Genomic DNA, 461,373 nt, shown 5'->3' with positions numbered 1-461,373 from the left:
GCGCGAGCTCGCTCAGGGTCGTGGACCGGCGGAACACAGCCATCGGCAACCTCGTGCGCGACCTTCCGACGTCGTGACCGGCGGGCTGCCGCCGGAAACCCGGGCGCACGCCGAACGCGACCTGGTGGCCACCTACCATCGCCGGCTCGGTGAACTCGGAGTCACCGACTACCCGGCCGAAACCTGCTGGGACGACTACCGGTTGGGAGTCATGCAGCTCAAACCGATCGCGACGATAGGGTACGTGTACATCGCCACCCCCTCACACAGGTCACAAGAAATGATGCGAACCCTGCTGACTCGCTCATCACGCGCCATCCGCGAGCTCGGCACCTTCGACCTGATCCGCGAACCGTCCATCTGAAGGAGACCGCACCGATGACCACAGAATCCGACGACCGCGTCCTCGATGAGCTCGGCTACTATCTGCTCCCCGGCGCGGGCGGGGCCGGACCCGCCGGCGTGATGGACGAGGCCCGCAGGGGAGAGGAACTGGGCCTGGGCACCGCATTCGTGTCCGAACGCTGGAACCTCAAGGAGGCCACCACCATCAGCGCCGCCGCGTGTGCGGTCACCTCACGGATGCAGATCGCCACCGGCGCGACCAACCACAACACCCGCCATCCCCTGATCACCGCGTCCTGGGGCACCACCCTGCACAGGCTGTCCGGTGGCCGCTTCACCCTCGGGATCGGCCGGGGTGTCGCCGCGCTCTACTCGGCGTTCGGTATCCCGCCGATCACCACCGCGCAGATGGAGGAGTTCGCCACCGTGATGCGCAGCCTGTGGCACGGTGGCTCCTACGTCGACTACGACGGACCGCTCGGCAAATACCAGACGCTCTACCTGGACGGCGACTTCGACGAGGACATCCCGCTGGCGATCATGGCGTTCGGGCCCAACACCCTCGAACTCGGCGGCCGCGCCTTCGATGATGTCGTCCTGCACACCTACTTCGCCCCCGAAACCCTGCAACGGTGCGTGGCCACGGTGAAGGAGTCGGCCGAACGTGCCGGCCGCGACCCCGACGACGTGCGGGTGTGGTCCTGTCTGGCGACCGTGGGCGATCACCTGCCCGAAGAGGATCGGCGCAGCAAGCTGATCGGTCGGCTGGCCACCTACCTACAGGGCTACGGCGACCTGATGGTGTCCACGAACGACTGGGATCCGGCCGTGCTGCAACGGTTCCGGGAGGACGAGGTGGTGCAGTCGATCCCCGGCGCCATCGACCGCGTCGCGACCGACGAGCAGTTGCGCTACATCCAGGACAAGCTGCTGCCTGCCGAATGGACACAGCACGCCGCCACCGGAAGCGCCGAACGGTGTGCCCGACGCATACGCGAGGAACTCGGCCACGGCGCCGACCGGGTGATCCTGCACGGCGCCACCCCCGACGAACTCGCCCCGATCATCGCCGCCTACCGGCGCCAGGACAGCACCGGCGACTGAGCCCGGCACCGGCGAGGGCCCGGTGCGTCGACTCAGTGCGTCGCGCTGGCCTCCGGGTCCGGTCGCACGTGCCGGCGGGCGAGCCGGTCGAGGGACCGGAACACCCGCTTGGAGGCCTCCGCCCACGGCATCAGGATCGGGAAGACATGGAACATTCCGTACTCTTCCATAGCCCACACCTCGATCCCGTTGTCCCGCAGTCGTTGCACGAACTCGCGGATGCCGTCGCGCAGCATCTCGTCGGCGCCCCAGCACACGAAGGTGTACGGAAACCACGCCGGGTCCGGGTCGGCATGCGCGATCGAGACCCTCCGGTCGTTGGGCTGCACGCCGTGCAGATAGGGGGCGACCGGAATACTCCACGGCAGAATGTCCTTCGACGCGTTGTCGACCATCGACGGATGGTCGAGGTCGAGGTCGATCTCGGGGGAGAACAGCACCAGGGCGGCCGGCGCGGGCATCAACTTCTCGTGCAGATAGATCAGCAACGACGCCGCGAGCCCACCACCGCCCGAATCCCCGGCGACGACGAGGTGCTCGGGATCGACGCCACGGTCCATCAGGTCGCGGTACACCGCGGCGGCATCGAGAACACCGGCCGGGAACGGAAATTCCGGCGCCATCCGGTAGTCGGCGATGAAGATCTCGGCGCCGGTCGCCTGTACCAGCGACGATGCGAACGCCGAATACATCATGGGCGAGGTGCCGATGTATCCGCCGCCGTGCAGATACAGGATGGTGGCACCGATCGGATCCTTCTGCTCGCCCTCACCGACGTAGGCGTCGGTGCTGGCCCTGGCGCGACACCACAGCCCGGGAACACCGCCGACCACGTCGGCGGTGATCTCGACGTCGTCGGACAATTCGACGAACGGCGGCATCACCAACCGGCAGATGCCGTCGAGCACCTTCTCCATCGACCTCAACTCCTCGATGGGCAACCCCATCGAATAGCCCATCAACGACCGCACCACCTGCCGGGTGACCGCCTGCCCCACATTGTCGAGCAGCCCCGACGGTCCGTGCCAGGGCCGCCGCAGCGGAACCTGCGCGAGACCGGTGAGCAGGTTGCCGGCGAGCCCGGCCACCGCCAGCGCGGTGATCGGTGCCGACGCCGTGCGCACCTCGGCGCGATCTGCCATAACCATGCCGTCACCCTAGCCCGGCACACGGGTTGCGGCCGGGACAACCTGCCGCCGGGGTCGGGGTGGCCGCACCCGATCATCGGCGAGGGGCGACCACCCCGTGATCGAAGGCGAACACCACCGCCGCCGCGCGATCACGTACGCCGAGCGCCCGGAAGACGGCACCCACATGACTCTTGACCGTCACCACCGAAATCACCAGTTCGGCGGCGATCTCATCGTTGGTCATACCACGTGCGATCAGTTCCAGCACGGTCCGTTCCCGGGCGGTCAACCGGTCCAGCGCGGCCGCATCCGACTTCGGCGGACCACCCGCATTGCGATAGGTGTGCAGCACCGACGCGGTGATCGCCGGGTCGAGCACCGACTCACCGGCCGCCACCAACCGGACCGCACGGATCAGTTCCTCGGCCGAGGACTCCTTGAGCACGAACCCCGCCGCCCCCGCCCGCAATGCCTCCGAGAGCAACTCCTCGTCGCTGAAGGTGGTGAGCACCAGCACCGGCGGCGCCCGGTGCTGATCGTTCGCCGACGCCACCAGCCGCCGGGTGGCCTCCATCCCACTGACCCGTTTCATCCGCAGATCCATCACGACGACGTCGGGGGAGCAGGCCGCGACCGCGGCGGGCACCTCATCGCCGTCGGCGCATTCGGCCACCACGTCGAACCCGTCCTTGCGGCGCAGAATTCGGCGCAGCCCCGATCGCACCAGTTCCTGATCGTCGACGAGCAGTACCCGGATATCCTCGACCGTCACCTGTTCACCCCCACGCCGTCCTCGGCCGCCCCGACGGCACCGAAGACCGCCTCCACACACCATTGACCCTGCTCGACCCCGGCCCGCAGCGATCCGTCGAGGTTCTCCACCCGCGACACCATGCCGGGAAGTCCGTAACCGCGGGTCCCGGCCGGGTGGCCGTCGGGGACCGGATTGGACACGCGCACCACGAACTCCGCCCGCTCAGCGGGGCCCAGCGAGATATTCACCGGTGCGCCGGCCGCGTGTTTGGACGCATTCGACAACGATTCCTGCACCACCCGATACACCGCGAGTTCGGTCGCACTGCTCAGCGCAACGGCGGGCGGCTCCATCCGCGCCGTCACCGGCGATCCCGCCCGCCGGAAACCGTCGATCAGTGCCTCGATGTCGGACAGGCCAGGCTGCGGCTGCTCGGGTGCGGACTCGTCGCGCAGCAGTTCGATCGTGCGCCGCACGTCGTTCATCGCCGCCCGCCCCTGGCCTTCGGCATCGCGCAAGGCATCGAGCGCCTCGGCGATATCGCTGTCGTTCTCCGGACACTGACCCGACTCGATGGCCCGCCTGGCGGCGGTGACGTTGAGCAGCACGATGCTCAACGAATGTGCGACCACATCGTGTACCTCGGCGGCGATCCCGGCACGGTCGAGTGCGTACTGCCTGGCGCGTTCACGTCGTTCGGCCTGCATCAGCAACAGTTGCTTCTGCAGCAGGAATCCGGTGGCCCAGCCCAGAACGACCATGCTCGAGATCATCCAGCCCAGGTCGGTCGCACCCACCGCCACCCCCACGACGACGGCCGCCAGGTACATCGAGAGGTGTAGTACCCCTCGCTTGTTCGGTGCGACAGCCGCGCACATCGCCGCGCCGAGCGCCAGCAGCAGTGGTGCCACGTCGCCATGCGCGGCACCGGGGTCCAGTGGCACACACCAGAACACCGACACCAGCGCGATCATCATGAACGGAATGAGGGTGTCGATCGGCCCGCCGACCGCGTCGAACGTGCAGATCAGCAGCTCGCCGACGGTCAGCCACGCCGCCAGTGCCCACACCACACCCAGATACACCCAGTCGCTGCCCGAGACACCCGAGGCGTACCGCTGGATCGTGGCGATCGCGCAGAACAGGATCAGGCCGGCGTCGGCGATCAGCAAATAGACCGGCGGATAGTCGTACCCCAGCCGGCAGAACAAGATCTCACTTCGCCTGAGCAGCCAGCGCATCGGTCGAGTGTATCGCCTCCACCGGCCCGGTTACCTCCACCCAGGGGTGGATTCGTCCTCCGCCCACGGTCGAGTACCCAGTTCCACCCAAGGGCGGCTGAACTGCGGAAACGATCCTCATACCGTGGTGTGCAGAGGGAAACGCAACCCGTGTCTCCCTACCGACGAGAAGGAGAATCCGATGTGGTGGGTACTGATCAGTATTGCCGCGATCCTCGTCATTGCCGGGCTCGCGCACAACTCGGGGAGCCTCGACTACGGTCAACGTGAGATCGACGCCACGATCGACCAACGGCACCGGCAGGACGAACAGCGCGCCCGACGTGCCCGACGCGAGGCCGCCGCCGAGAAGCGGCCGCAGCCATCGGCCACCCGGGTGCGGCCGCGCCACCTGCCACTGATGGGCCCGGCAACGATCTATCGTTGAACACACCGCGACGATCTAGGAGCTCCGAGACATGAATCTCCTCACCGCCCCCTCGATCTCCATGCCCGGCGCCACCCGGCTCTGGCATCATCGCGGAGCCGACGTCAGGTCCGGGATCACCGGCGGCGACGAACGCGCGGCTCCGCTGGAGACATCGGCACCCGACGACGTGCGATCGGTACTCACCCGCCCATCCACCTCACCGGGTGTGCTGGCCCGGTCCATCCGCCTCGTCCGGCGGCCGGCGGACATGTTCTTCGCCGATGCCGCCGAGAATTCGGGCGTACTGCGCTACGAGGTCGCGGGCGGGCCGGGCCGGATCGCGATCCTGTCCCATCCGGCACACATCAAATCGTTGATGACCGCCGACCCCCGGCTGGCGCCGTCGGCCACCCGGATGTCACCGCTGGCCCCGATCGTCGGGAGTGAGTCGGTGCTGACCTCGGTCGGCGCCCGGCACCGTCGGCAGCGTTCGATGTTGCTACCGCGCTTTCACGGGAAGGCGGTGGCCGCCTACCGCGACGGTATCGACACCGCCACCGCCAAACACATCGACGCCTGGCCGGTCGGCGAACTCGTGCCGGTCGCCGACATCGCCCAGCAGATCACGCTCGACGTGATTTTGTCGGCGGTGTTCGGCCTTCCCGACGGCATCCCCACAACATCGGCCGAACGCGACCTGCGGGCCACGACGCTGCGCCTGCTGAGGTGGTCGGCCAGGCCTGTGGCCACACTCGCCCAGCTGCTCAACTCGCGTTCGGCGAGTCCGGTCGGTCTCACCAAGGTGGTGCTGCGGCCGATGGACCGAGCGCTCTACCGGGTGCTCGATGAACGCCGCGCCCAGCCGGACCCCGATCGCAGTGATATCGCTCAGCTACTGCTCGACACCCGGGACGAGGACGGAAACCCCCTGCCGGACAGCGAAATCCGCGACGAGCTCGTCACCCTGCTACTGGCCGGGCACGAGACGACGACCAACGCCGTGGCGTGGACCTTCGAGCGGCTGACCCGGCATCCGGAGGTGTATGCCCACGCCCGCGAAGCCGCGCTCGCCGGCAATGACAACTACATCGACGCCCTGCTCAACGAGTCGATGCGCGCGCGCCCGGTGGTGCCGCTGGTGGCGCGGACGCTGATGGTGCCGTGGCAGTTCGGGTCACAGCGGGTGGAGGCCGGGGTGTTCGCGGGGGTCAGCATTCTGCTGCTGCATCACCGCGATGATCTGTACCCGCGGCCGTTCGCGTTCGATCCCACCCGGTTCTTCGACATCCGGCCCACCGCGCACACCTTCATGCCGTTCGGCGGCGGTATCCGCCGATGCCTCGGCGCGCCGCTGGCGATGGCCGAGCTCAACACCGTGGTGACCGAAATCCTGCGCCGCGTCGACCTGGAGACCACCGATCGGCCCGCCGAACGTCCGCAGCACCGCAATGTCACCATGATTCCCGCCGACGGGGGCCTGGTGCGGGCCCGTTCGATCGGCTGACCCTCAGATCCCTGGTGCGGGCCCCCGGGGGTGGGGCGTATCGCTGTCCGGGACGATCGGAAACAGGGCACGACAGGCAACTGTTAGCCTTACCGTAAATGCCGATCGTGTGCCCGAGAGGATCCCGATGAGTGACGCCCCGCCCCCCGTTCTGCCGCTGGTGACCCCGGAGACCGAGTTCTTCTGGACCTCGGGCAAGGACGGGGTGCTGCGGGTCCTCCAGTGTGATTCGTGTACGGCACTGATCCATCCGCCGAAGCCGATCTGCCCGCGCTGCCGGTCCTGGGAGCAGCACGCGCAGGAGCTCTCCGGCAACGGAATCGTGTTCGGCTACACCGTCAACGAACGGTTCGGCCTGCCCGGCATCCCCCCGCCGTACGTGATCGCGGAGGTGGCCCTCGACGAGGACCCACGGGTGCGGCTGACCACCCGCATCACCGGCTGCGAGCCCGATCAGGTGCACCTCGGGCAGCCGGTCGAGGTGGTGTTCGACCAGCAGGGCGACGCCTCGGGCGACGTGTGGTTCCCGCTGTTCCGACCACGCACCGACGACACCGTGATCCGGGAGATCCCCGACGACGAGATCGCACCGCAGGACTACCCGGCACGGGTGCGGCCCCGCGCGTCGAGCACCAAGTTCGAGGACAAGGCCATCATCAGCGGCGTGGGTGCCTCCGGCATCGGCCGGCGCCTGGGCAGGCCGCCGCTGGCGCTGACCATAGAGGCGTGTGAGCGCGCCGTCGCCGATGCCGGACTGACCTTCGACGACATCGACGGCCTGTCCACCTATCCGGCGGGCACCGCCGACGGCGGCTACAGCGAAGGCGGGGTCACCGCGCTCGAATCGGCCTTGCGGATCAACCCGACCTGGTACAACGGCGGCGGCGAGACCTTCGGGCCGGGCGGCTCGGTGATCGCGGCGATGATGGCGGTGGCCACCGGCCTGGCCCGGCATGTGTTGTGTTTTCGCACCGTGTGGCAGGCCACCAACGACGACTGGGTCAAACAGGGCCGGCTGCCGCGGCCGGCGATGGGCCGCGCGTCGGGGCTGATGGGCTGGTCGATGCCGTTCGGTGCCATCTCCGCGGCCCACACGCTCGCCCAGACCGCGCACCGTCATTTCCACAAGTACGGCACCACCAAGGAGACCCTGGGCTGGATCGCGCTGAACCAGCGCGCCAACGCCGCGCTCAACCCCGAGGCGATCTACCGGGACCCGCTGACCATGGACGAGTACCTCGCGGCGCGGTCCATCACCACCCCGTTCGGTCTGCTCGACTGTGATGTGCCGTGCGACGCGTCGGTCGCGGTTATCGTCTCGGCCGCCGACACCGCCGGCGATCTGGCGGTCACGCCGATCCGGGTGGAGGCCGTGGGCACCCAGATCATGGAACCGCTGCCGTGGGATCAGTCCACGTCCACCCACGAGCCGCAGGTCCTCGGGCCGGCCTCGCATCTGTGGACACGAACCGACCTCACACCCGCCGACGTCGACATCGCCCAGCTCTACGACGGTTTCAGTTTCAACTGCCTGTCGTGGATCGAGGCGCTCGGCTTCTGCGGAATCGGTGAGGCCAAGGACTTCCTCGACGGCGGCCACAACATCGCCCGCGACGGCATCCTGCCGCTGAACACGCACGGCGGTCAGCTTTCTCACGGCCGCACCCACGGGATGGGTCTGTTGCGTGAGGCGATCGTCCAGCTGCGCGGTGACGCGGGGGAGCGGCAGGTGTCCGGCGCCAAGGTCGGTGTGGTCTCCAGCGGGGGTCTGACCCCCAGCGGGGTGATACTCCTGCGCGCCGACTGACCGCCGCGGTGCGTGCCGGTCCGGACGTGGGCCGGTCGGGGGGCCGGCCGGGGACGGCGCGAAGCTACACCGACAGGATCTACACCACGAACGCCTCGGTGGCGGCCTTGGTGGCGCCGGCCGCGTGCAGGGGACCCGCGCCGTTCTCGGCCTCCAGGAGCGCCAGCAGAATGTGTTCGGTGCCGACGTAGTTGTGGCCGAGCCGCAACGCCTCCCGGAAGCTCTGTTCCAGAACCTTCTTGGCGTCGGCGCTGAACGGTACCAGTGCGGGCGGCCGTCAACCATAGGTTGACAACCAACGACCGTCAACCCTTGGTTGACGTCAGCTTGTTCCGAGAACGTGACCGAGGACAGATCCGGTCGCGCCGGTCAATGCTGCACCGAGTGAGGTTCAAAGTGTGGGCCGCCCGCGGCGAGACCGCTAGTGGGTATCGCCGTTAGTTCGTCGGGGGTCTGGGAGCCAGGTGGTGGGGTCGTTGAGGTAGAGGCCGCAGGCGGTGTCGAGGGCTTGCTCGGGGGTGCCTGAGGGCCAGCCGGTGGGGAGGACGGCTTGTTCGTAGTCGTTGTGGCTGGCGCGGTAGATCGCGAAGCCCCATTGGTTGGCCGATCCGGCGTAGCGCAGCCGGCATAGCTTCACCTCCTCGCCGTCGGTGAGGGTGGCGTCGATGTAGGCGAACCCCGCACGGTAGCGGGTGTGCAGGGTCTGGATCTGGGGCCAGCGTTCGGCGGCGCGGGCCAGGAGCTTTTGCCGTAGCGAGGTCTGGGTCGAGTCGGGGATCTTCGCCATGATTCTCATCATCGTGGCATCGTCATGTGCTGCCTTGATCTGTTCGGTGTCGGCGTGGCGTCTTGGCCTCCGGCGGCTCGGAGCGTCAGAAATGGATGTGACTCTCACCAGTGCTGACGTCGTGGTCCTCACCGATGAAGAACGACATGTCCTGACACGCCGCGCGAACGCCGCGAAATGCCCCCATCGCGATCTGCTGCGTGCCCGGATCGTGCTCGCTGCTGCTGACGGTGTCGCGAACGCCCAGATTGCCCGCGACGTGGGGGTCTGCGAGGACACCGCCCGCCGCTGGCGACATCGCTTCTGCGTGCAGCGTCTTGACGGGCTTAAGGACCGGCCCCGATCAGGGCGGCCACCGGTGTTCACCCCGGTCGAGGTTGCCGAGGTCAAAGCACTCGCGTGCACGCGACCGGCCGACCACGATCTGCCGTTAACGAGGTGGTCGACCGCCGAACTCAGCACACACGCGGTTGCGGCCGGGCTGGTGCGGCCAGTCTCGCCGTCCACGATCGGCCGGTGGTTGGCCGCCGATGCGATCAAGCCGTGGCAGCATCGGTCCTGGATCTTTCCCCGCGACCCCGACTTCGCGGTCAAAGCAAGTCCGGTGCTGGACCTGTACCAACGGCAGTACAACGGTGTCGAGCTCGGCGCTGATGAATACGTGATCAGCGCCGATGAGAAGTCCCAGCTGCAAGCCCTCAGGCGGCGTCACCCCGAAACACCCGCGGCACCAGGGCAACCACGCAGAGTCGAGTTCGAGTACCGCCGCGGTGGCACGCTGGCCTACTTCGCTGCCTACGACGTCCACCACGCCCAGGTGCATGGAATGACAGCACCGAAGACCGGGATCGTGCCGTTCACCCACCTCGTGAAACAAGTGATGACCCAGGAACCGTATGCCTCAGCGAAGCGGGTGTTCTGGATCGTCGACAACGGTTCCTCCCACGCCGGGCAGGCATCGATCGACCGGATGCGTGAGGCGTTCCCCAGCGCGGTCCTGGTGCACCTGCCCGTACACGCTTCGTGGCTCAACCAAGTCGAGATCTACTTCTCGATCCTGCAACGCAAAGCCATCACCACCGGCGACTTCACCGACCTCGATGACCTCGCGCAACGAATCCTCGCCTTCGAGGACCGCTACAACCAGAACGCTGAACCCTTCGGCTGGAAATACACCCGCGACCACCTCAACCGCCACCTCAACCGACTCAACAACGACGGCACCCTCCGCCAAGCGGCGTGACCCCCGACGAACTAACGGAGATGACCACTAGCGTCGGCGGCGATCCGCGCCGGGCACCGCCCTGGCCGCCCCGATGAGGTCCCACTCGATTCCAGCCAACTCGATTCCAATCAAAACCAAGGAGCACGCCATGACCCAGTCAGCCACGACCGCACTCAACGGTGTCGATCGCGAAGCCGTCGGCGGCCTGGTGGAGGCCGTCACCGCGAAGGTCACCATCGACTCCCCGGCCTCACGGGAACAACTGGAGGGACTGCACACCAAGGTGCTCGCCAGTTCACCTGTCGGACACACCATCGGAAACGCGGTCCCGGTGGACATCCGGCTGGCCTAGACCGAACCCACCCGGTGCCTCACTGCGGCGGGCGGCCGTCGACCCCGGTCGCGGTGCTGGCACGGTCCTCGTAGTCGCGGCGGGCATCGGTGTCGAAATCGAGGAAGACACGATCGGTGCCAAGACGCTTGTTGAACCAGCGACGCCCGCGCGGGGACAGCATCGTGAGGAACGGGGCGAAGAAGCGGGTGAAGCCGGGCACGGTGACGTGCGTCTTGGGCTTGTGGAGCAGTTTCACGATCGCCGCGGCGATATCGGACGGGGGGACGGGCTTGCCTGCGGCGCCGGGATCGGTACCGGCGATGAGCCGGGTGGCGGTGAACGGCGGCATGACGACGCTGACGTCCACGCCATGCGGCGCGACCTCGTCGGCAAGGGCGGTGGTCAGGCCGACGACGGCGTGTTTGGTGGCCGCGTACACCACCTGCCCGGGGACGGCCACCAGTCCGGCGCTCGACGAGATATTGACGATGTGGCCGCTGCGCTGCTCGATCATCGCCGGCAGCGCCAACCGGCATCCGTGGAGCACGCCGCACAGATTGACCTCGACCGCGGCGCGGATGGTCTGGTCGGGCTGACCGAGGAAGGCGCCGATCGGCATGATCCCGGCATTGTTGATCAGGACGTCGAGCCTGCCGTCGCCGAAGGTACGAGCATGGTCGAGGAACGCGGCGAACGATTCGGCGTCGGTGACATCCAGAGGGTGGCCGCTGACCTGGCCCCGAGCCGACAGTTCGCTGACGGCGACGCCGAGCTGGGCGAGGTCACGATCGCCGATCACCACCCGCGCACCGGCATCGAGCAGTGCCTGCGCGGTGGCCAGCCCGATGCCCCGCGCGGCACCCGTGATGGCAATGGTCCTGCCGGCGATGGGCCTCATATCGTCCTCCCGGAATTGTGATCGATCCCCGCAAGGGATCGCCTTGCTCGACAGTACAACAGTAACGCTTACCGCTTAGGCATCGGTTGGGGGCGGCGACAGAGCCACCAACCGACTAGTGCCCGATCCGACACGCGTGGTTCAACGCCACCGAACGCGGTGTCGGTAAGGCGTGGGAGACTACCCGGGGCCGAATTCCCGTCGGCCCGGTGACCCTACGGCAGCGAGAGGCGGTGAGGATGAGCGAGCAACAACCGGCGGTGCTCGCGGCGTGGCAGGAGAACCTGTCGATCCAGAAGTCGGCGGCGGTGCGACTGTTCGCGGCCACCAACTCGGCCCTGTACGTCACGCTGATGGAACGGCACCTGGATTTCGGCTCGCGGCTCACCGAACCCGAACTCACCGCCCGCCTCGACAGTGACATGACCGAACTCGACGTCGAGGACACGGCGACGGGCCTGGACCTGATCAAACTGTGGGCGCGCAACGGGTGGCTGCACCGGGTCAGCGACACCTCCGACGCGGTGGCACCCAACATCTGCTATCTGACCGCGGACGCACGTTCGGTGCTCGACTTCATGCGGCGCCGGCGCCGCGAGGACAGTGTGGCCACCGGCGGCTCCATCAGCGGCATCGCCGCCGGGCTGCACCGGGTGGCCGGGCAGGTGACCGGTGACCCCGACCAGATCCGTGAGGACCTGCACAGCCAACTAGCCGACCTCGACGCCGAACTGGCGGATCTGGACGCCGGTGTGCGCCCCGAACCGGATCTGCAGATCGCCACCGACGAGGCTCGCGCCATCGCCTACCAGATGGAGCAGGTGATCTCCGACATCGCCCAGTACGGCACCATGCTCGACCGCATCACCACCGCCCTGCTCGACGATCCCAGCGACTCCGACCTCGTCTACCGCGACCGGCAACGGCAACTGTTCGACGACTACGAGATCCTGCTCGGATCGGCGCAGAGCGCGTCGTACCACGCGTTCACCCGGATGATCCAGGACCCGGAGCAACGGGCCCGGCTGACCGGCGACATCGAGACCGTCACCCGCAGCCTGCCCGACATGGAGCCGGGGCTGCGCGCGGTGATGACCGACTTCTTTCCGCTGATCAGCGAACAGATGGCCGAGGTGGGCCGCACCCGCCGACGCTGTGCCCGCCGGATCCGCCGGTTCGTCGCCGCCGGAACCCTCGAGCAGAGCCGCGGCATCGCCCGCCAGCTCGGCGACGCACTCGCCACCGCCAACGATCTGCTCAAGACCTCACTGGCCGATCGGCGCCTGGGCTACGAGATGCCACTGGCCACCCCCGACCTCACCTCCATCGGCCGGGTGGTCTTCGAGATCCGCGACCCCGCACCGCCGCCACCGGCACTGCCGGGCGACTGCGGCGGTGATCTGAGTTCGTTCGCCTCCCTCGCCGGGCAGGTCGACACCGTCGAACTCACCGACCTGGTCAACCGGGCCGTCTCCGCCGGTCCCATCGCGCTGCCCGATGTGCTCGAGCGCCTCGACGAGGCCTATCTCGCGCACGTCATCGTGCTGTGGTCACTGGCCCTCACACAGCCCGGCTCCGCGCCGACCACGACCGAACTGGTGCGTTTCCGCTCACTCGAAGGCGACGACCGCGTCATCGAGATCCCCGCCCTGGTGTTCTCCGAACCCATCCCGACCGCCGACATCCCGACCGCCGACATCGAAGATCGACGAGGTCTGAGGTACCCATGACCGACACCACCACCACAGACGTTCCCGACGAGTTCGCCGGCTACGACGACCTGCCCGCGGTACCGCTGACCTCGGCCGACCACGGACCCACGGTGCCCAGGTTCGACGGCGACGTGAGCGAGCTGCCCGACCGTGCGTGCTGGGCGCTGCAGAACCTGCTGACCCGCCGCCACATCAGCGGTGAACGCCAGCCGCAGTTGTGGTCGTGGGTGGCCGAGTTCGCCGACGTCCTGCGCGTGCGCCTGTCCGAACTGGATCTGCGGCTGCGAATCGTCGACGAGTTGCAGATCGCGTTCGTCGAACAGGTCGGCTACGACTCCCGGTGGGGCAAAAGACTGCTCAAACGCGAAACGATCAACACCTACGACGCGATTCTGGCGCTGCACCTGGCCAAGTACATGCGCGCCTCGCATGAGGAGAACGTACTGGTCACCCGCGAGGACATCCACGAGATGTTCGCCGGCGTCACCAACACCATCGACCGCGACCTGGCCGCCTTCGACAAACGCATCGACCGCGCCGTCGACAAGATGGAGGAGATGGAGTTCCTGCGGGCCCAGCGCGACGACCCCGATACCTTTGTCCTGAGCCCGGTGATCACCGCGGTGATGACCGCCTCGGTGATCACCGACTTGCAACGGCAATTCGAGCAATTCATCTCCTCCGGCGCCGACGCCGACACCGCAGAGGGCGACGCCGCAGAGGGCGACACCACCGACATCGACACCACCGGGGCCCGGACGACCGACACCGACGGTGCTGGCGACCTGCCGCAGGACCGCCTGAACACGACGCAAGGAGCGCACTGGTGAGCGATGTCGACCACTACCACCTGTCGCGACTGCAACTGATCAACTGGGGCGTGTTCGACGGCTATCATTCGATCCCGTTCAGCACCAACGGATCTCTCATCACCGGCTCGTCCGGCAGCGGCAAATCGTCTCTGCTGGATGCGATTTCGCTGGCTTTCCTGCCCGACCACCGCCGCAACTTCAACGCCTCCGGCGACGCGACCGCCGCCGGCTCCTCCAGCGGCAAACGCACCGTCGGCAAGTATGTGCGCGGCGCGTGGGGAGAGCGGCGCAGCGGCTCGGGCGCCACCCGCGAAATCATGTACCTGCGCGGTACCGGACCGGCGTGGGCGGCGATCGCCGTCACCTACACCTCCACCTCGGGTTCGTCCATCACCGGCCTGGTCCTCAAATGGCTGACCGCGGGCAAACTGACCGACGCGCACAGCTCCTACTTCATCCACGACGGCGACACGGACATCGCGGCCGTGTGCAACGAATGGGCCTCCGGCGGCTACAACACCGCACGGTTCCGTGAACACGGCTGGCGCGGCGGGCCGGGGGAGGGCAAATACCTGGCCACCCTGTACTCGCTGATCGGGATCCGCGGGTCCGACGCCGCCCAGCAACTGCTCGGCAAGGCGAAATCACTCAAGAGCGTCGGCGGCCTCGCCCAGTTCGTGCGCGAGTTCATGCTCGACGAACCCCGCAGCCTCGTCGGCGTCAAAGATGCGCTCGACCAGATCGACCCGCTGGTACACGCCCGCGAACTGCTCGACGTGGCCCGCCGCAAACGCAACATCCTCGGCAACATCGAGGAAGTCCAAGAACGGTACGCGGCCGAATCGGCCACATTCAACGTGCTCGACACCATCGACACCGCCACGGTGCGCACCTACCTCAACAATCTGCGACTGCGCACCGCCGGGCCCGAGATCGCCGACCTCGACGATCAGATCGCCCGCCTCGACGGCGATCTCACGTCACTGACCGCCCAGCACGACCAGCTGCGCGCCGATCACAGCAACCTTCTCTCCAGAATCTCCACCTCCACCGGCGACCTCGCGCCGCTGCAAGAACAGCTGGCGGCGGCGCAGAAATTCGCCGGCGAGGTCGCGATCAGACGCACCAACTACGAACATCGAATCGCCGCAATGGGTTTCGAGCTGCCCGATAACGGCGAACAGTTCTGGGAACTGCGCGATCAGCTGATGGACGATGCCACCCGCATCGACAGCCAACTCGAAGCGGGCAAGGCGCAGTTCGCCGAAACCCTCGCCCACGAGGTGGCGGTACGCGGGCAGCGCGACGCGGTGGCCACCGAACTCGACCGGGTGGTGCAGGCCGGGTCGACGCTGCCGCGCGCCGAGCACGAGATGCGCCGCATGCTCGCCAACCATCTGCAGGTCGACGAGTCCGAACTACGCTATGTCGCCGAACTGGTGGAGCTACGTCCCGACGCCGGCCGCTGGCGGCTGGCGGTGGAAAAGGTGCTGCGCGGGGCCGGCCTGCGACTACTGGTGCCCGACGACCATTTCCGTGCCGCGCTGCGCTATGTGAACAGCCACGACATGCGCGGACGGATCCAACTCCACCATGCCGAACGGCACACGATGCCCACCCCCGAACCGGGCACCCTCGGCGCCACCCTGCGAGCGGTCGACCCCGACCATCCGTGCGCCGCAGAAGCACTCACCATCCTGATGCGAATGGGAAGCCATGTGTGCGTGGATGATCCGGCCGAGTTCCGAAACCACTCCACAGCGGTCACCGACCAGGGGTTGCGCAAGGACTCGGCGAAACTGGCGGTCAAGGACGACAGGCAGGCACTGCGGCCCTCGCAGTACATCTTCGTCGGCAACGTCGACGCCAAGATCGCCGCGCTGCGTGAGGAACTCGAACACGAGCAGGGCCTCTACGACGCGGCGCACCAGGCCAGCGCCGCCATCGACCGCGACCGCACCGAACTGCAGCAGCGGCGCGACGCCTACCGCCGGGTGTGCGAACAGTTCACCGCATGGAGCGAGATCGACACCGACACCGCCGACGAACGCGTCGACGCCCTCACCGACCAGTACGAACTGCTGATGGATGCCAACCCGGACGTGGAGGCACTGCAACGCAAGGCCGAGGACATCTGGGAACAGGTACGCGGCGCCATCTCGCAGGCCGCGCTGGTACGTGACAAGATCGCCACCCACGACCGACGGCGCACCCAGCTGCTCGATCTCACCGACCGGCTGACCCGGGAAGACATCACCGATCAGGCCGCGGCCACCCTCGACGGGTTCCGCGAGGAATCACCGGCGGTGCTCGATGTGCTCGCCCCCGAGCCGTATCGGCGCGAACTGATGAAAGCGGTCAACCGCGACCGGGACCGGATGCGCGCCGACGCCCGCCGCTCCCGCGACGAGTTGGCCCGCATCGTGGCCTCCTACGACGAGGAGTTCCCCGACGCCATCCCCAACGACAGCGACGACTTCGACGAACGCGTCCACGACTACGTGTCGGTGTGCCGGCGCATCGATGACCGGGAACTGCCGACCGCCTACGAGCGGATGCGCCGACTCATCACAGAACAGGCCCCCGGCGCGATCCTCAACCTGCACATGGCCGCCGACGCCGAGGAACGGCGCATCGTCGACCAGATCGAGCGCGTCAACTCCGGTCTGGGTTCGGTGGCGTTCAACCGTGGCACCCGGCTGCGGTTGCAACCGGGCAGCAAAACCCTGCCCGCGGTGGCCGAACTCAACGAGAAGGCGCGGCAGATCTCCGCCCGCACCACCGCCGTCAGCTTCGGCGACGAACAGGCGATCCTGGAGCAGTACTCCGACATCCTGCTGCTGCGTCAACGGCTGGCCGGGGACACCCCGGAGGATCGGGCGTGGACCCGGGACGCACTCGATGTGCGTAACCGGTTCGACTTCTACTGCGAGGAACGCGACTCGGCCAGCGGCGACATCATCCGCACCTACTCCAACGCCGGCGACAACTCCGGCGGCGAGCAGGAAAAACTGATGGCGTTCTGCCTCGCCGGTGCGCTCAGCTTCAACCTCGCCGCCCCCGACAGCGACGACAACCGGCCACTGTTCGCACAGCTGATGCTCGACGAGGCATTCTCCAAATCCGATCCGCAGTTCGCCCAGCAGGCGCTGTCGGCGTTCCGCAAGTTCGGTTTCCAGCTCGTCATCGTGGCGACCGTACAGAACACCAGCACCATCCAGCCCTACATCGACAATGTGGTGATGGTGTCGAAAACCGAGGACGTCGACGGTCGGCCCACCGCATCGGCGCTGTCGACATCGATCCAGGGATTCACCGAGGTCCGCCGCACCACCGCGAACCGGCTTCCGGTCTGAACACCTTCAACCCGGTAGTTGAGGTGTGAGCGTGTGAGCCTCGAAACCCGGTGAGCGAACAATGTCATCTCACGGGGTTTCGAGGCTCGTCGCTAACGCTCGTCGCACCTCAACCGGCGGATGGGCGGCACCTGCTCGGAGCCATCGGAGGTGAACTACGTGGCGGCCTCGGCGAGGGCACTGTTGAACGTGGCGCTCGGGCGCATCACGGCGTCGGTCTTGGCGTTGTCCGGGGCGTAGTAGCCACCCAGATCCACCTCGGCACCCTGCACCGCGGCCAGTTCGGCGACGATCGTGTCCTCCTCTGCGGTCAGCTTCTCGGCCAGCGGCGCGAACCGGGCGGCCAGCTCGGCGTCCTCGGTCTGCGCGGCCAGTTCCTGCGCCCAGTACAGGGCGAGGTAGAACTGGCTGCCCCGGTTGTCGAGCTCACCGGTGTTGCGGGAGGGGCTCTTGTCGTTCTCGAGCAGTTTGCCGGTCGCGGCGTCGAGGGTCTTGGCGAGCAGTCCGGCCCGGGCGTTGTCGGTCTTACGGCCCAGATCCTCCAGGCTGACCGCCAACGCGAGGAACTCGCCGAGCGAATCCCAGCGCAGGTGATTCTCCTCGACCAGCTGCTTGACGTGCTTGGGCGCCGAACCGCCGGCGCCGGTCTCGTACAGACCGCCACCGGCCATCAGCGGCACGATCGAGAGCATCTTGGCGCTGGTGCCCAGTTCCAGGATCGGGAACAGGTCGGTCAGGTAGTCGCGCAGGATGTTGCCGGTCGCGGCGATGGTGTCCATACCGCGCACCACTCGTTCGAGCGAGTAGCGCATCGCGCGCACCTGCGACATGTGCGAGATGTCCAGACCTTCGGTGTCGTGATCCTGAAGGTAGGTTTCCACCTTCTTGATCAGCTCGTTCTCGTGCGGGCGGTACGGGTCGAGCCAGAACACGACCGGGGTACCCGAGTTGCGGGCGCGGTTGACCGCGAGCTTGACCCAGTCCCGGATGGGGGCGTCCTTGACGACGCACATCCGGAAGATGTCGCCCTCTTCAACGTTCTGGGACAGCAGTACCTCACCGGTAGCGATGTCGACGATGTTGGCCACACCGTCGGCCTGGATCTCGAAGGTCTTGTCGTGCGAGCCGTACTCCTCGGCCTTCTGCGCCATCAGACCCACGTTGGGCACGGTGCCCATGGTGGTCGGATCGAACGCGCCGTTGGTCTTACAGAAGTTGACCACCTCCTGGTAGATGCGCGCGAACGTCGATTCGGGGTTGACCGCCTTGGTGTCCTTGGTGCGGCCGTCCGCGCCGTACATCTTGCCGCCGGCCCGGATCATCGCCGGCATCGAGGCGTCGACGATGACGTCGGAGGGGGAGTGGAAGTTGGAGATACCGCGCGCCGAGTCGACCATCGCCAGTTCGGGCCGGTGCTCGTGGCACTCGTGCAGGTCGTCGATGATCTCTTCGCGTTTGGACGCCGGCAGCGTCTCGATCTTCGAGTACAGATCGGACAGGCCGTTGTTGACGTTGACGCCGAGTTCGTCGAACAGTTCCCCGTGCTTGGCAAACGCGTCCTTGTAGAAGGTGCGTACGGCGTGACCGAACACGATGGGGTGTGAGACCCGCATCATGGTGGCCTTGACGTGCAGGGAGAACATGACGCCAGTCTTGTAGGCGTCCTCCATCTGCTCCTCGTAGAACTCGATGAGCGCCTTCTTGCTCATGAACATGCTGTCGAAGACGTCGCCCTTGCCCAGGGACACCTTCGGCTTGAGGACGACGGTCTCGCCGGTGGCGGTGACCAGTTCCATCCGCACGTCCCGATCGCGGTCGGTGGTCATCGACTTCTCGCCGTGATAGAAGTCGCCGTGGCGCATGTGCGCGACGTGCGTGCGGGAGGCCATCGACCATTTGCCCATGCTGTGCGGATGCTTGCGGGCGTACTCCTTGACCGCCCGGGGCGCACGACGATCGGAGTTTCCTTCGCGCAGAACAGGGTTGACGGCGCTACCGAGACACTTGGTGTACCGTTCGCGGATCTCGCGTTCGGCATCGGTGGTGGGGTTCTCCGGGAAGTCGGGGATGTCGTAGCCCTTGGCCTTGAGCTCTTTGATGGCGGCGATCAGCTGCGGCACCGAGGCGCTGATGTTGGGCAGCTTGATGATGTTGGTGTCCGGCGACTGGGTCAATTTGCCGAGTTCGCCGAGGTTGTCGGGCACTCGCTGTTCCTCGGTCAGGTTCTCCGGAAACTCCGCCAGCACGCGGGCCGCAACCGAAATATCACTGGTTTCGATATTGATCCCAGCCGCACCGGTGAAGGTCCGGATGACCGGCAACAACGCGTGTGTGGCCAGCATCGGTGCTTCGTCGGTCAGGGTGTAAATGATGGTCGGCTGCTCCACGTGCATGTCCCGCTTTCGTCTCCTGTTGTCCGGTTCGGTCACGATCAGTGGCCCGAACCGTTGAGCGTTACCAGTATCACTTGTCGAGGGTGGTCGTGCCCAAGCGCACCCTTGTGTCAGTGGCCCGGCACACCCTCCCCTTGACCTTATCGAGCCCGGCGGTCGAGGTACGGCCGAACCGGGGCGCGGCGGTGTCGTGTGGATCACCCGCGTGCCCCACGGACCGGACGGCGTGCCGATACGCTGACTGCATGCAGGACTACGGGCTGGATCTGCGCACGTGGATTCACCAGAACTCACCGGTGCCCGTCGCGGCGGCGTCGGCGGTGCTCGCCGGCATCGCGGCCGAACTCGACGCCGCACACGCCCGGGGCATCGCGCACGGGCAGTTGGACGCGGGCTCGGTGCAGATCGTCGACGGCCGTGCAGCGATGCCGTCGGTACGTATCACCGGGCCCGGCGGTTCGGGCGCGTTCGCCGCGCAGGGGATCGACGACCAGCAGGCCTTCGGCGCGCTGGCCCGGGAGATCTTCACCGGTTCGGTACACGGCCGCATCGTGCAGAGCCGACCCGATCTGTCACCGGAGGTCGATCGGCTCATCGACCGGGCCCAGGCACCCGATCCGGTGACCCGGTTCGGCACTTGCGGCGAGTTCTCGCACGCGGTCATCACGGCGCTGCATCCGGCGACGCAGACCCATCAGATGCCGCCGGCGGGTACGGGCGGCGTCCCGGTGGTGGGCGCGTCGTGGGGACCACCGGATCCGTCGGTCGGTCCTCCCACCCAATCTGGTCCTCCCGCCCAATCCGGTCCGCCCGCCCAGTTCGGGGAGTCCGGTCCGCAGTTCGGGGCATCGCCGTACCAGTCGGCCCCTCAACACCAGCAGGGTTCCGACCCCCGGTGCGCGCCGGGAACCGCGCCGATGTCGGGCCCTCAGTATCTCGGCGGCAATCAGCAGAATCCGTACGGGCCCGGCGGTTACGCCGGTGGGCCCACCGGCGGCCGGCAGCAACCCGGCACATCCAGGACCGCGCTGTGGGTGTCGCTGGCGGCGATCGTGCTGGCGGTGGTTGTGGTCGCGGCGGTGCTGGCCGTGGTCACACCGTGGGACGGCGACGACAGCACCTCACCGACCCCGACAACGCCGAGCATCACCCTGGCCGAGGAACCGGCCGACTGCACCTACGACGACCAGGCGGCGGCCAACCGCACAGGTGACCTGCGGCAGGGACAGATCAGCATTCCCGCGGCGAACCTGCCCTCGTCGACGGGCTGGCAGGGGATGTCGACGTTCCAGCCGCCGTACTCGTCGCGGTCCATCGCCGTCGGGGTGTCGGGCAGGCCCACCGACAACTGGATGGCCGGGATCACCATCGGGGAACTGAACCGCCTGGCCACGGGCAGCCCGGTGACCGTGGCCCGGTCGGTGATCGGCTGCCTGCCCAAGAGCAACGGATATTCCAATACCGGTCCGGCGACCCCGGAGATCACCGAGGTCACCGAACGCGACTTCGACGGGATTCCCGGTGCGATCGTCAAGGCGACCATCCGCACCGCGAGTTCACCGGAAGGCGTCACCGGCGACGACGTGATCGTGCTGATCGCGGCCACCACCCCGAAGGTGTTCGCCGTCGCGACGGCGGGGATCGGGGACACCCGGACCTACGCCGAGATCGAGTCGGCGATCAACGCGGTACAGATCACGCCCACCACATCCACCTCCTGAGTCGCCTCGGTGTCGTCGGTCGCGATGATCGGTGCCGTCGGCCACTACCTACTACCGTCATGACCGGGCGGTCGGGCCCAGATCAGGACGGGCCCAGATCTGGACGGGCACAGATCAGTTCTGCGATCGCCAGACTCGATGTGAGACCGGGTGATTCGATACCGAACAAGTTGATCACGCCGGCGACGCCGTGATCGGCCGGACCCGAGATCAGGAAGTCGGCGGCGGGCGCACCGGGGCCGCTGATCTTGGGCCGGATGCCCGCGTAGTCGGCGACGAGCTCACGGCCGGCCACCGCGGGCCAGTACCGCCCGACGGCCGCGGCGAAGTCCCGCGCGCGCTCGGGGTCCACGGTGTAATCGAGGCTTCCGGACCCGCCGGCGTCGAGCCACTGCACGTCGGGCCCGAACCGGGCCTGGCCGGCCAGATCGAGGGTCAGGTGCACACCCAGACCGCCGTCGACGGGAAGCGGGTAGACCAGGCGCGAACACGGCGCCGGACCGGCGGCGAGCCGAAAGTAGTTGCCTTTGGCCAGGTGCCGGTGGGGGACCGCGTGCGGGGCGAGGCCGACGACGGCCCGGGCCACGTCCCAGGCGCCCAGGCCCGCGGCATTGATCATCAGCCCACAGGCCAGTGTCCCGGCGCCGTCGACGTCCACGATGAGACCGCCGGTGCCGGGGCGGGCGCCGGTCACGGTGCTGCGGTAGGCGATGTCGGCGCCGGCATCGAGCGCGTCGGCGAGCAGCGAACGCATCAGGGCGGCGGTATCGACGATGCCGGTCGACGGTGAGAGCAGCCCGGCAACGGCGGTGATCTCCGGTTCGAGTGCGTGGGCCTGGGCCGCGTCGACCTCGCGGATATCGGTCACGCCGTTGGCGGTTGCGGCCACGGCGAGGGCACCCAGGCGCTCGCGCTGGTTCTCTGCGGTGGCCACGATCAGTTTGCCGATCCTGCCGTGTGGCACGGCCCGCTCGGCACAGTATCGGTAGAGCAGTTCCCGCCCGCGTACACACAGGCGCGCCTTCAGGCTGCCGGTGGGGTAGTAGATGCCGGCGTGGATGACCTCGGAGTTGCGTGAACTGATCCCGGTACCGATGGTGTCGGCGCTCTCCAGGATCATCACGTCGCGGCCGGCCGCGGCGAGGTGCCGGGCGATGGCCAGCCCGATCACCCCGGCGCCGACGACGACCACGTCGGCCCGGTCGGTCATGGCGTCACCTCCTCATCGGTGGACGGCCGGTCCGACCTGGCACTACGCCCGATCGTGAGGCCACTTTCGCAAAAAGGTACAACGCCCGGGCGCCGCGAACGGAGCGCTTGCCGATGTGGGCCCTACGCCACCATGGCGCAGGGAATACGGAAAGTGCTACCGTTGGATATACGGTATAGGAACGCAGGTGTACCGCACGGTGGCGGGCGGACCCGGCGGACTCAACCGCCGACGTGAGAGTTATTCACAGGCAACACGATAGGGAGAACGCAAGCGATGACGAAGCTGGATTACATGGCGGTCGACGTCGACAATCACTACTACGAGCCGCTGGACGCGTTCACTCGGCACCTGCCCAAGGAGTTCCGGTCGCGCGGGGTGCAGATGGTGCGCAACGGCAAGCGCACGATGACCGTGATCGGGGATCGGGTCAACCACTTCATCCCCAACCCGACCTTCGACCCCATCGTCGAACCCGGCTGCCTGGACCTGCTCTTCCGCGGTGAGGTTCCCGAGGGCGTCGACCCGGCCAGCCTGATGAAGCTCGACAGCCTCACCGACCACCCCGAGTACCAGAGCCGCGAGGCGCGGGTGAAGATCCTCGACAGGCAGAACCTGGAAACGGTGTTCATGCTGCCGACGTTCGCGTGCGGCGTGGAGGAGGCGCTCAAACACGACATCCCGGCCACCATGGCGTCGCTGCACGCGTTCAACCTGTGGCTCGACGAGGACTGGGGATTCAACCGTCCCGACGGCCGGTTCCTGACCGCACCGATGATCTCGCTGGCCGATCCCGATGAGGCGGCCAAGGAGGTCGACTTCGTGCTGTCCCGCGGCGCCAAGCTGGTGCTGGTGCGCCCGGCGCCGGTGCCCGGCGTGGTCAAGCCGCGTTCGCTGGGCGACCCGCTGCACGACCCGGTGTGGGCGCGGCTGGCCGAGGCGGGCGTTCCGGTGGGCTTCCACCTCAGCGACAGCGGCTACCTGGCGATCAACGCGATGTGGGGCGGCAAGGACCGGTTCGAGGGCTTCGGCCGACGCGACCCGCTCGACAACGTGCTCTCCGACGACCGCGCCATCCACGACACGATGGCGTCGATGATCGTGCACCAGGTGTTTACCCGCCATCCCAAGCTCAAGGTGTGCAGCATCGAGAACGGCTCGTACTTCGTGTACCGACTCATCAAGCGGCTCAAGAAGTCGGCCAACAACGCGCCGTACCACTACAAGGAAGACCCGGTCGAGCAGCTCAAGAACAACGTGTGGATCGCCCCGTACTACGAGGACGACGTGAAGCTGCTGGCGGCCACGATCGGTGTCGACCGCATCCTGTTCGGCTCGGACTGGCCGCACGGTGAGGGCCTGGCCGATCCGACGAGCTTCACCGCCGACATCCCGCAGTTCCCCGAGTTCAGCTACGAGGACACCCGCAAGGTCATGCGCGAGAACGCCCTTGACCTGGTCGGCCTGAACGTGGCGGCAGCCGCGACGTAGTCCGCCCCGGCAGTCGCCGACGATGCCCCACCCGCACCTGCGCGGGTGGGGCATCGTCGTGTCCGCCGACACCCACCGGGGGTGTCGGCGGGCCCGGTGGTCAGGCACTGAGGCGTCAGACGGTGAGACCAGCGGTGAGCAACACGGCCAGTTCACGGTAGGCGTGGGCGTCGTCGAGTCCGGTGGCCTCGCGGATCCGCCCCTGCTGGATACGGGCCATCGTCACCGCCGCGACGTCGGCGGCGAAGGCGGCGTGTACGTCCCGGAATTCGCCGCCGCGCACACCGTCGGCGATGAGTTCGGCAACCCGCGCGGCCGCGATCCTGGTGTTCTGCTCGTAGACCTCGCGTGCCGGCGCGAAGCCGTCGAGGTCGGCCATGAACTGAGCGGATGCGGTGCCGAGTGCTCTTCCTACGGCCGACACGTAGGCGATGATCCGATCACGGGCCCCCTCGGTGCGGGCCACCTGGGCCTCCACATCGTCGGTGGCGCGGCGGAAGAAGTGGATAGTGGCGGCCCGCACGAGCTGTTCCTTGCTTCCGGCGAGGGTGTACAGCGTCGATTTGGAGCATTTGAGGGATGCCGCGATGTCATCGAGCGTCAGGTGCGCAAACCCCTCGGCGAGAAGCAGCCGAACGAGCGCGTCGAAGAGTTCGGTACGTCTGCGCGTCGCGAATCGTGGCTCGGTCATGCCCGAAATAGTACTGAGGAACATCTTGCAGTACTAGTGGGTATCGCCGTTAGTTCGTCGGGGGTCTGGGAGCCAGGTGGTGGGGTCGTTGAGGTAGAGGCCGCAGGCGGTGTCGAGGGCTTGCTCGGGGGTGCCTGAGGGCCAGCCGGTGGGGAGGACGGCTTGTTCGTAGTCGTTGTGGCTGGCGCGGTAGATCGCGAAGCCCCATTGGTTGGCCGATCCGGCGTAGCGCAGCCGGCATAGCTTCACCTCCTCGCCGTCGGTGAGGGTGGCGTCGATGTAGGCGAACCCCGCACGGTAGCGGGTGTGCAGGGTCTGGATCTGGGGCCAGCGTTCGGCGGCGCGGGCCAGGAGCTTTTGCCGTAGCGAGGTCTGGGTCGAGTCGGGGATCTTCGCCATGATTCTCATCATCGTGGCATCGTCATGTGCTGCCTTGATCTGTTCGGTGTCGGCGTGGCGTCTTGGCCTCCGGCGGCTCGGAGCGTCAGAAATGGATGTGACTCTCACCAGTGCTGACGTCGTGGTCCTCACCGATGAAGAACGACATGTCCTGACACGCCGCGCGAACGCCGCGAAATGCCCCCATCGCGATCTGCTGCGTGCCCGGATCGTGCTCGCTGCTGCTGACGGTGTCGCGAACGCCCAGATTGCCCGCGACGTGGGGGTCTGCGAGGACACCGCCCGCCGCTGGCGACATCGCTTCTGCGTGCAGCGTCTTGACGGGCTTAAGGACCGGCCCCGATCAGGGCGGCCACCGGTGTTCACCCCGGTCGAGGTTGCCGAGGTCAAAGCACTCGCGTGCACGCGACCGGCCGACCACGATCTGCCGTTAACGAGGTGGTCGACCGCCGAACTCAGCACACACGCGGTTGCGGCCGGGCTGGTGCGGCCAGTCTCGCCGTCCACGATCGGCCGGTGGTTGGCCGCCGATGCGATCAAGCCGTGGCAGCATCGGTCCTGGATCTTTCCCCGCGACCCCGACTTCGCGGTCAAAGCAAGTCCGGTGCTGGACCTGTACCAACGGCAGTACAACGGTGTCGAGCTCGGCGCTGATGAATACGTGATCAGCGCCGATGAGAAGTCCCAGCTGCAAGCCCTCAGGCGGCGTCACCCCGAAACACCCGCGGCACCAGGGCAACCACGCAGAGTCGAGTTCGAGTACCGCCGCGGTGGCACGCTGGCCTACTTCGCTGCCTACGACGTCCACCACGCCCAGGTGCATGGAATGACAGCACCGAAGACCGGGATCGTGCCGTTCACCCACCTCGTGAAACAAGTGATGACCCAGGAACCGTATGCCTCAGCGAAGCGGGTGTTCTGGATCGTCGACAACGGTTCCTCCCACGCCGGGCAGGCATCGATCGACCGGATGCGTGAGGCGTTCCCCAGCGCGGTCCTGGTGCACCTGCCCGTACACGCTTCGTGGCTCAACCAAGTCGAGATCTACTTCTCGATCCTGCAACGCAAAGCCATCACCACCGGCGACTTCACCGACCTCGATGACCTCGCGCAACGAATCCTCGCCTTCGAGGACCGCTACAACCAGAACGCTGAACCCTTCGGCTGGAAATACACCCGCGACCACCTCAACCGCCACCTCAACCGACTCAACAACGACGGCACCCTCCGCCAAGCGGCGTGACCCCCGACGAACTAACGGAGATGACCACTAGTTCGCGATCAGTACTGTGCACAGTAATTCAGTACTCCACAACGTTCGAGAGGTGTGCCATGGCCGTCGACCGGCTCCTACCCAACGACGAGGCGCGCGACCTGATCGCGCTGACCCGCGACATCGCCGACAAGGTGCTGGCACCGATCGCGGACGGCCACGAGAAGTCCGAAACCTACCCCGACGGGGTGTTCGCCACCCTGGGCCAGGCGGGGTTGTTGAGCCTGCCGTATCCGGAGGAGTGGGGCGGAGGAGCACAACCCTACGAGGTGTACCTGCAGGCCCTGGAGGAATTGGCCGCCCGCTGGGCGGCGGTCGCCGTCGCGGTCAGCGTGCACAGCCTCGCCTGCCATCCGCTCATGGTGTTCGGCACCGACGAACAGAAGCAGCGGTGGCTGCCGGAGATGCTCGGCGGTTCCACCATCGGCGCCTACAGCCTGTCCGAACCGCAGGCCGGTTCCGATGCGGCGGCCCTGACCTGCACCGCGACCGCCGCCGACGATGGCAACAGCTATGTGGTCAACGGCAGCAAGGCGTGGATCACCCACGGCGGAATCGCCGACTTCTACAACCTGTTCGCGCGCACCGGTGAAGGTTCCAAGGGAATCTCGTGCTTCCTGGTCCCCAAGGACACCGACGGGCTCAGCTTCGGCAAGCCCGAGGAGAAGATGGGCCTGCACGCGGTCCCGACCACCGCCGCCCACTACGACAACGCGGTCGTCCCCACCGAACGACGCATCGGCGCCCAGGGCCAGGGCCTGCAGATCGCATTCAGCGCACTCGACTCGGGCCGACTGGGCATCGCCGCGGTCGCCGTGGGCATCGCACAGGCCGCGCTCGACGACGCCGTCGCCTACGCGCAGGAACGAACCACGTTCGGCCGCAAGATCATTGACCATCAGGGCCTGGGCTTCCTGCTGGCCGACATGGCCGCCGCCGTCGACTCGGCCCGAGCCACCTACGTCGACGCCGCCCGCCGCCGCGACGTGGGCCTGCCGTACTCGCGCAACGCATCGGTCGCCAAACTCGTCGCCACCGACGCCGCGATGAAGGTCACCACCGATGCCGTGCAGGTATTCGGCGGCTACGGCTACACCCGCGACTTCCGTGTCGAACGCCTCATGCGCGAGGCGAAGATCACCCAGATCTTCGAGGGCACCAACCAGATCCAGCGCCTGGTGATCAGCCGAAACCTGAGTTCGGGCGCCTAGCCCACATCTATTCGACTACAGAAAGAATTGCCATGAAGATCGACAGTTCATCCGTCGCCGTCATCTCCGGCGGAGCCTCCGGCCTGGGCAACGCCACCGCCCGCGCGTTGCACGAGCGGGGAGCACAGGTCGTGCTCCTGGACCTGCCGTCCTCGGACGGACACGCCGCGGCCGCCGCGATCGGCCCCACCGCACACTTCGCCGCCGCCGACGTCACCTCGGCCGACGATGTGGCCGCCGCGATGGACTTCGCGGCCACCCTGGGCCCGGTGCGCGTCGTGGTCAACTGCGCCGGCGTGGCCACCCCCGGCAAGGTCCTCGGCCGCAAGGGCGTTCTCGCACTCGATGCCTTCGAGCGGGTCGTGCGCATCAATCTGATCGGAACGTTCAACGTGATCCGGCTCGGCGCGGAGAAGATGTCACAGACCGAACCCGTACCCGGCGATCTGACCGGTGAGCGGGGCGTGATCATCAACACCGCCTCGGTTGCCGCGTTCGACGGGCAGATCGGCCAGGCCGCCTACGGCGCGTCCAAGGGTGGGGTGGCGGCGCTGACCTTGCCGGTGGCCCGGGAACTCGCCGACCACCTGATCCGGGTGGTGACCATCGCACCGGGCATCTTCGAGACGCCGATGATGGCGGGGCTGCCCGAGGAGGCGCAACGATCCCTCGGGGAGCAGGTTCCGCACCCGTCGCGACTGGGCAAACCCGCCGAATACGCGGCCCTGGCCCTGCACATCGTCGACAACCCGATGCTCAACGGCGAAACGATTCGCCTCGACGGCGCGATCCGGATGGCACCCCGCTAGTCGTGCCCTGCCGCGGTCAGCGGCGCTCGCCGCCCTGGTCCGTGATCCGGGCGGCGACCTCGCCGGCGATCATGTTGATCGACGGTGCGCGCACCACGGACGGATGGTCGCAGTCCAGGGACCGGAATTCGACCCGGCCGGTCAGCACCGACCGCCACTGTTCGTCGGTGTCGTCGTTGAACCGGGACCGATAGACCAGGGCATCACCCGACCACAACTTGGGCCGGTGCAACATGCCGACCCGGCGACCGACCTCCTCGAGTGCACCGATCTGTTCCTCCGGTGGCCGCCGGATGATCCCGGCCAGCGGCAACGCCAGTCTGCGCCGCCAGAGCTCGGCGGTGCTCAGTGCCTCCTCGCCGGCGTTGACCTCGGTGGGCGCGGCCATCGTGACACCGTGCCCGCCGGTCACCGACGGCGGCAGAAACGTGTCGAGGATGACCACGAGCCGAACCCGCTGACCGAGCGCGTCGAGTCGGCGCGCGGTGTCGATCGCGATCAAACCGCCGAGCGAGTGACCGACCAGCACGTGCGGCCCCCGCGGGCTGATCGCCTGCAGATCTCGCAGGTGGCGGCGCGCGGCCCGGCCCACCGTCCAGTCCGGGATTCCGCGTTCCTCCAGCCCGAACGGCTGGAACGCGAACACCGGCTGGTCATCGGGCAGCAGGGTGGCCAGTGGCAGGAACGACACCGCCGATGCACCCGCCCCCGCATAGCACCACAGCGGCGTCTTCGCCGTATCCGACGGTGCCCGCAGGGCGACGGTGGTGCTCGCGGTCCGGCGGCCGGCCGGGCCCGTACGTCCGCGGCTCCGGCGCGCGTCGCCGATTCGCGTGCTGAACTCGGCCACCGTCGGTGCGGCGGCCAGATCTGCGGTGGTCAGGCTCAACCCGTACCGGCGGGTGATCTCGCTGAGGATGCTGTGCAGGGTCAGCGAGTCCCCGCCGAGCTCGTGATAGTTCTCGGTCCGGCCGATCTCGTCCAGGTGCAGCGCCTGCCGCCAGATTCCGGCGACCTCGGACTCGATACCGCCGAGCGGTGGGACACCGATGACGCGGGTGGGCACCGACAGCGCCGACGGGTCGACCTTTCCTCGTTCGGTGCGCGGCAACTCGGCGAGGACGACGATGTGGGTGGGCAGCATCCACGACGGCAGCGCCGCCGAGAGCCGTTGTCTCAGTTCGGCGGCCACCGGACTGCGCTGGGCACCGTCGGGCACCGCGAACGCCGTCAGCACCGGAGAGGAGGTATCCCTACCGGAGACCAGGACGTACGCCTCGATGATGTCGGGGGCAGCGGTCAGTGCGGTGACGATTTCCGACGGGTCGACAAGGTATCCCCGGATTTTCACCGCCTGGTCGCGGCGGCCGAGCAGCACCAGCCCGTCGACGGAATCCCATCGGCCACGGTCGCCGGTGGTGAAACTGCGGGTGCCGTCACCATGGGTGGTGAATACCGCCGCAGTCGCCTCCTGGTCCAGGTAACCGCCGCTGAGGTACGCCGAACGTACGGTGATCGTGCCGTCAGGTCCGACCCCGATCGCCTTGCCCGGTGCCGGCCGCCCCGCCGGCAGCAGGGTCTGCGGAATCGCCTCGCCGGGGTGGTAGTCGCGGTGGGCGAGTCCGCCCGTTTCGCTCGACCCCACCCAGTTGGTGAACACCGCCTGCGGTGCAATCGCACGAGCCTTCTGAAAGTCTTTGCCATGCACAGGTTCTCCGGTGGTAACCACTCGAATCAATGAGTCCACCCGGGCACCTGCGTCAGCCACGACCAGCGCCCGCAACAGCGACGGAGTCGCCACCAGAACCTGCACTGAGTGGACCTCGATCCAGTTGAGCAGCACCTCGGGCGCGGTGGTGCGGGCGTCGGCGTGCAGCAGGGTCGACCCGGTCATCAACGATGCCAGCAGCACGTTGAGTCCGGCCCCGAAACCGGCCGGCAGTACAGAACCGACCCGGTGTCCGGGACCGAAACCGAACCGCTCCTGCAGCATCAGCGCGTCCCCGAGCCACATCCGGTCGGTGTGCAACACCGCTTTGGGGGTACCGGTCGATCCCGACGTGAACTGGTAGCTGACCAGACCGGGCGGCGTGGACGCCTGCGGCGGGGTGATCGCGGCACGTTCGGGCGGAGCGTCGGTGATCACCGGGGTTTCGATGATCACCGGGGTTTCGGTGAGGGCACCCGCCGTGCCCGCATGGGTGCGGTCGCACACCACCGCGGTGACCTCGGCCGTCGAACAGATCACCCGCGCCCGGTCCGCGGTGAGGTTCGGGTCGATGAGCACCACCGGTATCCGTTCGGTGATCGCGCCCAGCAGCGCGGCGAGCGAGCCCGCCGTCACGTCGATCACGAAGGCGAGCGGACCCTCGCCGATGTCACCGGCCCGCAGGTGCTCGCGCCATCCGGCCACCGCGCGCCCCAGCTCGCCGTAGGTGATCGTCTCGGCGGGTGTGCACAACGCCGGCAGCGCACCCAGAGTGTCGAGCGCATCGAGCACCCGCCGGGCGACGGTGTAGTCCGCGACGTGTGTGCCCGAGGTGTCGAGCGTCAGCGGTGTCAGGGCGGTCAGTGAAGGCGTCATAGCGGTGCGGTCTTCGTGTCGGTTGTGGAATCGTCGGTCATGCCCAGTTCGACGAACAGCGTGCGCCAGTGCCCGATGACCGCACCGGGTTCCCGGCCACCGATCAGTTGTCTGCCGTGCGCACCCAACTCGGCGCGCAGCGAGGGGTCGGTGAGTGCCCGGGCGATGGTTGCGGCCAGGTCCGCGGGGGCGTGTGTGCGGGCCAGCAGACCCGCGCGGGCACCGTCGGCCAGTTCGGCCACGCCGGCCGAGCACGGTGTGGACACGAACGGAACCCCGAGGGCCATCGCCTCGGTAAGCACCATCGGCAGCCCTTCGTGCCGCGAGGACATCGCGTACAGCGACGCGGACCGCAGCACGTCGGGCAGATCGGTTCGGGGCGGTTCGACAGTGACCGAATCGGCCACGCCGACCCGGGTGACGGCCTCGCGAATCTCCCGTTCCTGTGGCCCGGCCCCGATGATCCGCAGCCGCCACCCGGTACGGGCGCCACCGAGCAGGCCCCACGCCCGCACCAGTGACACAAAATTCTTCTGCGGCACGAAACGGCCCGCCGCGACCACGGTGTCGGTGCGCACGGCAGCGTCCGGCGCGGCCGGGGGCCGGGGCACCGGGTTGGTGACCGCGTACACGCGGGGCACCCCGTGTTCGCGGAGTCTCGCCGCATCGGCCTCGGTCAGGGCGCAGGTGGCGGCCAGATGTGGTCCGGTGCGGATGATTCTGGCCAGGTCGCCGTTGGCGGCGGCGGTGGTCACACAGTCGTGGTATTGACCGATCACCCGGCGCCCGAGTCCGGCGTCCACCGCCATCTCCACCAGCCGCCACTGCATCAGCAGCCACACCGCCTCGGGGTGGGCGGTGGCCAGTCCGGTGAGCGCACGTACGCCCGCCTTCCGGATCCGCAGGCCGTCGCGGTACCCGCGCACAACCAATTTGGCGGTGCGCACCGCGGTCGTCGGCTCGTACGGCAACGCCGTGGGCACCGGCGACAGCGTGTACCGGGGCAACGGCGGGACGGTGAGCAGGTCAAACCGCGGGTTCGCCGGTTCGATCTCCACCAGTTCGACCCGATCACCGTCGTCGTCGAAGGCCCCCGCCAGGATCCGGATCACGGACTGGACGCCGCCGAGGCTGTCGAGTGCGTCCATGCCGATCATCAGATGGGTCATGGTTGGGCACCGACACCGTCGGAGAGTTGTCCGACACCGGCGCGGGGTTCTCCGACAGCGCGGCCGGGTACCGATGCGCGATGGTAGATGCTGCGCAGGAACCGGTAGAGCGGAACCGAGATGATCGTCACGGCCAACAGATCGACGGTGAGATAGACGAACCCGACCGACGTCAGGCCCCAGCGCGGGGCCGTCAGCGCTATGCCTGCGATGATGAGCGCGGCGGTGATGAACTGGACCGAACCGGCCAGCCGCAACCTCCGGAAATGCTGGGCCAGGGCGCCATAGAGGGTGATCACCGCCAGCAGCGGCATCGTGAGCGCCATCAACCACACCAGCCGGGTCGCGGCGTCGGCGTAGTCACGGCCCATGATCAGCAGGGCCACCGGCCCTGCGGTGGCCAGGATCAGTCCGCCGGCCACCCCCGCACCCAGGCACAACCGGATGTAGCGGGTGGTGGTGTCCCGCAGGTCCGTACCTGCGGTGGCCGCCTCCGCGATATAGGGCTCGCGGGAGGTGGCGATGAGGATGCCCAGCGTCGAGGCCATCAGCCAGCAGACGTTGAAGTAGGCGTTGGCGGCCGTACCGAGGGAGGCCACGATGAGCAGCGGCACGGTCAGCGGGACGGCGACACCGGCCAGGGTCATCGCGTAGGTTCCACCGAAGAATCCCATGAGTTGACGCCGCGACGGCAGATTCGACGGCTCGGTCTTGGCCGCGACCGCCGGGCGCACCCCGAACCAGGCCACCACCGCGGTGACGACGGCGGCGGGCACCATCCACGCCGCGACGATCGTCGTGGACGAGGCCACCAGCAGTGCGGCACCGCCGAGCAACACAAGTTTGAGCACCGATTGGACGGTGTTCTTGAGCGCCACCAGCCGGGCCCGGCGCAGGCCGACCAGGATCGGGTCCTGTAGCGCGAAAGCGGCCAGCACCATCGTGCACACCGGGAATAGGACCACGCCCAGGTCGGAGTCGAACAGCCGGTCGCGGGGCCCGACGACGAGCAGGCCGAGGCCGAGCACACCGGCCAGCGACACAGTCACGATCATCCCCGCGGCGACCAACCTACGGGCATCGCGGCCGGCCACCGGAAGAAATCGCACATAGAGGTTGCCCACACTGAGGTTGGCCACCGTGGCGAGCATCGTGGCGGTGGAGATGACCGCGGCCGCCCGGCCCACGTCGTCGGCAGACGCTGTGCGCGCCGACAGCGCCCAGAACCCAAACCCCAAGGCCCCGGTCATGATCGACGACGACATCAGAGCACCGGCATCAAGTTCGAAGCGGCCCACCCTGACACCGACCGAAGCCTTCGTTCCCCCAAGCATTAGATAAGGCTAACCTAGGGTTCTTTCGGGGCCGACGGGGGTCGCCGATCAGGTCAGACCCCCGGCCCACAGGCCCAGTCCGGCCGCGCCGGTCGCCACGACGAGTACCCCGAAGGCGTTGAGCAGACCCACGGCCCACCGGCGATCTCCCGCCGCCCCGGGTGTGGCGCGTTGTTGCAGCAGCCGTACCGTCTCGAACGATGCGGTGGAGAAGGTGGTGTAGCCGCCGAGAAATCCGGTGCCGATGACCATCCGGGCCGCGTCCGAGACCACGTGATCCACGGCCAAACCGGTGATCAGGCCGAGCGCGAACGACCCGGTGAGATTGAGGGTGACCGTACCCCACGGCAGGTCGTCGCCGGTTCGGGAGCGGATCAGTCCGTCGAGAACGAACCGGCACACCGATCCGAATCCACCCGCCACCGCCACCGCGAGGAACAGTCCCGCGCTCACCGCTGGTCTCCCCGGCCACGGCGGGGGACCATCGCTCCGACGACGATCCCGGCCCATGTGAACGCGGCACCGACGATCACCGTGCCGAGCGCGTAGCCGACGCCGCCACCCACCGCCCCGGACGACAGCAGATCAGCGGTGTCGGTGGCCAACGCGCTGTAGGTGGTGAAACCGCCCATGAACCCGGTTCCCAGCAGCATGCGAAGCAACCGCCTGCCGCCGATGTCGGGGCCGCGCCGCACCAGCGCCTCGAGCAGGACCCCGAGTGCGAACGCGCCGACGATGTTGATCACGAACACCGCCCACGGGATCGCGTCGCCGGCCGAGAACGCCTCGACCAGTGCCGCGCGGGCCGCGACGCCGCAACAACCGCCGACGAACACCGCACCGATGCAGTCGGGTCGCAGGTGCGCCGGACGCGCGGCTCCTGCGGTGATGCCGGCGACGTCGGGATCGAGTGGAAGCTCCCGATGTGCGTGATCTCCGGGGCCGCCGGGGGTCGCTTCGGGGTCACCGTTCATATATGTCTCCTACCGTGTGGGCGCACGGGTGCGCCGTTCGGGTAGGGACTGTTGTCGGAGGTCGGCCGAAGTCGGTGTGATCCGAGGTCGGGCGCGTTCCGAGGTTGGGTGCGGCGAGCCCCACCGCCGCGGCACCGTCGAGAGCACCGCCTGCTACCTTCTCACACCGCGATGTCGGCCGCCGGGCCCGCGTGGGTGCCGGCGAGCGCGGACAGCACCGCCGAACAATAGTGATCGATCTTGAGGTCGGCGATCGGGTCTGCCCGGGTAGCACCGCGATTGACGATGACCACCGGCTTTCCGGTGCGGTGAGCGTGGCGGGCGAACCGGAGCCCGCTCATCACCGTCAGTGACGACCCGGCCACCACCAGCACATCGCCGTCATCTACGAGCGAGAATGACTGATCGACAACATCTTTGGACGCGTTTTCGCCGAAGTACACGATGTCGGGTTTGAGGATTCCACCGCACCGCGCACAGTCGACCACCACGAAATCGCCGGTGTCGGACAACGTGGTGTCGGCGTCGGGGGCCACCTCGATCGCACCTCGCCCGGCCACCCGGTCGGCGAAACCGGGATTGAGCGCCTCCAACCGACCGGCCAGCGCCTGCCTGGAGAGCACCGCCCCACAGCCCAGGCAACGAACCCGCCCATAACAGCCGTGGAGTTCGACGACGCGCCGCGTACCGGCCTTCAGGTGCAACATGTCGACGTTCTGGGTGATCACCCCGGTCAGCCGTCCCTGCCGCTGCAACCGGGTCAGCGCGAGGTGGCCGTCGTTGGGTCTGGCCGCGTCCATATGTCGCCAGCCCAGATGGTTTCGCGCCCAGTAGTGCCGCCGGAACTCGTGCGACGACAGAAACATCTGCACCGTCATCGGTGTCCGGACCGGCGCGTTCGGACTGCGGTAGTCGGGAATACCCGAATCGGTGGACAGCCCGGCACCGGTCAGTGCGGTGATCCGCGCCCCGCGCACCATGTTCCGCAGGCGTTCGATCCGCGCATCGATGTCGTGATCGAGCGGTGTCGGGTCGGCCGGTGTCCGGCCGAGCTGCAGGCGGGTGTGCACCCTGCCAGGATAGGGCGGCACCAGTGACAGGAGAGACCGCAGACCGCGACGCGCCCCCGCCCCGGCCGGATCTCAGCCGGTGGCACCGCGAATGGGCCGGGCCACATATTTGACGTTGAGGAACTCCTCGATGCCCACCCGTCCACCTTCGCGGCCCAGCCCGGATTCCTTCACCCCGCCGAACGGGGCGGCCGGATTGGAGACCAGCCCGGTGTTGATGCCGACCATGCCCACCTGCAGGCCGTCCGAGAACCGATCGGCGCGATCGATGTCCTGGGTGTAGACGTAGCCCACCAATCCCCACGGGGTGTCGTTCGCCGCCGCCAGTACCTCGTCGATCCCGTCGCCGTCGGGGTCGCCGGGATCGTCGCTTCCGAACGGGATCAGCGCGGCGACCGGCCCGAAGATCTCCGTCTGCATCAGCGCCGACTCCGGATGCACATCGGTGAGCACCGTCGGGGGATAGAAGTTGCCCGGGCCGGGAGGTCGCGTACCTCCGGTCACCACACGCGCACCCCGGTCGAGTGCGTCCTCGACCAGCGCGCTCACCTTGTCCACGGCCTTGGCCTCCACGAGCGGCCCCACCTGTGTTCCGGTGGCGCTGCCCGGGCCCATCACCAGGGCATCCATCCGTGCGGTGAGCCGGGCGGTGAACTCCTCGATCACCGCCCGGTGCACGAAGATGCGGTTCGCGGCGGTACACGCCTGCCCCATGTTGCGCATCTTGGCCACTATGAGACCATCGACGGCGCGATCGATGTCGGCGTCGGCGCACACGATGAACGGGGCATTCCCGCCCAGTTCCATCGACGTGCGCATCACCGTTCCCGCAGCCTGACCGAGCAGCGTCTTGCCGACCTCGGTGGAGCCGGTGAAACTCACCTTGCGGGCGATCGGCGAACTCATCCATTCACCCACCACCGCACCGGGATCGGAGGTGGTCACCACGTTCAGGACACCGTCGGGCAGACCCGCCTCGGCCAGAATCCCGGCCAGCATCAGCGCCGTGAGCGGGGTCAACTCGGCAGGCTTGAACACCATGGTGCAACCCGCGGCGATCGCCGGACCGATCTTGCGGGTACCCATGGCGAGCGGAAAGTTCCACGGCGTCACCAGAATGCACGGACCCACCGGCTGTTTGGAGACAACGATCCGGCCGGCGCCGTCACCGGTGATGATGTGGTCGCCGCCGATCCGCACCGCCTCCTCGGCGAACCAGCGGAAGAATTCGGCGCCGTAGGCCACCTCACCACGCGCCTCGGCCAGCGGCTTGCCCATCTCCGCGGTCATCACCGCGGCGACATCATCCGCCCGCTCCACGAGCAATTCGTAGGCGCGATAAAGGATCTCACTGCGCATACGCGGCGATGTCGCCGCCCACGCAGCCTGATGGGCACCCGCACACTCGAGCGCACGGCGCGCGTCATCGACGCCGCCGTCGGCGACGTCGGTCAGCAGATCTCCGGTGGCCGGGTCGCTCACCCCGAACGTGGCGCCCGATGTCGCGGGCCCCCACCGGCCGTCGATGAACAGGCCGGTGTGTACGGCGGCGATCACTGCCGGAACACGATCGGGGGATACGGTGGCGGTCATGATTGTGGTCCTTTCTCCGTCGGGTCCCGCAGAAGGCGAACACGGGATCGATCGCGTGGCTCGGCCGATCCACGCCGGTGGCGCCGGGTACCCGCGCGGCCGATCCGCCCACATGCGGGCGACAAGCGCGGGTGAACGAGTCTCCACACGATCGTAGTGCTCTCCGGGCCACCGTCGCCGTCTCCGTGTCCGGGTCAACCCACAGGCCCATCAGCTCCTGAAGGCACAGGACCACCGGCAGACCCTGGTGCGCTGAGCTCACACCGAAGCCATCGCCCGGCGTGGTTCGCGCACGCGATCACCGGCCGCGCGCGATGATGAACCGATGGCCCACACGACGCAGGATCTGAGCCGCTGGGCGCTGCTGAGCATCGCAGCCGCCGCGGTCACCATCGCATTGAAGATGACCGCCTGGCTGGTCACCGGCTCGGTTGGGCTGCTCTCGGACGCGGCCGAATCGGTGGTCAACCTCGTCGCCGCGGTGGTGGCGTTCATCGCGCTGAAGGTAGCCGCCCGGCCGGCCGACGCCAACCACAATTTCGGCCATCAGAAGAGCGAGTACTTCTCGGCGATCATCGAGGGCACCTGCATCGCGATCGCCGCCGTCGTCATCATCGTCAGCGCCGCCGAACGCCTGATGAACCCGAAGGACATCGAATCGGCCGGCATCGGTCTGCTGATCTCGGTGGTCGCCGCACTGATCAACGGCGCCGCCGCCTGGGCGCTGATCCGGGCCGGCCGCAGACATCGATCGGTCACTCTGGAGGCCGACGGCAAACACCTGGCAACCGACGTGTGGACCACCGCCGGAATCCTGGTGGCGATCGCGCTGGTAGCGATCACCGGCTGGAACATCCTCGACCCGATCGTGGCGATCGCCGTGGCCGTCAACATCCTGTTCGTCGGCGGAGGACTGGTCGGCCGGGCCGCCGCCGGATTGATGGATTCGGCGCTCCCCGACGAACAACGCGCCGCGATCGACGCCGTCCTGGACGAGTTCGGCACACCCGAGGTGACCTTTCACGACGTCCGCACCCGCGAATCGGGACATGTCCGGTTTGTGCAGATGCACATGCTCGTACCCGGCGACTGGACCGTGCAGCGGGCGCACGATCTGGCCGAACAGGTCGAGGCACGGCTCGAGGCGGTCGTCGACGATCTGATCCCGACGATCCACGTCGAACCGATCGGCGATCCACGCGCCTACGAGCAGTGGCGCCTGGAGGAGAACATCTGAGGGCCGTCATCGGCGCCGGCCGTGTCGGCGGGTCACTGCGATCGGCCCAGCTGGGCATACAGCGGATTGCGGGCGGCCGCTCCCCGGTTCTCCTGCCCGGCGGCCGCGATGTAGCGCTGCGAGGTCTCGGCGGATTCGTGCCCGAGGAGGGTGCGCAGCTGATACGGGTTGATGCCGGTGTCGGCGAGCACGGTGGCGTAGGTGTGCCGCAGCGAATGCAGCAGCGCGCCCGGCTTGGTCGGCACGCCGGCGCGAGTGAACAGTCGACCGACCCGCGATTGGAGGGTGCCCACGGTGATGCGTTCGCCGTCGGCACCCACGAACAGCGGGTCGTCGGGGGCGAACCTGTCAAAGGTGTCGCGTCGCGCCGACGAGCGCGGCCGGAACACCTGGGTCCGCGAATGCAGATACGTCTCGATGATCCCGAGTAGTTCCGGCTCGAACGGGATCGACCGGTCCTTGCTGCCCTTGCCCCGCACATGCAGCACCGGCCCCTGCTCGGTGTGCCGGATGCTGTTGATGTTCAAACTGATCAGTTCGGCCTCCCGGACACCGGTGAGCACCCCGACGGCGACAACGGCGTGTTCGAGCTCGGGCCAGCTGCGCGGCGGATTGTTCTGCTGCCACGCCGCATCGATCAGCTTGCCGACCTCCTCTGCGGTGAGCGATTTGGGGTGGTGTCGTTCGGGTCTGCGCCGTTCGACGGTGCGCATCGGGTTGATCCGGTGCAGGTGGTCATTGTCGATCAACCAGTCGCACAACTGATTCCACGTCGACCAACAACGCAGGTAGCTGTTGGACCGATGACTGTCGGCGTAATCGCTGAACGCCCGCTGGATCGAACGCTTTGTCACTTGGCGTATTTCGAGTACCGACAGATCCCCGGAGCCGCCCAGGATCAACGTCGCGATCGCGTCGAAGTCCTGGCGCAGCGCGCGCAGCGTATGCGGGGAACGCCCCATCCGCGTACGCGATTGCATGAAATCCTCGAACCATCCCGGACGGTCGGTGTCCCGGCGCTCGGTCGAGGCCATACGCCCTGGAGTGGTCATGGCCAGAGGGTAGTCGGCGCCTACGACATGCCGACCGGTCAGCCGGCCTCGCCGATCGCCCGCAGGAGAACCGGGACGAGCGCCGCGTCGATATCGTCGAGTGCCGTGGTGGACCGCTGGGCGCGGCAGATGGCGACAGTGCCCTCGATAGTCGCGACGACCAGCGTCGCGGTCTGCCGCGCGGTGAGCTCATCGGCGCCGTGCTCGCGCAGCGAGGAGGCCAGGATGCCCGTCCAGTCATCGAACGCACGAGCAGCCGCCCGCAGCGGAGCGTCGTCGTCCTCGTCGGGCTCTTCGACGGCCACCGCCAGCACCGGACATCCGGCACGAAAGTCGCTGTCGACGACAATCTGTCGCCACAGGGCCAGGAACTCGCGCAGCCCGTCGACCGGGCCGGTCGCGGCCAATTCCCGGCGAAGGGCACGCGAGATGACGGCGTTGACGTGCTCGACGGCCGCGACCGCGAGTTCGGATTTGCCGCCGGGGAAGTAGTGGTAGGTCGAACCCAACGGCGCCCCGGAGTACTTGGCCAGCTCACGCACACTGGAGGCGCGCAGCCCACGCCGGGCCAGCAGGCCTGCGGCACCGGCGATCAGCCGATCACGGGGTGTGGGTGTGGCCATGTTCGCCCTTTCCTCTTGCCTATGACGACCGTCTTAGCGTAGCGTGTGCGGCACTATAACGACTGTTATATGCCACAGCTGTCATATACCACGGACCCGACCACGAAAGGAACGCCGACACATGGGCGCACTGAACGACACCATCGGCGGCTTCACCGTCGGTGAGGACTTCGCCATCCCCGACACCTGGACCCAGGGCCGGACCGCCTACGGGGGACTGACCGCGGCGCTCGCGGTGGCCGCCGCCCAGGCATCCGCCGACGACGAACTGCCACCCCTGCGTTCGGCACAGTTCGCCTTCACCGCCCCGGCTGCCGAAGCGATCTCGATGCACCCGCACAGCCTGCGCCGGGGACGCTCGGCCACCAGTTTCGCCGTCGAAGGCATCAGCGGTGGCCAGGTCGCCGCCACCGCATCACTGATCTTCTCCGGGACACGCGAATCCGCGGTCGCCCATTCGGTGCTCGCCGCACCGGAGGTCGCCGCTCCGCACGAGTGCCCGGCCTCCCGGCGGGACAACGCCCTCACCCCGGCCTTCTTCACCAACTTCGAAGTCCGGGTGGCCGGCGGGGCGGCGCCGATCAGCCGCGCCGAGTATCCCGAGTTGCTGTGCTGGGTCCGCCATCTCGATGCGACCGGCGTCGATCCGGATGTCGCCGTGATCGCGCTCGGCGATGCGCTGCCGCCCGCGGCGATGGCGGCCTTCGCCGACTGGGCGCCGGTCAGCACCATGTCGTGGACGGTCAACATCTGCGCCGACAAACCCGTCGACCCCAACGGCTGGTTCCTGCTGCGCTCGGTCAGCGTCGTCGCCCACAGCGGCTACTCGGCCCAGCAGATGACGATGTGGGATGCCGGGGGAGCACCCGTCCTGATCGGCACGCAAACCGTCGCGGTGTTCGGCTGAGAGGCGATCGACCCCACGGAGATAGACCCACGGGGATCGGCCCGAACCGGCCGGTCGCCCATATCACATACCGATAGGTGCGTTATCCGGCTAACCGAATTGCGGCGATTCATCGACGGCGTATTTTCTTCAGTGTGAGCACGTCAACAGCCCAGACCGGATCCACCGACCGCATCCGGTCCGCCGCCTTCCGTCAGCGGGTGGTCTCCGCTGAAGACGCAGTCAAGTTCATCCACCCCGGCGACACGGTCGCGATCAGCGGGTTCGCCAGCGCGGGCACACCCAAGGACACGATCCCGGCCCTCGCCACGCGCATCGGCCAGGCCCGCACCGCCGGTACCGACTTCGCGATCAACCTGCTCACAGGTGCCTCGGTGTCGACCTCGACCGAACGGTTACTGGCCGAGGTCGACGGAATCGCGCTGCGCATGCCTTACCAGTCCGAACCCACCGCCCGGAGCCGCATCAACTCCGGCAGCATGGACTACGTCGACATCCACCTGTCCCATGTGGCGCAGCAAGTGTGGCTCGGCTACTACGGCAACGTCGACATCGCGATCGTCGAGGTCTCCGGGATCACCGAGACCGGGGAGCTGATCCCGTCCGCGTCGGTCGGCAACAACAAGACATGGCTCGACGTCGCCGAGAAGGTCATCCTTGAGGTCAACTCCGGGATTCCCTCACACATCGAGGGTATGCACGACATCTACTACGGCACGGCGCTGCCGCCGAATCGCAAACCTATCCAGATCACACAGGTCGACGACCGCATCGGGCAGCCCACCTTCCGGGTCGATCCCGACAAGGTCGTTGCCGTCGTGCGCACCCACGCACCCGACTCCGGCAGCCCGGTCACCGCACCGGACGCGGTGAGCCAGGCCATCGCCGATCATGTCCTGGACTTCTTCGCCCACGAGGTGAGGGCCGGACGGCTGCCCGCCGACAGTCTGCTGCCGCTGCAAGCCGGCATCGGCAACGTGGCCAACGCGGTGCTCGGCGGCCTCGATAAGGGCGGCTACCGGGGACTGACCTGCTACACCGAGGTGATCCAGGACGGCATGCTGCACCTCATCAAAGAGGGCATCGTCACCCATGCCTCGACGACGGCACTCGCCTTGAGCGACGCCGGCTTCGAGGACCTGCAGGCCAACATCGACTTCTACCACGACCGCATCATCCTGCGGCCGCAGGAGATCAGCAATCATCCCGAGGTGGTCCGCCGGCTCGGCATCATCGCGATGAACGGCATGCTCGAGGCCGACATATACGGAAACGTGAACTCCACCCATGTGATGGGCACCAAGATCATGAACGGGATCGGCGGTTCCGGCGATTTCGCCCGCAACGGCTACGTGTCGATGTTCCTGAGCCCGTCGACCACCCGCAAGGGGACCATCTCGGCGATCGTCCCGATGGTGCCGCACGTCGACCACACCGAACACGACGTCCAGGTCGTCGTCACCGAACACGGGCTCGCGGACCTGCGCAGTCTGTCGCCGCGCAAACGCGCCCGGATCATCATCGACAAGTGTGCGCACCCGGACTACCGGCCGATACTCGACGACTACTTCCTGCGTGCACAGGCGGCGACCGGCGCCGGACAAACACCGCACCTGCTCGACGAGGCGTTCTCATTCCACCAGCGTTACCTGCGGACCGGCACGATGATGTAGCGGGCAGGACCGGTTGGTCACCGGCCGTCGAGTGTCACCTTCACGCCGACCTTGCCCGACTCGTTGCGTGTGCTGACGGCGTGGCCGGTCCGGGTGGCCCGCGTTGCCGATAGCGGGTACACCGAACGGGCGGGTGGGTGAGACCGCACGGGGACCATGACGGGATCGTCCGGTGGTAGCGTCCGCGAGATGACGTCAACTCCGGTCGCGGTCGTCGGCACCCTCAACATGGACACGGTCGTCACCGTCGCGGTCCGGCCGGGGGTGGGGGAGACGGTCCTGGGTACCTCGGTACGCGAACGATGCGGCGGCAAGGGCGCCAACCAGGCGATCGCCGCCGCGGCCGGCGCGTCCGGGGTGGCTCTCATCGGAACGGTCGGCGATGACGACGCCGGTGCGGCGATGCTCGCCAACGCCCGCGCCGCGGGGGTCGATGTCACGCACGTCGGCGTCAAGGGCGACACCAGCGGACGCGCGTTCATCGAGGTCGATACCTCCGGCGACAATCGGATCGTGGTCGTGCCGGGAGCGAACTCGTTGCTCTCGCCCGATGCGGTGCGCTCGGCACTCGACGCACTCGACCCCAGGGTGGTACTCACCCAACTCGAATGCCCCCCGGCCGTCACCGAATCGGTAGCCACCTGGTGCACGGACCGGTGCACACGGTTCATCCTCAACCCCAGCCCGGTCGCACCCCTGCCCGAACGCATACTGACCGCGGCCGACCCGCTGGTGGTCAACGAACACGAGGCCCGCGCATACGCCGACTCCGACACCGACCTCGCCGAGGCACTGCTCCGGCGCACGACATCGGCGGTGATCACCCTCGGCGCCCGCGGCTGCATCGTCGCCACTCCCGGACGACGCTCAGCGATCGCTGTGACCCCGGCCGCCGAAGGCGTCGAAACCACCGGTGCCGGAGACCATTTCGCCGGAATCCTGGCGGCACGGATCGCATCGGGCGCCGATCTGCACGACGCCGCCGCACAAGCGGCCGATTCGGCGACCGCGTACATCGCGAACCGCCACCGCCTCGCCGACTGAGTCTCATTGACTCATTCGGCGAGTTCGTGCGCGGACGGCACCCGGCCGATGCGCCACACGTCACGGTGGTCGGCCAGGTACGGACCGTCCGCTACTCGGGGATCGCGGCGACGTCAGCGACGACGAGGCCGAACAGGTCACCGATAGCGGCCAGGCTCGCCGCCTGCAACGCGGCCGCCGCCACACCACCGGCACCGGGCAGGCTGCGGGTCGCGGTCGCCGAGGCGACCACCGTGGGGGAGTAGCCGAGGTTGAAGGCACCACGCGTCGTGGAGTTGACGCACATGTGCGTCATGAAGCCGGCGACAACCAGGTTGGTCTTTCCGAGCGCCTTCAACTGCTCGTCGAGATCGGTGCCGACGAAGGAGTTGGGGTAGTTCTTGACGATCACCGACTCGCCGTCGCGTGGCGCCACTTTGCCCGCGATCTGCCCGATCTCGGCGTTCACGTCGTACGGGCTGCCCTCGCCCGCGTCGTGCATGATGTGCAGCACGGGTACGCCGAGGCCGCGGGCCCGGTCCAGGAGTTCGGCGCCCACCTCGAGCGCATCCTGAACGCCTTCGAGTTCCATCACACCCCGCGTGTAGGTGTTCTGGCAGTCGATCATGATCAGTGCCGAATCACTCAGCGGTGCCGGTGATGTCGGCAACGCCATCAAGTCACGCAACGTCGTCTGTCCCATGGTGGATCCTCCTTGAAGCCATTCGCCGTGAAGACATTGTGATGTGACGCACACCCTACGGGTTCACAGTTGCACGTGGGTTGCCCCGACGGCGCGTCGGGTCGCTACCGGGGCGCAAGCCCGGTCAGATACCGCTGAATGGTGGGCGCCACCAGTTCGACGATGTGTTCCCTGTCCATCCCGGCGACCGGTTCGATTCCGACGATATTGCGGGCGATGGCGATCCCGAGCAGGTGCGTCCCGCACAACAACACCCGCAAGGACACCTCGTCGCCTACGCGCACATCGTCGGGAAGGTTGGCGAGAATTCGTCCGGCCAACACCTCACGCAGCAACGACGCCGAGCGTTCGGACGTCATCGCGGTCCGGACCATCGACTGCAATATCCGGCCGGTCTCGGGGTCGTCCCACAGCTCCAGGTAGGTGGTCGCGATGCGTTCGCCGAGCCGATCGCGGTCGCCGTCGAACGCGGCCACCAGCCTGCGCGGAATCATGCTGCGGTCGGCGATGGTGGCGGCGAATTTATTCCTCGATCGTGGAATAGTGGCCGGGTGACCACCTCGCAGGAACAAGCCGGCCGCGGCGACCTCGCCATCGACATCGTCGGTCTCAACAAGTCATTCGGCACTTTCCGGGCACTCACCGACCTGAACCTCACCGCCGAACGCGGGCAGGTGCACGGATTCCTCGGACCGAACGGCGCGGGAAAGTCCACCACGATCCGGGTGCTGCTCGGACTCCTGCGGCCGGACTCGGGAACCGTCCGACTCCTCGGCGGCGACCCGTGGCGCGACGTGGTCGACCTGCATCGCCGGCTGGCGTACGTACCCGGCGACGTGTCGCTGTGGCCGTCGATGTCGGGCGGGGAGGCCATCGACCTGCTCGGATCACTGCGCGGTGGACTCAACGAACAGCGCCGGGCCGATCTGATCGACCGGTTCGAGCTCGATCCCACCAAACGCGGGCGACAGTACTCCAAGGGAAACCGGCAGAAGGTCGCCATCGTCGCCGCTCTCGCCTCCGATGTCGAACTCCTGATCCTCGACGAACCCACCTCGGGTCTTGATCCTTTGATGGAGAACGTCTTCCAGCAGGTCGTCGCCGAAGCCGCCGAACGTGGCACCAGCGTCCTGCTGAGCAGCCACATCATGTCGGAGGTGGAAGCGCTGACCGACCGGCTGAGCATCATCCGCAACGGCACGATCGTTCGGACCGGCAGCCTGGCCGAACTGCGCAGTCACACCAGAACCACCGTGCGCGCCGAGCTCACCACCGTCCCGCGCGACACCGACCTGCGTTCCTTGCACGATGTCACCCTCGACGGCGCCCGGCTGACCGCCACCGTCGACCCAGAGCAGCTCACCGAGGCCATGCGGTCACTGTCCGCGGTCGGATTGCGGTCGTTGACCATGGAGCCTCCATCGCTGGAAAGCCTGTTCCTCGAACTGTATTCGGACGACGAGACGGCCGGTCGATCCTGATGCCGACGCTCATCGCACTCACCGGGACCCCGACCCTGCTGCGCGCCTCGCTCAAACACGAGGCAAGATCGTTGGCACCGTGGATCGCGATAGTGACCGTGCTGACGGTGTCGTCGGTGATCGTGTATCCGTGGCTGTTTCCCGACGCCGTCGATCGCAAGACCTTCGCGACGACGGTCGGCGGCAACCCCGCCCTCGGCCTGATCTTCGGTCCCGCCCACGACCTGTCGTCGGTCGACGGGTTCAATGCCTGGCGAAGCCTCGCACTCGGCGGTTTCGTCACCGCGCTCGGGATGATCTTCACCGTTACCAAGGCGAGCAGGGGACAGGAGGATTCCGGTCAGGCCGAACTCCTGGCCTCCGGCGTTCTCGGCAGGCAGGCCCGGCTGCTCAGCGCCGTCGCCCTCGCGGCGGTCGGGTCGGTGGCCGTCGGAGTGATGTCGGCAGCGCTCACCCTGGCCTGCGGAGGGGGCTGGGCGGACACGCTCGTGCTGTCGGCGGGCTTCACCGTCACCGGCCTGATGTTCGCCTCGGTGGCCGCGCTGTCGGCGCAGATCAGCTCCGAGGCCCGGACCGCGAACACCGTCGCCGTGTCGGTGCTCGGCGCGTTCTTCGTGCTGAGAGGCTTTCTGTACTCCGTCGACGCACCGGGCTGGACCACCTGGATCAATCCGCTGGGCTGGATCTCCGAAACCCGACCGGCCAGCGGAAATCATTGGTGGCCTTTGCTGTTGGGCGTGCTGTTCGCCTGCCTCGTCACCGTCGCCGCCTTCCGCCTGCAGGCCGCCCGCGACTTCGGTCAGGGATTCATCGCCCCGGGGGCGGGCCCGGCACGGGGCACCATCGGCACGCCATTCGGTTTGGCGTTGCGCCTGAACCGGGCGGCGATCATCTCGTGGGCGTGCGCGTTCATCGGTCTCGGTGTCATCCTCGGATACTTCACCCGCTCCGCCGACGACATGCTCACCGACAATCCGGCGATGGCCGACATCTTCGCCGCGGGAGCCGCATCCCCGGCGGACCTGATCGGCGCGTTCGTCACCACCCTGATGTCGCTCGCGGGCATCATCGCGTCGGTGTCGGGGGTACAGATCATCAACCGTATACGCACCGAAGAACTCACCGACCGTGCCGAACCCGTGCTCGCCACCGCAGTCACGCGCCACCGGTACCTGGCCGCGGGCGTTCTTCTCGCCGTCGTGTCACCGGCGGTGTCATTGATGATCGCCGGGACGGTGGTCGGAATCTTCGCCGATTCGGCCCAGATACCCATCGACTTCACTGATGCACTCCTGCAGGCCGCCGCCACCGTTCCCGCGATGTGGGCGGTGATCGCCGTCGCGGTGGCGGTGATCGGTGCCCGGCCACAGGTTCAGATCGCCTCGTGGGCGGGCGTGATCGCCTCGTTCGGGCTGACCCTCCTCGGTCCGAGCTTCACATTGCCCGATTGGGCACTGGGGATCAGCCCGTTCCATCACGTTCCCGACATGTCGGCGGCAGAACGGCAATGGTCGGGACTGATGTGGGTCGGCGTCGTCGCGGCGGTGCTACTGGTGGTCGGATTCACCGCATTCCGCCGGCGCGACACGCCATAGCCGCGTGGCCCTTGTAGCCGTTAGAGTCGGTCCGGTCGGGGCGGTTCGGTGACCGCCGACCAACGATAACGTCACGACGCCCACAGCCGAGAGGACCCTTATGACCAAGCTCGCTCATCGCCGCATGGCGGCCGTTGCCTGCCTGGCCGCAGTCATCCTGATCGCGGCCGCCTGCGGCGACGACGGCGACGACACGTCTGCCTCCGCCACATCGGTGGCGGTCTCTGAAACCACGGGGGGTGGTTCCGCCGATCAGACCTCGTCGGCGCGGACATCGAGCGAACAATTGTCCGATGCGACCTCCGACACGGTGACGATCACGGGGGAGCAGGGCAGTGACGTGACATTGACCGGTCCGATCGCGGTCCGGTACCTGGCCGCGACGGCCGCAGAGAAGCGCGCTCTCGGCAGGCCGCTCGACGGTTCCCGCAACGCGGGCACCCGTGACAGCGGCGTCGTGTATCAACAGTTCAGCGGCGGCGCGATCACCGCCAAGAACGGGAATCCCGGGACACCCGCGTTCATCACGTGGGGCAAGATCCGTGACGCCTGGAATGTTCCGCGAGCCGCCGACGGCACACCCGAGGTCACCGGAACCAATGGATCGGCCGGACCGTTGGGTACCGCGACCAGCGACGAAAAGACCGAGGGAAATCTGAAGATGTCGACCTTCGAGCACGGCAAGGTCACGTTCAATACCAAGACCGGCGAGGTCGAGGTGACCGTCAACGACAAGGTCGTGCCGTCCGGGCTGTAGCGGCCGGCAGCAGACTCAGGGAACGGCGCCGCGTCCAGACGGTAACTTCGGCGCCGTTCCCCTTTTCATGGATATTTCAGATTATCCATACTTTAGGGTGTGGTATGAGTTCCCATCCACCCTGCCGTCCGCGGCCACCCCACCGATAAACGTCACAGTGACAGTTCTCCGCCGCCGCCGAGCCTCGGCGGATTTCGGTGCCGACCACCAGTGGCCGGGGATCGACGCCTTGTGTCCGGCTGCCGCAGGCGCCTCAAGGTGCCATCCATCGGGTTGTGCCCGAACCCCACACCGGCGTCCCGACCGCCGCAGCATCCCGACATCGCAGTCCGTCCGGTCAGCGCACACAACAGAGACACCGATCCGGCCTCGCGACCAATCGGCCAAGCCGCCGACCCCGACGACCGCCACCGGACAAGCGCTGTCAGACAACCATGCCTCGGACCGCGTGGCCGTGCGTACAGCTCGCCGCGTGCAGCCGGCCCATTCCGGTGACACGCTTCGCGCCCGCGCGCTGTGACCATGCGCTATCGAGCCGATAATATACATTATGTAAACTAAAGCTCTGCGTATTGCACCAGATGAATCATCGGTGCGACTCACCCACCGGCACCTCAGTGTCAACGCTACACCCGCTGGACCAGCGAGAATACGACGAGAACGCGGGCGGGATGCCACGGATCACCGCCGTGGACGGGAGCGGCCCGAACGTCGTGCCACTCGACCGCACGACGCGCCCGCGGCGCGCCAACATCCTCGATGAATAGCGTCAGCATGAGGTGAATGCGATGCGACCGGACGGATTGAAACCGCACACACCGACCCGCGGCCGACCGCGCCTGGCTGATGGATGGTGGGTCTGTGACCGATGTGGACGGTCCACCACCCGCATCCAAGCACTGGCCTGAAGGGCGCGTGTGTTTCACCTGCTGGTTCACCGCAATCCACATCCACGGAGTGTGCCCCTCTTGCGGCGTCGAACGGCTGCTCCCCGGCCCCACGACATCATCAGGAGTCCCGTTGTGCGCGCCGTGCGCGGGAATCACTGACGACTTTCACTGCCAGCGGTGCGGAGAAGAGAACGGCCACCACCGCCGCAATATCTGTGCCCGTTGCGCGGTCCGCGATGACCTCTACGAACTCCTCGGCGGCAAACCCACAGATCCGACACTGATCGGCCTCGTCAATGCCCTCTGCTCAGCGAAACGCCCGGAATCGACGCTCGTCTGGAAACGCTCACCACGAGTACAGGCTCTCCTTGTGGGCCTTGGCGACGGGTCGATCCCTGCAACGCACGAAGGTCTCGACGAGCGTCCAGGCAAGGCCACCGAGCACCTGCGGGCGCTCATGCAACACCACGGGCTCCTCCCGCCGCGGGACCCGTGGCTCCCCCGGTTCGAGCAATGGATCGAGGACAAGATCGACGGGCTACCGGTCGACGTCGCCCAAGCATCACGGCATTTCGCGACGTGGCACCACCTACGACGTATCCGTGAGATAGCCGATGCAGGACACGAGACTCAGCCAGCGGTGCGATCAGCGAAACAGGAGATCACCGAAACGGTGAAGTTCCTGTGCTGGCTCCATGAGACCCACGGCCGCACCATCCAGACCTGCACGCAAAACGACGTCGACCAATGGATCGCTGCCGGACCAACGACTCGGCACGCCATCCGGACGTTCCTGGTAGTCAGCAAGCGCGACAGGCTCACCACGGTCACCCTTGACCACCGATACGCACAGACGTGTCCCGCGCTCACCCAGGAACAGCGCATCGCGTGGATCGGGGAATTGGTCACCGGCGGCAGTGAGACACTTCCCTATCGAGTCGCCGGCGTCCTGATCCTGCTCTACGCTCAGCCACTCAAAAGCATCGTGCGAACCCGAATGACCGACATAGTCGACGAAGATCCGATGGCCATCACCTTCGGCAAACACCCCGTCGACGTTCCCGAGCCATTCGCCACGCTGATACGCGAACTCGTCCACAGCAGAACGAACCTCCGCACCAGCAACAATGACAACCCCTGGCTGTTCCCAGGAACTCACACGGGCGACCATCTGCACCCCGACACGATCATGCATCGCCTACGCCGGATCGGACTCAGCAATCTCGGCGCACGCAACAGAGCTCTTGACGACCTCGTCGTCGAATGCCCGCCACCAGTGGTCGCCGACGCCCTGGGTTACAGCCACCAGGTCGCGTTCCACCATGCCGAACGCTCGGCCAAAACCTGGGCACGGTACACCGGTCGCCGGATCCGATGACAATGGCCCGTGAGGCGACTATCTAGCAGCAGGTGTCGAGAACCCCGCGGAGCGCTTCGAGGTTGGCAGGTTCGGCGCGGTAAAGATTGTTTACACCACGCCGTTGTGACGCGACCAGTCCGGCGCTGCGAAGTTGGTTGAGGTGATGCGTCGCGGTGCCGCCGGAAACGCTGACAGCAGAGGCGAGATCGGTGGCGGTCATCTCATGGGTCGGATCGGCCATGAGTAACGACATCATCTGGATGCGGATCGGGTCGGCGAGAGCCTTGAGCCGCAGCGCGAGTTCCACGGCAGTGTCAGTCGACATCGGCCCAGCCGCCAACGGGGCGCAGCAGATCGGAGCGCTGACATCGATTACTGGCAGTGCCTTGGGCATAGGGCCCAACCTACCACCCCTTTGACATATATCAAAGGGGTGGGATACAACGGGATGGTCGGAAACTTCGACATTCATCAAAGCCTTGGAGGTTCTCATGTCTCGCGTCCAACTCGCTCTCAATGTTGACGATCTGCAAGCGTCGATCGCGTTCTACAGCAAGCTGTTCAACACCGTCCCCGCGAAGGTCAAGCCCGGGTACGCGAACTTCGCGATCGCCGAACCCGCACTGAAGCTGGTCCTGCTGGAGAATCGCGGCGAGGGCGGCACCATCAACCACCTCGGCGTTGAAGTCGACTCCAGCGAGACCGTGCACGGCGAGATCGCCCGCCTCGCCAGCGAAGGACTGTTCACCGAGGAGCAGATCAACACCACCTGCTGCTTCGCCACCCAGGATAAGGTGTGGGTCGGCGCCCCCGACGGCGAACGCTGGGAGGTCTACACCGTCCTGGCCGACTCGAACACCTTCGGCGAAGCCCCCGCCTTCACCGCGGAAAGCTCCGACCTGGGCCTGACGCAAGCTTCGCAAGGCTCGTCGGCGTGCTGCACACCGGCCTCCTCATGCTGTTGACACCGGGTTGATCCCGATCGGGGGGCGCCGCCCAGCTGGGTGGCGCCCTTCGTGTTGCGGACGATATCGATATACGTCAATATTGATACATGTCTAAGTCACTGGAGATTGAGGCCTCACCAGTACGGTGCTCGCCGCTAGTGCGTGAGCCGTTGACACCTGATCAGTCGGTACACGCGGCCGCGGTGTTCAAGGCACTCGCCGATCCGGTGCGGTTGCAGCTATTCAGTCTGATCGCCAGTCACGACGGCGGCCAGGCGTGCGTGTGCGACATCTCGCCAGCGGTCGATGTCTCTCAGCCGACGGTCTCGCATCACTTGAAAGTCCTGCGAACCGCCGGGCTCCTCGAGTCCGAGCGCCGAGGATCGTGGGTGCACTACCGGGTGGTTCCGGCCGCCCTCGACGCAGTCGCCGCCATCGTGGCGCCTCTGACTGCGCAGGCCACGGCGTGAGCGTCCAGACGTCCAGCCGCAGCGTTGCCGGAAAGTTGTCGACGCTCGATCGGTTCCTTCCGGTGTGGATCGGGTTGTCGATGGTTGCCGGGCTGCTTCTCGGCCGCCTTGTTCCGGGCCTGAACACCGCTATCGACAAGATCCAGGTCGACGGGATCTCGCTACCGATCGCACTCGGGTTGCTGATCATGATGTACCCGGTGCTGGCGAAGGTACGCTACGACCGCCTCGACACCGTCACCAGCGATCGACGCCTGCTGATCGGATCACTCGTCCTGAACTGGGTCGTCGGCCCGGCGCTCATGTTCGCCCTGGCGTGGCTGATGTTGCCGGACCTGCCCGAATACCGCACCGGTCTGATCATCGTCGGCCTGGCGCGCTGCATCGCGATGGTAATCATCTGGAACGACCTCGCCTGCGGCGACCGGGAGGCCGCCGCAGTGCTGGTGGCGATCAACTCTGTGTTCCAGGTCGTGATGTTCGCTGTGCTGGGCTGGTTCTACCTGTCGGTACTGCCCGGCTGGCTGGGTTTGGAGCAGACCACTATCGACGCCTCGCCGTGGCAGATCGCGAAATCGGTGTTGATATTTCTCGGCATCCCTCTGCTCCTCGGATACCTGAGCCGCCGAATCGGGGAACGCCGACGCGGCCGCGGCTGGTACGAGGAGACTTTCCTTCCTCGGGTCGGACCGTGGGCCCTCTACGGGCTGCTGTTCACGATCGTGCTGCTGTTCAGCCTGCAGGGCGACCAGATCACCTCCCGCCCCGGTGGCGTCGCCCGCATCGCGCTGCCACTGCTGGCGTACTTCGCGATCATGTGGGGCGGCGGATACCTCCTCGGCATGATCCTGCACCTGGGCTACGAGCGCACCACCACCCTCGCGTTCACCGCAGCAGGCAACAACTTCGAGCTGGCGATCGCCGTCGCGATCGGCACCTACGGCGCCACCTCCGGCCAAGCCTTGGCCGGCGTCGTCGGGCCACTCATCGAAGTCCCCGTCCTAGTCGCATTGGTCTACGTCTCCCTCGCCCTCCGAGACCGCTTGACCCCCAACGCTTCTCGACCCACCGAAAGGAACCTGCCATGACACCGTCCGTGTTGTTCGTCTGCGTCAAAAACGGCGGCAAATCCGTAATGGCCGAAGGACTCCTGCGCCAGGCCGCAGGCGACGCGATCGAGGTTCACTCCGCTGGCACGCGCCCCGGCACCTCCGTCAACCCCCTCTCCGCACAGGCACTCGCGGAAGTCGGCGTCGACATCACCGGCCATAGCCCGGTCGGAATCGACCCTATCTTGCTCGCCCGCGTCGACAAGGTCATCACCTTGGGTCGGGAAGCCGTCGTCAATGTCCCCGGCGTCACCGTCATCAACTGGGACACTGACGAGCCCTCCGAACGCGACATCGACGGTATCGACCGAATGCGCCTCGTCCGCGACGACATCACCACCCGCGCACACAAGCTCGCCGCTGAACTACTTCATAAACGATCATCCAAATAGACGCCCGAAGAGTCCCTGGCGCGCTCCGATCTGGCAGCTATACGCACGAAGTCAATACGCAGGGTGTTCAGTAAGCCGCTGCATATTTCCTGCCACGCAACATCATTCACGTGTGACGACACGCTCATGGAACCTTCACCTCACACCGTAGACCCGGTGCCCTACCTATGCGACGGTCAAGCGTGATGAGCGGTGCATCTGCCAATTCGGCGACCGCGACGTAACTGGCGTCGTATCCAGATAGATTGCTGCGGAGTTCCCACACCCGCGCACCGAGAAGCTCGTACGGCCACTGCTCGATCGACAAGTCGAGTAGATCACTATGGGCCTGCACCGCCTGGTCGGCACTGACGACTCCGGCCAGTTCTTGTCTGCGAATGATATTGCTTACTTCAAACATCACCAGTTGCGGTGCGAGTAAGCGAGTGCCGGACAGTTGCCCGACCGCCCAGCGACCGTCCGGACCGTCGTCGAGCAACAGGGCCACGAGGGCCGAGGCGTCACAGACGGCGTCCACCGTCACCGTCGGTCGGCATCTCGTGCATCAAGGATCGCAGCGGCATCGACCCGAACTCCGGTTGCGCCGACTCGCGCCCGCGCCCGTGCAATCACGTCATCGACCTGAGGACGTGACGCAGACTCCGTCAGCAGGCCGCGCAAGTACTCCTGCAACGATTTGCCCGCTCGCGCGGCCCGCCCTGCGAGCTCATCGCGCACCGCGTCCGGTACATCGCGAACTGTAATTACCACACCCATGCAGTCATACTAACTGCGTTGCCAGCACGATGCAGCCTCGTCGTCCCAAGGCGCGGCGACAGCCTCGACGAAATCCTGCTCATCCCCGTCGGCCTCCGCCACGACAACTGACTGATTGTGGGCTTGCGCGGCAAACTCTGGCGTTCGTACGTCAGGAACCCAGACCTGCAACGGTCGCAAACCGCGCTCACGCATCCGGCGCCGGCACTCTCCGACCCTGTCCTTCACCACCATGCCCACACGTTACGTGTAACGTTGTGGACCAGCCGGCGGTGCACAGCCCCCGCGAGGATTATGCAGGAATCGACTATTCGGGGTTACCGGTAACAGTGCTGTATGCTGCCATACCCTCCAACACCTTTCAGCATTGCCCTACTACTGATGCGGGTGTGTGACTGAGCGTAGTTCCAGTCGCGGGATTCCGGCGAAGTTGGCAAGGTTGTACGTATAGAGCGTCAGCGGACACTTTCGTGACCGTATATGGGCAGTTTCTCATATCCGCCGACACCCGAGGATTGTGCGGGAATCGAATACGCTGGGTACCAGTGGCATTTGCATCACACCCAATGCACCGCGCCTCCTACATCAGGATCGTCGGCCCGGCCGACCTCCACTCATACCTTTGCCCGAGGCGCAACATTCTGGAGCCGGAGCTTTCCCTGCGAGAGCGCCTTGCCATCGCTTGCCCGGGTGATTGTCACTTCCCACAATTGCTGGGTGTTGCCCTGGTATAGCGGGACGGCGACGACATCGGCGCGGCCGTCGTAGGCGCCACGGAGAAAGTCGGTTCCGTTGTGCACACCGACGGCGATCAGCCCCCTGTCCGCGACGGCCAGGCTGGCGCCGATACTGGCAGCCGACTCGACCGCGGTGAGATACACGCCTCCGTGGACGACTCCCCAAGGCGTGTGGTGCTGGGGTCCGAGGTCGATGTGGCCGGTCACCCGGTCGGGTGTGGCTTCGTCGATGTGAAGTCCGGCCGCCTTGAGGAAATCGCTGGCGGCGTCAATTGAGAGATCAGGGGCAGACATTGTGCCTTACCTTTCTTGGTGGGTGACCGGGTTCAGTAGTTGCGGGTAGAGCGCCTCCACCGGCTGGCTCAGGCCCGCTTTGACCTGAACGGTCAGTTCGTCACCGAGAACCTCGAACTGTCCTGCCTCGGTGGCGTCGAAGATGTGCCGGACCAGATCAGCCGGATCGACCTTCGATGCCGTGGCGTGGACTGCCATGGCCGTATCGACATAGCCAACGTGGACCCCGACGACGTGCACACCCGACGGAGCGAGTTCGAGCCGCAGCGCATTCGTCGCCGACTACAGCGCGGCCTTCGATACGCTGTACACGCCCATGCTCGCGTACCAGGACAGTAGCGAATGAATGTTGATGAGAGCGGCCTCGGCCCGGGCGGATAGTGCCGGCACGAACGCGCGGGCCACCCCCAGCGGACCGAAGAAGTTCGTCTCCATGACCGCACGAAGCTCATCATCGTCGATGTCGACGAGGCTGGTGGTCGACGGCGCAATGCCTGCGTTGTTGACCAGCACCGATACGTCCGTGGCCACCTCCGCCGCAGTGCGGATTGACGCGGCGGAGGTGACATCGAGCGGCAGCGGGACGATACGGCTGTCGTCCCACTCCTGTGGTCTACGTGCGGAGGCGTACACTTTCGCGGCACCACGGGCCAGTGCCTCGTGGACGACATGCGTTCCGATTCCCCCGTTCGCACCGGTGACGAGGACGACGGCGCCGTTGAGTGAGGTCATTGTTCAGTTCTCCGGTCCGGCGCCGGGCGCCACGATAGTCGGGGTCGGACAGTCGGTGAAGACGGCGGCAAGGAGCAGAATCGCCGTATCGATGTCGGCACGGTAGTGTCCCGGAGCAGTCCGGGACACGGCGGAAACCTCGGCCAGAGAAGCGGCCCCGGTCGTGCTCATCGGGGTTCCTCCGGATAGGTGGAGCGCAACCGCAGTTCGAGGTCTTCGGACGACAGCGGGTGCCCGGCACGGCAACGCACCTGCACCCCGGCCGGCTCCCCGCATCCCGCGTGGACGGTTTCGATTCGGGTACGAATCCGACCATGCTTGATCCCCCACTCGAACAGACCGATGATCACAGGCATGAGGTCGTTGCCCGCGTCGGTGAGGATGTACTCCTGGCGGGACCTCTCCCCTTCTTCTCGATAGGGGCGCCGCTCGAGCAGTCCCGCACCGGTCAGCGCTTTCAGATTCGAGGCCGCGGTCGCCGACGACATGACGACCCGATCCATGAAGTCCTCGAAACGTCTCGTCCCGTAGAACGCCTCCCGCATGATCAGCATCGCGTTACGTGAGCCGACCACCTTCATCGTCTGCTCGATCGGGCAGCGCCCGGCCGTACTCCATGACGACCGGTCGGCCAGTCGCTCCTCGAATCGCATCGGTCCACCTCCGCCTAACTTTATTTATCTAAAGTTAGCCATCGGCCTCACTTCATGCAACTGAAGTCAGATGAAGCCCTGATCGGGTATGTCACTTGACGTCATCGTCTACGCGTCCAGCAATCAACGTGTCCGGGCCTGTCCAAGAAGGCTGTCACCGGGCCCGGACAGGTCGTGCTCGCCCTGGTGGTACCGGGCACGATCCCGGCGACCGTCCCCGGCTACGGCGTTCTGACCGCACCGTAACCGCCACCTGAAAGCCACTCCATCGAGCACTGGCGTGACAGATCCATCTCGACCGGCCGATCACCGGACGGTGCTACTCGTCGTGCTGGACGAGTTCGAAACCCGACACCTCGACGCTCATACCGCGCTTGGAATCCTCGGCGTGGGCGTCGGGATTGCGTGTGGCATCCCACTTTTCATAGTTTTCCCGTGAATCCCACCGGGTCACGACAAGGTATCGGTCCGCCCCCTCAACCGGGCGTAGCAGTTCGAAACTTTCGAAGCCCGGGGCCGCGTCGACCGCCTTCTTGCGCTCGGCGAAGCGCTTTTCGATCTCAGCTTCGATTCCTTTGGGGAAAGCCAGTGCCGTGATGCTGACATATGTCATGACCGCTCCTTGATCGTCGTTGACCAGTGGTAATCCCACGCTACGACTGCGGTCCTCACCCAACACGGGTCGAATGTCCCACCTAGGGTGTGTCACACATCACTGAATCAGACACACCTCGGCGGTAGTCTCCCGCCCGCGCTGCACTATTCCGACCGCGCACCCTGGCACGGCGATCGGCCCGCGGCCGTGCCGACCCCGGACGGATCAGGCAGACTGGTCAACCGCGAGGCGTCAGCGTGAAGGTGCCGACCCGTACACCGCCGAGCAGCGCCGGGCCTCGATAGCCGCCGTGGCCATCGCTGTTCATGATCACCCGGTGCCCTGGGAAGAAGTCCACGTAGTAGCCGCCGCTGCGGGGGTGGATCCGATAGCGACCGATGAGGACCAGGTCGCGTCCCTGCACGTAGCCGTCGCGTTGCAACAGGATCGTTCCACCGGACCAGGTGGTGGAGGTATAGGCGCCGGGCGGGACGTCCGCGGACGCCGGTCCGGCCGTCCCCAGAAGAGCGGCGACACTGACGCAGACCGCGATCAGGGCGGTCCGGACTACTGCGGAACGCGATTGTGCGGGCATGGCCGACTCCTATCCGATGAGGCTTCTCATGGTACGCCCTGATGTGATGTACAACACAGAATCGGCGGACAATGCGAGACCTGCGACGCGCGGCGATCCAGGCACATCTGCGGCACACTGTGCTGATGACAGACCCGCTCGCGGACTTCGCCACCGACACGTTCTGCCACGACGACATGATCCATCGCTACTACCGGCTGGGGTCGGGTCCTGCGGTGGTGGTGATCGCGGAGATTCCGGGCATCACTCCCGCAGTGGTCGACTTCGCACGCCGGGTCGTAGGCGCCGGGTACACCGTCTATCTGCCGTCACTGTTCGGCATCGACGGCGCCGGCAGCACCACTCACGGGCCGTCAGTGTTGCTGCGGTCCCTCGCAGAGGTCTGCGTGTCACGCGAGTTCACCATCTTCGCGACCGGTAAGTCGTCGCCGGTGGTGCGCTGGCTGCGGGCCCTGTCCGCCAAGGCCCACGACGACTGCGGAGGTCCCGGCGTGGGTGCGGTCGGGATGTGCGTGACCGGCGGGTTCGCGCTCGCGATGGCCGTCGACGACCGGATGCTCGCGCCCGTCCTGTCCCAGCCGTCGCTACCGCTGGCCATCACACCGGGCCGTCGGAACAACATCGATATCAGCGCCGCCGACCTCACTGTGGTCAAGGCACGATGCGCCGCCGGACTTCAGATACTCGGGGCGCGTTTCGACGGGGACAAGTTGTCGCCGCCCGACAGATTCCGTTTCCTTCGCGAGCAACTCGGCGACGGCTTCATCGGTGTGGAACTCCCCGATTCGTCGGCCAACCCCGACGGTCAGGGAATGCCGCACTCAGTGCTCACCGACCACCTGATCGACGAACCCGGCCAACCCACCCGCGACACCCTGGACCAGGTTCTCGCCTTCTTCCACGACAAACTCGGCGGCGCGGGCCGGACAACGCCATAGTCACCGCGTCCACCATGTTCCACCTATGGCGAATGACTACCAGCGCCGTAGGCCCTGACCTGGGATTCGGAGGCGATCCGCGTGGGGGCGATCCACCTTGCCGCACGCGGGCCGAACGCTACCGGACCCGATGAAACGCGAGGACCGGAATGACGCGGATTCCGGCGGTCTTTTCGGCGTACTCGGCGAATCCCGGATAGCGGCGGGCCTGTTCGGCATAGATGCGGTCACGGTCGGTGCCGGTGATCTCGGTGACGGTGACGTCGAACTCCTCGGTGCCGATCTCGACGTGGCCGCGGCCCGCGGTGGTCAGGTTGAAGTACCAGGCGGGATTGGTCGGGGCGCCCGCCTTGGACGCGAACACGTACACGGTGTCGGGATCAGTGTCGTCGGGCAGATACATCATCGGTGTGACGGACTGCTTGCCCGATTTGCGGCCGACATGGTGCACGAGCACCATCGGCGCCCCCGCGAACCCACCGCCGACCCGGCCCTCGTTGGCCCTGAACTCATCGATGATTTGCGAATTCCAGTCGTTCTTCTCAGCCATGACCACTCCTGACGATCGGTTGCGGGTGAAACGCGTAAGCTCAGTATGGCTGCCGATCACGGCACCTCAGCGCAAAATCAACGCAGGGGCATATCGTCCGCAGGGGCAGCTCGGACCGACCAGGACCAAGTGTCGGCGGCAGCCCGATCGCCGCACACCAGCAGCAACTCCCACACGAAGTCGGTTCCGGTGTGTTTGTCGGCATCATCGTCGAAGGAATACCGCTTGAGCCGCTCGGCCGCCTTCGGGTCGGTGACCTTGCTCGCGGTCGAGGGTCAGCTGATGGTTCCCGGTTCGACGACCCAGCAGCCTCAGCATCAAAGTTGGGCCGTGGTGGATACTCTCGCCTGAGGTACGACGACGACCCCGTCGCGGGCCGCTCCCGACCAGCCCCGAGGAGAACACGTGGTTACACAAGTCCCCCATGAGCAGACCGTCGACGCGCTGGGTGCGCAGTGGGCGACACTCATCGACCTCGCCGACAGTCTCAACGACGACCAGTGGGGTGCGCCGTCGATCCTGGCCGGGTGGTCGGTGGCCGATCTGTTCGCGCATATCGCGGGCACGGAATGGTCATTGACGGGACGGACCGTCGAACCCATCCGGGCGGTCGCGGACCTGGACCACGTGCGTAACCCGATCGGCGAGCTCAACGAGAACTGGCTCGACCACTACCGGACCCACAGCCGCGCCGAAGTGATCGCGGATCTTCGCGAAGTGACCGACCTACGCGGCCAGGCGTTGCGGACGATCAGCGAATCAGACTGGAATGCGGAAGGATTCACCCCTGCCGGGAAGGACTCACACGGCCGGTTCATGCGGATCCGGGTGTTCGACTGCTGGATCCACGAGGTCGATGTCCGAGATTCGCTGGGGCTGGGTGTCCCCGGTGATCCGGCACCCGCCGCGGTGACCCGTGCGGAGATGGCCGCGTCGCTACCCTTCCTGATCGGTAAACGCGCCCGGGCGCCCATCGGCAGCACGGTGACCGTCGACTTCACCGGCATCGCACCCGCGGCGGTGCATGTGTCGGTGGGCGAACGTGCCACCGTGGTGCCAACCATCGACGGCGCCGCCGATGTCGTGCTGCACGTGGACGTCGTCGACTACGCGCGGCTGATCGGTGCCCGCACGACCGCCGATACGGCGTCGGTCACCATCGACGGCGATGTGGAGCTGGGTCAGAGCGTGGTCTCGAACCTGCACTATCTGATCTGACCGGGAAACGGAGCGCGCAAGCCCGGTCCTTCAGGGCCGGAGCGCATCGACCACGGGAACGTGACGCAACCCATGATCCGATTGCCCGCGCGTAGGAGTTACTGGGAGTCAACAGATTCGGCGATCGGAGGCAATTCCGCGAATCGCCCGCGGACACCTGTCCACCGCGTCATAGGGTGGATACACCTGACAGCACCCGAGGGAGGGGCCATCGATGGCCAATCAGCGAGCCCAGATCGTCATGACCGACGACGAAGTCACCCAGTTCCTGAACGACGGAAGGACCGCGACCCTGGCGACGAACGGCCCCGGCGGGTATCCGCACCAGGTCGCCATGTGGTACGGATTCGTCGACGGCAAGGTCTGCTTCGAAACCAAGATCAAATCACAGAAGGCGGTGAACCTGCTGCGTGATCCGCGGCTGAGCGTCAGCGTCGAGGACGGCGAGAGCTACGACCAGTTGCGTGGGGTGGCGATCGACGGGACGGCGCGCATCGTGCACCCCGACGAGTCCGAGTATTGGCCGGCCGCGATCAGCGTGTTCGAGCGCTATCAGGCCCCCTACACCGACGAGATGAAACCCGCCGTCGAGTTCATGATGAACAAGCGGGTGGTCATCGTCGTCGAACCACGGCGCATCCGTTCGTGGGATCACCGCAAGCTCACCTGAACCACTTCTCTCGGCCGGGCATCCGGCCCCAGCTCGGCCGGTCCTACTCCAGGGACCGGCCGATTCTCGTTTACCACCACCCCTTGACGTGACCCCGTTCACACCCTACGGTCATACATCATTCAGTAAACGTATGATCGTATGATCGGGAGGCGGGCAGATGAGCTTGGGCAAGACGGCGGTAATCCTCGGCGGGAGCATCGCCGGCATGTGCGCGGCCGGAGCCGTCGCGCCCCACTTCGACGAGGTGATCATCCTCGAACGCGATGTCATCGCCGACAACATGGAGCACCGACGCGGAGTACCGCAGAGCAAACATCCGCACTTTCTGCTCAACTCGGGCCGCCGCGCCATGGACACGCTCTTCCCCGGCTACGAGGACGACCTCATCGCCGCGGGCGGAATGCATCTGATGCCGTCGGTGTCGGCGGCACACTGCGAAGGCGCCGGCTGGATTCCCCGGGCCGAATCGACGATGAGCATGGTCTACGCCTCACGGCTGCTCATCGAACGGGTCCTGCGCAACAAACTCGCCGAGGTCACCGGCATCACCGTCCTCGAAGGCGTCAACGTCACCGGTCTGGAAACCGTCGACGGCGGCCTGCCGGGCGGCGCGGTCACCGGTGTGTGGCTCACCGGTGGCGACAAGGGACCGGCCAAACGGCTCATCGAGGCCGATCTGGTCATCGATACCCTCGGTCGTGGATCGGCCGTGTCGGCGTGGCTGGAGAAAGCCGGCTGGCCCGCCCCACCGGTCCAGTCACTCGACGCCGGCTGCACCTACACCACCCAGTGGTTCCAGAAACCCACCGAGCGACCCGACGACTGGTGGTGGCATCACATGTCGATCATGCCCACCCAGGAATGGGCGCCGCATCCGGTCGAACACGATTTCATCAGCCAGATCTTCCCCATCGAAGGCGACCGTGTGCTGGTGACGATGGGCTCGTGGGGGCACCCCATGCCGCGCACCGAAGACGACTTCATCCAGACCACCCGGCGCCTGCGGGCACCGGCGTTCGCCAAGGCCGTCGAACGCTGCACCCCACTGTCAAAGGTGTTCGTCACCAAGTCGACCGGCAACATGCGCAAACGCTACGACAAGCTCGACAACCCGCCCATCGGGCTGCTCGTCATCGGCGACGCCATCTGCGGCTTCAACCCGTTCTACGCCCAGGGCATGAGCTCGGCGGGCAAGTGCTCGGTACTGCTCGGCCAGATGCTGCGCGAGCGGGACTCCGCCATCGAACCCGGCTTCTACAAGGCATATTTCGCCGAACAGTCCAAGCTCCTCGACGACATCTGGACCCTTGCCCTCGCCCGCGATCGCGGCTACGCCAATGCCACCGGCACCGACACGGCCCCGCGCTGGCAGCAACGCCTCACCCAGCGGCTGAGCTGGCCGCTGTTCAACCTGCTGTCGGCGGCCACCCGCGAAGACCCGCACCTGGAAGCGCACTTCACCGCCGTGTTCAACCTCGACGAGTCGGTCACCGACATGGTGCGCGACCGCAGATTCCTGACGGGCATGGCCAGATTCGCCGTCAAGAAGGCACTCAAACGCAACAGGCTGCCGATCGGGTTCGACCAGGAACTCGATCCGCCGTCGCAGATCTACCGCGATTTCACGGCCCACCCCGGTGGTCCGGCGACGGTGATCGAACGCCCCGCGACGGCCCCGCCGGCATCCGAGACCAGCCCGGTCGCCTGAGCGGCCGACCCCCGTCGCCAGCATCGAGGAGCACCCTTCATGGCCGTATGCGATCCGGACACCCCGGCATACGTCATCACTCGCTACCTGGGCTTCATCTGCGAGGACGCCAATCCCGTCGCCGCGCTGCGCAATCCGTTCGGCCTGGAGAACTGGACCCTGCCGATCCTGGAGCTGACCATCATCGTCGGCGCGATCCTCGCGCTCGTGCACGCGATCGGCCGACTGCGCCGCGACGGCGATCCCACCAACCTCGCACTGTGGCTCGGTTCGCTGGTGTACCTGTTCGTCATCGAACCGCCCCTGTACTTCCCGGAGTGGTTCGGAATGCAGGACGCGATGGGATTCATGTTCGCGCACAACGTGTTCACCGTCGACTTCATGTACGACAGATTGCCGCTGTACATCGTGTGCTTCTATCCGGCGCTCAGTCAGGTCGCCTACGAGATCGTGCGGTCGTTCGGATTCTTCGACGGCAGCAGATATTCGGAACTCAGGGGAGCGGTGTGTGTGGCACTGGTGTACCAGGTGTTCTACGAAATCTTCGATCAGCTGGGGCCGCAGCTGAAATGGTGGGCGTGGAACGTCGACGAGCCATTCTACGGCAACGGCAGCGGTGCCGCCGATCTCGGCAACCCGGCCGCGGCGCCGTTGCTGGCGTCGGTGCCGCTCAACAGTGTGTGGCTGTTCGCCTCCGTGTCGTTCGGTGTACTCACCTACATGTGCGCCCGGCTCGTCGCCAGGCCCACCCTGGCCGGGGCGGCGCCCCGAGGGCTGTCGCTGGCGTGGCGGATCGTGGCCTCGGGTGTGGTGGCCGTGATCTCGATGCCGCTCATGGGCATCCCGGCGTCGGTGTTCGGTCGCGGCGACGACGCGAACCTCACCGGGCAGGCGATCGTGCTGGGCATCGAGATCCTCGCGCTGTGGCTGATCGGTCTGTACCTGCTCGCCACCCAGTGGCGCAGGGTGCGGGCCTCGGGGTCGGCGGCGCGGCCCGCACGTTCGGCCCGGCCGTTCCTGCTCGTGTTCCCGTTGATGTTCCTCGGGGTACACATCGGGCTGTGGATCGCCGCACTCCCGGCCTACTTCGGTGCCGCCGACGGCATCACCGACGACGGCACACCCGTCGGCAGCCTCCCCTACGTGATCGCATGTCTGGTGGTGGCGGTCGGTTCGCTGGCGGCCGCGCTGTCCCTCGGACGCGCCCCGGACGCCGGCCACACCGTCGATACCGGTGACTCGGGCACCCGCCGGCCACTGCGCCCGGTGTGAAAGTATGGGCGAATGAGAACGCGCGGCTGGCAGGGCAACCTTCCGGCAGATTCCGAGGAGGCCCGCAGCCGCATTCTCAACGCCGCCATCGCCTCGGTCGAACGGCACGGGGTCAGCAAGACCACCCTGGCCGACGTTGCCAACGAGCTCGGCGTCACCCGCCAAACCGTGTATCGCTACTTCAAATCGGTCAACGACATGCTGGCGGCCGTCGCGCAGGCCGGCGCCGACGACTTCCTCGACCGTATGCGCCGCGACCTGGCCCATGTCAGCACCGTCGACGACGCCATCATCGAAACGATCCTGTACTGCCTCAACCGGTTACCGGACGAACCGTCGATGGGTCTGCTGTTGCGGGCCGGGCAGACCGAACTGTTCACCCGCGAGGCCACATCCGAAAGCGGTATCTCCCTCGGCGCGCAGATGCTGGGCCGGCTGCCCGTGGCGTGGGCCGACAACGGCTACGACGACGAGGCGATGGCCGGTTTGGCCGAGCTGGTGATGCGGGTGTTCCTGAGCCTGCTGCAGTACCCGACCACACCGCCGCGTTCGGATGCCGAACTACGAGAGTTCATCGGCCGCTGGGTCTGCCCCCCGGCGCGAGTCCCCAGGTAGGCACCGCGCACCGGACGCGGTGCGCTCAGTCGAGACAGAACTCGTTGCCCTCCGGATCGGTCATCACGATGAACCCGGCCTCCATCGGCGGTGCCGGCTCGAATCGCCGCACCCTCCGGGCACCCAGGTCGATCAACCGCAATGCCTCGGCCTCCAGCGCGGCCATCCTGTCGCCGCCGGTCAGGCCCGGTGCCGCCCGCACGTCCAGATGCACCCGGTTCTTCGCGGCCTTCCCCTCGGGGACCCGCTGGAAGAAGACACGCGGCCCCGTCCCGGCCGGGTCGATGATCGCCGACCGGCTGTTACGTTCGCCGGCCGGTACCCCGAACGCGTCCAGGGCCTCGTCCCAGGTGGTGAACCCCGGCGGCGGCCCCTGCACCTCGTAGTGCAGGACCCGCGCCCAGAACCCCGCGAGGCCCGCCGGGTCGGCGCAATCGAAGGTCACCTGAAACTCCACGCTCATCCCGCCACTCCTCGAACAACTCGGTGATCATCAACCGCGACGATCATCAAACTCGGTGATTACCGCTGACCGGACGAGTGTTTCACTCAACCAGGTCAGCTTCTGTCCTCTGCCCTGCGGCCCGCTCGCTACGCTCGGGTCATGCACATCGGTGTCTACATCATTCCCGACCATCCCTGGCAGCAGGCGCGCGACGAGTGGCGGCGGGCCGAGGAGATGGGTTTCGACCACGCGTGGACGTTCGACCATCTGGTGTGGGGTTCGCTGCCGGACAACCGATGGTTCTCGTGTATCCCGACACTCACCGCCGCGGCCCTGGTCACCACCCGGATACCACTGGGCGCGTTCGTCATCTCCCCCAACTTCCGGCATCCGGTGCCGCTGGCGCGTGAGTTGCAGACCCTCCTGGACATCGCCGGTGACCGGCTACTGATGGGATTGGGCGCCGGTGGCACCCCCGACGATGTGCTGCTCGGTCAGCACCCGGTGACCCCGCGTGAACGGGTCGACCGCTTCCAGGAATTCGTGCGGCTGCTCGACCTCATCCTCACCGATGATCATGTGAACTTCGCCGGTGAGCACTACCGCGCCGTCGACATGCGCCTGGTCGGCGGAGCCGTCCGCGACCGTATCCCGTTGCTGCTCGCCGGGAACGGGCCCCGGTCGGTGCGGTTCGCCGCACGCCACGGTGACGGCTGGATCACCACCGGCACCCGCGCCGACAGCGTCGACGACTGGCTGGCCGGGATCGTCCGCAGTGCGAGGATCCTCGACGAGGCCCTCACCGAGCGTCCGGGCGGCGACCGGTTTCCCCGCTACCTGAGCCTGACCTGGTCGCCGCTCGACCCGCTCGCCGGTGCGGGCGCCCTCGACGACCTGATCGGGCGGGCGGCTGAACTCGGGTTCACCGACGTGGTGATTCCATGGCCACGCACCGGGCCACCGCACGTGGCAACCATGCAGACGTTCGAGACGGCGATCGCGGACGTTCTGCCGAGATGGCAGGCGCGCCGATCCGGGGGCGCGGGCTAATGGACGACGAGCACCGGACACGGCGCGACATGCAGCACCGCATGGCTGGTCGAACCGAGCAGCAGACCGCGGAAGCCACCGCGGCCACGGCTGCCGACCACGATCAATCGGGCGTCCCCGGCTGCCTCCACGATGGCCGACGCCGCAGGGGAAGCCGAGATGAACGGGGTCACCGTCACGTCGGGATGATCCTCACGGTAGCCGGCGAGCTGTGATCCCAGGGACTGCACGGCCTCGTCGTTGAGCCTGCGCAACACCTCCGCGCCCTGGCCGTAGAAGGCGTCCCCGGCGAATCCGCCGTAGCTGTGCACGGCGACCAGCGACGTGCCCAGCATGTCGGCATGCACGAACGCCTGTGTGATGGCGCCCGTCGATGCCGGTGACCCGTCCACCCCGACCACCACCGGGCCGGATTCGGGCAGGCGCTCACCGACCACCACCACGGGGCAGTTGCTGTGCGCGGCGATGTCGCTGCTCACCGAACCCAGGAGTTGCCCGACGACCCCGCCCTTGCCACGTCGACCGACGACGATCATCCGGGCACGGCTGGACAGCTCGCGCAACACCAGGGCCGGACGTCCGTCGATCACCTCACCGTCGGCCGAGACAGCGGGCGCGATTTCGGCGACCAGGTCGAGTGCGACGTCGACGGTGCCCTGGGCCAGGCCACGGGCGGCCTCGACGTACTGTTCGGCCTCCACCCAGCCGGCGACATTCTGTCCGAACGGTGCGATGAACGGCTCCACCACCGACACCACCGACAGCGGGGCCGCTTCGCGGACCGCCTCGGCCGCCGCCCAGCGCACAGCTCTGAGCGCCTCGTCCGAACCGTCGACCGCCACCACTATCGGCGCGTTGCTCGCTACCACCATCAGCCCCTTTGCTCTTGCGATGTTGATGCAGATACCTGCCCGGGAGTGGACCCACCAGACTGTACGCCCCGCACACCGGGACCGGGCTGGGTCAGTCGGCGTGCACCACCATCACCGGGCAGGGGGCCACCTGGAGCACCGCGCGGCTGTTGGAGCCGAGCAGCAGACCACGGAAACCACCCCGGCCACGGCTGCCGATGACGATCAGCTGGGCGTCGTCGGCGCGGTCCACGATGCGCTCGGCGGGCCGGACCGTGGCGATGTCACTGTCGACGGCGACACCCGGATAGTCCTCACGCAGACCCGCCAACTGTACGGACTGGGTTTCGGCGGCCTCTTCGCGGAACCGCCGCAGCGTTGCCTCACTGTCGCCGTGCCGGTCCTCGGTGCCGAAGAAATGCTTGCCCGAGAACGAGCCGTAGGTGGTCACCGCCACCACCGAGGTGCCCAACTCCTGCGCCGCGGCGAACGCGTGCGTCGCCGCCTCGCGGGCGGCCGGCGAACCGTCCACACCGACGACGACGGGCCCGGTGGTGGGGAACGCCCCCGGCACGACCACGACAGGGCAGTCGGCGTGGGCGGAGACGTCCGCGCTCACCGAACCGAGCAGCAGCCCCTTGACACCGCCGCGGCCACGGCTGCCGACCACCAGCAGGTGCGCGCGGCTCGACGCCTCACGCAGCCGCAGGGCGGGCTTGCCCGTGAGGACCTCACCGGTCACGTCGATGCCGGGCGCCAGTTCGGTCGCCGTGGTCAGGCCTTCGTTGATGAGGTCCTTGGCGTAGCCGTAGATGTCGTCGATCAGATCTTGGGTGAGGACCATGCCGCTGTAGTCCGACACCGCCTCCACGACGGTCACGACCTTGAGTTGCCGCCCTTCCCGGACTGCGGCCGCGACCGCCCAGGCCAGCGCATGTCGCGCCTGATCGGAACCGTCGACCGCCACCACGATCGGTGCATCGAGTGTCATCGTCACCACACCTCTTCCCTCGCCGGCCGCCCAGATCAGCGACCAGCATAGCGCTCACCAGGACATTTCCGTCCACATCCAGTCTGCCACCGCCGCCGGTGCCGGCGGAGGGCCAAACGTCCGTGTCGGCTATTTCATAGCTGAGAAACAACGTGGGTGAGGCCACGCCGTCCACCGGCCCCGGCGCTCAGCCGAGGGTGGCGATCACCTCGTCGACCACGGTGCCCAGGGCCGCCGTGCGCTGCTCGCCGTTCGACAGGTCCTTGACCTCGATCACGCCCTCCTCGATCTCCCGTTCACCCAGGACGAGCGCCAGCCGCGCACCCGAACGGTCGGCGGCCTTCATCGCGCCCTTGAGCCCGCGGTCACCGTAGGCCAGGTCCACACTGATCCCGGCCGCACGCAACCGACCGGCCAGCGCAACGAGTTCGGCCTTCGCCGCCGCACCCATCGGCACCCCGAACACCTGGCAGCGGGCCGCCTCGGCATCCGCGACACCCTCGGCCCGCATCGCCAGGATCGTACGGTCCACACCGATTCCGAAACCGATACCCGACAGATCCTGTTTGCCGCCGATCTGCCGCATCAGCCCGTCGTAGCGGCCGCCCCCGCCGATCCCGGACTGCGCGCCCAAACCGTCGTGGACGAATTCGAAGGTCGTCTTGGTGTAGTAGTCGAGCCCGCGGACCAGCCGCGGATTGATCTCGTACGGAACGCCCAGCCGGGCCAGATGGCCCAGGACGATATCGAAATGCTCGCGCGCGGCATCGCTCAGATAGTCCAGCAGCAGCGGTGCGCCTGCAGTGGCCTCCTTGATCTCCGGCCGCTTGTCGTCGAGAACGCGCAGCGGGTTGATCTCTGCCCGCTTGCGCGTGGGCTCATCCAGGTCGAGGCCGAACAGGAACTGCTGCAGCGCCTCCCGATAGCGGGGCCGGGACTCGTCGTCGCCGAGCGAGGTGATCTCCAGCCGGAATCCCGACAGACCCAGCCGCCGATACCCCTCGTCGGCGATCGCGATCACCTCGGCATCGAGCGCCGGATCGTCCACGCCGATGGCCTCCACCCCGACCTGCTGCAACTGGCGATAGCGACCCTCCTGCGGCTTCTCGTAGCGGAAGAACGGCCCGGCGTAGCAGAGCTTGACCGGGAGCTGTCCCCGGTCCAGACCGTGCTGGATCACCGCCCGCATCACCCCGGCCGTACCCTCGGGCCGCAACGTCACCGACCGCCCCCCACGGTCGGCGAAGGTGTACATCTCCTTGCTGACCACGTCAGTGGATTCACCGACCCCCCGCGCGAACAAGCCGGTGTCCTCGAAGATCGGCAACTCGATGTGGCCGTAGCCGGCGCGGCGCGCGGCGTCGGTCAGCGTGTCGCGGACACGGCGGAAATCCGCCGACGCGGGTGGAAAATAATCCGGGATGCCCCGTGGTGCCTGGAATTCGGCGCTCACAGTCCGAATCGTCCCTTCTTCTCGGTCCCGATCCCGAGCAGGAACGGGTTGGTGGCGCGTTCAGCGCCGATCGAGGTCTGCGGCCCGTGACCGGGCAGCACCTGAGTCTCGTCGGGCAGCGGCAGCAGCTTCTTCTCGATCGATTCGAGCAACTGGTCGTGGTCACCACCGGGCAGATCGGTCCGGCCGATCGACCCCGCAAACAGTACGTCACCGGAAAAACAGACCGGAACCGTGGTGACCGCCGGATCGGCGGCATCCCCGGCACCGTCCACGGGTACCTCCACGTCGATGCCCAGCAACACCGAACCCCGCGTGTGGCCGGGTGCCAGATCGACCGTGAAGCGCAGACCGGCGATCTCCACCGTCTCACCGTCGACGAATTCGATGACCCGGCGCGGCTCGGTGAACACGGTGTCGCCGATCAGCTGACCCAACGCCCGACCCAACCCCATCCCGGGATCGGTGAGCATCGGACGGTCGGCGGTATGGATGTAGGCCGGGATCGCGAACTCGTCACACAACTCGGTGGCATTCCAGGTGTGATCGAGATGCCCATGGGTCAGCAGCACCGCCGCCGGGGTGAGGTCATGTTCGGCGAGCAACGCCCTGACCTGGGGCGCGGCGTCCTGACCGGGGTCGATGATGACCGCCTGCCCACCCGGCTGCGGGGCGAGCAGATAGCAGTTGGTCTGGAACATTCCGGCGGGAAACCCGGTGATCAGCATCGGCCCATTGTCGCAGGGCTCCGCGCGCGCGGGCCCGCCGGGTCGTCGGCGCCAGTACCCGCCGTGCCCGACTCTCAGGTAGTGCTGGCACACTGGCGAGTCGAGTAGCGCCGACGTCCACAGGGAGGGTTCACCAGCGTGTCGACCAATGAGGAGCGCCGACAAGCGGCCAAACGCAAACTGGAAGAGCGTTTGGAAAGCGAGCAGCGTGCCGCGCGCAAACGCCGGATGACCATCATCGGGGTCTCGGTGGCGGTGGTCGTCGTGGTGGCCGGAACCATCACCGGCCTGGTGGTCAAGAAGGTGTCCGACGACCGCGAGAAGGAACGCTGGACCGCGTGTGTGTGGGGTCCGCAGGAAGATCCGCAAACGCAGCCGGTGGACCCGCCCGCGCAGGTCCCGGCAGCCCAGCGCGCCGAATACCGCGAACAGGTCGTCGAGTACAACAAGCAGGTCGAGGATTACCTGGCAAAGAAGAGGTCCTCCCCCAAACCCGGCGACAAGCAGCTCAAAAAGGGCACCCTCGACGCGGTGTTCGACACCAACCAGGGCGCGATCCCGGTGACGCTCAAGCGTGAATCGGCCCCGTGCAACACCGGTGCCATCGAAACGCTGATCAGGGCGAAGTTCTTCGACAACACCAGCTGCCACCGGATGACCTCGAGTGCGACGCTGAAGGTCCTTCAGTGCGGTGACCCCAGCGGCACCGGCATGGGTGGGCCCGGCTGGACCAGCCCCGACGAACCGCCCACCGGCCTCAAGGCCTCCGGCACCCCCAACGCGATGGGACAACAGGCCGTCACCTATCCGCGCGGCACCATCGCCATCGCCAACAACGGACAGGCCAACTCCGGGTCGAGCCAGTTCTTCCTGGTCATCGGTGACACCACCCTGCCCGCCGACTACGCGGTCGTCGGCACCGTCGGCGACGCCGGTCTCGCCGTGCTCGACAAGGTCGCCAAGGGCGGTATCGTGCCCGGCGCGTCCGGCAGCAAAGAGGACGGCGCACCGAAACTGCCGGTCAACATCGCCACCGCAACCATCAAGGACTGACCGCCCCATCCGGCCGTCGTCGACGCGAGCCTCGAAACCACACGAGACGACATGCTCATCTCACCGGGTTTCGAGGCTCGTCGCTGACGCTCCTCACACCTCAACCAGCGACAACCCGCCGGTTGAGGTATGAGCCTACGAGCCCCGAAACCACGCACGACGACGATGTCGGTTCGCGCCTATGCGGCCGAGGTGACGCGGTAGACGTCGTAGACGCCTTCGACGTTGCGCACCACGTTCAACACGTGACCGAGGTGTTTGGGATCGCCCATCTCGAAGGTGAACTTGCTGACCGCCACCCGGTCGCGGCTGGTGGTGACCGATGCGGACAGGATGTTGACCCGTTCGTCGGCGAGCACCTTGGTCACATCCGACAGCAGCCGATGCCGGTCGAGCGCCTCCACCTGGATGGCGACGAGGAACACCGACTCCGGTGACGGCGCCCAGGTGACCTCGACGATCCGCTCGGGCTGATCGCGCAGGGCACTGACGTTGGTGCAGTCGGTGCGGTGCACACTGACCGCGCCGCCGCGCGTCACGAAACCCATGATCTCGTCACCGGGAACCGGGGTGCAGCATTTGGCGAGCTTGGCCACCACGCCCTCGATACCGGCGACGATGACACCGGCGTCGCCACCTCGGCGCCCGCGCGTCGGCAGCGTCGACGGTGTGGACCGTTCGGCGATCGCGTCGACCGCGTCGTCGATGCCGCCGAGAACGGCGACGAGCCGGTTGACAACATGGCGCGCCGATACATGGTTCTCCCCGACCGCCGTGTACAGGGCGCTGACGTCGGCATACCGCAGTTCCTTGGCGATCGCCGCCATCGATTCGGCGTTCATCAGCCGCTGGATCGGCAACCCGCCGCGGCGGACCTCCTTGACGATGGCGTCCTTGCCGGATTCGAGCGCCTCCTCGCGGCGTTCCTTGGCGAACCACTGCCGGATCTTGGCCTTGGCGCGCGGGGACACCACAAAGCTCTGCCAGTCCTTGCTGGGGCCGGCGTTGGGCGCTTTGGAGGTGAAGACCTCCACGACCTCGCCGTTCTCCAGAGTGCGTTCGAGGGCGACGAGCCGGCCGTTGACGCGGGCACCGATACACCGGTGGCCGACCTCGGTGTGCACCGCGTAGGCGAAATCGACGGGCGTCGACCCGGCCGGCAGGGTGATGACATCCCCCTTGGGGGTGAACACGAAGATCTCGCGGGCCGCCAGATCGAACCGCAACGACTCCAGGAACTCACCCGGGTCGGCGGCCTCCCGCTGCCAGTCGAGCAGCTGGCGCATCCACGCCATGTCGTCGACCTCGGCGATGTCGGACTTCTTACTGCCCCTGGCGCGGTAGCCGCTCTCCTTGTACCGCCAGTGCGCGGCGATGCCGAATTCGGCGGTGCGATGCATCTCCTGCGTCCGGATCTGCACCTCCAGGGGTTTGCCCTCGGGACCGATGACGGTGGTGTGCAGCGACTGGTACACCCCGTAGCGCGGCTGGGCGATGTAGTCCTTGAACCGTCCGGCCATCGGTTGCCACAGCGAATGCACCACACCGACCGCTGCATAGCAGTCGCGCACCTCGTCACACAGGATGCGCACACCCACCAGGTCGTGGATGTCGTCGAAGTCGCGGCCCTTGACGATCATCTTCTGATAGATCGACCAGTAGTGCTTGGGCCTGCCCTCGACCACCGCGGTGATGCGGGTGGCGGCCAGGGCGTTGGTGATGTCGGCGCGCACCCGCGCCAGATATGTGTCACGCGAAGGTGCCCGGTCGGCCACCAGGCGCACGATCTCCTCATACTTCTTCGGGTGCAGGATCGCGAACGAGAGGTCTTCGAGCTCCCACTTCACCGTGGCCATACCGAGCCTATGCGCCAGTGGGGCAATGACTTCCAGGGTTTCGCGGGCTTTTCGGGCCTGCTTCTCCGGCGGCAGGAACCGCATGGTGCGCATGTTGTGCAGCCGGTCGGCCACCTTGATCACAAGCACCCGCGGATCGCGGGCCATCGCGATGATCATCTTGCGGATGGTCTCGGCCTCGGCCGCGCTGCCGAGTGCCACCTTGTCGAGTTTGGTGACCCCGTCGACCAGATGGGCCACCTCGGCACCGAACTCCGCTTCTAGCTGCTCCAGCGAATACCCGGTGTCCTCGACCGTGTCGTGCAGGAGGGCGGCGATCAGGGTGGTGGTGTCCATCCCGAGGTCGGCGAGGATGGTGGCCACCGCGAGTGGATGGGTGATGTACGGGTCGCCCGATTTACGGTTCTGGCCCGCATGCCGTTCGTCGGCGACATCGTAGGCGCGTTGCAGCTTGGCGATATCGGCCTTGGGGTAGATGTCGCGGTGCAGGGTGACCAGCGGTTCCAGGACCGGACGCACCTGACTGCGGGTCGCGGTCATCCGCCGGGCCAGTCGGGCCCGCACCCGGCGTGATGCCGACGACGGCACCGGCTCGTCCCGCACCTGTTCGTCCCGGGTCTCGCCCGGCTGCTCGTCGGCGTCCGGCGGCTCCACGGCGCCGGCGGACATCGCCACGGTGTCTGTGTCCTCTGCCATGCCGTCTCCTTCAGCCGGTGTGCCGTTGCGCGGCGTATATCTGTCCGGTCCCGCACGCCCCGCCCACCGGATCGGCGCGGTGAACCGGTCGGCCCGAACACATCGTCACAGTCTAGTCGGCGACCAGTGCGTGCACCTCGATGTCGGGGCCGATGCCCTCGGCGATGGTGGCCCGGCCGCCCAGGGCCGCCAGTTCCATGATCACCGACACGCGCACCACATGCGCACCCGCCTCACGCAGCAGTGTCGCCGCCGCGACCGCGGTACCGCCGGTGGCCAGGACGTCGTCGACGAGCAGCACCCGCCGACCCGCCAGGTCGAGGCCGTCGGCCGGAATCTCCAGTGCCGCTGTGCCGTATTCGAGGCTGTAGCTGACGGTGCGCACGGGCGGTGGCAGCTTGCCCTGTTTGCGTACCGCCAGCACCCCGACGCCCAGATCCCGCGCCACCGCCCCGCCGAGCAGGAAGCCCCGGGCGTCGATACCGCCCACCAGATCGACCTCGGGGCACCCGTGCGCCAGGGCGCCGATGATCGAGGAGAATCCGGCCGGTTCGGCGAACACCGGGGTCAGATCCTTGAACTGCACCCCGGGACTCGGGAAGTCGGCGACGAGTCTGGTGTGGCGGGCGATGGCCGCCCGCGCCTCATCGAGTGGATGCTGTGCGCTGCCGGTGCGACGGTCGTCGGAGGGGGTCACCGGCGAACTGTAGCAAGAGCGCGCCATCGGTGTACGAGCCCGGACCGGCTCATTCGGTGAGCACCCAGCGGTCCATATTCCATCCGGTGCCGTTGCGTCCATGACCGGGCACCACGTGCCGCACGCGCTCGCCCGAGCGGTACACGCGCGCGGTGACGACCAGTGGGATCGACAGTATCGACGACCAGGCGCCGGTCTCGATGGTGCGGAATGCCTCGAGTTGACCGGTCGCCGAGGTGACGACGCCGAGCCGGTCGACCGCCTGCGACACCTGCGGATCGTCCGCGCCGCCGAGGTTGAGTGGGTCCCCGGTGCGCAGACGGTAGGCGTCGCGGATCGGGCTGGCCGCACCCGACGCGGCGAATCCGGCTCCGCTGCTGATGAGCAGCGCGTCGGCCCGCCTGCCCAGCGCGCTCGGCGACAGCGTATCGGTGCCGACGTCTGCCACCGTGATTCCGGCCTTGCGGCATTCGTTGGCGATCAACGCCACCAACGCCTTGTCGCGGGCGTGCGGGGTGCGGTAGCCGATCCGTACGGTCAGTCGGTTCCCGCCGCTGCCGATCCCGGGCACACCCGATGCGGACGCATCGTCGAGCAGGGCCCGCGACCGGATGATGTCGGGACGGGAGTAGCGCAGCCCGACCTGGTCGTTCAGCTGTGCGGCGAAACTGTGCGAAGGCAGCAGGGTGCGCAGATTCCACATCGGTGATCCGCCGCCGAATTGTTTGGCGATGGCGGGGCGGGGCACGCACAACGCGAAGGCCTGACGCACTCGCGGGTCGGCGAACACACCGCGCTGGGCGAGCACCAGTTCGTCGACCGACAGCGAACTGCCCGAGGTGGGGTTGTCTGCGGCCGGGGCCGCGGTCGAGGTGAGGTCGGCGATCTCGCCGATGACGATGCCGGCGGCCACGTCGGCGACATCGAAATCGCCCGAGACCAGGGCGGCCAGATCGTGCCGTGCGCCGCGGATCGCGATCCGCGTGGCCGTGGGCGCATCGGCCCACCAGGTATCGTTGGGGACCAGCACGAGACCTTCGTCGGTGTCGGCGGTGGCCACGCGGTACGGTCCGGACGCCGGGAAGTCGGCCGGGTCCAGATCACCGTCGGGAATGGTGAAACCGGTGTTCCACGCCGTGGCGAGTTTGCGGACGGCCGCGGTGTTGTTGCCGCGGATCGCCCCGACGATGTCGGCCACGCCCGCCTTGCGGGCCACCACGTGCGCCGGCAGCAGCGTTCCGGCGCCGAACAACGACAACCAGTCCCGGTAGACGCGACCGGCCGCGAACACGACGGTCGCGGCCTTGGCGCCGGCGGCGCAGTCGACGCGGCGGATGTCGCGGTACCCGGCGGTGGTGGCCGGGGTGAACCCGGGGAATCGGCCGCTCATCGCCGCCCACGCCAACAGCAGGTCGTCGCAGTCCAGCGGTGTGCCGTCGGAGAACGCCGCCTCCGGGGCGAAGGCGTACCGGAGGGTCAGCGGGGCCTGCTCGGTGACGGTGACCGTGCCCACGTCTCGGTCGGGCATCACCTGGCCGCGATCGCCGAGCAGACTGAATCCGGGCAGCACCCTGGTCAGCGCCATCAACGAACCGTCGGCGTTGCCGGCGACGGTGTTCGCGTTGTAGGTGGTCAGGCCCGCATCGACGATGTAGTCGATGGTCGGTGGACGGTCCTCGCCCGAGCAGCCGGTCACCAGTCCGGCACCGGTGACGAGACCGACCATCAGGGCCAGCAGCCGTACCGCGGTCCGCCCAGGTCTTTCTGTCATAACCGCGACGTTATCGGCTCTGGCCCCGGCTCCTGCGTTTCCCGGACGGTACCGCCGTGTCGCCGCCACCGGTCCGGGCCCCGCGACCGGCACCGACGGTGCGGACCCGGCGGTTGGTGGAGACCGGTTCACCGGCCTCGATACGGGCACGACGCTCAAGCACCTTGCGGGTGTGCGCCTTGACGTCCGAACGCATCTCCTTGAGCGTCACCAGCAGCGGCGCGGCCAGGAAGATCGACGAGTAGGCGCCGACAATCACGCCGACGAACTGGATCAGTGCCAGGTCCTTGAGCGTGCCGACGCCCAGCATCCACACCGCGATCACCATCAGTGCGATGATCGGCAGCACCGAGATGACGGTGGTGTTGATCGATCGCATGAGGGTCTGGTTGACCGCCAGGTTGGCCTGTTCGGCGTAGGTGCGGCGGGTGGTGCGCAGGAAGCCGCGGGTGTTCTCCGAGACCTTGTCGAAGACCACCACCGTGTCGTAGATGGAGAAGCCCAGGATGGTCAGCAGGCCGATCACCGTCGCCGGCGTCACCTCCCAGCCGACGATCGAATAGATGCCGGCGGTGAACACCGTGTCCAGAAACAGTGAGGCCATCGCCGCGATCGACATCTCCCGGTCGAAACGGACCGCGATGTAGACGAAGACGATCACCAGGAACACCACGAGCGCGATGATCATCTTCTCGGTGATCTCGCTGCCCCAGGTGGAGCTCACATCCGAGGAGGAGACGTCGTCGGCCGTGATCGACCCGCTGAACGCCTCGGCGAGCGCGGTGGTGATCGCGATGGTCTCGTCCTGGGTCAGATGTTCGGACCGCAGCTGGATGGTGGCGCTCGAGCCGCTGCCGGCCGACTGCACCGTCTCCGGTTCCTTGCCGAAGGTGTCTGAGTAGACGGTTTCGACGGCGTCGCGGGTGACCTCGGACGAGGCGGGCAGCGCGATCTGGGTGCCGCCCTCGAAGTCGATGCCGAAGGTGAACCCGCGCAGCCCGATCGACAATCCGCAGATGGCGATCATGATCAGTGTCACGATGTACCAGGTGCGGCGTTTGCTGATGATGTCGAAGGCGCCGGTGCCGGTGTACAGGCGCGAGAAGAACGACCGGTTGGTGTCGGCGACGAAATCGGCCTCCGACGCGCCGGTGTGCTCGCCCGCCGCGTCCCCGGTCGAACCCCCGTCGGAAAGCCGGGGATCGGCGCTGTCACTGATGTTGTCGGGGGTGGTCACCGGACCGCTCCTTCTGCTGCTTCGGCGGCCTTGGCCGTTGCCTGTGCACGTGCGGCCGCCCTGCGCTCGGCGGCGACCTCACTGACCGCGCCGAGACCGTTGACGTTCGGCCGGGACAGCAACGGTGACCGGGTGGCGAGCACCACCAGCGGATGGGTGACCAGGAACACCACCACGACGTCGAGCACGGTGGTCAGGCCCAGGGTGAACGCGAAACCACGGACCTCACCGATCGCCAGGATGTAGATGACGACCGCGGCGATGAGACTGACCATGTTTCCGGTCCAAATGGTGCGCCGCGCACTGACCCAACCGCGCGGCACGGCCGATCTGAACGTTCGGCCCTCGCGTATCTCGTCCTTGATGCGTTCGAAGTAGACGACGAACGAGTCGGCGGTCATACCGATACCGATGATCAGACCGGCGATACCGGCCAGGTCCAGGGTGAATCCGATCCAGCGGCCCAGCAGCACGATGATGCCGTACACCTGCAGGCCCGCCAGCACCAGCGACAGGAAGGTGAGCACACCGAGCATCCGGTAGTAGGCCAGCGCGTACAGCAGGCAGGCGATCAGGCCGACCGCGCCGGCGATCAGGCCCGCCCGCAACGACTCCTTGCCCAGGGTCGCCGACACCGTCTCGGCGTCGGAGGCCTCGAACGACAGCGGTAGCGAGCCGTACTTGAGGACGTTGGCCAGATCCTTGGCCGAACTCTGGTTGAAGGAGCCGGTGATCTCGGTCTGCTTGGTGGTGATGGCACCGTTGATGCTCGGCGCCGACACGACCTCGGTGTCGAGGGTGAACGCCGTCTGCTTGCCGACGTTCTTGCCGGTGTAGTCGGGCCAGAAGTCGCGGGCCTTGCCCTTGAACTCGACCATGACGACCCATTCACCGCGGTCGTTGGTGCCGGCCGAGGCGCTGGCGATGTCACGGCCGTCGATGATCTGCGGTTCCATCAGGTACACCTGGGTGCCGTCCTGAGAGCAAGCAACCAAGTACTGGTCGGGCAGGTCGTTGCCGCGCAGCGGATCGTTGAACTCGGGTGAGCAGTCCATCTTGGCCATGTGCGCGGTGAGCGCGGCGATGGTCTTCTCGTCGGCGTCGGCCGGCGCCTGGCGCAGTCTGCGCTGCTCCTCGATCGCGGCCTGCGCCTTCTTGCGTTCGGCTTCGGTGCCCTGCGCGGGTGAGGTACCCGCGTCGGTGCCGGGCTGCTCGGTGGGCTTCTGCACGACCGCCGGCTGCACGGTGGTGACCGGCCGGACATACAGCCGAGCCGTCTGGCCCAGGGTGCGGGCCTGTTTGCCGTCGTTACCGGGGACGGTGATCACCAGGTTGTTGCCGTTGACCACCACCTCCGAACCGGCGACGCCGAGTCCGTTGACGCGCTTCTCGATGATCTGTTTGGCCTGGTCGAGCTGATCCTTGGACGGGGTCTTGCCGTCCGGGGTCCGGGCCGTGAGCGTGACCCGGGTGCCGCCCTGCAGATCGATGCCGAGCTTGGGTTCGGGTGAACCGCCGCCGGTGAAGAACACCAGCCCGTACACGATGGCGAGAAGGGCGAGGAAAACGGTCAACGGTTTCCACGGCGCGACCTCGTTACGAGGTCCCGGCCGCTTGGCCGTACGGCGAGGTGTACTCACTGCTGTTCAGGTCTCCTTCGACCGCAGGCGGCGTCAAACGCACCGCGCGAGACCGGCCGTGGCGATGACGGCCGGTGGGCGGGTTCATCCTAGTGCTGGTAGCTGAGCAGAAGCTCGGAACGTCCGGACGACGAGGTCACTTCTCCAGATCGGGCTTGCTGCCGCGCTCGCTGTCGGACGGGGCGTCGTCCTCGTCCAGGTAGTCGTCGGTGACGAAATCGTCGTCATCATCATCGTCGTCGAGGTCGTCGTAGTGCGAGACCGACGGCGCGCCCGGATAGGTTTCGGCGGCGTCCTCGGTCTGCACGACACGCATGATCGCCAGCCGGTTCCAGCGGGTGACCACACCCGTGGCGATCTCCACATCGACGTAGTCGCTGTTGTCGGCGTCGACGACGGTGCCGAACAGGCCGGACGTCAGCTGCAGGCGGGTACCCACCGACACATCGCCCTGCATTTCCTGCATCTCCTGCATCCGCTTCTTCTGCTTGCGGATGCTGATGAACATGAAGCCTGCCATGAGGGCAAGCAACAGGGGGAAGAGTAGCTCCATGATGTGTGCTTCGATCCTTGATCAGTCGTGTCGTCGGGGGGGTTGCGGGCCGCAGTGATCCACGCGGGAATGGCCCGACCGCTCCCCCTAGTGTGCCATGGCCGGCGCCCGGGCCCGCCCTATGGCCGTTATGGCTCGTCGAACAGGGTACCGGCGGCCTCGTCGCGGGCCCGGACGGCGAACGTCGCGTTCATCGCGCCGGCCGGCGGCGTCAGACCCAGGTGATGCCAGGCGGCGGCGGTGGCGACCCGGCCGCGCGGGGTGCGCGCGATCATGCCGGCCCGCACCAGGTACGGCTCGCACACCTCCTCGACGGTGGCCGGTTCCTCCCCGACCGCGACCGCGAGCGTGGACACCCCCACCGGACCGCCCCCGAAACCCCGGATCAGCGCGCCCAGCACCGCCCGGTCGAGACGGTCGAAACCGAGATCGTCGACGTCGTACACGGCCAGCGCCGCACGCGCGACGGCGACGGTGACCTTGCCGTCACCGCGCACCTCGGCATAGTCACGGACCCGCCGCAGCAAGCGGTTCGCGATGCGCGGGGTCCCCCGGGACCTGCGGGCGATCTCGGTGGCCGCATCGGGGCTCATCACGATGCCCAGGATCCCGGCAGAGCGCCGCAGCACCCTTACCAGCTCGTCGGTTTCGTAGAACTCCATGTGCGCGGTGAACCCGAACCGGTCGCGCAGCGGCCCGGTCAGTGCCCCGGACCTGGTGGTGGCACCGACCAGCGTGAACGGTGCGACGTCGAGCGGGATGGACGTGGCGCCGGGGCCCTTGCCGACCACCACGTCGACCCGGAAATCCTCCATCGCCAGATACAGCATCTCCTCGGCGGGCCGGGCGATTCGGTGGATCTCGTCGATGAACAGCACATCTCCCTCGACCAGGTTCGACAGCATCGCCGCCAGGTCCCCGGCCCGTTCGAGGGCGGGTCCGGAGGTGACACGGATGGCCGCACCCATCTCCGAGGCGATGATCATCGCCAGCGATGTCTTGCCCAGGCCGGGCGGACCCGACAGCAGGATGTGATCGGGGGTGCTGCCCCGGCCCTTGGCGCCCTGCAACACCAGGTCGAGTTGTTCGCGCACCTTGGGCTGGCCGATGAAATCAGCCAGCGACCGGGGCCGCAGGCCGGCGTCGAAATCGCCGTCACCGGGCATCGGCACGGCACTCACCTCCGAGAACTGTCCCGGGTCGTCGGTGTCCATCACTGCCTCCCCTCGCCGGTCATGACGTCTTGCCGAGGGCACCCAGAGCGATGCGCAGCACCGTGGACGCGTCGGCGGACGGATTGTCGGCGAGCACCGCCTGCACGGCCTTCTCCGCCGCCGCGGCGGTGAAGCCGAGACCGACGAGCGCGTCGTTGACCTGTCCCCGTACCGAACCCGCGGCACCGGTCGCACCACCGGCACCGGCACTGGTCGGCATCTCCACCTTGTCCCGCAACTCGACGACGAGTCGTTCGGCGACCCGCTTGCCGATACCCGGCACCGATATGAGCGCCTTGGTATCCGAATCGGCCAGTGCGCGCCGCAGCGCGTCGGGTTCGAGTACCGCCAGAGTGGCCATCGCCAGGCGCGGGCCCACCCCGGTGACCGTCTGCAACAGCCCGAACAGCGACCGCGCGTCCGGATCGACGAAACCGTAGAGGGTCATCGAGTCCTCACGCACGATCATCGTGGTGAGCAGGGTGGCCTCGGCCCCCCGCCGAACCGTGGCCACCGTGGGCGGGGTGACCAGCACCCGGTACCCGACACCACCACAGTCGATGACCACATGATCGAGCGCGATATCGATCACCGGCCCGCGGACCGACGCGATCACCGGGCCCCTCCTGTCCGGTCGGCGCGCGCACAGTTGCGCGCAGACGCGATCACCGGACACCGCCCGCGGCCTCGGCGACGCGGGCCCGGTGCCGCGCGGCGAGGGCGTCGGCCCTGCGTTTGGCCTCCTCCATCCGTTCGGCCATCGGACCGCGCCAGCAGTGGCAGATCGCCAGCGCGAGCGCGTCGGCGGCGTCGGCCGGTTTCGGTGCGGTCTGCATCCCGAGGATCCTCGTCACCATGGTGGTGACCTGTGCCTTGTCGGCGCGGCCGCTGCCGGTGACCGCGGCCTTGACCTCGGAGGGGGTGTGGAAGCGCACCGGCACATCGCGCTGACCGGCGGCCAGCGCGATCACTCCCCCGGCCTGCGCGGTACCCATCGCCGTGGACACCTGGTTCTGAGCGAATACCCGCTCGATGGCGACGACGTCGGGCCGGTGGACGTCGAGCCAGTGGCAGGCCGCGGTATAGACCGCCAGCAGCCGTTGCGAGAGTTCCATGTCGGTGGGAGTGCGCACCACGTCGACATCGAGGGCGGTGACCGAGCGGCCCTTACCGGACTCGACCAGCGCGATACCGCATCTGGTCAATCCCGGATCCACACCCATCACCCGCACCCGCGCACCTCCCGGCATAGAGAACAACTGTTCGACATGGTAGCCGGTCGGCGCCGCGACGCTCACAACAACACTCCGCACTCCACGTCCCCAACACCGGGCCATGGCCGGGCAACCACGAAGGCGCCGCCCGTGGGCGGCGCCTTCGTGGAGTGAACGGCTCAGTCGTTCTCGAGTTCGGCGAGCACCTCGTCGCTGATGTCGACGTTGCTGTACACGTTCTGCACGTCGTCGGAGTCCTCGAGCGCGTCGATGAGTTTGAACACCTTGCGCGCGCCGTCGGCGTCGACCGCGACCTCGACCGACGCGCGGAAGCTGGCCTCGGCCGAGTCGTAGTCGATCCCGGCCTCCTGCAGCGCCGAGCGCACGGCGATCAGGTCGGTGGGTTCACTGACGATCTCGAAGGTGTCGCCCAGGTCGGAGACCTCCTCGGCGCCGGCCTCGAGGACGGCCATGAGTACGTCGTCCTCGCTCTGGTCGTTCTTCTCCAGGGTGACCACGCCCTTGCGGGTGAACAGGTAAGACACCGAACCCGGGTCTGCCATGTTGCCGCCGTTGCGGGTCATCGCCGTCCGCACCTCACCGGCGGCGCGGTTGCGGTTGTCGGTGAGGCATTCGATGAGAATCGCCACCCCGTTGGGTCCGTAGCCCTCGTACATGATGGTCTGCCAGTCGGCACCGCCGGCCTCTTCGCCACCACCGCGTTTGCGGGCGCGCTCGATATTGTCGTTGGGAACCGACGACTTCTTGGCCTTCTGAATGGCGTCGAACAGGGTCGGATTACCTGCCGGATCACCGCCACCGGTGCGCGCCGCCACCTCGATGTTCTTGATCAGCTTGGCGAACATCTTGCCGCGCTTGGCGTCGATGACCGCCTTCTTGTGCTTGGTGGTGGCCCATTTGGAATGGCCGCTCATAGTTCTCCCGGTGTCGTCGTTCCCGTTGCGTTCGCGTGGTGCCCGGCCGGTGATCGTGCGGCACCGGCCGTGCGCGCACGATTGTCGGCGTGCGATCAGGTGTCGATAGTACCGACGCCGCGATCGGAGCCGGAAACCTCCCGAACCATGTCGACGAAATAGGCGTGCACCCGGTGATCGCCGGTGACCTCCGGATGGAACGAGGTCGCCAGTACATTGTCCTGTCGCACCGCGACGATCCGCCCCTGTGCGGGGCCGTCGGGGACCCGGGCCAGGACCTGTACCTCCGGTGCCACCGACTCCACCCACGGCGCGCGGATGAACACCGCCCGCATCGGCCCCGCATCGGCCCCGTCGGTGATGCCGGCGATCTCCAGATCCGTCTCGAAGGACTCCACCTGTCGGCCGAAAGCGTTGCGGCGCACAGTGATATCGAGTGCATCCAGATGCCGGGCGTCGGGTCTGGTATCGAGGATCGTGCTGGCGAGCATGATCATCCCCGCACACGAGCCGTATGCCGGCAGCCCGTCGGCCAGCCGCCGCGACAGCGGTTCGAACAGCTCGAGCACCGTCAGCAGATGACTCATCGTGGTGGACTCACCCCCGGGGATGACCAGACCGTCGACGGCGTCGAGTTCACCGGCCCGGCGCACCGTGGTGACCCGGGCCCCGGATGCCTCCAGGGCCGCCAGATGTTCACGGACATCACCCTGTAGTGCCAGCACCCCGATCCGCGGACCCGCGGGGGCGCTCACCGGTCCTGCCGAGCGTATTGGTCCTTGGGCAGCGTGCGTCCGGTACGGGCCAGCCCTTCCTGGGTGACGGCGGCGACCATCCGGCCGTCCAGGTCGAAGATGCGTCCCTGGGTCAGTGCCCGGCCACCGGCCGCCGACGGCGAGGTCTGATCGTAGAGCAGCCACTCGTCGGTGCGGAACGGCCGCATGAACCACATGGCGTGATCGAGCGAGGCGCCCTGCGGGTTGACGTCGGGATGGGGTACGCGCGAGGACCCCAGCAGGGTCATGTCACTCATGTACGCCAGCGTGGCGATGTGGAACACCTGGTCGTCGGGCAGGGGGTGCCGGTAACGGAACCACACGCGCTGCTGGGCGGCGAAGTAGTCGGAGGTGACCATCTTCTCGCGCGGCACGATCCGGATGTCGAAGTTGTCCCACTCCTTATAGACGGCCTTGTCCTCCTCGGACTCGTCCTCGCGGCGGTCGGCCAGCTCGGTGGGTGCCGGGGCGGGCGGCATCTGGTCCTGGTGTTCGATGCCCTCGTCGGTACTGACGTGGAAGGACGCCGACATGCTGAAGATGGCCACACCGTCCTGGATACCGGTGACCCGGCGGGTGATGAACGATCGTCCGTCGCGGATGCGGTCGACCAGGAACACGGTGTGCATGTCGGGATTGCCCGATCGCAGGAAGTACCCGTGCAGGGAGTGCACATGGAACGCCTCATCAACCGTGTTGGTCGCCGATATCAGCGCCTGCGCCGCGACCTGGCCGCCGAAGGTACGAACAAGGCGGCTGGGGAACGCGGGCCCGCGGTAGATATCCTTCTCGATCCGCTCGACACGCAGGATCTCCTCGATTGTTGCCACGCGATGAGTGTATTCGCCGTGGCCGGTCCCGCTGACCGGGAACCGCCGACCGCGATGCGGACCGGCGGTCACCGGCTCACAGATCGTCGAGGGAGACCAGCCCGTCCTGGACGGCGCGGGCCACGAGCGCGGCCTTGGTGGGGGCCGCCCGGCCGATGTCGGCGTATTTGGCCCGGATCCGGGTCAGGTGCGTGTTGACGGTGCCGAGTGAGATGAACAGTTCTTGCGCCACAGCCGGTTTGGAGTCAAGCATCAGCCAGGTGCGCAACACCTCGATCTCGCGGTCGGTCAGCGACGGACGTTCGTGGTCCGAGGTCGCCGCACACGTGCAGGTGCGCTCGGCCGGCTGCTCGGCCTCCTCGCGGTCGACCTCGATGGAACGGATCAGTGACCGCGAGGTGGGGCCGGCGATCTGCGCCCCGGGCATAGGGCGCCCGGGCAACGGCATCCTGCGCGCGGCGAGGCGCGCCAGCGCCTCTTCGCGGCGGCGGCTGGCTTCAAGCTCACGGCGGGCGGCGGCGGCCCTGCTGCCGGCGGGGGCGCCGACGTAGCCGGGGCGGTGCACGACCTGGGTCGCGCGGGCAGAGCCGACGGTGGAGGTCTGCGGGTGCGAGGTGGTTGTCGTCGTCATGGCAAGAACGCTATGGCGTCGCGGCCCGTCGGTCGATGGGTAGATCTCCCCATCACATGGGTAGTACTACCCATGTCAAAAACGCAGGTCAGAGCACTTTCATTGGGTCAGTGCACCTGATTGCGCGCCGCCTCGGCATCGATCATGGGTAGATCGGCACGCGAGACGATCCGGGAGGCCACCGCGTACTCGACGAGTTTGGCCCGGCGGTTGGTGGCGAGCCGACCGCCGCCGGCGCGCATACCGGAGACGCCCAGCTGGTCGAGTTTGTCGCATACGTTGTCGAGTTTGCGGTTGAACTTGGTGATCGACCAGCCCAACCGGGCCGCGGCCTGCGCCGATGTCGGGATCGAACTGGCACCGGTGCCGTCGCGGCGCAGGATCTCCTCGGCGAGCACCACGATCAGCAGTTTCTGGCTCTCGGTGAGCATCGGTACGCCCTGGGTGGTGGTACCGCTGATGACCGCGGGCCCGGTGACCGCACCGACACTGGGCTGCGGGGTGTGCACACTGAGTTCGTAGGTGGTGGGACCGGCGGTGAACACGATCGTCGACACCCCGTACACCAGCGGCATCTGCGCCCCCGGCCCCAGCGTCGCGGTGAAACCGTCACCGGCGGACACACTCACCGACAGGTGCGTGCCGAGGTTGCTCAGCCACCACAACTCGTTCAGGTGGTACACGAGCAGGAACCGGCGATGCAGATACGGGTTGTCGTCGATGGTCAGGTCGGCCTCGCGGCCGATCGAGAACCGTGCCCCCATCCCCAGCGGGAACTGCTCCCCGCAGTATTCGACGACCGCGGTGCTCACACCGACGGGCCCTCGGCCGCTTCGGGTTGTGTTCCACCGTTCGGGCTCACCGCGGCCGCCGGATCGGCCGGGGCGTCGGTGTCCGTGGCGGCGGCGATGTTCGTATCGATGACGACGGCATCGGCACCGTCGGACGCCTGGGCGACGGCCACGACGACGACGGTGACGTTGTCGTGCGCGCCGAGCGCGTGCGCACCGGCGATCAACGTGGTGACCGCCTCCTGCGGTGAGGGCATATCGGCCAGAATCGCCTCGATCTCACCATCGGGCAGTTCACCGGTCAGACCGTCGGTGCACATCAACAGCACATCGCCCGCCACGGCGGGGAACGAGTAGAAGTCGGCCTCCGGTGCGATCATCCCGGCGCCCAGGGCCCGGGTTATCACGTTGCGGCGGGGGTCGGTGCGGGCCTGCTCGGCGGTGATGAACCCGGCGTCGACGAACTCCTGGACCTGCGAATGGTCGACCGTGACCTGTTCGAGCACCCCCTGGGCGTACCGGTAGGTGCGCGAATCGCCGATGTTGAGTACCAGCCAGTGCGGGCGGTCCTCGTGGGTGACCAGAACGACACCGGTGGCGGTGGTGCCCGCGCGCCGGTGCGCCCCCGGATCGATCTCGTCTATCTGCTGTTGCGCGGTGGACAGCAGATCGATCAGTGCGGTCTGCGTCTGAGTACGGTCACCACCGCACTCGACGTCGTCGAACGCGCGCAACGCCGTCTCGCTGGCGACCTCACCGCTCTCGTGCCCGCCCATTCCGTCGGCGACGAAATACTTACCCGGACGGACCGAGGCCGCATCCTCGTTGGACTCACGGACCCGGCCGACATCACTGTTGGCCGCCCAGCTCAGACTCAGCGGCCCGACGATGTCGGTTCCGCAGCGAGAGTCATCGCGAATGATCAGGTCCACTGAGTCTCCCTCGGATGCGCCCATCGTTGCGTTACCCGGCCCTACCAGCCGCGCTCGGCCAGTCGGTGCGGCTGCGGAATGTCGTCGACGTTGATACCGACCATCGCCTCACCCAGTCCGCGTGACACCTTGGCCAGCACATCGGGGTCGTCGTGGAAGGTGGTGGCCTGAACGATCGCCGCGGCCCGTTGCGCCGGGTTGCCGGATTTGAAGATACCCGATCCGACGAACACGCCCTCGGCACCGAGTTGCATCATCATGGCCGCGTCGGCCGGGGTGGCGATACCGCCCGCGGTGAACAGTGTCACCGGCAGCTTGCCGATCTCGGCGACCTCGGCGACCAACTCGTACGGGGCCTGCAACTCCTTGGCGGCCACGTACAGCTCGTCCTTGGGCAGCGTGGTGAGCCGACGGATCTCGTCGCGGATCTTGCGCATGTGAGTGGTGGCGTTGGAGACGTCACCGGTGCCGGCCTCGCCCTTGGAGCGGATCATCGCCGCACCTTCGGTGATCCGCCGCAACGCCTCACCAAGGTTGGTGGCACCACACACGAAGGGCACGGTGAACTGCCATTTGTCGATGTGGTTGGCATAGTCGGCGGGGGTGAGCACCTCCGACTCGTCGATGTAGTCGACGCCGAGGCTCTGCAGGATCTGGGCCTCCACGAAATGTCCGATGCGGGCCTTGGCCATCACCGGGATGCTGACCGCCTCGATGATGCCGTCGATCATGTCGGGGTCGCTCATGCGCGACACACCGCCCTGGGCCCGGATGTCGGCGGGTACACGCTCAAGCGCCATCACCGCGACGGCGCCCGCGTCCTCGGCGATCTTCGCCTGCTCGGCGGTGACCACGTCCATGATCACACCGCCCTTGAGCATTTCGGCCATTCCGCGTTTCACCCGGGCTGTGCCCTGGAACTGACTCACTGACTCTCCTGCTTCGATGTCGTCCACTGGCCCACGACCGACGATCCGGCCCGGTACGGGCCGGATCCGGTGGCCGCGCGTGCGTGCTGCTCGTCAAGTCTAGGCGAGGGATCGCCGGGAGCCACAGCGACCTACTCCCGTTGAACGAAACAGCGACCGGACGCACGGCCAAACCCTGTGGTACGTCAGCGTTCGATGATCTCGAAAAACTGCGGCAACGGCGCGGTCCCACCGAGATGCAGCAACCGCACCAGGCGACGCTCACCGAGGCTGCGCGTGTCGCGCACGGCGTCGTTGTAAAACCGGCGGGCCATCATCACCCGCGTCTCGGCGTCGGCGAGTTCGGCGACCAGCGCGGCCGGTCGGCCCCTGGCGTCGGTGCGCGCGAGCGCCGCCGACAGCGCGTTCTCGGCCGCCTCCCGGACACCGGCGTCGGCGCGTTCGGCATGGTCGGCCGCGGCGACGAGTTCGCCCGCCCGTTCGCGTTCGGACGCCGTCGCCCCCGGATCGTCGGCAATCCCGGCGGCCACCACCCGGGCCACCACCGCACGCCGCGAGAGCGCCGCCTCCAGCGCGCCACGGGCCAGGTCGACGCGGACGTTGAGCCGGTCGAGCCGGACCGCCGCCTTGTACGCCCACCATCCCGCCAGCGCCACGATCACCGTCACCACCGTGAGCGCGGCCGCGAGTGGTCCGGGAACGGTCACTCCCGAAATGTGCATGGGGTACGGACCCTTCAGTCGGAGATGATGACGGGTCCGGCGCCGACCGTCACCGTCTCGTACACCCGCAGGATCTGGTCGGCGACCCGCGACCAGTCGTAGCGCGCCGCCCGCACCCGGGCCCGCGCGACCAGTTCGGCGCGGGCGGTGTCGTCGCCGAGCAGTTCGATCACCGCGGTGGCCAGGCCCTCGGCCGACCCGGTGGGCACCAGGCGTCCGGCGCGGCCGTCGTCGAGCACCCGCCGGAACGCGTTGAGATCGCTGGCCACCACCGCCGCCCCCGCCGCCATCGCCTCCACCAGGACGATGCCGAAGCTTTCGCCGCCGAGGTTGGGCGCACAGTAAACATCCACCGAACGCAGCGCACGCGCCTTGGTGGCGTCGTCGACCTGACCGAGGAACACCAGATGATCGGCCAGCGATCCGGCCCGGCGGCGCAGTGCGCGCTCGTTGCCGCCGCCGACGACCAGCACCCGGACCTTCGGGAACCGCTCCACGATGGCCGGCAACGCCCGCATCAGGATGTCGACGCCCTTGCGCGGCTCGTCGTAGCGGCCCAGGAACAGGATCGAACCGCCCTCCCACGGGTAGCCGTCGAGGGGTTGGGCGTCGGCGAAACTCGACACGCTGATGCCGTTGGGGATCTCCACCGCGTCCGAGCCCAGCGATTCCATCTGCCAGCGCCGCGCCAGTTCCGAGACGGCGATCTTGCCGGCGATCCGCTCGTGGTAGGGCCGCAGGATGCCCTGAAAGACGGTCAGCCACAACGACCGCGTGGTGGCGGTGTGGAAGGTGGTCACGATCGGCCCGGAGGCCACCATCAGCGCCAGCATCGACGTCGACGGCGAATTGGGTTCGTGTACGTGCAGCACATCGAACTCGTTGTCGGCGATCCAGCGCCGCAACCGCATATAGCCCTGCGGGCTGAAGTTGACCCGCGACACCGACCCGTTGTAGGGAATGGCCAGAGCCGGGCCGACCGACACGACGTAGTCGGGCAGGCCGGTGGTGTCCGCCGACGGGGCCAGGACGCTGACCTGATGGCCGCGCCGACCGAACACCTCGGCCAGTTCCACCACATGTGCCTGTACTCCTCCGGGGACGTCGAAGGAGTACGGGCAGATCATCCCGATCTTCACCGCGATGTCCGCAACGGGTGAGCCGATGGTGCGGATACCTTATGGACAGTCAATGCGGGGTGGACGATCAAAGCAGGGTCGTTCATCGGCTCAGGTTCCTTCGATCCGGGCCCGGCGCTCGTCCGACCAGTCGGATTCCCACAGCGGCTGCAGCATATGCCAGTCGGTGGGATGCGCGGCGATGTTGCGCTGGTAGGCGTCGGCGAGCAGTTGTGTGGTGGCCTCCACTCCGCCCGAGGTGTCGATGGCGGGTCCACAACTCACGTGTGAGGTGACACCGTCACCGAACCAATGGTGACCCACCTTGAGGGCTGCGCCGGTGTCGATGGCGAGCCGGACCGGGCCGGCCGGCATCCGCGTCTTCTCACCGAAGAACTCGACCTCGACACCATGTTCGGCGAGATCTCGCTCACCGAGCAGACAGATGATGCCCCCGGCCCGCAGGCGCTCGGCGAGCATGGTGAACGGTGGTTGTTCGCCGCCGGAGAGTGGGAAGATCTCGAAGCCCAGGGATTCGCGGTAGTCGACGAACCTGCGGAAGAGCGACTCGGGTCTGAGTCGCTCGGCGACGGTTGCGAACTGTCCGTAATGCCGCACCAGCCACACCCCGGCCATGTCCCAGTTCCCCGAATGCGGCAGCGCGATCACCACGCCCTTGCCGCGGCCGACGTCCTCGGCGAGCCAGGCCTGATCGTCCTCGGGCATGGTGACCGAGGCGGCCGCGGCTGCCGGATCCATCGAGGGCAACCGGAACGCCTCGTACCAGTATCGCGCGTAGGAGCGGACCGCCGCCTCGACCGTCTCGGCGGGAACCTGCGCAGCAGGCACACCCAGCACGCGGGCCAGGTTGCGCCGCAGCTGATCGGGTCCGCCGCCGTGCCGCCCGGCCCATCCGCCGCCTATGTCGAACAGGGAGCGGGCCAGTGAATCGGGGGCGTACCGCACCGCCGACCAGCCCAGTCGGTAACCGAGATCGGTCAGCCGTTCGGCCGGGGACACCTTGGGGGCCGAGGTCATGGCGTGCTCCCCGGAACGCCGCCGTCGTCCGCGTCGTCCACGGCGTCCTTTGTGACGATGGGAATCAGATCTCGTGCGCCGGGCGAGGACGCGATGGAATGCATCCGCTGCACCACAGTGATGATGCTGCCCGCGGCCAGCAGCCACATGGCGACGTGAATGGCCCACCAGATTCCCAGACCGGTTAACCCGGAACCGACGAGCACGATGATGAGCCGGTCCGGGCGTTCGATCAGACCGCCGTCGCCGTACAGACCCGATGCTTCGGCGCGTGCCTTGGCGTAGGAGATGACCTGCGAGGTGACCAGACAGATCAACGTCGCCACGAACAGCAGCCGGTGCGGCTCCTCCACGATGCACCACCAGGCCAGACCAGCGAAGATCGCGCCGTCGGCGATCCGATCGCAGGTGGCGTCGAGCACCGCCCCGAACCGGGTACCGCCCCCGTTGGCGCGGGCCATCGCGCCGTCGAGCATGTCGAACATGACGAACAGCCAGATGACCAGCGTGCCGACGAACAGATGGCCCATCGGAAACAGGGTCACCGCGGCGGCGATCGTGGCGACAGTGCCCAGGACGGTCATGATGTCGGGGGTGAGCCCGGTGGTCAGCAATGCCTTGCCGATAGGGGCGGTGACCTTCGACACCGATGCTCTGCCCAGGATGCTCAGCATCAGACGGTCTCCGCCTCGGAGCCCGGCCACAGTTCGCGCCACTTGTCGGCGAGCAGAGCGCGGGTGTCGCGCAACAGCTGCGGGATCACCTTGGCGTCGCCGACGACGGTGATGAAATTCGCATCGCCCACCCAGCGCGGCACGATGTGCTGATGCAGGTGTTCGGCCAGCGAACCGCCCGCCGCGTAGCCGAGGTTGAGTCCGACGTTGAACGCATTGGGGTTGGACACGGCCTTGATGGTGCGGATGGTGTGCTGGGTGAACGCCATCAGCTCCGCCGACTCCTGGGCGGTCAGGGCTTCGAGGTCGGCGACCTGCCGGTACGGCACCACCATCGTGTGCCCGGCGTTGTAGGGGTACAGGTTGAGCACCGCGTACACCGATTTTCCGCGCGCCAGGATCAGGCCCTCCTCATCGGACATCGTGGGGATGTCGAGGAACGGGTGGCCCGTCTTGGACGTCGAGCGGGGCTCTGCGGTGATGTAGGTCATCCGGTGCGGGGTCCACAGACGCTGCAACCGGTCGATGTCGCCGGTGCCCACATCCCGGATCTCCCCTGGCGACTCGGTCATGGCGTCGCCGCCTGCTCCACCGCGGCGGAGTCGTCGAACAACGAGGCCGTCGGGGATTCGTTGCGCCGGGCGGACACCCAGTCGGCGATCAGCGTGACCGCCTTGTCCACGGGCACACCGTTGACCTGGCTACCGTCACGGAACCGGAAGCTGACCGCCCCCGCCTCTACGTCGCGTTCTCCGGCGAGCAGCATGAACGGCACCTTACCGGTGGTGTGCGTGCGGATCTTCTTTTGCATCCGGTCATCGGAATAGTCGACCTCGGCTCGGATGTCGCGCGCCTTGAGTTGTCCGATCACACCGTCGAGGTGGTCGGCGAAGGCCTCTGCGACCGGGATGCCGACCACTTGCACCGGCGACAGCCATGCCGGGAAGGCGCCCGCGTAGTGCTCGGTGAGCACACCGAAGAACCGCTCGATGGACCCGAACAGCGCCCGGTGGATCATCACCGGACGATGCTTGGCGCCGTCGTTGCCGGTGTAGTCGAGTTCGAACCGGTCCGGCAGCATCAGGTCGACCTGGATGGTCGACATCTGCCAGGTGCGCCCGATCGCGTCACGGGCCTGCACCGAGATCTTGGGTGCGTAGAACGCCGCGCCCCCGGGATCGTCGACGAGGTCGAGGCCGAAGCTCGAGGCCGCCTCCCGTAGCACCTCGGTGGCCTCCTCCCATGCCTCGTCGGAACCGATCGATTTGTCGGGGTTGCGGGTGGACAGCTCGAGGTAGAAGTCGTCGAGGCCGTAGTCGCGCAGCAGGTCGAGCACGAATTGCAGCAGCGAACGCACCTCCTCACCCATCTGCTCGCGGGTGCAGTAGATGTGGGCGTCGTCCTGGGTGAAGCCGCGGGCACGGGTCAGCCCGTGCACCACGCCCGACTTCTCGTAGCGGTAGACGGTGCCGAACTCGAACAGCCGCAGCGGCAGTTCGCGATAGGACCGGCCGCGGGAGCGGAAGATCAGGTTGTGCATCGGGCAGTTCATCGGCTTGAGGTAGTAGTCGATGGCCGGTCGGCGCAGGGTGCCGTCGCCGTCGCGTTCCTCGTCGAGTTGCATCGGCGGGTACATGCCGTCGGCGTACCAGTCCAGGTGCCCGGACAGCTTGAACAGGTCGCCCTTGGTGGCGTGCGGGGTGTAAACGAATTCGTAGCCCGCCTGCGCATGCCGCAGCCGCGAGTAGTCCTCCAGTTCCTTGCGGATGATGCCACCCTTGGGGTGGAACACCGGCAGGCCCGAACCGATTTCGTCGGGGAAACTGAACAGGTCCAGTTCGGTGCCGAGCCTGCGGTGATCACGCTTTTCGGCCTCGGCCAGCCGTTCGAGGTGGAGGTCCTGGGCCTCCTTGGACTCCCAGGCGGTGCCGTAGACGCGCTGCAGGCCGGCGTTGGCCTGATCGCCACGCCAGTAGGCGGCCGAGCTGCGGGTCAACTTGAACGCGGCGATGTATTTGGTGGTGGGCACGTGCGGGCCCCGGCACAGGTCGCACCACTCTCGGTCTCCGGTGCGCGGGTTGAGGTTGTCGTAGACGGTGAGTTCGGCGCCGCCGACCTCCATGACCTCCGAGTCGTCGGCGGCACCCTTGTCGTCGATCAGTTCGAGCTTGTACGGTTCGGCGGCCAGTTCGGCGCGCGCCTCGTCCTTGGACGCGTAGACACGACGGGAGAAGCGCTGCCCCGATTTGATGATCTGCTTCATCTTCTTCTCCAAGGTCACCAGATCCTCGGGGGTGAAGGGTTCGGCGACGTCGAAGTCGTAGTAGAAGCCGTCGGTGATGGGCGGCCCGATTCCGAGCCGGGCGTCGGGGAACACGTCCTGCACGGCCTGCGCCAGGATGTGCGCGCAGGAGTGCCGGATGACCTTGCGCCCGTCATCGGTGTTGGCGGCCACCGGTTCGACGTCGGTGTCCTCCTCTGGTGCCCACGACAGATCCTTGAGCTCGCCGTGGGAATCACGGACGACGACGACGGCCTCGGGCCCCTTGTTGGGCAGGTCGTGCTCGCGGAGCGCGGTACCCGCGGTGGTCCCAGCTGGCACACGGATCGTGGCGGGGCTGGTCACCAGAACATCATCGGGCACGGCGGATTCTCCTTGATCAGGGAAACGGCGGGTTTACCCCGTGATCGTATCGTGGTGGCCGCACGCGCTTGTCAGTCCGCACCCGGCGGGACGATGACGTGTCGGCGAATCCTCACCCGGAGGCCGGACTGGCCAGCCATCGGTAGTCCACATCGAACCAATCCGCCGCGGTGTAGAGCACCCCCAATCACCCACAGCGCACCCAGCACGACGGCGCGGGTCGCCGGTGCGAACGCACCTTGTACCGACCCGGGCGAACTGTTCGGGTCGGGGCGTCGCCGGTGTCCGCGGCACATCCCGTCTCATATTCCCGCAATCAGTCTCGTATTCCCACAATCGACCGTCTCGGTATCTAAACAGAGTCGCAATATGCATCTCTACTGTATCGAAATGCCGTATCGAAATAATTGCCTGGTCGCACTCGGTGCACTAAGGATTACCCAGGCCCTACGAGGGCCTCCCCCGGTTTAAATACGCGACTTTCTCACTCTTATGAGATAGTCTCAGTACTATGGCAATCGATGATTCCGGCTCGCCGCCCGGCGAATTGCTCGGGTACGCGCGGGCGAGCACCGGACGGCTCGACGACGACGAGCAGTTCGAGACGCTGACCGCCGCCGGGGTCAGTGGCTTCCGCGTGTACAGCGACGTCCACACCCCGGGCTCCCCGGCGCCGCACCGATCCGGCCTGGCCGCCCTGCTCGACTACGCGCGCACCGGCGACACCGTCGTCGTCGCCAGTATCGACAGGCTCGGCGCCACCCCCGACGACGTGATGCGCACAGTACGCACACTGCTCGAGCGGGGCCTGCGTCTGCGGTCGGTCCGGGAAGGTCTCGACACCGCGGACCCCACCGGACGGACGATCGTCGCGATCCTCGCATCGCTGGCAAACCTCGGTGACGAGGCCGAGACGCGTGCTTGCGCCCCTCCCCCGCAGGACCGGCGCGAATTCGTCACCCCGCATCGGCCTGTCGCCACCCGCGACGGATCCGTCGGGCGACCGCGGGTACTCGACGCCGAACAGATCGAGATCGCCCGGCGCCGCCGCGCACTCGGTGAGCGGGTGCCGACGATCGCCGAGTCCCTCGGCGTCAGCCGCGCCACCCTGTACCGGACCCTGGCCCAGGACGACCAGGCCGGAGTCGGCCAGACCGGAGGGACCGGAGCCGATCACACACACAACGATCAGCCGCACGCCGATCGGACTGGGGAGGGCGACCGGTGAACTCCTCCGATCCGACCCACCACCACTTCCCCGGTCATACCCCTTCCCCTGGCGATGTGATGGACAACACCCTCGATCTCGATGAATTCCGTCGGGGTTTCACCGACGCCGTCGACTACCTCTCATCACTGCCCGGGACGTGGGCGTGCCATCACGCGTCGTCGATTCTGGAACAGCCTGCGTCGGAAGTGTGTGGCCCCAGCCATGCCCGCGGATATCGGGCCGCGCTGTTCGGGTATCTGCGCGGGGGCCCGCTCTACGATGTCGCGGCGACGGTCACCGGCCCCGTGGGGGATGCGGTGCCCGCACTCGGCCCCGTCTGACGGCACCGCGTTCGGGGCCGCGTTCGGGGCCGATTGTCACACCCCTGGTGCATACTGTCCGGCCATGAACCTGCGTTCGGCCACCCCCGACAATCCGCTCCCCGACGCCGCCGCGCTGGCGCCGCTCACCCGGGCGGGCATCGACCGGCCGACGATGCCCGAAGGCTACGGAGTCGAGAACGCCACCATCGTCCTGGACTGGGCGACGGTGCTGGGCAAACTCGCCGCCGCCACGCACTACTGGCTGGGTTCGGTTCGGCCGGACGGCACCCCGCACACCGTCCCCCGATGGGGTGTATGGCTCGACGATCGCTTTTTCTACGACGGCGCCCCCACCACCGTGCACACCCGCAACGTGGAGGCCAATCCGGCGTGCACCCTCACGCTGGAGAGCGGCACCGACGTGGTGATCGTCGAGGGCACCTCGATCGCGGTGCGCGCACTCGCAGACGGATTCGGGCAGCGCCTGGCGACGGCCTTCGGCAAATATCACGACCTCGACTATCGGCCCGGCCCGGACTCCTGGGAGTCCCCCACCGACGGTGGTGGTCTGCGCGCGATCACCCCGCACCGCGTGATGGCGTGGTCGAGGTTCCCCGACGACTGCACCCGCTTCCGGTTCACCTGACCACAGCGGTCACCGCCGCGACCGGCACAGCGGCGCACCACGTCCTCGCTGTCGGGTTCGACGATGGTGAGGTCGCCGCTCCCGGTGTGTGCGCCTAGCGGCGTGGCACCAGTGGCCGGTGACCGCCCGCGCAACGGAATCAGAGCACGCGAGCACAAGCCGATCGGGATCACGTGCGCCGAACGGCAGCCGGAGTTTGCCGAACGACGCGTCGAGGATGCCGCCGCCGGAGTCTTCGCTGGTGCTCATGCCGGCAAGCATGGCCGCCCACGGTCATCGTCGCAATACGGCGCACCGCCGCGTCGGCGAAATCGTCGGGGCCGGGTTCGGCGCGGGCCGGGTTCGGCGCGGGCCGAGCTCATCGGGAGGTGAACGTTCCGTCGATCTGAGCTGCGACGGCCTTGCTCAGCTCGAAGCCCGCCGCCAGGTCACCCCAGCGAGGCAGCATCGCCGCCACCCGCGGCATAGTCGCCACATCCGCCGGGTCGACGTCCTGGTACCAGGACCGTTCGCCGCCGCGACGGGCTGCGACCACCCCGTCCCAGTTGATCTGTGCGATCACCAGGTACCAGACGGCCCGCCACAGGTCCAGGCACGTCTGGTCGTCGGCGCCGAGTTCAGCGGCCGCGGTGAAGAACCGATCGACAATGGCGAGTGCCGGAATACCGGTGACCGTGCCCTGGCGCAGGATGTCGACGATCCACGGGACCTCGGAGAGCCGTTCGTACATGTCCATCGCGACGGCGATCATCCGTTCCCGCGGGGGGCCCTGCGGGTCGAGGAAATCCATCCGCGCCGCGACCTCCGACATCGCCAGGGCAAGCAGTGTCGACTTGTTGGGGACGTAGTGGTAGAGCGTCATCGGTTTGGAATCGAGCACCTCGGCGAGTCGGCGCATGCTCAGCCCCGCGGCACCCTCGTGTTCGAGCAGACTCACCGCGGCGTCGACGATGCGAGTCCGGTTCAGCGAAGCGGAGTTGGTCACCTGTCCATCTTGACCGATGAATCGACGGCGTGCCCGGTTTCGCCCCTTCACAAGTCACGCGCGTCGGCGTACGTTCGTACGCGTACGAACTTCTGGCGCGTACGAACTTCTGGCGCACGTAATCGTTGACCGTGAGGACACCTGGCCAATGCCGCAACCCACCCACCCCGCCGATACCGCCCCACCATCGGGCCCCTCCCAACGGTCGACCGGGATGCTGATCGCGACGGTATTCATCCTGCAGTTCCTGGTAGCGCTCGATATGTCGCTGGTCAATATCGCCCTCCCCGACATCCGCACCGATCTCGGCTTCAGCGAGAGCGGCCTGCAATGGGTGGTGAGCGCCTACCTTCTCAGCTTCGCCGGGTTCCTGCTGGTCGGCGGACGTCTCGGTGACCTGTGGGGCCGACGCCGGATCATCCTGACCGGTCTGACCGGCTTCGCCGTCGCCAGCATCGCCGGTGGCCTCGCCACGGGTCCGGCACTGTTGATCGCCGCCCGGGTGGCACAGGGCCTGGCCGGTGCGCTGCTCGCACCCGCCGCCCTCGCCCTCGTCGCCACCATTGCCGACGACCGTTCGCGTGCCAGGGCGATGGGTGTGTGGGGCGGTGCCGGCGCCGCGGGCGGTGCGGTCGGGGTGGTGGCCAGCGGCCTGCTCACCGACTGGTTCGACTGGCGGGCGGTGATGCTCGTGAACGTTCCCATAGTGCTGATCGCGCTGGTCACCGCAGTGGTGAGCGTGCATGACGGCGAACGCGGACACGGGCGGATCGACCTCCTCGGTGGCATTCTGGTGACCGGTGGTCTGGCAGTGCTCGTCTACGCCGTGACCGCGGCCGGCGACCACGGTTGGGGCTCGGCCCATACCCTGGTCGGCTTCGGCGCGGCCCTGATCCTGTTGACCGGATTCGGGTTCACCGAGTGGCGCGGCGACCACCCGATGATGCCGATCCGGGTACTGGCCACCCGAAGTATCCTGGGTGCCAACGTGTTCGGCTTCATGTTGGCCGCCGGGCAACTGGCGGCGTTCTACTTCTGTTCGCTCTATGTGCAGACCGTGTGGGGCACCGACCCCGACCTCGCGGGCGTGTTGTTCCTGCCGTTCTGCTTCTTCGTGGTCCTCGGCATCGCCATCGCGACCAAGGTGGTGAAGGTGTTCGGACCACGCAACACGATCACCGTGCTCGGACTGGTCGGCGCGCTCGGACTGGCGTTGTTCGCGCGTCTCCCGGATGACTTCGACTTCTGGCTGGGGATCTTCCTGCCGTCGATGGTCGCCGCCACGGGTATCGGCGGGTCGATGATGCTGGTCGGTGTGGCCGGGACCAGCGGTGTCGACCCCTCCGACGCCGGTGTCGCCTCCGGTGTGCTGAACAGTTCACGCCAGCTCGGCGGCACCATCGGCCTTGCTGTGCTCGTCACGATTGCCGCCCAATACACCGACGTCGCAACCGGATTACGGGCCGGTCTGGGAATCGGCGCGCTGTTCCTGGTTGCCGGCTCTGTGGCCGCCTGGTTGATCCTGCCGCGCACCGGCGCATCCGGCCGGACGGACGATCCGGCGGCAACACCGTCCTGAGCCGGAGTGCTCTCACCGGCAACACCCAACACCCGCGACACCGGTCACCGCGGCACCGATCGTCGTTCCCGTCGGGCAGATGTTCAGATGCGGCCGACGAGGACGTCAGCGTGGATTGGCGGCAAAGAACTGCCAGATCATGGCCGTGGCGTCGTAGCTCGACGTCGGCCAGACATGTCGGCCACCGTCGATACTCACCAGCCGCACCTCACGGCCACCGGGGCATTGTGCGCCCAACGTGGTGACCACCCCGGCCACCGTGCGACGTGGCGGTGCGCAGGTGTTGGCCGCCCGGAACCTCGCGTTGATCACGGGGACCGCCGGTCCGTCGACACGCGCATCCCCATCGATGCGGCGCCCCTGCCCGGGACCACCCCCGTACGGCACCCGCGGATCGGCGGTCCCATGGATCTGCAGGAGCGAGAGCCGTCGCGGGGCCGGGCACGCCGTTACCAGAGTTCCGGCCACCGGTGCGACCGCGGCAAATGTGCTTGCTTCACACGCTATCCGCAGTGCCAGCATGGCCCCGTTGGACATTCCGGTCACGTATACCCGGCGGGGGTCGATCGGGGCGCGACGGGCGACCTGACGCACCACCGCCTCAACAAACCCCACATCGTCCAGCCTCGCCGACGCGGCCGGGCCACAACACGTTCCCGCATTCCACGACCTGCGCACCGCATCGGGATAGGCGACGATGAACCGACCGGCTTGAGCCTGGCGGTTCCAGCCGTAGTCGCGTTCGGCCTGACGTGCGGATCCGGCTCCGCCGTGCAGTACGACCACCAGCGGCGCACGGGCTGCGATCGTCGCCGGACGATACACCCGGTAGTGACGGTCCTGGCCGCCGAAACTCATCGAATAGGCGGACGATCCGACTGCTAGGGTCGGCGCTGCTTCACCATCGGGTACGACCCGAGCCATCGCGAGCAAGGCACCAGCGATCATCACGACGATAACGAGAAACCGAGAGTATCCGCGCATCACGATTCCAGTGTGACCCATCAGTACCTCTGCGTCCGACCGATCCCTACGGACTATCCGGCGACGTCTGATCGATGGTGCTTGTAGGCAACCTGCCGGTGGCGGCCCTAGGGCCATCTACTAGGTTCAGCTGCAAGACATCGGTCGCATATCGAGCGACATCTCGTCGGCAGCAAAGGACAACTCACCGCCATGGTCACGTTCGCGACGCCAACCGGCACCAGCAACATCGGCATCCTCGGCATCGGCGCGTACCGGCCCCAACGGCTGGTCACCAACGACGAGATCTGCGCGAACATCGATGTGGACAGCGAGTGGATCTACACCCGCACCGGGATCAAGACCCGCAGGTTCTGCGGCCGCGACGAGAACATCACCACCATGTCCGTGGCGGCGGGCCGGGCCGCGCTGGCCAACTCGGGCCTGACCGGTGCCGACGTCGACGCACTCATCCTGGCCACCAGCACCCACGGCCGCTGCATCCCGTCGGCCGCGCCGCCGGTGGCCACCGCGGTGGGCGCCAACGGTGTTCCCGCCATGGACCTGAGTGTCGGTTGTGCCGGTTTCGGCTATGCGATGTCGGTCGCCCAGGACATGATCCGGGCGGGCAGCGCCACCCGTGTTCTCATCATCGGTGCCGAGGAGATCTCGATGTCACTGGACATGACGGACCAGGGCAACGCGTTCATCTTCGGCGACGGTGCCGGTGCGGTCGTCGTCGGCCCCACCCCCACCCGGCAGATGGGCCCGGTGGTGTGGGGAAGCGAAGGTTCGCAGAGCGAGCTGATCCAGCAGTCGATGGACTGGAAGGACTACCTGCTCGGCGCCAGCCACACCGACCGCCCGTACATGCGGATGAACGGTACCGCAGTGTTCCGCTGGGCTGCCTTCGAGATGGGCAAGGTGGCCCGGCGCACCCTGGAGGTCACCGGCCTCACCGCCGAGGACATCGACGTCTTCGTCCCTCACCAGGCCAACGCCCGCATCAACGAACTGCTGGCCCGCAACCTCAAACTGCGCGAGGGTGTGCCCGTCGCCGACGACATCGAATACACCGGCAACACCGCCGCCGCATCGATCCCACTCGCCATGTACGAGCTGCTCAAGTCCGGCCGCGCCAAGCCCGGCGACACCGCGCTGCTGCTCGGTTACGGTGCCGGGCTGAGCTATTCGGGGCAGATCGTCGCGATGCCCCCGGCACCGGTCGTCTGACCTACCTGCATCGACCTCTGCGGCCGGGTGAGGGTCACCGCCGAGGCGGTATCCGCCCGACACGGTTGCTCACGGCACAATGATTGCGGTGAGCATCGCATCGACGCCGGACCCGCCGTACACGGCGGTGATCTTCACTTCGATCCGCACCGACGGCGACAACGGTTACGCGGCCGCCTCCGAGGCGATGGACCGGCTTGCCGCGCAGCAGCCCGGATACCTCGGAGTCGAGTCCGCACGCGAGGACGTCGGAATCACCGTCTCGTACTGGGCATCTCCCGAGGCCGCGCATGCCTGGAAACGTGTCGTCGACCATCGGGTCGTCCAGAAGCGTGGCCGTGAGGAGTGGTACGCGCAGTATCAGGTGCGGATCGCGACGGTCGAACGCGAGTACGGTTACTCAGCCGACCGGTCCGACTCGGCTCGACGTACGACATTGACGTTGGCCGAGCAGGTCCTCCCCTAAGCCGCTGCAGCAGCACAGGTTCAGCCGTCACGGTTGGTCAAATTGATGATTGATTTCCAATTCCGGAATGACTGCGACTTCTTCACCATCGACCCGGTCGCCTATCTGCCCGCGCTCGGTGACCGTGGCCTTACCGGGTACCGCACCGAGCTCGACGCGATTCGCGGGTCGCTGGGCCGCGTACCGGCCGGAGCCGAGTCGTGGCAGGTGCCCGACCAACACACCAGATTCCTCCTCCGCTACAACGACCAGCGCCTGGCGGTCGCCGACCGTGATATCGATGCCATCATCGACACCCATGTGCGTGACGAGTCGGTTGCCGCGCACCTGACTGACACAGCCAAGGCGTTCGAGGAGATCGGCCCTGCGGGAGACCGCCCGGGGATCGGGTTCTGTCGTGCGTGGGCGTGGCTACATCAGTGATCAAACAAATCCACCCCGCCGGGAGGCGGGGTGGATTCGTCTATGGGTAGCGCTCAGGCGCGGACGGCGCGGACGCCCATCTTCTTGGTTTCGTAGATGCACAGGTCGTCGACCCAGAAGGTGCCGTTGAACACGACGAGGGTGCCGCGTTCGTCGGTGTCCACCGACAGGATTTCCACGGCCGAGCGGGCCAGCTTGGCCAGCGGGGTGACCTGGCCGCGGAAACTCCAGTCGAAGGACTGGTCGTGGGCGACCTGCTCGAAGTGCGTGGCACCGTCGGCGACACCGGCGAGCCGGGCCGCGGCACGGGCACACTGCTGCATCGCCTCCAGGCCCAGCGAGCCGGGCTGCACCGGATCCTGGAAGAAGTGCGCCTTGAAGAACCACGCCTCCGGATGCACGTCGTAGATGGCGACGGCGCGGCCCAGACCGGCCTCACCGGCACCCGGCCAGAACTTGACGCGATCGAGAACCTGCAACCGGCCCTGATGCAGGTACGGCGCACCGGACAGCTCCGGGCCGAGATACTCGACGTTCACCGGGGCCTCCGCGTTCAGCCCGTCGAGGGTGAACTGCGGCGACTTCAGACCCACCTGGTTCTCCATCGCCTCCGGCTTGAAGAATCCGAACGCGGTGTTCATCGTCATGACCACTTCGTCGTTCTGGGTGCAGACGACGTCGAAGAAGCAGATCGTCGACCCGCCGCCCTCGGCGAAGCGTTCCATCGTCGTCGACACCCGCAAGGTGCCGACCTTCGCCGGACGCAGCTGAGTGATGTTCTTGCCGTCGAGGTTGCGGAACAACACATCGTCGGGACGATTGGCGGCGAACCCGTTGTACGAGGAGAGCCAGCCACACGGCTGCAGCAGGATCTCGATCAGCACCGACAGCGGCACCGCGTCCGAATGGGTGTCGGCCAGGTACCAGGCATCGGCGGGCACATCGTATTCGGCGATGCAGGTACCGCCCTTGGTGGGCACCCCGGGCGGGCTGTCGACGCTGATGATGCGCGAGACGAAGTGGTACGGCTCATCCGGCAGGCGCGGCGCCCGACGGGTGCCGTCGAACGGCTTGTACAGTTCGCCGAACGCATCCGAGGGCATACCGCGACCGCAGGCGAGCAGCGCACCGTAGTCACCGCGCACGTCGGTGGTGCCTTCCAGGATGTGCACCGGGCCGGGTGCGCCGGGCGGCATCGGCCAGTCCGGGACCAGCCGGATACCGAAGCGCCGGGCATGGAACACCTTGAAACCGTCGCTGCGGCACAGCAGCGCCGCGTACACCGTCGGGATGGGTCCGTCGACGATCTCCTCGATGAACACCTCGTAGTCGAGGGTGTGATCGGCGTCGGGGATCACCTGACCGCGGCACACGAACCGGCTCATCTCGTCGGGCACCGGCTCGAACCGCCAACCGTCGTGCTCGATGGTGAAACCGTAGGCGGCCATCGCGAACGAGAGCGCCTGGGTGGCGGCGTCGGCCATCAGCGTGCCCGGCATGCACGGGTCGTTCTTGAAATGACCGTTGTAGAACCACGAGTCGGCCGGCACGTGCGCACGGGCACGCAGGTAGCCACGGCCCCACGGGCCGCCCTCGGGATCGAACTCTGCGATCTCATCGAACAACCGCAGCGGGCCCTTGGGCAGCGACGGGGTACGCGAATGCGCGGCGGCCCGCTCGAAACCCTCACCGAAACAGGTGTAGGCGTGGCCCTCGACGTAGGCCGTCAGCTCGTCCGCGGAGAACGACCGCTTGGTGGTGACCTGCGGCGGCGTGTCGCGGCGGGCCCCTTCGCGGGGGGCGTCGTCGGCGGCATCCCACAGCACACCGTCGGAGTCGGCGAGCTCGGCGTCGGAGAAGAACCCGGCCTGACCGTTACGGACCGAGATCATCAGCCGGTCACCGATGTAGCAGTCGTAATGGAAGAAGAACAGCCGGGTGTCGCCGGTCTTGGCGTGACCGTCGATGTGGATCACGTAGTGCAGGGTCTCCCCGCCCTTGGGCAGTTCACCCATGAACGTCAGATCGCAACCCAGCAGCCGGTAGACGCGTTCGCTGCGGTTGGTGAAGTCGGCACCGAGCCACGAGGCGAGCAGCAGGTCGGCCTGCCCCGACTCGATGACCACACCCGGTGACATGCGTCCGTTGTGCATGTACCAGGCGTCGGGGTCGACGTCGGTTTCGGTGACGATGGTGCCGGTCTTCATGGTGCCCGGTTCGCCGTCGATGCTGATCACGCGGTCGGCGAACAGCAGCGGCGGTTCGGGCATCCGCACGAGCCGCTCGTACTGGTCGTATTCGGCGAACTCGGGGCCGAAGACCTCCGAAATGTTGCCGCCGGCAAGCACTTCGAGCTGGGCGCGGGTGAACAGTACCTTCTCGGGTGCGGCGGGAGCCGGCGCCGCCGGGGCGGGTGCGGCCGGAGCCTGCGGTGCAGGTGCCTTGACAGCTGGCGCGGGAGAAGCCGGCGCCGGAGCTGCCTGGGATGCCGGAACCGACTGGGGGGCCGGAACCGCCTGGGGGGCGGGTGCACTGACGGCGGTGTTCAGCGCGGGCGCGGTGACGGCAGGTGCGGTGACCACAGGTGATGGGGCGACCGCACCGGCGACGATCCGGCCGGGCAGTTCGCCCCGGCGGCGGGCCACCATCGCCAGCATCGCCGCACGGGTCTCCAGGAACGCCGCATGCGCCTGCGCCTGCCGCTCGACGAATGCGCTCTGCGCACCGCTCACCGCTTCGACGACGCCCAGGGCTGCCGCGGTCTGATCGCCGACGGCCGCCGCGGGGGCGGCCGGAGCACCGGCGGCACCGGGCACACTCACGTACTCGGTCTGGGTGACCACGGTCTGCGGCAACGTGACCGCCGGCGGATACGACGGCGCCGGCGCCATATGTTGTGCGGGCGTGGTATCGGCGGCGACGGCGGAAACGCCGACGGCGTCGGGTGCTGACATCGGGGCACTCTCATTCTGCGCTGACAAAACTGTTGCTGGGGAAACAGTCACTGGTTCAAGCACTTTCGTCTTGATGGCGGTGTGCTGCGGCGGTGCCACCGAAGATCGGGCGGGCACTGTGGCCGGACGCTGGGCGGGTGCCGCGCTCGGTGCCGCGCCGTCGACGATGTCGGGCCAGTGACCGGCGAAGCTCAAGGTGCGGGCGCCTGCCGCGGCATCGGTGTCCTGCTGGTCGCGCAACACCGCGATGCGGTTGTCGAAACCCTCCAGCGCCACCGGGACCCCGTGCACCCACAGTTTGGACACCGCTTCGGCCAGGGCACGCAATCCGCGTCGTTCCTGCGCGTCCAGCGCGACCGCCAGATGTGGCCGGTCGCCCAGGATCTTGGTGATCGCGGCGGTCAGGGTGCCGCGCGGGCCGTGTTCGATGAACACCCGGACACCGTCGTCGTAGGCCTGCCGGACGGTCGCGGGGAAATCGATCGGTTCGAGGGCCTGACGGGTGATGGCGTCGGCGGCGGCCTCCCGTGTCGGGGTGTACGCGCCGGCGTGGCCGTTGCTGTAGAACCGGATACCCGGCGCCTCGAACGTCTCCCGCGAGTGGATGCGGTGCCACACGTCGGTGAACGGTGTCATCGCCTCGCAGTGGATCACCATGTCCAGACCGAGGTACATGTTGGGCGGGTTGCCGAGCGCCTCGATCACCCGCTTGCAGGCCTGCGGGTCACCGCCGATCACGCAGTCATCGGGCGCCTGCACGATGGTCATGTAGGCGCGCGGTTCGGCCGCGAGCGCGGCGTCGATCTGCTCGCGCGGAGCACTGATCCGCCAGCACTCCCAGTCGGTGGGGGTGCTGCCGTTGCCCCATGCCTCTCCCGCGATCCGGCACTCACCGGTGATCTGCTGGCCGTACATGCCCGACTCGACGATCTCGGCCAGCATCGGCTGCAGATCACGCCACACCCCGAACGCCATCAGCGAGTTGGTCTCACCGGAGGACAGACCGATGGCGGCGGACGGTTGCAGCCCCAGCACGGTCCGGGAGAACTCGGCCTGGGTCTGGCACACGACGGCGCAGCCGGTCAGCTGGAAGTACGCGTCCAGACCGGTGATGTCGTCGCCGTGCAGCTGCGGAACCAGGTCGGCACCGCCCGGGAACCGATGGGCAAGCGCCTCGGCCACCTCCGGCCAGGCCAGCAACATCTCGCGGCCCGCACCGGGATAGGCCGCGGCCGCACCGGTGAAGGCGAAACCGATCTCGCCGCTGATGGGTGCTTCGGCGAACAGGATGCCGGGACCTGCCGGGGCGTCGCCCCGGGCCAGCTGGTCGGCGGCCCCACGGCGCAGCACCGCGAGGGTGTCCGGGTTGTCGGCGACGACGGCGCAGCGCACCGGCCCATCGCCACCGGGCTCTGCCCGCCGCAACGCCTCGAGCAGTTCTGCCCGACTCGCGGCGGCGTACCGCTCGGAGATCGGCAGCGGTCCACGCGCGAGCGGTGCCGGTGCGTCGACGTCGACGCGCACACCGATGCTGTCGGTGCGGCCGCCGAGCGCGGCGACCCGCACCTGCGCCGAGTCCCGCCCCGGCGCGGGCTGTGCGCCGCTGGCCTCCACCCGCACCCGCGAGCCGAGCGCCATCACCTGTGCGGCGATCTCGACGGCCGCGGACGCGGCGTGGGTGCGTCCGAACCGGGCTTGGGTGAATCCGTCGTGGGCGAACGCCGCCGATTCGGCATCCCGGGTTTCGGCATCCCGGGTTTCGGCATCCCGGGTTTCGGCGCCGGGGGTATCGGTGTCGGGGGTATCGGTCTCGAGGACTGCCAGGATCGGCTCCCCCGCGGCCACTGCGTCTGCCCGTCGTTTGAGCACGAACACGACCGCGGCATCGCCGTGCTGTCCCGCCGCGCCGGTGACCGCATCGGCGGCCCGCTCATGGGCGGGTTCGCGGCACAGGTCGACGGCACCGGCGACGACGGTGTCGAGTTCACCACTGCGCAGCGCGCGGGCGGCGACCTTCAGCGCGGTGATCCCGGACAGTTCCTCGCTGGACACGGTGAAACCGAAACCGCGGAAGTCACGTTGGGCGTGAATCCGGTTGGCCGGGATGTTGGGCATGGTGCCGACCACACCATCGGCGGTGAGCTGCGGCGCCGACGCGGCGTTGGCGGTCAGCCACGCGTCGTCGTCGGCGTGCAGCACCCGCAGACGCTGCCGGCCGATCATCGCGTCGCATCCCATGCCGATGACCACGCCGGTGCGGTCGCCTTCGGTGCTGATCTCGCGCAAGGCCTGCGCGGAGGCGGCGAGCACGGTGGTCTGCTGGGCCAGGCTGCCCTTGAGTTCGCTGGGCGGAAAGCCGAGACCGACCAACTCCAGCTGCACCTGGTCGAGTGCCGACGGCTCCGCCTCGGCGCCGAGGGCCCGGCGCCGGAAGTCGTCGGCATCGGCGGTGTCACCGGTGACCGCACCCAATCCGCAGATAACGATGTCACCGGCGGGAGGCGCCGGCGGCACCGCCGGTGCCCGGTGTTCGGCCGGAACATAGTTCTGGACGATCAGGTGGGCGTTGTTGCCGCCGAACCCGAAGTTGCTGACCGCAGCCGTCTTGACCGCGCCGTCCCACCGGGTGGGTTCGGTGACCAAGGTGAACGGGGTGTCGGCCAGCGCCGGGGTCTGGGTGTCGCACAGCGAGGGCGGCAGGGTGCCCGCCTCCATCGCCGAGAGCACGTTGACCAGGCTCGCGGCACCCGAGACGGTGATCGTGTGCCCCAGATTGCCTTTGAGCGCACCAAGTTTGAGCGGCGCGTCACCGTAGGCTTCGCGCAGGCTCTCCAGTTCGGTGGCGTCACCGAGGACGGTGCCGGTGGCGTGGCAGTCCACATAGTCCACGTCCGCCGGGGTGAGCCCGGCCTGGGCGAGCGCGTCCCGCATGGCGGCGGTCTGCCCGGACGCGGCCGGCGCCAGGATTCCGCTCTGCCTGCCGTCGTTGGACAATCCGACGCCCCGGATCACTCCGAGGATGTGGTCGCCGTCGCGTTCGGCATCGGCGAGGCGTTTGAGCGCCACCAGCGCCGCACCGGCCGACGGCACCAGGCCGTCGGCTTCGGCGTGGAACGGCCGCGACCGGCCCGACGGGCTCAGCGCGCGCAGCGAGGTGAAACCCAGATGCAGGAACAGATCGTCGGCGCCGTTGACGCCGCCGGTCAGCATGAGGTCGGCCTCGCCGTCGCGAAGGGCGTCACAGGCCAGCTTGATGGCGTATAGCGACGACGCGCATGCCGCGTCGAGGGCGTACGCGGGGCCGTCGATCCCGAGAGCCCCGGCAACCAGGTGCACCGGCAGCCCGGACGAGAACCGGTTGCGCGGGTCCACATCGTCGGCACCGGACCACACGCTTTCGACGAAGGCGGTGTTCAGCGTCGACGGGTATGACAGATTTCCGACGATCAGGCCGGTGCGCGGCACGGTCTCCTGCCCGGGCAGGGCCTGGCGCGCACAGTGCCCCAGCCACCCCACCAGCGGGTCGAGCCGATCAAAATCGGGAATCAGCGCGGCGAAGTCGCTCAGATCCAGCAACGTGTCGGCGACATTGCCGCCGGTTGCCGATGCGACCCGCAAACCCGACTTGTCCGAGGCGGCCAGCGCCGCCGGGTCCACCCCGCGCCAGTGATCGCGTGGGGTGGGCGTGAGCAGGCTGCGGCCTGCCAGGGTCGCCTCGAACAGGTCCTGCGGTGTCGGGGCGCCGGGCAGCAGGCAACTACGGCCGACTATCGCGATCGGGGTGGCGGCGATAGGCGCATTGCTCACGCGAGATTCCCCGTCGCCGCGCTCGCACCCTCTGCGTTACCGGCGACATAGAACTCCACACCTTCGAGCGCGGCGAGCTGCGTGCCGTCGGTGCTTTCGAGGACGATGTCGAAGTCGACGCGCTTGTCCCCGTTCGGGGTTGCGGCGAACCGGCACTGCACCTGACCCGACGCCGGGAAGTCTGCGGTGAACACCGCACGCCCGATGCCGACGGGGAGCACCAGCGGCAGTCCCTGGGCCGTCGCCCACAGGATGCCCAGCTGCAACGCACCGTCGAGGGCGGCCGGGTCGCTCGCCCATTCGCCGCCGGTCCAGCCGGCCTCGGCCTTTACCTTGAGCAGGGCCGAACCACCGGTGGCGCCGTAGGCGGTGAGCTGATCGATCACCTGGAACGACGGACCGTGGAACAGCGGACCGGCGTAGGCGTCGGCAACACCGAACGGCCAGGCCCCGTCACCGGCTGCGGCCACCGCCACCGCCTGACCCGAACCCGATTCGACGCGCGCGGTGTAGCGGGCACGACCACTGGCATCACGGACGCTGACGATGTAGTCGGCGGCGTCGGGGGTGAGTCCGATGCTCAGCGTGTGCTGCTCCCCCGCCGGGAACGTGACACCCGACAGGACGCGGAAGTCGCGCACGACGGGAGTATCGGAGGCCGACAGTCCACGCACGGCACGCAGCACCGCATCGAGAACGATCACCACCGGCACGACAACGTTGCCGCGCACCTGATGGTCGGCGAGCGCCGGCAGGTTCTCGACCGAGATATCCCAGGACAGGCTGGTCGAGCGGAGCTGCGGTGCGGACGGGGCGGCGACCACGACGGCGGTGGCAGATGCCTTGCCGAGTGCGTGCCGGGCGAAGAACTCCGAACCCTCGCCGAGCGGGATGACCCCGACACCGGCCTCGGTGAAGCGGCTCTTGAGAGTGGCATCGACCATGCCACCATCCCACGGTCCCCAGCCGAAGGCGCGCACGACACAGCCGTCGCCACGGCGGCGCGACTCACGCGCGGCGATCGAATCGAGGGCGGCGTTCGCCGAAGCGTACGCGGCCTGTCCGGGGTTGCCCGCACGCGCCGCGATCGACGAGAACAGGGCGATGAACCGCAGGTCGTCGCCGGAGGTGGCGGCCAGCAGCGTTTCGGCGCCGATCAGCTTGGTGCGGAACACCCGCAGGAAGCTGTCGTCGTCGAGGTCTTCCAGACGCTTGTCGGCGAGCACACCGGCGCCGTGCACGAGCCCGACGATCGGGCCGAGCGCCTGCCGCACCTCGGTGAGCGAGGCGTGCAGCGTGTCCCGGTCGGTGGTGTCGGCGGCGAAGTACTGCGCGACCGTGCCCTGTTGCTGCGCGGTGGTCAGGGTTTCCCGGACCTCCCGCGTGGCCAGCAGCTTCTCGGCCTGCGCGCGGGCCTGCGGCAGGCTCAGCGACTCGCCGCGCGCACGTGCCGACGATGCCAGCGCCGTCGCGATCTCGGCGGCGGTGGTGCCTGCCGGTTCATCGGCCGACTGCGGTTGCAGCGGGGTGCGGCCCAGCAGGGCCAGACGCAGACCGTGCTGCTTGGCCAGTGCCAGTGCCGAGCGTGCGGTCACGCCACGCGCGCCGCCGGTCACCACGACCACGCCGTCGGCCGGGACCGCTACGGTCTCGCCGACCTCGGTGGCGTCGACTTCCTCGACCGCGACCAGTCGGGTTCCGTCGGCGCGCAGGGCAACCTCCACTCCGCTGCCACCGGCGAGCAGTTCGGCCGCGATCCGCTGCGGATCGAGGGTTTCGATGTCGATGGCCCGGATCGAGGCGTTGGGCCATTCCCACCCGGCGGTCTTGACCAGGCTCGCGACGCCCGTGGGGACGTCACCGCCGGCGAAGGTGGCGCCGGTGGACTGGATGGTCACCAGCACCCGGTACGTTGCGCTGCTCTTGGCGACGGCGCGGGCGGCGTGGAAGGCGCGCACATGCATGTCGACGCATTCGTCGGGGGTGCGGACGGCACCGAGTGCGGCGAGGCTGATGACCGCGCCCGCTTCCTCGGGAACCTCGTCGACGGTGCGGGCCTTGACACCCTGGGAGATGAGTACCTGTTCGAGGGCGTCGGCGAAGGCCGGGTCCTCACGGGTGATCAGGACGTCACCGTCCTGCAGGCCGGCCATGGCGAACCCGGCCGGGGGGACGACGCGCAGACGGGCTTCTGTGCAGCTCAGACCTACAGGCACCTCGTCGGCCGGGGTCTGCGATGCAGCGACGGACTGCGACGCCGAGGCGGCCGCGCCGCCACCACCGGCAAACCCGGCGACCGAGTTCACCACGTCCTGCAAGGTCCGCATCGAAGCCAGCTCAGAACCCGGAATCTCCGGGGCGCCAGGGTATTTCGCCTGCAGGGCAGACAAGATTTCGACTTGCTTGATGGAGTCGATACCGAGCTCGGCCTCCATCTCCATCTCCAGACCCAACATGTCGGCGGGGTAACCGGTCTTCTCCGACACGATCTCCAGAACCACGTCGCTGGCCGACTTGCCCGGAGCAGGAGCCGGTGCGGCAGCGACCGGAGCAGGAGTCGCGGCGGGCGCGGGTGCGGCAACCGGGGCCGGCGCGGCGGTAGCGACCGGCTTCACCACGGGTGCGGGTGCGGCGACAGGTGCCGCCGCCAGAGTCGGCGCGGCTGCGACAACCGGGGCCACCGCGGGAGCCGGCTGCGGCGCCGGTGCGGGCAGCGTGGCCGGGGCCTGCACCGATGCCTCACGGCGCGGGGTCACCACGGCGGGCGATACACCGGGGTCACCGACGATCTCGGCGAGCATCCGGGTCGACATGTCGAGGAACTGTTGGTGGCTGTCGGCCACCACATCGAGATAGCGCTCGTGCTGAGCAGCCGTTTCCCGCTGGATCCGGTCGATCAGACTCCACGCGTCGGTCGACAGCGGTGCGTCACCGGCCGGTGCGGACGAGGCCGCGGCGCGGGCGGCGGGTGCGCTGGACGGTTGGGACGAAGAGGTCACAGTCGATCTTTCTGCTGTCGCGGGCGCGGCGGTCTGGGGACGCGGAGCCGGGGATGCCGGATCTGCGACAACGGGAGCGGGGGTGGCCGGGGTGGGGGCAACCCGGGCGGTGGCAGGCGCGGGAGCCGCCGTAGCTGGTTTTAGTGCCACCGGAACAGATTGCGCGGCAACGGCTTTCACCGGTTCGGCAGCGGCCGATGCCGCTGCGAGCGGCTGACGCTTGCGCTTGGGGGTGATGACGACCTTGCCGTCGGCGGGCGGGTACGGCTTGCCGACGTTGGCACCGCCGACCATCACCGCGTACTTGGGCGCCGGCACGAACTTCGCGGGCTCCTCGTAGTGGTCGTAGAGCCGGACCAGATCCAGGCCCACACCGTCGGCGGCGAGCACGGCCAGGCCGCGGTGCCAGCCACGCAGGTCCGCGACCTTCGGATCGTCCAGTGCCACGGCCAGATGTTCGATGTCACCGAGGATCTGGTTGACCAGCCCGGTGAGCACCCGGCCGGGCCCGACCTCGATGAAGCGGGTGACGCCGTCCGCGGCCATCGCCTGGATCATCTCGCGGAAGCGCACCGACTGCCGGACCTGATCGGCGAGCTGCGCGGTCGGCTGGTCGCCGTAGGGCGCGGCGGTGGCGTTGGCGTACACCGTCAGATGGGACTCGCCGAGCGGCAGCGTGTTCAGGTACTCGGCGAACGGCGCCGAGCTCTCGGCCACGATCGGCGAATGGAAGGCGGACGCCACCGTGAGCCGCTTGGTCCGCAGACCGGCTCCGGCCGCGGCCTTCTCGACGTTCTCGATCTCGGCGATGTGGCCGGCGACGACTACCTGGCGAGGACCGTTGTCGTTGGCGATGACCAGGGTGCCGTCGGTCTTCGGCTGAGCCTCCAGGAGCGTGCGCACCTCGTCGGCGCTCGCGACGATAGCCAGCATCGTGGCGTCCTTACCGCGACCGGCCTCGGCCATCAGCAGGCCGCGGGTGCGTGCGGTCTCCATCAGTCGGTCGGCGGGCAGCACACCGGCCGCGGCGAGCGCGGTGACCTCACCGAAGCTGTGGCCCGCGGCGGCGTCGGCCTTGACGCCGAGTTCGTCGAGCAGCGCGAGCTGGGCGAGGCTGATGGCCGCGATCGCCGGCTGGGCCGTCTCCATCGCGGTCAGTGCGTTGTTCTGCACCGCGCGGGTCTCGTCGTCGAAGGCCGGTTCGGGGAAGACCGCGTTGTGCAGGTCGGCCAGGTCGCCGCTGAGTCCGTCCCACACGGCCAAGGCCTCGGGAAAGTCCAGTGCCAGGTCGGCGCCCATGCCGATGTAGTGGCTGCCCTGTCCGGGGAACAGGAAGGCGGTCTTGCCCGAGCGCGGGGCACCGAAGCCCACGGCGATGTTGGGGTCCTTGATGGCGGCGGCCTTGCCGTCGGCCAGTGCTGCGCGCAGTTTGTCCACCAGGCCGCTCAGTGCGTCGGTGTCGGCGGCCACCAGTGCGGCACGCGCACCCTGGGAGGCATCGAAGGACTGGGCCGATTCGAAAGCGATCCGGGCCAGGCCCTCACCGGAGCGAACCTGCTCGGCGATCTCGCCGACGCGGGTGGCCAGTTCGGCCTCGTTCGCGGCGCTGAGCACGACGAGTTCGGTGGGCAGTGTGCGCAGGCGGCGGGCCTGGTTGGCACCCTCGTACTGCTCCAGGGTCACGTGGAAATTGGTGCCACCGAAGCCGAACGAACTGACCGACGCCCGGCGCGGGGTCTCGTCGGTGCGCACCCACGGGCGGGTCGTGCTGTTGATGTAGAACGGCGTCTCCTCGATACCCATCTCCGGGTTGGGCCGCTCCACTTTGAGGGTTCCCGGAAGGGTGGAATGCTGGAGCGCCAGAACGGCTTTGATGAGTCCAGCGGCACCGGCCGCGGCCTTGGTGTGACCGATCTGGGACTTCACCGAGCCGATTGCGATGCGATTGTCGGTATCGGTGAACACCGACTTGAGCCCAGCGAACTCGGCGGCGTCGCCCGCCTTGGTGGCGGTGCCGTGTGCTTCGAGCAGGCCGATGGTCGTGGGGTCGTAGCCGGCGTGCCGGTAGGCCGCGCGGACCGCCTTGGCCTGCCCTTCCGAACGCGGGGCGTACACGCTGGAAGCACGGCCGTCCGAGGAGGAGCCGATGCCACGGATGACGGCGGTAGATGTCGTCGCCGTCGCGTTCGGCGTCGTCGAGGCGTTTGAGGGCGACCATGCCCACGCCCTCACCGATGAGGGTTCCGTCGGCGCCGTCCGACAGCGGCCGGATATCGCCCGTCTTGGAGAAGGCCGGCGTCTTGGAGAAGCACATGTACATCATCACGTCGTTGAGGGCGTCGACGCCGCCGGTGATGACGGTGTCTGCCTCGTGCAGGTACAGCCGGTGCAGCGCCGACTGCAGCGACGCCAGGGAGCTCGCACACGCGGCATCGATCACAAAGTTGCAGCCGCCGAGGTTGAGCCGGTTGGCCACACGTCCGGCGACCACGTTGCCGAGCAGGCCGGGGAAGGTGCTCTCCACCCACGGCGGGTAGTGCGCGGCGATATCGCCGGAGATCTCCTCGGCCTCGGCCTCGGACAGGCCGTTTTCCAGCATGGCCTTGCGCCACACCGGGCCCTGCAGCCGGGCGCCGGCCTGGACGACGAGTTCGGTGGTGGAGGCCACGCCGAGGATGATGTCGGTTCGGTCGAGGTCGAAGTCCTCGCGACCACCGGTCACCTTGTCCAGGACCTGCTTGGCGGCGATCAGAGCCAGGATCTGCGCCGAATCCGTCGTCTGCAGCGATGCGGGCGGCAGACCGAACTTGACCGGGTCGAACGGCACCGGGTCGATGAAGCCGCCGCGCTTGCAGTAGGTCTTGTCCGGCACCGACGGGTCGGCGTCGTAGTAGTCGTCGATCAGCCAGTGCGTGGGTGGCACCTCGGTGATGGCGTCACGGCCACCGGAAACAGTCCGCCAGTAGCCGTCGAGGCCGGTCTCCCCCGGGTAGATCGCGCTCATGGCGATGACAGCAACTGGTGGGGAAACGTAGTTCTTCGCGGTGTCGCTCAAAATTCCTCTTCGATGTGCGGTGCCTGGCGGGGCAACAGTCGGGCGGTGGGCCCGGTGGTCGGTGGGTGGTACTCGTCAGCCCAGGGGTCTGGGCCGGAAATCGAACGCTCCGGGCGGCAACTGGACACCTGCGGTGCGCAGCTGGCCGGCGCGGGTGATGGTGGCCGCCCCTTCGAGAAGGTTGAGCGCGATCTGGCCGGTGGTGCGGGACCCGACGGGTTCGAGAAAACTGCCCCTGACCCAGGTATTGAACCCGCCCATCGCCGGGCCGCACCAGATCTGATAGTCCCCACGGCGATCGGTGTCGCCCTCGCGGGCCCACTGGGCACCCGAGAACAGGTACCAGCGGAACACCAGCGCCATCAGGTGATGCGGGTCGGCCTCCGCCCGCGCGATCTCACGGGGGTCGCGGCTGGAGAAGAAGTCCTTGGTCTCGGCCCAGATCTCGTCGATGCTGCGCCGCAGGACCTGCTTCTCCAGGGCGGCGACCTCCTGCGCGGGGGCGTCGGCGAACGAGGCGTATTTGCGGTAGAACTCGGTGAGCCGCTGTCCGCGCTGGGCGAACATGGTGCCGCGCTTGAGAACCTGCACGGTCACGCCCATCTCGAACATGTCGGCGGCCGGGGCGGTGGCCACGTCGGTGGCCTGCGCCAGCGCCAGCAGGTCGCGGCCGTCCTCGGACAGTCCGCTCTCCACGGCCGACTGGTTGACCGAGCCGGTGAGCACATAGGCCGCGCCGGCGGCGAACGCGGCCGCCACCGCGGCCGGGGTTCCGATACCGCCGGCCGCGCCGACACGCGGAAGCACGGTGTAGCCGTACTGTTCGGCGATCTCGTCGCGCAGTGCGATCAGGCTGGGCAGCAGGACGGTGAGCGCGCGGTTGTCGGTGTGGCCGCCCGAGTCGGCCTCGGCGGTGATGTCCTCGGCGATGGGGATCTGGGCGGCGAGTTCGGCCTCTTCGGCGGTCAGCCGGCCCTCGGCGACCAGCGCCCGGAGCATCGCCTCCGGCGCGGGTGAGAGGAAGTGCCGGGCGATCTCATCCCGGGAGACCTTGGCGAAGACGCTGCCGTACCGGATGATCTGTCCGTCACCGCCGCGGCGCAGCCCCTTGGCCGCGTACAGCACGACGGCCGGGGTCAGCTGCATAAAGGCCGACGCCGACACACAGCGCACACCCATCCGCAGGAACAGTTCCACGGTGGCCATCTCGCGGCGGTCGTCCTGGACGTTGTGGATGAGGTTGGCGCCCCATCCTGGCGAGTCCGGGCCGAGGGCCGCCTGGATCTCCCTGATCCCGGCCTCGACGGTGTCCAGATCCAGTCCCGCACTGCCGTAGAAACCCATCGCGCCCGCGCGGACGGCGGCGATCGCCATCTGCGGGGTGGCGATACCGCGGGCCATCTCACCGGCGACGTAGGGAAAACGCACACCGTGCGCGGCGGTGAATGAGCGCTCGCCGAGCCATTCGGGGTATACGGGCGGCAGAAGCGCGAGCAGTTCGTTCCCGGCGATCTCGGCCAGTCCCCCATCCCCGACGACCACCGGAACCGGGCCGAGCGGCGACGCGACGACGGCGACGGGTTGACGGATTTCGGCGAGTGCCTCGGCGACATCTGCTCGCGTGTCTGCCGGGGCAACTTGTGCATGGGGCAGCCCCAGCAACGTCTGATGCATGAGAGGGGACACTAACAAACAACGTGAGTGGCGTCTATCACGGCATGGTGCCCTTCCGATCCGGCACCACCTGCCGCGGGTCGACGGTACGCGCATAAAATTCCTGCTCACCATCGGTATGCCGCCGCCGGCATCGGATCCGCGCGGCTCCGGCATCGGAGATAATGGCGACCAGACTCACATCGTCGTGACGCAACCGCCTCAGGTCCGCTCGCAGATCAGCAGCGGGATCGTACGGTCGGTGTTGCGCTGGTAGCCGACGTAGCCCTGATACGCCTTGACCGCCTGTGGCCACAGTTCGGCATGCTCGGCGGCGGTGGCTGCCCGTGCCCGCATCGGCACCGTCTCACCATCGACGATCACCGTCACGTCCGGGGTGGCGACGGCGTTCCGGAACCAGTCGGGATCCCTACCCGACCCGCCTTTGGACGCGACGAGGACAACGCGCGTGTCGTCATGGACCGGGGTGGTGAGCAGAGTCGTGTACGGCTTGCCGGACTTGCGGCCCACGGTATGCAACTCGATCGTCTTCATACCGAGTATCGACGTGGGAAACCGGCCGCCGGTGATCGTCAGCAACGCACGATGACCGTTTTCCAGGAACCAGGAACCAGGCACCAACGCCGGCGACGCGGTCGGGGTATCGCATGGCATCACCCTAGTCGCCACACATGACCGCGTGGATCGCAATTCATGCTCGGCAGGTGATAGCGTCCACACACCTAACCGATGCAGATGCGCTCGGTCCCGTCGTCAATCGGCAGTCCGTCACGAACCGTTGCGGTGACCTCATAGGAATCGAGGTTGATAGAGCCACGGTGGTTGTCCAGGAATGCGGTGTCCGCGGCATCACGTCCGGTCGCGATACGCACGAGGCTCTGCCGAGGCGCCAGTCGAGTGGCGTCGACGACGACCCACTGCCCGTCGATGATCGCCTCGGCGACGGCATGGAAGTCCATCGGATCGCAGCCCGGGGCGTAGACGGCCACGAGCCGCGCCGGGATATTGAGCGCACGCAGCAGTGAGACGACGAGATGCGCATAGTCACGGCAGACTCCGGCGCCGGCCAGTAGTGTGTCCGCCGCACCGTCGATGGGATCGCTGGCACCCGGGATATAACTCAGCCGGTCCTCGACGTACGCGGTGACCTGGTTGAGCAACTCGCCGTCCGGGAGCGACGAATCGAACTGCCCGGCGGCGAAGCCGAAGAACTTGTCACACTCGGCGTAGCGGCTCGGTCGCAGGTAGGTGGAGCGATCGGTGATGGCGACCGGAATCGGATCGGCGGGTGTGGTGACCGACGCCGAGTAGTCGACCTTGATGAGCCCGCTGTCGACCTGCAGCCGGTGAATACGGGAACCGTGATCGTCGATGATCTCTTCGACCTCCACCGGAGAATCGTCCAGGGTCACCGTCAGATTCTCGGTCAGTTCCAGACCGGGCAGCCTGGCCACCGCGATCTGCATCTCGATCTCGGTGGCGGCTTGGACGGACACCTCAAGCTTGGCGGTGACGTCGCGGGGAGAAGTCATGGCTCCACCGTAGGTGATCATTGACGAATTGGCAGAGATACCGACCGTTCGGTCACCACGTCGGCGACAGGGTCCGCCCAGGTCACGTCCAGTGCACCAACCACATTCACGAGATCCGTCGGCGCCCAACTGTCACGCCACGGTCCTCGGATCAGTTAACTGAGCGAGCGGTGACGGTGTCGAGGTCTGGGGTGCCGCCGAGATCATCAATGACCTCGACACCAAGCGCCGACTGTGGACCGGTCTGCTCGGCTACGACCTTGACGCCTTCTTTCCCGGCGGACCGGAGTCGGCGGAGGCGTGCTTCGTCGCGGTTACACCCGATCGCCCGGTGTTCCTCAAGCAGCACGGAGTGGGCGGTCGCGAAACGTGGAAGGCCGACCGATAGGGCGCCGTCCCCCGTCTTCAGTACTGAGCGACGAGCAACCCGCTAGTCTGCTGCCATGCCAGGTTCTCGCCCCAGCGCGCTGTCCCGTCGTACCTTCCTCGCCGCGGGCGCGGCCACCGTCGGCGCTTTCGCCACCGGCGGAGCTATCGCCGCCGCAGCCCCTGACGTCCTGGCCGAGGCCAACACCGCCGGTACCACCCTGGCGCGGGCCGCACGGCCCGGCGGGGCCCGTGCGGGCGGCTACCGGAAACTGGTCGCGGGCCCGGGGTGGCCGCTATACGTGCGCCAAGAATTGGCCACTGCGAAAGCGGGCCGTAGCAGGACCCGGAACGGTCTCGCCGCCTTCGTTCAGCTCACCGATATGCACATCACCGACGTGCAGAGCCCGGCTCGTTTCGAGTACACCCATGATCTGATCACCGGCTCGGCGTTCCGACCCCAGGAAGCACTCAACACCCAGGGCGCGGTATCGCTGGTCAACCGGATCAACTCGCTGTCAGGCGGACCGTTCTCGGGGCGTCGTTTCGATGCGGTCGTCACCACCGGCGACAATACCGACAACCGCGAATCGGTGGAACTCGATTGGTTCTGCAAAGTTCTGTCCGGCGGCTCGATCACCCCGAACACCGGTGCGGCCAACCGATTCGAAGGGGTGCAGAATTTCGGTTCGACACTGTACTGGCAGCCCGAGTCCGCGATCCGAGACATCTACAAGGAACGTGGATACGTCCAGATCCCCGGCTACCTGCGTGCGGCCATCGCGAAACACCGCAGCCCCGGCCTGAATGTCCCGTGGTACGCGGTGCTGGGTAACCACGATGACCAGTATCTGGGCACCATCCCGAACAACATTCTCGACGACATGTACCTGTGGTCGGTGAAGCTCGATGTGCCCGCGACCAATCCGGCGGCCGGGCAGATCGCCCAAGCGATGCAGTCCAATCCGGCGGCTTTGGGCCCTCTGATGGCGGCGCTGCGGGTGAGCGGTCCGGCGTACCCGGTGACCCCTGATTCGCGTCGTCGGCCGTTCTCCAACCAGGAGTTCGTGCGGCGGCATTTCGACCCGGCGCTCACCGGACCCGGCCCCGTCGGTCACGGATTTGCCGCCCCCGACGGACCCACCTGGTACACCTTCCAGATCGCGCCGGGCGTGCTGGGTATCGCGATGAACACCTGCAACAGCCTGGGCCTATCCGACGGCTCCATCGGCGATCGGCAGCTGCGGTGGATTCAGCGCCAGATCACCGCGCACCGCGACCAGCTCGTCATCGTGTTCAGCCACCACACCTCCGACACCATGTCCGCCGCCCTGCCCAACCCCGACACCCCCGGCGAACGCCAGTACGACGGCACAGCCCTGGTGGCGATGCTCGCCCGGCACAACAATGTCATCGCCTGGGTGAACGGACACACCCACAACAACCGGCTGATCCCGCACCGCGGCAGCACCGCCGAACACAGTTTCTGGGAAATCAACACCGCCAGCCACATCGATTTCCCGCAACTGGCCCGCATCGTCGAGGTGGTCGACAACGCCGACGGCACCCTGTCGATCTTCACACCGCTCATCGAAGCCGATGCACCGTACACCGCCGACGAATCCGACCTCACACCCGACGGCCTGGCCAGCCTGTATCGCGAACTCGCCTACAACGACCTACACACCGACCCCGAACGCATCGGGAAGCTGACCGACCGCAACTGCGAGCTCCTCCTCGCCCATCCCCTGCGTTGACCGAGGAGTCCATCAGCGACGGGTGAAGAGACGTTTCATAGCTCGCCACTCCCGGGTGAACCGGGTCGCCCAAGAGGATGCCTGCGTGGAAGGTTGGGAGCCGCTCGAAGCGGCGATCACAGGGACGCCCGACCCTGATGACCGCCACGTTGTCGCAGCCGCGGTTGGAAGGTGGCTCAGTGCACGAGTCGGTCCTGATCACGCCAGAAGGGAGCCTTGAGGGCCTTCTTGTCGACCTTGCCCGTGGTCGTGAGGGGAAGGTCGTCGACGAAGTCGATGCTCTTGGGCGCCCAGACCCCACCCTTGCGCTCCTTCACCAGCGTTTTCAGGTCGTCGGCACCGACCGCCGAATCCGGGGTGCTGACCACGATCGCTTTGACGGCTTCGCCCCACTTCTCGTCGGGAACACCGATCACAGCACATTGGGCGACATCGGGGTGGGTCAGCAGTACGTCCTCGATCTGCCGGGGAAAGACATTGAATCCGCCGGTGACAACCATGTCCTTCTTGCGGTCGACAACGTACACATAGCCCAATTCGTCCACGTAGCCGATGTCGCCGGTGTGCACCCAGCTATCGCGGATCGTACCCGCGTCCTGCGCGGCATCGACGTAGCCGACCATTCGACCTGGCTGCCGACAGCAGATCTCACCGACCTCACCGACCGGTAGGACGCGGTCCTGATCGTCTTGTATGGACAGTTCCACATGAGACATGGCGCGGCCGGCCGATCCCAGACGCCCGACTGCTGCCGGGTCGTTGAGGTCATGGTCGTCCTTTGTCAGGCAGGTCATGAAGCCGGGCTCGGTTCCCGCGTACGTCTGAGTGAAGACCTGGCCGAACAGCTCGATGGCCGACCGAAGCCGATCCGGAGCGATCGGCGACCCCGCGTAGACGACGGTCCGCAGCGACGACAGGTCGACCTCGTCCCGGCGCGGGTGGTTGAGCATCTGATAGATCACCGTGGGAACCAGTGCTGTGGCGGTGACCGCGTGTTGCTCGACTACATCGAAAAGGAGATCGACGTCGAGTCCGGGTAGTAGCACGAGGGTTCCGCCGTGGAGCAGTGTCGGCAACACGAATATCTGCGCGAAATGGGTGAGAGGTGCGCCCAGCGCGAAGACCTCACCGGCGCGCACGTCGCCGATCTCGGTACCGGACGGAATATGCATGTGCAGGGTGCGCTCATGCGAGTTCTTCACTGCCTTGGGCTGGCCGGTGCTACCCGAGGTGAACGAGATGCTCACCAGATCCTCAGGCTCCACGTGGATAGAGGGAGGCGTTGCCGGCTGATTGTCGAATACCTCCTTGAAACTCAGCTCGTCCGACGGCTCCGATACTTCAGTCGCGGAGGCGGGAACTGCCGGAATCCGGATGAAACGACGCACTGTCGGGCACTGTGCACGCAGCTGATCAACGATGTCTGCGAAGAGCTCGTGGTACACGAGAGTGGTCGCCGAAGCAGCGTTGAGGAAGTACGCGTGGTCGTGGGCAGATGCCCGTGCGGGCATCTGCACCATGACTCCGCCGGACTTCCACAATCCGTGCTGGGTCGGAATGAACTCCAGGCAGTTCGGCATCAGCATGCCGACCGCTTCACCGGGCTTCAGTCCGAGCTCGATGAATCCATTGGCCACACGGTTGGTGAAGGCACCCAGTTCGGCGTAGGTCAGCCGCCGCTCCCCGTCGATCACCGCCGTCCGTGCGGGGTAGTACCGGCAGGCCCGATCAAGCGGTTCGTACATCAGTCGCCACAGTCGCATATCCGCCATGGTCATTCCTTTCCTGAAGTGGTGTGAGGGGTCGGGGTGGGCCGCCACCTGGCCAGAGTGTCGTCGACGGCTGATCTGTACTCGGCGTCCAGGGCGGCCACGACGTCGGCGACGCTGTCGGTCTGTCTGATCGCGGAGACCGCATGCCCGGCGCTCCATGCGAACGGCCCGGCATCTGTCAGCGAGCCGAAGTCGAAGCCCGCGGTGGTGATCGCGGGATCGGGTTCGTGCTGGTCCAGCCAACTCTGCAGAATGCTGCTCGGAATCCCGCTGATCCGGCTGGTGAGACGGACGTCATCAAGGCCGGCCTCCAGGACCGCTTGGCGGTACCGCTCGTCGGCGCGGCTTTTGTCGGTAGCCAGGAACCGGGTGCCGAGATAGGCCAGGTCGGCGCCGGCCACCTGTGCCGCCAGAATCGAGCGGCCGTCGCCTATCCCGCCGGCGAGCGCGATCACCCCATCGAAACGTAGGCGGACTTCGCGGACGAACGCGAACGGGTTCGCGGCTCCGGTCTGACCACCGGCACCGGCGGTCAGAAGGACCAAACCGTCGACGCCCGCGCGAACAGCACGCTCAGCGTGCGCGACCGAGGCGACGTCGGCCAGGACTGCGATGCCGGCGCGGTGCAGCGACCGGACGACCGAGTCGGGAGCGCCGACACTGGTGATCACCGCACTGACCTGGTGATCGGCAAAGCACTCGAGATCGGCGTCGATCCGGGAGTTGGCGCGATGGACGACCAGGTTGGGCATCAACAGCCGTCCCGCATCACCGAGTCCCGACAACAGGCCGGTGAGCATGGAGTCAAGTTCCGCCGTGGTCGATGCGTTGTGTGCGGGCATCGATCCGATGATCCCGGCCGCGCATGCGGCGGCGACCAGTTCGGGTCCCGAGATCCGGGTCATCGGTGCTGCGACGACCGGGAGCCGAAGTTCGGCGATAAGGGTATGCAGACGGGCGACGCCACTGCCAGCCGTCGGAGGGGACGCCATGACGGTCAGATCTCAACGAGGATCTTGACCGCTTCGCCGGCCCGCAGAAGCTCGAACGCATCGGTCAACTGGTCGAGCCCGATCACGTCGGTCCATCCGTCGGCGCCGTATACGCCTCGCTCCATGTTGGCGATCACCTCGGCGAACTCGGTGTCGGAGTAGGTCAACGAGGTGGTGATCGTGTGCTCGCCGGTGAGCAGGGCCGTGGGGTTGAAGTCGAGTCCCCGTTCGTAGACGCTGACGACCATCAGGATTCCGTGGGGAGCGAGAACGGACAGGCCGTCGGCGAAGGCCTGCGGCACGCCTGCTGCATCGAAAACCACAGCGGCTCCAACGCCGCCGCTCACCTCGTCGACGATCGTCTGCAGATCCTGGGACGTCGGGTCGACAACCCGCTCGGCGCCGAGTCGGGAGATCGCCTGCCGTCGCTGACCGGACGGCTCGGAGACGATCACCTTTTCGATGCCGCGGGCGCGCAGCGCGAGCCAGACGCCGATGCCGATGGCGCCGCTGCCGATGACGACCACGGTGTCGTCGGCACCGGGTGCCGCGCGATTCACCGCGTGCTGGGCCACAGCGAGCGGTTCGACAAGCGCACCGGACAGCAGTGACACGGAGTCCGGCAACTTGTGTGCCATGGTCTCGTCGACGACGGTGAACTCGGACAGACCTCCGCCGGCCGCGCTGCCGCCGTGGAAGGCGAGCTGCTTGCAGATGTTCGGGGCGCCGATACGGCAGGCGGGGCATTCACCGCACGAATAGGTCGGCCTGACTGCCACCCGATCGCCGGGACCGAAGACGCCGGCACCGTCTCCGACAGCGACGACGGTCCCGGAGAACTCGTGACCGAGAACGCACGGCGCATGGGCCCCGGTCAGCGGGTGCGGTTCCATGGGGATGAAGGTCGGCGCGTTGAAGTACTCGTGCAAGTCGGATCCGCAGAGGCCGTTGTACGCAACTGCGATCTTGATCTGGCCGGGACCGGGCTCGGGTTCGGGGATCTGCTCGAGTCGGACATCGCGGACTCCGTGGTAGCGTGCGGCACGCATGGCGGACCTGCTTTCAGTGTGGCGGGGAGAGGGTCTTGTCGATAATCGAAAGGGACCGGGCCCGCCGCGCGGTCGGCGGGCCCCGGCGGATCACACGGTCAGGTAACCGCCGTCGACGGGCAACGTCGATCCGCTGATGAACGAGGCGTCATCGCTGCAGAGAAAGGCGATCGCCTTCGCGACCTCGAACGGGTCGCCGATCCGGGCGAGCGGGGTTCTGGCGACGATCCCGGCGAACACATCCGGCGCCACGGTGGCGATCGAGCGGAACAGCGGGGTGTCCACCCAGCCGGGCGCGACCGCGTTCACACGAGTGCCGTCGGCGGCGAACATCTGCGCCATCGATTTGACGAGCTGCACGATCGCGCCCTTGCTCGCCGAATAGGCAGGGCCGTCCTTGGACCCGAAGTAGCTCATCATCGAGGCGATGCAGACGATCGAGCCGGCATCACTACGGGCAAGCAGAGGCGCAGCGCGATAGCAGAAGTCCTGCACCGCAAGCAGATTGATGTCGATAACCTTTCGGAATCCGGCCGTCGTCGACTCCGCCTCGCCCATGGTCAGTCCGGCAGCGGGCACAAGGATGTCGAGGCGGTCGATGCGATCGAAGAATGCCTCGACCGATGCGTCGGCGGTGACATCGAGTTCGTGTGTGACGATCGGCAGGCCTTCTGGGGCGTCGAACCGGTCCGCCTGGAGGCCCACCGCGTGGACCGTGGCACCGAGTCGGGCCAGGTGCGTGACGGTGGCGGCGCCGATTCCGGAGGTGCCACCGGTGACGACCGCCACCCGGCCGGCAAAGGACTGCGGAGCGAGCGTGGCTTCGTTGCTCATGATCTGTCTCGTTCTCTGCTCAGCGGATGTCGGCGGTGCCGCCGCGGATCAGGTTCGGTCGCCGATCACCCTGCTGCTCGAGGGTGTTGTAGTACATCGCGAGAGTCGTGGTGGGATCGACAATGCCGGTGCAGGCGCCGTCGCCGTCGATCAGGATCAGCGCGCCGTAGAGAACGAAGGTCGCCTTGGTGATCTCGGTGTTGTCGGCAGGGGTCTCCAGCGTGTGCACCGAGCCCGCGGGTTCGAAGATGTAGGACCCGGCGACGTTCATCGATGCGTCACCGTACTCCTGGTAGAACCAGCGGCCGGCGCTGGTGAAGCCGTGCACGGCACCGGTGTGCTGGTGTGTGGGCAGGACGGTGCCGGGCTGGAAACGGCCGTTGAACACGACGAAGCCGTTCTCGACGTCCGCCGCGAGCAACTGGAGGGAGAATCCGGGAGCCAGGATGCCGTGGGCCCACGGCATGTCTGTGGCGTCGAGGGTCAGAGCCGGTGGAATGTTCATGGTAGTCATCGCTGGGCCTTTCCGGGCTGCGGCACAAGTGCGGGATATGGGCTGCGTCACTGTGTGACAGATCCCAGTATGGATGCCATGTGATTCCCATTGCTTGACAGAACGCGACGGATTTTTGACAATTTACGACATGTCGGATCTGATTCGGGCGACGTCGCTCACACACATCTCTGAGCTCATCATCGATGCCGGTGGGGATCCGGCCGAGATGTTCGCGTTGGTCGGGTTCGACAGATCGATCGAGCCTGCGTTCGGCGCGTTCGTGCCGTACTCGAAGCTGGCGCAGTTGATGAACACCGCGGCAACGACTCTCGGCATCGCGGACTTCGGGTTGCAGTTGTCCCGCTACCAGGACTTCGCGATGTTCGGCCCCGTGTCGGTGCTGATTCGCAACGCGCGGACTCTCGACGAGGCACTCACCGGTCTCATCCGGTACCTGTACACCTACACTCCGGCAGTAGTGGCCTCGGCACGGGGAAAATCAGCGGAGCTGTCGGCCTTCACGTGGAAGTATCGGGTCCGGCGAATGCCTCAAACGGCCCAGCTGACCGAACTCACGGCCGCTGTCGTACTCGACATGCTCGAACGGATCACCGGCGGTGAGTTCACCCCTGTACGAATCCGAATGACACATCAGCAGCTGTCCTCAGATGCGACCTATGGCCGGCACTTCACATGCCCGATCGAATTCGAAGCCGACGCCAACGAGATCATCTTCCTTGCCGCCGACCTGGATCGGCCGATCAGTGGCGACCAGCAGGCGTATCTGCTCGCAGAGCAATACCTGACGAGCCAGGTCCACCATGACAAACCAAGCGGGCAGGTTCGCGAGATCTTGATCAAACTGCTGCCTCTCGGCGAAGCGGACCTCGCGTCGGTGGCCGCGGCGATGCTGGTCCACCCTCGGACGCTGCAGCGTCGACTCCACAACGAAGGCCTCGGATTCGAGGAGGTTCTTGCGGAGGTACGGCGCACCCGGGCGATCGAGCTGCTACAGACGACCGAACTGCCGATGGCGGTGATTGCCCGTGAGCTCGGCTATGCCGAGCAGAGTTCATTCGCACGGAGCTGCGTCCGCTGGTGCGGAGCATCACCGTCCGCAGTCCGGCGGCGCGCACTCATGAGGTAGCCCAGCCCTCGCATCGGCGGCGTTACGCGCCGGCAGAACACGTCGACAAGCAGCTGATCACAGTAGGATCGGCCGCCGAGCACCTGGCCCGCGCGGCGCGCGCCCCGGCCTGATAGGTTCACCGCCCACTCACCCGAAACCAGCACCGCCGCCCCACGTCGAGGCCATCGAACGGGGCGGCGGTGTTGTCTGTTCCGAAGGTGCCGAAAATGGCAGTAGCGGCCCGAATCGGGCCGCTACTGCACGTATTTTGCACGCTGGCCAGCAATAACGCTCTGACCTGGTGGTCCCGGCTGGGATTGAACCAGCCGAACGGGTAAATACCGCACCCGCCGACACCTCGGCAAATACCTCCAGAAATCTGACTCTACTAGGTGTACTTCCCCGTGAGGTTGTGAACGCGTAGGCGTTCGATGGGGGTGAGTCCGCCGATGCCGGTGTGGGCTCGGTGGTGATTGTAGTTGTGGAGCCAGTCGTGGTAGGTGGCTGCGCGGGCGTTCTCGGAGGTGTAGGCACGCGCATAGCCACTCGCCGGCCAGAGTGCGGTTGAAGCGTTCGACTTTCCCGTTGGTTTGCGGCCGGTACGGTCGGGTCCTTGTGTGTTTGATGTGGTCACCGAGCGATTGCGCGAAAACCTTTGATCGATAACAGGACCCGTTGTCGGTGAGGACTCGTTTCACGTGATTCCATACGCGGTGAAGAAAGTGTTGGCCCGGGTCCAGAACCCGGCCGCGGTCTCCTCGCGTTCGTCGGTGAGGATCTCCGAATACGCCAGTCGGGTGTGATCGTCGACGGCGTGATGCAGGTACGCATACCCTGGCCGCTGCTGCTTCTTACCCCTGGCGCCCTCGGCGCGGCCCAGCACGCGGTGGCCGCCGCCGTCGGGGATACGGCCGAGCTTCTTGATATCGACGTGGATCAAGTCACCGGGGGCATCGTGCTCGTACCGGCGCGGTTTCGGTGCACGTACGGGCAATCCGGTGGCCTGATCGAGATGACGCAGCAGCGGCATCCGGTACCGGCGCAGCACCGCCTCGACGGTGGATTGGGCGAGCTTCAGGTGCGCGGCGATGCGTGCTGCGCCCCAGTGACGCAGGAAGCGTAGCTTGATGATCCGTCGTTCCCGGCGCTGTGGTAGCCGGTGAGGTGAGCGGTGTGGGCGGCTGGACACATCGGACATACCGGCTGCGCCGTGCTCACGGTAGCGGTCAGCCCACTTCTTCGCTGTGGCCTGTGAACAGTTGAACCGTTCAGCTGCTCAACTCACCCTGACACGTAGGGGTGGTCCTCGACGACGCGCCGAGCCAGACTCAGGCGTCCACGTTCGGTCAGGAAAGCATTACGGTGGGTCATGAGGGCCTCTCGGTGCTCGGCGTGTGTGTGGTAACCACACCGATACCGGAGGCCCTCACCCGTTCACAGCCGCCACGCCGTTCACAACCTCCCTGGGAGCTACAACTAGGAACGCACCGAGAACCGGACCACCCACCGCAACGGGCACCGCAGCAAGACGATCTCGACCACGTCCGGGAATGTCGAACTCAAGATCCCCACGCTGCGGTCCGGATCGTTCTTCCCATCGCTGCTCGAGCACCGCCGGCGGATCGACAAGGCATTGCACGCCGTGATCATGAAGTCCTACGTGCACGGGGTGTCCACTCGTAGTATCGACGACCTCGTCGCCGCACTGGGCGTGACGTCGGGAATCTCGAAGTCGGAGGTCTCCCGGATCTGCGCCGGCCTCGATGACGAGGTCGCCCGATTCCGGGAACGGTGCCTGACGCACACCACCTTCCCGTACGTCTACTTCGATGCCACCTACTGCAAAGTCCGGTTGGGAGCACATGTCCTCTCCCGGGCCCTTGTCGTGGCGACCGGAGTGTCGATCGAGGGCACCGGCGAGGTGTTGGGTACGGCGGTGGGCGACTCGGAGTCGTTCGAGTTCTGGCGCGAGTTCCTCGCCAGCCTCAAGGTTCGGGGCCTGTCGGGAGTGCACCTGACCATCTCCGATGCCCATTCAGATTTGAAAGCTGCTGTGACACAACAATTCACCGGTGCTTCGTGGCAGCGGCGCAGGGTGTATTTCATGCGAAACTTGCAGGGTGCGGTCGCCTCGAAGCATGTGCCGCCGGTGAAGACGATCTTTGCACACACCGATCCGGTCGAGGTGACCGCACAGTGGGATCAGGTCGTGGATACCCTTGTCTGCCTCGGGCCCGAAGGTGGCGTCGATGATGGAATCGGCCAAGCACGACGTGCTCGCGTTCACCGCGTTCCCGCGGGCGCACTGGCAGAAGATCTGGTCGAACAATCCGATCGAGCGGTTGAACAAGGAGATCAAGCGCCGAGCCGACGTCGTGGAGATTTTCCCGAATCCGGTGGCGTTCCTCCGTGTGGCGACGGCGGTGGCGATCGAGCAGCACGACGAGTGGCAGGTCACCCGCCGCTACGTCTCCGATGTCAGCATGACCGAACTCCGGGCGGTGATCGCCGCAAAGGAACACGCCACCACACCCACCCACAAGAAGGTGCAGATGCTCGAAATCAGCTAGCATTCATCATGACTCGTTGATTACTACAGTTGATCCGAAGTCCACCACTCCACGGGGCTCTATCGTGAGATGTCATGTTCCGACCTACAAGTCCGTCACTATCGGATCGTCGGGGAGATCTTTTCGGCGAACCTTGAATGCGATTCGGCCTGCCGGCGCCGACGCCAACGGCAGTGCGCACGAGAACAGCGTCGCAATGTGCTTCGGGTCGGTTACGTCGGGCAACAGTTTCGGGTCGGTCACGCCCTTCGCGTCGTGGAATCGTGCCGATGTGCTGTCACCGGCAAAGGTCAACAGGAATGCGCCGCGTGTCGCGGCCCTGAGGCCCTTGATGTGTGCGTACTCGGGCAGTTCGAGGGCTGCAGCGATCGCGCCGTCGACGTCGATCGTCTCGGCGTCGATTCCATTGGAAAGTGCATACAACGCATCACGCTGACGAGTCGATGAACCCGAGAACTGCCAGGGCCGATCGTCGCGGCGAAATCGACGCATGACCTTCAGCTCACGTCCGCAGACCGTTCTCGTCGGGAGCGAGGCAATCTGAGGCACGATGACCACCCAATCCTTGAGCGTTCCCTCCTTGATCGCCTTACGCATGAACGCAACGTAGGGATCGAACCTGAAGTTGTTCGCCCACCTGAACTTACCGACAACGTCGATCAGCGATTCGGCATCAACTATCCCGTATCGCGCGTACCACGGCCTCGGCGCACCAGCAGGATTGATATAGAAGAACTCTCCGTCGGCATTTGCGGCATCAAGCAGATCCTGCACAGCTTCGAAGTGATGCGAATTGACCTGGTCGTCGTGTTCACCCTGCTGGTTGAAGTCGACGACCTTGCCACCCTCCCCCTGCTCGGTGAGTTCCGCATTGTACATTTTGGTGCCGCTCGTCGGCTTGAGGTACGGCAGGCTTTGATACACCAACGGCGGAACATCCATTGGCCGCACGCGGGGTCTGCCGTCATCGTTGAACCGGAACTTGTCAAGGTGATTGAGTCCAGTGGGTGTTACGCGGCGGCGTGATCGGTCGTGGTGTCGGGCTTGTTGATCCAGGCGCTGGCCGGCAGGTTCAGGATCTTCGGTGTCGGGTCTGCGGGCGTGAATCGTTCGGGGTGGGCCAAACGGGCCGCGGTCAGCACACCAGTTCGCTGCGTTGCTTTGTCGGTGGCGAGGCCGAAGTGGACGTCGGCCGGGGTGTGCAGGCCGATGCCGGTGTGCCGGTGTTCGTGGTTGTACCAGGTCACGAACGTGTCGAGGAAGTCCCGGGCGTGGTGGATGGATCCGAACCTTTGCGGGAACGTGGGCCCGTACTTGAGGGTCTTGAACAGTGATTCGGAGTACGGGTTGTCGTTGGACACCTTCGGTCGCGAATGTGACCGGGTCACCTCGAGGTCCGCGAGCAGCGCTGCGACCGGTTTGCTGGTCATCGATGTTCCCCGGTCGGCGTGCACCACCGTTGGTGTGCCATGAACCCTGAAGACGTCGGTCATGAATTCCACTGCGAGTACTGCTGATTCGCGGGTTTGTACGTGGGCGCCGACAATGTAGCGGGAGTAGATGTCGACCATCACGTAGGCGTCGTAGTAGACGCCCTTGACCGGCCCGGGCAGCTTCGTGATGTCCCAGGTATAGACCTGCCGGGGCCCGGTCGCGACCAGCTCCGGGCAGGTGCGGGTGGGGTGTCGGGCCTGCCGGCGCCGCTCGGTGACCTGTTTGTTCTCCCGCAGGATCCGGTACATCGTCGATACCGAACACAGGTAGATGCCCTCGTCGAGCAGCTGCGCATACACCTCGAGCGGGGCCTGGTCGACGAACCGGTCACAGTTCAACATCGTCAACACGCGGGCGCGTTCGGCGTCGGTGAGCTTGTTCACGGGCACCTTCCTCGCGGCCGGTGCCGGCCACTGCCTGCGCGCCCTGCTGCGGGCGGCGGTAGATCGCGTCACCGCCGTCAGCGAGGTGGCTGCCCGGGTGCTCACGCCGGCCTCGGTCAGGTCGTGATGGGTGGCCATCAGTGCTTCTTGCGCGGCTCGTCGGTGTCCGCGCTCTCGGAGATCTGTTCCAAGAGCGCGTGCGCTTTTCCCATGATCTCCAGAGCCGCCTCGGTGGTGGCCAACCGCTTGCCGGTCCTGTCGAGTTCGCGTTTGAGTCGGGCGATCTCGACCTGCTCGGCGGTGAGCTTGCCGATCTTCACCCCAGCGGGTTTGCCGTCGAGGACACCGGCGTCGCGTTGTTTGCGCCATTCGCTGATCAGCGACGAGTACAGGCCCTCGGTACGCAGGTAGGCGCCGCCCTCGCCGCGCTCACAGGCCTGTTCATATGCGGCCAGGTGGGCGAGTTTGTCCGCCGGGGTGAACGTGCGGCGTCGGCGCGGACCGTCAGAACGCGGATGCGAGGAATCCATGCAGGCATTGTCCCCGGCCACGGCCAGGCTGGAAATTGTCATCGTGGGGTTGATCCGTATCTCGCCCTGCAGGCGGGTTTGCTCTGAACCGCTGGACTCAACTCACCCTGACACGCAGGGAACCCCTGAAAGCGGCGGAGTTCCTCACGAAAATCCTCTTCGTCGCGCACTACCGCCTGGAACGACCGATACAGGTCGACAACGGTATTTCTCGGGCCGGGTACGTTGCGGCCGATATACAGTCGTACCAGGTCACGATAACCTGCCCGATATCCGAACCAGCGTCCCATCTGCATGAGTGTGTCGGCTGCCATCGTCCTGCGTGTGTAGTAGGACACCGTCAGGCCTTCGACCGTGAAGCCCCGAGAAAGCTTGGCACCGCCGACCAGGATCTTCCACACATCCCCGGCCTGAAAGTTGATGTCGTCCTGCAGGTAGTCCTTCTCCGCCACCCCGTTGACGATGACGACGGGGTTCACTCCCTCCTGGATCTTGTCCACCGCGTGCCCGATGTGGGTGATCAGGTCGGCGAAGGCGGCGATCGCGGGGGCCTCCGGAGCACGAGCCTCGGTCACCTGTCGGAAGTCTGCGTTCCACAAGTCCTGGAGTCGCTTGAGACCCATCGGCAGGTCGTAGCCTGCCGACGCCCACACTTTGCGGATGTCGTTGGCCAGCGCCGCGTGCTCGGCCGTGTTGACCGACTCGTGGACGAGCATCGTGTGGTGGCGGAAGAGTTTCGGCTGTCCGAGGACCGAGGATCGGTGTAGCTTGACTGCCCCGGCTAGGACGTACGCGTCGAGAGCCTGGAGCATTTCCTTGTCCCGCGCGTCCATATCATCCGGGTCGGCCACCAGGGAGCGCACGAATGCCTTCTCGTTGGAGTTTGCGACGGTCCGTTCCTCGTCGGCTGTGTCGTCGACGTCCGGGACTTCGTCGTCGAGATCGTGAAACGATTTTCCGCCCATATAGCCCGGCGGTGGATCGAGGCTGACGATGAAGTCCTTCGGAAACAGGTCTTCCGAGTCCTCAGGGTCAACAAAGACGTTCGCAAAAGGAGTTGCTGTGTAGCCGATATATTGTGCGCGCTTCAGTCGGATCAGTAGCTCTGAAATCCAACCATTGATTGCGGTGCGCTCTCTTGCCTCCTTGGACTCTTTGTCTTTCGGTTTCTTCGGTCTGGTGGTATTGATCGATGCCTGATCGGCTTCATCATCGATAATGAGCGTAGGGATCTCACCGAGATCCGTTTTTGTGGACTTCAAGTCACTGACGAGCTTCTTCAGAACTGTCGAATTCTTCTTGACGACGGCGATACGAATGTCCGGCCGGTAGAGGTTGAGCGGATCGTACAGCGGACGGGCCGGATCAACGAGGTGGTCGGTCTGACGGAAATCAAGGAAGCCCAGACCGGCCTTGAGAAGTTTGTAGTCGTCGCTGGCTCCCGTCAACCGGCGGATTCCGGGGAACCCGAGTTCCCTGGGGTCCTTTCCGTAGGAGACGAACTTTCCGTCCAACCAATCGATGTCACCGCTACCTATGTAGTCGACGGTCGCGGTCAGCTCATCGTCATCTCGGGGCACGCCGCCGAGAATGTTCTCCTCCCCCACGAGTTCCATGTCAAGGCGCCGCTGGGTCTGACTGCGCAGCAACTCGATCGTCCCGGTGAGAACGATGATGAGCTTATAGCCGGCGTCTATCGCCTTCGCGATGACACCGGTGAAGTTCGCGGTCTTTCCGGACTGAACGTGCCCGACCACGAGACCTTTCGACTGGTAGGGCTCGTCCCGTTCGGGATTCGCGAGCCGTTTGACCACCTCGTCGGTGGCGCGGCTCAATTCGCCGATCGCCGTGGCATCCCACCCCTTCGATTCCAGGACGCCCCGGTATCCGTCCCAATAGAAGGAACGGACTCCCTCCGTGTGGTACCAGGGGTCCCAGTCCGCCGGTTTGTCGGAGATTACTGTGGCCCCCGACAGGCTCACTTGGAAAGCGTGGTTTATCCGCTCCTGAGCGCGGTCTGAAAACCCAAGTGCAGTAAGGGCATTGCTCCGCCGCTCCACCGAGTGCTCTGGCGCGCCGGGCGCCCAAGCGGCGTCAGACACCGCATCCCACTTGGACAGCTGGATGTGGAACTCGAAACGGGCCGGGCTGTTGGAATCCGCGGAGGTGATCGCATCGACGAGATCAGTCTCCGAGAAATCGTCGCCCACGCCCGCGTCGTCCAGTTCGAACCGTACTCGCTTGAGCATCGGCTTGGGTTCGCTCTTGCTCATACCGCGGACGACACTCACGATTGCATCGGTGTACGGATCGGTCACGTCACGCCTCCTGCGTAGGTGTTGCACTGATGAATCCGGTGAGCGGTTCCCCCGGGTCTCCGGGCATACGCGAGGAGACGTCAACACGGTACGTCACGGCACTGACAAGGTCGCTGTGCGGAACGACCGAATGCAGGCGGCCGGGCGTCACCGCAGGGAAATCGTCGTCGACGAGGTATGCTGCCGGGGTGGTACGGAGGACGTACGCGGTCGGATAGATTGCGGCGTCGTCGTCTTCCCAGCCCACTGAGGCCAGGTATGTCGCGTACCGTTCGCGTGTTGCGGTCAGGCGGTCGCGGATGTCCTGTATCAGGCCGGGGAGGGTGAACCCGTTCGGATCGCCTCCGGCACGAATGACCTGGATCGATACCAGCCACAACGGCCGACCGGGGCTCGGTTCGAGTTGACTTGCGCCGTTGATGACGTGGACTCGGGTCTCACCCAAAGTGGTTTTCACTTCGGCGTCGAAGGCGGGAAACGCATAGTCACGATCTTCGGCCAGCGGGCCCAACCACCAGTCAATGATGGTGTCCTCGTCGAAAGTGTCCAGCATGGCGCTGAACACCAGAAGTTCACCGACCAGCCCTATCTGCTTCTCCGTCGACAGTCGAGGCTTGGCGGCGAGGATCGCTTTCATGTTGGTCATCGCAGCCGACGTTGCGGCGGCGAAGGTCGCGCCACCGTGCATCGCCTGGACGATGGACAGCATCAGTCCGTATGCCTCGGCGTGCATATTGCGCGCGTCAACGGTGAACCGACCCCAGTCACACCCGTTTCGAGTCTCGACACCGGTGCTTACTCGCTTTAGTGCGGCAGTGTCCTGAACCATGCCGGTGTGCGGAGTCAGCAGTGAGATCTTTTGCCCGGGACCGTCGATCCTGATGATGATCTCGGGGGTCTCGCTCACAGTGTGGGTCGTAACGGTCCCGCTCCGAAAGTATTTCTCCAATGTGTCCGGATTCAGTTTCCATGACGGTTCACTCATCGTGCGTTGTCACCTTCCCTTGCGCATGTTGCTCGTGAACTGCGGCGAGGAGAATTGCCTGCCAAGCGACGTTCTCACGCTTCTTTTTCGCTCCGCCGCCGGTGCCGACGAAGTGGTCTTCGAGCAGCAGCAGCAGCAGGCTCTTGACCAGCGGCGCGTCGTCGATGTCGAGGCTGGGGTGCCCCACGATGGCAGACCGGTACCTGGCGTTCAGGACAAGCCGATGATCATCGAGGTCGATGGCGTAAATCTGGTCGGCAGGTAGGAGACTCCACCGGATGTCGATCAGGTAGCCGTCGTTGGGTTCGGTGTGGGTGGCGAACGCAACCTTAACCGAAACCGGTAGCCCGTCGCCCGGCATGGGCGCCTCGATCGGCGAGGCCACGCGTTGCTTGGAAACCTTCTCGGCTCGCCTCGCATCCTCCCGGAAGGATTCGAGCGTCGTATTGTCCGCTGTCCGTGCGTGTACGAATGCGCTACGCAGTTCGTCGTCGAACGTCGTCCCGACCTTTTCGGGGTTGATCGTCACATGACGTTCCAGCTCGACTGAAAGGTCGAATGCCACGCGCGCATAACCCAGGTCAGTACTCGGCGTAGCCAGCCCGTTCCAACCACCGGTCTGTAGGAGTCGGTCGTTGCGGTAGATGTAGAGTCCCTGGGACTCGCTCTCCGAGCGCCCGCCCTGCACCAATCCCATGCTCTTGTCGTGATGGGGCCAAATGTGCAATCGGGCCACGCCGGTCACGCCCCCGACTACGACGGGCAAGTCCTTGGGGTACCCGGGCCGTCCCGCACCTCGATGGGCGAACGGATCGATGGGACGGACCGGCCGAGGCGGGCCGGGAAAGTTGAGTTCCACATCGAAGGTGTCGATGACCAGTGTCAGGTCGCCGCGTTCCAGTATCCGATGCAGCACAAGGCCGAGATGATTGACCAATGTCTGGACGGTTTCGTTGGTCCACATCCGCTGTTCGACGTCACTTGACGAGGTAAGGAACGTTTGGACGTCCTGCCACTCCACGATGGTGCCGGATTTCATCGGAAATCCGACTTGTGCGTCGGCCAGGTGGTCGGTGGCGTCGGCAACGGAGAATTCCTCAACCACCGGACCTGTGTCGATGGTCTCTCTGCGCAGGCGCCGGCCGACCGGCGGTGAACCGTAGCGCCGCGACCACACGATCAACGTATTTGCCTGACTGAGGGATGCGGCTTTGAGGCCGATACCGAAGTGTCCGAGGTCACCACCTCGGTAGTCCCGTTTCCGCGCGTAGGTCATCGCATTGTCGATGCCCGCCGAGTCCATCCCCGACGCGTCGTCGATTACCCGCAGCCCGACCGGGCGTGCTCCCCGCATCAGGAATCGGACGAGCACGTGCGCGGCGCCGCAGTCGACGCTGTTGTCGACGAGGTCGGCCACTGCGGACGCCAGTGTGTGGTGCCTACCGATCGCCGAAGTGATCGACGGGTCGGGCGGGGCGACCCGGGATCCGATCGGTTGGGGCGCGGACATCGACGCCACTACAGGTCCTTGAAACCGCTGTTCGACACGCCGAGATCGCCGGCGTTCTGCTTCACCGCTCTGACGGTATTGGCGTCGAAGCCGTCGGCTTTCTGCGCATCGACGGTCAACGTGATGTCCAGGACGTCCGGACCGGCGTTTCGTAGTACCTCCAGGATTTCTTGGGCGATCGTGTGCAGGTCGCCGGGCATGTCCGCGGCGGGGTCGACGACATGTCGGAGAGAGAATGTCGCGTTGGCGACCTTGGCGGAAGGCTGCGGCGAGACCGGTTGCACAGGTGGAACTTTGAGTCCCGGTCCCGGACCCGGCGTCGGGGAAGGCGACGGATCGGGAGCCGGTTCGTTCTTCTGTTCGTGTTCACGCTCACGCTGTGCGACTGCAAGATCCGGCCGCACGACCAACGTCTTCTCGTCGAACGGACCGAACTCCGTGTCCTCCACCGGAACTGTCAGTCCGAGGAAGTCGCCGGTGGTCGAGTCGAACCCGGTGGCGAGCGCGAATCCGGTATCGACGAAGGCCGAGTCGAACAGCGTTTCCTCCAGCGCCCTGACCAGCACCGACTTATCGCGCAGCCGGTGTAGGTAGGGGTAGCGGCAGTAGTAGGCCCACAGTTCGGTGAAGCTGATGAATCCTCGTGTCCATCGCGCGCGCAGGAACTCCTCGATGTCCAGGCGGACGACCCGATTGGCGACGTAGGAGTGAGCGGCGTCGACGGAGCCGAGCTTGGTGCCGATGCGTTTGGTGAGGTTCTTCTCCTGTCCGGTGGCCCGTACCTGTCCGACGACGAACGGTGCCTTCGGATCGTCCTGTACCGCGTGCAATCCCCAGATCCAGGTGTGGGCCAGTCGGTCGTCGACCGTCCGATTCTGGGTTTCCAGCATCGACTGCGCTTGTGCGGCTGCCGATTGGGTCAGGTCCAGGCGTGCGGTGTCGCTGAAGATGGAGTTCCATGCAAGGTAGGAGCGCACCGCGGATTCGAGTGTTCCCCATTGTTTGTCGTCCGCCGCAACGGCAACGATGGTATTCACGTTCGAGCGCGGGGCATTGCCGCGTTGCCGTAGCAGGTCGTGCACCCATTTGGAGGCAGCGGAGTCCTTGCCCTTGCCGTTGTGGGTGTATTGCGGCGGCACTACGACCAGGCGCAGATAGTCGGCTTCCTCGACATCCGATGACGTTTCGGGGTGTATGACGTCGGCAATGATGTCGGTGGAGCCTTTGAATGCCCGCTTGAGTCGGGTCGTGACCTCTGCGTGCACTGCATCTGTCGATAGCTGTGCGGCACGTTCTGCGGCGAGCCGGTTGAGCGACGGTTGGGTGTCATACCAGTACCTTCCGTCCTCGGAGTAGTAGTGCGACGACTTCTCCTGCAGGCCGTCCAGCGCAGACCCGATGTTGCCCAGCACATCACCGGGCATCGCGACACCGAGCGTGATGCGTTTGCGGTCTTTGCCCTTGAGTGCGGCATTGAGGGTCGGGGTGGATTCCACGAAGATCGCGCGCGCCGTGCGTAGGGCAAGCGAGCGGTCACCCAGGGCCGGGCGTTCGGCGTCGACGATGCGGGCGACCGCATTCTCACCGTCGATCTCGGACTGGAGGATCGCATCCCAGGCGGTGCCTGCGTATTGCACGATCTCCGAGCGCACCGGTTGTGCGTCCAGGGGAACCGATCCGGCCATGATCAGCGGTGACGGATCTTCGAGTTGGTAGAGCTGATGGACGACGTGGCTCATGAAACGCAGGACGCCCCGAGTGCGTTGAAACTTTTCCAGAGTGGACCAGTCCGAGTAGAGCCTGTCCAACAGTTCAGGGTGAATCGGATACGCAGCCTTGATACGCGCCTCGTAGTCGGACGCCCCGACGCCGGTCGGAAACTCCTTGGGATGGTGGCGGTAGTAGTCGGTGAACCGGCGGGCCGCTGCGGCGATGGTGGCGATCGCCCGCGCATCCGGTTCAACGAAGAGTCGCCGCCGCACGATCTCGTAGGATTCGTCTCGGGTCGCCGGGCTCCACTGGTAGGCGACGCGGCGAATCACGTTGTCCAAGCGTTGTAGGGCGTCATGGCCGCGTTGGCCACCGACTTCCAGATCGCTCGCCGTGGTGGCCTCGGCGTCGGCCGCTCCGCCGGGTACCTCCTTGCGCTCGCTGGCGGGCACCGATACCACCAACAGTGTGCCGGGCACGCTTTCTGCGGCCAACGTCAACGACTGGGCGAACGTGAATTGGGTCTCGAACAGGCCGGCCGCCACGCGGCGTGCCTGGGAGTCCTTCTCGTCGTAGCTGTCGGGGAGTTGTCGGGCGTAGGCAACCCATTCGTCGATCAGTACGACGGCCGGCCCGAACGTGGTGAACAGGTCACGCAGTAGGCTGCCGGGGTTGGTTCCGGTCCGGTCGGCGTCGGCGACGATCGCGTATCCTTCCGCACCACCGAGTTGCCAGGCCAGCTCGCCCCATAGGGTGTGCACCACGGTGCCGTCGGGCTTCTTGGTCGGGGTTCCGGGTGGGATCTCGTTGCCGACCAGCGCGGCCTTGTGCACCGGCTTGCCAAGGACTTCGGTGTTCTCGCCGGCGAGCAACTCCTGTACACCTTGCGGGAACTCGTGCAGCGCACGTCCGGAGAACAGGTGCCACACGGCCAGCATGGAGTGGGTTTTACCGCCACCGAAGGTGGTTTGCAGGTTGATCACCGGGTTGGCGGTCGTCGAACCCGAGATACGGTCCACGGCTCTGCGCAGGAGATCGGTGAGGCCGTCGGTGAGGTAGGTGCGGCGGAAGAACTCGACCGGGTCCTGGTATTCGGCGGCCGCGTTCTGCTGCACGGCGACCGAGTACAGGTCGGCGGCGAACTCGGCGTTGTTGTATCGGCCGGAGGCGACGTCGGGGTGCGGTTCGAGCACGCCCCGCCACGACGGCAGTTCAGCATCGGGTGTGCCGGGGAGCGCCGCCGCAGTGCGCACTGCCTTACGGGTTTGTTGTTCGAAGCTGCCACGCAAAATGTCCAACCGCGACGTGTGGACCGCGTCGGCCTCACGCACCGCACCAATGGCACGCATGACCCGCTCGATCGTGTCCAACGCACGGACCGCGTCGTCGGGCGAGAACGGTTTGAAGTGTGCGACGTCGTTGCGCACTCTGCGCAACTCCCCCACGAAACCCTGCTCACCCCGGGAAAGATGTTTATTGAAGAGGTAACCGAGTGACGAGATGGGTTCGGTAATGATCCGGAACTGATCCTGCGGGTCGGTGCGCGAGTACGACTTTCCCTGAATTCTCTTCTCGGCGTCCTTCGCCGCGAGAAGCACCGTCCAATCCTTGCCTGCCGGCACATATTTGGCTGTGACCTGCTCAATGTACGGGTCGAGGACCTCCGACAGAGCTTGGAGTGCGGTGCGTACAGTCTCGATGTTGCTCTTCGCCATCAGCTCTCATCCTCGTAGTCGATCTCAGTCTGTACTCCGTCCGACTCCTGCACGCGACCCGCAACCTCGGTGAGGTCCGTCCACGATCCGCCGATCAAGTTGAACATGCGCGCGTCGTCGGTCCGGGTCGTCTTGGTCATCTCGTAGAGCCGATACGCCAGGCGCTGCACGGCTTCCATGTCGATCTCGGGGCGGGTGGCCGCAGCCGCCATGAGCTGGGCCGCCGGCTCCAATCCGCCGTCCTCGACCGTCAGCACCCGGCCGAGGTGGCACATCACCTCCCACACCGAAATCCGATCGTCGGTGACCGGGTTCCATGTCTCCGGAAGCTTCACCGGTTCAATGAGCTGCACGTTGCCTTCGCCCTGCGTCAGCACACCCGAGTCGGCGACACCGCGAACAGACGTGTCGTACGAGCGAGCGAGTACGTCGGCGTCGCCGAACAGTCCCTTGTCCCAGCCGTGCTGCTCGTACCACTTAATGCAGAAGCGCGTGTCGGCGTCGAGATCGCCCTCCTGCTCGCCAAGCACCTCATCAAGGGCCTGGTTGATCAATCTGAGCGCAGCCTTGACGGTCATGTCGCTACCGTCGTTCTCAACAACACGTGTGTAGCTCGAGAACACAGCCATACCCGGGCCAATGGTGGCCTGCGTGAGGTCAACCGGGGCGATTGCTCCCTGGCGCAGTTCTTCCAGTGCCTTGGGAAGTTCCTGGCGGAGCGCAGTAAGGAATCCACGCCGTGTGGCCTGCCTCGCGGTTTCGTACCGCGGACGAAGAACTAGGACTATCGATGACGCGAGCGCGTTCGTGCCGACCGAAATCATCCGGCCGCTACGTTCTGACCGCACTGGCCAAGTAGCTGTTATGGACCAGCCCTCGCGGATCATACCTTCCAGAATGGTCGCCCACCCGGTGCTCGTTACTCCCTCTGCAGCAAGTTCCGACTGCTTGAACGCATAGAAGACTGTAATTGGAAAGTCACTAGAAGCGCCATCTCGAGCGCGGGCAAAGACCCGTTCGAAACCTGTCTCAAAGAACTCCTCTGCCCCACCACGTCCACCGTGCCTGTACGGGTTTGCAACCAACTCGTCGGCCTTCGGAACAAGCATAGATGCGAACAACTCAGGTTGAATGGTCCGCAGGGTGATTCGGAGCCACACATAGAAGTAGTCCGACAAATCCGAGTAGCCGATGTTGTCATAATACGGCGGATCAGTTGCAACAACCACGCCCCGGTAGTGACGACTACTTGCATCAGCCTGGGAAACCGTTCCGAGGGGCATTGCAGGCAAAAAGTCCAGCGCGCGCGACACCCAGGTCGCGCTCGACTCCATGTCGCACGGTCCTTTACAGAACGGATTCCCCTCTGCGTAGTCCCAGACCATCGGGAGCGCTTGGCGCGCGAAGGTATCGGAGACGCTCTCCTTTGAGGGCGCCGAATTCCATCGGCAGAGCGCCGAGTTAGTTGAAGCGAGACGAGAAACCGCCATTCCGAGATATGTCGCAACAGCGTCAGCGTACGACTCCGCACCGCTCTCATCGTCTGAACGGCGCCCCCCAGGCGAGAACCCCGACGCAAGTGCATCTTTCAGAACTTGCTCTCGCGCCTCAGACACGAGGTCACTGAACACTGTAAGTGCCACCAGTTGCCGGTTCGTGAACAGGTCAGAGAACTTAGTAAGTCCGTACTGGGGTGGCGAGAACCAACGTGGGTTCTCTGCGAGCTTGCCACCGGGAAGGCGAAGCGGTGCTGCAACGTCGGCAGCTCTGACATGCGCGGGTGTTGCTGGGACGTAGACGCGGCGTCGATTTCCAACAGCTGCGACAGCAAGTAACTGCGTCCCATAACCATTGGCAATTGCGCTTTTCCGGATCTCCGCCAGCGGGCTGAAAGTGCCACACGCGACGCACATTGCGCCACGCGCTGCCAACATCGTTCCGTCAGATTCTTTGGTTGGCGCTTTTCCCATGTCGTGACCGACACTGAATTCAATTCGCCGTCCACTTCGCGCACGCTCATCGTCGACCACTACGGGCACGATATATGCCTCTTTGCCCTTCTTCTTCCCGAGCCACCACGAGCGTACGAGCGGCATCTCGATACCGCAGGCCGGGTTGGGGCAGGTGACGGTGCGAGCCCAGATCCAGGCGATCGTTGTCGCATTCGCCTTCTTGCCTGTCGTCTCGTCCACGATCGTCGCGTCGGGGTACAGGTGGCCGATGCGTTCCTTGGCTTGGTCCCGCATCCAGGCGCCGTACCGGCGCACATCCTCCGCCAGACCCGTCGCTCGCGGCCAGTCGCCCAGCTTCTCCTCGGCCGCTCCCGGAAACACGGGGGGCCGTCCGGCGAATTTCGGCGGTATCTCGATGAGTGCCTTGTTGATGAGTACTGCCACCGGGTTAAGATCGGAGGCGTGAGCCTCCAGGCCGAGCCGCTGCGCCTCCAGCGGGATGGTTCCGCCGCCGGCGAACGGGTCGAGGATCGCCGGCGGGTTGCCGCCCGTGGATTTCAAGATCTCCGCTCGCGCCTCACCGAGTACGGTTTCGTTGTTGACGTTCTCCCACTTGACCAGGCGCCGGATGATCCCATGCAGTCGTTCCCGCTCTACCTTCTGCTCGTCCTCGGTCAGGTCCGGATTGCAGGACGGGTCGTCGACGAGCTGTGCGAACAGTACGGCACGAGCTGCGGCGAGTGGGCGGCGTGCCCACCAGAGGTGCAGTGTCGACGGGTGGCCGTGTCGGATGGACTTCTCCCGAGCGGATTCGGTATTGATGTCCTCCAGCGGAATCGACACCTCGATCAGCTTCTTGCGGATCGGGGCGTCGGGCGTGCTAGTCATTCTTGAAAACTCCAGGTGGCTCGGTTGCTCTGATGCTAGCGGTAGGTGCCGACAGCGACTCGACACTCAGGCAACAGTCACTGGCCTACCTCGACGCCGAGACGACGCCGTTCCCACCTCACTGACTGCACACCGCCAGCCTCAAGTTCGCGATACAGATCGGCTACCTTGCTGCGCCCACCTCTCCGATCGCAACTGGTGAAGAACAGCCGTTCGGCCGCGCGGGACATCCCGACGAAGAACGTCATCGTCGATTCGGCCGTGTCTTTGGTGTGCGCCCACCACTGATCGCCATCCAGACCGATGACGAAGACCGTGTGGTACTCCAGCCCTTTGCTGCGATGGATCGTCATCAAGGGCACCGCGTCGTCCTCCAGGAACGCGTCGGCAACCTCGGGCCATGTATCGACCTTCCCCAGAGCCCACGCCAGACGGACCGTGAAGGCTTCGAATCGCACATCGATGTCCTCCGCACGATCGGAGAACACGCGCCTGTTCGCGGCCTCGTCCAAACGCAGGAATCGCGACAACTCGTCAGCGAGTTCCTGCGCGGTAGCCTCGTTGCCGGCCGCGACGTCCTGACTGACGGTTCGACCCAACGGTGTGGCGGCGAACCACCGACGTAGGGAGGTCAGGAAGTCGGAAAGCTCGTCGTCCAGCCGGCTACCCACCTGTCGTGCGGAGTCCTCGGGCCTGATACGAGCCAGTGTCGTCGTGACCCTTCGCCACGCCTCGGGTTGACCTCCGCGTGACGCTCCGAGCCGTACGAGGCCGAGCAGCAACTCGACGAGGTCGTCCTTGAGGATGTCGCCGAGCTTCAACTTGCCGACGGAGGCGTCATCATTGCGAATCGATCGACCTACCGCGGCGAACGCTGCGACAAGTGCGGGCTGCAACTTTGCCACCTTCTGCCGGGCGATGAGCGCATACTGCGACGGTCGCCGACCGCTGTTTTCGATGTCGGCTACGATCCACGCCGCTACGGTCTGCGCCTCCAGTGTGGCGGTGGAAAAGTCCCAGGCCTGCACGGGTTCGATCCCGATGTCACCGCTGACGACATGTGAGACCTGCGGACGGACAGCAGCGTCGAGGCGCTGGGCGAAACGCAGTTGGAGGTCGACCAGTTCTTGTCGAGAGCGATAGTTCCGTTCCAACTCGAATCGGGTGTCGGTGTAATCTGCGGCGAACTCGGCAAATGCGTTCGGTAACGCACCGGCCCACCCCATAATGCGCTGCTTACCGTCCCCGACGACTGTGACAGTGGTCGAAGCCTTCGGGAAAACTGACTTGAGGAACGTGTACTGGGCGTACGTGGTGTCCTGGAACTCGTCAATAAAGAGATATGGGTACGTCGCCCGAAGCGCCCGCTGTAGTTGTGGGTTCGAACGAACGATCAGCTCGGCCAGACGGTTCAACATGATGAAGTCGACAACCGGCGCACCGTCGCGCAAATAGTACTTGCCCCACCATTCACTGATCGCGTACTTGCAACCATTCGTCGGTGACTGTGGCACAGCACGAAGCGCGACTGGGCCGAGAATATCGCTAAGGAACTTGCCAGCGTTCAATTGACGGATGTCGTGCCGAAAATCACCGGGCGCGGTGCGACCAATTTCATCGAGGAATTCCTTGACATCACCCCGCTTCGGAAAGCTCATTTCATACTCGGCCGTCAATTTCCATGCGGGGGGCAACAGATTACGGAACCGGTCCACGAGTGACTTCGTAAATGCGTCGAATGTCATCGATGCGAACCTGTCGATCTGCTCGGGTACGCGCTCCTTGAGTCTCTCCGAAAGGTTGCGGGCAGCATCCTTCTTGAAAGAGATGGCGAGGATGCGCTGCGGGGCAGCACACTTCCCGGTCTCGAGCAGGAAGGCCGCACGCTGCGCAAGAAACTCGGTCTTCCCCGCACCGGGTCCGGCGATTACTGCGGCGGAAGCAGCGGCCAGTGTGCGACGGGCAGCATCCTCAAGGTTTTCAATGCCGTGCGGTTTCCATTCCTCGGGCGGTATCACGAGTGGCCAAGATTCTCGGTGATACAGCCGATCAGACGATTCAGCGGCTCGGGCGGGTTGGCCAACTGCTCGTCGGTCAGTTGAATCATCGCTCGCAGGTGGGTGCTTGGCTTGGATCGCGTGAGAAAGAGATATCGGTACCAGCGGAGGCGCTCCTCTTCTGCCGGGTCTTTCCACAGGTTCACGTTCGGTCGCACCGACTCACTGCCGAGGACCGCGTCCCGAGCATCAGTGTCCCTCGGTCCCTGTGCACCATCGCCCAGGTTTGTTGTGTACGCCTCCTCAAACGCTGTCAGGAGCATCATGTCGAGGTCGAGTGGATAGGAGAAGAAGACGTTGCACTTCTCAAGGTGGCCGAGCCACGCCCTGACCTGGGACTCGTCAAGGTCCTTCAGGTCCGAAGCGCCCGCATATCCCTCGATACCGTCGTACGGATCAGTCCCAATGTCCTCGAGGCGGTCGCACACATCTTTGATTCGGCCCTCCCCACCGCCGTCTCGGCCATAGTCCAGATCAAGCAGTGTCGCATGGGGGATGTCGAGCTGATTGAGAAGCTTCCAGAAGTGGTTCGTGTGGCGCCCTCCGAGGGAAACCATCGCAACGAATGACTGATCGATGTGCAGTCCCCTCGCGGCCGCGAGCTTGGGGATGACCAACTCCTCCGAGTCACCTTCGCCGAGCACGACGAACTTGGCGAAGTACAGCTCGGGATGTGCACGAACTGCTTCACGCACATACTTGCCTGCATCGGTCTCGTTCGACGGCAGGTGGATTTCACGAACCGTCGTTGTACGCGCTACCGGGTCCAGGCGAAAATAGCGCACGCGCTCGGGATCGATCCGCGACATCACGCTCGCCGAATGGCTTGAGACGAGTGCTTGAGCGCGCCCCGAGCCCGCGACATCGAGAAGTTGCTGAACGACGCGGGAGAGGTAGAACGGCGACAGGTTGTTCTCGGGTTCCTCGATAACGAGCAGCGTCAGCGTGGGTAGCGTCGCAACCGATACGTCGAACTTGTCGGTGTGCTTGCCTGCGACAATCCCGGCCTCGATATCGAGCGCGGTAGCCGTCAGCGCGATGTGCAGCAACGACTGCTGACCGTCACTCAACTCTCGTGCGGGTCGCGGTCGACAGGTGGCCGACGGCTCGAAGAACAGCTCGGCGCCTTTCACGAGATCGCCGGCTTCTCCGCTCATGAGCTGGAGTCTCGGGTCCTGATCAATTCCGAGAGGGTGAAGACCCTGCCATCGACTCGAGATCGCGGCCGTCACAGTCTGGGCAACGTCTTCTCGGTGAAAGGCATTCACGAGCTTCTCTGCGGCCGAGTCGACGTCACTGCGGAAATCTTCGGACCACAAGGCGGCGTTCCACACTCGCCCACGGAGAAACGCGTTCACCTGGCGAACACCGTCTCGCGTGGCGGGTACGTAGACCATCTGAATCCGATTGCGGTCCTGGCCGCGAAGCTCAAGCCACCTGTCTCCGTAGTCCTTGTCTGCGGTGTACACCACACGTCGGCTGGTCTCGACCGTTCCGTTGACGGAACCGTCGTCGGTCCACGATGCTTCCAGAACGATACGGAGCTTCAGAACTCCGTCGTGGTCCGCCGTCATCTGCGCGAAGAACTCGGGCACACTCAGTGCCGGGTCCGCACCTTCCTCGCTTTCGCCGGCGAGTTCGGGAAACGCGAAGACTGCGTCGACAGTCAGCGTGCGAGAGTCCGGTGCGGTCGTCTCGTCGTACGGCACATGAAAATCTTCGGGGCGAACCTGCCGCTGCTCGGGCACGACGCTGAAGATCCGCAGGAGCGCCTGGCAGGCGGCCGTCTTGCCAGCTGCGTTCGTTCCCAGGAAGGTAGTCAGCCGCCGACGAAAGGTCATCGTTTCGGGTTTCGGCCCGAACGACTGAAAATTGCGAATCGTCAACGATTCCAGGTACACCTACGCCTCCCCGACCGACACCGCGCGCTGCTTCTCAGCGCACCAACGCCTGTGAGAAACGCTACAACACCACGGCACGCCGGGCCACGGCCACCGAGCCTCGGCGACTCTGCGCCGCCAGTGGTCCTCTCCGGCTTCACCGGGACCACCAGCGACAGGTCGAGTCATTCCGGACGGACGGCCTGTTCGACTACCCCGGCTACCCGGGTCATGTCATCGTGCTCCCAGACCCGCACCACGGTCCAACCGATGTCACGCAGGTGGGCGTCGGTCTCGCGATCCCGCTCCGCGTTGCGGCTGAGCTTGGCCGCCCACCATGCGGCATTGGTGGCGGGTGCGGTCTTGTGTTCGGGACAGCCGTGCCAGAAGCATCCGTCGACGAACACCGCGACCTTCGCCCGTGGAACAGGGCATCCGCGCGTCGACGTGGCATGCCTGGCAGCGGGGCATGGACTCGATAACGCAGACCTCGCCGATGCAGTTCACGCCGAAGCGCCATCTCAGGTCGAGTGTCACGGGTGCGTTGCCGAGACATCCGACGAGCAGTCGCGGCGCGGTCAACACTCGAACTGGTTGGCGACTTGTCCATATTCCCTGTGCCGGCTAGTCTCGTACGGTGACCCCACCCACGCCATTGTCCGACGACGGAGCTGCGTCGACAAGTCCGGAAGTTCACGGTGGGACGATCACGACGTTGGATCTGTTCGCCGGAGCCGGCGGACTGTCCGCAGGGTTGAATGCTGCTCAAAGCAGCACGTTCCGGACTGCGCGGGCAGTGGAATGGGAACTCCCCGCTGCCGCGACGTACACACTTAACCACGGCGGATGCCTCCGTGAGGGACGGGTCGAAGGCGGATCCGTTTACGCGGGTGACATTGAGAACTGGCTCAAGGAAGACGACGTCCCGAAGGTTGACGTGGTCGTCGGAGGGCCGCCGTGCCAGGGGTTCTCCACACTCAATCGGGCCGGTGTCGGTGCACACCGCAACGAGTTGTGGCGCCTGTACGCGCAAACCGTCCAGAAGGCCCAGCCCAGGTACTTCGTACTGGAGAATGTTCCGGCGTTCCTCAAATCCGATCAGTGGAACGTGTTTCAGCGCGCACTCCACGATGGGATACTCCGCGACTACGCGATCGAGGGCGGCGTCGCCGTCCTCAACGCTGCGGACTACGGAGCGTTCCAGGCACGCAAGCGCGTGATCGTCATCGGTCACCACAAGGACCTCCCACCACTCGGGCTCCCTGCGGCTACCCACACAGGCGCACACCGCAGCCTTGCGAAGGCGCTTGACGGCGTACCGCTCACCGTCGACGGGATCGGCATCCCGGCTGGCAGCATCGAGTATCAGGGACACGAGTTGCGAGGCGCCTTCAATACTGCCGAACTGCATTTCGGGCGTTCCTACACCCAACTGTCGCTCGATCGCTTCAAGGCGATCTCGCATAACGGCGGCAGTCGTTCGGAACTCCCCGATCATCTGAAGGCGCCCTGCTGGCTCAAACACAGCAAAGGAACCGGTGATGTAATGGGCAGGCTGACCTGGGAAAAGCCATCAGTCACCATTCGCACCGAATTCTTCAAACCGGAAAAGGGCCGCTACATCCATCCCGACCAGGACCGCGTCATCACCCACTACGAGGCGGCGCGAATCCAAGGATTCCCCGAGGACTACCGGTGGGTCGGGACGCGCGAGCAAATCGCACGGCAGATCGGCAATGCCGTCCCCATCCCACTGGGCGCGGCAATCGGACGCTTGCTTGTCGATGCGTTCGCCCAATCTCGGACGAGGAGCTGACTCACCATCGGGGTAACTGCTAGTCTCAGGAGCGCAGGGAACCGAAAGTCGTTACCAATGGATCATGAAACATCGGTAGTGACGTGATCAGTCCATTACGGCAGGGCCGCCGGCTGTGGGTCGCCAGCGTGACACCGGGACCTTCTGGCTCGGCGCCGATACCGCAGCTGCTTCAAACCTATCCGTCATGATTTCGTGTTCTTGAGGTGGCGGCCGATGTAGCCGACATAGATCTTTCCGGTCCCGTCAGTATCGTCGAAGTAATACATCCGTGGGGCGGTGGTATCGGCCCACGTTGGCTTGAAGTGTGCCGCCATTAGAATCTCCCCATTGAGGTTTACTGATTCCGGCACGGGGAATGTCCGCTCATACGCCCAGCGACTCAATGTTGTGTCGCTCTCTGTCGCCGCATGCCGTTCGGGCGAGCATTTGTGCCCATCCAGGCTATCGGACTTCAGATACTGATGCACTCCGCACGTTATGTCTCCGCGTTCTTTCCCTTTGGCATAGTCGTATAAAACGTGGACGTAGTTCCAGAACGCGTGCGCATACCGCATCCCCTGACCGCGCCTCTCGATCTCGAAAGCTTTGTCCTCATCACCGGTGAATACGACCTTCTCGAACGCCGGATGGGTCTTTGTTCCCGGCGAAATCCGTGCCAGCAACTCGTTCATGTCGTCGGGGGCCGACCACTCGTCGGTAAGCGGTTCGATGAAGGTTTTCTCGGGCGCACCCGCCGACACCAACCTGTTCCGAAGGAAGGACAACTCCCGCTCATTGTCACGCACCGCATCCTCAGCGATGGTGACCGCGATATGGAGATCATCGAACTGCCCCCTGATGTTGTCCAACTCGTCACGGACGCGGCCGTTCTCCTCCGAGAGAGAATCGAATTGCTCGTTGAGCAGTTTTATCTCGACCGCCTGCGCCTCAAGTTTCGCACCGAGATCGAGGATCGTTTCCTCGTCGACCACACCATCGATCTCCAACCATCGTTTGACCAGTGTACCGACATGTTCGATCAGACGTCCGGGACCGGAACTCTGCGCAGGAGTTGCGCGAAACTCGGTCTCGTACGCCGAAACCGAGCTAGCAACCGTTCGTGACCGCAGTTGGACGGCCTCAGCACGGCGAAGTACGTCGATGCCGCGGCGCAGGTCCGACGGCAACTCACGAGTCACCATCCGTAGGCGCGTCGATTCCGCGTGCCGCTTGGCGAGCGGATCTGCGACCTTTTTGGCCGGTGAAAGCGACCGCGCAAGAGTGTCCGGGAACAGCATCAGATGTCGTAGTCGGTCGTCCGGCACATCGACGTCGACGTGTGGACTGAATGTTCGGACGACACCATTCGAAACAGTATGGGAGGCAGGCAACTCATCTGCCACGATTGTTGTGGCAGCCTCATCAAGGACGTACGTCGCAGCGACTCCGACGCTCTCACGCGTGAGCGACGCTACGACCTTCTGCCATTCGGCCTCGTGTTCGCGGCCCCACGGAGCGGGCGCGACCACCACCGCCGCTGTCCGCTCAGGGTCTCTGATCGCCGCCAAGACTTCGCGGGCTTCATCCCCACGAACCATCAGCGGCCGCCCCGAAAGTCGGGCTGCACCGTCGCGCGCCGAATACGAATCGAGGATCATACGAGCAAGCTTCGGGGGTGCCACTTTGGTCACAGCGGCACGGGGTTCATCAGCAATATCCGTCGAGACGTCGATAGTCAGACTCTGTGCGTGGGAACGCGAACGAGGTATATCGAAGGCACGCACCGCCACATCCCACGTACTCCCGGAATTCTGCTCCCGAAGACGGTACAGTCGCCGATGCGAATCATCACGGTCATCGTCCGCATGTACGACCGTCAGAGTGGCACCCGACCCCACGGGGTGAACTCCCGGACCGTCCCAGTCGAAAGTGTCGATCCCACTCCTAGCCTTACTGCGCAGCCAGTCGCGCAGCTGCGATTCCGCTACCTCGATGGCGTTCTCATCGTCATCCAAACGTATTATCGCCCGATAGCCCAGCTCCACGGAGTCTCCTCATTCTTCGACTTTGAGGTACAATGGTGCACCCCGACTGACATCATCGTAGTGGACATGTCCGACAAATCGACCAGAATCCCCCGGCCGGCCAGATCGGACGGCCCGTACACTGAGACGATGCCGCAATTATCAGGAGCCAGTCCCGAGTGGTTCGTCCATCGCTGGTATCGGACGTACGATATCGCCAATCAACTTGAACATATGGCAGCACGCGACCTCGAGATGACAGCACGCATCACCGACGAGGGGCGCAGGTTCGAGCTCATCGAGAACTGGCCCAAGGTCACGTTGGTCCACAAGTTCGCACGCATTGCTGCCGACGACATGTTCTACAACGAGACCGACGGACCGTATATCCGGAGAGTTTTCCTCTGCCCGCCACCGGGTATCGTACGATACAAGGACTACCTTTCCGTAACGCACGCGTTACAGCACTACGGGATTGGCGTACAAACATTCGACGTACCCCATTCAGACGCAACGTCCGGGCCGGACGGGGCCGATCTTGAATTCCTGAGTATTTCCGACAGCGTCGCCGATACGTGTCATCGGTACTTCACCGAAGAACTCATGTGGAGCGAGCCGTACCAGCGCCTTCTGGACATTCTGGCCGACGAGGTATTTCATACCGTCTTCACAAACAGGACACTTTTGTACGCACTGAATTGGATCGCAGCGTTGATCGTCTCGGAAATGGAACCAGAGGACCGCGCTGCGGAATTAGACATCGATATGTTGTTTCAGAAAGGTTCTCCTGGCAAGCTCAAGCGCAAGAATCCTCCCATTTGGGCCCGGAGAGCGATATTTCACCGAGACAGCGGCCGGTGCACCTACTGCAAGAAGGATATTAGCGGGCTCTATGATTCGATGACCCCGGCAAATTTTGACCACATGGTCCCCTTGGATGCCGGAGGCCTGAACGATGTTACGAACCTCCAACTATTATGTCAGGGTTGTAACAACGAAAAGTCCAACCGGCAGGTCGATCCCGGAGAGCAGTACCGCCGGTGGTTCCCTCGACACCCTGGCCGAGGTTAGCGGGCGACACCTCAAACACCTGTGATCGTTGGCCTGGCTCACGTGCACAATCACCACTCTCACCAGGGCCGACGACGGCGCGGTTCGAGCAGCTCGCGTAGGTGATGCGACTGGTGCGCAGGCTCGGCTGGTCCGGGCACCCGCAGCCGGATGCCGTATTCATCCCGCTCGTCGTGGTCCCGATCTCGGGTGCACCCAGTTCCTCGCTGTCCGGACTCGATTACGGGGCACGAGCACTTTCGGTGTTCGCGGAGTTCCAGGGGCCGGTGGCGCGTCCCACTGTCATTCAAGTCCACGATCTCCAGCTACTCGAAGGTATCGGCGAGCATCCCGATGGAGACCGTAACGCTGCTCTACAAGTGGCAACTGTATGCGGGTCGGTGCCCGACACACGGGTGAAGGCGAGTTCGGCCACGTGGATCGTGTCGACTATCGAGCGAGGTTGCCGTCGAGCAGGTTGAAGTTCCACCGCCGCGCGTCGGTGACACCGATCCCAGGGTCTGCTGGGCAATCTCAGTGTCCTCGGCGGTGATCCGGTCGTCATCGGGCAGACGATCGAGAACTCACCTGATCGAACGTCCCGTCGTACGTCGCCGTGCCGTGCTCGTTACGGCCGTGTGAGTCGAACAGGTCGCTGGATTCGAACTGTTCCGCGTGATCGTCCAGGCCTGCGACGCTAGCGCCGCTCTGAATCCAAATAGTCGCGCATGGGTTGCCACTCTGCGGGAAACTCCATCTCGGTGAGGCTACGGTGCCCGAGTAGTGCCCCATAGAGTGGTGTAACTCGGTGACCAGGACCGTGGCCGGCAGCGTGTGGCTGTCGGTATGGAAGCGGTCACCGTGTGATCCTTCGAGTCAACCTCTCACAGAATCCTCGAATGGAGTCATCACGATGACCGCACCCCACATTGTCGACCCGGCCGGCCTGTTGAGCCAAGCTCTGACCGACGCGTCACCGGATCTGATGCGCGAGCTGCTGCAGACAGTGATTAACGCCCTGCTGTCTGCGGATGCCGACGCCGTGTGCGGCGCCGAATGGGGCCGCCGGTCCGAAGAGCGCACCAACTACCGCAACGGCTACCGCCACCGACCCCTCGATACCCGCGTAGGCACCATCGACGTCGCCGTGCCCAAGCTCCGGTCGGGCACCTACTTCCCCGAGTGGTTGCTCGAACGCCGCAAACGCGCCGAGTCCGCGCTGATCACCGTGGTCGCTGACTGCTATCTCGCCGGGGTCTCGACCCGCCGGATGGACAAGTTGGTCAAGACCCTGGGCATCGATTCGTTGTCGAAGTCGCAGGTCTCCCGCATGGCCGAAGACCTCGACGAACAGGTTGCCGCGTTTCGTCACCGCCGACTGGACGAGGCGGGACCGTTCACGTTCGTCACCGCGGATGCGTTGACGATCAAGGTCCGCGAGAACAAGCAGGTCGTCAAAGCCGTCGTGCTGCTGGCTACCGGCGTCAACGGTGACGGTCATCGTGAGGTGCTCGGCATGCAGGTCGCCACCAGTGAGACCACAGCCTCGTGGAACACCTTCTTCGCCGACCTCGTGGCCCGCGGCCTGGGCGGAGTTCGCCTGGTGACTTCCGATGCCCATGCCGGGCTCATCGAGGCGATCGCAGCGAACCTACCGGGAGCGGCCTGGCAGCGCTGCCGCACCCATTACGCGGCGAATCTGATGGCGGTGTGTCCGAAGTCGATGTGGCCAGCAGTCAAGGCCATGCTGCACAGCGTCTATGACCAACCCACTGCTGGTGCGGTCAATGCCCAGTTCGACCGACTCATCGAATACACCGAAGACCGCCTACCCGACGTCGCCGAACACCTCGGCGACGCCCGTGAAGACCTGCTGGCATTCGCCGCGTTTCCTGATGACGTGTGGCGCCAGATCTGGTCCAACAACCCCACAGAACGACTCAACCGCGAGATCCGGCGCCGCCCTGCGTGTCAGGGTGAGTTGAGTCCAGCGGTTCAGAGCAAACCCGCCTGCAGGGCGAGATACGGATCAACCCCACGATGACAATTTCCAGCCTGGCCGTGGCCGGGGACAATGCCTGCATGGATTCCTCGCATCCGCGTTCTGACGGTCCGCGCCGACGCCGCACGTTCACCCCGGCGGACAAACTCGCCCACCTGGCCGCATATGAACAGGCCTGTGAGCGCGGCGAGGGCGGCGCCTACCTGCGTACCGAGGGCCTGTACTCGTCGCTGATCAGCGAATGGCGCAAACAACGCGACGCCGGTGTCCTCGACGGCAAACCCGCTGGGGTGAAGATCGGCAAGCTCACCGCCGAGCAGGTCGAGATCGCCCGACTCAAACGCGAACTCGACAGGACCGGCAAGCGGTTGGCCACCACCGAGGCGGCTCTGGAGATCATGGGAAAAGCGCACGCGCTCTTGGAACAGATCTCCGAGAGCGCGGACACCGACGAGCCGCGCAAGAAGCACTGATGGCCACCCATCACGACCTGACCGAGGCCGGCGTGAGCACCCGGGCAGCCACCTCGCTGACGGCGGTGACGCGATCTACCGCCGCCCGCAGCAGGGCGCGCAGGCAGTGGCCGGCACCGGCCGCGAGGAAGGTGCCCGTGAACAAGCTCACCGACGCCGAACGCGCCCGCGTGTTGACGATGTTGAACTGTGACCGGTTCGTCGACCAGGCCCCGCTCGAGGTGTATGCGCAGCTGCTCGACGAGGGCATCTACCTGTGTTCGGTATCGACGATGTACCGGATCCTGCGGGAGAACAAACAGGTCACCGAGCGGCGCCGGCAGGCCCGACACCCCACCCGCACCTGCCCGGAGCTGGTCGCGACCGGGCCCCGGCAGGTCTATACCTGGGACATCACGAAGCTGCCCGGGCCGGTCAAGGGCGTCTACTACGACGCCTACGTGATGGTCGACATCTACTCCCGCTACATTGTCGGCGCCCACGTACAAACCCGCGAATCAGCAGTACTCGCAGTGGAATTCATGACCGACGTCTTCAGGGTTCATGGCACACCAACGGTGGTGCACGCCGACCGGGGAACATCGATGACCAGCAAACCGGTCGCAGCGCTGCTCGCGGACCTCGAGGTGACCCGGTCACATTCGCGACCGAAGGTGTCCAACGACAACCCGTACTCCGAATCACTGTTCAAGACCCTCAAGTACGGGCCCACGTTCCCGCAAAGGTTCGGATCCATCCACCACGCCCGGGACTTCCTCGACACGTTCGTGACCTGGTACAACCACGAACACCGGCACACCGGCATCGGCCTGCACACCCCGGCCGACGTCCACTTCGGCCTCGCCACCGACAAAGCAACGCAGCGAACTGGTGTGCTGACCGCGGCCCGTTTGGCCCACCCCGAACGATTCACGCCCGCAGACCCGACACCGAAGATCCTGAACCTGCCGGCCAGCGCCTGGATCAACAAGCCCGACACCACGACCGATCACGCCGCCGCGTAACACCCACTGGACTCAATCACCTTGACAAGTTCCGCGCCACCGACAAAGCAACGCAGCGAACTGGTGTGCTGACCGCGGCCCGTTTGGCCCACCCCGAACGATTCACGCCCGCAGACCCGACACCGAAGATCCTGAACCTGCCGGCCAGCGCCTGGATCAACAAGCCCGACACCACGACCGATCACGCCGCCGCGTAACACCCACTGGACTCAATCACCTTGACAAGTTCCGGTCGACCATGAAGCGATAGCGCCCGCTTTGCACCTCCACCCATCCGTCGACGAGATCTGCTGATGCGACGGCGCGGGTCAGCGCGCGGGTTCCAGCCTCGGGCAACAACGGTCCACGCGCGGAGTCTCCGGCAGGGCCTTGCTCAAAGGCCGCCCGTTCATCGCTGGTCATGATCGACAGCGCGTCGAAGGTCACAGAGTTGGGGGCGCGGTGGATCGGAACGCCAGTCTCATACATGACGTGACCCCGAGCGTTCTTGACAGTGACGGTCTCGAGTCTGTGGCGCTCTGGCCTCCACCACACCGTCTCCTCGTCGTCCTGGACACTCAAGACCCGCTGTGCGGCTATACGGCTCGCGAGTCCCGGGCTCCGACGCAGCCGTTCGGCGACACGCACGTCCGACTGCTCGGATGGGTCCGCGCTTCCACTGAGAATGCACCCTAGAAGGAGGATGACGTACTGCTCGTCGTCACTGAAACGGTGGTTACACTCGCCGCAGATGTCCACCGTATGTAGGCGACTAGGGTACGGGGAAGCGAGCATTCCCCGGGACGGCACGTGGTCTCGGGTGCGAGTCGCATCCAGCTCACTAGCGCAGTGCAGACACAGGTGGTAGTCGTCAGCGCCCGTGTAATCAGCTATATGTTCCATGCGGTGACAGTACGACGGTGATACGACAGTGAGACTCAGTCCCACCGGTCGGTCTCAACGAAGCACCAGCCGATCTGGCCCAGGTCGTAGTTGCCGTCGGCGTCGGGCCGCAGTTTGTCACCGGAGATGACTGCGGTGGTGTCGATGAAGTGCAGGGTCTCCCCCTCTGCAGCGCTGATCACTGACTCCAGCACGTCACGGGTGACGACCGGGGTGGCCCATCCATTCCAGGGCCGGCCGTAGCGAACGGCCGACCAGACGTGCTCGCGCTCGAAGCCGTCGATGGTGAAAGTGCTTGGCATGGTGAGAGATTACCTCCGACATTACGATGGGATCAGAGAAGCTCCCCCGCCGGAGGCGTCGCTCCAGCCGGGATTCCCTCACAAGTTGCCGGGAATAGTGATCAGCAAGGACGGATCGGACTCCACCGCGTCGACTCGCCCGTTGTAGGTCTCCAGCAGCTTCCTTAGTTCCGCGCGAACCCCCGTTGCGCGGAGACCACCGATCTCCTCGACGTTGTTGCCGACGTAGTCCTCAATGGCCTGCACCGACACACGACTGTCCAGGCCGGTTGTCTCCGCGATCTGTCGACCCGCGACGAGTCGGTTCTCGGGGACGAGGACCATCGGCCGATACCCGTCTGCCAGATTCTGCTTGCATTTGTTGAACAGCGCCTCGGCGGGCGACATAGTCACATGGATCGCCGTGTCGCCAATCAAGAAATCTCCGGGCCTGTTGGTCTGAACATCCGCGGTCGTGTAGCCGTGATTCGAGACAGCTTCGCTCGGAAACCTGAGTGACAGCTTCGCCCCGACCAGGTGTTGAGCGACAGCGCCGGCATTGTTCCCGCCCTGCGTGCGTGCGGCCTCGAGCAGCTCGGCTATATTCGCCCGAACCGGCAGGGCGGGGTCGATCGCAGCGCTCAGGCGCTGCGCGGCGAAATAATCGGTCCGCACCTTGTCAACGAACCACGCCTGCAACGCGTTTCGAACACGAGCCTGGTCGTCGTCCGAGAGCTTGCCGTAGCCAGCGGCATCAGCTGTGTCCGAAATGATCGGGGCCAGTGCGTTTGCGAGCGGCAGGCTGCCGCGTGAGGTGCGCCCAGCCTCGCTACGAAACCGTCGGGTTTCACCGTGGCGCGCCAGGATCTGCCGGATTCGGGACGCTCCGATGTTCTTGACCTGTGATTCGGCGCGGTACGTGGTCTCCAGGATCGGCACGCCCTCGGCCATGTGGTCAGCAAGGATCAGGCCGACGCACATGACGTTCGTGTTTACCTTCCCCCTCTTGCTCCGCTTCGACTCGTACCACTGGTCGACGACATCCTCAATCGCGACCGATACCTGCTGCCAGGATGGCCTAGCCATTGTCGGTGTCCCCGTCGGCATCGCCGAACTCGGCCATGACGTTGCCGACGAGCTCGGGCACATCGATGGCGTCGGCTGCAGGGCGTGCTCGGCCTTCCGCGTAGGCCAGACGTGCGGCCGCGAGGTCAGCCAAGCGCACAGCTTGGATCACGATGACGCGGCGGAGTCCCGCCGACACCTCGCCGCGCTCGTGGGCGACAGCGGCGACCCGGGCGAGAGTCTCGGCCCTCCGTGCGATGCGGACGTCTGGATGCTCCCGGTCCTCCCGCATGTCATCGGGAATGAGGTTGAAGCGATGGGACATCGGCAGATCGACCAGCGGCGACACTGGCGGGATCTTCTCGTTGAGGATGGCCTTGTACTTGGAGTTCTGGATCGCGCTGACATATACGGAGTACTCGATCGCGTCGACCTTGAAGCGGCGCTCCCTGGTCGGCTGCTGTCGGAGGTGCTCGACCGGGTACAACTCCATCTCGGCGACCTCGAACGGGTCGAGGATTCGGTAGGCCAAGGTGTCAGAGCGCTGGCCTCGGAGGTGACGGCCGATGCGAGTCCCGAAGTCTTCGGTGGTCTGTCCGACGTAGATCGGCTCGCCGTCGTAGTCGTAAAAGGCGTACGCGCCGATGCACTTGCCCAGCTTCGTTCCACTGGCGGGGTCGATGGTGTCGAGGGCAACTGCCAGCCGTTCGCGGAACTCGCGGACGAAACGAGTGGGCATCGACTTCTTGGTCGGGGGCTTCTTGTCCGGGTCGTTGTAGCTGGCGATCCCGCGGCTACCCATGGGCGGCCGCATCCTCCGCGGCAGCGGAAAACTCACCGGCGACCAGCGGCTTGAGGTAATTCTCGGCGAGCCAGCCGACGGCTGGCACCGCCACGGCATCGCCAAAGGCGAACTGGACCTGGTTGTCGCGAAAGCCGTCGATCTTGTATTCGTCGGCTCCCATCAGTGCCGCGTACTCGGCACCGGTCATCCACCGGACGTCGACCTTGCCGTAACCCATGCGCACGACCGCCTGCTTCGACGACCCACCGCGCGCGGTGCGCAGGCAGCCCGACACCTCGTCGGGGCGCATCTCCCAGACCGCAACGCCCTTGCGGGTGCGTCGATAGGCGGTGCGCCACTGGTAGCGGCGGTTCTGGCGGCGCAGCTTGTCGAGACGCTCGCGCTGCACCGGAGACATAGAGTCGACGAAGGACCGTACGCGCTCGACGTCCCACCACCGGGGGTCGTCGTTGGGCACCTTCTGCAGCTTGTCGCCAAGACCGTCGGCGAGATAGTTGGGCGGAGCTGGCAAGGGCACCCGGTGGGTGTCGAGCGTGGGGTCGTTGAAGAATGCCTCGGTCCACGCTGGTCGCAGCGGGTGCTCGGACTCATCGGCCGCGACAGGCTTGCGGGAGCCGATGATAAACATGCGCGGACGGGACTGCGGCACGAAGCGGCGGGCGTCGATGGCAAGCACATCCACCGAATAGCCGAGTTCGTTGAACTCGCGGATTGCCGCTGTCAGATCGTCACCACCGTGGGAGGTCGACAAGCCGATGACGTTCTCCAAAACGAGGGCGGCGGGGCGCTCGTCGTCGGGTAAGGCGCGCAGCACCGCAGTGAAGGCGTAGAAGGCCGAGGACTCTGCGCCGGCGAGGCCGGTGCGGTTGCCGGCCAGCGACAGGTCCGTGCACGGCGACGAAGCCCAGGCCAGGTCGGCCCGGGGTAGGTCCGCGGCCTTGATGTCGTTGACGTCGGCCACTTCCATGACGTCGTCTTCAAACTGGGCGCGGTACATCGCGGCCTTATCGTCGGAAATGTCGTTGGCCCAGGCGGTCTCGAAACCCGCACTGTCCAGACCCATTCGGGCAAGTCCGACTCCGGCGAAGAACTCCAGAACGCGAGGCCGCGGGCGCAGCGGAATCACAGGCATGTGATTACAGTAGACGGCTCCACTGGTGCCGCCTACCACATCGGCCCGACGCGTTGGATTCATCACACCGCGGTCCTGTGGATAACATCGCAGAGTGGCGCTTATCGACCCTGACGACCCCCGGCACGGGACGGCCAACGGCTACGGCAACCACCGGTGCCGGTGTGAGGCATGCCGGGCGGCCAACCGCGCGAGCCACCGCGAATACATCGCCCGCAAGCGCGCCAGCGGGGTCGTGCTGGGGCGGCACGGGTCCTCGCTAGCCTACGACACTGGCTGCCGGTGTAAGGCGTGCCGTGAGGCCCACAACAAGCGGTCGCGAGAGTACAAGCGCCGCCGGCGGGCGGAGGGATGAGCGAGAGCTGGGCCTCGTCGCCGGCGGTGCGCAGGTCGATGACGTCAAACCGGCGGCGGGATACCAAGCCGGAGATCGAGGTTCGCAGGCTGCTGCACTCCAGGGGTCTGCGCTACCGCGTCGACTACGCCCCGGACCGGGGCCGCCTGCGCAATCGCGCCGACATCGTATTCACCCGGGCAAGGGTGGTCGTGTTCATCGATGGATGCTATTGGCACGGGTGCGCCGAGCACCACCGCATGCCGACAGCCAACCGCGGGTACTGGTCTGCCAAGGTCGAGCGGAACGTAGAGCGCGATCGACGCGTAACGGCGATGTTGCGCGATAGTGGCTGGATCGTGCTGCGGTTCTGGGAGCACCAGCCAGCCGCAGACGTGGCCGAGGCCATTGCCGCTGAGGTGGCCGGGCACACGCCTGTGGACAGTTGATCCGCCCGCAGGTGTGCGCCGGGTTACGTTGTGCGCGTGGACGAATCCGAGTGCGAACCTCCTCAGCGATTATGGGAGGCGCTCCATTCACTGCTGCGCCACGAACGCGAGCTTTGGGAGGCCGGTGTCGACGCGCCGGACTGGTACCGACGAACGGACTCGGGGTCACCCGACGGGACCGACGACCGACCGGCCGGACCTCCGCCGTCGGCGGGCCCCTGATCGCTGAGTTCCCGGTGAGTGGCAGCTGGACCCCGTCAGCGCAGTCCAAGCCAGTTCAACCCAACCGTCGATTCGCGGAGCCGGGGTTCCTCACCTCAACCGACGCCATAGATGTAGTCGCGGAGCGAGGCGGCAGGGATCTGGACCACGACTCCACGCTTGCGCGGCCGCACGGTGCGCAGCTCGCCGGCGGCGATGAGCCTGTCGACGGTGTCTTCGGAGACGGCGAGGCGCTCGGCGACCTCGGACTTGCGGAAGACTCGCAGGTCGTCGAACACGGGAGACGGCTGGGACTCGGACATGGGTCACCTCGAAGGCTTGATCCTTCGAGTGACCCGCCAGCACCGCCCTATGACCGGGAATCTGCACCGTAATCGGTGGAGGTGTCAGCGGAGCGCCGGCGGCGCTGTCGCTCGTCGCACGGTAGCTCCTAACCACCCGCACTTGCCTTTGACTGTTTAGGCCAAGGCCGAGTTTACGCAGGGTCCGGCAACATTTCCACGACCGACGCGGCTCCCAGAACCCCACGTAGACCCCACGGAGCCCGAAGGCGGAGGTCTCTGGATAGCAGAAAACCCGCTGTCACCAGCGGGTTCTCGTCGTGGTCCCGGCTGGGATCGAACCAGCGACCTTCCCGGTGTGAACGGGACGCTCTTCCACTGAGCCACGGGACCGTGTCTGACGCCGTCGCGCCTTGCACGAGGCAGAAGATTACACGGCTGCGCGCCGACCACCAAATCCGGGCCGTGACCAGCGGCGAACCGGCCGGCGACACCGCCCTAACCGGACAGGTAGCCGCAAAAATGGCGCTGACCAGCCGATTTGGCATGCGGGCCATCGTTGACTAATGTTTCATTTCGCGTCACGAGCACCACGGTCCACAAGATCGCTCGTGAGCATGCGGATGTAGCGCAGCTGGTAGCGCATCACCTTGCCAAGGTGAGGGTCGCGGGTTCGAATCCCGTCATCCGCTCGGAGCGAGTTCTGCTCGCAATGGTGGTGTGGCCGAGTGGTTAGGCAACGGCCTGCAAAGCCGTGCACACGGGTTCGATTCCCGTCGCCACCTCCACCACAAATGAGGTTCCCGCGCGATTAGCTCAGTGGGAGAGCGCTTCCCTGACACGGAAGAGGTCACTGGTTCAATCCCAGTATCGCGCACGGTGATCGTAACCGCCCGGCGACGGGCGTGTTCCGGTTAACATGCGGATGTAGCGCAGCTGGTAGCGCATCACCTTGCCAAGGTGAGGGTCGCGGGTTCGAATCCCGTCATCCGCTCGTTTTGCCAGCCTATGGTGGTGTGGCCGAATGGTGAGGCAACGGTCTGCAAAACCGTCCACACGGGTTCGATTCCCGTCGCCACCTCCACCGTCCGTTCATCATCACTGTTCGCCTTCGTACAACTGTTTATAACGGTCATACCCGCGCGATTAGCTCAGTGGGAGAGCGCTTCCCTGACACGGAAGAGGTCACTGGTTCAATCCCAGTATTGCGCACCACCAATGCATACAAGGCAGGCCCGGCATTCGCCGGGCCTGCCTTGTATGCACCCTGCCCTGTCACGAGCCTCGGGATGGAAGGGACCATCGGAGAGATGAACACCGAACCGTCGGAAGCAGCCCGACCGAACACCCCTGGGCCGAACACCTCTGGGCCGAACACCTCTGGGCCGAACACCTCTCGGCCGAACACCTCTGGGCCGGTCATCGAGCTCCTCACCGATGACCGCATGGCCGAGGCGGTCGCCCGCGTCGCGGCCATCACCTTTCCGCTGGCCTGTCCCCCACACTGCACCGACGAGGACATCGCGGCGTTCATCGCGAACAACTTCGCTCCGGCGAGCTTCGTGCGGCACATCGAGAACCCCGACTCCGATGTGCTCGTGGCCCGCGAGGACGGTGAGGTGGTCGGCTACAGCCTGGTCCACCACACCGCACCGTCGAATCCCGATGTGGTGGCCGTGGTCACCGACAGGCCCGCGTCGGAGATATCGAAGCTGTACGTGCTGCCCGGCCACCACGGCTCCGCGGTGGCCGCCGCCCTGATGACCGCCGCCCTCGCGGCCTCCCGGGACCGCGGCAGTGTCGTCGCGTGGCTCGGTGTGAACCAGCACAACCATCGAGCCCAGCGGTTCTACGCCAAGTCGGGTTTCACCCGTGTCGGGGAGAAGACCTTCGACCTGAACGGGAACGTCGAGCACGACTACGTCCTGAGCCGTCATCTGACCTTCTGATCAACCGGCCGACCGCGGCCGTCGTCCCATCACCGAACGACACCCGATCACGTCCCCCGGCGCCGCCCGCATTCTCGATATCGCGATGCCGCCGGGCATCGCGGTCGTCCTGGCGCTGAACGCGTGCGGGTCCGCAGACTCCTGGCACGACAGACTCCTGGCACGACAGACTCCTGGCACGACAACATGGGGAACTCCGGTGCAACCGCGTGCGGCACCGACTGCTCGACGGATGGATCGGCCGTGATCGCCGACGCGGCCCGGCAGATCGCCTCCCGCCCGGCTATGACATCTCCGTTCGAATGGACCGATGCACAGTGCTGAATCCGACTGTCACACCTTGGATTCGGCGAATCGGGACAGGGCGAGCAGTCGCGAGGTGGCGCGCAGGTACTTCTTGCGGTAGCCACCGTTGATCATCTCGTCGGTGAAGATTTCGTCGAGTTTGCTACCGGCGACCGTGACCGGGATGTCGGCGTCGTACAGGCGGTCGGCGAGCACCACGATCCGCAGCGCGACCGTCTGATCGGGCGCCGGATGCACCCCGTCGATGCACACCAGCGACACTCCGTCGACCAGTGCCTTGTACTTGGACGGGTGCAACGTCGCCAGATGCTTGCACAGGTCGTCGAAGCTGTCGAGGGTGGCGCCCGGGGTGGCCTCGGCGACGGAGACCAGTTCGGCCTCGGTCCTGGGTTCGGGTGCCGGCGGCAGGTCGCGGTGCCGGTAGTCGGGACCGTCGACACGGATCGTCTCGAAGATCCCCGACAGCTTGCGGATCTCGCGCAGGAAGTCCTGTGCGGCGAACCGGCCCTCGCCGAGCTGGCCGGGCAGCGTGTTGGAGGTGGCCACGATCGACACCCCGCGCGCGGACAGCTCGGTCAGCAGCCGCGAGACCAGCATCGTGTCACCGGGATCGTCGAGCTCGAACTCGTCGATGCAGAGCACGGTGTGTTCGGACAGCCGGTCGACCGCGTTGGTGAAGCCGAGCGCACCGACCACGTGGGTGACCTCGACGAAGGTGGCGAACGACTTCGGGGCGGGCATCGAATGGTAGATCGACGCCAACAGGTGCGTCTTGCCGACACCGAAACCACCGTCGAGGTACAGGCCGACGCCGTGCTGGGGTTCTTTGTTCCGGGAGAAGAAGCCCTTTTTCTTTCCCCGGACCTTGCTCGCGCGGGCCACGAAGTCACGGGCCTTGGCCACCGCCTGCGCCTGGCTGGGCTCGTTGGGGTCGGGAATGTACGAGTCGAAACTCACGTGATCGAACGTCGAGGGTGGCACCATGTCGTCGACCAACGCGTCCGGGGAGATCGAGGGGTTTCTGTCGCAGAGTCGTGCCACCATACGTGGAGCGTAGCGGTCCGGTCCATGATGGACTCATGTTCTCCGAGCTGAAAGCGACCCACATCACATCCGGAAGTGTCGATGACCCGGCCACGCTCCGCGCACTGGCCGATCTCTATCCGTATCCACCGACGTCGTCATCGCCGCCCGGTACGGGTACACCGTGGTTCCGGGTGAACTTCGTCAGTTCGATCGACGGAGCCGTCACCCGCAACGGAAAATCCGGCGATCTCGCCGGACCGGGTGACCGGGCCGTCTTCCGGGTGTTGCGTGCGCTGGCCGACGTGGTCGTGGTGGGCGCCCGCACCGCGCTGACCGAAGGCTACCGGCAGCCGCAGCCCGACGACGTGTTCGTGGCGGCCCGGCGGAGGGACGGGCAGGCACCGGCCCCGACGCTCGCGCTGGTGTCCCGGTCGCTGGGCATCCCCACCGACTACTCCCCGCTTGCCCACCCCGACACGGTGATCTTCACGTGCGAGGCGGCCCCCGCCGACCGCAGGCGGGCGCTGACCGATGCGGGCGCGACCGTCGTGTCCTGCGGCGAGGACACCGTCGATCCCGAGCTGCTGATCCGGGAGTGTGGTGAGCGCGGCTGGGGCCGGGTGCTGTGCGAGGGCGGGCCCAGCCTGTTCGGCAGTGCGCTGGCCGCCGGTGTGGTGGACGAGCTGTGTCACACCACCAGTCCGATGCTGGTGGCCGGTGGTGCGGGCCGCATCGCGAACGGCCCGGCGCTCGCCTCGCAGCGGTCGATGCGACCGGTGACGGTCGTGGCCGACGACGACGGATTCGTGTTCACCCGATGGGTCCGCGAACCCGCCCGCTGACCCGCCGCACACAGCCGTCCGGGTCCGCTGCGGTATCCGGGCGACCGATCGGTATGCCGTAGGCTCGCGAACATGCCTCGGTTCAGTCCGCCACGCGGTGCCCTGCGCCTGGCCGCGGCTTCGCTGGCCGCCGCCCTCACACTCGCCGGCTGTGCCACCGGCCCCGACCCCGGTCCCGATCTGGTCACCGGCGACGACGGCGGTTCGGGCCCGGCGAGCACTTCGGAGTCGGCAACGGCGTCGTTGCCCGCCCTCACCGCGCCCGCGAGCGAGCTGTCGTGGACCGACTGCGCCGACTCCGCCGTCAGAACCTACGGTGTCCGGCCGGCCACGGGCACACGGATCGAATGCGCAGTCCTGGACTCCCCGATCGACCCCGCCGACCAGGATGCGGGCACCTTGACCGTGTCACTGACGCGGGTGCGTTCGGCCTCGACGCCGACACAGGCGGTGCCGGTGGTCCTGACCACCGGCAGCGACTTCCCGTCGACGCTCGGCGCGCTGCTCCTGGCCACCGGCCCCGGCCGTTCCCTGCTCGACACCAATCCCGTGGTGGCCGTCGACCGGCGTGGTCTGGCCGACAGCAGTGCCGTGGACTGCCTGACCCGGGACGAACGCACCGCGATCTTCACCAACGGCCAGGTCGGCCGTGCCCGCGACACCGCGGCCCGGATCGAGACGTTGACCACCGCCGCGGCGTCGGCTTCGGACGGCTGTACCGAAGCGCTGGACCCGACTCAGCTCAGCTACTCGATCGCGAACGCGGCCGCCGACATCGACACGCTGCGCCGGGCGTGGAAGGTGGACCGGCTGGCGTTGCTCGGCATCGGCGAGGGTGCCGATGTGGTGCTCGCGTACACCGCGGACTTCGGTGGCCGCGCCGGACGCATCATCCTCGACACGCCGACGGCGTTCGGCAAACCGGCCAAGGATCGGGCGCGGCTGACCGCGGGCGGTGTCCAATCCGCGCTGCAGACGTTCGCCCAGCGCTGCGCCGCCGCCGATAGTTGCCCGATGGGCGGCGATCCCGCCGGCACCCTGGCCCGGGTTCTCGCCGACGCACGCGCCGGACGGCTCGGTTCCCTGTCCGAGGCCCAGGCGCTCTCGGCGATCACCACCGCGCTGGCCACCTCGCCATCGTCGTCGGCGACGACCCGGCAGGTGGCCACGATGGTTGCCGACGCCGCGAACGGCGACGTCGACACCCTGGCCGCGGCCGCCGAACGGGGCGCCACCCTGCGCTTATCGGACGGACAGCTGCTGGCGCGGTGCAACGATGCCACCGGCACGGTCGGACAGAACGAGGTGCCCGCGCTGATCACACGCTGGGCCGACCAGTATCCGCTGACCGGCACCGACACGGCGATGTCGCTGCTGCGCTGCTCGGGTTGGGGAACGGCACCAACCTCCAACCCGCCGTCGGATCTGCCGGTGGTGCCGGTGGTGCTCAACACCACGGACGATCCGGTCAACGGCGGTCAGGGCGCGCGCGAACTCAACGCCACCCTGCTGCGGGCCGGGGTCACCCCGTTCGCGGTGCGTTGGGACGGACTGGGCTACTCGACACTGGCCAACAGCACCTGCGCGGCGGCCTTGGTCACGGACTATCTCGGTACCACACCGCTCTCGGGCCCCACTGAGCGGGACTGTCCCACCTGACGGTCCGGGTCGCTCACCGATCGGGACGGCCGCCCGTAGTACGGTTCGCGGGTGGCAGTAGTAGATCGCATCCTGTTTCCGCGGAGTTCCGCGCAACGGGTGATACCGATGATCCTGTGGCCGATATCGATCATGATGGTGCTGCACCGATCGGTGATACTCGGTGTCGACGGCGCTCGAACCAATGACTTCCGGCCCGTCTACCTCGCGGCATGGCGTTTCCTGAATGACTTCCCGGTATACGCCGAGAACTACGACACCGTGGATCCGCACTATCTGTATCCGCCGTCGGGAACGCTGGTGATGGCCCCGCTGGCCACACTCGACTACGAGGATGCCCGATGGGTGTTCATCGCGCTGAGCACCATCGTGTTGGTGCTGTCGGCGTATCTGTTGGTGCGCCTGTTCGGCTACGGGATCGGCGGCTGGCAGATGCCCGCGGTCCTGCTCTTCTTCTTCAGCACCGAAACCGTCACCAACACTCTGGTGTTCACCAACTTCAACGGATTCGTGCTGCTCGGCCTGCTCGGCTTCCTGTTAATGCTGCGCGGCCGCCACGACTGGTGGGCGGGGGTGTTCATCGGTCTGACGATCGCCGTGAAGCCGGTGTTGGCGCCCCTGCTGCTGCTCGCGCTGCTGAACCGGCAGTGGAAGGCGATCATCCCGGCCGCGGTGGTGCCGTTGGCGCTGCTGGTGATCGCCTGGCCGATGGGCGTCGATTCGGCCGACTTCGTGCACCGCACCCTGCCGTACCTGAGTGAGGTCCGCGACTACTACAACAGTTCCATCGCCGGCAACGGCGCCTACTTCGGTGTCGCGGACTGGCTGGTGCTGCTGCTGCGGGCGGCGTTCGCCCTGATGGCCGTGTTCTCGCTGTGGTTCCTCTACCGGTACTACCGCAGGACCGACGAGCTGCTGTGGCTGACCGTGTCGTCGGGTGTGCTGCTGACCACCGAATTCCTCGTCGGCTCACTCGGTCAGGGCTACTACTCGATGCTGCTGTTCCCACTGCTGGCCTCGGTGCTGCTGCCCGGCTCGCCGATGCGCAACTGGCCCGCCTGGCTCGGCGTGTACGGCGCGTTCGCCTTCGACAGCTTCTACTCCGACCGGTGGGAGGCGTTCGGCCGGATGATGGAGTACAACAAGGTGACCATGGGCTGGTCGCTGATCATGGTCGCCGTGTTCTGTAGCCTGCTGTTCCGCTACCTCGATCTGCGCAAGGCCGGCGCGGCCGGTCCGCTGCTGGAGGAATGGCCGCGACGCCACCGTGCTGCGGAGGACGCCGACGCCGTGGGTGGCGACGATCCCACCCCGGTGACTACCGTGAACGGATGACCGACTTCACCGAACTCTCCGACGACGAGTGGAAGGCACGCCTGACCCCGGCCGAGTTCCGGGTACTGCGCCGAGCCGGTACCGAGGCACCGTTCACCGGGGAATACACCGACACCACCACGGTCGGGGTGTATCGGTGCCGGGCGTGCGACGCCGAACTGTTCCGCAGTGAGCAGAAGTTCGAGTCGCATTGCGGCTGGCCGTCGTTCTTCTCCCCGCTCGCCGGCGACTCGATCATCGAACGCGCCGACGATTCGCTGGGGATGCGCCGGGTGGAGGTGCTGTGCGCGAACTGCGGCTCACATCTGGGGCATGTGTTCTCCGGCGAGGGCTACCCCACCCCCACCGACCTGCGGTACTGCATCAACTCGATCAGCCTGCGGCTCGAACAGAGCTGACGGTCCGGGCCCGGTCGTGGCCGTCCCGCACGGGTACGGCCACGACCGGGTTCGGTGTCACGGCAGCGAGTCGATGAGCGCCTCGACCTCCACACGCGGACCGGAGAAGAACGGGGTCTCCTCACGCACGTGCATGCGCGCCTCGGTGGCCCGCAGATCGCGCATCAGATCGACGATGCGGATCATCTCGGGCGCCTCGAACGCGAGCAGCCACTCGTAGTCGCCGAGGGCGAACGCGGGCACCGTGTTGGCGCGGACGTCGGCGTAGCTGTGCGCGGCCATCCCGTGGTCCTTGAGCATCTTGCGACGGTCCTCGTCGGGCAGCAGATACCACTCGTACGACCTGACGAACGGGTACACGCAGATGTAGTTGCCGGGCGCCTCACCGGCCAGGAACGCCGGGATGTGGGCGCGGTTGAACTCGGCGGGCCGGTGCACGGCCGCGTTGCTCCACACGGCGTCGGACACCTTGCCGAGCTGCACCTCGCGACGGAACCGGGAGTAGGCCCCCTGAAGTGCCTCGATGCCGGGTGCGTGCCACCAGATCATGAAATCCGCGTCGGCACGCAGTCCGGCGACGTCGTACACCCCGCGCACCACGATGCCCTCGTCCTCGAGGGAGGTGAAGAACGCGGTGGCGTCCTCCTTGACCTTGGCGCGGTCCTCGGGAAGTTCCCCGGCACGCACCTTGAACACCGAAAACATCAGGTAGCGGATCGTCGAGTTCAGTTCGTCATAATCCAGGCGGCTCATGACCTCTATCGTGCCACCGGGCAGAAGGGTCGAACGCAGAAGGGTCGAACGCAGAAGGGTCGAACGCAGAAGGGTCGATCGGCCAGTCGGGGATGCCGGCGCCGTCGACGTTGTCTATGTATCAGGTGTACTGATCGGCGATGGTGATCGATCGTGTGAGGGACGGGCGATCAGTATGGGCACACCGTTCTCCCGCGAGTGCACGAGGTGTGCTTAGAGTGGTCCGATGTCAACCACTTCGCCTGCCCCTGATCGCGTCGCACTAGTCACCGGAGCAAGTCGCGGTGTCGGCCTGGGCGTCGCCACCGCACTTCGTGACGCCGGTTGGCGCGTCTACGGCACCTCTCGACGTGGTTCGGGGCCGACCGGGATCGTCAATCTTCCGGTCGATCACGCCGACGACGACGCTGTCGCAGCCGCCTTCGCACAGATCGCCGACGAGGCCGGTCACCTCGACCTGCTGGTGAATAACGCCTGGGCCTCTCCGCGAGGGTTCGCCGGCTTCACCGCGAAGTTCTATGAGCGCCCGATCTCGGATTGGGATTCCCTGATCGGCATCGGCCTACGCTCACATTATGTGGCCGCGGTCCACGCCGCCGCACTGATGGTGCCCCGGGGTAGTGGGCTGATTGCCTCGACCTCGTCATTCGGCAGTCGTGGGCACCTGCATTCGGTGCTCTATGGGATGGGCAAGACGGCCTTGGACAAGATGGCCTACGACATGGGCCATGAATTGACGGGAACCGGTGTCACCGCGGTGTCGCTATGGCTCGGCTTGATCCGAACGCCTCTGCTACTCGGTAGTGGGTTGACCGAATTCGCCGGCTTTCCGGTCGACCGGGCCGAAGACCCCGAGTTCGTCGGACGCGTCGTCGCGGCCTTGGCCGACGATCCCGACCTCGGGCGCCAGAACGGGCACACCATCGTCACCGCCGAATACGGCGCCGAGCACGGGATCACCAACAACGATTCGGCGACGGTACCCGATTCCCATCGACCGGCATTCGGTGGTGGCCCGCTCTTCCCGCCGGCGACGGAGCCGATCGACAAGGATCGACGGTAAACGGATGGACTCAGGCCCCACCCGCATCAACCACCGTCCCCGATCAATGCACCGAGGTGAGGTCGGCCACGAGATCGGCCGCCGCGTACCCGGCGTCGGCGACGCACGCGGGTACGCCGACACCGGCGTATGAGGATCCGGTGAGGACCAGCCGGTGCGGCCGAGATCGCCGGGCTTCGGCCATGCGGGCGAGGTGGCCGGGGGCGTACCTCGGAAGTCCGGTCGGCCATCGCTGTGCCTGTGCCTCGACGATGCGGTCCGCGACCGATCCGCATCCGGCGGTGGCGATCACCTCGTCGAGGTCGTCGAGCGCGATCGACACGAGTTCGTCGTCACCGGCGGTGACGGGTTCGCCGTAGCGGCCGAACGAGGCCCGCACCGACACCAGTCCACCACCCGCGACGTGCGCCCACTTCTGGGAGCTGAATGTGAAGGCCTTGGCGCGCAACGATTCACCGGTCGCCACGAGGACACCGGAATGTTCCGGTACCGCGGTGCCCTCGGCCAGGGTGATGGAAACGACGGCACTGCCCGCCGGCTCGACGGCGGCCAGGTCCGCCGACAGCGCCGGTGCGGAGTCACCGAGCAGCCGGGCGGCCTCCCAGGCGGGCGCGGCCACGATCACCCCCGCATATGTCCGTCCGTTCACCTCCCAGCCGTCGGCGGCGGACGCGAGCGCTGTCACCTCGTGCTCGACTATCCGCACCGCCGACGCCGCGGCCAGGGCGTCGACGAGCGTCCGGTAGCCGCCGACCAGGGTGCCGAACACCGGTCCGGTCGTACCGGCTCCGGCGGCGATCAGGTCGGTGACCGCGGCCCGGACACCGGGCGCACCGGCGTCCAGTCGGGCGGCGAGGGCCGGAAGCGCCTCGCGCAGGCCGATGTCGCCGGACAGGCTGGAGTACACGCCGCCGAGCATCGGGTCGACGCTACGGGCCACCACCGACGGCCCGAACCGGTCGCCGATCAGATCCCCGACGCTCGGGTCGGCACCGGACTTCCACGTCCACGGCCGCCCGGGTTCGGCGGCGATCCGCACCAGATCGTCGGCGTCGGCCAGACCGTCGACGGCGTCGGGGGTGGCGGGTACCCCCATCAGGGCGGGTGTCGGCAGCGGGTGCAGTCGGCCACCGGACCAGATGGCCGGTCGGCGGCCGGTCGGTGACACGACGCGGTCGCCCAGGCCCAGTTCGCGTACCAGGTCGAGGACCTCGGGCCGCCGGACGATGAACGCCTCCGCCCCGACGTCCACGGTGAGCCCCCCGACGGTGGTGGTGTTGAGCAGGCCGCCGAGCCGCCCGGACCGCTCGTACAGGTCGATGGATATGTCGGCGCCGAGAGCCTGCCGGAGTCGGTAGGCGGCGGTCAGCCCCGACACTCCCCCACCGATGACCGCGACCGCGCGCGTGGTCACGGCAGGTCGGCGGAGTGGATGAGTTCGACGGTCCGGGTGAGGGTGTCCGGGTCGGTGGTGGGCAGCACCCCGTGCCCGAGGTTGAAGATGTGCCCGACGGCGCCGGCGGCGATGGCCCGGTCACCGTCGTCGACGACCCGTCGCACCTCACGCTCGATGACGTCGGAACCGGCGAACAGCACCGTCGGGTCGAGGTTGCCCTGCACCGCCTTGCCGGGGCCCACCCTGCGCACGGCCTCGTCGAGCGGGACCCGCCAGTCGACGCCGATCACGTCCGGCCCGACCTCGGTCATCGCGGGCAACAGCTCACCGGTGCCCACCCCGAAATGGATGCGCGGTACTCCGTAGTCGGCGATCTCGGCGAACACGCGGGCACTGTGCGGTGCCACGTAATGCCGGTAGTCGGCGGGCGAGAGTTGACCCGCCCACGAATCGAACAGCTGCACGGCGTCCACACCCGCGTCGAGCTGCACCCGCAGGAACTCGATGGTGATGTCGGCCAGGTGCCCCATCAGCGCGTTCCAGGTGACCGGATCGCCGTACATCAGTGCCTTGGTGTGCGTGTAGGTACGGCTCGGGCCACCTTCGATGAGATACGACGCGAGGGTGAAGGGAGCGCCGGCGAAACCGATCAGCGCGGTCCTCTCGGCCAGCTCGGCAAGGATCAGTTCGACGGCCTTGCCGATCGCGCCGACACCCGCGGGCTCCAACCTCGGCAGCGCGGCCACGTCGCCGGTGGTGCGGACCGGTCGGGCGATCACCGGACCGGTGCCGGCGACGATGTCGAGGTCGATGCCCGCGGCGCGCAGCGGCACGACGATGTCGGAGAACAGGATCGCGGCGTCGACGTCGTGCCTGCGAACCGGTTGCAGGGTGATCTCGCAGACCATCGCCGGGTCGAAGCAGGCTTCGAGCATCCCGTGGTCGGCGCGGATCGCGCGGTACTCGGGCAGTGATCGCCCGGCCTGGCGCATGAACCACACCGGACGTCGGCTGGGTTTGCGCCCGGTCGCTGCGGCAACCAGCGAGAGCGGTGAACTGTGGCTGCGTGAGCGCCGATTGTGCGCTCCGGATTCGTGCGGCATCACGGTCAACTCTGCCATGATCGGCCACCCGCGAACACGGCGGGACTCCCCTCGCGAGGCAGCGCTCTTCGGCGCGCCTCCACGACGACACGCCGTCACCGACTTACCGTACGTGCGTGACCCCTCCCGGAGCTTCGACCGAGTCCTCAACGCGCATACCGGAAGACTTCCGGCTCGCGGTGGACTCCTTGGCCGGTGCGCACATCCGCCCGGAGATCGAGGTCGGACCCATTCGCCCGCCACAGCGGCTGGCGCCGTTCAGCCATGCACTGGGCGCCGAGGTGCAACAGATCGACGACTCCGAAGGGCTGCACGAGGACGACCAGGGCAGCACGTTCGGCCGGTTGATCCTGTTGCACGACCCCGCCGGGCACGAGGCGTGGAACGGCACGATGCGGCTGGTGGCCTACGTGCAGGCCGAGGTCGAGGCCGCACTGGCGATGGACCCGCTGCTGCCGGAGGTCGCCTGGAGCTGGCTGGCCGATGCGCTGGGGGTCGCCGAGGGCGACACGGCGTCATCGTTCGGTGAGGTGGAGGTGACCGCGCTGGGCGGGACCGTAACCTCCACCACATCGGTGCGCTACGGCGACATGGCCGGACAGCCGCGGACCCACCAACTCGAACTGCGCGCCTCGTGGACGGCGACGGATCTGGGCCTCGGCCGGCATCTGGAGGCCTTCTGCGAGGTCCTGTCTGCGGCGGCGGGCCTGCCGCCGGTGGGTGTGACCGAGCTATGACCGACACGCCCACGCCACTCACCGAGCCGGCCGGCGGTGTGCCGCCGGTGCTGACATCGGCGGACGAGTTCGCCGACACCGCGCGACGTCTGGCCGGCGGTACCGGCCCCATCGCCGTCGACACCGAACGCGCGTCGGGCTATCGGTACTCCCAGCGCGCCTACCTGATCCAGCTCAAACGTACGGGTGCGGGATCCTTCCTGCTCGATCCCACCCTGGACCCGGAAGCACTGACCCCGGTCATCGACGTGCTGACCGGCCCCGAATGGGTGTTGCACGCCGCCGACCAGGATCTGCCGTGCCTGCGTGAGGTCGGTTTCGTGTGCTCGGAGCTGTTCGACACAGAACTGGCCGGCCGGCTGTTGGGACGTCCGAAGGTGAACCTGGCCACCATGGTCGAGGAGTTTCTGGGACTCGGGCTGAGCAAGGGCCACGGCGCGGCGGACTGGTCGCGGCGGCCACTGCCTCACGATTGGCTGGTGTACGCGGCGCTGGACGTGGAGGTGCTGGTCGAGTTGCGCGAGGCCACCGCCGCAGCCCTGACCGAGGCCGGCAAGGGTGAGTGGGCGCATGAGGAGTTCGCCGCGATACTCAACCGGCCCACGCCACCGGCCCGCGTCGACCGGTGGCGCCGGACCACCGGGATCCACACCGTCAAGAGCGCCCGCGCGCTCGCCGCGGTACGTGAACTGTGGCTGGCGCGCGAGGAGGTCGCCCGCCGCCGTGACATCGCCCCGGGGCGCATCCTGCCCGATTCGGCGATCGTCACCGCCGCCACCGCCGACCCGGCCACCATCCGCGATCTGACGCGGCTACCGGTGTTCGGCGGTCCGCGGCAAAGCCGCAACGCCCGAACCTGGTTCGACGCGCTCGAACGGGCCAGAGCGCTGCCCACCGCCGAACTTCCCCCCCGCAAACCACCGTCGACCGGCCTGCCCGCCTACAACCGATGGGATCGCAGCAACCCGGAGGGCGCCGAACGGGCCGCCGTGATCCGGCCGCTGCTCGGTGCGCTCGCCGAGGAGAACGAGCTTCCACCCGAGAATCTGCTCGCTCCGGACGTCGTGCGCACCCTGTGTTGGGAGGGCGTGGACCTGCCGGCCACCCCCGAGTCCGTCGACGCCCGTCTCGCTGATGCCGGGGCCCGGTCGTGGCAGCGGTATGTGGTGTCCGGCGCGATCGCCGAAGCGCTGAACACAGCCGGTGACGCGCCGGACAGCGCACCGACAGCCGATGCCTGACCGGCCCTGATCATTGACCGGCCCTGATCATTGGCCTGCCCTGATCATTGGCCTGCACTGGTCATTGGCCTGCACTGGTCCGGGATGAGCCGTGTGGTGGCGCGGCCGCGAGATGGAGAAGGCGGGCTACCGGTTCCAGTGCGGCGTCGGCGCCCGAGGTGGCATCGAATCCGCTGCCGGAGTCAGTCGTCGGCGTGCGAGTCGGCGGTGCGCGAATCCGCGGCCTGATCGGCCGGAGCATCCGCGAGTGCGTCGTCACCGAGTTCGGGAATCGACTGCATCCGCGAAACGGTTGCCGTGATGGACCGCGCCAGGTCCTGTGCGGTCAACCCGAGCTCGGCGAGAATCTCTCCGCGCGACCCCATCTCGATGAATTCCTGCGGGATACCCCGCTGCTGCACCGGAACCACCAGATCAGCGGCACTCACCGCCGCCGCGACGGCCGAACCGACGCCACCGCTGATGCCGCCGTCCTCCAGCGTCACCACCAGACGATGCGTGCGGGCCAGGCCGACGATCGATCCGGGAACCGGCAGCACCCAGCGCGGGTCGACGACGGTGGCCGCGATCCCCTGCTGTGACAACCGGTCGGCGGTGTCGAGCGCGAGCGAGCAGAACGCACCGACCGCGACGATGAGCACATCACCACTGACCGTTCCCGCGCCCGGCACGCCGCGGCGCAGCACATCCACTCCGTCGGCCAGTCGCTGAACGGACCGGATGTCTTCGGGCACAGCACCTTTGGAGAACCTCACAGCGGTGGGTCCGGTGTCGGTGGCGATCGCCTCGGCGAACTCCTCACGCAGACGCACCGCGTCGCGCGGAGCGGCCACCCGCATCCCGGGCACCATCGCCAACAGCGACAGATCCCACATGCCGTGATGGCTCGGTCCGTCGGGTCCGGTGATGCCGGAACGGTCGAGGACCACTGTCACCGGCTGCCGCAACAGGGCCACATCCATCAACAGCTGGTCGAACGCCCGGTTGAGGAAGGTGGAGTAGATGGCCACCACGGGATGCAGGCCGCCCAGGGCGAGTCCTGCGGCGGAGGTCAACGCGTGCTGCTCGGCGATTCCGACGTCGAAAAGTCGATCCGGGAACTTCTCCCCGAAGGGCAGCGTGCCGGTCGGGCCGGGCATCGCGGCGGTGATGGCGACGATGTCCTTGCGGCGGGCACCGGCCTCGATGAGTGCGGCCGAGAACACCTCGGTCCAGCCCAGCGGTGACACACTGGTGGCCCGCCCGGTGACCGGATCGATGACGCCCGTGGCGTGCATCTGGTCTTCCTCGTGGTTCTCGGCGGGCTCGTAGCCCATGCCCTTGCGGGTGACGGCATGCACGATGACCGGCCCACCGAACGCCTTGGCCTGCGCGAACGCCGATTCGAGTTCAACGATGTCGTGGCCGTTGACCGGCCCGACGTACTTGATCCCGAGATCGGTGAACATGGCCTGCGGGGCGAGCAGATCCTTCAGACCACTCTTCATACCGTGCAACACCGCGTACGCCGGTTCGCCGACCACCGGAAGCTTCTGCAGCGCCCGGCGGCCCTCGGTGAGGAGCCTCTCGTACCCGGGCTGCAGGCGTAGACCCGACAGGTGCCGGGCGAATCCGCCGATCGTTGGGGCATAGGAACGGCCGTTGTCGTTGACGACGACCACCACCGGCCGGTCGGCGGCGGCGATGTTGTTAAGCGCCTCCCAGCACATGCCACCGGTGAGCGCACCGTCCCCGACGACCGCCACCACGGTGCGGTCCTGCCCGGTCAGCTCGAACGATTTGGCCAGGCCGTCGGTGTAGGACAGCGCCGCCGACGCGTGCGAGGACTCTATCCAGTCGTGCTCGCTCTCGGCTCGCTCCTGATAGCCGGTGAGCCCGCCACGCTGGCGCAGCTTGTCGAAACCGGCTTTGCGGCCGGTGACGATCTTGTGCACGTACGACTGGTGGCCGGTGTCGAACAGGATCGGATCGTGCGGCGAATCGAACACCCGGTGCAACGCCAACGTCAATTCCACGACGCCGAGGTTGGGGCCGATATGTCCGCCGCTGGCGGCGACCTTCTCGATGAGGAACGCGCGGATCTCCGCGGCCAGTTCGACCATCTCGTCGTCGGAGAGCGACCGGAGATCGGCAGGAGAATCTATCCGATCGAGCACGCCCATCGCCAAACCTCCATCATCACCGTCACACTCGTCACGCCCGGACACTCGGAGTGTCCGCGGGGCGTGCTGCACAGTCTAGGCGACCGCGCCGACCGCCCCCGCCAACCCGGATGTGATGTACCACCGTCCGCGGCCGGTGACCCCGGATGCCACTATGTGAGGGCGAACGCATCTGAGAACCCGCACAATCGGGTACTGCCAGCACCCACCGACGTAAGGAGGCCACGTGCCGACCGAAGAACGCCAATTCCTGGGCGCCCACGGGCATGTCATCCGCTATGACGTGAGCATCCCCGACGGTGAGTCGCGCGGCGTGGTGCTCATCGCACACGGTCTCGCCGAGCACGGCCGACGCTACGGCCATGTGGTGCGGGCGATGGTGGCGGCCGGCTTCACGGTCGCGGTCCCCGACCATCTCGGGCACGGGCGTTCCGATGGAAAGCGACTGCGGATCAGCAATTTCGCCGACTACACCGACGATATCGACACCGTGCTCGATGCGGTGCGGATCGACGGACTGCCCACGTTCCTGCTCGGGCACAGCATGGGCGGCTGCATCGCGCTCGACTACGCCCTCGATCACCAGGACCGTCTCGACGGCCTGGTGCTCTCTGGTGCGGCCGTGGTCCCCGGGTCCGATCTGTCGCCGATCCTGGTCAGACTCGCCCCGGTCCTGGGCCGCCTGGTGCCCTGGCTGCCGTCCACCGCGCTCGACGCGGAAAGCATCTCGCGCGACCCGAAAGTGGTGGCCGACTACGACAACGATCCGTTGGTGGTGCGCGGCAAGGTCCCCGCGGGCCTCGGCGGCGCGTTGATGACCACCATGCAGTCCTTTCCCGGACGCCTTCCCTCGCTCCGGATCCCGCTGCTGGTGATGCATGGCGGCGACGACGCGCTGACCGAGCCCGAGGGCAGCCGGATGGTCGACCGACTGGCCGGGTCGACGGACAAAACGCTGATCATCTACGACGGGCTGTTCCACGAGATCTTCAACGAACCCGAACGTGAGACGGTGATCGGCACGACCGTGGACTGGCTCACCGCACACGCCGACGCGGCCCGGGTGTCCTAGCTGTACGTGTCCTACACCTGGCCACACGGGTCCGGGCCACACGGGTCCGGGCGACACGGGTCCGGGCCACACACCCGGCGCGGTCAGCGGGTGAGGCAGGCGATTGTCTCCACGTGGTGGGTGCCCGGGAAGGCGTCGAACGCGCGCAGCGCGCGAACACGATAGCCACGCTCGGCCAGGAACGCCAGGTCACGGGCGAAACGGCCGACATCACAGCCCACATGCACCACCACCCGCGGGTCGGCAGCGGCGATCATGTCGATCACCGCGCGCCCGGCGCCCGTCCGCGGCGGATCGAGTACCACGATGTCGGGAGACGGCAGACCCACCGCGGTCTCGGCGACCTCGCCGCGATGCGCGCGGAGCCGCGCCTCACCGGCGAAGGTTGTGCTCGCGGCACTGATGGCACCGGCGTCCGAATCCACCACGTGGACCTGCGCGGCAGCATTGTCGAGCAGCGCGCCCGCATAGATCCCCGCACCCCCGTACAGGTCCCAGGCCACCGTGCCCGCCGGATCGACGTCCACGTTCTCCATCATGGCGACGACGGTGGCGGCATAGGTGGCCGGTGCCGCCCGGTGCGCCTGCCAGAACCCGTTCACCCCGATATCCCAAGTACGGTCACCGACCGTGTGCGGCACCGTTTCCGCGCCCTCCAGCATTCTCGTGCTGCGTGCCGCGGCCCGACTCCGGCGGGTGCGCTGCACATGCCGCCGGTCGCCCCTGTCTCCGCGCACCGGTTCCGGCGGCGCGATCTCGGCCAGATGGCGGCCGTCTGCACCGGCGACGGCCACGATCTCGGCGCCCGGGGTGAAACGCTCCACGTCCAGCCCGGCGACCAGACCGGCCAGCGGCGCGCTGCAATGGTGTCCGACGATGACCGTGCTCGCGTGCCACGCATGCACCCCGGCCCGGCCCTGATCGTCGACGAACAGCCGGGTGCGGATGCGCCAGCCCTCCCCGTCCGGTCCCAGCGCCCGCACTCCCTCGTCGAAAAGTCCCGCGGCCGCCAGTCCGTCATCGGTCAGCGGCCCGATGCGGCGCAGCACGTCGGCGGTCACCCCGGTCTTGAGTCGACGCGCCGCGGCCGGCTCGACGAACGACAGGTCGCAGCAGCCGGCCCCGTGTGCCGCGGCCTCGCACGCCGGCGGCACCCGGTCCGGAGCCGGATCGAGGACGTCGGTGACCACGGCCCGCCAGAAACGATCGTTGCTGCGGTCCTCGATCCGCACCCGGACCCGCTCACCCGGCAACGCGCCCCGCACGAACACCACCCGCCCGTCGACATGGCCGACGGCGTCGCCGCCGTTTGCCATTCGCACCGTCTCCAGCTCGGTGTCCAGCACATTCAGATCAGTCATGTCAGCGTCGTTCCGTCCCACCCATGCCGCGGCGCGTGTCGCCGGGTCCGTATACATTCATGTCGCGATCCTTGAGCCGGTCGGAGGAGTTGAGCTGCCACGGCACCGACGTCACCATCACGCCGGGTTCGAACAGCAGTCGGCTCTTGAGCCGCAACGCGGACTGATTGTGCAGGATCTGCTCCCACCAGTGACCCACCACGTACTCGGGAATGAACACGGTCACCACATCGCGGGGTGATTCGCGGCGGACCCGGCGCACATAGTCGATCACCGGCCGGGTGATCTCCCGGTACGGCGAGGCGATCACCTTGAGCGGCACCTCGATCTCGCTGGCCTCCCACCGCGACACCAGCGTCCGGGTGGACCGGTCGTCGACATTGACCGTGATCGCCTCCAGTGTGTCGGGTCTGGTGGCGCGCGCGTAGCGGACGGCGCGGCGGGTGGCGAGATTCAGACCCGACACCAGCACGATCGAGTGGGTGCGGCTGGGCAGGACGGCGCTCTCGTCGTCGCGGTCGAGTTCACGCTGCACATTCGCGTAGTGTGAGTGGATCAGCTTCATCAACCCGAAGATCGCCACCATCAGCACGATCGCGATCCACGCACCGGCGGTGAACTTGGTGATCAGCACCACCACCAGCACGGACGCGGTCATCACCAGGCCCACGAAGTTGACCACCCTGGACTGCACCATCCGCCGCCGCGCCTGCGGGTCGGTCTCCGTGCGCAGCAGCCGCGTCCAGTGCCGCACCATCCCCGTCTGGCTCAGCGTGAACGACACGAACACGCCCACGATGTACAGCTGGATCAGCACGGTGACCTCGGCGCCGAAGGCGATCACGAAGATGACCGCGGCCACCGCAAGGAACAGGATGCCGTTGCTGAAGGCGAGCCGGTCACCGCGGGTGTGCATCTGCCGGGGCAGGTAGCGGTCCTGCGCCAGCACCGAGGCCAGCAGCGGAAAGCCGTTGAACGCGGTGTTGGCGGCCAGAACCAGGATGAGTGCGGTCGCGATGGCCACGAAGTAGAAACCGATCGAGACGTCACCGAAGACGGCCATCGCCAACTGCGCGATCATCGACTTCTGGTGGTAGTCCGCGGGTGCACCGATCAGGTCGTTCGCCGGATCCATCACGTACTTGGCGCCGATCTTCTGGGCCAGCAACACGATACCCAGCAGCAGGGTGATGGAGAACGCGCCGAGCATGAGCAATGTGGCCGCCGCGTTGCGCGACTTGGGCTTGCGGAAGGCGGGCACCCCGTTGCTGATCGCCTCCACCCCGGTGAGCGCGGCGCAACCGGACGAGAAGGCCCGGGCGATCAGGAACACGAACGCGATCCCGGCCAGGTGATGGTCCTCGGCTCGCAGCCCGAACCCGCTGGTCTCAGCATTCAGGTCTCGGTCCAGGAGGAAAACTTCCACAAAACCCCACACCAACATGGCACCCACACCGATGATGAACGCATAGGTCGGGATCGCCAGAACCGCACCGGATTCCTTGATTCCGCGCAGATTGATCGCGGTCAGCACGGCGATCGCGGCCACGCTGAACCAGACCTTGTGCTCGTGGACGAACGGGACCGCGGACCCGATGTTCTCGGCGGCCGAGGCGATCGACACCGCCACGGTCAGCACATAGTCGACGAGCAGCGCGCTGCCGACGGTGAGCCCCGCGTTCGGCCCCAGGTTGACGTTGGCGATCTCGTAGTCGCCGCCGCCGGAGGGATAGGCGTGCACGTTCTGGCGGTAGCTGGCCACCACGACCACCATCACCACGGCCACCGCGACCGCCACCCACGGAGTGAAAGTCAGCGCGCTGACCCCGGCGATCGACAGGACCAGGAAGATCTCCTGCGGCGCGTACGCCACCGACGACATCGCATCGGAGGCGAAAACGGGTAGCGCGATGCGTTTGGGCAGCAGGGTGTGATCGAGTTTGTCGCTGCGGAACGGCCGGCCGAGCAACAGGCGCTTGACCGCGACAGACACCTTGGAGACGGTGGACACCACGCAACACTAGGCCGTGCCCATCGCAAAGACCACCGGGCCCGACAAGTGAGCCTCGGGCCGCCGTCACGGCCGCCGATCGCGCCGTCCGCCGTCGCATCCGCCGTCGCATCCGCCGACGGCGCGGGGTACGTTGAGCAACGTCACGTGTGGGAAAGGACGCCCGAGTGCGCGTAGTCATCATGGGGTGCGGCAGGGTCGGATCATCGTTGGCGATGTCCATGAACCGCCGCGGCCACGAGGTCTCGATCATCGACCGCGACGCCACCTCGTTCATCCGGCTCGACCAGCAGTTCGGCGGCGCGAAAGTCGTCGGCGTCGGATTCGACCGCGACGTACTGGTCCGGGCCGGCATCGAAACAGCCGATGCGTTCGCCGCCGTGTCCTCGGGCGACAACTCCAACATCATCGCCGCACGGGTGGCCCGCGAGACCTTCGGCGTGCCGCGCGTCGTCGCCCGCATCTACGACGCCCGCCGCGCCGAGGTATACGAACGGCTCGGGATTCCGACCGTCGCCACCGTCCCGTGGACCACCGAACGTTTCGTCTCGGCGCTCGACGAGACCGCCAACACCATCGAATGGCGCGATCCGTCCGGCACGCTCGGGGTGGCCCGCATCGATGTCGACGAATCGTGGATCGGCACCACGGTGGGCCGGTTCCAGGAGCAGACCGGGGCGCGTATCGCCTTCGTCAGCCGAGTGGGCCGGATGATCCTGCCCGATGTCAAGACGGTCATTCAGCAGGACGACCAGGTGTATACCGCGGTCCTGCTCGACAACCTGGCCACCGCCCGGGCCCTGGCCGCCGGACCTGCCCCGGCACGGGACTGAGGGAGGGTGCCGTGAAGATCGCCATCGCCGGAGCCGGGGCCGTCGGCCGCTCCATCGCGCGCGAACTGCTCGCCAACGCGCACGAGGTCACCCTGTTCGAGCGACTCGCCTCGCACATCGACACCGCGGCGGTACCCGAGGCCACCTGGGTCCTCGGCGACGCCTGCGAGCTGACCAATCTCGAACGCGCCCAACTGCACCTGTTCGACGTGATGATCGCCGCGACCGGCGACGACAAGGCCAACCTGGTGGTCAGTCTGCTGGCGAAGACCGAGTTCGCCGTCAACCGGGTCGTGGCCCGGGTCAACGATCCCCGCAACGAATGGCTCTTCGGCGAGGACTGGGGTGTGGACGTCGCGGTGTCCACACCACGGCTGTTGGCCTCGCTGGTCGAGGAGGCGGTGTCGGTGGGTGATCTGGTGCGTCTGATGACCTTTCGGCAGGGTCAGGCGAACCTGGTCGAGCTCACGCTGCCCGCCAACACCCCGCTCGCCGGCAAACCGGTGCGCAAGCTGGCGCTACCACGCGACGCGGCGCTGGTTGCGATCCTGCGCGGGCGCCGCGTCATCGTGCCGCAGTCCGACGATTCGATCGAGGGCGGCGACGAGTTGGTGTTCATTGCCCCCGAGGAGACCGAGGACGCACTGTACGCGGCTATGCAGGTGACGCACTGACCGCCAGCGCCCGGCGGACCAGGTACACGGTGACGATCGCCGCGAGCGCCGTCAACGGCCAGCCCATGCCGATGCGGGCCACGGCGAGCCAGCCGGTCCGGTCGTTGTCGTAGAGGGCCGACTGGGTGAGGTAGCGCGCGCCGAACACGATCCCCCAGCACGCCGTCGCCAGATCGTAGGCCCGCAGCACCGCCGGCTGCCTGCGCCAGCCCATCCCCTCACCGGTCACCAGATGCCACGCGACCCCGATCAGTGGCCACCGCACCAGAATCGACACCACACACGCGGCCGCATAGATCAGCATCGACCAGATGCCGAACAGAAAATAGCCCTTGGCCTCGCCCACGCGATGTGCGATGAACGCGCAGACCACCACACCGAGCAGGCCCGAGACCGCCGGGGTGAGCCCTTCGCGGCGGATGAGCCGGACCGCGAATACCACCGCCGCCGCCGCCAGCGCCGTGCCGATGGCCCAGCCGAGTCCACCGACCGCGTTCGCGGGGACGAAGACGGCGACCGGGACCGTCGAATAGATCAGTCCCGACACCCCGCCCATCTGGTCCAGCAGAGACGTCTCGCCACCATGGGCGAGCCCGGAGCGCCCGGAGTCCGGCGCGCCGGAACCGGTCGGGTCTGCTGCTGACCGCTCGGGGTCAGGGGCGCCGGAATCAGTCGTCGGCGCCATACAACTCGTAGTACGGGTTGTAGATGACCTTGCTGCCGTCGTGCTCGGCGAGTCTGCCGCGCACGGTCACCGTCCGGCCGGGTTCGATGCCCGGGATCCGGTTGCGGCCGAGCCATTTGAGGATCACCGTGTCACTGCCGTCGAAGAACTCGGCCTTCACGCCGGCCTTGGCGGTGCGTGAGCACGTCTCCACCGACCTCAACTCACCGTGCATCGTGACCTCGTCGCCCCGGCAGCACTCCGCGGCCCGCTGGCCGCCACGCGCCAGAGACTCCCGTGAGATGCGTTCGGTCTCGACCTCACCGAGATCCTCCGTCAACCGACGAGTCAGCCTCTTGAGATATCCAGCCGTTGTCATTGCCGCTCCAAGCACCACTGGTGATTATCGTTGTGGCCGATGGCGTACCACCGAATATCCGCCACTGTAGACCCCCGCCCACACCAGATCCAACGCCAGGCATCATCGTTACATGCCGACGGGTTCCGAGTTGTCCACCGATTCATCCTCGCGCACCGATCCGGCCACCGGTGAGCCGCACGGGCAGTACCCGACGGCGCTGGTCGGGCTACCGGGGACCGGGTCCGACGCCGACTATGTTCAGCGCGCATTCGGACCCGCCGCGACCCGACTCGGGCTGGAACTGATCGCCTCCCAGCCGGCCGACGACCTGGTCGCCGGGCATCTCGCCGTCCTGGACGAGGCCGCCCGCAACCATCGGTCGATCCTCGTCGGCGGCGTGTCGATCGGGGCGGCCCTCGCCGTGCGGTGGGCGTTGACACGCGAGCTGTCCGCACCCGATCCGACCGTCGGCCGGTGTGCGGGAATCCTGGCCGCGCTACCGCCGTGGTCGGGCGACGACAGGCATGCCCCGGCCCGGGCATCGGCCACCGCCACCGCCGATTCGATCCGCGACCTCGGCCTGGAGGCGACGATTTCGGCGATGCGCGCGTCGTCGCCGGCATGGCTGGCCGACGAGCTGGCCCGGTCGTGGGCGTTCTTCGGGGACCGCCTCGAAAGCCAGCTCCGCCAGGCCGCGGCGTTCGTGAGCCCGCGCACCGACGAGATCGCGCGGCTGCGGACACCGCTGGCGATCACCGCCTCCCTCGACGACCCGATCCACCCGCTGCTGGTGGCGCGCGCCTGGTGCGAGGCCGCACCCCGGGCCGCCGTGACCGAACTGCCGCTCGCCGAATGGGGCACCGACCCGGCGCTCCTCGGTGACACCACGGCCCGGACGTGGACGGCGCTGCTCTGATTCACCGCGTCCGCTGATCCACCGCACGGGCCAGGCTCACCACACCCTGAGGAGATCGCTCCGTCGGGGACACACCTCGGGGACGCGCGATCAGCGACGCCAGGACCTGCGCAACCGCTGCATCGCAGAACCCGTCGACGGCGCATCCGCACCCCGGGCGGGATCCTGAGCCTGCCCGTCCGGATCGTCGCCGTGATCGTCGGCGACCGGGTCGTCGTAGTCGGGCTCGTCCGAGGGCACCACGGTCGCCTGCGCCAGCTGGTCGAGCGCGCCACCCGCGCTCACGCCATCGGAATTGAACCCCTGTGCGTCCAGCCCCTGTTCGCTCACCTCGTCCGCACCGGCGTCGATGTTCTCGAACCCCGGCTCCCCCGACTCGGCCATCTCCTGCTGCGCCGCGGCAACCTGGGCGGCGAGCACGTCGGGAAGCTCGATCGGCAGCGCCTCCCGCGGTGGGTACGGCTCGTTGCCACGCCGGACCACCGACTCGGCCAGGACCGCCCGGGCGAGCTGACTGAGCGGCTCGGTGGCCTCGGTCGGCCCGCTGGAGACACACCGCACGAGCCAGCGCGGACCGTCGACACCGATGAACCTGTGCACGGTTCCCGGCACCTCGGCAACCACCTCCCGGCCCCAGTGCCCGTCCTCGATCGACGTGCCGGCCCCGCTGTCGCGCAACGACTCGGCGAGCTCGCGCACCACTTCGCGCCACAGGCCCGGAGTCTTGGGAGCGGCGAACGCCGCGACGCCGATCCGGCCGAACGGTGTCACCAGATACACCGCCTCCGGCTGATGATCGGCGGTCATCTCGACGGTGACCTGCCCGCCCTCGACCACCGGAACCAGCACCGACCCCAGGTCAAGGTGCGAATTCTGTAGCTCCGCAAGCGAAGTGACCAGTGCGTCGATATCGTACGGACCGGCTGCCTGGCCGATGCTCAACCCCTGGTTCGCGTTCTGCCGAGCCATTTCGACGCCTCCTTGCGTGAGTCCCTGACGATCAGCTGATCCGCATTGCAGGGTAGTCCACCCCGGCACGACTGTGCCGCAACCGGGCCGTCACCGGGGCCGCAACCGGGCCGTCACCGGGGCCGCAACCGGGCCGTCACCGGCCTCCGGCGACGGGTCAGCCCTCCAACGCGGCGTGACCGCCGCTGGAGCCGTATCCGCCCGAACCGCGGCTGGTGTCATCGAGCTCGTCCACCTCGACGAACTCGGGCAACTCCACACGCTGCACGACGAGCTGGGCGATCCGATCGCCGCGCGCGATGGCGATCGGCGTGTCGGGATCATGGTTGATCAGGCACACCTTGATCTCGCCGCGATAGCCGGCGTCGATGGTGCCGGGGGTGTTCACGATCGACAGTCCGGTGCGTGCGGCCAGACCCGACCGCGGATGGATCAGCCCGACCATGCCGACGGGGATCGCGACCGCCACGCCGGTCCCGACGAGCCGGCGGTGCCCGGGCGGCAGCTCGAGATCGGCGACCGAACACAGGTCGACCCCCGCGTCACCGGGATGTGCCCGGGTCGGCAACGGCAGATCGGGGTCCAGTCGGCGGATGGCGATCACGGATGCGGGTTCGGCGCTCACGCACGGCACACTACCGCCGGACCACCACACACCCGGCGCCCGGCCCGCGGACTAGGCTGGTCGCCGTGGCATCACCCCAATCACCGCACAACTCGCCGGCAGACCGGGCCCCCGGACACGGTCCCGACACCCCACAACCCGGATCCGGCACGAAATCGCACACCGCGGGGTCGGGACAGGCCCATCGCTACGACGAACGCCTCACCGTCCCACTGTGGTGGTGGGCGGCCGCGGCCGTCGTGACCGGTGTCGTCGGGTACGAGATCCAGCTGTCGGCGCACCGGTCGGTCTGGAGTGTCGCCGGATATGTGGTCGTCGGAATACTCGCGGCGGCGCTGCTGTGGTCGATGGGACGCGCCCGGGTGGCGGTGACCGCCGACGGTGAGCTGATCGCCGACAAGGCCAGACTTCCGCGCGAGGTGATCGCGCGCGGTGCCACGGTGGCCGCCACGGCCAAATCGGCGGCACTGGGACGCCAGCTCGACCCCGCCGCCTACCTGATGCACCGGACCTGGATCAAGACGATGGTGCTGTTGGTGCTCGATGACCCGGACGACCCGACGCCCTACTGGCTGGTCTCGACCCGGCACCCCGATCGCCTGCTGGCGGCGCTGGGGATCGACGACGCGGCGGCACCGCCCGCGGGCAAGCCGCGCGATCAACAGTCCTGAGCCCGGCGGCACCGGATGGTCTCGTCCATCGGATCGGCCATAGTGCCTCGGACCGGCAGAACGCAGTCGGGGCACACAACGACAATCGGGGCACACAAAAACCGGACCCCGTGCATCGTGGTCCGGTTTTTTCGTGTCGGCGACTGATCGCCGTGACGCGGCCGGTCAGGCTGGTGGCCGCGGTGTCGATGTGATCAGGCGCAGTCCACGCACACCATAGAGTTGCCGTTCTCGCGGGCCAGCCGGCTGCGATGGTAGACGAGAAAACAACTCGTACACGTGAACTCGTCGGCCTGCTTGGGGATGACCCGGACCGACAGTTCCTCGCCGGACAGGTCCGCGCCCGGAAGCTCGAACGATTCGGCGGTGTCACTCTCGTCCACGTCGACGGACGAGGACTGCGCCTCGCTGCGACGGGCTTTCAATTCTTCGAGCGAGTCCTCGTTGAGGTCTTCGGTCTCGGTTCGACGTGGGGCGTCGTAGTCAGTAGCCATTGTGTGCCTTACCTTGTGTCAGCGTTGAGGGCGCCTACCGGTCCCGGCTTGTGGCCGGATACCGAAGCAAGCACCACCCCGTCCGGAGTTATTCCGGGCGGTGGCCGGGTAACGGGCGAACCCTGCCGCGATCGGCGGCGAAGTGGCGTCGCGCGATGCTCCACCACTCAATGCAATCCCGCACTTCGTCATGCAATCCCGCACTTCGTCCCCGAACCTGTACGTACGTCAGTGACAATTTTCCGTGTCAATTCGGGCCCGTTCTTCGACTGCTCACTAGCCCGGGCGCCCGAAGCATAGTGTGTCGACCACCGAAAAGTCAACGACGAAATTGTGCGGGAGTCACAGCCGTACCACCGTACCGATCCTCGCCGGTCACCGTACCGCTCACACATCCATACAGGTGCCGGCACCCGCCGCCTACGGCGAGGGCGCCACGGAAAGACTCCGCACACCGACACCGCCGGAGGAGTCGCCGCCGGACCGATCACGGGAGACATGGCCTAGAGTGGGCGCAGTCACGCGGGAATCGAGAGGAGCGGCGTCCACGGTGGTGTCCCAGATCGCGGCAGGTTCGACGACCGACCGGAAGGGTCGGCCGTATCGGCGGCGTCGCAGTGAACCCGTCCTGATCACCGTCACGGTCCTCGCCGTCCTGGCGCTCGTCGTGTGGTGTATCGCCGCGGTCAAGTCCGGTGACGACCCCACCCCCACCGCCTGCCCCGCTCCGCTGCCCGCGCCACCGGCGGCATCGGCACCGGCGGACACCACCACGCCCACCTCGACGACACTGACCGTGGTGGACAACGAGGAGATGAAGACGATCGCCCCCGCCGCGCTGTCCGGCTTCCAGGTGCGTGTGCTCAATTCGTCGGGTCAACGAGGCGCAGCCAGATCCGTCTCCGACGATCTCACCGCGCAGGGCTTCACACCCGCCACCGACACCCCGTACGCCGACGACGAGGTGTACGTGGGCCAGGACCTGGACTGCGTCGCCCAGATCCGGTTCGGACCAGGCAGCAAGAATGCCGCGGCCGCGGTCTGGCTGGCCATCCCCTGCGCGCAGCTCGTCGACGACGGCAGGCGCGACGTAGTGGTCGATGTCGCGCTGGGCACCCACTACGAATCACGCGAGCTGTCCCAGGACGCACAGGCCGCACTCGAGGCGCTACGACTGGCCAACCCGAAGGATCCGGCGACCGGTGCCGATCCGGGACTGGTCAGTGCGGTTCACAAGCAGTCCTGCTGATCACCCTCGGGTATCGCCCGCAGTCCGCCCAGCTCACCGACGAGCCCCAAAAAGTCCTCGGCGATGCCCGGGGCGGCCGCGATGGTCGGCTCGCCGTCGGCGGCTCGTGAATCGGCGGCGGGCAGCCGCACCACCGCACCTGCCTCGGCGGCGATCAGCCCGCCCGCGGCCCAGTCCCACGGACTGAGTCCGTGCTCGAAGTGGGCGTCGACGCGGCCACTGGCCACCATGCACAGGTCGAGCGCCGCCGCCCCGACGCGCCGGATGTCGCGGATGTGGGGCAACAGTTTTCCGACCAACTCACCCTGGGCCCGGCGCCTGCCCCTGTCGTAGGCGAAGCCACTGGCGACCAGCGCCAGCCCCAGATCGGTCACCCGCGCGCAGCTCAGGCGCTCGGACGCCGATCGGTCACCGCTGCCCCACGCGTAGGCGCCGTGTCCGCGCGCCGCCGAATAGGTGACGCCGCCGGCGACATCGACCACCGCGCCCGCCACCGACTCCCCGCCGATCTGCGCGGCCACCGACACCGCGTACGCGGGGATCCCGTAGAGATAGTTGACCGTGCCGTCGATCGGGTCGACCACCCAGCGCACACCGTCGGGCACCTCGACGCTGCCGCCGCGTTCCTCTCCGAGTACGTCGTCGTCGGGGCGCAGCGCACGTAGCCGTTCGCGGATCAGGTTCTCGCTCTCGGTGTCGGCGAGGGTGACCGGATCAGTGGGCGTCGACTTGGTCGCGACCGCCCCGCCGGGCCCGGCCGTCGCACTCGGCTCGGAACCGAACGTCGAGAACAGTTCGGTGCGTCTGCCCCTGACGTGGTCGGCCGCCAACTCGGCGACGATGACGGCGACACGCTCCAGGTCGACGGGCGTTGCCGCGGTTACCGGACGGACAGACTCGGTGGGATCCACACCCACCATGTGAGCACATCCCCGCGCGGACCACAGTGGGCGGGCACACATCGCCGGTCCGGCACCGGTGCCGCCGACGCCACCGCACACCCCGCCGACGGGTCCGATATGGCCTAGCCTGAGGACGACACCGCACGATCCGTCCGGCGGACACAACCCGCCTCGGGCGACGCCTGCCACGAAAGGGCCGAATCATGACCGAGTCCCGCTCCTTCGCCGTCTCCGATGCCGCCGCACCCGTGTCCGCACCCGGGCTCAATCTCGGATTCGGCGTGGACGTCGGCGGCTCGGGTACCAAGGGCGGCATCGTCGATCTCGACACGGGCGAGCTCGTCGGCGAACGCTTCAAGGTGCTCACCCCTCAGCCGGCCTCTCCCGATGCGGTCGCCGAGGCGGTGGCCCAGGTGGTGGCGCACTTCGACTGGCAGGGCCCGGTCGGGGTGACGTTGCCGGGTGTGGTCACCGACGGGGTGATGCGCACGGCGGCCAACATCGACAAGGCGTGGATCGGCACGGATGTCTACGAGCTGTTCGGCAGGCATCTCGGCGGCCGCGCGGTGGCCGCGCTCAACGACGCCGACGCCGCGGGTCTGGCCGAGGATCGGTTCGGGGCGGGCAAGGGCGTGTCCGGGGTGGTGATGTTGCTGACCTTCGGCACCGGGATCGGTTCGGCCGTGCTGGTCGACGGGACGCTCGTACCGAACACCGAGCTCGGCCATCTGGTGGTGGGCCGTAAGGAGGCCGAGCATCAGGCGTCCTCGAAGGTCAAGGAGGATAACGACTGGACCTACGAGAAGTGGGCCGGCAAGGTCAGCGATGTCCTGGTGGCCTACGAGAATCTGTTCTGGCCCACGTTGTTCATCGCGGGCGGCGGCATCAGCCGCAAGGCGCACAAGTGGGTGCCGCTGCTCACCAATCGCACACCCGTGGTGCCCGCGACGCTTCGCAACACGGCGGGCATCGTCGGCGCGGCGATGGCCGTGGCCGACTGAGCTCGAACTGTTGTCGCCGACGGGTGGCGAACCACCTCTGACCAGGCAAGTGATACTGTAGGAGGTCGGTTGTCGTTACAATGTTCCGTATCGGCCTCAAGCGCCGAGAAATTCAAGCCCTGTTCAGCGGTGGACCGAATCCGCCGCGGCATCTGCGTGAGTCAGCTCGTAAGCTCGAAAGGTTGTACGTGACAGCCACCAATACCCCCGTGGGTGACACCGAGGTCGTCGACGACACTACGGCCGCGGCAGCCCCCGCTCCCGCCAAGAAGGTTGCCAAGAAGGCGGCCAAGAAGGCACCGGCGCGGAAGGCACCCGCCAAGAAGGCGGCCGCCAAGAAGACCGCGAAGAAGGCACCTGCCAAGAAAGCCGCGAAGAAGGCCGCCGGCAAGGTGACGTCCGCGGAAGGCATGGGCGACGATCCCGAGTCGATCGATGACCTCGACGCCCCTGATGTCGATCTCGAGGACATCGACATCGACGACATCGAGGTCGACGACGACACCGTGGACGCGGACGACTCCGACGAGGACTCGGAGGACGAGTCGCAGGAGCAGACCGCCGCCGACAAACCGGTGAAGGCCGCGGCCACCGCGACCAAGCGAACCGCCAAGGCGGCCGCGAGCTCGGACTCGGCCAAGTCCGGAGACTTCGTCTGGGACGAGGACGAATCCGAGGCGCTGCGCCAGGCCCGCAAGGACGCCGAGCTCACCGCCTCGGCCGACTCGGTTCGGGCCTACCTCAAGCAGATCGGCAAGGTGGCCCTGCTCAACGCCGAAGAAGAGGTCGAGCTGGCCAAACGTATCGAGGCGGGCTTGTACGCCACCGAGTGCCTGCGCCGGATCATGGAGTCCGGCGAGAAGCTCGGTACGGCGCAGAAGCGTGACCTCAACTGGGTATCGCGGGACGGCAACCGGGCCAAGAACCACCTGCTCGAAGCCAACCTCCGCCTGGTGGTCTCGCTGGCCAAGCGCTACACAGGGCGCGGGATGGCCTTCCTCGACCTCATCCAGGAGGGCAACCTGGGCCTGATCCGTGCGGTCGAGAAGTTCGACTACACCAAGGGCTACAAGTTCTCCACCTATGCCACCTGGTGGATCCGGCAGGCGATCACCCGCGCGATGGCCGATCAGGCCCGCACGATCCGTATCCCGGTGCACATGGTGGAGGTCATCAACAAGCTGGGCCGTATCCAGCGCGAGCTGTTGCAGGACCTGGGTCGCGAACCCACTCCCGAAGAACTCGCCAAAGAGATGGACATCACCCCGGAGAAGGTGCTGGAGATCCAGCAGTACGCCCGCGAGCCCATCTCACTGGACCAGACGATCGGCGACGAGGGCGACTCGCAACTCGGGGACTTCATCGAGGACTCCGAGGCAGTGGTGGCGGTCGACGCGGTGAGCTTCACGCTGCTGCAGGATCAACTGCAGTCGGTTCTGGAGACCCTCTCCGAACGCGAGGCCGGCGTGGTGCGGCTGCGGTTCGGCCTGACCGACGGTCAGCCGCGCACACTCGACGAGATCGGCCAGGTGTACGGGGTCACCCGTGAACGCATCCGGCAGATCGAGTCCAAGACGATGTCGAAGCTGCGGCACCCTTCGCGGTCCCAGGTGCTGCGCGACTACCTCGACTGACATCCGCTATCGGCCGTCCGGGATGGTTCGTGACACACATGTGACCTGCATGTTTCAACCGGGTGTTGTGTCAGAGATGACACACCGAAAACGTCCGCGGAACAATACAAGCGCCCCGAACGTCTGAGAGAGTGAGAGAAGTACATCAGACCCGATGTACGGGCTCACGAAGGGCAGGCAAAGCATTGCCGACCCGGGACGGAGGAAAGAATGTCCGATACCGCCATGACACCCCCGATCGCCATGCCGCTGACGGCTGTTGACAGGTGTGACCGCTGCGGTGCTGCCGCCAAGGTCCGTGCCATCCTGCCCGCGGGCGGAGAACTCCTCTTCTGCCGGCATCACTACACCAGCCACGAAGCCCGACTGGCCGAACTCAGCGCGATCGTCGAGGATTCCGCCGCGCAGCTCGTCTGAACCCCGTCACGGGTCCACGTCGTGAGTTCGACCCATAGCACTGCGAATGCCCCGGCCGATACGGCCGGGGCATTCGTGTGTCTGCCGCCGGGGCGTCATACCGCTACCACTTGCGCAGCGCGGCAATCCGTTCGCGGAGTTGCTCGGCGGTGGCCATCGCGGTGGGCGGACCGCCGAGGGCGGTGCGCAGTTCCTTGTGCACCATGCCGTGCGGTTTGCCCGTGCGGTGGTGATGCAATGCCACCAGGCTGTTGAGTTCCTTTCGCAGGCCGCGCAGATTGTCACCGGTCGTCGTCGACACCTCGGGGGCCCGGACGGATGCGGCCTTATCGGCGTCGCGCCTGGTCACCTGCTCGTGCTGGCGCCTGCTGAGCAGGGTGCGCACCTGATCGGCATCGAGTAGGCCGGGCAGGCCGAGATAGTCCGATTCCTCGTCGCTGCCGGCGAAGGTGGCGGTGCCGAACGATGATCCGTCGAAGATGACCTGATCGAGCTCGGCGTCGGCGTGAAGCGACTGGAACGACTTGTCCTCCTCCCCCGGCTCGTCGTTCTGCTTGTTCGCGTCGGCGATCAAGGCGTCATCGAGCCCGTCGCTCTCCCGGTGCGGTTTACCCAGCACGTGGTCGCGTTGCGCTTCCATCTCGCTGGCCAGATTCAGCAGCACCGGCACCGACGGCAGAAAGACGCTGGCGGTCTCGCCCGGACGCCGAGACCGCACGAACCGGCCGATGGCCTGCGCGAAGTACAACGGCGTGGAGGCGCTGGTGGCGTACACGCCCACCGCGAGCCGCGGCACGTCCACTCCTTCGGACACCATGCGGACCGCGACCATCCACTCGTCGTCGGAGGCGGCGAACTCGGCGATCCGGCTCGACGACTTGGGGTCGTCGGACAGCACGAGCGCCGGTCTGCGTCCGGTGATCGATTCTAGGAGTTCGGCGTAGTCGCGGGCGTTGGTCTGGTCGGTCGCGATGACCAGACCACCGGCATCGGGTATCCCCGATTCGCGTAGCCGCGTCAGCCGCGTGTGTGCGGCCTGCAGAACCGCGGGGATCCAGTCGCCGTGCGGGTCGAGCGCGGTTCGCCACGCGCGTGCGGTGTGCTCGGCCGAGAGCGGCTCGCCCAGCCGCGCGGTGAACTCCTCACCGGCGCTGGTGCGCCAGCTGGCCTGTCCGCTGTAGGCCAGGAACACCACCGGGCGCACGACGCCGTCGGCGAGGGCGTCGGCGTATCCGTAGGTGTGGTCGGCGCGTGAGCGCAGCACCCCGCCCTCCTCCGGTTCGTAGGTGACGAACGGGATGGGCGAGTCGTCGGAGCGGAACGGCGTTCCGGTGAGCGCCAGCCGACGGGTGGCGTCGGAGAAGGCCTCCCGGATGGCCTCGCCCCAGGATTTGGCGTCGCCACCGTGGTGGATCTCGTCGAGAATCACCAGGGTCCGGCGATTCTCGGTACGCACCCGGTGCCGGTACGGATGCGCCGCCACCTGCGCGTAGGTGACGGCCACCCCGTGATAGTCCGAGCTGGTCTGGCCGGTGGAATTGCTGAACCGCGAGTCGAGTGCGATGCCCACACGGGCGGCGGCTTCGGCCCACTGGTGTTTGAGGTGTTCGGTGGGGGCCACCACCGTCACCGCGTCGATCGTCCGGTCGTCGAGCAGTTCGCGGGCGATCCGCAGGCCGAAGGTCGTCTTGCCGGCACCGGGTGTGGCGACGGCGAGGAAGTCGGTCGGTGTGGTGGCCAGATATTTGGTGAGGGCGCGTCGCTGCCAGGCACGGAGCCGGATTCCTGACGCACCTTCTGTCGCCGTCACCGTACTCTCGGCCGCCGAATGTGCTTGGGTCACGTCTCTGCCGACTCCTTACGAAACGAAAGCTCCGCCGGCCACACCTGTGCGCGCCGGGAACTCAGCAATGCTACCCCCGCGAGCGCCGCGAGCCGGACGCGCGACAACGTGCTCGAGGCCACGTGTTGCCGCTCAGGCACGACACGCCGAACCGACTGACCGACCCTGTAGCGTGTTCGGCGTTCCGATCCGCCACGATAAAGGGCATTGCCACGCGACACCGACACCCCGCACCGATACCCGACGACGACGAACCGTCGCCGGTTGTATCCGGCCACCCTGACGCGCCGCGCCGCGCTCCGGTACCGGGCGGGACGGATCAACTCGGCCCAGATCAACTCGACCCGGATCAGCTCGACCCAGATCAACTCGACCCAGATCAACTCGACACCGTGCCGCTGCGTACCGATCGGGCCGGCGCCGAGAAGTATCCCGGTTCCGGCCGGGCCGATGCCGACGGCCACCGCGACCCGGCACCCGAGGCCGAGCCGGTTCCGCAGCGCCTGCCGGTGCTGCGGAACATGCACAAGATGGTCTGGCGCACGATCGTCAACTCGTGGAACCACGGCATCATCGGGTGGGCGGCGCAGGCCGCCTTCTGGCAGGCACTGTCACTGCCGCCACTGCTGCTCGGACTGCTCGGCAGCCTCGGCTACGTTTCAGGCTGGTTCGGCGCCGACACCACCACGGTCATCTCCGACAGGATCATCTCCCTCGCCGGTCGCGCGTTCTCCGAGAACGTGATGAACGACCTGATCAGCCCGACGGTGGAGAATGTGCTCAGCCACGGCAAGGTGTCCGTGGTGTCGGTCGGCTTCGTCATGTCACTGTGGGCCGGGTCGTCGGCCGTGTCGTGCTATGTCGCCTCGATCGTGCGCGCGCACGATCAGCACGAAGTCCGCAACCCGGTGTGGCAGCGGATCTTCGCGCTACTGCTGTATGTGGCCTTTCTGGCGGTGTCGGTGGTGGTGTTGCCGCTGGTGGCGCTGGGCCCGACATATCTGCGCAGGATCGTGCCGGACGAATGGGACTCATGGGTGACCCGGCTCATCGACTACGGCTACTTCCCCGCCGTCGCGATCCTGCTGATCGGGGTACTCACCACGCTCTACCACCTGGCCCTGCCCAACCCGCCGCCCTGGCACCGGCTGCTCGCGGGCTCGGTCGTGGCGGCCGTGTTCTTCTGGTTGTCGAGCTCGGTGCTGCGCGAGTACCTGGCCACCATCACCAAGGTCGGTGTGTCCTACGGCGCACTGGCCACCCCAATCGCGTTCCTGCTGTTCGCGTTCTTCCTGGGCTTCGCGATCGTCGGCGGCGCCGAGGTGAATGCCGCGATCCAGTCGATGTGGCCGGCCAAACCCACGGCTTCGACCCAGGTCAAGGAGTGGGTGCACTCCCAGACCTCGGACTTCACCGATCAGATCAAGACGCTGCCCGAACGTTTCGGCAGCGGACCGATCCGCCGCCGCTAGCCGGCGCGCTGCCGACCACCGGCGGCGCGACTCACTCCTTGCGCATCCGGTTGTAGATCTTCTTGCACTTGGGGCACACCGGCGAGCCCGGCTTGGCCGAGCGGGTCACCGGGAAGGTCTCACCGCACAGCGCGACCACATGATTTCCCATGACGGCACTCTCGGCGATCTTGTTCTTCTTCACATAGTGGAAGAACTTGGGGGTGTCGTCATCACCCCGGTCTGTGGCATCGGTGTCGGGCCGTTCGTCGATGTCGACGTCGGGCCGGTCAATGGTCTGCGTTCCCATGCCCACCATAGTAAGTGCGCGGCCCGGTCGCTGGACAGGTGTGCCCACCCGGCACCGGCTTGCGACCGGGCACGAATGCGCGGACAGTGGAGGTATGGGCAATCACGGATCTGCCGACGCATTCCTCATCACCGACGCCGAGGAATCGTTCGACGCACAGCACCGCGCCCGGGTGCGCAAATACCTGACACTGATGGCATTTCGCGTTCCGGCGCTGATCATCGCCGCCATCGCGTACAACATCACCGGCTCTGGTCTGCTGGCGCTGGGCATCGTGGTGCTGTCCATCCCGCTGCCGTGGGTGGCGGTGTTGGTCGCCAACGACCGTCCCGCGCGCAAACGGGGCGAGGAGGCGCATTACCGGTACGGGGCCGAACACCACGTCATCGGCCCGCTTCAGCTCGACCGCACCGACCGCTCGATCGGCGGTTCGGCGTGGGAGGACACCGTCGTCGACGGTTCCCGCCGGGGCGACTCTTAGCAACTTCTCAGCCGAGCCGTCCGGGGATCACCACATCGAACCAGGTCACAGGCACTTGCGGGCGCCGCGGTGATTGCGGCGGCCCGGGAACTTTGTCGGCGGTGAGTCCGTTGAATCCTGTGAACGCACTCGATTCAGGAGGCCGAATGTCACGCTCGACAGTTGTACGCCCGGAAGTCGCCCCCAGCATCGCCTCGTCGGCGACACCGTCCCCCAGCACACGCCCGGCGATGACCGAGCAGGATCTGGATGCGCAGTCCCCCGCCGCCGATCTGGTCCGCGTCTATCTCAACGGCATCGGCCGCACCGCGCTGCTCAACGCCGAGCAGGAGGTCGAGCTGGCCAAACAGATCGAGGCCGGACTCTATGCCAATCATCTGCTGGGCAGCGGCAAGCGTCTGACCGCAGCCAAGAAGCGCGACCTGAAGCTGATCGTCCGCGAGGGCGAGATGGCCCGCGCCCACCTGCTCGAGGCCAACCTGAGGCTCGTGGTGTCCCTGGCCAAGCGGTACACCGGCCGCGGTATGCCGCTGCTGGATCTGATCCAGGAGGGCAACCTCGGTCTGATCCGGGCGATGGAGAAGTTCGACTACGCCAAGGGATTCAAGTTCTCCACCTACGCCACCTGGTGGATCCGGCAGGCGATCACCCGCGGTATGGCCGACCAGAGCCGCACCATCCGGTTGCCCGTCCACCTCGTGGAGCAGGTCAACAAGATCGCCCGCATCAAACGGGAACTGCATCAGCAGCTCGGCCGGGAGGCCACCGACGCCGAGATCTCCAACGAGTCGGGTATCCCCGAGGAAAAGATCGCCGACCTGCTCGACCACAGCCGTGACCCGGTGAGCCTGGACATGCCGGTCGGCAACGACGAAGAGGCCCCGCTCGGTGATTTCATCGAGGACGCCGAGGCGACGTCGGCGGAGAACGTGGTCATCTCGGGTCTGCTGCACTCGGACATCCGTGCGGTGCTGGCCACCCTCGACGAGCGCGAGCAGCAGGTCATCCGCATGCGGTACGGGCTCGACGACGGTCAGCCGCGCACCCTCGATCAGATCGGCCGCGCATTCGGCCTGTCCCGGGAGCGTGTCCGGCAGATCGAGCGCGAGGTGATGGGCAAACTGCGCCACGGTGATCGGGCCGAACGGTTGCGCGCCTACGCGAGCTGACCATCGCACCCGCACAGGTGCACAGACCCTTGTCGATCCGAGCCGCCACGGGGACCAGATCCCTGTGGCGGCTCGTGACGTCGCGGGGCCGGACCACCATCCGGTGACCGGCGCCCACCACGACCTGCGCGCTACAACCGGCGAGGTCCGCTGTCGGCACGGGTCGGCACCGGGCCGAGCACCACCTGGGCCGACAGCACCGCCGCCCCATCCGCAGACACCAGGATCGGGTCGATCGCCAGACTCCGGATCTCCGCGTTGTCCTCACCGAGCGCCGACACCCGCACCAGCACGTCGGCCAGCGCCGTGGTGTCGACTCCGCCCTCCTCGTCCGCGCCCTGCACCAGCGTCGCCGACCGTGGTTCGCCGAGCAGTTCGTTGGCGTCGTACTCGGTCAACGGCATCGCCCGGTAGCCGCGGTCGCCGAGCAGTTCGAACGTGCGGCCGGACAGTCCGTACGAGATGACCGACCCGAACGAGGCGTCGTCACGGATCTCGATGACCGTCCCGATCCCCTTGGGTGCCATCTTCTGCACGTGCAGCACCGAATCGCCGGTCAGCGCCGACAACTCGGTGAAAGCGGTGATCACCGCGGTCGCATCGGGCAGGTCCAGGCGTGCCCCCTCCCTGTCCAGCCGTCCGCGCCACGACGACGACGTGGCCTTGACCGCCACCGGGAAACCCAGCTCCCGGGCTGCCGCCGACGCCTCGTGCATCGTGCGGACCTCACGGAACGGCACCACGTTGATCCCGTACATCTCCAGCAGTCGATGCGAGTCGACCGGGTTCAGGGCCACCGTCGGCGCCGGGCCGTCGGCGGCTTCGGGCAGATCGGTGAGCGCCTCCCGGACCAGGGTCCGGGCACCCTCGTGATCGATCCCCTCCACCCGCACCGGCTCAACCTCGGGGCGCCGGCGCCAGTTGGCGTACTGCCAGGCCCTGGCCAGTGCGGTGGCGGCCCGTTCAGGACTGGGGAACGACGGGATCGACCCGGCGGTGGGCAGTCCGTCCGGTCCGGGCTTCGTCAGGCCCGCCGGCATACCTTCCACCGCCAGGAACGTCGACACGATCGGTTTGGGCGCGTCGGCATCCGGGGTGCCGGCGGCGGCCATGAGCGCCCGCGCGTGCCAGTCCGCGTCCACCGCGACCGGTGGCACGAACACGACGAGGATCGCATCGACGGTGAAATCGGTCATCGCGGCGGTGACCGCATCCTCGAACGCGTCCTCGGAGGCCGCGGCCCCGAGATCGACGGAGTCGGTCACCACCAGTCCATGTGACCGCGCCGTCTCGGCGGCCAGGCTGCCCAGCACCGACGAGTTGCCGATGATGCGGGTGCGTGGGCCGCGCGGCAACGGCTGGAAGGCGAACACCGAACCACAGTCGAAGAGTTCGTCGATGGTGTCCACACGCACCACCCCGGCCTGTTCGAGCACCATCTGCGCGATCTCGTCGTCGATGCGGGCCTCCTTCGTCCGGGCGGCCCGTACCGGACTCATGGCACTGTTGCCCCGTTTGACCGCCACGATCGGTTTGGACCGGGACACCCGCCGCGCGATGCGCGAGAACTTGCGCGGGTTGCCGAAGCTCTCCAGGTACAGCAGGACCACGTCGGTGGCCGCATCCGAGTCCCAGTACTGCAGCAGATCATTGCCCGAGACATCGGCGCGGTTTCCGGCCGACACGAACGTCGACAGGCCGATCTGCCGCTGGGCGGCGGTGTCGAGGATGGTGATGCCCAGCGCACCGGACTGGCAGAAGAACCCCACCCGGCCCGGCTGCGGGATCCGCGGCGCGAGGGTGGCGTTGAGCGCGATCTCCGGGTCGTTGTTGACCACGCCCAGCGCGTTGGGGCCCACCAGACGCATCCCGTGTTCGCGCACCTGGGCCAGTAGCCGGTTCTCGCTCTCCAGTCCCGCCGTGCCGGCGTCGCCGAACCCGGAGGTGACCACCACCAGGGTGCGCACCCCCTTGGCCAGGCAGTCGTCGAGGACCGCGTCGACGCGTTCGGCGGGGACCGCGACCACGGCCAGATCGACCGGGTCGGGGATGTCGCGCACCGTCGGATAGGCGCGGATGCCGCGCACCGCGGGCTGGCGTTCGCGTGATCTGCGGGCCGGTGGGGTGTAGCCCGACCCCATCATCGCGGCCCACGGTTTGGGTGCCGGGGCCGGGTCGTCGGGGTCGGCGGTGTGCTCGGCGTGCACCGGGCCGTTCACCGGATACACCGGACCGGTGAATCCGGCGGCCACGATGTTGCTCAGCAGCGCGTTGCCCACCTTGCGGGGGTCGGTCGAGGCGCCGATGACCGCCACCGACATCGGCCGGAGCAGGTTGGCGACGCTACGGGCCTCGGAGGCGCGTTCACGGGCGTTGCGCACCGACGAGATCGCATCGGTGGGATCGATCTCGAACTCGACGTGCACGGTGCTGCCGTCGAAGCTGCGGGAGAGCTGGTACCCGGCGTCACGGAACACCGCCACCATGTTCGGATTCTCGCTGAGGACCTCGGCCTCGAACCTGGTGAATCCGTTCTCGGCGGCGGCACCGGCCAGATGTTCGAGCAGCACCGGACCCAGGCCGCGCCCCTGATGCTCATCGGCCACCACGAACGCCACCTCGGCGGCATCGGGGCGGCCGTCGATGGCCAGACCCTCATAGACACCCATCGCGATGATGTCGTCGGCCAGCACCGCCACGATCGCCACCCGATTGTGGTGGTCGACGGTGGTCATACGGGCTACCTCGCGCGCGGGCAGCCGGGGGGTGGGTCCGAAATACCGCATGTAGCGCGTACGTTCGGACAGTCCGGCATGGAAGCGGATCAGCCGGTCGGCGTCGTCGGGCACGATAGGGCGCAGGTGGACGACGCCCCCGTCGGAGGCCAGGACGTCGGCGATCCAGTGCCGCGGATAGTCCCACGGGCTGCGGCCGTGCGGGTCCGGTGCCGTTGTGCCACCGGTCTTCGCCTCGGCGGGGGAAGCGCTCGCGGCCGGCGCCGGTTCGGGTTGACGTGGGTGGTCGGCAGCCGACTGATCAGTCACGCGGGTCCTCCGGGTCGAGTCCATGCAGGGGGTAGACAGCACGCCTGGTGGCGAGGATCCCACGATCGGTCTGTCGCTGCGCGACTTCGGAGATTCCGTCCGGCGGCGCCTGGCCGGTGTCCCCGCCCCAGGCTACGTAGTCCACGAGACCGCCGTCGCCCATGGAACCCTCCGGCGGTCGGGCATAGTCCGGATGCACCTCGGTGGCCACGATCGAGGCCTGTGCGTACCAATCGTCGCCGACCTTCGTATCGACGTCGATGTCACGATCGAGGACGGTGGCCAGCAGATGGGTCCAGCTCCGCGGCACGACATTGACCACCCCGTATCCACCGCCGCCGACGGCGACCCAGCGGCCGTCGGCATAGGTGTCGGCGCAGCGGCGCAGCGCCTGCATCGCGGCGCGCTGGCCGTCGACGGTCAGCGCCAGATCGGTCAGCGGGTCGGCGCGGTGGCTGTCGGCGCCGCACTGGGTGATCAGGATCTGCGGGCGGAACTGTTCGAGCAGGGACGGCACGACCGCGTGGAAGGCGCGTAGCCACAGCCGGTCGGAGACCTCGGGCATCAGCGCCAGGTTGACCGCCGTGCCCTGCGCATCGCCCTGCCCGATCTCGGTGGGCCAGCCCGTCCCGGGCCACAGTGTGGCCGGATGCTGGTGCAGTGAGACGGTCAGGACCCGCGGGTCGGCGGCGAACGCCGTTTCTACACCGTCACCGTGGTGGGCGTCGATGTCGATGTAGGCGACCCGGTCGTAGCCGTTGTCGAGCAGCCATTGAATCGCCACCGAACAGTCGTTGTAGATACAGAAACCGGCGGCATGCGACTTCATGGCGTGATGCATCCCCCCGCCGATGTTGACCGCTCGCCGGACCGACCCGGAGGCCACCGCCTGCGCCGCGGCCAGTGTGCCGCCCACGAGCAGCCGGCCCGCCTCGTGCATTCCCTCGAACACCGGGTTGTCGGCGCCACCGATACCGAACAGACGCTCAAGCAGCGGCCCCGACAGTGCCGCGGTCCCCGATCCGACGGCCCGGACCGCGTCGATGTAGTCCTGGCTGTGGACCACGGTCAACGCGCTATCGTCGATATGGCTGGGCGGAATCTCCTCGATTCCGTCGAGAACACCGAGGCCGCGCGCCAAGGACATTGTCAGGGCGAGCCTGACGGGATTCATCGGATGCGTGTACGCCCATTTGTAAGCAAGGAAGTCCTCACTCCAGATGACCGCCGCGCTCGGGTCTGCGTTGGTGCCGCTCGTCACACGTTCAATCTAGTTGGCCTCGGTGGCAATGTGCGACCGTTTGACGGGCGCCACGGCCGGACACGCACGTGCACCTCTGGCGGACCGCGCCGCAGTTCGACGGCGCCGGAGTTCGACGGCGCCGGAGCGCGGCGAGGACGGCCCTGCGCCGGGACACGCGAGCCGAATCGGGCGTGAGGGGTGTTCCCGCCCAGCTCAGGGTAGCCTTGTTGACGACGAAGGGACTGCGCCACGTGAACGATCTTGTCGATACCACCGAGATGTATTTGCGGACGATCTACGACCTTGAGGAAGAGGGCATCGTCCCGCTGCGCGCGAGGATCGCCGAACGCCTCGAGCAGAGCGGTCCGACGGTCTCGCAGACCGTCGCCCGGATGGAACGCGATGGGCTGGTACATGTCGCCGGCGACAGGCATCTGCAGCTCACCGAGAAGGGGCGTCGGCTCGCGGTGGCGGTGATGCGTAAGCATCGCCTCGCCGAGCGGTTGCTGGTCGATATCATCGGTCTGCCGTGGGACGAGGTCCACGAGGAAGCGTGCCGCTGGGAGCATGTCATGAGCGACAACGTCGAACGCAGGCTGCTCGCGGTGCTCAACAACCCCACCACCTCGCCGTACGGCAACCCCATCCCCGGTCTGGATCTGTTGGGGGTGGAGGCGACCCCGACCGACGACGGCGCCAGTAGGCTGTCGGATCTGCCGCAGGGCGAATCGGTGGCGGTGATCATCCGGCGGTTGTCCGAGCATGCGCAGTCCGATCCGGAGCTCATCTCCACGCTGCGCGATGCGGGGGTGGTGCCCAATGCCCGCGTCGCGGTCACCCAGACCCCCCAGCAGGTGGTCATCAGTTCCCCCGGCCACGAAGGTCTGGAGCTGTCGCAGGAGTTGGCGCACTCGATCTTCGTCGAGAAGGTCTGACCACTCGGTCGGGTCACCGCCGCTCGGGTATACGACGGTATCGGCCTCACCCCGCTCTCGCCCTCGTCGGCGGTGGCAGGTCGATACCGAGCGAGTCCGCGATGCGGTACGAGTGCGGCACGATCTGCCACAGCATCGAGGGGTGTGCCCCCGAATGCAGCGCTGCCGACAGCAGCATCGCGAACGACCAGTCGGGGTCGGCGGCGAGTGCGCAGTCCAGGGCCACCGCTGCGTACCCACCCTCCCCGGCGATGTAGTGCAGGTGTGCGAGCAGTGAGGCCGCACTGGCCCGGGCCGATCCACGTAGCCGCCGCGCCAGCGCGCGCCACAGTATTTCGGCTTCGTCCCGCAGGTCGGTGACGGCCAGGGCGAGCAGCGCGTCGCGGACGGTGAGGTCGGTGAGGGCGGCCGCCAGTGCGCCGGCCTCGGTGCAGTCGATGTCGGCGGGCCGATGTCGCCGGCCCCCGGGTTCGAGTTTCGCGATCACCAGCCGCAACGCCGCCGCGCTGTCGCCGCCGGCGTCCGGCACCGACAGGCACCGCGGGCACCCGCAGTCGACGGGGTCGAGCATGGTGGTCATCTCCTCGCGGTGGCCGAGTACGCGCCGACCGGTGGTGACGGCTTCGCGTACCGCGGTCGGGCAGGTGCGCGGGTCCCCGACGAGTCCGTCGCCCGACGGCGGAAGCCGCACCGGCGAGGGGCGGGCGGTGTCGCCGCCGGTGTGTCCGGCCGACCACCGTTGCCCGTCGGCGATGGCGGTGGCCACCAGTCCCGCCGCCAGCCCGCCGCAGGTGCGAAAGGCCCGGTCGCACAGTGTCAGCACCGTCCGGTACTGCGGACTCGCGAGTCGGTATCGGTCGTCGACGATGACCGCGACGGCCGCGGCCGCACCGTATCGGCGGCACAGGTCGCCGATGCCGGTGATGGTGGCCCGCAGTTCGGTCGAGGGTCTGCCGTCCACCCGTAGCAGCAGGTCGTAACGCATGGTGGCGATGATGGTGTTGTCGGTGCGGAAGGTGAGCACGATCAGCGACGATTCGGGTACGAATCCGAGCAGCGCGGGGATCGCGGTGATCAGGGTCGCCGCGTGCACCGGCCGCCCGCGCCGGTCACTGTCGGCCGGCTCATGGATCTGTGGATCAGACTGTGGCATAGGAGATATGCTCGCCGTCCGCGACCGCTTCCCGGGGCGGTCGAGCACACTGTCCCCAGCTGCTGCCGGTTGGACCGGCCCGACCGGAAACGGTCCCCAATTCGGCCTGCGCGAACGTCGCGAGGGGACAGGCGGGCTCAGCCCCGGTCGCGCCAGGCCGCCGCGGCCGCTCGGCGCAGCAGAGCCTCCGGTTCGGCACCGATCTGCCCGGCATCGGCACCGGCGCCCTGCCGGCGATGCTCGACGTACACGCGGACGCCGTCGCGCTGGGCGATGAGCGTGGTGATCGCGTACGTCATCGCCCGGCCCGGCCCGCCGGTGGTGACGGTACGCGCCAGCGCACGCGTATCGGTCCCGCCGCCCACAGCGGGTGCCGACAGCGCGCGCAGGGTGATCTGCGAACCCGCACCCGCGGTGGTGGTCGCGAACCGGCCGCACCGGGACACGTAGTCGTCGAACGCGTCCAGCCCGGACGGCGCGTAGGCGATGAGCACGGTGAGATTGCCGGTGCCCATCGCGCCGGTCGAGGGCCTCGATCCGTCGGATGAGCCGGATCCGGGCGTGGAGCCGGGTTCGCTGCCCGCGTCGGGACCGACATTCGCCGCCGCGCCCGCGGCCTCGACGCCGGGGGCGCGGCAGCTCGACGGATCGACGGTCCCGGACGGACCCGCGACGTCGGCGATGACGGCGGCCACCGCCGGTTCGGGCACGCGGGACGCGCCGTGCGGGAAGCTGTCCGCGCTCACCAGCCGGGGCGCCAAGGACTCCGCCGGCGGTGCCGACTGCGCCTGGCCGTCGACCGAGCATCCGGGCAGCAGCAGAGCACACAGGGCACCCACGATCACCGGCACCCGCCTGCGCGAGGACACCGCAGTCGGGGGTCGGCGGTGTGTTGTCATCATGGTCAGCGAACCCACAGCCACCACTGTGCCAGCGTCGGGCGCCGTCGGTGACCGCGACACTCCCCTGTCCGGGTAACAATCCGGGAATCTACGCCACCGGCGCCGGTGTTGGACCGCCATAGTGACACCACCGGCAACCCGTGTCGGTGCCATAGGGGACAATTGATCCCTGTCACCGGACCAGACGATGTGAGGAGGGACGAGATGGACGGGCATACCCCGGAATCGAGCTCGCTGTACTCGATGGAGTTTCCCACACCCGCCGTACCCGATGACGACGGTAAGGGCACTGTCCTGATTCACGCGCTCGAAGGGTTCGCCGACGCCGGGCACGCGGTCGGTCTGGCCGCGCAGCACATCCGCGACAGCCTCGACTCCGAGCTGGTGGCCACCTTCGACTCCGACGAGCTGATCGACTACCGCTCACGCCGGCCGACCATCGAGTTCTCCGGTGACAGTTTCACCGGGGTGACGATGCCGTCGGTACGGGTGCACGCGGTCACCGATACGTCCGGTCGCGGATTTCTGCTGCTCAGCGGTTCGGAACCGGATCTGAAGTGGGATCGGTTCGTCGAGGCCGTGGCCGGTCTCGCCGAACGTTTCGGTGTGACCGATGTGGTCGGTCTCAACGCCATCCCGATGGCGGTCCCGCATACCCGTCCGTCCACCATCACCGCCCATGGCAGCGATGTCAGTGCGCTGGGTGATCTGCCGCGGTGGGGGTCGTCGATGAAGCTGCCGGCTAGTGCGTCGATGCTGCTGGAGCTGCGGCTGGCCGAGAAGTCCTACCGCGCCTCCGGGTTGTCGGTGCACGTCCCGCACTACCTGGCGCAATCGAACTATCCGGCGGCCTCGGCCCGGCTGCTGCGGGCGGTGGCCACCGTCACCGATCTGGAGTTGCCGGTGTCGGCGCTGGAGAACGCGGCCGAGCAGATGCGCGAGCAGATCGACAACGAGGTGTCGGGCAACAGCGAGATCGAGTCGGTGGTGCACGCACTCGAGGAGCAGTACGACTCGTACGCCAAGGCGCAGGAGTCGCGCGCCTCGTTGCTGGCGGCCGAGGACGAGCTGCCCAGCGGAGACGAGCTCGGCGCCGAGTTCGAGAAGTTTCTGGCCGAGCAGTCCAACAACGGCCCCGACGGTGACGGCGGTCCGCAATCAGCGAGCTGACACCGCGGTCGGCCGAGGTGCTGTCCCCCGCCGACAACCTCGACGACGCCTTCGATGATTTCACCGGCTGGTGGGCCGATCGGGGCATTGAGCTGTATCCGCATCAGGAGGAGGCGCTGCTGGAGCTGGCCTCCGGCAGCAATGTGATCCTGGCGACGCCGACCGGTTCGGGAAAGTCCCTGGTCGCGGCCGGCGCTATCGCGTTCGCCCGCACCCGGGGGCTGCGCGCCTACTACACCGCACCCATCAAGGCGCTGGTCAGCGAGAAGTTCTTCGACCTGTGCACCCTGTTCGGCGCCGACGATGTGGGTTTGCTGACCGGTGACGCATCGGTGAATCCGGATGCGCCGATCGTGTGCGCGACCGCCGAGATCGTCGCCAATCTGGCGCTGCGCGACGGTGCGGCCAGCGATATCGGGGTGTTGATCTCCGACGAGTTCCACTTCTACGGTGAGGCCGATCGCGGCTGGGCGTGGCAGGTTCCGCTGATCGAACTGCCGGACACCCAGTTCCTGCTGATGTCGGCGACCCTCGGCGAGTTGTCGTTCTTCATCGACGATCTGACCAGGCGCACGGGCAGGCAGACGGCCGCGGTGACCGACGCGGTGCGGCCGGTACCGCTGGAGTTCACCTACGCGGTCACCCCGATCCACGAAACCATCGAGGATCTGGTCTCGCGCGGCCGGGCACCGGTCTATGTCGTGCATTTCACGCAGGCGCAGGCGGTCGAGCGGGCACAGGCGCTGTTGTCGGCCAAGATCTGCGACAAGGCAGAGAAGGCGGCGATCGCCGAGGCCATCGGCGATTTCCGCTTCCACACCGGTTTCGGTGCCACCCTGTCCAAGCTGTTGCGCGCCGGTATCGGGGTGCATCACGCGGGTATGCTGCCGCGCTATCGGCGGCTGGTGGAGCGGCTGGCCCAGCAGGGTCTGCTGAAGGTGGTGGCCGGTACCGACACGCTCGGCGTGGGTATCAACGTCCCCATCCGGACGGTGCTGCTGGCCGCGCTGAGCAAGTACGACGGGACCCGGGTGCGCAGGCTCAAGGCGCGTGAGTTCCATCAGATCGCCGGACGCGCCGGACGTGCCGGGTACGACACCGTCGGCTATGTGGTGGCCCAGGCCCCCGACCACGACATCGAGAACATCCGGGCGGTCGCCAAGGCCGGCGACGATCCGAAGAAGCTTCGCAAGGTGGTCCGCAAGAAGCCACCCGAGGGTTTCGTCTCGTGGGGCGAGAAGACGTTCCTCACCCTGGTCGAAGCTCCGGACGAGCCGTTGCGTTCGCACTTCCGGATGACCACGGCGATGCTGATGGAGGTGCTCAGCCGACCGGGCGACTGCTTCGCGGCGCTGCGGCATCTGCTGGAGGACAGTCATGAGCCGCGCCCACGTCAGCGCAAACACATCCTGCACACCATCGCCCTGTATCGGGGTTTGCGCGATGCCGGGATCGTCGTACAACTCGACGAACCCGACGCCGACGGGAAGAACGTGGCGCTGAGCGTCGATGTGCCGGAGAATTTTGCCCTCACCAACCCGTTGTCGGCATTCGCGCTCGCCGCGTTCGAGCTGCTCGATCCCGATTCCTCGACGTACACGCTGGATGTGGTGTCGATCCTGGAGTCCACGCTCGACGATCCGCGGCCGCTGCTGCTGGCCCAGCGCAAGGCCGCCCGTGACGTGGCGATCGCCGAGATGAAGGCCGACGGCATCGAGTACGAGGAGCGGATGGCGCGGCTGGAAGAGATCTCCTGGCCGACGCCGCTGGCCGAGGAGATCGGCTACGCCTATGGCGTGTATCGGCAGGGCCATCCGTGGATCGCCTCGTATCGCCCCTCGCCCAAGTCGGTGTTGCGGGAGATGCGGGAGCGGGCGATGACGTTCACCGAGCTGATCTCCGCCTACGGGCTGGCGCGCAGCGAAGGAGTGGTATTGCGGTACCTGTCGGACTGCTACCGGGTACTGCGCACGGGACTTCCCCATTCGGTGATGACCGACGAGATCGTCGCGCTCACCGAGGAAGTGGGCGCGATGGTGCGCGACGTCGACTCCAGCCTCGTCGACGAGTGGGAGGCGCTCACCTCCCGGGTCGACACCTGAATCACAGGGTCAGGGAGGCGGTTTCGTCGTCATGGCGGGCCGCTCCGTCGGCGGCGACGAGATCGGCGACGATGCCGGCCAGCCGACGATAGTCGGCATCGCGCCCGGCCGATGAGCGGCACACGAGCCCGATCCGCCGCCCCGGCCGCGGCCTGGTGAACTCCACGGTGACCAGCCGTCCGGACGCGGTCTCCGATGCCACCGCGGTACGCGGGATGAGGGTGACCCCGAGGCCGCCGGCCACGCAGTGCACCGCGGTGGTCAGTGAAGCAGCCCGGGTGCGGCCCTCCTCCACCTCCACGCCGGCGAGGCTGCAGACCTCCAGCGCCTGATCGCGTAGGCAGTGTCCTTCGTCCAGGAGCAGCAGGGGCAGGTCGGCCAGGATCCGCGGGCTGATCCGGCTGCGCCCGCTCATCGGGTGATCGGCGGGCAGGGCGAGGACGAAATCCTCGGCGTACATGGGGATCTCGGTCAGTCCTGGTTCTTCGGTAGGCAGCGCCAGCACTGCGACGTCGAGCGTGCCGTCGCGCAGCGCCGCCAGGAGCCGCGCGGTCTGGTCCTCGATGATCTGCGGCCGGAGTTCGGGTAGTTCGGCAGCCAGACCGGTGAGCACCGTCGGCAGGATGTAGGGCGCGACGGTGGGGATGACCCCCATGCGGACGATACCGGTGAGCGCGTCGTGGTTGCGGTCGGCGGCGGCCACGAACTCGTCGACGGCGTCGAGTGCGGCGATGGCCTTGGGTAGCAGTGATTCTCCTTCCGGGGTGACCAGTACCCGGCGGGTGGTCCGGTCGATGAGCCGGCATCCGAGACCTGTTTCCAGGACACCGAGAGCTTGCGACAACGTGGGTTGCGTCACACCCAACTCGGTTGCCGCGGCACCGAAATGGCGATGTTGGGCCAGTGACACGAACGTACGCAGGGCATTAATGGAAGGCTGATAAGTCTTATCGGACATATCTATCAGTCTACGCCAACTGATCGACTTTAACTTTCACTCGGTCTGCGGCAGACTATATCTCGTACGTGTGAAACGGCAATTCGGCCCCGGAACGCCATCGGCGGCAACCGCGACGGCCGTACCAATTCGAGTAGGAGTGAAAGACTATGGCTCTGCTGACCATCGGCGATCAGTTCCCCGCATACAACCTCACCGCAGTGATCGGCGGCGATCTGAGCAAGGTTGACGCCCAACAGCCCGACGACTACTTCACCCAGGTCACCTCGGACGACGACGAGGGCAAGTGGCGGATCGTCTTCTTCTGGCCGAAGGACTTCACCTTCGTGTGCCCTACCGAGATCGCTGCCTTCGGCAAACTGAACGACGAGTTCGCCGACCGCGACGCCCAGGTGCTCGGCGCCTCCGTCGACAACGAGTTCGTCCACTTCCAGTGGCGTGCACAGCACGAAGACCTCAAGACCCTCCCCTTCCCGATCCTCAGCGACCTCAAGCGTGAGCTCGTCGAGGCAGCCGGTGTGCTCAACGCCGACGGTGTCGCCGACCGCGCCACCTTCATCGTCGACCCCAACAACGAAATCCAGTTCGTCTCGGTGACCGCCGGCTCGGTGGGCCGCAACGTCGACGAGGTGCTGCGGGTCCTCGACGCCCTGCAGTCCGACGAACTGTGCGCCTGCAACTGGAAGAAGGGCGATCCGACCATCAACGCCGGCGAACTCCTCACCGCCAGCGTCTGATCCGCAGATCTTCCACTCCACCAGCGCCCACCCCAATCGCGACTGAAAGGCAAAGACGCCCACGATGAGCATCGACAACCTGAAGGCGGCAGTCCCCGAGTACGCCAAGGACCTCAAGCTGAACCTCGGGTCCCTGGCGCGGTCGACCGAACTGAACGAGCAGCAGCTGTGGGGCACCTTCCTCGCCGCTGCGGCCGCCACCAAGTCGGCCACGGTTCTTCGTGAGATCTCCGACGAAGCCGGAGACACCCTGTCGGAGGAGGCGTTCAACGCCGCACTCGGCGCCGCCTCGATCATGGGCATGAACAACGTCGCCTACCGGGCCAAGGGCTTCCTCGGCGACGACTACGCCCAGGTCCGGATGGGTCTGCGGATGAACATCATCGGCAACCCCGGCGTCGACAAGGTCGACTTCGAGCTGTGGAGCCTGGCCGTGTCGACGATCAACGGCTGTGAGCACTGCGTGGCCGCGCACGACGACGTGGTCCGCAAGGGCAGCCTCACCAAGGAGCAGGTGTGGGAGGCGGTCAAGATCGCCGCCACCGTCCAGGGCGTCGCCCAGGCCATCACCGCCGCCGAAGCACTCGCCTGAGTTCAGCTCGCCCCGACACAGATGCCCGGGTACCGCATGTGCGGTACCCGGGCATCTGCCGCTGGTTGAGCAGGGTCATTCGATCGTGAATGCCCGCGAAGCCGACGTGCCCGACACCCGGTCGACCACAACGATCGAATACCGCCCCGGCGTCTTGTGGTAACGATCGCCGAAGCCGACTTCACCCTGGCAGGCCTTCAGAATGTGAGGGCGGTCTTGAGTCGGTCGGCGAGTTCATCGACCTCGGCGGTGGTCATCACGAACGACGGTGATATCTGGAGGGCGCCCTGACCGGCGACACGGCCGCTGACGCCCTGGGCGCGCATCCGGCCCATCATCGCCGGACCCTCCGCCGGGTCGGCCAGCTGGATCGCGGTGACCGCGCCCAGACCGGTACGCACCTCGGAGACCGTGTCCAGCTCGGCCAGCGGCGAGAGCGCGGCCGCGAGGTCGCCTTCCAAGCGCAGCGCCTCGTCGAGCAGGTTCTCGCGTTCGGTGATGTCCAGCACCGCCATCGACGCGGCAGCGGCGCCCGCGTGGCCGCCATAGGTGTAACCGTGTCGCCACCACACTCCACCGGAGAAGAACGGTTCGGCGACATCGGGCGCGATGAACACCGCGCCCATGGGCACATACCCCGAGGTGAGGCCCTTGGCGGTGGTCACCATGTCCGGCTCGAGGTTCAGCCTCGACGAGGCGAACCACGATCCGCCGATGCGGCCGAAACCGGTGACCACCTCGTCGGCGACGAACAGCACGTCATGGTCGCGGCAGATCTGGCGCACCTCGTCGAGATACCCGTCCGGCGGCAGGTAGATGCCGCCGGCGCCGATGATCGGCTCACAGAAGAAGGCCGCGATGCGGTCGGCGCCGAGCCGCTCGATCAGGCCGAGCAGGCTTTTGGCGTTGTCCCAGTCCACGGTTTCGGCGTCGGGCATGAGTTCGCCGTAGCCCTCACGGTTGACCGGGATCCCGGCGAGCGCGGTACCCGCGACATGCATACCGTGATAGGCCTTGGTCCGGCCGACGATGATGTTCTTCTCGGGTTTGCCCAGCTCATGCCAGTACCGGCGGGCCAGTTTGGCGGCCGAATCGACAGAATCGCTGCCGCCGGAGGTGAAGAACACCTTGCTGCCCGGCACCGGCGCGATATCGCCGAGCCGGTCGGCCAGCTCGACGGTGACATCGGCGGCCATGTCGCCGAATCCCGAATAGTGTGCAACCTTGGTCAGCTGGTCGGCGACGGCCTGGGCGACCTCGGTGCGCCCGTGCCCGACGTTGGTGAACCACAGACCGGCCGTGGCATCGAGATACTCGTTGCCCTCGGCATCCCAGATACGGGTGCCCGCACCCCGCGCCACCACGAACCGTCCGTTCGCGACGACCGAACCCATGTCCGCAAAGCCATGCCACAGCGAATCAACCATGGAAGCAATCATGCCCGGTGAGCGATGACGATGTGACCTGGGTCCCCCACTATCCTGAACACATCATGTCGGCAGCCTCGAAAACCCCATCCGGTCCCACGCCGGCAATCCCCTCGGCGGACACACCGGACCCTCGCGGGACGGTGAGTGCGCTCCGGCGGCACTTGCCCGAACTGACGATCGCCGACGAATTCCGGTTCCGGCGACGGCTCGACAAGCTCGGTCGCAGCCCGAAACCACAGGCTGTGCAGTCGATCACGGCGGACATCGGCGCGGCCCGGGACCGGATCGAGGCCCGTCGTGGGCGCCTGCCACGTATCGACTATCCGGCCGAACTCCCGGTCAGTGCCGCGCGCGCGGACATCGCCGCCGCCATCGAGGCGCATCAGGTGGTGGTGGTGGCCGGCGAGACCGGCTCGGGCAAGACCACTCAGCTACCGAAGATCTGCCTGGAAGCCGGGCGCGGAATCCGCGGCACCATCGGCCACACGCAGCCGCGACGCATCGCGGCGAGTTCGGTCGCCAAACGCATCGCCGACGAAACCGGCACCGAGATCGGCGATGCCGTCGGCTATTCGGTGCGGTTCACCGACAGGTCGGGCGCCAACACCCTGGTCAAGGTGATGACCGACGGCATCCTGCTGCGCGAGATCTCCACCGATCCGATGCTGCGGGCCTACGACACCCTCATCATCGACGAGGCGCACGAACGCAGCCTCAACATCGATTTCATCCTCGGCTATCTCAAACAACTGCTGCCGCGCCGCCCCGACCTGAAGGTGATCATCACCTCGGCGACCATCGAACCCGGCCGGTTCGCCGCGCATTTCGCCGTCCCCGGCAATCCCGAGGTCCCCATCATCGAGGTATCCGGGCGCACCTATCCCGTGGAGGTCCGGTACCGGCCGCTCACCTCACGCGATGCCCCCGACTCCGAACACGATCACGCCGATCTCGACCAGATCCAGGGCATCGACGCCGCGATCACCGAACTGTGGGCCCACGAACGCGGCGACATACTGGTGTTCCTGCCCACCGAACGCGACATCCGCGACACCGCCGATGCCCTCAAACGCCGGGTCGCCTCGGGCGCCGAGATCGTGCCATTGTTCGCCCGGCTGTCGATCGCCGACCAGCAGAAGGTGTTCTCCCCCTCCGACGGCCGGCGCATCGTGCTGTCCACCAATGTCGCCGAAACCTCGCTCACCGTGCCCGGTATCCGATATGTCATCGACGTCGGCACGGCCCGTATCTCCCGCTACTCCACCCGCACCAAGGTGAATCGGCTGCCCGTCGAACCGGTCTCACAGGCCAGTGCCCGCCAGCGGGCGGGCCGGTGCGGGCGTGTGGCACCCGGCATCTGCATCCGGCTCTACGGCGAGGACGACTTCGAGGCCCGCGATGCCTTCACCGATCCGGAGATCCTGCGGACCAACCTGGCCGCGGTGATCCTGCAGATGGCGTCCCTGCGTCTGGGCGACATCGCCGAATTCCCGTTCGTGCAGGCCCCGGACCCACGGGCCATCCGTGACGGACTCGGTACGTTGCTCGAACTGGGTGCGATCAGCGAAACGCCCGCGGGATCGCAGACACAGCCCGCGGCGACCGTCGAGACCGACACGCGGCGACGCCGCTCGCGTGGTCCACAGCTCACCGAGGTGGGCCGCACGATGGCACGGTTGCCCGTCGACCCACGACTGGCCCGGATGCTGGTCGAGGCCCACACGCTCGGCTGCCTCGACCACGTGCTCGTGATCGCCTCGGCGCTGTCGCTTCCCGACGTGCGCGAACGTCCCGCCGACTGTCGGGAGGCCGCCGACACCGCACACCGCAGATTCGTCGCCGACAAGTCCGAGTTCCTCGGTCACCTGATGCTCTGGAAGTATCTGAATGATCAACGAAAAGAGTTGTCCGGTAATCAATTCCGCAGGATGTGCGAGCGCGAGTTCCTACATTTCCTGCGTATCCGCGAATGGCGTGACCTGCATGCCCAACTGACGCGGATCGTGCGCGATCTGGACTGGCAGACACCCGATGGGGAGGTCGACCCCGATGCCGTGCACCGGTCGGTCCTGTCAGGCCTGCTGGGCAACATCGCCGCCCGTAACGGCGACACCCGCGAGTACTCCGGCGCCCGGGGCACCACACTGGCCATCTTTCCGGGGTCGGCGCTGGCCAAGAAGCCGCCTGCCTTCATCATGGCCGCCGAGATCCTGGAGACCTCCCGGCTGTTCGCGCACACGGTGGCCGCCGTCGATCCGCTCTGGGCCGAGCGACTGGCCGGTGACCTGGTCAAACGCACCTACAGCGAACCGCACTGGTCGCAGCGTCGGGGTGCGGCGATGGCCTACGAGAAGGTCACCCTGTACGGGGTCACCCTCGTGGCCCGGCGCCGCGTCAACTACGGCCCTATCGACCCGGTCATCTCCCGGGAACTGTTCATCCGGCATGCTCTCGTGGACGGGGAATGGACCACCGCACACGAGTTCTTCCAGAAGAACCGCGATCTGCTCGACGCGGTCGACGACATCGAACAACGCATCCGCCGCCGTGACATCTCGATCACCGAGGATCAGCTCTTCGACTTCTACGACACCAGGATAGGTGCCGACTGCGTATCCACCCGGCACTTCGACACCTGGTGGAAGACTGCCCGCCGCGCCGACCCCGGCCTGCTCGATCTGGACCCGGCACAGTTCGCCACCGCGGTACCCAACGCCGACAAGGACTTTCCGCCCGCATGGCGGCAGGGTGAGGCGACGCTGGAGTTGCGGTACCGGTTCGATCCCACCGTCGACGACGACGGCGTCACCGTGGTGATCCCCGAGCCACTGCTGCCCCACATACGGTCGGCCGGGTTCGACTGGCTGGTCCCCGGCCTGCGGGGCGAGGTGGCGACCGAACTGATCAAGACGCTGCCCAAGGCGATCCGAAAGACGATGGCCCCGGCGAGCCGGTTTGCCGATCTCGCGCTCTCCCGCCTGGTCCCGCGGTCCGAACCACTCGCGGCGGGCCTGGCTCGCGAGTTGTCGGTGATCACCGGCTCCACCATCGCACCCACCGACTTCACGCCCGCGGCGCTGCCCAAACACCTGGTGATGAACTTCGCCGTCGTCGACGGCCGCGGACGCCAGATAGCTTCGGGCCGGTCGTTGCCGGAGTTGCGCAGGCGGTTGGCCGCCGGTGGTGACACCCGGCCCGCGACGATCCAGACCTACACCGACTGGACCGCCGACGGGATCGGAACGCTGGCCGAGTCCACCACCACAACCGTTGCCGGACAACACATCACCCACTACCCGGCGCTGCGTGCCGTGCCGGGCGCGTCGCGGTCCGGCGTACAGGTCACCGCCGCCACCTCTGCTGCCGCACGGGACCGCATGCTGCTCGTGGCGGTGGCCGCGCTGCTCGATCACAGGATTCCGATACTCACGCCGAAGATCACCGCGGGACTCGACCCGCTGAGCAGACTGAGTCTGAGCCAGAGCCCTTACCGCGATCGTGATCGGATGGTCGCCGACTGCACCTACCGGGCGATCCGCGATGCCGTCGCCGCCCACCCTGCGGCGGTGTCCGGGGTCCGCTCACCCGATGACTTCGCCCGCCTGTGCGACACATTGAGCCCACAGGTTCGGTCGGCCGCACCGGACTACTTCTCGGCGGCGGTCGCGGCACTGCGGGAGGTCGCCCCGCTGCGCAGGCTCATCGACGGGCACGCCGGCTCCGCGGCCGCCGACGATGTCGCAGAACAACTCGAGAACCTGGTCTTCGACGGCTTCATCGCCGCCACCCCGCTGCAGGCACTGCGGCAGTTGCCCCGCTACCTGCAGGCCGCACAGCAGCGACTGGAAGCGTTACCCGCCGGCGCCGACCGGGACGCGCAGGGCCTGCGCACCATCGACCGGGTCATCGAACATTGGAACGCGCGGCTGGCGAAGGTGCCGGACGCACGCCGGGACGCCGTCAACGACGCCGCGCAGTGGCTGGTGGAGGAGCTGCGCGTCGGGCTGTTCGCCCAACGCCTGGGCACCGCGTACCCGGTGTCCGAGAAGAGGATCATCAAGGCCATCGACGCACTGCGCTGAGCGGACACCCCGGTGACCGGACGCTCGCGGTGACCGGATGTCGCAGTGACGCGACACGCCGAAGTCTAGGCGCGGTCGGACGCTGCCCGGGCCGGTGCGGCGGCGCCGGACACACCCCGCAACTCGTCGATCTCGCGCTGGAAGTCCTCCACCGAGTCGAACGAGCGATACACCGATGCGAAGCGCAGGTAGGCCACCTCGTCGAGGTCGCGCAGCGGCCCGAGGATCGCCAATCCGACCTCGTTGCTGGGTATCTCGGCCGATCCCGAAGCCCGGATGGACTCCTCGACCTTCTGTGCCAGCAGTGCCAGCGAGTCCTCGTCCACGTGCCGGCCCTGACATGCCCGGCGGACACCCCGCATCACCTTTTCCCGGCTGAACGGTTCGGTGACCCCGTTGCGTTTGACCACCGACAGCACCGCACTCTCGACCGTGGAGAAGCGGCGGCCGCACTCCTGGCATGCCCGCCTGCGCCGGATCGCCTGCCCTTCGTCGGCGACACGCGAGTCGATGACCTTGGTGTCTTCGTTGCGGCAAAACGGGCAGCGCATGTTGTCCTCATGACCGTTGCGGGGCGCACCGGCGCACCGCGGAACGGTCACACCGTGTCGGTTTCCGACTGGACCCTGTGGCATGAGAATACCGCCGTCCGGCGACGGGTTCGATCCAGCCCTCAAGCCGGCTACCGCCGCACAGCGCATGTTTATCGGCTTTCCGGCGTGGTCCCGGCTCATCGGTACCGCGGAACGAGCAGCGGCTGCCCGACCGTCAGACCCGAACCGGCCAGGTCGTTGAGCTCGCGAATCTGCTCGGCGACCACCTCGACGGGATGCTCCGGGGCCACCCGCGCGGCAACCGCCGACAACGATTCCCCCGAGCGCACATAGACAAGTGAGCTTCCGTCGGGGTCGGGGGCGACCACGGCGGCGTAGTTGTTGCCGACCACGATCAGCACCCACACGAGCACCGCCAGCGCGGCACCGACCAGCACCGCCGCCGTGACCGCCCGGCGCCGGGCGATGGTCTCCCACGAAGTCATCCCCCGCGGATCGTGTGCCGGTGCGGCACAACGGGTCCCCGCCGGCCGGGTGCGACCAGGCGGCGCCGGGCGGCCACCGGCGTCACGCCGGCCGACCGGGCGCTCCCGGACACTCCGGGAACTCACACGCACATCGCCGCGGGGTGCGTCGGCACGTCGCGCCGGGCGGCGGACCTGGTCTGCGAATGTCGCGGGCATGGCAACCACCTCCGAGGTTGTTCGATCAGTTGTTCGATGAACTGATGTTCGATTATTACCACGGGGGTGCGACAAAGTCGCCCCTATCTCGAACAAACGTTTGATACCAGCGGAAAGTTCGTCTACGCTGACGTTCGAATATCTCAACGAATCAAGAGATCAACCCACGCGCGGCAGGCCTGACCGACAGGAGAGAACATCCATGAGTGAGAAGACCGGCAAACCGTCCGGCACAACCGATGTCGCCGTGGCGGAGAAATCGCTGACGCCGCGCCAGCGTGCTGTGCTGGAGGTTATCCGGACCTCGGTGCGCGAGCGCGGGTACCCGCCGAGCATCCGCGAAATCGGCGACGAGGTCGGCCTGGCCTCGACCTCATCGGTGGCTCACCAACTGCGCACCCTCGAACGCAAAGGCCTGCTCAAGCGCGACCACAACCGTCCGCGCGCGGTCAACGTCCAGGACGCCCACCAAACACCCGCCGCATCGTCGGCCGTCGACGACGCGCTGCCCACACCCACTTTCGTACCCGTGCTCGGCCGGATCGCCGCCGGTGGACCGATTCTCGCCGAAGAGGCCGTCGAGGACGTGTTCCCCCTCCCGCGCGAACTCGTCGGCGAGGGTTCGCTGTTCATGCTCCGGGTGGTCGGCGAATCGATGATCGACGCGGCCATCTGCGATGGCGACTGGGTGGTCGTCCGGCAGCAGAACGTCGCCGATAACGGCGATATCGTCGCGGCGATGATCGACGGCGAGGCCACGGTCAAGACATTCAAACGCAAGGACGGCCATGTGTGGCTGATGCCGCACAACGAGCACTTCCAGCCGATTCCCGGCGACGACGCCGCGATTCTCGGCAAGGTCGTCACGATTCTGCGGCGCGTGTAGTCCAGAACCCGCCGACCCGCACCGCCCCCGGGCCGTTGCACGGGCCGATCGGGGTCGGTGCCTATTCGGTGTGGCCTACAGCACGATCGCCGCCACCGCGGTACGCGCGGCTTCGGGATCGGCTGCCGCCAGCGCTGCCTGCGCGGCCTCGCGGCACTGATCGCTGGTCGTCTCCGCCAGCCGCGCCCCCACCGCCGCGGCGGCCACCGGCGCACTCGACAACGATGTGATGCCCATACCGACCAGAACACACGCCAGCAGTGGGTCCGCGGCGGCCTCCCCGCACACGCCGACAGGTTTTCCGAGATCCTGACCGGCCCGCGCCACAGTGGCGACCAAATGCAGAACCGCCGGCTGCCACGGGTCGGTGAGCGCGGCGAGTTCGGCCGACATCCGGTCGGCGGCCATCGTGTACTGGGTCAGGTCGTTGGTGCCGATCGAGACGAAGTCGACCTTGGACAGGATCGCGGGTGCGAGCACGGCCGCAGCGGGGATCTCGATCATCACACCGGCCACCAGCCCGCGGCCGCGTACCTCGGCGGCGAACTCTTCGGCCTCGCGAGCGTCGGCGATCATCGGCGCCATCACCCACGGTGTGACGCCCGCGGTTTCGGCGGCCCGGCCGATGGCGTCGAGCTGGTGGGCACGGATCTCCGGGTGTACCGAGGCGATCCGGTTACCGCGCACACCCATCGCCGGGTTGGGCTCGTGTTCCTGAGAGACGAACTTCAGCGGTTTGTCCGACCCCGCGTCCAGTGTCCGGATGACAACCTTGCGGCCGTCGAACGCATCGATCACCTCGCGGTAGAGCGCGGCCTGCTCATCGACGGACGGCTCGTCGGCCCTGTCCAGAAAGGCGAGTTCGGTCCGGAACAGCCCAACCCCCTCGACGGGATGGGCGGTCGCCGCCCGTGCCGAGGTGCCATCGGCCACGTTGGCCAGCACGGACACGGGGTGTCCGTCGGCGGTGCGGCCCGGACCGGTCCACGCCGCGGCCGCCAGCGCGGCGCGCCTGCTTTCCTCGACGCGGGACCGGGCCCGGGTCTGATCAGGTTCGATCTCCACGACGCCGGTGGTGCCGTCCACCAGTACCGCGGTGCCCGCGGCCACGCCGGCGAGATCGGTGACCGCGACAACGCAGGGGATACCCAGTTGGCGCGCGATGATCGCGGTGTGGCTGGTCGGCCCGCCGAGCCGGGTGACCAGCGCGGTGACCAGCGCCGGGTCCAGTCCCGCGGTGTCGGCGGGGGCCAGATCGTCGGCCACCAGGATCGACGGCGTATCCGGTACCGGCACACCGGGTTCGGGCACACCTAGCAGTTCGGCCACGACGCGGTCGCGCACGTCGTTGAGATCGGTGACGCGTTCGGCCATCAGCCCACCCAGCTTGGTGAACAGCGCCGCGAACTCCTCGGTGGCCGCGATCGTCGCGCCGGGTGCCTGCTCACCCTTGCCGATCAACTTCTTGACCGCACCCACCCAACCCCGGTCCTCGGCCAGACCCGCGGTAGCCGACAGCACCTCGGCGGCAACACCGTTCGAGTGAGAGGCCCGATCGCGCAGTCTGCCCGCGACGGTCGCGGCGGCCGCGGCGAACCGCTCGGCCTCGGCATCGCGCTCGGCCTCGGGCACCGCGCCGCCGTCGGCAGGCCGGTACACCGGCCGCTCGCCGGGCCACAGCGCGGGCCCGTAGGCGATGCCGCCGACGACGGGCGTTCCTTTGAGTGCGGTCTGGGGCATGGTCCACCATCCTTGTGACGCGGCGGTCCCGCACCCGGCACCGCGGCTGCGAGGAACCTGAGACGACGAGCCAGCGTATGTGACTCAGCTTACAGTCGATTAGCTCCAGACTCGCAGCGAAACCCACGTTTGTCAACACAGTCGGGCACGATCGTGGCCATGACCGTTCGCGTGGCCGACTCACACACTCGCGTGCTAATTTACCCAATTATCCGCCACGACGGGCCATTTATGTGATCTATACTACAAATTGCACTTGACGACTGGCTGAAACCCGCGTAAACACAGTGATTACAACAACAGATCCCACGTAAACCCAGATGGACTCACAGACGGATGGTGACTCGACCGCAGTCGACACCATGTGGTGTTATGTGGTTTTTGTTGGTGTCGGGCCTGGTAATCGGGACGCCGTGGCGGTACGGGTTCGAACGAACGGAGCAGCTAGGTGTATGCGGAGGAACGCCAGCAGGCGATCGCCGACGAGGTCCGCCGGGTCGGCCGCGCGTCCGTCGCCGACCTGGCGGGGCGGTTCTCCGTCACCAGCGAGACCGTGCGCAGGGATCTGGCCACGCTTGAGCGTGCCGGTCACCTGCAACGTGTCCACGGCGGCGCGGTCCGGCCCGGCCTCATCCGCGTCGTCGCCGAACAAGGCCTCGACGTCCGTGAGACCACACACGTCGACCGCAAGCTCACGATCGGTATGGCGGCGATGAAGTTCCTTCCGCCCAACGGCGGCTCAGTCCTGTTCGACGCCGGAAGCACCACTTTTCAGGCCGCGACGGCGCTGCCGCACGGCCACGGCCTGACCCTGATCACCAACAGCATCCCGATCGCCGGGGTACTCACCGATCACGCCGACGGTTTCGTCCATGCGATCGGTGGCCGCGTCCGCGGCCTGACCCAGGCCACCGTCGGCGCCGACGCCATCGCCGCCATCCACCGGCTGCGCGTGTCCACCGCGTTCATCGGCACCAACGGCGTCACCGCGCGGCACGGGCTGTCCACGCCCTACCCGGAGGAGGCCGCCGTGAAACAGGCCATGGTGTCGTCCGCCGATCAGGTGGTCGTACTGGCCGATTCGTCGAAGATGGGCCGCGAGGACCTCGTCCGCTTCGCCTCCCTCGACGAGGTGGACGTGCTGATCACCGACTCGGCCGTCAGCCCATCGGACGCCGCCGAACTCGCCGACCACGGAATCGAGGTTGTTCTCGCATGACCACGTACGACATCGTCACTCTCACAGCCAACCCCAGCCTTGACCGGACCCTGGAGCTGTCGGGGGTCCTGCGGCGCGGAGAGGTGCAGCGCGCAGCCGCCTCCCGCGCCGAACCGGGCGGAAAGGGCGTCAACGTCTCCCGTGTCGCCGCCGAGGCGGGGGTCCCGACCCTGGCGGTGCTGCCCGGACGCGCCGGCGACCCGTTGCTGTCCGCCCTCGACACGGTGGGGCTGCCCTACCGGACCACCGCCGTCGACGGCGAGATCCGCTCCAACCTGACGATCGCCGAACCGGACGGCACCACCACCAAGATCAACGCGCCGGGTGTGCCCCTCGACGCCGACCAGGCGCGCGGGCTCGCGGACCTGCTGATCGACCATGCCGCCGCGGCATCCTGGGTGGCGCTGTGCGGATCGCTGCCGCCGGGTCTGCCCGACGACTGGTACCGCACCCTGCTCGACCGGCTCGCCGACCTGCCGTGCCGGGTGGCCGTGGATACCTCGGGGGCCCCGCTGGTGGCCGCAGCCGCCGGCCGATCCGATCTCGTCAAGCCCAACGACGAGGAACTCGCCGAGGTCACCGGAGCCGACCCCGCGGCACTGAAGGCGGCCGCGGCGGCCGGTGACCTCGCACCGATCGTGGCCGCGGCGAGCGAGCTGTCCGCACGTACCGGCGGTGCCGTGCTCGCCACCCTCGGCGCGGCCGGGGCGGTCCTCACCACCGGCTCCGGAAGCTGGGCGGCCACCCCGCCGCCCACGGTCACCCGAAGCACCGTGGGGGCCGGTGACTCGTCGCTGGCCGGTTACGTCCTGGCGGCGCTGCGCGGCGAATCCGAACCCGACCGCCTGCGGTCGGCGGTCGCCTACGGCGCCGCCGCGGCCGGTCTGGCGGGCACCCAGCCGCCCGCACCGGACCTGCTCGACCTCGATCACGTCGTCCTCACCGAACTCGCCACCACACGCTGACCGCCGTCAGCGTTCCCCCGACGAAGGAAGACCCATGGCACAACAGATCATCACCGTGGACACGGTGCGGCTCGACGTCGACGCCGGCGCCGATCCGACCGCGGTGATCACCTATCTCGCCGGCACACTCGGCGGGGCCGGACGCACCACCGACCCGGCCGATCTGATCGCCGGTGCCCTTGCCCGCGAGGCCAAGTCGGCGACCGGGCTGCCCGGCGGCATCGCCATCCCACACGCCCGCGCCGAGTCCGTGACCGAGGCGAGCCTGGCGATGGCCCGGCTCGCACCCAAGGTCGACTTCGGCGCTCCCGACGGTCCCGCCGACATCGTCTTCCTCATCGCCGCACCCGCCGGCGGGGCGAGCGAACACATGAAACTGCTCAGCTCGCTGGCCCGCGCACTGGTGCGGCCCGATTTCGTCGCCGACCTGCGCTCGGCCGACACCCCCGAGCGCATCGTCGAACTCGTCGACGGTGCCATCACCCCGGCACCCAAGAAGGCCGTCACCCCAAGCGACGCAACCCCGGCCGCCCCCGCCACCACCCCGGCCGCCGACGCGGCCCCGGAAGTCTCTCCCGCCGAGACCACCGGCGCCGCGGCCAAGCCGTCGATCGTCGCGATCACCGCATGTCCCACCGGCATCGCGCACACGTACATGGCCGCCGACGCCCTCAAGTACGCGGCCGAACGGGCCGGTGTCGAGTTCCACGTCGAGACGCAGGGATCCTCGGCGACCACCCCCTTCGACCCGACGGTGATCTCCGATGCGGGCGCGGTCATCTTCGCCACCGACGTCGGGGTCAAGGGCAAGGAACGCTTCGCCGGGAAGCCGGTGATCGAATCCGGGGTCAAACGGGCCATCAACGAACCGGACAAGATGATCGCCGAAGCCGTTGCGGCGGCGGGCAACCCCCACGCCGCACGGGTAGGCGGAGACGTCTCCGACGCCGACGCGCCGCCGGCCGGCGGCGGTGTCGGGCTGGGCGGGAAGACCCGGCAGGCACTGATGACCGGCGTCAGCTACATGATCCCGTTCGTCGCGGCCGGCGGTCTGCTGATGGCGCTGGGCTTTCTGCTCGCCGGATACGAGATCGGAAAGTCGACTCTCGACCCGGGCGGATCGCTGTCCGACGGTGCGTACATCGCCCTGCACAACACCATCACCAATCTTCCCGACGGCGGTATCGGCACCTATCTGGGCGCGGTGAGTTTCGCGATAGGCTCGGCCGCCCTGGGTCTGGCTGTTCCCGTGCTCGCGGCGTACATCTCATTCGCGATCGCCGACCGACCGGGTATCGCCCCGGGATTCGTGGCCGGCCTGGTCTCGGTGGCCATCGGCGCCAACTTCCTCGGCGCGCTCCTGGGCGGTCTCATCGCCGGCGTCGCGTGCCTGTGGATCGCGCGTATCCCCTTGCCACAGTGGGCGCGTGGCCTGCAACCGGTGGTCATCATCCCATTGCTCGGCAGCGCCGTGGTGGGTGGCCTGCTCTACGTGGTACTCGGCCGGCCGCTGTCGTGGCTGATGGACAAGCTCAACGACGGACTCGACTCGATGTCCGGCGGATCGGCGGTACTCCTGGGTATCGTGCTGGGCCTGATGATGTGCTTCGACCTCGGTGGCCCGCTCAACAAGTCGGCGTATCTGTTCGCCACCGCCGGTATCGCCACGGCCTCCGCCGGTGACGCGCAGTACCAGATCATGGCCGCCGTCATGTGTGCCGGCATGGTTCCGCCGCTCGCGATGGCGCTGTCCACGGTGCTGCGACCGGGCCTGTACTCGGACCCGGAACGGGAAAACGGCAAGGCGGCATGGCTGCTCGGCGCCTCGTTCATCTCCGAGGGCGCGATCCCGTTCGCGGCCACCGACCCGCTACGGGTCATCCCGTCCACGATGCTCGGCGGCGCGGTCACCGGCGCCCTCTGCATGGCCTTCGGGGTGGAACTGCGCGCCCCCCACGGCGGCGTGTTCGTGTTCTTCGCGATGAACAACTGGGCCCTGTTCCTCGTCGCTTTGGTCGCCGGTACCGTCGTCGCGGCTCTGGCCGTCACGGTGGCAAAACAGTTCCGCACGTCCAACGGCGCGGCCGCCGATACCGCACAACCGCAGACGGTCTCGGCCTGATCCGCATACGATCGCATCCACCGACCCAACAACCGATCACCACCACATAAGGAGAACGATCCATGCCCAGCACAACCGTCACCGTCGGATCGGCGGTCGGCCTGCACGCACGTCCGGCCACCATCATCGCCGAAGCCGCCGCCGACTCCGGACAGTCGGTCACCATCGGCCTCGAAGGCGAAGAACCCGTGGACGCCGGGTCGGCGCTGCTCATCATGACCCTCGGTGCGGAAAAGGGCACCCCGGTGGTGGTGACCGCTGACGACCAGGCGACCGTCGACGCGATCGCCGCGCTGGTGGCCAAGGACCTCGACGCCGAATAGTCCCCTCGGGCAACGCCTGTGGCCCGCCGCGCGAACAGCGCGGCGGGCCATAAGACTATATACGGATCGCTGTCTATGGATCTACGACACGCGCAGTTCGGCGAGTTCACCGGCCATCGCGGCCGGTACCCGCACCCGCATGATGGTGCCCTGCGCGTCGTGGTCGGTGGAGAGCACCTCGCCGTCGCGGTGGATGCGCGAGACCACGTCGCCTCGACTGAACGGTACGGCGATGGTCACCTCGACGTCGCCGCGCGACACCTCGGCGCGGATCCGGTCGAACAACTCGGGCAGACCTTCACCGGTGTGTGCGGAGACGAACATGGCACCGTCGAGGATGCCGCGCAACTCGGTGCGCCGGGTGCCGTCGATGGCGTCGATCTTGTTGACCACCAGCAGCTCCGGCGGTGCGGCGACACCCTCCTCGGCAACGATCTCGTTGATCACCCGCCGGACCGCCGCGATCTGTTCGGTGGGGAACGGGTCCGAGCCGTCGACGACGTGCAGCAGCAGGTCGGCGTCGATCACCTCTTCCAGCGTCGAGCGGAAAGCCTCGACGAGCTGGGTGGGCAGATGCCGGACAAAGCCGACCGTGTCGGTGAACACAACCTGCCGCCCGTCGGTGAGGGTGGCGCGGCGCGTGGTGGGGTCAAGGGTGGCGAACAGCGCGTCCTGCACCAGCACACCCGACCCGGTCATCGCGTTGACCAGGCTGGACTTACCCGCGTTGGTGTACCCGGCCACGGTGATCTTTGGGATCGAGCTCCGTTGCCGGGCAGCGCGTTTGGTTGTCCGGGCGGTCTTCATCTCGCGGATCTCACGGCGTAGCTTGGCCATTCGTTCGCGGATCCGGCGACGGTCGGTCTCGATCTTGGTCTCACCGGGACCGCGCAGACCGACGCCGCCGTTGCTGCCGGCCCGGCCACCGGCCTGCCGCGACATCGACTCGCCCCAGCCACGCAGCCGGGGCAGCATGTACTCCATCTGTGCCAGCGACACCTGCGCCTTGCCCTCCCGGGAGGTGGCGTGCTGGGCGAAGATGTCCAGGATCAGTGCCGTGCGGTCGATCACCTTGACCTTGACCACCTTCTCCAGCGCCGTCAGCTGTGCCGGAGTCAGCTCGCCGTCACAGATGACGGTGTCGGCGCCGGTGGCGAGCACCACCTGACGCAGTTCGTCGGCCTTGCCGGAGCCGATGTAGGTGGCCGCGTCCGGGGTGGACCGGCGCTGGATCAGTCCGTCGAGGACCTCCGAACCGGCAGTCTCGGCCAGTGCCGCCAACTCCACCATGCTCGCCTTGGCCTGCGCGGCCGTGCCCTCGGTCCACACGCCCACCAGCACGACACGTTCGAGCCGCAGCTGCCGATACTCGACCTCGGTGACATCCTCGAGTTCGGTGGACAGGCCCGCCACGCGCTGCAGGGAGGCACGGTCGGACAGCAGTTGTTCGCCGGTGGTCGGCGGTGTCATCCGGAATGCCGACACGGGTGTGGTGTCGTCGATCACCGGGCTGAAGTCGTCGGGGTCGAAGGCAGGTTCGTCGGTGAGGTCCGAAGCGGAGGTCGGAGTTGTTACACGTTCAGTCATTTGCCCTCCATGATGACATGGGGCGGCGAACCGGGGCATCCGCTTTTCCGGCCCTGTGCATATAGGTGAACCGGGGTGTGCGTGGACCGGGTGTGCGTGAACCGGAGTACGGATCAGCCCTCGTCCGACCAGCCCGGACGGAACCGGCCCTCGGCCACCAGCACCGACGGGCCACGCAGCGTCGCGCCGTCGGGGTCGACGGTGACCAGCACAGACCCGCCGGGCACGGTGATGTGCAACGATCCGGTGTCCCTGCCGAGCGCACCGAGCGATGCTTTACCGGCCGCGACGAGCCCGGTCCCGCAGCTGCGGGTCTCCCCGACACCGCGTTCGAAGACCCGCATGTGCGCCGAGAAGTCGACTGTCGTTCCGTCGGGGCCGTCGCCGCCCGGGCGGGCGGGCGTGACGAGTTCGAGGTTGGCGCCGTGGGGAAACACACCGGCGTCGAGACCGACCCCGGCCGAGAAATCGATCCCGGCCAGCTGTTCGGCCGTCAGATCGGGCACCACACAAGCCAGGTGCGGGTTGCCGACATCGATGACCGCGCCGTGATAGGTCGTGTCCCCCACGGTGGCCTGCGATCGGCCGTCGACCCGGGCCTGCCCCATCGTGACGGTGACGTCGGCCCGCACCTGATCGTGGGAATGGATGATCACCGGACGCGCACCGGCCCGCGACCCGACGGTGAACGTGTCGGTGTCGACCAGGCCGGTGGCGCGCACGTAGTGCGCGAACACGCGCACCCCGTTGCCGCACATCTCGGCGATCGAGCCGTCGGCGTTGCGGTAGTCCATGAACCAGTCGTCGGGCCGGACACCGGCGGGCAGTGCGTCGAGTACGCCGCGCTCCACGAGGGCGACAGCGCGGGACACCCGCAGCAGTCCGTCGGCCCCGATCCCGCGTTGCCGGTCGCAGATCGCGGCGACCCGCGCCGCGTCGAGTCCGAGTTCGGCGGCCGGGTCCGCGAGGACCACGAAGTCGTTCTGGGTGCCGTGGCCCTTCACAAAACGCAGCGCGTCGGTAGCATCGCTCACCTCGCCGACTTTACGTGGCGCTGCGACCACCCGCGTCGGCTGCGTGGTACGAAGAGTGCCATGCGGCAGCGGCGAGCAACGGGGGCTCTGCGACCGGCGGCCCGACTGATCGTGACGGCGCTGACGGTGACGGCGGCCGTCGGCTGCTCGTCGGGAACCCCGATGGCGGGTCCCAGTTCGGCCGGCCCGGCGCGCACCTTCGGCCCGGCGGCGACCACACCGGCCCCGGTCAATGCCGCCGCCCGTGCCGTTGGCCTGATCGACGTACGCACCGTGGTGCCCGACGCGATCATCGATCTGCGCTATGCGTCGATGAACAATTTCGTCGGGGTAGGTCTGTACCCGACGAATGCACGCTGCCTGGTCCACGAGTCGATGCGGCCAGGTCTGCGTGCCGCGGCCGGTGCCTTACGCGCCGCGGGCCAAGGCGAAAAGCTGGTTTTCTGGGATTGTTACCGCCCGCATTCGGTGCAGCAGAAGATGTACGACACGGTGTCCGATCCGGCGTGGGTGGCCGCGCCCGGCCCGTACTCGCGCAGCCACGAGAGCGGCCGGTCGGTGGACGTCACCCTCGCATCCCCACGACCGAACTGCGCCCGGGATCGGCGCGTGGGTGGACGATTCTGTCTGGTCGATATGGGCACCGGTTTCGACTCGTTCACCCCGCAGGCAACCGCCTACGCCACCGACGGGGTGTCACCGGCCGCGCGGGCCGCCCGGACCCGGCTACGCACCGCGATGGCGACCGGCGGGCTGCGCGTCTACACCGGCGAATGGTGGCATTTCGACGGGCCCGGCGCCGATGTACAGCGACCGATCATCGATGTGCCACCCATCTGATTGCAGTCAGCGTCGGCGCAGCAACGCGTAGATCGTCAAGGTGCGCTGCTGCGAGTCGGAGTGGTAACTCGACCGGAACGACAAGGTGTCGGCGGATTCGGGAATGAGCACGATGTACGATGTCACGCAGCTGCCGCGGTCGATTGTTTCGAGAAGGGTTATCGTGCCATCGCCGCGGCCGGTCTCTTTCCAGGTGCCCTGGCACGCCAGTTGCGGGTAGCGCACCGTCGCACGGACCGGGGATCCCGCTGAAATCTCGGCGACCACATCGAAGCCATCCTGGTCCCCGGTGACGGACCCACGCCAGGTGCCCGACAACTCGGCGACCGGTGGTGGCTCCGCGACAGTAGGGTCGGTCGACGTGGACGGACCGGTCACCGGTGCCTGACTGGTGGGCGTCATCGCGATATCCGCAGGGCCCGAAGAGTCCCGTTCCCGGAGCAACACCACGCTGGTGACGATCGCGACAACGCCCACGACTATTGCGAGGGCGGCGAGGATGATCGCCGTCCGATTGCCGTCCCGGCGCGGCGGCCGAGTCGGTCCGGTGAGCGACGGCGGAGTCTGCACATGCGGTCTCACCATCGTGGGTTCCCAGTACTGACCGGCGTGCTCGGGTACGTCCCAACCGGTGGCCGGCCGAGGACGAGGGTCCTGACCGGCGGCACCCGTCGGTGCCGGGGACGTCGAATACTGGTCGCCGGGCGGAGTCGCGATGGCCTGAGCGATCCCCGCCTCGGTGGCGCCGAAAGATACGAACGGGTGGCGCGCGCCGACGGTGACGGCATGCTCATATACGGTGCCGCGCGCGATGGGGTTGGTCTGTAGCCCAGGATCGTCCTCGTGACCCACCGGGCCATCGGCTGCAGCTGACCGTAACCGCCCCGTGTCACGGCTCGCCATGAGGTCGATGAGATACGCAGCCCATGCCGTGGCGACGCAGATCACCGCGACAGCTGCGAACGACCGGGCTACCGCGGCGAAGTTTTGGTCAACGAGTTCGGAGTACCAGAAACCTTCATATGACAGGTCATCGTTCAATTTTCGCAGAGTCACGGCGGCACCCAACGCCCCCAGCGGTGCTACGGCAACCGATAGCCACCGCGACCGGTGACCGGCGAGCCACGCCGTGAGTAGGCAAGTGGCGGTGAGCCAGTCAGTGGCGAAGGAAATCGGACCGGCGTCCGACGCGAACACCGCGTCGCGCCTCACCATCAGGATCGAACCACCGATCTGAACAGCAAGTGACGCGGCAACCAGCACGCCCACCAGACCTGAGGGTGCACGCGAATCCGGCTGTCTGCTGATACCCACCGCGACAAGTGCGAGAACCAGTACGACTGTGGTAACTACGAATCCGAATACCAGCGAACCGATATCCTCTGCGTCGCTCGAGCCACCTGCTTCGGTCACCTTGGCATACGCCCATCCATTGGCCAGCGGGTAGAGCACCAGCGCGACCGTGACCAACACCGAACCACGAGGCAGGCGCCAGCGCGCGGCACGAGGGTCCCCGCTGAGCGCGTCGACCGGAACTGCCGGTGCACCGGTGAGTCGGCGGAACGTGAGTGCATCAGTGAGCGTGGCGGTTGCCAGCGCGGACACGACCGACACCACTACTACGGGCAGGAACAGTGCCCCGAAGTAGACCATCGGTATCTGTAGGTCGTGGGACAACTCGATAGGGCTGTAGTGATCACCGAAGAAGGCGGCCCACAAATCGTTACCGAAGAAGGTGGACCATAATGCCATCAGGATCGCGGGAACCGCCCATATCCTAACCGTCGACCATAACCCACCCGGCCCTGCTGCCCTTGCCAGCGCAAGAGTCTCGACGAGACATACCCGAAACGGGATGCACGTCTCGACGGCGAGTGGCACCATCCACCGCAGCTTTGAATGGGCATACAGCGCGATTGTGAACGCCGCGAGCAATGTGGCCAGCATCACACCTAGGAAAACATAATCGTACATTTCTAGGGAAACATACTCGTACATTTTCGGAAGAGCCCGGTAGATGAGATTGTGAACCAGGTATCCCACCACCACTGGAACACCAATACTGACCACCGCACTGGCAACTACCGGGGGCCGGATCGAACGAATGACGCCGCGCAATCGTGGAAACTCACCATTCAGTTCGCGACTTGCTCCCGATGCCAGTAACGGGAGGCCGATGGTACCGATGACAATCAGCGAGACGGTCGCGGCGACATCCTTCTCCACACCGATCACCAGCCCGAGGCCGGTCGCTATGCCCACCGCCGCAGAACCCACAAACGACAATTGAAACCAGAACCTGCGGTTCAGCTTTCGACGAGAACGAGCTTCTGCGACGGGTTTCACCGAGGCCACCGATCGAGCACCTGGCGCGGAAGGACCCGGCGGGCAACGTAGGAGGATACGCAGGTGGGACTCTGTAGTAAGCCCATCGGCCAGGAAAGGCATTCCCGTGGCCAGCAACACCGCATAGAGCAGCGCGAGCACACCCACAAGTATCGCCGTCACCGGACTTCCGAGAAAACCCACCGCAAGTGCGATACCCAGCCCGCAGCCGCCACCGATCATCGCACGCACAATCCCGGATGAGGAACTTCCCGACGAAATACCATTACCCGACATAGGCTGCTGCGAGCCGAATCCATTCGGATACCGGTCAAAGTTCTGATTCATCGGAAGCATACCGACCGGATGTTTTGCGTGTTCGAGTAGTAGGCAGCCACGTCGACAGATAAAGTGACAGATTCTTCCTGGAGGCGACGCCCCTCCCACTGAACTGCCTCAGCGGGGTATCGGGAAGCCACTTCTCCCAGACTTCCGATCAGCTCTCTCTGCTCCGGTACCATCACCTGCTGCCGTGTTCGGTACAGGTCGACGACGACAGCCAGCGATCGGCAGAGTTCATCTCGGGAACTCGACTTCCCCGATGGCTTCACCCACAATGACGATTTCGTGGTGTCAGCATTCGATTCGCTGGGTCCCTCGATGATCGAGGTGGCGATCGCGCTGAGCGCGAGTAGGGCGATCAGAGTTGGAATCGTCGGGATTCGCTTCACGGCTAAGACCCTAGCGGCCGCGACCGCTGCCGACGCGATCGTCGATGTCGCCCGAGAGGATGAATTCGATGCGGGCCGAACCGATCACACTCCTGCGGCGACCCACCCACGCACACCCTGCCGCCGAGCTACTGCCTGCGCAGGGTTGCCGTAATGGTGAACGTCCGCTGCTGGGGACTCGGAGTAGTAGCTCGCTCGGTAGGCGAGGGTGTCGCCGGACTGTGCGGACAGTTCGATCTGCGAGGCGACACAGGTGCCGGTGTCGATGGTTTCGGGCGCGGTGACGACATCGCCGCGTCGGGACACTCCGGTCCAGGTGCCCGTGCACGACAGTTGCGGATACTCCACCCGCGCGTTTGCCGGCGAGGCGTCGGAGATCCTGGCGACCACGTCGAATCCGTCCTGGTCACCGGAGACCGTTCCCCGCACAGGTCCCCAACAGGGCATCGGGTCGTATGCCCGACCCTGCCGGTGGTGTCGGATTTGACGTCCCGGTGCAGCATGCCCTGACCGTGGGCGTAGTCCAATCCGGCCGCGGCCTGCTCGACGATGTCGACGGCCAGGTCCGTGTTCCTGATCAGCACGGCGGCATCCGATCCGGCGACGTACTGCATCGCGATCCACATGCGGTCACCGTCGACACCCGCGTCCTGACCGGCGACGATGTTGAAATGATCGAGCCGGGCGGTGAGCTCGGCTTCCCGGGGCGAAACGTTGCCGGGAGCGCAGCTCTGCGGACAGGCCAGATCCGTGCCGGACATGTTCTCCCCCATCTCCACTCCGCACGATCCCCCGCACGACCCCCCGCGCGAGATCCGCAGGGCGCCGCAGCGCTGTCCGCCGGGTCTCAATGTATCCCGAATTGGTTGCCGGGCGCGGGGATGGCGTCATCTCGGTCGGGGTCGAACAGTCCTGGCCATTCAGGTCGGGTCGAGCGCACCCATCGCGCTCGACAGCAGGTCCGGGGCGGCGCCGTCGAGCCAGGTGATGCGGTGGTCGCGGCGGAACCACGAACGTTGCCGGCGCACATAGCGCCGGGTGCCGATGAACGTCAGCTCACGTGCCCGGGCCAGGTCGATACCGCCGTCGAGGAACTCGAGCACCTGGGCGTAGCCGATCGCCCGGCGCGCGGTCACCCCCTCGCGCAACCCGACCTCACACAGTCCCTCGACCTCGGCGACCAGCCCGTCGGCGAACATCCGGTCGGTGCGCCGCGCTATCCGGTCGTCGAGGGCCGCGGTGTCCCGGTCGACCGCGAGAATTGTGGTGCCCCAGCGTGGTTCACCGATCGTGGGGGCCGACGCGGCGAACGGCTCGCCGGTCAGTTCCACCACCTCCAGCGCGCGCACGATGCGCCGGCCGTCGGTGTCGAGGATGGTGGCCGCCGCCTGCGGGTCGACCTCGGCGAGTTGCCGGTGCATGGCCGCGACACCGACCTGGGCCAGTTGCTGCTCGTAGCGGGCCCGGACCGCGCGGTCGGTGGCCGGGAACGACCAGTCGTCGAGCAGTGCCTGCACGTACAGCATCGAGCCACCCACGATCACCGGGGTGATACCCGCCCCGAGCAGCCGTTCGATGTCGGCGCGTGCCGCCGCCTGATAGCGGGCCACGGTGGCGGTTTCGGTGACGTCGAGGACATCGAGCTGATGGTGGACGATGCCGCGGCGCTCGTGCAGCGGCGGTTTGGCGGTGCCGATGTCCATACCCCGGTACTGCGCCATCGCGTCGACGTTGACGATCTCCCCGCCGACCCGTTCGGCGATGTCCAGGCCCAGCGCCGACTTTCCGCTCGCGGTGGGGCCGACGATCGCCACCGGCACCGGACGATCCGGTGACCGGTCGCTCATGACCGGGACGCGGGCATCTGGGTGACGACGGGCGTCCGGGGCACGACCGGTGTCCAGGACGCCACGACGTATCCGACCCCGAAGGGGCAACCCTCGTAGTACGGCTGCACCGACACCCGCACCCCGTCGCACAGCGCCGCGGCGACCTGCCAGGCGGCCCGGCCCCCGACTCCGGCACGGTCGCAGTCCTGCGGCGAGATTCCGGCCAGCACATCGCGGTCACCGGACGCGATCGCGGCCACGAGGTTGTCGTTGAGCGCCACCGACTCGGGAACCAGACCCCCGCCCGGTGCCGACGGGCTGAGCTGGGTGGATCCGTCCCCCACCACCAGCACGCCGATGGGCGTGTCCGCGGCGGCCACCGCGGCGGCGAGCATCCGTCCGGTCCGCAGGCACTCCTGCACCGGTGCACCGGGATCGATGATCAGCGGCTCCACGCTGTCGGCGCCGCCGGCCTCACGAAGCCAGGCGGCGATCAGCATCGACAGCGGCAGCCGCGCGGTTCCGGCCGCATCCGGCCCGCCGCCGGTGAGCACCGGGGCGCCGGCGAATCCCGGCGCGCGCAAGGACACGGCCACATCGACGCCGTAGCGGGCGAATGACCCGGTCGCCGCCGCACCACCCGTGACCGCACCACCTGTGACGTCACCGGCGCCGACGGCCACCCAGCGCGGGGCGAGTTCGGCCAGCGCGGTGCCCGCCGCTCGTACCGCCTCCCGCACCGCCACCGCCTCGGTCGCCCGGGGGCCGGCCAGTTGCGGCACCAGCAAGGGCGCGCTCGGGACAAAAACGACGCTGGCCAACACAATGGGCAACGCTATCGGACACCGCCGCCGCCACCGATCGTGGGCCCGGCCGATCCATCCCCGGTTGTGCGAATATCGCGGGAAAACCCAGGAGGACGCGACACCGGAACCTGTGAACTGTTTGAATGGTGGAGATGTGCGGCTTTCCATGTCACTGTGGTCGCCGATGTCAGCGATGATGGCAGCCGCGACGCGCGGCACAAACGAGTGCAGGGGCCTGAGTACATGACCAATCCGACCGATCCCACCGCGAACGACCCGGGTACTCCACGCCCGGCTCCTGCGCCCCGGCCCGGACCGCGCCCGGGACCCCGGCCGGGGCCGCGCCCGTCGGCCGCGATCCCCCCGATCCCGGCTCCGGTGCCGCACGGCGACCCCCATGAGTTCGGGCGCATCGACGCCGACGGCGAGGTGTGGCTCAAGACCGCCGACGGTGAACGGTCGATCGGGTCGTGGCAGGCCGGCTCCGTCGAGGAGGGGTACGCGCACTTCGCCCGTCGCTTCGACGACCTGGCCACCGAGGTCGAGATCCTGGAAGAACGTCTGGCCGCCGGGTCGGGAGATCCGCGCAAAGCGCACCAGAGCGCCCAGCATCTGCTCGACGAACTGCCGACGGCGACGGTGCTCGGCGATGTGGCGGCACTCGAACGCCGCCTGACCGCGATCGTGAACAGCGCCGACGACGCCGCCTCGGCGCAACGTTCGGCGCGCGAGGAGGCACGGGCTGCCGCGATCACCCGCAAGGAGGAGCTCGCGGCCGAGGCCGAGCAGATCGGCGCCGAGGCCACCCAGTGGAAGGCTGCGGGCGATCGGCTGCGCGCCATCCTCGACGAGTGGAAGGCCATCAAGGGCGTCGACCGCAAGACCGACGACCAGCTGTGGAAGCGGTACGCCAAGGCACGTGACGCCTTCAACCGCCGCCGCGGCGCGCACTTCGCCGAACTCGACCGCGAACGGGTCGGCGCCAAGCACCGCAAGGAAGAGATCATCGCCAAGGCCGAGGAACTGTCCTCGTCCACCGACTGGGGTCCCACTGCCGGCAGGTTCCGTGACCTGCTCGCCGAGTGGAAGGCGGCAGGACGCGCGCCGCGTGACACCGACGATGCCCTCTGGCAGCGTTTCAAAGCTGCCCAGGACGTGTTCTTCGCCGCCCGCAACGCGGTGGTCTCCGAACGTGACAACGAGTTCGCGGCCAACGCGACGGCCAAGCTCGCCCTGCTGGCCGAGGCGGAGAAGGTGGTCGTACCCGATACCGACCTCGACGCGGCACGACGCGAGTTCCGTGCCTTCCGCGACAGGTGGGACGAGATCGGCAAGGTTCCGCGCGAACAGATGCACAGTCTGGAGAACCGGGCCCGCGCGCTGGAGAAGCGCATCCGTGACGCCGAGGACGCCCAGTGGCAGCGCACCGACCCCGAGGCCGAGGCCCGTGCGGCTCAGTTCGCCGACCGCGCCGCGCAGTTGGAGGAACAGGCCGCCAAGGCCGCCCAGCGAGGCAAGGACCGCGACGCCGCCGCATTGCGGGACCAGGCCGCGCAGTGGCGTGAATGGGCGCAGGCCGCGCGCAGCGCCATCTCCGATCGCTGACCCAGCGCAACAGAAAACGTGGATGCCACCGCCATTCGCCGGTGGCATCCACGTTTTTCTGGTCCAGATGCTGCTACAGGTCCGCGTCGCCGCCGGAGCCGCGGTGTTGCGGGCGACCCTGCAGGACGCGTGCCAACTCGTCGCGTTCAGCGGCCTCGCGCCGACGTTCCTCCTCCAGCGCCATGTGGTAGGTGCTGCGTGCCCATACGATCCGCGCCCAGTGGAAGGCCAGCAGCACGGCCGCCAGCTCGCCCAGCATCAACCCGATCCCGACACCCGACGGCGGTTCGACTCCCCCGACGCCGGGGGTGTGCCGCGACCACCACGCGAGCATCCCCGCGACGCAGGTCACGGCGGTGCCGCACAGTGCCACCCAGGCGATCACCCAGCGGCGCGACAGCAATGCCAGCGCGGAGGCACCTACCGCGAAGATCACGAGCAGGTAGACGAAGATCCGCGAGGTAACGTTCAGACGTGCGGCGTCGGCGGCGGGCGCGGAGACCAGAACATCGATACCGCTCGCGTCCCCGGTGTGCGGCAGCACCAGCGACACCATCGCCAACATCACGCCGACGGCCACCACCAACGCCCGCGCGCCGGGGTCGATCTCGCCGGAAACCTTCTTCTCAGCGGCCCGCAGTTCGTCCTCGTAGGCGGCGAACTTACCGCCCGCGGGACTCTGGGCCGGTCCGATGTGCTCGTTCACTGTGTGCTCTCCTCGTTAGGACCCGCAGCCGCTCGAGCAACCGACGGCGGCCGGTTCGGCGGCCTTCGGGCCGATCGACGGCATCCCCAGACCCACACCGATGGGCGCGGTGACGGGGGTGATGGCTTTCTCGTGCGCGTCGCCCGCGCGGGTGGTCCGGTGACCGATGACCCCGCCGTCGGCGATCAGATGGTGCGGTGCGGCACCGGTGATCGTGGTGGTGACCACATCGCCCGGACGGATCGCCGCCGCATGCTCGCCGGCCGCGAAGTGCACCAGGCGACCATCCCTGGCACGACCCGTTTTACGCTGTGTGGCAGCGGATTTACGACCCTCATCGGCTACCACGAGCAGTTCGGCGGCGGTCCCGACAAGTCGCTGGTTCTCGTCCAGGCAGATGCGTTCCTGCAGGGCGATCAGGCGCCGGTAGCGCTCGGACACCACCTCGGGCGGTACCTGGTCGGCCATCGTCGCCGCCGGGGTTCCCGGTCGCGGCGAATACTGGAAGGTGAACGCGCTGGAGAAGCGGGCCTGCTCCACCACATCGAGGGTGGCCTGGAAGTCTTCCTCGGTCTCGCCGGGGAACCCGACGATGATGTCGGTGGTGATGGCCGCGTGCGGCATCGCCGCACGCACCTTGTCGAGGATGCCGAGGAACTTGCGCTGACGGTAACTGCGCCGCATCGCCTTGAGGATCCGGTCGGACCCGGACTGCAACGGCATGTGCAGTTGCGGGCACACGTTGGGGGTCTCGGCCATCGCCTCGATCACATCATCGGTGAACTCGGCCGGATGCGGCGAGGTGAACCGGACCCGCTCCAGGCCGTCGATGTCGCCGCACGCCCGCAACAACTCGGCGAACGCGCCCCGGTTGCGCGGCTGTTCGGGATCGGCGAAGGACATGCCGTAGGCGTTCACGTTCTGCCCGAGCAACGTCACCTCCAACACACCCTGATCGACGAGCGCCTGCACCTCGGCCAGGACATCACCCGGGCGCCGGTCGACCTCTTTGCCGCGCAGCGACGGCACGATGCAGAACGTGCAGGTGTTGTTGCAGCCCACCGACACCGACACCCACCCGGAGTAGGCCGAGTCACGTTTGGCCGGCAGCGTCGACGGGAATCGCTCGAGCGAGTCGAGGATCTCCACCTGCGCCGCCTCATTGTGGCGGGCGCGATCGAGCAGTGCGGGCAGCGACCCGATGTTGTGGGTGCCGAAGACGACGTCAACCCACGGCGCCTTCCGGAGCACCGTGTCCTTGTCCTTCTGGGCCAGGCAACCGCCGACAGCGATCTGCATACCGGGTTTGCGCGATTTCACCGGCGCCAGATGCGACAGGTTGCCGTACAGTTTGTTGTCGGCGTTCTCACGGATGGCACAGGTGTTGAAGACGACGAGATCGGCCTCGTCGCCGTCTTCGGCGCGAACGTAGCCGGCTCCCTCCAGGAGCCCGGAGATCCTCTCGGAATCGTGCACATTCATCTGGCAGCCGTAGGTACGGACCTGATAACTCAACAACCCCGCCGAACCGGGCGCGGGTTGCCCGATCGCGGTTTCCACAGCTCCCGGCGCACGCTCGGACAACTCGATACTCACCCGTCCAGAGTACTCACCCGACGCAAATCGCCCGCAGACATCGTCCCGGCATCTCCTGAACACCGCGAAGATCCTAGCCGTTTCACCGCGCTCTGTGCCCCGGGGCACACTAGGGTTTTGTCCATGACAGATTCGCCGAATGCACCGTCAAAGGATATTTCGTCGTCACCGTCGTCGGGGAGTTCACCCGGTGGTCCGTCGATGATCTCCATCAAGTCGGTCGACAAGCACTACGGGCCGCTGCACGTTCTCAAGGACATCAACCTCGAGGTGCCGCGCGGGCAGGTCGTGGTGGTCCTGGGTCCGTCCGGATCAGGCAAGTCGACGTTGTGTCGCACCATCAACCGGCTCGAACCCATCGACAGCGGCGAGATCCGCATCGAGGGCACCCTGCTGCCGTCCGAGGGCAAGGATCTGGCCGCCCTGCGCGCCGACGTCGGCATGGTGTTCCAGTCGTTCAACCTGTTCGCGCACAAGACAATTCTCGACAACGTCACGCTCGCGCCGGTCAAGGTCCGCAAGAAGAGCAAGGCCGACGCCACCACGCGCGCCCTCGAACTGCTCGAGCGGGTCGGCATCGCCAGCCAGAAGGACAAATATCCCGCGCAGCTCTCGGGCGGTCAGCAGCAGCGTGTGGCCATCGCCCGTTCGCTGGCGATGGAGCCGAAGATCATGCTGTTCGACGAGCCCACCTCGGCACTCGACCCCGAAATGGTCAACGAGGTCCTCGACGTCATGGTCGCGCTGGCCAAAGAAGGCATGACGATGCTGGTGGTGACCCATGAGATGGGCTTCGCCCGTAAGGCCGCCGACCGCATCATCTTCATGGCCGACGGTGCCGTCGTCGAGGACACCGACCCCGAGAGCTTCTTCACCGCACCCAAGTCCGACCGCGCCAAGGACTTCCTGAGCAAGATCCTGGGGCACTGATGCGACGGCGTACAGGTTCCATCACCATCCTGATCGCCGTCATCGGCACCGTGAGCGCACTGCTCGCCGGTTGCGGCAGCACCGAACCACGCAGCCTCATCGACTCGATCCGCAAGGGCACGGTGGTGCTGGGCACCAAGTTCGACCAGCCCGGCCTCGGAATCTACAACCCCGACAACGGCGGCGTCGACGGATTCGATGCCGACGTCTCGCGCTATGTGGTCAACCACATCGCCGACACCCTCGGGGTCGATCATCCGAAAGTCAAGTGGCGCGAGACACCGTCGGCACGTCGTGAGGCGATGCTGGAGAACGGCGAGGTCGACACCATCGCCGCCACCTACTCGATCAACGCGGCCCGCTCCAAGAAGGTCTCGTTCGCCGGCCCCTACCTGGTGACCTACCAGGGGCTGCTGGTCCGCCGGGACGACGACTCGATCACCACACTCACCGACCTGCAGAAAGACAAGAAACTCTGCTCGGTGACCGGCTCGACGTCGGCGCAGAACGTCAAGGCCCAGCTTCCGTCGGTCCAGTTACAGGAGTTCGATTCGTATTCGGCGTGTGTCGAGGGTCTGCGACGTGGCAAGGTCGACGCACTCACCACCGACGAATCGATTCTGGCCGGCTACTCCAACTTCTGGTCGGGAGAGTTCAAGCTGGTCGAGATGACCTACCCGCAGGATGCCTGCGTCAAGGAAGCGCTCAAGTCCGCGGGTTCGCCGTTCTCCACCGAGCGCTACGGCATCGGCGTGGGCAAGGACGACGGTGAAGCGGTCGCCATGCTCAACGAGGCGATCGAGGCGATGCTCGAACCCGGCGCCGACGGCACCTCGGAATGGATGAGGGTCATCCGCAAGAACCTCGGTGACGAGTTCGTCGATCAGGTGTCCGCGCGTGCGGCGACCCCCGACTCCCAGTACCAGTTCGAGCCGACCGTGGGCGATCTGTCGTTCCTCGACTCGACATCCACCCCCTGCCCTACGGACCTGAAGTGAGTGAGGTGAACGACAATGAGTGAACTCTGGGACAGTATGGGGCCCGAGCTGTGGCCCGCATTCTGGATGACCATCAAACTGACGTTCTTCTCCGCCATCGGCGCGTTGATCTGGGGAACGATCCTGGCCGGCATGAAGGTGTCGCCGGTTCCGGTGATGCGCGGCTTCGCCACCATCTACGTCAACATCGTCCGCAACACCCCGCTGACGCTGATCATCCTGTTCTGCGCAATGGGCCTGAGCTACAACCTCGGTGTGCAGTTCGCCTCGACCAACTCCACCAACATGTTCTGGCTGTCGGTGGTCGGCTTCGTCGTGTACACGGCGACGTTCGTGTGCGAGACGCTGCGTTCGGGCTTCAACACGGTGCCGATCGGTCAGGCCGAAGCGGCCAGGTCCCTGGGCCTGCCGTTCATCCAGGTGTTCGGTTCGATCGTGCTGCCGCAGGCCATCCGCGCGGTCATCGGCCCCCTCGGCAGCGTGCTGATCGCGCTGACCAAAAACACCACCATCGCCTCGGCGATCGGTGTGGCCGAGGCATCGGCGCTGATGAAGAGCGAGATTGAGACGTTCTCCGATCAGTTGTTCATCATCTTCGGCATCATCGCCGTCGGTTTCATGATCATCACCCTGTCCGAGGGTGCGATCTTCGGATATCTCGCCAAACGATTCGGGGTGAAGCGATGAGTGAGCACAAACCGGCCGGCGCGACAGTTCTGTACGACGCCCCCGGCCCCAAGGCACAGGCCCGCAACCGGATCACCGCGGTCGTGTTCCTGGCGATCATCGCCGCGATCGCCGTCTGGGTGATCATCACACTCGCTGACAACGACCAGTTCGTCGGCGAGAAATGGGAACCGTTCACCTACTGGAGCACCTGGAAGGGCTACATCCTGCCCGGCCTGTGGCGCACCGTGGCCGCGGCCGCCGTCTCGATCGTGCTGGCGATGGCCCTGGGTGCGGTGCTCGGTATCGGGCGGCTCTCCGATCACCTCTGGGTGCGGGCCGTCGCCGGCACCCTGATCGAGGTGTTCCGCGCCATCCCGGTGCTGATCCTGATGGTGTTCACCTGGTTCCTGCTCGCCAAGTACGGTGTGGTGCCGTCCTCACAGCTGGCGTTCACCGCGGTGGTGATCGGCCTGACCCTGTACAACGGGTCGGTGATCGCGGAGATCATCCGCTCCGGCATCAACTCGCTGCCCAAGGGTCAGACCGAGGCGTCGAAGGCGCTGGGTCTGCGCAAGGGACAGATGATGAGCATCATCCTGCTGCCGCAGGCGGTGACCGCGATGCTTCCGGCTCTCGTGTCGCAGATGGTCATCGCGCTCAAGGACAGCGCGCTGGGCTACATCATCGGCTACTCGGAGGTGATCCGCAGCGGCCTGCTCTCCTCGGCCCGCTACGGTAACTACATCCCGGCGCTGATCGTCATCGCGATCATCATGATCCTGATCAACTTCGGACTGTCGTCGCTGGCGACGTACCTCGAGAAGCGGCTGCGCACCGGTCGCCGCAAGGTGCAAACCGCCGATCCCGACGACGTCGACATCGCCGCGTCGGAGAACCTGCCGACGTTCGGCACCAAGTGATCTCTGTATGAGAACAGGTCCGGGGTCCGGTGGGGTTCGATATCCACCGGACCCCGGACCGGTTCATGTCGGGAATACGTCCGGTCTATGTCGCGGTTCGCAGGACCTCGCCCACCACCTCGATGACCGTGGACTGGTCGTAGCCGCGACGCGACAGCATCCCGGCGAGGCGACGGAACGCCTTGTCGCGGTCGGCGCGGTCGGTGAGATCGACGTCCATCGTGGCCAGCTTTTTGTTGGCGATCGTTACGGCATTGGCCCGTTCGGCATCCGGATCGATGCCGGCGAGCGCCTCGTCTATGACCTCGGTGTCGATCCCTTTGGACCGCAACTCCTGTTTGAGCGCGATCCGGCCCCGGCCACTGTGCGAGTGCCGCGACCGTACCCATTCGGAGGCGAAATCGGTGTCGTCGAGCAGGCCGGCCCGATCGAGCCTGGCCATCACGTCATTGACCACGTCGTCATCGAAACCCCGGCGCAGGAGCCGTTCGCGCATTTCGTGGCGGCTGCGCGCCCGGACGCCGAGGAGCCGGAGCGCCACATCCCATGCCGAGACCGTGCGCCCGGTCTCGGCATCGGCGGTCGTCGCCGGATCGCGGCGCACGGTCAGAATTCGACCGGGGCGGGAGCCACGTCGTCCTCGTCGAGGACGGCACCGATGCCCAGCTTCTCCTTGATCTTCTTCTCGACCTCGTCGGCCGTCTCGGGGTTCTCTTTGAGGTAATTGCGGGCGTTCTCCTTGCCCTGCCCGAGCTGATCGCCTTCGTAGGTGTACCAGGACCCGGACTTGCGGATGAACCCTTCGGCCACACCGAGGTCGATCAGGGAGCCCTCCTTGCTGATGCCGTGTCCGTAGAGGATGTCGAACTCGGCCTGCTTGAACGGCGGCGCAACCTTGTTCTTGACCACCTTCACGCGGGTGCGGTTGCCGACGGCGTCGGTGCCGTCCTTGAGGGTTTCAATGCGGCGCACGTCCAGACGCACCGACGAGTAGAACTTCAATGCCTTACCGCCGGTGGTGGTTTCGGGGGAACCGAACATCACGCCGATCTTCTCGCGGAGCTGGTTGATGAAGATGGCGGTGGTCTTGGACTGGTTGAGCGCCGAGGTCATCTTCCGCAGCGCCTGGCTCATCAGTCGCGCCTGCAGACCGACGTGGCTGTCGCCCATCTCGCCCTCGATCTCGGCCTTGGGAACCAGCGCGGCAACGGAGTCGATGACCAGGATGTCGAGCGCACCCGAACGGATCAGCATATCGGCGATCTCCAGCGCCTGCTCGCCGGTATCGGGCTGCGACACGAGCAGCGCGTCGGTGTCGACGCCCAACTTGGCGGCGTAGTCGGGGTCGAGCGCGTGCTCGGCATCGATGAACGCGGCGATACCGCCCTGGGCCTGCGCGTTGGCCACCGCATGCAGTGCCACCGTGGTCTTACCCGACGATTCCGGACCGTAGATCTCCACGACGCGGCCGCGCGGCAACCCGCCGATACCCAGCGCGACGTCCAGCGCGATCGAGCCGGTGGGGATGACCTCGATGGGCTGGCGGGCCTCCTGCCCGAGCCGCATGACCGAACCCTTGCCGAAGTTCTTGTCGATCTGCGCGAGCGCGAGATCGAGAGCCTTCTCACGATCCTGAGTCGGTGCCATTGTGTCTCCTCTGGTCGGCGCTTTCGTACTGCCGCGTTTGGGTGTCTGCCGTGTTGACCGGGATTTGCCCGAAGCTGTGGTTGCCATCGCCCCGCACACTATCCGGCGGGTCTGACAAACACGCGTTCCGGCGTACCGGGTGTCCCGTTGCTCTGTCGAACATACGAATGTTTCGAACATAAGGATGAACGAACGAATGTTCTATTGGCAAGTCTGACACGCACCCAATCCACTGACAAGCGAAGTTTCCCCAGGCACGGGAACCGACGTGGCACGGGCACCGGGACCGCGGCGAGAGACGCCTGTGAGCCGACAGGAGCCGGCTGCTACCAGTGTTCGCGGGGTACGTCGAAGTCGCGGCAGATCGCCACCCACACGCTGCGCGGGTCGTGACCGTCCTCGATGGCCTGGGCCCCGGTCCGTCCGCCGAACACCGTCAGGACGTGGTCGGTGAGGATCGAATCGGCGGTCTGCACACCGAATCGCGTGTGCATCAGTTCGGTGAACTCGGTCATTCGCACGGCGTCGAGCCCATCCGCGCGGTATCGGCTCCACGACGCAGGATCCGGTCGACAACCTGAACCGGGGTGACGAGGCCGGTGGCCGAGGCGGCGATCCGTGCGGCCGCGGCGGTGTGGGCCCGGTCGTCGAGGACCGTGCGTACGGCGGCGGTCACGGCCGGTTCGGTGACCGGCCGGACCAGAGTACCGGCCCCGAGCCGGCTGACCCTGTTGGCGAGTTCCCACTGGTCGCCGCCGCCGGGGATGGTGACCACGGGCACACCGTGGGACAGGCTCTTGGCCAGGATGCCGTGGCCGGAGCCGCAGATGACCGTGGCGACCTCGCCGGAGGCCAGCAGCCGGTCCTGGCGGGCGAGGCCGGTCACCACCGACCCGGTCGGCAGTCCGGCCCGGGTGCAGATCGCGGCGATCGTCGCGTCATCGAGGTCGAGTCCGGATACGACGACCCTGATGTCGCGCCGCAGCGCGCCCAGTCCGCCGAGCACCGTGCTCACCATGTCGTCGGCACCGGTGGCGGCGGTCGACGGCGCGACCATGATCAGCGGACCGTCGCCGGGCGGGATGTCGAACACGTCGTTCGTGGGTTCCCACAGCAGTGGCCGCACGATGTGGGTGCGCGCGGGCCAGTCGGGGCGGCGGACCTCCAGCGCGGGAAGTGTCGCCACCAGGCGGGCGGCCGGGCAGGGCCCGGGCGGGAGCCCGATCGCGGTGCGCGCCGCGGCACGTTGACGTTCGCCGAGCCGGATCGACCGGCCGGTGGCGGCTCGCATCAGCGAATCCCGCAGCCGCCCACGCGGTCCCGTTCCCACCGCGAGTCCCGAACCGACCGGGGGCAGGCCGCGCGACGCGTCGTACAGCGGATGCGGCGAACACTCCACCCAGGGCACACCGGCCAGTTCGGCGGCCCAGCCGCCGCCGAGGGTGATGACGTCGGAGGTGACCAGGTCCACCCCCTCGCTGATCAGGGACGGTTCGAGCGCGCGAGCGATGCGGGCTGCGCGGCCGCTGAGCTTGTCTCCGGCGTCACCGTCGTCGTCATCGGCCAGCGCGGTCAGGCCGGGCAGCTCGAGGGCGGGGATTCCGCTGCGCGCGGCCTGTTTCAGCCAGCGCTTTCCGGTATAGACGACGACGCCGTATCCCGCGCCGGCAAACAACTCGGCCAGGGCAAATGCCGGGAACGCATGCCCGGCGTCCGGTCCGGCGACTATGCCGACACGAGGCACTTCGCCGTGCTCTAGGTGTTGCTCTGGGGCGGAAGGACCTGGCCGGGAACGGTGCCGGGCTTGGCCAGATCGGGGGCCGCCGCGGGCGCCCCGGCCGATGGCAGTGCCTCACCGCGCATGCTGGCCCTGATCTGTTCGAGCCTGGAGTGTCCGGCCATCTGGATACCGGCCTGCTCGACCTCGGCCATCCGGCCCTGCACCGAGTTCTTGGCCAGTTCAGCCGAACCTAGTGCGTTGGCGTAGCGGCGTTCGATCTTGTCGCGGACCTGATCCAGGTTGGGCGTGTTGCCGGGAACGGCAAGCTCGCTCATCTGGTTGAGCGAGGCGGACACCTGCTCCTGCATCTTGGCCTGCTCGAGCTGACTGAGCAGCTTGGACCGCTCGGCGAGCTTCTGCTGCAGCATCATCGCGTTGCGCTCGACGGCCTGCTTGGCCTGTGCCGCGGCCTGCAGTGACTGATCGTGCAGCACCTTGAGGTCCTCGACGCTCTGTTCAGCGGTGACCAGCTGCGCGGCGAAGGCCTCGGCGGCGTTGGTGTACTCCTGCGACTTCTGCACGTCGCCCGCGGCCGCGGCCTGATCGGCCAGCGTCAGCGCCTGGCGGGTGTTGGCCTGCAGCTTCTCGATCTCTTCGAGCTGCCGGTTGAGCTTCATCTCCAGCTGGCGCTGATTGCCGATCACGTTGGCGGCCTGCTGGGACAGCGCCTGGTGCTGGCGTTGCGCATCCTCGATCGCCTGCTGGATCTGGACCTTGGGATCGGCATGCTCATCGATCTTCGAATTGCCAAGAGCCATCAGGTAGCGCCAGAACTTCACGAACGGGTTCGCCATGCTTGCGTCAACTCCATTCACCGTTGGGAGAGTGTGTCGGGAAAAAGTGTGTCGGGACCAATCTAGCCGTTGCCGGCCGACTCCTGTGGCCGACATCGGCCACTGTCGTTCGGATGACACACCACCGATCGGGGCGCCACGAACCGGGGTACGCGGGTATCAGGCGGCGGCGAGCTCGGCGCCCGGCCGTCCCGCCGGTGCCGGGATGACGACCTTGGTGGCCGACAGCGCGTCGTCGTGATCGGTCGGGCGCAGCGTCTGTCCGGCGTCGAGCAGGATGTCGGCGAGTTCTACCTCGAGTGCGTCGCAGATCGCGGCGAGCAGCTCACTCGAGGCCTCCTTCTGTCCACGTTCGACCTCGGAGAGGTAGCCGAGGCTCACCCGCGCGTCGGTGGATACCTCACGCAGCGTCCGGCCCTGGTCCGTACGCACCCGGCGCAAACTCTCGCCCAGCGCCTCGCGCAGCAGTACCGCCATAGACACTCCCTCCTTCGGGTCGTCACCTTCCTTGTGCGCCGACCGAACTTCACAACGATGATCGAACTTCACAACGATCACACAGCCCGATCGGTTCCCACACCGGCGTGTCGAACGGGAATCGACTCGGGGACTCTCGTCCGTTCCGCCGACAGTAGTCCACTATCGGCGCCGTTGCCCTGCACACCCGACGGAAAGTCGACAGTGACTCATCTCACGTGGCGCTCGACACCACGCTACCAAGCACACCCACGGAAGATCGCAAGGCCCTGGCCGCTCGCACCTGCCGAACTCACCGGCTTCGGGCCGCACGACCTTTGGCCCGCAGCGCGACAGCCTGCCAGATGTAGTCGGCGGCGGTCACCACGGTGACCACGACCGCCGCCCACATCAGCACCACGGCGATCAGATGCCAGGCGCCGTCCAGCGGGAGCAGGTAGAAACCGATCGCCAGCGACTGCAGCAGCGTCTTCAGCTTGCCGCCGCGGCTGGCCGGGATCACGCCGTGCCGCAACACCCAGAACCGCAACGCCGTCACGCCCAGCTCACGCACCAGGATGATGCCGGTGATCCACCAGGACACCTCGCCGAGTACCGACAGACCGACGAGGGCGGTGCCGATCAGCGCCTTGTCGGCGATCGGGTCGGCGAGTTTTCCGAACTCGGTGATCAGTCCCCGCTCGCGGGCCAGTCGTCCGTCGTAGCGGTCGGTGAGCGCGGCGATCGCGAAGATCACCGTGGCCACGATCCGCCACGCCGTGCTGTCCCCGTCGTCGACGAACAGGGCGGCCACGAACACCGGTACCAGCAGGATCCGGAAGACCGTGAGAACGTTGGCGATGTTGAGCAGCGGCACCTCGTGCGGTCCCTCCCCCGCACGGTCACCTCCGGCAAGGTCATCCCGAAAGCGGTCACCCGCGGACCGGTCATCTCCTGCTCCGGCGGCCACGCCGATCGGGTCATCCACGGTGTCCGGGGCTTCCTCGTCGAGGGCACGGCGCACCCGGTCGGTCATGACGCACCGGCCATGGCGGGTCCACGCGTGGGACGATGAAAGCTGACTTGCACACCAGACAGCCTATCCGCGCCACCCGCCAGGACTGAGCACCAGGTCACACGCGCCGGGAATCGGCCAATCGACCTGCTCGACACGCCGGAGCACCGCGCGGGACGTACATTATTGCCCATGCCCTCAGCCGATGCCGTCCCCGAGGCCCGGTCTTCATCCGCCGGCGATCGTGATCGTCTCGTAGTGCGCCGCGCCCGGACATCAGATGTACCCCGTATCAAGGAGCTCATCGACCAGTACGCCGGGCGCATTCTGCTGGAGAAGAACCTGGTGACCCTGTACGAGGCGGTTCAGGAGTTCTGGGTCGGCGACCTCGACGGCGAGGTGGTGGGTTGCGGTGCGCTGCACGTCCTGTGGTCCGATCTCGGCGAGGTGCGCACGGTGGCGGTGGATCGCACACGCAGCGGACTGGGCATCGGGCACCGGATCGTGGCCAGGCTGATGACGGTGGCCCGCGAGCTCGAGCTCAGCCGGGTGTTCGTGCTCACCTTCGAAACCGAGTTCTTCGGCAGGCACGGATTCGCCGAGATCGAGGGCACACCGGTGACCAAGGAGGTATTCGAGGAGATGTGCCGCTCCTACGACACCGGTGTCGCCGAGTTCCTGGACCTGAGCTACGTCAAACCCAACACACTCGGTAACACCAGGATGCTGGCGCACCTGAGCCCCGACGACTGACCTGTGTCAGCCGCCCGGGCGGGCGTCAGGCGTGCGGCGGTTGTCAGGCGTGCGGCGGTTGTCAGGCGTCGAGACCGGATGCCTGCGCGTCGCCGCCGGTGATGGAGGCGATGACACCGGCCAGGTCCTCGGGTTTCACCAGGACCTCGCGGGCCTTGGAGCCTTCGCTGGGGCCCACGACGCCACGGGTCTCCATCAGGTCCATCAATCGTCCCGCCTTGGCGAATCCGACGCGAAGTTTGCGCTGCAGCATCGATGTCGAACCGAACTGGCTGGACACCACCAGTTCGATGGCCTGCAACAGATCGTCGAGGTCGTTGCCGATGTCGGCGTCGATGTCCTTCTTGTCTCCGGCCTTGGCGGTGGTGACGCCGTCGACGAACTCGGGCTGCGCCTGTTCGCGGCTGTAGTCGACGACCGCCGCGATCTCCTCGTCGGCGACGAAGGCGCCCTGCATGCGGATCGGGCGGCCCGCGCCCATCGGCAGGAACAGACCGTCGCCCATGCCGATCAGCTTCTCCGCACCCGGCTGATCAAGGATGACTCTCGAGTCGGTGAGCGAGGACGTGGCGAACGCCAGCCGCGACGGGACGTTCGTCTTGATCAGGCCGGTGACCACGTCGACGGACGGACGCTGGGTGGCCAGGACGAGATGGATACCCGCCGCACGTGCCTTCTGGGTGATCCGCACGATCGCGTCCTCGACGTCGCGGGGCGCGGTCATCATCAGGTCGGCGAGTTCGTCGACGATGGCCAGGATGTACGGGTACGGCCTGTACTCGCGCTCGGATCCCAGGGGTGCGGTGATCTCACCGGACCGCACCTTGCGGTTGAAGTCGTCGATATGCCGCACGCGCGAGGACTTCATGTCCTGATAGCGCTGTTCCATCTCCTCCACCAGCCAGGCCAGCGCGGCGGCTGCCTTCTTGGGTTCGGTGATGATCGGGGTGATCAGGTGCGGGATACCCTCGTACGGAGTGAGTTCCACCATCTTGGGGTCGATCAGGATCATCCGCACCTCGTCGGGTGTGGCGCGGGTGAGCAACGACACCAGCATCGAGTTGACGAAGCTCGACTTACCCGATCCGGTGGAGCCGGCGACCAGCAGATGCGGCATCTTGGCGAGGTTGGCGGACACGAAATCGCCTTCGATGTCCTTACCCAGGCCGATGACCAGGGGGTGCTTGTCCTTGAGCGTCGAGGGTGCCTCGAGGACGTCGGCCAGCCGCACCATTTCGCGGTCGGAGTTGGGCACCTCGATGCCGACGGCCGACTTGCCGGGGATCGGGGCCAGCAGCCGCACGTTGTCGGTGGCCACGGCGTAGGCGATGTTGCGCTGCAGCGCCGTGATCTTCTCAACCTTGACTCCGGGTCCGAGCTCGACCTCGTAGCGGGTGACGGTCGGGCCGCGGGTGTAGCCGGTGACCATCGCGTCGATCTTGAACTGTTCGAGGACGCCGGTGATGCGGTCGATCATGTCGTCGTTGGCGCGGCTGCCCGACACCGGCGGATCGCCTTCGATCAGCAGGGAGGTCGGCGGAATGGCGTAGTGGGTGCCGGACGCCGCGGCCGGGTCCGGACGCGGCGGTGCCGGCGTCGGCTCGGGTGCGGCCGGCGTCGCCCGTTCGGCGCGCGTGCGGCTCCTGGCGGTGGCGGCGGCCGGGGAATCGGCCGCCGCCGCGGCCGTCCCCGCCGTGTACGCCGGCGCGTCGGTGCCGCGGTCGATGGGCTCGGTGAGGTGGTCGGAGCCGACCGGATCGGTGGGCGTGTCGGCGAGATCGTCGACGACCGCGCGTGGGCCGCGGCGGGGCCGCAGTTCCTCGAATGCCGCGACCGCGCCGGAACCGCGCGGCTCGCCGATGATCTCGGTGCGTGCGGTATCACGCATCTCACCCGCCGTGGCGCCCTTGTGAATGCCTCCGCTGCCCGCGGTCGCCGATGGCTCGTCGCCGTCGGCGTGCCATGCCGGGCGACGCGACCGGCGCCGTGGTGCGCCGCTGTCGGGTGGGTAGTTCTCGTACGGGTCGGGTGAGTATCCGGGTGCGCCTACGTTGTCGACCTTGTCGGTGGCATCCCCGTCGAGTGCGCCGTGATCGGCCCCGGCCCCGTACGCATCCTCAGCCCCGTACGCGTTGTCCCCATACGCATTGTTGCCGTAGCCCGGGTTGCCGTAGCCTGGGTTGCCGTAGCCTGGGTTGCCGTAGTCGGGATTCTCGCGGTCGTCGGCCCGGTAGCGCGCCGCACGGTAGGACCCGCGTCGGCCGCTGCCGTCGGCACCCCGCCCACGGTCGTCGGTCTCGATACGATCGGTCTCGGCGAAAGCGATCTCGTCGTCGAACAGAGAATGCTCACCGGCACCGCGCAGGCGCAGGCCGAGATAGTCCCCGACCGCACCGACGACCTCGTGGATGGTCCGTTCGCTGATTATCAGTGCGCCGAAGGCCATGATCAGCACCAGGATCGGCACCGACACCCAGGCGGTGACCCCGTTGGTGAGCGGGGTGCCGACGACGAAGCCGGTGTAGCCGCCCGCCCCGGAACGCCCGGTGAAGTCTTCCGGCGCCCCGGCGATCAGGTGGACCAGACCGAGGGCGGGCAGTCCGAGCAACATCACTCCCCCGATGTGCCGTGGCTGCTTGCTCGGGTTCGCCGGGTGACGCATGAGGACGATCGCCAGCACCGCGAGCACCACGGGCACGGCGATCGCGGCGATACCGACGACTGCCCGTACCGCCGCGTTGATCAGGGCACCGACGGGCCCGGCGGCGCCGAACCAGACCCCGACCGCGACGAGGAACGCCACGATGAGGATCACCAGCGCGGCACCGTCGCGCTGGTGCGACGGCCCTCCGGCCGGTTGCCGGTCGTGGTCGTCGCCCGAATCGGAGCCCGAGTCGTCGGGGTTCTCGGGATCGGGTCCGGGCGGCGGGTCCTGACGCGCCGATCCGGCCCGCGCCAGGCCCCCGACACTGCGCGCCAGCAGTGCCCAGCCGCTGCCGACCCCCCGGCCGACCGCGGATACGACGGACGGGCGGTGCACATCGGTGGTCTGCTCGGTCAGCGGTGCGGGCGAGTCTGCGCGCCCGCGCGAGCTCCGCGCCGAGGTACGTCCCCTGGTGGATGCGCGGGGCGAGGCCGCCGCGCGGGCGGACTCGTCGGCGGCGGGCCGTTTCGGCGTGCTCTTGCGCCGGGTAGGTGTGCTGTCGGCGGCACCCGCACGCGACCGTGCGGGTGGTTCGTCCTTGGCCCGCGACGTCCGAGCAGCTGAGGACCGTCCCCCCGTCGACCGGGCGGCCGCCGCCCCCTTCCCCGGGGTGCGTGCCGAAGACGCGCGTGAGCCCGTGCTCGCTCTCGAAGCCATGGGGACAGAGTAGTCCGACTGGACCCCGTCAGTCACTTACGCAACATCTGTCCCGGTGCGCCGCGTGTCGCGGCACGCCCCACCCGATCGATTCCCATCACGAAGTGCTCAGCTCAGTTTCCGTCACGGAGCGATCGGCGCAGGATCTTGCCGGTGACCGTCTTGGGCAGTTCGTCGACGATCACCACCTGCCGCGGATACTTGTAGGCGGCCATCTGACTCTTGCAGAACTCGACCAGCTCGGCGGTCTCCACCGACACCCCGTCCCGCAGCGAGACATACGCCTTGACCGTCTCGCCCCGGTATTCGTCGGGCACCCCGATCACCGCGGCCTCACGCACCGCCGGATGGGTGTAGAGCACGTCCTCCACCTCACGCGGCCAGACCTTGTAGCCGGAGGCGTTGATCATGTCCTTCTTGCGGTCGACGATGTAGAACCAGCCGTCGGCGTCCATGAAGCCGACGTCACCGGTCTTGAGCGCCCCGCCGGGCAGGGACTCGGCGGTCTTGTCGGGTTTGTTCCAGTAACCGGGCACCACCTGTGGACCCGAGGTGACGAACTCCCCCACCTCACCGGCCGGCACATCGTTACCGTCCTCCCCCACCACGCGGACCACGGTGTTGAACACCGGGACTCCCACCGACAGGGCGCCCGATGCCTCGTCGACGGGTGCGCGCACGCCGAACGGCACACCGTGCGAGGGCGAGTTGGTCTCGGTCAGTCCATAGATGTTGTGGATGTAGGTGCCGAAGATCTTCTCCATGCGATCGCCGACCGCCGGGGAGATCGGGGCGCCGCCGGAGTACAGGATCCGCAGGCTCGCGAAATCCTCCGGGGTGGCACCGGTTGCGGTCGAGAGCGCGTTGTAGGCGGTGATCGCCGCGACCGTGAACACCGGCCGGTGCTCGCGGATCGCGTCGACGGCCACGTCGGGTGCGAAGCGGTGCATCAGGACCAGCGGCGTGTGGGCGATCATCGCGAACATGATGTGCCCGACGAGTCCGGTGATGTGGAACAGCGGCGCCACCCCGAGGATCGGTTCGCCCGTGGCCAGACCCGTCCAGTCCCGGTAGACCTGCGCGTTGAACGCGAGATTGCCGTGGGTGTTCATGGCGCCCTTGGGTTCACCCGTGGTACCGGAGGTGTAGGTGAGCGAGGCGGTGTCCTGCGGACCGAATGCGGGTGCCGGCGGCGCACTGCCGTCATGGGCCGCGATCAGTTCCACCAGGTCGACGGTTCCGGGAACGGCCTTCCTGGTGGCCCCGGCGAACAGTCGTTCGTCGTCGCGCGTCTGGAAGTCCAGTGGTGAGCATGTGATGACGGTCCGGACCGCGGTGTCGCCCGAGGCGATGACGGGTTCGGCCACCGAGAGGTAGAGGTCATCGAGGGTCAGCAGCACCACCGCTCCCGAGTCGGTGAGCATGTACCGGAGCTCACGCTGCTGGTTCATCGGGTTGATCAGCACCGCGATCCCACCGGCTTTCCAGGCCGCGACCAGACCGATCACGAAGGCGGGATTGTTCTGCACGTAGATCGCGAGCCGGTCGCCCGCCGAGAATCCGTCGGCGACCAGCGCCGACGCCAACGCATCGGCGGCCGCGTCGACCTGGCCGAAGGTGAGCACCCCGTCGAAGTACCACAGGAACGGATCGTCGGCACCGGCCGCCACCGAGGCGTCGAACACGTCGAGTGCGGTGGCGTATTCGACGGAGATGTCGGCCGGGGTGCCTTCCGGGAACAGTCGCAGCCACGGTCTCGCCGCGTAGATCGACCTCCCTGAGCCCGGGTTGTCGGCGCTCACTTGATCACCACCGGGTTGACGGGCGAACCGGAGGCGTTGCTGATCTTCAGAGGCGCTGCGACATAGAAGAATTCGTAGGATCCGTCCTCGGCGCAGTCGGCGGCCAGCTTCTCCAGGTCGCAGATCTCGGTGAACGCGATGCCGAGGTTGCGCATCAACGCGTTGTGCAGGACCAGCGCCACACCGTTATTGGGGTCGGTGGTGATCTCGTTGGCGATGGTGTCGGTTACGAGGTTGGGGATCTCCTTGTCCTGGAACCACTTCACGAGTTCTTCGGAGTACACGAGGCCGGGTTCGCAGAAGTCGTCGTAGAACGCCTCACCCTGCCGGAAGAACAGCTCGAGGTGATTGGTGCGGATGATCAGGATGTCGCGCGGCTTGATCTCGACGCCCTGAGCGGCGGCACATGCCTCAAGGTCGTTGTGGTCGTATGTTTCTCGCGGACCGAGGCAGTCGACTCCGCGGAACCGCGCCATGTCCAGGAGCACGCCCCGGCCGGCCACACCGCGCTGCGCGATGGGCTCGACGCTGGCCTTGTCCAGGCCACCGACGGTGGTCTGGGCGTCGTAACCGTTCCACAGCTTGCCGTCGTACCAGACATGACCGAGCGCGTCGTACTGGGTCGACCCCTGCAGGAAGGCGTTGATCTTGTCGTCGGCGTAGTGCAGTCCGCCGGGGAACGCCGGACCTTCGCCGCCCTCGGCCCAGTCCGATTCGTCGAAGATCATCTCGCGGGTGGCCGGGCTGCGGCCGGGCCACACCGGATCACCCTTCGGGTCGCCGATGAGCCGCTGCAGCGTGAAGAGCGCGCCCTTTTTGATCAGCGCGACGCCCGAGAGCACCTGTTCGGGCGTCAGGTAGTTCAGGCTGCCCACCTCGTCGTCCGGTCCCCACTTGCCCCAGTTCGTGGGTGAGTCGGCGAGCAGTTCGGTCAGGTCGGGAACGGTCATGTCGGCTCTCCAATGAGTTTCGGTGGATCAGGTGTCGGCGACTTCCGGGAAGCACCTCGATACTGAACAGAACCGATCGAACGTTCGGCCCGTTCAGTGGAGACCAGCATCACACTTCGCCGACGATTCGTCAAGCGCCTCATTGGAGTCGAAAGATATTGCCCTGGTGCCGATTACAAGGCGCGAGAAGTTCAGCCAGGCTGAAATCGCAGCATCGCCAGGGCGTAGCGCGAATAGTCGCGCGCCACCTCCGGTGCACCGACCGGACCGTCCGGGGAGAACCACTGCGGCAATGCCATGCACATCGTGGCCACCGCACGCACCGTCTCCCGGGGATCGGCGGTGCCGAACGTGCCGTCGGCGCACGCCGCGCACGCGGCCGCCTCGAGCCGGGACTGGATCGCCCGGCGCCGTTCAACCAGCTTGTGCCGCTCCGGCTCCTCCAGGCTGCGCATCTCCGTCGCGGTGATCAACGCCAGGTCGCGCCGGCTCGCGTGAAACAGGGTCAGCGCCTCCACCATCAGCCCGAACCTGGCGGCCGGGGTGTCGCCCGCCGAGTCCGCCGCCGCCACCCGCCACTCCAGATCATCGATGGCAATGTTCGCCAAGGTCACCAGCAGGCCCTGCTTGCTGCGGTGATAGTGGTAGATCCCGGCCACGCTGCTGTCGGCGGCCGTGGCCACCATCCGCATCGTCGCCCCGTGGTAGCCGAACTCGGTGAACACCTCGATCGCCGCACGCAAGGCGGGATCGAGGTGGAGTTCATCAAATCGCCGCCACAGCGGCAGGTCGCCGGCCGGGACCGCGGATGCGGCCCGCTCGGGCGGCGGGTCGAGCAGGTCGGCCGAGCGCACTCCCAGCACGGCCGCGATGGCGTCGAGGCGATCGGTCGTCAGTGCCACCTTGCCGGTCTCGACGGCACTCATGGTGCCCACGCTCACCCCGATGGCGTCGGCAAGGGCACGCAACGTCATGGGCGCGCGGGAACGCGCCGCGCGGATCGCCGGACCCGGATGTTCAGCCACACTGAACACGGTAGCGGAGTGCCGACCTCCTACACTGCATGGGGAAGGAGACCGATGCCCGACTACGCCTCCCGGCCGTGGCTCGCCCTCTACGGCGACCGGCCGGTATTCCAGCGCAGCACCTACGACACCGCACTGGAGATGTTCGACGCCACCGTGGCCGCACGCGGCGGCGACATCGCCCTGCGCTACTTCGACGGCACCGCCACCTGGACACAGCTCGACCATGCCGCGGACTCCCTGGCCGCATACTTGCAGGTCCGCGGATTCCGGCCCGGCGACCGGCTGGCGATCTGCACCCAGAACAACCCCGCCCTGATCATCGGGCTCGTCGCGGCGTGGAAGGCCGGTGGTTGCGCCGCACTGATCAGCCCGATGAGCACCGCCGAGGAGTTCGCACATCTCGTCGGATCGTATCGGCCGTCGGCCCTGCTGGCCCTCGGAGACATCTACCGGGACGTCGCCCGCCCCGCCCTCACCGACATCGCCGACACCTGGCCGGTGCCGATCGTGGTCACCGCATCCCCGTTCGACGGCCAGCGCACCGACGACCCCCGGGTGCTCGGCGACCCGGCCCGGCACCGCCCGGCCGACACCGTCGACCTCTATACGCTGACCGCGACCCACACCCGGCCCAGCATCCGCCGCGCCATCGGTCCCGGCGACATCGCGGTACTGCTCAGCACCTCGGGGACCACGGGCTTCCCCAAGGGCGCGGCCATCACCCACGCCAACCTGACGTTCAACACGCAGACCTACCGGAACTGGACCGGTCTGGGCGCGGACGAACCGATCCTCGCCCTCGCCCCGATCTTTCACGTCACCGGTCTGGTGGCCGCCGTCGCGTTGTCGATGCACCTGGGCTCACCGCTGGTTCTCACCCACCGGATCCAGCCGATGGTCGTGGCCGACGCCATCCGCGCGCACCGGCCCGCGTTCGCGGTCGCCGCGATCACCGCCTACATCGGACTCGCCGACGAATCGGATCTGACCGCCGACGATCTGCGCTGCCTGCGCCTGCGCTACTCGGGCGGCGCACCGATCGACCCGGACACCGCGGCCCGACTCGAAGACGTGCTCGGCGGCTACATCCACAACATCTACGGACAGACCGAATGCACCTCGCCCTCACATATCGTGCCGCCCGGACTGCGTGCCCCCGTCGATGCCGAGACCGGCGTACTGTCGGTGGGAATCCCCGTGTGCAACACCATGGTCCGTGTCGTCGACGACAACGGCGACGAGGTTCCGGCCGGTGAGATCGGCGAGCTGGTCACCTCCGGCCCGCAGGTGATCAGCCAGTACTGGGACAACCCGGCGGCCACCGCCGCGGCCCTGGCCGGGGGCGAACTACACACCGGCGACGTCGGATTCATGGACGCCCAGGGCTGGTTCTACGTGGTCGACCGGAGCACCGACGTCATCAACGCCTCGGGCTACAAGGTGTGGCCGCGGGAGGTGGAGCGGGTGCTCCTGTCGCATCCGCTGGTGCGCGATGCCGCGGTCGTGGCCATCCCCGACGACTACCGCGGACAGAACGTGAAGGCCTTCGTGGTGGTGGACGACGCCCAGGATGCGGCCGGGTCCGCGCCTCTCACCGAGGCCGGGCTGATCGAGTTCTGCCGGGCCCGGCTGGCGGCCTACAAATATCCGCGCGAGGTGGAGGTGGTGCGGGCACTGCCGCGCACGGCCACCGGGAAATTGCTGCGCCGGCAGCTGCGAGCCTAGGCACGTACACCGTCGTCGGCATCGTTGTGCACATGATGCCGACGGCGGTTCAGTCCGTGGGTGTGGGTTCAGTCGGGTGTGGGTTCAGTCGGGTGTGGGCTCAGTCGGGTGTGGGCTCAGACCGCGACGGTCAGTTGCCGCGGACCGCCAGAACGGTCGGCACGATCATCGGCCGGCGACGATACTTCTCCGACACCCAGCGGCCGACGGTTCGGCGGATGGTCTGCGCGATGCGGTGCGTGTCGGTGACGCCCTCGGCGTACAGCGTGTCCAGCGCCTTGCCGACCAGATCGGCGGCGTCCTTGAGGGCGGCCGGATCGTCGGAGAAACCACGGCCGGAGATCTCCGGCGGGCTGACCGCGCGTCCGGTCTCGGGATCGACGGCCACGGTGATCGCGATGAAACCGCCCTCACCGAGCACCAGACGCTCCGACAACGTCGACTCACCCACATCGCCCACCGACAGGCCGTCGACGTACACGTAGCCCACCGGCACGCGACCGGTGATGGTGGCCTGTCCGTCGACCAGGTCGACCACCACGCCGTCCTCGGCCAGTGCCACCCGCCCCGGTGCGACACCGGTGGCGATGGCCAGGTCGCCGTTGGCGCGCAGATGCCGCCACTCGCCGTGCACCGGCATCACGTTGCTCGGCCGCACCGCGTTGTACAGGTACAGCAGTTCACCGGCCGAGGCGTGCCCGGACACGTGCACCTTCGCCGACTGCTGGGTGATGACCGTGGCGCCGCGCTTGGCCAGACCGTTGACCACCGCGAACACCGAGTTCTCGTTGCCCGGGATGAGGGAGGATGCCAGCACCACCAGGTCGTCGGCGCGGATGTTGATCTGGCGGTGTTCCCCGCGTGCCATCCGCGACAGCGCCGACAGCGGCTCACCCTGCGACCCGGTGGAGATCAGCACCACCCGGTGGTCGGGCAGTGTGGCGGCGGTGTCGATATCGACAACCACCCCGTCGGGCACCGACAGGTAACCGAGGTCCTGGGCGATCTGCATGTTGCGGACCATCGACCGGCCGACGAACGTGACGCGCCGGTTGTGGGCGTGCGCCACGTCGATGATCTGCTGGATGCGGTGCACGTGGCTGGCGAACGAGGCCACGATGACCCGCTGTCTGGCCTTGCCGATGACCTGATCGAGCACGCCGCCGATCTGACGTTCGGGGGTGACGAAACCCGGCACCTCGGCGTTGGTGGAGTCCACCAGGAACAGGTCGACGCCCTCGTCGCCGAGACGGCTGAATCCGGCGAGGTCGGTGAGGCGGCCGTCGAGCGGCAGCTGGTCGAGCTTGATGTCGCCGGTGTGCAGTGTCAGACCGGCCTCGGTGCGAATCGCGACGGCGATAGCGTCGGGAATGGAGTGGTTGACCGCGAAGTACTCACAATCGAACGGCCCGTGCTGGGTCCGTTCGCCCTCGGTGACCCGCACCAGCGTGGGCCGCTGCCGATGCTCGCGGCACTTGGCCTCCAGCAACGCGAGTGTGAACGTGGAACCCACGACCGGGATGTCGCCGCGCAGGCGCAGCAGGAACGGCACGGCGCCGATGTGGTCCTCGTGGCCGTGGGTGAGGATCACCGCCTCGACGTCGTCGATGCGGTCCTCGATGTACCGGAAGTCGGGCAGGATCAGGTCGACGCCGGGTTGCGCGTCCTCGGGGAACAGCACACCGCAGTCGACGATGAGCAGCCGGCCGTCGTACTCGAAAACGGTCATATTGCGGCCGACCTCGCCGATACCGCCGAGCGCGACGACCCGCAGTCCGCCGCGCCGCAGCTTGGGCGGCGGACCCATCCGGTCGGGTGCGGTCTGGGTGGTCTGGGACTGGGTCTGGGCCTGCGGCTGCGCGCCGCTGCCCCGCTCATGTCTGCCGTGGCCGCCGGCACCGGATTCGGGCGGCTGCGGGTCCGCCTCCTGGCGGGCGGCCCGGGTGGTGTTCTCGGCGACCGAACCGGGACTCGGCGGTCCAGCCTGTCGTGAGGCGCTGCGCCTGCGCCGGGGTGGTGTCGTCATCAGCTCAGCAATCCTGCCGCTGCGAGGTCCTGGGCGAGTTCGTCGAGTTGCGCCGCGTCGGCGGGCACCTGCGGCAACCGTGGATCGCCCACGTCCAGACCCAACAGGCGCAACGAGGCCTTGACCATCGTGACACCACCCAGTCTGCTCATCGCCCCGACCAGCGGCGCGACCGAGTTGTTGATCTCACGCGCGGCCACCACATCGCCCTTCTCGAACGCGAGCCGCATCTCGCGGAGCCGGTCGGCGACGAGATGTCCGATGACACTGACAAATCCGGTGGCGCCCATCGACAGCCACGGCAGGTTCAGGCCGTCGTCGCCGGACAGATATTCCAAACCGGTGGAGGCGATGATCGCCGCCCCCGAGGCCAGATCACCCTTGGCGTCCTTGACGCCGACGATCCGCGGATGTTCGGCCAGTGCCCTGATGGTGGGTTCGGCGATCGGGACCACGGAGCGCGGCGGAATGTCGTAGAGCAACACCGGCAGATCGGTGGCGTCGGCCACCGCCCGGAAATGCGCCAGCAGACCCGCCTGCGGGGGTTTGGAGTAGTAGGGGGTGACCACGAGCAACCCGTGCGCACCCGCTTCGGCACCCGCGATCGCGAACTCGACACTCTCGGCGGTGTCGTAGGTTCCCACGCCGTGGGTGATGCGGCAGCGGTCGCCGACGGCGTCGAGCACCGCGCGCAACACCTCCAGTTTCTCGGCGGGCTGGGTGGTCGGCGACTCACCGGTGGTGCCGGACAGGACCAGCCCGTCACAGCCCTTGGCGACCAGGTGGTCGGCCAGTTCCGCCGCCTTGTCGAGATCGAGAGTTCCGTCGGCGCGGAAAGGTGTCACCATCGCCACCACATTCGTCCCGAAAGGGTGCGCGTTGGGCTGCTGCTCGGCTGCGTTCATGGTGGTCAAGGCTACCTTCTCTGGGATCGAACCCGCGCCGGGGCATACCGGAGCGGGCGGGGAATGTCACACAGGGGTCGGCGGGGTGCGGGCCGCTCGCCGCACCCGCACCGCCGGGTGGACGGGCGAGGCGTTCGAGCCGCCGGTGATCAGCCTTCGAGGACGCCGGCGATCAGCCTTCGAGGACATACGGCGAGGTGGCCACCTCGGTGCCGTCGGCGAGCGTGCCGATCTCGAAATCACCGAAGACCGTGGGCGCGATCCGCATCAGCCGGCGCAGGCATTCGACGGCCAGCTGCCGGATCTCCACGTCGGCGTGCTCGGTGGCCCGCATTCCGATGAAATGCCGCCAGGCGCGGTAGTTCCCGGTCACCACGATGCGGGTCTCGGTGGCGTTGGGCAGCACCGAACGGGCGGCCTGCCGGGCCTGCTTGCGGCGCAGGATCGCGTTGGGCACGTCCGCGAACTTCGCTTCCAGCGCGTCGAGCAGTTCGATGTAGGCCTCGCGGCTGGCATCGGTGGCACGGATGAACAGCTCTTCGAGCGCCTGGTCCCCCTTGATCGCGGGCGGTGCGACCACGTTGGAATCGTGTTCGGGCACGAACCGCTGCGACAGCTGCGAATACGAGAAGTGCCGGTGCCGGATCAGTTCGTGCGTGCACGAGCGGGAGATCCCGGTGATGTAGAAGGTCACCGAGGCGTGCTCGAGCAGCGACAGGTGGCCGACTTCGAGGATGTGTCGCAGGTAGCCGGCGTTGGTGGCGGTGCGTGGGTTGGGCTTGTCCCAGCTTTCATAGCAGGCGCGGCCGGCGAACTCGACCAGTGCCTCGCCGCCGTCGGCGTCGGTGCTCCACGGTATGTCCGGTGGCGCGGTGAACTCGGTCGCCGCCACCATCTGGACCTTCAACGGCACCAGTTCGGACACACCGCCTCCTTCGTCGATACCTGTGCACCCGTCTCGCCGCGCCCGTGGCGCAGTCGTTCGCGGGGCGAACGCCTCGATTGTCCCTTAACACCTCCGCCCGCCATCGTCAGGCCCGCCGATCAGGCCCGCACACCCCGTGCGAGGGTGTCGGAGGGGTGAATCGACGGCGAAATTTGTCCGATAACCGCGTTTCGTCGAACCGACTTTCCCAGGTGAAGGTGACCAGACGCACACGCTCAGGGCCGCCATGGCGCATGATGATCGACGTGCCCACTCAGCCCCCGATTTTCGGCGCATCCCGAGCCGACCGCGTTTCGGCGAGATCCCCAACATGCCCGAGCACACGGTGAGCACCGCGATCCCACCTGCGCTCACCGCGCTCAACGGGCACATCAAGTGGACCGACCTCGACGCGCACGGCTACGGGGTCTTCACGGTCACCGCGGCGGCGGCCCAGATGGACCGGTACTTCCTGCACGACAAGAACCAGCGTCGGACCGGACAGTATCATGCCAGGTCATTCCGGGTCCGCAACGGATCCACCCGTGTCACCCCGGTAACCGACCCCATTCGTAAGACCGTCCCGTTCGCTCGACCGAAAGGAAACCCCGCAATGACAACCCGTTCCCTCTCCCGCCCGATGCGGATCTTCACCGGTGTCGCCGCGGTGTCGGTCATCGCCCTGGCACCCGCGACCGCGGGACAGCCGGGTGTTGCCACGGCCGCTCCGGCGGACACCGGTTCGTCCACCACCGACGCACCCGCGGTGGCGACGCCGAGCGTCATCCGGCTCGCCGGCGCCGAGAACACCCGAACTTTCGCCGCGTACACCACGACCTCGGGCAAACACATCTCGCCGGCGGTGATCCGCAGCGACAACCTGTCGAAGCTGACCGCGGCCGATATCCGCACACTGCGGTCCCTGAAGCTGACCTCGATCGTCGACCTGCGCACCCAGATCGAGAGCACGGTGCAGCCGAGCCGGGCGATCCCGGGCGCCACCCGCAAGAACTACGACGTCCTCGGGCAGACACCGATCACCAACCTGATCGATCTGCCGTCGGCGTATCGGGCGTTCGTCACAGCACCGACGGCGCGGGCCGCGTTCCGCAAGACGCTACTCGACATCAAGAACACCACCTCGGCCGGCAACTCGGTGCTCTTCCATTGCAGTGCGGGCAAGGATCGCACCGGCTGGACGTCGGCACTGCTGCTGAGCATCCTCGGGGTGGACCGGGCGACCATCGAACGCGACTACCTGGCCAGCAACACCTACCGCCACGCCTCCCCGAGCGACCCGCTCAACGGGGTGCGCATCGAATGGCTGCGCACCTCGTTCGCCGCCGCCGACAGCAAGTACGGCAGCCTCGACGGCTACCTGCGCAAGGGACTCGGTCTGACCACCACGGACATGAACACGCTGCGCGCTAACCTGCTGCGCTGAGCAGTTCGTCGAGTTTCGCGTAGGTGTCGCGCCACCCCTCGACCGCGATGGAGGTGATGCCGAGGTCGGCGACGGGCCGGTCATTGCCGCCCTCGTCGAGCCGGTCACCGTAGAACAGGATGTCGGCGGTGGCCAGGCCCAGGATCTCCATCAGGCGTCGGGCGCCGTACGCTTTGTCGATGCCTTTGCGGGTGATGTCGACCGATGTCGATCCGCCGCTGCGGACCTCCAGGTCGGGCAACCGTTCGGCGGCGTAGGCGCGCAATGATTCCTTCTTGGCACCGTCGGGGTCCCATGCGGCCTTGGCGTCGACGGGGGCCGACTGACCGAGCGCGCTGTAGGTGATCTGCGATCCCCGATCCTCCAGGATCGGCCCCCATGGCCGGTCCTCCCACAGGCCCAGCGTCTTGGCTCCGGTCTCCAGGACCGCGAGGGTGCGCGACTTCTCCTCGTCGGACAGGTACTCGGCGTACACCGTTTCCCAACCGGAGTCGCCCAGGCGGACGTACTGGGTGCCGCAGGTGGGCATCAGGTGCAGGTTCGCGGCGTTGGGATCGTCGCCGATCCGGCTGAGCACCTGCGTGTCGAACTGGCCGAACTGACCGCCGGAGATGATGCACACCAGGCCGCGGTCGAGGAGCCTGCGCAACTGGGTCGCCATCTCGTCGGGCAGCGGACTCTTGGATGGTGCCAGCGTGTCGTCGAGGTCGAACATCACCAGTCGGTATGTGTTCCCGTCATGTTCCACAGCCATCGAGTTCGCACCTGTTCTTTCTCGGTCCGTTGTGCGTAGCGCGTGCATCGCTGTGCGAGCACACTACGTGGTGTCGCGGTCGCCGCGGTGTACCGCACCTGATCGAATGCGCCCGTTGTGCGCAAGATCGCACCCGGCGCAGGTGTCAGCGGACTGGGCGACTGGGAGGCCGCCGGCCAACGGCCCGCGACAATCGGGCCGCGAGGTCACCTGCCGGACCCACCCGCACCGCGTCCAGACCCAGCCAGTGCGCCATCGTCGTCAGATCGGCCGCGAGCCGTTCGGCGACCACCGCGCCGGGTCTGCCGGGTTCCAGGTGTGCGGCGGGCACCCGCAGCACACTCGCCGCGCGATCGGCTTTCAGGTCCACACGCGCGACGATGTCGTCGCCCAGCAGGTACGGGTGCACGTAGTAGCCGTGGACGCGCTTGTGCGCGGGGGTGTAGATCTCGATGCGGTAGTGGAAGTCGAAGAGCCGCAACGCCCGCGGCCGGAAGAACACCAGCGGGTCGAAGGGTGAGAGGATCGCCGACATGGTCACCGAGCGCGGTGTGCGCACACCGGCGGCCAGGTAGGCCGGCGCGTCCCAGCCGTCGACGCTCACCTGGGTGATCGTCCCCTCGTCGACGGCCTCGTCGAGTGCGCGCTGGGTGTCGGTGCGGGTCATCCGGTAGTAGTCGGCGATGTCGGTGACGGTGCCCACCCCCAGGGCCGCCGCCGCCCGCGCCACCAGCAGCCGTTGCGCGTCGTCCCTGGCGATGCGCTCGCCCGCCACGCCGGGTCCGACGACGCGTTCGCTGCGGTCGTAGAAGCGTGAGAAGTTCTCGTCCCGTACCGCCGACAGCCGTCCTGCGGCGAACAGCGCCTCGCAGACGTGTTTGACCTCGCCGCGCTCCCACCAGCTGCCGGTCTTGCCCCGGCCGCGCACGATCCCCAGAGCGGACTCGATAGTGCGTGGCATGCTCGGTCCGAGTTCGTCGATGACGGCCACCACGTCGTCGGCCAGTCGCGTGTTGCGAGCCATCACCTCGCGGGTGTACTTCCACCGCCCGCCGGCGAATTCGTCCATGCGCCAACCGAACAACGGCCAATCGTCCACCGGGATGAGCGCCGCCTCATGCGCCCAGTACTCGGCGAGAAATCGTCGTTTGCCGATCGGCTGCCACGCCGCCCGCGCGAGCAGTCGCCGGTCGTACGGTCCGAGCCGGGCGAACATCGGCAGATAGTGTGCGCGCACCACCACATTCACCGAATCCATCTGGATGAGCCGGGTACGTCCCAGAACCCGCTTCAGATGCGTCATCGTCGGCACCGAGACGGGTCGTTTGTCGACGAATCCCTGCGCGGCAAGCGCGATCCGGCGGGCCTGCGGCGCCGACAGCGAGTCCCCCGTCACCGGGTCCCCCACCCCGCCGGCCATTCGCACATACTTTCCATACCGCCCACGCTAGTCGGTCGGGCCTCCGGCTACCGGCGGTAGTCGACGAACCGGTACCTCGTCCCTGTCGAGGATGTGAGCCACTCACCACGATCGGCGACCTGCCAGGTGTCGTCGATCCCGGGAGCGAAGGCGTCCGGGTTCTCGACCTCAAGGTCGAGTTCGGTCACGCGGAGTTCGTCGGCCCCGCCGATCGAGGCCCGGTAGATCTGCTCCCCGCCCATCACCGACACCGTCGTCGCGTCATCACGCGCACCGGTCAACTCGTACGCCTCGTCGACGGACCCGACCACCTCGGCACCGTCCGCGTCCAGCGCGGGATTGCGGCTGATGACGATGTTGCGCCGCCCCGGCAGCGGCCGGAACGCCGCCGGCAACGACTCCCAGGTGCGCCGCCCCATGATCACCGGAGATGTGCCGGTGAGTTCGCGGAACCGCCGCATGTCCTCGGGCACCCGCCACGGGATGGTGTTGGCGCGGCCGATCGCCCCGTTGCGGTCCTGCGCCCAGACAAGCTGAATCACGGTCAGACGGCCACGGGCGCGGCGATGCCGGGATGGGATTGATAGCCGACGACCTCGATATCGTCGTACTCATAGGAGAACAGCGAATCACGTTTCCGCAGCAACAGTCTGGGGTACGGGTAGGGCTCCCGCGACAGCTGCCTGGTGACCTGCTCGACATGGTTGTCGTAGATGTGGCAGTCGCCCCCGGTCCAGATGAATTCGCCGACGTCCAGGCCCGCCTGCGCCGCCATCATGTGGGTCAGCAGCGCGTAGGAGGCGATGTTGAACGGGACGCCCAGAAACAGGTCCGCGCTGCGCTGGTACAGCTGGCACGACAACTTTCCGTCGGCCACGTAAAACTGGAAGAAGGCGTGGCACGGTGGCAACGCCATCTGGGGGATCTCCCCCACGTTCCACGCCGACACGATGTTGCGCCGCGAATCGGGGTCGGTTCGCAGCATGTCCAGCGCCACGGAAATCTGGTCGATGTGCTCTCCCGACGGTGTGGGCCACGCCCGCCACTGCGCGCCGTAGATCGGCCCCAGTTCACCGAAGTCGTCGGCCCACTCGTCCCAGATGGTCACCCCGTGCTCGTGCAGCCAGCCGATGTTCGAGTCGCCGCGCAGGAACCACAGCAACTCGTAGATGATCGACTTCAGGTGCACCTTCTTGGTGGTGATCAGTGGAAATCCGGCCGATAGGTCATACCGCAGCTGATGTCCGAAGACGCTGCGGGTACCGGTCCCGGTGCGGTCGGCCTTCGGTGTGCCGTGGGCCAGCACCAGCCGCAGCAGGTCCTCGTACGGCGTGGGAATGACGCCCGACGCGGCGCTCGTCGCGTAATTGCCCGTCACTTCGTCCCATCGATCCGTTCGCCCTGCACTCACCAGCGCAAGTTTACGCAGGCCCGCTGTAACGATTCGGCCATGGTCCCTGGCGGCCGCCCGGTCATCGCCGAACTGAAACCGTTGTCCCGGCTGGGTGGTCAGGAGTGGGGAGAACCGCCGACAGTCTTCGAGTTGGCCCGGCCGCGGTCCCCGGACGAGATCACGGCCCGCCAGAAGGTCGCTCGATGTCCGGCGATCCGCTCATCCGATGTTCCGGGGTCACTGCTCCATGAGCCCGGCGGCGATGGAAGCGCCCAGTTCCCAGCACCGTTCGAGGTCCGCCTTGTCCGGCTTGTTCGACGCGACGACGTTGTCGGCGGCCTTCGTCCAACCCAGGCCGGTCGTGATCGCCGCGACAGCGCGCTCGGCCCCCTCGGCTCCCTCGTTGGCGTGTAGGTACAGCCCGTATGGGCGGCCGCGCGTCGAATCGAGGATCTGATAGTACGAACAGTCGAAGGCGTGCTTGAGCGCGCCGGAGATGTAGCCGAGGTTGGCGGGGCTTCCGAGTACGTACCCGTCGGCGTCGAGGAAGTCGGTTGCGGCAACGGACAGGGCGGCACGACGAACGACGTCGACACCTTCGATCTCGGGGTCGGTCGCACCGCTGATGACCGCCTCGAACATCGCCTGACAGTGCGGCGAGGGGGTGTGGTGAACGATCAGCAGTCGTCGCCTGCCGTCAGCCATCGGAGGTGCCCGCCCCGGTACCGGCGAGAATCTGCCGTTGCTCGATCATGCTGCCTTCCCCTCCGCCGGTGAGCCGGTTGCCGGGAACTCACCGGCCCTGTACGTGGTGGTACTGCCCGACAGCCCGTTTCATCATCTCGCGGGCACGGGTGCGGTCGCCGGCGTAGTCGTAGGCGCGGGCGATGCGGTAGGTGTTGCGCCAGTCCTCGGGGTCGGCTTCCCATTCGGCCTTGACCTGCGCGAACAGCTCGTCGGCGGCGTCGCGTTCGAGACGTCCCGACGGGCGGATGGGCAGGTGCGAGATGTCGAGTTCGCGACCGTCGTCCTTGATGGCACGGGCGAGTTGCTGGTGTTCGATACCGGCGCGCAGCGTCGAATACACCAGCCATACGCCGATGATCGGCAGCAGGATCACCCCGACGCCCAGACCGATACCGGCGACCTCACCGGTGGCGATCAGCCCGAAACCACGCCACCCGAGCATCGCGAAGTACACGAACAACGCGACGACCAGGAACCCGATGATCCAGACGATCGGACGGGCGTCCCGCTCGCGCCGCTTACCGACATCGCCTGCGCCTCCGGGGTTCTCGGCGTTGCCGACGTTCTCGGTACTGCCCGTGCCTTCTGTGTTGCCGGTGCCTTCTGCGTTGCCGGTGCCTTCTGTGCTGCCGCTGCCTTCTGGGGCCATCGCCTTACAGGTCCATGAAGTGTTCGAGGCCGACGGTCAGCCCCGGATGCGCGGCGACGTTGCGCACACCGAGGAGCACACCCGGCGCGAACGACGACCGATCGAGCGAGTCGTGCCGGATGGTCAACGTCTCTCCCTGGGTGCCCAGCAGCACCTCCTGATGTGCGACGAGCCCGGCCAGACGCACCGAATGCACCCGCACCCCCGACACATCCGCACCGCGCGCACCCTCGAGTTCCTGCGTCGTCGCGTCCGGGCACGGGGCCAGACCGGCGTCGGCGCGGGCCGCTCCGATGAGTTCGGCGGTGCGGTAGGCGGTACCCGACGGCGCGTCGGCCTTGTGCGGATGGTGCAGCTCGATGACCTCGACCGACTCGTAGAATCGGGCCGCCTGCTGCGCGAACCGCATCGACAGCACGGCCCCGATCGCGAAGTTGGGGGCGATGAGCACCCCGACGCCAGGATTGTCGGCGAGCCAGCCACGTACGGTGTCCAGGCGTTCGGTGGAGAAGCCGGTGGTACCGACGACGGCGTGGATACCGTGGTTGATCAGGAACTCCAGGTTGCCCATGACCACGTCGGGATGGGTGAAGTCGACAACCACCGATGTCCGGGTGTCGGTGAATGCGGTGAGCGCATCGTCCTTGTCGACGCCGGTACTGTAGGTCAGGTCGTCGGATGCTTCGACGGCCGCCACGATCGCCTGCCCGACTTTGCCGTTGCTGCCGAGCACGCCGACGTTGATTCCGCTCACTGCCACTCCCTCACCTTTGCCACCGATCCGGTTACCGGCAACAAGTCTACGTTCGCCTACAACAGCTGCTGTCCGCGCCCGCGCCGACTATCGCTCGATCGCCTACCACTCGATTACCGACTGGTCGAGGTAGCGACCCTCGTCGAACCGTCGTTCGGTGAGCACGCCGTGCCCGTCGGCCCGCATCCACAGCACCGAACTGGTCCGGGTGCCGTAACCGGGGATGCGGATGAATGCGGGCGACAGGTCCCGTTCCCGGTCGAGGCCGACGCCGGTGTCGGGCAGCGATTCATCCGGTGCGGGCCGGTCGTCGGCGAGGATCGCGAACAGCGCCTCGTCAACGGTATCCGATTGAGGCGCAACAGTATTCAGCATACCGGCCACCGAATCAACGGTCCGGGTGACCTTGGGCCACGAATTGTCCAGTGCGCCATTGGAAAGCCCATGCACCCCGTCGGTGACCCGTTGCGCGGCGACCTCGGGTCTGTTTGCCGCCCACCACAATGAATCACCGTCGGAAACAAGGAGATTGACCGGTGCGTAGGCGTCGGCGGTGTCGGCGAGGCGTCGCGCCTCATCGGCCGGAGATATCCCGGAGGTTAGGAAGTCGACGGGCAACGCGCCCCGGGATCGCTTGTCCGGCTGGGGCACCGGCTCACCGTCACGCACATTGGTGACGGCGGCGAATCGTCCCGGAACCTCGGTACTGACCCCCATCCAGGTGCCGCCGGCCACCGCATCACGACCGGCGATGATCGGCGCATCGGCCCACCGGTGGATGGGTTCGCTCCCACGGAAGTAGAACTCGTCGCGGTTGGCGGCCACCACCAGCGGGTAGCCGTCGATCACGTTGACCGCGAACACAATCAAACACATTTGTCACCACGCCTTTCGAGTCGGCCCGGGGCCGACCCCTCTCATCACCGCCGGGTCAGTCGACGAGCGGTAGATTCTGCCCGAGATTGTCGAGCCTGCGCTGGGTGCCGGCGATCTCACGGACGGCCTGCGCCACCAGACTGCGTTCCAACGGCGACAATCGTTTCATCTCCAGCAGGTCCGTCACCTTGTCGCCTTGGTCGAATTGCGCCACCTGATAGTTCAGCCGCACCCGTTGCAGCACCTCGAACACCTCGATCAGCGTGGACGCCTGATCACCCGGCAATACGACACTGCCCGCGGCCGCCCGCAGACGCGACCGGGTATCGCGCTCGTCGGAGCCGACGAACAGCGCCACCCAGCGCGCGATGTCGGTGAGCGGCGCCAGAGCGTACTCCTTGATATCGAAAGTGCCGCCCTTCCCGGAGAGCACATCTCGCATCGTGCGCAGGCGCGCTTTGGTGGTCAACGCCTCGGCCAGCAGCAAGCCCATGGTGCTGCGGCGCGTGCGCAGCCCGTCGAGCACCATCTCCATCCCCGTGCCGCCGGACCCCCAGATGGGCCGGGAATCGAGCAGTAGCGAGGTGTACACAATGGCCTCGTCCCGCAGTGGTGAGTCCATCCACGTCTGTGCGGCCTCGTGCCACTCGCCGCGCCGACGCGAGAACCAGGGTTTGGAGGCGACGACGCCATTGCGGTCGATGGCCAGTCCACCGCCTCCGGCGATGCCGATCACTTCGGCGCACGCCTGCCGGAACCGGGCGATGTCGGCGTCGGAGACATCGTCGGCGAAAGCGACCGCCGAGTCGACATCGGAGCTGAGTACGGCATCGCGGCGGGCGTTGCTGCCCAACGACAACCACCGGATCGCGGACCGATCGAGGCCGTCCCTGTCGCTCACCAGATCCAATGCCCGCCGCACCACCGCATCGCTGAGCAGCGAGGCGATCGCGCTGACCTCGTGCGCGGCCTGGCCCCGGCGGACCAGGTCGGCCACGAAGAACGGGATTCGCTGGGCGTGGTGCTGCAACGCCGACGCTGTTGTGGCGACATCGATTTGCCGGCGGAGGGTCAGGCTCGGACCGGCCGGTGCCGACAGCAGGTCGGCTGCGGTCACCGCGCCGAGCAGAGTGCCCGCACCGTCGACCACCGGCACACACGTCAGGTCGTTTTCGAGGACGAGCGCGAGGACGGCCGCCACCGGAGTCTCGGCGGGCACCGCCGGTACCCGAGGTCCGACGACCTCGCCGACCGGGGTCCGCGGATCAACACCGGTCACCACCACGTCGACCCTGATCCCGACGTCCGTCAGCACCCCGAACTCCTCGCCCAGGGCGACGACCAGAGCCGCGAAACCGCGTTCGGTCATCACCGTCGCGGCATCACGGACCGACATCGACGCGGGCACCATCAGCGGCTCACCGGAGATGAGCGCGCCGATCGCGCCGGTCGGTGTCTCGCCGACCCGGTGCGGCACCGTCAGTTTGCTGCCGGTCATGCCGGTCTCCCACCCGCGCGAACGTGGGTCCGGGGTCGGCGTCTGCGGAGTCACCTGGGGCACCCCGTGATTCTACGGCCGCTACTTACCCCGATCGCGCCTGTGGATAACTATCGGCGACAGCGACCGGAAGCCGTTAGGCTGAACGGACACGAACAATCGACGGGGGGCGACTGACTGGACTCGAAGACCGGGTGACCGGACTCGAGACAGAGGTCCGTACCGGGTTCGCCAAGTTGACGGTCGGGATGCAGCAGAGCACCACGCTGCTCACCACCGCCCTCGGCAACGGTTCACTCGGTCCCGGTAACGATCGGCCGGGCAATTCCTGAGCAGATACGCGAACATCGACAACGAGATCGGCCCGCCATCCAGGTGAGGATGGCGGGCCGATTCACGTGTTCTGATCAGTCAGGCGATCGTGGTCAGGCGTTGGCCTTCTCCGCGTCGGCCTTCTCCGCGTCGGCCTTGGCCTCGTTGACCTTGTCGTCGTCCACCGGCACGAGGCTGATCTTGCCGCGCTCGTCGATGTCGGCGATCTCCACGCGCAACTTGGAGCCGACGTTCACCACGTCCTCCACCTTGTTGATGCGCTTGCCCTTGCCGAGCTTGGAGATGTGCACCAGACCGTCGCGGCCCGGGAGCAGCGACACGAACGCGCCGAACGCGGTGGTCTTGACCACAGTGCCCAGGAAGCGTTCGCCCACCTTGGGCAGCTGCGGGTTGGCGATGGCGTTGACCCGGTCGATCGCGGCCTGCGCCGACGGGCCGTCGGCGGCGCCGACAAACACGGTGCCGTCGTCCTCGATGGAGATGTTGGCGCCGGTCTCCTCGGTGATGCCGTTGATCGTCTTGCCCTTGGGGCCGATCAGCTCACCGATCTTGTCGACGGGGATCTTGATGGTGGTGATCCGCGGCGCGTACCGGCTCATCTCGTCGGGCTCGTCGATGGCCTCGGCCATCACGTCGAGGATGGTCAGCCGGGCGTCCTTGGCCTGGCTGAGCGCACCGGCGAGCACGTGCGACGGGATGCCGTCGAGTTTGGTGTCCAGCTGCAGCGCGGTCACGAAATCCTTGGTGCCGGCAACCTTGAAGTCCATGTCGCCGAACGCGTCTTCGGCGCCGAGGATGTCGGTCAGTGCGACATAACGGGTTTCGCCGTCGACCTGATCGGAGACCAGACCCATCGCGATACCGGCGACCGGGGCGCGCAGCGGCACACCGGCGTTCAGCAGCGACAGGGTCGAGGCGCACACCGAACCCATCGAGGTGGAACCGTTGGAGCCCAATGCCTCGGACACCTGACGGATCGCGTAGGGGAAGTCCGCGACGCTCGGCAACACCGGCACCAGGGCCCGCTCGGCGAGTGCGCCGTGGCCGATCTCGCGACGCTTGGGCGATCCGACGCGACCGGTCTCACCGGTCGAGTACGGCGGGAAGTTGTAGTGGTGCATGTACCGCTTGGACGTTTCGGGTCCGAGCGAGTCGATCTGCTGGGCCATCTTCACCATGTCGAGGGTGGTGACGCCCATGATCTGGGTTTCGCCGCGCTCGAACAGTGCCGAACCGTGGGCGCGCGGGATCACCGCGACCTCGGCGGACAGCGACCGGATGTCGGTGATGCCACGGCCGTCGATGCGGAAGTGGTCGGTGAGGATGCGCTGACGCACCAGCTTCTTGGTGAGCGAGCGGAACGCCGCACCGATCTCCTTCTCGCGGCCCTCGAACCGGCCGGCGAGCTGGTCGAGGATCTCGACCTTCAGGTCGTCGGTCGCGTCCTCGCGCTCGTGCTTGGCGGCGATGGTGAGGATCTGCGACAGCTTGTCGGTGGCCGCGGCGGCGACGGCGTCGAAGGCGTCGGTCTCGTACGGCGGGAACAGCGGGAACTCGCCGGTCTCCTTCGCCGATGCCGCAGCCAGGGACTTCTGCGCCTCGCACAGGGCGGCGATGAACGGCTTGGCCGCTTCCAGGCCCTCGGCGACGATGGCCTCGGTGGGTGCCTGCGCACCACCGGCGACGATGTCGATGACGTTCTCGGTGGCCTCGGCCTCGACCATCATGATGGCGACGTCGGCGTCGGCGCCCTCACCGGAGACGATGCGGCCGGCGACGACCATGTCGAAAACGGCGCCTTCAAGCTGCTCGACGGTCGGGAACGCGACCCACTGGCCGGCCTTGTTCTCGTCGGTCGGGATGAGGGCGACGCGGACACCGCCGACGGGGCCCGAGAACGGCAGTCCGGCGATCTGGGTCGATGCCGATGCCGCGTTGATGGCGAGCACGTCGTACAGGTCCTGCGGGTTCAGGCTCAGGACGGTGACAACGACCTGGATCTCGTTGCGCAGGCCGTCGACGAACGACGGGCGCAGCGGCCGGTCGATGAGCCGGCAGGTGAGGATGGCGTCGGTGGAGGGACGGCCCTCGCGGCGGAAGAACGAGCCGGGGATACGGCCGGCGGCGTACATACGCTCTTCGACGTCGACGGTCAGCGGGAAGAAGTCGAAGTTCTCCTTCGGCTGCTTGGAGGCCGCGGTGGTGGACAGCAGCATCGTCTCGTCGTCGAGGTAGGCGACCACCGAACCGGCGGCCTGCAGGGCGAGACGTCCGGTTTCGAACCGGATGGTACGGGTGCCGAAGCTGCCGTTGTCGATGACGGCGGTGGCTTCGGTGATCGAGTCGTCGAAGTCTTCGGCGACGTCGGTGTTCACATCGGTCATGTGAGGTGCGGATTCCCTTCGTGTCGGCCGCACAGCGGTCGCGGCCGGGTATGTCTCCGGCAGGGCCGGATCTTGTGGACGGCCCGACGGCACGCCGCGCACCTACACGGTGCGCGCGAGCCACGTCGGGCACGGGTGAGTCAGGGCATGGTGCGGATCAGATACGTCGGCCACGGTCGTCTGTGTCCGGTTCCGCGGAGACGGCCTTCGATCGAAGCGGCCGGAACCCTTGTTCCGGCGGCCACTACCGAGGACCGATCTACCGACGATTCCCGTATTCATCCGGCATATATCTTGACAACAGCCACTCCAACCCTATCACCTCACACCGGCGCCGCCTGCCGGTTCGCAACCGGGCGGGCCTCCTCCCCCGCCGGTTGAGGTGCGAGGAGCGCCGGCGACGAGCCTCGAAACCCGGTGACCCACCGATGTCCCCAACCCCCACAACAGGTTCGACCGCCTCCGGAAAAACCGGGGGCGGCCGAAGCGAGGTATTGGGCGCGAACGTCAGCGACGCAGACCGAGACGCTCGATGAGCGAACGGTAGCGGTTGATGTCGACCTTGGCGACGTACTTGAGCAGACGACGACGGCGGCCGACGAGCAGCAGCAGGCCGCGGCGGCTGTGGTGGTCGTGCTTGTGCTGCTTGAGGTGCTCGGTGAGGTCGGTGATGCGCTTGGTCAGCAGCGCGACCTGCGCCTCCGGCGAACCGGTGTCGGTCTCGTGCAGGCCGTACTCGGCCAGGACGACCTTCTTCTGCTCAGCAGTCAAAGACATGGGGATACTCCCTGTTGGTGCAGTACCGCGCGATGATGTCCGGCGCTCGGGTACCCACCCGGGTGCCCGTTTCCGGTGGTGCGCCGCCGCGGACCGCAGCAACACCGACCGCCGAATCTACCAGCGAACCCGGGCCGTCCCCAAATCAGGAGTCGGTGGCGTCCAGGATGACACGGGTCTTGTCCACGTCACGGTTCATCTCGGCGATGAGGTCGTCGACGTTGGCGAACGGTTCCATGCCGCGGATGCGGCTGACGAAGTCGACGGCGACGTGCTGGCCGTACAGGTCGGCGGTCTTGTCCAGGACGAATGCCTCGACGGTGCGGGTCCGGCCGGAGAACGTCGGGTTGGTGCCGACGGAGACCGCTGCCTGGTAGCGCTCCCCCGGTTCGACCTGCCCGATGACCGGTGACTGTCCCAGGACGGTGAACCAGGCGGCGTACACGCCGTCGGCGGGGATGGCCGAGTACATCGGCGGTGCGACGTTGGCGGTGGGGAATCCGAGGTCCCGGCCGCGTTTCTCGCCGTGCACGATCACCCCTTCGACCCGGTGCGGCCGGCCGAGCGCCTCTGCGGCGCTCTCCACGTCGCCGGCGGCCACGCACGAACGGATGTAGGTGGACGAGTAGGTGACGGCGTGCTCGCCGAACAGCGATATCGCCTCCACCTCGAATCCGAACCGCTGGCCCAGGTCGGCGAGTTTGGTGACATCACCGGCCGCTTTGCGCCCGAATGTGAAGTTGTCGCCGACGACGACGACGGCGGCGTGCAGGTGCTCGACAAGTACTTCGTGCGCGAAATCCTTGGGAGTGCGCGACATCAGCTCAGGGGTGAACGGCATGACACAGAACACGTCGATGCCCAGTTCCTCGGCCAGTTCGGCGCGGCGGGCCAGGGTGGTCAGTTGCGGCGGGTGGGCACCGGGCCGCACCACCTCGGTGGGATGCGGGTCGAACGTCATCAGCACCGACGGGATGCCCCGCTCTTCGGCTGCCGTCGTCGCCGAATTGATCAGCTGAGCGTGTCCCCGGTGGACACCGTCGAACACGCCGATGGTGACCACGCAGCGACCCCAATCGGCGGGGATGTCTTCCAAGCCTCTCCAACGCAACACGCGCACAAGCCTACGACCGCGCGGCCGTTGCAACCACCACGGACACCCCACATGCCGGCGACGGCGACGTGAACGGCGCCACGGCGTGGCGTCCGTCGCCGCGCGTGGATCTCAACCGAATGCCTTACAGTGGCTGGTATGCCCAACTCGCGCGTTCGCTCGGCGCGGCCCTCCGGCCCCGGCACCGGGCGTGCGGTCGCCGACCTGTCGGCGGTGACGCAGGACTACCTGAAGGTGATCTGGACCAGCCAGGAGTGGGCCGAGGTGAAGGTCACCACCAAGATGCTCGCCGAGTCGCTGGGCGTATCGGCGTCGACGGCGTCCGAGGCGATCCGCAAACTCGCCGAGCAGGGACTGGTGTCCCACGAACGCTACGGCGCGGTCACCCTCACCGAGGAGGGCCGCACCGCCGCCATTCACATGGTGCGCCGCCACCGCCTGCTCGAAACGTTCCTGGTGCGTGAACTCGGCTACGGCTGGGACGAAGTCCACGATGAGGCCGAGATTCTCGAACATGCCGTCTCCGACCGCATGCTGGCCCGGCTTGACGCGAAACTCGGCTTCCCCGAACGGGATCCGCACGGCGATCCGATCCCCCGCATGGACGGCTCGGTCCCCACCCCCGACGCCTGCCTGCTCTCGGACCTCGACATCGGCCAATCCGGCCGTGTCGCACGCATTTCCGACGACGACCCCGACATGCTCCGCTACTTCGACGAAGTCGGCGTAGCCCTCGATTCAGTGCTCACCATCCGCGAGAAGCGCCCCTTCGCCGGCACCATCTCGGTCAGCATCGACGACCGGGCCACCGTCGACCTCGGCGACATCGCCGCCCGAGCCATCTTCATCGTCACCAGATGACGAAGCGAGCCAACCCGCAGGGATTCCGATCACCTCAGGCCGGACGTCCACCACCTAAAGACACACTTCGAAGGCTGACCACGCAACGTCGCCTGATCCGTCCCGGGGCACATCATTTGCCGGCAAACCTATGTAAGGCACCGAGGGGTGTTTCGCGGGCAGATTAGGTGAGTCAAACCATACGTTGCACCGCCGACAAACTCCCTCGGTAACCTTGTCGGTATGACTGAGATGGCTACTATCAAGGTCCCTCGTGAGGTGCGTGATCGCGTGCGCGACGCCGCGCGGGCTGACCACCTCACTCAGGGCCAGTTCATCGAAGAGACGCTCCGCCAGCGGCGTAGGGCGCGGTTCTGGGCTGCTCTGGAATCCGAGTCCGTCGACAAGGAGTACCTCAGACACGCTCAATGAGGCAGATGCCGCCTTCGCGGCCGATGCCGACGATGCGATCACCCGCTTCGAAGCAGGCGAGTGACCCGCACTCCCGCCCGTGGCGATGTCGTTTGGGCGAATATGGACCCGACCGTCGGCCGTGAGCAGGCCAAGCACCGGCCCTGGCTCGTCCTGTCCGAGCCGCCGCTGCATCAGGCGCGAAGTCTGGTCATCGCCGTTCCCCTGACGCACACCGACAGAAGCTGGTCCACTCACGTCAACTTCACCCCATCCGCTACCACCGCGACGATTGCAATGTGTGAACAGGTCAAATCCATGTCTGTCACCCGTATCACCCGCGTGGATCCGACCCCCTACCCCACACAACTCGTCGATCAGGTCCACGAGATTCTGACATTGCTGACCGGAGGACGATGACATTCACTCAGGATCTTGCGTGCTGCTCCGCGCCGGCGGCGTAAGGCGCAGTGTCGACGCTACGATCAGGGAGATTCGATGATTGTTGTCTGCGTACCCTCCACCAGGATCGCCTGGTCGTCGTTGAGGAAGGTCAGCTGGTGCCGGGGTGAATAGGTCCGATCAATCTCGCTGAACAGTGTCGGCGGAAAGAGGTCGATCTTGCTGTCCGCGTGGGGCACTATCGCGGTGTCGACGAAACCCAGCCCGCGATAGTCGGTCAGGTCTGGTGCGCTTGCCGGATCATCCATGAGCGACACGGGTTCGATGCTGGTTCCCGCGATCACCGCCCCCGCGGACAGCCCGATGTAGGGCAGTGACGTCGAAGTGCCTTCACCAGGACGAACTTTGTCGATGAGCACCTCATCGAGTCCGTGCCGCCGCAGGTTGCCCAGCAGAACGAAGGTCTCACCGCCGCAGACGTACAGCGCGTCGAGTTCGTCGAGGATGGTGGCCAATTCGTCGGCCGAACCGATCTCGCCCGCGGTGATGCTACGAGGCCGGTATCCGAGCTGTTCGAGGCGGCCATGCTCGGTACCGGCGAAGTCCTGGCCGGCGAAAGGAAGCATTGCGTCGTTGAGGTAGCCGAGCCGGACGTCCGCCGGTGCTTTACCGGTGTGCCGGTCGAGGAATCCTGGAACCGCTCCCGCACCCCATGACAACAACAATGCCTTCACGCACACTCTCCTGCCTACGAACTGTTGTCCCGAGCCCAGCCTACTCAGCGGGCGCCCACACGGCAGTGGCGTTGGTCCGGGACTCTGTCGTTGCCGGGTGTCATGATCGACGAATGACCTACGACGATCAGTCCTGGCACGGCGACGCCCTCGACGATTGGGGTATCGACGATCTTGCCGCGGCGGGTACCCATATCGGGATGTACTACGCGTGGGCCCACTCTCGGGGACTCGTGGCCGACGCCGTTCCCTTCCACAATCCCGGCGGGCCGCCGATAATGCGTCCGGTGACCACCTTTCACCTGCTCACCGAACGGCTGGTCACCCCGGGTCAGTACCTCGGCGACTACTGCTGTGGCGAGATCGACTCGTCCATGCTGACCGACGAAGGCAATCGCTTTACCGAGGCCAGATACAACGACTGCATGCACGCCTACGAGGCTCTGCCGGAGATCTCACGATTGCCGAGTGTGTATCACGCGGAGGACTCGTGGAAACTGTTCGATACCGTGGCACCGGTATTCGACAGGGAATACACGACACGAGTTGGCGGGAATCTTCCTGATCTGGAGGCCGATTCTGTCCGGGAGGCCATGCCGGAGTCAGCGCAGCGTTGCCGGACGGACAACCATCACTGAGCTCGCGCGGCGGCCCTTCTCCTGGATGAGGGCGATGGCCTTGTCGGTGGGATCCACGACGACGTAGATGTCCTTGCGGCCGATCGGTTCGAGCCAGCGGCCCTGGCTGATGGATTCGGCTTCGTCGTCGTCGATGTCGCGGCGCGGGAACGACAGTTTGACGGCCTGGTCGATGTCGAGGCTGACGTGCGGGTTCTCGCGGACCTCGTCCAGGTGCTGGGCGTGTTCGAGCGTGAACGGGCCGACCGCGGTGCGGCGCAACGCGGTCAGGTGCCCGCCGACACCGAGGGCGGCACCGAGATCGCGTGCCAGGGAACGGATATAAGTACCGGCCGAGCATTCGACGGTCACGTCGAGGTCCACGAAACCCTCGTCGTCGCGGCGAATGTGGTGAATGTCGAAGCGGGACACCGTCACCGGGCGGGCTTCGAGATCGAATTCCTTGCCGCCGCGCACCAGGGCGTGGGCGCGCCGGCCGTCGACCTTGATGGCGCTCACCTTGGCCGGCACCTGTTCGATGTCGCCGGTCAGCGCGGCCACGCCCGCCCGGATCGCGTCGTCGGAAACACTTGAGGCGTCGACGGTTTCGAGAACCTCACCCTCGCGGTCGTCGGTGGTGGTGGACGCGCCGAGCCGGATCGTGGCCTCGTACGCCTTCGTCGTCAACGACAACAGGCCGAGGAGTTTGGTGGCGCGTTCGATACCGATCACCAGCACCCCCGTCGCCATCGGGTCGAGGGTGCCGGCATGTCCGATTCGTCGGGTGTTGAAGATCTTTCGGCACCGGGACACCACGTCGTGGCTGGTGATCCCGGCCTCCTTGTCGACGATCAGCAGCCCGGCGTTCTCGATGGAAACATCGGCCATGTCAGGTCAGCGCGATCGAGGTGAGGATGAACCCCTGCTCGACGCGCCACAGGCCGTCGAACGAGGCGAGCGGCGTACCGCCGTCGATCACCGAACCGTCCACCAGCAGCTTCGACACGAACGTGCCCCCGGCCTCACCGGTCTGCTCGAAGGTGATGTGTGCATCCTCGAATCCGAGCCAGCGCTTGGTGAGCGGGAACCACGTCTTGAACGTGGCCTCCTTGGCGCAGAACAGCAGGCGGTCCCAGTGCAGCCCTGCGGGCCGAGTCGCGAGCACAGCGCGTTCCTCGGCGATGCTCGTGTGATCGAGCACCCCCTCGGGCAGCGCCTCATGCGGTTCGGCATCGATACCCAAGGATCGTATCTGGAGCTTGTAGGCCACCACCGCCGCGCGGTAGCCGTCGGTGTGGGTGATGGAGCCGACGATGCCCTGCGGCCAGATCGGGGCGGCCTTCTCCTGCGGCGACCCGGTGGCCGAGCGCAGGATCGGTGCGGGTTCCACACCGAGCTGCGCCATCGCCCTGCGCGCACAGTCGCGGGCGGTGATGAACTCGCGGCGCCGCTTGTCGACGGCGCGGGCGATAATCGCCTCCTCCCCCGGCATCGGCGCGATACCCGGCGGGTCGGCGAACGTCTCCACCGACGCGACACCGGCCGGCACAACCTGCTCGATCACACCCAGATCCTCTCCACGGAACTCCGACCGAAAGTCTAGTGGGAGGCGCCGTCGGCCCAGTACGCCGTATGCCGACCACATCTCCCTCGTCGCGTCGTCGGCGATGATCCAGCCGAGAAGTTCACCGTCCTCACGACGATGCGGGGTCCAGTCAGCGGGTACGGGCATCGGATCTCTCTCCACCGATCACGTGACCCCAAGGATTCACAAGCTCGATGCCCGTAGCGACGAAGTCCGATACGTTGCGAGTCGCCAAAGTCGCACCCCAGAACGAACAGATTGAGGCAATCTGCGCGTCCGCCGCAGCGATCGGCCTGCCGACCCGCTCGAGACCGGCCGCGATGCGCCCGTAGTGGCTCGCAGCGCCATGGTCGAACGGCAATATCCTGTCGCGGAAATCACCTTCGACAATGTCCTCAATCGCTCCGGCGAGTGCGGACTTCCGCCTGCCGCCCGGCAGACGCGCCACCCCGTACAAGAGTTCAGCCTCGGTGACGGCAGTGATGAACAACTCGTCATCAAGCATGCCGTCGATCCACCCGATCACCTGGGGATTCGATTCGGCACGGATCACCTCCGACACCACATTGGTATCGAGGACGATCACTCGTCGAACTCCACCACGCGTGGCATATCGGTGCGGGGAGGCAGTTCCACGTCAAAACCCTCCCCGGCGAGGCGGCGACGGATCCTCGTGGCAAGTCCGCGCTGGCCACGAGGTTCGTCCAGCGTGGCTCGCAATATCTCACGAACCTCAGCCTCCATCGATCGACCGTGCTCGGCTGCACGTATACGCAGCCGGGATTTCAGGTCGTCATCAAGATCCCTGATTGTCAAGGTCGCCACAATTCACCTCCTGCTAGCACTGAATTCAATGCTAGCAGGAGTGGCAGCGATCCCTCCGCTACGATGCGCCGCACGCGTCCCTCTCCGCCGCAGCCACTCGACAATGATCCCCTGGCTCGGGCCGAACAGGTAGACGAGGGCGAACAGGGTTCCCTGGACGACCACGACCATGCCGCCGGGCGAGACGTCCTGGTAGTAGGAGATGTACAGGCCGATCAGGCCACACAGCATCGACGCGATCGGGGCGATGACGAGCATCCGGCTGAATTTGTCGGTGAGCAGGTGCGCGGTCGCGCCAGGGATGATGAGCATCGCCACCACCAGCACTATCCCGACCACCTGGAGCGCGGTCACGGTGGTCAGGGCGAGCAGGCCCAGCAGGAGCGCGCCGAGTACGCGCGGGTTGAGGCCGATGGCGTGGGCGTGGATCGGGTCGAACGCGAACAGCACCAGATCGCGCCGCTTGAGCAGCAGCACCACCGCCACGATCGCGGCGAGCACCGCGATCTGCACCACATCCGAGCGCGACACCCCGAGCACGTTGCCGAACACGATGTGGTTGAGGTCGGTTTGGCTGGGTGTGACCGAGATCAGCACCAGACCGATCGCGAACAGGGTGGTGAACACGATGCCGATCGCGGCGTCCTCCTTGATGCGGCCACGGTCGCGAACAGCGCCGATCAACGCCACCGACAGGAAGCCGAACACCACCGCTCCCAGGGCGAACGGGGCGCCGATGATATAGGCCAGCACCACCCCGGGCAGCACCGAGTGGGAGACCGCATCGCCCATCAGCGACCAGCCGATCAGCACCAGCCAGCACGAGAGCAGCGCGCACACCGCCGACGCGATGAGGGTCGCCAGCAACGCACGCGACATGAACGAATAGGTGAACGGGTCGATCAGATAGTCGATCACGCAGCACCTCCGGGCGCCAGGTCGAGTGGGTCGACACCGAAGGCGCGCACCAGGTTCTCCGGTTTGAGCACCGTCTCGGGGGTGTCGTGCACGAGGACCTTGCGCATCAGCAGGATCGCCTCGTCGGCGAGGGCGGGCAAGGCATGCAGGTCGTGCGTCGACACCAGTACCGTCACCCCGTCGGCGGCCAGTGCCCGCAGCTGCGCGGTGATGGTGGCCTCGGTGCGTTTGTCGACGCCGGCGAACGGTTCGTCGAGCAGCAGGATCGACGCCCCCTGCGCGATGCCGCGCGCCACGAACGCCCGTTTGCGTTGCCCACCCGACAGCCGGCCGATCTGCCGCTGCCGGTACTCGGTCAGCTCCACCCGCGCCAGTGCGTCGTCGACGGCGGCGCGGTCCTCCCTGCGGCTCCGGCGGGTGAACCCGAGCTGCCCGTAGCGGCCGGTCATCACCACGTCCTCCACCGACACCGGGAACTGCCAGTCGATGTCCTCAGACTGGGGGACGTACCCGATCGATGCCGACCGGCGCGCATCGCGGGGTGCCCGCCCGTGGACGGTGACGGTGCCCGCGTCGGGGCGTACCAGCCCCATGATCGTCTTGAACAGCGTCGATTTGCCGGAGCCGTTCATCCCGACCAGCCCGCACACCGTGCCCGCCCGCAGGGTCAGCGACGCTCCGTCGAGTGCGACGATGTCGCCGTAACGGACGGTCACGTCATCGACGACGATCGCCTCCGAATCAATTGCGGTCATCGGTTCACCGGCCCGTCAGCCCAGACACGATGGTCCGCGTGTCGTGGCGGATCAGATCCAGATACGTCGGAACCGGCCCGTTCGCTTCGGACAGTGAGTCAACGTACAAGGTGCCACCGAACCGGGCACCGGTTGCCGACGCCACCTGCTTCATCGGCTTGTTCGATACGGTGGATTCGCAGAACACCGCCGGCACCTGGTTCGCGCGAACGTAGTCGATGGTCGCCGACACCTGCTTCGGCGTCGCCTGCTGCTCGGCGTTCACCGGCCAGATGTAACGTTCGGAAAGACCCGCATCGCGTGTCAAATAAGAGAATGCACCTTCACAGGTCACCAGCGCGCGCTGCTTCTCCGGAATCCCACGCAGTGCCTTCACCAGTTCGTCGTGCACCGCCCGCAACTGCTCTTTGTACGCCACGGCATTGCCTTCGAACGCGGACTTGCCATCGGGATCGAGTTCGGTGAACGCCCGCACCAGATTGTCGACGTAGATCTCCACGTTGAGCGGACTCATCCACGCATGCGGATTGGGTTTGCCCGCGTACGCATCGGAGGCGATGTCGATCGGGGTGACGCCGTCACTGATGACGACATGTTTGACATCGAGGGATTGGACGAACTGCCCGAACCAGGATTCCAGGTTGAGCCCGTTGTCGACGATGAGGTCAGCCTTGGCCGAACGCCGGATATCCCCGGGGGTGGGTTCATAGCCGTGGATCTCAGCACCCGGTTTGGTGATGGACTCCACCCGCAGGCGGTCACCGGCGACCACGGATGCGATGTCTGCCAGGACTGTGAAGGTGGTCACCACCGTCGGCTTGTCGTCGTCCGAGGACTTATCCGTTGAGCATCCGGTCAACACACCCACCGCGACGACGGCCGCGACAACCGCCGAACCCCACTCGAACCGGTACCTTGTCCACATACCCGATACCCTAGTTTCGGGTGCCCGAACTTTCAAAGTTAGGGTGACCTGAATCCCATTCCGCGTAGTGGCGACCAGGGCTGATCCGCACCCTGCGGAGCAGTCAGGAACCCTCGGCCATACGCCTACGCGCCTCTATCCGCTCGGCACGACGACGCAGCATATCCTCGCGCTTGGCACGCATTTCCGATGTCACCTCGAAACGTTCACCGAACTCCGATAGATCATCGGGCCCGACCCCCTCATCGGGGACGATCTTGCGCAGCAGCGGCTCGGGCAGCCCGCGCTTCTTCCACTCCCGCGGATAGCCGACCGACACCTCGTCGAACTTCACACCGTCGTACCAGGTGGTGCGCGGGATGTGCAGGTGCCCGTAGACACAGCACACCGCATTGAACCGGGTGTGCCAGTCCGCGGTCAGCTCGCTGCCGCACCACAACGCGAACTCCGGATACGTCAGCACGTCGGTCGGTTCCCGGCGCAGCGGCCAATGGTTGATCAGAACCGTCTTCTCGTTCGGGTCGAGCGCTTCGAGCCGCAGGCGGGTGGCCTCGATCCGGGCCCGGCACCAGGCATCGCGCGTTGGGAACGGTTCGGGTGAGAGCAGGAACTCGTCGGTGGCCACCACATTGCGTTCCCGCGCCAGCGCCAGCGCCGACAGCGCCGTCGTGGTGCCCTCGGGCCGGAAGGTGTAGTCGTAGAGCAGGAACATCGGCACCACCCGGACCGGGGGTTTCCCGTTGCCCGGATCGAACAGCGGGTAGATGTCCTCGGGGGTGATCACCCCGATGTCCCGGCACGCCTGCACGAGGTAGTCGTAGCGGGCCACCCCGAACACCTGCCGGGGGTCCCGGCTGGTGGTGTACAGCTCATGATTGCCCGGAACCCAGATGACGGTGTGGAACTTCAGCTTCAGCCGGCGCAGGGTGTCGATGATGTCGTCGGTGCGTTCGGCCACATCACCGGCCACGATCAGCCAGTCCCCCGATTCCTGGGACCGGATCTTGTCGACGATCTCCTCGTTTCCACGATGCCCGACATGCAGATCACTGATCGCCCACAGAGTAGCCACGAAGATCCATAGTGCCAGAGTCGGCATCCCGGCCCGCGGGTCAGCGTTTGAAGTAGGTGTTGCCGTTGCCGCTGTCGGTGAGTGTGGCGGTGCTGGGCCAGTAGGTGATGGTGTTGCCGTCCCCGGACACCGACAGCCGTTCCACGCCGCCCAGGATCACCTTGTTGCCGTCGCCGCTGACCAGCACCGAGGTACACATGCCGAGCAGGGTGATGGCGTTGGCGTCCCCGCTGATCAGGATCGCCTTGCGGCCGCACGTACGCACCACGACGCTGTGGTCCTGACTGATCGTCGGGCCCTGGAAATAGTCGGGCGAGCCACCGCCGGAATCGTCGTCCGACGAGTCCTGCTGATCGTCGTCGGCTGCCGGCGCGTTCTCCGGGCCGGGCGTCTCGGTGACCGTGACGGTCTCGGCGCCGATCACCTTGTCCAGCTCGTCACAGCCGGCGAGTGCCACCGCGAGCAGGCTCACGCCCGCGACCACCCATACCTTCGCCGGTCTCACCGTCGTCCTCCGCTCCGGCGCGCCGCATCATCACGCCACGCGCAGTATCCCACGAGTAACCCACGTCTCGATCAGATCACCGCCCCGACGCCTACCCGTTGCCAACGGCCACCGACGAACCGCCACGTCACCGCGACCAGGCGCAGCACCATCAACGCCACCAACCCCGACCAGATACCCGCCAGGCCCCAGTCCAGCAGCAACGACAACCAGATCAGCGGCAAGAACCCGCACAGCGCCGAGAACAACGTCGCGGTCCGCAAGAAGGCCGCGTCACCGGCACCGAGCAACACACCGTCGAGGGCGAATACGACCGCGGCGATCGGCAGCATCCCCACCAGGAACCACCACGGTACGGTCATCGCCTCGCGCACCTGGTCGTCGGAGCTGAACAGGCCCGGGATGACACCCGCGCCCAGCACGAACACCGCGCCCACCAGCGCCGCGATCGCGAGCGCCACCACTACAGTGCGCCGGGCGACGGTGACCGCCACCCCGACCGCGCCCGCCCCGAGCGCCGCACCGACCAGCGACTGCGCGGCGATCGCCACCGAATCCAGCAGCAGCGACACGAAATCCCACACCTGAACGGTCACCTGATGCGCCGCGACCGAGGCGATCCCGAACCGGGCCGCGACCGCCGTCGCGGACACGAAACACACCTGGAACGACAGGCTGCGCAGGATCAGGTCACGGGCCATCAGCAACTGCGACCTGATGATCGCCGCATCCGGGCGCAACGAAACCCACCACGAGACCCCGGCGGACATCCGCGGGTCCCGCACCTCGCGCACCAACCGGATCACGAACAGCGTCCCGGTGATGGATTGACCCACCACGTTGGCCACGGCACTGCCGATCAGACCCAGATCCGGGAACCGGCCGACGCCGTGCACCAGACCGACCACCCCGATCGCCCCGATCGACAATCCGCACAGCACGAACACCACCGGGCGGCGGGTGTCCTGCACGCCCCGCATCCAGCCGTTGCCCGCCATCGAGGCCAGGATCAGCGGCACTCCGAACACGGCCACCCGCAGCCACGTGGTGGCCTCGTCCACGACCTCGGCCGAGCCCTCCTCGCCGGATCCGACGAGCGCCCCCATCACGGCCGGCGCCAGCGGATACGCCAGGGCCACCAGCACCACCCCGACACCGAAGGCAACCCACGTCGCCTGCACCCCCTCGCGGACCGCCCCGGCCCGGTCACCGGCACCGAAGCGCCGCGCCGACCGTGCCGTGGTGCCGTACGAAAGGAAGGTGAGCTGGGTGCTGATGGTGGCCAGCACCAGGGTTCCGACGCCGAGCGCGGCGAGTTCACGGCCGCCGAGCTGCCCGACGACGGCCAGGTCGAGCAACAGATACAGCGGTGGCGCCACCAATACGAGCAGTGCGGAGACCGCCAGCACCGCGATCCGGCGCACCCCGGTGCCGGAATCCGGTCTGCCCGAATCCCGGCTGTTCGGGCCCGGGGTATCGGAACCCCCGGGTAGTCCGGTCAGAGGGACTCCAGGAATCGCTTCACCACGTCGGCGGCAGGCCCACTGTCGCTGTAGCCGGCGGCACGCCGATGCCCACCGCCGCCGTGCGCACCCGCCAGCGGAACGAGGTCGACCTTGTCCTTGGCCCGCAACGACACCGCCCACTTCCCCGGGGCGGTCTCCTTGAACACCGCGGCCACCTCGGCCTCCTCGGCGACGCGCAACACATCGATGATGCTCTCCACGTCCGCCCAACCCACCGGGCCCAGCATGTCATGGGCGACAACCGCATAGATCACTCCGCGGCCGGCGCACGCCCGCGCGTCGAACCGGGCGCCGTCGAGAACCTTGGACACCAGCGACAACCAGGACACCGGATGCGTGTCGAGCAGGGCACGGCTCCATACCGAACCGTCTACCCCCGCATCCAGGAGCCTGGCACCGACCCGCAGTGACTCCGGACGCGCCCACTTGAACGATCCGGTATCGGTGATCAGGCCCGCGTACACACACGTCGCGATGTCGGCGTCGATCTCGATACCGAGCGCATCAAGGATCTGCAGCACCAATGTGGCGGTGCAGTCCGCCGACGGATCGATCAGGTTGAGCGCGCCGAAACCACCGTTGGACACGTGATGGTCGACGACGACACTGCGCTCGGCACGTTCGAAAACGGCACCGAGGTCACCGAGTCTGCCCAGGGTGGCGGCATCGACCGAGACCACCACCGGATGACCGATCACCTCGTCGGCCGGAACCACCAGACCCGCCCCGGGCAGCGCTGTCAACGTTTGCGGCAACGTCTCCTTTCCGGGGAAGGACACCTCCACCTCGGCGCCGCGCCGGGACAGCCCCAGCCCCAGCGCCAGTCCGCTGCCGATGGTGTCGGGATCGGGCCGGACGTGGCACAGAATCGTCACGGCCGGCGCATCCCCCAACACCTGGGCAACATGTTGCGGTGTGCACCGGTTCACGTGTCCGGACCGTCCTCGTCGTCGTCATCGCGCCGGTACGGATCGGCCTCGCCCGCCGGCTGTGCCCCTGCCGCCTGCTGCGCGACGGCCAGATCGTTGGCCCGGGCACGGGCGACGAGTTCTTCCATGTGACGGGCGGCGTCGGGCACCGAGTCGCGCACGAAGGCCAGTGTGGGGGTGAACCGGACCCCCGTCCCGGCGCCCACCTTGGAGCGCAGGATGCCGGTGGCCTTGGCCAGCCCGGCGGCGGCCTCGGCGTAGTCCGGCGGCGAATCGATCGACTCACCCATCACCGTGTAGAACAGGGTCGCCTCGTGTAGGTCGTTGGTGACGCGCGCGTCGGTGATGGTGACGTGCGCCAGCCGCGGATCCTTGATGTCGTGCGCTATCGCCGACGCGACGATCGAGGAGATCCGTTTGGCCAGACGTTGGGCCCGTGCGGGGTCAGCCATTGCTCACGTCCTTTCTCAATTCAAAGTACTACTCCCCCTTGGGTTGGTCCGCGCAACGCCAACAGCCGTGGCACAAACACTGTCCGAAGGGGGAGGTAGCCGGGGGGTACGACCGCGACGCACAGCGATCCCTGCAGGATCGGCGGTGCGTCGCGGAGCGGAGATCAGTCTCGTGGCTTCTCGCGCAGCTCGTACGTTTCGATGACGTCGTCGACCTTGATGTCGCTGTAGGTGAGCGTGAGACCACACTCGTACCCTTCGCGCACCTCGGTCGCATCGTCCTTCTCCCGCTTGAGCGAGGAGATCGTCAGGTTCTCGGCGACCACCACGTTGTCGCGCAGCAGACGCGCCTTGGCGTTGCGGCGCATGATGCCCGACTGGACCAGACAGCCGGCGATGTTGCCGACCTTGGACGACTTGAAGATGGCGCGAATCTCGGCGCGGCCGAGTTCCGCCTCTTCGTAGATCGGCTTGAGCATGCCCTTGAGCGCGCTCTCGATCTCGTCGATGGCCTGGTAGATCACCGAGTAGTACCGGATGTCGACGCCCTCGCGGTTCGCCAGTTCGGTCGCCTTGCCCTCGGCACGGACGTTGAAGCCGATGATGATGGCATCCGAGGCCGCCGCCAGGTTGACGTTGGTCTCGGTGACACCGCCCACGCCACGGTCGATGATCCGCAACGAGACCTCGTCGTCCATCTCGATCCCGAGCAGCGCCTCTTCGAGCGCCTCGACGGTACCCGAGTTGTCGCCCTTGAGGATGAGGTTGAGCTGGCTGGTCTCCTTGAGAGCCGAATCCAGATCTTCCAGGCTGATGCGCTTGCGGCTGCGTGCGGCCAGCGCGTTGCGCTTGCGCGCGTTGCGCCGGTCGGCGATCTGCCGGGCGATCCGATCCTCTTCGACGACCAGGAGGTTGTCGCCCGCGCCGGGCACCGACGTGAAGCCGACGACCTGCACCGGACGCGACGGGGTGGCCTCGGCGACGTCGTCGCCGTGCTCGTCGACCATGCGCCGGACGCGTCCGTAGGCATCGCCGGCGACGATCGAATCGCCCACCTTCAGCGTTCCTCGCTGAACCAGGACAGTGGCCACCGGGCCACGGCCGCGGTCCAGGTGCGCCTCGATGGCCACACCCTGTGCGTCCATGTCGGGGTTGGCACGCAGATCGAGCGAGGCATCGGCGGTCAGCAGCACCGCTTCGAGCAGTGCCTCGATGTTGGTGCCCTGCTTGGCCGAGATGTCGACGAACATGGTGTCTCCGCCGTACTCCTCGGGCACCAGACCGTACTCGGTGAGCTGGCCGCGGATCTTCTCCGGCTGCGCACCCTCCTTGTCGATCTTGTTGACCGCCACGACGATCGGCACGTCGGCCGCCTGCGCGTGGTTGATGGCCTCCACCGTCTGCGGCATCACGCCGTCATCGGCGGCCACCACGACGATCGCGATGTCGGTGGCCTTGGCACCACGGGCACGCATGGCGGTGAACGCCTCGTGACCGGGGGTGTCGATGAAGGTGATGAGGCGGTCTTCGCCGTTGAGGTGGGTGTTGACCTGGTAGGCACCGATGTGCTGGGTGATGCCGCCGGCCTCGCCCTCGCGGACGTTGGCCTTACGGATCGTGTCGAGCAGTCGGGTCTTACCGTGGTCGACGTGACCCATCACGGTCACCACCGGCGGACGCTGTTCGAGATCTTCCTCGCCGCCCTCGTCCTCGCCGTAGGTGAGGTCGAAGCTCTCGAGCAGCTCACGGTCCTCGTCCTCAGGGCTGACGACCTGGACGGTGTAGTTCATCTCACCGCCGAGCAGCTCGAGCGTCTCATCGTTCACCGACTCGGTGGCCGTGACCATCTCGCCGAGATTGAACAACGCCTGGACCAGCGATGCCGGGTTGGCGCCGATCTTGTCGGCGAAGTCCGACAGCGAGGCGCCGCGGGCGAGCCGGATGGTCTCGCCGTTGCCGCGGGGCAGCCGCACACCGCCGACCGCGGGTGCCTGCATCGAGTCGTATTCTTGCCGCTTCTGACGCTTGGACTTGCGGCCCCGGCGGGGGGCACCGCCCGGACGCCCGAAGGCACCCGCGGCACCGCCGCGACCACGGCCACCACCACCGCCGCCACCACCACCACCGGGGCGACCACGGAAACCACCGCCGGCGGGAGCACCACCGGGTGCGCCGGTGCCGGTACCGCCACCTCGATAGCCACCACCGCCACCGGCGCCACCACGGCCGGCACCGGGACCACCGCGGCCGGGACGACCGGCATCGGGGCGGGCGGCACGGCTGGGCATGGCACCGGGATTCGGGCGCGGAGGCATGTTGCCCGGGTTGGGGCGGGGACCGCCCTGACCCGGGGCGGGCCGGGGACCGCCCTGACCGGGACGTGCCTGGGCACCCGGACGACCACCACCGGGGCGGGGACCGCCCTGGCCGGGACCCGGGCGGGGACCGGCGGGCCGCGGCGCGGGCGCCGGAGCCGACGAATAGGGGTTGTTGCCCACGCGCGGAGCACGCGGACCGGGCTTCGGTCCGGGACGCGGGCCGGAACCAGGTCGCGGTGCGCCACCGTCACGCGGTGCCGACGGCGCGGGTGCCTGGGGCGCCCGGCGCGGAGGCCGCGGCGGGCTTTGGTGCGGCCGGACGCGGCCGGCCCGGCTTGGGGCCGGATCCCTGCTGCGGTGCCGGCTGCCCGGCGTCGGCGGGTGCCGGAGCACCAGCCGCGGCCGCAGGAGCGGGCGCGGCGGGCCTGGGTGCGCCGGGTCGCGGACCGGCCGGTGCCGGCTTCGCGGATGTGGGGGCTGCCGCCGCCGGCGCCGCCGACGGACGGGGTGCGCCTGGTTTGGGCGCACCGGTGGGCCGGGGCTTGGCGGACGAACTTGTGTCCTTGCCACCGGCCTGGGGGAATGACTCGCGAAGTCGGCGGGCCACCGGGGCCTCCACTGTCGACGACGCGGATTTGACGAACTCGCCCTGCTCCTTCAGACGTTCGAGCACCTGTTTGCTCGTCACGCCGAGTTCTTTGGCCAATTCGTGCACGCGGGCCTTGCCTGCCACTGCTCTCCTCACTTGGAGGCCGAGCGGCTTGCCCGCTACAGCCTCGTGGTTACGTCCGATACGTGCTCATCGTGGGTACTTCACGGTGTGCTCATGTCTTCTGCTGCCTGTCTTTGATCGTTGATCTCCCCGACCAACTCGCGGAGATCACTGTGGGTCACGGCTATGCCGTGGGCCCGTAGTGCCGGTCCGAAGGCCTTGCGGCGCAGCGCGCGGGAGATGCAATCCTCTCGCGCGTGCAACCAGGCGCCCCGCCCGGGCATGGTTCGCGCCATGTCGACGACCACCGTCGTTCTGCCGGCAACCGCACCGGAATCGGTACCGGCCACCAACCGAACCAGGGCTGTCGCGGCATCGCGCTGCCGACATCCGACGCAGGTACGTACCGGTGCCTCGGATAGCGTTCGTGGAACCATCGATCAGTCTAGCGCGCCGTGGGCCGATCGGGAGAATCGGCCCACGATCGGCCGTGTGCGGCCCGTCACGCCGGCGCCTCGCCGACGGGATCGGCGTCGGACCGGATGTCGATCCGCCACCCGGTCAGCCGGGCGGCGAGCCGCGCGTTCTGCCCTTCCTTGCCGATCGCCAGCGACAACTGATAGTCGGGCACGATAACCCGGGCGGCCTTGAGCTCCAGATCGATGACCGTCACCGATACAACCTTTGCCGGGGACAGCGCATTCCCGACGAACACGGCCGGATCCTCGTCGAAGTCGATGATGTCTATCTTCTCACCGCCCAATTCGCTCATCACGTTGCGCACCCGCTGCCCCATCGGCCCGATGCACGCCCCCTTCGCGTTGAGGCCGCCGACCTTGGTGTGTACGGCGATCTTCGACCTATGGCCGGCCTCACGCGCGACCGCGACGATCTCGACCGAGCCGTCCTCGATCTCGGGCACCTCAAGGGCGAACAGCTTGCGCACCAGGTTGGGGTGGGTGCGCGACAGCGTGATCTGAGTGCCACGCGTACCGCGGGTGACCCCGACCACGTAGCACTTGACGCGGTCGCCGTGCTTGAGCCGCTCACCGGGAACCTGCTCGGCCTTGGGGATCACGCCTTCGACGGGGTTGGCGTCACTGCCGATCGCCACGACGATCATCTCGCGGGCGTTGGCGCGGGCATCGGCCTGCACCACACCACCGACGATCTCACCCTCGTGGGTGGCGAACTCGCCGAAAGTCTTCTCGCTCTCGGCATCACGCAGTCGTTGCAGGATGACCTGGCGGGCCGTGGTCGCCGCGATACGCCCGAAGTCGTCGGGGGTGTCGTCCCATTCCTCGGATATCTCGCCGTTCGGCCCGAATTCGTGCGCCATGACCCGCACCTCACCGGATTTGCGGTCGATGTCGATGCGCGCGTGCGGGGCCGGGTGGGCGGTGTGCTTGTACGCGGTCAGCAGCGCGGTCTCGATCGTGGTGATCACGGTATCGATCGGGATGCCTTTGTCGGCCTCGATCATGCGCAGGGCGCTGATGTCGATATGCATGGGCTGCTCCTATTCACTTGTCTGGCTGGTTACGGTCGTCGTCTTCTCGCGCATCGGTTCACCCACGCCCCTGGCGGCGTTCGGCAATCTGCTCCTCGTCGAACCCGCAGAGTTCGAGCTCCCTCACCGAGGGCAGGGAAAAATCGACCTGGACAACGGCTTTCGCGATCGAGGCGAGTTCGATCGTGCGGCTGTGGATGCGGCCGCGCTCATTGATGACCAGGGTCACGGTGTCGTCGTCGAGAGCTCCGGCCCTGCCGGTCACCCGCGGCGCGTCCTGATCGGCCAGGTCCACGGCCACCTTGCGCCCGCACGCGCGGCGCCAATGCCGGGCGGTGGTCAGCGGCCGGTCGACGCCGGGTGAGCCCACCTCCAGCTCGTAGGGTTCACCGGGCACGTCGGGGTCGGCGTCGAGGACGGTGGAGATCTCGCGACTCAGGGCGGCGATCTCGTCGAGGTCGTTGGCGCCGTCGCGGTCGACGGTGATCGTGACCTCGCGGCGAACGTCGGACCGGTCACCGGGCTCGGGCCACCGGACGCTGACGCCCTCCAGGTCGTAGCCGTGAGCGGCGGCGACCGGTTCGACGAGTGTGGTGATGTGCGCTGCCAGCGTCTGTGAGGGAGGGGTGATCTGCACGGCGGTCGAACTCCTCGTCTTCAGTTGTCGGCGACGGCGCGTGGACTCACGCGGGACACGCGGTCATCCGGCTGCCGAGGCATGGTAGCCGGGGGAACCGCAATGATAGCAATCGCGCACCACAAAACCCATTTCACCGGTTGCTGGCATCATGTGTCGGGTGCCCACCCTCCTGATGTCCGACACACCGATGTCCGACACACCGCAGCCGGGCCGCCCGGTTCCGTCGTCCCGCCCGGTCCTGTCCCGGCGTTCGGCGATCCGTGGCGGCCTGACCGTCACGGCTGTCGCCGTCACCGCCGGTTCACTGGCCGCCTGCGACAACGGCCCGTCCGCCGAGCAGCTGACGGCCGAGGCACTGGTGCCGCTGGCCGACGCCGCCCATGCCGACGCCGGCGCGGCGCGCACGCTGAGCGTCTCCGACACCGACTACGCCGCGGCGCTGAAGATCGTCGCCGATCAGCGGACCGAGCATGCGAGGGCGCTGACCGAGGAGATCACCCGTCTGCACCAGGACACCGCGACCCGGATCGTGACCGAACCGGCGACGGGCGGTGCGGCCTCTGTCGAGGAGTTGCGTACCCGACTCACCGCGTCGGGCCGGACGGCGGGCAAGGTCGCGCTCGGCGAGAACGGCTACGTGGCCGGGCTCGCCGGCGCCGTGAGTGCCTCACTGGTATCGATCGTCGAGGTGGCACTGGCCGAATGAGCACCACCACCGATGCATTGAGGACGGTCGTGGCCGCCGAGCACGCGGCCCTGTTCACCTACGGCGTGATCACCGCGTTCACCACCTCCACCCGCCGCAGGACGGTCGATGAGTTCGGCGCCGAGCACCGCGCCGCACGGGACACCGCCGCCGATGCCATGCGGTCGGCCGATGCCACCCCGCCCGACCAGGAGCCCGGCTACACGCTGCCGGTCGAGGTCACCGACCCGACCTCGGCGGCGACGGTGGCGCTGGCCGCCGAAACCGACTGCGCCCTCGCCTACCGGGCACTGCTGGAGCAGGCCGACTCCACCGCCGCCCGGCGGATCGGTCTGGACGGACTCACCGCCTCGGCCACGCGGGCCGCCCAATGGCGGGCCGCACTCAAACAGTCGCCGTATACCGTCGCGTTTCCGGGCTCGGAGTAGCGTTCGGCGCACCCGACACCAGATGGACCGTCGTCGCGATCATCGCGCCGCGCACGGCTGTCGGCTTCGTCACCTCGACAGCGCGCCTGTCCTCACATCTCACGACGCGGACGGCCGCGGCGACGGATCGGCGCCGCCTGGCGGGGAGTCCGCCCGGCGGCGTCGAGTGCGCGTCGTAGCAGGACCTCGATCTGAGCGTTGACACTACGCAGGTCATCGGCCGCCCATCGAGCAAGTGCCTCGTAGACCGCGGGGTCGATCCGGAGCGGAACAGATTTGCGAACGGCCCGGTGTTCCCCCTTGTCCGGGGGTTCGTCCGGCCGCCCGGAATCAGCACTGCCCGACGACATCAGGCGTACAGGCTGCCGGTGTTCACGATCGGTGTCGCGCGGCTGTCCCCGCATAGGACGACCAGCAGATTGGACACCATCGCGGCGCGACGCTCGTCATCGAGGACCACCACATCCTCGGACTCGAGTCTGGCCAGGGCGCTCTGCACGAGTCCGACTGCGCCGTCGACGATCTTCTCGCGTGCGGCGAGCAGCGCCGATGCCTGTTGACGCTGCAGCATGGCCTGGGCTATCTCAGGGGCATAGGCGAGCGAGGAGATGCGGGTCTCGATGATCTCCAGCCCGGCCGGCGAGGCCCGATCGGCAACCTGTTCGGCGAGTTCGGCCGCCACCTCGTCGGTGGATCCGCGCAGCGACGTGGTGCCGTGACCGGCGTCGTCGTCGTAGGGATGGGCGGTGGTGACCTGCCGGAGCGCCGATTCGGCCTGCGTGCCGATGAACTCCTCGTAGTCCTCGACACCGAAGGTGGCCTTGGCGGTGTCGGCAACCTGCCAGACGATGATCGCGGCGACGTGGACGGGGTTGCCCACGGCGTCGTTGACCTTGAGTTCGGCGGTCTCGAAGTTTCGCACGCGCGCCGAGACCCTGCGTCGGGTGGTCAACGGTGGAACCAGTCCGAGACCCGACTGCCGTACGGTGCCCACATAGCGGCCGAACAACTGCACCACGAAGGTATGCCCGGGTGCGAGCACGACGATCATCGAGAGTCCGACCAGCGCGGCCACCAGCAGGATCGTCGCGGGCACCACCAGCACGGGCAGCGCCGCGGTCACAGCCAACACGATGCAGACGGCTCCGAGTCCGATGGCGATCACCGCTGCGGCGATCACACCGAGTGCGGCCCCGGTTCCGGCATACCAGCTCGGCCGTTCGGACACTTCGACCTGCGCACCTTCATGCCCGACCGGTACGAATTCGGTGGTCATCAGCACAACCCCCTAAAGTGATATCAGTTTTAAAAGTGATATCACTTTAGATGCCTCGCCGTCCACTCCGTGCCAAAAGCGCGCCTATCCGCGGACGATCGCCGCAATCGCCGCCGCGGCACCGTCGACAGGCATCTCGCGGGCCTCGCCGGTGAACCGGTCGCGGACCTCGACCACTCCGTTGGCGAAGCCACGGCCGACCACCACCGTGGTCGGCACACCGAGCAATTCGGCGTCCTTGAACTTCACCCCGGGCGAAGCCTTACGGTCATCGAGCACCACCGACAAGGACTGCGTGTCGAGTTCGGCGGCCAGCGCCTCGGCACCGTCGATCGCCGCGGCATCCTTGTTGGCGATCACCACATGCACGTCGAACGGGGTGACCTCACGCGGCCAGCGCAGGCCCTTGTCGTCGTGACATTGCTCGGCTATCACCGCGACCAGTCGCGACACCCCGACACCGTACGAACCCATGGTGAGCCGCACCGGTTTGCCGTTCTCCCCGAGCACATCCACCTCGAACGCGTCGGTGTACTTGCGGCCGAGTTGGAAGATGTGCCCGATCTCGATGCCCTTCGCCGCGGTCAGCACTCCGCGACCGTCCGGCGACAGGTCACCATCGCGGACCTCCGCGGCCTCGATGGTGCCGGTGGGTGTGAAGTCACGGCCGACCACCAGATCCACCACATGCCTGTTCGGCTGGTCGGCGCCGGTGATCCAGCGGGTGCCGACCACCACCCGCGGATCGACCAGATATCGCAGACCGTTGTCCAGCAACGCATTCGGCCCAACGTATCCCTTCACCAGGAATGGATTGGCGGCGAAATCCTCCTCGGTGAGCAGGTCCACCGACGCCGGTTCCACCGACGCCTCCAGGCGCTTCATGTCCACTTCACGGTCGCCGGGCACACCGATACCCACGATTTCGGGTTCGCCGCCGGGCAGGTGAATCTTCACCAGCACGTTCTTGAGCGTGTCGGCGGCGGTGACCTCGCGGTCGAGGGCGTCGTTGGCCCAGTCCACGAGGGTGGCAATGGTCGGGGTGTTCTCGGTGTCGTACACCTGCGCGGCCGGTGCGTCGTCGAACGGGATCGGTTCGGGTGCCGGTGTCACCACCGCCTCCACGTTGGCGGCGTAGCCGGATTCGACGCACCGCACGAAGGTGTCCTCGCCCACCGCACTCTCGGCCAGGAACTCCTCCGAGGCGCTGCCACCCATCGCTCCCGAGGTCGCCGCCACGATGACGTACTTGACACCGAGCCGGTCGAAGATTCTCCGGTACGCCTCACGGTGCAGCCCGTAGGCCGTCTCGAGACCGTTGTCATCGAGGTCGAACGAGTACGAGTCCTTCATCACGAACTCACGCCCGCGCAGGATGCCGGCGCGGGGACGTTCCTCGTCGCGGTACTTGGTCTGAACCTGGTACAGGATCACCGGAAGATCCTTGTACGAGGAGTACTCGCCCTTGACCAGTTGGGTGAACAGTTCCTCGTGGGTGGGGCCCAGAACCATATCGGAGCCCTTGCGGTCCTTCAGGCGGAACAGGTTGTCGCCGTACTCGGTCCACCGGTTGGTGGTCTCGTACGGTTCACGCGGGAGCAGGGCGGGCAGCAGGATCTCCTGCGCGCCGATGGCGTTCATCTCCTCGCGGACCACCTGTTCGACGGCCCGCAGCACCCGCAGACCCAGCGGCAGCCAGCTGTACACGCCCGGCGCGGCGCGGCGGACATAGCCCGCACGCACGAGCAGTTTGTGGCTGGGCACCTCGGCGTCGGCCGGATCGTCGCGCAGCGTTCGCAGAAACAGGGTCGACATGCGTGTTATCACAAAGAGTCAGCTTAGGCCATCGCCGCCACCGCTTTTCCCGTCCGTCGACGACGCGAACCCTGTCCGGGGAGCCGACGGCCGGTCCCGTTATCGTGTGTCGGTGCGCGTGATCCTGCCTCCTTCCGAAACCAAGTCCGACGGCGGCAACGACGCACCGCTGGACCTGGACTCCCTGGTGTTCGGCGAACTCACCCCGATCCGCCGGCAGATCGGCGAGGACCTGGTGGCGCTGGCCGCCGATCTCGACGCCAGCCGGATCGCGCTGGGCCTGGGCCGGACCCAACTCGCGGAGATCGACCGCAACGCCGAGCTGTGGATCTCGCCGACCCGCCCGGCGATCGAGCGCTACACCGGGGTGCTCTACGACGCCTTCGATCACGGCTCCCTCACCAGGGCGGGAAAAACAAAGACCGCCGACCGGGTGCTGATCGGGTCCGCCCTGTTCGGGGTGGTCGGCGCGAACGACCGGATCCCGGCCTACCGACTGTCCGGCGGGTCAAAACTGCCCGGACGCAAGACCCTGGCCGCGCGGTGGAAACCGGCACTGTCATCGAGTCTGGACGCACTCGACGACTTCGTGGTGGATCTGCGTTCGGGGGTGTATCACCAGCTCGGACCGGTACACGACGCGGTCACCGCCACCGTGGTCACCGAACGACCCGACGGCACACGCAGCGTCGTCAGCCACTTCAACAAACACCACAAAGGGCTGATCGCCCGCGAACTGGTGCGCACCCGGCGCACCGTCGGCGACATCAACACGCTGGCCGCGGTGCTCTCCGACGCCGGTCAGCGCATCGAAATCGAAGGACCCGACCGGATCGTCGTCGTCACCGACTGATCCCCGGCCCCGTTCAGCGGGTGTGCCGGCCCCGCGTCGTCTGGAAGATCCGCGCGGTGTCGGCACCGCCCAGATACTCGTCGTAGTCGTCGCGGCCCCCGGCATCGGGTGCGGACAGCGACCAGGCGTTCGATGTCCGGTGACGGGGCCCGTCCCGGCGCACCGGCAACGGCTCGGTCGGCGGATCGTCGGCGCGGTATCGGCGAGGTGGTGCCGCGGCCGGCGCAGACGTGGCCCGGGCCGCGCTCATCCGATTCGTGCTCACCTGGTCTGCGCTCACCCGGTCTGCGCTCACCCGGTCTGCGCTCACCCGGTCTGCGCTCACCCGGTCTGCGGGCACCTGCCCGCCGTCGTCGACACCGGCGTCCGCGGCCTGTTGCGCCGCCTGTCCCTCGGCAACCTGTTCCGGGGTGAAACGCATGAACAGCACCACGCACGCGGCGAGGACGGCGAGCAGCGCGCAGCTGGCGAAGGCCAGGCCGTACCCGTCGGCCTGGGCGGCGAGCTGCTGGGCGTTCATGGTTTCCACCGGTTCGGTGGTGCCGCCCTTGGACAGTGCCCGCGAGGTGACCGCCGCACCGACGGCGACCAGTCCGATCGCCCCGCCCAGTTGCTGGGCGACCTGGGCGATCGCCGTGAGCGGACCGATCTCGTTGGGCCCCACCCCGGCCACGACCGACAACGTCAGCGGGATGACCGCCAACCCGACACCGAATCCGATCACCACCACGGGCAGAGCGATGCTCGGAAAATAGGACGGATCGCCGGTGGCGATCGACCACGCGTACAGACAGCCCGCGCAGATCACCGCCCCGCCGGCCAGGACCAGCCAGCGCGGCTGCACCATCAGGGCGAGTTTGGAGGCGATCGCGGCGGCCACACCGAGGCCGAACGCGAACGGGACCACCGCCATGCCGCTCTGCAGCGGCGAATACTTGAGGATGCCCTGCAGGTACAGCGAGATGAACACCGCCATGCACATCATGATCATGCTCGACAGCAGGATCGCGATGAGCGCCGCGACCCGGTTGGGGTCGTCGAACAAGGAGAACGGCAGAATGGGGTTGCGGGCCCGGCGCTCGACCACCACGAAGGCGACCAGCGCGAGCGTGCCGATGACGAACGACCCGACGACGATCGGCCGGCCCCAGCCCGACGGTCCCTCATTCACCGCCAGTACCAGCAGCGTGCAGCCCAGCGTGCCGAGCACCGCTCCCGGGATGTCGAGCGACAGGCGTTCTCCCTGCGATTCGGCCAGCGCCCAGACGGCGCCCACACCGACGACGATGCCGATGGGCACGTTGATCAGAAACACCAGCCGCCACGACACCTGGGTGAGTACGCCGCCGAGGATCAGACCGGCGACCGAGCCGATGCCGGTCATCGCCGCATAGATGGCAAATGCCTGGCTGCGCGGTTTGCCGGGTGCGAAGGTGGTGGCGACCAGCGCCATCGCGGTGGGTGCGGCCACGGCGGCCGAGGCGCCCTGCAGCGCGCGCCCGACGATGAGCATCGCCTCTCCCTGCGCCAGCCCGCACATCAGGGAGGTGACGGTGAAGGCCAGGACACCGATGATGAACATCCGGCGGCGGCCGAACGCGTCGCCGAGCCGGCCGCCGAGCAGCATCAGCCCGCCGAACGCGAGAACGTAGCTGCTGATGATCCAGTTGGCGTTGGATTCGCTCAGTGACAGGGCGTCGCGGATCTTGGGCAAGGCCAGCGCCGCCACGGTGCCGTCGAGCACCATCAGCAGCTGCATCCCGCTCAACACGAAGATGGCGGGTCCGAGAACCTTATGGTGCATCGGTGAGACCTCGCGTCCCTGAGTGGGGCTTACCGAATGTTGCCATGGGCACCGACGGTACCGGCCGGGCCGGAGGATAAGCCAATTTCCGTTGATATATGCAAGTGCGCATGACGGGCCCCGTCCATGGTTGATCCGGCGTTCGACCGGGACTCAGGAGAACGACGGCGACGGGCGATCCTGTTCGTCACCGCCGCCGACGACGCTATGGGGCGATAGTCGAAGAATGGTTCGGTGCGGCCGTCAGTTGCCTGTCAGTCGCAGTGAATCGGCCTCGGTGAAGCCTGCGACGGCACCGATGACGACGATGGCCGGCGGCGTCAGGTGCTCGGCGTCGGCGACCTCACCGGCGTGGGCGAGGTCGGTGCGCAGCAGCCGCTGGGTGGGCAGCGATCCGTTCTCGATCATCGCCACCGGGGTGTCGCCGGGTTTTCCGCCGGCGAGCAGGGCGTCGGCGAACACCGCCACCCGTTCCACGGCCATCATCAGCACCAGGGTGCCCCGTAGCCGGGCGAGCACCGACCAGTCGATGAGCGAATCCGGATGGCCGGGCCGAACGTGGCCGGAGGCGATCACCACCTCATGCGTCACCCCACGATGGGTGACGGGGATCCCCGCCGCGCCGGGGGCGGCGATCGGGCTGCTCACCCCGGGAACCACGGTGACCGGTACCCCGGCCGCGACACAGGCCTGCAGTTCCTCGAAGCCCCGGCCGTAGACGAACGGGTCGCCGCCCTTGAGCCGGACGACGAACTTGCCCTCCTTGGCCCGGGCCACCAGGACGTCGTTGATGGCCTCCTGCTTCATCGCCCGTCCGTACGGCACCTTGGCGGCGTCGATGATCTCCACCTGCGGCCCGAGCGCGGCCAGCAACTCCGGCGGCGCGAGCCGATCGGCCACCACCACATCGGCCTGGGCGAGCAGGCGCTGCCCCCGCACTGTGATCAGCTCGGCGTCGCCGGGCCCGCCGCCCACCAGGGCCACCCCGGGCGGGTGGCGTGCCCGCCTGCGGGCGAGTGAACCGTCGGCCAGGGCGCGCGAGATCGCCGCGCGCATCGCCGCCGACTGCCGGTGGTCACCGCCGGCGAGCACTCCGAACTGCAGGTCCCGGTGCCGCCCCGACGCCGGTGTGGCCGCGGTGCCCTGCCGGGCGTCGTCGGCGCGCACACAGAAGACCCGCCCGCGCTCGGCCTCGGCCACCACGGCCGCGTTGACCTGCGGGTCGTCGGTACAGGCCAGCACATACCAGGCACCGTCGAGGTCACCGTCGGCGTAGGGCCGGGTGATGACCGTGATCCCGGGAAACGATTCGACGGCCGGCGTGGGGTCGGTGGCGACCACCACGACATCGGCACCGGCGGCGATCAGATTGGGCAGGCGCCGCTGCGCCACCGAACCCCCGCCGACCACGACGACCCGGCGCCCACGCAGATCGAGTCCGGCCAGATACAGACTGGGAACCGACTCCGGAGTAACGCGTTCAGCCATGAGGAAACAGCCTACCGGCCGCCGCCGGACCGCCCGTGCTCGGTGTTGTGGCCCGGTCAGTGTTTGTCGTCACGCAGCTTGGTGGCCATCACCGCCACCTGGGTACGGCGTTGCATGTCGAGCTTGGACAGGATGCGCGAAACGTAGTTCTTGATCGTCTTCTCCGCCAGGAACATCCGCTGAGCTATCTGCCGGTTGGTCAGGCCCTCACCGATGAGGTGGAACACCTCACGTTCCTGATGGGTGAGTTCGGCGAGCGGATCGACGTCGTCGCGTTTGCCGTCGCGCAGCCGCGCCAGCAGCGCCGCGGTGCTGCGGTCGTCGAGCAGCGAACCGCCCCGCCCGACGGTCCGCACCGCCGCGACCAGATCCTGCCCGAGGATCTGCTTGAGCACGAAGCCAGATGCCCCCGCGAGCACCGCGGCCAGCAGCGCGTCGTCGTCGGCGTAGCTGGTGAGCATCAGGCAGTGCACCGACGGTTCGGCCGACCGCACGTCACGGCACAGCTCCACACCACTGCCGTCGGGCAACCGGACGTCGAGAACCGCGACATCGGGCTTGGTGGCGAGGATGCCGACGGTGGCCTCGCCGACGGATGCGGCCTCACCGACGATCTCCAGGTCGGCCGCCGTGCCGAGTAGGTCACGCAGTCCGCGCCGGACCAGTTCGTGATCGTCGACGAGATACACGCGAACGCGCGGGGTGACGCCGTCGTTGCCGGGGTCATGAATCTCACCTGCTGATGCCATGGATGAGACGCTACCGCAGCAGTGCGACAGGGGACGACAACCGGCCCCACCCTGTCGGGACCTTTTCCTCAGGAGTCGCATCCGCGATGAGCGAAGAGTGGAACCGAGGACCGGCAACGATGCGTACCTCGCTTCACCGACCGACGAAACAGCAGCAGATGCAGGAGTATTCGTGACCAGTCTCACGGGCATCGTGACCGCCATCTCCCCGATGACCGGCCCCGATCTGCTGCGCGAGCTGCTGCCGGTGTGCGAGTCCGAACTCGAACGGCACATGAAGATGGCCAAAGACTGGTACCCGCACGAGTACGTCCCCTGGGACGGCGGCCGCAACTTCGCCACCCTCGGCGGCGACGACTGGGACCCGGCGCAGTCGATGCTCCCGGATTCGGCCCGCTCGGCGATGCTCGGACTGATGCTGACCAAGGACGGCCTGCCCTCCTATCACCGGATGATCGCCGAACACGTCACGTTCGATGACGCGTGGGGCGCGTGGGTGGGCCGGTGGACCGCGGAGGAGATGCGGCATTCGGCGGTGATCCGCGACTACCTCATGGTCACTCGCGGGGTGGACCCGGTCCAGCTCGACATCGCCCGCACCCGCAACGCGATGACCGGATTCGACCCACTCGCCCGCACCCACGGCCTTTCCGAACACAGTGTCGGTCTGCTGTTCGCACTCGTCTACATGGCCTGCCACGAATTGTCGACGCGGGTAGCGCACCGCAATGCGGCGAAAGCCGCCACCGACCCGATCGCGGTGCGGCTGCTGCACCGGGTGGCCGGCGACGAGAACCTGCACATGCTCTTCTACCGCAATATCGTCGAGAGCGCCCTCGACCTGGCACCCGATCAGACGATGGCCGCGATCTACGGCATACTCTCCACCTCCCCGGTGCCCGGCGCCACGCCGGTGCCCGGGTCGTCGCCGGTCCTCGGACGCATCGCCGCGCTCATCGCCGAAGGCGGCATCTACGACCTGAATCAGCACCTGTCGGATGTGGTGTTGCCGCTGCTGCGCAAATGGCAGGTATTCGAACGCGACGACATCGGCCCGGTCGGGCAGATGTATCGCGACAAGATCACCGCGTTCGTGACCGAACTGCATCAGCGCGTCGACAAGCTCGACCGCGCCCGCGCCCGCGCGACCAGACCGTCCGCGCTGAGCGAACGGCGCCCGGCCTGACCCACCGGCCCGGTGGTAGGTCAGTGCACCAGTGGAACCATCCAGGTCAACGTCGTGCCGCTGTCGCGGCCGGGCCGCTGTGGGGTGGTGTCGATGGTGAACGTGCCATCGCATTCGTCGGCGCGCGTGGTGAGATTCTCCAGCCCCCGATAGGTGACGTTGGTGTCGATGCCCTTGCCGTCGTCGGTGATCTCCACCTTCAGGACGTCCTCGTCGGCGCTGACGAGCACCGAGATCCGGTCGGCGTCGGCGTGGCGCAGCGCGTTGGACAGGCCTTCACGCAGCACCGCGTCGATGTGCGGTCCGAGGGACTCGGGTACCACGGTGTCCACCGGCCCGTCGAAGGTGACGCTCGGCGAGATGGGGGCGTGCGCGGCCAGTTCGGACACGATGTCGAGAACCCGGCGCCGCAGGGTGGTGGCGTCGTGGTGGCCGGAGATGGTCTGCAGGTCGAAGATCGAGGTCCTGATCTGCGCGATGGTGCGATCGAGGTCGATGACGACCTGTTCGAGCCGGGACACCGGGGCGGCGATCGTCTCGTCCTCGCCGTGCGGGGTGGCCAGCATCGTCTGCATGGACATCCCGACGGCGAACAACCGCTGGATGACGTGATCGTGCAGGTCGCGGGCGATCCGATGGCGATCCTCGAGTACCTCGAGGTCGCGGGCGATCTGTTGCTGCTCGGCATACACCACCGCCAGCGAGGCCACTTCGGCGACACCGGCCAGACCGGCGATCTCCTCCGGTTCCCACCAGGGCCGACGACGGTGGGCGACCACCATCCAGCCGAACGCGCCGGCCGCCCGCTGCAAGGGCTGCACGGTGATCCATTCGGCGCCGTCCGCCACCACCCCGGCGGGGACCAGGTCGGCCGCCAGGACCACCATGGACGAGCCGATGGGCATCTGTGTCGCCGATACCTCCGAGCCGTCGATGGTCGGGTCCGAGCCGCTCGCATGCCGTGCGCGTCCCTGCACGATCAGCTTCTCGTCGGCGCTGGTGAGAATGGCCACATCCAGCGCGTCGGTCAGTGCGGCTACGTCATCACATAGTCGGGACATGGTGTCCGACAACGCGATCCCGGCCAATGGCTCGGAACCGCGCCGCGCTACCGCCTGCATCCAGCGGTGCCGGGTACGGGCGCCCTCGAAGAGCCGGGCGTTGTCGATCGCGATCCCGGCGGCCACCGCCAGCATCGCGATCAAGGTCTCGTCGACCTTGGTGAATTCGTCGGCGTTGCGCTTCTCGGTGAGATAGATACTGCCGAAGTTGGAGCCGCGGACGGTGATCGGGGCGCCGAGGAAGGTTTCCATCGGCGGATGGTGTGGCGGGAATCCCACCGACGACGAATGCTCGGACAGATGTGGAATCCGCAGGACCTGCGGTTTCTTGATGAGTAGACCCAGAACTCCGCGACCGACCGGCAGATGCCCCATGATGGAGCGCTGCTCGGGGGTGATGCCGATGTGTACGAACTCGGCCAGCCCGCCGTCGCCACCGCGGACGCCGAGCGCACCGTACTGGGCGTCGACCGTGCCGACGGCCACCTCCACGATCCGTTGCAGCGCCTCGTCGAGCTCGAGCCCCTGCCCCACCACCAGGACGGCGTCGAGCAGGTCGCGCAGCAGACGCGGGTCGTCGCCACCGTGTTTGGTGAGCGCGTCGAGGGCGTCGGCCCACCGGTGTTCGGGCGGTTCCGGGCGGCCCTGGATCCTGGTCACGGAGTTACGGGTCATGAGGCTGCGTTTCCTTCCCTGTCCACCGGCATGAGGGCCGCTGCCGCCGCACCCCGGGAGCCGTCCGAGCCGCCGAAGGCCGCCGCGGCGGTGACGAACCGGGCAACGGCCGCCGGGTGACCGGCCGGGTGAACATGCAGGTAAGAGGCGTGCACCTCGCGGCTGGCGTGGCCGTGCCCCGACGGGCGCCCGGTGCCGTCGCGCCACATCCAGGCCGGCGCCTCGCCCGGATGGTCGTCGACGACGACGCTGCGGTGGAATTCGTGTCCGGTGACCCGTTCCCCCACCCGGAACAACACCGAACCGGCTACCGCGATCGCATCCCGGTAGCCGAGCGTCAGGGTGGGCGAGAACCTGCCCACCGCGTCGATGACTCCTGCCATCGGATACCCGTCGAGTTCGCGGGTCAGGTACAGCAGTCCGGCGCATTCGGCCCAGATCGGCCCTCCCGACACCGCGTGCCGGGCCAGTTGATGCCGCAGCGGCTCGTTGGCCGACAACTGGTCGGCGTGTTCCTCGGGGAAACCGCCGCCGATGATCACCCCGGCGGTCTCCTCGGGCAGGGTGTCGGTGAGCGGGTCGAACACCGCGACCCGGGCACCGGCGGCGACGAGGAGCTCGCCGAGTTCGGTGTAGCAGAAGGTGAACGCAGGACCGCCCGCGACCGCGATCACCGGCGCCGCTCCCGGACCGGGCGCCCGGGTGTCCGGGGTGTCGGAGGCGCCTGGGGTTTCGGGGGTTTCGGCAGCGAGCACGTCGGCGGCCGACCACGCGGCGGCGGTCAGTGGCATACGTTCGGATGCCGCGGCCATGATCCCGGGGATGTCCAGTGCCGCTGCGACTCCCGCGGACATCGCGTCGACCGCGGCGACCGCGTCGGCGCTGCGTTCGGCGGCCGGGATGAGCCCGAGGTGTCGGGACGGCACCGCCAGCGACGGGTCGCGGCGCAGTACCCCGAGCACCGGGAGCCCGACGCGGGTGCACGCGTGTCGCAGCACCTGTTCGTGGCGGGCCGATCCGACCCGGTTGAGGATGACCCCGGCGATGCGCACCGACGTGTCGTAGGTCAGGAATCCGTGCAGCACCGCGGCCAGTGACTGGCTGTGCCCGGACCCGTCGACGACCAGGACCACCGGTGCGCCGATGAGGGCGGCGACGTGGGCGGTCGAACCGCAGGCGATGGCGTCCGCTTCGTCGACGGCCGAACCGGTGCTGTCGGAACGGATCCGGCCGTCGAACAGTCCCATCACCCCTTCGACCACGGCGATGTCCGCACCGGCCGCGCCGGCGGTGAACAGTTGCGCGACCAGGTCGGTGCCCACGAGATTCGGGTCGAGATTGCGGCCGGGCCGCCCGGCGGCGACGGCATGATATCCGGGGTCGATGAAATCCGGTCCCACCTTGAACGGGGCCACGGTGTGTCCGGCGGCGCGCAATGCACCGATCAGGCCGGTGGTGACGGTGGTCTTGCCGCTGCCCGAGGCGGGTGCGGCGACGACGATCGTCGGGATGGTCACCACTCGATCCCCTTCTGGCCTTTGCGGCCCTGATCCATCGGGTGGGCGATCTTGCGCATCTCGGTGACCAGATCCGCGGCGTCGATCAGGGCCGCCGGCGCCCGCCGCCCGGTGATCACCACATGCTGGCGGCCGGGCCGGGCAGCCATCGTGGCCACGACGTCGTCGGTGTCGACCCAGCCCCAGTCCAGCGGGTAGGTGAACTCGTCGAGGACGTAGAAGTCGTGGGTGTGCTCGGCGAGCCGACGCTTGATCTCGGCCCAGCCGGCCGCCGCGGCGGCGGCGTGGTCGTCGGCATCTCCGGCGTTGGCGCGCAGCCACGACCAGCCCTGCCCCATCTTGTGCCATTCGACGGGTGCACCCTTGCCGGTGGCGGCATGCACCTCACCGAGGGCGAGCATCGCCGATTCCTCACCGACCCGCCATTTGGCACTTTTCACGAACTGGAACACCCCCACGCTCAGGCCCGCGTTCCACGCCCGCATCGCCATGCCGAATGCGGCGGTGGACTTTCCTTTGCCATCGCCGGTGTGCACGGCCAGCACCGGCGTGTTACGACGCTGCCTGGTGGTCAGCCCGTCGTTCGGGATGCTCTCCGGGACTCCTTGTGGCACAGCGATTCTCCTAACCTGCGCGGCGAGGCGCGGCGGGTCCGGCCGGTTCGTCGGGTCCGGACCGGTGCAACATTGCGGGGGTCAGTTCGTCCAGGGACAGGCATTGCGCGCCCAGCCGGGCGGCGAGTTCATGTGCCATACCGAGCCGGATCATGCCCTGCTCGCAGTCGACCACCACCGTGGCGATGCCGCGGCGGGCGATGCCCGCGGCGGCCGCCCCGGCGCGCCGGGGGGCATCCGGGCCGGCGGTCGCCCGACCATCGGTGAGCACCACCAGCAGCGGCCGGCGGGCCGGTTCGCGGCGGGCCGCGCCGTCGATGACCTCGGTGGCCACCTGCAGTCCCTCGGCCAGCGGCGTGCGGCCGCCGGTGCGTACCTGTGCCAGTCGCCGCACCGCCAGATCGACCGATCGAGTCGGCGGGACGGTGACCTGCGCGGACGAGCCGCGTGCGGTGACCACGGCCACCCGGTCGCGCCGGGTGTAGGAGTCGCGCAGCAGATCGACGCACAGGTCGCTGACCGCGGCCAGACGCCGGCGTGCGGTCATCGATCCACTGAGGTCGACGACGAACACCACGAGGTTGCCCTCACGGCCGACGCGTTGCGCGGCGCGCAGGTCGTCGCCGACGACGGTGAGGCCCCGCGCCTGGCCACGGTCACCGGGGGTGCGGCGATCATCGGGGGTGATCGCGGTTCGCCCGGCCGCCGCCAGCACCGTCCCGAACAGGTGCAGGGGGCGACCCGACCGGAAATCGATGGCATGGGTGGTCGCGCCCCTGGTGCTGCGGGCGCGTGAGCGCCGGCCCGGGTCACCGTCGCCCACTCCGGCCACCTTCAGTGCCCGCATACGCCTAGGCGTCCCGCCGGTGCGGGTACCCAGCAATGCCCCCGCGGGGGCCTGCTGCGATTCGGGTTCGGTTGCGGGTACATCTGATCCAGCATCGTCGGGGGCGCCATCGCCCGATGCCGGGGCGTCACCGGGCTCCTCCCGACCGTTCTCGCCCCCACCGTCCGGGCCACCGTCATCCGGGCCGTCCTCATCCGGGCCACCGTCGTCAGGGTCGGAGTCAGGATCGGGATCGGTGTCCTCGGGCCCGGCCGCCTCGTCACCGGCCTCCATCGCCTCGTCGAGTTGTTCGTCGGTGAAGCCCGAATCGTCGAACGGATCGCGCCGCCGACGATGCGGCAACGCCAGTTCCACCGCGACCGCGATGTCGTCTGTGTCGACCGCTTGTGCGCCGCGCCAGGCCGCGTGTGCGGCGGCGGCACGGGCCACGACGATGTCACCGCGCAGACCGTCCACACCCAGGTGGGCACAGATCCCGGCGATGCGCCGCAGTTGCGCCGTCGGCAGCGAGACCTCGCGCACAACGGCGCGCGCCGCCGCGATCCGAGTGCGCAGCGCCGCCTCCTGGTCCGCGTACCGGCCAACGAAGGCTTCCGGATCGGCGTCGAATTCCATTCTGCGCGAAATGATCTGGACACGCTCGTCGACGTCGTGGGCGGCCACCACGTCGACGGCGAGACCGAATCGGTCCAGCAGCTGCGGCCGTAGCTCCCCCTCCTCGGGATTCATCGTGCCCACGAGCACGAAATCGGCGGCCTGCGTGTGCGAGACGCCGTCGCGTTCGATGGTCACCCGGCCGCTCGCGGCGGCATCGAGAAGTACATCGACAAGGTGGTCGGCAAGCAGATTGACCTCGTCGATGTAGAGCACACCGCCGTCCGCCTGTGCCAGCAGGCCGGGCGTGAAGTCGGCCCGTCCTTCCCGCAGCACCCCGGTCAGATCCAGGGATCCCACGACGCGGTCCTCGGTGGCACCGATCGGCAACTCCACGACCCGGCCCCCCGCGACCGGTCCGAGACCGCGCACGATGGTCGATTTGGCCGTACCCTTCTCGCCACGGATCAGCACACCACCGATCCCCGGGGAAACAGCGCTCAGGATCAGGGCCAGTTTGAGACGATCCTGCCCGACGACCGCGGTGAACGGGTAACGCACCGCACTATCACTCACTCGCACTCACTCCGCCCGCCGGTCTGATCATCGATACGTGTGGGATGCCGTCCTCCAGGTACTCCTCACCGATCACCGCGAAACCGTGACCGACGTACATCTCGGCGAGATACTTCTGTGCTTCGACCCGGCACTCATGGTCACCGACCTCGCCGAGCGCCTCGGCTATGAGGAGCCGGGTATGACCGCGGCCGCGGTGCGCACGGTGGGTGCACACCCGGCCGATCTGGTAGACGACGGCTCCGTCGCCTCCGGTGTTGCGCAGGATGCGCAACTCGGAGGCAATGGTGCCGTCGTCGGCGGTGATCCACAGCTGCCGGGTCCCGGGTTCGAGGTCACGGCCGTCGAGGTCCTGATACGGGCAGGCCTGTTCCAGGACGAACACCTCGGACCGGAGTTGCAGCAACCGGTACAGGGTCGGTGCATCGATCTCGTCCATCGACGCGCGATGCAGTTGGCCAATGCTCATGATGTCGTGACTATCACACCGCCGCGCGCGGCACCAATCAGCTCACGCGGTGACCCGCGCGCCACAGACCGCCTAAACGGCGTGCCGCGCGCTGAGCCGCAGCGAACCGCTGGTCCATTCCCACACCTGGCCGAACAGGTCGCGGTTGTCGGCGAGCTTCTGGCCGAACGACGGGATCATCTCGGTGAGCTTGGGCGTCCACGCCTGGTACTGCTGCGGGAAGCACTGCTCGAGCACCGACAGCATCGCCGGAACCGCGGTCGAGGCGCCCGGCGACGCCCCGAGCAGGCCCGCGATGGAGCCGTCGGCGGCGGCGATGACGGCGGTGCCGAACTCCAGCGATCCCCCGCCCGCGGTCTTGCGGATCACCTGCACGCGCTGACCGGCGGTGATCATCTCCCAGTCGTCGCCGTCTGCGCGCGGCATGAAATCGGCGAGGGTGCTGATCTGGTCGGCACGGCTGGCGGCGAGCTCGCCGAGCAGGTACTTGGTCAGCGACATCTCCTTGACACCCACCGACAGCAGCGGGATCAGGTTGTTGGGTTTGACCGAGAACGGCAGGTCGGTGATGGACCCGCTCTTGAGGAACTTGGGCGACCAGCCCGCGTACGGGCCGAACAGCAGACCCTGCTTGTGGTTGATGACGCGGGTGTCCAGGTGCGGCACCGACATCGGCGGTGCGCCCACTGCGGCCTGCCCGTACACCTTGGCGGCGTGCTGCTCGATGAGTTCGGGGTTGGTGCACCGCAGGAATTCACCCGACACCGGGAAGCCGCCGAAGCCCTTGGCCTCGGCGATGCCCGACTTCTGCAGCAGGTGCAGCGCACCGCCGCCGGCCCCGACGAACACGAACTTGGCCGCGATGGTGAGCTTCTCGCCGGTGCGCCGGTTGGTGACCTTGGCGCGCCAGGAACCGTCCGACTGCTTGGTCAGGTTGGTGACGGAGTGGCCGAAGTACACATCTCCGGACTGGCCGACATAGTTCAGCAGTTGCTGGGTCAGTGCACCGAAGTCGACGTCGGTGCCGTCGGTGAACCAGTTGAGCGCCACCGGGTCGGAGAAGTCGCGGCCCGCGGCCATCAGCGGCAGCCGGTCGGCGAACTCGCCGGGATCGGTGATGTACTCCATGCCCTCGAACAGCGGGCTCGCGGACAGTCGGTCGTATCGTTTGCGCAGGTATTCGACGCCGTCGGCACCGTGGGTGAAGCTCACGTGCGGGATCGGGTTGATGAACTCGCTCGGGTCACCCAGGATGCCGTTGTCGACGGCGTGCGCCCAGAACTGCCGGGACACCTGGAACTGCTCGTTGATGTTGAGCGCCTTGGTGATGTCGACGTCGCCGTCGGCGGTCTTGGGGGTGTAGTTGAGCTCACACAGCGCCGAGTGCCCGGTGCCCGCGTTGTTCCACGGGTCGCTGCTCTCGGCGGCGGCGGCGTCGAGACGTTCGAACACACTCACCGACCAGGTCGGTTCCAGACGCCGGATCAGCGCACCGAGGGTGGCGCTCATGATACCGGCGCCGATCAGCGCGACGTCCGTCTTGATCACCGTTTGAGACACCGTGACTCCGCTCTCGCAGCTGTGGACGGATACCCGCCCGGATGTGAACTGTCAACGGTCATTCTTACCCATAGACCATTGGAGAACCGAACCGGCCATGTCCGGATGTGGGCCGCACGACAACGGCCCGACCCACGCCGGCCGCCGGCACCCTAGAGTGGAGGCCGTGAGTTCCACCGACAATGCCGCAGCCGTCACCACCACGCCGTCGGCCGGCACGACCACGCGCGCGGCGCTGAGCTGGCAGCCCGACCACTATCTCGACCGCTACGAGGTGGCCACGATCCCGCTGGGTGCCGACCCCGACGGCGAGGGCGAGGTCGCGGCCACCCTGATCCGCCGCAACGCGCCCGACCCCGGCTGTGGTGGCGCGGTCCTGCATGTACACGGCTTCACCGACTACTTCTTCCAGCAGCCGCTCGCAGACTTCTTCCATGCGCGTGGGTACGCGTTCTACGCCCTCGACCTGCGCAAGTGCGGGCGGTCGTTGCGCGAGAACCAGACCCCGCACTTCACCACCGACCTGAGCCGTTATCGCGAGGAGCTCACCGCCGCCTTGCGCGCGGTGAGCGCGGAGGTCGGTTCGGCAGCCCGGATCGTCGTCGCCGGACATTCCACCGGCGGGCTGACCACCTCCCTGTGGCTCGACTGGCTGCGTCAGGACGATCCCGCGTTGCACCGCAGGATCGAGGGCGCGGTGCTCAACAGTCCGTGGCTCGATCTGCAGGGCGATGCGATGCTGCGCACCTACCCGGTGTCGATGGTGATCAAGGCCGTGGCCCGTGTGAGGCCCAAACAGGTGTTGCCACAGGAGCTTTCCCTGGCTTATGGGCACAGTCTGCACGAGAGCGCCCACGGCGAGTGGGCATACGACCTGAGCCTGAAGCCGTTCGGCGGGTTCCCGATCACCTTCGGTTTCATCGACGCCGTCCGTTCGGGCCAGCGGCGGCTGCACCGCGGGATCGACGTCGGGGTGCCCACCCTGGTGCTGCGATCCAACGCGTCATTGGCGGCCCGCCACTACTCGGCCGCCGCCGATTTCGCCGACGTGGTGCTCGATGTGCGCCACATGGCACGGTGGAGCGCACATCTGGGCGACCGCGTGCGGGTGGTGCCCATCACCGGGGCCCGGCATGATGTCTTCCTGTCGGCCACACAGGCCCGCGAGAGCGCCTACCGCGCCCTGGGCGAGTGGCTGACCGAGATCACCCACGACACCGAACCACCCGGATCCGGCGCCCCCGAATCCGGTGCGGCGGCCGGCACCGCGAACGAGAACGCCCGATGACCGGCGCGGACACCGCCCAGGTAGTCGATCTGGCGATCATCGGTTCGGGCAGTGGCAATTCGATCCCCGACGAGCGTTTCGACGACATGTCGATCGCCATCTTCGAAGAAAGCGTCTACGGCGGCACCTGCCTGAATGTGGGGTGCATCCCCACCAAGATGTTCGTGTACGCCGCCGACGTGGCCGACACGATCGGCGGCGCGGCGCGGTACGGTATCAGCGCCTCGTTCGACGGCGCCGATTGGCCGTCGATCGTGGCGCGGGTGTTCGGCCGGATCGATCCGATCTCGGCGGGCGGCAAGGAGTACCGGGTCGAGCGGTGCCCCAACATCACCGTGTACCCGTCGCATGTGGTGGTCGACGGCCGCGACCCCGACGGCCTGTACCGCCTTGTCACCGACACGGCGACGGTGCTGGCCCGGCAGGTGGTGATCGCGGCCGGAGCCCGCCCGGTGATCCCGCCGGCGATCGCCGACAGCGGTGTGCGGTACTACACCAACAATGACGTCATGCGCCTGCCCGCGTTGCCGGAACGACTGACCATTGTCGGAAGCGGTTATATCGCCGCCGAATTCGCCCACGTCTTCGGTTCGCTGGGTTCGCGGGTGACGATCATCGCCCGTAGTGGCCGTCTGTTGCGTTCCCAGGACGACGACATCTCGGCACGATTCACCGAAGTCGCGCACGAGCAGTGGGGTGTGCGGCTGAACAGTGACGTCAGTGGCGCCTCGGAACTACCCGATGGCGGTGTACGGATAAGCTTCGCCGACGGCAGCCACTGCGACGCCGATGCTCTGCTGGTCGCCGTGGGACGCCGGTCCAACGGCGACCGCCTCGGCCTCGACTCCATCGGCGTCACGGTGCACGACGATGGCCGGGTTGTGGTCGACGACGCCGGCCGTACCGCCGCCCGCGGTGTGTGGGCGCTCGGTGATGTGAGTTCGCCGTATCAGCTCAAACACGTCGCCAATCACGAGCAGCGCGTGGTGCAGGCCAACCTGCTGAAAGGCTGGGACGCAACGGATCTGGACCGTTTCGACCACCGGTTCGTGCCGGGCGCCGTGTTCACCGATCCCCAGGTCGCATCCGTCGGGCTCACCGAGAGTCAGGCCCGCGCCGCCGGTCACGACATCACGGTGAAGGTGCAGAACTACGGCGACGTCGCCTACGGCTGGGCGATGGAGGACACCACCGGCCTGTGCAAGGTGATCGCCGAACGCGGCACCGGCCGCATTCTGGGCTGCCACATCCTCGGACCACAGGCATCGACGGTCATCCAGCCCGTCATCCAGGCCATGTCGTTCGGCCTGGACGCCCGCCGGATGGCCCGCGGCCAGTACTGGATCCACCCCGCCATGCCGGAGGTCCTGGAGAACGCCCTGCTCGGTCTCGACATCTGAGCGCCACCGGCGCGGGCTATGTCAGATCCTGCGCGGGAAATCCGGCGATGGAACCCCGAAAACCGACGCTCATTCCGTTGCCCGTACAGCGATGGTCGCGGACGGCGAGGTCATCCGATCACGATCAGAAGACCGCCGACCGCAGGGCGATCTCACTGGCCAGCGCCGGCGCGGCATGCTGAGGGACCCAGTGATCCACACCCGACAGCACACAGAGCCGGTACTCGCCGTACACGTAACGGCTGGTGAGATCGGCCTGCTCGCGCCCCAGCGCCGGGTCCTGGTCGCTCCACACCAGGGTGGTGGGAATCTCGACCGGCGGGCAGGCCATCTTGGTTTTGATGTCACCGGTCATGTTGGCGCGGTACCAGTTGAGCGCGGCGGTCAGCGCGCCGGGCACCTTGAGGGGCGCCAGCTCGTCGGTGGTCACGCCGAAGTTGCGCAGCATCTTGCCGTCGTCGGCGAGAATGTTGTCCTCGGCGCCCTGCTGCACGAACGTCTTGATGTACGAGGAGCGTTGCCGCTGGTCTCCGCTCGCCAGTGAATCGCGGGTCGCCGACGGGTGGCCGGTGCTGACGGCGACGTAGCCGGTGAACCGGTCGGGATAGCGGGCCGCGAGCTGCCACCCGACGAGGCCACCCCAGTCGTGCCCGACCAGCAGCGCATACGGAACGCTGAGCGCGTCGAGGACACCGATCGCATCCGCCACCAGGTGTTCGATCGCGTACGCCTCGACCTCGAGGGGCCGTGCCCCCGGACTGTAGCCGCGCTGATCGACGACGATCGTGCGCAGCCCCGACTCGTGCAGACGCGGAACCACATCGCGGTAGCAGATGCCGCCGACCGGAAAGCCATGCAGGAGCAGGACCCAGTTGCCGCGTTCGGGACCACCGATCTCGACGTCGAAGGTGTACTCGCCAACAGTGACAGCGCGGTGCTCGGTTTCCACCAGTTGATCGTACCGGCAGGTGCCGTCCCGTGGCGGAAGGTCAATCACCACCGCTATTTCCAGTACGCCTGGGCCTTGATCGCGGTCAGGCTGACCGTCGATCTTAAGAGGTGTTCAGCGACCCGTGCCAGGAATCAGGACGTCCACGAGTTGCGCTCGCCCCACCACCCCGAGCTTGCCGTAGGCCTGCTGCAGGTGCCATTCGACTGTCCGCACCGACCGGCCCAGTTCATGAGCGATCTCAGCATTGCTGCGGCCTCGTGCGGCAAGTGAAGCCACCTGATGCTCCCGAACGGTCAGCTCGGGTACGTGCAGTCGACTGATCAACGGGGTCGTCACACCGCGCAGATGCGTGGCGACAAGCTGTTGTGCACGGCCGAAACACCGCTTCGACGAGCGGATGCTACCGGTGGCGGCGTAGGCACGACCCGATTCCACCCATGCCTCGACCGCGCCCACAAAGTAGCCCATATCCGCGTACTCCCGCGCCACCCGTTCAAGAGTGCCTGGCGGTCGGCCCGCCGCCAGCGCGCAGCCGTGATCGGCGAGCGCCCGCAACCGGCGCGACTGCGTCCCGGCACCCGCAGTCATCGCATCGGCCACCACCCTGTCGGGGGCGCCGAGCCGATGAGCCAGGTAGCCCAGATGGGCCCGTTCCGACGGTGCGCCGGCGACATCCGCGGCTTCGATCGCGATCGCGGCACCGGCCTGCGGCGAATCGGCCACCGCCGCGAACCATACCGACGCATGGACGAGTTCACCCCGCAGGTACCGATCATGCGGACGGGCGGCAACCGACTCGCGCGCGGCCCCGATCGCCTCGGTGGCAGTCGCGACATCGCCGGTCAGCGCACACACCGAGGCCAGCACGATCATCGTCCACGGATGCAGGTTGGCGGCGTCGGTGATCGCGAGGTGGTCGCGCGCCGCCCACAGATGAGCCTGCGCCGTGACGAGGTCACCTGCCTCGAAGGCGCACGCACCCAATCCGGCGCGCGCCGCGCCGAGCATCTGCTCGTCGTCGCTCTGTTCGGCGAGTTCCCGGACAGAGGTGAGTTCGGCTGCGAGCGTGAGTAGATCCCCGGCTGCCGCGCGCACGTCGGCCTGATATCCGAACAGCATCCCGACCTCGGCGTCGACGGGGTCGTCGGTCTCACCGACGATCGTGAAAAACCTCTCCACCAGCTGCATCGCGTCGTCGGTCCGGCCCTGGCCGCACAGCCGGTCCACCACGGGTTTGAGTGCCACCACACGGCTGCCGACCGATGCGCGGGAGTCGTCGATGACTTCCTGCCCGAGCCGTGCGGCGGCGTCAGGATCCACGACCGCGAGAATATGCGCCCGGAGCGCGGAAAGCATTGTATCCCAGTTACTGTCACCGCATACATCCCGAGCCTCGTCCAGCATCACGCACGCCTCGCGAGGTCGCCCCAGCCCGGCATCGAGGGCCAGTGCCCGCTGCCGGACCAGCCGCATCGCGACCTGTGGTTCGGTGTCGGCGAGCAATGGCCATTGCACGGCCAGCAATTCCTCGGCTTCGGCGAACCGGTTCTGCGCCAGTAGCGCCGCGGCGCAGGCGGTGACCGCGCGTACTCCGCCGTCGGCCGCCACGGCCTCCCGCGCAAACCGTTCGGCCAGCACCGGATCGAACGCACCCACCGCTAGTTCGGCCGCCCGGATCAAATCATCGGCGAGGACTCCCGAGCCGGACCGCAGCTGCCACAAAGTGAGCCGGATCTGCTCGGCCGAGTCGCCCACTGTCCGGTCCGACATGGCCACCGACAACTCGCCGCATATCTGTGCCAACTCGGTCGGGGACAGCAGTTCACACACCACTTCACCGAGCAGCGGATGATCGGGGGTCACGGCCTGACTCACCGGATCGACAGCGACGAGTCCCGCGCGCAGCAGATCGTCGACGGCACGAGGAGTCGCCGCGGACCGCACCACCCCGACAGGAAGCGGACCACCGACGGAGACAAGTTCCAGAGCGCGGCGTGTCAACGGGTCGAGACCGGCCAGCCGCGACCGGATCAGTTCCGACAACCGGTCGCCGACGAGCATCGCGCCACCGGCTTGATCGGTATCGATATCCGTCGTCAGCAATGCTTCTCGCACGTAGAGCGGGTTACCGACGGTCGCCCGCCACAGCAGGCGTTTGATCCGGGCATCCACGCGGTGACCGACAATATGATCAGCCAGAGCGCTCACCGCGTCCCGGTCGAGGGGACCCAAATCCACCCTTGGCGCGATGTCGTCCTTCCAGAGGCCGCTGATAGCGTCAGGCGCCACCTCGCCGGACCGGACTGTCAGCAGTACCTGCACGGCACCGGTGAGGACCACGTGCTGGATCAGTGCGGCGCTGCCGGGGTCGAGTAGATGTGCGTCATCGACGATCAATACCACACGTGCATCCGCGAGATAAGTCGCCGCAGAACGGAACATGGCGGTGCGGTCCCCGGGCAATTCCCGCAGCGCAGGCGGCAGCAGCCTGGTGATCGCCGCGAACGGCACCGTCGCCGCAGCCGAGGTCGCCACCACCCGGGTCACCACCGCCCCGACCGCCAGGGCCTGGGCAGCGTCGGCGGCCAGCCTGCTCTTGCCGATCCCCGCAGGACCGGCGACAACCGCGCCACCGAAAGCCGCCACCGTGCTGATGACACGGCCAAGGTCACCGGCGCGACCGAACAGGGGTGCCGTCCGGGCACGAGCGGCCCGGTCACTGATGAGCGCGGCGGGCAACGACATTGCAGAACTATATAGCTCCGATAACCCGCCGACCTCATACACCCGGTATTCGGCTACGGGGGTGGCCGGCGCACCCGCGGCGTACCGTCACGCCCATGCACAACACCACATTCCTCCGATCGATCACCACCGGATCGGTCCTCACCCTGGCCACCGGGCTCACCCTGCTGGCACCCGGACACGCACATGCCGCCGCCAACTGCACCGGTCAGGGCAGCGGCACCGTCACCTGCGTGTACAGCTTCAACGGAAACGGTGGCGGCACGGAAACATTCACCGTCCCATCCGGTGTGACGAAGATCGACGTAGTCGCCATCGGTGGTAAAGGCGGAACAACCCCGACGGGCAACCCCGGCGGCAAGGGGGCACGGGTCGCAGTCGATGACGTAACGGTCACCCCCGGCAGCACCCTGCATATCACCGTTGCCGGCAACGGCTCCAACGGCTCCAACGGCTCAGGAACAGCGGTCCCTGGTGGCGCCGGCGGTTCTGGAGGAGGTGGCGCGGGCGCATCAATCTCGAACTCGACACTACAGGGGATCAAACGATCCGGTGCGGGCGGTGGCGGCGCATCCAGAGTAGTCACCAACAACACAGACATTGTTGTGGCCGCCGGCGGAGGCGGAGCGGCAGGCACCGGCGCCGGCCCGACCTACGGAGTCGGCGGCAACGCGGGCGCCTCGGGTGGTGGCGGTTCAAGCGAGGAAGGAGGCGCTGCCGGCGGTACCCCCGGAGGTGCCAGCGGCCCCAACGGAGGCCAGGGCCTCGATGGTGGCGACCGCTACGCCGGTGGGGGCGGTGGGGGCGGCGGAGTTCTCGGTGGTCAGGGCGGCGGTTCCTCGGACTCACTGGGCGGCGGCCGGGGCGGCGGCGGCGGATCGTCGTCGCACGCCTTCACCGTCACCGACGACAACCCGTCGGTCACCATCCGCTACTCCGACGGCGGCACCCCGAACGACGACTGTTCCGGTTCGCTCTGCCGGTTGACCGGCAGCCTCGGCGACTGAACCGACATCGGTGACCGGAACCCGATCGCGGTGAACGCGTTCGCTCATCCGCTGGTCAGTGGATGAGCGAATGCGTGATGATCGACGCGGACGCGGGTGCGCCCGCGTCGATCAGGCCAAAGAGTGCGTCGAGATCGACGTGGGCGGTGAGCAGGTCGGCGATCAGATCGACCTGGGCGGTGCGGATCGCGGCGACACTGGTGTCGGTGCACACCGCGAAATCGGGTTTACCGGCTTCCGCGGCGAGGGCCGCAAGAACGTCGCGGCGGAAGGCGTCGTTCTCCAGCAGTCCGTGCCAATGGGTGCCGCGCACCGCACCGCGCACCGCACCCTCGCCGATCAGGTCCTCACCCTGGGTGATCCACGGGTCGTCGGTTCCGTGATCGACACGGCCGTGGTGGATTTCATAGCCACGGATCGGTACGCGGCCGACAGAAGTGCTCGCCTGCCCGGTCACCTGGCGGGTGATCTTATCGGCGTCGAACCGGATCGACATGTCCAGCAGACCCAGCCCCTCCACCCGGCCGATGCCGGATTCGACATCGTCGGAGATGGTGCGGGCGAGCATCTGGAAGCCGCCGCAGATCCCGATGATCGGCCGCCCGCGTTCGGCCCGGGTCCGCAATGCGCCATCGATGCCGCGCGAACGCAGCCAGGCCAGGTCGGACACGGTGGCCCGGGTGCCCGGCAGGATCACGATGTCGGCGGCGGCGACGGCGCTCGCATCGTCGACCCAGGTGACGTCGACGCCCGGTTCGCACGCCAACGCCTCGACGTCGGTCGAATTGGAGATCCGGGGTAGCCGGATCGCGGCCACACCCAATCGGACCTGCCGCCCGTCGTCATCGACCGGACCGACGCGGCGGCCCACCGATACCGACAGTGAATCCTCCGCGTCGATCCAGATTCCGGAGGCATAGGGCACCACCCCGAAGGTGGGTCGGCCGGTGAGCTCACGGACCTGGTCCAGACCCGGAGCCAGCAGGCCGGGATCGCCGCGGAACTTGTTGATCAGATACCCGGCGACCAGACGTTGATCGGCCGCGCCGAGTACGGCGGTGGTACCGAACAGATGCGCCAGCGATCCGCCCCGATCGATGTCGCTGACGACCACCACCGGCATCGCGGCGGCCCGCGCCAAACCCATGTTGGCGATGTCGGAGCCGCGCAGGTTGATCTCGGCGATCGACCCGGCACCCTCACAGATCACCACATCGAAATCTTCACGTAGCGAAGCAAGTTCGTCGGTGACAACGTCGAGGAGCTGCGCGCGCCGGCTGGCGTAGTCCGCTGCCGCGATCTGGCCGTCGGGCTTCCCGCGCACCACCACATGCGAGCGTCGGTCGCTGCCCGGTTTGAGCAACACCGGGTTGAACCGGGTCGACGGTTCCAGCCCGCACGCGAACGCCTGCAACGCCTGTGCCCGGCCGATCTCGCCCCCGTCGGGAGTGATGGCCGAGTTGTTGGACATGTTCTGCGCCTTGAACGGCGCGACCCGTACGCCCCGGCGCGCCAGGACCCGGCACAGGCCGGTGACGATCATGCTTTTGCCTGCGTCGGAGGTGGCCCCGCCGACAAGCAGCGCCCCCCTCACGCGTCGGGCCCCCTCACGCGTCCGGAAGGGTCAGGATCTCGGCGCCGGTGTCGGTGACCACCAGGGTGTGTTCGAACTGGGCGGTCCACTTGCGGTCGGAGGTGACCACGGTCCAGTCGTCGTCCCAGATCTCGTAGCCAAGACCCCCGAGGTTGATCATCGGTTCGATGGTGAACACCATGCCCGGCTCGATGACGGTGTCCACATTCGGCTGGTCGTAATGCAGGATGACCAGGCCGTTGTGGAAGGTCTCACCGATACCGTGGCCGGTGAAGTCGCGGACCACGCTGTACCCGAACCGGTTGGCGTAAGCCTCGATGACACGGCCGATCACGTTCAGCTCACGGCCCGGTTTGACGGCCTTGATGGCGCGTTCGGTGGCAATGCGGGTGCGTTCGACCAGATCGGCCGCCTCCTGCGAGACGTTCCCGGCCAGGAAGGTGGCGTTGGTGTCGCCGTGCACACCGTCGATGTAGGCCGTGACGTCGATATTGACGATGTCGCCGTCCTCGATCACCGTCGAGTCCGGGATGCCGTGGCAGATCACCTCGTTGAGCGAGGTGCAGCACGACTTGGGAAAACCCCGGTAGCCGAGCGTCGACGGGTAGGCGCCGTGATCGATCATGTATTCGTGCGCGATCCGGTCGAGCCGATCGGTGGTGACACCGGGTGCCACCGCCTTACCCGCCTCGGCCAGGGCGTTGGCCGCGATCTTGCTCGCCAGGCGCATCTTCTCGATGGTTTCGGGGGTCTGCACCCACGGTTCGTGACCTTCGTTCGCCGACGGCTTCCACGCGTACTCCGGTCGTTCGATGGAGTCGGGCACGGGCAGTGTCGGCGACACGGTGCCGGGGGTGAGGGCTGCGCGAACGGTCATGGCGTCCAGCTTAGAACTCGCCACGCCAACGTCTCCGACACCATCGGCATCGGTGGGTGCGGTTCCCCGGCACAGGTCCGGCTAAGGTGACACTGATGTTGTCTGCCCCGCTGTCTCCACACTCCCGTCCGGGAGAGTTCCTTGGTCCCGGAGACCGATGCGAGGCACGAGCGAGGGTCACGAGGGGTCCGGTGAGAACACATGCCTGAGATGGGCACCACCGCACCCACGAGATCACCGGCACGGCTGCTGTTGGCCCTGCTCACCGGCCTCGTCTCGGTCGCGGTGTCCGCGTGTTTCGTCACCCCGATCGACCAGGACAACACCGAGACGGCTTCATCGGCACATCTGCGGTCCGGTCCGCAGACCGCACAGCTACCCGACACCGACGTGCACCCCATCACCACGGATCCGCGGCCCGTGCTGCCGGCGACGGTCACCGATTCGGGCGGCCACACGGTGACCGTCACCGATGTGTCGAGGATCATCGCCGTCGACATCAACGGCACCCTCGGCAGCATCGTCCACTCGCTCGGACTCGGCCCGCGCATGGTCGGCCGCGACACGTCGACGATCTTTCCGTCCGCGGTGGGCCTGCCGGTGGTCACCAACCGTGGGCACAGCCTGAACGCCGAGATGGTGCTCGACCTGCGGCCGAGCGTGCTTCTGATCAACCAGGACACCACCCCCACGGGTGCGATCAACCAGATCCGCAGATCCGGTATCCCGGTCGTCCTGTTCACCGCCGTCCGCAGCCTCGACAACAACAACCGGCTGATCCAGTCGGTCGCCGATGCACTTGGGGTGTCCGCCGAGGGCCGCGCGCTCGTCGAGCGCACCGACCGGCGGATCGCCGAGGCACAGAAGCTGGTGCCGGATCCGTCGGGAAATCCGACGATCGCGTTCGTATACGTGCGCGGCCCCAAACTGACCTTGCTGGCCGGTCCGGGGTCGGGCGCCGACAGCCTGATCGAGGCGATCGGCGGCACCGACGCCGGCACCAAGGCCGACCTGACGGGCGCGTTCACCATGATCTCGGCCGAGGCGATGATTCGTGCCGACCCCGATGTGATCCTGGTGATGAAACAGGGCGCCGACAGTGTCGGCGGCCTCGACGGGGTGCTCAAGATCGCCGGTATCGCCGCGACCTCGGCCGGGCGCAACCGCCGTGTCGTGCAGATGGACGAGACCAAAATCCTCGCATTCGGGCCCGACGTCGGTGAGGTCATCGGGTCGCTGGCGACGGCGATCTACCGATGAGCGCCGATACGTCCACGACCGTTCACCCCGACGGCGCCGCCCGGCCCCCGGCGCGGCGGCAACGATCGCAGCTCACCCGCAACGTCGTGATCATCGCCGGGATGCTGATCGCGCTCGCCGCGTTGGTGGTGCTCTCGGCGGGCAGCGGAAAGGTGTCCATCCCGCCGTCGGAGGTGCTCGGGAGCCTCGCCCACCACTGGCACCTGAACATCGGCCCCCTGCCCACGCACCAGAACGGCGAGGAAACGCTGTGGAACGTGCGGTTCCCGCGGATCGTGCTCGGGCTGATCGTGGGCGCGGGACTGGGTGCGGGCGGCTGCCTGTTGCAGGGTGTGCTGGCCAATCCGCTCGCCGAACCCGGCATCGTGGGTGTGTCCTCCGGTGCGGCGATCGGCGCGTGCCTGGTCATCGTCGTCGGCGGCAGCAGTTCCAACGAGTGGGCACTGGCCGGTGCCGCGTTCGTGTTCGGGCTGTTCACCACCGCCTCGGTGTACCTGCTGTCGCTGCGTGACGGCGCGTCGTCGACCATCATGCTGGTACTCACCGGTATCGCGGTGAACGCCTTCGCGACCGGCATCATCGCCTATCTGACGTTCGTGGCCAACCCGTCCGACCGGGAGCAGATCGTGTTCTGGCAGTTGGGTTCGGTGGCCGGCGCGTCGTGGAATCAGGTGTGGGTGTCGGCGCCGCTGATCGTCGCCGGTTGCGCCGGCGCACTGGCGCTCAGCCACAAACTCGACCTGCTGGCCCTCGGCGACATCCAGGCGGCATCCCTCGGCGTCAACGTGGAGGTGGTCCGCCGTCAGGCGATCGTGCTGGTGGCGATCCTCACCGCCGCAGCCGTCGCGTTCGCCGGGATCATCATGTTCGTCGGGCTGATCGTCCCGCACGTGATGCGCCTGGTCCTCGGTCCGCGTCACGCCACCCTGCTGCCGGCGAGCCTCATCGGCGGTGCGCTGGTACTGGTGTGTGCCGACCTGGCGGCGCGCACCATGATCGGTGACGCCGATCTGCCGATCGGCATGTTCACCGCACTGATCGGCGGCCCGCTGTTCTTCATCCTGCTGCGCCGCAGCAGGCACGCGGGGGCGGGCTGGTGAGCGAGGTGACAGGTCTGGTCGCGGACGATATCCACATCACGCTCGGCGGACGGGAAGTGGTCGCGGGAGTGTCGCTGACCGTTGCGGGCGGCTCGCTGTGCGCCCTCGTCGGCCCCAACGGTTGCGGCAAGTCGACGCTGTTGTCGGCGTTGTCGGGGGTGCGCCGTCCCGCGTCGGGCACGGTGCACATCAACGGACGCGACATCCACTCGATCAGTCACCGCGACCTCGCCCGTCAGCGATCACTGGTCACCCAGACCAACCGCACCGACACCCCGTTCACCGTGGCCGAGGTGGTGGAGATGGGCCGGTTCCCGTGGCTGCGCACCCCGTGGGCGGCGCACTCCCCGCAGATCATCGCCGATGCCATCGACGCCTGCGACCTGGGCGGCATTCTCGACCGCCCGTTCTCCCAGCTCTCCGGTGGCCAACAGGCACGGGTCTCGCTCGGCCGGGCACTGGCCCAGTGCGCGCCGGTGATGATGCTCGACGAACCGACCGCCGCCCTTGACATACACCACCAGGAAGCGGTCCTGGACATCCTGCGCCGCCAGCGCGACGACGGCACCGCGGTGCTGATCGTCGTACACGATCTGTCACTGGCCGCCGCCTACGCCGACCAGGTCGCCGTGATGAAGGACGGTCATCTCCTGGCGCACGGCCCCACCGCCGAGGTGATGACCGCGGACCTGCTCTCGGACACCTACGATCACCCGGTGGAAACCTGGCCGCACCCTGAAACCGGTCAACTGCTGGTCATCCCTCGCCGGACGTAGAACCGCCGCTACTATTCGTGGTCATGCCGACAGTCCGCTGCCTTCGTCCGGTCCGCCTCGCCCTGGTGGCGACGGCTATCACGGCCGGCGTCAGTGCGTGCACCATTGACGGAGAAGCAACTCCGCTACCCGTCGGGCAGCGTTCGAATCCCAATAAGCTCGTCGGCACGTGGGAGGGCACCTACATCTGCGGCCAGGGCAATACCGCACTGACCCTAACGGTGTCGGCATCCCCGGCCGGCAGTGATCTGCCCCGCGCCGACGTGGTCTTCAGTTTCGGTCCGCTACCCGCCAACCCCGACGTGCCGCGGGGCAGCTACCGCATGACGGTCACCACCGACCCCGATGACAGTTACCGGTTCAACCAGAAGGAATGGATCGACCAGCCCACCGGCTACACCATGGTCGACCTGGTCGGCCGCCTCGAATCCCCCACCGAGCTCACCGGCACCGTAGCCAATTCCAGCTGCTCGACCTTCACCGTCACCCGCACCGGGTCATAGCGCTGCGCGAACACCGGCCTGGTCGAGGTGGTGTTCCCGGACGTCCTCCAGCCGGGTCCGGACGATCTTGCCGAGCCGGGTGGTGCCGAAGATCGCGGCGGTCTCGCGAAACAACTGGTCCTCGTCGATATCAGGATGGTCCGACTGCACCGCACACATCGCGTTGGCGATCTCCTCCGGCGCGATCTCGCCGAACGCCCTGCCCGGTCCACCACCTGTGCGATAACCGGTCCACGTTGCGGCGTCGATGTGGTCAGGCCACACGAAATCACCGAAAATCTGGCTGGCGCGGTAGGACTCTGCGACCACCAGAGTCCGGACCACCGCGTCGATGGCCCTGAATCGTGCCGCCGATACCCGGTGCAGATCGTGCCGGTGCGCGACGATCCGAGCGAGCCTGTCGATCCGGATCGGCGCCTCTGTGGCGATCACATCCCGCAATTCTGCGCGGACGATCTTGACCGCGGTCCTGTCCGGCAAGGAATCGAGTGTGGCTCGTTCGCCGACCACGTCCTCCCCTGCAGCCCGAAACTCTCCGATGACCGGCGTCGACTCCGGCGACGGCTCGGCCTGCGGTGCCGTGACCACCGGCGCCGACCGCACTTCGGCGAGCTCGGGCGCGCCAACACCCTCGCCGACAACCACCGGCAGGTCATTCCGGATGAGATCGACGGGTTCTCGGTCCGGCTGGGCCGGTGCCTCATCGACCACACCCTGCGCGGCCGGTTCCGGTTCGGAATAGTCGTGCAGCTCAATAGCTTCTGTTGTCACAGGACTCCGCGCACCGGCATCCGCCTTCACCAGATCCCGTGCCGCAGCATCAGACACCTCGGGATCGGATATGGATGAATCCGACGGGTTCGGTATCCGAGGCGGCTCGATGACCGGTGCCCGGCGGTCCAGTTCGGCCTCGGCCTCGTCGGCAGCCGTGTGGATCTCCTCGATCACCAATTCCCGGTTCTGCAACCACATCGGCCACCAGATACGCGCAACCTTCGGCCAGCCCATGAGATTGGTGAGCACGTCGACCGGCAGGATGTCGCGGTCGGAAATGGTGTTCCGGTGCCGCCAGCTCTCGCCGTCGAGCAGCACCGGCAACAGGGGGCGTTCGGGCCGATCCGGGCGGCCGACGACCAGGTCAAGGCGAAAGTTCGACAACCCCACGTCGGTCATCACGTGCAGGCCCGACGCCCGCAAGGCCGCCGCAACGTCGTCACGGTGCCTGTCCCGCAGCACCTGCCGGGCCGACTGCCCCGGCGCGAGCTCGCCCAGATCCATGATTCCGGATGATTTGGCAAATGAGAGAAAGGCTTTCAGATCCTTGGGGCCCTGATACGTCGCACCGGCCACGTCGAGTTCAGCGGGATCGAAGCTACAGAAGACGACGTTCTTGCGGCGCGCACGGGTGACCGCGACATTCAATCGTCGCTCGCCGCCACCGTTGGAGAGCGGACCGAAGTTGGTGGGAATCCTACCGTTCGCCTGTTTGGAGAAAGCAATCGAGAAAATGATCGTATCTCGTTCATCGCCCTGAACCTGTTCGAGGGCTTTGACGAACAGAACGTCGGCGGCACCCATCCGGTTCTCGTCGAGGATCGCCACTACCGCCGGGTCCTCGCTCATCATCAGCAGATCGGAGATCAGTTGACGCTGTTGCTCATTGAAGGTGACGATACCCAACGACGGCGGCGAGTCCGCACGCCGGGCCAGTTCGTGCACGGCGGCGACAATCGCTTGTGCCTCAACGGGGTTGGTATTGCTGCCGGCACTGATCCCCTCCCCCAGGTCGACAGCGGTGCTGCCGGCACGCAGATACCGGCCGTCGACCCGCCGGAATTCGATCCCGGTCGCATCCGACATCAGGGTGGGCGTGGGGAAGCTGCTCAGGGCACCCCGGTAGTAGGCACTGTTGGAGAAGGCGATCAACGCCTCGTCCTGCGAACGATAATGCCAGGCCAGACTGACGGTCGGCACCCGCGCGAGTTCGCACTCACTCAGGATCGACTCCTGGTCCTCGATGATCTCCTCAGCATCGTCGTCGAGTTCCTCATCGGCGCCGGAACCGCCCGCGATCACCTTAGTGGGCGGCATCTGTTTGCTGTCGCCGACGACAATGGCCGCCTTGGCCCGGCCCAGCGCCCCGATCGCCTCGGGAACGGTGATCTGCGATGCCTCATCGAAGACCACCAGATCAAAATCCATCGCCCCCGGCTCGATGAGGTCGACGACCGACGACGGGCTGCAGAGCACGAGCGGGGTGAGCTGCTGAACAGCGGCCGCGTGCTTGCGCAGCAATGCGCGGGTACCGAGTTTCTGCCTGGTCTTCTCCAGTTCCCGGGCCAAACCTCCGGTCTCTGTTCCCCTGCCGCCACCGCCGCGAGCGGCCAGCAGCGCGGCCGGCCCGTCGGTGACCCACTGACGCCGAATCTCGTGCTGCGCCTGCGCATAGGTGTCGACGAGCCCATCGTGGGCGATGTTGTCGAACCGATCGAGCCCCGCTGCGCGAATCCTTTCGGCCTGGGACGTCTGTGCCACTCCACGTTCGAACGCCTCCTCGCAGCCACTGGCTGCGAGCCTCCCGTCGAGAATGTCGATGCGGGTTTGATCCATGCCGGCCACGCGCAGCGGATGCAGCAGTTGCTGCATGCTCATCCATTTCTGGACGGCCAACAGACGGTCCTGTCGATGATCGCGGCGCCACGCGGCCGAATGGGCGGTGACGGCGGCGACTATCGACCGGCCCGCCTGCCATGCGGCCACATCGTCGGGTGCGGCGTTCAGTTGCCGCAGCAGATTCGGCAGTGCCGCAGCGAACCCGGCGATCCTCATGTGGTGATCCGACAATGCTCCGGTCCCCGCCAACGCACACACGGCCCTGGTCCATTCGTCCGTCGACCGCAATATGGTTGTGAGCCTGTCGAGTTCGGCTCGGCGCTCCCGGACCGACGCAAGCGCGTCGGGTTCGAACAGTGTGGCCGGCACCGCGGGCCCGAAACCGGGGACCGCTCGCAGAATCTCGATGGCCGACCGGGCGGTCCTGTCGGCCTCGATGAGCTGCCCCACGATCCGGGCCGCATCGTCGGCATGGGTGAGGTCGATACCCGGTGGGGCGTACTCGGCCACCGGCAGCATCGCTTCCGCGACCCGCTTGCTCCGGCCCCACCGCCTGGATTCGGCTGCCTCCGCGACACCTGCCGCGACGGCATCGAGGTCGCTTCCGAGCACTCCAGGCTCGAAACCGGCGAGCAGACCATGCGCCGCATCGACCATGCGCCCCGCCTCCACGAGCGCATCGTCGGCCCGCCCGGGCCAGGACGGATCCACCAGCGCTGCCAGTTCCTGACCCACCGGCAACAGTGGATGTGATGCTGCGGCAAGAAGATTCAACTGACCGAGCTCGGTGACCCGGTCCAGGTGGTCACGCAGCGGACCACTCAGCGTCGTACACCACTCGACACCATCGAGAACGTCCGAGATGGCGGCCGACGCGGCCGCCACATCGAAATCGCGCGGTGTCGGTCCGGCCAGGCGCCACGGATGGTCCGGTGCCACCCGCGCCGCCGCCGCCGCCCGCGGCAGATCTCCCAGCACCTCGCGCAATCGCTGGATCGTTCCGGCATCCGATTCGACCAGCTGATCGGGCACCGCCATCGCAGGCCCGTCACCGGCGACCATGAGGTGATCGTGTGCGAGATACGCCGACAATCCGGCGGCATTGGGTTTATGCAGGTGGTCGGGATATTCGCGCAGTTCGTGAGCGGCGCTACGGAGCCGGCGACGGGCGTGCGCCATCGCCTGGGTGTCGGGGTGAACCACGGCGTCGAGTGACTGCCGCAGGTGCGCGCGGACCTGCGCCGCGTTCGAACCCTCGTGGTGCAAGTTCAGCGTGAACGGCCCCAGTCCGATCTGTTCGAGCCTTCGTTGCACCACGGCGAGGGCGGTGCCTTTCTCGGCGACGAACAGCACCCGCAACTCGTTGAGGAGGCATTCGGCAACCATATTGGTGATGGTCTGCGACTTACCGGTCCCGGGTGGGCCTTGCAACACGAAGGTGCGGCGCTCCCGCGCCCAGATGACCGCCTGCTTCTGGGTGGAGTCCGCCGGAATCGGTGTGTGCAACTCTTCGATGTGGCTCAGCGTTCGGCCGTCCTCGACCGGCGCCGCCGGGTCGACGAATTGTTCGGTGGGGGTGTGTACCAGATGCCTGATCAGCGGCCGGTCCAGGAACTCACCGGCGTGTGCGCTGAGGTCCTGCCACATCCGGAACGGCGACAGGTCCAGCAACGCCAGGCGCGCTTCCCCGGTCACCTCGAACGGGACTCCCGCGCGGGCGATCTCGGTCCGCACCCCGCGCAGGACCGCATCGACATCGAGGCCGGACCGGTCGGTGATCGGTGATTCCAGCTCGGGGATGACCATGCCGTGTTCGCGGCGAAGCCATTCAATGAGCGCCGAGTTGGTCGCGGTGGACTGGGTGGAATCGATCGACAGGGTGAGGTCGCCGCGCCGGCGCGTTACACCGATGGTCACCGGCACCAGGATCATCGGCGCCTCGGCCAGATGGCCCGGCTTGTACGGCCACCGCAGCATACCGATGCACAGGAACAACGGGTTCATGCCGCGTTCGTCGCGGGCAGTTTTCGCGGCATGCGCCATCGACCGGATCTCTTTGACGAAGGTCGACTCGGCCAGCACGGTGGCCTTGTCGCCACGATAGGAGATGCGCTGCACGTACAGGCGCCGCTGCTGCAGGTGAGCGATCAAGTCGTCGCGGGTGGCCTGGTCGGGCGAATCCCACATGTCCACCGCGTTGGTGATACCACGCGCCCGCCAGACGTCGGGAATGTCATGACCGCTGTGCAGCGCGAACGAAACATCTTCGGCAAGTGCGTCTTCAAGGTGCCCAAGCGCTTCCGAGGGCACCAGCAGCGGCTGTACCCGAGCGTTCGACTTCAGATTGAGCAGGGCATTTGTCGCGGTGAGACTGAACAAGGACCCTTTCCACTTACGGTATCGCGGTGGCTGGTCATCGACCCGACGGGTGCGCAACGACGCCTCGGGGCTGTCCTGGTCCACTTGGTCAACCGATTCGGGGACGCCACCCTGCCGGTAGACGACGATCTCAGTGACGCCGTCGGATCGGTCGGTGACCACCGGCAACGGCGATACCCCGGCCCGCCGTGCGGCGAGAACGTCGATGATGGTGATCGATCCGGCGTTGACGGCCTCGATGAGCTGCCTTCCGGCGGTTGCGGTAGCGGTGGCCGCATCGACGGAATTGCCTATGGTCACCGCAGTGGTCTCGACCGCTCCGAGCCACCCTCCCTGGACAAGTTCTGCGATGTCCACCAGGCTGTCGATCACCGGCCGGTCAGGATACCATTGCGGACGCGGCCCTTCGCCCGCGTCCGGGTTTCGCCGCCAAAACCCGAGAAAGATGTGCCCAGGAACCATCACCAGCACCGGATGCAAACCGATCTGCTCGATGACCGCCGCCATCAGGATGGTGGTGTCCAGGCAGGTTCCCAGCCCACCGCGCGCCACCTCCGCATGGTCGCGGATACGCTGCCCGGACGTCGAATAGTCCCAGTTCGGTGGCGGCTCCGAGTAGGCGATCGCACGGGCCCGCAGCGCCTCGAACACCGCAGCGACCGACGCGTCGACGGCCTTCTCCGACTTCTCCACGTCGGAGTTCTGGAATGCGCTGAAACTCGGTTCCCCGGTGGTGCGGCCCAAGACGTCGGCGGCCTCCCTCGAGATGGCGGCGACCTCCGGATGATTCGGCCGGACAAATGACGCCAGCAGTGAGCGGGCCAGCAACGATGCCTGGTTCGTCAGCATCGCGATCATGTACTCGAGTTGATCTTTTTCCGCGGTGAGTGCTTCGGCGACAGCATCGTTGTCGGCGGGTGCCGCAGCGAGTTCGGCAAGCTGTGCGATCAGCCGCTCGTGTGTTTCGCCGTGCCGGGGATCACCCATCCAGAACCACAGATCCCGTGGCTGGATGTGCACGTCGATATCGTTCCGGGTAAGGATGCTGTTGGTGGTCGCGTCCCGCAGAATGATTTCGCACACCGCTGTCGTCCGCTCGGCGACCTGGGACATCGCCCGCGGCGACAAGCTCACATACACCGAACTCACCGACGATGTGCCTTCTTCCAGCGCGCCGTCGTGGATGGTCCCCTCACCGAAGGTGATATCGGCGTCGCGGACCGCGACGGTAAGGGTCACATGGTCGTAGTCATCGGGAACCGACACCGAGATCTTCGTGATCTGCGGGATCTTGGCGGCAGAGGACGCCCATGACCACTGTCTGTTGATATCGGCATCGATCTTCGCGAACCCCGCCTGTTCCGTGCCCAGTTCCGCCGTCATGTCCGCCCCGTCCGCATGTTCGCGCCTCGACCTCATGTGCCTACTTGAAGCATCTAACCATCGCCCGCCGACACTCTGAGCGATCGTCCAACTCCCCTTGGATGGTTCCCGCGTAGCGGGAATGGTGCTCAGCGCGGGAGACCGGCGAAGAAGTCCCGGGTGACGGCGACGGCGTTGTTGGAGTCGCCGCCGCCGACGACGAGGGTGGCGAATGCCAGGTCGCCCCGGTAGCCGGCGAACCAGGCGTGCGAGCCGCCGGCGAACTCGGCCTCACCGGTCTTGCCGTACACCTGGCCCATTCCGTTGATCAGGTCGGCGGTGCCGCCGGTGACCACGGCCCGCATCATCGACCGCAGTTCGGTGAATACCGCGGGGGCGAGGGCGGGTCGGTCGCCGCCCTTCACCGTGGTCGGTTTACCCAGGATCAGTGTGGGCACCGGTGCCTTTCCACCGCGCGCGACGGTGGCAGTGGCCAGCGCCAAGCCGAAGGGGCTGACCAGGACCTTGCCCTGGCCGAAACCGTCCTCGGTGCGTTCGACGAGATCGGAGGCGATCGGCACCGACCCGGACACCGACGTGAGGCCCGCGATCGTGTAATCGGGACCGATACCCAGCGCGGCGGCGGTGTCGGGCAGATCCGATGGCCCCATCTGGCTGGCCAGTTGCGCGAAGCTCGTATTGCAGGAGGCCGCGAACGCCTGCAGCATCGACACGGTGCCGAGGGAGAACCTGTTGTAGTTGGGGATCCTGCGCGGACCGATCTCGATCTCGCCCGGGCACCCCACCATGGTGTCCGGGTGTGCCATGTTCTTCCGGATGGCGGTGGCGGCGGTGATGATCTTGAACGTCGAGCCGGGCGGGTACAGGCCGGCGGTGGCGATCGAACCCTGCCGGTCGGCGAGCGGGTTCTGCGCGATCGCCAGAATCCGGCCCGTCGATGCCTGCAGCACCACCATCGCGATGGGGAACCGTCCGCTCGCGTTGACCGCCCGCTGCGCCGCGTTCTGCTTGGATCGCGACAGCGTCAACGACACCGCCGGCGCAGGCTGGGGGGCGTGATCGGCGAGGATGCCGGTCTGCATGCCGTGGGAGTTGGTGGTCACCACCCGCCAGCCCGCGACACCCTCCACCTCGTCGCTGACGAGTGTGCGCACCTCCGACAGCAGTGCCGGTGCGAACTGCGGATCCTTGGCCACCAGTTCGGATTGCTCATTGGTGACCACACCGGGGATGGCGAGTTGGTCGCGGATCCGGTTGAACTGACCCTCGGTGATCCGCGCGATCGGGTACGCACCGTCGGTGGCGGTGGCCTTTTCGGTGATGGTCTGCACCGACAGGTCCGGCGCGTACGGACGCAGCGCGGCCACCATCGACCACACCGAGTCGACGACATCACCGCTTTGGGCGGCGACCTCGGCATCGAAGTTGATGCCGATGAGGGTGCCGTCGACCAGCACCTGCGATCCGTCGGACTCGTTCACGGTGGCCCGCGGCGCCGATGTGGTCTCCAGCAGCAGCCGCTGGTTGCGTCCCAGCTCGGGGTGGATATTGGTCGACGCCCAACGCACGGTCCAGCCCTGCGTCGACTTGGCGACCTTGACCGTTGCCGGATACTCCCAGGTCTGGCCACCGGCCAGCGTCCAGGTGTAGGTGACGTCGATGTCGGCGTTGTCGGTGGTGGTCCGCGCGTGTCCACTCGCGGACGACACCTTCTCGGCGGCCAGCCCCTGCCATACCCGGTCGATGTCGGCGCGGGCCAGATCCGGATTGTCGGTGAGGTCGGCGGCCGTGCCGACGTCGTGCGCGTCGAAGGCCTCCAGGTAACGCTCAAGCGCCTGCCGGGGGCCTTCGTCGACACTCGAGCAGCCGACCACGCTCGTCACCACGAGCACGATCACCGCGGCAATCACCGCACCGAAGATTCTCCGCCGCACCATTACCGGAGATTGTAGGGGGCGACCGGCCGTCATCGCGCAGGCACGCCCGGCCGGTCGTCCCCAAACGCGGCCACGCCGCACTAGAGTCCACATGGTGACCGCCTCACGCGACGTCGACCCCGACTTTCTCGCCCTGCCGCGACACCAACTGGCCGATGCGGCACTCTCGGCGGCGCTCGCCGCGGGCGCCTCCTACGCGGACCTGCGGCTGCACCGGCTCAGCAACGAGAGCGTGCAACTGCGCGACGGCGGACTGGAGTCCGCGGCCACCGCCGGTGAGATCGGCCTCGCCGTGCGGGTGATCGTCGAGGGCACCTGGGGATTCGCCTCCCATCCCGAACTGACCACCGATGTGGCGGCCGCGACCGCGCGGCGGGCCGTCGCGGTGGCGACCACGCTGGCCGTTCTGAACACCGAACGCATCGAGCAGGCCGACGAGCCGGTGTACGACGATGCGACGTGGGTCTCGGCCTACGGTATCGATCCCTTCGCGGTGCCCACCGCCGACAAGGTCGCGCTGCTCGCCGACCACTCGGGACGACTGCTGGCCGCCGACGGCGTCGACCACGTGACCGCCGCGGTGATGTGCGTCAAGGAGCAGACCTTCTACGCCGACACGTTCGGCAGTTCGATCACCCAGCAGCGGGTGCGGGTGCAGCCGCACATCGACGCCACCGCCGTGGACACCGCCGCCGGAACGTTCGAGACGATGACGACGCTCGCGCCGCCGTCCGCACGCGGCTGGGAGACCCTCGCCGATGACTCCGTGTGGGACTGGACCACCGAACTGGCCACGATCCCGGAGCTGCTGGCCGAAAAGGTGAAGGCACCCGGGGTGGTCGCCGGGCCCACCGACCTGGTGATCGATCCGACCAACCTGTGGCTGACCATCCACGAATCGATCGGCCACGCGACCGAGTACGACCGGGCCATCGGCTACGAGGCCGCGTACGCCGGCACCTCGTTCGCCACCCCCGACAAACTCGGCACCATGCGGTACGGGTCACCCGCGATGACCGTCACCGCCGACCGCACCGCCGAACACGGGCTGGCAACCGTCGGATTCGACGACGAAGGAGTGGCCGCGCAGCAGTGGGATCTGGTGCGCGAGGGCGTCTTCGTCGGATATCAGCTCGACCGGGTGTTCGCGCGCAAGCTCGGGCTCCCCCGATCCAACGGCTGCTCGTACGCCGACTCACCGCACCACGTGCCCATCCAGCGGATGGCCAACGTCAGCCTGGCCCCCGCCGCCGACAACACCACCACCGACGACCTCATCTCCGGCGTCGATGACGGCATCTACGTGGTCGGCGACAAATCATGGTCGATCGACATGCAGCGCTACAACTTTCAGTTCACCGGCCAGCGCTTCTACCGCATCCGGGGCGGCAGGCTCGACGGCCAGCTCCGCGACGTCGCCTACCAGGCCACCACCACCGACTTCTGGAACTCGATGGAGGCGGTGGGCGGGCCGTCGACCTGGCGGCTCGGTGGGGCCTTCAACTGCGGAAAGGCCCAACCAGGGCAGGTCGCGGCCGTCAGCCACGGCTGCCCGTCGGCGTTGTTCCGCGGGATCAACGTGCTCAACACTGCCGCGGAAGGAGACCATTGATGATCGGGGCCACCGAGGTCATCGACTCGATCCTGGCGCACGCACAGCGGCTCGCGGGTGCCGACGAGACGATCGTCATCGTCACTGACCGGGCCGAGGCATCCCTGCGCTGGGCGGGCAACTCGATGACCACCAACGGTGAATCGGTACAGCGGGTCACCACTGTCGTGGCCGTCGTGCGCCGCGCCGGATCCGCCCACGTCGGCACCGTCACCACCACCGATGTCGACCCCGACGCCCTCGCCGGGGTGGTGCGGGCCGCGCAGACGGCGGCCGCGACGGCACGTCCGGCCGACGACGCGTTCGCGCTGATCACCGGCACCGGGACCCCGGTGGACTGGGACGACGGCCCCGCCCGGACCGGGGCGGACGTGTTCGGTGGAATCGCGGGCGCGTTGCGGCACGGGTTCGACGCATCCGGCGGCTCCGACAGGCTCTACGGCTTCGCCCACCACCTCGTCGACACCATCTGGCTGGCGACGTCCACCGGGGTGCGGCGCCGATACACCCAACCCACCGGGTCGGTGCAGATCAACGCCAAACGGGGCGATGCGAGCGCGTGGTCCGGTGTCAGCACCCCCTGGTTCGACGATGTTCCCGTCGAACCGATGCTCGCCGACCTGTCGACCCGCTTGGACCGGGCGGCACACACCGTCGAACTGCCGGCGGGCCGGTACGAGACGCTGCTGCCGCCGTCGGCGGTCGCCGACCTGATGCTGTCGCTGAGCGCGGTGATGACCGGGCGCGGCGCCCAGGAGGGCCGCACCGCGATGTCGGCGCCCGGCGGCGGCACCCGGGTGGGCGAGAAGCTGACCGACATGGGCCTGACATTGAGTTCGGACCCGGCCGCCGCCGGGCTCGAATGCGCACCGTTCGTGTTCACCGGCACGTCGTCGGAAATGATGTCGGTGTTCGACAACGGATGCGACATCGGACGCGTCGACTGGATCCGCGACGGCGTCATCAACACGCTCGCCCATTCGCGTGCCGACGCCGCCGCATTCGGCACCGCACGGGCCACCGGAGCGTCGAATCTGCTGATGACCGGCGGCGACGCCGGCCTCGACGAGATGATCGCGAACACCGGGCGCGGCCTGCTGCTGACCACCCTCTGGTACATCCGCGAGGTCGATCCCACCACGCTGCTGCTCACCGGATTGACCCGCGACGGGGTGTATCTGATCGAGGACGGAACGGTGACCGGCGCGGTCAACAACTTCCGCTTCAACGAATCCCCGCTGGACCTGCTGCGCCGCGCCACACAGGCCGGCGTCAGCGAGATCACGCTGCCCCGCGAATGGTCCGACTGGGCAACCCGGGCACAGATGCCGTCACTACGCATCCCGGACTTCCACATGTCGTCGGTGAGCCGGGCGCAATAGCCGCTCAGTCAGTCGATGAGGACGGTTGCGAACGTGCCCACCTGCACGAACCCGATACGCAGATAGGCCGCCCGGGCCGGGGCGTTGAAATTGTTCACATACAGGCTCGCGGTGCGCCCGCCCGCGACGATGGCCTGCGCGACCGCGGCGGTGCCCGCCGAACCCAGACCCGCGCCGCGCCGCGCCGGATCGACCCACACTCCCTGAATCTGGCCGACCTTGCTCGACATCGACCCGACCTCGGCCTTAAAGACCACCTGCCCGTCCTCGAACCGCGCGAATACCCGGTTGGCGGCGATGAGAGACAACAGCCGGCGCCGGTAGGAGACGCCGCCGTCACCGGCACGGGGGTCCACCCCGACCTCGCCGATGAACATGTCGATGGCCGCGGGCAGATAGGCGTCCAGGTCGTCCTCGGTGACCAGGCGCACCGCGGGATCGGGCGCGGCCGCGGGCGGTCCGTCGAGCGCCATCAGCGGCTGATCGGGCCGCACCTCACGCGCCGGACCCCACTCGGTCACCAGGTCCTCCCACAATGGTGCGACCAGATCCGCCGGGCCGACGACCGACGAACACGCCCGCGGGCGCGACAACGCGCGATCGGCGAAATACGTCAGGTCCGAACGGGAACCGAGCAGCGGAATGAGGTTGGCTCCGGAGAAGCACAGCGACGTCGACGGGTGGTCGGCGGTCCACAACGCGCCGCCGAGCAGTCGGGGGTTGAGTCCGTGCACCTCGCACCGTGCCGCCACCATACACATCGGCACGGGGTCCGAGGCCAGTACGTCGGCGACCGCGGCGGCATCACGAAGGCCGAGCGGTCGATGTCCCACCACATTCAGCACGACAACTCCTCTGCCCACGCTCCTCGTCACACCCGGCGTATCACATGACCGTGACCACCGGAGGACCGGATTCCCTGTCCTGTTCAGTTTGCCCGGATTCCTCCGCGATTCGCAGCGCTTCGTCGATCAAGGTCTCCACAATCTGCGATTCGGGCACCGTCTTGATGACCTCGCCCTTGACGAAGATCTGTCCTTTGCCGTTTCCAGAGGCCACACCGAGGTCTGCCTCCCTGGCCTCACCGGGTCCGTTGACCACGCACCCCATCACCGCGACCCGCAACGGAACCTCCATGCCTTCGAGCCCGGCGGTCACCTCGTTGGCCAGCCTGTACACATCCACCTGTGCCCGGCCGCACGACGGGCAGGACACGATCTCCAGCTTGCGCGGGCGCAGGTTCAGCGACTGCAGGATCGCATCGCCCACCTTGATCTCCTCGGCGGGCGGCGCCGACAACGACACCCTGATGGTGTCGCCGATGCCTTCGGACAGCAGCGAACCGAACGCCACCGCCGATTTGATGGTGCCCTGAAAGGCGGGCCCGGCCTCGGTCACACCCAGGTGCAGCGGGTAGTCGCACTGGGCGGCGAGCTGCCGGTAGGCCTCCACCATGATGACCGGGTCGTTGTGCTTGACCGAGATCTTGATGTCGCCGAAGCCGTGCTCCTCGAACAGGCTCGCTTCCCACAACGCCGACTCGACCAGCGCCTCCGGGGTGGCCTTGCCGTACTTCTCCATCAGCCGCTTGTCGAGCGAACCGGCGTTCACACCGATACGGATGGGAATCCCGGCGGCACCCGCGGCTTTGGCGACCTCCTTGACGCGGCCGTCGAATTCCTTGATGTTGCCGGGATTCACGCGCACCGCCGCACAGCCGGCGTCGATGGCGGCGAAGATGTATTTCGGCTGGAAGTGTATGTCCGCGATGACCGGGATGTTGGCCTTGCGGGCGATCTCCGGCAGCGCCTCGGCGTCCTCCTGGCGCGGGCAGGCCACCCGGACCATGTCGCAGCCAGACGCCGTCAGCTGCGCGATCTGCTGCAGCGTCGAGTTCACATCGTGCGTCTTGGTAGTGCACATCGACTGAACCGAAATCGGGTGGTCGCTGCCGACACCGACCGACCCCACCATGATCTGGCGGGTCTTGCGGCGGGGCGCCAGCACAGGCGGCGGCGCCGGCGGCATACCGAGCCCGATGGCCATGGGGCCACTGCCCGACGCTGCCGGGGCTCCTTGTGCGACTGGGGAGTTCATGTATCTACCTTCTTGCTCGGGCTGGGCTGGGAGCGTGGATATGGTCGCGGGTGGTGCGAGTGTGGAGAGGGCTGGTCACCACAACCTGATGGGGTTGATGATGTCGGCGGTCACCGTCAGCACCATGAACGCTCCCATCACGATCACCACCGCGTAGGTCAACGGCATCAACTTCATGTAGTCGACCGGGCCGCCACCGGCCCGGCCCATCCACCGGCGCACCGTATCCCGGCACTTCTCGTACCCGACGATGGCCATGTGTCCACCATCCAATGGTAGTAGCGGCACCAAATTGAAGAAGCCCAGGAAGAAGTTGATCGTGATCAGGAGCATGAAGAACACGCTCCAGGCGCCACGCTCGGCGGCCTCCCCACCCATCGCCGACGCGCCGTACACACTGACCGGGGTGTCCTCGCCACGCGGACCGCCCGTCACCGCCGTCCACAGGTCGTCGATCTTCGACGGCAACGACAACAACGCATCCCAGGTCGCGGTCACCAGATGCCCGGTGAACTCGAACGTCCCAGGTATCGCCGACAACGCGTTGTACTCCAGCGGACCGATCGGGTCCGGACGTGTCAAGGTCACACCGATCGCACCGACGGTGACGCTCTTGAAGGTGCCGTCCGAGTTCCGCATCTTGCGTTCCACCTGCGTCACCGGGATCTGCAGGTCCACCGTCTGCCCACCACGCACTACCTGCACCGACGCGGTGCCCAGGGTGCGCTGCGTCGTCGAGATCAGATCACTGTTGTTGTCAACCGGCGAGCCGTTGATCGCCACGATCCGGTCACCCGGTCGCAGGCCCGCCACCTCGGCCGGGGCCACCCCGGTACACGGCAGCAACTCGCCCGCGGCATCGGTTGCCGACGCCACACAGCCCACCTTCTCCACATACACCGGAGCGTGATCGGCGTCGTCCCGCAGATTCGGCAGCCCCGCGAAGATCGCCACGAAATAGATGAGCACAAAACCGAGTACGAAATTCTGTGCCGGACCGGCGAGCAGCACCACGAACCGCTTCCACGGCTTCTGCCGGAACATCGCACGATCGCGTTCGTCCTCTGCGAGTTCGTCGTACGGGGTCATCCCCGCGATATCGCAGAACCCGCCGAACGGCAGCGCCTTCACGCCGTACTCGGTCTCCCCTCGGCGCACGGACCACACTGTCGGCCCGAAACCGACGAAATACCGCCGCACCTTCATACCGGTGGCCTGTGCGGCCCACATGTGACCACATTCGTGCCACGCCACCGACAGCACCAGGGCAAGGGCGAAGAGCACCACGCCGAGCGCGAACATCACGAATCAAACTCCATCCGTCACGCCTCCGTGAGGCGCACTGACACATTGCGGCCCGCTCGCCCGGCTCCCGGCGCCGACATTCCCGGGATCAGCGTGACCGCCGCGCCGGAAGTGCCGTGACCAGCTGTGCGGCACGCTCACGGGCCCACCGATCCGCGGCGAATACCTCATCCACACTACCGGGAGTCCCACGCCATTGATCTGCGTCGTCGATCACCTCGGCGACCGTCTCGACGATCTGCGGGAACCGCAGCACACCGTCGAAGAACCCCTGCGCGGCCACCTCGTTGGCTGCGTTGAACACCGCGGTCAGACTGCCACCGGCCTTCCCCGCGCGCCGGGCCACCTCGATCGCCGGAAACACCGTGTCGTCGACCGGTTCGAATGTCCACTGGGATGCGGTCGAGAAGTCGCACGCCGCCGACGCCCCCGGAACCCGTTCGGGCCAGCCCAGCGCCAACGCGATCGGCAGCTTCATCGACGGCGGCGAGGCCTTCGCAATCGTGGCGCCGTCGACGAAGGTCACCATCGAATGCACGATCGACTGCGGATGCACCGTCACATCGATCCGGTCGTAGTCGACACCGAACAACAGATGAGCCTCGATCACCTCCAGCGCCTTGTTCACCAGCGTCGCCGAATTCAGCGTGATCATCGGCCCCATCGACCACGTCGGATGCCTGCCGGCCTGCTCTGGCGTCACATCCCGCAACGCGTCCCGCGACCAGCCCCGGAACGGGCCACCCGAGGCCGTCAACACCAGCCTGTCCACCTCGTCCGCGCTGCCCCCGCGCAGACATTGCGCGATCGCCGAATGCTCCGAATCGACAGGCACGATCTGCCCCGGCGCGGCCGCCTCCAGCACCAGTGCGCCGCCGGCCACCAACGATTCCTTGTTCGCCAGTGCCAACCGCGCACCCGAGCGCAGCGCGGCCAGACTAGGCGCCAGCCCGATCGACCCGACGATTCCGTTCAACACCACATCCGCACCGGCCGACTCGATGAGCTCGACCATGGCCTCCGGCCCGACATGCACACCCGCACCGATCGCGGCGACGAGTTCGGCGCCCGCGGACTCGTCGGCCACCGCCACCCGCGACGGCGACAACCCCAGATCCGCCACCTGCCTGCCCAGCAGACCGGGATTGCCGCCACCGGCACCGAGACCGACCACCTCGAACCGGTCCCTGTTGGCGGCGATCACCTCCAGCGCCTGAACACCGATCGAGCCCGTCGAACCGAGAATGAGAACACGTGTGGTCACCCGACCATTGTGGACCACCCGCGAGACGTAACCGCCCACGAGAGAAATCAGCCACGAGAGAAATCAGCCACGAGACGAATCAGCCGCGAACACCGGCGCGGCGCACTACCGCGCCGGATGTACCCGGCGCCAATGATCGGCGATGTCGATACGCCGCGTGATCCACACGTCGTCATGGGATTGCACATGATCGAGGAACCGTTCCAGAGCGGCCAACCGCGCCGGTCGTCCCACCAGCCGGCAGTGCAGCCCGACCGACAGCATCTTCGGAATGCCCTCCTGCCCCTCCGCGTACAACACGTCGAACGCGTCACGCAGATGCGTGAAGAACTGCTCACCCGACGGAAACCCGCCCGGCGAGGCGAACCGCATGTCGTTGGTGTCCAGGGTGTACGGAACAACCAGGTGATCGACCACCGAACCGTGCGCGGGCACCTTCACCCAGTACGGCAGATCGTCGGCATAGCTGTCCGAGTCATAGGCGAACCCGCCCTGCTCGACGACCAGCCGCCGCGTATGCGGAGAATCGCGCCCCGTGTACCAGCCGCGCGGCCGCTCCCCCGTGATCTCCGTCAACAACTCCAGCGCCGCCACCATGTGCTCGCGCTCGATCTCCTGATCGACCAACTGATAGCTCAGCCAGCGATACCCGTGACACGCGATCTCGTGCCCCTGCTCCACGAACGCCGCCGCGACCTCAGGGTTGCGCGCCATCGCCTGCGCCACCGCGAACACCGTCAACGGCAGTCCCCGACGCTCGAACGTCCGCAGAATCCGCCACACTCCGGCCCGCGAACCGTACTCGTACAGCGACTCCATGCTCATATGTCTGTTCGGGAACGCCTGCGCACCGATCATCTCCGACAGGAAAGTCTCACTGCCCCGGTCGTTCTCCAGCACATTGTTCTCCGCGCCCTCCTCATAGTTGAGGACGAACTGCACCGCGACCTTCGCCCCTCCCGGCCACCGCGGATCCGGTGGAGTCCGGCCGTACCCCACCATGTCGCGTGGATACCGCTCATCGCGGTAGTCGGCCAAAGTTCGGGTGGTCTGAGACATGGCGGCATTCTGTCATCAACCGGCCGCCGCGGCGCGGCGAGAAGGCCGCGTACCAGCCCACCGGCGGTACCGCTATGCTGATCCAGAACTACTACCCCACGTCGTCGCGAAGGAGCAGTTGTGGCAAGCACCGAGGTTGAACACGAACCTGTCGACACCGGCTGGGTGCGCGAACCCGCCGACGCCCCCTCCGCCCGATTCGGCTGGCACGCCAACCCCAAGCGGCTCCACTTCATGCTGGGCTGGGTCTCGGTCTTCTTCCTGCTGTTCACCGCATTCGTCGGCAACCACAAAGGCCAGGTCGAAGTCCTCTGGTCCATCGGAATCGCCGCCGCCGTGGCCGTCTTACTCATCCGCGGAACCTTCTTCAACCGCGACCCCAAGTGGCTGCCGTAAGTCGGCGCCCACACGCAGGCTCGCCGATCGCGGGTCCGTAATCCTGCGTCCGCTCACAGGCTCGCGGATCGCGAGCATACCGCGCCCACCTGCCTTGCAGGTGGGCGCTTGGTCTATCTCTCTTCCGCAGCCAATTGGCCGCAGGCGGCGGCGATCTCCTGGCCGCGGGTGTCGCGGACGGTACACGAGACACCCTGTTCCTGGACCCGGCGGACGAACTCGCGCTCAGCAGGCTTCGGGCTGGCATCCCACTTGGACCCGGGTGTGGGGTTGAGCGGGATCAGATTGACGTGCACCTTGGCACCCAGCGCCTTGTGCAGCTTCTTACCGAGCATGTCCGCGCGCCACGGCTGGTCGTTGACGTCGCGGATCAACGCGTATTCGATGGACACCCGGCGCCCACTCACATCGGCGTAGTAGCGTGCCGCCTCCAGCACCTCGGTGACCGACCAACGATTGTTGACCGGAACCAGGGTGTCGCGCAGCTCGTCGTCCGGTGTGTGCAACGACACAGCGAGGGTGACCGGGATGCCCTCGTCGGCCAGCTTCCGGATCGCCGGCGCCAACCCGACCGTCGAGACCGTCACCGAACGTGCTGAGATCCCCAGCCCGTCCGGCGCGGGCGAGGTGATCTGACGGACCGCACTCACCACCCGCTTGTAGTTGGCCAGCGGTTCGCCCATCCCCATGAACACGACATTCGACAGCCGGCCGGGCTCGCCGAACTCACCGTCGCGCAAGGTTCGGGCCGCGGCCCGAACCTGATCGACGATCTCCGCCGTCGACAGGTTGCGGTCCAGACCGCCCTGACCCGTCGCGCAGAACGGACACGCCATGCCGCACCCGGCTTGGCTGGAGATACACAGTGTGTTGCGGTCGGTGTACCGCATCAACACGCTTTCCAGCAGGGTGCCGTCGTGCAGTCGCCACAGCGTCTTCCGGGTACTGCCGTCGTCGCAACTGATCTGCCGAACCGGCGTCAGCAACGTCGGGAACAGTGAATCGGACACCGCCTGCCGCGCCGACGCCGGGACATCGGTCATCTCCGCGACGTCGCCGGTCAGCCTGCCGTAGTATTGGCGTGCCAACTGGTTGATCCGGAATTTGGGCAGACCCAGCTGTGCCGCTGCCGCAACCCGCTGGTCCGGATCCAGATCGGCGAAATGCTTCGGCGGCAACCCACGTTTAGGTGCGTCGAACACGAGCGGCAAAGAGGACATTTGACCATTGTCTCATGCCATCATGGCCGAATGAGCACTCCAGATCCGCGGTACGAAGGTCCCCGGAACCCCGCGCCGCAGGACGCCGTGATGCCCGACACCCCGGACCAGGGCGGGATCGAACCGGGTCAACTGCCTGCCGGTGCCGAACCCGCAACCCCGGTCCCCGACCCGGGGATTCCTGCCGAGCCGGCGCAGGAGGCACCGCGCCGGGGCCGCCGGCGCGGTGAGACGATCGCCGGCCAGGTCCGCCACACCCGCACGAGCGCCGCCTGGGCGGGGATGATCATCGGATCGTTGATCGGAATCCTGCTGCTGGTGTTCGTCGTGCAGAACCTCGACTCGCAGAAGATCTGGCTGCTGTTCTGGGAGGTCAACCTGCCCGTGGGCATCAGCCTGCTCATCGCCGCGATCGCCGGTGCGCTCGTCACCGCATTGATCGGCGGTCTGCGGATGTTCCAGCTCAACAGGGCCCTGACCAAGGTGTCCAAGGCCAACCGCGACTAGCGCCTGCGTGGCACGCCCGGGGGGCCGGCACCCGTCAGAGCAGCGCGGTCAGGACACCCCACACCACGAACGCCGACGGCAGCAGCGAGTCGAGGCGGTCCATGATGCCGCCGTGACCGGGCAGGAGGGTACCCATGTCTTTGATGCCCAAATCGCGTTTGACCTGGGACTCGACCAGGTCACCCAGCGTGGCGCATATCACCAGGACCGGCCCCAGGACGGCGCCGATCCACCAGTGTGTGTCCAGCAGGAACAGTGCGCAGCACACAGCGCCGACAGTGCCCACCGTCAACGAACCGATCAGCCCCTCCCAGGACTTCTTCGGGCTGATCGCCGGTGCCATCGGGTGCTTGCCGAACAGCACGCCCGCGCCATAGCCGCCGACATCCGAGCACACCACCACCAGGACGAGCGTCGCGACCCGGGCCGCGCCATCGGTTTGGGTGACGATCAACGCGCCGAAGGCGGCCAGCAGCGGAAGCCAGGCCACCACCAGCACCGTGACGGCCAGTCCCCGCAGGTAGTCCTCGGGCGCCGAACTCAGGCCCTGCGCCAGCAGCTTCCACACCATCGACACCAGAACGGTGGTCACCGTGGCCGCGAGGATTCCGGTGGTCCCCCACGGCCAGCCCGACCAGATGATGGCCTGGCCGCCGATCAGCAGCGGCCAGAACGCGATACGAAATCCGCCGTCACGCAGACGTTTGGAGATCTCCCAGGTCGCGATGGCCAGCGCGACCGAGACGACGCCGTACCAGATCCTCGGCTCGAACACCAGGATGGCGATGATTCCGGCGCCCAGCGAGACGCCGACGCCGATCGCGGCGGGCAGGTCGCGTCCGGCCCGTGAGGTCTTCTGTGGCTGGGTACTCATCAGGTGTGGCGCGCTCACACCTCGAGCAATTCGTTTTCCTTGTGTTTCACCAGCTCATCGACCTGGCTCACATACGAGGCGGTGGTCTTGTCGAGTTCCTTCTCGGCTCGCACCACCTCGTCCTCGCCGGCCTCGCCATCCTTCTGGATCCGCTTGAGCTCGTCGACCGCCTTGCGGCGCACATTGCGGATGGCCACCTTGGCGTCCTCGCCCTTGCCCTTGGCCTGTTTCACCAGATCCTTGCGGCGATCTTCGGTGAGCTGCGGAATGGACACCCGGATGATATTGCCGTCGTTGGTGGGGTTGACGCCCAGATCGGAGTTGCGGATCGCGGTCTCGATATCGCGCAGGCTGGACGCCTCGTACGGCTTGATGACCACCATCCGCGCTTCCGGGGTGGTGATACTGGCGACCTGAGTGATCGGAGTCAGCGCGCCATAGTACTCGATGTGCACCTTATTGAACATGGCCGGGTTGGCCCGTCCGGTCCGAATGGACCCCATGTCGTCCTTGGCGACGCCGACGGCCTTCTCCATCTTTTCCTCGGCGTCGAGCAACGCGTCGTCAATCATGTTGTCCAGTTCTCCTCGGGGTGTGCTGATCTCGTCGTCAGGGGTCGGGCGCGGCGGGCGGTGAGCAACCTCAGTCGGTGCTCACCAGCGTTCCGATGCGCTCACCCGCGACGGCACGTGCAATGTTGCCTTGTTCGAGCAGGTTGAACACCAGCATCGGCATTTTATTGTCCATGCAGAGGCTGAACGCGGTCGCATCGGCCACTTTGAGTTGCTTCTCCAGCGCCTCGCGATGGGTGATCTCGCGATAGAGCGTCGCGTCGGGGTCGACCCGCGGATCGGCGCTGTACACCCCGTCCACGGCCTTCGCCATCAGCACCACGTCGGCCTTGATCTCCAGCGCGCGCTGCGCGGCGGTGGTATCGGTGGAGAAGTACGGCATACCCATACCCGCGCCGAAGATCACCACGCGCCCCTTCTCCAGGTGCCGCTGCGCCCGCAACGGCAGGTACGGTTCGGCGACCTGTCCCATCGTGATCGCCGTCTGGACGCGGGTGGTGACGCCGCGCTTCTCCAGGAAGTCCTGCAACGCCAGACAGTTCATCACCGTGCCGAGCATGCCCATGTAGTCCGACCGCGCCCGGTCCAGACCGCGCTGCTGAAGCTCGGCGCCCCGGAAGAAGTTGCCGCCGCCGATCACCACGGCGACCTGCGCGCCGGTGGCCACCACGTCGGCGATCTGGTCGGCGACCGTGGCAACCACATCCGGGTCGAGTCCGACACCGCCGCCACCGAACATCTCGCCGCCGAGTTTGAGCAGGACCCGGGAAAAGCCCTTGCGCTCGGAGTGCTCGCCGCCGGTGCTGTCAGTCATCTGCATCCTCTGCTAGGTGTGGGTTGCCGCTGGTGTCGGGGTCCGGAGATCATCTTAGAGGGCCGAGACAGCGCGAGGGCCCCGCACCCATCACGAGAGATGGGTCCGGGGCCGTCACACTGGCCGGTGAGTCCGGTTCCGGAGCGGCTAGCTCTGGCCGACCTCGAAGCGGCTGAACGTCACGACGGAGGCTCCGGCCTCGTCGAGCACGGCCTTGACCGTCTTCTTCGAATCCTTCACATACGCCTGATCGACGAGGACGACGTCCTTGTAGAAGCCGGTGACCCGACCTTCGACGATCTTCGGCAGCGCCTGCTCGGGTTTGCCCTCGGCCTTGGCGGTCTCCTCGGCGATCCGGCGCTCGTTCTCCACGACGTCGGCGGGCACCTGGTCGCGGGTGGCGTAGCGGGCCTTGAGCGCGGCCACCTGCTGGGCGGCGTTGCGGGCGGCCTCCGCGGCCGCGTCGCCCTCACCGGTGTACGACACGAGCACACCGACGCCCGGAGGCAGATCCGAGGCACGCTTGTGCAGGTAGACCGCGACGGGGCCGTCGTAGTAGACGACGCGACGCAGTTCGAGCTTCTCGCCGATCTTGGCGGCGAGCGCCTGCACCACACCGTCGACGGTGCTGTCACCGAGGGGTGCTGCCTTCAGTGCCTCCACGTCGCTGGTCTTGGCGACCAGGGCGGCGTCGAGCACCTTGTCGGCGAGTTCCTGGAACTCGGCGTTCTTGGCGACGAAGTCGGTCTCCGAGTTGAGCTCGATCATCACGCCGTCCTTGGCGGCGACCAGGCCCTCGGCGGTGGACCGCTCGGCACGCTTGCCGACGTCCTTGGCGCCCTTGATGCGCAGTTCCTCGACGGCCTTGTCGAAGTCGCCGTCGTTGTTGGCCAGTGCGTTCTTGCAGGCCATCATGCCTGAGCCGGTGAGCTCGCGAAGCTTCTTCACGTCGGCCGCGGTGTAGTTCGCCATCGTTGGCGAGCCTCCTTCTAGGTCAATTCGTCGATGGTGGAGGTACCGGACCGGGATCACCCCGGTCCGGTCATCTCACTGGGCTGCGGGTGCCGCTTCACCTTCGGCGGGCGCGGTGGGCTGGCTCAACAGCTCCTGCTCCCACTCGGCAAGCGGTTCGCCGCCGCCGGCTTCCGGCTTGGCATCACCGGCAGCTTGGCCGGCGCGCGCCTGCACACCCTCGGCGACGGCCGAGGCGACCACGCGGGTCAGCAGGGCGGCGCTACGAATGGCATCGTCGTTGCCCGGAATCGGGTAGTCGACGAGGTCCGGGTCGCAGTTGGTGTCGAGGATGGCGATCACCGGGATGTTGAGCTTGCGGGCCTCGCCGACGGCGATGTGCTCCTTGTTGGTGTCGACGACCCAGATGGCCGACGGAACCTTGGCCATGTCGCGGATGCCGCCGAGCGTGCGCTCAAGCTTGTTCTTCTCACGCGTGAGCATGAGGATTTCCTTCTTGGTGCGACCCTCGAAGCCACCGGTCTGTTCCATGGCCTCGAGTTCCTTCATGCGCTGCAAGCGCTTGTGAACGGTCGAGAAGTTGGTGAGCATGCCACCGAGCCAACGCTGGTTGACGTAGGGCATGCCGACGCGGGTGGCCTCGGCGGCGATGGACTCCTGAGCCTGCTTCTTGGTGCCGACGAACAGGATGGTCCCGCCGTGGGCGACGGTCTCCTTCACAAACTCGTAGGCCTTGTCGATGAAGGTCAGGGTCTGCTGCAGGTCGATGATGTAGATGCCGTTGCGGTCGGTGAAGATGAACCGCTTCATCTTGGGGTTCCACCGGCGGGTCTGGTGCCCGAAGTGTGCGCCGCTGTCCAGCAGCTGCTTCATTGTCACGACAGCCATGTCGTCACTTCCTCTGTGTTGCAGTTGATTCCGATACCGGGCGGTATCGGCCTGGCGTCTGCGACCACGTGGACCCTGACCATGGCCAGGGACCGCCACGCGATACGGCTTCCCGGAGAGCGATCCGGGCGACGTGCAGACGCGCGAAGTCACCCCACCGACGGGGCGGTGAGATGCGGCACCGACTCTACGCCGGTTACCTGCGAGAACCAAAAGCGCTGTGCACATAGTGACCGTTCGGCGCATTGTCGCCGGCGACCTGCGCCGATGAGGGAACCATCGGGGCCCGGGATGCGTCCGATTCCCATGACGATCATCGGTACCCGCCCGCATTCCGCCGCGCCCGACCCCCGACACACCACGTCACGGGGTCGGCGTACCTCACCCGCCACCAGCACTTCCATCACCAGCGCACCCACCACAGCCGCGATCGTCACCGCGGTCGCGGTACTCCTGTCATGCGCCGGGCCCGTGGCCTGCCGCGCGTCCCCGGCGGGTGCGTCGACCGGCGGCGGGCACCGTGCGCCACTGCCGCCCACCCCTGTCGTCGTCACCGCCTTCAGCGTCGGCGAGCACCGCTGGTCCCCGGGGCATCGTGGGGTGGATCTGAGCGCCCGGGCCGGTACCGAGGTGATGGCCTCGGCCGCCGGAACCGTACGCCATGCCGGCGAGGTCGCCGGGCGTCCGGTGCTGTCGATCCTGCATCCGGACGGTCTCATCACCACCTACGAGCCGGTCCTGGCGACCGTGCGCCAAGGTCAGCGGGTGTCCCGGGGGCAGGTCATCGGCATCGTCGAACCGGGGCACCCGTCGTGCCCCACGATGACGTGCCTGCACTGGGGCGCACGGCTCGGCTCCGGGAACTCGGCCGCCTACCTCGATCCGCTCGGCCTGCTCGGGGCCGTGCGGGTGCGACTCAAGCCCGTCTGAGCCGGGGCCGCTCAGGCTCGGGGGTGCGCCTGGGCGGTGAATCCCCCACCTCGAGCCGGGGCCGCTCAGGCTCGGGGGTGCGCCTGGGTGTGCACCGCGCGCAGCCGCTCGACACTCACGTGGGTATATATCTGCGTGGTGGCGAGCGAGGCGTGCCCGAGCAACTCCTGCACGATGCGCAGGTCGGCACCGCCGTCGAGCAGGTGCGTGGCGGCACTGTGGCGCAACCCGTGCGGACCCAGCGCGGGCCCGCCGGCCCGCTCGACCGACCGATACACCACCGTGCGCGCCATCCGCTGATTGAGGCGGCCGCCCCTGACGCCGAGCAAGAGCGCGGTGCCCGAGGCAGCGACGGCGATCTCCGGACGACCCCTGGTCAGCCACGCGTCGAGGGCGTGCACGGCCGGCCCCCCGAACGGCACCATCCGTTCCTTGTTGCCCTTGCCCAGAACCCGCACGACACGGCGCCCGGTGTCGATGTCGCCGATGTCGAGGCCGCACAGCTCCCCGACCCGGATCCCGGTGGAGTACAGCAACTCGACGATGAGCCGGTCCCGCAGCGCTAGCGGGTCGTCGGCGACGGCCGGGCCCGCGCCTTCGCGTTCGGTGTCGACGTCCTGCCCGGCCCCGGCGGGCCGCCCGGTTCCGGCGGCCTCGATCATCCGTTCCGCCTGGCCGGCGTCGAGGACCTCGGGCAGCACCCGGTGCGCTTTCGGTGCGCGCAGACGCTGCGCCGGATCCACCGCGAGCAGCCCTTCGCGGGTGGCCCAGGCACACAGCCGCTTCGCCGACGACACCTGCCGGGCGATGCTCGTGCGCGCCGCTCCCGCGCGGGTCCGGTCTGCCAGCCAGCTGCGCAGCAGCGCCAGGTCGAGATCGGCGAACTCGACGCCGCGCACTCCGGCATAGCTCACGATCGCCCTCGCATCGCCGGTGTACGCGCGGACGGTGTGCTCGCTGAGTCCCAGTTCCAGACGCAGATGGTCGGCGAAGCCCGCCACGACGGGCAGGTTCTCCGCAGTGGATCGAGACCCTGCTGGGGGCAGAACACCGTCGGCGGTCACGTCACCATCAGACGGCGCATCGCCGCCGGATGCAACCCGCCACGCGGCCGGTCCGTCCGATCGTCAGCGTCGCGCCCTGCCGAGCGCCTCCTTCACCTTGCCGACGACGCCCGCCGCGGTCCCGCCCGACTCCTCGGCGGCGCGCTGGGACGCCTTCCACTCCCGGAAGCCCTCCTCGGTGCGGCCGCGGCGCCAGTATCCGGAGATCGAGGCATTGGCCGCACTCACACCCCGTTCCTTACGGATGTAGCCGCGCAGGTTCTGCATCACCGCACCGGCCTCGCCGTGGATGAACACCTGTGGCTCCCCGTCGAGCCAGGGCGCCGCCTTGACCGCCGCCACCAGCGGCGCGTTGGCGCCGGTGAGGTCATCGCCGACCTCGTCGGCGCCGGCACCGCGGTGAAGCCAGGTGATCGTGGCACCGGCCGGAGCCACCAGGTCGAGCTCGTCGGCGGCGGTGGCGACCTCGATGAATACCTGAGCGACGGCATCCTCGGGCAATGCCTCGAGCGCGGCCGCCACCGCGGGTAGTCCGGACTCGTCGCAGGCCAGCAGGTGCCAGGGAGCATCGCGGCGGGGCCGGTATCCGCTGCCGGGCCCCAGGAATCGGACGGTCTCACCGGGCTGCGCGGTACTCGCCCAAGCGCCGGCGACGCCTTCCTCGCCATGGACCACGAAGTCGATGACCAGTTCTTTGGCCTCGGCGTCGACCGCCCGGATCGTGTACGTACGGAGCACCGGTTGCTGTTCGGCCGGGAAAGTTTCCCGGATCTGTTCGATGTCGAAGGGCTCGGGGTAGCTCACCCCCGGTACCCCGAAGATCAATTTGACGTACATGTCGGTGTCGTGGGCACCGTCGGCGCCCGTCGCCGGGGTGAAGCCGTCGAATCCGGGGCCGCCGAGACGGAGCCGGACAAAGTGCGGTGAGAGGTGTTCGACGCCGGTGACCGCAAGGGTGGTGAGTGGTTTCGCCATGATTCTCCTTAGTGCTCGCACCAGCCTACCGGCGAACTTAGGCTCACCTAATCCAGACCCGGATCCCCATAAGAAACCAACGGAAATGGTACGTTTGCGATACTGAAGAATGGAGTGGCTTTCAGCTCCTCGTTCCCAGCCATCGGAATCGGCAACATGAGGTAAGCGGTGACGGATAACACACTAGCCAAACGCGCCAGGCTCAGCGTCTCCGACTGGATCAGTGCGTCGATGCGGCTGCTGGTCACCGAGGGACCCACCGCGCTCAAGATCTCGCGGCTCACCGATGCCCTCGGGGTCACCAAGGGCAGCTTCTACTGGCATTTCACCGACATCGCCGCACTCAAGACAGCGCTGGCCGAACACTGCGAGGCCCAGCAACGCTCGGCCGCGGACCATGTACGCGAGCTCGGCGCGATCCCGGCCGACGAACGCCTCGGCGCCATGGTCGACTACTTCAGCGAACCACACCGCTGGACCGCCGAGGCAGCGGTCCGGTCCTGGTCGCACACCGACAAATCACTGCGCACGGCCATCGCCGACCTCGATCGGCACCTCTACGAGGCCATCCACCAGACGATGCTCGACCTCGGATTCACCGGCGACGACGCGCGCACCCGCGCGTCGATGCTGCTCTACGCCGGCATCGGCTACCTGCATGCATCCGACGAATTCGGTACACCGGACGCCGACACCCTGCACCGCTTCGTGACGCTGGCCACCACCCGCTGATCGTCGAAGGCCGCCCAGCGGTCGCCTCAGGCCAGCCGCCAGCCACCACCGTCGCCACGAACAAGGCCCGCGACCTCCATCGCGGCCAGCGCCGAGCGGACCATACCGACCCCCACACCCGAGGCATAGGCGATCTCGTCGATCGTCGCCGCACCCCGGCCCGGGATCGCATCGTGCACCCGGCGCTGATCCTCCGACAAGCCGTCGGTATCGCGTTCGCACCCCCTGCCGGGATCACCTCCACCGTCCGGGCGGACCATCGACACCACAGTGTCGGTGTTGAACACGAGCTGCGCCAGATCGTCGGCGATCAGCCGGTGACAACCCACCGACGCCGCCGAGGTCACCGGCCCGGGAAAGGCGCCGACCGGACGGCCCAGTCCACGGGCCCATGCCGCGGTGTTCGCCGCACCCGAACGCCTGCCCGCCTCCACCACCACAACCGCCTCCGAGAGCGCCGCGACCAGCCGATTGCGGGTGATGAACCGGTGTTTGGCGGCGGTCGTGCCCGGCGGGTACTCGCTGACCAGCAAGCCCCGATCGGCGATCTCGGACAGCAACCGCGCATGCGCCGTCGGATACGCGCGGTCGATACCCGAGGCCAGGACCGCCGTGGTCCGGCCACCGGCCAGCAGGCTCGCGCGGTGCGCGGCGCCGTCGATACCGAACGCTCCCCCCGACATCACCGCCCACCCCCGATCGCACAGTTCCCCCGCCAGCCGGCCCGCCACACTCTCGCCGTAGGACGACGCCGCGCGCGCACCGACCACCGCCACCGACTCCGATGCCACCTCGTCGAGTCGGTGCGGCCCCCGCACCCAGAGCGCCAGCGGTTCGCCGTCCCGCGAACCGGTGCCCGACCGACCGAGCGCCAGCAACGGCCAGCCCGGCCACTCCTCGTCCTCGGGCGACACCAGTCGCGCACCCATCCGGCTCGCGGCCTCCAGATCCGCCGCCGCACGATCGGAGTCCGCCCTGGCCTCCGTGGCCGCGAGCACCGCCTCGTGGCCAGCGGGCACCAGCCGGCCCCGGATCGCCCCGGCGGCCTCTACCGCACCGAGTTCGGCCACCAGCCTCGCCACCGGCGCGCACGGCGGCTCGGCCACCCGCGCCAGATACGCCCACGCCCGCATCGCCTCGTCGGATCGCTCCGCCATCAGTGACTCCCCCTGTCCCTGTACAGCAATGCCTGTGCCACATCGTCTTCGGTCGGTGTGTCGGCACCTCGCAGGTCGCACATCGTCCATGCCAAACGCAGGGCACGATCGGCCCCACGGGCAGTGACCCGTCCGTCTCGCAGAAACAGCTCGACCGGCCGCATCGCCTCGGCGCGCAGCCGGAACCGCCGGCGCAGCACCGAACCGGGCACCTCGGAGTTGGTGAGCCAGCCGAATTCGCGCCAGCGTTCCACCGCCGCCGAGCGGGCCGCCACGACCCGCGCCCGCACCTGTGCGCTGGTCTCCTCCCCGGAGGTCATGAGCGCGGCCGGGCCCGGCGGGTCCATCCGCACCCGGATGTCGACGCGATCCATCAGCGGGCCCGACAATTTGCCCAGGTACCGCCGCCGCGCCACCGAACTGCACACGCAGTCGACATCGTGCGCAGGTGCGCACGGGCACGGGTTGGCGGCCAGCACCAGCTGAAAACGCGCCGGATAGCGGGCGATGCCGTCACGCCTGGGAACACTCACCTCACCCTCCTCCAGCGGCTGCCGCAGCGAGTCGAGCACCGTCGGTGACATCTCCGCGCATTCATCGAGGAACAGCACTCCGCGATGCGCCAGTGACGCGGCCCCCGGCCGGGCGAAACCCGTGCCGCCGCCCAGCAGTCCGGTGGCCGAGGTGCTGTGATGGGGAGCGATGAACGGTGGCTCGGCCACCAGCGGTTCACCCGGCGACAGCGCCCCGGCGATCGAGTGGATCGCCGTCACCTCCAGCGATTCCTCCCGCCGCAGCGGCGGCAGGATCCCCGGAATCCTTTTGGCCAGCATCGTCTTTCCTATACCCGGCGGCCCGGTCATCAGCACGTGGTGGGCTCCGGCCGCGGCGATCTCCAGGGCGTGGCGGGCCTCGCCCTGCCCGACGACATCGGCCAGGTCGTCCCGGTGTCCGCCTGTCTCCGCGGTATTGTCGGTCGGTGTTCGCGGTACCGCGTCGAGCACGCATTCACCGGCGAGCCAACTCACCACCTGCCCCAGCGAATCCGCCCCGCCGATCTCCAGCTCGGTCACCAGCAGCGCCTCGTCGACATTGCCGTATGGCACCACCGCCCGCTCGAAGCCGTGCCCGGCGGCGTGGATCAGGGCGGGCAGGATGCCCCGGACCGGGCGCACGCGCCCGTCGAGGGCCAGTTCACCCAGGACGATGGTGCGCGGCAGCCGGTGCGGTGACGCCTCGCCCGCCGACACCAGGATCGCGATCGCCATCGCCAGGTCGAAACCGGAGCCGGACTTGGGGATCTCGGCCGGCGACAACGCTACGGTCAGCCGTCCTTCGGGAAATTTAAAACCGGAATTGGTGATTGCCGACCGGATACGATCGCGTGCCTCGCGTACCGAGTTGTCCACCCCGCCGGTCACCGCGAAGGCCGGCAGACCCGACCCCACCGAAGCCTGCACCTCCAGCCCTTTGGCCTCAAAGGCGTTGAGCCCCACCGTGTACACGGTACCCAGCGCACGCACCCGGGAGCTCATGCGAACACCCCCACGTGGTGGCGCAGACCCGCGCGGGCCGTATCGGCGGGCTCGATCGGGTCGAGCCGGATGGCGATGACATCGAACCGGACGGTCGCGAACCAGCTGTCCTGCCCGGCCAGCCATATCGCGGTGGCACGCCGCATCTTCGCCAGCTTGTCCGGGGTGACCGCCTCGGCCGGATCAGGGTACATGCGGCCGGTGCGGGTCTTGACCTCCACCACCACCAACGCCGCGCCGTCCACCGCGACGATGTCGAGTTCGCCGTACCTGCAACGCCAATTGCGTTCCAGGACCGACCATCCGGCATCCGTCACATAGCCTGCGGCGATATCCTCGCCCAGCCTGCCGATTCTCGCCGGGCGATTCTCACGTCCCGCGGCACCCGCGCCGGGCCCACCACCCGATTCCCGTTCGCTCATGCGAACAACGATCCTGCCGGACGGGCATCCGTCGACCGGAAGAATCGCCGGAACCCCGATTTTGTGGACAACCCGGTCGGCGTCCCCAAATCCGGCAGGCGCTACGCGCGGATATCACCTCACGGTTGGTCGGGCAGACGCAGCTCGGGCTTCTCCAACTCCTCGATGTTGACGTCCTTGAACGTGATCACCCGGACCTGCTTGACGAATCGCGCCGGCCGGTACATGTCCCACACCCAGGCGTCACTCATCCGCAATTCGAAGTACACCTCTCCGTCGGTGTTGCGGGGCGCCAGTTCGACGGCATTGGCCAGGTAGAAGCGTCGCTCGGTCTCGACCACATACGTGAACTGCCCGACGATGTCCTTGTACTCGCGGTACAGGGAGAGTTCCATCTCGGTTTCGTACTTCTCGAGATCCTCCGCGCTCATCCGGTAAGCGTATCGCGATCGGCCGTCTCGGGAGTGGCCGGTCTCCCGCCCCGCTCACCTCCGACGCCCCGGCCGCCCGCGCGGGCCGCCACATTGCGGTAGGACATGCGGTGCTCACGGCACGGCCCGAGATCGTCGATGCGGCTCATGTGGAGGGCGGTGCTGTACCCCTTGTGGACGGCGAAGTCGTAGCCGGGCAGGTCGCTGTCGAGGCCGACCATGATGCGGTCCCGGGTGACCTTGGCGATCACACTGGCCGCGGCGATGCACGCGGCCGTCGCATCGCCCCCGATGACGGGCAGGCTGGGCGCGGTCAGACCCGGCACACCGAAGCCGTCGGACAGCACATAGCCGGGTGGGGTGGACAATCCGGCGACCGCGCGCCGCATCCCCTCGATGTTGGCCACGTGGATGCCGATCCGGTCGATCTCGGCGGCGCCGATGATCACCGCGTGCCAGGCCAGCGCGTTGCGGGTGACCGCACGGTACAGCCGTTCCCGGGTCGCCTCGGTGAGCTTCTTGGAGTCATCGAGATCGGCGAGCGAGGTAGCCTGCACCGGTTTGAGGATGGTGGCGGCCACCACCAGCGGCCCGGCGCATGCCCCGCGACCGGCCTCGTCAACGCCGGCGACCGGCCCCAGACCGCTGGTGTGCAGGGCGAATTCCAGGGTGCGCAGGTTCGCGGCCCGACGCACCGGCCGACGCGGCGGCCACCGATCACCGACGGGCATGTGCGCGCCTACTTCTGCGGGTTGACCGCGTCGACACCACCGATCCGGGAGAACGGATAGATGATGAACCGCACCTTGCCGCGAATATCGCTTACCGGCACCGTGCCCTGAAGCTCATCGGTGATGTGGTACCTCGAATCGGCCGAGTTGAGGCGATTGTCGCCCATGACCCACACATTGCCCTCGGGCACCTTGATCGGGCCGAAATCCTGGCCGTAGCAGCTGTTGGGCGTGCTGTCGGCGTTGGTAAAGTCCGAATCCCCCAGTCCGGCGACGCTGTCGGCCTGCAACTGCTTGTCGATGTACGGTTCGGTCAGTGGCTTCCCGTCGACGGTGACGCCTTTGCCGTCGGAGTTCTTGCAGGCCACCGTCTGACCGCCGGTCGCGATCACCCGCTTGACCAGATTATTCTCGTCGGGCGGGGCGAACCCGAACCACGAGAGCCCGTCCTGGATGGCGTTGATCACCGAGTTCGACGAACGCGGCGACTGCCATCCGCCGTCCCACGATTCGGTGGGCGCCTTGAACACGACGACGTCGCCGGGCTTCGGGTCGCCGAACCGGTACGCGATCTTGTCGATCACGATGCGGTCGTTGGTGCAGCCCGAACAGCCGTGCAATGTCTGCTCCATCGACTCCGACGGGATCACGTACTGTCTGCCGATGAAGGTCTGCAACAGCCAGGTCACCACCAGCACGCAGCCGACGATGATGACGACCTCACGTAGGATCGAGGACTTTTTCGGCTCGTCCTCGGGGTCGTCACCCTTGAGCCGCCACGGCCTGTCCGTCTCGGGGGTCTGTGCCGTAACCGGCGCCGGTCCCCCATGTCCGGCCGTCTCGGCCCGACCGTTGCCGGCGTCGACTTCGTCGGCCCGATTCTGATCGTCGTGCTGCCCGTCGGCGTCGGCGCCGGATCCCTGGTCCTGTGTATCGGCCACCCCGCCAGAGTAGACGACGCAAAAGCCCCGGCCGCACACTGTGCGGCCGGGGCCCGAAACAGGAGGTAATCCGGCTCAGATCAGCGCTTTTCCTTGATCTTGGCTGCCTTGCCGCGCAGGTCGCGCAAGTAGTACAGCTTGGCGCGACGCACATCGCCACGGGTCAGCACATCGATCTTGGCGATGTTGGGGCTGTGCACCGGGAAAGTGCGCTCCACGCCGACACCGAAGGACACCTTGCGGACGGTGAAGGTCTCGCGGACGCCACCGCCCTGACGGCGGATCACGACACCCTTGAAGACCTGGATCCGCTCCTTGGCACCTTCGATGACCTTGACGTGAACGTCGAGGGTATCGCCGGGTGCGAATTCGGGGATGTCGTCACGAAGTGACTGCTTGTCGAGGAAGTCGAGGGAATTCATGGTGTGGTCCGTTCTGGAATGTGTCGGCGAACAGAGGAACCTGGCGGCCCGTCACCCGGCACACATCGCATCCGGATGGGGGTTCGACCGGTTCATGCTCCGAGTCGTTGGTACCCGCGGCAGCGCCGACCGGTAAGCCGATCAGGCACAACGGTGCGCAGGCAACCTGAATATTGTGCCAGACACCACCGGCCGAAACGAAATCGCCGACCGGACCTCAGCCGTCCACCTCATCGGTGTCCGGCGCGCCGTGGGACACCGCCTCATAATCGCCCACCGGATACGACGGCGCGATCAACCGCACACCCAGCTCGTCCAGCCGCGAACCGACATGAGCGGGCACCGGATGTGCCGAGGCCACCACCAGCGGACGGGCACCGATCGCGGCCAGGTGGTCGGTCACCGCGAACTCCGATCCGCGCGCCGACCCGGCCACCTGCTCGCCGGCACCCACGCTCACCCCGGCCCGCAGGTACGCGATCGGGTCACTCGTACCGACGACCTCGATCATCTCCCCGGACGGGGCACACCCCACCCCCACCGACATCCGCACCCACGTCGCGGGCTCCGGCGGCAACGATGCCTGCAGTTCCCGGACCCGCTCGGCGAGCCCGGCCTCGTCGACGGCCACCGGTCCGTCCAGGCCCCGAGGGGAGGCTCCCGCCATCGCCGCCGCGACCGGCGCGGCCGCGAGCATCGCCGGCATCGCTGCCCCCGACAGCAACGGCGCGTGCGCGGCGGGGTCCTGCCCATTCACCGGCTGATCCTCGTGTGCGGCGCGACCATCGGCGGTCAACCGGTGCCCGGACCCCGGATCCAGGTTGGTGGCGCGTTCCACCGCATCCTCGCCCACGGCACCGAACGCCACCGTCGCGGCTCCCGCCGCGGCCACCAGCGCCGTCGGATGCCCGACCAGCGATGCCACCTCGGCGCGCACCAGGTCGCGCTCGGCGATGGCCGACGTCAGCGACAGACGGTTCCGGATGTCCACCACCTCGTCGGCGTAGCGGTCCAACACACCCGCCAGGGCCTCGAGCCGGGACACCACATCGGCGACCGCACCCTCATGCGGGCCGACGATGACGCGGACCGCGGTGTCGGTCCCCTCGCGCAGACCACCCACCCCGGTGCGGGCGTGCGCGCGGGAAAACGCGGCGCCCGCCGCCTCCGTCCGCGCCGCGATCGTCTCCAGCCTGCGCGAACATGCCTTCAGCATGGCCACGTCGGCGGACGGATCGTTCTCCCGCAACAGGGCGTCGACGACGGAACGCGGCGAGCTCACAGCGACAGTCCCCCATCACGGGCCCCGGTCCCGCGGGTGCCGAGCAGGTGAGCGGCCGACGCGTCGGCCGCGCGCAGCCGGTCCCCGGCCGCATCCACGGACTCGATGTGCTCACGCATCAGCGACTCCACCCCGCCGAGCGCGTCAAGGGCGATCCGGGCCGACTCGGCGAACCTGGGCCGAAGCACATCGGCGGCCGGATCCACCCCGAACGCGACACCGGCCTCGGCGACCACGGCCCGCAGATCCGTGGCGATCTCGGGTAGCTCACCGACCACGGCCGTCAACGTCCGCACAAGCTCGACGAGATCATCGAGGTCCACATGAACGCGGGCGCTCACCTGCGCACCACGTCCACCAGGCCGCCATCCACCAGATCGCCGTAGTCGGGAGAGTTGACCTGTTCGGCATCCACGATCGACATGGACACCTGGTCGCGGGTGGCGCGCAACTTCTCATCGGCCGCCGACACCAACGAGGTGATCAGCTTCGCCAGAGTGCCGGCATCGCGCGTGCGCAACGCCTCCGGATCGATCGTCAGATCCACCAGCAGTCCACGGGCATTGACCGTCACCGACACGTCGCCCTCCGCACTCGCCGCCTCGGCGGTCAGCCCGGCGAGCACGGCCCGGATACGGTCGAGTTCGGCGTGCTGACGGTCCAATTCCGCATGCATCCGGGCCCAGCAGTCCAGTGTCTGTCCGGCCGTCGATGCCCCCGCGTCCGCGCCCGAATGTCCCGTCGCTTCGCTCGCGCCCGAATACCCCGTCGCTTCGCTCGCCCCTGCAACACGCTGATGGTGTACCACGCACGTCCCCCTCCACTTACCGGGCGGAGGCGGTGCGGGCCGGTCATGGCGGTTTCCACCTCACGTGAGGTCGATCGTAGCCCCGGCCCCCTACCCGGTCGACCGGTTGATTCACAGACGCGTATCACCCGGCGTCGGGCGAAGGCCGATCCAGCAGATCCGGGCGGCGCTGCCGGGTGCGTTCCAGGGACTGTTCGTGGCGCCAGGCGGCCACCTTGCCGTGGTCACCCGACAACAGGACAGGCGGCACCGGCAGCTCGCGCCACACCTCCGGACGGGTGTAGCTGGGCCCCTCCAACAGGCCGTCGGAAAATGAATCCTCTTGGTGCGAACGAGGATTGCCCAGCACGCCGGGAATGAGCCGGACCGTTGCCTCGACCATCGCCAGTACCGCCACCTCACCGCCGATGAGGACGAAGTCGCCGATCGAGACCTCTTCGACGCGCATCCGGCGCGCCGCATCGTCGAACACCCGCTGATCGATGCCCTCATATCGTCCGCAGGCGAACACCAGGTGGGATTCGGCGGACCAGCGTGCGGCGGTCTGCTGCGTGAAAGGCACGCCCGCGGGGGTGGGCACCACCAGCAACGCGTCGTCGGGGCACACCGCATCCAGACACGGACCCCACACATCGGGTTTCATGACCATCCCCGGCCCACCGCCGTAGGGCGAGTCGTCGACGCTGCGGTGCACGTCGTGGGTCCAGTCGCGCAGGTCGTGCACGCCGATCTCGACCTGTCCCCGGTCGATGGCCTTGCCCAGCAGGGCAACCCGAAGCGGGGCAAGGTATTCGGGAAAGATCGAGACGATGTCCAGGCGCATCGCCGGTCCGGCGACCTCCGGCTGCCCGGTCACTGGTCGAACAGACCGTCGGGCGGATCGATCACCACACCGCCGTCGCGGGTGACCTCGGGCACGATCTCACGCACAAACGGGACCAGCAGCTCGCGCCCGTCCGCCGTGGTGACGGCGAGAATGTCGTTGGCGGGCAGATGCAGCACCGACGACACCACGCCCACGGACTCGCCCGCGACCGTCGTGACGGTCAGACCTTCGAGTTCGTGATCGTAGAATTCGTCCGGGTCGTCGCCCGAATCGACATCGGCGGCGTCGATGACGAACAGCGTTCCGCGCAGCGCGTCGGCGGCGGAGCGGTCGTCGACCTCGGCGAGAGACAGCAACAGCCGCCCGGAATGATTCCGGGCGGCCGTTACCGTGAACGGACGTTCCCCACCTCCGCGCGGCGCCTGACCGCGCAGGACCTCGCCCCGCGCGAATCGGGTGCCGGGATCATCGGTGCGCACCTCGACGACGAGTTCGCCGCGGATACCGTGCGCCTTGACCACTCGGCCGATGACCAGATCCATCTGCGCGTAGCTGCCTGTACCGGTGCTCAGCGGTCGGTGTCGACGATGTCGACACGGATTCCGCGGCCACCGATACCGGCGACGAGGGTGCGCAGCGCGGTGGCCGTGCGGCCGTTACGGCCGATGACCTTGCCGAGATCCTCCGGGTTGACCTGCACCTCGACCAGACGGCCGCGGCGGCCGGTCACCAGGTCGACACGCACGTCATCGGGGTTGGCGACGATTCCGCGAACGAGATGTTCGACCGCGTCGGCGACGACAGCACTCACGCGCCGGCCTCGGGAGCAGCCTCGTCGGCGTCCTTCTTGGCGGCCTTCTTCTTCGGCGTGGTGGCCTCGGCGACGGGCGCGCTGTCGGCGGCGGCGAGGGCGGCGTTGAACAGGTCAAGCTTGGACGGCTTGGGAGCGGCGGTCTTCAGGGTGCCCTCGGCGCCCGGCAGGCCCTTGAACTTCTGCCAGTCGCCGGTGACCTTGAGGATGGCCTGAACCGGATCGGTGGGCTGTGCACCCACGCCGAGCCAGTACTGCGCCCGCTCCGAGTCGACCTCGATCAGGCTGGGCTCTTCCTTCGGGTGGTACTTGCCGATGGTCTCGATGACACGACCGTCACGACGGGTACGCGCGTCGGCGACGACGATGCGGTACTGCGGGTTGCGGATCTTGCCGAGACGGGTGAGCTTGATTTTGACAGCCATGTGTCTTCCTTGCTGGTCACTGCGCAATTCGGCGACTCGCCCGAAGTGGTGAGCCCGGTTTTGCGATCTGATTCGGTGTGACCGTCGGTCGGCCGTGGCCGGGTCCGACGAACCGACGCATCATTCTGCCAGACCCACCACCGAGATCAGAAATCCCGACTGCTGCGAGATATCGATTTTTGCACGTTGCGCCGACGCGTATGCGTTCTTGGCATATTCCGCACGCCGCCCCGGGCTGAGCACTTTCCCAGCAGGTCCGGCTATCGGGGACACACGAGAGCCGGGTTCGGATGTGGTTGCCTACCCCGCGAAAGGCATCCATATCCGAACCCAGCTGCAACCTGAAAGCTACATTACTATCGAGTAGCCCCCAACCCTGCTGCAACGTTTGTGCCCTATATCACACAATGCCGGGCATGGAACCACCACCCGATGTCACACACGGTCACCTGATGCGCACGCCGGAGCACATGATGGCCGCGGGCGCTCGCACTGCGGCGACGTGTTCGCGCGGATCATCGGCCACGACCAGGAAGTCGGCGCGTTCGCCCTCCCCCAGCGCGTCGGCACCCAGCCACGCGCGGGCATCGGTACTGGCGGCGGCCAGCGCTTCCATCGGACGCCAGCCCAGGGCCGCGAGCGCCTCGATCTCATCGACGATCCGCCCGTGCGTGATGAAGCCGCCGGCGTCGGTACCGGTGAACATCCGCACCCCGGCCTCCCGTGCGGCGGCGAAGACGTCGCCGGCACCTGCGTGCAGCGCGCGCATGTTGGCCTGATAGACCGGGTACCGGTCGGCGCCGTCGGCGATCCCGGGAAAATTCTCCACCTGAATCACCGTGGGCACCAGCGCTATCGACCTCTCGACCAGTTGGTCGATCAGGTCACCGGTCAGCCCGGTGCCGTGTTCGATGCAGTCGAATCCGGCGCCGATGATGTCACCGAGCGCGTCGGTGCCGAACACATGCGCGGTGATCCGGGCGCCCGCCTCGTGCCCGGCGGTCACCGCCGCCTCCAGGGTGGACCGGTCCCACAGCGGAGCGAGGTCGCCGGTCTCGCGGTCGATCCAGTCGCCGACGATCTTGACCCAGCCGTCGCCGGCCGCGGCCTGCCGGGCCACCTCGGCGGGCAGTTCGTCCGGGGCCACCAGATCGACGCCGTACCCGCGCAGATACCTCTTGGGTCGGGCGATGTGCCTGCCCGACCGGATGAATCGCGGGCACAGCGGATCATCGTCGAGCGGATGGGTGTCCAACGGTGACCCGACCTCGCGGATCAGCAGGGCGCCCGCCCGCGCGTCGGCATAGGCGGCCTGCCGGGCCTGCTCGATGGTGACCCCGAGCCCGGGGGCGATCCCGACGTGGTTATGCGCGTCGACCAGTCCCGGGATGATCCACCCGCCGTCGATCGCGGTCTCGGCCGACGCCACCGGTTCGTAGGTGATCCGTCCGTCGACCACCCACAGCTCCAACGACTGCTCGGTGAACGGATCGGTACCTCGAAATCGCAACGCGCCCTTGGTCATCGAAACCCCCGTACGAACTGCGGCCGAGCCGTCTAGTTGCCGCGCTTCCTCGGCTGCTGGAACTGCGAGATGTCGATGCCCTCCAGTCCCGGCGGGAGCTCGTTGAGACCGGCCGGCATGTCGGACAGATCCGGGAAACCGGCGGGCATGCCGCCCATGCCGGGCATCCCGGGGAAGCCTCCGCGCACCTTCGGCGGAGTCGGTCCGCGCCCCTTGCCCTTCTTGCCTTTGCCCTTGCCCTTGCGGGCGTTGCGCCGCCCGGCCGGGCCGAAGCCCATCCGCCCGGACATCTGCGCCATCATCTTGCGTGCCTCGAAGAACCGGTCGACGAGCTGGTTGACCTCGCTCACCGTCACACCCGAACCGTTGGCGATCCGCAACCGGCGGGAGGCGTTGATGATCTTCGGGTTCTCCCGTTCGGCCGGTGTCATGCCGCGGATGATGGCCTGCACCCGGTCGAGCTGCTTGTCGTCGACCTGGGCCAGCGCGTCCTTCATCTGCCCGGCACCGGGCAGCATCCCGAGAATATTGCCGATGGGGCCCATCTTCCGGATCATCAGCATCTGCTCGAGGAAGTCTTCCAGGGTCAGCTCGCCCTGGGTGATCTTGGCGGCGGCCTCCTCGGCCTGCTGCTGATCCCAATGCTGTTCGGCCTGCTCGATGAGGCTGAGCACATCGCCCATCCCCAAGATCCGGCTGGCCATCCGGTCGGGATGGAAGACGTCGAAGTCTTCCAGCTTCTCGCCGGAGGAGGCGAACATGATGGGCCGACCGGTCACCTGACGCACCGACAGCGCCGCACCACCGCGGGCGTCGCCGTCGAGTTTGGTGAGCACCACGCCGGTGAAGCCCACACCGGCCTGGAATGACTCGGCGGTGGAGACCGCGTCCTGACCGATCATCGCGTCGACGACGAACAGTACTTCGTCGGGGTTGGTGGCCTCGCGGATGTCGGCGGCCTGCCGCATCAGTTCCTCGTCGATGCCGAGGCGTCCGGCGGTGTCGATCACGACCACGTCGTAGTGCTGCGCCACGGCCTCGTCGATACCGGCCCTGGCCACCGCCACCGGGTCACCCGAGCTCACGCCGAGCGGCACCCACCCGTTCTCGGCGGGCAGGTTCTCGCCGCCGATCCCGGTCCCCGGGTGCGGCGCGAACACCGGCACACCGGCCCGCTCGCCGACGATCTGCAGCTGCGAGACCGCCCCGGGTCGCTGCAGGTCACAGGCCACCAGCAGCGGGGTGTGGCCCTGCTGCTTGAGCCAGTTGCCGAGCTTGCCGGCCAGCGTCGTCTTACCGGCACCCTGCAGACCGGCGAGCATAATGATCGTCGGCGGCTTCTTGGCGAACTGCACCCGCCGCGTCTCGCCGCCAAGGATCTCGATGAGTTCCTCGTTGACGATCTTGACGACCTGCTGGGCCGGGTTGAGCGCGCCCGACACCTCGGCGCCCTTGGCGCGCTGTTTGATGCCGGCGATGAATCCGCGCACCACCGGCAGCGAGACGTCGGCCTCCAGCAGCGCCAGGCGGATCTCGCGGGCGGTTCTGTCGATATCGGCATCGGACAGCTTGCCCTTGCCGCGCAGATCCTTCAGGGCACCGGTCAACCGGTCGGAGAGGGAATCGAACATTCCTCTAGTGTTCCATGTCCGCGACCGGCTCAGCTGATCGGCACACCTGAGCGGGAGGTTCCGCCGGTGGTGCCCGGGCCGTTGCCCGCCTCCGGTTCGACGCGCGGCTGGGGCTGCGGGCAGACCCGGAGGATATCGGCCTCCACCTCCGCGCGGAACCCTGGATCGTCGATGCTCAGCTCCGGGTCCGAGCGCCGGATGCAGAACGTGTCGACCACCGTGTTGCCGAGGGTGGCGACCTTGGCCCAGCGCACATCCACACCGTGCGATTCGAGCACCGCGCTGACCCGGCTGAGCAACCCGATCCGGTCGTCCACACGCAGTTCCAGGATGGCCTGCCCGCCGTCGCCGCCTCCCCGGCGACCGGACTCGACACCCTCGCCCCGCCCCCCCGTGTCCGGCTCGCCATCCCGGTCCGGCTCGCCGGTGCCGGATGTCTCGACCCCCGACCACAGAATCCGGGCGGGTGCCACGGCGAACAGCGCCGGGACGGCGAACTTGGCGTGTCCGGCACCGTCCACCGCGGGATCGGTGCTGCCCGCCGATGCCGATGCCCCGGCGAGCGCGCCGATGCCTTCGGAGATGCTGGCGATGGTCGGGATCGGCGATTCGGCCTCGCGCGCGTCCAGCCTGGCCAGCACATCGACCTTGCCCTCGACGGCGGCGATCAGCTGCTGACGCATCAGCCCGGCCTCGGGCGGGCTGCCGAACCGGGGTACCACCACGAAGGTGTTGACGGCGCTGCCGGCGTGGCCGCGTACCGATGCCGACTGCGCGCGCAGACCGTGCAGGCCCAGCACACCGGCCATCTTGGACAGCAGCCCGGGCCGGTCGGGGGCCACCATCGTGACCGTGTAGGTGTGCAGTCCCTCCGCCTGGGAAATCTCGACCGCGAACCCTCCGGCCTCGGCCAGATCGCGCTGTTCCGGCGACAACGGCTCGACCGCCACGGGCGTGGCACCGTCGATGAGCCGCAGGCACCGACGCACAAGATCGAGGATCAGCGACGACTTCCAGTCCCCCCACACCCCGGGACCGGTGGCCAGCGAGTCGGCCTCGGCCAGCGCCGCCAGCAGCTCCAGCAGCACCCGATTGCCGCCGAGGGTGTCGACGACGAACTGGGCCGTCGCGGGATCCTCCAGGTCGCGGCGGGTGGCCACCGACGGCAGCAGCAGATGATGACGCACCATCTCCGACAGAATCGTCACGTCCTGCGGCCACAGCCCCATCCGGTTGCCCAGCTGGATGGCCAGTTCGGCACCGACGATGCTGTGGTCGGCGCCGCGGCCTTTGCCCAGGTCGTGGATCAGGGCGCCCAGGACCAGCAGGTCGGGCCGGGTGACGCGGGTGGTCATCGCGCTCGCGTACGAGGCGGTCTCCACCAGATGGCGGTCGACGGTCCACGAATGGATCGCATCACGCGGCGGCAGGTCACGAACCGCTCCCCACTCGGGAATCAGCCTGCCCCACAGTCCCGTCCGGTCCAGCGCCTCGATCGGGTCGACCATGTGGTGACCGGATCCGAGTAGCACGATGAGGTCGCTGAGCGCCTCCTTCGGCCACGGTTCGCGCAGTTCCGGCGCGTAGTCGGCCAGCCTGCTCAGCGTCGAGGCACTGATCGGCAGACCCGTACGTGCCGACGAGGCCGCCACCCGCAGGATCAGCCCCGGGTCACGGCTCGGAATCGCGTTGCGCGCCAACACGACCTCGCCGTGGTGCTCCACCACGCCCTCGTCGAGTGGGCGGCGCACGGGCGGCCGCCGGAGCTTGGCCAGCCCCCGTCGCGGCAGCGCGTTTCCCGCGGTGCGCAGACCCACGTCGATGGAGTAGCTGATGGTGCGGGCGGCATCGCTGATCGAGCGCGCCAGATCGAACCTGTCGCCGATCCGCAACGCCGCGCCGATCTCGTCTGCGTCCTGCGCGCGGACCTGCTCGCGCGGCCTGCCCGCGATCCGGTGCAGTTCAGTGCGGATGTCGAGGAGCCGCAGGTAGGCCGCCTGCGGACCCGAACCCGCCGACTCCGACCGGGCCTGGGAGACCCCGTCGGTCAGCTGTGCCACCGCCAATGCCCCGAGCAACTGCACATCGCGCAGCCCGCCGCGACCGCTCTTGAGGTCGGGTTCGGCGCGATGGGCGATGTCACCGGCCCGGCGCCAACGATCCTGGGCGTGGGTCACCACGTCGGGGAACCGTGTGCTGATCTGGGCCCGCCACTGCTGACGCACCCCGCCGATCAGCAGTGTGGACAGATCCTCGTCGCCGACGAGGTGCCGGGCCTCCAACAGCCCGAGCGCGGCGGTGACGTCGTCGGCGGCCACCGACAGCGCCTGCGGGACCGTGCGCACCGAATGATCGAGCGGAATGTTCGCGTCCCACAGGGGATACCACAGTCCGTCGGCCACCTCCGACACCGTGGCCGCGGGCAGATCATCATGCAGCAGGATCAGGTCCAGATCGGAGAACGGCAGCAATTCACCACGGCCGAGGCCGCCGACCGCGACGATCGACAGCCCGCTGTCGGCCGTGATTCCGAGCTCGGCACCCTTGCTGTTGAGCCAGAACTCGTGCAGGTCGACGAGCACCTGCCGTAGGCCGGGTGCGTCGAGTTTGCCCGAGCGCGCCGAGGTGAGCAGTTGGCGTCTTGCCTGGGCAAGGTCTGTTGCTGCCATGAGTTCTCGCTACCTCGCAGATCCGTGAAGGGGACTCCTGCCTGTCGGGTGGCACCGATGCGGGACAGGCGTGGGAGACGGGTATGTGTGAGATGGTCGCGGCCCCGCGGCTGACTCATCATCAGTCGCGGGGCCGCGATTCACGGTGCCGGCCGGGTCGGCGACCCGGAGGGTGGAGACTACAGGGCGTCGGTCCCGCGCTCACCGGTGCGGACCCGGACCACCGAGTCGACCGGGGAGACCCACACCTTGCCGTCACCGATCTTGCCGGTGCGGGCGGCCTCGACGATCACGTCGACGACCTTGTCCACGGCTGCGTCGTCGACGACGACCTCGACCCGGACCTTGGGCACGAAGTCGACGGAGTACTCAGCCCCCCGATAGACCTCGGTGTGGCCCTTTTGGCGGCCGTAGCCCTGGACCTCGCTCACGGTCATCCCGAGGATGCCGGCCTGTTCGAGTCCCGCCTTCACGTCTTCGAGTGTGAACGGCTTGACGATGGCAGTGATCAGCTTCATGAATTATCCCTCTCCACAGAATTCAGCGTAGTTGTCCGAGTGAGTGCGTTCACGCTGATTCATAGGCGGTCTCCACGTGTTCGGCCTGATCGATGCCCACCTTCTCGTCCTCGTCACTGACGCGCCAGCCGAGCGGCTTGAGGGCGTAGGCGATGGCTGCGGTGAGAACACCGGTGAACACGAGGGCGAAGAGCGCGATCACGATCTGCACGATGAGGAGCTTTCCGTCGCCGCCCCAGAACAGGCCGTCGCCCTTGGCCAGCAGGCCGATACCGACAGTGCCCCACAGGCCGGCGACCAGGTGCACGCCGACGACGTCGAGCGAATCGTCGTAGCCGAACTTGTTCTTGAGACCGATCGCGAGGGCGGCGAGCGCACCGGCCACGGCACCGAGAATCAGCGAACCGACCGGGGTCAGCGAACCGCAGGCCGGGGTGATCGCGACAAGACCTGCGACGATGCCCGATGCCGCGCCGACGCTGGTGGCGTGCTTGTCGCGAATCAATTCCACGGTCATCCAGCCGAGGATCGCGGCGGCGGTGGCGGCGGTGGTGTTGACCCAGACCAAGCCGGCGGTCATGTCGGCGGCGAGTTCAGAACCCACGTTGAAGCCGAACCAGCCGAACCACAGGAGAGCGGCACCGAGCATGACGAACGGGATGTTGTGCGGACGGTAAGCGGTGCGGCCGAATCCGGCGCGCTTGCCCACGATGATCGCCAGGACCAGGCCGGCCATACCGGCGTTGATGTGAACCACGGTGCCACCGGCGAAGTCGACAGGTGCGACCTTCGCGGCCCCGTCCACGGTGCCCCAGATCCACGACGCGAAGCTGCTCTCGGCGTCGGACATGATGCCGCCGCCCCACACCATGTGGGAGAGCGGGAAGTACACGATGGTCGTCCACACCACGGTGAACACCAGCCAGGTGGAGAACTTGACGCGTTCGGCGAGCGATCCGGAGATCAGCGCGACGGTGATCACGGCGAAGGTGAGCTGGAAGCCCAGGAATACGATCGACGGGATGGAGTTGCCACCGGTGACCACCAGGGTGTCCTCGCCCTGCTGGATGGTGTTGGTGAGCTGATCAGAGCCGAACAGTGAGAACGGATTGGCGAAGATGCCGAGAATGTCATCGTCACCGGTGATGCCGTTGCTGAAGGCCATCGAGAAGCCCCACAGCACGTACACGACGCTCACGGTCGCCAGCGAGCCGAACGACATCATCATCATGTTCAGAACGGACTTGCCGCGGGACAGGCCTCCGTAGAAAAAGGCCAAGCCCGGGGTCATCAGCAACACGAGAGCCGCGGAGGTGAGAATCCACGCCGTGTCGCCAGTGTCGAATGTGCCAAACGATTCTGTTGGCAGCGCGAGAACCACTGTAAGAAACCTCCTGACGAGTTACGCCGACCTCTCGGCGCCTGTGATGACTCTGTCGGTCGGTGGTTTCAGTGGTGGTGCGCTGGTGTTTCGTGCCGGTGAACCACGGAGCGAAATATATTTCATCTGCGTAAACCGCCAGGATCGCTCTCAGCGGCACCTCACAGTGGCCCTACGTGGATGCGAGTTCGCCTGTCCGCGCAGGGCCCTGATCGACCGGATTCACAGCAATGCGTCGACGAACGCCCCCGGCTCGAACGGCGCCAGATCGTCGGCCCCTTCGCCGAGGCCGACGAGCTTGACCGGAACACCCAGCTCCTCCTGGACGTGGAAGACGATTCCGCCCTTGGCGGTGCCGTCCAGCTTGGTCAGTGCCACCCCGGTGATCTTGACGACGTCGGCGAACACCCGGGCCTGCACCAGACCGTTCTGCCCGACGGTCGCGTCGAGCACCAGGATCACCTCGTCCACCGGAGCCTTTTTCTCCACGACACGTTTGACCTTGTCGAGTTCGTCCATCAGACCGGTCTTGGTGTGCAGCCGGCCCGCGGTGTCGATCATCACCACATCGACGCCGTCCTCGATGCCCTTGGCCACGGCGTCGAAGGCCACCGACGCGGGATCGGCGTTCTCCTTGCCGCGCACGATCTGGGCGCCGACGCGTTCACCCCAGGTCTGTAACTGATCGGCGGCGGCCGCGCGGAAGGTGTCGGCGGCGCCGAGCAGGACCCGCCTGCCGTCGGCGACCAGGACGCGGGCCAGCTTGCCGGTGGTGGTGGTCTTGCCGGTGCCATTGACGCCGACGACCAGCATCACCGACGGCCGGTCGGCATGCGGCAACGCCCGGATCGACCGGTCGTACTCGGGATGCAGTTGCTCGATGAGCACCTTGCGCAGCAGTGCGCGGGCGTCGTCGGCGCTGCGGACGGGGTTACTGGCCAGTTCGGTGCGCAGCTTCTCCACGACGGCTGTGGTGGAGGCGGTTCCGAGGTCGGCCATGATCAGCGTGTCCTCGATCTCCTCCCAGCTGTCCTCGTCCAGATCACCGGCGCCGAGCAGGCCGAGCATCGATTTGCCGATGGCGCCCTGCGAGCGGGACAGGCGCCCGCGCAGTTTGCCCAGCCGTCCTGCCGTCGGGGCGATCTCGTCGATGGCGGGGGTGAGCGTGGCCTGTTCCGCGGTGTCGGGCACCGCTGGTGCCGCGACCTCGGGCACCGCAGCAGGCTCGGGGGCACGGTGCCGGGGCTCGGCCACCTCGGGTGCGGGCGTGGCGGCGGACTCGGCGGGCGCCTCGGGTTCGACGGTGGACGGTACCGGCGGCGCGGCGTCGGTGGCGGCCTCGACGTCGGTGTCGGTCGCGGCCGATTCCTCCGTCACCTCCGGTTCGACGACAGGTTCGGCCGCGACCTCCGGTTCAACGACGACCTCGGGTTCGGCGACCTCGGGTTCGAGGACCTCCGGTTCAACGACGACCTCGGGTTCGACAACCTCGGGTTCGACAACCTCGGACTCGGCGGGCGTCTCCGTGGCGGGTTCGGCTATGTCTGGTAGCGACACATCGCGGACGGTGCGCTTGTCCGCATCGCGCGGGACCGCCGCGTCATCACCGACGCCCGGCTGGCCGTCGACGTCGGTACGCTCCCCCAGCGGCCTGACCGGCTCGGTGGGTGCGGGCGTTCCGGCGGGAGCGGGCGGTTCGGCCAGACCCGTCGCGCCCTGACTGAAGCTGAATCCCGATCCGGCCTTGTACCCGCCGGATCTGTCGACCTGTCTTTGGGTGCCGTCGGGTGTGCCCTCGACCTGTCCGGTCCCCGATGTGTCGTCGGTGAGCGAGATCTGGCGGCGGCGCGCCATCACCGTCCCGAGGCCGATCAGCGCCACGATGAGCAGTACCGCCACCACAATGCCGATGACAAGTCCTGTGTTCACTCCACACGTCCTTCCGTAGCTTCGATCCCAGTCAATCAGACTGCCGCCACCGGTACCGATTCCCCGGGGCGGCGATTCGTGTCGACGCCGACGTGCTGGTGCGGCTACGTCACCGGACCGGTGAGCAGTTCCTCGAGCGCAGAGGCCGCGACGGCCGCGCCGTCCTGTGTCCGCAGCTGCGCACCGAGCTCACGGGCGCGGCCCCGGATCGACTCGTCGGTCAGCACCGCCTCCGCGGCCGACCGGATCGACGACGGAGAGCCCGACCTGCGCACCAGCCGCCCCACTCCCGCATCCCGCATCGCCCGCCCGACGATCGGCTGGTCGGTGAACGCCGATGCCGGGATAACCACCACGGGGATGTCGTGCGACAGCGCGCGCATCGTAGTGGAGTAACCGCCGTGGCCGATGAGCGCGGACGTGGTGGGCATCAGATCGCCGTGATCGGCGAACCCGGTCACCTCGATGTGGTCGGGGGCGTCGAACGACACCGGATCGAACACCCCGCCGGTAGTGACCGTTGCCCGCACCCGCATCGGTGTCAGAGCCGCGATCACCCTGTTGAGCACCGCCCGCTGCCCGGGATAACCGTTGGTGGACATGCTCACCACTACGTGCGGTGACCGGCCCGCGATATCGGCGGGCCGGGCGGGCGGCAGCACCGCACCGGTCCACCGCACGTTCTCCGACCGTTCCCGGTCCCGCGCCGGGTCGGTACCACGGTGGGCGGCCACCAGATTCAGGGCGGCACTGTCCCACAGGTCGCCGAGCCGGTAGCCGTACAACAGCGCCGGGCTGCCGCCGCCGAGCCGGCCAGGTCTCGGGTAGTCGGCCATCCAGCCGCGTATCGAATGGGTGAGTACCACCCGAGTGATCCCGAGATCGCGGACCGCCTGGTGGGCGGGCGCGATCAGGCAGTCGACCAGCGCGAGATCGGGTTGGCGGGCGCGGCACAGCTCGGTCACCTCGACGCCGAGCCTGCGATCGTTGAGCATCGGCACCCAGCGCAGGGGGCTCTGTTCGGCGCCCGCATCCCACGGCCGCACCGATCGGTAGGCGACGAACTCGATTCCGGGCGCGTCGAAGTGACGGCGTACCCGTTCGTGGCCGAGCACCGTCACTCGATGCCCACGACGCGCGGTCACCGCGGCGATGCGCGCCATCGGCGGCACGTTGCCACCCGCGTCGACGGTCACGCACAGAATATGCCCCACCGGTGTCCTCCCCACTGCGTTGTCGCCCGGTCGTCCGGGTCCGGATCGGCCCACACCGCGAACTGCACCCCATCCGGAGCGCAAGGCTACCCGCCACATCGTCCGGCCCGAACACCGTGCGCGCGTTCGTTTCACCGAAAGCAACCACACCGAGCCAACGGCGCGGCATACGATCGCCCACATATCCTCGTCACGCAGATGTTCCAGTCTTAGGAGTCGCCCGTGTTCCCCGGAAACTTCGTCGCCACCACGCCGGACAAGCCGGCGGTGATCGCCGCCGCGACCGGAGCGTCCCTCACCTACCGGCAGGTCGACGAGAATTCCACGAGGATCGCCAATCATCTTGCGGCGCTGGGCCTTGCGCGTGGTGACACCGTCGCCGTGGTGTCCGACAACAGCCTGCACATCTTCGAGGTGTACTGGGCGGCGCTGCGCAGTGGAATGTACCTCACCGCCATCAACCACCATCTGACCGCCGACGAGACCAACTACATCCTCACCGACTGCGGGGCACGGGTCCTGTTCGCCGGCGCCGCGGTGGCCCCGGCGGTCGCCGAAGCCGGACAGATCGATGACCTCGCGCGACCGGGCCACCGGATCGCCTGGGGCGAATCGGGCCACAACTCGTCACTGCCGGGTTTCGACGACTACGACCACATCCTGGCCACCGCGTCGGCCGAGCCGCGCACCGATCAGCCCCGCGGCACCGACTTCCTGTATTCCTCGGGTACCACCGGACGACCCAAAGGCATCAAGATCCCGCTCCCCGACGGCCAGGTCGATCAGATTCCCGACACCTACACGGTGGTCTTCGGCGGGCTCTACCAGTTCGGCGCCGACACGGTGTATCTGTCTCCGGCGCCGCTCTACCACGCCGCGCCGCTGCGCTATTGCGGGACCACCAACTCGGTGGGCGGCACGGTGATCATGCTCGACCGGTTCGAGCCGGAGGCCGCGCTCGCCGCGATCGACAAGTACCGGGTCACACACAGCCAGTGGGTGCCGACGATGTTCATCCGGATGCTGAAACTCCCGGCCGAGGTCCGCGAACGATACGACGTGAGCAGCATGCGGTACGCGGTCCACGCCGCCGCGCCGTGTCCTGCCGAGGTCAAACGCGCGATGATCGAGTGGTGGGGGCCGGTGATCCACGAGTATTACGCGTCGACCGAGGCCGCCGGGGCGACGATGATCGGCCCGCAGGATGCGCTCGAACGCCCCGGATCGGTAGGCAAGGCGCTGCTCGGCGTCATCCGGATCTGCGACGAGGCAGGAGCCGAGGTGCCCACCGGAAAGGTGGGTCTGGTGTATTTCGAGCGCGACCACATGCCCTTCCAATACCACAACGATTCGGCAAAAACGCGCGAAGCCCAACATCCTGAACACGAAAACTGTTCTACGACAGGCGATATCGGATACCTCGATGAGGACGGATTCCTGTATCTCACCGACCGCAAGGCGTTCACCATCATTTCCGGCGGCGTCAACATCTACCCGCAGGAAGCCGAGAACGTCCTGATCGGACATCCGGCGGTGTACGACGTCGCGGTGATCGGAGTCCCCGACCCCGAACTCGGTGAGGTCGCCAAGGCCTGTGTCCAGTTGGCGCCCGGCAATGCCCCCTCGGCCGAACTTGCCGCCGAACTGCTCGACTACGTCGGCGATCGGATCGCCGCGTTCAAGGTGCCACGGTCAGTGGACTTCCTCGACGATCTGCCCCGCACCCCCACCGGCAAACTGGTCAAACGCGAACTACAGAAGCAGTACGCCTGAGACGGACCGGACCCGCCTCACCCCACGACGGGTGCGGCGGGTTCGACTTCACCGGACCGGGCAGATGCGCGCGCTACCTGCCAGCCGCCGGTTCCCCCGCTGACCACCACGTCACCGGCGGTGACGCCCACGGCGATCCCCGCATCGGACACCTCGACGTCACCGACCGTGAGCACATCGGTGAGTGCGTCGACGTTCTGCGTGAACCGGTCGACGAACACCTGCACGAAGTCCGACAACACGTACGCCCCGAACACCTCGGCCCGGACCACGGTGAACCTGATCCTGCCGTCGTGCACCGTCGGTGCGATGGTGACCACGACCGGAACCGGCACGATCACGACCCGCGTCGAGAGTGTGACGCGCAACGTGCCGGTGGCGGCGCTCCCGGTGATCGAGGTGACGGTCGCACTGCTCGCGGATCCGGCGGCAACCGTCGACAACCGGGCGAACGAGATCTGCGCCGACGCGTCCAGTCCCCGTACGTGGGTCTGCCCGCACTTGTCGTAGGTCAGGTCGTCGGCGCTGCCGGTCAGCACGATCCCGTCGACCTCGACGGTTCCGCGCAACGCCCCGATGGTGGGCCGGTCGCCGAGGGTGAGACGTTCGGCGCGCATATCGGTCCACTCGCCGTCGGTGCCGGCACCTCGGGCATGTACGTGCGGCACCCGCCCGAAGTACTGCAGGACGAGCGGCCGGCGACTCAGCGTCACCGCGATCGGATAGCCCGCGGCCTCCGACAGACGACCGGCCAGCCGGGTGACGACGGCGCGGCGCGCCACCGTCTCGGCAACAACGAACGCCACGGCGAGCAGAAGCAGAATCACCAGTGCGAATGTCATCAGCGCAGAGACTACCCGGGTTCGGTGGTGGCGGGGACGGCGATATCGACTCCGCGCAGCCGCTGCGAGATCACCGTGGTGATGCCGTCGCCGCGCATGCTGACGCCGTACAGCGCGTCGGCCACCTGCATGGTCGGTTTCTGATGCGTGATGACGATGAGCTGCGATTTTTCCCGCAACTGTTCGAACAGGCCGATGAGCCGTTGCAGGTTGGTGTCGTCGAGTGCGGCCTCCACCTCGTCCATCACGTAGAACGGTGACGGCCGGGCCCGGAAGATCGCCACCAGCATCGCGACGGCCGTCAACGATTTCTCACCACCCGACAGCAGCGAGAGCCGCTTGACCTTTTTGCCCGGCGGTCGGGCCTCCACCTCGATGCCGGTGGTCAGCATGTCACCCGGGTCGGTGAGCACGAGCCTGCCCTCGCCGCCGGGGAACAGCGAGGCGAACACCTGCTCGAATTCGCGCTCGACGTCGGCGTACGCCTCGGTGAACACCCGCAGGATGCGCGCGTCGACATCCTCGACCACGGCGAGCAGGTCGGCGCGGGCCGCCTTCACGTCTTCCAGCTGCGCGGACAGGAAGTTGTAGCGTTCCTCCAGGGCCGCGAACTCCTCCAGGGCGAGCGGGTTGACCTTGCCGAGCGTGTTGAGATCCTTCTGGGCGCGTTTGGCGCGCGTCTCCTGGGCACGCCGATCGAACGGCATCGGCGCGGGTGCGACCACCTGGTCGCCACGTTCCTTGGCCTGCTCGTACTCGGCGATCTCCAGCGCCGACGGCGGCATCGGCACATCCGGTCCGTATTCGGCGACCAGGTCGTCGGGGGTGATCGCGAACGATTCGAGAATCTGCTCTTCGAGTTGTTCGATGCGCAACGCCGCCTGGGCGCGGGCCATCTCGTCGCGGTGCACGCTGTCGCGCAGGGCGTTCAGGCGGTCGGTGAGTTGAGCGGACTGCTTCTTGAGTTCATCGAGTGCCGTCGACCGTTGCCTGCGGACGGCGTCGAGTTCGTCGCGGCCGCGCTGGGCCTGCGCGACGGCGAACCGTACCCGCTCGGCCACCTCGGCACCGACCGCGGCCACCGCCCGCGCCACGGCCGCCGCCTCGCGGCGGGCCTGGTCGGCCAGGCGCTGGCGTTCGCGGTTCTCCCGTTCGCGGATCGCCGCCCGCCGCAACGAGTCGGCCTTGCCGCGGACGGAGGCCAGTCGTTCCTCGGCCGTGCGCAACGCCAGCCGAGCCTCCATCTCGACGCTGCGTGCGGCGCCGACGGCTTCGCTCGCGGCGAGCCGGTCGAGGTCGTCGTCCACCGACACCGAATCGGCGTCGCCGGTGTTGCGCACAGCGCGCAGGCGCTCTTCGAGTTCACGCAGTGCGGTCAGGTTCTCGCCGCGGCTCTCCTCGGCGCGGTCGCGCTGTCGGGTCAGGCGCTCGGCCTCCGACAGCGCGGTCCGCAGGTCCTGGCCGAGACGCCCGAGTTGTTCGTAGGCCGCGCCGAGATTGGCATCGGACTCGTGCAGCGCGGCGAGTGCCTCCTCGGCGGCGGCTTTGCGGTCGCGCTGCTCGGACTGAGCCCCCGACAGCGCGGCGGTGACCTCCTCGACGGTGCGGCCGGCGGCGTCCAGTTGGGCGCGGGCGGTGTCGATCGCCGACTGCACCTCCAGGCTCGACTGCCGGCGCGAGGATCCGCCTTCGACGGCGGCAGGGCCGATCCGGTCACCGTCGCGGGTGACCGCCCGCAGGTGATGCCGCTGTGCCAGCGCCAGACCTGCGGCCGGGTCGTCGACGATCACCATGTCGGCCAGCAGTAGTTCGAGCGCGCCGCGCACGGCGTCGGGGCAGGTCACGATGTCGGCGGCCCACCGCGTCCCCGGTGGCAGCTCGACGTCGCGGCGATGGCCGGTGACCGGCAATCCGCTCACGATGAGGGCGGCGCGGCCGCCGTCGCCGGCGCGCAGCGCGGTCAGCGCGCCGAGTGCCGCGGTCCCGTCGACGGTCACGATGGCATCGGCGAGGGTCCCGAGGGCGCAGGCCGCCGCTGTCTCGTAGCCGCTCTCCACGGTCAGCAGCTCGGCCAGCGGCGCGAGCAGGCCATCGGATGCGTTCTCGCGCAGCCAGGTTCCGCCGTCGCCGCGTTCGAGGCTGCCCGCGAGCACCTCGATGCGGGCGGTCAGGGAGGCGATGCGTTGTTCTGCGGTGCGTTCCTCGGCGAGCAGGGCGGCCACCCGGTGATCGGACAGGTCGAGTGCGGCCACGCACCGGTCGTGGTGTTCGTCGAGCCCGGCTTCGGCACCATCCAGCTCGGCGAGCAGCGCCTCGGCCGCGTCCTGAGCCTGCCGGGCCTGTTCGGCGCGTTCGGTGGCCGACGCGATGGCCTCGGTCAGCCGCGCGGTCTCCGCGTCCGCCGACTCGGTGCGGGTCCGCAGGTTGACCACCTGCCCTTCCAGCCGGGCGATGCCCTCGCGCTGATCGGCAATCGCGCGCACCGCCGCCAGATGTTCCCGTTCGGTCGCCTCGGCAAACAATTCACGTTCGGCCAGTTCGGTTTTGGCTTCGTCGAGGCGTTCGGCGGCCATGTCGACGGCCTCGGTCATCTCCATCTCGGTCTCGGCGGCTTCCTCGGCCTCCATCTCGAGTTCCTCCGGGTCCGGGCCGCCGGGCAGTGCCGACGGTTCGGACAGGTAGCGGCTGCGTTCGCCGGCGACCCGGCAGGTGGCATCGACGCGTTCGGCCAGCGCCGACAGCCGGAACCAGCCCTGACCGGCTGCTTCGGCGGCCGGGATGATCTCTGCCAGGTGTGTCTCGTGTTCGGCCAGGGCCGCGGTGACGGTGTCCAGCTGTGCGGTGACCTCGTCCTGTTCGCGGCGCACCTCGTCCTCGACGGCGGTGTGCCGGGCCATCTCGGTACGCCGGGTCACCAGGTCGTCGGCGGCCAGCCGCAACCGGGCATCACGCAGATCGGCCTGGATGGTCTGCGCGCGCCGCGCCACCTCGGCCTGTCTGCCGAGTGGTTTGAGTTGGCGGCGCAGTTCGGCGGTCAGGTCGCCGAGCCGGTCCAGGTTTGCCTGCATACCCTGCAGTTTGCGGACGGCCTTCTCCTTACGGCGACGATGTTTGAGCACGCCGGCGGCCTCTTCGACGAAAGCCCGGCGGTCCTCGGGCCGCGACTCCAGGATCGCGGCCAATCGCCCCTGCCCGACGATGACGTGCATTTCGCGCCCGATGCCCGAGTCCGACAGCAGCTCCTGCACGTCCATCAGTCGGCACGAGCTGCCGTTGATCTCGTATTCGCCGGCACCGTCACGGAACATGCGCCGGGTGACGGAGACCTCGGAGTAGTCGATGGGCAGCGCGCCGTCGGAGTTGTCGATGGTCAACGTCACCTCGGCACGTCCCAGCGGGGGCCGCCCGGAGGTTCCGGCGAAGATGACGTCCTCCATCTTGCCGCCGCGCAACGCCTTGGCGCCTTGCTCGCCCATCACCCAGGTGAGGGCGTCGACGACGTTGGATTTGCCCGATCCGTTCGGGCCAACCACACAGGTGATGCCCGGCTCGAACCGCAGCGTCGTGGCCGACGCGAACGATTTGAACCCCTTGAGGGTCAGGCTCTTGAGATGCACGACCAACAAGCCTACCGGTGGGGTATGTCAGGATCGGATCACGCCACTGTGGCGATCGCCTCTCCACGACCCTTCTCGATGAGGCCTATTTCTCGATGAAACCACGTAGGTCACCTCTGGCTACGGAGTAGTCGTCGACGACCAACGTGACCTCCCCCGGCGTGTTGCCGACCCGCAACCAGTCGCGCAGTTGGTCGAGAGCCGCGCGCGGCCCCTCGGCCACCACCAGCACCCGGCCGTCCGCCTGGTTGGCGGCATACCCGACGAGGCCGAGCTCGAGGGCACGCGAACGCGTCCACCACCGAAAGCCGACACCCTGGACCCGGCCGTGCACCCAGGCCGTCAACCGTTGCTCCGTCGCGCTCATCACACAACGCTATCGGCAACCGTGGGGTTCGCGGCCACTTCGTCCCGCTCAGTCCGTCTCCCCGTCAGTCCGTCTCCCCGTCAGTCCGTCTCCCGTCAGTCTGTTTCGATGGCGAGTTTCACCTCGGCACCGGCCTTGATGGTGCGTCCTACCGTGCACACGGCCTCCACTGCCCGCTCCACCACCACCAACAGTCGCTGTGCCGCCTCGGGGTCGAGTTCGGACAGGTCCACCTCCAGGGTCTCCGACAGCACCGGGTACACTTCGTTCTCCCGGTCGGCCGGACCGCTCACCCGGATCGTCGCGTCGTAGTCGTCGCCGAGACGCCGCGCGAGCGGCTTGTCCGACGACATACCGGTGCACGCGCCCAGTGCTATCTTCAGCAACTCACCGGGGGTGAAGACACCCTCGACGTCCTCCGATCCGATCAATACCTGCGCGCCACGCGAGCTGTGCCCGGTGTAACGGCGGGTTCCGGTGCGCTGCACCCAGAGTTCGGTCGGGGTGGGAGAAGTGCTCATGGTCGTATTGGGCCTTTCCGGTTCGGGACACTCGCGGTTCAGGTGGTGCCAACGTTCCCGACAGACGAATCCTTCCGCCCGGCAAAGCCGCTCAGACCGATCGCGCTGTATCCACCCGCTGAAGCAGGATAGTGGCAGCGCATGGCTCCGACGACCATAGGTAGTTCGATCGATGCGGTTGTCGACCACAAGGCCGAGACCGTTCAAGTCGTCCAGCGCTACAACTGGAAGCCGTCACAGCTCTCGGTCGCCTGGGTGAATCTATCGACCGGGACTCCGCCGAGTCAGTAGTGGTAGCGCGCCTGCAAGATGATGAGGTCGCTCCCGTCGACAAGGTAGACCAACCTGTGCTCGTCGGTGATTCGACGTGAGCATGCTCCGGCCGCTCCGTACTTGAGCCGCTCCGGCTTCCCGATCCCCTCGAACGGTTCCCGAAGGCAAGCATCGATCAGGACGTTGATTCGCTTGAGCACACGCCGGTCCACGCTCTGCCAGTGCGTGTAGTCCTCCCAGGCAGCCAGATCCCAGACAAGTCTCATTCAGTCGGTGTCGTCCGAGCGGTCGAGTTCATGCACCTCCGTACGACCTCCACGGGCGCGCTCGTAGGCGTCGAGCAGTCGGCGTGCATTCGCCGGAGAACGAAACAGGTATGCCGTTTCCTGCCATGCCGCGTACTCATCCGCCGACATCAGCACTGCGTTTCCCTTGCGCGACACGATTTCGATCGCGTCACGGTCCTCGTTCACCCGCTCGATGAGCGGAAACAAAGTCTTCCTCGCCTCACTTGCACTGATGGACATCACGACCTCCAACCCAGAAGCGGTACAAGTAAACGGTACCAGTTGGGCGCGTCACAGTCCCGCAGGACGCTTGCATGACAGTCAACAGTCGAATCGTCAGTGGTCCCAGTAGCCTGGGCCCATGGATTTCGCGCTGAGGAGCCTGGTCGAATCAGTATCGACGGCTGATGCGGCGGCGACCAGCGAGTTCTACGAGACACGGCCGCGCGCCTCTGCCCTGGCCGACTATCAGGAGTTGACGGAGGCGCGTGCGGCGCGGCAGGCGCGTTTCACCGGCTCCGGCCGCGCGGTCGTCGACACGGTCAACGTGGCCGGCCATGCCGTACCGCTCCGGATCATCGAACCACTGCATCGACCGGTCGTCGGCGTTCTGCTGCATTTCCCAGGCGGCGGCTTCTATATGAGTTCGGCGGTCGCCGATGACGAACGAAACGCCCGGCGAGCCGATGCCACCGGACTGGCCGTGGTCAGCGTCGACTATCGACTCGCTCCGGAGAATCCGTGGCCCGCGGCACCCGATGACTGCGCGGCGGCCGCCGAGTGGCTGATCGATTGCGCACGTGACCGTTTCGGCACTGACAGCCTGATCCTCGGCGGCTTCTCCGCCGGCGCGACACTCGCCGTCACCACCCTACTGCGACTGCGCGACCGCGGCGCCGTCGGCGCATTCGGTGGTGCGCTGTTGGAAGCGGGAACATACGACCTGAGCGAGCACACCCCATCGGGCAAGGCCGTGGTCGATGACTACTTCGTCGCCGCCTACGCGGGCCATGTCGATGACCGCTCGATTCCCGACATATCCCCCGCCTACGGTGACCTGCGGGGCCTGCCAAGCACTTTGGTGGTCGTCGGTACCGGTGACGTGGTCCTGCCGGACAACCTGCTCATGGCCGCGCGCCTGGCGGCGGCGGGCAGCGAGGTCGCTCTCCGGATCTACCCCGATGTACCGCACGGCTTCTCGAACCATCCGACACCCGTCGGGCGTCAGGCGGCCACAGCCATCGATGCGTGGCTGGTGAACGCGCTCGGCCGCGGCGAGTAGCCGGCCCGCCGCGGCCCGGTCAGTTCAACGCAACACCCGTGCGGCGCGCGCGGCGGCGAGCCAGTCCGGAAACTCCGAGAGCAGCAGCCGGTACAACTGCTCGTCACTGATCCGGGATACGTCATCGACGGCGAAGAAGCCCGCATTGTCGACGATGCGCCCGGAGAGCTCATCCAGTGCGGTCAGCGCACCGAAGTCGGCCTTCCCGATACCGATGAACTGCCAGAAGATCGGCAGCGCCGCGGCCTCGCTGATCAGTTTCTGAATCGCCTTCCGGCCCCGCGCAAAACCGCCATCGGTAAAGAAGAGCACCAGAACGGGGTCGGCCGATTCGCGACAGTCGGCAATCACCTGCTCCAGGATCGGCAGTTCCTCGTTACGGCCCCCGAGCCGGTCGTAGTCGACGCCACCGTGCGCGCCGCGCAAATGTACGTACTCGCGGACCCATTCCTCAGCACGATCCACGGTGATATCAGGCAGCTTGGCGCACCGCACCGCGTAGACGTAAGCCTCCAGCGCACCGTCATCGTCGAGTTGGGTGGCCACGGGGATCATCCGCTCGACAAGTTCACCGACAACGCCATCTCGGTACAGCACCGACATCGAGAATGTTTTGTCGATGACCATGACCACGCGGGCACGTACGCCGGGCTGGACCTTCTTCTCCAGCAGCACCTTGTGTACCTGCTTCTTGCGCAGGTCGAGCGTGGCGCGCTTGGTCAGCGAGAGCTTCTCCTCGCCAGGCGCCGTCCGGGGCCCTGCGGCACCGGACTGCCCCGGCACGGGCTCGTCATCGACCTGCACACCGTGGCTGCGCACCAAGTCGGCGAAGCCACCTTCCCATCCCGCACTGGTGTTGCGGATCTTCCAGTCATCGCCGCGACGATAGATCTCGATCAGCACCGCCGATGTCTCGACCGTCAGCCCTTCACCAGGAGCGGTCACGGTCCGCCCGTCCTGAGCCAGGACCACCTCGATCCGCGCATCACCGAGTGTCTGATGCTCGGCAACCACCCCGATATGTACCCGACTCGCACCTCCTGGCAACCGGGCCGGATCAACGACGACGACGCCCCGGTCATCGAGAGTCACTGCGCCGCTGGGATGTGCGGGCTGGTTGTAGAACACGAAATCCGCGTCACCGGAAACCTTCTCGTCATCGCCCAGCACGAAGGCCAGGACGTCTAGGCGTATGCGGCCGCGAACCTGGACCGTGAGGGGACGCGGTCCGGTCAGCGCGGTGTTCTGACCACGGGACAGTGCGAAATCAGACATGGGAGTGCTCCTCATCAGCGGACGGCGTTCAGCGGACGGAAGTCGGACTCTGTGGCCGCTGGCACTTCGGACAGTAGAACGAGCTGCGGTTCGTGAATGCGGTGCGGCGCATGATGGTTTCACATCGTCGGCACGGCTCCCCTTCACGCCCATAGGCATTCAGGGCACGCTCGAAGTAGCCGGACTGGCCGTTGACGTTGACGTACAGGTCGTCGAACGAGGTGCCGCCGACGACGATCGCCTCACTCATCACATCGGTGACGGCGTCGAGCAGTTCGGTGAGTTTGGCGCGGCTGATGCGGTCGGTGACGCGGGTGCCGTGCAGGCGCGCCCGCCACAGGGCCTCGTCGGCGTAGATGTTGCCGACTCCGGAGATCAGCGTCTGATCGAGCAGGGCGCGCTTGATCTCGGTATGTTTGGCCCGGATCCTGGCGATCACCCGCTCCTGGTCGTACGAGGATTCGAACGGATCGGGAGCGATATGCGAAATTGATTCGGGCACAATAGTTCCCGAGTCATCAACAGCCCAGTCGTCAATAGCCCAGTCATCGATAAACCAGCCACCGAAGGTGCGTTGGTCGACGAATCGTAGTTCGATCGGTGCGGCGGTGGCGTGATCCGGTGCGAGGGTCAGCCGGATCCGCAGGTGTGTCTGGTCGGGTGCGCCGGGTTCGGCGATCAGGAGTTGCCCACTCATTCCCAGATGAATCACCACTGCCCAGCCGTCGGCGGGCTCGCCGGAGTCGACGGCCAGCCACAGATACTTTCCGCGACGCCGGACCTCGGCGATGGTCAGACCACGAAGCCGGGCAACCAGATCGGCGGCTCCCCCGGCCTGCCTGCGCACCGCACGCGGATGCAGGACCTCGACCTGGTCGATATGGCGACCGACGATATGCGCCGCGAGGCCGAGCCGGATGGTCTCGACTTCGGGCAGTTCAGGCACTCTCGGTTCCGGTCCCCTGCTCGGCGCTTGCTCGGCCCGATTCTTCCGGGCCGGCTTCTGGGCTCGACTCCTCACCGGCACCAGACCGGTTGTCGAGCACTTCCCACGCCAGCGCGGCGGCGTTCTGCTCGGCTTCCTTCTTGGACCGTCCCACGCCCGTGCCCAGATTCTCACCGCCCACGACCGCCGTCGCGGTGAACTCTTTGTCGTGATCCGGTCCGGTGGAGGTGACCTGGTACTGCGGCGGGCCCAGTTCACGCTCACTGGACAACTCCTGTAGGGAGGTTTTCCAGTCCAGACCTGCGCCCAGCTCACCCGCCTTGCTGATGACGTCGTCGAAGATGGCCAAGATGGTCTCTCGCGACGTGTCCAGGCCGTGATCGAGAAACATTGCGCCGAAAAGCGATTCGAGGCCATCGGCAAGAATGCTGGCCTTGTCGCGGCCGCCGGTCAGCTCTTCACCGCGACCCAGGTACAGGTGTCGGCCCAGCCCGCCCTCGCCGAGTCCGCGGGCCACGTCGGCGAGTGCATTCATGTTGACCACGCTGGCGCGGATCTTGGCCAGTTCGCCTTCGGGCCGGTCGGGGTAGCGCTTGTACAGGCGTTCGGTGACCACCACACCCAGCACCGAGTCGCCGAGGAACTCCAGGCGCTCGTTGGTGGGCAGGCCACCGTGCTCGTAGGCGTAGGACCGGTGCGTCAGCGCGAGGGTGAGCAGATCCGGTGAGATCGGCACTCCGAGCGCGTCCGTGAGATCACTGCAACCGTTCTCACCTGTATCCCCCGACCTGCGCGTCACTGTGTGCCGGCCCCCGTCCCATCATCGGTCTGTTTGTTGTCATCGCGCGCGGCATCGCCGCCGCCGGTGTCGAACCTGGCCGCCAGTCCCGCCCACCGCGGGTCGATGACGTCATGGCTGTGGTCGGGATCGGCGACCGCCAGCCGGGCACCGCACACCGAGCACAGGCCCGGACAGTCCTCCGAGCACAGCGGCGACATCGGCAGTTCCATCGCCACGCCGTCGATGATCGACTGTTCGAGGTCGATCCGTTCGTCGACGATGCGGTGCACGTCCTCTTCGTCGGTGGTCTGCTCGGTCTCGCTGTCGGGGTAGGCGAACAGTTCGGTGAGGAACACGTGCACCGTGCCCTCCACCGGTTCGAGACATCGCGCGCACTGCCCGGCGGTCTCGCCGCACACCGTACCGGTGACGAGGACGCCCTCGGACACCGATTCCAGGCGCAGATCGACGTCGACCTCCGAACCTTCTTCGATGCCGATCATCTCCACACCGATACGTGAGGGCGTGGAGATGGTGCGATGGACTTCGGCCATGGTGCCCGGGCGACGGCCGAGGCTGCGGATGTCCAGCACGAACGGCGTCGGACTGGTCACGGATTGAGCTGACACGGTATGCACCATACGCCCGACCCGTGGCCGGGGCCAGTGACCGGACCCGCGGACCTCAGGGCCCGCGATCGGCGGCGGCCACCGACCCCGGTCACCCGGTCAGACCGCCAGCGCAGACGCCTCGTGGTCACGCTGGGACGACTGGCGATCGCCTGGAGTCCCGACGCTGCGCGGGTAGTCGACGTAGTCGTGCATCCCGGCACCGGTGCGCAACTGGTGACGGCCACGGTTGACCGATCGCAGCGTGCCGGTGAGGACTTCCTCGAACTGGGCGAGCTTCTCGTCGACGTACACGTCGCAGTCGCCCCGCAGCCGGTCGGCTTCGGCGTGGGCGGCGTCGATGATCCGTTCGGCCTCACTCTTGGATGCGGCCACCACCTCGGACTCGGACACCAGGCGCTGCTGCTCGGCGATGCCCTCGGCTACCGACCTGTCGTAGGAGCTGTTGGCCGCGTCGATGGTGCGCTGCGCCTCGGTGCGGGCGCGGCCGGTCACCGAGTCGTACTCGCGGGATGCACTCGACCGCATCCGGTGCGCTTCCTCGGATGCCTCGTCGACAATGGACTTGCCGTGCATCGTGGCCTCGTCGACCATCCGGTCGGCCTGCGCCTTGGCGTCGGCGAGGATGCGGTCGGCCTCGGCGCGCGCGTTCTCCAGCGTCGATTCCGATTCGGAGTCGGCCTTGGCGATCACAGTGTCCGAATGCTCACGCGCGGTGCTGATCAGGTCGTCGCGCTGGTCGAGCACGTCCTGCGCGTCGTCGAGTTCACCGGGGATGGCGTCCTTGAGATCGTCGAGGAGTTCGAGCACGTCGCCACGCGGGACGACGCAACCTGCGGTCATCGGGACGCTTCGTGCTTCTTCGACGATGGCGATCAGTTCATCGAGTGCTTCAAATACCCGGTACACAGCTACCTCATTCCCTGCGGTGGTCTTCTCCGGCCCGGCCGGTCCATGTGGCCGACGAGACTGCTGTGACTATTGTGCAGAAAGATAGTGCTGTTACGAGTAAAGCTGGTGTGGCGTGTCGTGATCTATGTGGTGAGTATCAAACTTCTCGCTCGCCGGTCACCGCCGCCATCAACCGCTCGTGGATATGGGCCGACAGGAACGGCGCGACGTCGCCGCCCAGCTTGGCCACCTCTTTGACCAACGAACTCGACACATGCGCGAACCGGGGATCGGTCAGCAGGAAGACCGTCTCGACATCACTGAGTTCACGGTTCATCTGCGCCATCGGCACCTCGTAGTCGAAGTCGACCGCCGACCGCAGCCCCTTGACGATGGTCGAGTACCCGTTGGTGGTCAGATAGTCGACGAGCAGACCGGTCCACCTGTCCACCCGCACGTTCGGCAGTCCGGCGCAGTCCTCCTCGATGAGTGCGATGCGTTCGTCGACGCTGAACATCCCCGACTTGTTGGGGTTGACGACGACGGTCACCACCACTTCGTCAAAGCGCGCGGCGGCACGTTCGACCACATAGCGGTGGCCGAGGGTGAACGGGTCGAAAGATCCTGGGCAGACAGCGGTAGCCATGCCACAGCAACTTACCCGCAGAGCCTCACCCCGGTGATTGCCCGGTCAGGGTGGCGATGATCTGCGCCGCACTCCCCTTCTGGACCGCGTCCCACCCATCGCCGGCCCACAGATTGAGTGTCTGGGTGTTGGCCGCGGCCGTGGCGGCGGCCCGGATGGGTGTGGTCATGTAATGCACGTGCGGGTAGGCGGCGGGCGCGTCGACGTTCATCGTGGCGAACCGGTTGGCCAGGGCACGGGCGGGCCGCCCGGAGAACGCGCGGGTGACAACGGTACCGCGATACTCCCAACTCCACACGGCGTTGCGATAGGCCTCCGAAGTGCCGGCCTCGTCGGCGCACAGCAGCGCGGTGCCGACGGCCACTGCGGTGGCTCCCGCGTCGAGCAGCGCGCGCACGTCGTCGGCGACGCCCACCCCGCCGGCCGCGATGATCGGCACGTCGGTGCTCTTGCCGATCTTGCGGACCAGACCCACGGTGGAGATGCCGGGTCCGCCGAGCGAGTTGTCGGGGTCGTCGTGCCAGATGCCGCGATGCCCACCGGCCTCCACCCCCTGCGCGATCAGCGCGTCGGCGCCGGAGGCGAGGGCGGCCGCGGCCTCTTCGGGTGAGGTCACCGTGACGAAAACCAGTGCGCCCACCTCCGAGTGGATCCGGTCCACCAGCAGTCGCCCCGGGTCGGCGAACGTGGTGCTGACGAAGGCGGGTCGGTGCCGCGCGAGCACCGCGATCTTGGCGTCGATGTCCTCGTCGAAGAACATCGGCTCGCCCACCTCGACGCCGAGGGTATCGGCATCGATCCGCAGCCTGGTGCGGTACTCGTCGATCTCCTCGGCCAGTCGTTCACCCACGTCCGAGCCCGGCAAGAACAGATTGACCCCATAGGGGCGATCGGTGAGCGACTCCACCTCGACGAGCAGCGGTGCGAGCTGCTCGGCGGTCAGGTAGCCGGCCGCGAGCGTGCCCAGCCCGCCCGCGTTGCCGACCGCGGCAACCAGCGCCGGCGTGGTCGGCCCGCCCGCCATCGGCGCCCCGACGATCGGGACGTCCCATTCGATCGGACCGACCCGGACCCCCGCACCGCCCTTCGATTCACTCATCGTTCCGTTGCCACCTCCGCGCATACCCGATTCTTTCTCAGCAAGAACATGCTATGTCAAAAACGAGAATTGCATGCCCGATCAGCCGAACACAGCTGGCCGGCCGAACACGGCCGTTCTGTCGAACACTGCGGATCCCCCGAGCACTCCATGGTTCAGCGCCGATTCCGCGCGGGCCCCGGCTATCGGCGGGCGATCTCCACCCTGGTGTCACCATAGGTCTTGTCGGCCACCACATCGAGGTTCTCCGGCCAATCGATACGTGCCGACCTGGTAGAACGCTCCAGCACGAGCAACCCACCATCGGCGAGAAAGCTGTCGGCGACGACCCGCACATCGTCCTGCACCACGACGGAGTCCAGGTCGTAGGGCGGGTCCATGAAGATCACGTCGAACGGCGTGCCCGGACCGGCGAGGTAGGCACCGACCTCCGCGGTCACCACCCGCGCCGCGGACGAGGTCCCGCACGCCTTGAGGTTCGCGGTGATCACCGAGGTGGCCCTGCGCCGGGAGTCGACGAACACCGCAGAGGCCGCCCCCCGCGAGAGCGCCTCGATACCGAGCGCGCCGGACCCCGCGTAGAGGTCGGCGATTGCGGCATCGTCGAGGTCGACGCGGGCGCCGAGCATGTTGAACACGGCCTCGCGTACCCGATCGGAGGTGGGGCGGGTCCCCTCGTCGGGAACTGCGATCCTGCGGCCGCCGAAACGGCCGGCGATGATCCTGGTCATGGTCGCCCATTGTCCACCCTCGGGACCGGCCGAGTGCCACTCGGCGCATACCGCCCGCACAGTACTGTGATGGGTGTCACATTGCTGGTGTGACCTGGACGGACTCCGGTATTTCGGTGATCAATTTTGCCCGACGAATGATTTCCGGGAAATGCATTGTTAACGTCGAAAAGGTCATGAGCCCGTCTCACATAAGCACGACCCCGACATCCGCAATTGCCGTGGACTACCGGCGGCCGTCCGCACCGGACGGTCATCGGCTCTGGGAAATCGCTTCGGACTCAAAGGTTCTCGACGTCAACTCGTCGTACGCCTATGTGCTGTGGTGCAACGACTTCGCGGCTACCTCCATCGTCGCCGAAATCGACAGTCGACCAATCGGTTTCGTCACCGGCTACCGTCGCCCCGAAGATCCGACGGTACTGATGGTGTGGCAGGTCGCAGTCGACCACGACGCCCGTGGTCGTGGTGTGGCCGCCGGCATGCTGCACCGGCTTTTCGACCGGTGTGCCCACGACGACGGCGTCGTCGCACTGCACACCACGATCAGCCCCGACAACCAGGCATCCCGACGACTCTTCGCCTCGGTCGCCGCCGCACGCGGTCTGCAGTTCCGTCGCGAGAAATTCTTTGCCGCGGAATTGTTCCCGGATTCACACGAATCCGAGGATCTCTATCGGCTCGAACCGTCGGCGACATCCCCGTCCGACTGACAATCCGTACCGAACGACATCATTTGATACTCCGGCACTCGTCGGCGTACCGCTCATACGCACATCTTCATAGCGATTGGCCAGTGCGATCACTCCAAGGAGAGCAGAACATGAAGCTACTCGACCAGCATATCGACGATTCGGTTTTCACCACCCACGAATCCGAGGTTCGCAGCTACTGCCGTAGCTGGCCCACGGTATTCAACCGCGCCAGCGGCTCGTGGCTGACCGACTCCGGCGGTCGCAAATACCTCGACTTCTTCGCAGGCGCGGGATCGCTCAACTACGGCCACAACAACCCGATCCTCAAGGCCGAACTGATCGACTACCTCGCCGACGACGGCATCACCCACGGCCTCGACATGGCCACCGTCGCCAAGGGCCGGTTCATCGAGACCTTCACCTCCAGGATCCTCGAACCCCGCGGACTGGACTACAAGATCCAGTTCCCCGGCCCGACCGGCGCCAACTCTGTCGAGACGGCGCTCAAGCTGGCCCGCAAGGTCACCGGCCGCGAATCGATCATCAGCTTCACCAACGCCTTCCACGGCATGACCCTGGGCGCGCTGTCGGTCACCGGCAACTCGATGAAGCGTGCCGGTGCCGGTATCCCACTGGTGCACGCCACCCCTATGCCGTTCGACAACTACTTCGGCGGCGTCATGGAGGACTTCGCCTGGTTCGAGCGCGTCCTCGACGACTCCGGCAGTGGACTCAACCGGCCGGCGGCGGTGATCGTCGAAACGGTCCAGGGCGAGGGCGGGGTCAACGTGGCCCGCGTCGAATGGCTGCAGGCGCTGGAGGAACTGTGCCGTCGCCGCGACATCCTGCTGATCGTCGACGACGTGCAGATGGGCTGCGGCCGCACCGGCGAGTTCTTCTCGTTCGAGGCCGCCGGAATCACCCCCGACATCGTCACGCTCTCGAAGTCGATCAGCGGCTACGGCCTGCCACTGGCCCTGACGCTGTTCAAGCCCGAACTCGACGTGTGGGCACCCGGTGAACACAACGGCACGTTCCGCGGCAACAACCCCGCTTTCGTCACCGCCACCAAGACCCTGGACACGTACTGGGCCGACAACACCCTCACCGCCGAGGTGCACCGCAAAGGTGAACACATCCACGAGGTGTTCACCGGACTCACCGAACGGCACGACGGTCTGAGCACCCGCGGACGCGGCATGGTGCGCGGCCTGGCGTTTGCAGAGACCACCGCCGCGGGCAAGGTGTGTGCCGCGGCGTTCGGGGCCGGGCTGCTCGCCGAAACCTCCGGCCCGTCCGACGAGGTGGTCAAGCTGCTTCCTCCGCTGACCATCTCCGACGACGATCTGACCCACGGACTCGACATCCTGGTCCGCTCCGTCGAGGAGGTCGTGGCGTGATCGTCCGGACGACGCAGGAGATCAGCGGTACCGAGCGCGAGGTGGCCGATCCGAAGGGCAACTGGGTGTCCAAGCGGATCGTCCTGGGCGGCGACGGCGTCGGCTTCTCCTTCCACGAGACCACCATCAAGGCCGGCTCGGTCAACGAGTTCCACTACGCCAACCACATCGAGGCCGTGTGGCTGGTCGAGGGCACCGGAACCCTGCTCGACCGCGAGACGGGAACGACCTATCGGCTGGGACCGGGCAGCATGTACCTGCTGAACGACCACGACCGGCACACCGTCACCGCGGATACCGAGATGCGGATGCTGTGCGTGTTCAATCCACCGGTGGTTGGCACCGAGGTGCACGACGAGAACGGCGTGTATCCTCTCGTGGCCGTGCCACAGAACACCGGCCGGCACGCCACCGAGGCCACGACACAATAGGGCGCCGGAGCCTCGTCCCGCACCCGAATTCACCCATCTGGACGACATCTGGCCCGGTAACGTGAACGAAGTGTGCGGTACTGTCGGAGCCGTACCAGCCGACACCTTGTGACCGGCATGGTGCCGGCCGATGCGTGTGATCCCCGACATGGCCCAGTAGGCCTGTCGACGGCGCCCTCGGCAGTAGTTGCATGCTGACTCCGAAATGGGGAGACATCTCGTGAATCGCACCGACACGCGATCGACAGCGCGGCGGCGGACCACCCGCGGGCGCACCTCGTGGCTCCGGGCCGCCGTTCCTGCGCTGGTGGCCGTATCCGCATTGGTGTGCGGCACCGTGGCCGCCGCGCCCGCCGCCGGTGTACCCGACGACGGCAGGGTCGACGCCGCACGGATCGCCAAGGTCAATGCCGCGCTGCCCACCCCGCTGTCGGACAGCTTCTACAAAACGCCCAAGAACATCGCCGCGTACAAGCAGGGCCAGATCATCTCCACCCGGTCCCGGCCCAATCCGCCCGCGTTCGTGGATGTGAAGACGTATCAGATCAAGTTCCGCTCCAACGACAGCGAGAACAAGCCGATCGCCGCGATCACCACGGTTCTGGTGCCCAACCGCAAGAAGGCCAACGGCCCGCTGCTGTCGTTCCAGCACATCGTCAACGCGGTCGGACTCGAATGCGCGCCGTCGCAGGTGCTGTGGACACAGGACCCCAACCTCACCATCCGTGAGGCACCGGCCCTCAACGTCGTACTGCAGCAGGGTTGGACGGTGAGCATCCCCGATCATCTCGGGCCCCGCAGCGCGTACGGAGCCGCCAAACTCGGCGGACAGATCTCCCTCGACGCGATCACCGCCACGCAGAACTTCACTCCGGCCGCCGTCAAGCACAGCAAGGTCGGCCTCGCCGGATACTCCGGTGGCGGCATGGCCACGGCGTGGGCCGCGGCACTGGCACCCAAGTACACCCCCGACCTGAACATCGTGGGCGCGGCGTACGGCGGCGTGCCGATGGACCTGATCAAGATGGCCGAGGGTCTGGGCTACAACCGCCCCCATCCCGCATTCGGTCTGGCCTTCGCCGCAGCCATCGGTCTGGCCCGTGAGTACTCCGACAAGGTGACCATCTTCGACTTCCTCTCCACCGACGGAAAGCGGATGTTCTCGGAGATGCGCAACGCCTGCACCAACGACGTGTTGCGGATCGGCGCGGGCCACAGTGCCCGGCAGGTCACCAAGAGCGGTGTGCAGTTGTTCGAGAACAAGACGTTCCGCAAGATCGGCGCCGAGAACAGCCTGGCGATGTATCCGGGTGTGCCCACCGCACCGATCTTCGAATGGCACAGCCCCACCGACGTGCTGATCCCCCTCGACTCCATCAGCTCGACCATCCGCCGGTACTGCAAGGCCGGGACCAAGGTGCAGACGTTGCTCACACCCTCGCCCGAGCACATGAGTGCCGCGGTGATCGGGGTACTGCCGGCGATGGACTTCCTGTCGGCGCGGTTCCGCGGCGAACCGGTGCCCAGCACCTGCTGATCGCACACGCGAGAACAAGGAATGCCTGGCCCCTCACGGGCCAGGCATTCCTTGTTCTCGTGTTCGTGTTCGGCTGGACGCCTACCGCGCCACCAGGTCGTCGGCGTGGACCACGGGCCGACGCAGGTCGGCCGGCAGATCGGCGGTCGAACGACCCTCCATCAGGGTGATCTCGTCGGCGTCGTAGGACACCACGCCCCGCCCGCGTACCGCACCGGACAAGTCGACAAGTTCCACCACATCGCCGGCGTAGAAGTAGCCCTTCACATCGACGATGCCCGCGGCCAGCAGTGACCGGCGCCTGGCGACCACCGCCGACACCGCACCGTCGTCGAGAACGAGAGATCCGCTGGTGTCGGCCGCATGCCGGACCCAGAACCGGCGCGCCGTCAGGCGCTCGGCCCGAGCCGCGAACACGGTGCCCACAGAGGCGTCCTTGAGCGCGAGAGCGGCATCGGATGCCGCGGCCAGCAACACCGGCACACCGGCGTCCGCGGACAGCCTCGCCGCCGTCAGCTTGGAGGCCATACCCCCGGTACCCAACGCACCACCGGAACCGGCGATCACCCCGTCCAAGTCCTCCGGACCGTGTACCTCGGGAATGAACTGGGCACGTTCACCGTTGGACCCCACCTTGCGCGGATCGCCGTCGTACAGTCCGTCGACATCGCTGAGCAGCACCAGCGCATCGGCCCGGATCGAATGGGCCACCAGCGCGGCCAGCCGATCGTTGTCGCCGAACCGGATCTCGTTGGTGGCGACCGTGTCGTTTTCGTTGACCACCGGAACCACCCCGAGCGAGACCAGACGTTCCAGCGTGCGCTGCGCGTTGGCGTGGTGCCGCCGATTGGCGAAGTCGTCGGCGGTCAGCAACACCTGCCCCACCGTCCGCTGGTAGCGGGCGAACGACGTACCCCACGCGTGGGCAAGCGCGAGCTGCCCGACGCTGGCCGCGGCCTGCTTGGTGGCCAGGTCGCTGGGACGCTTCTTCAGCCCCAACGGGGCGATACCCGCACCGATCGCGCCCGAGGACACGACGGTGACGTTGGTACCCGCCCGCATCCGGCCCTCCAGCGCGTCGGCGAGCGCGTCCAGACGCCGCCGGTCGAGCCCGTCGTGCAGGTCGGTCAGCGCGGACGAGCCGATCTTGACGACGATGCTGCGCGCGTCGGCGATGCGGGTACGCACCTCACTCATGGACGTCGCCGTCCTCGAATCTGGACCGTCGCGCCCGCCGCGCCTGCTTGCGTTCGGCCGCGCCGATGCGCTCGGACCGGTCGAGCCGCACGTCGGTGCCGCGGCCGGTCAACGGCACGTCCTCGCCCATCGGTGTGGTCGGCTCCCAGTCGAAGGTCATCGCGCCGATGGTGACCGGCGCACCCGGCTGGGCGCCGAGGCGCTTGAGCTCATCCTCGACGCCGAGCCTGTTCAGCCGGTCGGCGAGGTAGCCCACCGCTTCGTCGTTCTCGAACTGGGTTTGCGCGATCCAACGTTCGGGACGGGCGCCGTGCACGATGAAGCCGCCCTCCACGGCCGGATCCGGTACCACCGTGAATCCGCTGTCGTCGACGGCGACCGGGCGGATCACCTGTCTGCGCGGCTGTGCTTTCGGTTGTGCCGCACGATAATCGGCAACCATCTTCGCCAGGGCGAAGGTCAGTTCGCGCAATCCGGTGCGGCTCACCGCCGAAATCCGGTATACCGGCCAACCACGCTGCACGAGTTCGGGTTCCACCAGGTCGGCCAGCTCCGCCGCGTCGGGGACGTCGATCTTGTTCAGAATCACCACACGTGGTCGATCGGCCAGATCACCGAGACCGTGGTCGGCGGCGAGAGCCGGACGGTATGCGGCCAGCTCCGCTTCCAGCGCGTCGATGTCGGAGACCGGGTCGCGGCCGGGTTCCAGTGTGGCGCAATCGACTACATGCGCCAGTACCGCGCAGCGCTCCAGATGCCGCAGAAACTCCAGTCCCAGGCCGCGCCCCATGGACGCGCCGGGGATCAGGCCGGGCACGTCGGCGATGGTGAAGATGTCACCGGCCGCCTGCACCACACCGAGATTGGGTACGAGGGTGGTGAACGGGTAGTCGGCGATCTTCGGTTTGGCGGCCGAGAGCACGGACACCAAGGACGATTTGCCCGCCGACGGGAATCCGACGAGCCCCACATCGGCCACCGACTTGAGCTCCAGCACCAGATCCCGTGACTGGCCCTCTTCACCGAGGAGCGCGAAACCGGGCGCCCGGCGGGCCCTGGAGGCCAACGAGGCATTGCCCAGGCCGCCACGGCCGCCCTGTGCGGCGTCGAAAGTCGTTCCGGCGCCGACAAGGTCGGCCAGGATCTTGCCGTCGGCGTCGAGTACCACGGTCCCGTCGGGCACCTTGAGGATCAGGTCCTCACCGGTGGCACCGTCGCGATTGTCCCCCATGCCGGGTTTACCGTTGGTGCCCTTGGCGTGCGGCCGGAAGTGGAAATCGAGCAGCGTGTGCACCTGCGGATCGACGACGAGCCGCACCGACCCGCCGTTGCCGCCGTTGCCGCCGTCGGGGCCGCCGAGCGGCTTGAACTTCTCCCGGTGCACCGACGAGCACCCGTGGCCACCGTTTCCGGCCGTCACATGAATGGTCACGCGGTCGACGAACCGAGACATCGCCACTCTCACTTCCTGATCGGTGGAATCCCAGATCGGTGGTAACACTGATAGTTGACAACAGGGCCCCGGCAACGATCAGGGCCCACAAACACCAACAGAGGGCGCCCAGGGATGGTTCCCCTGTGCACCCTCTGTGAAGGCTATGCTCCCTCACCCCTCATCGGGGTGGGAAATCAGACCGCAGCGGCGTCGGTGACGATATTGACGGTCTTGCGGCCACGCTTGGTGCCGAACTCGACCGCACCGGCTGCCAGCGCGAACAGGGTGTCGTCACCACCGCGACCGACGTTCACGCCGGGGTGGAACTTGGTGCCCCGCTGGCGGATCAGGATCTCGCCCGCGCTGACCTGCTGGCCACCGAAGCGCTTGACGCCGAGCCGCTGGGCGTTGGAATCACGACCGTTGCGCGAGCTGGACGCGCCCTTCTTATGTGCCATCTCAGTCCTCCTGAAAAATCTGTGGATCTGGGTTTCGGAGGCTGCCATCGCCGACGACCGGTGACAGCAGCCCCGTTGGGTGTCAGTTGATGCCGGTGACCTTCAGGACCGTCAGCTTCTGACGATGACCCTGGCGCTTGTGGTAGCCGGTCTTGTTCTTGAACTTGTGGATGCGGATCTTCGGGCCCTTGGTCTCCTCGACGACCTCGGCGGTCACGGAGATCTTGGCCAGCGCATCGGCGTCGGTGGTGATCTGGGCGCCGTCGACGACCAGTGCCACCGGCAGGCTCACCGTGCTGCCCGGCGCGCTGTCGATCTTCTCGACCTTCACAATGTCGCCCTCTGCGACCTTGTACTGCTTACCGCCGGTCTTGACGATCGCGTACGTTGCCATCGAAGCTGTCCTCTAACTCGTCTAGTCGGGCCGAGCCCGCATCCGCGGTTCCGGCGCTCTACTGATCCTGATCTGTGGTTGTCTACCTGACGCGGGCCGCAATACACCCCGGACCAGTTGTCAGGGTCACCGCAGATCACACCAGAATGCCTGTCGCGAAGAACAAGCAGCCATGTGCTGGAAATCAATCCCGCACAGCGCAGACTCTTCGCCGAAGGCGACCGTTCAAGGCTACGGGACTGTGACCATTCGGGTCAAACCAGCCCCGCCCCTGACGGTTCTGCCTACTCCTCGACCGGCGGGCCCGCAGGCCTGCCCGCCGAACGCCTGCGCGGCCTGCGCCGTACGGCCACCGCTTTGGCCGCCGGAGCCGACGTGGCCGGCCCCGACGTGGTCACCGGGGCGCTCTCGGTGTCGGCGGCCACCGGTGCGGCCGTCATCACCACCGGCTCGGTGGTCGTCGTCGGGGTGGTCACGCGCACCACCCGCCGCCTGCGGCCACCGTTCGTACCCCGGGCCGGACGCTCGGGTTCACGCTCGGATGCCGAGTGAGCTCCGTCTTCTCCGTCGACACGACCGGCTCCGTCGGCTGCCGCCCGGTCATCTGCGCCGGAGATGTCCCCGGACGCACTACCGGCGACATCGGCCGCACCGACACCGTTGCGCGCCGGCCGTACCGCCGCGACCTCCTCGGCCGCCGGGGCGGCCTCGTCCGCGTCCGGGCGGTTCGCGTCATCGCGTCCGGCCGTGTCCGGGGTCACCGCATCGGCGGCGGAATCCCCGGCGTCCGGACCGGTCGTCGAACCAGCGGTTGTGATGACGATCTCAATCTCGTCGACAACCACGGCCGCCACCACTTCGTCACGACCGTGGTGCTCGTCAGGCCCCGGGCTTTCAGGCCCGGAGTTTTCATGCCCGGGGTGCTCGTCACCGTGGTCGTGTGAGTGCGCCGCCATCGCCCGGAACATCGGATGCTCGGACGGGTTGTGCGAGGCCTTGGCCGCCTCGGAAGACTGCTCGGCCCGCTTCTTGGCCTTGCGCGAGCGCTTCGAACCGCCCTCGGGGCGCGCCTGGTCGTCGGTACGCACCTCGACCGGATTCTGGTGCACGATGATGCCTCGCCCAGCACATGCGGTGCAGGTGGTCGAGAACGCCTCCAGCAGGCCGGTACCCAGCCGTTTGCGGGTCATCTGCACCAACCCCAGAGAGGTCACCTCCGACACCTGATGCCGGGTACGGTCACGCGCCAACGCCTCGGTGAGCCGACGCAACACCAGGTCACGATTGGATTCGAGGACCATGTCGATGAAGTCGACGATGATCATGCCGCCCAGATCGCGCAGGCGCATCTGCCGCACGATCTCCTCGGCCGCCTCCAGGTTGTTGCGGGTCACCGTCTCCTCGAGGTTGCCCCCGGCGCCGGTGAACTTGCCCGTGTTGACGTCGATGACGGTCATCGCCTCGGTGTGCTCGATGATCAGCGTGCCGCCCGAGGGCAACCACACCTTACGGTCGAGAGCCTTGGCCAGTTGTTCGTCGATCCGGTGCACCACAAAAGAATCGGGCGCGTCCGCATGGCGCTTGGTGAACCGCTCGACACGTTCCATGAGGTCCGGTGCGACCGAGCTCACATACCTTTCGACGAGGTTCCATGCCTTGTCGCCCTCGACGATGAGCTTCTTGAAGTCCTCGTTGAACAGGTCGCGCACCACTCGAACCAGAAGATCGGGCTCCTCGTACAGAGCCCGCGGGGCCCCGCTTCCCGAACGTCCCTCGGCGTCGGCGACGGCGGCCTCGATGCCCTTCCACTGGCTTTCCAGGCGCGCGATGTCGGCGCCCAGCTCATCGGCGCTCACGCCTTCCGAGGCGGTGCGGATTATCACGCCCGCATCCTCGGGCAGCAGTTTGGCGAGGATCTGCTTGAGTCGCTTGCGCTCCACGTCGGGCAGCTTGCGGCTGATCCCCGTCGACGACCCGCCCGGCACGTACACCAGGTAGCGGCCGGCCAACGAGATCTGCGTGGTCAGCCGGGCACCCTTGTGTCCCACCGGATCCTTGCTGACCTGCACGAGCACCGAATCGCCGGGCCGCAAGGCCTGTTCGATCTTGCGGGAGCCACCGTCCAGCCCCGCGGCGTCCCAGTTGACCTCGCCGGCGTACAGCACGCCGTTACGACCACGGCCGATATCGACGAACGCCGCCTCCATACCGGGCAGCACGTTCTGCACCCGGCCAAGATAGATATTGCCCACCAGCGACAACGACGTCTCGGTGGTCACGAAGTGTTCCACCAGCACACCGTCTTCGAGGACCGCCACCTGCGTGTAGTCCTCGGCGTTCGCATCGTGCAGGGTCCGTTCACGCACCACCATCACCCGGTCGACGGCCTCACGCCGCGCCAGAAACTCCGACTCACTCAGAATCGGCGGACGACGCCGGCCCGCGTCACGGCCGTCCCGCCGGCGCTGCCGCTTGGCCTCCAGCCGCGTTGAGCCGGAAATACCCTGCACCTCGTCGCGGGCCCGCTTGGTACGCGGCTCGCGTTCGTGCACCACCGTGTTCGGCGGATCGTCCGGCGATGCCTCGTCGCCCTCGGTGCCCTTGCGCCGACGCCGGCGCCGACGCCGGCGCGATGTGGACGAGTCCCCTCCGGCGTCGTCCGCCTCGGAGTCACCCGCGTCCGCATCGGACCCCTCACCCTGATCATCGTGGTCGCCCTGATCGTCATGGTCGCCCTGCCCGGATGTGGTGCGCTCGGATGTCCGCGCGTCATCGGTGGCCGAACCGTCCGAGTCGCCCGATGCCGTGTCCTCTGCCGCACCCGCCTGCTCGTCACCGGCCGCCGGGCGCCTGCGCCGACGTTCGCGACGCCGGGAGTCATCTCCGGTGGCCGATTCCTTGGTCTGGTCAGCGCCCGAATCGTTGGTGTCGCTGTCCCCGGCCGTCGCCGCGTCGTCGCTCTCGCCGTCGCCGCGTTCCCCCGCATCGACCTGATCGCCACGGCCACGTCCCCGGCCGCGCCGACCCCGACGCCGACGCCGGGTCCTGCCCGACCCGAACTGGTCGTCGTCTCCGTCGTCGTCGGACTCCGAATCGGTCTCGCCGACCGCATCCGCCTCGTCGTCGGCGACCTCGGCGGCCCGGCCCTTGTTCTGGCCGGTCTTCTTCCGGCCGGTCCTGCTCGAGTCGGTCGTGTCCAGATCGGTCGTGTCCGGATCGGTCGTGTCCAGATCAGTCGTGTCCAGGGCACCGGCATCGGTCGTGGCCGACGGCGCCTCGGCCAGCTCGGGCGACAGGAACAGCGGCACGGTCGCCTCGACCACCACCGGTGGCGCAACCGACTCCGGGGCCGCCGGAGCCGCCGCGGAGAACAACGAATCGATCGCCAACTGAGCGGACGCCTTCGACGGCTGTGCGTCGGCGACGCCCAGCCGGGCCGACTCATCGGCGGCGGGTTCATCCGCGGCCTTCGGCACCAGAGCCTTCGCCTCATCCGGCGCCGACGCAGTCACCGCCTCCGGTTCGGGAGCGGTCTCCTCCTCCGGAGCCGGGGCCTTCGGTTCCGGGGCCTCCGGTTCCGGCGTCGCCGATACTTCCGTCTGCGGTTCCGGGATCTGCGGCTCCGGGATCTGCGGTTCCGGCGTCTGCGGTTCCGGCGTCTGCGGCTGTGCGGTCTCGCCGGTCACGCGGTCGCGAACGATGAACGCCACCTCGCGGTCGATGCTGGACTGGACCGAACGCGCAGCGTGTCCGATATCGGCCAGGTGGGCGAGCACCTCCCGGCTGGTGATGCCCAGTTTCCGGGCGAGCGCATGAACCCGCAGTTTGATGGGAAAATCGTCTGCCTGTGCTGAAGCGTCGTTGGCGTCAGCAGGCGACCCGTTCTCGGTCACTCAGTCTCCTTGAGCCCCCGGGCGCGTCGGGCTGACGCGGCCACGCGGGGGCCTAACTCTGTGTCCCGGCCGTGGCCGGTGTTATGTGGTCTTCGCGCACTGCCCGTTCCGCGGTAGCGGAGATAAACATGGCGCCTTGCTGTGTGATGACCGGCTGCATCGAACATCCACACCACCGCGTGGACACGAATGTGACGTGCGCGCGGTGGGGATGACGAGCGGACCGGCATCGATCACCGTCAACAAAGTGTGTCGACGACAACTCTCCCCAGTATCCCACACCGTGACCCGTTTCCCGCAACCAACGCGCAATTGCGCGGCGTGAGCGGGCACTGCTGTCGTGAACGGCGGCCACTTGGCCGGGGCGAAGACGCACGACACGAACGCCTCAGCGGCGATATCGCGGCGGTGATGTCCCACGAGTGAATGTCCCGAAAGGAAGTATCACAGGCCGTGCCTGTGCCAGGCAGGCAATGTCACCGGGCGAACGCGGTTCGGTACCGCGGACCGCACCGATGGCCACGCGGCCCCGGGGACATCAGCCGGGGCCGCGCGTCGTTGTCGATCGTGATCGAGCTCGTGATTGTTGCCGGGGTCAGCCGAGTTCGGGGAACCAGAGCGCGATCTCGCGCTCTGCGGACTCCGGCGAGTCGGAGCCGTGGACCAGATTCTCCTGCGTGACCAGCGCGTAGTCGCCGCGAATCGTACCGGGAACGGCCTTCTCGACCGGGTCGGTGCCACCCGCGATCTGCCGCCAGGCCGCGATCGCCCGCGGTCCCTCGACGACTGCCGCCACCAGCGGACCGGAGGTGATGAACTCGAGCAGCGAACCGAAGAAGGGCTTGCCCTCATGTTCGGCGTAGTGGCCGCGGGCCAGCTCATCGCTGACCTGCTTGAGTTCGAGGGCGCGCAGGGTCAGCCCTTTGCGTTCGATACGTCCGATGATGTCGCCGACCAGGTTGCGGGCCACGCCGTCGGGCTTGATGAGTACGAGAGTCCGTTCAGTCACGTGCACACTGTAACGACTGGTCGCCGCCCTGTGGCAACGAGTGGCCGATCGGCGCGGACCGCCTAGTGGTCGGGCTCGTCGTTCTGTCGCACCCGACTTCGATAGGACGACGGCGTCTCACCGCTGAACTGGGTGAATGCCCTGGTGAACGACCCCTGGCTGTCGAACCCGACGGCTGCGGCCGTCGAGCTCACCGATTGCCCCCGGGTTGCCAGCAGCGTCATCGCCCGTAGCATGCGCGCACTGGTCAGGTACTCGCGCCACGACAGTCCGACCGCGCCGGTGAACATCCGGCGCAGGGTGCGTTCGGACACCGCGACGTGCCGGCTGACCTCCTCGATGGTGATGGTGGCCAGGTGATCGCGGGTGTAGCGCATCGCCGAGGACACCAACGGGTCATCGGAGGTGGGCAACAGCAACGGCGTCTCGGCCGCCAGCGCGTCGACCACAACGTCGGCCAGCGCCAGGAAGAAGCGCTCGGCGCGCGGGTCGGCGGCGCTGTCGGCCAGCGGCCAGCGCAGTGAGTGCAGGAGCATCTCCCGCATCAGCGGTGACACCGCCAGGATGCGGGCACGATCGCGGTGGCCGGCGATCAGCCCGGGGTCGAACAACACCGACAAGGTGGTCACGTCGCCGTTGAGGTGGGTGTCGTGCTCGAGTCCGGCGGGCAGCCAGATCGCTTGCTGCGGGGGCACCAGATAGTGACCCGCGGGTGTTTCGACCTCCACCACACCGCCGATCGCGTACTCGATCTGGTGCACCTCGTGTGCATGCCAGCCGGTGACGAGCGCACCGCCGTCGTAGGCGTAACTGCCCGCGGTGGCCGTGCCTCGGCCCTTCATCGGCACCAGCTGCGTGCGTCTGGCCGAAACTGCTAAATCACTGTCCGATCGCGCAGAAGTGGTCACGGAAATCCACTGTACAAGTGAAACAGGACATATTCACGGCCCAGACTGCCCACGGGCACCGTTTCGAGAAAGGACTTGAGTCCCATGAATGTCGACGACATGATCCTCATCAGCATCGACGACCATGTCGTGGAGCCCCACGACATGTTCGCCCGGCACGTCCCACAGAAGTACATGGACGAGGCCCCCCGGGTGATTTTCGATGAGAAGGGCATCGAGCAGTGGTTCTACCAGGGCAAGGTGACCGGTACCAGCGGCCTGAACGCCGTGGTCACCTGGCCGCCGGAGGAATGGGCTTACGACCCGGCCGGCTATGCGGAGATGCGCCCGGGCGTCTACGACGTAGACGAACGCGTCCGTGACATGAACCGCAACGGCGTGCTCTCCTCGATGTGCTTTCCCACATTCACCGGGTTCTCCGCCCGCCACCTGAACCAGTACAAGGACCCGGTCACCCTCATCATGGTGTCGGCCTACAACGACTGGCACATCGACGAGTGGGCCGGAGCCCACCCCGACCGCTTCATCCCGCTGGCGCTGCTGCCCACCTGGAACGTGGAGGGCATGGTCAAGGAGATCCACCGCGTCGCCAAGAAGGGCGCCCGCGCGGTCACGATGCCGGAGCTGCCGCATCTGGAGAAGCTGCCCAGCTACCACGACCTGGACTACTGGGGTCCGGTCTTCCAGGCCCTCGTCGACAACGACATGGTGATGTGTCTGCACATCGGGTCCGGCTTCGGTGTGCTGCGCCTGGCCAAGGACGCTCCCATCGACAACCTGATGGTGCTCGCCACCCAGATTTCGGTGATCGCGGCCCAAGATCTGTTGTTCGGCCCGGCCATGCGGGCCTTCCCCACGCTCAAGTTCGCGTTCTCCGAGGGCGGCGTCGGCTGGATTCCGTTCTTCCTCGACCGCGCCGACCGGCACTACACCAACCAGAAGTGGCTCAACAACGACTTCGGTGACCGGCTGCCCAGCGAGGTGTTCCGCGACCGGGTGCTCGCCTGCTACGTGACCGACAAGACCGCCATCAAGAACCGGCACGACGTCGGCATGAACAACATCGCGTGGGAGTGCGACTACCCCCATTCGGACTGCTTCTGGCCCGACGCCCCCGAGAAGGTCCTCGCCGAGTTCAACGCGGCCGGTGCCACCGACGCGGAGATCGATCAGATCACCTGGGAGAACTCGGCGAAGTTCTTCAACTGGGATCCGTTCGCGCTGCGCACCAAGGACGAGGCCCGGGTGGGTGCGCTGCGTGCGCAGGCCACCGACGTCGACACCACGGTCCGGCCGCGCGCCGAGTGGAAGCAGATGTACGAGGCCAAGAAGAAGGCCGAAGCGGATCTCGCCATCGCCGCGGCGAAGGGCTGACCGGTCGGCCGAGGCTGACCTCACACCGCTGACGCGCCTGGTCGGGTTCCCGATCAGGCGCGTCAGTGGTTCCGCGCTGCTATTTGTCCTTCCGGGTCGAGATTCTGTCAGTCCGTGAAGTCGGTCAGTCCGTGAAGTCGGTCTGCGTGAAGCGGTCTGCGTGGTTCGCGCGGCGTTGCGTCGGCGCTTGCGCCCGGATCGGACTGCCGAGCGGTGGACTCAGTCGCAGTAGCGGCCGTCGATCGCGAACAGTCCGTAGTCGAAGAGGCTGCCCGGATTACCGTGCGACACCACGATCTGGATGCACCCGCCACGGGTACTCAACGCGCCGTCGAGAGCCCGCCGGAACTGGAGTGCCAGCCCGTCGTTGGCCAACCGATACTGCGCGGGCACCGGCAACGCCGCGATACCGCCGGAGACATTGGCCCGTTTGAGTTGTTTGGTGACCGAATGGGTGGCGATGTAGCTGTATTCGGCATTCGACACCGTGATGGGCGGGCCCGGTTTGAGGATCGCGGTGTAGTCGGGACCTGCCGGGGCGGTGGGTACGTCCGGCCGTTCCACGGTTCGGGGCGCCGTATTGTCCGGCGCCGACTGCGGATCGGTCTTCGCCGACTCCGCGTGCTGGGTGGTCAAGGTTCCCGGTCCGGGACCGGTGGGCACGGCATGGGCGGAGCCGCCACCTGCTGCGATGATGCCGGCGGCGGCCAACACCCCGGCGAGTACTCGGCCACCGAAGGTGGCTGCGGACAGTCGGCTGGATGTGACAGACAAGTTTCCCCCAGACGGTTACAGATGTGTCGGCTACTCGACACCGTCCGCCATTGTCACAGCTTTTACAGAAGATGACGACCGTCACATCATAACGTTCCGGCAACAGGTCTTGCGGCTCGCGAACACGCCCATAGCCAGTGGCGAATCACGCCTCGTCGATCGGCCTCTGCCCGGCCAGCCGACCCTCGTCGATCCGTTGCTGCATGTCGCGTTTGATGTAGGCGATATACACCCAGACGCACAGGAACATCACCCCGATGACCGCGAGCGACCAGTGGAAGATCCCGCCGACGATCACCGCAACCTGCAAACTCAGGTTGAGGGTCATCGCGTACGGTCGGCCCTGCATGCCGCAGGCCAGCACCATCGCGACGGCGATCAGCGCCAGATAGCCACCGGAGATCCAGGACAGTCCGCCGCCGATCTTCCACACCACCGGCACACCGAGCAGCACGACGATCAGTTCGAGGATCAGGGTTCCGGCCATCACACCGCGCAACCCCTTCCACGGATCGTTGGCAGGCGGTGTGAAACGCGGCGCCGGGGTGTGCTCACTCATGACGGCTCCTTACCGAACAGGCTTCGTGCGGCACCCGCTGTGACCACCGATCCGGTGATCACCACCCCGGCTCCCGCGACGGGCTGTCCGTCGGATTCCTCGGCGAGCCCGATCGCGGTCTCGACGGCGTCGGGAAGGAATGGTTCGGCGGTGACCCGGTCCTCCCCGAACACCACTCGCGCGACCTCGGCGAGAGTCTCGGTGTCCAGGGCCCGGGGCGACCCGTTGTTGGTGATCACGACGTGGTCGAGGACCGGTTCGAGGGCCTCGAGCAAACCTTCGGCGTCCTTGTCGCCGAGTACACCGATCACCCCCACCAGTCGGCGGAAGTCGAACTCCTCGGCCAGCGCGTTGGCCAGTGCCGTCGCGCCGTGCGGATTGTGTGCGGCGTCGACGAAAACACTCGGCGCCGACCGTACCCGCTCGAGTCGTCCGGGGCTGGAGACCGCGGCAAACCCGGTACGCACCGCGTCGATATCGAGTTGCCGCTCGGCTCCGGCGCCGAAGAACGCCTCGACGGCGGCGAGTGCCAGTGCGGCGTTGGCGGCCTGGTGTGCTCCGTGCAGCGGCAGGAAGATCTCCTCGTACACCCCGCCCAGCCCCTGCAGCGTGAGCAGCTGACCGCCCACCGCCAGCCGCGCCTCCAGCACCGAGAACTCCGAGTTCTGGCGCGCCACAACCGTTTCCGATTCCACTGCCTGACGCAGCAGTACGTCCATGACGTCCGGTTCCTGCGGTGCGATCACCGCAACCGGGTCCTGGGCGAGCAGGTCGTCGCTTCTGCGGGCGGTGATGATCCCGGCCTTCTCACCCGCGATCGCAGTGAGCGTGTCGCCCAGATAGTCGGCGTGGTCCATCGCGATCGGGGTGATCACCCGCACCTGCGAGTCGACGACGTTGGTGGCGTCCCAGCGTCCGCCCATCCCCGTTTCCACCACTGCCACATCCACCGGCGCCTCGGCGAACGCCGCGTAGGCCATCGCGGTGAGCACCTCGAACTTGCTCATCCGGGGTCCGCCCGCAGCCGTCGACGAGTCGTCGACCATCGTGATGTACGGTTCCAGCTCCCGGTAGGTATCGATGTAGGTGCGCGGTTCGATCGGCTTGCCGTCCACCGAAATCCGTTCGGTGACCAGCTGCAGGTGTGGGCTGGTGATGCGGCCGGTGCGCCGGTGCAGCGCGATCAGCAGTGCGTCGATCATCCGGGTCACCGACGTCTTGCCGTTGGTACCGGCGATGTGAATCGACGGATAGGTCAACTGCGGCGAGCCCAGCAGATCCATCAGGGTGGAGATGCGGGTCAGCGACGGCTCGATCCTGGTCTCGGGCCAGCGGGTGTCCAGGTCGGCCTCCACCTCCGCCAACTCGGCCAGGTCGGAGGTGGTGTCGGTGGTGAACGCCGACGGATCGTCGGGCCCCTCGTCGTCGAGCGGGTGCACCGGTCCCCCGACCCCCGGCCGGTCGCCATCGTGCCCGGTGTCCTCATCGTCCCCGAACGCCCGATCGTCCCCGGACGCCTCATCGTCCTCGAAGGCCAGGTGTGCCAGGTCGATCTCGTCGGCCTCCGGTGCACCCGGATCGCGCGGCTCCCCGGCGCCGGGACCACCCGAGCGCCCGGCGCGGTCACCGCTCACCCGCCGAGCCCTTCCAGCTTGGCCGTCAGCCGGGCCACCTCGTCGGTGGCCACCTTGTTGCGTTCGGTGATCTTGGCGCGCACCGCCTCCGGAGCCTTCGACAGGAACTGCTCGTTGCCGAGCTTGGCCGCTGTCTGCGCCAATTCCTTCTCCGCCGCCGCGAGATCCTTGGCGATACGCTTGCGCTCGGCCTCCACATCGACGGTGCCGGAGGTGTCGATACGCACGGTGACCGTCGCCGCCGACAGCCGTACCTCAACGGTCGCGGTGGCCGCGAACGTGTCGTCGGCCCGGTTGAGCCGGGCCAGTGAATCAACGTAAGGCCGCAGCGCGTCGATGCCCGCCGCGTCGAGTCCGTCGAGTTCTGCGGCCACCCGCTGTCCGGGCTTGAGTCCCTGGTCGCTGCGGAACCGGCGGATCTCGGTGATCAGCGCCTGCAGATCACCCACGTGCCGTGCCGCGTCGGCGTCGACCTCGGCGCCGGTCCCGGCCGGCCACCGCGCGATCACCAGCGACTGCCCCTCGGTCAGCGACTTCCACAGCACCTCGGTCACGAACGGCATCACCGGCGACAGCGTGCGCAGCAGCGTGTCGAGAACCGTCCCGAGAACCAGTGACGTTGCCCGCGAGCGGGTTTCGTCATTCTCGGCGAACTGGACCTTGGCCAGTTCCAGATACCAGTCGCAGAACTCGTCCCAGGCGAAGTGGTACAGCGCCTCGCACGCCTTGGAGAACTCGTACGCCTCGAACCCGGCATCGGCCTCGGCGACCACCTGGTCGAGGCGGTCGAGGATCCAGCGATCGGCCTCGGTCAGCGACTCCCGCGCGGGCAGCTCGCCCACCTGGGCGCCGTTCATGAGCGCGAACTTGGTGGCGTTGTACAACTTGGTGGCGAAGTTCCGCGACGACGACGCGTGGTCCTCGCCGACGGAGATGTCGGCCCCCGGGTTGGCCCCACGTGCCAGGGTGAAACGCAGCGCATCGGCGCCGAAGCGCTCCACCCAGTCGAGCGGGTCGATGCCGTTGCCCTTGGATTTGGACATCTTGCGGCCGTGCTCGTCGCGCACCAGGCCGTGCAGGAACAGGTTGCTGAACGGCACCGTCTTGCCGGCGCCCAGGTCCTTGCCGACGTAGGTGCCGAACATCATCATCCGCGCCACCCAGAAGAACAGGATGTCGTAGCCGGTAACCAGAACCGAAGTGGGATAGAACTTTTCCAGGTCGGCGGTGTTGTCGGGCCAGCCGAGGGTGGAGAACGGCCACAGACCCGACGAGAACCAGGTGTCCAGGACATCGGTTTCCTGCGTGTAGCCCTCAGGTGCCTGTTCGTCGGGTCCGACGCAGATCACCTCGCCGTCGGGGCCGTACCAGATCGGGATGCGGTGGCCCCACCACAGCTGGCGGGAGATGCACCAATCGTGCATGTCGTCGACCCAGCCGAACCAGCGCAGCTCCATCGACTTCGGATAGATGACGGTCTCGCCCTCGCGCACCGCGTCACCGGCGGCCTCGGCGAGCGAGGCGACCTTGACCCACCACTGCATCGACAGGCGCGGCTCGATCGGTTCACCGGTACGTTCGGAATGGCCGACGCTGTGCAGGTACGGGCGCACCTCCTTGACGATGCGGCCCTGCTCGGCGAGCGCCTGGCGCACCTTGACCCGCGCCTCGAAACGATCCATCCCGTCGAATTGCGTTCCGGTGCCGTCGATCCTGGCGGTGGCATCCATGATGGTGGGCATCGGCAGATTGTGCCGCTGGCCGAGCGCGAAGTCGTTGGGGTCGTGCGCGGGGGTGATCTTGACCGCGCCGGAACCGAACTCGGGATCCACATAGTCGTCGGCGACGACCGGGATAGTGCGGTCCAGGAACGGGTGCGGCAATTCGGTGCCCACCAGATGTGCGTACCGCTCGTCGTCGGGGTGCACCGCGATCGCGGTGTCGCCGAGCATCGTCTCCAGCCGGGTGGTGGCCACCACGATGTGCGGCTGTGTGTCGTCGAGGGAGCCGTAGCGGAAGCTGACGAGTTCGCCTTCGACGTCGGCGTAGGACACCTCGATGTCGCTGATCGCGGTCTGCAGGACCGGCGACCAGTTCACCAGACGCTCGGCCTGATAGATCAGACCGTCGTCGAACATCTTCTTGAACACGGTGTGCACCGCGCGCGAGAGACCTTCGTCCATCGTGAAACGTTCGCGGGTCCAGTCGACGCCATCACCGAGGCGGCGCATCTGTTCGCCGATGTTTCCGGAGATCTCGGCCTTCTCCTGCCACACCCGTTCGATGAACGCTTCCCGGCCCAGATCATCGCGGGTCTTGCCCTCGGTGGCCAGTTTGCGCTCGACCATCGTCTGCATCGCGATGGCCGCGTGGTCCATACCCGGCAGCCACAGCACCTCGTAGCCCTGCATCCGTTTGCGCCGGCACAGCGCATCCATCAGCACGTGCTCATAGGCGTGGCCCATGTGCAGCGAACCGTTCACATTGGGCGGCGGGATGACGATCGTGAACGGCGGCTTGTCACTCGAGGGGTCGGCGGTGAAGTACCCGGCGTCCACCCAGCCCTGGTAGAGCCCTGCCTCATGTTCTGCGGGGTCCCAGGACTTTGGCAGTGCGGACGCGTCGGCACCCTGTGCTTCACGATTGCTCACCCCACAATCTTAGGGAACGCGCGCACCGGTCAGAGCGTGGGGCGTGACGCGCCCGACCTGCGCGTGCCGATCCGCATGACGGGTTCATCGATGCGGGTGTGCACCGGCCCCCACTTCCGGGACAGGCGGCACACCCGGACCTTGTGATCAGGACACGCGCAGGTCGTGCAGATCCTCGGGAGCGTTCACATTGGTGAGCCATTCGGGTTCGGACACCGGGACCCGCCGGGTCTCCAGCGCGTCGAGCACCGCGAGCATCCGCCGCTCGCCCCCCGCCACCAGATCGGCCACCACCGGCGCCGACGACGTGCGGTAGATGGCGGCCATCGGATGGTCGCGCCGCGCATCGTGGGCGATCACCGCCTGCGTCGACGGCGTGGCGCCTCGGGCGAGTTCGTCGATCAGGCCCGGGCCGATCAGCGGCATGTCGGTGGCGCACACGAATCCCAGCCCGAAACCGTCGGCGGCGGCCGCCGCCAGACCCGCGGCCAGCCCGCCGAGCGGGCCGGTGCCCGGTTCCTCGTCGGTCACCCATACCGCCTCCGGCCCACCGGTCCCGTGCAGCAGCCGGTACGCCGACGACTCCTGCGCGGCCACCACGTACACCCGGTCGCACCGCTCGGCGACGGTGCGCACGATGCGCGCCAGCATCGGTTCGGCGGTGTCGTCCGGCCACTGCAGCGACGCCTTGTCGGTCCCCATCCGCCGGGATCTGCCGCCGGCCAGGACCAGTCCGGCGATCGGCGCGGTGGTGGTGCTCTCTGGCAGGTCCACTAGGTCCCCGCGGGTGTTCTCACTGTCGGTCATGTGTCCAGTGTGTGCTATCTCGACCCGGTGAGGGCGGGATCACAGTTTCTGGCGCACAATAAATGTCATGCGCCATAGTGACGACCAGAATCCGCACACCCGACAGGTCGACGAGCCGACCGCCGTCCGGATCGGGCACGTCAAGGACCACGCCGCCGGGGTGCCCGCGGTCGCCGTGGCCCTCAAACGCGGCGTCGAGCAGATGGGCGTGGCGCGCACCGTCCGCACCTTCTTCAAGCTGAACCAGCGCAACGGATTCGACTGCCCCGGCTGTGCCTGGCCGGAAACCCCCGGCCACCGCAAGCACGCCGAGTTCTGCGAGAACGGCGCCAAGGCGGTCGCCGAGGAGGCCACCACCCGCCGCGTCACCCCGGAGTTCTTCGCCGAGCACTCCGTGTCCGATCTGGCCGGCCGCTCGGGATACTGGCTTTCGCAGCAGGGCCGGCTCACCCACCCGATGTATCTGGCCCCGGGCGACACTCACTACCGCCCGGTCGGCTGGGACGAGGCCAACGCCCTCATCGCCGCCGAACTGTCGCAGATGACCTCCCCCGACGAGGCGGTCTTCTACACCTCCGGCCGTACCAGCAACGAGGCCGCATTCGTCTACCAGCTGTTCGCCCGCAGCCTGGGCACCAACAACATGCCGGACTGCTCCAACATGTGCCATGAGTCGTCGGGCACCGCGCTGGGCAACGCCATCGGCATCGGCAAGGGTTCGGTGACGGTTCCGGATCTGGAGATCGCGGACCTGATCATCGTCGCGGGTCAGAACCCCGGCACCAACCATCCGCGGATGCTCGCCACGCTGGAGAAGGCCAAGCGGGGCGGGGCCCGGATCGTCGCGATCAATCCGCTGCCCGAGGCCGGACTCATGCGCTTCAAGGACCCGCAGCAGGTCGGCGGCGTGATCGGGAAAGGCACCTCCCTCACCGATGACTTCCTGCAGATCCGGCTCGGCGGCGACATGGCATTGTTCCGCGGTATCGCACGCCTGATGCTCGATGCCGAGCGCGCCGCCCCCGGCACCGTCTTCGACAGGCAATTCCTCGACGAGCACTGCGGCGGCGTCGACGATTACCTCGCCCTGCTCGACGATCTGGACTTCGACGACGTGCTGTCGGCCACCGGCCTGACCTTCGCGCAGATCGAAGATCTCGCCGGGGCGTTGATGGCGTCCAAGCGGACCGTGCTGTGCTGGGCGATGGGCTGGACCCAGCACCGGCATTCGGTGGCCACGATCGGAGAGGGCACCAACGTCCTGCTGCTGCGCGGCATGATCGGCAAACCCGGCGCCGGACTGTGTCCGGTGCGCGGACACTCCAACGTCCAGGGCGACCGGACGATGGGCATTTTCGAGAAGATGCCCGAATCGTTCCTCGGGGCGCTCGACAAGGAATTCGGAATCAACAGCCCCCGCGAGCACGGATACGACACCGTCCAGGCGATCCGGGCGATGGGTCGGGGCCAGGTGCGGGTGTTCATCGCGATGGGCGGCAACTTCGTGTCGGCGGCGCCCGATACCGAGCTGACCGCCGATGCCCTGCGCAGATGCGCCCTCACCGTGCACATCTCCACCAAACTCAACGAGTCACACACCGTCACCGGCCGGGCCGCGCTGATCCTGCCCACCCTCGGCCGCACCGACCGCGACATGACCGGCGGCACGAAGCAACTGGTCTCGGTCGAGGATTCGATGTCGGTGGTGCATCTCTCACGCGGCTCGCTACCGCCGGCCTCCCCCGAATTGCACAGCGAGGTGGCGATCGTCGCGGATCTGGCCGTCGCCGTGTTCGGCGACGATCATCCGGTGGACTGGGCGCAGATGCGCGATGACTACGACGTGATCCGCGAACGCATCTCACGCGTCATCCCCGGATTCGAGGACTTCAATACCCGCGTACGCCGTAGCGACGGATTCGTGCTGCCGCATCCCCCGCGCGACAATCGGACCTTCGCCACGACCACCGGCCTGGCCAACTTCACGGTCGAACCCCTGGACTGGGTGCGCATCCCCGAGGGCCGACTGATCCTGCAGACGCTGCGCAGCCATGACCAGTACAACACCACGATCTACGGCCACGACGACCGCTACCGCGGCATCAAGGGCAACCGGCGGGTGGTGATGGTCAACCAGGACGACATCGCCGCTTTCGGGCTGCGCACCGGCCAGCACGTCGACATCATCTCCGAGTTCACCGGCCCCGACGGGCCCGAGGAACGGCGCGTCGACGACTTCGAGATCGTCGCCTACGACACCCCGCGAGGCAACGTGGCAGCCTACTACCCCGAAACCAACCCCCTTGTGCCCCTTGGCTCCGTCGCCAAGAAATCCAACACCCCGGTATCCAAGGCGGTAGTGGTCCGGCTGGTCCCGGCGACATAAACACGACCCGTTCCCGAGAGCACATGTCTACGCCTCGGCGCAGTTATCCGGGCAGGCATCAGACCTCAAAGAGACGGCAGCCGACGCCGCGGAGAAGATGACCGCGAAGAAGCCCGACCCCTACGAAGAAGCAATCGCAGAGTACAATTCCATCTTCACCGAGATGAACGACAAGGGTCTATCTTTGCTACGTCAGATGTCGAGTGCGTCGATGTCGATGCGCAGCGCACACGGGCGGCTCGTCTCGAACATACCGGAGTGCTCGCTGCCGACGTATCCGTCGGAAGTGAGTTCGAGTGCGGTCATGATGCGTCGTTCACGGTCGATGATCCAGTAGTGCCCAATACCGGCGTCGGCATACTCACTACGTTTGGTGATCTGATCGGTGCGCCGGGACCCCGGTGACATCACTTCTACGGCGAGCAGAACCTGGGATGCGTCGACGGTTGTGTCGGGTGTCGTCGGGCAGATGATCACATCCGGAATCCGAACGGTCGGCGGCGGTGAGGCATCAACGATCACCTCGACCTCGGGAAGCGCCTCGACACTGTCCGGAAGCTGCGCGGCGAGCTGCGTGATAAGTCGGGCGATCACCCGGGCATGCGGTTTCAGCGGCCGCGGTGACACGACGAGTACACCCTCCTGGAGTTCGGACCGTGTTTCGGTGTCCTCATCGAGTGCCCGCCACTCGTCCAGTGAGAGTAGCCGGGCGCCGTGGTGCGCTGCGGTCATGGCGGCAATTGTATTGGACAGAACCAGGTGAGGCGCCACACTCCACCCCCACACCCATACCTGTGCGGGCGTAGAAGGACTTCGTCCCGCCCACCCCAATGGGGTGAGCGGGACGAAGTCGGTGTGAGGCGAACTGTCTAGGCGGTCTTGTCCTGACGTTCGTCGGGGCTGTCCTTACGCGGGACGATTGTCGGAAGAACGTTGTCGCGCACCGTTTCTCCGGTCACCACAACCTTCTCGACGTCGTCCCGGCTCGGGATGTCGTACATGACCGGAAGCAGGACCTCTTCCATGATGGCGCGCAGGCCACGGGCACCGGTGCCACGATGGATCGCCTGATCGGCGACCGCCTCCAGGGCGTCCTTGGTGAACTCGAGTGCGACGTTGTCCATCTCGAACAGCTTGGTGTACTGCTTGACCAGGGCGTTCTTGGGCTCGGACAGGATGGTGACGAGCGAATCCTTGTCGAGGTTGGTCACCGAGGCGACGATCGGCAAGCGGCCGATGAACTCGGGGATCAGACCGAATTTGATCAGATCTTCGGGCAGCACCTCCGCGAAGTGATCGGTGGTGTCGATGTCGTCCTTGCTGGTGACCTCGTTGCCGAAACCGATGCCCCGCTTGCCGATTCGCTCGGACACCACCTTCTCCAGCCCCGCGAACGCACCCGCGACGATGAACAGCACGTTGGTGGTGTCGATCTGGATGAACTCCTGGTGCGGGTGCTTGCGGCCACCCTGCGGCGGCACCGATGCCTGCGTACCCTCCAGGATCTTGAGCAGCGCCTGCTGCACACCCTCACCCGATACATCTCGGGTGATCGACGGGTTCTCGCTCTTGCGGGCGATCTTGTCGACCTCGTCGATGTAGATGATTCCGGTCTCGGCACGCTTGACGTCGTAGTCGGCCGCCTGGATGAGTTTGAGCAGGATGTTCTCGACGTCCTCACCCACGTACCCGGCTTCGGTCAGCGCGGTGGCGTCGGCGATCGCGAACGGCACGTTCAACATCTTGGCCAGGGTCTGCGCCAGATACGTCTTGCCGCAGCCGGTGGGCCCGAGCATCAGGATGTTGGACTTGGCGATCTCCACCGTCTCACCGCCACGGGCGTCCTTCTTCTCACCCGCCTGAATGCGCTTGTAATGGTTGTAGACCGCAACCGCGAGCGTCCGTTTCGCCGTGTCCTGGCCGATGACGTAATTCTCCAGGAAGTCACGGATCTCGGCAGGCTTGGGTAGCTCGTCGAGTTTGACGTCACCGTTCTCGGCGAGCTCCTCTTCGATGATCTCGTTGCACAGATCGATGCACTCATCGCAGATGTAGACCCCGGGTCCGGCGATCAGCTTCTTGACCTGCTTCTGACTCTTTCCACAGAAAGAGCACTTGAGCAGATCTCCACCGTCTCCGATTCGCGCCATCTCGTGCTCTACCTACTTCCTGTCGGGTCGGTACCCCGACGGTACCCGTGAACTGCCCGGACTTCGACCGTAACCGGCAAATGTCGCGGGCATTCCTGCTCTGAACTGTGCTGTCCGGCCCTACGACGCCGGGGTCTTGAGCGACTTTTTGCGGTACTCGAACACCTCGTCGATGATCCCGTACTCCTTGGCCTGCGCGGCGGTCAGGATGTTGTCGCGATCGGTGTCACGGCGGATCTTGTCGGCGGGCTGGCCGGTGTGCCCGGCGAGAATCTCGTCGAGACGTTTGCGGATGCGCTCGATCTCCGCTGCCTGGATCTCCAGATCCGACACCTGGCCCTGGAAGGCGCCGCCGGTACGCGGCTGGTGGATCAGGATGGTGGCATTCGGCAGCGCGGCACGCTTGCCCGCGGTACCGCCGGCCAGCAGGATCGCCGCGGCCGACGCCGCCTCACCGAGGCACACCGTGACGATGTCGCAGTGCACGTACTGCATGGTGTCGTAGATGGCGAGCATGTCGGGCACGCTGCCGCCGGGCGAGTTGATGTACATCGTGATGTCGCGGTCGGGGTCCTGGGACTCCAGCACGAGCAGCTGCGCCATGACGTCGTTGGCGACGGTCTGGTCGATGGGCGTGCCCACGAATACGATCCGCTCCTCGAAGAGTTTGGCGTACGGGTCGTACTGGCGCTGACCGTTGGGGGTGTGCTCGATGAACTGCGGCAGGATGTAGCGGGCCTGGATGCCGCGAACGAAGTCGGCGGACGCCGGGATGCCGGCTGCCACCTCGGGCGGGTACGTGTTGGTCATCTTCTGCTCCATTGATGGACGGCCGATGGGTGATGGGTGCCGATGGGTGTGGGAGGGTTCGGGTGTCTGCCGCGCTCACGCACGTTCGATGACGTGGTCGACAATGCCGTATTCCTTGGCCTCGGCCGCGGTGAACCACTTGTCACGATCGGCGTCCGCCTCGATCTTCTCCAGCGGCTGTCCGGTGAACTCGGAGTTGAGCCGGTTCATCTCCCGCTTGGTGGCCGCGAACTGCTCGGCCTGAATGGCGATATCGGCCGCGGTTCCGCCGATGCCCGCCGACGGCTGGTGCATCATGATCCGCGCGTGCGGTAGCGCGTGCCGCTTGCCCTTGGCGCCCGCCGCGAGCAGGAACTGCCCCATCGAGGCGGCCATGCCCATCGCGTAGGTGGCCACATCGCACTTGGCCAGCTGCATGGTGTCGAAGATAGCCATACCCGCGGTCACCGATCCGCCCGGCGAATTGATGTAGAGGTTGATATCGCGCGTGGGATCCTCTGCGGCGAGCAGCAGGATCTGTGCGCACAGCCGGTTGGCGATGTCGTCGTCGACCTGAGTGCCGAGGAAGATGATGCGCTCGCGCAGAAGTCGCTCGAAGACCGAATCGGTCAGGTTCAGCCCGGCCACGCCCGAACTCATGTGCGCGCCGCGCGTCATGCCGGGTGTGTGGATGGTCGGCTCACTCACAGTTCCTACCTTTACCTGTCGTGATGTGACTGTCATGCATGGTGTTTCCCCAACGACACTAGCCAATCGGACGGCCGTGTCAGCGCCGCGCGGGCGCTATATCGCTGAGAGCAGAACAGCCGGTGCCGGGGAAGCCCCGGCACCGGCTGTTGCGTGTAGGTTCGCGACGCGGTCTCACTCCGTTCGCTCGGAGCCGATCAGCTCTCGTCGTCGACGCCGTCGGTGTCGGTGTCGTCGGAGCCGAAGAACTCGGCGGTGTCCACGGCCGCGCCGGTGGTGTCGGTGACGGTGATGTCGCCGACGATCGAGGCGAGTGCCTTGCCGCGGCGCACATCGGCGTACACCGCGCCGACCTGGTTGGCCTGGGTGAGCTGCTGGATGAAGTCCTGCGGGGCAAGACCGTAGCGCTGCGCCTGGAACAGAATCTGCTGAGTCAGCTCGTCCTGGCTGACCTCGGTCTCCTGCTGATCGGCGATGGCGTCGAGCAGCAGCTGGGTGCGCACCGACTTCTCGGCCGTCTCGCGGGCCTCGGCGTCCCACTCCTCACGGGTGGTGCCCTGCGCCTCGAGGAACCGGGCGAGCTGGGCGTCGTCGTGTCCGAGAGCGTGGATCACCTGGTGCTGCTGACCCTCGACCTCGTCCTCGACAACCTTCTCCGGCAGCGGGATCTCCACGGTCTCCAGCAGCAGCTCCAGGGCCTTGTCGCGGACCTGAGTGGCCTGCTCGGCCTTCTTCGAGTTCTCGACCCGCTCACGCAGGCTGGTGCGCAGCTCGTCGACGGTGTCGAACTCGCTGGCCAGCTGCGCGAAGTCGTCGTCGAGTTCGGGCAGTTCGCGGGTTTTGACCGAGTTGACGGTGACGGTGATGTCGGCGTCGTCACCGGCATGGTCGCCGGCGACCAGCGTGCTGGTGAACACCTTCGATTCGCCGGCCTTGAGCCCGGTGACCGCCTCATCAAGGCCGTCGATGAGCTCACCCGAGCCGACCTCGTGCGACAGACCCTCGGTCGACGCCTCGTCGACGGCCTCACCGTCGATGGTGGCCGACAGGTCGATGGAGATGAAGTCGCCCTCCTCGACGCCGCGGTCGACGCCGACCAGGGTGCCGAACCGCTCCCGCAGCGACTGCAGTTGCTCGTCGACGTCAGAGTCGGCGACCTCGATCGGATCGACCTCGACGGCCAGCCCGGAGTAGTCCGGCAGCTCGATCTCGGGCCGGATGTCGACCTCGGCGGTGAAGGTGATGGTCTCGCCGTACACGAGTTCGGCCAGATCGATCTCGGGCTGGCCGATGGCTTTGGTCTCGGTCTCGGCAACGGCCTCGGAGTACTTGGCGGGCAGCGCGTCGTTGACCACCTGGGCCAGGATCGAGTCGCGGCCGACGCGGGCCTCGATCAGCTTCGCCGGGGCCTTGCCGGGACGGAAGCCCGGGATACGGATCTGGGAGGCCAAGGTGCGGTAGGTCTGGTCGAACTCTGCGGACAGCTCGTCGAACGGAACCTCGACGTTGAGCTTCACACGGGTTGGGCTCAACTGCTCGACGGTGCTCTTCACTCGGGTGCTCCTTGGTCTGCGCCGGACATCTTCCGTGCGTCTTGATTGAGTGGGTCGTTTGTCTTGACGTAATGCCAGGTGTTGCAGAGTCGGGATGACAGGATTTGAACCTGCGACCCTCCGCTCCCAAAGCGGATGCGCTACCAAGCTGCGCCACATCCCGGTCGTGCCCCGCTCACCCGTGTCGACCTGGTCGAACACCGGCACCATGCAGAGCCAACCGCATATAGTACGTGGCCCGCGCGGACCCCTGTACACCGCCTCACCCTCAACCCGGTGGACACCGGCGGGCCAGGGCCCGATTTCAGGTTTTCCGGGCGCACCCGGTACAGTCGGCTGCGCACCGACGGCAGGCGATCTTCACCGAAGGCCCCCGCCCGTGGCGCACGCGGGTGTAGCTCAATGGTAGAGCCCTAGTCTTCCAAACTAGCTACGCGGGTTCGATTCCCGTCACCCGCTCCACCATCACGAAGGCCCCGACCCACACCGGTCCGGGGCCTTCGTGTCGGCATGGTCCGACGAGCGCCACGCGATATGACCTAGAACACATTCGGCGTACGCTGAGATCATGTCCACCACACACACCAAAACCCAACGCCGCTGCCCCACCTGCGGCGAACTCCTCCTCCTCCGGCACGACATGAATCGCAGCGAGGCCGGACAGGACCGCACCGACATCATGCTGGTCTGCCGCAACGAGGCCTGCGCCCAGCCCGCCCGGCACCTGAGCACGCGGCGCCAGCCCGCCTGAGTCTCACCCGCACGCGACGATCCGAGGACCGCCCGGCCCCCGGACGGGGGACAACTATGGCATGGTGAACATCCAGACGCGGTCACCGGTCGTTGTACGCGATACTGTATTCGCCTAGGCCACGCCGGCATCACGAGACTTCGGAAAAGGCGCGAATCGAATCGCCTGTGATGAGGATCACTTTGTGATCCAATGCCCGCCCACCACGACTTTTTCGGTCGGCGAAGTGCGTTACCGCACAAGCCTTTGGCCGATTCACAACGGTTGTGTCACGATGTATCCGCGCGTCGGGGGATGCGCAACCGCTGATACACGAAAGCAAAGGCTCCAATCCCAGTGCTGACAATGAGACGACGTAAACGCCCTCGCCCCGCGCGGCGAATCACCGGTGTGGCAGTCGGCGTGCTTGCTGTGGTTCTCGCATTCCCGAGTGTGGCGAGTGCCGCTCCCGTCACCGTGATCCCCGGCCTCCCGCCCGTTGAGATCCCCGGCCTGCCGTCAGTGATCACACCCAAGATCACCCCGACTGCGCCGAAGCTGACTCCGACGCCGACCACGCCGAAGACCACTCAGACGCCGACCACCACCCGGAAGCCCAAGCCGTGGGTTCCGGCCATCCCGAATGTGCGGACCTCCACCGGCTACGTGGCGCTCGCGCTCGATTCCAAGCACACCATCTACTGGTGGCACAACGGCAAGCTCGTGCGGCAGATGCCCATCTCGATGGGCTCGAACAAGCACCCCACACCCAACGGCGTCTATCACACCAAGGAGAAGTACCGCGACATGTACATGGATTCGTCCACGTACGGTGTCCCGATCGACTCCCCCGAGGGCTACCGCACCTACGTCGAGTACGCCACCCGCATGTCCTGGGACGGCATCTTCATCCACGGCGCCCCCTGGTCCGAGGCACAGCAGGGCAACAGCAATGTGAGCCACGGCTGCATAAACGTCACCAACGCGTACGCCAAGTGGGTCTACGACAACGTCCCGCAGGGCACCCCGATCGTCGTTCGCGGCACCATCGGCGGCCAGTACACGGGCGACTGATCACCGGTTGCGGTCCCGCGCAGTTACACAGAAGGGAGCCCGGTCCGCATGGACCGGGCTCCCTTCTGTGAGCGCATCGCCACCTATGGGCACATCGTCTGCGAGCGGTACACATCACTGTGCCGCAATCACTGTGCTGCTCAAGATATTTGACAGTGTCCGGACAAAATGTGTTCTCCCACAACACCCTGGCGGGCACAGGATCGGATCCGCCGACACCCTTCGACGATGCGGAATCCGGTTAACCCCGGTTAACCCACCGCGCTCGGCGCTTTCGGTTCGACGGCGACCAGCAGGGTGCCGCACGCCACATCTATCCGCCGCCGTGTGTGTGACCACGTTGCGGACGTTTTCGCGCCGCCGCGCCGTTGATACATATGTAACGTTCGAGCGGCCCGGCCCGAACTACACAATGGCAATCAATCAAAGGAGCTTGTCGCCATGACATTCGCACGTCTTCGTGCCCACTTTATTCACACCGTCGGCCGCCGGAACCTGTACAGCCGGATCGCGCAGATCCCGAGCCAGTCGCAGCGCGACGAATTGCTGATCATGGCCCAGCGCGCCGAAATGCGCTGACCATACACCGCATCCCCGGCAACGGGTCCGGTTACACCGCCGCTCACGCCGGTCACCGTTGACATATCGGACACCAGAACAGGTTCCGGCCGTCCAGGACCGAGTGGGCGATGCGTGTCCCGCAGATCCGGCAATCCTCACCGGCCCGCCGGTAGACGTAGGTTCGCGGACGGTCCGCCGCGTACGAGGGTGCGCCATGATCGTCGGCTGACCGCACCACATGGATCCGGCCTTTCCGGACCCCCACCCGCATCAACGACACGAGATCGGCCCATACGGCGTCGAACTCGTCCCGGTTGATGCGGGTGCCCTGTCTGTACGGGTCGATCCCCGCGCGGAAGAGAACCTCGGCCCGGTAGACGTTCCCCACCCCGGCGAGCACCTTCTGATCCATCAGCAGCGCGCCGATCGGGCGCGTCGACCGGGAGATCGCACTGAAGGCGCGCTCGGGCTCCGCGTCACGGCGTAGCGGATCGGGTCCGAGCCGTGCCACCAACGCGTCGAGGTCGGCCGGTGTGTAGATCTCGCAGGCCGTCGGTCCGCGCAGGTCCACCCCGATATCGGCGGCCTCGATCCGCATTCGGACCTGGCCCACCGGAGGCGCCATCGGAGCCGACTGTTCGGTGAATGAGCCGTAGAGACCGAGGTGGATGTGCACCAGGCGCTCACCGGCGCGGCGCGCACCGGCGAGCGGGCGGTATCGCTGTACCAGGTGCTTGCCCCAGGCCTCGGCCGTGTGGAAGATCGTTCCGTCGACCAGGGCGGCGCCCTGGGCGAATCGTCCCTGCGGACTGGTCACGGCCACCACCTGGCCACCGAGCAGCGTGCGCTGCCGATTTGCCAGGCGATGCAGTGTATGACCTTCGGGCATCGCGCGGACCCCGTGTCAGCCGCGTCGGGCGATCAGGCCTGCGGAACCTCGGGGGCCTGTCCGGTGCGCTCGTACTCGGCGAGGATGTCGATGCGCCGCTGGTGGCGCGGTTCCTCCGACCAGGGCGTCGCGAGGAACGCGTCGACGATGGCGAAGGCCTCCTCCGCCGAGTGCATCCGCCCGCCGATCCCGATCAGCTGGGCGTTGTTGTGCTGGCGCGCCAACTGCGCGGTCTCCACGCTCCACGCCAGCGCGCAGCGGGCACCCGGAACCTTGTTGGCCGCGATCTGCTCACCGTTGCCACTGCCGCCCAGCACGATTCCCAGGCTGCCCGGGTCGGCCACAGTCCTGGCCGCCGCGTCGACGCAGAAGGCCGGATAGTCGTCGAGGGCGTCATAGACGTGTGCCCCGCAGTCGACGACCTCGTGGCCCGCGGCCTTGAGGTGGTCGGCGATCTGGTTCTTGAGTTCGAATCCGGCATGGTCGGCACCGAGGTAGACACGCATGGCGTCGACTATAGAGCGCGATGCGCCGTCACCCGAAAACCCGCCCCGCCCCGGTCGCCGCCGGGGCGGTGCGCCGGCAGCGCCGATACCGGAAGGCCCGCGCCCGGCCGCCGATCCGGTCAGGGGGCTGGATACCGGTCGGAGTGTCTGATCCGGCCAGGCGCTCTAGGACATCGGCTCCAGGGCATGCCCTAGCCGAACTCGGGCCCCTCGTTCCGGGTTCGTTTGAGTTCGAAGAAGTGCGGGTAGGACGAGAGTGCGACAGCGCCGTCCCACACCACGCCCGCGGTCTCCCCACGCGGAATGCGCGAGAGCACCGGCCCGAAGAACGCCAACCCGTTGATGTGAATAGTCGGGGTACCCACATCATCACCCACCTTGTCCATGCCCGCGTGATGGCTGCTGCGGATGGCGTCGTCGAAATCGGTGCCGTCGGCCGCATCGGCCAGCGCCGGGTCCAGCTCGAGGGCGGCGAGCGCCTCGGGGATCACGACGTTGAGATCCTTGTTGCCCTGGTTGTGCAGGCGGGTGCCGAATTCGGTGTACAGCGGGGCGAGCACCTCATCGCCGCGCAGCGCCGCCGCGGCCGCGAGCACCCGGACCGGCCGCCACGCGTTCTTGAGTGTCTCCCGATACTCGTCGGGCACATCCTTGCCCTCGTTGAGCACGGCCAGACTCATGAGGTGGAAATGCACGTCGATGGGCCGTACCTGTTCGGCCTCCAGAATCCAGCGCGAGGTGATCCAGCACCAGGGGCAGAGTGGATCGAACCAGAAATCCACACGATCTCGTGACGACATGCTGCGGGTCCTTTCAACATTCCGGTACCGGTATCGGTACCGGTATCGCGGTTCAACCCCGCCGCTGCCGCGCTGATTCCACCCCGGGCCGAGCGTATCGCCAGACCCGTTCCGGGGCGGCCACTAAGCTTGCGGGGGTGACCGCTCCCAATCTGACCAGAGACCAGGCCCGTGCCCGCGCGGCGATCATCGACGTCGCCCACTACGCCATCGACCTCGACCTCACCGACGGTGCCGGCGCACCCGGCGAGAAGACGTTCGCCTCCACCACCACCGTCCGCTTCACCGCGACACCGGGCGAGAGCACCTTCATCGACCTGGTGGCACCGGAGCTGGTGTCCGCGACCCTCAACGGCACGCCTGTCGACGTGAGCGGTTTCGACGAGTCGGTGGGGCTCAGACTCGGCGATCTGGCCGCCGACAACGAACTGACCGTCGTCGCCAACTGTGCCTACTCCAACACCGGTGAGGGCCTGCACCGCTTCGTCGATCCCACCGACAACGCGGTCTACCTGTACTCGCAGTTCGAGACCGCCGACGCCAAGCGCATGTTCGCCTGCTTCGACCAGCCCGACCTCAAGGCCACCTACTCGGTGACGGTGCTCGCACCGGCCGACTGGAAGGTGATCTCCAACGGAGCCACGGTGGAGGTGGTCGACGGCAGGCACGTGTTCGCCGAGACCGCCCCGATGAGCACCTATCTGGTGGCGCTCATTGCGGGCCCTTACGCCGAGTGGACCGACAGTTACACCGACGACCACGGCACCATCCCGCTGGGCATCTACTGCCGCGCGTCGCTGGCCGAGTACATGGACGCCCACAGGCTGTTCACCGAGACCAAGCAGGGTTTCGCCTTCTACCACAAGAACTTCGGTATCCCGTATGCGTTCGGCAAGTACGACCAGCTCTTCGTCCCGGAGTTCAACGCGGGCGCGATGGAGAACGCCGGTGCGGTGACCTTCCTGGAGGACTACGTCTTCCGCTCCCGCGTGACCAAAGCCCTCTACGAGCGCCGGGCCGAGACGGTGCTGCACGAGATGGCGCACATGTGGTTCGGCGATCTGGTCACCATGGACTGGTGGGATGACCTGTGGCTCAACGAGTCCTTCGCGACGTTCGCCTCCGTGCTGTGCCAGGCCGAGGCCACCGAGTACACCAGCGCGTGGACCACCTTCGCCAACGTCGAGAAGTCATGGGCCTACCGGCAGGATCAGCTGCCCTCGACACATCCGGTGGCGGCCGACATCCCCGATATCGCCGCGGTGGAGGTGAACTTCGACGGAATCACCTACGCCAAGGGCGCCTCGGTGCTCAAGCAACTGGTCGCCTATGTGGGCCTCGAGCCGTTCCTGGCCGGTCTGCGCGACTACTTCCAGGCACACAAATTCGGCAACGCCACATTCTCCGATCTTCTTTCCGCACTCGAACGTTCGTCGGGTCGCGATCTGTCGGACTGGGGCAGCCAGTGGCTCAAGACCACCGGTATCAACGTGATCCGACCTGATTTCGACGTCGACGCCGACGGCAGGTTCACCCGGTTCACCATCGTGCAGGACGGCGCGCAGCCCGGCGCCGGCGAAACCCGCGTACACCGGCTTCGGGTGGGCATCTACGACGACACCGGCTCGGGCAAGCTGGAGCGGACCCACAGCGTCGAACTCGACGTCGACGGCGCCGCCACCGAGGTTCCGGATCTCGTGGGGGTCCAACGCGGTGCGCTGGTGCTGCTCAACGACGGCGATCTGACGTACGCGTCGGTGCGTCTGGACCCCGAATCGCTGGCCACCGCGACCTCACGGGTGGGCGATATCGCCGATTCGATGCCGCGCACGCTGATCTGGTCGGCGGCCTGGGAGATGACCAGGCAGGCGGAGATGAAGGCCCGCGACTTCGTTGCGCTCGTCTCGGCCGGCATCGCCGCCGAGTCGGAAATCGGTGTGGTGCAGCGGGTTTTGTTGCAGGCCACCACCGCACTCGATTCCTACGCCGATCCGGCGTGGGCCGATTCGACCGGCTGGCCGGCGTTCTCGGCTCGCCTGCTCGAACTCGCCCAGGCCTCCGATGCCGGTTCCGATCACCAGCTGGCCTTCGTCAACACCTTGCTCGCCGGACGCCTCAACGACGACCAGATCCCGGTTGTCCGTGGGCTTCTCGACGGCGACGATCCGGCGACGCACGGCCTGTCCGGGCTCACCGTCGACACCGATCTGCGCTGGAAGCTGGTGCGCGCGGCGGCCACCGCCGGCGCGATCGACACCGATCCGGAGTCGACACCGCTCATCGACGCCGACGAGCAGCGCGACAACACCGCCGCCGGCACCCGGCAGGCCGCGGCTGCCCGGGCGTCGCGGCCGCTCACCGAGGCCAAGGCGCACACGTGGACTCAGGCCACCGAGAACGACGAGCTGGCCAACATCTACACCCGCACCCTCATCGAGGGATTCGCCCGGTCCGGCCAGGACCACCTGCTCGGCGACTACGTCGCCAAGTACTTCGCCGCGATCTCCGGCATCTGGGAACGCCGCTCCAGCGAGGTCGCACAGACCGTCGTACTGGGCCTGTACCCGGCCTGGGCGATCAACGACGAGGCGATCGCCGCCGCCGACGCCTTCCTCGCCGAAGAACATCCGGCCGCCCTGCGCCGGCTGATCTCCGAGGGCCGCGACGGCGTCGCCCGCTCGCAGCGCAACCAGGTGTTCGACGCGAGTTGACGCACCCGATCCGGGTGGCCGAAGGACATCCGTCCTCGGCCACCCGGATCGATCGACGAACACGGACCGAAGGTGTCCGCTATGGCTCGTAGCGTCGGAGAGGTCAGAGTCCGAACCGACGAAACGAGCATCCGATGGGCCTCTACACCGCAGTCACCGTCCCCGACGTCACCGGCGAGAAGCGTGAGCTGCTGACCGTTCTCGCCGACCAGCGCAACCTGTTCCGCGTCACCGTGCGCAACCTGACCGAGGTGCAGGCGCGGCAGCGCACCACGGTCAGCGAGCTGACACTCGGCGGCCTGGTCAAACATCTCGCCTCGGGCGCTCGCGGTACCGCGAGCGTGATCACCGAACGCGACGAGAACGCCACACTCGACATGACAAGACTCGAACACGACTACGACCTTCTCCCCGACGAGACCTTCGAAGCCGTGCTGGCCGAGTTCGACGCCGCCACCGAGGCCCTCGACGCCGTCATCATCGACGTGCCGAGCCTGGACGATCTGATCCCCCAGCCGACCGCGCCGTGGGCGCCCGAACGCACGTGGGAGTCGGTACGCATGATGGTGCTCAACAAGATCCGCGAGTACGCCCACCACAGCGGGCATGCCGACATCATCCGTGAGGCGCTGGACGGCCAGAACACGATGGCCGCGATCTCCGAGGGCCAGGACTGGGCCGCCGCGATGGACTGGACCTAGGGAGCGTCAGCGCCGCCACCGGTAGCGGATCTGCGGCCGGCCGGTGTTGCCGTATTCGGTGATCCGCGTGACGGTGCCGTCGTCGGCCAGACGTTCCAGGTACCGCCACGCCGTAACCCGTGAACTACCTACCGCCGCAGCAACTTCCGATGCAGTCAGTCCACCGCCGGAGTCCTGGACGGCACGGCCGACGGCATCCTCTGTGGCCGGTGCCGAACCCTTGCGCGCGGTGCCGCGGCCATCAGCGGTACGCAGGATCGCCAGTGCTTCGTCCACCTCGCGTTGACTCACCGCGTCACCGCCGGCACCGAGAGCGTCCCGGTAGCGCAGGTACTGGCCGATCTTCTCCCGGAACCCGGCGAAGGTGAACGGTTTGAGCAGGTACAGCAGGACCCCATGGGCCATAGCGCTGCGCACACTGGCGAGATCACGCTGTGCTGTGATCGCGATGATATCGGGTTCGGGACGCACTCCCGACAGCGCGGCGGCCAGATCCACACCCCTCGCGTCGGGGAGCCCGAGGTCCAGCAGAACCAGCCCGATCGGTTCTCCGGCTGCGGCCGCCTCCGCTGCCGTGCGCAGTCCCTGCTGCGCAGTTGTCACCGCATCGACCACCTCGAATCCACCGATGCGGCCGAGGTAGTCGCGGTGTGCGGCCGCGATCAGCGGGTCGTCCTCCACGATCAGCACCCGAATCATCACACTTCCCCCGCCTCGTTCGGATCGGCCGGGATCACGACGCTGACCACCGACCCGTAGGTGTTCTCGGCGCGCAACTGCCCGCGGTGCGCGGCAACCACCTGCGTCACCAGCGCCAACCCGAGGCCGCGGCCCCGTTCGTCGCCACCGTCCTTGGTGGAGAACCCGCGGTGCTGCGCCGCCGCCAGCGTCTCCAGGTCCATGCCCGGACCGCTGTCGGCGACGACGATCCGCACCCCCGCATCGTCGGCCGTCACCGTCACCTCCACCCACGGATCGTCCGGGTCGGCGGCATCCAGTGCGTTGTCGACGAGATTGCCCACCACGGTCACCACGTCGCGCGGCGAGAGCACCGCCATCGCCGCATCATCGACCTGCGATTCCTCGGTGAGTGTGAACGAGATCCCGCGCTCGGAGGCCTGCGCGCTCTTGCCGAGCAGCAACGCGACGAGCGCCGGTTCGTGCACGGACTCGGTCATCGTGTCGATGAGCTGCTGGGACAGTTCGAGTTCGGTGGTCGCCATCTGCGCCGCGTCGCCGGCGCGGCCCATCTCGATCATCGCGACGATGGTGTGCATCCGGTTGGCCGACTCGTGCGCCTGTGAGCGCAACGCCTCGGCGAACCGGGTCATCGAATCGAGCTCCCCCATCGCCTCCGACAACTCGGTCCGGTCACGCACCGTGACCACCGCCGATGCCGCACGGCCCGGCACCGGCGATCTGTTGACCACGAGGATGCGGCCCCGGTGGGCGACGAGTTCGTCGTCTCGGACCGGTCCGGACTCACGCAGAAAGTCCGGGGCGACCGCCAGGTCGGGCTGCAGGTCGCCGATCAGCCGGATCGCTTCGTCGTTGACCAGCACGATCCGGTGGTCCTGGATGACGATCAGCCCCTCGCGCACAGCGTGCAACACCGCGTCGTGATGTTCGTACATGATCCGCAGGTCACGGGGAGCAAGTCCGCCGGTGGCCCGCAACAGTCGCCGACGCACCAGCCACAGACCGAAACCCGCGGCGATCAGGGCGGTGACAGCGATAGCGATGATCAGCGGCAGCTGCGAGCGCCAGCCCTGCGCAAGGGTCTGCTCGGTGATACCGACCGACACCAGCCCGACGATCCGTCCATCGGCGACGACGGGAACGACGGTGCGGATCGACGGACCGAGCGTTCCCGTGTATTTCTCGGTGTACACGTGCCCGGCCAGCGCCTGTGCGGTATTGCCCAGGTACTTCTCTCCGATCCGGTCTGGGTCGGTGTGGGTGAATCGGGTGCCGTCGGTGCCCATAATGGTGATGAAGGCGACGCCGGTGCTTTCACGCACCCGTTCGGTGATCTCCTGAAGCGCCATGCCGGGCCGCTCGGAGGTGAGTGCCCGCGCCGTCTCGGGCATGTCAGCCAGGGTCGACGCCACCGCGGTCACCTGCCTACGGGCGGAGTCGGTGGCGTCCCGGCGTGCGTCGAACGCCGCCAGCGTGCTCGCACCGGCCACGAGCAGCAGCACGACGACGAGCGCGGCCGCGACCGATTGACCGGCCAGAGTCCGGGGTACCAGCCTGCGCACGCACCCTCCTCCCGTTGTGGATCGGTGAACGTAATGAACTTAACCGTGACCGGACTCACGTTGTGATCCGACAATTCTTCTCGTAACAGCGCTCGAAGTACACGGAGTCACAGGAGAAAGGCGGGAACAATGGGGTTCAGATCACGGTCCGGGGAATCCACACCGGAACCATCACCGGAGCGGTTGGTGCAGAAGCGCGACCGTACGCATTGGCTGTACCTGGCGGTGATCGCGGCCGTCGTCGGCGGCGTGATCGTCGGCCTGGTGGCCCCCGGTGTCGGCGAGGACATCGGCTTCCTCGGCACCATGTTCGTCAACCTCATCAAGATGATGATCGTGCCGGTCATCTTCTGCACCATCGTGCTCGGCATCGGATCGGTGCGTAAGGCGGCCACCGTCGGCAAGGTCGGCGGGCTCGCGTTCGTCTACTTCCTGTGCATGTCCACTCTTGCGCTCGCGATCGGCCTGATCGTCGGCAACATCATCAAACCGGGCGACGGCCTGGACATCGCATCGGTCGCCGGTCAGGGCGACGCACTCGCCGAGAAGGCCCACGAGGCCGGCGGCACCATCGAGTTCCTCGAATCGATCATCCCCACATCGATGTTCAGCGCCCTCACCGAGGGCAGCGTGTTGCAGGCACTGTTCGTGGCCCTGCTGGTGGGCTTCGCCATCCAGGGCATGGGCAAGGTGGGCGAACCGATTCTCACCACAATCGCCTACCTGCAGAAGCTGGTCTTCAAAGTGCTGACGATGATCCTGTGGATGGCACCGATCGGAGCGTTCGGCGCCATCGCGAACGTCGTCGGCCAGACCGGCTGGAAGGCCGTCGGCCAGATGCTGGTGCTGATGCTCGCCTTCTACCTGACGTGCCTCATCTTCGTGTTCGGTGTGCTCGGCGCCCTCCTGCGCACCGTCACCGGTTTCTCGATCATCCGCCTGGTTCGCTACCTGGCCCGCGAATACCTGCTGATCTTCGCCACCTCGTCGTCCGAGTCGGCGCTGCCGCGACTGATCGCCAAGATGGAACACATCGGCGTGGAAAAGACCACCGTCGGTGTGGTGGTTCCCACCGGGTACTCGTTCAACCTCGACGGCACCGCGATCTACCTGACGATGGCCTCGCTGTTCATCGCCGACGCGATGGGCGATCCGCTGTCGATCGGCGAACAGATCGGTCTCCTGGCTTTCATGATCATCGCCTCCAAGGGTGCTGCCGGTGTCAGCGGCGCCGGGCTGGCCACCCTCGCCGGTGGCCTCCAGGCGCACCGGCCGGAGATGCTCGACGGTGTCGGCCTGATCGTCGGAATCGACCGCTTCATGTCGGAGGCGCGCGCGGTCACCAACTTCTCCGGCAACGCCGTCGCGACCCTGCTGGTCGGGTCCTGGACCGGCACCGTCGACAAGGATCGTGTCAACTCGGTGCTGCGTGGTGAGGATCCGTTCAACGAGGAAACCATGCTCGACGAGGACCAGCTGCATCTGCCGGGCGACGACGACGCGGCCAAGACCACCGCGGCAGGCGCGGTCCAGACCGGTGACTTCGTGGCTGTGCCCGCCGCAACCGCCGCCGCGAAGGTCACCGGGGCGTAGCCCGCACATCACCCGGACGGCATCTCACCCAGACGACTTCTCACCCAGACGACTTCGGCCGCCCATCCGGATGGATGGGCGGCCGAAGTGGCTTGTACGTCAGCGGGCGTCCGCCACTGCGATAGCCAACGCGGCAACCAGTCCGTCTGTCAGGACGCGGCCGCGGCAGTGGCCATGACATGCAACGCGGCAACCAGTCCGTCTGTCAGGACGCGGCCGCGGCAGTGGCCATGACATGCAACGCGGCAACCAGTCCGTCTGTCAGGACGCGGCCGCGGCAGTGGCCATGACATGCAACGCGGCAACCAGTCCGTCTGTCAGGACGCGGCCGCGGCAGTGGCCATGACATGCAACGCGGCAACCAGTCCGTCGATCAGATTTCCCTGACGAATGCTGGTGATGGCCGCGGACACGCCGAGCTGTGCGACGCGATCGTTGACGCGGTCGGCGACGTCCTTGCCCGACACCACGACAACATCCTTGGTGTTGGGCGAGACGGCGATGAGCGCGCCGTTGTACGGTTCGGGAGCCTTGCCGAGGATCGCCTTGGCGTCGGACACCGCATCGGCACCGAGATCGCCGATGAAGACCGAGAAACGGACCTGCGCGACCTCGCTCGACTCCTTGAGCGCGTCGTCGAGAGCGACCAGATCGTCCCGGCTGAACGGCGGCGTGGTGGGTGCATCGCCCGGGAACCGGGCGGCCGACACCCGGCCGCTGCTGGTGATGACCGTGCCCATCGGCAGTGCGCCCGATGCGGTCGTCAGATCACCGTTGTTGTGTGCCAGGTCACCACTTGCCACTTGCCGTACCTCCGTCTACATCCTCGGGTTCCGCGTGCCGCTCCAGCGTCATCGGCGCGATGTCGGTGGCGCTGAACAGCAGCGGCTTGTGGGTCCACTTCTGGTCAAGGGTATAAATCTGCACCTTGGGGTACTTGAGCCCACCGGAGAACGCCATCGACACAACGCATGCCGCGACCAGCAGCACACAAACGATTGTGATGGGCACTCCGATTGGGACGATCAGGTCTTCCATGTCACCCTTCCGATCAGTGTGGTGCACCTTATAGGTGATCAATCTAGACCACGCGACGCCGCGGCGAGCACTTACCCCTACGCAGTGTCGTAGACCGTGCCCCGGCGCCGGGGGCCACCCGCTCAGGCGGCGCCGGCGTCGATGTATTGCACCCAGTCCGGGTCGATGACCTTGACGGTTGCCAATAGCCGCCAATGCCGACCCTTGGGGGCGGCCGGGGGGATCGGCAACGACCAGCCGAGTTCGCTGAGCAGCTTGTCGGCCTTGCGATGGTTGCAGTTCGCGCAGCACGCCACACAGTTGTCCCAGCTGTGTCCACCGCCCCGGCTGCGGGGCAGGATGTGGTCGATGGTGGTGGCCTTGGCACCGCAGTATCCGCAGCGGAAGTGGTCGCGGTGCATCAGCGCGGCACGCGTCAGCGGCACCGACGCCCGGTACGGCACCCGCACGTAGGTACGTAGCCGGATCACGGTCGGCACCGGGATCGCCATCCCCTCCGAATGCACGCTGGTGCCGGCGGCATCCGCGTGGACGACATCGGCGCGATCACGCAGCACCAGTACGATCGCCCGCCGGATGGTGACCGCGGTCAGCGGTTCGAAGGTGGCATTGAGCAGCAGGACCCGGCGACGGCCCCAGTACGGTGCGGCGCGGACCCCGTCGTCGGCCGCCGAACGGCCGTCGCCGGTCCCGGAGACCACTGTCATCCGTGCCCGCGCACCGTCGTCTCGTGGGCTGTGTTGCGCTGTTCGCGTCATACCGTCTCCCGGGTCAGCATCGGACGGTCACATTTCCCGTCGCTGTGCTCGCCCGTTGACCAGTTGACCACGGTTGCGCACCGGATGCACGGGTAATACACCCGTTGGCGCTGGTCGATCACGTGAACAACACGTGACCGTCGCGCGCGAACTTTCGGGTGACCGATCGGCCGACGGCGTTTGTTGCCTCGCCCGACTACCGGGACAATGGTGGGCGTGAGTTCCGACAGCCCCGGACCGGCTCCCGCAGAGCAGACCTTCTACGACGCGGTGGGCGGTGCCGACACGTTCGCCCGCATTGCCGCCCGCTTCTACCAGGAGGTGGCCGGCGACGAGATCCTGCGACCGATGTATCCCGAGGAGGACCTCGGTCCCGCGGAGCGGCGGTTGCGGATGTTTCTCGAACAGTATTGGGGCGGTCCGCGCACCTACTCGGACCAGCGCGGCCATCCTCGGCTGCGGATGCGCCACAATCCGTACCATATCGGCCCGATCGAGCGCGACGCGTGGCTGCGCTGTATGCGTACCGCGATCGCGGCGATCGACGACTCGACGCTGGACGCCGCACACCGGCGGGCACTGACCGAGTACGTCGAAATGGCCGCACAGATGATGATGAACTCGGCGATCTGAGCGGGGCGGACAACGCCCGCCGAAGCGGGGTGAGCTGCCCCATTCCGCACGATTCGGACGCAACACGGCGTGAGTCGTGGTTAGGACCGACGGCACTGTTAGGGCAAACTTACGGTCGTGAGCGACCAGAGCACCCCTGACGCCCCCGCCGAGCCGACTCCCGACGAGGTGATGCCGGACGCCGTCGATGCGCCCGCCGCCGTCGATAAGCCCGTCGCCGTCGATACGCCGGAGCCGGACACCACCGGGTATCCGGAGGGTGCCGCCGATCGTCCTGCCGCCACTCAGCTCGACACCTCCGACACGACATGGTGGCGCGACGCGGTCTTCTACCAGATTTATCCGCGCTCGTTCTCCGACGCCGACGGCGACGGCGTCGGCGACCTCGTCGGTGTCATCAGCCGGCTGGGCTATCTGGAACTGCTCGGCATCGACGCGATCTGGCTGAGCCCCATCATGCGCTCGCCGATGGCCGATCACGGGTACGACGTCTCCGATCCCCGCGACATCGATCCGGTGTTCGGGAACATCGCGCGGTTCGACGAGCTGATCACCGAAGCCCATGCCCGCAACATCCGGGTGACGATGGATCTGGTGCCCAATCACACCAGTGACCAGCACGCATGGTTCCGGGCAGCGCTGGCGGCCGGACCGGGCAGCCCCGAGCGAGGCCGCTACATCTTCCGCGACGGACGGGGCGAGGGCGGCGACGAACCTCCCAACAACTGGCAGAGCGTGTTCGGCGGCCCCGCCTGGCACCGGGTCACCGAGGCCGACGGCTCGCCCGGCCAGTGGTACATGCACATCTTCGCGCCGGAGCAACCCGACCTGAATTGGGAAAATCCGGAGGTCTTCGAGGATCTGGAGAAGACACTGCGGTTCTGGCTCGATCGCGGCGTCGACGGCTTCCGCATCGACGTGGCGCACGGCATGGCAAAGCCCGAGGATCTGCCCGACATGGATCTGGATGCCACACGGTTGCTGGAGAACAACGACGACGATCCCCGCTTCAACAACTATGCGGTGCACGACATCCACCGCAAGATCCGCACGGTGATGGACGACTATCCGGGCGCGGCCAATGTGGGTGAGATCTGGGTGGAGGACAACGAGCGCTTCGCCGAGTATCTGCGCCCGGACGAGCTGCATCTGGGTTTCAACTTCCGGCTCGCCAAGGCGGACTTCGACTCGCAATCGATCCGGTCGGCGATCGAGAACTCGATCGACGCTGTGCTCAGCGTCGACGGCACCCCCACGTGGACGTTGTCCAACCATGACGTCGACCGGGAGGTGAGCCGGTACGCACCGGAGATCACCGACGGCGTCGACCCCGAGATCGCGCTCGCCGACGGGATCCTGCGGGCACGGGCGATGGCCCTGGTCGAGCTGGCCCTGCCCGGCTCCATCTTCATCTACAACGGCGCCGAACTCGGCCTGCCGAACGCCGACCTTCCCGACGAGTCGCTGCAGGATCCGGTGTGGGAGCGGTCCGGTCACACCGAACGCGGCCGTGACAATTGCCGGGTGCCGCTGCCGTGGGAGGGCTCGGAGCCTCCGTACGGATTCAGCACGACCGCCGACACCTGGCTGCCGATGCCGTTGTCGTGGGCGCCGTTCACGGTCGAGGCTCAGCTCGAAGACGTGGGCTCGACGCTGTCACTGTACCGGCGTGCCATCGAATTACGTTATTCCCGAAAGGAATTCGACGGCGCCACGGTCGAGTGGTACGGCGCACCGGACGGCTGCCTGGCGTTCCGCCGATCGGAGGGGCATCTGATCTGCGCGCTCAACACCACGGCCGAGCCGGTGGAGTTGCCGCCGGGCGAGCTGCTGCTGTCGAGCTATCCGCTCACCGATGGTCTGCTGCCCGCGAATTCGGCGGCCTGGCTCGTCGAGACGGCGGCTCCCGCGGCCGCCGACACCGCTACAGCGCGGTGACGCTCAGATCACGGGTGCGCCGCTGATAGACCGACCCGAACCGGGCGTCGATCCGGATCCACGCCGTCGACGCCCGGACCCGGATGGGCTCGTCCTCGGCGATCCTGTTCAGGTCCGAGGTGTCGGTGACCTCGTGTCCGTCGGCGTCGCGGACAAATCCCATGGCGGTCAGCGCGAACACCGACCGCAGGATGATGGTGACCGCCGGTTCGCCCGCTCCGGCGGAGACCTCCAGCACCCCCTGGTCGAGCAAACCGGTCGCCGGTCCGTGTGCGCTGCCCTCGGTGCGGGCGAGCCTGGCCCCGCTGCGGGCGAGCTCGACCACCGACCGGGCGGGCACATCGTCGACGTGCGTATAGCCTGTCGCCGCCGGCAGCGCCCCCTGCCAGGCACCGCCGAAGGTGAATCCGGGGTCGGCAAGCGTACCCGGTTGCGCCGTGGCCAGCACGGCGCGGAGCTGTTCGGCATCGCAGACGATGTCGGCGGGCGCCGACCCGCCGACGATGGACCGGGTGGCCAGCACGTCGAAACCGGTGTGGGTCCACAGCCCGAGTCGGCCGTCCGGCCGACCGTGCAGCCTGATCACGGCCGCATCGCTCATCCGGGCCGCGCGCGCGATGAAGGCGAGCGCATCGGTCCGGTCCGATTCACTCGCCGCGCGAACCCACCGTTCTGGTGTCGGACCGTTCACCGGGAGAACTCGTGCAGATACGCCTTCTCCTCCGGCGTCAGCCGCCGTAGGCGCTGGGTGTCGACGTCGAAGGCGACGAGTTGGGTGGAGGCGATGATCGCCGGTTTCGATTCGGGCGCACCGCCCTTGGGACGCACCTCATATCCGACGGTGAAGTCGACGGCCCGGACTCGTTCGGTGAACATGGTCACCTCCAGCGGACCCTCGTCGTGCCGCAGTTGCAGCTGGTACTTGACGTGCAGGTCCGCGACCACACATCCCGACCGCAGGGTGACGGTGGGCCTGTTGTCGTAGAACAGCCACGGAATACGGGCCTCCTCGAGGAGGGTGACCATCCGGGCATGATTGATGTGCTGATACACGTCCATGTCCGACCAGCGCACCGGTACCTTCACCAGATATCCGCGCTCGGTCCTGGTGCCCTCATCTTCCACAACCTGCACGTGTGGTCCTCTCCTCACGATCATCGCCTGCGGGTGTCGGTGACCGGCACCGCACACCACCTATGCCACCCTACGTGCCGGGCCCGGCACATCCGCGACGGCTCCTCAGCGCAGCAGGCTGCGCAGCTGGCGGGTGGCCACCGACAGGGTCGCCAGGTCGAGTGTTCCGGACTCCTCGATCTCGGCGAGCATCGAGCGCACCCGCGCCAGCCGCGAGGACTGGGACTGCTCCCATTCGGCGATCATGTCCGCCGGGGACTCCCCCGGCTCGCCGAGCGTCAGAACCTGAAGCGTGACCGCGCGCAGGGTCGCGTGCATGTCGTCGCGCAGTGCCAGACGCGCCAGCGCATGCCAACGGTCACCGTGGTCGAGGACACTGACCGCGGTGAGCAGCCCCTCGACGCCGAAGTGCTCCATCACCGCGAAGTAGAGCGCACCGACCTCCGCCGAATCGGTGTCCGATATCTCGGCGGCGTCGATGATGTCGAGCAGGCAGAAGCGGTGCAGGCTGATCGCCGCGTCATGTGCGATGTCGGCGGGCACTCCGGCGGCCCGGTAGGAGGCCGTGCGGTCATCGACGTCGCGCGCCGAGCTTTCGCCGAACCAGCCGGGCAGCAACGGGGTGAGCCGGGCGACCTGACCCGAGTAGCGCGTGATCTCGGCGGCCACCGCGAGTGGTTGCGGACGGCCGGCCAGCAGCCATCGCGATGCCCGGAACACCAGCCTGCGCGCGTAATTCAGCATCTCGTCCACGGTGCGCACGTCGACGGGGGCGGCGGCGATGCGGTCGAACACCTCGCCCATGCCGAACACCTCGTTGACCACGACGAACGCCCGCACGCCGTCTTCCGAACCCACCGCCGACCCCTCGGCCAGCCGGAACAGATGGGTGATCCCGACCCGCGCCACCACCTCGTTGACGAGGGTGGTGGCCACGATCTCCCGGCGCAGCCGGTGGGTGCGCAGCTCCTCGGCGTACGGACCGCGCAGCACCTCGGGGAAGTATTGCGCCAGACGCCCGTCGAAGACGTCGTTGTCGATGAGGTCCCCGGCGAGGAGGTCGGCCTTGGCGAGCAGTTTCACGTGCGCCATCAGGGCGGCCAGCTCCGGCGAGGTCAACGCGCGGCCCGTCTCGCCGTGTACCCGCTTGCGCAGTTCGGTCGGCGTCGGCAGGGCCTCCAGCCGCAGGTCGACGCCACGCTCGGCGAGCGAGCCCAACAACCGGGCGTGCACCTCGGCCCAGCCGGGTGCATCGCTGCGGGAGAAGCCGAGTTCGGCGTTCTGCGCGATATTGTCGGCCAACACCAGGCGGGCGACCTCGTCGGTCATCGAACTGAGCAGTGGGTTTCGCTGCGCGGCGGGCAATGTGCCGGCGGTGACGGCGGTGTCGAGCAGCACCTTGATGTTCACCTCGTGGTCGGAACAGTCCACACCCGCCGAATTGTCCATCGCGTCGGTGTTGATGCGGCCACCGGCCAGATCGAACTCGATCCGTCCGTGTTCGGTCACGCCCAGGTTGCCGCCCTCACCGATGACGGTGGCGCGCACCTGATTCCCGTCCACCCGGATGGCGTCGTTGGCCTTGTCACCGACGTCCGGGTTCGATTCGGTGGAGGCCTTGATGTAGGTACCGATACCGCCGTTCCACAGCAGGTCCACCGGTGCGAGCAGGATCGCCCTGATCAGTTCGGGAGGCGACAGCACGCCGGTGCTCTCCTCGATGCCCAGCGCCCGGGCCATCTGCGTGCTCACCGGGATGGCCTTCTGGTCGCGCGGCCACACCCCACCGCCCTCACCGATCAACGCCGGATCGTAGTCGGCCCACGATGACCTCGGCAGATCGAACAGCCGCTTGCGTTCGGTGAATGATTGCGCCGCATCCGGATTCGGATCGACGAAGATGTGCCGATGATCGAAGGCCGCCACCAGCCTGATGTGCCCGGACAGCAGCATGCCGTTACCGAACACGTCGCCGCTCATGTCGCCCACTCCGACGACGGTGAAATCCTGTGTCTGGGTGTCGATCCCGATCTCCCGAAAATGCCGTTTGACCGATTCCCATGCACCGCGGGCGGTGATGCCCATCGCCTTGTGGTCGTAGCCGGCCGAACCGCCCGAGGCGAAGGCATCACCGAGCCAGAATCCGTATTGTGCGGCAACGCCGTTGGCGATGTCGGAGAACGTGGCGGTGCCCTTGTCTGCGGCGACCACCAGGTAGGTGTCGTCGCCGTCACGACGCACCACCGACCGGGCCGGCACCACCGCACCGGTCGCGGTGTCGATGTTGTCGGTGACATCGAGCAGCCCCGAGATGAACTGGCGATAGCATTCGACGCCTTCGGCCCGCAGCGCGTCGCGGTCGGCAGCGGCGTCGCCGGTGGCCACCGGCGCCCGCTTGAGCACAAAACCACCCTTGGCGCCCAGCGGCACGATCACCGCGTTCTTCACCGCCTGTGCCTTCACCAGACCCAGGATCTCGGTTCGGAAGTCCTCGCGGCGATCGGACCAGCGCAGACCGCCTCGTGCCACGTCACCGAAACGCAGATGCACGCCCTCCACCCGCGGCGAGTACACGAAGATCTCGTGCAGTGGGCGCGGCTGCGGTGCCTGTGCGATGTCCCGGGTGTCGAGTTTGAACGACATCACCGCGCCCGGCACCTGCCGGTCGGTGACGTAGACGTTGGTGCGGACCACGGCCAGAACGACTGCGGCGAACGCCGAGACGATGCGGTCGGCGTCGAGTCCGATCACCGCACCGATGTCGCGGCGCAGGTCGGCGACCGCGGCCGCACGGCTGTCCTCGTCGGCGGCGTCGGGATCGAACGACGCACCGAACACCGCCACCAGACCCAGCGTCACCTCCCGCTCATCGCCGAGCACCGTCGCCGAATGTCCCGTGCTGTAGCCGAAACCGATCTGCCGGAGATAGCGATAGCAGGCCCGCAGGATGGCCACGGCCCGCCAGTCCAGGCCGCACCGCACGATCAGCGCGTTGAAGGCATCGACCTCGGCCTCCCCACGCCAGAGTGCTCCGAAGGCGGCGGTGAACCGCGTGGCCAGGTCGCCGGCGCCGTCCGGGTCGCTGGTGATGCCCGGAGCAAGGGTGACGCCGAATTCGTAGGCCCAGCAGGGCACGCCGTCGGCCCGGTCCAGCTCGTAGGGATGCTCGTCGAGGACCGCGACACCAAGGCTCTGCAACACCGGGAGCACATCGGTGAGCGTGACCGATTCCCCACACAGGTACAGCGTGAACGTCCATCGCGCGGAGTCGGCGTGTTCGCGCAGCGTGACGGTCATGCCGCCGGGTGACAGGCCGACGACGTGGGCGAGATCGACCACGGCATCCTCGGGTGAACGGCTCTCCTTGTAGTCCTCGGTGAGCGTCGGGACCATCCGCAGCACGGTCTCGGCGCCGTCCTCCCCGGCGAGGGTCGTCGAAGGCAACGCCGCCAGTTCGGCGACCGCACCCGGAACGAGCGCCCGGACCCGGTCGTCCCATCCGCGGATCAGGTCGGCGAGCGCCTGCTGGATCCGCGTGTGCGAGGCCGACCCCGGTTCGAGCGAACCCAGTGCCGCGATCTCGGTGTCATCGACGCGTACCAGCAGTTGCAGCAACGCCAGCGGCAGTTCGCTGACCCGGGCGGTGTACTCCAGGTCGGTGGCATGCAGACTGCTGGCGATCTCGTGCTGCACACTCAGCCGTACTGCCGTGGTGTACCGGTCCCGGGGCAGGTACACCAACGCCGAGGCGGTCTGCGCGCCCGGTGTGGCCCGCACGAACCATCGCAGGGATCGCGAATCGACGGCGTCGAGCATCTCCCGACTGCGCAGCGCCAGGTCCTCGGCACTGAGGCAGAACAGCTCCACCAGCGGATAGTTCTGTAACAGTTCGATAATCGACTGTCCCGCAAACGAATCGGCGTCGACACCCGCGTGAAGCAGCACATCGGTCACCTTGGGCCCGATCACCGGGATGTCGAGGATCGACTGGTGCCTGCCCCAGGTGGTGAAGTCCCCCAGGAAGCGGTGCTCGCCGGTGAGTTCGCCGTCGGCGCCGAATTCCGGAACCTGGAGCAGCACCGGAAAGGCCGATCGCTGGATACCCGTGCGCAGGTACACCCGCGACACCACGGGCCACTGCCGCACCGGCGCGCACGCCAGTGCGGCGATCGCATCGGCACGCCGGATACCCAGGTCCCCGACCCCGCCGGATGTCGGTTCACCTGTTGTGGAAACGAATTCGTGGCCAAGGAGGGTGAATCGAGAACTCGCGAACCAGTCGAGCAGTTCGACGTACCCGGCCCGCTCGTGGGTGTCGCCCGGCGCCTTCTCACAGGCACGCGCGCATTCGTGCAACGCCGTCCGCATCGGCCCGAAGTCTCGCTGGACGTCGGCGACCCGGTCGATCACGGTGGCCAGATCGTCGCCGAAGGCTGACGTGTCGATGCCGGCCTTGGCCGCCGACGCGCGCACATGGATCCATGACTCGGCTGTCGCCGAACCCGACTCCTCGACCGCGACCAGCACACCATCGGCCCGGCGCACGACGGGCAGTACCGGGTGGTCGATACCGTCGACGGTCAGCGCGTGCGCCTCGACGGTGGCCAGGACCGCCTCCACCAGCAGAGGCATGTCGTCTGCGACGACGATGATCTCCACGCCGCCGGCCGCCGATGCGGCCACCGCCACGGTGGTCTCGCCGGGCTGTCTGCGGGCGGCGACCTCGAGGTGCCTGTGCACCCGGTCGAGTGCGGCCGGATCGGCCGCCGAGCCTCCCTCCGCCTGATCTGCGGCCCGAACACCGAGGTACCTCGGTGCGACCTGATCGACGTTCACCGTCAGCTGCGGCACGGATATCACCCTCACCGGTGGGAAGTCGGGACCGGGCGTCTCCCGGTCCGCTCTCCGATTTCCGATGCTAACGCCCCGCACCGGGCGCGGGCGTCGAGACCGTGAACACCGCCGAAACTGTTGAGGCCGTGCCCGCTCGGCGGGCACGGCCTCAACAGACGGCTGATGATCAGTCGCGGGTCAGTTTGCGATGGGTCACCCGATGCGGGCGGGCCGCGTCGGCACCGAGCCGGTCGACCTTGTTGGTCTCATAGGCCTCGAAGTTGCCCTCGAACCAGAACCATTGCCCCTCTTCCACATTGCCCTCCCAGGCGAGGATATGGGTACAGGTCCGGTCCAGGAACCACCGGTCGTGGGAGATCACCACGGCACAGCCGGGGAACGACTCCAGCGCGTTCTCCAGCGAACCGAGGGTTTCCACGTCGAGGTCGTTGGTCGGCTCGTCAAGCAGGATCAGGTTGCCGCCCTCTTTGAGCGTCAGTGCCAGGTTCAGCCGGTTGCGCTCACCACCGGAGAGCACCTCCGACCGCTTCTGCTGGTCGGGTCCCTTGAATCCGAATGCGCTGACGTAAGCGCGCGAAGGCATTTCGTTCTGACCGACCTCGATGTAGTCGAGGCCGTCGGAGACCACCTCCCACACCGTCTTCTTGGGGTCGATGTTGGCGCGGGTCTGGTCGACGTAGCTCAGCTTGACCGTCTCGCCCACCTTGACGGTGCCCGAATCGGGCTCCTCCAGGCCGACGATGGTCTTGAACAGCGTGGTCTTACCAACACCGTTGGGGCCGATGACACCGACGATACCGTTGCGCGGCAACGTGAACGACAGATCCTTGATCAGAATGCGGCCGTCGAAGCCCTTGTCGAGGTGACCCACCTCCACCACCACATCACCCAGGCGCGGCGGGGTGGGGATCTGAATCTCCTCGAAGTCGAGCTTGCGCGTCTTCTCCGCCTCGGCCGCCATCTCCTCGTAGCGCTGCAGACGGGCCTTGTTCTTGGTCTGGCGGGCCTTGGCCCCCGAACGTACCCAGGCCAGTTCTTCCTTGAGCCGCTTCTGCAGCTTCTGGTCCTTCTTGCCCTGCACCTCCAGGCGCTCGGCCTTCTTCTCCAGATACGTGGAGTAGTTGCCCTCGTACGGGATCAACTTGCCGCGGTCGACCTCACAGATCCATTCCGCGACGTGGTCGAGGAAGTACCGGTCGTGGGTCACGGCCAGCACAGCCCCCGGATAGCTCGCGAGGAACTGCTCGAGCCACAGCACGCTCTCGGCGTCGAGGTGGTTGGTCGGCTCGTCGAGCAGCAGCAGGTCGGGCTTGCTCAGCAGGAGTTTGCACAGCGCGACGCGGCGCCGTTCACCACCGGACAGGTGGGTGACGGGCGAGTCGGCGGGCGGGCAGCGCAGCGCGTCCATCGCCTGTTCGAGCTGGGAGTCGAGATCCCAGGCGTCGGCGTTGTCGAGCTCTTCCTGGAGTTTGCCCATCTCCTCCATGAGTTCGTCGGAGTAGTCGGTGGCCATCAGCTCGGCGACCTCGTTGAAACGGTCGAGCTTGACCTTGATCTCACCCATCCCCTCCTCGACGTTCCCCTTGACCGTCTTCTCCTCGTTGAGGGGCGGTTCCTGCAGGAGAATGCCGACGGTGGACTCGGGATCGAGAAACGCCTCGCCGTTGGACGGCTGGTCGATGCCTGCCATGATCTTGAGGATCGACGACTTGCCGGCGCCGTTCGGGCCGACGACGCCGATCTTGGCGCCCGGGTAGAACGACATGGTGACGTCATCGAGGATGACCTTGTCACCGTGCGCCTTACGCACCCGCTTCATGGTGTAAATGAACTTCTCGGCCACGGTAGTCCTCTGACCTGCCTATTCCCTGTTGTTCGTCGTCACGCCGCGGCTCAATCGCACCGCCGGCACCGATCCCCGGGCGAACCTGAGCGGCCCACGGCCGGACGCTGTCCGGGATCGGGAGCCGACGCCTGGTCGCATTGTCGGCCCCGGTTAAGTCTACGGTGCGACCGGTGGCCGGTATCGATCCCACCTGTCGCGTCGGTTCGCCTAACCCAAATCATCAGGCATTAACGACAATTCGGACAACCTTCGAGGTCACTCCCGAATTCGATCGCCTTCGGCCGGTCGGCCCGGCGCATCGGACTGCCCGCGGTGGCCGGTGAACTCGCGGTGGGCATAGTGTCAGCCCTACCGGGGGCCGTCGTTCAGGGACTTGAGCATCTCGTTGTAGCCTTCGAGGTCCGCGTCGTGATCGCGGTCGGCCTGCCGGTCGTAGCGACGGGCGGCGCGTTCGTCGCTACGCTGCCACTGCACCAGCAACGCCAGCATGATCACCACCAGCGGAATCTCGCCGGCCGCCCAGGCGATGCCGCCGCCGATGCGCTGGTCGTCGAACAGGTCGTAGCGCCACGGCAACATCAGGCTGCGATAGTACTGCTCGGCGATCACCGACCCCGTCATCATCAACGCGACCCCGAAGAACGCGTGGAACGGCAACGAACCCCAGACGATGCCGAGTTTGGCGACCGGACTGACCTGGCGAGGCGCGGGGTCGATACCGATGGTGAGCCAGTAAAAGACATAGCCGCTCACCAGGAAATGCAGATTCATGGCCAGGTGCGCCGCGTGATAGTCGATGACCGTCTCGAACAGCCCGCCGAGGTACAGGACATAGAAGCTGCCGACGAAGATCACCGCGGCCACCCCCGGATGGGTGACGATCCGGCCCCAGGGGCTGTGGATACCGGCCAGGATCCATTCCCGCGGGCCGGCCGGGTTGCCCTTGCCCGCGGGTGCGAGCGCCCGCAACGCCAGGGTGACCGGTCCGCCGAGAACCAGCAGCACCGGCACCATCATCGACATCATCATGTGCGAGATCATGTGGATGCTGAACATCGCCGGCGAGTAGCGGCCCAGCCCGGACGACGTCGCGAACAGCAGCAGTGCGCACCCAAGGATCCAGGCGACGGTGCGGCCGATCGGCCACTGGTCACCGCGGCGGCGCAATCGCACCACACCACGCAGGTACACCACGGCCAGGACAATGGCGAGCGTGCCGAAGATCAGGTCGAAACGCCAGTCGAACATGATGCGGGCGAAGGTGGGCGGTTCGGTGATCAGGTAGCCGATCTTCAATTCCACCGGGCTGATCGACGCCGTGTCGACGGGCGGCGGCGGGGTGCGCGACAGACCCGCCGCCAGGCCGAACGTCGCGGCGAACACGATGAGCTCGACGATCCCGAACCGCACGAACAACGACGTGCGCCACGACCGGCCCGTACCGGCCGGGTCGGCGGCGTCGTCCGCGGTTGCCTCGAGTGCGGCGATGGTCCTGCGCCGATGCCAGGCGCCGAGGCCGCCGAGGACGAGGAATGCGGCAACCTTCCACAGGATCAGCCGGCCGTAGGTGGTGTCGAGCAGGTCGCCGATCGGTGCGCGGGTCAGCGCGTTGATCACACCGCTGGCGCCGACGACGAGGATGCACCAGAACGCGACGCGGGAGAACCTGCGCACGGCCAGGACCCGCCAGCGGCCGTGCGCAAGTGCGTAGGCCACGACCGCGAAGAGGCCGCCCATCCACACCGCCGCCCCGACGATGTGCAGGATGAGGCTGTTGGTGGCCAGGTCGTGGTCGCCACCGGACGAGGAGTGCCCGGCCAGCGCCGACGGCATCAGGCTCAGTGTCACCAGCACGATGACACCGATCGACCAGCCCCACCGCCACACGACGCGGGCCAGCACTGCGGCCAGCAGGGCGAAGATCGCCGTCCACAGCCAGGTCTGCGCACCGGCCACCTGCCCGTAGGCATTGGTGAGGTTGGCGGGTGTGATCGCTTCGGCGAAGCTCTCGCCGCTCACATCGGAGATGGCCAGCGGCACCCCGAGCAGGCCGCACACACCCCAGATCAGGGAGGCCACCGCACTGATCCGCATCGCCCGGTAGCCGCCGATATCGAAGATCCCGTCAGCCTGGGCGGGCACGAAGAACGCCGCGAACACCGCCGTTCCGAGCGCTACCGCAGCACTGAGCTGGCCGACACCGGTCACCACAGGCAGTCCGTAGGTGGTGATCCACCCGGGGTCGGGAACGCCCGCGAGCTTGATCGCCGAGGCCGCACTCGCCGAGGTGACCACAACCGCGATGATCGCGGTGACCCACCCGATCAGCCAGCACACCCCGGCCACGACTCCGCGCTCATCGCGCATCTCATCCCGGCCGGGCGCGGTCGGGGCAGTCGACGACGCACGGTTCATGCGACCACTCTAAGTCCGGCTATACTCGGTCAGGTTGTCAGCCCACGTCGCACGTGATGCTGCACACCCGCCTCCATAGCTCAGCTGGATAGAGCAAGAGCCTTCTAATCTCTAGGTCGCAGGTTCGAGTCCTGCTGGGGGCACCATGACATCCCTGCCGACCTCCGCCCGGGCGTCTTTCGACGCCACGGTTACAAGAATGACACTTCTTGTAAGACTGGCAGCCCTTGGCCGACGGAACCGCTGACGCGGTCAGGCCGTGGGACGCGTGTAGAGCGTCACCCGGGACATCCCGAAGTCCCGGCTTTCGGCGGTCTCGGTCCAGCGCTCGGTGAGCTCCTCGCTCAACGGGGTACCGACTTCGGGGACGGGCCGCCACCTGCCGTCGGCGCCCGGCACCGAGACGAGCCAGATCCGGTCGTATCCTTCGGTGATCTGCTCGAACACCGACCCGACCGACGAGGTCTCCACCGCCCGTACGAGTTCGGGCCGGGAGGGGGTCCAGTAGGCCCCGGACTCCCGCGCGGTCGCCTCCCCCGCCGCGATGTCGACCGGCGCGTCATCGCCGAGGACGGCATCGGGCGATTCGGTCAAATACCAGCGCAGGGCCGGTTCGTTCCACGTCGGCGCATAGAGCAGCCCGTCGCCGGACTCGTGCCGCCCGGCGATCCACTCGGCGGCCTCACGAGGCTGCTCCGGCTTGTCCACATGGGCCAGGGCACCGGGAGTCAGCAGCACCACCGCGATCACCGGCACCGCCGCGGCGAGCACCGCCGCCCGCCCCCACGAACGCCGGGCGGCCAGTTGCCAGGCGATCGACACCGCGATACCGGCGAGCACCGCCCAGGCCACCGCCGAGGACAGGACATAGCGCGGGAGCAGCATCGGCCGGTATAGCCATCCACCGACCAGCAGCACCACGGTCGGACCGATCGCCCACGTGATCAGGGCACACACGTCGGCACGGGATATGTCGGGGACCTGCGGTGATCGGCGAGACACCGCCATCGCGATCGCCCCGCCCAGCACGCACAGCAGAGCGGGCAACGAGGCGACGGTGGTCAGGAAGTCCGGCCAGTCCCGTGGCGCGAGATTGGTCAACCAGCTCTGCAGATAGCTGAATCTCACCGCCAGAATCAGCATCACCACGATCACCCCGGCGTCGACGGCGAGCACCACCGCCGCGATCGCCGTCCGGGCCCGCGTCCACGTCGTGGCCCGGACAGCGCCGAGCAGCCAGGGCAGCATCGCGGCAAAGGCCAGGACCGTGAGGGTGTGCAGGCTCACCGCGACCGCGACAAGCAGACCGGCGGCGATGATCCGGCGGGCGGTCAACCCGGTGAGGCTCGCACCGTGCACGATCACCGCGACGCCGGTGACCGCCAGGACCGCGAGCGCGTAGGGCCGTCCCTCGATCGCGTACACCCCCACCAGATCCGGGTGCAGGGCGAGCACGACCGCGGCGACAAGACCCGACACGGCTCCGGCGATCCGGCGGGCCAGAATCGCCGCCAGCGTGATCGTGGCCACCACCGCCACGAACGACGGCAGCCGCAGCCACACCTCCGTCGGCTCGCCGAGCCACACCCAGAGATTCATCAGCAGTGAATATCCGGCGAATCCGCCGTCGGCCTCGTGCAGCACATCAACGGTGTCCGAGAAGCCACGCGAGACGGTGCTCGCCGTGATGGCCTCATCGCCCCACATCGAGATCGACAGTCCGCGGCTCGCTTTCAGCGCCGTCAGCGCGACGATCGCGGTCAGCAACCACGCAAAGACGCGGTCGGTTCGAGTTCGTTCTCCGGGCACCGTCGACGACAGGTGCGGCTCACCGAGCGACATGCTTTGAGACGCTACTTATCCGCCCCACCTTGGGCAATGCATGTACGGCGAACATCAGGCCCGCGCGCCGCACGCCGATCGACCGCCCGCGGCGCCGTCCCGATGTCAGTGCGCCGCCTCCGACCGTCCGTCCGGTTCCACGGTGCCACGCAGACCGCCGATGAACCGCATCGAGTGATAGATCGCCAGAGCCGCGATGGCGCCGAGCGCGATGCCGCCGAACTGCAGATCGCCTATCTTCCAGGAGTAGTCGGCGATGCCGATGATCAGGGCGATGGCGGCGGTGAACTGGTTGATCGGCTGGGAGAAGTCCACCTTGTTGCTCACCCAGATATGAATGCCGAGGATGCCGACGAGGCCGTACAGCGCGGTGGTGACGCCGCCGAGCACCCCGGGCGGGATCGCGGCGATCGTCGCGCCGATCTTGGGTGAGAGGCCCAGCAGGATCGCGCCGATTCCGGCCACCCAGTACGCGGCGGTCGAGTACACCTTGGTGGCGGCCATGACCCCGATGTTCTCGGCGTAGGTGGTGGTGGCCGAACCACCGCCGCTGCCCGCCAGCATCGTGGACACACCGTCGGCGAACAATGCCCGGCCGACGCTGCGGTCGTAGTTGATGCCGGTCATCGCCGTCAGCGACTTGACGTGACCGATGTTCTCGACGACCAGCACCAGCACCACCGGCAGGAACATCGGCAGCACCGACAGATGAAAGCTCGGCCCCTGAAAGTCGGGCAGCCCTACCCACGAGGCGTCGCCGATGGCGCTGGTGTCGATCTCGTCGCGCCACCACGCGATCAGATATCCGATCACCACGCTCAGGAAGATCGCCAGCCGGCCGAGCAGTCCTCTGAACAGCACCACCGACAACACCAGCAGCACCAGGACGATCGTCGCCGTCACCGCACCCTGCTCGTAGTTGCTCTTGGCCGCGGGCGCCAGGTTGAACCCGATCAGCGCGACGATCGCGCCGGTCACGATCGGGGGCATCAGCGCCTCGATCCAGCCGATGCCCGCGACATGCGCGATCACACCGATGATCGCGAGCAAGGCACCCGACACGACCAGGCCGCCGAGCGCCGCCGACGGCCCCTCCGCCGCGCTCGCGGCCAGCACCGGGGCGATGATCGCGAAACTCGATCCCAGGTAGCTCGGCATCCGGTTGCGGGTGATGATCAGGAACAGCAGTGTGCCGATACCGCTGAAGAAGAGCGTCGTGGCGGGCGAGAACCCGGTCAGCACCGGCACCAGGAAGGTGGCGCCGAACATCGCCACGATGTGCTGTAGGCCGATGCCCACCGTGCGCGGCCAGCTCAATCGTTGGTCGGGCGCGATGACCGTACCCTGGTCGACCCTTGTCCAGCCGAAGAACCCGCCCTGCATCGTCATCGCAATAGTGTTGCAGCCAAAGCCAGGTCGCGCGCGCGGAACGCCAGAGGAGGCCTGTGTTGTAGCGTTCGAGGTTGTAGCGTCCGCGGTTGTGGCGCTCGGGCAGGATCCCTGCGCAATCCCACGGATTCGCACAATCTCACGGACGGAGCACACAGTGACCACCGGAGCACTCGACGGCATTCGCGTGATCGAGATCGGCACCTTGATCTCCGGGCCGTTCGCCGGGCGCCTGCTCGGCGACATGGGCGCCGATGTCATCAAGATCGAACCGCCCGGTCGGCCCGATCCCATCCGGACGTGGGGGCAGGCCGAACTCGACGGTCACCGATTTCTGTGGACGGTGCACGCACGCAACAAGAGGTCGATCACCCTCGATCTCCGCAAGCCGGGGGGCCGCCGGATCTTCCTCGACCTGGTCGGCCGATCCGACATCGTGGTGGAGAATTTCCGTCCGGGCACTCTCGAGAAGTGGGATCTCGGCTATGACGTGCTGTCCGAGACGAATCCGGGCCTGATCCTGGTCCGGATCTCGGGTTACGGGCAGACCGGCCCCGACGCCCACAAACCCGGCTATGCCTCCGTCGCCGAGGCCGCGAGCGGACTTCGGCACATGAACGGCTTTCCCGATGCCCCGCCGCCACGTCTGGCGATCTCCCTCGGCGACTCGCTGGCCGGCATGTTCGCCGCACAGGGCGCACTCGCCGCGTTGTACCGCCGCACCGTCACCGGCCGCGGCCAGGTGGTGGACACGGCATTGATCGAAGCGTGTCTGGCGGTGCAGGAGTCGACGATTCCCGACTACGACGTGGGCGGTGTGGTGCGCGGCCCGTCCGGAACCCGCCTGGAGGGCATCGCCCCGTCCAACATCTATCGGGCCGCCGACGGCAGCTGGATCGTGATCGCCGCCAACCAGGACACCGTGTTCCGCCGATTGTGCGCCGCGATGGGACGGCCCGAACTGGCCGACGACCCCGACTACGCCGATCATCTCGCACGCGGGCGCAATCAGGACCGCCTCGACGAGATCATCGGCGCGTGGGCGGCGCTGCACTCCCCCGCCGATCTCATCGGCACGCTGTCGGCGGCGGGCGTGATCGCCGGACCGATCAACACCGTCGCCGAGGTGGTCAACGATCCCCAGTTGATCGCCCGGGAGATGATCGTCGATCACTGGGACGAACGTGTGAACCGAAATGTCAAGGGACCCGGAATCATTCCGAAGCTGTCGGAATCGCCGGGCTCGGTCCGCAACGCCGGGCCCGCCCGACTCGGCCGGGACAACGCCGAGGTCTACCGAGACCTGCTCGGGTACTCCGAGCGGGAACTGGCCCGTTTGAGCGAGGAGGGGGTTCTGTGACCGCGACGCATGTGACATTACGGGAGGTCGCGCTGCGCGACGGCCTGCAGATCGAGGAACCGATCCCCACCGAGGCGAAGGTCGAACTCCTGGAGGCCATCGCGGCCACGGGTGTCACCGAGGTCGAGGCGACCGCCTTCGTCTCGCCGAGCAAGGTGCCCGCGCTCGCCGACGCGCCGGATTTCGCCGCCGAGCTCGCGCGCTTTCCCGACATCGCCTTTTCTGCCCTGGTGGCCAGCCCCAACGGGGCACGCAGGGCTCTGGACGCGGGCCTGAACTCGATCGAGTACGTGGTGTCGGCCGCCGATGCGCACAGCCGTGCCAATGTGGGGCGCGACAGCGCCGCCGCCACGGCCGCGATCCCCGAGATCGCGGCGATCGCCCATGACGCGAACGCGACCGTGGAGGTCATCATCGCCACCGCGTGGGACTGCCCGTTCGACGGTCCGACGCCGGCCGAACGGGTGCTGCGCATCGTCGACGCGGCGGTGGAGTCGGGAGCCGACCGGATCGCCGTCGCCGACACGATCGGCACCACGACGCCAGGAAGGGTGACCGCCTTACTCGACCGGGTGCGCCCGGCGATCGGAGGGTTGCCCCTGGGTTGCCATTTCCACAACACCCGCGGGACCGGGCTGGCCAGCGCCTACGCGGCGGTGCTGGCCGGGGTGAACCGGCTCGACGCATCCGTCGGCGGCGTGGGCGGCTGCCCTTTCGCGCCGGGTGCCAGCGGCAACATCGCCACCGAGGACCTCGTCTACATGTTGCGCGACAGCGGAATCGCGGTGGATGTCGATCTGGAGCGGGCGATCGCGGCGGCGAGGATCGCGCAGCGTCTGATCGGCAGAACGCTGCCCAGTGCGCTGTTGCGGGCCGGTGACCGACTGCTGCGCTGAGCAGTCCTACCCGGTACCGAGGGACCTTGTCCTCATCTTCTCCCGAATGACGGTGACCCGGCTCACTTTTTAATTGACATCCCAGATACCAATTTAGTTATCTGGGTTCATGCAACTCACCCGCTTCACCGACATCGGACTCCGGGTCGTGATGCGTCTGGTCACCGCCCCGGCGGACACCGCGCTCACCTCCCGGGATCTGGCGGCGGAGTTGGCCGTCCCGTACACACACGTGGCCAAGGTCGTCAGCCGGCTCGCCGAGCTCGGCATCGTCCACTCGCGGCGCGGGCGTACCGGGGGTGTCGCGATCACCGAGCTGGGTCGCACCGCCCGGGTGGGCTGGCTGGCCCGCAAGCTCGAAGGAGAGGGCGAGGTCGTCGATTGCGAAGGGCCGCAACCCTGCCCGCTGAAGGGCGCCTGCCGGCTACGTAAGGCCCTTGCCCAGGCGCAGGCCGCCTTTTACGACGCGCTTGATGAGCACACGATCGACGAACTCACCGGGCCGCCCACCCGAGCAACGTTGCTCAGTCTTGGAAAGCCCACCTGGACAAGCTCTTCCGTCCTCAAGATCACCGACACCGACGTCGGCACCGGATAGTCCCCGACCCCAGACTCACCCCAGACTCACCCCAGGCCGACCGCCTGGGCATCGAAACAGCCGGAAAGCCCCCGGCACAGATTGGAGTAGCCATGCTGTCCGAATCGCATCTCGCAACCATCGAGGCCACCCTGCCCGCGGTCGGCGCCGCGATCCCCGAGATCACGCCGAACTTCTACGGACGTCTGTTCGGCGCACACCCCGATCTGCTGGACAATCTGTTCAACCGGACACACCAGAAGACCGGCGCGCAGCCGCAGGCGCTGGCGGGTTCTGTCGCCGCCTACGCCCAGCTGCAGCTGGTCCCGGACCGGGCGCGGCAGCAGTTCATCCTGAAGCGCATCGCCCACAAGCACGCGTCGCTGGGCATCACCCGCGATCAGTACCAGATCGTCCACAAGTACCTGTTCGAAGCCATCGTCGATGTTCTCGGCGAGGCGGTGACACCGGAGGTGGCCGAGGCCTGGGACGCCCTGTACTGGCAGATGGCCGACGCGCTGATCACCGAGGAGAACCACCTGTACCAGCAGGCCGGCGTGGCACCCGGCGACGTGTGGCGTGATGTGGTGGTCACCGGGCGGCAGTACCAGTCCCCCGACACCATCTCGCTGACCATCGCCGCCACCGACGGCTCACCGTTGCCGTCTTTCCATGCCGGACAGTATATTTCGGTGCAGGTTCCACTCGCCGACGGTGCCCGCCAGATCCGCCAGTACTCACTCACCGGGGCCACCGACCGGCCGGACTGGCAGATCAGCATCAAGAACGTCGGCGAGGTGTCCGGGTTCCTGCACGAGCAGGTCTTCGAGGGCGACACCCTGCACGTGAGCACCCCGTTCGGCGACCTGGTGGTCCCCGACGACGGAACACCGCTGCTGATCGCCTCGGCGGGCATCGGCTGCACCCCGGCGATCGGTGTGCTCACCGCGCTTGCCGCCCAGCAGGATTCACGGCACATCACCGTTCTGCACGCCGATCGCTCCCGCGCGCGCCAGCCGCACCGCGGACAATTGGCCGCCCTCGTCGAGCAGCTGCCGAACGCACAGCTGACCCAGTGGTACGAGGAGGGCCACGTCCCCGGTGCCTCCGATCGGGTGCGCACCGGCTTCATGAACCTGGAAGGGGTTGATCTGCAAGATGATTCGCATGCACTACTGTGCGGTCCGGCCGAGTTCCTCAGCGCGATCCGGGCACAGCTGATCGACCGTGGCATTCCGGAGAACCAGATCCACTACGAGACCTTCGGTCCCGAACTGGTTCGCGTCGGGGCGGCATGATGTCCGGCGCCCAGGCACTGGCCGTGGCCGTCACCTTCGTGTGGCTGGGCATGGTGTGCGCGATCTCGTTCATCGAGGCCCCGCTGAAGTTCCGGGCGCCGGGAATTACGATTCCACTCGGATTGGGCATCGGGCGCTTGGTGTTTCGCGCGCTCAATAGTGTCGAGACGGTTTGGGCGGTGGTTTTGATCATCACGCTGGCCGTCGGCTCGTTCGCCGACACCGGCATCGTGGTGGCGCTGGCCGTGGCGGTGGCCGCACTCGCCGCCCAGATCATCGGGGTCCGGCCCGTACTGACCAAACGCTCGGATGCGATCCTCGCCGGCGGCGACCACTCACACCGCAGCAAGATCCACTTCGTCTACGTGGGTCTCGAACTGGTCAAAGTGCCCGCCCTGATCGCGCTCGGGATCCTGATGCTGCAGGCCTGATCGATCGGATCTCGACGACGCCGTCGGGGTCGCCCACACGGCGATCCCGACGGCGTTTCGTCGTCCGCAGCCGGTGGGCACATCGTGCGTCGCCGCGTCCAGACAACTGACAGTTGCGGCCAAGGGGACGGGCAGGTTCGGTTCCTACAGTCATCGGTGTCGGCGACGAAGCCGGCGCGACGAAAGGAAATCGATGCCGAATCATGGTGCCCCCCCGAAGAACCGTTCGCGCGGAAACACTACCCGCCGCCGCCGTGTGCGTCGGTGGAATCCGGCACAGCGGCGCTGGGACTGGGTCTGGCAGTGATACCGGCCCACTGAATCCCCTCATTTCTCGCGCCCGGGACCGCACCGTGGTCCCGGGCGCGAAATGTGTCCGCACACCGAACGCCGGACACCGCGTCTCCCTTGAAAGCAGCCATGCACGACGACCAGCCCGCCAACAGCCAGGCCCCCACCATGCGCACGCTGTGGCGGCGGCTGCGCGCCGCCACAGCGGGCGAGGGCAGGTGCTACCTCGGCGCGGGAGTGTTGCTGCTGTTCTCGGCGATCGCCGAGACGGTGTCGGTGTTCGTGCTGGCCGACATCATCAACGGCACCCTGGACGCGACCACGTTCACCGAGGTGGCGGTACTCGCCGCGGTGTGGCTCGCGATCACCACCGTGTCCACGGGTGCCGACTACGCCGGGCAGATGACCGCGCTCGGCGTGTCCGAGCGGGTGGTGCTCCGCCTACGCGACAGACTGTTCGCGCACACCCAGCAACTGTCGGTGTCCACCCATCGGCGCTACGGGGTGGGTGACCTGGTCACCCGGCACTCCGACGACCTCGACGCCGTCGAACACCTCCTCGGCTCCGGGATCCTGCAGCTGGCCATCGCCTCGGTGAACGTCGCCGGGCTCGCCGTGGTCGCGTTCGTGATGAGCTGGCAGGTCGCACTGGTGGCGCTGGCCGCCATCCCCGGACTGTGGTTCGCCTCGGCCTGGTTCGGCCGGCGGCAGACCTCGGCCACGCGCGCCGAACGTCTGGCCAACAGCGATATCGCGGTCGCGGTGACCACCGCGCTCACCGGCCACGAAACGGCCGTCGCCTACAACCAGCAGCGGCGCGAGCACGCCGACCTGCACCTGCGCGGCAAGGCCTGGATGGCCGCACGCCTGGCCCAGTCGCGGATCGAACTCGGTTTCGGGTCGGTGCTGGGGGTCGGAGAAGTCGTGGTCACCCTGGCCATCGCGGTGACCGGTGCCTGGCAGGTGCGCGCCGGACACCTCTCGGTCGGCGAGTTGCTGGCGCTGACCGGCTATCTCGCGCTGCTGTACCCGAAGATGCAGGAGATCGCGGACACGAGATTGTCGATGGCCGCCGCCGCGGTCAGCGCCGAACGCATCCTGGACATCCTCGACGAACGCCCTGACGACACCGATCTGCCCGACGCGCGGCCGCTGCGCGGGGACGGCCCCCTCGGTGTCCGGGATGTCGGTGTCCGGGATGTCGGTGTCCGGGACGTCGATGTCCGGGGTGTCACCGTCGAGATCCGGAACGTCACCCTGGTCCGCGATCACGGCCCGGTCCTGGACGGGGCGTCGCTGACGCTGAAACCTGGACGCATCGTCGCGCTGACCGGCCCGAGCGGCGCGGGCAAGTCGACGCTGGCCTCCCTGCTGTGCCGGTTCACCTCTCCCGACCGGGGAACGATCACGGTGTCGGGCAACGATATCCGTGAGGTGACGGCGCGGTCGCTGCGCGAACACATCACCCTGCTTCCCCAGCAGACCGCCCTGAAGGCCGGCTCGATCGCCGACAACATCGCCTACGGCCGACCCGAGGCGACCCGTGCGCAGATCGTCGACGCAGCGGTGGCCGCCGACGCCGACGGGTTCATCCGGGCGTTGCCCGGCGGCTACGACGCCCTGCTCACAGAGGACGGGCTGACCCTGTCGGGCGGGCAACGCCGGCGCCTGGCCATCGCACGGGCGCTACTGCGCGAGGGTCCCGTTTTGGTGCTCGACGAACCGACCTCGGGTCTGGACGATGTGTCCACGCGCCGCATTCTCGAACCACTGCATCGGCTCACGGCCGGCCGCACCACGCTGCTGATCACCCACGACAGCGCCGTCGCGGCGATCGCCGACGACATCGTAGAGCTGAGCGACGGGCGGATACACCAGGTCACGGGCTGAACAAACCAGTCGGTGCCCCAGTCCCTCAGTTGCCCCAGTCCCTCAGTTGCAATCGTCCCCCGGTTCCACTGGCCCCGGTCTCATCGACCCCTGGCTGCATAGTCAACTTGTTGCATAGTCTCCTTGTTGCATAGTGCATTGGTGCACAGGTATAGTGCGGGTATGGCGCTAGAACACGCGATCATGGTGTCGTTGGCCGAACGCCCCGGCACCGGATATGAGATCGGCCGGCAGTTCGACCGGTCGATCGGTCACTTCTGGTCGGCCACCCACCAGCAGATCTATCGCACTCTCAAGAAGCTCCACGCCGACGGCTTGGTCGCCTTCGAGGCGATCGCCCAGGACGGGCGTCCGGACAAGAAGGTGTACACCCTCTCCGATCAGGGGCGCGAGGCATTGGCTGAATGGGCGATGAGCCCCACTCCCGTCTCCCCCCTGCGCAGCGACCTCGGGGTCAAACTGCGTGCCGCCGAATTCGGCGACCTCGCGACCATTATCGGGGAACTGAAACGGCACCGTGACGAGCACGTGGCGCTGCTGTCGCTGTTCTCCGGCTTCGAAAGCGACTACTACCCCGCGCCTGCGGACCTGACCGGACGCAAGCTGCACCAGTACCTGGTGCTGCGCGGCGGAATCCGCGTAGAGCAGAGCATGGTCGAGTGGTGCGACGAGGTCCTCTCCGCACTCGAACGCGAACTTTCCCAAGGCTGATCCCGGCGAGCAACGCCGGCAGCCGGCCACCATCGGTAAACTCATGAAAGGCGGAGCCATGACAGCCCCCACGACTCCCAACCCGAATTACCCGAAACTGTTCGAGCCCCTGACCGTCGGCGGTCTGACCCTGCCCAACCGCATCGTGATGGGGTCGATGCACACCGGGCTCGAGGACCGCATCTGGGACACCGACAAGCTCGGAGCGTACTACGCCGAACGCGCCAAAGGCGGTGTGGGCCTGATCATCACCGGAGGATTCGGGGTTTCGCGGACAGGACTGCTGCTGCCGTTCGCTGGCAAGATCACCAACCGTCTCGACGTCGAACGGCACCGCCGGATCACCCGTGCCGTACACCGGGCCGACGGCCGTATCGCGATGCAGCTCATCCACGCCGGGCGCTACGGCTACACGCCGTTCAAGGTCGCACCGGGCAAAGATCCGTCACCGATTCATCCGTTCAAACATCTGCGGATGACCGAACCCATCATCTGGCACGTCGTCCGCTCGTTCGGCCAGGCCGCCCGTCGGGCCCGGCAGGCCGGTTACGACGCCGTGGAGATCATGGGTGGCGAAGGCTATCTGATCAATCAGTTCCTGTGCCCGCACACCAACGACCGCACCGACAAGTGGGGCGGCTGCACCGAGAACCGGCAACGATTCCTCGTGGAGATAATCAAGGAGATCCGCCGTCAGGTCCCCCGCGATTTCCCAGTGATCCTGCGCCAATCCATCGCCGACTTCATCCGCAAAGGCCAAACCTGGGACGAGATCGCCGACATGGCCCGCAAAGCCGAGGAGTGCGGTGTCGACGCGATCAACACCGACATCGGCTGGCACGAGGCGCAGGTTCCCACCATCGTCACCTCGGTTCCCCGCGCGGCGTTCGTGAAGTTCACCGAGCGGCTCCGTGACGAGGTCAGCATCCCGTTGATCGCCAGCAACCGCATCAACACCCCCGAGGTGGCCGAGGAGATCCTCGAACGCGGCCGTGTCGACGCCATCTCGATGGCCCGGCCCTTGTTGGCCGACCCGGACCTGCCCAACAAGGCCCGCGACGGCCACGCCGACGAGATCAACACCTGCATCGCCTGCAATCAGGCCTGCCTCGATCATGCGTTCGTCGGCAAGAAGGTGTCGTGTCTGCTCAATCCGCGGGCCGGCCGCGAGACCACGCTGACCCTCGGCCCCACCCGGCGCGCACTGCGGGTCGCCGTGGTCGGCGCCGGACCGGCCGGGCTGTCCGCCGCCGTGTCCGCGGCCCAGCGCGGTCACCACGTGGATCTCTTCGAGGCCGGGCCGTCGATCGGTGGCCAGTTCTCCATCGCCGCCCGCATCCCCGGCAAGGAGGAGTTCAGCGAAACGATCCGCTACTTCACCCGCCAGCTTGAGGTGCGCGGGGTCACCGTGCACCTCAACACCCGGGTGAGCGCCGAGGAGATCATTGACAAGCACTTCGATCACGTCGTCATCGCCACCGGGGTCACCCCCCGTCGGCCCGATATCCCCGGCGTCGATCACCCGATGGTCATGTCGTACGCCGACGCGGTGCTCGGTCACCGTGAGGTGGGCAAACGGGTTGCGGTGATCGGCGCCGGCGGTATCGGCTTCGATGTGACCGAGTTTCTCACCGTGGACGAGTCACCCACCCTGAATCTGAAGGAATGGGAACAGGAATGGGGCGTCAGCGAGGATCTGTCCCGGCCCGGCTTCGTCACCAAACCGCGCCCGCTGCCTGCTGTCCGCGAAGTGTTTCTGGTCCAACGCAAGGCGGGTAAGCAAGGCAAGGGACTCGGCAAGACCTCGGGCTGGGTACATCGGGCGAGCGTGGCGATGAAGGGTGTCGAACAGATCTCCGGCGCCACCTACGACCGCATCGACGATGCCGGTCTGCATCTGAGCTTCCACGACGAGGCGGGCAACGTCACCGGTACCCGGTTGCTGGAGGTGGACAACGTGGTGATCTGCGCGGGCCAGGAGTCGGTTCGGGATCTGGTCGATCCGCTGACCGTTGCCGGGGTCCGCACACACATCGTGGGCGGCGCCGACGTGGCCGCCGAACTCGATGCCAAACGCGCCATCCGGCAGGGCACCGAGGTGGCCGCCGGTATCGGCTGACCACCCGGCGCGGGACGGTCTATCCGTCGCCGAGTGTGCGGTAGAAGCCGCCGACGATCGGTGTGATCAGGGCACGGGGGCTGTACCCGCCGGCCACCGACATGCCCTTGGACAGGATGCCGGGCACCACCCGCATCTTGTTGCGTTCGAGCGCATTCAGGCTCATCCGGGCAACCGCCGCCGAGTTGTGCCACAGGAAGTCCGGGACCATCTTGTCGACGATCGACTGCTCTTCGGGGTCCGGTGTGTGCGTGCGCACCGGACCCGGAGCCAGCAGGGTGACGTGTACGCCCTGACCCGACACCTCCCCGCGCAGCGACTCGCTGAAGGTGTTGACGAACGCCTTGGAGGCGGCATAGGTGGCGTTGTTGGGGATCGGCATATTGCCTGCGGCCGACCCGACCATCAGGATGCCGCCGGAACCGCGCTCAACCATCTGCGGCAGGACCGCCAGCGTCAGATCGTGGACCGCGGTCACGTTCAGCCGGACCTGGGCGCGTTCGTAGTCGGCGTCGAGTTCGCTGACCGGGCCGAAGGTGGCGATGCCCGCGTTGTTGCACAGGATCGAGATCTCCCGGCCGGCCAGTTCTGCCGCGAGCACCTCGACGGCCTCGGGCACCGCGAGATCGACCGCCCTGATCTCCACGACGATGGTATCCGAACGCAGTTCGGCGGCAAGCTCTTCGAGCAGTTCGCCGCGGCGGGCGACGATGATCAGGGAGTGTCCGCGCGCGGCGAGGGCGCGGGCGAGTTCCTTGCCGATACCGGATGATGCGCCGGTGACGACGGCGCGTGCGGACGGCGATGGTGCGGGGATGGCCATGGGGCCATCGTAAACGGGTGCGCACCCGGACCCGTCGGGCCGATCGGTGCCCGGACCGATCGGTGCCGGGCAGATCGTTGCGCGGCTGCCGTACGCCCCGCGCTACCCGCGCCCCGCGGCGGCGAGGAGCGTGGGGTGCGCCTTGCCCGTGATCATCGGCAGGTCCCGCGAGGTGCGCAGACCGGGTGCGGCCGCGACGACCACCGGGATGGCGTTGACGCAGTGCGCGGCGGTCGCCACGATCCCGAGGTTGCGGTCCAGGCCCTCGTCGTTGGTGTCGGGGTGCCAGCTGCTCACCGAGAACACCGTGTCCGGGGTGCCGCGCACCTCGATGTCGAAGCGCTCACCGTCGGGCCCGAAATCCCACGGCGGATCGAGGTTTTCCTCACCCATCAGCCAGGTGACCCCCACTCGGGCGACCTTGTGGTCGCCCACATAGGCGTCCCAGTAGAACCGTTGCCCGGCAACATGTCCCGGGGCGATGGTTCCGATCGGCGAGTCGATGGGCTCCGTGGCCACCGCGGTCTCGAGCAGCCGCTCGATGCGCACCGCCGCCCGGGGCAGCCCGAGGGCGTCGGTGATCATGGTAACCGACTGGCGATATCCGTTGTCGAGCAGATCGAGCATCGGCCCGCCGACAGCCTCCTGCGGGGTGCCGCCGAACATCATGAGGTCGCGCACCACGTCGGGCGATCCGTAGCCGCGGATGTCGGAGATCTCCTCGCCACGGACGAAGGTGACGTTCTTGGACATCGCCGACATGATCAGCGGGAACACCTCGGTGATGGCACCCGGATCCATGCCCGTGCCGTGCAGGCTGACACCGCCGGCCTCGCAGGCCTCGTTCATCCGACGGGTCTGTTCGGCGTCGGGATAGAACCAGCCGACCGGCGTGACGACGTTCTTGCCCGAACGCAGCAGCGCACTGACATGTTTGGGATTGGCCACCAGAGGGCTGTACATCACCGCGTCGGCGTCGATCGCGCAGATCTCGTCGACGCTGGTGGTGGTGATCACCCCGGTCGGCGCGATCCCCAGCACCTCGCCGACGTCCTTGCCCGCCTTCTCCGGCGAGTGCACCCAGCACCCCACCAATTCGAGATCGGGATGATCGAGGATACAGTCGACCGCCTCCCGGCCGACCGATCCGGTGGCCCACTGGATCACTTTCAGTGTCACGTCCCGCACGCACCCTTCTGACCGACTCGACGACCAGAATTGTAACGTGTTCTACCCAATAGTGGAACGTGTTCTACCCCGAGTGTCAGCGTCGGCGCTTGCGTCCGGTCCCGAAGATCGCCCGGCTGAACTCGCGGCCCGCCGCCGATGCCGCCGACCGCAGGAAACTCTGCACCGGTTTGCTCGTCAGCACCTCGGTGACCATGTTCTTCTCCTCCGGCTCCTTGCGGGAGGACTTCTTCGCCGGGGTCGGCGCCGGAGTCTTGGCGCGCGGCTGCGCGGGTTCCTCCGGCGGGGCCGCTTTCGCCGCGAGCCGCTCATAGGCCGAGTCGCGATCGATGGCCTGTCCGTACTTGGCGTACAGCGGGCTGGCGGTCGCGGCGGCCTTGATACCGTCGTCGCCGACCGCATCCATCGATGAGCGCGGCGCACGGATCATCGTCCACGCCACCGGGGTCGGCGCGCCCTTCTCCGAGAGCACCGTCACAATCGCCTCACCGGTCCCGAGCGAGGTGAGCGCCTCGTCGATCTTGTACACATCGGACACCGGGTACGTCTTGACGGTGGTCTTGAGAGCCTTCTGGTCGTCGGGGGTGAAAGCCCGCAGCGCGTGCTGGATACGGGCGCCGAGCTGCGAACGAACCGCGTCGGGGATGTCGGTGGGCAGCTGCGAGCAGAAGAACACACCCACCCCCTTGGACCGGATCAACTTGACCGTCTGCACCACCTGCTCCACGAATGCCTTCGACGCCCCGCTGAACAGCAGATGCGACTCGTCGAAGATGAACACAAGCTTGGGTTTGTCGATGTCGCCGACCTCGGGCAGGAACTCGAACAGGTCCGCCAGGATCCACATCAGGAATGTCGAGAACAACGCGGGTCGCGCCGCCTGATCGCCGAGCTCGAAGAGGGTGACGATGCCGCGACCGTCGGCGGCGAGCCGGATCAGGTCGGCCGGCTCGATCTCCGGTTCGCCGAAGAAGGTGTCGCCGCCGTCGTGTTCGAGATTGGTGAGCGAGCGCAGGATCACCCCGGCGGTCTGCGTCGACACCCCGCCGATCGCCTTCAGTTCGGGCTTGCCCTCGTCGCTGGTCAGATAGGCGATCACCGACCGCAGGTCCTTGAGGTCCAGCAGCGGCAGACCCTGCTTGTCGGCCCAGTGGAAGATCAGGCCGAGCGTCGACTCCTGGGTGGCGTTCAGCCCGAGAACCTTGCTGAGCAGAATCGGGCCGAACGAGGTGATGGTGGCGCGGATGGGCACACCGATGCCCTCGCCGCCGAGCGAGACGAACTCCACCGGATTCTGCTGCGGTGCCCAGCCGTCCCCGGTCTGCTGCGCGCGCGTCACGATGCGGTCGTTGGACTCCCCCGGCCGCGACAGCCCCGACAGGTCGCCCTTGATGTCGGCCATCACCACGGGCACACCGTTGGCACTGAGCTGCTCGGCGATAGCCTGCAACGTTTTGGTCTTGCCCGTGCCGGTGGCCCCGGCGATGATGCCGTGCCGGTTCATCATCGCCAGCGGTATCCGCACCGTGGCAGTCGGATCGACGGCGCCGTCGACCATCACCGCCCCCAGTTCCAGCGCCGCACCCGAGAACGCGTACCCGGCGGCGATCTGCTGCGCCGGACCGCCCGCGGCGGGCGCGGGGGCGACATCCTGAACGGCGGCGGGCGCGCTGCCGGGATCGGCGTCGGGCACGGGCGCTGCCGGGATCGGTGGGGCCTCGTGGGGTTCGGTCACCAGTGGGTCCTCTCGTCTGCGGATGCGAGTGCACGGGCGGATGCGGTGTGCACGGACCTCACGATGGTAAGCCGAACCACACCCCTAGTCGCGGACCGTGCGACGAGAGGTGTTGCCCCGGGTTTTGACCGGGCCCGGATCGGCACGGCTAAGGTCGAGATGTGCAGGACAAACTTGTATGGATCGACTGTGAGATGACCGGACTGCGGCTCGAATCGGACAAATTGATCGAGATCGCGGCGCTCGTCACCGACGGTGACCTCAATGTGCTCGGAGATGGGGTGGACATCGTCATCCACGCCTCGGATGAGGATCTGGCCGAGATGCCCGATGTCGTCACCAAGATGCACGCCGCCTCCGGGTTGACCGAGGAGGTGCGCGCCTCGACCGTCACGATCGAGCAGGCCCAGGAGGAAGTGCTCCGCTACCTGCGCAAATACACCACCACAGGCGCGGTGCCGTTGGCCGGCAACTCGATCGCCACCGACCGCGGCTTCATCGCCCGCGACATGCCCGAACTCAACTCTCACCTGCACTACCGCATGGTGGATGTCAGCTCCATCAAGGAACTGTGCCGACGCTGGTACCCGCGGATCTACTTCGGCCAGCCGGAGAAGGGTCTGGCCCACCGGGCGCTCGCCGACATCCGCGAGTCGATCCACGAACTGCGCTACTACCGTGCCGCCGCCTTCGTCCCGCAGCCCGGACCCGAGTCCGACGACCTCGCCGCGATCGTGAAAACGCTCGGACCTGCGTAAATACGCCACTCGACAATCGATTGGCGTTTTGCCCGCCTCACCCGCTAGAGTATGTTCCTGGCTCTGGAACCCGGCGCGCAAGCCCTGGTTTCCGACGCCGATGGTGAGTGTAGTTCAGTTGGTAGAGCACCAGGTTGTGATCCTGGCTGTCGCGGGTTCGAGTCCCGTCACTCACCCCGAATAAGACTCCGCCCCACCTGCGCGCATGTAGGTGGGGCGGTGCCGTTCTCGGCGTCCCCGCAACGACGATGTGCACGTCGGGCGGAAACTCACATCGAGTGGATCAGCAGGGCTCCATTCTCGGTATCCATCGCGATCGGCCACACCCATCGGCAGCGCCACTCAGCACCGGGCCACAAGACCCCGGCCGGGTACGTTGCCGGATGTACCCACCGGCATCACCCCGTGGGTTGCGAGATCGACTGACCACGGCAAGAAGAACGCACTGGCCGACCGCGCCGGAGCAGAACTCCTCGGTCACCAACTCCCATCCCCGCGGTTCGGGAGTCGAGGCGGCGGTGCAACGGGAGAGCACCACCTCTCGTCAACGTCGGCTACGTATGAGTTCCAGGAACCTCTGCTCGGCAGGGGTCAGGCGCCGTCCAGGTAGCCAGGCCAGATGGAGGCGCGATGTCACGCTCGGCTCGAACGGGACGAACGTGACTGTGTCACCCGGTGCGCGGCCCACGATGCCGTCGATGCCTATGGCCACCCCGACACCCTCCTCGACCATGAGTTTGGCGTTGTAGAGCAGGTTGTATGTCCCCTTCAGATTCATCGTTGGCGCCGAGCCGAGCCAGCTGGAGACGCCTGTAGGCGTCACCACGCGCTCCGGTGCGACGACGTCGAGACCCGCCAACGCCTCCAGCGCAAAGCTGTCGGAGTCGGCCAGCGGTGAGTCTCGGCGGACGAGGATTCCCCAACGGTCCGGGTGCGGCATCTGAGTCGTCTCGAAGCGGGAGATATCCCACGGCTCGATGAAGAGTCCGAACGAGAACTCCCCACTGCTGAGCCCGTCCTCAACGGCTCGACCGCCACCGGAGTGGACCGAGCAGCGTACAGCAGGGTGGCGGTCCTGCAGTTGCTTGGCCACGCTGGCGATGACGCGGAACGCAGCACTCTCCGCCGCCCCAATGCGGATCTCCCCCGAAATGTCGTCGCCCTCGGCCGAAACCTCCCGCATGGTTTCCGCGGCCAGATTCAGCAGAGTGCGGGCTTTGTCGCGCAGCCGCGCGCCCGCATCGGTGAGAGTGGCCGTCTTGTTGGATCGATGCACGAGCTGCTGACCCACCTGTGCCTCGAGCACCCGAAGCCGACGTGACAGCGCGGGCTGGCTGACGTGCAGTGACTCGGCCGCTGCGCTGATGGTGCCCTCGTCGACGATGGCCACAAACGACTCCAGCAGCCTCAGATCGAGCACTCCGCGCTCCTTGTCCGCAGTCACGTCGTCACCTCCCTCTCATTCCATGCGTGAAATGCATATCTGGGCATCAATAATAGGCATTTGTTATCAATGATGCGCACTCCTAGCCTGAAACCACAGAGGAACTCGGATGGGGTACGCACATGACACGACGCACCAGCATCATCATGGTCATCACCACCGGAACCCTCACGCTCGCGGGCTGCGGATCTGATGCCGGTGCCAGCGATCCGCCGACCATCGATTTCACATAGCACCCCACT

At 67.2% G+C, this 461,373-nt stretch carries 396 protein-coding genes, 11 tRNA genes and 11 pseudogenes; 146 read left to right on the top strand and 272 right to left on the bottom strand.

All coding sequences use genetic code 11. From position 1 onward, the window contains the following. The first annotated feature begins 73 nt into the window (after window positions 1-73). A complete protein-coding gene (locus GII31_RS10710) occupies window positions 74-364 on the top strand; it encodes a hypothetical protein (protein WP_213249362.1) in 291 nt (96 codons plus the stop codon). Between the two features lie 14 nt (window positions 365-378). Next, window positions 379-1,449: a TIGR03857 family LLM class F420-dependent oxidoreductase gene (locus tag GII31_RS10705; protein WP_213249360.1), complete on the top strand. Its 1,071-nt coding sequence runs from the start codon at window positions 379-381 to the stop codon at window positions 1,447-1,449. A 32-nt stretch (window positions 1,450-1,481) separates the two neighbouring features. Here GII31_RS10705 and GII31_RS10700 read toward each other — a convergent pair whose 3' ends face one another. From GII31_RS10700 to GII31_RS10690, 3 genes are all read right to left on the bottom strand, one after another. Continuing rightward, window positions 1,482-2,597 carry an alpha/beta hydrolase fold domain-containing protein gene (locus tag GII31_RS10700; protein WP_213249358.1) on the bottom strand — a complete coding sequence of 372 codons (1,116 nt, stop codon included), beginning with the start codon at window positions 2,595-2,597 and terminating at the stop codon, window positions 1,482-1,484. 73 nt (window positions 2,598-2,670) lie between these two features. Then, complete coding sequence (locus GII31_RS10695; RefSeq protein ID WP_246222213.1) at window positions 2,671-3,351, bottom strand: response regulator; 681 nt, start codon at window positions 3,349-3,351, stop codon at window positions 2,671-2,673. After that, on the bottom strand, window positions 3,348-4,574 hold the full coding sequence (locus GII31_RS10690; RefSeq protein WP_213249354.1) for a sensor histidine kinase: 1,227 nt from the start codon (window positions 4,572-4,574) through the stop codon (window positions 3,348-3,350). Before GII31_RS10690 ends, GII31_RS10695 begins: the two co-directional genes overlap by 4 nt. A 181-nt stretch (window positions 4,575-4,755) precedes the next feature. Here GII31_RS10690 and GII31_RS10685 point away from each other — a divergent pair, with 181 nt between their 5' ends. From GII31_RS10685 to GII31_RS10675, 3 genes are all read left to right on the top strand, one after another. Further along, the gene (locus GII31_RS10685; RefSeq protein ID WP_213249352.1) at window positions 4,756-5,001 is read left to right on the top strand and encodes a hypothetical protein; all 246 of its coding nucleotides are present in this window, start codon (window positions 4,756-4,758) and stop codon (window positions 4,999-5,001) included. Window positions 5,002-5,032: 31 nt separating this feature from the next. Continuing rightward, window positions 5,033-6,487: a cytochrome P450 gene (locus GII31_RS10680; RefSeq protein ID WP_213249349.1), complete on the top strand. Its 1,455-nt coding sequence runs from the start codon at window positions 5,033-5,035 to the stop codon at window positions 6,485-6,487. Window positions 6,488-6,614: 127 nt separating this feature from the next. After that, window positions 6,615-8,294, top strand: coding sequence for a thiolase C-terminal domain-containing protein (locus GII31_RS10675; protein ID WP_213249347.1), 1,680 nt, complete (start codon window positions 6,615-6,617; stop codon window positions 8,292-8,294). Between the two features lie 79 nt (window positions 8,295-8,373). Here the strand turns inward: GII31_RS10675 and GII31_RS10670 are convergent. Further along, window positions 8,374-8,568, bottom strand: a pseudogene (locus GII31_RS10670) (Clp protease N-terminal domain-containing protein); the annotation flags it as partial. Between the two features lie 147 nt (window positions 8,569-8,715). Beyond that, the gene (locus tag GII31_RS10665) at window positions 8,716-9,081 is read right to left on the bottom strand and encodes a hypothetical protein (RefSeq protein WP_213243997.1); all 366 of its coding nucleotides are present in this window, start codon (window positions 9,079-9,081) and stop codon (window positions 8,716-8,718) included. 91 nt (window positions 9,082-9,172) lie between these two features. Between GII31_RS10665 and GII31_RS10660 the strand changes: the two genes are divergently transcribed. Together GII31_RS10660 and GII31_RS10655 are read left to right on the top strand one after the other, a co-directional pair. After that, window positions 9,173-10,324 (top strand): IS630 family transposase, encoded by a 1,152-nt coding sequence (locus GII31_RS10660; protein ID WP_246221877.1) that lies wholly within the window; start codon window positions 9,173-9,175, stop codon window positions 10,322-10,324. A 130-nt stretch (window positions 10,325-10,454) separates the two neighbouring features. Then, window positions 10,455-10,658 carry an OsmC family protein gene (locus GII31_RS10655; RefSeq protein ID WP_246222212.1) on the top strand — a complete coding sequence of 68 codons (204 nt, stop codon included), beginning with the start codon at window positions 10,455-10,457 and terminating at the stop codon, window positions 10,656-10,658. Window positions 10,659-10,677: 19 nt separating this feature from the next. Here the strand turns inward: GII31_RS10655 and GII31_RS10650 are convergent, their stop codons facing one another. Beyond that, complete coding sequence (locus GII31_RS10650) at window positions 10,678-11,538, bottom strand: SDR family oxidoreductase (protein WP_213249343.1); 861 nt, start codon at window positions 11,536-11,538, stop codon at window positions 10,678-10,680. Between the two features lie 239 nt (window positions 11,539-11,777). Here GII31_RS10650 and GII31_RS10645 point away from each other — a divergent pair, with 239 nt between their 5' ends. Genes GII31_RS10645 through GII31_RS10635 form a run of 3 tightly spaced genes read left to right on the top strand, consistent with a single transcriptional unit; the run spans window position 11,778 to window position 17,418 of the window. Further along, entirely contained in the window at window positions 11,778-13,268 is a 1,491-nt protein-coding gene (locus tag GII31_RS10645; protein ID WP_213249341.1) for a DUF3375 domain-containing protein, read from the top strand. After that, window positions 13,265-14,080, top strand: a complete 816-nt coding sequence (locus GII31_RS10640; RefSeq protein ID WP_260840425.1) for a DUF4194 domain-containing protein — start codon at window positions 13,265-13,267, stop codon at window positions 14,078-14,080. The genes GII31_RS10645 and GII31_RS10640 overlap by 4 nt, the downstream gene beginning before the upstream one ends. Next, on the top strand, window positions 14,077-17,418 hold the full coding sequence (locus tag GII31_RS10635; protein ID WP_407649955.1) for an ATP-binding protein: 3,342 nt from the start codon (window positions 14,077-14,079) through the stop codon (window positions 17,416-17,418). Before GII31_RS10640 ends, GII31_RS10635 begins: the two co-directional genes overlap by 4 nt. 155 nt (window positions 17,419-17,573) lie before the next feature. Here GII31_RS10635 and GII31_RS10630 read toward each other — a convergent pair whose 3' ends face one another. Next, window positions 17,574-19,811 (bottom strand): NADP-dependent isocitrate dehydrogenase, encoded by a 2,238-nt coding sequence (locus tag GII31_RS10630; RefSeq protein WP_213249339.1) that lies wholly within the window; start codon window positions 19,809-19,811, stop codon window positions 17,574-17,576. A 245-nt stretch (window positions 19,812-20,056) separates the two neighbouring features. On the opposite strand from GII31_RS10630, the gene GII31_RS10625 reads away from it, so the two are divergent. Then, complete coding sequence (locus GII31_RS10625; RefSeq protein WP_213249337.1) at window positions 20,057-21,532, top strand: serine/threonine-protein kinase; 1,476 nt, start codon at window positions 20,057-20,059, stop codon at window positions 21,530-21,532. Window positions 21,533-21,614: 82 nt separating this feature from the next. On the opposite strand, the gene GII31_RS10620 is transcribed toward GII31_RS10625, so the two are convergent. Then, window positions 21,615-22,742, bottom strand: a complete 1,128-nt coding sequence (locus tag GII31_RS10620; protein WP_260840424.1) for an NAD(P)/FAD-dependent oxidoreductase — start codon at window positions 22,740-22,742, stop codon at window positions 21,615-21,617. Window positions 22,743-23,018: 276 nt separating this feature from the next. Between GII31_RS10620 and GII31_RS10615 the strand changes: the two genes are divergently transcribed. Further along, a complete protein-coding gene (locus GII31_RS10615; protein ID WP_213249333.1) occupies window positions 23,019-24,233 on the top strand; it encodes an amidohydrolase family protein in 1,215 nt (404 codons plus the stop codon). Between the two features lie 115 nt (window positions 24,234-24,348). On the opposite strand, the gene GII31_RS10610 is transcribed toward GII31_RS10615, so the two are convergent. After that, entirely contained in the window at window positions 24,349-24,924 is a 576-nt protein-coding gene (locus tag GII31_RS10610; protein WP_213249331.1) for a TetR/AcrR family transcriptional regulator, read from the bottom strand. Window positions 24,925-24,957: 33 nt separating this feature from the next. Then, window positions 24,958-25,323, bottom strand: a complete 366-nt coding sequence (locus GII31_RS10605) for a hypothetical protein (RefSeq protein WP_213243997.1) — start codon at window positions 25,321-25,323, stop codon at window positions 24,958-24,960. 91 nt (window positions 25,324-25,414) lie between these two features. Here GII31_RS10605 and GII31_RS10600 point away from each other — a divergent pair, with 91 nt between their 5' ends. From GII31_RS10600 to GII31_RS10590, 3 genes are all read left to right on the top strand, one after another. Then, a complete protein-coding gene (locus tag GII31_RS10600) occupies window positions 25,415-26,566 on the top strand; it encodes an IS630 family transposase (RefSeq protein WP_246221877.1) in 1,152 nt (383 codons plus the stop codon). A gap of 89 nt (window positions 26,567-26,655) precedes the next feature. Beyond that, complete coding sequence (locus GII31_RS10595; protein ID WP_213249329.1) at window positions 26,656-27,807, top strand: acyl-CoA dehydrogenase family protein; 1,152 nt, start codon at window positions 26,656-26,658, stop codon at window positions 27,805-27,807. A gap of 32 nt (window positions 27,808-27,839) precedes the next feature. Continuing rightward, window positions 27,840-28,616: a 3-hydroxyacyl-CoA dehydrogenase gene (locus GII31_RS10590; protein ID WP_213249327.1), complete on the top strand. Its 777-nt coding sequence runs from the start codon at window positions 27,840-27,842 to the stop codon at window positions 28,614-28,616. 16 nt (window positions 28,617-28,632) lie between these two features. On the opposite strand, the gene GII31_RS10585 is transcribed toward GII31_RS10590, so the two are convergent. From GII31_RS10585 to GII31_RS10555, 7 genes are all read right to left on the bottom strand, one after another. Beyond that, on the bottom strand, window positions 28,633-31,200 hold the full coding sequence (locus GII31_RS10585; protein WP_260840423.1) for an alpha/beta fold hydrolase: 2,568 nt from the start codon (window positions 31,198-31,200) through the stop codon (window positions 28,633-28,635). After that, on the bottom strand, window positions 31,197-32,369 hold the full coding sequence (locus tag GII31_RS10580) for a glycosyltransferase (protein WP_213249323.1): 1,173 nt from the start codon (window positions 32,367-32,369) through the stop codon (window positions 31,197-31,199). Before GII31_RS10580 ends, GII31_RS10585 begins: the two co-directional genes overlap by 4 nt. Next, complete coding sequence (locus tag GII31_RS10575) at window positions 32,366-33,634, bottom strand: lipopolysaccharide biosynthesis protein (protein WP_213249321.1); 1,269 nt, start codon at window positions 33,632-33,634, stop codon at window positions 32,366-32,368. The genes GII31_RS10580 and GII31_RS10575 overlap by 4 nt, the downstream gene beginning before the upstream one ends. 117 nt (window positions 33,635-33,751) lie before the next feature. Then, window positions 33,752-34,156, bottom strand: a complete 405-nt coding sequence (gene crcB, locus GII31_RS10570) for a fluoride efflux transporter CrcB (RefSeq protein ID WP_213249319.1) — start codon at window positions 34,154-34,156, stop codon at window positions 33,752-33,754. Continuing rightward, window positions 34,153-34,677, bottom strand: a complete 525-nt coding sequence (locus GII31_RS10565; RefSeq protein WP_213249317.1) for a fluoride efflux transporter FluC — start codon at window positions 34,675-34,677, stop codon at window positions 34,153-34,155. The genes crcB and GII31_RS10565 overlap by 4 nt, the downstream gene beginning before the upstream one ends. A gap of 161 nt (window positions 34,678-34,838) precedes the next feature. Beyond that, on the bottom strand, window positions 34,839-35,747 hold the full coding sequence (locus GII31_RS10560; RefSeq protein WP_213249315.1) for a Sir2 family NAD-dependent protein deacetylase: 909 nt from the start codon (window positions 35,745-35,747) through the stop codon (window positions 34,839-34,841). Window positions 35,748-35,819: 72 nt separating this feature from the next. Next, window positions 35,820-37,340 carry an NAD-dependent succinate-semialdehyde dehydrogenase gene (locus GII31_RS10555; protein WP_213249313.1) on the bottom strand — a complete coding sequence of 507 codons (1,521 nt, stop codon included), beginning with the start codon at window positions 37,338-37,340 and terminating at the stop codon, window positions 35,820-35,822. Between the two features lie 325 nt (window positions 37,341-37,665). Here GII31_RS10555 and GII31_RS10550 point away from each other — a divergent pair, with 325 nt between their 5' ends. Then, a complete protein-coding gene (locus GII31_RS10550) occupies window positions 37,666-38,577 on the top strand; it encodes a cation diffusion facilitator family transporter (RefSeq protein WP_260840422.1) in 912 nt (303 codons plus the stop codon). Window positions 38,578-38,609: 32 nt separating this feature from the next. Here GII31_RS10550 and GII31_RS10545 read toward each other — a convergent pair whose 3' ends face one another. Next, window positions 38,610-39,629: a tyrosine-type recombinase/integrase gene (locus GII31_RS10545; RefSeq protein ID WP_213249309.1), complete on the bottom strand. Its 1,020-nt coding sequence runs from the start codon at window positions 39,627-39,629 to the stop codon at window positions 38,610-38,612. 38 nt (window positions 39,630-39,667) lie between these two features. After that, the gene (locus GII31_RS10540) at window positions 39,668-40,252 is read right to left on the bottom strand and encodes a TetR/AcrR family transcriptional regulator (RefSeq protein WP_213249307.1); all 585 of its coding nucleotides are present in this window, start codon (window positions 40,250-40,252) and stop codon (window positions 39,668-39,670) included. 121 nt (window positions 40,253-40,373) lie between these two features. Here GII31_RS10540 and GII31_RS10535 point away from each other — a divergent pair, with 121 nt between their 5' ends. The 3 genes from GII31_RS10535 to GII31_RS10525 all read left to right on the top strand — a co-directional run bounded on the left by GII31_RS10535 (window position 40,374) and on the right by GII31_RS10525 (window position 43,876). Further along, window positions 40,374-41,159, top strand: a complete 786-nt coding sequence (locus GII31_RS10535) for an acyl-CoA thioesterase (protein ID WP_260840421.1) — start codon at window positions 40,374-40,376, stop codon at window positions 41,157-41,159. Window positions 41,160-41,293: 134 nt separating this feature from the next. After that, window positions 41,294-42,832, top strand: coding sequence for an acetyl-CoA hydrolase/transferase family protein (locus GII31_RS10530; RefSeq protein WP_213249304.1), 1,539 nt, complete (start codon window positions 41,294-41,296; stop codon window positions 42,830-42,832). Window positions 42,833-43,021: 189 nt separating this feature from the next. Then, window positions 43,022-43,876 (top strand): PfkB family carbohydrate kinase, encoded by an 855-nt coding sequence (locus GII31_RS10525; protein ID WP_260840420.1) that lies wholly within the window; start codon window positions 43,022-43,024, stop codon window positions 43,874-43,876. A 91-nt stretch (window positions 43,877-43,967) separates the two neighbouring features. Here the strand turns inward: GII31_RS10525 and GII31_RS10520 are convergent, their stop codons facing one another. Next, a complete protein-coding gene (locus GII31_RS10520) occupies window positions 43,968-44,558 on the bottom strand; it encodes a cysteine hydrolase family protein (protein ID WP_213249300.1) in 591 nt (196 codons plus the stop codon). Between the two features lie 104 nt (window positions 44,559-44,662). Further along, window positions 44,663-45,052, bottom strand: coding sequence for a TetR/AcrR family transcriptional regulator (locus GII31_RS10515; RefSeq protein ID WP_213249298.1), 390 nt, complete (start codon window positions 45,050-45,052; stop codon window positions 44,663-44,665). A gap of 57 nt (window positions 45,053-45,109) precedes the next feature. Here GII31_RS10515 and GII31_RS10510 point away from each other — a divergent pair, with 57 nt between their 5' ends. The 3 genes from GII31_RS10510 to GII31_RS10500 all read left to right on the top strand — a co-directional run bounded on the left by GII31_RS10510 (window position 45,110) and on the right by GII31_RS10500 (window position 48,391). Then, window positions 45,110-46,039, top strand: a complete 930-nt coding sequence (locus GII31_RS10510) for an ABC transporter ATP-binding protein (RefSeq protein ID WP_246222209.1) — start codon at window positions 45,110-45,112, stop codon at window positions 46,037-46,039. Further along, window positions 46,039-47,634 (top strand): ABC transporter permease, encoded by a 1,596-nt coding sequence (locus GII31_RS10505; RefSeq protein ID WP_213249296.1) that lies wholly within the window; start codon window positions 46,039-46,041, stop codon window positions 47,632-47,634. Before GII31_RS10510 ends, GII31_RS10505 begins: the two co-directional genes overlap by 1 nt. Before the next feature lie 100 nt (window positions 47,635-47,734). Further along, window positions 47,735-48,391, top strand: a complete 657-nt coding sequence (locus GII31_RS10500) for an LGFP repeat-containing protein (protein ID WP_213249294.1) — start codon at window positions 47,735-47,737, stop codon at window positions 48,389-48,391. A gap of 626 nt (window positions 48,392-49,017) precedes the next feature. On the opposite strand, the gene GII31_RS10495 is transcribed toward GII31_RS10500, so the two are convergent. Continuing rightward, window positions 49,018-49,167 carry a radical SAM family protein gene (locus GII31_RS10495; protein ID WP_213249292.1) on the bottom strand — a complete coding sequence of 50 codons (150 nt, stop codon included), beginning with the start codon at window positions 49,165-49,167 and terminating at the stop codon, window positions 49,018-49,020. Between the two features lie 754 nt (window positions 49,168-49,921). Between GII31_RS10495 and GII31_RS10490 the strand changes: the two genes are divergently transcribed. Continuing rightward, window positions 49,922-50,659 carry a hypothetical protein gene (locus GII31_RS10490; protein WP_260840419.1) on the top strand — a complete coding sequence of 246 codons (738 nt, stop codon included), beginning with the start codon at window positions 49,922-49,924 and terminating at the stop codon, window positions 50,657-50,659. A 22-nt stretch (window positions 50,660-50,681) separates the two neighbouring features. Here the strand turns inward: GII31_RS10490 and GII31_RS10485 are convergent, their stop codons facing one another. After that, window positions 50,682-51,035: an Rv2640c family ArsR-like transcriptional regulator gene (locus tag GII31_RS10485; protein WP_213249290.1), complete on the bottom strand. Its 354-nt coding sequence runs from the start codon at window positions 51,033-51,035 to the stop codon at window positions 50,682-50,684. 97 nt (window positions 51,036-51,132) lie between these two features. Between GII31_RS10485 and GII31_RS10480 the strand changes: the two genes are divergently transcribed. The 4 genes from GII31_RS10480 (at window position 51,133) to GII31_RS10465 (ending at window position 53,559) form a co-directional block, all read left to right on the top strand. Continuing rightward, entirely contained in the window at window positions 51,133-51,606 is a 474-nt protein-coding gene (locus GII31_RS10480) for an ArsI/CadI family heavy metal resistance metalloenzyme (protein WP_260840418.1), read from the top strand. Window positions 51,607-51,695: 89 nt separating this feature from the next. Further along, on the top strand, window positions 51,696-52,058 hold the full coding sequence (locus GII31_RS10475) for an ArsR/SmtB family transcription factor (RefSeq protein ID WP_213249286.1): 363 nt from the start codon (window positions 51,696-51,698) through the stop codon (window positions 52,056-52,058). After that, window positions 52,055-53,146 carry an ACR3 family arsenite efflux transporter gene (gene arsB / locus GII31_RS10470; RefSeq protein ID WP_213249284.1) on the top strand — a complete coding sequence of 364 codons (1,092 nt, stop codon included), beginning with the start codon at window positions 52,055-52,057 and terminating at the stop codon, window positions 53,144-53,146. The genes GII31_RS10475 and arsB overlap by 4 nt, the downstream gene beginning before the upstream one ends. Further along, complete coding sequence (locus tag GII31_RS10465; protein ID WP_213249282.1) at window positions 53,143-53,559, top strand: arsenate-mycothiol transferase ArsC; 417 nt, start codon at window positions 53,143-53,145, stop codon at window positions 53,557-53,559. The genes arsB and GII31_RS10465 overlap by 4 nt, the downstream gene beginning before the upstream one ends. Before the next feature lie 124 nt (window positions 53,560-53,683). Here the strand turns inward: GII31_RS10465 and GII31_RS10460 are convergent, their stop codons facing one another. The 9 genes and pseudogenes from GII31_RS10460 to GII31_RS10425 form a co-directional block, all read right to left on the bottom strand. Then, window positions 53,684-54,076, bottom strand: a complete 393-nt coding sequence (locus GII31_RS10460; protein WP_260840417.1) for a type II toxin-antitoxin system VapC family toxin — start codon at window positions 54,074-54,076, stop codon at window positions 53,684-53,686. A gap of 2 nt (window positions 54,077-54,078) precedes the next feature. Further along, window positions 54,079-54,315: a FitA-like ribbon-helix-helix domain-containing protein gene (locus GII31_RS22600; RefSeq protein ID WP_407649954.1), complete on the bottom strand. Its 237-nt coding sequence runs from the start codon at window positions 54,313-54,315 to the stop codon at window positions 54,079-54,081. A gap of 9 nt (window positions 54,316-54,324) precedes the next feature. Further along, the gene (locus GII31_RS10455; protein ID WP_213249278.1) at window positions 54,325-54,549 is read right to left on the bottom strand and encodes an antitoxin MazE-like protein; all 225 of its coding nucleotides are present in this window, start codon (window positions 54,547-54,549) and stop codon (window positions 54,325-54,327) included. A 380-nt stretch (window positions 54,550-54,929) separates the two neighbouring features. Next, on the bottom strand, window positions 54,930-55,346 hold the full coding sequence (locus GII31_RS10450) for a PaaI family thioesterase (protein WP_213249276.1): 417 nt from the start codon (window positions 55,344-55,346) through the stop codon (window positions 54,930-54,932). Window positions 55,347-55,352: 6 nt separating this feature from the next. Then, a pseudogene (locus GII31_RS10445) lies at window positions 55,353-56,078 on the bottom strand (SDR family oxidoreductase). Between the two features lie 3 nt (window positions 56,079-56,081). Next, window positions 56,082-56,249 (bottom strand): hypothetical protein, encoded by a 168-nt coding sequence (locus tag GII31_RS10440; RefSeq protein ID WP_213249274.1) that lies wholly within the window; start codon window positions 56,247-56,249, stop codon window positions 56,082-56,084. Beyond that, window positions 56,246-56,731, bottom strand: coding sequence for a winged helix-turn-helix transcriptional regulator (locus tag GII31_RS10435; protein ID WP_213249272.1), 486 nt, complete (start codon window positions 56,729-56,731; stop codon window positions 56,246-56,248). The genes GII31_RS10440 and GII31_RS10435 overlap by 4 nt, the downstream gene beginning before the upstream one ends. A gap of 319 nt (window positions 56,732-57,050) precedes the next feature. Further along, a complete protein-coding gene (locus GII31_RS10430) occupies window positions 57,051-57,344 on the bottom strand; it encodes an antibiotic biosynthesis monooxygenase family protein (protein WP_213249270.1) in 294 nt (97 codons plus the stop codon). Window positions 57,345-57,564: 220 nt separating this feature from the next. Next, on the bottom strand, window positions 57,565-57,921 hold the full coding sequence (locus GII31_RS10425; protein WP_213249268.1) for a hypothetical protein: 357 nt from the start codon (window positions 57,919-57,921) through the stop codon (window positions 57,565-57,567). A 125-nt stretch (window positions 57,922-58,046) separates the two neighbouring features. Here GII31_RS10425 and GII31_RS10420 point away from each other — a divergent pair, with 125 nt between their 5' ends. Then, window positions 58,047-58,859 (top strand): dienelactone hydrolase family protein, encoded by an 813-nt coding sequence (locus tag GII31_RS10420; RefSeq protein WP_213249266.1) that lies wholly within the window; start codon window positions 58,047-58,049, stop codon window positions 58,857-58,859. A gap of 118 nt (window positions 58,860-58,977) precedes the next feature. Here the strand turns inward: GII31_RS10420 and GII31_RS10415 are convergent, their stop codons facing one another. Continuing rightward, window positions 58,978-59,409 (bottom strand): nitroreductase family deazaflavin-dependent oxidoreductase, encoded by a 432-nt coding sequence (locus GII31_RS10415; protein WP_213249265.1) that lies wholly within the window; start codon window positions 59,407-59,409, stop codon window positions 58,978-58,980. A 405-nt stretch (window positions 59,410-59,814) separates the two neighbouring features. Here GII31_RS10415 and GII31_RS10410 point away from each other — a divergent pair, with 405 nt between their 5' ends. The 5 genes from GII31_RS10410 to GII31_RS10390 all read left to right on the top strand — a co-directional run bounded on the left by GII31_RS10410 (window position 59,815) and on the right by GII31_RS10390 (window position 64,895). Further along, complete coding sequence (locus tag GII31_RS10410) at window positions 59,815-60,627, top strand: maleylpyruvate isomerase family mycothiol-dependent enzyme (RefSeq protein ID WP_213249263.1); 813 nt, start codon at window positions 59,815-59,817, stop codon at window positions 60,625-60,627. A 214-nt stretch (window positions 60,628-60,841) separates the two neighbouring features. Beyond that, window positions 60,842-61,297, top strand: coding sequence for a pyridoxamine 5'-phosphate oxidase family protein (locus tag GII31_RS10405; protein WP_213249261.1), 456 nt, complete (start codon window positions 60,842-60,844; stop codon window positions 61,295-61,297). 160 nt (window positions 61,298-61,457) lie between these two features. Further along, entirely contained in the window at window positions 61,458-63,008 is a 1,551-nt protein-coding gene (locus GII31_RS10400; protein WP_213249259.1) for an NAD(P)/FAD-dependent oxidoreductase, read from the top strand. Window positions 63,009-63,047: 39 nt separating this feature from the next. After that, window positions 63,048-64,280, top strand: coding sequence for a hypothetical protein (locus GII31_RS10395; protein ID WP_213249257.1), 1,233 nt, complete (start codon window positions 63,048-63,050; stop codon window positions 64,278-64,280). A gap of 12 nt (window positions 64,281-64,292) precedes the next feature. Then, window positions 64,293-64,895 (top strand): TetR/AcrR family transcriptional regulator, encoded by a 603-nt coding sequence (locus GII31_RS10390; protein ID WP_213249255.1) that lies wholly within the window; start codon window positions 64,293-64,295, stop codon window positions 64,893-64,895. Window positions 64,896-64,920: 25 nt separating this feature from the next. Here GII31_RS10390 and GII31_RS10385 read toward each other — a convergent pair whose 3' ends face one another. Further along, on the bottom strand, window positions 64,921-65,358 hold the full coding sequence (locus tag GII31_RS10385; RefSeq protein ID WP_213249253.1) for a VOC family protein: 438 nt from the start codon (window positions 65,356-65,358) through the stop codon (window positions 64,921-64,923). Window positions 65,359-65,499: 141 nt separating this feature from the next. Between GII31_RS10385 and GII31_RS10380 the strand changes: the two genes are divergently transcribed. Next, entirely contained in the window at window positions 65,500-66,390 is an 891-nt protein-coding gene (locus GII31_RS10380) for an LLM class flavin-dependent oxidoreductase (RefSeq protein WP_213249251.1), read from the top strand. Here GII31_RS10380 and GII31_RS10375 read toward each other — a convergent pair. From GII31_RS10375 to GII31_RS10360, 4 genes are all read right to left on the bottom strand, one after another. Then, window positions 66,387-67,262: a universal stress protein gene (locus GII31_RS10375; protein ID WP_213249248.1), complete on the bottom strand. Its 876-nt coding sequence runs from the start codon at window positions 67,260-67,262 to the stop codon at window positions 66,387-66,389. The genes GII31_RS10380 and GII31_RS10375 overlap by 4 nt on opposite strands. A gap of 91 nt (window positions 67,263-67,353) precedes the next feature. After that, complete coding sequence (locus GII31_RS10370) at window positions 67,354-68,232, bottom strand: universal stress protein (RefSeq protein WP_213249246.1); 879 nt, start codon at window positions 68,230-68,232, stop codon at window positions 67,354-67,356. Window positions 68,233-68,419: 187 nt separating this feature from the next. Beyond that, window positions 68,420-69,685, bottom strand: coding sequence for a histidine--tRNA ligase (gene hisS, locus GII31_RS10365; protein WP_213249244.1), 1,266 nt, complete (start codon window positions 69,683-69,685; stop codon window positions 68,420-68,422). Continuing rightward, window positions 69,682-70,413 (bottom strand): MBL fold metallo-hydrolase, encoded by a 732-nt coding sequence (locus GII31_RS10360; protein WP_213249242.1) that lies wholly within the window; start codon window positions 70,411-70,413, stop codon window positions 69,682-69,684. Before GII31_RS10360 ends, hisS begins: the two co-directional genes overlap by 4 nt. 138 nt (window positions 70,414-70,551) lie before the next feature. Here GII31_RS10360 and GII31_RS10355 point away from each other — a divergent pair, with 138 nt between their 5' ends. Then, a complete protein-coding gene (locus GII31_RS10355) occupies window positions 70,552-71,466 on the top strand; it encodes a peptidylprolyl isomerase (RefSeq protein WP_213249240.1) in 915 nt (304 codons plus the stop codon). A 179-nt stretch (window positions 71,467-71,645) separates the two neighbouring features. Here the strand turns inward: GII31_RS10355 and GII31_RS10350 are convergent, their stop codons facing one another. From GII31_RS10350 to thrS, 22 genes are all read right to left on the bottom strand, one after another. Continuing rightward, window positions 71,646-74,018, bottom strand: coding sequence for a RelA/SpoT family protein (locus GII31_RS10350; protein WP_287383637.1), 2,373 nt, complete (start codon window positions 74,016-74,018; stop codon window positions 71,646-71,648). Between the two features lie 112 nt (window positions 74,019-74,130). Beyond that, window positions 74,131-74,715, bottom strand: a complete 585-nt coding sequence (locus tag GII31_RS10345; protein ID WP_246222207.1) for an adenine phosphoribosyltransferase — start codon at window positions 74,713-74,715, stop codon at window positions 74,131-74,133. A gap of 49 nt (window positions 74,716-74,764) precedes the next feature. Further along, window positions 74,765-76,486: an ABC transporter substrate-binding protein gene (locus GII31_RS10340; RefSeq protein ID WP_213249233.1), complete on the bottom strand. Its 1,722-nt coding sequence runs from the start codon at window positions 76,484-76,486 to the stop codon at window positions 74,765-74,767. Between the two features lie 10 nt (window positions 76,487-76,496). After that, complete coding sequence (gene secF / locus GII31_RS10335; RefSeq protein WP_213249231.1) at window positions 76,497-77,723, bottom strand: protein translocase subunit SecF; 1,227 nt, start codon at window positions 77,721-77,723, stop codon at window positions 76,497-76,499. Further along, window positions 77,720-79,363: a protein translocase subunit SecD gene (gene secD, locus GII31_RS10330; RefSeq protein WP_213249229.1), complete on the bottom strand. Its 1,644-nt coding sequence runs from the start codon at window positions 79,361-79,363 to the stop codon at window positions 77,720-77,722. The genes secF and secD overlap by 4 nt, the downstream gene beginning before the upstream one ends. A 136-nt stretch (window positions 79,364-79,499) precedes the next feature. Next, window positions 79,500-79,916 carry a preprotein translocase subunit YajC gene (gene yajC, locus GII31_RS10325; protein ID WP_407649951.1) on the bottom strand — a complete coding sequence of 139 codons (417 nt, stop codon included), beginning with the start codon at window positions 79,914-79,916 and terminating at the stop codon, window positions 79,500-79,502. Between the two features lie 128 nt (window positions 79,917-80,044). Further along, complete coding sequence (gene ruvB / locus GII31_RS10320) at window positions 80,045-81,130, bottom strand: Holliday junction branch migration DNA helicase RuvB (protein WP_213249227.1); 1,086 nt, start codon at window positions 81,128-81,130, stop codon at window positions 80,045-80,047. A gap of 19 nt (window positions 81,131-81,149) precedes the next feature. Beyond that, entirely contained in the window at window positions 81,150-81,746 is a 597-nt protein-coding gene (gene ruvA, locus GII31_RS10315) for a Holliday junction branch migration protein RuvA (RefSeq protein ID WP_213249225.1), read from the bottom strand. Window positions 81,747-81,795: 49 nt separating this feature from the next. Then, window positions 81,796-82,362, bottom strand: a complete 567-nt coding sequence (ruvC, locus tag GII31_RS10310; RefSeq protein ID WP_213250144.1) for a crossover junction endodeoxyribonuclease RuvC — start codon at window positions 82,360-82,362, stop codon at window positions 81,796-81,798. Between the two features lie 161 nt (window positions 82,363-82,523). Continuing rightward, a complete protein-coding gene (locus GII31_RS10305) occupies window positions 82,524-83,279 on the bottom strand; it encodes a YebC/PmpR family DNA-binding transcriptional regulator (RefSeq protein ID WP_213249223.1) in 756 nt (251 codons plus the stop codon). A gap of 95 nt (window positions 83,280-83,374) precedes the next feature. Continuing rightward, window positions 83,375-84,034: a pyridoxal 5'-phosphate synthase glutaminase subunit PdxT gene (gene pdxT / locus GII31_RS10300; protein ID WP_213249221.1), complete on the bottom strand. Its 660-nt coding sequence runs from the start codon at window positions 84,032-84,034 to the stop codon at window positions 83,375-83,377. Then, entirely contained in the window at window positions 84,031-84,885 is an 855-nt protein-coding gene (locus tag GII31_RS10295) for an acyl-CoA thioesterase (RefSeq protein ID WP_213249220.1), read from the bottom strand. Before GII31_RS10295 ends, pdxT begins: the two co-directional genes overlap by 4 nt. A gap of 76 nt (window positions 84,886-84,961) precedes the next feature. Then, window positions 84,962-85,516, bottom strand: coding sequence for a response regulator transcription factor (locus tag GII31_RS10290; RefSeq protein WP_213249218.1), 555 nt, complete (start codon window positions 85,514-85,516; stop codon window positions 84,962-84,964). 107 nt (window positions 85,517-85,623) lie between these two features. Next, the gene (locus GII31_RS10285; RefSeq protein WP_246222295.1) at window positions 85,624-86,280 is read right to left on the bottom strand and encodes a hypothetical protein; all 657 of its coding nucleotides are present in this window, start codon (window positions 86,278-86,280) and stop codon (window positions 85,624-85,626) included. Between the two features lie 44 nt (window positions 86,281-86,324). After that, entirely contained in the window at window positions 86,325-87,239 is a 915-nt protein-coding gene (locus GII31_RS10280; protein WP_407649950.1) for a PP2C family protein-serine/threonine phosphatase, read from the bottom strand. Window positions 87,240-87,280: 41 nt separating this feature from the next. Beyond that, window positions 87,281-88,129 carry a pyridoxal 5'-phosphate synthase lyase subunit PdxS gene (gene pdxS / locus GII31_RS10275; protein ID WP_287383641.1) on the bottom strand — a complete coding sequence of 283 codons (849 nt, stop codon included), beginning with the start codon at window positions 88,127-88,129 and terminating at the stop codon, window positions 87,281-87,283. Window positions 88,130-88,353: 224 nt separating this feature from the next. Then, on the bottom strand, window positions 88,354-88,890 hold the full coding sequence (locus GII31_RS10270; protein ID WP_213249210.1) for a LemA family protein: 537 nt from the start codon (window positions 88,888-88,890) through the stop codon (window positions 88,354-88,356). 14 nt (window positions 88,891-88,904) lie between these two features. Then, window positions 88,905-90,029: a glycosyltransferase family 4 protein gene (locus GII31_RS10265; RefSeq protein WP_213249208.1), complete on the bottom strand. Its 1,125-nt coding sequence runs from the start codon at window positions 90,027-90,029 to the stop codon at window positions 88,905-88,907. Window positions 90,030-90,119: 90 nt separating this feature from the next. Next, window positions 90,120-91,046 (bottom strand): phosphatidylinositol mannoside acyltransferase, encoded by a 927-nt coding sequence (locus tag GII31_RS10260; RefSeq protein ID WP_213249206.1) that lies wholly within the window; start codon window positions 91,044-91,046, stop codon window positions 90,120-90,122. Then, window positions 91,043-91,720: a phosphatidylinositol phosphate synthase gene (pgsA, locus tag GII31_RS10255; RefSeq protein WP_213249204.1), complete on the bottom strand. Its 678-nt coding sequence runs from the start codon at window positions 91,718-91,720 to the stop codon at window positions 91,043-91,045. Before pgsA (GII31_RS10255) ends, GII31_RS10260 begins: the two co-directional genes overlap by 4 nt. Beyond that, window positions 91,720-92,292 (bottom strand): HIT family protein, encoded by a 573-nt coding sequence (locus tag GII31_RS10250; protein ID WP_213249202.1) that lies wholly within the window; start codon window positions 92,290-92,292, stop codon window positions 91,720-91,722. The genes pgsA (GII31_RS10255) and GII31_RS10250 overlap by 1 nt, the downstream gene beginning before the upstream one ends. Continuing rightward, window positions 92,289-94,364, bottom strand: coding sequence for a threonine--tRNA ligase (gene thrS / locus GII31_RS10245; protein ID WP_213249200.1), 2,076 nt, complete (start codon window positions 94,362-94,364; stop codon window positions 92,289-92,291). Before thrS ends, GII31_RS10250 begins: the two co-directional genes overlap by 4 nt. 511 nt (window positions 94,365-94,875) lie before the next feature. Between thrS and GII31_RS10240 the strand changes: the two genes are divergently transcribed. The 3 genes from GII31_RS10240 to GII31_RS10230 all read left to right on the top strand — a co-directional run bounded on the left by GII31_RS10240 (window position 94,876) and on the right by GII31_RS10230 (window position 96,543). After that, window positions 94,876-95,592, top strand: a complete 717-nt coding sequence (locus GII31_RS10240; protein ID WP_213249198.1) for a recombinase family protein — start codon at window positions 94,876-94,878, stop codon at window positions 95,590-95,592. Further along, a complete protein-coding gene (locus GII31_RS10235) occupies window positions 95,589-95,915 on the top strand; it encodes a hypothetical protein (protein WP_213249196.1) in 327 nt (108 codons plus the stop codon). The genes GII31_RS10240 and GII31_RS10235 overlap by 4 nt, the downstream gene beginning before the upstream one ends. A 64-nt stretch (window positions 95,916-95,979) precedes the next feature. Next, window positions 95,980-96,543, top strand: a complete 564-nt coding sequence (locus GII31_RS10230; protein ID WP_213249194.1) for a pyridoxamine 5'-phosphate oxidase family protein — start codon at window positions 95,980-95,982, stop codon at window positions 96,541-96,543. Between the two features lie 358 nt (window positions 96,544-96,901). On the opposite strand, the gene GII31_RS10225 is transcribed toward GII31_RS10230, so the two are convergent. Continuing rightward, a complete protein-coding gene (locus GII31_RS10225) occupies window positions 96,902-97,528 on the bottom strand; it encodes a TetR/AcrR family transcriptional regulator (RefSeq protein ID WP_213249192.1) in 627 nt (208 codons plus the stop codon). A 214-nt stretch (window positions 97,529-97,742) separates the two neighbouring features. Here GII31_RS10225 and GII31_RS10220 point away from each other — a divergent pair, with 214 nt between their 5' ends. After that, window positions 97,743-99,107, top strand: coding sequence for an MFS transporter (locus tag GII31_RS10220; protein WP_246222206.1), 1,365 nt, complete (start codon window positions 97,743-97,745; stop codon window positions 99,105-99,107). A 105-nt stretch (window positions 99,108-99,212) separates the two neighbouring features. Here the strand turns inward: GII31_RS10220 and GII31_RS10215 are convergent, their stop codons facing one another. Beyond that, on the bottom strand, window positions 99,213-100,091 hold the full coding sequence (locus GII31_RS10215; RefSeq protein ID WP_213249188.1) for an extracellular catalytic domain type 1 short-chain-length polyhydroxyalkanoate depolymerase: 879 nt from the start codon (window positions 100,089-100,091) through the stop codon (window positions 99,213-99,215). Window positions 100,092-100,283: 192 nt separating this feature from the next. On the opposite strand from GII31_RS10215, the gene GII31_RS10210 reads away from it, so the two are divergent. The 3 genes from GII31_RS10210 to GII31_RS10200 all read left to right on the top strand — a co-directional run bounded on the left by GII31_RS10210 (window position 100,284) and on the right by GII31_RS10200 (window position 102,192). After that, complete coding sequence (locus GII31_RS10210; protein ID WP_213249186.1) at window positions 100,284-101,303, top strand: beta-ketoacyl-ACP synthase III; 1,020 nt, start codon at window positions 100,284-100,286, stop codon at window positions 101,301-101,303. A gap of 88 nt (window positions 101,304-101,391) precedes the next feature. After that, window positions 101,392-101,769 carry an antibiotic biosynthesis monooxygenase family protein gene (locus GII31_RS10205; RefSeq protein WP_213249184.1) on the top strand — a complete coding sequence of 126 codons (378 nt, stop codon included), beginning with the start codon at window positions 101,392-101,394 and terminating at the stop codon, window positions 101,767-101,769. A gap of 45 nt (window positions 101,770-101,814) precedes the next feature. After that, window positions 101,815-102,192, top strand: a complete 378-nt coding sequence (locus tag GII31_RS10200; RefSeq protein ID WP_213249182.1) for a hypothetical protein — start codon at window positions 101,815-101,817, stop codon at window positions 102,190-102,192. A gap of 53 nt (window positions 102,193-102,245) precedes the next feature. On the opposite strand, the gene GII31_RS10195 is transcribed toward GII31_RS10200, so the two are convergent. The 7 genes and pseudogenes from GII31_RS10195 to GII31_RS10170 form a co-directional block, all read right to left on the bottom strand. Continuing rightward, complete coding sequence (locus GII31_RS10195) at window positions 102,246-108,953, bottom strand: beta-ketoacyl synthase N-terminal-like domain-containing protein (protein WP_260840416.1); 6,708 nt, start codon at window positions 108,951-108,953, stop codon at window positions 102,246-102,248. Beyond that, window positions 108,950-113,776, bottom strand: a complete 4,827-nt coding sequence (locus tag GII31_RS10190; RefSeq protein WP_260840415.1) for an SDR family NAD(P)-dependent oxidoreductase — start codon at window positions 113,774-113,776, stop codon at window positions 108,950-108,952. The genes GII31_RS10195 and GII31_RS10190 overlap by 4 nt, the downstream gene beginning before the upstream one ends. A gap of 57 nt (window positions 113,777-113,833) precedes the next feature. Next, window positions 113,834-114,067 (bottom strand): annotated as a pseudogene (locus GII31_RS22595) (hypothetical protein); the annotation flags it as partial. An 85-nt stretch (window positions 114,068-114,152) separates the two neighbouring features. Continuing rightward, a pseudogene (locus GII31_RS10185) lies at window positions 114,153-115,007 on the bottom strand (beta-ketoacyl synthase N-terminal-like domain-containing protein); the annotation flags it as partial. Window positions 115,008-115,082: 75 nt separating this feature from the next. After that, a complete protein-coding gene (locus GII31_RS10180) occupies window positions 115,083-116,681 on the bottom strand; it encodes a PfaD family polyunsaturated fatty acid/polyketide biosynthesis protein (protein ID WP_213249174.1) in 1,599 nt (532 codons plus the stop codon). 201 nt (window positions 116,682-116,882) lie between these two features. After that, window positions 116,883-117,335: a nitroreductase/quinone reductase family protein gene (locus GII31_RS10175; protein WP_213249171.1), complete on the bottom strand. Its 453-nt coding sequence runs from the start codon at window positions 117,333-117,335 to the stop codon at window positions 116,883-116,885. Window positions 117,336-117,403: 68 nt separating this feature from the next. Continuing rightward, a complete protein-coding gene (locus GII31_RS10170; RefSeq protein ID WP_213249169.1) occupies window positions 117,404-118,213 on the bottom strand; it encodes a transglutaminase-like domain-containing protein in 810 nt (269 codons plus the stop codon). Between the two features lie 443 nt (window positions 118,214-118,656). Here GII31_RS10170 and GII31_RS10165 point away from each other — a divergent pair, with 443 nt between their 5' ends. Further along, window positions 118,657-120,336 carry a TIGR03767 family metallophosphoesterase gene (locus GII31_RS10165; RefSeq protein WP_213249167.1) on the top strand — a complete coding sequence of 560 codons (1,680 nt, stop codon included), beginning with the start codon at window positions 118,657-118,659 and terminating at the stop codon, window positions 120,334-120,336. 176 nt (window positions 120,337-120,512) lie between these two features. Here the strand turns inward: GII31_RS10165 and GII31_RS10160 are convergent, their stop codons facing one another. From GII31_RS10160 to GII31_RS10140, 5 genes are all read right to left on the bottom strand, one after another. Beyond that, on the bottom strand, window positions 120,513-122,108 hold the full coding sequence (locus tag GII31_RS10160; protein WP_246222204.1) for an AMP-binding protein: 1,596 nt from the start codon (window positions 122,106-122,108) through the stop codon (window positions 120,513-120,515). 2 nt (window positions 122,109-122,110) lie between these two features. After that, the gene (locus tag GII31_RS10155; RefSeq protein ID WP_246222203.1) at window positions 122,111-123,013 is read right to left on the bottom strand and encodes an NAD(P)H-dependent flavin oxidoreductase; all 903 of its coding nucleotides are present in this window, start codon (window positions 123,011-123,013) and stop codon (window positions 122,111-122,113) included. 92 nt (window positions 123,014-123,105) lie between these two features. Continuing rightward, on the bottom strand, window positions 123,106-124,149 hold the full coding sequence (locus GII31_RS10150) for a 2,3-butanediol dehydrogenase (RefSeq protein WP_260840414.1): 1,044 nt from the start codon (window positions 124,147-124,149) through the stop codon (window positions 123,106-123,108). Between the two features lie 90 nt (window positions 124,150-124,239). Next, window positions 124,240-124,983 (bottom strand): SDR family NAD(P)-dependent oxidoreductase, encoded by a 744-nt coding sequence (locus GII31_RS10145; RefSeq protein WP_213249161.1) that lies wholly within the window; start codon window positions 124,981-124,983, stop codon window positions 124,240-124,242. Between the two features lie 19 nt (window positions 124,984-125,002). Further along, window positions 125,003-125,497: a 2,4'-dihydroxyacetophenone dioxygenase family protein gene (locus GII31_RS10140; RefSeq protein WP_213249159.1), complete on the bottom strand. Its 495-nt coding sequence runs from the start codon at window positions 125,495-125,497 to the stop codon at window positions 125,003-125,005. A 130-nt stretch (window positions 125,498-125,627) separates the two neighbouring features. Between GII31_RS10140 and GII31_RS10135 the strand changes: the two genes are divergently transcribed. Beyond that, window positions 125,628-126,626 (top strand): AraC family transcriptional regulator, encoded by a 999-nt coding sequence (locus GII31_RS10135; protein ID WP_213249157.1) that lies wholly within the window; start codon window positions 125,628-125,630, stop codon window positions 126,624-126,626. A gap of 370 nt (window positions 126,627-126,996) precedes the next feature. Here the strand turns inward: GII31_RS10135 and GII31_RS10130 are convergent. Beyond that, window positions 126,997-127,979, bottom strand: a pseudogene (locus GII31_RS10130) (IS481 family transposase). 109 nt (window positions 127,980-128,088) lie between these two features. Between GII31_RS10130 and GII31_RS10125 the strand changes: the two are divergent. Beyond that, window positions 128,089-129,178, top strand: a pseudogene (locus tag GII31_RS10125) (IS256 family transposase); the annotation flags it as partial. An 84-nt stretch (window positions 129,179-129,262) separates the two neighbouring features. Here GII31_RS10125 and GII31_RS10120 read toward each other — a convergent pair. From GII31_RS10120 to GII31_RS10075, 10 genes and pseudogenes are all read right to left on the bottom strand, one after another. Further along, window positions 129,263-130,120, bottom strand: coding sequence for a hypothetical protein (locus tag GII31_RS10120; RefSeq protein WP_260840412.1), 858 nt, complete (start codon window positions 130,118-130,120; stop codon window positions 129,263-129,265). Between the two features lie 68 nt (window positions 130,121-130,188). Then, window positions 130,189-131,627, bottom strand: a protein-coding gene (locus GII31_RS10115) for an IS3 family transposase (protein WP_407649855.1) whose coding sequence is annotated in 2 segments (ribosomal slippage) — window positions 130,189-131,255 and window positions 131,255-131,627 — 1,440 coding nt in all. Because the reading frame shifts where the segments join, the coding sequence is not laid out codon by codon here. Further along, window positions 131,624-133,903: a Z1 domain-containing protein gene (locus GII31_RS10110; RefSeq protein WP_260840411.1), complete on the bottom strand. Its 2,280-nt coding sequence runs from the start codon at window positions 133,901-133,903 to the stop codon at window positions 131,624-131,626. Before GII31_RS10110 ends, GII31_RS10115 begins: the two co-directional genes overlap by 4 nt. A gap of 1 nt (window position 133,904) precedes the next feature. Further along, window positions 133,905-134,810 (bottom strand): PD-(D/E)XK motif protein, encoded by a 906-nt coding sequence (locus GII31_RS10105; protein WP_246222202.1) that lies wholly within the window; start codon window positions 134,808-134,810, stop codon window positions 133,905-133,907. Between the two features lie 70 nt (window positions 134,811-134,880). Continuing rightward, a complete protein-coding gene (locus GII31_RS10100; RefSeq protein WP_246222201.1) occupies window positions 134,881-136,398 on the bottom strand; it encodes an ATP-binding protein in 1,518 nt (505 codons plus the stop codon). An 8-nt stretch (window positions 136,399-136,406) separates the two neighbouring features. Beyond that, window positions 136,407-139,823 (bottom strand): DUF499 domain-containing protein, encoded by a 3,417-nt coding sequence (locus tag GII31_RS10095; RefSeq protein ID WP_213249149.1) that lies wholly within the window; start codon window positions 139,821-139,823, stop codon window positions 136,407-136,409. Next, window positions 139,823-142,663 carry a DUF1156 domain-containing protein gene (locus tag GII31_RS10090; protein WP_260840410.1) on the bottom strand — a complete coding sequence of 947 codons (2,841 nt, stop codon included), beginning with the start codon at window positions 142,661-142,663 and terminating at the stop codon, window positions 139,823-139,825. The genes GII31_RS10095 and GII31_RS10090 overlap by 1 nt, the downstream gene beginning before the upstream one ends. A gap of 77 nt (window positions 142,664-142,740) precedes the next feature. Beyond that, the gene (locus GII31_RS10085; protein WP_246222200.1) at window positions 142,741-144,681 is read right to left on the bottom strand and encodes a UvrD-helicase domain-containing protein; all 1,941 of its coding nucleotides are present in this window, start codon (window positions 144,679-144,681) and stop codon (window positions 142,741-142,743) included. Next, window positions 144,678-146,621, bottom strand: coding sequence for an ATP-dependent nuclease (locus GII31_RS10080; protein WP_213249147.1), 1,944 nt, complete (start codon window positions 146,619-146,621; stop codon window positions 144,678-144,680). Before GII31_RS10080 ends, GII31_RS10085 begins: the two co-directional genes overlap by 4 nt. A gap of 164 nt (window positions 146,622-146,785) precedes the next feature. After that, window positions 146,786-147,156 (bottom strand): annotated as a pseudogene (locus GII31_RS10075) (very short patch repair endonuclease). An 81-nt stretch (window positions 147,157-147,237) separates the two neighbouring features. On the opposite strand from GII31_RS10075, the gene GII31_RS10070 reads away from it, so the two are divergent. Then, window positions 147,238-148,416, top strand: coding sequence for a DNA cytosine methyltransferase (locus GII31_RS10070; RefSeq protein ID WP_260840409.1), 1,179 nt, complete (start codon window positions 147,238-147,240; stop codon window positions 148,414-148,416). Window positions 148,417-148,601: 185 nt separating this feature from the next. On the opposite strand, the gene GII31_RS10065 is transcribed toward GII31_RS10070, so the two are convergent. Further along, complete coding sequence (locus GII31_RS10065; RefSeq protein ID WP_213249145.1) at window positions 148,602-150,443, bottom strand: hypothetical protein; 1,842 nt, start codon at window positions 150,441-150,443, stop codon at window positions 148,602-148,604. A 66-nt stretch (window positions 150,444-150,509) separates the two neighbouring features. On the opposite strand from GII31_RS10065, the gene GII31_RS10060 reads away from it, so the two are divergent. The 4 genes and pseudogenes from GII31_RS10060 to GII31_RS10045 all read left to right on the top strand — a co-directional run bounded on the left by GII31_RS10060 (window position 150,510) and on the right by GII31_RS10045 (window position 155,148). Next, the gene (locus GII31_RS10060) at window positions 150,510-151,493 is read left to right on the top strand and encodes an HNH endonuclease (RefSeq protein ID WP_213249143.1); all 984 of its coding nucleotides are present in this window, start codon (window positions 150,510-150,512) and stop codon (window positions 151,491-151,493) included. An 892-nt stretch (window positions 151,494-152,385) separates the two neighbouring features. After that, window positions 152,386-153,450 (top strand): annotated as a pseudogene (locus GII31_RS10055) (IS256 family transposase); the annotation flags it as partial. A gap of 62 nt (window positions 153,451-153,512) precedes the next feature. After that, a protein-coding gene (locus GII31_RS10050; RefSeq protein WP_407649855.1) for an IS3 family transposase occupies window positions 153,513-154,951 on the top strand; the annotation gives its coding sequence in 2 pieces (ribosomal slippage) (window positions 153,513-153,885 and window positions 153,885-154,951; 1,440 coding nt in all). Window positions 154,952-155,016: 65 nt separating this feature from the next. Next, window positions 155,017-155,148 (top strand): hypothetical protein, encoded by a 132-nt coding sequence (locus GII31_RS10045; RefSeq protein WP_260840408.1) that lies wholly within the window; start codon window positions 155,017-155,019, stop codon window positions 155,146-155,148. Window positions 155,149-155,164: 16 nt separating this feature from the next. On the opposite strand, the gene GII31_RS10040 is transcribed toward GII31_RS10045, so the two are convergent. The 5 genes from GII31_RS10040 to GII31_RS10020 all read right to left on the bottom strand — a co-directional run bounded on the left by GII31_RS10040 (window position 155,165) and on the right by GII31_RS10020 (window position 159,116). Beyond that, entirely contained in the window at window positions 155,165-155,689 is a 525-nt protein-coding gene (locus tag GII31_RS10040; protein WP_213249137.1) for a hypothetical protein, read from the bottom strand. A 179-nt stretch (window positions 155,690-155,868) separates the two neighbouring features. Further along, on the bottom strand, window positions 155,869-156,135 hold the full coding sequence (locus GII31_RS10035) for a hypothetical protein (protein ID WP_213249135.1): 267 nt from the start codon (window positions 156,133-156,135) through the stop codon (window positions 155,869-155,871). Between the two features lie 78 nt (window positions 156,136-156,213). Continuing rightward, a complete protein-coding gene (locus tag GII31_RS10030; protein ID WP_213249133.1) occupies window positions 156,214-157,200 on the bottom strand; it encodes a DUF4928 family protein in 987 nt (328 codons plus the stop codon). Then, entirely contained in the window at window positions 157,193-157,981 is a 789-nt protein-coding gene (locus GII31_RS10025) for a GIY-YIG nuclease family protein (protein ID WP_213249131.1), read from the bottom strand. The genes GII31_RS10030 and GII31_RS10025 overlap by 8 nt, the downstream gene beginning before the upstream one ends. Next, entirely contained in the window at window positions 157,974-159,116 is a 1,143-nt protein-coding gene (locus tag GII31_RS10020) for a DNA cytosine methyltransferase (RefSeq protein WP_213249129.1), read from the bottom strand. The genes GII31_RS10025 and GII31_RS10020 overlap by 8 nt, the downstream gene beginning before the upstream one ends. A gap of 351 nt (window positions 159,117-159,467) precedes the next feature. Here GII31_RS10020 and GII31_RS10015 point away from each other — a divergent pair, with 351 nt between their 5' ends. Further along, window positions 159,468-159,899 (top strand): very short patch repair endonuclease, encoded by a 432-nt coding sequence (locus GII31_RS10015; RefSeq protein WP_213249127.1) that lies wholly within the window; start codon window positions 159,468-159,470, stop codon window positions 159,897-159,899. Window positions 159,900-160,216: 317 nt separating this feature from the next. Here GII31_RS10015 and GII31_RS10010 read toward each other — a convergent pair whose 3' ends face one another. Further along, on the bottom strand, window positions 160,217-160,423 hold the full coding sequence (locus GII31_RS10010; protein ID WP_213249125.1) for a helix-turn-helix domain-containing protein: 207 nt from the start codon (window positions 160,421-160,423) through the stop codon (window positions 160,217-160,219). A gap of 300 nt (window positions 160,424-160,723) precedes the next feature. Continuing rightward, a tRNA-Val gene (locus tag GII31_RS10005) sits at window positions 160,724-160,795 on the bottom strand. A gap of 226 nt (window positions 160,796-161,021) precedes the next feature. On the opposite strand from GII31_RS10005, the gene GII31_RS10000 reads away from it, so the two are divergent. The 7 genes from GII31_RS10000 to GII31_RS09970 all read left to right on the top strand — a co-directional run bounded on the left by GII31_RS10000 (window position 161,022) and on the right by GII31_RS09970 (window position 162,351). Then, a tRNA-Gly gene (locus GII31_RS10000) sits at window positions 161,022-161,094 on the top strand. A 22-nt stretch (window positions 161,095-161,116) separates the two neighbouring features. Beyond that, window positions 161,117-161,190: transfer RNA gene (locus GII31_RS09995), tRNA-Cys, on the top strand. A gap of 17 nt (window positions 161,191-161,207) precedes the next feature. Further along, window positions 161,208-161,279: transfer RNA gene (locus GII31_RS09990), tRNA-Val, on the top strand. Between the two features lie 44 nt (window positions 161,280-161,323). Beyond that, window positions 161,324-161,396: transfer RNA gene (locus tag GII31_RS09985), tRNA-Gly, on the top strand. A gap of 16 nt (window positions 161,397-161,412) precedes the next feature. Beyond that, window positions 161,413-161,486, top strand: a tRNA-Cys gene (locus GII31_RS09980). Window positions 161,487-161,542: 56 nt separating this feature from the next. Continuing rightward, window positions 161,543-161,617, top strand: a tRNA-Val gene (locus GII31_RS09975). Window positions 161,618-161,847: 230 nt separating this feature from the next. After that, complete coding sequence (locus GII31_RS09970) at window positions 161,848-162,351, top strand: GNAT family N-acetyltransferase (protein ID WP_260840407.1); 504 nt, start codon at window positions 161,848-161,850, stop codon at window positions 162,349-162,351. 333 nt (window positions 162,352-162,684) lie between these two features. Here the strand turns inward: GII31_RS09970 and zapE are convergent, their stop codons facing one another. Then, window positions 162,685-163,701, bottom strand: a complete 1,017-nt coding sequence (zapE, locus tag GII31_RS09965) for a cell division protein ZapE (RefSeq protein ID WP_260840406.1) — start codon at window positions 163,699-163,701, stop codon at window positions 162,685-162,687. Window positions 163,702-163,736: 35 nt separating this feature from the next. Here zapE and GII31_RS09960 point away from each other — a divergent pair, with 35 nt between their 5' ends. The 4 genes from GII31_RS09960 to msrB all read left to right on the top strand — a co-directional run bounded on the left by GII31_RS09960 (window position 163,737) and on the right by msrB (window position 167,917). Next, complete coding sequence (locus tag GII31_RS09960; protein ID WP_213249118.1) at window positions 163,737-164,525, top strand: pyrimidine reductase family protein; 789 nt, start codon at window positions 163,737-163,739, stop codon at window positions 164,523-164,525. A 72-nt stretch (window positions 164,526-164,597) separates the two neighbouring features. After that, complete coding sequence (locus GII31_RS09955; RefSeq protein WP_213249116.1) at window positions 164,598-166,184, top strand: alpha/beta hydrolase; 1,587 nt, start codon at window positions 164,598-164,600, stop codon at window positions 166,182-166,184. A 51-nt stretch (window positions 166,185-166,235) separates the two neighbouring features. Continuing rightward, window positions 166,236-167,519 carry a glycosyltransferase family 87 protein gene (locus GII31_RS09950; protein ID WP_246222198.1) on the top strand — a complete coding sequence of 428 codons (1,284 nt, stop codon included), beginning with the start codon at window positions 166,236-166,238 and terminating at the stop codon, window positions 167,517-167,519. Further along, window positions 167,516-167,917, top strand: a complete 402-nt coding sequence (msrB, locus tag GII31_RS09945; RefSeq protein WP_213249113.1) for a peptide-methionine (R)-S-oxide reductase MsrB — start codon at window positions 167,516-167,518, stop codon at window positions 167,915-167,917. The genes GII31_RS09950 and msrB overlap by 4 nt, the downstream gene beginning before the upstream one ends. Window positions 167,918-167,974: 57 nt before the next feature. On the opposite strand, the gene hemQ is transcribed toward msrB, so the two are convergent. After that, the gene (gene hemQ, locus GII31_RS09940; RefSeq protein WP_213249111.1) at window positions 167,975-168,670 is read right to left on the bottom strand and encodes a hydrogen peroxide-dependent heme synthase; all 696 of its coding nucleotides are present in this window, start codon (window positions 168,668-168,670) and stop codon (window positions 167,975-167,977) included. A 226-nt stretch (window positions 168,671-168,896) separates the two neighbouring features. Here hemQ and GII31_RS09935 point away from each other — a divergent pair, with 226 nt between their 5' ends. Further along, entirely contained in the window at window positions 168,897-169,733 is an 837-nt protein-coding gene (locus tag GII31_RS09935) for an SDR family NAD(P)-dependent oxidoreductase (RefSeq protein ID WP_213249109.1), read from the top strand. Window positions 169,734-169,776: 43 nt separating this feature from the next. Here GII31_RS09935 and GII31_RS09930 read toward each other — a convergent pair whose 3' ends face one another. Together GII31_RS09930 and hemE are read right to left on the bottom strand one after the other, a co-directional pair. Continuing rightward, window positions 169,777-171,147, bottom strand: a complete 1,371-nt coding sequence (locus tag GII31_RS09930) for an FAD-dependent oxidoreductase (RefSeq protein ID WP_213249107.1) — start codon at window positions 171,145-171,147, stop codon at window positions 169,777-169,779. Continuing rightward, the gene (gene hemE / locus GII31_RS09925) at window positions 171,144-172,250 is read right to left on the bottom strand and encodes a uroporphyrinogen decarboxylase (protein ID WP_213249105.1); all 1,107 of its coding nucleotides are present in this window, start codon (window positions 172,248-172,250) and stop codon (window positions 171,144-171,146) included. Before hemE ends, GII31_RS09930 begins: the two co-directional genes overlap by 4 nt. A 98-nt stretch (window positions 172,251-172,348) precedes the next feature. Between hemE and GII31_RS09920 the strand changes: the two genes are divergently transcribed. Both GII31_RS09920 and GII31_RS09915 read left to right on the top strand, forming a co-directional pair. Then, on the top strand, window positions 172,349-172,969 hold the full coding sequence (locus tag GII31_RS09920) for a DUF3000 domain-containing protein (protein WP_246222197.1): 621 nt from the start codon (window positions 172,349-172,351) through the stop codon (window positions 172,967-172,969). Continuing rightward, the gene (locus tag GII31_RS09915; RefSeq protein WP_213249103.1) at window positions 172,966-174,210 is read left to right on the top strand and encodes an HRDC domain-containing protein; all 1,245 of its coding nucleotides are present in this window, start codon (window positions 172,966-172,968) and stop codon (window positions 174,208-174,210) included. Before GII31_RS09920 ends, GII31_RS09915 begins: the two co-directional genes overlap by 4 nt. Before the next feature lie 182 nt (window positions 174,211-174,392). On the opposite strand, the gene dxs is transcribed toward GII31_RS09915, so the two are convergent. Next, window positions 174,393-176,372 carry a 1-deoxy-D-xylulose-5-phosphate synthase gene (dxs, locus tag GII31_RS09910; RefSeq protein ID WP_260840405.1) on the bottom strand — a complete coding sequence of 660 codons (1,980 nt, stop codon included), beginning with the start codon at window positions 176,370-176,372 and terminating at the stop codon, window positions 174,393-174,395. Window positions 176,373-176,598: 226 nt separating this feature from the next. On the opposite strand from dxs, the gene GII31_RS09905 reads away from it, so the two are divergent. Next, the gene (locus GII31_RS09905; protein WP_213249099.1) at window positions 176,599-177,444 is read left to right on the top strand and encodes an alpha/beta hydrolase; all 846 of its coding nucleotides are present in this window, start codon (window positions 176,599-176,601) and stop codon (window positions 177,442-177,444) included. Between the two features lie 83 nt (window positions 177,445-177,527). Here GII31_RS09905 and GII31_RS09900 read toward each other — a convergent pair whose 3' ends face one another. Next, window positions 177,528-178,805, bottom strand: a complete 1,278-nt coding sequence (locus GII31_RS09900) for a class I SAM-dependent RNA methyltransferase (protein WP_213249097.1) — start codon at window positions 178,803-178,805, stop codon at window positions 177,528-177,530. 1 nt (window position 178,806) lies between these two features. Continuing rightward, a complete protein-coding gene (locus tag GII31_RS09895; protein WP_213249095.1) occupies window positions 178,807-180,816 on the bottom strand; it encodes an APC family permease in 2,010 nt (669 codons plus the stop codon). 167 nt (window positions 180,817-180,983) lie between these two features. On the opposite strand from GII31_RS09895, the gene GII31_RS09890 reads away from it, so the two are divergent. Both GII31_RS09890 and GII31_RS09885 read left to right on the top strand, forming a co-directional pair. Next, entirely contained in the window at window positions 180,984-181,649 is a 666-nt protein-coding gene (locus GII31_RS09890) for a potassium channel family protein (protein ID WP_213249093.1), read from the top strand. A gap of 11 nt (window positions 181,650-181,660) precedes the next feature. After that, the gene (locus tag GII31_RS09885) at window positions 181,661-182,323 is read left to right on the top strand and encodes a potassium channel family protein (RefSeq protein WP_213249091.1); all 663 of its coding nucleotides are present in this window, start codon (window positions 181,661-181,663) and stop codon (window positions 182,321-182,323) included. Here GII31_RS09885 and GII31_RS09880 read toward each other — a convergent pair. Further along, on the bottom strand, window positions 182,304-183,008 hold the full coding sequence (locus GII31_RS09880) for a DUF3159 domain-containing protein (protein WP_213249089.1): 705 nt from the start codon (window positions 183,006-183,008) through the stop codon (window positions 182,304-182,306). The two genes, GII31_RS09885 and GII31_RS09880, sit on opposite strands and share 20 nt — an antisense overlap. Next, window positions 182,992-183,366, bottom strand: coding sequence for an OB-fold nucleic acid binding domain-containing protein (locus GII31_RS09875; RefSeq protein WP_213249087.1), 375 nt, complete (start codon window positions 183,364-183,366; stop codon window positions 182,992-182,994). The genes GII31_RS09880 and GII31_RS09875 overlap by 17 nt, the downstream gene beginning before the upstream one ends. Before the next feature lie 112 nt (window positions 183,367-183,478). Here GII31_RS09875 and GII31_RS09870 point away from each other — a divergent pair, with 112 nt between their 5' ends. After that, the gene (locus tag GII31_RS09870) at window positions 183,479-184,264 is read left to right on the top strand and encodes an alpha/beta hydrolase (RefSeq protein WP_246222196.1); all 786 of its coding nucleotides are present in this window, start codon (window positions 183,479-183,481) and stop codon (window positions 184,262-184,264) included. A gap of 90 nt (window positions 184,265-184,354) precedes the next feature. Here the strand turns inward: GII31_RS09870 and GII31_RS09865 are convergent, their stop codons facing one another. Together GII31_RS09865 and dut are read right to left on the bottom strand one after the other, a co-directional pair. Next, window positions 184,355-185,233: a DUF3710 domain-containing protein gene (locus tag GII31_RS09865; protein ID WP_213249085.1), complete on the bottom strand. Its 879-nt coding sequence runs from the start codon at window positions 185,231-185,233 to the stop codon at window positions 184,355-184,357. Between the two features lie 157 nt (window positions 185,234-185,390). Further along, window positions 185,391-185,858 carry a dUTP diphosphatase gene (gene dut, locus GII31_RS09860; protein ID WP_213249083.1) on the bottom strand — a complete coding sequence of 156 codons (468 nt, stop codon included), beginning with the start codon at window positions 185,856-185,858 and terminating at the stop codon, window positions 185,391-185,393. A gap of 65 nt (window positions 185,859-185,923) precedes the next feature. Here dut and GII31_RS09855 point away from each other — a divergent pair, with 65 nt between their 5' ends. Beyond that, window positions 185,924-186,529, top strand: a complete 606-nt coding sequence (locus GII31_RS09855) for a DUF3093 domain-containing protein (protein ID WP_246222195.1) — start codon at window positions 185,924-185,926, stop codon at window positions 186,527-186,529. A gap of 194 nt (window positions 186,530-186,723) precedes the next feature. On the opposite strand, the gene GII31_RS09850 is transcribed toward GII31_RS09855, so the two are convergent. Then, the gene (locus GII31_RS09850; protein WP_213249079.1) at window positions 186,724-187,023 is read right to left on the bottom strand and encodes a DUF4193 domain-containing protein; all 300 of its coding nucleotides are present in this window, start codon (window positions 187,021-187,023) and stop codon (window positions 186,724-186,726) included. Between the two features lie 550 nt (window positions 187,024-187,573). On the opposite strand from GII31_RS09850, the gene cei reads away from it, so the two are divergent. After that, a complete protein-coding gene (gene cei / locus GII31_RS09845; RefSeq protein ID WP_213249077.1) occupies window positions 187,574-188,272 on the top strand; it encodes an envelope integrity protein Cei in 699 nt (232 codons plus the stop codon). Here cei and GII31_RS09840 read toward each other — a convergent pair. Then, window positions 188,254-189,192: an inositol monophosphatase family protein gene (locus GII31_RS09840; RefSeq protein ID WP_213249075.1), complete on the bottom strand. Its 939-nt coding sequence runs from the start codon at window positions 189,190-189,192 to the stop codon at window positions 188,254-188,256. The genes cei and GII31_RS09840 overlap by 19 nt on opposite strands. 185 nt (window positions 189,193-189,377) lie before the next feature. Between GII31_RS09840 and ppgK the strand changes: the two genes are divergently transcribed. From ppgK to GII31_RS09825, 3 genes are all read left to right on the top strand, one after another. Further along, complete coding sequence (gene ppgK, locus GII31_RS09835) at window positions 189,378-190,175, top strand: polyphosphate--glucose phosphotransferase (protein ID WP_246222194.1); 798 nt, start codon at window positions 189,378-189,380, stop codon at window positions 190,173-190,175. Window positions 190,176-190,363: 188 nt separating this feature from the next. Then, entirely contained in the window at window positions 190,364-191,809 is a 1,446-nt protein-coding gene (locus tag GII31_RS09830) for an RNA polymerase sigma factor (protein WP_407649946.1), read from the top strand. Window positions 191,810-192,019: 210 nt separating this feature from the next. Beyond that, window positions 192,020-192,226 (top strand): DUF7455 domain-containing protein, encoded by a 207-nt coding sequence (locus GII31_RS09825; protein WP_213249071.1) that lies wholly within the window; start codon window positions 192,020-192,022, stop codon window positions 192,224-192,226. A 103-nt stretch (window positions 192,227-192,329) separates the two neighbouring features. Here the strand turns inward: GII31_RS09825 and GII31_RS09820 are convergent, their stop codons facing one another. After that, window positions 192,330-194,069 (bottom strand): DEAD/DEAH box helicase, encoded by a 1,740-nt coding sequence (locus GII31_RS09820; RefSeq protein ID WP_407649944.1) that lies wholly within the window; start codon window positions 194,067-194,069, stop codon window positions 192,330-192,332. Window positions 194,070-194,461: 392 nt separating this feature from the next. On the opposite strand from GII31_RS09820, the gene GII31_RS09815 reads away from it, so the two are divergent. Continuing rightward, entirely contained in the window at window positions 194,462-195,541 is a 1,080-nt protein-coding gene (locus GII31_RS09815) for a YihY/virulence factor BrkB family protein (RefSeq protein WP_246222192.1), read from the top strand. A 31-nt stretch (window positions 195,542-195,572) separates the two neighbouring features. On the opposite strand, the gene GII31_RS09810 is transcribed toward GII31_RS09815, so the two are convergent. Further along, window positions 195,573-195,830 carry a DUF3039 domain-containing protein gene (locus GII31_RS09810; RefSeq protein WP_213249069.1) on the bottom strand — a complete coding sequence of 86 codons (258 nt, stop codon included), beginning with the start codon at window positions 195,828-195,830 and terminating at the stop codon, window positions 195,573-195,575. A gap of 94 nt (window positions 195,831-195,924) precedes the next feature. Between GII31_RS09810 and GII31_RS09805 the strand changes: the two genes are divergently transcribed. Beyond that, complete coding sequence (locus tag GII31_RS09805; RefSeq protein WP_213249067.1) at window positions 195,925-196,311, top strand: DUF3099 domain-containing protein; 387 nt, start codon at window positions 195,925-195,927, stop codon at window positions 196,309-196,311. 146 nt (window positions 196,312-196,457) lie between these two features. Then, a complete protein-coding gene (locus GII31_RS09800; protein ID WP_287383543.1) occupies window positions 196,458-197,480 on the top strand; it encodes a sigma-70 family RNA polymerase sigma factor in 1,023 nt (340 codons plus the stop codon). A 131-nt stretch (window positions 197,481-197,611) separates the two neighbouring features. Here GII31_RS09800 and GII31_RS09795 read toward each other — a convergent pair whose 3' ends face one another. Together GII31_RS09795 and GII31_RS09790 are read right to left on the bottom strand one after the other, a co-directional pair. Next, window positions 197,612-200,524 carry a bifunctional acetate--CoA ligase family protein/GNAT family N-acetyltransferase gene (locus GII31_RS09795; RefSeq protein WP_213249065.1) on the bottom strand — a complete coding sequence of 971 codons (2,913 nt, stop codon included), beginning with the start codon at window positions 200,522-200,524 and terminating at the stop codon, window positions 197,612-197,614. Next, window positions 200,517-201,785 carry an acetoin utilization protein AcuC gene (locus tag GII31_RS09790; protein WP_213249063.1) on the bottom strand — a complete coding sequence of 423 codons (1,269 nt, stop codon included), beginning with the start codon at window positions 201,783-201,785 and terminating at the stop codon, window positions 200,517-200,519. The genes GII31_RS09795 and GII31_RS09790 overlap by 8 nt, the downstream gene beginning before the upstream one ends. 233 nt (window positions 201,786-202,018) lie before the next feature. On the opposite strand from GII31_RS09790, the gene GII31_RS09785 reads away from it, so the two are divergent. Continuing rightward, window positions 202,019-202,702: a metal-dependent transcriptional regulator gene (locus GII31_RS09785; protein WP_213250124.1), complete on the top strand. Its 684-nt coding sequence runs from the start codon at window positions 202,019-202,021 to the stop codon at window positions 202,700-202,702. Window positions 202,703-202,748: 46 nt separating this feature from the next. Here GII31_RS09785 and GII31_RS09780 read toward each other — a convergent pair whose 3' ends face one another. Then, the gene (locus GII31_RS09780; protein ID WP_213249061.1) at window positions 202,749-203,855 is read right to left on the bottom strand and encodes a DUF4192 domain-containing protein; all 1,107 of its coding nucleotides are present in this window, start codon (window positions 203,853-203,855) and stop codon (window positions 202,749-202,751) included. 137 nt (window positions 203,856-203,992) lie between these two features. Next, window positions 203,993-204,772 carry a hypothetical protein gene (locus tag GII31_RS09775; protein ID WP_213249059.1) on the bottom strand — a complete coding sequence of 260 codons (780 nt, stop codon included), beginning with the start codon at window positions 204,770-204,772 and terminating at the stop codon, window positions 203,993-203,995. A 189-nt stretch (window positions 204,773-204,961) separates the two neighbouring features. Here GII31_RS09775 and GII31_RS09770 point away from each other — a divergent pair, with 189 nt between their 5' ends. Further along, window positions 204,962-205,927, top strand: coding sequence for a PAC2 family protein (locus GII31_RS09770; protein ID WP_213249057.1), 966 nt, complete (start codon window positions 204,962-204,964; stop codon window positions 205,925-205,927). A gap of 17 nt (window positions 205,928-205,944) precedes the next feature. Then, a complete protein-coding gene (locus GII31_RS09765; RefSeq protein ID WP_246222191.1) occupies window positions 205,945-208,029 on the top strand; it encodes a DEAD/DEAH box helicase in 2,085 nt (694 codons plus the stop codon). 1 nt (window position 208,030) lies between these two features. Here the strand turns inward: GII31_RS09765 and GII31_RS09760 are convergent, their stop codons facing one another. Continuing rightward, window positions 208,031-208,987, bottom strand: coding sequence for a hydrogen peroxide-inducible genes activator (locus tag GII31_RS09760; RefSeq protein ID WP_213249055.1), 957 nt, complete (start codon window positions 208,985-208,987; stop codon window positions 208,031-208,033). A gap of 149 nt (window positions 208,988-209,136) precedes the next feature. Between GII31_RS09760 and GII31_RS09755 the strand changes: the two genes are divergently transcribed. Together GII31_RS09755 and GII31_RS09750 are read left to right on the top strand one after the other, a co-directional pair. Continuing rightward, window positions 209,137-209,724 carry a peroxiredoxin gene (locus tag GII31_RS09755; RefSeq protein ID WP_213249053.1) on the top strand — a complete coding sequence of 196 codons (588 nt, stop codon included), beginning with the start codon at window positions 209,137-209,139 and terminating at the stop codon, window positions 209,722-209,724. 64 nt (window positions 209,725-209,788) lie between these two features. Then, window positions 209,789-210,316: a carboxymuconolactone decarboxylase family protein gene (locus GII31_RS09750; RefSeq protein WP_213249051.1), complete on the top strand. Its 528-nt coding sequence runs from the start codon at window positions 209,789-209,791 to the stop codon at window positions 210,314-210,316. 197 nt (window positions 210,317-210,513) lie between these two features. Here the strand turns inward: GII31_RS09750 and GII31_RS09745 are convergent, their stop codons facing one another. Next, window positions 210,514-211,743 carry an aminotransferase family protein gene (locus GII31_RS09745; RefSeq protein ID WP_213249049.1) on the bottom strand — a complete coding sequence of 410 codons (1,230 nt, stop codon included), beginning with the start codon at window positions 211,741-211,743 and terminating at the stop codon, window positions 210,514-210,516. A 65-nt stretch (window positions 211,744-211,808) separates the two neighbouring features. On the opposite strand from GII31_RS09745, the gene hrpA reads away from it, so the two are divergent. Next, window positions 211,809-215,828, top strand: coding sequence for an ATP-dependent RNA helicase HrpA (hrpA, locus tag GII31_RS09740; RefSeq protein WP_213250120.1), 4,020 nt, complete (start codon window positions 211,809-211,811; stop codon window positions 215,826-215,828). A 65-nt stretch (window positions 215,829-215,893) separates the two neighbouring features. Here the strand turns inward: hrpA and nrdR are convergent, their stop codons facing one another. Together nrdR and GII31_RS09730 are read right to left on the bottom strand one after the other, a co-directional pair. After that, the gene (nrdR, locus tag GII31_RS09735; protein WP_260840499.1) at window positions 215,894-216,379 is read right to left on the bottom strand and encodes a transcriptional regulator NrdR; all 486 of its coding nucleotides are present in this window, start codon (window positions 216,377-216,379) and stop codon (window positions 215,894-215,896) included. Between the two features lie 179 nt (window positions 216,380-216,558). Next, on the bottom strand, window positions 216,559-216,867 hold the full coding sequence (locus GII31_RS09730; RefSeq protein WP_246222189.1) for a LysM peptidoglycan-binding domain-containing protein: 309 nt from the start codon (window positions 216,865-216,867) through the stop codon (window positions 216,559-216,561). A gap of 400 nt (window positions 216,868-217,267) precedes the next feature. Between GII31_RS09730 and lexA the strand changes: the two genes are divergently transcribed. After that, a complete protein-coding gene (gene lexA, locus GII31_RS09725; RefSeq protein WP_213249045.1) occupies window positions 217,268-217,951 on the top strand; it encodes a transcriptional repressor LexA in 684 nt (227 codons plus the stop codon). Between the two features lie 75 nt (window positions 217,952-218,026). On the opposite strand, the gene ptsP is transcribed toward lexA, so the two are convergent. After that, complete coding sequence (gene ptsP / locus GII31_RS09720; RefSeq protein WP_213249042.1) at window positions 218,027-219,691, bottom strand: phosphoenolpyruvate--protein phosphotransferase; 1,665 nt, start codon at window positions 219,689-219,691, stop codon at window positions 218,027-218,029. 448 nt (window positions 219,692-220,139) lie between these two features. Here ptsP and GII31_RS09715 point away from each other — a divergent pair, with 448 nt between their 5' ends. From GII31_RS09715 to GII31_RS09700, 4 genes are all read left to right on the top strand, one after another. After that, window positions 220,140-220,910 (top strand): DeoR/GlpR family DNA-binding transcription regulator, encoded by a 771-nt coding sequence (locus tag GII31_RS09715; protein WP_213249040.1) that lies wholly within the window; start codon window positions 220,140-220,142, stop codon window positions 220,908-220,910. Next, window positions 220,907-221,875 (top strand): 1-phosphofructokinase family hexose kinase, encoded by a 969-nt coding sequence (locus tag GII31_RS09710; protein ID WP_213249038.1) that lies wholly within the window; start codon window positions 220,907-220,909, stop codon window positions 221,873-221,875. Before GII31_RS09715 ends, GII31_RS09710 begins: the two co-directional genes overlap by 4 nt. A gap of 34 nt (window positions 221,876-221,909) precedes the next feature. Then, window positions 221,910-223,997, top strand: coding sequence for a PTS fructose transporter subunit IIABC (locus GII31_RS09705; RefSeq protein WP_213249036.1), 2,088 nt, complete (start codon window positions 221,910-221,912; stop codon window positions 223,995-223,997). A gap of 62 nt (window positions 223,998-224,059) precedes the next feature. After that, window positions 224,060-224,320 carry an HPr family phosphocarrier protein gene (locus GII31_RS09700; RefSeq protein WP_213249034.1) on the top strand — a complete coding sequence of 87 codons (261 nt, stop codon included), beginning with the start codon at window positions 224,060-224,062 and terminating at the stop codon, window positions 224,318-224,320. Between the two features lie 81 nt (window positions 224,321-224,401). Here GII31_RS09700 and hflX read toward each other — a convergent pair whose 3' ends face one another. After that, window positions 224,402-225,907, bottom strand: a complete 1,506-nt coding sequence (gene hflX, locus GII31_RS09695; protein ID WP_213249031.1) for a GTPase HflX — start codon at window positions 225,905-225,907, stop codon at window positions 224,402-224,404. 113 nt (window positions 225,908-226,020) lie between these two features. Further along, complete coding sequence (gene dapF / locus GII31_RS09690; RefSeq protein WP_213249030.1) at window positions 226,021-226,941, bottom strand: diaminopimelate epimerase; 921 nt, start codon at window positions 226,939-226,941, stop codon at window positions 226,021-226,023. A 60-nt stretch (window positions 226,942-227,001) separates the two neighbouring features. On the opposite strand from dapF, the gene GII31_RS09685 reads away from it, so the two are divergent. Then, on the top strand, window positions 227,002-227,781 hold the full coding sequence (locus tag GII31_RS09685; protein WP_407649940.1) for a M15 family metallopeptidase: 780 nt from the start codon (window positions 227,002-227,004) through the stop codon (window positions 227,779-227,781). A gap of 6 nt (window positions 227,782-227,787) precedes the next feature. Here GII31_RS09685 and GII31_RS09680 read toward each other — a convergent pair whose 3' ends face one another. From GII31_RS09680 to GII31_RS09660, 5 genes and pseudogenes are all read right to left on the bottom strand, one after another. Further along, complete coding sequence (locus tag GII31_RS09680) at window positions 227,788-230,268, bottom strand: hypothetical protein (RefSeq protein ID WP_260840403.1); 2,481 nt, start codon at window positions 230,266-230,268, stop codon at window positions 227,788-227,790. A 653-nt stretch (window positions 230,269-230,921) separates the two neighbouring features. Further along, window positions 230,922-231,266: a hypothetical protein gene (locus GII31_RS09675; RefSeq protein ID WP_213250931.1), complete on the bottom strand. Its 345-nt coding sequence runs from the start codon at window positions 231,264-231,266 to the stop codon at window positions 230,922-230,924. A 62-nt stretch (window positions 231,267-231,328) separates the two neighbouring features. Further along, window positions 231,329-231,598: pseudogene (locus tag GII31_RS09670) on the bottom strand (hypothetical protein); the annotation flags it as partial. Between the two features lie 159 nt (window positions 231,599-231,757). Then, complete coding sequence (gene miaA, locus GII31_RS09665) at window positions 231,758-232,684, bottom strand: tRNA (adenosine(37)-N6)-dimethylallyltransferase MiaA (RefSeq protein ID WP_213249027.1); 927 nt, start codon at window positions 232,682-232,684, stop codon at window positions 231,758-231,760. Continuing rightward, window positions 232,681-233,490 (bottom strand): class III extradiol ring-cleavage dioxygenase family protein, encoded by an 810-nt coding sequence (locus tag GII31_RS09660; RefSeq protein WP_213249026.1) that lies wholly within the window; start codon window positions 233,488-233,490, stop codon window positions 232,681-232,683. The genes miaA and GII31_RS09660 overlap by 4 nt, the downstream gene beginning before the upstream one ends. A 225-nt stretch (window positions 233,491-233,715) precedes the next feature. Here GII31_RS09660 and GII31_RS09655 point away from each other — a divergent pair, with 225 nt between their 5' ends. Then, window positions 233,716-235,077, top strand: coding sequence for a DUF349 domain-containing protein (locus GII31_RS09655; protein WP_213249025.1), 1,362 nt, complete (start codon window positions 233,716-233,718; stop codon window positions 235,075-235,077). A gap of 73 nt (window positions 235,078-235,150) precedes the next feature. On the opposite strand, the gene GII31_RS09650 is transcribed toward GII31_RS09655, so the two are convergent. After that, entirely contained in the window at window positions 235,151-235,783 is a 633-nt protein-coding gene (locus tag GII31_RS09650; RefSeq protein ID WP_213249024.1) for an Rv2732c family membrane protein, read from the bottom strand. Between the two features lie 15 nt (window positions 235,784-235,798). Beyond that, the gene (gene miaB, locus GII31_RS09645) at window positions 235,799-237,379 is read right to left on the bottom strand and encodes a tRNA (N6-isopentenyl adenosine(37)-C2)-methylthiotransferase MiaB (protein WP_407649939.1); all 1,581 of its coding nucleotides are present in this window, start codon (window positions 237,377-237,379) and stop codon (window positions 235,799-235,801) included. A 201-nt stretch (window positions 237,380-237,580) separates the two neighbouring features. Between miaB and GII31_RS09640 the strand changes: the two genes are divergently transcribed. The 4 genes from GII31_RS09640 to GII31_RS09625 are packed head-to-tail and all read left to right on the top strand — an operon-like array spanning window position 237,581 to window position 240,896. Continuing rightward, the gene (locus GII31_RS09640; RefSeq protein WP_213250116.1) at window positions 237,581-238,309 is read left to right on the top strand and encodes an amino acid ABC transporter ATP-binding protein; all 729 of its coding nucleotides are present in this window, start codon (window positions 237,581-237,583) and stop codon (window positions 238,307-238,309) included. Next, entirely contained in the window at window positions 238,309-239,307 is a 999-nt protein-coding gene (locus GII31_RS09635; protein ID WP_213249023.1) for a glutamate ABC transporter substrate-binding protein, read from the top strand. Before GII31_RS09640 ends, GII31_RS09635 begins: the two co-directional genes overlap by 1 nt. Window positions 239,308-239,322: 15 nt before the next feature. After that, window positions 239,323-239,994 carry an amino acid ABC transporter permease gene (locus GII31_RS09630; RefSeq protein WP_213249022.1) on the top strand — a complete coding sequence of 224 codons (672 nt, stop codon included), beginning with the start codon at window positions 239,323-239,325 and terminating at the stop codon, window positions 239,992-239,994. Continuing rightward, a complete protein-coding gene (locus GII31_RS09625) occupies window positions 239,991-240,896 on the top strand; it encodes an amino acid ABC transporter permease (protein ID WP_213249021.1) in 906 nt (301 codons plus the stop codon). The genes GII31_RS09630 and GII31_RS09625 overlap by 4 nt, the downstream gene beginning before the upstream one ends. Window positions 240,897-240,981: 85 nt before the next feature. On the opposite strand, the gene GII31_RS09620 is transcribed toward GII31_RS09625, so the two are convergent. The 7 genes from GII31_RS09620 to pgsA (GII31_RS09590) all read right to left on the bottom strand — a co-directional run bounded on the left by GII31_RS09620 (window position 240,982) and on the right by pgsA (GII31_RS09590) (window position 246,609). Next, window positions 240,982-241,500: a regulatory protein RecX gene (locus tag GII31_RS09620; RefSeq protein WP_246222188.1), complete on the bottom strand. Its 519-nt coding sequence runs from the start codon at window positions 241,498-241,500 to the stop codon at window positions 240,982-240,984. 2 nt (window positions 241,501-241,502) lie between these two features. Further along, window positions 241,503-242,543 (bottom strand): recombinase RecA, encoded by a 1,041-nt coding sequence (gene recA, locus GII31_RS09615; RefSeq protein WP_213249020.1) that lies wholly within the window; start codon window positions 242,541-242,543, stop codon window positions 241,503-241,505. A 326-nt stretch (window positions 242,544-242,869) separates the two neighbouring features. Continuing rightward, entirely contained in the window at window positions 242,870-243,064 is a 195-nt protein-coding gene (locus tag GII31_RS09610) for a DUF3046 domain-containing protein (RefSeq protein WP_213249018.1), read from the bottom strand. After that, window positions 243,055-244,287 carry a glycosyltransferase gene (locus GII31_RS09605; protein WP_260840402.1) on the bottom strand — a complete coding sequence of 411 codons (1,233 nt, stop codon included), beginning with the start codon at window positions 244,285-244,287 and terminating at the stop codon, window positions 243,055-243,057. The genes GII31_RS09610 and GII31_RS09605 overlap by 10 nt, the downstream gene beginning before the upstream one ends. An 11-nt stretch (window positions 244,288-244,298) precedes the next feature. Continuing rightward, a complete protein-coding gene (gene pspA, locus GII31_RS09600; protein WP_213249014.1) occupies window positions 244,299-245,117 on the bottom strand; it encodes a phage shock protein PspA in 819 nt (272 codons plus the stop codon). A gap of 159 nt (window positions 245,118-245,276) precedes the next feature. Then, on the bottom strand, window positions 245,277-245,594 hold the full coding sequence (locus tag GII31_RS09595; protein WP_213249012.1) for a helix-turn-helix domain-containing protein: 318 nt from the start codon (window positions 245,592-245,594) through the stop codon (window positions 245,277-245,279). 292 nt (window positions 245,595-245,886) lie between these two features. After that, on the bottom strand, window positions 245,887-246,609 hold the full coding sequence (gene pgsA / locus GII31_RS09590) for a CDP-diacylglycerol--glycerol-3-phosphate 3-phosphatidyltransferase (RefSeq protein WP_213249010.1): 723 nt from the start codon (window positions 246,607-246,609) through the stop codon (window positions 245,887-245,889). Window positions 246,610-246,780: 171 nt separating this feature from the next. Here pgsA (GII31_RS09590) and GII31_RS09585 point away from each other — a divergent pair, with 171 nt between their 5' ends. Further along, a complete protein-coding gene (locus tag GII31_RS09585; RefSeq protein WP_213249008.1) occupies window positions 246,781-247,341 on the top strand; it encodes an amino-acid N-acetyltransferase in 561 nt (186 codons plus the stop codon). Between the two features lie 61 nt (window positions 247,342-247,402). On the opposite strand, the gene GII31_RS09580 is transcribed toward GII31_RS09585, so the two are convergent. From GII31_RS09580 to GII31_RS09565, 4 genes are all read right to left on the bottom strand, one after another. Next, the gene (locus GII31_RS09580) at window positions 247,403-250,702 is read right to left on the bottom strand and encodes an FtsK/SpoIIIE family DNA translocase (protein WP_246222187.1); all 3,300 of its coding nucleotides are present in this window, start codon (window positions 250,700-250,702) and stop codon (window positions 247,403-247,405) included. Window positions 250,703-250,815: 113 nt separating this feature from the next. Beyond that, window positions 250,816-252,504, bottom strand: coding sequence for a class I adenylate-forming enzyme family protein (locus tag GII31_RS09575; RefSeq protein ID WP_246222186.1), 1,689 nt, complete (start codon window positions 252,502-252,504; stop codon window positions 250,816-250,818). Then, on the bottom strand, window positions 252,501-253,454 hold the full coding sequence (locus GII31_RS09570; RefSeq protein WP_213249006.1) for a cyclase family protein: 954 nt from the start codon (window positions 253,452-253,454) through the stop codon (window positions 252,501-252,503). Before GII31_RS09570 ends, GII31_RS09575 begins: the two co-directional genes overlap by 4 nt. Before the next feature lie 191 nt (window positions 253,455-253,645). Continuing rightward, window positions 253,646-254,479, bottom strand: coding sequence for a TetR family transcriptional regulator (locus tag GII31_RS09565; RefSeq protein ID WP_213249004.1), 834 nt, complete (start codon window positions 254,477-254,479; stop codon window positions 253,646-253,648). 54 nt (window positions 254,480-254,533) lie between these two features. Here GII31_RS09565 and GII31_RS09560 point away from each other — a divergent pair, with 54 nt between their 5' ends. After that, complete coding sequence (locus tag GII31_RS09560; protein WP_213249002.1) at window positions 254,534-256,207, top strand: class I adenylate-forming enzyme family protein; 1,674 nt, start codon at window positions 254,534-254,536, stop codon at window positions 256,205-256,207. A gap of 130 nt (window positions 256,208-256,337) precedes the next feature. Here the strand turns inward: GII31_RS09560 and GII31_RS09555 are convergent, their stop codons facing one another. The 3 genes from GII31_RS09555 to thyX form a co-directional block, all read right to left on the bottom strand. Then, window positions 256,338-258,233 (bottom strand): ribonuclease J, encoded by a 1,896-nt coding sequence (locus GII31_RS09555; protein ID WP_287383545.1) that lies wholly within the window; start codon window positions 258,231-258,233, stop codon window positions 256,338-256,340. Then, a complete protein-coding gene (gene dapA, locus GII31_RS09550) occupies window positions 258,233-259,138 on the bottom strand; it encodes a 4-hydroxy-tetrahydrodipicolinate synthase (protein ID WP_213249000.1) in 906 nt (301 codons plus the stop codon). The genes GII31_RS09555 and dapA overlap by 1 nt, the downstream gene beginning before the upstream one ends. 172 nt (window positions 259,139-259,310) lie before the next feature. Beyond that, window positions 259,311-260,063 (bottom strand): FAD-dependent thymidylate synthase, encoded by a 753-nt coding sequence (gene thyX / locus GII31_RS09545; protein WP_213248998.1) that lies wholly within the window; start codon window positions 260,061-260,063, stop codon window positions 259,311-259,313. A 346-nt stretch (window positions 260,064-260,409) separates the two neighbouring features. Between thyX and GII31_RS09540 the strand changes: the two genes are divergently transcribed. Further along, window positions 260,410-261,507: a tyrosine-protein phosphatase gene (locus GII31_RS09540; RefSeq protein ID WP_322974145.1), complete on the top strand. Its 1,098-nt coding sequence runs from the start codon at window positions 260,410-260,412 to the stop codon at window positions 261,505-261,507. On the opposite strand, the gene GII31_RS09535 is transcribed toward GII31_RS09540, so the two are convergent. The 9 genes from GII31_RS09535 to GII31_RS09495 all read right to left on the bottom strand — a co-directional run bounded on the left by GII31_RS09535 (window position 261,491) and on the right by GII31_RS09495 (window position 269,598). Beyond that, window positions 261,491-262,261 carry an HAD-IIB family hydrolase gene (locus GII31_RS09535; protein ID WP_213248996.1) on the bottom strand — a complete coding sequence of 257 codons (771 nt, stop codon included), beginning with the start codon at window positions 262,259-262,261 and terminating at the stop codon, window positions 261,491-261,493. The two genes, GII31_RS09540 and GII31_RS09535, sit on opposite strands and share 17 nt — an antisense overlap. Window positions 262,262-262,406: 145 nt before the next feature. Continuing rightward, window positions 262,407-263,681, bottom strand: coding sequence for a winged helix-turn-helix domain-containing protein (locus tag GII31_RS09530; RefSeq protein ID WP_407649937.1), 1,275 nt, complete (start codon window positions 263,679-263,681; stop codon window positions 262,407-262,409). A 47-nt stretch (window positions 263,682-263,728) separates the two neighbouring features. Continuing rightward, a complete protein-coding gene (locus GII31_RS09525) occupies window positions 263,729-264,223 on the bottom strand; it encodes a dihydrofolate reductase (protein ID WP_213248994.1) in 495 nt (164 codons plus the stop codon). A gap of 2 nt (window positions 264,224-264,225) precedes the next feature. Beyond that, window positions 264,226-265,059: a thymidylate synthase gene (locus tag GII31_RS09520; protein WP_213250101.1), complete on the bottom strand. Its 834-nt coding sequence runs from the start codon at window positions 265,057-265,059 to the stop codon at window positions 264,226-264,228. 252 nt (window positions 265,060-265,311) lie between these two features. Beyond that, on the bottom strand, window positions 265,312-265,779 hold the full coding sequence (locus GII31_RS09515) for a flavodoxin family protein (RefSeq protein ID WP_213248992.1): 468 nt from the start codon (window positions 265,777-265,779) through the stop codon (window positions 265,312-265,314). An 88-nt stretch (window positions 265,780-265,867) separates the two neighbouring features. Then, window positions 265,868-266,470, bottom strand: a complete 603-nt coding sequence (locus GII31_RS09510) for a hypothetical protein (protein ID WP_246222185.1) — start codon at window positions 266,468-266,470, stop codon at window positions 265,868-265,870. 4 nt (window positions 266,471-266,474) lie between these two features. Next, a complete protein-coding gene (gene dapB / locus GII31_RS09505; protein ID WP_213250098.1) occupies window positions 266,475-267,224 on the bottom strand; it encodes a 4-hydroxy-tetrahydrodipicolinate reductase in 750 nt (249 codons plus the stop codon). Window positions 267,225-267,326: 102 nt separating this feature from the next. Next, a complete protein-coding gene (locus GII31_RS09500; RefSeq protein ID WP_213248989.1) occupies window positions 267,327-268,100 on the bottom strand; it encodes an NRDE family protein in 774 nt (257 codons plus the stop codon). A 55-nt stretch (window positions 268,101-268,155) separates the two neighbouring features. Continuing rightward, a complete protein-coding gene (locus tag GII31_RS09495) occupies window positions 268,156-269,598 on the bottom strand; it encodes a putative nucleotidyltransferase substrate binding domain-containing protein (protein WP_213248987.1) in 1,443 nt (480 codons plus the stop codon). A 194-nt stretch (window positions 269,599-269,792) separates the two neighbouring features. Here GII31_RS09495 and GII31_RS09490 point away from each other — a divergent pair, with 194 nt between their 5' ends. Further along, window positions 269,793-269,930, top strand: a complete 138-nt coding sequence (locus GII31_RS09490) for a hypothetical protein (protein ID WP_213248985.1) — start codon at window positions 269,793-269,795, stop codon at window positions 269,928-269,930. Between the two features lie 93 nt (window positions 269,931-270,023). Here the strand turns inward: GII31_RS09490 and GII31_RS09485 are convergent, their stop codons facing one another. The 3 genes from GII31_RS09485 to GII31_RS09475 all read right to left on the bottom strand — a co-directional run bounded on the left by GII31_RS09485 (window position 270,024) and on the right by GII31_RS09475 (window position 274,206). Continuing rightward, the gene (locus GII31_RS09485; protein ID WP_213248983.1) at window positions 270,024-272,315 is read right to left on the bottom strand and encodes a polyribonucleotide nucleotidyltransferase; all 2,292 of its coding nucleotides are present in this window, start codon (window positions 272,313-272,315) and stop codon (window positions 270,024-270,026) included. A 507-nt stretch (window positions 272,316-272,822) separates the two neighbouring features. Next, window positions 272,823-273,092: a 30S ribosomal protein S15 gene (gene rpsO / locus GII31_RS09480; RefSeq protein ID WP_213248981.1), complete on the bottom strand. Its 270-nt coding sequence runs from the start codon at window positions 273,090-273,092 to the stop codon at window positions 272,823-272,825. Between the two features lie 145 nt (window positions 273,093-273,237). Continuing rightward, entirely contained in the window at window positions 273,238-274,206 is a 969-nt protein-coding gene (locus tag GII31_RS09475; RefSeq protein ID WP_213248979.1) for a bifunctional riboflavin kinase/FAD synthetase, read from the bottom strand. 138 nt (window positions 274,207-274,344) lie between these two features. Between GII31_RS09475 and GII31_RS09470 the strand changes: the two genes are divergently transcribed. Both GII31_RS09470 and GII31_RS09465 read left to right on the top strand, forming a co-directional pair. Continuing rightward, on the top strand, window positions 274,345-275,067 hold the full coding sequence (locus GII31_RS09470) for a metal-dependent transcriptional regulator (RefSeq protein ID WP_213248977.1): 723 nt from the start codon (window positions 274,345-274,347) through the stop codon (window positions 275,065-275,067). 471 nt (window positions 275,068-275,538) lie between these two features. Then, window positions 275,539-275,877: a type II toxin-antitoxin system PemK/MazF family toxin gene (locus tag GII31_RS09465; RefSeq protein WP_213248969.1), complete on the top strand. Its 339-nt coding sequence runs from the start codon at window positions 275,539-275,541 to the stop codon at window positions 275,875-275,877. A 65-nt stretch (window positions 275,878-275,942) separates the two neighbouring features. On the opposite strand, the gene GII31_RS09460 is transcribed toward GII31_RS09465, so the two are convergent. Next, on the bottom strand, window positions 275,943-276,593 hold the full coding sequence (locus GII31_RS09460) for a Type 1 glutamine amidotransferase-like domain-containing protein (RefSeq protein ID WP_213248967.1): 651 nt from the start codon (window positions 276,591-276,593) through the stop codon (window positions 275,943-275,945). Between the two features lie 113 nt (window positions 276,594-276,706). Between GII31_RS09460 and GII31_RS09455 the strand changes: the two genes are divergently transcribed. After that, a complete protein-coding gene (locus GII31_RS09455) occupies window positions 276,707-277,231 on the top strand; it encodes a DUF7832 domain-containing protein (RefSeq protein WP_213248965.1) in 525 nt (174 codons plus the stop codon). Here the strand turns inward: GII31_RS09455 and truB are convergent. From truB to rimP, 16 genes and pseudogenes are all read right to left on the bottom strand, one after another. After that, on the bottom strand, window positions 277,196-278,098 hold the full coding sequence (truB, locus tag GII31_RS09450) for a tRNA pseudouridine(55) synthase TruB (RefSeq protein ID WP_213248963.1): 903 nt from the start codon (window positions 278,096-278,098) through the stop codon (window positions 277,196-277,198). The two genes, GII31_RS09455 and truB, sit on opposite strands and share 36 nt — an antisense overlap. 1 nt (window position 278,099) lies before the next feature. Then, entirely contained in the window at window positions 278,100-278,774 is a 675-nt protein-coding gene (locus GII31_RS09445) for a 4'-phosphopantetheinyl transferase family protein (protein WP_213250097.1), read from the bottom strand. A gap of 151 nt (window positions 278,775-278,925) precedes the next feature. Continuing rightward, window positions 278,926-279,381: a type II toxin-antitoxin system VapC family toxin gene (locus GII31_RS09440; protein ID WP_213248961.1), complete on the bottom strand. Its 456-nt coding sequence runs from the start codon at window positions 279,379-279,381 to the stop codon at window positions 278,926-278,928. Further along, on the bottom strand, window positions 279,378-279,620 hold the full coding sequence (locus GII31_RS09435) for a FitA-like ribbon-helix-helix domain-containing protein (protein WP_213248959.1): 243 nt from the start codon (window positions 279,618-279,620) through the stop codon (window positions 279,378-279,380). The genes GII31_RS09440 and GII31_RS09435 overlap by 4 nt, the downstream gene beginning before the upstream one ends. A gap of 3 nt (window positions 279,621-279,623) precedes the next feature. Continuing rightward, window positions 279,624-280,499, bottom strand: a complete 876-nt coding sequence (locus tag GII31_RS09430; RefSeq protein ID WP_246222285.1) for a metal ABC transporter permease — start codon at window positions 280,497-280,499, stop codon at window positions 279,624-279,626. A 35-nt stretch (window positions 280,500-280,534) separates the two neighbouring features. Next, window positions 280,535-281,293, bottom strand: coding sequence for a metal ABC transporter ATP-binding protein (locus tag GII31_RS09425; protein ID WP_213248957.1), 759 nt, complete (start codon window positions 281,291-281,293; stop codon window positions 280,535-280,537). A 4-nt stretch (window positions 281,294-281,297) separates the two neighbouring features. Then, complete coding sequence (locus GII31_RS09420; RefSeq protein WP_213248955.1) at window positions 281,298-282,218, bottom strand: metal ABC transporter substrate-binding protein; 921 nt, start codon at window positions 282,216-282,218, stop codon at window positions 281,298-281,300. A 103-nt stretch (window positions 282,219-282,321) separates the two neighbouring features. Beyond that, window positions 282,322-283,290, bottom strand: a complete 969-nt coding sequence (locus GII31_RS09415) for a metallophosphoesterase family protein (protein WP_213248953.1) — start codon at window positions 283,288-283,290, stop codon at window positions 282,322-282,324. 40 nt (window positions 283,291-283,330) lie between these two features. Then, a complete protein-coding gene (locus GII31_RS09410) occupies window positions 283,331-283,795 on the bottom strand; it encodes a DUF3060 domain-containing protein (RefSeq protein ID WP_213248951.1) in 465 nt (154 codons plus the stop codon). A 71-nt stretch (window positions 283,796-283,866) separates the two neighbouring features. Continuing rightward, complete coding sequence (locus GII31_RS09405) at window positions 283,867-285,219, bottom strand: MATE family efflux transporter (protein ID WP_213248949.1); 1,353 nt, start codon at window positions 285,217-285,219, stop codon at window positions 283,867-283,869. 74 nt (window positions 285,220-285,293) lie between these two features. Further along, a complete protein-coding gene (locus GII31_RS09400) occupies window positions 285,294-286,250 on the bottom strand; it encodes a DHH family phosphoesterase (protein ID WP_213248947.1) in 957 nt (318 codons plus the stop codon). Beyond that, window positions 286,247-286,702: a 30S ribosome-binding factor RbfA gene (rbfA, locus tag GII31_RS09395; RefSeq protein WP_213248945.1), complete on the bottom strand. Its 456-nt coding sequence runs from the start codon at window positions 286,700-286,702 to the stop codon at window positions 286,247-286,249. The genes GII31_RS09400 and rbfA overlap by 4 nt, the downstream gene beginning before the upstream one ends. A 164-nt stretch (window positions 286,703-286,866) precedes the next feature. Then, a pseudogene (infB, locus tag GII31_RS09390) lies at window positions 286,867-289,753 on the bottom strand (translation initiation factor IF-2). A gap of 80 nt (window positions 289,754-289,833) precedes the next feature. Further along, window positions 289,834-290,169, bottom strand: coding sequence for a YlxR family protein (locus GII31_RS09385; RefSeq protein ID WP_213248941.1), 336 nt, complete (start codon window positions 290,167-290,169; stop codon window positions 289,834-289,836). 65 nt (window positions 290,170-290,234) lie between these two features. Further along, window positions 290,235-291,242, bottom strand: coding sequence for a transcription termination factor NusA (nusA, locus tag GII31_RS09380; RefSeq protein ID WP_213248939.1), 1,008 nt, complete (start codon window positions 291,240-291,242; stop codon window positions 290,235-290,237). A gap of 58 nt (window positions 291,243-291,300) precedes the next feature. Continuing rightward, window positions 291,301-291,879 carry a ribosome maturation factor RimP gene (gene rimP / locus GII31_RS09375; RefSeq protein ID WP_213248937.1) on the bottom strand — a complete coding sequence of 193 codons (579 nt, stop codon included), beginning with the start codon at window positions 291,877-291,879 and terminating at the stop codon, window positions 291,301-291,303. A 160-nt stretch (window positions 291,880-292,039) separates the two neighbouring features. Between rimP and GII31_RS09370 the strand changes: the two genes are divergently transcribed. Together GII31_RS09370 and GII31_RS09365 are read left to right on the top strand one after the other, a co-directional pair. Further along, on the top strand, window positions 292,040-292,588 hold the full coding sequence (locus tag GII31_RS09370) for a hypothetical protein (protein ID WP_246222184.1): 549 nt from the start codon (window positions 292,040-292,042) through the stop codon (window positions 292,586-292,588). Next, complete coding sequence (locus GII31_RS09365) at window positions 292,585-293,016, top strand: ferritin-like domain-containing protein (protein ID WP_213248935.1); 432 nt, start codon at window positions 292,585-292,587, stop codon at window positions 293,014-293,016. Before GII31_RS09370 ends, GII31_RS09365 begins: the two co-directional genes overlap by 4 nt. A 92-nt stretch (window positions 293,017-293,108) precedes the next feature. Here the strand turns inward: GII31_RS09365 and GII31_RS09360 are convergent, their stop codons facing one another. The 3 genes from GII31_RS09360 to GII31_RS09350 form a co-directional block, all read right to left on the bottom strand. After that, window positions 293,109-293,366, bottom strand: a complete 258-nt coding sequence (locus GII31_RS09360) for a hypothetical protein (protein ID WP_213250928.1) — start codon at window positions 293,364-293,366, stop codon at window positions 293,109-293,111. After that, on the bottom strand, window positions 293,366-294,292 hold the full coding sequence (locus tag GII31_RS09355; RefSeq protein WP_213248932.1) for an SPFH domain-containing protein: 927 nt from the start codon (window positions 294,290-294,292) through the stop codon (window positions 293,366-293,368). Before GII31_RS09355 ends, GII31_RS09360 begins: the two co-directional genes overlap by 1 nt. An 84-nt stretch (window positions 294,293-294,376) precedes the next feature. Then, the gene (locus tag GII31_RS09350; RefSeq protein WP_213248930.1) at window positions 294,377-296,107 is read right to left on the bottom strand and encodes a proline--tRNA ligase; all 1,731 of its coding nucleotides are present in this window, start codon (window positions 296,105-296,107) and stop codon (window positions 294,377-294,379) included. A gap of 112 nt (window positions 296,108-296,219) precedes the next feature. On the opposite strand from GII31_RS09350, the gene yaaA reads away from it, so the two are divergent. Then, window positions 296,220-296,960 (top strand): peroxide stress protein YaaA, encoded by a 741-nt coding sequence (gene yaaA / locus GII31_RS09345; protein ID WP_213248928.1) that lies wholly within the window; start codon window positions 296,220-296,222, stop codon window positions 296,958-296,960. Window positions 296,961-297,312: 352 nt separating this feature from the next. On the opposite strand, the pseudogene GII31_RS09340 reads toward yaaA, so the two are convergent. The 3 genes and pseudogenes from GII31_RS09340 to GII31_RS09330 form a co-directional block, all read right to left on the bottom strand. Beyond that, window positions 297,313-298,764, bottom strand: a pseudogene (locus tag GII31_RS09340) (DHA2 family efflux MFS transporter permease subunit); the annotation flags it as partial. Window positions 298,765-299,007: 243 nt separating this feature from the next. Continuing rightward, window positions 299,008-300,252 carry a uroporphyrinogen-III C-methyltransferase gene (gene cobA / locus GII31_RS09335; RefSeq protein WP_260840399.1) on the bottom strand — a complete coding sequence of 415 codons (1,245 nt, stop codon included), beginning with the start codon at window positions 300,250-300,252 and terminating at the stop codon, window positions 299,008-299,010. Window positions 300,253-300,308: 56 nt separating this feature from the next. Further along, window positions 300,309-301,001: a response regulator gene (locus GII31_RS09330; RefSeq protein WP_213248924.1), complete on the bottom strand. Its 693-nt coding sequence runs from the start codon at window positions 300,999-301,001 to the stop codon at window positions 300,309-300,311. Between the two features lie 172 nt (window positions 301,002-301,173). On the opposite strand from GII31_RS09330, the gene GII31_RS09325 reads away from it, so the two are divergent. After that, window positions 301,174-302,187 (top strand): acyl-ACP desaturase, encoded by a 1,014-nt coding sequence (locus tag GII31_RS09325; protein WP_213248922.1) that lies wholly within the window; start codon window positions 301,174-301,176, stop codon window positions 302,185-302,187. A gap of 20 nt (window positions 302,188-302,207) precedes the next feature. Here GII31_RS09325 and GII31_RS09320 read toward each other — a convergent pair whose 3' ends face one another. The 6 genes from GII31_RS09320 to mqo form a co-directional block, all read right to left on the bottom strand. Then, window positions 302,208-303,923, bottom strand: coding sequence for a GAF domain-containing sensor histidine kinase (locus GII31_RS09320; protein WP_246222183.1), 1,716 nt, complete (start codon window positions 303,921-303,923; stop codon window positions 302,208-302,210). After that, window positions 303,920-305,443 (bottom strand): cobyrinate a,c-diamide synthase, encoded by a 1,524-nt coding sequence (locus tag GII31_RS09315; RefSeq protein WP_213248920.1) that lies wholly within the window; start codon window positions 305,441-305,443, stop codon window positions 303,920-303,922. Before GII31_RS09315 ends, GII31_RS09320 begins: the two co-directional genes overlap by 4 nt. After that, window positions 305,437-306,054: a cob(I)yrinic acid a,c-diamide adenosyltransferase gene (cobO, locus tag GII31_RS09310; RefSeq protein ID WP_213248918.1), complete on the bottom strand. Its 618-nt coding sequence runs from the start codon at window positions 306,052-306,054 to the stop codon at window positions 305,437-305,439. Before cobO ends, GII31_RS09315 begins: the two co-directional genes overlap by 7 nt. A 10-nt stretch (window positions 306,055-306,064) precedes the next feature. After that, window positions 306,065-308,071 carry a VWA domain-containing protein gene (locus GII31_RS09305; RefSeq protein ID WP_213248916.1) on the bottom strand — a complete coding sequence of 669 codons (2,007 nt, stop codon included), beginning with the start codon at window positions 308,069-308,071 and terminating at the stop codon, window positions 306,065-306,067. Further along, window positions 308,064-308,540 carry a GNAT family N-acetyltransferase gene (locus tag GII31_RS09300; protein WP_213248913.1) on the bottom strand — a complete coding sequence of 159 codons (477 nt, stop codon included), beginning with the start codon at window positions 308,538-308,540 and terminating at the stop codon, window positions 308,064-308,066. Before GII31_RS09300 ends, GII31_RS09305 begins: the two co-directional genes overlap by 8 nt. 72 nt (window positions 308,541-308,612) lie before the next feature. Further along, a complete protein-coding gene (gene mqo, locus GII31_RS09295; RefSeq protein ID WP_213248912.1) occupies window positions 308,613-310,100 on the bottom strand; it encodes a malate dehydrogenase (quinone) in 1,488 nt (495 codons plus the stop codon). A 166-nt stretch (window positions 310,101-310,266) separates the two neighbouring features. Between mqo and GII31_RS09290 the strand changes: the two genes are divergently transcribed. Then, a complete protein-coding gene (locus GII31_RS09290) occupies window positions 310,267-311,388 on the top strand; it encodes an alpha/beta hydrolase (RefSeq protein WP_246222182.1) in 1,122 nt (373 codons plus the stop codon). Further along, complete coding sequence (locus GII31_RS09285) at window positions 311,385-312,788, top strand: mycothione reductase (RefSeq protein WP_260840398.1); 1,404 nt, start codon at window positions 311,385-311,387, stop codon at window positions 312,786-312,788. Before GII31_RS09290 ends, GII31_RS09285 begins: the two co-directional genes overlap by 4 nt. A 124-nt stretch (window positions 312,789-312,912) precedes the next feature. Here GII31_RS09285 and GII31_RS09280 read toward each other — a convergent pair whose 3' ends face one another. After that, window positions 312,913-313,737, bottom strand: a complete 825-nt coding sequence (locus GII31_RS09280) for an alpha/beta fold hydrolase (RefSeq protein WP_213248906.1) — start codon at window positions 313,735-313,737, stop codon at window positions 312,913-312,915. 114 nt (window positions 313,738-313,851) lie between these two features. Further along, a complete protein-coding gene (locus GII31_RS09275; protein ID WP_213248903.1) occupies window positions 313,852-316,485 on the bottom strand; it encodes a helix-turn-helix transcriptional regulator in 2,634 nt (877 codons plus the stop codon). 95 nt (window positions 316,486-316,580) lie between these two features. Here GII31_RS09275 and GII31_RS09270 point away from each other — a divergent pair, with 95 nt between their 5' ends. Beyond that, window positions 316,581-317,492: a hypothetical protein gene (locus GII31_RS09270; RefSeq protein WP_213248901.1), complete on the top strand. Its 912-nt coding sequence runs from the start codon at window positions 316,581-316,583 to the stop codon at window positions 317,490-317,492. Between the two features lie 55 nt (window positions 317,493-317,547). Here GII31_RS09270 and GII31_RS09265 read toward each other — a convergent pair whose 3' ends face one another. Together GII31_RS09265 and map are read right to left on the bottom strand one after the other, a co-directional pair. After that, entirely contained in the window at window positions 317,548-319,086 is a 1,539-nt protein-coding gene (locus GII31_RS09265; RefSeq protein ID WP_213248899.1) for a cobyric acid synthase, read from the bottom strand. Window positions 319,087-319,099: 13 nt separating this feature from the next. Beyond that, window positions 319,100-319,963 carry a type I methionyl aminopeptidase gene (gene map, locus GII31_RS09260; RefSeq protein WP_260840397.1) on the bottom strand — a complete coding sequence of 288 codons (864 nt, stop codon included), beginning with the start codon at window positions 319,961-319,963 and terminating at the stop codon, window positions 319,100-319,102. 201 nt (window positions 319,964-320,164) lie between these two features. Here map and GII31_RS09255 point away from each other — a divergent pair, with 201 nt between their 5' ends. From GII31_RS09255 to GII31_RS09240, 4 genes are read left to right on the top strand one after another with little or no spacing between them, the layout of a single operon-like run. Continuing rightward, entirely contained in the window at window positions 320,165-321,223 is a 1,059-nt protein-coding gene (locus tag GII31_RS09255) for a heme/hemin ABC transporter substrate-binding protein (RefSeq protein ID WP_213248895.1), read from the top strand. After that, entirely contained in the window at window positions 321,220-322,323 is a 1,104-nt protein-coding gene (locus GII31_RS09250) for a FecCD family ABC transporter permease (RefSeq protein WP_213248893.1), read from the top strand. Before GII31_RS09255 ends, GII31_RS09250 begins: the two co-directional genes overlap by 4 nt. After that, entirely contained in the window at window positions 322,320-323,099 is a 780-nt protein-coding gene (locus GII31_RS09245; RefSeq protein ID WP_213248891.1) for a heme ABC transporter ATP-binding protein, read from the top strand. Before GII31_RS09250 ends, GII31_RS09245 begins: the two co-directional genes overlap by 4 nt. A gap of 23 nt (window positions 323,100-323,122) precedes the next feature. Further along, on the top strand, window positions 323,123-323,602 hold the full coding sequence (locus GII31_RS09240) for a hypothetical protein (RefSeq protein WP_213248889.1): 480 nt from the start codon (window positions 323,123-323,125) through the stop codon (window positions 323,600-323,602). On the opposite strand, the gene GII31_RS09235 is transcribed toward GII31_RS09240, so the two are convergent. Together GII31_RS09235 and GII31_RS09230 are read right to left on the bottom strand one after the other, a co-directional pair. Further along, entirely contained in the window at window positions 323,597-329,977 is a 6,381-nt protein-coding gene (locus GII31_RS09235; RefSeq protein ID WP_213248886.1) for a DUF4011 domain-containing protein, read from the bottom strand. The genes GII31_RS09240 and GII31_RS09235 overlap by 6 nt on opposite strands. 128 nt (window positions 329,978-330,105) lie before the next feature. Further along, window positions 330,106-331,914: a penicillin-binding transpeptidase domain-containing protein gene (locus GII31_RS09230; RefSeq protein WP_213248884.1), complete on the bottom strand. Its 1,809-nt coding sequence runs from the start codon at window positions 331,912-331,914 to the stop codon at window positions 330,106-330,108. Window positions 331,915-332,008: 94 nt separating this feature from the next. Here GII31_RS09230 and GII31_RS09225 point away from each other — a divergent pair, with 94 nt between their 5' ends. After that, window positions 332,009-333,526 carry a TldD/PmbA family protein gene (locus tag GII31_RS09225; protein ID WP_260840396.1) on the top strand — a complete coding sequence of 506 codons (1,518 nt, stop codon included), beginning with the start codon at window positions 332,009-332,011 and terminating at the stop codon, window positions 333,524-333,526. Then, window positions 333,526-334,908 carry a metallopeptidase TldD-related protein gene (locus GII31_RS09220; RefSeq protein ID WP_213248880.1) on the top strand — a complete coding sequence of 461 codons (1,383 nt, stop codon included), beginning with the start codon at window positions 333,526-333,528 and terminating at the stop codon, window positions 334,906-334,908. The genes GII31_RS09225 and GII31_RS09220 overlap by 1 nt, the downstream gene beginning before the upstream one ends. Window positions 334,909-334,916: 8 nt before the next feature. Here GII31_RS09220 and GII31_RS09215 read toward each other — a convergent pair whose 3' ends face one another. The 5 genes from GII31_RS09215 to puuE all read right to left on the bottom strand — a co-directional run bounded on the left by GII31_RS09215 (window position 334,917) and on the right by puuE (window position 340,633). Further along, complete coding sequence (locus tag GII31_RS09215; protein ID WP_213248878.1) at window positions 334,917-335,753, bottom strand: GNAT family N-acetyltransferase; 837 nt, start codon at window positions 335,751-335,753, stop codon at window positions 334,917-334,919. A 40-nt stretch (window positions 335,754-335,793) separates the two neighbouring features. After that, the gene (ispG, locus tag GII31_RS09210) at window positions 335,794-337,005 is read right to left on the bottom strand and encodes a flavodoxin-dependent (E)-4-hydroxy-3-methylbut-2-enyl-diphosphate synthase (RefSeq protein ID WP_246222181.1); all 1,212 of its coding nucleotides are present in this window, start codon (window positions 337,003-337,005) and stop codon (window positions 335,794-335,796) included. A 75-nt stretch (window positions 337,006-337,080) separates the two neighbouring features. Then, window positions 337,081-338,310: a M50 family metallopeptidase gene (locus GII31_RS09205; protein WP_213248875.1), complete on the bottom strand. Its 1,230-nt coding sequence runs from the start codon at window positions 338,308-338,310 to the stop codon at window positions 337,081-337,083. Between the two features lie 88 nt (window positions 338,311-338,398). Beyond that, the gene (gene dxr / locus GII31_RS09200) at window positions 338,399-339,574 is read right to left on the bottom strand and encodes a 1-deoxy-D-xylulose-5-phosphate reductoisomerase (RefSeq protein ID WP_213248873.1); all 1,176 of its coding nucleotides are present in this window, start codon (window positions 339,572-339,574) and stop codon (window positions 338,399-338,401) included. Between the two features lie 105 nt (window positions 339,575-339,679). Next, window positions 339,680-340,633: an allantoinase PuuE gene (gene puuE / locus GII31_RS09195; protein WP_213248871.1), complete on the bottom strand. Its 954-nt coding sequence runs from the start codon at window positions 340,631-340,633 to the stop codon at window positions 339,680-339,682. A 120-nt stretch (window positions 340,634-340,753) separates the two neighbouring features. Between puuE and GII31_RS09190 the strand changes: the two genes are divergently transcribed. Next, on the top strand, window positions 340,754-341,029 hold the full coding sequence (locus GII31_RS09190) for a DUF2631 domain-containing protein (protein WP_213248865.1): 276 nt from the start codon (window positions 340,754-340,756) through the stop codon (window positions 341,027-341,029). Between the two features lie 113 nt (window positions 341,030-341,142). On the opposite strand, the gene rlmN is transcribed toward GII31_RS09190, so the two are convergent. Beyond that, entirely contained in the window at window positions 341,143-342,249 is a 1,107-nt protein-coding gene (gene rlmN / locus GII31_RS09185) for a 23S rRNA (adenine(2503)-C(2))-methyltransferase RlmN (RefSeq protein ID WP_213248863.1), read from the bottom strand. Window positions 342,250-342,279: 30 nt separating this feature from the next. Here rlmN and GII31_RS09180 point away from each other — a divergent pair, with 30 nt between their 5' ends. Next, complete coding sequence (locus tag GII31_RS09180) at window positions 342,280-342,756, top strand: LapA family protein (protein WP_213248861.1); 477 nt, start codon at window positions 342,280-342,282, stop codon at window positions 342,754-342,756. A gap of 34 nt (window positions 342,757-342,790) precedes the next feature. Here GII31_RS09180 and GII31_RS09175 read toward each other — a convergent pair whose 3' ends face one another. From GII31_RS09175 to rpsB, 5 genes are all read right to left on the bottom strand, one after another. Then, window positions 342,791-343,630: a phosphatidate cytidylyltransferase gene (locus GII31_RS09175; protein WP_213250088.1), complete on the bottom strand. Its 840-nt coding sequence runs from the start codon at window positions 343,628-343,630 to the stop codon at window positions 342,791-342,793. Window positions 343,631-343,644: 14 nt separating this feature from the next. Next, window positions 343,645-344,202, bottom strand: coding sequence for a ribosome recycling factor (gene frr, locus GII31_RS09170; RefSeq protein WP_213248853.1), 558 nt, complete (start codon window positions 344,200-344,202; stop codon window positions 343,645-343,647). 70 nt (window positions 344,203-344,272) lie between these two features. Next, on the bottom strand, window positions 344,273-345,016 hold the full coding sequence (pyrH, locus tag GII31_RS09165) for a UMP kinase (protein WP_213248851.1): 744 nt from the start codon (window positions 345,014-345,016) through the stop codon (window positions 344,273-344,275). A 147-nt stretch (window positions 345,017-345,163) separates the two neighbouring features. Then, entirely contained in the window at window positions 345,164-345,988 is an 825-nt protein-coding gene (tsf, locus tag GII31_RS09160) for a translation elongation factor Ts (RefSeq protein WP_213248849.1), read from the bottom strand. Window positions 345,989-346,063: 75 nt separating this feature from the next. Continuing rightward, window positions 346,064-346,876 carry a 30S ribosomal protein S2 gene (rpsB, locus tag GII31_RS09155; protein ID WP_213248847.1) on the bottom strand — a complete coding sequence of 271 codons (813 nt, stop codon included), beginning with the start codon at window positions 346,874-346,876 and terminating at the stop codon, window positions 346,064-346,066. Window positions 346,877-347,182: 306 nt separating this feature from the next. On the opposite strand from rpsB, the gene GII31_RS09150 reads away from it, so the two are divergent. Further along, on the top strand, window positions 347,183-347,806 hold the full coding sequence (locus GII31_RS09150; RefSeq protein WP_213248845.1) for a M23 family metallopeptidase: 624 nt from the start codon (window positions 347,183-347,185) through the stop codon (window positions 347,804-347,806). Between the two features lie 65 nt (window positions 347,807-347,871). On the opposite strand, the gene GII31_RS09145 is transcribed toward GII31_RS09150, so the two are convergent. Next, window positions 347,872-348,852 (bottom strand): tyrosine recombinase XerC, encoded by a 981-nt coding sequence (locus GII31_RS09145; RefSeq protein ID WP_213250086.1) that lies wholly within the window; start codon window positions 348,850-348,852, stop codon window positions 347,872-347,874. 81 nt (window positions 348,853-348,933) lie between these two features. Further along, on the bottom strand, window positions 348,934-349,845 hold the full coding sequence (locus tag GII31_RS09140; protein ID WP_260840394.1) for a siderophore-interacting protein: 912 nt from the start codon (window positions 349,843-349,845) through the stop codon (window positions 348,934-348,936). Window positions 349,846-350,013: 168 nt separating this feature from the next. On the opposite strand from GII31_RS09140, the gene GII31_RS09135 reads away from it, so the two are divergent. Beyond that, window positions 350,014-350,577 carry a TetR/AcrR family transcriptional regulator gene (locus GII31_RS09135; protein WP_213248841.1) on the top strand — a complete coding sequence of 188 codons (564 nt, stop codon included), beginning with the start codon at window positions 350,014-350,016 and terminating at the stop codon, window positions 350,575-350,577. A 26-nt stretch (window positions 350,578-350,603) separates the two neighbouring features. Here the strand turns inward: GII31_RS09135 and dprA are convergent, their stop codons facing one another. The 21 genes from dprA to GII31_RS09030 all read right to left on the bottom strand — a co-directional run bounded on the left by dprA (window position 350,604) and on the right by GII31_RS09030 (window position 371,235). After that, entirely contained in the window at window positions 350,604-351,734 is a 1,131-nt protein-coding gene (dprA, locus tag GII31_RS09130) for a DNA-processing protein DprA (protein WP_213248839.1), read from the bottom strand. Further along, the gene (locus GII31_RS09125; RefSeq protein ID WP_213248837.1) at window positions 351,734-353,269 is read right to left on the bottom strand and encodes a YifB family Mg chelatase-like AAA ATPase; all 1,536 of its coding nucleotides are present in this window, start codon (window positions 353,267-353,269) and stop codon (window positions 351,734-351,736) included. Before GII31_RS09125 ends, dprA begins: the two co-directional genes overlap by 1 nt. Further along, window positions 353,266-353,691 carry a YraN family protein gene (locus GII31_RS09120; RefSeq protein WP_213248835.1) on the bottom strand — a complete coding sequence of 142 codons (426 nt, stop codon included), beginning with the start codon at window positions 353,689-353,691 and terminating at the stop codon, window positions 353,266-353,268. Before GII31_RS09120 ends, GII31_RS09125 begins: the two co-directional genes overlap by 4 nt. A 119-nt stretch (window positions 353,692-353,810) precedes the next feature. Next, entirely contained in the window at window positions 353,811-354,122 is a 312-nt protein-coding gene (locus GII31_RS09115) for a DUF2469 domain-containing protein (protein ID WP_213248833.1), read from the bottom strand. Further along, window positions 354,119-354,853, bottom strand: a complete 735-nt coding sequence (locus GII31_RS09110; protein WP_246222180.1) for a ribonuclease HII — start codon at window positions 354,851-354,853, stop codon at window positions 354,119-354,121. The genes GII31_RS09115 and GII31_RS09110 overlap by 4 nt, the downstream gene beginning before the upstream one ends. An 8-nt stretch (window positions 354,854-354,861) precedes the next feature. Next, window positions 354,862-355,794: a signal peptidase I gene (gene lepB / locus GII31_RS09105; protein ID WP_213248830.1), complete on the bottom strand. Its 933-nt coding sequence runs from the start codon at window positions 355,792-355,794 to the stop codon at window positions 354,862-354,864. An 80-nt stretch (window positions 355,795-355,874) separates the two neighbouring features. Next, window positions 355,875-356,216, bottom strand: coding sequence for a 50S ribosomal protein L19 (gene rplS / locus GII31_RS09100; RefSeq protein WP_213248828.1), 342 nt, complete (start codon window positions 356,214-356,216; stop codon window positions 355,875-355,877). 217 nt (window positions 356,217-356,433) lie between these two features. Then, complete coding sequence (locus GII31_RS09095) at window positions 356,434-357,498, bottom strand: hypothetical protein (protein WP_213248826.1); 1,065 nt, start codon at window positions 357,496-357,498, stop codon at window positions 356,434-356,436. Continuing rightward, a complete protein-coding gene (locus GII31_RS09090; RefSeq protein WP_213248824.1) occupies window positions 357,495-357,839 on the bottom strand; it encodes a hypothetical protein in 345 nt (114 codons plus the stop codon). The genes GII31_RS09095 and GII31_RS09090 overlap by 4 nt, the downstream gene beginning before the upstream one ends. Next, complete coding sequence (locus GII31_RS09085; protein WP_213250084.1) at window positions 357,836-358,174, bottom strand: YbaB/EbfC family nucleoid-associated protein; 339 nt, start codon at window positions 358,172-358,174, stop codon at window positions 357,836-357,838. The genes GII31_RS09090 and GII31_RS09085 overlap by 4 nt, the downstream gene beginning before the upstream one ends. 256 nt (window positions 358,175-358,430) lie before the next feature. Then, entirely contained in the window at window positions 358,431-359,129 is a 699-nt protein-coding gene (gene trmD / locus GII31_RS09080) for a tRNA (guanosine(37)-N1)-methyltransferase TrmD (RefSeq protein WP_213250082.1), read from the bottom strand. A gap of 29 nt (window positions 359,130-359,158) precedes the next feature. After that, on the bottom strand, window positions 359,159-359,674 hold the full coding sequence (gene rimM / locus GII31_RS09075) for a ribosome maturation factor RimM (protein ID WP_213248822.1): 516 nt from the start codon (window positions 359,672-359,674) through the stop codon (window positions 359,159-359,161). Between the two features lie 26 nt (window positions 359,675-359,700). Next, window positions 359,701-359,943 carry an RNA-binding protein gene (locus tag GII31_RS09070; RefSeq protein WP_213248820.1) on the bottom strand — a complete coding sequence of 81 codons (243 nt, stop codon included), beginning with the start codon at window positions 359,941-359,943 and terminating at the stop codon, window positions 359,701-359,703. Next, complete coding sequence (rpsP, locus tag GII31_RS09065; protein WP_213248818.1) at window positions 359,940-360,368, bottom strand: 30S ribosomal protein S16; 429 nt, start codon at window positions 360,366-360,368, stop codon at window positions 359,940-359,942. Before rpsP ends, GII31_RS09070 begins: the two co-directional genes overlap by 4 nt. Window positions 360,369-360,813: 445 nt before the next feature. Next, on the bottom strand, window positions 360,814-361,893 hold the full coding sequence (locus GII31_RS09060) for an amidohydrolase family protein (protein WP_213248815.1): 1,080 nt from the start codon (window positions 361,891-361,893) through the stop codon (window positions 360,814-360,816). A 32-nt stretch (window positions 361,894-361,925) separates the two neighbouring features. Further along, entirely contained in the window at window positions 361,926-363,524 is a 1,599-nt protein-coding gene (gene ffh, locus GII31_RS09055; RefSeq protein ID WP_260840393.1) for a signal recognition particle protein, read from the bottom strand. A gap of 29 nt (window positions 363,525-363,553) precedes the next feature. After that, window positions 363,554-366,193: a [protein-PII] uridylyltransferase gene (locus GII31_RS09050; protein ID WP_213248811.1), complete on the bottom strand. Its 2,640-nt coding sequence runs from the start codon at window positions 366,191-366,193 to the stop codon at window positions 363,554-363,556. Window positions 366,194-366,372: 179 nt separating this feature from the next. After that, a complete protein-coding gene (locus tag GII31_RS09045; protein ID WP_213248809.1) occupies window positions 366,373-366,711 on the bottom strand; it encodes a P-II family nitrogen regulator in 339 nt (112 codons plus the stop codon). 49 nt (window positions 366,712-366,760) lie between these two features. Then, entirely contained in the window at window positions 366,761-368,092 is a 1,332-nt protein-coding gene (locus GII31_RS09040; protein WP_213248807.1) for an ammonium transporter, read from the bottom strand. Window positions 368,093-368,314: 222 nt separating this feature from the next. After that, a complete protein-coding gene (ftsY, locus tag GII31_RS09035; protein WP_213248805.1) occupies window positions 368,315-370,021 on the bottom strand; it encodes a signal recognition particle-docking protein FtsY in 1,707 nt (568 codons plus the stop codon). Between the two features lie 104 nt (window positions 370,022-370,125). After that, window positions 370,126-371,235, bottom strand: coding sequence for a glycosyltransferase (locus GII31_RS09030; RefSeq protein WP_260840392.1), 1,110 nt, complete (start codon window positions 371,233-371,235; stop codon window positions 370,126-370,128). Window positions 371,236-371,457: 222 nt separating this feature from the next. Here GII31_RS09030 and GII31_RS09025 point away from each other — a divergent pair, with 222 nt between their 5' ends. Further along, window positions 371,458-373,008: an acyl-CoA synthetase gene (locus tag GII31_RS09025; protein ID WP_260840391.1), complete on the top strand. Its 1,551-nt coding sequence runs from the start codon at window positions 371,458-371,460 to the stop codon at window positions 373,006-373,008. Window positions 373,009-373,025: 17 nt separating this feature from the next. Here GII31_RS09025 and GII31_RS09020 read toward each other — a convergent pair whose 3' ends face one another. The 6 genes from GII31_RS09020 to GII31_RS08995 form a co-directional block, all read right to left on the bottom strand. Beyond that, window positions 373,026-373,850, bottom strand: a complete 825-nt coding sequence (locus GII31_RS09020) for a hypothetical protein (protein ID WP_213248799.1) — start codon at window positions 373,848-373,850, stop codon at window positions 373,026-373,028. Between the two features lie 11 nt (window positions 373,851-373,861). Next, entirely contained in the window at window positions 373,862-377,467 is a 3,606-nt protein-coding gene (gene smc / locus GII31_RS09015; protein ID WP_213248797.1) for a chromosome segregation protein SMC, read from the bottom strand. An 85-nt stretch (window positions 377,468-377,552) separates the two neighbouring features. Continuing rightward, window positions 377,553-377,834, bottom strand: coding sequence for an acylphosphatase (locus GII31_RS09010; protein ID WP_213248795.1), 282 nt, complete (start codon window positions 377,832-377,834; stop codon window positions 377,553-377,555). A 95-nt stretch (window positions 377,835-377,929) separates the two neighbouring features. Further along, window positions 377,930-378,355: an OsmC family protein gene (locus GII31_RS09005; RefSeq protein ID WP_213248793.1), complete on the bottom strand. Its 426-nt coding sequence runs from the start codon at window positions 378,353-378,355 to the stop codon at window positions 377,930-377,932. Window positions 378,356-378,639: 284 nt separating this feature from the next. Further along, the gene (locus GII31_RS09000) at window positions 378,640-378,894 is read right to left on the bottom strand and encodes a Txe/YoeB family addiction module toxin (protein ID WP_213248791.1); all 255 of its coding nucleotides are present in this window, start codon (window positions 378,892-378,894) and stop codon (window positions 378,640-378,642) included. After that, entirely contained in the window at window positions 378,895-379,155 is a 261-nt protein-coding gene (locus GII31_RS08995) for a type II toxin-antitoxin system Phd/YefM family antitoxin (RefSeq protein ID WP_213248789.1), read from the bottom strand. It lies immediately after the preceding gene. A 121-nt stretch (window positions 379,156-379,276) separates the two neighbouring features. Between GII31_RS08995 and GII31_RS08990 the strand changes: the two genes are divergently transcribed. Next, window positions 379,277-380,197: an alpha/beta hydrolase gene (locus GII31_RS08990; protein ID WP_213248787.1), complete on the top strand. Its 921-nt coding sequence runs from the start codon at window positions 379,277-379,279 to the stop codon at window positions 380,195-380,197. 24 nt (window positions 380,198-380,221) lie between these two features. Here the strand turns inward: GII31_RS08990 and GII31_RS08985 are convergent, their stop codons facing one another. From GII31_RS08985 to rsmD, 8 genes are all read right to left on the bottom strand, one after another. Then, window positions 380,222-381,472 (bottom strand): vWA domain-containing protein, encoded by a 1,251-nt coding sequence (locus GII31_RS08985; protein ID WP_213248785.1) that lies wholly within the window; start codon window positions 381,470-381,472, stop codon window positions 380,222-380,224. Window positions 381,473-381,500: 28 nt separating this feature from the next. Next, window positions 381,501-382,418, bottom strand: a complete 918-nt coding sequence (gene mutM, locus GII31_RS08980; RefSeq protein ID WP_260840389.1) for a bifunctional DNA-formamidopyrimidine glycosylase/DNA-(apurinic or apyrimidinic site) lyase — start codon at window positions 382,416-382,418, stop codon at window positions 381,501-381,503. Then, a complete protein-coding gene (gene rnc, locus GII31_RS08975; RefSeq protein WP_407649933.1) occupies window positions 382,411-383,217 on the bottom strand; it encodes a ribonuclease III in 807 nt (268 codons plus the stop codon). The genes mutM and rnc overlap by 8 nt, the downstream gene beginning before the upstream one ends. Then, complete coding sequence (locus GII31_RS08970; protein WP_213248721.1) at window positions 383,214-383,840, bottom strand: YceD family protein; 627 nt, start codon at window positions 383,838-383,840, stop codon at window positions 383,214-383,216. The genes rnc and GII31_RS08970 overlap by 4 nt, the downstream gene beginning before the upstream one ends. Window positions 383,841-383,927: 87 nt before the next feature. Next, the gene (locus tag GII31_RS08965; protein ID WP_213248719.1) at window positions 383,928-384,737 is read right to left on the bottom strand and encodes a DivIVA domain-containing protein; all 810 of its coding nucleotides are present in this window, start codon (window positions 384,735-384,737) and stop codon (window positions 383,928-383,930) included. Window positions 384,738-384,876: 139 nt separating this feature from the next. After that, a complete protein-coding gene (coaD, locus tag GII31_RS08960) occupies window positions 384,877-385,365 on the bottom strand; it encodes a pantetheine-phosphate adenylyltransferase (RefSeq protein WP_213248717.1) in 489 nt (162 codons plus the stop codon). 25 nt (window positions 385,366-385,390) lie between these two features. Further along, window positions 385,391-386,464 carry a nitronate monooxygenase gene (locus GII31_RS08955; protein ID WP_213248715.1) on the bottom strand — a complete coding sequence of 358 codons (1,074 nt, stop codon included), beginning with the start codon at window positions 386,462-386,464 and terminating at the stop codon, window positions 385,391-385,393. A 182-nt stretch (window positions 386,465-386,646) separates the two neighbouring features. Next, window positions 386,647-387,195, bottom strand: coding sequence for a 16S rRNA (guanine(966)-N(2))-methyltransferase RsmD (rsmD, locus tag GII31_RS08950; protein ID WP_213248713.1), 549 nt, complete (start codon window positions 387,193-387,195; stop codon window positions 386,647-386,649). A gap of 176 nt (window positions 387,196-387,371) precedes the next feature. Between rsmD and ectA the strand changes: the two genes are divergently transcribed. The 4 genes from ectA (at window position 387,372) to GII31_RS08930 (ending at window position 391,258) form a co-directional block, all read left to right on the top strand. Further along, window positions 387,372-387,908, top strand: coding sequence for a diaminobutyrate acetyltransferase (gene ectA / locus GII31_RS08945; protein WP_213248706.1), 537 nt, complete (start codon window positions 387,372-387,374; stop codon window positions 387,906-387,908). Between the two features lie 110 nt (window positions 387,909-388,018). Next, window positions 388,019-389,290 carry a diaminobutyrate--2-oxoglutarate transaminase gene (ectB, locus tag GII31_RS08940; protein WP_213248704.1) on the top strand — a complete coding sequence of 424 codons (1,272 nt, stop codon included), beginning with the start codon at window positions 388,019-388,021 and terminating at the stop codon, window positions 389,288-389,290. Further along, on the top strand, window positions 389,287-389,721 hold the full coding sequence (locus GII31_RS08935; protein ID WP_213248702.1) for an ectoine synthase: 435 nt from the start codon (window positions 389,287-389,289) through the stop codon (window positions 389,719-389,721). Before ectB ends, GII31_RS08935 begins: the two co-directional genes overlap by 4 nt. A gap of 304 nt (window positions 389,722-390,025) precedes the next feature. Then, a complete protein-coding gene (locus GII31_RS08930; protein WP_213250079.1) occupies window positions 390,026-391,258 on the top strand; it encodes a lipase family protein in 1,233 nt (410 codons plus the stop codon). Between the two features lie 81 nt (window positions 391,259-391,339). On the opposite strand, the gene proB is transcribed toward GII31_RS08930, so the two are convergent. The 7 genes from proB to GII31_RS08895 all read right to left on the bottom strand — a co-directional run bounded on the left by proB (window position 391,340) and on the right by GII31_RS08895 (window position 400,552). Then, window positions 391,340-392,455 carry a glutamate 5-kinase gene (proB, locus tag GII31_RS08925; RefSeq protein ID WP_213248700.1) on the bottom strand — a complete coding sequence of 372 codons (1,116 nt, stop codon included), beginning with the start codon at window positions 392,453-392,455 and terminating at the stop codon, window positions 391,340-391,342. Next, window positions 392,448-393,908 carry a GTPase ObgE gene (gene obgE / locus GII31_RS08920; protein WP_213248698.1) on the bottom strand — a complete coding sequence of 487 codons (1,461 nt, stop codon included), beginning with the start codon at window positions 393,906-393,908 and terminating at the stop codon, window positions 392,448-392,450. Before obgE ends, proB begins: the two co-directional genes overlap by 8 nt. A gap of 176 nt (window positions 393,909-394,084) precedes the next feature. Then, window positions 394,085-394,348 (bottom strand): 50S ribosomal protein L27, encoded by a 264-nt coding sequence (gene rpmA / locus GII31_RS08915; protein WP_213248696.1) that lies wholly within the window; start codon window positions 394,346-394,348, stop codon window positions 394,085-394,087. Window positions 394,349-394,430: 82 nt separating this feature from the next. Beyond that, entirely contained in the window at window positions 394,431-394,742 is a 312-nt protein-coding gene (gene rplU, locus GII31_RS08910; protein ID WP_005192221.1) for a 50S ribosomal protein L21, read from the bottom strand. Window positions 394,743-395,026: 284 nt separating this feature from the next. Continuing rightward, window positions 395,027-398,635: a translation initiation factor IF-2 N-terminal domain-containing protein gene (locus tag GII31_RS08905; protein ID WP_260840388.1), complete on the bottom strand. Its 3,609-nt coding sequence runs from the start codon at window positions 398,633-398,635 to the stop codon at window positions 395,027-395,029. Between the two features lie 595 nt (window positions 398,636-399,230). Further along, window positions 399,231-399,644: a nucleoside-diphosphate kinase gene (gene ndk, locus GII31_RS08900; RefSeq protein ID WP_213248686.1), complete on the bottom strand. Its 414-nt coding sequence runs from the start codon at window positions 399,642-399,644 to the stop codon at window positions 399,231-399,233. A 62-nt stretch (window positions 399,645-399,706) separates the two neighbouring features. Then, window positions 399,707-400,552, bottom strand: a complete 846-nt coding sequence (locus GII31_RS08895; protein WP_407649932.1) for an AraC family transcriptional regulator — start codon at window positions 400,550-400,552, stop codon at window positions 399,707-399,709. An 84-nt stretch (window positions 400,553-400,636) separates the two neighbouring features. Between GII31_RS08895 and GII31_RS08890 the strand changes: the two genes are divergently transcribed. Beyond that, window positions 400,637-401,926, top strand: a complete 1,290-nt coding sequence (locus tag GII31_RS08890; protein WP_213248682.1) for an amidohydrolase family protein — start codon at window positions 400,637-400,639, stop codon at window positions 401,924-401,926. A 219-nt stretch (window positions 401,927-402,145) separates the two neighbouring features. On the opposite strand, the gene GII31_RS08885 is transcribed toward GII31_RS08890, so the two are convergent. The 5 genes from GII31_RS08885 to mobA form a co-directional block, all read right to left on the bottom strand. Then, the gene (locus tag GII31_RS08885; protein WP_213248680.1) at window positions 402,146-402,700 is read right to left on the bottom strand and encodes a hypothetical protein; all 555 of its coding nucleotides are present in this window, start codon (window positions 402,698-402,700) and stop codon (window positions 402,146-402,148) included. Between the two features lie 145 nt (window positions 402,701-402,845). Continuing rightward, on the bottom strand, window positions 402,846-403,259 hold the full coding sequence (locus GII31_RS08880; RefSeq protein ID WP_213248678.1) for a DUF4233 domain-containing protein: 414 nt from the start codon (window positions 403,257-403,259) through the stop codon (window positions 402,846-402,848). Further along, the gene (folC, locus tag GII31_RS08875) at window positions 403,256-404,698 is read right to left on the bottom strand and encodes a bifunctional tetrahydrofolate synthase/dihydrofolate synthase (protein ID WP_407649973.1); all 1,443 of its coding nucleotides are present in this window, start codon (window positions 404,696-404,698) and stop codon (window positions 403,256-403,258) included. The genes GII31_RS08880 and folC overlap by 4 nt, the downstream gene beginning before the upstream one ends. Before the next feature lie 191 nt (window positions 404,699-404,889). Then, a complete protein-coding gene (locus tag GII31_RS08870; protein ID WP_213248674.1) occupies window positions 404,890-407,544 on the bottom strand; it encodes a valine--tRNA ligase in 2,655 nt (884 codons plus the stop codon). Window positions 407,545-407,691: 147 nt separating this feature from the next. Beyond that, window positions 407,692-408,351, bottom strand: a complete 660-nt coding sequence (mobA, locus tag GII31_RS08865) for a molybdenum cofactor guanylyltransferase (protein ID WP_260840387.1) — start codon at window positions 408,349-408,351, stop codon at window positions 407,692-407,694. A 67-nt stretch (window positions 408,352-408,418) separates the two neighbouring features. On the opposite strand from mobA, the gene GII31_RS08860 reads away from it, so the two are divergent. Beyond that, the gene (locus GII31_RS08860) at window positions 408,419-410,737 is read left to right on the top strand and encodes an FdhF/YdeP family oxidoreductase (protein ID WP_213248670.1); all 2,319 of its coding nucleotides are present in this window, start codon (window positions 408,419-408,421) and stop codon (window positions 410,735-410,737) included. Between the two features lie 192 nt (window positions 410,738-410,929). Here GII31_RS08860 and GII31_RS08855 read toward each other — a convergent pair whose 3' ends face one another. From GII31_RS08855 to GII31_RS08830, 6 genes are all read right to left on the bottom strand, one after another. Next, on the bottom strand, window positions 410,930-411,469 hold the full coding sequence (locus GII31_RS08855; protein WP_213248668.1) for a Uma2 family endonuclease: 540 nt from the start codon (window positions 411,467-411,469) through the stop codon (window positions 410,930-410,932). Window positions 411,470-411,606: 137 nt separating this feature from the next. After that, complete coding sequence (gene clpX / locus GII31_RS08850; protein ID WP_213248666.1) at window positions 411,607-412,887, bottom strand: ATP-dependent Clp protease ATP-binding subunit ClpX; 1,281 nt, start codon at window positions 412,885-412,887, stop codon at window positions 411,607-411,609. Window positions 412,888-413,007: 120 nt separating this feature from the next. Then, the gene (locus GII31_RS08845; protein WP_246222177.1) at window positions 413,008-413,697 is read right to left on the bottom strand and encodes an ATP-dependent Clp protease proteolytic subunit; all 690 of its coding nucleotides are present in this window, start codon (window positions 413,695-413,697) and stop codon (window positions 413,008-413,010) included. Between the two features lie 75 nt (window positions 413,698-413,772). Next, entirely contained in the window at window positions 413,773-414,384 is a 612-nt protein-coding gene (locus GII31_RS08840; protein WP_287383845.1) for an ATP-dependent Clp protease proteolytic subunit, read from the bottom strand. 197 nt (window positions 414,385-414,581) lie between these two features. Beyond that, window positions 414,582-415,937, bottom strand: a complete 1,356-nt coding sequence (gene tig / locus GII31_RS08835; protein ID WP_213248664.1) for a trigger factor — start codon at window positions 415,935-415,937, stop codon at window positions 414,582-414,584. 89 nt (window positions 415,938-416,026) lie between these two features. Next, a tRNA-Pro gene (locus GII31_RS08830) sits at window positions 416,027-416,100 on the bottom strand. Between the two features lie 225 nt (window positions 416,101-416,325). Between GII31_RS08830 and GII31_RS08825 the strand changes: the two genes are divergently transcribed. From GII31_RS08825 to GII31_RS08810, 4 genes are all read left to right on the top strand, one after another. Further along, window positions 416,326-416,399 (top strand) — tRNA-Gly (locus GII31_RS08825). Window positions 416,400-416,505: 106 nt separating this feature from the next. Then, the gene (locus tag GII31_RS08820) at window positions 416,506-416,688 is read left to right on the top strand and encodes a hypothetical protein (RefSeq protein ID WP_213248662.1); all 183 of its coding nucleotides are present in this window, start codon (window positions 416,506-416,508) and stop codon (window positions 416,686-416,688) included. A gap of 345 nt (window positions 416,689-417,033) precedes the next feature. Next, complete coding sequence (locus GII31_RS08815; protein ID WP_213248660.1) at window positions 417,034-417,741, top strand: L,D-transpeptidase; 708 nt, start codon at window positions 417,034-417,036, stop codon at window positions 417,739-417,741. 441 nt (window positions 417,742-418,182) lie between these two features. Continuing rightward, complete coding sequence (locus GII31_RS08810; RefSeq protein ID WP_213248658.1) at window positions 418,183-418,320, top strand: hypothetical protein; 138 nt, start codon at window positions 418,183-418,185, stop codon at window positions 418,318-418,320. A gap of 52 nt (window positions 418,321-418,372) precedes the next feature. Here GII31_RS08810 and GII31_RS08805 read toward each other — a convergent pair whose 3' ends face one another. From GII31_RS08805 to GII31_RS08795, 3 genes are all read right to left on the bottom strand, one after another. Then, window positions 418,373-419,191 carry an Fpg/Nei family DNA glycosylase gene (locus tag GII31_RS08805; protein ID WP_213248656.1) on the bottom strand — a complete coding sequence of 273 codons (819 nt, stop codon included), beginning with the start codon at window positions 419,189-419,191 and terminating at the stop codon, window positions 418,373-418,375. Window positions 419,192-419,223: 32 nt separating this feature from the next. Then, the gene (locus GII31_RS08800) at window positions 419,224-419,697 is read right to left on the bottom strand and encodes a ribose-5-phosphate isomerase (protein ID WP_213248654.1); all 474 of its coding nucleotides are present in this window, start codon (window positions 419,695-419,697) and stop codon (window positions 419,224-419,226) included. A gap of 191 nt (window positions 419,698-419,888) precedes the next feature. Further along, on the bottom strand, window positions 419,889-420,497 hold the full coding sequence (locus GII31_RS08795) for a mycothiol-dependent nitroreductase Rv2466c family protein (RefSeq protein WP_213248652.1): 609 nt from the start codon (window positions 420,495-420,497) through the stop codon (window positions 419,889-419,891). A gap of 137 nt (window positions 420,498-420,634) precedes the next feature. On the opposite strand from GII31_RS08795, the gene pepN reads away from it, so the two are divergent. Together pepN and GII31_RS08785 are read left to right on the top strand one after the other, a co-directional pair. Beyond that, entirely contained in the window at window positions 420,635-423,208 is a 2,574-nt protein-coding gene (gene pepN / locus GII31_RS08790) for an aminopeptidase N (RefSeq protein WP_213248650.1), read from the top strand. Between the two features lie 134 nt (window positions 423,209-423,342). After that, entirely contained in the window at window positions 423,343-423,909 is a 567-nt protein-coding gene (locus GII31_RS08785) for a mycothiol transferase (RefSeq protein WP_213248648.1), read from the top strand. Between the two features lie 6 nt (window positions 423,910-423,915). Here the strand turns inward: GII31_RS08785 and GII31_RS08780 are convergent, their stop codons facing one another. Together GII31_RS08780 and GII31_RS08775 are read right to left on the bottom strand one after the other, a co-directional pair. After that, window positions 423,916-424,608, bottom strand: a complete 693-nt coding sequence (locus tag GII31_RS08780) for a response regulator (RefSeq protein WP_213248646.1) — start codon at window positions 424,606-424,608, stop codon at window positions 423,916-423,918. Next, window positions 424,608-426,170: a sensor histidine kinase gene (locus tag GII31_RS08775; RefSeq protein WP_213248644.1), complete on the bottom strand. Its 1,563-nt coding sequence runs from the start codon at window positions 426,168-426,170 to the stop codon at window positions 424,608-424,610. The genes GII31_RS08780 and GII31_RS08775 overlap by 1 nt, the downstream gene beginning before the upstream one ends. 129 nt (window positions 426,171-426,299) lie before the next feature. Here GII31_RS08775 and GII31_RS08770 point away from each other — a divergent pair, with 129 nt between their 5' ends. Next, window positions 426,300-427,763 (top strand): cation:dicarboxylate symporter family transporter, encoded by a 1,464-nt coding sequence (locus GII31_RS08770; protein WP_246222176.1) that lies wholly within the window; start codon window positions 426,300-426,302, stop codon window positions 427,761-427,763. Window positions 427,764-428,080: 317 nt separating this feature from the next. On the opposite strand, the gene GII31_RS08765 is transcribed toward GII31_RS08770, so the two are convergent. From GII31_RS08765 to GII31_RS08755, 3 genes are all read right to left on the bottom strand, one after another. After that, window positions 428,081-428,566, bottom strand: a complete 486-nt coding sequence (locus GII31_RS08765) for a DUF5130 domain-containing protein (protein ID WP_213248642.1) — start codon at window positions 428,564-428,566, stop codon at window positions 428,081-428,083. Further along, a complete protein-coding gene (ctaJ, locus tag GII31_RS08760) occupies window positions 428,553-428,801 on the bottom strand; it encodes an aa3-type cytochrome oxidase subunit CtaJ (RefSeq protein ID WP_213248640.1) in 249 nt (82 codons plus the stop codon). Before ctaJ ends, GII31_RS08765 begins: the two co-directional genes overlap by 14 nt. Before the next feature lie 122 nt (window positions 428,802-428,923). Further along, window positions 428,924-429,508 carry an HNH endonuclease gene (locus GII31_RS08755; protein ID WP_213248638.1) on the bottom strand — a complete coding sequence of 195 codons (585 nt, stop codon included), beginning with the start codon at window positions 429,506-429,508 and terminating at the stop codon, window positions 428,924-428,926. A gap of 258 nt (window positions 429,509-429,766) precedes the next feature. On the opposite strand from GII31_RS08755, the gene GII31_RS08750 reads away from it, so the two are divergent. Then, complete coding sequence (locus GII31_RS08750) at window positions 429,767-430,192, top strand: globin (protein ID WP_213248636.1); 426 nt, start codon at window positions 429,767-429,769, stop codon at window positions 430,190-430,192. 171 nt (window positions 430,193-430,363) lie between these two features. After that, window positions 430,364-432,130, top strand: a complete 1,767-nt coding sequence (locus GII31_RS08745) for a glycoside hydrolase family 13 protein (protein WP_260840496.1) — start codon at window positions 430,364-430,366, stop codon at window positions 432,128-432,130. Here the strand turns inward: GII31_RS08745 and GII31_RS08740 are convergent. The 5 genes from GII31_RS08740 to GII31_RS08720 form a co-directional block, all read right to left on the bottom strand. Then, window positions 432,117-432,821: a hypothetical protein gene (locus tag GII31_RS08740; protein WP_213248634.1), complete on the bottom strand. Its 705-nt coding sequence runs from the start codon at window positions 432,819-432,821 to the stop codon at window positions 432,117-432,119. The genes GII31_RS08745 and GII31_RS08740 overlap by 14 nt on opposite strands. Next, window positions 432,818-433,288: an acyl-CoA thioesterase gene (locus GII31_RS08735; protein WP_213248632.1), complete on the bottom strand. Its 471-nt coding sequence runs from the start codon at window positions 433,286-433,288 to the stop codon at window positions 432,818-432,820. Before GII31_RS08735 ends, GII31_RS08740 begins: the two co-directional genes overlap by 4 nt. A gap of 81 nt (window positions 433,289-433,369) precedes the next feature. Continuing rightward, window positions 433,370-438,121, bottom strand: coding sequence for an NAD-glutamate dehydrogenase (locus tag GII31_RS08730; protein WP_260840495.1), 4,752 nt, complete (start codon window positions 438,119-438,121; stop codon window positions 433,370-433,372). Window positions 438,122-438,284: 163 nt separating this feature from the next. After that, window positions 438,285-439,961, bottom strand: coding sequence for an energy-dependent translational throttle protein EttA (gene ettA, locus GII31_RS08725; RefSeq protein ID WP_213248630.1), 1,677 nt, complete (start codon window positions 439,959-439,961; stop codon window positions 438,285-438,287). 351 nt (window positions 439,962-440,312) lie between these two features. After that, window positions 440,313-442,379 carry a bifunctional copper resistance protein CopD/cytochrome c oxidase assembly protein gene (locus tag GII31_RS08720; protein WP_260840386.1) on the bottom strand — a complete coding sequence of 689 codons (2,067 nt, stop codon included), beginning with the start codon at window positions 442,377-442,379 and terminating at the stop codon, window positions 440,313-440,315. 69 nt (window positions 442,380-442,448) lie between these two features. Between GII31_RS08720 and GII31_RS08715 the strand changes: the two genes are divergently transcribed. Further along, window positions 442,449-442,525 (top strand) — tRNA-Arg (locus GII31_RS08715). Between the two features lie 106 nt (window positions 442,526-442,631). On the opposite strand, the gene GII31_RS08710 is transcribed toward GII31_RS08715, so the two are convergent. Together GII31_RS08710 and GII31_RS08705 are read right to left on the bottom strand one after the other, a co-directional pair. Further along, on the bottom strand, window positions 442,632-444,221 hold the full coding sequence (locus GII31_RS08710; RefSeq protein ID WP_213248626.1) for a glycosyltransferase family 39 protein: 1,590 nt from the start codon (window positions 444,219-444,221) through the stop codon (window positions 442,632-442,634). 105 nt (window positions 444,222-444,326) lie between these two features. Beyond that, entirely contained in the window at window positions 444,327-445,604 is a 1,278-nt protein-coding gene (locus tag GII31_RS08705; protein ID WP_213250068.1) for a uracil-xanthine permease family protein, read from the bottom strand. Between the two features lie 163 nt (window positions 445,605-445,767). Here GII31_RS08705 and GII31_RS08700 point away from each other — a divergent pair, with 163 nt between their 5' ends. The 8 genes from GII31_RS08700 (at window position 445,768) to GII31_RS08665 (ending at window position 455,183) form a co-directional block, all read left to right on the top strand. Next, window positions 445,768-446,970 carry a CaiB/BaiF CoA transferase family protein gene (locus tag GII31_RS08700; protein WP_260840385.1) on the top strand — a complete coding sequence of 401 codons (1,203 nt, stop codon included), beginning with the start codon at window positions 445,768-445,770 and terminating at the stop codon, window positions 446,968-446,970. Next, window positions 446,967-447,866, top strand: a complete 900-nt coding sequence (locus GII31_RS08695) for a hydroxymethylglutaryl-CoA lyase (RefSeq protein ID WP_213248624.1) — start codon at window positions 446,967-446,969, stop codon at window positions 447,864-447,866. Before GII31_RS08700 ends, GII31_RS08695 begins: the two co-directional genes overlap by 4 nt. A 109-nt stretch (window positions 447,867-447,975) precedes the next feature. Continuing rightward, a complete protein-coding gene (locus tag GII31_RS08690) occupies window positions 447,976-448,464 on the top strand; it encodes an RrF2 family transcriptional regulator (protein WP_260840384.1) in 489 nt (162 codons plus the stop codon). Between the two features lie 92 nt (window positions 448,465-448,556). Continuing rightward, window positions 448,557-449,741: a globin domain-containing protein gene (locus GII31_RS08685; protein ID WP_213248620.1), complete on the top strand. Its 1,185-nt coding sequence runs from the start codon at window positions 448,557-448,559 to the stop codon at window positions 449,739-449,741. Further along, on the top strand, window positions 449,741-450,172 hold the full coding sequence (locus GII31_RS08680) for a hypothetical protein (RefSeq protein WP_213250066.1): 432 nt from the start codon (window positions 449,741-449,743) through the stop codon (window positions 450,170-450,172). The genes GII31_RS08685 and GII31_RS08680 overlap by 1 nt, the downstream gene beginning before the upstream one ends. 420 nt (window positions 450,173-450,592) lie before the next feature. Then, window positions 450,593-452,353 carry an ABC transporter ATP-binding protein gene (locus GII31_RS08675; protein WP_407649931.1) on the top strand — a complete coding sequence of 587 codons (1,761 nt, stop codon included), beginning with the start codon at window positions 450,593-450,595 and terminating at the stop codon, window positions 452,351-452,353. A 162-nt stretch (window positions 452,354-452,515) separates the two neighbouring features. Then, on the top strand, window positions 452,516-453,064 hold the full coding sequence (locus tag GII31_RS08670) for a PadR family transcriptional regulator (RefSeq protein ID WP_213248618.1): 549 nt from the start codon (window positions 452,516-452,518) through the stop codon (window positions 453,062-453,064). 58 nt (window positions 453,065-453,122) lie between these two features. Continuing rightward, window positions 453,123-455,183: an NADPH-dependent 2,4-dienoyl-CoA reductase gene (locus GII31_RS08665; protein ID WP_213248616.1), complete on the top strand. Its 2,061-nt coding sequence runs from the start codon at window positions 453,123-453,125 to the stop codon at window positions 455,181-455,183. A 19-nt stretch (window positions 455,184-455,202) separates the two neighbouring features. Here the strand turns inward: GII31_RS08665 and cmrA are convergent, their stop codons facing one another. The 3 genes from cmrA to GII31_RS08650 all read right to left on the bottom strand — a co-directional run bounded on the left by cmrA (window position 455,203) and on the right by GII31_RS08650 (window position 458,929). Further along, on the bottom strand, window positions 455,203-456,006 hold the full coding sequence (gene cmrA, locus GII31_RS08660) for a mycolate reductase (RefSeq protein WP_213248614.1): 804 nt from the start codon (window positions 456,004-456,006) through the stop codon (window positions 455,203-455,205). 102 nt (window positions 456,007-456,108) lie between these two features. After that, a complete protein-coding gene (locus GII31_RS08655) occupies window positions 456,109-457,185 on the bottom strand; it encodes an NAD(P)H-dependent amine dehydrogenase family protein (RefSeq protein ID WP_213248612.1) in 1,077 nt (358 codons plus the stop codon). Between the two features lie 85 nt (window positions 457,186-457,270). After that, complete coding sequence (locus GII31_RS08650) at window positions 457,271-458,929, bottom strand: helicase HerA-like domain-containing protein (protein ID WP_407649930.1); 1,659 nt, start codon at window positions 458,927-458,929, stop codon at window positions 457,271-457,273. A 161-nt stretch (window positions 458,930-459,090) separates the two neighbouring features. On the opposite strand from GII31_RS08650, the gene orn reads away from it, so the two are divergent. Together orn and GII31_RS08640 are read left to right on the top strand one after the other, a co-directional pair. After that, entirely contained in the window at window positions 459,091-459,687 is a 597-nt protein-coding gene (gene orn, locus GII31_RS08645; RefSeq protein ID WP_213248610.1) for an oligoribonuclease, read from the top strand. Between the two features lie 103 nt (window positions 459,688-459,790). Continuing rightward, a tRNA-His gene (locus tag GII31_RS08640) sits at window positions 459,791-459,863 on the top strand. A gap of 368 nt (window positions 459,864-460,231) precedes the next feature. Here GII31_RS08640 and GII31_RS08635 read toward each other — a convergent pair. Beyond that, on the bottom strand, window positions 460,232-461,131 hold the full coding sequence (locus tag GII31_RS08635) for a LysR family transcriptional regulator (protein WP_213248608.1): 900 nt from the start codon (window positions 461,129-461,131) through the stop codon (window positions 460,232-460,234). Window positions 461,132-461,373: the final 242 nt, after the last annotated feature.

Origin of the sequence: Gordonia pseudamarae (genome assembly GCF_025273675.1) — a bacterium.
GTDB classification, from domain to species: domain Bacteria; phylum Actinomycetota; class Actinomycetes; order Mycobacteriales; family Mycobacteriaceae; genus Gordonia; species Gordonia pseudamarae.
Note: the sequence above shows the minus strand (reverse complement) of the source record. Positions and strands in the feature narration are given on the sequence as shown.

Bases quoted from the DNA above. Each gene is read 5' to 3' on its own strand.
- GII31_RS09385 (WP_213248941.1), bottom strand. From the start codon at position 290,169: ATGGTTCCACGAACGCTATCCGAGGCACCGGTACGTACCTGCGTCGGA.
- GII31_RS09755 (WP_213249053.1), top strand. From the start codon at position 209,137: ATGGCTCTGCTGACCATCGGCGATCAGTTCCCCGCATACAACCTCACC.
- GII31_RS10145 (WP_213249161.1), bottom strand. From the start codon at position 124,983: ATGAGCAACGAAGCCACGCTCGCTCCGCAGTCCTTTGCCGGCCGGGTG.
- yajC (WP_407649951.1), bottom strand. From the start codon at position 79,916: ATGGAGCTACTCTTCCCCCTGTTGCTTGCCCTCATGGCAGGCTTCATG.
- GII31_RS08710 (WP_213248626.1), bottom strand. From the start codon at position 444,221: ATGTCGCTCGGTGAGCCGCACCTGTCGTCGACGGTGCCCGGAGAACGA.
- GII31_RS10520 (WP_213249300.1), bottom strand. From the start codon at position 44,558: ATGGGACAGACGACGTTGCGTGACTTGATGGCGTTGCCGACATCACCG.
- rlmN (WP_213248863.1), bottom strand. From the start codon at position 342,249: ATGTCCTCTTTGCCGCTCGTGTTCGACGCACCTAAACGTGGGTTGCCG.
- GII31_RS22600 (WP_407649954.1), bottom strand. From the start codon at position 54,315: ATGGGTGTGGTAATTACAGTTCGCGATGTACCGGACGCGGTGCGCGAT.
- GII31_RS09110 (WP_246222180.1), bottom strand. From the start codon at position 354,853: ATGCCCGTCGGTGATCGGTGGCCGCCGCGTCGGCCGGTGCGTCGGGCC.
- GII31_RS10440 (WP_213249274.1), bottom strand. From the start codon at position 56,249: ATGAGCACGACCGGGGCCGCTTCTCTGGCCGAGGTTTCCGCCGTGTCC.
- GII31_RS09485 (WP_213248983.1), bottom strand. From the start codon at position 272,315: ATGACCGATGTGAACACCGACGTCGCCGAAGACTTCGACGACTCGATC.
- dapA (WP_213249000.1), bottom strand. From the start codon at position 259,138: ATGAACGCAGCCGAGCAGCAGCCCAACGCGCACCCTTTCGGGACGAAT.
- GII31_RS10230 (WP_213249194.1), top strand. From the start codon at position 95,980: ATGAACCTGCGTTCGGCCACCCCCGACAATCCGCTCCCCGACGCCGCC.
- pyrH (WP_213248851.1), bottom strand. From the start codon at position 345,016: ATGACTGACAGCACCGGCGGCGAGCACTCCGAGCGCAAGGGCTTTTCC.
- obgE (WP_213248698.1), bottom strand. From the start codon at position 393,908: ATGTCTCGGTTCGTCGACCGCGTGACCATTCATGTGACGGCCGGAAAC.
- GII31_RS09625 (WP_213249021.1), top strand. From the start codon at position 239,991: ATGAGTGAGCACAAACCGGCCGGCGCGACAGTTCTGTACGACGCCCCC.
- GII31_RS10555 (WP_213249313.1), bottom strand. From the start codon at position 37,340: ATGACCGCCACCGTATCCCCCGATCGTGTTCCGGCAGTGATCGCCGCC.
- ruvB (WP_213249227.1), bottom strand. From the start codon at position 81,130: ATGGACACCGACGACCCGGGACAGTTCTCGGAGGTGAGTGCCGTGCCG.
- GII31_RS10480 (WP_260840418.1), top strand. From the start codon at position 51,133: ATGTCTCGCGTCCAACTCGCTCTCAATGTTGACGATCTGCAAGCGTCG.
- GII31_RS09810 (WP_213249069.1), bottom strand. From the start codon at position 195,830: ATGGGAACGCAGACCATTGACCGGCCCGACGTCGACATCGACGAACGG.
- GII31_RS09800 (WP_287383543.1), top strand. From the start codon at position 196,458: ATGTCACGCTCGACAGTTGTACGCCCGGAAGTCGCCCCCAGCATCGCC.
- pspA (WP_213249014.1), bottom strand. From the start codon at position 245,117: ATGGCGAACCCGTTCGTGAAGTTCTGGCGCTACCTGATGGCTCTTGGC.
- GII31_RS09850 (WP_213249079.1), bottom strand. From the start codon at position 187,023: ATGGCTACTGACTACGACGCCCCACGTCGAACCGAGACCGAAGACCTC.
- GII31_RS10595 (WP_213249329.1), top strand. From the start codon at position 26,656: ATGGCCGTCGACCGGCTCCTACCCAACGACGAGGCGCGCGACCTGATC.
- map (WP_260840397.1), bottom strand. From the start codon at position 319,963: ATGACCGTTCGCGCAGCCCTCACCCCCGGCACCGTGTCGCCGACACTG.
- GII31_RS08745 (WP_260840496.1), top strand. From the start codon at position 430,364: ATGCCGGACGCCGTCGATGCGCCCGCCGCCGTCGATAAGCCCGTCGCC.
- dprA (WP_213248839.1), bottom strand. From the start codon at position 351,734: ATGGCGGAGCGATCCGACGAGGCGATGCGGGCGTGGGCGTATCTGGCG.
- GII31_RS09120 (WP_213248835.1), bottom strand. From the start codon at position 353,691: ATGAGCGAACGGGAATCGGGTGGTGGGCCCGGCGCGGGTGCCGCGGGA.
- GII31_RS10525 (WP_260840420.1), top strand. From the start codon at position 43,022: ATGACGTCAACTCCGGTCGCGGTCGTCGGCACCCTCAACATGGACACG.
- GII31_RS09770 (WP_213249057.1), top strand. From the start codon at position 204,962: ATGGACGGGCATACCCCGGAATCGAGCTCGCTGTACTCGATGGAGTTT.
- GII31_RS10645 (WP_213249341.1), top strand. From the start codon at position 11,778: ATGAGCGAGCAACAACCGGCGGTGCTCGCGGCGTGGCAGGAGAACCTG.
- GII31_RS09700 (WP_213249034.1), top strand. From the start codon at position 224,060: ATGCCCAGCACAACCGTCACCGTCGGATCGGCGGTCGGCCTGCACGCA.
- GII31_RS10420 (WP_213249266.1), top strand. From the start codon at position 58,047: ATGACAGACCCGCTCGCGGACTTCGCCACCGACACGTTCTGCCACGAC.
- GII31_RS10220 (WP_246222206.1), top strand. From the start codon at position 97,743: ATGCTGATCGCGACGGTATTCATCCTGCAGTTCCTGGTAGCGCTCGAT.
- GII31_RS08750 (WP_213248636.1), top strand. From the start codon at position 429,767: ATGGTGGGCGTGAGTTCCGACAGCCCCGGACCGGCTCCCGCAGAGCAG.
- GII31_RS09900 (WP_213249097.1), bottom strand. From the start codon at position 178,805: ATGACTGATCTGAATGTGCTGGACACCGAGCTGGAGACGGTGCGAATG.
- GII31_RS08720 (WP_260840386.1), bottom strand. From the start codon at position 442,379: ATGAACCGTGCGTCGTCGACTGCCCCGACCGCGCCCGGCCGGGATGAG.
- frr (WP_213248853.1), bottom strand. From the start codon at position 344,202: ATGATTGACGACGCGTTGCTCGACGCCGAGGAAAAGATGGAGAAGGCC.
- GII31_RS09275 (WP_213248903.1), bottom strand. From the start codon at position 316,485: ATGTCGTTGCCCGCCGCGCTCATCAGTGACCGGGCCGCTCGTGCCCGG.
- GII31_RS09750 (WP_213249051.1), top strand. From the start codon at position 209,789: ATGAGCATCGACAACCTGAAGGCGGCAGTCCCCGAGTACGCCAAGGAC.
- GII31_RS10600 (WP_246221877.1), top strand. From the start codon at position 25,415: ATGGATGTGACTCTCACCAGTGCTGACGTCGTGGTCCTCACCGATGAA.
- GII31_RS08800 (WP_213248654.1), bottom strand. From the start codon at position 419,697: ATGCGTGTCTACCTCGGTGCCGACCATGCCGGATTCGAACTCAAGAAC.
- GII31_RS10425 (WP_213249268.1), bottom strand. From the start codon at position 57,921: ATGCCCGCACAATCGCGTTCCGCAGTAGTCCGGACCGCCCTGATCGCG.
- GII31_RS08860 (WP_213248670.1), top strand. From the start codon at position 408,419: ATGCGCCATAGTGACGACCAGAATCCGCACACCCGACAGGTCGACGAG.
- GII31_RS10060 (WP_213249143.1), top strand. From the start codon at position 150,510: ATGTCCGACAAATCGACCAGAATCCCCCGGCCGGCCAGATCGGACGGC.
- GII31_RS10535 (WP_260840421.1), top strand. From the start codon at position 40,374: ATGGGCGCACTGAACGACACCATCGGCGGCTTCACCGTCGGTGAGGAC.
- GII31_RS09530 (WP_407649937.1), bottom strand. From the start codon at position 263,681: ATGGCCGGCGGGGTGGGGGACCCGGTGACGGGGGACTCGCTGTCGGCG.
- GII31_RS08755 (WP_213248638.1), bottom strand. From the start codon at position 429,508: ATGACAGTGGTCTCCGGGACCGGCGACGGCCGTTCGGCGGCCGACGAC.
- recA (WP_213249020.1), bottom strand. From the start codon at position 242,543: ATGGCACCGACTCAGGATCGTGAGAAGGCTCTCGATCTCGCGCTCGCG.
- GII31_RS09300 (WP_213248913.1), bottom strand. From the start codon at position 308,540: ATGAGCATTGGCCAACTGCATCGCGCGTCGATGGACGAGATCGATGCA.
- GII31_RS09355 (WP_213248932.1), bottom strand. From the start codon at position 294,292: ATGACCACCGAATTCGTACCGGTCGGGCATGAAGGTGCGCAGGTCGAA.
- GII31_RS09655 (WP_213249025.1), top strand. From the start codon at position 233,716: ATGACCAATCCGACCGATCCCACCGCGAACGACCCGGGTACTCCACGC.
- rbfA (WP_213248945.1), bottom strand. From the start codon at position 286,702: ATGGCTGACCCCGCACGGGCCCAACGTCTGGCCAAACGGATCTCCTCG.
- GII31_RS09640 (WP_213250116.1), top strand. From the start codon at position 237,581: ATGATCTCCATCAAGTCGGTCGACAAGCACTACGGGCCGCTGCACGTT.
- GII31_RS10385 (WP_213249253.1), bottom strand. From the start codon at position 65,358: ATGAGCGTGGAGTTTCAGGTGACCTTCGATTGCGCCGACCCGGCGGGC.
- GII31_RS10465 (WP_213249282.1), top strand. From the start codon at position 53,143: ATGACACCGTCCGTGTTGTTCGTCTGCGTCAAAAACGGCGGCAAATCC.
- GII31_RS09175 (WP_213250088.1), bottom strand. From the start codon at position 343,630: ATGAGTACCCAGCCACAGAAGACCTCACGGGCCGGACGCGACCTGCCC.
- GII31_RS10550 (WP_260840422.1), top strand. From the start codon at position 37,666: ATGGCCCACACGACGCAGGATCTGAGCCGCTGGGCGCTGCTGAGCATC.
- hrpA (WP_213250120.1), top strand. From the start codon at position 211,809: ATGTCGGCAGCCTCGAAAACCCCATCCGGTCCCACGCCGGCAATCCCC.
- GII31_RS10215 (WP_213249188.1), bottom strand. From the start codon at position 100,091: ATGCGCGGATACTCTCGGTTTCTCGTTATCGTCGTGATGATCGCTGGT.
- GII31_RS10180 (WP_213249174.1), bottom strand. From the start codon at position 116,681: ATGCATCAGACGTTGCTGGGGCTGCCCCATGCACAAGTTGCCCCGGCA.
- GII31_RS09220 (WP_213248880.1), top strand. From the start codon at position 333,526: ATGATCGGGGCCACCGAGGTCATCGACTCGATCCTGGCGCACGCACAG.
- GII31_RS09935 (WP_213249109.1), top strand. From the start codon at position 168,897: ATGTCAACCACTTCGCCTGCCCCTGATCGCGTCGCACTAGTCACCGGA.
- ptsP (WP_213249042.1), bottom strand. From the start codon at position 219,691: ATGCCCCAGACCGCACTCAAAGGAACGCCCGTCGTCGGCGGCATCGCC.
- GII31_RS09285 (WP_260840398.1), top strand. From the start codon at position 311,385: ATGACCGGCGCGGACACCGCCCAGGTAGTCGATCTGGCGATCATCGGT.
- GII31_RS10590 (WP_213249327.1), top strand. From the start codon at position 27,840: ATGAAGATCGACAGTTCATCCGTCGCCGTCATCTCCGGCGGAGCCTCC.
- rimM (WP_213248822.1), bottom strand. From the start codon at position 359,674: ATGGATCTGGTCATCGGCCGAGTGGTCAAGGCGCACGGTATCCGCGGC.
- GII31_RS10625 (WP_213249337.1), top strand. From the start codon at position 20,057: ATGCAGGACTACGGGCTGGATCTGCGCACGTGGATTCACCAGAACTCA.
- GII31_RS10610 (WP_213249331.1), bottom strand. From the start codon at position 24,924: ATGACCGAGCCACGATTCGCGACGCGCAGACGTACCGAACTCTTCGAC.
- GII31_RS10475 (WP_213249286.1), top strand. From the start codon at position 51,696: ATGTCTAAGTCACTGGAGATTGAGGCCTCACCAGTACGGTGCTCGCCG.
- hemE (WP_213249105.1), bottom strand. From the start codon at position 172,250: ATGGCAGAGTTGACCGTGATGCCGCACGAATCCGGAGCGCACAATCGG.
- GII31_RS10240 (WP_213249198.1), top strand. From the start codon at position 94,876: ATGGCAATCGATGATTCCGGCTCGCCGCCCGGCGAATTGCTCGGGTAC.
- GII31_RS09230 (WP_213248884.1), bottom strand. From the start codon at position 331,914: ATGGTGCGGCGGAGAATCTTCGGTGCGGTGATTGCCGCGGTGATCGTG.
- GII31_RS10685 (WP_213249352.1), top strand. From the start codon at position 4,756: ATGTGGTGGGTACTGATCAGTATTGCCGCGATCCTCGTCATTGCCGGG.
- rpmA (WP_213248696.1), bottom strand. From the start codon at position 394,348: ATGGCACATAAGAAGGGCGCGTCCAGCTCGCGCAACGGTCGTGATTCC.
- GII31_RS09455 (WP_213248965.1), top strand. From the start codon at position 276,707: ATGACCTACGACGATCAGTCCTGGCACGGCGACGCCCTCGACGATTGG.
- rpsB (WP_213248847.1), bottom strand. From the start codon at position 346,876: ATGGCTGTCGTGACAATGAAGCAGCTGCTGGACAGCGGCGCACACTTC.
- GII31_RS10665 (WP_213243997.1), bottom strand. From the start codon at position 9,081: ATGGCGAAGATCCCCGACTCGACCCAGACCTCGCTACGGCAAAAGCTC.
- cobA (WP_260840399.1), bottom strand. From the start codon at position 300,252: ATGGCTGAACGCGTTACTCCGGAGTCGGTTCCCAGTCTGTATCTGGCC.
- puuE (WP_213248871.1), bottom strand. From the start codon at position 340,633: ATGTCTCAGACCACCCGAACTTTGGCCGACTACCGCGATGAGCGGTAT.
- GII31_RS10505 (WP_213249296.1), top strand. From the start codon at position 46,039: ATGCCGACGCTCATCGCACTCACCGGGACCCCGACCCTGCTGCGCGCC.
- GII31_RS09710 (WP_213249038.1), top strand. From the start codon at position 220,907: ATGACCACGTACGACATCGTCACTCTCACAGCCAACCCCAGCCTTGAC.
- GII31_RS09330 (WP_213248924.1), bottom strand. From the start codon at position 301,001: ATGGCATCAGCAGGTGAGATTCATGACCCCGGCAACGACGGCGTCACC.
- GII31_RS10580 (WP_213249323.1), bottom strand. From the start codon at position 32,369: ATGACCCATCTGATGATCGGCATGGACGCACTCGACAGCCTCGGCGGC.
- GII31_RS10100 (WP_246222201.1), bottom strand. From the start codon at position 136,398: ATGTCCGCGCCCCAACCGATCGGATCCCGGGTCGCCCCGCCCGACCCG.
- GII31_RS10515 (WP_213249298.1), bottom strand. From the start codon at position 45,052: ATGATTCCGCGCAGGCTGGTGGCCGCGTTCGACGGCGACCGCGATCGG.
- GII31_RS08955 (WP_213248715.1), bottom strand. From the start codon at position 386,464: ATGAGTGAATCGAAGGGCGGTGCGGGGGTCCGGGTCGGTCCGATCGAA.
- GII31_RS09420 (WP_213248955.1), bottom strand. From the start codon at position 282,218: ATGTGGACAAGGTACCGGTTCGAGTGGGGTTCGGCGGTTGTCGCGGCC.
- ispG (WP_246222181.1), bottom strand. From the start codon at position 337,005: ATGAACTCCCCAGTCGCACAAGGAGCCCCGGCAGCGTCGGGCAGTGGC.
- GII31_RS10565 (WP_213249317.1), bottom strand. From the start codon at position 34,677: ATGAACGGTGACCCCGAAGCGACCCCCGGCGGCCCCGGAGATCACGCA.
- GII31_RS10540 (WP_213249307.1), bottom strand. From the start codon at position 40,252: ATGGCCACACCCACACCCCGTGATCGGCTGATCGCCGGTGCCGCAGGC.
- GII31_RS10455 (WP_213249278.1), bottom strand. From the start codon at position 54,549: ATGGTGGTGAAGGACAGGGTCGGAGAGTGCCGGCGCCGGATGCGTGAG.
- GII31_RS09005 (WP_213248793.1), bottom strand. From the start codon at position 378,355: ATGAGCACTTCTCCCACCCCGACCGAACTCTGGGTGCAGCGCACCGGA.
- GII31_RS09125 (WP_213248837.1), bottom strand. From the start codon at position 353,269: ATGAGCTCCCGGGTGCGTGCGCTGGGTACCGTGTACACGGTGGGGCTC.
- GII31_RS09960 (WP_213249118.1), top strand. From the start codon at position 163,737: ATGTTCTCCGAGCTGAAAGCGACCCACATCACATCCGGAAGTGTCGAT.
- GII31_RS10010 (WP_213249125.1), bottom strand. From the start codon at position 160,423: ATGTCCGAGTCCCAGCCGTCTCCCGTGTTCGACGACCTGCGAGTCTTC.
- GII31_RS10260 (WP_213249206.1), bottom strand. From the start codon at position 91,046: ATGACCTCGGCCCCCAAGGTGTCCCCGGCCGAACGGCTGACCGATCTC.
- GII31_RS10035 (WP_213249135.1), bottom strand. From the start codon at position 156,135: ATGCCAAGCACTTTCACCATCGACGGCTTCGAGCGCGAGCACGTCTGG.
- GII31_RS10020 (WP_213249129.1), bottom strand. From the start codon at position 159,116: ATGCCTGTGATTCCGCTGCGCCCGCGGCCTCGCGTTCTGGAGTTCTTC.
- GII31_RS08845 (WP_246222177.1), bottom strand. From the start codon at position 413,697: ATGACCAACACGTACCCGCCCGAGGTGGCAGCCGGCATCCCGGCGTCC.
- GII31_RS09045 (WP_213248809.1), bottom strand. From the start codon at position 366,711: ATGAAGCTGATCACTGCCATCGTCAAGCCGTTCACACTCGAAGACGTG.
- GII31_RS09495 (WP_213248987.1), bottom strand. From the start codon at position 269,598: ATGACCGGCAGCAAACTGACGGTGCCGCACCGGGTCGGCGAGACACCG.
- GII31_RS09350 (WP_213248930.1), bottom strand. From the start codon at position 296,107: ATGTCGACCCTGTTTCTGCGAACGCTGCGCGACGATCCGGCCGACGCC.
- hflX (WP_213249031.1), bottom strand. From the start codon at position 225,907: ATGACTGAACGTGTAACAACTCCGACCTCCGCTTCGGACCTCACCGAC.
- GII31_RS08855 (WP_213248668.1), bottom strand. From the start codon at position 411,469: ATGACCGCAGCGCACCACGGCGCCCGGCTACTCTCACTGGACGAGTGG.
- GII31_RS10095 (WP_213249149.1), bottom strand. From the start codon at position 139,823: ATGGCGAAGAGCAACATCGAGACTGTACGCACCGCACTCCAAGCTCTG.
- GII31_RS09235 (WP_213248886.1), bottom strand. From the start codon at position 329,977: ATGACGGCGGAACTGGGCACGGAACAGGCGGGGTTCGCGAAGATCGAT.
- msrB (WP_213249113.1), top strand. From the start codon at position 167,516: ATGACCGACTTCACCGAACTCTCCGACGACGAGTGGAAGGCACGCCTG.
- GII31_RS08815 (WP_213248660.1), top strand. From the start codon at position 417,034: ATGAGACGACGTAAACGCCCTCGCCCCGCGCGGCGAATCACCGGTGTG.
- GII31_RS10585 (WP_260840423.1), bottom strand. From the start codon at position 31,200: ATGACGCCTTCACTGACCGCCCTGACACCGCTGACGCTCGACACCTCG.
- pdxS (WP_287383641.1), bottom strand. From the start codon at position 88,129: ATGGCCGAAATGCTCAAGGGCGGTGTGATCATGGACGTGGTCACCGCC.
- GII31_RS10615 (WP_213249333.1), top strand. From the start codon at position 23,019: ATGACGAAGCTGGATTACATGGCGGTCGACGTCGACAATCACTACTAC.
- GII31_RS10155 (WP_246222203.1), bottom strand. From the start codon at position 123,013: ATGACCCGGATCTCGGGACCCGAACTGGTCGCCGCCGCATGCGCGGCC.
- ectB (WP_213248704.1), top strand. From the start codon at position 388,019: ATGAAGCTACTCGACCAGCATATCGACGATTCGGTTTTCACCACCCAC.
- GII31_RS10150 (WP_260840414.1), bottom strand. From the start codon at position 124,149: ATGCGTGCCGCACGCTACCACGGAGTCCGCGATGTCCGACTCGAGCAG.
- GII31_RS09050 (WP_213248811.1), bottom strand. From the start codon at position 366,193: ATGGCAGCAACAGACCTTGCCCAGGCAAGACGCCAACTGCTCACCTCG.
- GII31_RS10290 (WP_213249218.1), bottom strand. From the start codon at position 85,516: ATGACGACGACAACCACCTCGCACCCGCAGACCTCCACCGTCGGCTCT.
- GII31_RS10395 (WP_213249257.1), top strand. From the start codon at position 63,048: ATGGCCGTATGCGATCCGGACACCCCGGCATACGTCATCACTCGCTAC.
- GII31_RS08970 (WP_213248721.1), bottom strand. From the start codon at position 383,840: ATGGTGCATACCGTGTCAGCTCAATCCGTGACCAGTCCGACGCCGTTC.
- GII31_RS10680 (WP_213249349.1), top strand. From the start codon at position 5,033: ATGAATCTCCTCACCGCCCCCTCGATCTCCATGCCCGGCGCCACCCGG.
- truB (WP_213248963.1), bottom strand. From the start codon at position 278,098: ATGGCCGATGTTTCCATCGAGAACGCCGGGCTGCTGATCGTCGACAAG.
- GII31_RS10485 (WP_213249290.1), bottom strand. From the start codon at position 51,035: ATGCCCAAGGCACTGCCAGTAATCGATGTCAGCGCTCCGATCTGCTGC.
- GII31_RS08995 (WP_213248789.1), bottom strand. From the start codon at position 379,155: ATGTCCATCAGTGCAAGTGAGGCGAGGAAGACTTTGTTTCCGCTCATC.
- GII31_RS10170 (WP_213249169.1), bottom strand. From the start codon at position 118,213: ATGACTTCTCCCCGCGACGTCACCGCCAAGCTTGAGGTGTCCGTCCAA.
- GII31_RS09915 (WP_213249103.1), top strand. From the start codon at position 172,966: ATGACCGACACGCCCACGCCACTCACCGAGCCGGCCGGCGGTGTGCCG.
- GII31_RS09240 (WP_213248889.1), top strand. From the start codon at position 323,123: ATGCCGACAGTCCGCTGCCTTCGTCCGGTCCGCCTCGCCCTGGTGGCG.
- GII31_RS09555 (WP_287383545.1), bottom strand. From the start codon at position 258,233: ATGACGACACCACCCCGGCGCAGGCGCAGCGCCTCACGACAGGCTGGA.
- GII31_RS08665 (WP_213248616.1), top strand. From the start codon at position 453,123: ATGACAGCCCCCACGACTCCCAACCCGAATTACCCGAAACTGTTCGAG.
- rpsO (WP_213248981.1), bottom strand. From the start codon at position 273,092: ATGTCTTTGACTGCTGAGCAGAAGAAGGTCGTCCTGGCCGAGTACGGC.
- GII31_RS09580 (WP_246222187.1), bottom strand. From the start codon at position 250,702: ATGGCTTCGAGAGCGAGCACGGGCTCACGCGCGTCTTCGGCACGCACC.
- dxs (WP_260840405.1), bottom strand. From the start codon at position 176,372: ATGGGCGTGCTCGATCGGATAGATTCTCCTGCCGATCTCCGGTCGCTC.
- GII31_RS10305 (WP_213249223.1), bottom strand. From the start codon at position 83,279: ATGAGCGGCCATTCCAAATGGGCCACCACCAAGCACAAGAAGGCGGTC.
- GII31_RS10200 (WP_213249182.1), top strand. From the start codon at position 101,815: ATGATTGATTTCCAATTCCGGAATGACTGCGACTTCTTCACCATCGAC.
- GII31_RS09255 (WP_213248895.1), top strand. From the start codon at position 320,165: ATGCCTGAGATGGGCACCACCGCACCCACGAGATCACCGGCACGGCTG.
- GII31_RS08805 (WP_213248656.1), bottom strand. From the start codon at position 419,191: ATGCCCGAAGGTCATACACTGCATCGCCTGGCAAATCGGCAGCGCACG.
- GII31_RS08820 (WP_213248662.1), top strand. From the start codon at position 416,506: ATGTCCACCACACACACCAAAACCCAACGCCGCTGCCCCACCTGCGGC.
- GII31_RS09825 (WP_213249071.1), top strand. From the start codon at position 192,020: ATGTCCGATACCGCCATGACACCCCCGATCGCCATGCCGCTGACGGCT.
- GII31_RS09360 (WP_213250928.1), bottom strand. From the start codon at position 293,366: ATGTCGTCGGGCAGTGCTGATTCCGGGCGGCCGGACGAACCCCCGGAC.
- GII31_RS10360 (WP_213249242.1), bottom strand. From the start codon at position 70,413: ATGCTGATCACCGGGTTTCCCGCCGGAATGTTCCAGACCAACTGCTAT.
- GII31_RS10640 (WP_260840425.1), top strand. From the start codon at position 13,265: ATGACCGACACCACCACCACAGACGTTCCCGACGAGTTCGCCGGCTAC.
- GII31_RS09515 (WP_213248992.1), bottom strand. From the start codon at position 265,779: ATGGCTGACGGCAGGCGACGACTGCTGATCGTTCACCACACCCCCTCG.
- GII31_RS10495 (WP_213249292.1), bottom strand. From the start codon at position 49,167: ATGCTGACGCTATTCATCGAGGATGTTGGCGCGCCGCGGGCGCGTCGT.
- GII31_RS10650 (WP_213249343.1), bottom strand. From the start codon at position 11,538: ATGAGGCCCATCGCCGGCAGGACCATTGCCATCACGGGTGCCGCGCGG.
- GII31_RS09250 (WP_213248893.1), top strand. From the start codon at position 321,220: ATGAGCGCCGATACGTCCACGACCGTTCACCCCGACGGCGCCGCCCGG.
- GII31_RS10450 (WP_213249276.1), bottom strand. From the start codon at position 55,346: ATGTCTGCCCCTGATCTCTCAATTGACGCCGCCAGCGATTTCCTCAAG.
- GII31_RS09760 (WP_213249055.1), bottom strand. From the start codon at position 208,987: ATGTCCGATAAGACTTATCAGCCTTCCATTAATGCCCTGCGTACGTTC.
- GII31_RS09320 (WP_246222183.1), bottom strand. From the start codon at position 303,923: ATGACCCGTAACTCCGTGACCAGGATCCAGGGCCGCCCGGAACCGCCC.
- GII31_RS10675 (WP_213249347.1), top strand. From the start codon at position 6,615: ATGAGTGACGCCCCGCCCCCCGTTCTGCCGCTGGTGACCCCGGAGACC.
- GII31_RS09430 (WP_246222285.1), bottom strand. From the start codon at position 280,499: ATGTCGCGTGCGTTGCTGGCGACCCTCATCGCGTCGGCGGTGTGCGCG.
- GII31_RS09805 (WP_213249067.1), top strand. From the start codon at position 195,925: ATGGGCAATCACGGATCTGCCGACGCATTCCTCATCACCGACGCCGAG.
- GII31_RS09180 (WP_213248861.1), top strand. From the start codon at position 342,280: ATGAGCACTCCAGATCCGCGGTACGAAGGTCCCCGGAACCCCGCGCCG.
- GII31_RS10705 (WP_213249360.1), top strand. From the start codon at position 379: ATGACCACAGAATCCGACGACCGCGTCCTCGATGAGCTCGGCTACTAT.
- pgsA (WP_213249204.1), bottom strand. From the start codon at position 91,720: ATGCTGAGCATCCTGGGCAGAGCATCGGTGTCGAAGGTCACCGCCCCT.
- GII31_RS09425 (WP_213248957.1), bottom strand. From the start codon at position 281,293: ATGACCGCAATTGATTCGGAGGCGATCGTCGTCGATGACGTGACCGTC.
- GII31_RS09365 (WP_213248935.1), top strand. From the start codon at position 292,585: ATGAGCACCACCACCGATGCATTGAGGACGGTCGTGGCCGCCGAGCAC.
- ectA (WP_213248706.1), top strand. From the start codon at position 387,372: ATGAGCCCGTCTCACATAAGCACGACCCCGACATCCGCAATTGCCGTG.
- GII31_RS09970 (WP_260840407.1), top strand. From the start codon at position 161,848: ATGGCCGAGGCGGTCGCCCGCGTCGCGGCCATCACCTTTCCGCTGGCC.
- GII31_RS08675 (WP_407649931.1), top strand. From the start codon at position 450,593: ATGCACGACGACCAGCCCGCCAACAGCCAGGCCCCCACCATGCGCACG.
- rplS (WP_213248828.1), bottom strand. From the start codon at position 356,216: ATGAATTCCCTCGACTTCCTCGACAAGCAGTCACTTCGTGACGACATC.
- nrdR (WP_260840499.1), bottom strand. From the start codon at position 216,379: ATGCGCTGCCCGTTTTGCCGCAACGAAGACACCAAGGTCATCGACTCG.
- trmD (WP_213250082.1), bottom strand. From the start codon at position 359,129: ATGCGCCTGGACATCGTCTCGATCTTTCCCGAATACCTTGCCCCGCTT.
- GII31_RS09115 (WP_213248833.1), bottom strand. From the start codon at position 354,122: ATGAGCGCGGAGGATCTCGAGAAGTACGAAACCGAGATGGAACTCTCC.
- GII31_RS10545 (WP_213249309.1), bottom strand. From the start codon at position 39,629: ATGACCACTCCAGGGCGTATGGCCTCGACCGAGCGCCGGGACACCGAC.
- GII31_RS09535 (WP_213248996.1), bottom strand. From the start codon at position 262,261: ATGGCTGTGGAACATGACGGGAACACATACCGACTGGTGATGTTCGAC.
- GII31_RS08985 (WP_213248785.1), bottom strand. From the start codon at position 381,472: ATGTCTGATTTCGCACTGTCCCGTGGTCAGAACACCGCGCTGACCGGA.
- GII31_RS09870 (WP_246222196.1), top strand. From the start codon at position 183,479: ATGCCGACGGGTTCCGAGTTGTCCACCGATTCATCCTCGCGCACCGAT.
- GII31_RS10605 (WP_213243997.1), bottom strand. From the start codon at position 25,323: ATGGCGAAGATCCCCGACTCGACCCAGACCTCGCTACGGCAAAAGCTC.
- GII31_RS08880 (WP_213248678.1), bottom strand. From the start codon at position 403,259: ATGAGTGAGCACACCCCGGCGCCGCGTTTCACACCGCCTGCCAACGAT.
- GII31_RS10660 (WP_246221877.1), top strand. From the start codon at position 9,173: ATGGATGTGACTCTCACCAGTGCTGACGTCGTGGTCCTCACCGATGAA.
- GII31_RS10250 (WP_213249202.1), bottom strand. From the start codon at position 92,292: ATGACCGAGTCGCCAGGGGAGATCCGGGATGTGGGCACCGGCGACATC.
- GII31_RS09705 (WP_213249036.1), top strand. From the start codon at position 221,910: ATGGCACAACAGATCATCACCGTGGACACGGTGCGGCTCGACGTCGAC.
- GII31_RS10160 (WP_246222204.1), bottom strand. From the start codon at position 122,108: ATGGCGGATATGCGACTGTGGCGACTGATGTACGAACCGCTTGATCGG.
- GII31_RS08990 (WP_213248787.1), top strand. From the start codon at position 379,277: ATGGATTTCGCGCTGAGGAGCCTGGTCGAATCAGTATCGACGGCTGAT.
- GII31_RS10435 (WP_213249272.1), bottom strand. From the start codon at position 56,731: ATGCGATTCGAGGAGCGACTGGCCGACCGGTCGTCATGGAGTACGGCC.
- GII31_RS09585 (WP_213249008.1), top strand. From the start codon at position 246,781: ATGCCCTCAGCCGATGCCGTCCCCGAGGCCCGGTCTTCATCCGCCGGC.
- GII31_RS09685 (WP_407649940.1), top strand. From the start codon at position 227,002: ATGCGGCAGCGGCGAGCAACGGGGGCTCTGCGACCGGCGGCCCGACTG.
- GII31_RS10430 (WP_213249270.1), bottom strand. From the start codon at position 57,344: ATGACATATGTCAGCATCACGGCACTGGCTTTCCCCAAAGGAATCGAA.
- GII31_RS09150 (WP_213248845.1), top strand. From the start codon at position 347,183: ATGACGATCATCGGTACCCGCCCGCATTCCGCCGCGCCCGACCCCCGA.
- GII31_RS09840 (WP_213249075.1), bottom strand. From the start codon at position 189,192: ATGGTGGGTGTGGATCCCACCGAGTCTGTCCGTCCGGTAACCGCGGCA.
- GII31_RS09470 (WP_213248977.1), top strand. From the start codon at position 274,345: ATGCCCAACTCGCGCGTTCGCTCGGCGCGGCCCTCCGGCCCCGGCACC.
- GII31_RS10370 (WP_213249246.1), bottom strand. From the start codon at position 68,232: ATGACACTCGATGCACCGATCGTGGTGGCGGTCGACGGTTCCGATCAG.
- GII31_RS10405 (WP_213249261.1), top strand. From the start codon at position 60,842: ATGGCCAATCAGCGAGCCCAGATCGTCATGACCGACGACGAAGTCACC.
- coaD (WP_213248717.1), bottom strand. From the start codon at position 385,365: ATGGCTACCGCTGTCTGCCCAGGATCTTTCGACCCGTTCACCCTCGGC.
- GII31_RS10620 (WP_260840424.1), bottom strand. From the start codon at position 22,742: ATGACCGACCGGGCCGACGTGGTCGTCGTCGGCGCCGGGGTGATCGGG.
- GII31_RS09020 (WP_213248799.1), bottom strand. From the start codon at position 373,850: ATGACATTCGCACTGGTGATTCTGCTTCTGCTCGCCGTGGCGTTCGTT.
- GII31_RS08680 (WP_213250066.1), top strand. From the start codon at position 449,741: ATGTCCGGCGCCCAGGCACTGGCCGTGGCCGTCACCTTCGTGTGGCTG.
- GII31_RS09085 (WP_213250084.1), bottom strand. From the start codon at position 358,174: ATGCATGCGGAATTGGACCGTCAGCACGCCGAACTCGACCGTATCCGG.
- GII31_RS09630 (WP_213249022.1), top strand. From the start codon at position 239,323: ATGAGTGAACTCTGGGACAGTATGGGGCCCGAGCTGTGGCCCGCATTC.
- GII31_RS09595 (WP_213249012.1), bottom strand. From the start codon at position 245,594: ATGGCGGTACTGCTGCGCGAGGCGCTGGGCGAGAGTTTGCGCCGGGTG.
- GII31_RS09745 (WP_213249049.1), bottom strand. From the start codon at position 211,743: ATGGTTGATTCGCTGTGGCATGGCTTTGCGGACATGGGTTCGGTCGTC.
- GII31_RS09270 (WP_213248901.1), top strand. From the start codon at position 316,581: ATGCACAACACCACATTCCTCCGATCGATCACCACCGGATCGGTCCTC.
- GII31_RS09140 (WP_260840394.1), bottom strand. From the start codon at position 349,845: ATGGCGAAACCACTCACCACCCTTGCGGTCACCGGCGTCGAACACCTC.
- GII31_RS08795 (WP_213248652.1), bottom strand. From the start codon at position 420,497: ATGTCGTCACGAGATCGTGTGGATTTCTGGTTCGATCCACTCTGCCCC.
- rplU (WP_005192221.1), bottom strand. From the start codon at position 394,742: ATGGCAACGTACGCGATCGTCAAGACCGGCGGTAAGCAGTACAAGGTC.
- GII31_RS09875 (WP_213249087.1), bottom strand. From the start codon at position 183,366: ATGACAACGGCTGGATATCTCAAGAGGCTGACTCGTCGGTTGACGGAG.
- GII31_RS09880 (WP_213249089.1), bottom strand. From the start codon at position 183,008: ATGGCGCCGACGACTGATTCCGGCGCCCCTGACCCCGAGCGGTCAGCA.
- GII31_RS09570 (WP_213249006.1), bottom strand. From the start codon at position 253,454: ATGACCGTTCCCGACCTGACCGAACTGCTCGCCGACTCACCCACGAAC.
- hemQ (WP_213249111.1), bottom strand. From the start codon at position 168,670: ATGAGCCGCCTGGATTATGACGAACTGAACTCGACGATCCGCTACCTG.
- GII31_RS10135 (WP_213249157.1), top strand. From the start codon at position 125,628: ATGTCGGATCTGATTCGGGCGACGTCGCTCACACACATCTCTGAGCTC.
- GII31_RS10655 (WP_246222212.1), top strand. From the start codon at position 10,455: ATGACCCAGTCAGCCACGACCGCACTCAACGGTGTCGATCGCGAAGCC.
- GII31_RS08685 (WP_213248620.1), top strand. From the start codon at position 448,557: ATGCTGTCCGAATCGCATCTCGCAACCATCGAGGCCACCCTGCCCGCG.
- GII31_RS09060 (WP_213248815.1), bottom strand. From the start codon at position 361,893: ATGACCAAGGGCGCGTTGCGATTTCGAGGTACCGATCCGTTCACCGAG.
- tsf (WP_213248849.1), bottom strand. From the start codon at position 345,988: ATGGCGAACTACACCGCGGCCGACGTGAAGAAGCTTCGCGAGCTCACC.
- GII31_RS08705 (WP_213250068.1), bottom strand. From the start codon at position 445,604: ATGCAGGGCGGGTTCTTCGGCTGGACAAGGGTCGACCAGGGTACGGTC.
- GII31_RS10285 (WP_246222295.1), bottom strand. From the start codon at position 86,280: ATGGGGGCACGGTTCTCGATCGGCCGCGAGGCCGACCTGACCATCGAC.
- GII31_RS10340 (WP_213249233.1), bottom strand. From the start codon at position 76,486: ATGACAGAAAGACCTGGGCGGACCGCGGTACGGCTGCTGGCCCTGATG.
- GII31_RS10210 (WP_213249186.1), top strand. From the start codon at position 100,284: ATGGTCACGTTCGCGACGCCAACCGGCACCAGCAACATCGGCATCCTC.
- GII31_RS10400 (WP_213249259.1), top strand. From the start codon at position 61,458: ATGAGCTTGGGCAAGACGGCGGTAATCCTCGGCGGGAGCATCGCCGGC.
- lexA (WP_213249045.1), top strand. From the start codon at position 217,268: ATGAGTGAGAAGACCGGCAAACCGTCCGGCACAACCGATGTCGCCGTG.
- GII31_RS08735 (WP_213248632.1), bottom strand. From the start codon at position 433,288: ATGATCGTGAGGAGAGGACCACACGTGCAGGTTGTGGAAGATGAGGGC.
- zapE (WP_260840406.1), bottom strand. From the start codon at position 163,701: ATGGTGGCACGACTCTGCGACAGAAACCCCTCGATCTCCCCGGACGCG.
- GII31_RS10270 (WP_213249210.1), bottom strand. From the start codon at position 88,890: ATGCACATTTCGGGAGTGACCGTTCCCGGACCACTCGCGGCCGCGCTC.
- GII31_RS09500 (WP_213248989.1), bottom strand. From the start codon at position 268,100: ATGTGTTTGATTGTGTTCGCGGTCAACGTGATCGACGGCTACCCGCTG.
- GII31_RS10390 (WP_213249255.1), top strand. From the start codon at position 64,293: ATGAGAACGCGCGGCTGGCAGGGCAACCTTCCGGCAGATTCCGAGGAG.
- proB (WP_213248700.1), bottom strand. From the start codon at position 392,455: ATGAGTGAGGTGCGTACCCGCATCGCCGACGCGCGCAGCATCGTCGTC.
- GII31_RS08810 (WP_213248658.1), top strand. From the start codon at position 418,183: ATGACATTCGCACGTCTTCGTGCCCACTTTATTCACACCGTCGGCCGC.
- rpsP (WP_213248818.1), bottom strand. From the start codon at position 360,368: ATGGCTGTCAAAATCAAGCTCACCCGTCTCGGCAAGATCCGCAACCCG.
- GII31_RS09560 (WP_213249002.1), top strand. From the start codon at position 254,534: ATGCCCGACTACGCCTCCCGGCCGTGGCTCGCCCTCTACGGCGACCGG.
- GII31_RS08890 (WP_213248682.1), top strand. From the start codon at position 400,637: ATGAATGTCGACGACATGATCCTCATCAGCATCGACGACCATGTCGTG.
- cmrA (WP_213248614.1), bottom strand. From the start codon at position 456,006: ATGGCCATCCCCGCACCATCGCCGTCCGCACGCGCCGTCGTCACCGGC.
- ppgK (WP_246222194.1), top strand. From the start codon at position 189,378: ATGACCGAGTCCCGCTCCTTCGCCGTCTCCGATGCCGCCGCACCCGTG.
- GII31_RS10140 (WP_213249159.1), bottom strand. From the start codon at position 125,497: ATGACTACCATGAACATTCCACCGGCTCTGACCCTCGACGCCACAGAC.
- GII31_RS09510 (WP_246222185.1), bottom strand. From the start codon at position 266,470: ATGGCCCCAGAAGGCAGCGGCAGCACAGAAGGCACCGGCAACGCAGAA.
- GII31_RS08780 (WP_213248646.1), bottom strand. From the start codon at position 424,608: ATGATTCGGGTGCTGATCGTGGAGGACGACCCGCTGATCGCGGCCGCA.
- GII31_RS09865 (WP_213249085.1), bottom strand. From the start codon at position 185,233: ATGGCTCGGCAGAACGCGAACCAGGGGTTGAGCATCGGCCAGGCAGCC.
- GII31_RS10030 (WP_213249133.1), bottom strand. From the start codon at position 157,200: ATGGCTAGGCCATCCTGGCAGCAGGTATCGGTCGCGATTGAGGATGTC.
- GII31_RS10165 (WP_213249167.1), top strand. From the start codon at position 118,657: ATGCCAGGTTCTCGCCCCAGCGCGCTGTCCCGTCGTACCTTCCTCGCC.
- GII31_RS10175 (WP_213249171.1), bottom strand. From the start codon at position 117,335: ATGCCATGCGATACCCCGACCGCGTCGCCGGCGTTGGTGCCTGGTTCC.
- GII31_RS10380 (WP_213249251.1), top strand. From the start codon at position 65,500: ATGCACATCGGTGTCTACATCATTCCCGACCATCCCTGGCAGCAGGCG.
- GII31_RS09635 (WP_213249023.1), top strand. From the start codon at position 238,309: ATGCGACGGCGTACAGGTTCCATCACCATCCTGATCGCCGTCATCGGC.
- GII31_RS10575 (WP_213249321.1), bottom strand. From the start codon at position 33,634: ATGTCGTCGTCGATCATGACCGGGGCCTTGGGGTTTGGGTTCTGGGCG.
- GII31_RS08670 (WP_213248618.1), top strand. From the start codon at position 452,516: ATGGCGCTAGAACACGCGATCATGGTGTCGTTGGCCGAACGCCCCGGC.
- GII31_RS08770 (WP_246222176.1), top strand. From the start codon at position 426,300: ATGGGGTTCAGATCACGGTCCGGGGAATCCACACCGGAACCATCACCG.
- GII31_RS10015 (WP_213249127.1), top strand. From the start codon at position 159,468: ATGAGCGAGAGCTGGGCCTCGTCGCCGGCGGTGCGCAGGTCGATGACG.
- pgsA (WP_213249010.1), bottom strand. From the start codon at position 246,609: ATGACCGACCGGGTGCGCCGTGCCCTCGACGAGGAAGCCCCGGACACC.
- ctaJ (WP_213248640.1), bottom strand. From the start codon at position 428,801: ATGGAAGACCTGATCGTCCCAATCGGAGTGCCCATCACAATCGTTTGT.
- GII31_RS10500 (WP_213249294.1), top strand. From the start codon at position 47,735: ATGACCAAGCTCGCTCATCGCCGCATGGCGGCCGTTGCCTGCCTGGCC.
- GII31_RS09955 (WP_213249116.1), top strand. From the start codon at position 164,598: ATGCCTCGGTTCAGTCCGCCACGCGGTGCCCTGCGCCTGGCCGCGGCT.
- clpX (WP_213248666.1), bottom strand. From the start codon at position 412,887: ATGGCGCGAATCGGAGACGGTGGAGATCTGCTCAAGTGCTCTTTCTGT.
- nusA (WP_213248939.1), bottom strand. From the start codon at position 291,242: ATGCATATCGACATCAGCGCCCTGCGCATGATCGAGGCCGACAAAGGC.
- rsmD (WP_213248713.1), bottom strand. From the start codon at position 387,195: ATGACCAGGATCATCGCCGGCCGTTTCGGCGGCCGCAGGATCGCAGTT.
- GII31_RS10690 (WP_213249354.1), bottom strand. From the start codon at position 4,574: ATGCGCTGGCTGCTCAGGCGAAGTGAGATCTTGTTCTGCCGGCTGGGG.
- GII31_RS08690 (WP_260840384.1), top strand. From the start codon at position 447,976: ATGCAACTCACCCGCTTCACCGACATCGGACTCCGGGTCGTGATGCGT.
- GII31_RS10090 (WP_260840410.1), bottom strand. From the start codon at position 142,663: ATGACTAGCACGCCCGACGCCCCGATCCGCAAGAAGCTGATCGAGGTG.
- GII31_RS09730 (WP_246222189.1), bottom strand. From the start codon at position 216,867: ATGACTTCGTGGGAGACCATCGCCCGGCGCCGGGCGGTCACGGCGGCG.
- GII31_RS10415 (WP_213249265.1), bottom strand. From the start codon at position 59,409: ATGGCTGAGAAGAACGACTGGAATTCGCAAATCATCGATGAGTTCAGG.
- ffh (WP_260840393.1), bottom strand. From the start codon at position 363,524: ATGTTCGATTCCCTCTCCGACCGGTTGACCGGTGCCCTGAAGGATCTG.
- GII31_RS10350 (WP_287383637.1), bottom strand. From the start codon at position 74,018: ATGGCAGAGGACACAGACACCGTGGCGATGTCCGCCGGCGCCGTGGAG.
- mobA (WP_260840387.1), bottom strand. From the start codon at position 408,351: ATGACCGACAGTGAGAACACCCGCGGGGACCTAGTGGACCTGCCAGAG.
- GII31_RS09780 (WP_213249061.1), bottom strand. From the start codon at position 203,855: ATGCCACAGTCTGATCCACAGATCCATGAGCCGGCCGACAGTGACCGG.
- GII31_RS09010 (WP_213248795.1), bottom strand. From the start codon at position 377,834: ATGAGCGCGACGGAGCAACGGTTGACGGCCTGGGTGCACGGCCGGGTC.
- GII31_RS09000 (WP_213248791.1), bottom strand. From the start codon at position 378,894: ATGAGACTTGTCTGGGATCTGGCTGCCTGGGAGGACTACACGCACTGG.
- GII31_RS10630 (WP_213249339.1), bottom strand. From the start codon at position 19,811: ATGCACGTGGAGCAGCCGACCATCATTTACACCCTGACCGACGAAGCA.
- GII31_RS10025 (WP_213249131.1), bottom strand. From the start codon at position 157,981: ATGGGTAGCCGCGGGATCGCCAGCTACAACGACCCGGACAAGAAGCCC.
- miaA (WP_213249027.1), bottom strand. From the start codon at position 232,684: ATGAGCGACCGGTCACCGGATCGTCCGGTGCCGGTGGCGATCGTCGGC.
- GII31_RS10120 (WP_260840412.1), bottom strand. From the start codon at position 130,120: ATGGATGTTCCGCCGTTGGTGTATCAAAGCCTGCCGTACCTCAAGCCG.
- GII31_RS10375 (WP_213249248.1), bottom strand. From the start codon at position 67,262: ATGGTGGTAGCGAGCAACGCGCCGATAGTGGTGGCGGTCGACGGTTCG.
- GII31_RS10700 (WP_213249358.1), bottom strand. From the start codon at position 2,597: ATGGTTATGGCAGATCGCGCCGAGGTGCGCACGGCGTCGGCACCGATC.
- GII31_RS08785 (WP_213248648.1), top strand. From the start codon at position 423,343: ATGGGCCTCTACACCGCAGTCACCGTCCCCGACGTCACCGGCGAGAAG.